The organism is Pantoea sp. SGAir0184 (assembly GCF_043544755.1).
Map to the genome: position 1 here is coordinate 1,432,889 of NZ_CP028050.1, position 461,373 is coordinate 1,894,261.

Annotated in this window: 420 protein-coding genes, 5 tRNA genes, 1 other RNA gene, 1 riboswitch and 1 other annotated feature (2 of these 428 only partly in view); of the genes, 240 read left to right on the top strand and 186 right to left on the bottom strand. The window is 56.8% G+C overall.

Annotated elements, in window-relative coordinates; translation table 11 throughout:
* The 4 genes from flk to C1N60_RS06650 form a co-directional block, all read right to left on the bottom strand.
* A protein-coding gene (gene flk, locus C1N60_RS06635; RefSeq protein WP_394521561.1) for a flagella biosynthesis regulator Flk crosses the window boundary here: on the bottom strand, positions 1-119 show its start. 913 nt of this gene lie to the left of the window's left edge; 119 of the gene's 1,032 nt are visible here — the first part of the coding sequence; it begins with the start codon at positions 117-119; its stop codon lies beyond the left edge, outside the window.
* A 119-nt stretch (positions 120-238) separates the two neighbouring features.
* Entirely contained in the window at positions 239-1,747 is a 1,509-nt protein-coding gene (locus C1N60_RS06640) for a tripartite tricarboxylate transporter permease (RefSeq protein ID WP_058775828.1), read from the bottom strand.
* A gap of 12 nt (positions 1,748-1,759) precedes the next feature.
* Positions 1,760-2,191 (bottom strand): tripartite tricarboxylate transporter TctB family protein, encoded by a 432-nt coding sequence (locus C1N60_RS06645; protein WP_021509169.1) that lies wholly within the window; start codon positions 2,189-2,191, stop codon positions 1,760-1,762.
* Between the two features lie 11 nt (positions 2,192-2,202).
* The gene (locus C1N60_RS06650) at positions 2,203-3,168 is read right to left on the bottom strand and encodes a tripartite tricarboxylate transporter substrate binding protein (RefSeq protein WP_241492952.1); all 966 of its coding nucleotides are present in this window, start codon (positions 3,166-3,168) and stop codon (positions 2,203-2,205) included.
* A gap of 132 nt (positions 3,169-3,300) precedes the next feature.
* On the opposite strand from C1N60_RS06650, the gene tctD reads away from it, so the two are divergent.
* Both tctD and C1N60_RS06660 read left to right on the top strand, forming a co-directional pair.
* Complete coding sequence (gene tctD / locus C1N60_RS06655; RefSeq protein ID WP_394521562.1) at positions 3,301-3,972, top strand: transcriptional regulator TctD; 672 nt, start codon at positions 3,301-3,303, stop codon at positions 3,970-3,972.
* Complete coding sequence (locus C1N60_RS06660; RefSeq protein WP_058769889.1) at positions 3,963-5,339, top strand: sensor histidine kinase; 1,377 nt, start codon at positions 3,963-3,965, stop codon at positions 5,337-5,339. The genes tctD and C1N60_RS06660 overlap by 10 nt, the downstream gene beginning before the upstream one ends.
* Here C1N60_RS06660 and C1N60_RS06665 read toward each other — a convergent pair.
* A complete protein-coding gene (locus C1N60_RS06665; RefSeq protein ID WP_058775826.1) occupies positions 5,326-6,231 on the bottom strand; it encodes a DMT family transporter in 906 nt (301 codons plus the stop codon). The genes C1N60_RS06660 and C1N60_RS06665 overlap by 14 nt on opposite strands.
* A gap of 95 nt (positions 6,232-6,326) precedes the next feature.
* Between C1N60_RS06665 and C1N60_RS06670 the strand changes: the two genes are divergently transcribed.
* The 15 genes from C1N60_RS06670 to hisP all read left to right on the top strand — a co-directional run bounded on the left by C1N60_RS06670 (position 6,327) and on the right by hisP (position 20,413).
* Entirely contained in the window at positions 6,327-7,106 is a 780-nt protein-coding gene (locus C1N60_RS06670; RefSeq protein ID WP_394521563.1) for an AraC family transcriptional regulator, read from the top strand.
* Positions 7,107-7,163: 57 nt separating this feature from the next.
* Complete coding sequence (gene pdxB, locus C1N60_RS06675; protein ID WP_394521564.1) at positions 7,164-8,300, top strand: 4-phosphoerythronate dehydrogenase PdxB; 1,137 nt, start codon at positions 7,164-7,166, stop codon at positions 8,298-8,300.
* Positions 8,301-8,377: 77 nt separating this feature from the next.
* On the top strand, positions 8,378-9,388 hold the full coding sequence (locus tag C1N60_RS06680; RefSeq protein ID WP_058775824.1) for an aspartate-semialdehyde dehydrogenase: 1,011 nt from the start codon (positions 8,378-8,380) through the stop codon (positions 9,386-9,388).
* A complete protein-coding gene (gene truA, locus C1N60_RS06685) occupies positions 9,388-10,200 on the top strand; it encodes a tRNA pseudouridine(38-40) synthase TruA (protein WP_125309518.1) in 813 nt (270 codons plus the stop codon). Before C1N60_RS06680 ends, truA begins: the two co-directional genes overlap by 1 nt.
* Positions 10,201-10,227: 27 nt before the next feature.
* Complete coding sequence (locus C1N60_RS06690; RefSeq protein WP_010617492.1) at positions 10,228-10,890, top strand: DedA family protein; 663 nt, start codon at positions 10,228-10,230, stop codon at positions 10,888-10,890.
* A 132-nt stretch (positions 10,891-11,022) separates the two neighbouring features.
* A complete protein-coding gene (gene accD / locus C1N60_RS06695) occupies positions 11,023-11,931 on the top strand; it encodes an acetyl-CoA carboxylase, carboxyltransferase subunit beta (RefSeq protein ID WP_021509178.1) in 909 nt (302 codons plus the stop codon).
* 72 nt (positions 11,932-12,003) lie between these two features.
* On the top strand, positions 12,004-13,272 hold the full coding sequence (folC, locus tag C1N60_RS06700; RefSeq protein ID WP_278427109.1) for a bifunctional tetrahydrofolate synthase/dihydrofolate synthase: 1,269 nt from the start codon (positions 12,004-12,006) through the stop codon (positions 13,270-13,272).
* Positions 13,262-14,011: a cell division protein DedD gene (dedD, locus tag C1N60_RS06705; protein WP_394517284.1), complete on the top strand. Its 750-nt coding sequence runs from the start codon at positions 13,262-13,264 to the stop codon at positions 14,009-14,011. Before folC ends, dedD begins: the two co-directional genes overlap by 11 nt.
* Before the next feature lie 250 nt (positions 14,012-14,261).
* Positions 14,262-14,747 (top strand): colicin V production protein, encoded by a 486-nt coding sequence (cvpA, locus tag C1N60_RS06710; protein ID WP_021509181.1) that lies wholly within the window; start codon positions 14,262-14,264, stop codon positions 14,745-14,747.
* A gap of 33 nt (positions 14,748-14,780) precedes the next feature.
* Positions 14,781-16,298, top strand: a complete 1,518-nt coding sequence (gene purF / locus C1N60_RS06715) for an amidophosphoribosyltransferase (protein ID WP_021509182.1) — start codon at positions 14,781-14,783, stop codon at positions 16,296-16,298.
* Between the two features lie 113 nt (positions 16,299-16,411).
* The gene (locus C1N60_RS06720) at positions 16,412-16,981 is read left to right on the top strand and encodes a UbiX family flavin prenyltransferase (protein ID WP_058769895.1); all 570 of its coding nucleotides are present in this window, start codon (positions 16,412-16,414) and stop codon (positions 16,979-16,981) included.
* Positions 16,982-17,255: 274 nt separating this feature from the next.
* Positions 17,256-18,038, top strand: coding sequence for a lysine/arginine/ornithine ABC transporter substrate-binding protein ArgT (gene argT / locus C1N60_RS06725; RefSeq protein WP_394521565.1), 783 nt, complete (start codon positions 17,256-17,258; stop codon positions 18,036-18,038).
* A gap of 193 nt (positions 18,039-18,231) precedes the next feature.
* Complete coding sequence (locus C1N60_RS06730) at positions 18,232-18,918, top strand: histidine ABC transporter permease HisQ (RefSeq protein WP_021509185.1); 687 nt, start codon at positions 18,232-18,234, stop codon at positions 18,916-18,918.
* Entirely contained in the window at positions 18,915-19,631 is a 717-nt protein-coding gene (locus C1N60_RS06735; RefSeq protein ID WP_021509186.1) for an ABC transporter permease, read from the top strand. Before C1N60_RS06730 ends, C1N60_RS06735 begins: the two co-directional genes overlap by 4 nt.
* 8 nt (positions 19,632-19,639) lie before the next feature.
* Positions 19,640-20,413 carry a histidine ABC transporter ATP-binding protein HisP gene (hisP, locus tag C1N60_RS06740; protein WP_058769896.1) on the top strand — a complete coding sequence of 258 codons (774 nt, stop codon included), beginning with the start codon at positions 19,640-19,642 and terminating at the stop codon, positions 20,411-20,413.
* 102 nt (positions 20,414-20,515) lie between these two features.
* Here hisP and C1N60_RS06745 read toward each other — a convergent pair whose 3' ends face one another.
* A complete protein-coding gene (locus C1N60_RS06745) occupies positions 20,516-21,463 on the bottom strand; it encodes a sugar-binding transcriptional regulator (protein WP_058785604.1) in 948 nt (315 codons plus the stop codon).
* A gap of 196 nt (positions 21,464-21,659) precedes the next feature.
* Between C1N60_RS06745 and dalD the strand changes: the two genes are divergently transcribed.
* Genes dalD through C1N60_RS06760 form a run of 3 tightly spaced genes read left to right on the top strand, consistent with a single transcriptional unit; the run spans position 21,660 to position 25,834 of the window.
* Positions 21,660-23,042, top strand: coding sequence for a D-arabinitol 4-dehydrogenase (gene dalD, locus C1N60_RS06750; protein ID WP_394521566.1), 1,383 nt, complete (start codon positions 21,660-21,662; stop codon positions 23,040-23,042).
* A gap of 12 nt (positions 23,043-23,054) precedes the next feature.
* Positions 23,055-24,524 carry a xylulokinase gene (gene xylB, locus C1N60_RS06755; protein ID WP_394521567.1) on the top strand — a complete coding sequence of 490 codons (1,470 nt, stop codon included), beginning with the start codon at positions 23,055-23,057 and terminating at the stop codon, positions 24,522-24,524.
* A gap of 29 nt (positions 24,525-24,553) precedes the next feature.
* Complete coding sequence (locus C1N60_RS06760) at positions 24,554-25,834, top strand: MFS transporter (protein ID WP_021509191.1); 1,281 nt, start codon at positions 24,554-24,556, stop codon at positions 25,832-25,834.
* Between the two features lie 55 nt (positions 25,835-25,889).
* Here the strand turns inward: C1N60_RS06760 and C1N60_RS06765 are convergent, their stop codons facing one another.
* The 3 genes from C1N60_RS06765 to C1N60_RS06775 are packed head-to-tail and all read right to left on the bottom strand — an operon-like array spanning position 25,890 to position 29,614.
* On the bottom strand, positions 25,890-27,104 hold the full coding sequence (locus tag C1N60_RS06765; RefSeq protein ID WP_394521568.1) for a c-type cytochrome: 1,215 nt from the start codon (positions 27,102-27,104) through the stop codon (positions 25,890-25,892).
* The gene (locus tag C1N60_RS06770) at positions 27,101-28,864 is read right to left on the bottom strand and encodes a GMC family oxidoreductase (RefSeq protein ID WP_394521569.1); all 1,764 of its coding nucleotides are present in this window, start codon (positions 28,862-28,864) and stop codon (positions 27,101-27,103) included. The genes C1N60_RS06765 and C1N60_RS06770 overlap by 4 nt, the downstream gene beginning before the upstream one ends.
* 3 nt (positions 28,865-28,867) lie before the next feature.
* Entirely contained in the window at positions 28,868-29,614 is a 747-nt protein-coding gene (locus C1N60_RS06775; RefSeq protein WP_215480520.1) for a gluconate 2-dehydrogenase subunit 3 family protein, read from the bottom strand.
* 281 nt (positions 29,615-29,895) lie between these two features.
* Between C1N60_RS06775 and C1N60_RS06780 the strand changes: the two genes are divergently transcribed.
* Positions 29,896-30,660: a meso-2,3-butanediol dehydrogenase gene (locus C1N60_RS06780; protein ID WP_058780298.1), complete on the top strand. Its 765-nt coding sequence runs from the start codon at positions 29,896-29,898 to the stop codon at positions 30,658-30,660.
* 56 nt (positions 30,661-30,716) lie between these two features.
* On the opposite strand, the gene C1N60_RS06785 is transcribed toward C1N60_RS06780, so the two are convergent.
* Positions 30,717-31,586 (bottom strand): MBL fold metallo-hydrolase, encoded by an 870-nt coding sequence (locus C1N60_RS06785; protein WP_394521570.1) that lies wholly within the window; start codon positions 31,584-31,586, stop codon positions 30,717-30,719.
* A 172-nt stretch (positions 31,587-31,758) separates the two neighbouring features.
* Here C1N60_RS06785 and C1N60_RS06790 point away from each other — a divergent pair, with 172 nt between their 5' ends.
* Positions 31,759-32,646 (top strand): LysR family transcriptional regulator, encoded by an 888-nt coding sequence (locus tag C1N60_RS06790; RefSeq protein ID WP_262257542.1) that lies wholly within the window; start codon positions 31,759-31,761, stop codon positions 32,644-32,646.
* 17 nt (positions 32,647-32,663) lie between these two features.
* On the opposite strand, the gene C1N60_RS06795 is transcribed toward C1N60_RS06790, so the two are convergent.
* Positions 32,664-33,560: a TIGR01777 family oxidoreductase gene (locus C1N60_RS06795; protein WP_315656696.1), complete on the bottom strand. Its 897-nt coding sequence runs from the start codon at positions 33,558-33,560 to the stop codon at positions 32,664-32,666.
* Positions 33,561-33,764: 204 nt separating this feature from the next.
* Between C1N60_RS06795 and yfcF the strand changes: the two genes are divergently transcribed.
* Positions 33,765-34,406 carry a glutathione transferase gene (gene yfcF / locus C1N60_RS06800; protein WP_058758433.1) on the top strand — a complete coding sequence of 214 codons (642 nt, stop codon included), beginning with the start codon at positions 33,765-33,767 and terminating at the stop codon, positions 34,404-34,406.
* A gap of 105 nt (positions 34,407-34,511) precedes the next feature.
* A complete protein-coding gene (gene yfcD / locus C1N60_RS06805) occupies positions 34,512-35,057 on the top strand; it encodes an NUDIX hydrolase YfcD (RefSeq protein ID WP_021509200.1) in 546 nt (181 codons plus the stop codon).
* Between the two features lie 45 nt (positions 35,058-35,102).
* On the opposite strand, the gene C1N60_RS06810 is transcribed toward yfcD, so the two are convergent.
* The 3 genes from C1N60_RS06810 to ackA all read right to left on the bottom strand — a co-directional run bounded on the left by C1N60_RS06810 (position 35,103) and on the right by ackA (position 39,925).
* Positions 35,103-36,362 (bottom strand): 4-aminobutyrate--2-oxoglutarate transaminase, encoded by a 1,260-nt coding sequence (locus tag C1N60_RS06810; protein ID WP_125309506.1) that lies wholly within the window; start codon positions 36,360-36,362, stop codon positions 35,103-35,105.
* A gap of 146 nt (positions 36,363-36,508) precedes the next feature.
* On the bottom strand, positions 36,509-38,653 hold the full coding sequence (gene pta, locus C1N60_RS06815; protein ID WP_176428128.1) for a phosphate acetyltransferase: 2,145 nt from the start codon (positions 38,651-38,653) through the stop codon (positions 36,509-36,511).
* 69 nt (positions 38,654-38,722) lie between these two features.
* Positions 38,723-39,925, bottom strand: coding sequence for an acetate kinase (gene ackA / locus C1N60_RS06820; protein WP_021509203.1), 1,203 nt, complete (start codon positions 39,923-39,925; stop codon positions 38,723-38,725).
* Positions 39,926-40,264: 339 nt separating this feature from the next.
* Between ackA and yfbV the strand changes: the two genes are divergently transcribed.
* From yfbV to C1N60_RS06835, 3 genes are all read left to right on the top strand, one after another.
* Positions 40,265-40,717: a terminus macrodomain insulation protein YfbV gene (gene yfbV / locus C1N60_RS06825; RefSeq protein WP_021509204.1), complete on the top strand. Its 453-nt coding sequence runs from the start codon at positions 40,265-40,267 to the stop codon at positions 40,715-40,717.
* A 150-nt stretch (positions 40,718-40,867) separates the two neighbouring features.
* Complete coding sequence (locus C1N60_RS06830) at positions 40,868-41,362, top strand: YfbU family protein (RefSeq protein WP_021509205.1); 495 nt, start codon at positions 40,868-40,870, stop codon at positions 41,360-41,362.
* Between the two features lie 14 nt (positions 41,363-41,376).
* Positions 41,377-42,036, top strand: coding sequence for a sugar phosphatase (locus tag C1N60_RS06835; RefSeq protein WP_058780303.1), 660 nt, complete (start codon positions 41,377-41,379; stop codon positions 42,034-42,036).
* A 25-nt stretch (positions 42,037-42,061) separates the two neighbouring features.
* Here the strand turns inward: C1N60_RS06835 and yfbR are convergent, their stop codons facing one another.
* Positions 42,062-42,661: a 5'-deoxynucleotidase gene (yfbR, locus tag C1N60_RS06840; RefSeq protein WP_021509207.1), complete on the bottom strand. Its 600-nt coding sequence runs from the start codon at positions 42,659-42,661 to the stop codon at positions 42,062-42,064.
* Between the two features lie 70 nt (positions 42,662-42,731).
* The gene (locus C1N60_RS06845) at positions 42,732-43,949 is read right to left on the bottom strand and encodes a pyridoxal phosphate-dependent aminotransferase (RefSeq protein ID WP_021509208.1); all 1,218 of its coding nucleotides are present in this window, start codon (positions 43,947-43,949) and stop codon (positions 42,732-42,734) included.
* A 965-nt stretch (positions 43,950-44,914) separates the two neighbouring features.
* Between C1N60_RS06845 and lrhA the strand changes: the two genes are divergently transcribed.
* Entirely contained in the window at positions 44,915-45,838 is a 924-nt protein-coding gene (gene lrhA / locus C1N60_RS06850) for a transcriptional regulator LrhA (protein WP_021509211.1), read from the top strand.
* Positions 45,839-45,886: 48 nt separating this feature from the next.
* Here lrhA and C1N60_RS06855 read toward each other — a convergent pair whose 3' ends face one another.
* Positions 45,887-46,021 (bottom strand): hypothetical protein, encoded by a 135-nt coding sequence (locus tag C1N60_RS06855; RefSeq protein WP_260467622.1) that lies wholly within the window; start codon positions 46,019-46,021, stop codon positions 45,887-45,889.
* 477 nt (positions 46,022-46,498) lie between these two features.
* Here C1N60_RS06855 and C1N60_RS06860 point away from each other — a divergent pair, with 477 nt between their 5' ends.
* The 14 genes from C1N60_RS06860 (at position 46,499) to C1N60_RS06925 (ending at position 62,276) form a co-directional block, all read left to right on the top strand.
* The gene (locus C1N60_RS06860; RefSeq protein ID WP_021509213.1) at positions 46,499-46,942 is read left to right on the top strand and encodes an NADH-quinone oxidoreductase subunit A; all 444 of its coding nucleotides are present in this window, start codon (positions 46,499-46,501) and stop codon (positions 46,940-46,942) included.
* 15 nt (positions 46,943-46,957) lie between these two features.
* Positions 46,958-47,635: a NuoB/complex I 20 kDa subunit family protein gene (locus C1N60_RS06865; protein WP_021509214.1), complete on the top strand. Its 678-nt coding sequence runs from the start codon at positions 46,958-46,960 to the stop codon at positions 47,633-47,635.
* A gap of 116 nt (positions 47,636-47,751) precedes the next feature.
* Positions 47,752-49,551 (top strand): NADH-quinone oxidoreductase subunit C/D, encoded by a 1,800-nt coding sequence (gene nuoC / locus C1N60_RS06870; RefSeq protein ID WP_031280036.1) that lies wholly within the window; start codon positions 47,752-47,754, stop codon positions 49,549-49,551.
* Positions 49,552-49,553: 2 nt separating this feature from the next.
* A complete protein-coding gene (gene nuoE, locus C1N60_RS06875) occupies positions 49,554-50,069 on the top strand; it encodes an NADH-quinone oxidoreductase subunit NuoE (protein WP_394521571.1) in 516 nt (171 codons plus the stop codon).
* A 2-nt stretch (positions 50,070-50,071) separates the two neighbouring features.
* Positions 50,072-51,412, top strand: a complete 1,341-nt coding sequence (gene nuoF / locus C1N60_RS06880) for an NADH-quinone oxidoreductase subunit NuoF (protein WP_031280037.1) — start codon at positions 50,072-50,074, stop codon at positions 51,410-51,412.
* 100 nt (positions 51,413-51,512) lie between these two features.
* Entirely contained in the window at positions 51,513-54,236 is a 2,724-nt protein-coding gene (gene nuoG, locus C1N60_RS06885) for an NADH-quinone oxidoreductase subunit NuoG (RefSeq protein ID WP_394521572.1), read from the top strand.
* Positions 54,233-55,210 carry an NADH-quinone oxidoreductase subunit NuoH gene (nuoH, locus tag C1N60_RS06890; RefSeq protein ID WP_021509219.1) on the top strand — a complete coding sequence of 326 codons (978 nt, stop codon included), beginning with the start codon at positions 54,233-54,235 and terminating at the stop codon, positions 55,208-55,210. Before nuoG ends, nuoH begins: the two co-directional genes overlap by 4 nt.
* Before the next feature lie 11 nt (positions 55,211-55,221).
* Positions 55,222-55,764 (top strand): NADH-quinone oxidoreductase subunit NuoI, encoded by a 543-nt coding sequence (nuoI, locus tag C1N60_RS06895; protein ID WP_021509220.1) that lies wholly within the window; start codon positions 55,222-55,224, stop codon positions 55,762-55,764.
* 10 nt (positions 55,765-55,774) lie between these two features.
* Positions 55,775-56,326, top strand: coding sequence for an NADH-quinone oxidoreductase subunit J (gene nuoJ / locus C1N60_RS06900; RefSeq protein ID WP_021509221.1), 552 nt, complete (start codon positions 55,775-55,777; stop codon positions 56,324-56,326).
* Positions 56,323-56,625, top strand: a complete 303-nt coding sequence (gene nuoK / locus C1N60_RS06905) for an NADH-quinone oxidoreductase subunit NuoK (protein ID WP_013509877.1) — start codon at positions 56,323-56,325, stop codon at positions 56,623-56,625. The genes nuoJ and nuoK overlap by 4 nt, the downstream gene beginning before the upstream one ends.
* On the top strand, positions 56,622-58,457 hold the full coding sequence (gene nuoL / locus C1N60_RS06910; protein WP_104093074.1) for an NADH-quinone oxidoreductase subunit L: 1,836 nt from the start codon (positions 56,622-56,624) through the stop codon (positions 58,455-58,457). The genes nuoK and nuoL overlap by 4 nt, the downstream gene beginning before the upstream one ends.
* Positions 58,458-58,663: 206 nt before the next feature.
* Positions 58,664-60,184 carry an NADH-quinone oxidoreductase subunit M gene (nuoM, locus tag C1N60_RS06915; RefSeq protein ID WP_031280038.1) on the top strand — a complete coding sequence of 507 codons (1,521 nt, stop codon included), beginning with the start codon at positions 58,664-58,666 and terminating at the stop codon, positions 60,182-60,184.
* A gap of 6 nt (positions 60,185-60,190) precedes the next feature.
* Complete coding sequence (gene nuoN / locus C1N60_RS06920) at positions 60,191-61,648, top strand: NADH-quinone oxidoreductase subunit NuoN (protein WP_031280039.1); 1,458 nt, start codon at positions 60,191-60,193, stop codon at positions 61,646-61,648.
* A gap of 175 nt (positions 61,649-61,823) precedes the next feature.
* On the top strand, positions 61,824-62,276 hold the full coding sequence (locus tag C1N60_RS06925; protein WP_021509225.1) for a GNAT family N-acetyltransferase: 453 nt from the start codon (positions 61,824-61,826) through the stop codon (positions 62,274-62,276).
* A gap of 28 nt (positions 62,277-62,304) precedes the next feature.
* On the opposite strand, the gene C1N60_RS06930 is transcribed toward C1N60_RS06925, so the two are convergent.
* Positions 62,305-63,963, bottom strand: a complete 1,659-nt coding sequence (locus C1N60_RS06930) for a glucan biosynthesis protein D (RefSeq protein WP_031280040.1) — start codon at positions 63,961-63,963, stop codon at positions 62,305-62,307.
* 288 nt (positions 63,964-64,251) lie between these two features.
* Here C1N60_RS06930 and elaB point away from each other — a divergent pair, with 288 nt between their 5' ends.
* Entirely contained in the window at positions 64,252-64,560 is a 309-nt protein-coding gene (gene elaB, locus C1N60_RS06935; protein ID WP_021509227.1) for a stress response protein ElaB, read from the top strand.
* A 153-nt stretch (positions 64,561-64,713) separates the two neighbouring features.
* Complete coding sequence (locus tag C1N60_RS06940; protein WP_127834358.1) at positions 64,714-65,910, top strand: nicotinamide mononucleotide deamidase-related protein YfaY; 1,197 nt, start codon at positions 64,714-64,716, stop codon at positions 65,908-65,910.
* Positions 65,911-66,304: 394 nt separating this feature from the next.
* On the opposite strand, the gene yfaE is transcribed toward C1N60_RS06940, so the two are convergent.
* The 4 genes from yfaE to ubiG form a co-directional block, all read right to left on the bottom strand.
* Positions 66,305-66,565: a class I ribonucleotide reductase maintenance protein YfaE gene (yfaE, locus tag C1N60_RS06945; RefSeq protein ID WP_021509229.1), complete on the bottom strand. Its 261-nt coding sequence runs from the start codon at positions 66,563-66,565 to the stop codon at positions 66,305-66,307.
* Positions 66,566-66,567: 2 nt separating this feature from the next.
* Positions 66,568-67,698, bottom strand: a complete 1,131-nt coding sequence (gene nrdB, locus C1N60_RS06950) for a class Ia ribonucleoside-diphosphate reductase subunit beta (RefSeq protein WP_021509230.1) — start codon at positions 67,696-67,698, stop codon at positions 66,568-66,570.
* A gap of 74 nt (positions 67,699-67,772) precedes the next feature.
* Positions 67,773-70,058 (bottom strand): class 1a ribonucleoside-diphosphate reductase subunit alpha, encoded by a 2,286-nt coding sequence (gene nrdA, locus C1N60_RS06955; protein WP_021509231.1) that lies wholly within the window; start codon positions 70,056-70,058, stop codon positions 67,773-67,775.
* A 627-nt stretch (positions 70,059-70,685) separates the two neighbouring features.
* Complete coding sequence (gene ubiG, locus C1N60_RS06960; protein ID WP_021509232.1) at positions 70,686-71,411, bottom strand: bifunctional 2-polyprenyl-6-hydroxyphenol methylase/3-demethylubiquinol 3-O-methyltransferase UbiG; 726 nt, start codon at positions 71,409-71,411, stop codon at positions 70,686-70,688.
* Between the two features lie 176 nt (positions 71,412-71,587).
* Here ubiG and gyrA point away from each other — a divergent pair, with 176 nt between their 5' ends.
* Both gyrA and rcsC read left to right on the top strand, forming a co-directional pair.
* Positions 71,588-74,227 (top strand): DNA topoisomerase (ATP-hydrolyzing) subunit A, encoded by a 2,640-nt coding sequence (gene gyrA / locus C1N60_RS06965; protein WP_394521573.1) that lies wholly within the window; start codon positions 71,588-71,590, stop codon positions 74,225-74,227.
* Positions 74,228-74,394: 167 nt separating this feature from the next.
* Positions 74,395-77,247, top strand: a complete 2,853-nt coding sequence (gene rcsC, locus C1N60_RS06970; RefSeq protein WP_021509234.1) for a two-component system sensor histidine kinase RcsC — start codon at positions 74,395-74,397, stop codon at positions 77,245-77,247.
* A 42-nt stretch (positions 77,248-77,289) separates the two neighbouring features.
* Here the strand turns inward: rcsC and rcsB are convergent, their stop codons facing one another.
* The 3 genes from rcsB to C1N60_RS06985 are packed head-to-tail and all read right to left on the bottom strand — an operon-like array spanning position 77,290 to position 81,778.
* Positions 77,290-77,940 (bottom strand): response regulator transcription factor RcsB, encoded by a 651-nt coding sequence (gene rcsB, locus C1N60_RS06975; protein WP_013509853.1) that lies wholly within the window; start codon positions 77,938-77,940, stop codon positions 77,290-77,292.
* Between the two features lies 1 nt (position 77,941).
* Positions 77,942-80,599, bottom strand: coding sequence for a phosphotransferase RcsD (gene rcsD, locus C1N60_RS06980; RefSeq protein WP_394521741.1), 2,658 nt, complete (start codon positions 80,597-80,599; stop codon positions 77,942-77,944).
* 24 nt (positions 80,600-80,623) lie between these two features.
* A complete protein-coding gene (locus C1N60_RS06985) occupies positions 80,624-81,778 on the bottom strand; it encodes an MFS transporter (RefSeq protein ID WP_058775802.1) in 1,155 nt (384 codons plus the stop codon).
* Between the two features lie 892 nt (positions 81,779-82,670).
* Between C1N60_RS06985 and ompC the strand changes: the two genes are divergently transcribed.
* Complete coding sequence (ompC, locus tag C1N60_RS06990; RefSeq protein ID WP_031280043.1) at positions 82,671-83,780, top strand: porin OmpC; 1,110 nt, start codon at positions 82,671-82,673, stop codon at positions 83,778-83,780.
* Between the two features lie 22 nt (positions 83,781-83,802).
* Here the strand turns inward: ompC and C1N60_RS06995 are convergent, their stop codons facing one another.
* Positions 83,803-84,366 carry a TetR/AcrR family transcriptional regulator gene (locus C1N60_RS06995; RefSeq protein ID WP_394521574.1) on the bottom strand — a complete coding sequence of 188 codons (564 nt, stop codon included), beginning with the start codon at positions 84,364-84,366 and terminating at the stop codon, positions 83,803-83,805.
* A gap of 96 nt (positions 84,367-84,462) precedes the next feature.
* Here C1N60_RS06995 and C1N60_RS07000 point away from each other — a divergent pair, with 96 nt between their 5' ends.
* A complete protein-coding gene (locus tag C1N60_RS07000) occupies positions 84,463-84,918 on the top strand; it encodes a nuclear transport factor 2 family protein (protein ID WP_058758444.1) in 456 nt (151 codons plus the stop codon).
* A 1-nt stretch (position 84,919) separates the two neighbouring features.
* On the opposite strand, the gene C1N60_RS07005 is transcribed toward C1N60_RS07000, so the two are convergent.
* On the bottom strand, positions 84,920-85,075 hold the full coding sequence (locus C1N60_RS07005) for a hypothetical protein (RefSeq protein WP_164861051.1): 156 nt from the start codon (positions 85,073-85,075) through the stop codon (positions 84,920-84,922).
* Positions 85,076-85,476: 401 nt separating this feature from the next.
* Here C1N60_RS07005 and apbE point away from each other — a divergent pair, with 401 nt between their 5' ends.
* From apbE to C1N60_RS07020, 3 genes are all read left to right on the top strand, one after another.
* On the top strand, positions 85,477-86,508 hold the full coding sequence (gene apbE, locus C1N60_RS07010) for an FAD:protein FMN transferase ApbE (protein ID WP_088517034.1): 1,032 nt from the start codon (positions 85,477-85,479) through the stop codon (positions 86,506-86,508).
* A 17-nt stretch (positions 86,509-86,525) separates the two neighbouring features.
* Positions 86,526-87,167, top strand: a complete 642-nt coding sequence (gene alkB, locus C1N60_RS07015) for a DNA oxidative demethylase AlkB (RefSeq protein WP_394521575.1) — start codon at positions 86,526-86,528, stop codon at positions 87,165-87,167.
* A gap of 86 nt (positions 87,168-87,253) precedes the next feature.
* Entirely contained in the window at positions 87,254-88,906 is a 1,653-nt protein-coding gene (locus C1N60_RS07020) for a multidrug ABC transporter permease/ATP-binding protein (RefSeq protein WP_104093079.1), read from the top strand.
* Between the two features lie 153 nt (positions 88,907-89,059).
* On the opposite strand, the gene C1N60_RS07025 is transcribed toward C1N60_RS07020, so the two are convergent.
* Positions 89,060-89,785 carry a 4'-phosphopantetheinyl transferase family protein gene (locus C1N60_RS07025; RefSeq protein WP_394521576.1) on the bottom strand — a complete coding sequence of 242 codons (726 nt, stop codon included), beginning with the start codon at positions 89,783-89,785 and terminating at the stop codon, positions 89,060-89,062.
* A gap of 76 nt (positions 89,786-89,861) precedes the next feature.
* Entirely contained in the window at positions 89,862-90,065 is a 204-nt protein-coding gene (locus C1N60_RS07030; RefSeq protein WP_010618078.1) for a hypothetical protein, read from the bottom strand.
* A gap of 393 nt (positions 90,066-90,458) precedes the next feature.
* Here C1N60_RS07030 and C1N60_RS07035 point away from each other — a divergent pair, with 393 nt between their 5' ends.
* Both C1N60_RS07035 and C1N60_RS07040 read left to right on the top strand, forming a co-directional pair.
* A complete protein-coding gene (locus C1N60_RS07035; protein WP_394521577.1) occupies positions 90,459-90,962 on the top strand; it encodes a hypothetical protein in 504 nt (167 codons plus the stop codon).
* Positions 90,963-91,104: 142 nt separating this feature from the next.
* Positions 91,105-91,377, top strand: a complete 273-nt coding sequence (locus C1N60_RS07040; protein WP_031280046.1) for a hypothetical protein — start codon at positions 91,105-91,107, stop codon at positions 91,375-91,377.
* A gap of 33 nt (positions 91,378-91,410) precedes the next feature.
* Here C1N60_RS07040 and C1N60_RS07045 read toward each other — a convergent pair whose 3' ends face one another.
* The 4 genes from C1N60_RS07045 to C1N60_RS07060 form a co-directional block, all read right to left on the bottom strand.
* Entirely contained in the window at positions 91,411-91,737 is a 327-nt protein-coding gene (locus tag C1N60_RS07045; RefSeq protein WP_159378540.1) for a four-helix bundle copper-binding protein, read from the bottom strand.
* A 162-nt stretch (positions 91,738-91,899) separates the two neighbouring features.
* Positions 91,900-91,976: transfer RNA gene (locus C1N60_RS07050), tRNA-Pro, on the bottom strand.
* A 72-nt stretch (positions 91,977-92,048) separates the two neighbouring features.
* Positions 92,049-93,797: an LPS biosynthesis-modulating metalloenzyme YejM gene (gene yejM, locus C1N60_RS07055; protein WP_021509248.1), complete on the bottom strand. Its 1,749-nt coding sequence runs from the start codon at positions 93,795-93,797 to the stop codon at positions 92,049-92,051.
* A gap of 23 nt (positions 93,798-93,820) precedes the next feature.
* Complete coding sequence (locus C1N60_RS07060; protein WP_021509249.1) at positions 93,821-94,048, bottom strand: YejL family protein; 228 nt, start codon at positions 94,046-94,048, stop codon at positions 93,821-93,823.
* Positions 94,049-94,206: 158 nt separating this feature from the next.
* Here C1N60_RS07060 and yejK point away from each other — a divergent pair, with 158 nt between their 5' ends.
* A complete protein-coding gene (gene yejK / locus C1N60_RS07065; protein WP_021509250.1) occupies positions 94,207-95,211 on the top strand; it encodes a nucleoid-associated protein YejK in 1,005 nt (334 codons plus the stop codon).
* Positions 95,212-95,275: 64 nt separating this feature from the next.
* Here yejK and rplY read toward each other — a convergent pair whose 3' ends face one another.
* Together rplY and C1N60_RS07075 are read right to left on the bottom strand one after the other, a co-directional pair.
* The gene (gene rplY / locus C1N60_RS07070) at positions 95,276-95,560 is read right to left on the bottom strand and encodes a 50S ribosomal protein L25 (protein ID WP_010618083.1); all 285 of its coding nucleotides are present in this window, start codon (positions 95,558-95,560) and stop codon (positions 95,276-95,278) included.
* 131 nt (positions 95,561-95,691) lie between these two features.
* Entirely contained in the window at positions 95,692-97,446 is a 1,755-nt protein-coding gene (locus C1N60_RS07075; RefSeq protein ID WP_394521578.1) for a DEAD/DEAH box helicase, read from the bottom strand.
* 225 nt (positions 97,447-97,671) lie between these two features.
* Here C1N60_RS07075 and rsuA point away from each other — a divergent pair, with 225 nt between their 5' ends.
* The 3 genes from rsuA to C1N60_RS07090 all read left to right on the top strand — a co-directional run bounded on the left by rsuA (position 97,672) and on the right by C1N60_RS07090 (position 100,260).
* A complete protein-coding gene (rsuA, locus tag C1N60_RS07080) occupies positions 97,672-98,394 on the top strand; it encodes a 16S rRNA pseudouridine(516) synthase RsuA (RefSeq protein ID WP_088517030.1) in 723 nt (240 codons plus the stop codon).
* A 12-nt stretch (positions 98,395-98,406) separates the two neighbouring features.
* Complete coding sequence (locus C1N60_RS07085) at positions 98,407-99,600, top strand: Bcr/CflA family multidrug efflux MFS transporter (protein ID WP_058780316.1); 1,194 nt, start codon at positions 98,407-98,409, stop codon at positions 99,598-99,600.
* 333 nt (positions 99,601-99,933) lie between these two features.
* Positions 99,934-100,260: a YejG family protein gene (locus C1N60_RS07090; protein ID WP_021509254.1), complete on the top strand. Its 327-nt coding sequence runs from the start codon at positions 99,934-99,936 to the stop codon at positions 100,258-100,260.
* Here the strand turns inward: C1N60_RS07090 and yejF are convergent.
* The 9 genes from yejF to yeiP form a co-directional block, all read right to left on the bottom strand.
* On the bottom strand, positions 100,254-101,843 hold the full coding sequence (yejF, locus tag C1N60_RS07095; RefSeq protein ID WP_394521579.1) for a microcin C ABC transporter ATP-binding protein YejF: 1,590 nt from the start codon (positions 101,841-101,843) through the stop codon (positions 100,254-100,256). The two genes, C1N60_RS07090 and yejF, sit on opposite strands and share 7 nt — an antisense overlap.
* Positions 101,844-102,866: an ABC transporter permease gene (locus C1N60_RS07100; RefSeq protein ID WP_058780318.1), complete on the bottom strand. Its 1,023-nt coding sequence runs from the start codon at positions 102,864-102,866 to the stop codon at positions 101,844-101,846.
* Positions 102,866-103,957, bottom strand: coding sequence for a microcin C ABC transporter permease YejB (locus C1N60_RS07105; protein WP_058769927.1), 1,092 nt, complete (start codon positions 103,955-103,957; stop codon positions 102,866-102,868). The genes C1N60_RS07100 and C1N60_RS07105 overlap by 1 nt, the downstream gene beginning before the upstream one ends.
* Before the next feature lie 10 nt (positions 103,958-103,967).
* Positions 103,968-105,776: an extracellular solute-binding protein gene (locus C1N60_RS07110; RefSeq protein ID WP_394521581.1), complete on the bottom strand. Its 1,809-nt coding sequence runs from the start codon at positions 105,774-105,776 to the stop codon at positions 103,968-103,970.
* A 65-nt stretch (positions 105,777-105,841) separates the two neighbouring features.
* Entirely contained in the window at positions 105,842-107,407 is a 1,566-nt protein-coding gene (locus tag C1N60_RS07115) for a cyclic di-GMP phosphodiesterase (protein WP_058757525.1), read from the bottom strand.
* A gap of 227 nt (positions 107,408-107,634) precedes the next feature.
* Positions 107,635-108,210, bottom strand: a complete 576-nt coding sequence (mepS, locus tag C1N60_RS07120; protein WP_031280047.1) for a bifunctional murein DD-endopeptidase/murein LD-carboxypeptidase — start codon at positions 108,208-108,210, stop codon at positions 107,635-107,637.
* Positions 108,211-108,724: 514 nt separating this feature from the next.
* Complete coding sequence (locus C1N60_RS07125) at positions 108,725-109,432, bottom strand: phosphatase PAP2 family protein (RefSeq protein WP_136548530.1); 708 nt, start codon at positions 109,430-109,432, stop codon at positions 108,725-108,727.
* Positions 109,433-109,477: 45 nt separating this feature from the next.
* Positions 109,478-110,452, bottom strand: a complete 975-nt coding sequence (locus C1N60_RS07130; protein WP_058769931.1) for a CobW family GTP-binding protein — start codon at positions 110,450-110,452, stop codon at positions 109,478-109,480.
* A gap of 99 nt (positions 110,453-110,551) precedes the next feature.
* Positions 110,552-111,124 (bottom strand): elongation factor P-like protein YeiP, encoded by a 573-nt coding sequence (yeiP, locus tag C1N60_RS07135; protein WP_031280049.1) that lies wholly within the window; start codon positions 111,122-111,124, stop codon positions 110,552-110,554.
* Between the two features lie 152 nt (positions 111,125-111,276).
* Here yeiP and C1N60_RS07140 point away from each other — a divergent pair, with 152 nt between their 5' ends.
* The 4 genes from C1N60_RS07140 (at position 111,277) to fruA (ending at position 115,588) form a co-directional block, all read left to right on the top strand.
* Positions 111,277-111,531 (top strand): YkgJ family cysteine cluster protein, encoded by a 255-nt coding sequence (locus C1N60_RS07140; RefSeq protein ID WP_058757250.1) that lies wholly within the window; start codon positions 111,277-111,279, stop codon positions 111,529-111,531.
* A 277-nt stretch (positions 111,532-111,808) separates the two neighbouring features.
* Positions 111,809-112,939: a fused PTS fructose transporter subunit IIA/HPr protein gene (fruB, locus tag C1N60_RS07145; protein ID WP_394521582.1), complete on the top strand. Its 1,131-nt coding sequence runs from the start codon at positions 111,809-111,811 to the stop codon at positions 112,937-112,939.
* Positions 112,936-113,874, top strand: coding sequence for a 1-phosphofructokinase (gene fruK, locus C1N60_RS07150; RefSeq protein WP_021509266.1), 939 nt, complete (start codon positions 112,936-112,938; stop codon positions 113,872-113,874). Before fruB ends, fruK begins: the two co-directional genes overlap by 4 nt.
* A gap of 16 nt (positions 113,875-113,890) precedes the next feature.
* Positions 113,891-115,588 carry a PTS fructose transporter subunit IIBC gene (gene fruA, locus C1N60_RS07155; RefSeq protein WP_394521583.1) on the top strand — a complete coding sequence of 566 codons (1,698 nt, stop codon included), beginning with the start codon at positions 113,891-113,893 and terminating at the stop codon, positions 115,586-115,588.
* Positions 115,589-115,659: 71 nt separating this feature from the next.
* Here the strand turns inward: fruA and nfo are convergent, their stop codons facing one another.
* Complete coding sequence (gene nfo, locus C1N60_RS07160; protein ID WP_058775787.1) at positions 115,660-116,505, bottom strand: deoxyribonuclease IV; 846 nt, start codon at positions 116,503-116,505, stop codon at positions 115,660-115,662.
* Positions 116,506-116,561: 56 nt separating this feature from the next.
* Positions 116,562-117,608, bottom strand: coding sequence for a YeiH family putative sulfate export transporter (locus tag C1N60_RS07165; RefSeq protein ID WP_058769935.1), 1,047 nt, complete (start codon positions 117,606-117,608; stop codon positions 116,562-116,564).
* 106 nt (positions 117,609-117,714) lie between these two features.
* Between C1N60_RS07165 and C1N60_RS07170 the strand changes: the two genes are divergently transcribed.
* The 5 genes from C1N60_RS07170 to C1N60_RS07190 all read left to right on the top strand — a co-directional run bounded on the left by C1N60_RS07170 (position 117,715) and on the right by C1N60_RS07190 (position 122,600).
* Positions 117,715-118,092 carry a YkvA family protein gene (locus C1N60_RS07170; RefSeq protein WP_058757253.1) on the top strand — a complete coding sequence of 126 codons (378 nt, stop codon included), beginning with the start codon at positions 117,715-117,717 and terminating at the stop codon, positions 118,090-118,092.
* A gap of 9 nt (positions 118,093-118,101) precedes the next feature.
* Positions 118,102-118,968, top strand: coding sequence for a DNA-binding transcriptional regulator YeiE (yieE, locus tag C1N60_RS07175; RefSeq protein WP_010617962.1), 867 nt, complete (start codon positions 118,102-118,104; stop codon positions 118,966-118,968).
* A 136-nt stretch (positions 118,969-119,104) separates the two neighbouring features.
* A complete protein-coding gene (locus tag C1N60_RS07180) occupies positions 119,105-120,571 on the top strand; it encodes an amino acid permease (protein WP_021509272.1) in 1,467 nt (488 codons plus the stop codon).
* Between the two features lie 161 nt (positions 120,572-120,732).
* On the top strand, positions 120,733-121,812 hold the full coding sequence (locus C1N60_RS07185) for a FecCD family ABC transporter permease (RefSeq protein WP_058769937.1): 1,080 nt from the start codon (positions 120,733-120,735) through the stop codon (positions 121,810-121,812).
* Entirely contained in the window at positions 121,812-122,600 is a 789-nt protein-coding gene (locus tag C1N60_RS07190) for an ABC transporter ATP-binding protein (protein WP_021509274.1), read from the top strand. Before C1N60_RS07185 ends, C1N60_RS07190 begins: the two co-directional genes overlap by 1 nt.
* A gap of 47 nt (positions 122,601-122,647) precedes the next feature.
* Here the strand turns inward: C1N60_RS07190 and fghA are convergent, their stop codons facing one another.
* From fghA to C1N60_RS07205, 3 genes are read right to left on the bottom strand one after another with little or no spacing between them, the layout of a single operon-like run.
* Positions 122,648-123,490: an S-formylglutathione hydrolase gene (gene fghA, locus C1N60_RS07195; RefSeq protein ID WP_059009175.1), complete on the bottom strand. Its 843-nt coding sequence runs from the start codon at positions 123,488-123,490 to the stop codon at positions 122,648-122,650.
* 12 nt (positions 123,491-123,502) lie between these two features.
* The gene (locus C1N60_RS07200) at positions 123,503-124,627 is read right to left on the bottom strand and encodes an S-(hydroxymethyl)glutathione dehydrogenase/class III alcohol dehydrogenase (protein ID WP_021509276.1); all 1,125 of its coding nucleotides are present in this window, start codon (positions 124,625-124,627) and stop codon (positions 123,503-123,505) included.
* Between the two features lie 45 nt (positions 124,628-124,672).
* A complete protein-coding gene (locus C1N60_RS07205; protein ID WP_021509277.1) occupies positions 124,673-125,584 on the bottom strand; it encodes a putrescine utilization regulator PtrR in 912 nt (303 codons plus the stop codon).
* A 103-nt stretch (positions 125,585-125,687) separates the two neighbouring features.
* Here C1N60_RS07205 and C1N60_RS07210 point away from each other — a divergent pair, with 103 nt between their 5' ends.
* The 8 genes from C1N60_RS07210 (at position 125,688) to C1N60_RS07245 (ending at position 135,282) form a co-directional block, all read left to right on the top strand.
* Complete coding sequence (locus C1N60_RS07210; protein ID WP_132465091.1) at positions 125,688-126,818, top strand: YbfB/YjiJ family MFS transporter; 1,131 nt, start codon at positions 125,688-125,690, stop codon at positions 126,816-126,818.
* A 124-nt stretch (positions 126,819-126,942) separates the two neighbouring features.
* Positions 126,943-127,608, top strand: coding sequence for a GTP cyclohydrolase I FolE (gene folE / locus C1N60_RS07215; RefSeq protein ID WP_021509279.1), 666 nt, complete (start codon positions 126,943-126,945; stop codon positions 127,606-127,608).
* A 54-nt stretch (positions 127,609-127,662) separates the two neighbouring features.
* Positions 127,663-128,823, top strand: a complete 1,161-nt coding sequence (yeiB, locus tag C1N60_RS07220; protein WP_058757260.1) for a DUF418 domain-containing protein YeiB — start codon at positions 127,663-127,665, stop codon at positions 128,821-128,823.
* 141 nt (positions 128,824-128,964) lie between these two features.
* Positions 128,965-130,005 (top strand): HTH-type transcriptional regulator GalS, encoded by a 1,041-nt coding sequence (galS, locus tag C1N60_RS07225; RefSeq protein ID WP_021509281.1) that lies wholly within the window; start codon positions 128,965-128,967, stop codon positions 130,003-130,005.
* A 308-nt stretch (positions 130,006-130,313) separates the two neighbouring features.
* Positions 130,314-131,309, top strand: coding sequence for a galactose/glucose ABC transporter substrate-binding protein MglB (gene mglB, locus C1N60_RS07230; RefSeq protein WP_059009180.1), 996 nt, complete (start codon positions 130,314-130,316; stop codon positions 131,307-131,309).
* Between the two features lie 71 nt (positions 131,310-131,380).
* Entirely contained in the window at positions 131,381-132,901 is a 1,521-nt protein-coding gene (gene mglA / locus C1N60_RS07235) for a galactose/methyl galactoside ABC transporter ATP-binding protein MglA (protein ID WP_021509283.1), read from the top strand.
* Between the two features lie 18 nt (positions 132,902-132,919).
* Positions 132,920-133,930, top strand: a complete 1,011-nt coding sequence (gene mglC, locus C1N60_RS07240) for a galactose/methyl galactoside ABC transporter permease MglC (RefSeq protein WP_021509284.1) — start codon at positions 132,920-132,922, stop codon at positions 133,928-133,930.
* A gap of 224 nt (positions 133,931-134,154) precedes the next feature.
* The gene (locus C1N60_RS07245) at positions 134,155-135,282 is read left to right on the top strand and encodes a DDE-type integrase/transposase/recombinase (RefSeq protein WP_196368259.1); all 1,128 of its coding nucleotides are present in this window, start codon (positions 134,155-134,157) and stop codon (positions 135,280-135,282) included.
* A 136-nt stretch (positions 135,283-135,418) separates the two neighbouring features.
* Here the strand turns inward: C1N60_RS07245 and sanA are convergent, their stop codons facing one another.
* The 5 genes from sanA to C1N60_RS07270 form a co-directional block, all read right to left on the bottom strand.
* Complete coding sequence (gene sanA / locus C1N60_RS07250) at positions 135,419-136,138, bottom strand: outer membrane permeability protein SanA (RefSeq protein WP_104093252.1); 720 nt, start codon at positions 136,136-136,138, stop codon at positions 135,419-135,421.
* A gap of 139 nt (positions 136,139-136,277) precedes the next feature.
* Positions 136,278-137,975 (bottom strand): NAD-dependent malic enzyme, encoded by a 1,698-nt coding sequence (locus C1N60_RS07255; protein ID WP_058757262.1) that lies wholly within the window; start codon positions 137,973-137,975, stop codon positions 136,278-136,280.
* A gap of 158 nt (positions 137,976-138,133) precedes the next feature.
* Entirely contained in the window at positions 138,134-139,030 is an 897-nt protein-coding gene (gene cdd, locus C1N60_RS07260; protein WP_125309740.1) for a cytidine deaminase, read from the bottom strand.
* A gap of 124 nt (positions 139,031-139,154) precedes the next feature.
* On the bottom strand, positions 139,155-139,847 hold the full coding sequence (locus tag C1N60_RS07265) for a CidB/LrgB family autolysis modulator (RefSeq protein WP_021509288.1): 693 nt from the start codon (positions 139,845-139,847) through the stop codon (positions 139,155-139,157).
* Entirely contained in the window at positions 139,840-140,223 is a 384-nt protein-coding gene (locus tag C1N60_RS07270) for a CidA/LrgA family protein (protein WP_021509289.1), read from the bottom strand. The genes C1N60_RS07265 and C1N60_RS07270 overlap by 8 nt, the downstream gene beginning before the upstream one ends.
* Positions 140,224-140,374: 151 nt before the next feature.
* Here C1N60_RS07270 and C1N60_RS07275 point away from each other — a divergent pair, with 151 nt between their 5' ends.
* Positions 140,375-140,722: an endonuclease domain-containing protein gene (locus C1N60_RS07275; RefSeq protein ID WP_394521585.1), complete on the top strand. Its 348-nt coding sequence runs from the start codon at positions 140,375-140,377 to the stop codon at positions 140,720-140,722.
* Positions 140,723-141,372: 650 nt separating this feature from the next.
* Here the strand turns inward: C1N60_RS07275 and metG are convergent.
* Positions 141,373-143,406: a methionine--tRNA ligase gene (gene metG, locus C1N60_RS07280; RefSeq protein WP_104093094.1), complete on the bottom strand. Its 2,034-nt coding sequence runs from the start codon at positions 143,404-143,406 to the stop codon at positions 141,373-141,375.
* Between the two features lie 162 nt (positions 143,407-143,568).
* Between metG and apbC the strand changes: the two genes are divergently transcribed.
* Entirely contained in the window at positions 143,569-144,681 is a 1,113-nt protein-coding gene (gene apbC, locus C1N60_RS07285; protein ID WP_058757266.1) for an iron-sulfur cluster carrier protein ApbC, read from the top strand.
* 3 nt (positions 144,682-144,684) lie between these two features.
* On the opposite strand, the gene C1N60_RS07290 is transcribed toward apbC, so the two are convergent.
* A complete protein-coding gene (locus tag C1N60_RS07290) occupies positions 144,685-145,128 on the bottom strand; it encodes a GNAT family N-acetyltransferase (RefSeq protein WP_058757267.1) in 444 nt (147 codons plus the stop codon).
* 290 nt (positions 145,129-145,418) lie between these two features.
* On the opposite strand from C1N60_RS07290, the gene ahpC reads away from it, so the two are divergent.
* Positions 145,419-145,982, top strand: a complete 564-nt coding sequence (ahpC, locus tag C1N60_RS07295; protein ID WP_010617942.1) for an alkyl hydroperoxide reductase subunit C — start codon at positions 145,419-145,421, stop codon at positions 145,980-145,982.
* 70 nt (positions 145,983-146,052) lie between these two features.
* Positions 146,053-147,621, top strand: a complete 1,569-nt coding sequence (gene ahpF, locus C1N60_RS07300) for an alkyl hydroperoxide reductase subunit F (protein ID WP_058769944.1) — start codon at positions 146,053-146,055, stop codon at positions 147,619-147,621.
* Positions 147,622-147,673: 52 nt separating this feature from the next.
* Here the strand turns inward: ahpF and C1N60_RS07305 are convergent, their stop codons facing one another.
* Positions 147,674-147,871 carry a hypothetical protein gene (locus tag C1N60_RS07305; protein ID WP_021509295.1) on the bottom strand — a complete coding sequence of 66 codons (198 nt, stop codon included), beginning with the start codon at positions 147,869-147,871 and terminating at the stop codon, positions 147,674-147,676.
* Between the two features lie 346 nt (positions 147,872-148,217).
* A riboswitch (TPP riboswitch) is annotated at positions 148,218-148,314 on the top strand.
* Between the two features lie 33 nt (positions 148,315-148,347).
* On the opposite strand from C1N60_RS07305, the gene thiM reads away from it, so the two are divergent.
* From thiM to fbaB, 3 genes are all read left to right on the top strand, one after another.
* Complete coding sequence (thiM, locus tag C1N60_RS07310) at positions 148,348-149,133, top strand: hydroxyethylthiazole kinase (protein WP_215480495.1); 786 nt, start codon at positions 148,348-148,350, stop codon at positions 149,131-149,133.
* Positions 149,130-149,930, top strand: coding sequence for a bifunctional hydroxymethylpyrimidine kinase/phosphomethylpyrimidine kinase (thiD, locus tag C1N60_RS07315; RefSeq protein WP_104188485.1), 801 nt, complete (start codon positions 149,130-149,132; stop codon positions 149,928-149,930). The genes thiM and thiD overlap by 4 nt, the downstream gene beginning before the upstream one ends.
* Positions 149,931-150,076: 146 nt before the next feature.
* Positions 150,077-151,129 (top strand): class I fructose-bisphosphate aldolase, encoded by a 1,053-nt coding sequence (gene fbaB, locus C1N60_RS07320; protein WP_058757271.1) that lies wholly within the window; start codon positions 150,077-150,079, stop codon positions 151,127-151,129.
* Between the two features lie 257 nt (positions 151,130-151,386).
* On the opposite strand, the gene C1N60_RS07325 is transcribed toward fbaB, so the two are convergent.
* The 5 genes from C1N60_RS07325 to C1N60_RS07345 all read right to left on the bottom strand — a co-directional run bounded on the left by C1N60_RS07325 (position 151,387) and on the right by C1N60_RS07345 (position 156,972).
* Complete coding sequence (locus C1N60_RS07325) at positions 151,387-152,073, bottom strand: GntR family transcriptional regulator (protein WP_021509299.1); 687 nt, start codon at positions 152,071-152,073, stop codon at positions 151,387-151,389.
* Positions 152,074-152,172: 99 nt separating this feature from the next.
* Positions 152,173-153,633 carry a mannitol dehydrogenase family protein gene (locus C1N60_RS07330; protein WP_394521586.1) on the bottom strand — a complete coding sequence of 487 codons (1,461 nt, stop codon included), beginning with the start codon at positions 153,631-153,633 and terminating at the stop codon, positions 152,173-152,175.
* Positions 153,634-153,683: 50 nt separating this feature from the next.
* Positions 153,684-154,967 carry an MFS transporter gene (locus C1N60_RS07335; protein ID WP_058780333.1) on the bottom strand — a complete coding sequence of 428 codons (1,284 nt, stop codon included), beginning with the start codon at positions 154,965-154,967 and terminating at the stop codon, positions 153,684-153,686.
* A 151-nt stretch (positions 154,968-155,118) separates the two neighbouring features.
* Positions 155,119-156,129 carry a Zn-dependent oxidoreductase gene (locus C1N60_RS07340; protein WP_394521742.1) on the bottom strand — a complete coding sequence of 337 codons (1,011 nt, stop codon included), beginning with the start codon at positions 156,127-156,129 and terminating at the stop codon, positions 155,119-155,121.
* 297 nt (positions 156,130-156,426) lie between these two features.
* Complete coding sequence (locus tag C1N60_RS07345; RefSeq protein WP_394521587.1) at positions 156,427-156,972, bottom strand: chorismate mutase; 546 nt, start codon at positions 156,970-156,972, stop codon at positions 156,427-156,429.
* Positions 156,973-157,202: 230 nt separating this feature from the next.
* Between C1N60_RS07345 and C1N60_RS07350 the strand changes: the two genes are divergently transcribed.
* The 3 genes from C1N60_RS07350 to C1N60_RS07360 are packed head-to-tail and all read left to right on the top strand — an operon-like array spanning position 157,203 to position 159,480.
* Complete coding sequence (locus tag C1N60_RS07350; protein ID WP_104093096.1) at positions 157,203-157,838, top strand: hypothetical protein; 636 nt, start codon at positions 157,203-157,205, stop codon at positions 157,836-157,838.
* A 41-nt stretch (positions 157,839-157,879) separates the two neighbouring features.
* The gene (locus C1N60_RS07355) at positions 157,880-158,710 is read left to right on the top strand and encodes a cytochrome b/b6 domain-containing protein (RefSeq protein WP_058757277.1); all 831 of its coding nucleotides are present in this window, start codon (positions 157,880-157,882) and stop codon (positions 158,708-158,710) included.
* On the top strand, positions 158,707-159,480 hold the full coding sequence (locus tag C1N60_RS07360; RefSeq protein ID WP_021509306.1) for a molybdopterin-binding protein: 774 nt from the start codon (positions 158,707-158,709) through the stop codon (positions 159,478-159,480). Before C1N60_RS07355 ends, C1N60_RS07360 begins: the two co-directional genes overlap by 4 nt.
* A gap of 55 nt (positions 159,481-159,535) precedes the next feature.
* Here C1N60_RS07360 and C1N60_RS07365 read toward each other — a convergent pair.
* A tRNA-Asn gene (locus C1N60_RS07365) sits at positions 159,536-159,611 on the bottom strand.
* A 308-nt stretch (positions 159,612-159,919) separates the two neighbouring features.
* On the opposite strand from C1N60_RS07365, the gene C1N60_RS07370 reads away from it, so the two are divergent.
* Entirely contained in the window at positions 159,920-161,041 is a 1,122-nt protein-coding gene (locus C1N60_RS07370; protein WP_282995956.1) for a Gfo/Idh/MocA family oxidoreductase, read from the top strand.
* A gap of 132 nt (positions 161,042-161,173) precedes the next feature.
* On the opposite strand, the gene yegS is transcribed toward C1N60_RS07370, so the two are convergent.
* The 8 genes from yegS to C1N60_RS07410 form a co-directional block, all read right to left on the bottom strand.
* A complete protein-coding gene (yegS, locus tag C1N60_RS07375; RefSeq protein WP_058757280.1) occupies positions 161,174-162,073 on the bottom strand; it encodes a lipid kinase YegS in 900 nt (299 codons plus the stop codon).
* A 228-nt stretch (positions 162,074-162,301) separates the two neighbouring features.
* Positions 162,302-163,672 carry a prephenate-dependent tRNA uridine(34) hydroxylase TrhP gene (gene yegQ, locus C1N60_RS07380; RefSeq protein ID WP_211727171.1) on the bottom strand — a complete coding sequence of 457 codons (1,371 nt, stop codon included), beginning with the start codon at positions 163,670-163,672 and terminating at the stop codon, positions 162,302-162,304.
* Between the two features lie 139 nt (positions 163,673-163,811).
* Positions 163,812-164,519 (bottom strand): envelope stress response regulator BaeR, encoded by a 708-nt coding sequence (gene baeR / locus C1N60_RS07385; RefSeq protein WP_031280058.1) that lies wholly within the window; start codon positions 164,517-164,519, stop codon positions 163,812-163,814.
* Between the two features lie 9 nt (positions 164,520-164,528).
* Positions 164,529-165,914 (bottom strand): envelope stress sensor histidine kinase BaeS, encoded by a 1,386-nt coding sequence (gene baeS, locus C1N60_RS07390; protein ID WP_058757282.1) that lies wholly within the window; start codon positions 165,912-165,914, stop codon positions 164,529-164,531.
* Positions 165,911-167,317 (bottom strand): multidrug transporter subunit MdtD, encoded by a 1,407-nt coding sequence (mdtD, locus tag C1N60_RS07395; RefSeq protein WP_031280060.1) that lies wholly within the window; start codon positions 167,315-167,317, stop codon positions 165,911-165,913. Before mdtD ends, baeS begins: the two co-directional genes overlap by 4 nt.
* A gap of 98 nt (positions 167,318-167,415) precedes the next feature.
* Positions 167,416-170,490: a multidrug efflux RND transporter permease subunit MdtC gene (gene mdtC, locus C1N60_RS07400; protein ID WP_394521588.1), complete on the bottom strand. Its 3,075-nt coding sequence runs from the start codon at positions 170,488-170,490 to the stop codon at positions 167,416-167,418.
* The gene (locus C1N60_RS07405; RefSeq protein ID WP_394521589.1) at positions 170,487-173,609 is read right to left on the bottom strand and encodes an MdtB/MuxB family multidrug efflux RND transporter permease subunit; all 3,123 of its coding nucleotides are present in this window, start codon (positions 173,607-173,609) and stop codon (positions 170,487-170,489) included. The genes mdtC and C1N60_RS07405 overlap by 4 nt, the downstream gene beginning before the upstream one ends.
* Complete coding sequence (locus C1N60_RS07410; RefSeq protein ID WP_058780348.1) at positions 173,609-174,838, bottom strand: MdtA/MuxA family multidrug efflux RND transporter periplasmic adaptor subunit; 1,230 nt, start codon at positions 174,836-174,838, stop codon at positions 173,609-173,611. The genes C1N60_RS07405 and C1N60_RS07410 overlap by 1 nt, the downstream gene beginning before the upstream one ends.
* 240 nt (positions 174,839-175,078) lie before the next feature.
* On the opposite strand from C1N60_RS07410, the gene C1N60_RS07415 reads away from it, so the two are divergent.
* Entirely contained in the window at positions 175,079-176,041 is a 963-nt protein-coding gene (locus tag C1N60_RS07415; protein ID WP_021509316.1) for an aldo/keto reductase, read from the top strand.
* 221 nt (positions 176,042-176,262) lie between these two features.
* Entirely contained in the window at positions 176,263-177,597 is a 1,335-nt protein-coding gene (locus C1N60_RS07420) for a carbohydrate porin (RefSeq protein WP_338670964.1), read from the top strand.
* Between the two features lie 115 nt (positions 177,598-177,712).
* On the opposite strand, the gene yegD is transcribed toward C1N60_RS07420, so the two are convergent.
* The 3 genes from yegD to C1N60_RS07435 form a co-directional block, all read right to left on the bottom strand.
* The gene (yegD, locus tag C1N60_RS07425; RefSeq protein WP_021509318.1) at positions 177,713-179,065 is read right to left on the bottom strand and encodes a molecular chaperone; all 1,353 of its coding nucleotides are present in this window, start codon (positions 179,063-179,065) and stop codon (positions 177,713-177,715) included.
* A gap of 75 nt (positions 179,066-179,140) precedes the next feature.
* A complete protein-coding gene (locus C1N60_RS07430) occupies positions 179,141-181,705 on the bottom strand; it encodes a diguanylate cyclase (protein ID WP_394521590.1) in 2,565 nt (854 codons plus the stop codon).
* A gap of 344 nt (positions 181,706-182,049) precedes the next feature.
* Positions 182,050-182,661, bottom strand: coding sequence for a phosphatase PAP2 family protein (locus C1N60_RS07435; RefSeq protein WP_021509320.1), 612 nt, complete (start codon positions 182,659-182,661; stop codon positions 182,050-182,052).
* A gap of 229 nt (positions 182,662-182,890) precedes the next feature.
* Between C1N60_RS07435 and udk the strand changes: the two genes are divergently transcribed.
* From udk to asmA, 3 genes are all read left to right on the top strand, one after another.
* A complete protein-coding gene (udk, locus tag C1N60_RS07440; RefSeq protein ID WP_010615887.1) occupies positions 182,891-183,529 on the top strand; it encodes a uridine kinase in 639 nt (212 codons plus the stop codon).
* A gap of 119 nt (positions 183,530-183,648) precedes the next feature.
* Positions 183,649-184,230, top strand: a complete 582-nt coding sequence (dcd, locus tag C1N60_RS07445; RefSeq protein WP_021509321.1) for a dCTP deaminase — start codon at positions 183,649-183,651, stop codon at positions 184,228-184,230.
* A 59-nt stretch (positions 184,231-184,289) separates the two neighbouring features.
* Complete coding sequence (gene asmA, locus C1N60_RS07450) at positions 184,290-186,089, top strand: outer membrane assembly protein AsmA (RefSeq protein WP_058780353.1); 1,800 nt, start codon at positions 184,290-184,292, stop codon at positions 186,087-186,089.
* A 118-nt stretch (positions 186,090-186,207) separates the two neighbouring features.
* On the opposite strand, the gene C1N60_RS07455 is transcribed toward asmA, so the two are convergent.
* Complete coding sequence (locus C1N60_RS07455) at positions 186,208-187,776, bottom strand: TerC family protein (protein ID WP_264442787.1); 1,569 nt, start codon at positions 187,774-187,776, stop codon at positions 186,208-186,210.
* A 789-nt stretch (positions 187,777-188,565) separates the two neighbouring features.
* Here C1N60_RS07455 and wbaP point away from each other — a divergent pair.
* The 27 genes from wbaP to C1N60_RS07590 all read left to right on the top strand — a co-directional run bounded on the left by wbaP (position 188,566) and on the right by C1N60_RS07590 (position 225,744).
* Positions 188,566-189,999 carry an undecaprenyl-phosphate galactose phosphotransferase WbaP gene (wbaP, locus tag C1N60_RS07460; protein ID WP_058757291.1) on the top strand — a complete coding sequence of 478 codons (1,434 nt, stop codon included), beginning with the start codon at positions 188,566-188,568 and terminating at the stop codon, positions 189,997-189,999.
* A gap of 299 nt (positions 190,000-190,298) precedes the next feature.
* A complete protein-coding gene (locus tag C1N60_RS07465; RefSeq protein WP_031280061.1) occupies positions 190,299-191,429 on the top strand; it encodes a polysaccharide export protein in 1,131 nt (376 codons plus the stop codon).
* A gap of 9 nt (positions 191,430-191,438) precedes the next feature.
* A complete protein-coding gene (locus tag C1N60_RS07470; protein WP_021509326.1) occupies positions 191,439-191,873 on the top strand; it encodes an arsenate reductase/protein-tyrosine-phosphatase family protein in 435 nt (144 codons plus the stop codon).
* A 12-nt stretch (positions 191,874-191,885) separates the two neighbouring features.
* Complete coding sequence (wzc, locus tag C1N60_RS07475) at positions 191,886-194,063, top strand: tyrosine-protein kinase Wzc (RefSeq protein WP_021509327.1); 2,178 nt, start codon at positions 191,886-191,888, stop codon at positions 194,061-194,063.
* Positions 194,064-194,470: 407 nt separating this feature from the next.
* On the top strand, positions 194,471-195,388 hold the full coding sequence (locus tag C1N60_RS07480; RefSeq protein ID WP_058757292.1) for a glycosyltransferase family 2 protein: 918 nt from the start codon (positions 194,471-194,473) through the stop codon (positions 195,386-195,388).
* Between the two features lie 70 nt (positions 195,389-195,458).
* Positions 195,459-196,211 (top strand): glycosyltransferase family 2 protein, encoded by a 753-nt coding sequence (locus C1N60_RS07485; protein ID WP_058757293.1) that lies wholly within the window; start codon positions 195,459-195,461, stop codon positions 196,209-196,211.
* Between the two features lie 159 nt (positions 196,212-196,370).
* Complete coding sequence (locus tag C1N60_RS07490) at positions 196,371-197,405, top strand: glycosyltransferase (RefSeq protein WP_021509330.1); 1,035 nt, start codon at positions 196,371-196,373, stop codon at positions 197,403-197,405.
* A 69-nt stretch (positions 197,406-197,474) separates the two neighbouring features.
* Positions 197,475-199,685 (top strand): phage tailspike protein, encoded by a 2,211-nt coding sequence (locus C1N60_RS07495; protein WP_104188463.1) that lies wholly within the window; start codon positions 197,475-197,477, stop codon positions 199,683-199,685.
* Positions 199,686-199,924: 239 nt separating this feature from the next.
* Positions 199,925-201,187, top strand: a complete 1,263-nt coding sequence (gene wcaK, locus C1N60_RS07500) for a colanic acid biosynthesis pyruvyl transferase WcaK (protein WP_058757295.1) — start codon at positions 199,925-199,927, stop codon at positions 201,185-201,187.
* Between the two features lie 3 nt (positions 201,188-201,190).
* Positions 201,191-202,414, top strand: coding sequence for a glycosyltransferase (locus C1N60_RS07505; protein WP_215787590.1), 1,224 nt, complete (start codon positions 201,191-201,193; stop codon positions 202,412-202,414).
* Positions 202,411-203,751 (top strand): MOP flippase family protein, encoded by a 1,341-nt coding sequence (locus C1N60_RS07510; RefSeq protein ID WP_021509334.1) that lies wholly within the window; start codon positions 202,411-202,413, stop codon positions 203,749-203,751. The genes C1N60_RS07505 and C1N60_RS07510 overlap by 4 nt, the downstream gene beginning before the upstream one ends.
* 442 nt (positions 203,752-204,193) lie before the next feature.
* A complete protein-coding gene (gene galF / locus C1N60_RS07515; protein ID WP_021509335.1) occupies positions 204,194-205,090 on the top strand; it encodes a UTP--glucose-1-phosphate uridylyltransferase GalF in 897 nt (298 codons plus the stop codon).
* Between the two features lie 45 nt (positions 205,091-205,135).
* On the top strand, positions 205,136-206,149 hold the full coding sequence (gene galE, locus C1N60_RS07520; protein ID WP_058757297.1) for a UDP-glucose 4-epimerase GalE: 1,014 nt from the start codon (positions 205,136-205,138) through the stop codon (positions 206,147-206,149).
* 519 nt (positions 206,150-206,668) lie between these two features.
* A complete protein-coding gene (locus C1N60_RS07525) occupies positions 206,669-208,084 on the top strand; it encodes a mannose-1-phosphate guanylyltransferase/mannose-6-phosphate isomerase (protein WP_058757298.1) in 1,416 nt (471 codons plus the stop codon).
* Positions 208,085-208,098: 14 nt separating this feature from the next.
* Complete coding sequence (gene cpsG / locus C1N60_RS07530; protein WP_394521591.1) at positions 208,099-209,481, top strand: phosphomannomutase CpsG; 1,383 nt, start codon at positions 208,099-208,101, stop codon at positions 209,479-209,481.
* A complete protein-coding gene (locus C1N60_RS07535; protein ID WP_394521592.1) occupies positions 209,482-210,276 on the top strand; it encodes an ABC transporter permease in 795 nt (264 codons plus the stop codon). It abuts the gene before it with no gap.
* Positions 210,276-211,499 carry an ABC transporter ATP-binding protein gene (locus C1N60_RS07540; protein WP_394521593.1) on the top strand — a complete coding sequence of 408 codons (1,224 nt, stop codon included), beginning with the start codon at positions 210,276-210,278 and terminating at the stop codon, positions 211,497-211,499. The genes C1N60_RS07535 and C1N60_RS07540 overlap by 1 nt, the downstream gene beginning before the upstream one ends.
* A complete protein-coding gene (locus tag C1N60_RS07545; RefSeq protein ID WP_394521594.1) occupies positions 211,496-212,680 on the top strand; it encodes an FkbM family methyltransferase in 1,185 nt (394 codons plus the stop codon). The genes C1N60_RS07540 and C1N60_RS07545 overlap by 4 nt, the downstream gene beginning before the upstream one ends.
* The gene (locus C1N60_RS07550; RefSeq protein ID WP_394521595.1) at positions 212,680-215,808 is read left to right on the top strand and encodes a glycosyltransferase; all 3,129 of its coding nucleotides are present in this window, start codon (positions 212,680-212,682) and stop codon (positions 215,806-215,808) included. The genes C1N60_RS07545 and C1N60_RS07550 overlap by 1 nt, the downstream gene beginning before the upstream one ends.
* Before the next feature lie 27 nt (positions 215,809-215,835).
* Positions 215,836-216,876, top strand: coding sequence for a GDP-mannose 4,6-dehydratase (gene gmd / locus C1N60_RS07555; protein WP_394521743.1), 1,041 nt, complete (start codon positions 215,836-215,838; stop codon positions 216,874-216,876).
* Between the two features lies 1 nt (position 216,877).
* Positions 216,878-217,780 carry a GDP-mannose 4,6-dehydratase gene (locus C1N60_RS07560; RefSeq protein WP_394521596.1) on the top strand — a complete coding sequence of 301 codons (903 nt, stop codon included), beginning with the start codon at positions 216,878-216,880 and terminating at the stop codon, positions 217,778-217,780.
* Positions 217,756-218,922: a glycosyltransferase family 4 protein gene (locus C1N60_RS07565; protein ID WP_394521597.1), complete on the top strand. Its 1,167-nt coding sequence runs from the start codon at positions 217,756-217,758 to the stop codon at positions 218,920-218,922. Before C1N60_RS07560 ends, C1N60_RS07565 begins: the two co-directional genes overlap by 25 nt.
* Positions 218,919-220,034 (top strand): glycosyltransferase family 4 protein, encoded by a 1,116-nt coding sequence (locus tag C1N60_RS07570; protein WP_394521598.1) that lies wholly within the window; start codon positions 218,919-218,921, stop codon positions 220,032-220,034. Before C1N60_RS07565 ends, C1N60_RS07570 begins: the two co-directional genes overlap by 4 nt.
* 133 nt (positions 220,035-220,167) lie before the next feature.
* Positions 220,168-221,577 (top strand): NADP-dependent phosphogluconate dehydrogenase, encoded by a 1,410-nt coding sequence (gene gndA / locus C1N60_RS07575; protein WP_394521599.1) that lies wholly within the window; start codon positions 220,168-220,170, stop codon positions 221,575-221,577.
* A 72-nt stretch (positions 221,578-221,649) separates the two neighbouring features.
* Positions 221,650-222,597 (top strand): glycosyltransferase family 2 protein, encoded by a 948-nt coding sequence (locus C1N60_RS07580; RefSeq protein ID WP_394521600.1) that lies wholly within the window; start codon positions 221,650-221,652, stop codon positions 222,595-222,597.
* On the top strand, positions 222,594-223,511 hold the full coding sequence (locus C1N60_RS07585; RefSeq protein WP_394521601.1) for a hypothetical protein: 918 nt from the start codon (positions 222,594-222,596) through the stop codon (positions 223,509-223,511). The genes C1N60_RS07580 and C1N60_RS07585 overlap by 4 nt, the downstream gene beginning before the upstream one ends.
* The gene (locus tag C1N60_RS07590; protein ID WP_394521602.1) at positions 223,489-225,744 is read left to right on the top strand and encodes a hypothetical protein; all 2,256 of its coding nucleotides are present in this window, start codon (positions 223,489-223,491) and stop codon (positions 225,742-225,744) included. The genes C1N60_RS07585 and C1N60_RS07590 overlap by 23 nt, the downstream gene beginning before the upstream one ends.
* Positions 225,745-225,785: 41 nt before the next feature.
* On the opposite strand, the gene C1N60_RS07595 is transcribed toward C1N60_RS07590, so the two are convergent.
* The 12 genes from C1N60_RS07595 to hisL all read right to left on the bottom strand — a co-directional run bounded on the left by C1N60_RS07595 (position 225,786) and on the right by hisL (position 235,696).
* On the bottom strand, positions 225,786-226,901 hold the full coding sequence (locus C1N60_RS07595) for a succinylglutamate desuccinylase/aspartoacylase family protein (RefSeq protein ID WP_394521603.1): 1,116 nt from the start codon (positions 226,899-226,901) through the stop codon (positions 225,786-225,788).
* 112 nt (positions 226,902-227,013) lie between these two features.
* Complete coding sequence (locus C1N60_RS07600; RefSeq protein WP_021509348.1) at positions 227,014-227,811, bottom strand: ABC transporter substrate-binding protein; 798 nt, start codon at positions 227,809-227,811, stop codon at positions 227,014-227,016.
* A gap of 66 nt (positions 227,812-227,877) precedes the next feature.
* Entirely contained in the window at positions 227,878-228,354 is a 477-nt protein-coding gene (locus C1N60_RS07605; RefSeq protein WP_394521604.1) for a YbaK/prolyl-tRNA synthetase associated domain-containing protein, read from the bottom strand.
* A gap of 105 nt (positions 228,355-228,459) precedes the next feature.
* Complete coding sequence (gene hisIE, locus C1N60_RS07610; RefSeq protein WP_021509350.1) at positions 228,460-229,071, bottom strand: bifunctional phosphoribosyl-AMP cyclohydrolase/phosphoribosyl-ATP diphosphatase HisIE; 612 nt, start codon at positions 229,069-229,071, stop codon at positions 228,460-228,462.
* Positions 229,065-229,841: an imidazole glycerol phosphate synthase subunit HisF gene (hisF, locus tag C1N60_RS07615; protein ID WP_262264472.1), complete on the bottom strand. Its 777-nt coding sequence runs from the start codon at positions 229,839-229,841 to the stop codon at positions 229,065-229,067. Before hisF ends, hisIE begins: the two co-directional genes overlap by 7 nt.
* Positions 229,823-230,560 carry a 1-(5-phosphoribosyl)-5-[(5-phosphoribosylamino)methylideneamino]imidazole-4-carboxamide isomerase gene (gene hisA, locus C1N60_RS07620; RefSeq protein WP_394521605.1) on the bottom strand — a complete coding sequence of 246 codons (738 nt, stop codon included), beginning with the start codon at positions 230,558-230,560 and terminating at the stop codon, positions 229,823-229,825. The genes hisF and hisA overlap by 19 nt, the downstream gene beginning before the upstream one ends.
* Entirely contained in the window at positions 230,560-231,150 is a 591-nt protein-coding gene (hisH, locus tag C1N60_RS07625) for an imidazole glycerol phosphate synthase subunit HisH (RefSeq protein ID WP_211725678.1), read from the bottom strand. Before hisH ends, hisA begins: the two co-directional genes overlap by 1 nt.
* Positions 231,150-232,217 (bottom strand): bifunctional histidinol-phosphatase/imidazoleglycerol-phosphate dehydratase HisB, encoded by a 1,068-nt coding sequence (gene hisB, locus C1N60_RS07630; RefSeq protein WP_394521606.1) that lies wholly within the window; start codon positions 232,215-232,217, stop codon positions 231,150-231,152. Before hisB ends, hisH begins: the two co-directional genes overlap by 1 nt.
* Positions 232,214-233,290 carry a histidinol-phosphate transaminase gene (hisC, locus tag C1N60_RS07635; protein ID WP_021509355.1) on the bottom strand — a complete coding sequence of 359 codons (1,077 nt, stop codon included), beginning with the start codon at positions 233,288-233,290 and terminating at the stop codon, positions 232,214-232,216. The genes hisB and hisC overlap by 4 nt, the downstream gene beginning before the upstream one ends.
* Positions 233,287-234,594, bottom strand: a complete 1,308-nt coding sequence (hisD, locus tag C1N60_RS07640) for a histidinol dehydrogenase (RefSeq protein WP_058757315.1) — start codon at positions 234,592-234,594, stop codon at positions 233,287-233,289. Before hisD ends, hisC begins: the two co-directional genes overlap by 4 nt.
* A 3-nt stretch (positions 234,595-234,597) precedes the next feature.
* The gene (gene hisG, locus C1N60_RS07645; RefSeq protein WP_031280070.1) at positions 234,598-235,497 is read right to left on the bottom strand and encodes an ATP phosphoribosyltransferase; all 900 of its coding nucleotides are present in this window, start codon (positions 235,495-235,497) and stop codon (positions 234,598-234,600) included.
* Positions 235,498-235,551: 54 nt separating this feature from the next.
* Positions 235,552-235,673: a sequence feature (His leader region), on the bottom strand.
* On the bottom strand, positions 235,649-235,696 hold the full coding sequence (gene hisL, locus C1N60_RS07650; protein WP_100396937.1) for a his operon leader peptide: 48 nt from the start codon (positions 235,694-235,696) through the stop codon (positions 235,649-235,651). It overlaps the preceding feature by 25 nt.
* A gap of 180 nt (positions 235,697-235,876) precedes the next feature.
* Between hisL and C1N60_RS07655 the strand changes: the two genes are divergently transcribed.
* Entirely contained in the window at positions 235,877-236,704 is an 828-nt protein-coding gene (locus C1N60_RS07655; protein ID WP_394521607.1) for an SDR family oxidoreductase, read from the top strand.
* A 196-nt stretch (positions 236,705-236,900) separates the two neighbouring features.
* Here the strand turns inward: C1N60_RS07655 and C1N60_RS07660 are convergent, their stop codons facing one another.
* From C1N60_RS07660 to puuD, 3 genes are read right to left on the bottom strand one after another with little or no spacing between them, the layout of a single operon-like run.
* On the bottom strand, positions 236,901-238,181 hold the full coding sequence (locus C1N60_RS07660; RefSeq protein WP_058771096.1) for an NAD(P)/FAD-dependent oxidoreductase: 1,281 nt from the start codon (positions 238,179-238,181) through the stop codon (positions 236,901-236,903).
* 21 nt (positions 238,182-238,202) lie between these two features.
* Entirely contained in the window at positions 238,203-238,760 is a 558-nt protein-coding gene (gene puuR, locus C1N60_RS07665) for an HTH-type transcriptional regulator PuuR (protein ID WP_394521608.1), read from the bottom strand.
* Positions 238,757-239,521: a gamma-glutamyl-gamma-aminobutyrate hydrolase gene (gene puuD / locus C1N60_RS07670; RefSeq protein WP_021509363.1), complete on the bottom strand. Its 765-nt coding sequence runs from the start codon at positions 239,519-239,521 to the stop codon at positions 238,757-238,759. Before puuD ends, puuR begins: the two co-directional genes overlap by 4 nt.
* 211 nt (positions 239,522-239,732) lie before the next feature.
* Here puuD and C1N60_RS07675 point away from each other — a divergent pair, with 211 nt between their 5' ends.
* Together C1N60_RS07675 and C1N60_RS07680 are read left to right on the top strand one after the other, a co-directional pair.
* Positions 239,733-241,148: a glutamine synthetase family protein gene (locus C1N60_RS07675; RefSeq protein WP_394521609.1), complete on the top strand. Its 1,416-nt coding sequence runs from the start codon at positions 239,733-239,735 to the stop codon at positions 241,146-241,148.
* Between the two features lie 366 nt (positions 241,149-241,514).
* Positions 241,515-242,873 carry an APC family permease gene (locus tag C1N60_RS07680; RefSeq protein ID WP_058757322.1) on the top strand — a complete coding sequence of 453 codons (1,359 nt, stop codon included), beginning with the start codon at positions 241,515-241,517 and terminating at the stop codon, positions 242,871-242,873.
* A gap of 269 nt (positions 242,874-243,142) precedes the next feature.
* Here the strand turns inward: C1N60_RS07680 and sbcB are convergent, their stop codons facing one another.
* On the bottom strand, positions 243,143-244,564 hold the full coding sequence (gene sbcB, locus C1N60_RS07685; protein ID WP_394521610.1) for an exodeoxyribonuclease I: 1,422 nt from the start codon (positions 244,562-244,564) through the stop codon (positions 243,143-243,145).
* A gap of 202 nt (positions 244,565-244,766) precedes the next feature.
* Here sbcB and dacD point away from each other — a divergent pair, with 202 nt between their 5' ends.
* The 3 genes from dacD (at position 244,767) to tmaR (ending at position 247,646) form a co-directional block, all read left to right on the top strand.
* Entirely contained in the window at positions 244,767-245,933 is a 1,167-nt protein-coding gene (gene dacD, locus C1N60_RS07690; RefSeq protein ID WP_031280074.1) for a serine-type D-Ala-D-Ala carboxypeptidase DacD, read from the top strand.
* Between the two features lie 162 nt (positions 245,934-246,095).
* Positions 246,096-247,154 (top strand): FUSC family protein, encoded by a 1,059-nt coding sequence (locus tag C1N60_RS07695; RefSeq protein ID WP_021509368.1) that lies wholly within the window; start codon positions 246,096-246,098, stop codon positions 247,152-247,154.
* A gap of 171 nt (positions 247,155-247,325) precedes the next feature.
* A complete protein-coding gene (gene tmaR, locus C1N60_RS07700; protein WP_021509369.1) occupies positions 247,326-247,646 on the top strand; it encodes a PTS system regulator TmaR in 321 nt (106 codons plus the stop codon).
* Between the two features lie 43 nt (positions 247,647-247,689).
* Here the strand turns inward: tmaR and C1N60_RS07705 are convergent, their stop codons facing one another.
* Positions 247,690-248,757 (bottom strand): LacI family DNA-binding transcriptional regulator, encoded by a 1,068-nt coding sequence (locus C1N60_RS07705; protein ID WP_394521611.1) that lies wholly within the window; start codon positions 248,755-248,757, stop codon positions 247,690-247,692.
* Between the two features lie 99 nt (positions 248,758-248,856).
* Between C1N60_RS07705 and C1N60_RS07710 the strand changes: the two genes are divergently transcribed.
* Positions 248,857-249,627, top strand: a complete 771-nt coding sequence (locus C1N60_RS07710) for a YdcF family protein (protein ID WP_058757325.1) — start codon at positions 248,857-248,859, stop codon at positions 249,625-249,627.
* A 168-nt stretch (positions 249,628-249,795) separates the two neighbouring features.
* On the opposite strand, the gene C1N60_RS07715 is transcribed toward C1N60_RS07710, so the two are convergent.
* Positions 249,796-250,707, bottom strand: a complete 912-nt coding sequence (locus C1N60_RS07715) for a ketopantoate reductase family protein (RefSeq protein ID WP_058771100.1) — start codon at positions 250,705-250,707, stop codon at positions 249,796-249,798.
* Between the two features lie 211 nt (positions 250,708-250,918).
* On the opposite strand from C1N60_RS07715, the gene fusA reads away from it, so the two are divergent.
* Positions 250,919-253,018: an elongation factor G gene (gene fusA / locus C1N60_RS07720; RefSeq protein WP_238561825.1), complete on the top strand. Its 2,100-nt coding sequence runs from the start codon at positions 250,919-250,921 to the stop codon at positions 253,016-253,018.
* Between the two features lie 39 nt (positions 253,019-253,057).
* Here the strand turns inward: fusA and C1N60_RS07725 are convergent, their stop codons facing one another.
* Both C1N60_RS07725 and C1N60_RS07730 read right to left on the bottom strand, forming a co-directional pair.
* On the bottom strand, positions 253,058-253,843 hold the full coding sequence (locus C1N60_RS07725; RefSeq protein WP_245001405.1) for a phosphate/phosphite/phosphonate ABC transporter substrate-binding protein: 786 nt from the start codon (positions 253,841-253,843) through the stop codon (positions 253,058-253,060).
* On the bottom strand, positions 253,740-254,807 hold the full coding sequence (locus tag C1N60_RS07730; protein ID WP_031280076.1) for a fatty acid desaturase: 1,068 nt from the start codon (positions 254,805-254,807) through the stop codon (positions 253,740-253,742). The genes C1N60_RS07725 and C1N60_RS07730 overlap by 104 nt, the downstream gene beginning before the upstream one ends.
* 217 nt (positions 254,808-255,024) lie before the next feature.
* Between C1N60_RS07730 and C1N60_RS07735 the strand changes: the two genes are divergently transcribed.
* The 4 genes from C1N60_RS07735 to C1N60_RS07750 all read left to right on the top strand — a co-directional run bounded on the left by C1N60_RS07735 (position 255,025) and on the right by C1N60_RS07750 (position 258,717).
* Entirely contained in the window at positions 255,025-256,047 is a 1,023-nt protein-coding gene (locus C1N60_RS07735) for an LLM class flavin-dependent oxidoreductase (RefSeq protein ID WP_021509376.1), read from the top strand.
* 120 nt (positions 256,048-256,167) lie between these two features.
* Positions 256,168-256,356 carry a type II toxin-antitoxin system HicA family toxin gene (locus C1N60_RS07740; protein WP_141495245.1) on the top strand — a complete coding sequence of 63 codons (189 nt, stop codon included), beginning with the start codon at positions 256,168-256,170 and terminating at the stop codon, positions 256,354-256,356.
* 18 nt (positions 256,357-256,374) lie between these two features.
* Positions 256,375-256,791, top strand: a complete 417-nt coding sequence (locus C1N60_RS07745) for a type II toxin-antitoxin system HicB family antitoxin (protein WP_394521612.1) — start codon at positions 256,375-256,377, stop codon at positions 256,789-256,791.
* 303 nt (positions 256,792-257,094) lie between these two features.
* Positions 257,095-258,717, top strand: coding sequence for an AlbA family DNA-binding domain-containing protein (locus C1N60_RS07750; RefSeq protein ID WP_394521613.1), 1,623 nt, complete (start codon positions 257,095-257,097; stop codon positions 258,715-258,717).
* Between the two features lie 75 nt (positions 258,718-258,792).
* Here C1N60_RS07750 and C1N60_RS07755 read toward each other — a convergent pair whose 3' ends face one another.
* The 3 genes from C1N60_RS07755 to C1N60_RS07765 form a co-directional block, all read right to left on the bottom strand.
* Positions 258,793-259,620, bottom strand: a complete 828-nt coding sequence (locus C1N60_RS07755) for a glycosyltransferase family 8 protein (protein WP_394521614.1) — start codon at positions 259,618-259,620, stop codon at positions 258,793-258,795.
* A 28-nt stretch (positions 259,621-259,648) separates the two neighbouring features.
* On the bottom strand, positions 259,649-261,031 hold the full coding sequence (locus C1N60_RS07760) for a D-arabinono-1,4-lactone oxidase (RefSeq protein WP_211727415.1): 1,383 nt from the start codon (positions 261,029-261,031) through the stop codon (positions 259,649-259,651).
* 78 nt (positions 261,032-261,109) lie between these two features.
* Complete coding sequence (locus C1N60_RS07765) at positions 261,110-261,751, bottom strand: TetR family transcriptional regulator (RefSeq protein WP_021509768.1); 642 nt, start codon at positions 261,749-261,751, stop codon at positions 261,110-261,112.
* A gap of 212 nt (positions 261,752-261,963) precedes the next feature.
* Here C1N60_RS07765 and C1N60_RS07770 point away from each other — a divergent pair, with 212 nt between their 5' ends.
* The 3 genes from C1N60_RS07770 to C1N60_RS07780 are packed head-to-tail and all read left to right on the top strand — an operon-like array spanning position 261,964 to position 264,564.
* Complete coding sequence (locus tag C1N60_RS07770; protein WP_088518052.1) at positions 261,964-262,791, top strand: MetQ/NlpA family ABC transporter substrate-binding protein; 828 nt, start codon at positions 261,964-261,966, stop codon at positions 262,789-262,791.
* Positions 262,792-262,802: 11 nt separating this feature from the next.
* Entirely contained in the window at positions 262,803-263,927 is a 1,125-nt protein-coding gene (locus tag C1N60_RS07775; RefSeq protein WP_394521615.1) for a methionine ABC transporter ATP-binding protein, read from the top strand.
* A complete protein-coding gene (locus tag C1N60_RS07780; protein WP_088518053.1) occupies positions 263,908-264,564 on the top strand; it encodes a methionine ABC transporter permease in 657 nt (218 codons plus the stop codon). Before C1N60_RS07775 ends, C1N60_RS07780 begins: the two co-directional genes overlap by 20 nt.
* A 174-nt stretch (positions 264,565-264,738) precedes the next feature.
* On the opposite strand, the gene C1N60_RS07785 is transcribed toward C1N60_RS07780, so the two are convergent.
* The 9 genes from C1N60_RS07785 to C1N60_RS07825 form a co-directional block, all read right to left on the bottom strand.
* Entirely contained in the window at positions 264,739-266,010 is a 1,272-nt protein-coding gene (locus C1N60_RS07785) for a TonB-dependent receptor (RefSeq protein ID WP_346302972.1), read from the bottom strand.
* Positions 266,011-266,114: 104 nt separating this feature from the next.
* The gene (locus C1N60_RS07790) at positions 266,115-267,503 is read right to left on the bottom strand and encodes an FAD-binding oxidoreductase (protein ID WP_088518055.1); all 1,389 of its coding nucleotides are present in this window, start codon (positions 267,501-267,503) and stop codon (positions 266,115-266,117) included.
* A gap of 57 nt (positions 267,504-267,560) precedes the next feature.
* Positions 267,561-268,358 carry an ABC transporter permease gene (locus C1N60_RS07795; RefSeq protein ID WP_104189730.1) on the bottom strand — a complete coding sequence of 266 codons (798 nt, stop codon included), beginning with the start codon at positions 268,356-268,358 and terminating at the stop codon, positions 267,561-267,563.
* Positions 268,355-269,185: an ABC transporter ATP-binding protein gene (locus C1N60_RS07800; RefSeq protein WP_104189732.1), complete on the bottom strand. Its 831-nt coding sequence runs from the start codon at positions 269,183-269,185 to the stop codon at positions 268,355-268,357. The genes C1N60_RS07795 and C1N60_RS07800 overlap by 4 nt, the downstream gene beginning before the upstream one ends.
* On the bottom strand, positions 269,182-270,153 hold the full coding sequence (locus tag C1N60_RS07805) for an ABC transporter substrate-binding protein (protein ID WP_088518058.1): 972 nt from the start codon (positions 270,151-270,153) through the stop codon (positions 269,182-269,184). Before C1N60_RS07805 ends, C1N60_RS07800 begins: the two co-directional genes overlap by 4 nt.
* Positions 270,154-270,166: 13 nt before the next feature.
* Positions 270,167-271,045, bottom strand: coding sequence for a creatininase family protein (locus tag C1N60_RS07810; protein ID WP_394521616.1), 879 nt, complete (start codon positions 271,043-271,045; stop codon positions 270,167-270,169).
* A gap of 14 nt (positions 271,046-271,059) precedes the next feature.
* A complete protein-coding gene (locus C1N60_RS07815; RefSeq protein ID WP_021509778.1) occupies positions 271,060-271,515 on the bottom strand; it encodes a RidA family protein in 456 nt (151 codons plus the stop codon).
* Positions 271,505-272,701: an amidohydrolase family protein gene (locus tag C1N60_RS07820; protein ID WP_166711551.1), complete on the bottom strand. Its 1,197-nt coding sequence runs from the start codon at positions 272,699-272,701 to the stop codon at positions 271,505-271,507. Before C1N60_RS07820 ends, C1N60_RS07815 begins: the two co-directional genes overlap by 11 nt.
* Positions 272,698-273,648 (bottom strand): PDR/VanB family oxidoreductase, encoded by a 951-nt coding sequence (locus tag C1N60_RS07825; protein WP_394521617.1) that lies wholly within the window; start codon positions 273,646-273,648, stop codon positions 272,698-272,700. Before C1N60_RS07825 ends, C1N60_RS07820 begins: the two co-directional genes overlap by 4 nt.
* A gap of 146 nt (positions 273,649-273,794) precedes the next feature.
* Here C1N60_RS07825 and C1N60_RS07830 point away from each other — a divergent pair, with 146 nt between their 5' ends.
* Together C1N60_RS07830 and C1N60_RS07835 are read left to right on the top strand one after the other, a co-directional pair.
* The gene (locus C1N60_RS07830; protein ID WP_394521618.1) at positions 273,795-274,739 is read left to right on the top strand and encodes a LysR family transcriptional regulator; all 945 of its coding nucleotides are present in this window, start codon (positions 273,795-273,797) and stop codon (positions 274,737-274,739) included.
* Positions 274,740-274,851: 112 nt separating this feature from the next.
* The gene (locus C1N60_RS07835; protein ID WP_394521619.1) at positions 274,852-275,301 is read left to right on the top strand and encodes a GNAT family N-acetyltransferase; all 450 of its coding nucleotides are present in this window, start codon (positions 274,852-274,854) and stop codon (positions 275,299-275,301) included.
* A gap of 136 nt (positions 275,302-275,437) precedes the next feature.
* Here the strand turns inward: C1N60_RS07835 and C1N60_RS07840 are convergent, their stop codons facing one another.
* The 3 genes from C1N60_RS07840 to C1N60_RS07850 form a co-directional block, all read right to left on the bottom strand.
* On the bottom strand, positions 275,438-275,830 hold the full coding sequence (locus C1N60_RS07840; protein WP_338670984.1) for a DUF943 family protein: 393 nt from the start codon (positions 275,828-275,830) through the stop codon (positions 275,438-275,440).
* Complete coding sequence (locus C1N60_RS07845) at positions 275,827-276,672, bottom strand: DUF3289 family protein (protein ID WP_394521620.1); 846 nt, start codon at positions 276,670-276,672, stop codon at positions 275,827-275,829. Before C1N60_RS07845 ends, C1N60_RS07840 begins: the two co-directional genes overlap by 4 nt.
* A gap of 301 nt (positions 276,673-276,973) precedes the next feature.
* Positions 276,974-277,049: transfer RNA gene (locus C1N60_RS07850), tRNA-Asn, on the bottom strand.
* A 507-nt stretch (positions 277,050-277,556) separates the two neighbouring features.
* Between C1N60_RS07850 and C1N60_RS07855 the strand changes: the two genes are divergently transcribed.
* From C1N60_RS07855 to C1N60_RS07865, 3 genes are read left to right on the top strand one after another with little or no spacing between them, the layout of a single operon-like run.
* The gene (locus C1N60_RS07855) at positions 277,557-278,480 is read left to right on the top strand and encodes a sugar ABC transporter substrate-binding protein (protein ID WP_058757339.1); all 924 of its coding nucleotides are present in this window, start codon (positions 277,557-277,559) and stop codon (positions 278,478-278,480) included.
* A gap of 32 nt (positions 278,481-278,512) precedes the next feature.
* The gene (locus C1N60_RS07860; protein ID WP_021509786.1) at positions 278,513-279,997 is read left to right on the top strand and encodes a sugar ABC transporter ATP-binding protein; all 1,485 of its coding nucleotides are present in this window, start codon (positions 278,513-278,515) and stop codon (positions 279,995-279,997) included.
* Between the two features lie 14 nt (positions 279,998-280,011).
* Positions 280,012-281,043, top strand: a complete 1,032-nt coding sequence (locus C1N60_RS07865) for an ABC transporter permease (RefSeq protein ID WP_058777949.1) — start codon at positions 280,012-280,014, stop codon at positions 281,041-281,043.
* 122 nt (positions 281,044-281,165) lie between these two features.
* Here C1N60_RS07865 and C1N60_RS07870 read toward each other — a convergent pair whose 3' ends face one another.
* Positions 281,166-281,315 carry a hypothetical protein gene (locus tag C1N60_RS07870; protein WP_155519939.1) on the bottom strand — a complete coding sequence of 50 codons (150 nt, stop codon included), beginning with the start codon at positions 281,313-281,315 and terminating at the stop codon, positions 281,166-281,168.
* A 185-nt stretch (positions 281,316-281,500) separates the two neighbouring features.
* On the opposite strand from C1N60_RS07870, the gene nac reads away from it, so the two are divergent.
* The 4 genes from nac (at position 281,501) to C1N60_RS07890 (ending at position 286,493) form a co-directional block, all read left to right on the top strand.
* Positions 281,501-282,418, top strand: coding sequence for a nitrogen assimilation transcriptional regulator NAC (nac, locus tag C1N60_RS07875; protein WP_058757341.1), 918 nt, complete (start codon positions 281,501-281,503; stop codon positions 282,416-282,418).
* A gap of 274 nt (positions 282,419-282,692) precedes the next feature.
* Complete coding sequence (gene cbl, locus C1N60_RS07880) at positions 282,693-283,652, top strand: HTH-type transcriptional regulator Cbl (protein ID WP_021509789.1); 960 nt, start codon at positions 282,693-282,695, stop codon at positions 283,650-283,652.
* A 93-nt stretch (positions 283,653-283,745) separates the two neighbouring features.
* The gene (locus tag C1N60_RS07885; RefSeq protein WP_394521621.1) at positions 283,746-284,585 is read left to right on the top strand and encodes a GNAT family N-acetyltransferase; all 840 of its coding nucleotides are present in this window, start codon (positions 283,746-283,748) and stop codon (positions 284,583-284,585) included.
* A gap of 126 nt (positions 284,586-284,711) precedes the next feature.
* Complete coding sequence (locus C1N60_RS07890) at positions 284,712-286,493, top strand: thiamine pyrophosphate-requiring protein (protein ID WP_394521622.1); 1,782 nt, start codon at positions 284,712-284,714, stop codon at positions 286,491-286,493.
* A gap of 68 nt (positions 286,494-286,561) precedes the next feature.
* Here C1N60_RS07890 and C1N60_RS07895 read toward each other — a convergent pair whose 3' ends face one another.
* Both C1N60_RS07895 and C1N60_RS07900 read right to left on the bottom strand, forming a co-directional pair.
* Positions 286,562-287,014: a transposase gene (locus tag C1N60_RS07895; RefSeq protein WP_215787634.1), complete on the bottom strand. Its 453-nt coding sequence runs from the start codon at positions 287,012-287,014 to the stop codon at positions 286,562-286,564.
* Positions 287,015-287,340: 326 nt separating this feature from the next.
* On the bottom strand, positions 287,341-289,506 hold the full coding sequence (locus C1N60_RS07900; protein ID WP_394521623.1) for a putative bifunctional diguanylate cyclase/phosphodiesterase: 2,166 nt from the start codon (positions 289,504-289,506) through the stop codon (positions 287,341-287,343).
* Between the two features lie 312 nt (positions 289,507-289,818).
* On the opposite strand from C1N60_RS07900, the gene phnF reads away from it, so the two are divergent.
* The 14 genes from phnF (at position 289,819) to phnE (C1N60_RS07970) (ending at position 301,347) form a co-directional block, all read left to right on the top strand.
* A complete protein-coding gene (phnF, locus tag C1N60_RS07905) occupies positions 289,819-290,535 on the top strand; it encodes a phosphonate metabolism transcriptional regulator PhnF (RefSeq protein WP_088518068.1) in 717 nt (238 codons plus the stop codon).
* The gene (gene phnG / locus C1N60_RS07910) at positions 290,532-290,981 is read left to right on the top strand and encodes a phosphonate C-P lyase system protein PhnG (protein ID WP_058757348.1); all 450 of its coding nucleotides are present in this window, start codon (positions 290,532-290,534) and stop codon (positions 290,979-290,981) included. Before phnF ends, phnG begins: the two co-directional genes overlap by 4 nt.
* Positions 290,978-291,553, top strand: a complete 576-nt coding sequence (phnH, locus tag C1N60_RS07915) for a phosphonate C-P lyase system protein PhnH (protein WP_058771117.1) — start codon at positions 290,978-290,980, stop codon at positions 291,551-291,553. The genes phnG and phnH overlap by 4 nt, the downstream gene beginning before the upstream one ends.
* Entirely contained in the window at positions 291,553-292,629 is a 1,077-nt protein-coding gene (locus tag C1N60_RS07920; RefSeq protein WP_141495264.1) for a carbon-phosphorus lyase complex subunit PhnI, read from the top strand. Before phnH ends, C1N60_RS07920 begins: the two co-directional genes overlap by 1 nt.
* Positions 292,622-293,470 (top strand): alpha-D-ribose 1-methylphosphonate 5-phosphate C-P-lyase PhnJ, encoded by an 849-nt coding sequence (locus C1N60_RS07925; protein WP_021509799.1) that lies wholly within the window; start codon positions 292,622-292,624, stop codon positions 293,468-293,470. The genes C1N60_RS07920 and C1N60_RS07925 overlap by 8 nt, the downstream gene beginning before the upstream one ends.
* Positions 293,460-294,221 carry a phosphonate C-P lyase system protein PhnK gene (gene phnK / locus C1N60_RS07930; protein WP_125310059.1) on the top strand — a complete coding sequence of 254 codons (762 nt, stop codon included), beginning with the start codon at positions 293,460-293,462 and terminating at the stop codon, positions 294,219-294,221. Before C1N60_RS07925 ends, phnK begins: the two co-directional genes overlap by 11 nt.
* 167 nt (positions 294,222-294,388) lie before the next feature.
* Positions 294,389-295,093 carry a phosphonate C-P lyase system protein PhnL gene (gene phnL, locus C1N60_RS07935; protein ID WP_021509801.1) on the top strand — a complete coding sequence of 235 codons (705 nt, stop codon included), beginning with the start codon at positions 294,389-294,391 and terminating at the stop codon, positions 295,091-295,093.
* Entirely contained in the window at positions 295,090-296,226 is a 1,137-nt protein-coding gene (gene phnM, locus C1N60_RS07940; protein ID WP_394521624.1) for an alpha-D-ribose 1-methylphosphonate 5-triphosphate diphosphatase, read from the top strand. Before phnL ends, phnM begins: the two co-directional genes overlap by 4 nt.
* The gene (phnN, locus tag C1N60_RS07945; RefSeq protein WP_349844361.1) at positions 296,226-296,762 is read left to right on the top strand and encodes a ribose 1,5-bisphosphokinase; all 537 of its coding nucleotides are present in this window, start codon (positions 296,226-296,228) and stop codon (positions 296,760-296,762) included. The genes phnM and phnN overlap by 1 nt, the downstream gene beginning before the upstream one ends.
* On the top strand, positions 296,759-297,529 hold the full coding sequence (gene phnP, locus C1N60_RS07950) for a phosphonate metabolism protein PhnP (RefSeq protein WP_215480473.1): 771 nt from the start codon (positions 296,759-296,761) through the stop codon (positions 297,527-297,529). Before phnN ends, phnP begins: the two co-directional genes overlap by 4 nt.
* 80 nt (positions 297,530-297,609) lie before the next feature.
* On the top strand, positions 297,610-298,437 hold the full coding sequence (gene phnC, locus C1N60_RS07955; protein ID WP_021509805.1) for a phosphonate ABC transporter ATP-binding protein: 828 nt from the start codon (positions 297,610-297,612) through the stop codon (positions 298,435-298,437).
* Positions 298,438-298,463: 26 nt separating this feature from the next.
* The gene (gene phnD / locus C1N60_RS07960; RefSeq protein ID WP_031280167.1) at positions 298,464-299,393 is read left to right on the top strand and encodes a phosphonate ABC transporter substrate-binding protein; all 930 of its coding nucleotides are present in this window, start codon (positions 298,464-298,466) and stop codon (positions 299,391-299,393) included.
* A 209-nt stretch (positions 299,394-299,602) separates the two neighbouring features.
* A complete protein-coding gene (gene phnE / locus C1N60_RS07965; protein WP_058757354.1) occupies positions 299,603-300,466 on the top strand; it encodes a phosphonate ABC transporter, permease protein PhnE in 864 nt (287 codons plus the stop codon).
* Positions 300,463-301,347 (top strand): phosphonate ABC transporter, permease protein PhnE, encoded by an 885-nt coding sequence (phnE, locus tag C1N60_RS07970; RefSeq protein ID WP_058757355.1) that lies wholly within the window; start codon positions 300,463-300,465, stop codon positions 301,345-301,347. The genes phnE (C1N60_RS07965) and phnE (C1N60_RS07970) overlap by 4 nt, the downstream gene beginning before the upstream one ends.
* On the opposite strand, the gene C1N60_RS07975 is transcribed toward phnE (C1N60_RS07970), so the two are convergent.
* Positions 301,301-303,886, bottom strand: coding sequence for an ATP-binding protein (locus C1N60_RS07975; RefSeq protein WP_394521625.1), 2,586 nt, complete (start codon positions 303,884-303,886; stop codon positions 301,301-301,303). The genes phnE (C1N60_RS07970) and C1N60_RS07975 overlap by 47 nt on opposite strands.
* Before the next feature lie 144 nt (positions 303,887-304,030).
* On the opposite strand from C1N60_RS07975, the gene C1N60_RS07980 reads away from it, so the two are divergent.
* The 6 genes from C1N60_RS07980 to C1N60_RS08005 all read left to right on the top strand — a co-directional run bounded on the left by C1N60_RS07980 (position 304,031) and on the right by C1N60_RS08005 (position 310,428).
* Positions 304,031-305,536, top strand: a complete 1,506-nt coding sequence (locus tag C1N60_RS07980; protein ID WP_394521626.1) for a sugar ABC transporter ATP-binding protein — start codon at positions 304,031-304,033, stop codon at positions 305,534-305,536.
* Between the two features lie 10 nt (positions 305,537-305,546).
* Complete coding sequence (locus tag C1N60_RS07985) at positions 305,547-306,530, top strand: ABC transporter permease subunit (RefSeq protein WP_021509811.1); 984 nt, start codon at positions 305,547-305,549, stop codon at positions 306,528-306,530.
* A gap of 291 nt (positions 306,531-306,821) precedes the next feature.
* Complete coding sequence (locus C1N60_RS07990; RefSeq protein ID WP_058757358.1) at positions 306,822-307,760, top strand: ABC transporter substrate-binding protein; 939 nt, start codon at positions 306,822-306,824, stop codon at positions 307,758-307,760.
* Positions 307,761-307,817: 57 nt separating this feature from the next.
* Complete coding sequence (locus tag C1N60_RS07995; RefSeq protein WP_021509813.1) at positions 307,818-308,501, top strand: D-lyxose/D-mannose isomerase; 684 nt, start codon at positions 307,818-307,820, stop codon at positions 308,499-308,501.
* 12 nt (positions 308,502-308,513) lie between these two features.
* Positions 308,514-309,374 (top strand): ketose 1,6-bisphosphate aldolase, encoded by an 861-nt coding sequence (locus C1N60_RS08000; RefSeq protein ID WP_150058616.1) that lies wholly within the window; start codon positions 308,514-308,516, stop codon positions 309,372-309,374.
* Between the two features lies 1 nt (position 309,375).
* Entirely contained in the window at positions 309,376-310,428 is a 1,053-nt protein-coding gene (locus tag C1N60_RS08005) for a carbohydrate kinase family protein (protein WP_166720678.1), read from the top strand.
* On the opposite strand, the gene C1N60_RS08010 is transcribed toward C1N60_RS08005, so the two are convergent.
* Positions 310,365-311,111, bottom strand: coding sequence for a response regulator (locus tag C1N60_RS08010; protein ID WP_021509816.1), 747 nt, complete (start codon positions 311,109-311,111; stop codon positions 310,365-310,367). The two genes, C1N60_RS08005 and C1N60_RS08010, sit on opposite strands and share 64 nt — an antisense overlap.
* A gap of 454 nt (positions 311,112-311,565) precedes the next feature.
* Here C1N60_RS08010 and C1N60_RS08015 point away from each other — a divergent pair, with 454 nt between their 5' ends.
* Entirely contained in the window at positions 311,566-312,864 is a 1,299-nt protein-coding gene (locus C1N60_RS08015) for an NCS2 family permease (protein WP_021509817.1), read from the top strand.
* Positions 312,865-313,202: 338 nt separating this feature from the next.
* The gene (locus tag C1N60_RS08020) at positions 313,203-313,499 is read left to right on the top strand and encodes a hypothetical protein (protein WP_215787651.1); all 297 of its coding nucleotides are present in this window, start codon (positions 313,203-313,205) and stop codon (positions 313,497-313,499) included.
* A 46-nt stretch (positions 313,500-313,545) separates the two neighbouring features.
* Here the strand turns inward: C1N60_RS08020 and C1N60_RS08025 are convergent, their stop codons facing one another.
* Positions 313,546-315,000, bottom strand: a complete 1,455-nt coding sequence (locus C1N60_RS08025; RefSeq protein ID WP_021509819.1) for an AMP nucleosidase — start codon at positions 314,998-315,000, stop codon at positions 313,546-313,548.
* Positions 315,001-315,397: 397 nt separating this feature from the next.
* Here C1N60_RS08025 and C1N60_RS08030 point away from each other — a divergent pair, with 397 nt between their 5' ends.
* The 21 genes from C1N60_RS08030 to ybiX all read left to right on the top strand — a co-directional run bounded on the left by C1N60_RS08030 (position 315,398) and on the right by ybiX (position 337,720).
* Positions 315,398-316,456, top strand: coding sequence for a branched-chain amino acid ABC transporter substrate-binding protein (locus tag C1N60_RS08030; RefSeq protein WP_201449143.1), 1,059 nt, complete (start codon positions 315,398-315,400; stop codon positions 316,454-316,456).
* Between the two features lie 81 nt (positions 316,457-316,537).
* Positions 316,538-317,452 (top strand): ABC transporter permease subunit, encoded by a 915-nt coding sequence (locus C1N60_RS08035; RefSeq protein ID WP_021509822.1) that lies wholly within the window; start codon positions 316,538-316,540, stop codon positions 317,450-317,452.
* A 10-nt stretch (positions 317,453-317,462) separates the two neighbouring features.
* The gene (livM, locus tag C1N60_RS08040; RefSeq protein ID WP_058757362.1) at positions 317,463-318,746 is read left to right on the top strand and encodes a high-affinity branched-chain amino acid ABC transporter permease LivM; all 1,284 of its coding nucleotides are present in this window, start codon (positions 317,463-317,465) and stop codon (positions 318,744-318,746) included.
* Positions 318,739-319,614 carry an ABC transporter ATP-binding protein gene (locus C1N60_RS08045; RefSeq protein WP_021509824.1) on the top strand — a complete coding sequence of 292 codons (876 nt, stop codon included), beginning with the start codon at positions 318,739-318,741 and terminating at the stop codon, positions 319,612-319,614. The genes livM and C1N60_RS08045 overlap by 8 nt, the downstream gene beginning before the upstream one ends.
* A complete protein-coding gene (locus tag C1N60_RS08050) occupies positions 319,607-320,356 on the top strand; it encodes an ABC transporter ATP-binding protein (RefSeq protein WP_058757363.1) in 750 nt (249 codons plus the stop codon). The genes C1N60_RS08045 and C1N60_RS08050 overlap by 8 nt, the downstream gene beginning before the upstream one ends.
* Positions 320,357-320,476: 120 nt before the next feature.
* Positions 320,477-321,898 carry an EmmdR/YeeO family multidrug/toxin efflux MATE transporter gene (locus C1N60_RS08055; protein ID WP_275028522.1) on the top strand — a complete coding sequence of 474 codons (1,422 nt, stop codon included), beginning with the start codon at positions 320,477-320,479 and terminating at the stop codon, positions 321,896-321,898.
* A 495-nt stretch (positions 321,899-322,393) separates the two neighbouring features.
* Positions 322,394-324,244, top strand: coding sequence for a glycosyltransferase family 25 protein (locus C1N60_RS08060; RefSeq protein ID WP_058771134.1), 1,851 nt, complete (start codon positions 322,394-322,396; stop codon positions 324,242-324,244).
* The gene (locus tag C1N60_RS08065; RefSeq protein WP_072208966.1) at positions 324,234-325,013 is read left to right on the top strand and encodes an NTP transferase domain-containing protein; all 780 of its coding nucleotides are present in this window, start codon (positions 324,234-324,236) and stop codon (positions 325,011-325,013) included. The genes C1N60_RS08060 and C1N60_RS08065 overlap by 11 nt, the downstream gene beginning before the upstream one ends.
* A complete protein-coding gene (locus C1N60_RS08070) occupies positions 325,010-325,399 on the top strand; it encodes a ParB N-terminal domain-containing protein (RefSeq protein ID WP_058757367.1) in 390 nt (129 codons plus the stop codon). Before C1N60_RS08065 ends, C1N60_RS08070 begins: the two co-directional genes overlap by 4 nt.
* The gene (locus tag C1N60_RS08075) at positions 325,392-326,063 is read left to right on the top strand and encodes an NTP transferase domain-containing protein (protein ID WP_058771136.1); all 672 of its coding nucleotides are present in this window, start codon (positions 325,392-325,394) and stop codon (positions 326,061-326,063) included. Before C1N60_RS08070 ends, C1N60_RS08075 begins: the two co-directional genes overlap by 8 nt.
* On the top strand, positions 326,063-327,292 hold the full coding sequence (locus C1N60_RS08080) for a DUF711 family protein (protein ID WP_072208967.1): 1,230 nt from the start codon (positions 326,063-326,065) through the stop codon (positions 327,290-327,292). The genes C1N60_RS08075 and C1N60_RS08080 overlap by 1 nt, the downstream gene beginning before the upstream one ends.
* A 16-nt stretch (positions 327,293-327,308) precedes the next feature.
* Complete coding sequence (locus tag C1N60_RS08085) at positions 327,309-328,013, top strand: class I SAM-dependent methyltransferase (protein ID WP_058771138.1); 705 nt, start codon at positions 327,309-327,311, stop codon at positions 328,011-328,013.
* On the top strand, positions 328,006-328,752 hold the full coding sequence (locus tag C1N60_RS08090; protein ID WP_394521627.1) for an aspartate/glutamate racemase family protein: 747 nt from the start codon (positions 328,006-328,008) through the stop codon (positions 328,750-328,752). The genes C1N60_RS08085 and C1N60_RS08090 overlap by 8 nt, the downstream gene beginning before the upstream one ends.
* A 236-nt stretch (positions 328,753-328,988) precedes the next feature.
* Positions 328,989-329,441 carry a DUF6130 family protein gene (locus C1N60_RS08095; protein ID WP_021509834.1) on the top strand — a complete coding sequence of 151 codons (453 nt, stop codon included), beginning with the start codon at positions 328,989-328,991 and terminating at the stop codon, positions 329,439-329,441.
* A gap of 17 nt (positions 329,442-329,458) precedes the next feature.
* A complete protein-coding gene (locus C1N60_RS08100) occupies positions 329,459-330,454 on the top strand; it encodes an alpha/beta fold hydrolase (protein ID WP_394521628.1) in 996 nt (331 codons plus the stop codon).
* Positions 330,455-330,527: 73 nt separating this feature from the next.
* Positions 330,528-331,268 carry a response regulator gene (locus C1N60_RS08105; protein WP_021509836.1) on the top strand — a complete coding sequence of 247 codons (741 nt, stop codon included), beginning with the start codon at positions 330,528-330,530 and terminating at the stop codon, positions 331,266-331,268.
* Positions 331,265-332,575 (top strand): sensor histidine kinase, encoded by a 1,311-nt coding sequence (locus C1N60_RS08110; protein ID WP_152390708.1) that lies wholly within the window; start codon positions 331,265-331,267, stop codon positions 332,573-332,575. The genes C1N60_RS08105 and C1N60_RS08110 overlap by 4 nt, the downstream gene beginning before the upstream one ends.
* A 136-nt stretch (positions 332,576-332,711) precedes the next feature.
* Positions 332,712-333,902 (top strand): cytochrome c biogenesis protein/redoxin, encoded by a 1,191-nt coding sequence (locus C1N60_RS08115; RefSeq protein ID WP_222951897.1) that lies wholly within the window; start codon positions 332,712-332,714, stop codon positions 333,900-333,902.
* Positions 333,903-334,189: 287 nt separating this feature from the next.
* Positions 334,190-334,357, top strand: coding sequence for a hypothetical protein (locus C1N60_RS08120; protein WP_021313248.1), 168 nt, complete (start codon positions 334,190-334,192; stop codon positions 334,355-334,357).
* 348 nt (positions 334,358-334,705) lie between these two features.
* Entirely contained in the window at positions 334,706-336,991 is a 2,286-nt protein-coding gene (locus tag C1N60_RS08125; RefSeq protein WP_394521629.1) for a catecholate siderophore receptor Fiu, read from the top strand.
* Between the two features lie 51 nt (positions 336,992-337,042).
* Positions 337,043-337,720 carry a PKHD-type hydroxylase YbiX gene (ybiX, locus tag C1N60_RS08130; RefSeq protein WP_058771146.1) on the top strand — a complete coding sequence of 226 codons (678 nt, stop codon included), beginning with the start codon at positions 337,043-337,045 and terminating at the stop codon, positions 337,718-337,720.
* 57 nt (positions 337,721-337,777) lie between these two features.
* Here ybiX and C1N60_RS08135 read toward each other — a convergent pair.
* From C1N60_RS08135 to C1N60_RS08145, 3 genes are all read right to left on the bottom strand, one after another.
* A tRNA-Asn gene (locus C1N60_RS08135) sits at positions 337,778-337,853 on the bottom strand.
* Between the two features lie 103 nt (positions 337,854-337,956).
* Positions 337,957-338,733: a DgsA anti-repressor MtfA gene (gene mtfA, locus C1N60_RS08140; protein ID WP_394521630.1), complete on the bottom strand. Its 777-nt coding sequence runs from the start codon at positions 338,731-338,733 to the stop codon at positions 337,957-337,959.
* Positions 338,734-338,971: 238 nt separating this feature from the next.
* Positions 338,972-339,652, bottom strand: coding sequence for an ASCH domain-containing protein (locus C1N60_RS08145; protein ID WP_058771148.1), 681 nt, complete (start codon positions 339,650-339,652; stop codon positions 338,972-338,974).
* 579 nt (positions 339,653-340,231) lie between these two features.
* On the opposite strand from C1N60_RS08145, the gene C1N60_RS08150 reads away from it, so the two are divergent.
* A complete protein-coding gene (locus C1N60_RS08150; protein WP_058757381.1) occupies positions 340,232-340,936 on the top strand; it encodes a phosphohydrolase in 705 nt (234 codons plus the stop codon).
* A 70-nt stretch (positions 340,937-341,006) separates the two neighbouring features.
* Positions 341,007-341,252, top strand: coding sequence for a hypothetical protein (locus tag C1N60_RS08155; protein WP_104093175.1), 246 nt, complete (start codon positions 341,007-341,009; stop codon positions 341,250-341,252).
* Between the two features lie 40 nt (positions 341,253-341,292).
* Here the strand turns inward: C1N60_RS08155 and C1N60_RS08160 are convergent, their stop codons facing one another.
* Both C1N60_RS08160 and dcm read right to left on the bottom strand, forming a co-directional pair.
* The gene (locus tag C1N60_RS08160; RefSeq protein WP_394521631.1) at positions 341,293-342,888 is read right to left on the bottom strand and encodes a methyl-accepting chemotaxis protein; all 1,596 of its coding nucleotides are present in this window, start codon (positions 342,886-342,888) and stop codon (positions 341,293-341,295) included.
* A 150-nt stretch (positions 342,889-343,038) separates the two neighbouring features.
* Positions 343,039-344,436, bottom strand: a complete 1,398-nt coding sequence (gene dcm / locus C1N60_RS08165; protein WP_394521632.1) for a DNA (cytosine-5-)-methyltransferase — start codon at positions 344,434-344,436, stop codon at positions 343,039-343,041.
* A gap of 156 nt (positions 344,437-344,592) precedes the next feature.
* On the opposite strand from dcm, the gene C1N60_RS08170 reads away from it, so the two are divergent.
* From C1N60_RS08170 to dgcQ, 6 genes are all read left to right on the top strand, one after another.
* A complete protein-coding gene (locus tag C1N60_RS08170) occupies positions 344,593-345,069 on the top strand; it encodes a very short patch repair endonuclease (RefSeq protein WP_152390714.1) in 477 nt (158 codons plus the stop codon).
* A gap of 70 nt (positions 345,070-345,139) precedes the next feature.
* Positions 345,140-345,415, top strand: coding sequence for a hypothetical protein (locus C1N60_RS08175; RefSeq protein WP_021509848.1), 276 nt, complete (start codon positions 345,140-345,142; stop codon positions 345,413-345,415).
* An 11-nt stretch (positions 345,416-345,426) separates the two neighbouring features.
* On the top strand, positions 345,427-346,338 hold the full coding sequence (locus tag C1N60_RS08180; protein WP_058757386.1) for a DUF808 domain-containing protein: 912 nt from the start codon (positions 345,427-345,429) through the stop codon (positions 346,336-346,338).
* A 36-nt stretch (positions 346,339-346,374) separates the two neighbouring features.
* Complete coding sequence (locus C1N60_RS08185) at positions 346,375-346,509, top strand: hypothetical protein (RefSeq protein ID WP_254919505.1); 135 nt, start codon at positions 346,375-346,377, stop codon at positions 346,507-346,509.
* Positions 346,510-346,690: 181 nt separating this feature from the next.
* Positions 346,691-346,870: a YodC family protein gene (locus C1N60_RS08190; protein WP_010618657.1), complete on the top strand. Its 180-nt coding sequence runs from the start codon at positions 346,691-346,693 to the stop codon at positions 346,868-346,870.
* 133 nt (positions 346,871-347,003) lie between these two features.
* Complete coding sequence (gene dgcQ, locus C1N60_RS08195; RefSeq protein WP_394521633.1) at positions 347,004-348,656, top strand: cellulose biosynthesis regulator diguanylate cyclase DgcQ; 1,653 nt, start codon at positions 347,004-347,006, stop codon at positions 348,654-348,656.
* Here the strand turns inward: dgcQ and C1N60_RS08200 are convergent.
* The 3 genes from C1N60_RS08200 to C1N60_RS08210 form a co-directional block, all read right to left on the bottom strand.
* On the bottom strand, positions 348,653-349,873 hold the full coding sequence (locus C1N60_RS08200) for a glycosyltransferase family protein (RefSeq protein ID WP_058757388.1): 1,221 nt from the start codon (positions 349,871-349,873) through the stop codon (positions 348,653-348,655). The genes dgcQ and C1N60_RS08200 overlap by 4 nt on opposite strands.
* Positions 349,874-349,899: 26 nt before the next feature.
* The gene (locus C1N60_RS08205) at positions 349,900-350,697 is read right to left on the bottom strand and encodes a mannosyl-3-phosphoglycerate phosphatase-related protein (RefSeq protein ID WP_058780716.1); all 798 of its coding nucleotides are present in this window, start codon (positions 350,695-350,697) and stop codon (positions 349,900-349,902) included.
* Positions 350,698-351,056: 359 nt separating this feature from the next.
* Positions 351,057-351,290, bottom strand: a complete 234-nt coding sequence (locus tag C1N60_RS08210) for a DUF2525 domain-containing protein (RefSeq protein WP_394521634.1) — start codon at positions 351,288-351,290, stop codon at positions 351,057-351,059.
* A gap of 316 nt (positions 351,291-351,606) precedes the next feature.
* On the opposite strand from C1N60_RS08210, the gene C1N60_RS08215 reads away from it, so the two are divergent.
* Both C1N60_RS08215 and dsrB read left to right on the top strand, forming a co-directional pair.
* Positions 351,607-351,765: a YqaE/Pmp3 family membrane protein gene (locus C1N60_RS08215; RefSeq protein WP_021509855.1), complete on the top strand. Its 159-nt coding sequence runs from the start codon at positions 351,607-351,609 to the stop codon at positions 351,763-351,765.
* A 67-nt stretch (positions 351,766-351,832) separates the two neighbouring features.
* Entirely contained in the window at positions 351,833-352,030 is a 198-nt protein-coding gene (dsrB, locus tag C1N60_RS08220; protein ID WP_010618650.1) for a protein DsrB, read from the top strand.
* Between the two features lie 234 nt (positions 352,031-352,264).
* Here dsrB and C1N60_RS08225 read toward each other — a convergent pair whose 3' ends face one another.
* The 15 genes from C1N60_RS08225 to fliF all read right to left on the bottom strand — a co-directional run bounded on the left by C1N60_RS08225 (position 352,265) and on the right by fliF (position 366,149).
* A complete protein-coding gene (locus C1N60_RS08225; RefSeq protein WP_058776029.1) occupies positions 352,265-353,968 on the bottom strand; it encodes a methyl-accepting chemotaxis protein in 1,704 nt (567 codons plus the stop codon).
* Positions 353,969-354,131: 163 nt separating this feature from the next.
* On the bottom strand, positions 354,132-354,767 hold the full coding sequence (gene rcsA / locus C1N60_RS08230; protein ID WP_021509858.1) for a transcriptional regulator RcsA: 636 nt from the start codon (positions 354,765-354,767) through the stop codon (positions 354,132-354,134).
* 627 nt (positions 354,768-355,394) lie between these two features.
* On the bottom strand, positions 355,395-356,183 hold the full coding sequence (gene fliR, locus C1N60_RS08235) for a flagellar biosynthetic protein FliR (protein ID WP_021509859.1): 789 nt from the start codon (positions 356,181-356,183) through the stop codon (positions 355,395-355,397).
* Entirely contained in the window at positions 356,183-356,452 is a 270-nt protein-coding gene (fliQ, locus tag C1N60_RS08240; RefSeq protein WP_010618647.1) for a flagellar biosynthesis protein FliQ, read from the bottom strand. Before fliQ ends, fliR begins: the two co-directional genes overlap by 1 nt.
* A 41-nt stretch (positions 356,453-356,493) precedes the next feature.
* Positions 356,494-357,228, bottom strand: coding sequence for a flagellar type III secretion system pore protein FliP (gene fliP, locus C1N60_RS08245; RefSeq protein WP_031280176.1), 735 nt, complete (start codon positions 357,226-357,228; stop codon positions 356,494-356,496).
* Positions 357,228-357,623, bottom strand: a complete 396-nt coding sequence (gene fliO, locus C1N60_RS08250) for a flagellar biosynthetic protein FliO (RefSeq protein ID WP_058757392.1) — start codon at positions 357,621-357,623, stop codon at positions 357,228-357,230. The genes fliP and fliO overlap by 1 nt, the downstream gene beginning before the upstream one ends.
* A 2-nt stretch (positions 357,624-357,625) precedes the next feature.
* Positions 357,626-358,036, bottom strand: coding sequence for a flagellar motor switch protein FliN (gene fliN, locus C1N60_RS08255; protein WP_021509862.1), 411 nt, complete (start codon positions 358,034-358,036; stop codon positions 357,626-357,628).
* On the bottom strand, positions 358,029-359,036 hold the full coding sequence (fliM, locus tag C1N60_RS08260; protein ID WP_021509863.1) for a flagellar motor switch protein FliM: 1,008 nt from the start codon (positions 359,034-359,036) through the stop codon (positions 358,029-358,031). Before fliM ends, fliN begins: the two co-directional genes overlap by 8 nt.
* A gap of 4 nt (positions 359,037-359,040) precedes the next feature.
* Positions 359,041-359,526 (bottom strand): flagellar basal body-associated protein FliL, encoded by a 486-nt coding sequence (fliL, locus tag C1N60_RS08265; protein ID WP_021509864.1) that lies wholly within the window; start codon positions 359,524-359,526, stop codon positions 359,041-359,043.
* A gap of 130 nt (positions 359,527-359,656) precedes the next feature.
* Entirely contained in the window at positions 359,657-360,922 is a 1,266-nt protein-coding gene (locus tag C1N60_RS08270; RefSeq protein ID WP_211725782.1) for a flagellar hook-length control protein FliK, read from the bottom strand.
* Positions 360,919-361,362, bottom strand: a complete 444-nt coding sequence (gene fliJ / locus C1N60_RS08275) for a flagellar export protein FliJ (protein WP_211725781.1) — start codon at positions 361,360-361,362, stop codon at positions 360,919-360,921. The genes C1N60_RS08270 and fliJ overlap by 4 nt, the downstream gene beginning before the upstream one ends.
* Before the next feature lie 24 nt (positions 361,363-361,386).
* A complete protein-coding gene (fliI, locus tag C1N60_RS08280) occupies positions 361,387-362,742 on the bottom strand; it encodes a flagellar protein export ATPase FliI (protein WP_021509867.1) in 1,356 nt (451 codons plus the stop codon).
* Complete coding sequence (gene fliH / locus C1N60_RS08285; RefSeq protein ID WP_058771154.1) at positions 362,742-363,446, bottom strand: flagellar assembly protein FliH; 705 nt, start codon at positions 363,444-363,446, stop codon at positions 362,742-362,744. The genes fliI and fliH overlap by 1 nt, the downstream gene beginning before the upstream one ends.
* Positions 363,439-364,431 carry a flagellar motor switch protein FliG gene (gene fliG / locus C1N60_RS08290; RefSeq protein ID WP_021509869.1) on the bottom strand — a complete coding sequence of 331 codons (993 nt, stop codon included), beginning with the start codon at positions 364,429-364,431 and terminating at the stop codon, positions 363,439-363,441. Before fliG ends, fliH begins: the two co-directional genes overlap by 8 nt.
* Positions 364,428-366,149, bottom strand: coding sequence for a flagellar basal-body MS-ring/collar protein FliF (gene fliF / locus C1N60_RS08295; protein ID WP_394521635.1), 1,722 nt, complete (start codon positions 366,147-366,149; stop codon positions 364,428-364,430). The genes fliG and fliF overlap by 4 nt, the downstream gene beginning before the upstream one ends.
* Positions 366,150-366,426: 277 nt before the next feature.
* On the opposite strand from fliF, the gene fliE reads away from it, so the two are divergent.
* Complete coding sequence (gene fliE / locus C1N60_RS08300) at positions 366,427-366,738, top strand: flagellar hook-basal body complex protein FliE (RefSeq protein WP_021509871.1); 312 nt, start codon at positions 366,427-366,429, stop codon at positions 366,736-366,738.
* A gap of 45 nt (positions 366,739-366,783) precedes the next feature.
* On the opposite strand, the gene C1N60_RS08305 is transcribed toward fliE, so the two are convergent.
* The 3 genes from C1N60_RS08305 to C1N60_RS08315 all read right to left on the bottom strand — a co-directional run bounded on the left by C1N60_RS08305 (position 366,784) and on the right by C1N60_RS08315 (position 367,598).
* Positions 366,784-366,957, bottom strand: coding sequence for a hypothetical protein (locus C1N60_RS08305; RefSeq protein ID WP_158251397.1), 174 nt, complete (start codon positions 366,955-366,957; stop codon positions 366,784-366,786).
* Positions 366,958-367,042: 85 nt separating this feature from the next.
* Positions 367,043-367,228, bottom strand: coding sequence for a hypothetical protein (locus C1N60_RS08310; protein WP_058785645.1), 186 nt, complete (start codon positions 367,226-367,228; stop codon positions 367,043-367,045).
* A 169-nt stretch (positions 367,229-367,397) separates the two neighbouring features.
* A complete protein-coding gene (locus C1N60_RS08315) occupies positions 367,398-367,598 on the bottom strand; it encodes a hypothetical protein (RefSeq protein WP_058757398.1) in 201 nt (66 codons plus the stop codon).
* Between the two features lie 538 nt (positions 367,599-368,136).
* On the opposite strand from C1N60_RS08315, the gene C1N60_RS08320 reads away from it, so the two are divergent.
* Both C1N60_RS08320 and C1N60_RS08325 read left to right on the top strand, forming a co-directional pair.
* Positions 368,137-368,400, top strand: coding sequence for a biofilm/acid-resistance regulator YmgB/AriR (locus C1N60_RS08320; RefSeq protein WP_058757399.1), 264 nt, complete (start codon positions 368,137-368,139; stop codon positions 368,398-368,400).
* Between the two features lie 241 nt (positions 368,401-368,641).
* Positions 368,642-368,863: a hypothetical protein gene (locus C1N60_RS08325; RefSeq protein WP_058757400.1), complete on the top strand. Its 222-nt coding sequence runs from the start codon at positions 368,642-368,644 to the stop codon at positions 368,861-368,863.
* Between the two features lie 39 nt (positions 368,864-368,902).
* Here the strand turns inward: C1N60_RS08325 and C1N60_RS08330 are convergent, their stop codons facing one another.
* Positions 368,903-370,114: a diguanylate phosphodiesterase gene (locus C1N60_RS08330; protein WP_058776032.1), complete on the bottom strand. Its 1,212-nt coding sequence runs from the start codon at positions 370,112-370,114 to the stop codon at positions 368,903-368,905.
* Between the two features lie 243 nt (positions 370,115-370,357).
* Between C1N60_RS08330 and C1N60_RS08335 the strand changes: the two genes are divergently transcribed.
* The gene (locus C1N60_RS08335; RefSeq protein ID WP_394521636.1) at positions 370,358-370,606 is read left to right on the top strand and encodes a hypothetical protein; all 249 of its coding nucleotides are present in this window, start codon (positions 370,358-370,360) and stop codon (positions 370,604-370,606) included.
* A gap of 57 nt (positions 370,607-370,663) precedes the next feature.
* On the opposite strand, the gene C1N60_RS08340 is transcribed toward C1N60_RS08335, so the two are convergent.
* On the bottom strand, positions 370,664-371,299 hold the full coding sequence (locus C1N60_RS08340; protein WP_132462250.1) for a S24 family peptidase: 636 nt from the start codon (positions 371,297-371,299) through the stop codon (positions 370,664-370,666).
* A gap of 141 nt (positions 371,300-371,440) precedes the next feature.
* Here C1N60_RS08340 and C1N60_RS08345 point away from each other — a divergent pair, with 141 nt between their 5' ends.
* From C1N60_RS08345 to C1N60_RS08360, 4 genes are all read left to right on the top strand, one after another.
* A complete protein-coding gene (locus C1N60_RS08345) occupies positions 371,441-371,830 on the top strand; it encodes a hypothetical protein (protein ID WP_031280179.1) in 390 nt (129 codons plus the stop codon).
* Entirely contained in the window at positions 371,811-372,140 is a 330-nt protein-coding gene (locus C1N60_RS08350; RefSeq protein WP_127834273.1) for a hypothetical protein, read from the top strand. Before C1N60_RS08345 ends, C1N60_RS08350 begins: the two co-directional genes overlap by 20 nt.
* Before the next feature lie 82 nt (positions 372,141-372,222).
* Positions 372,223-372,732, top strand: a complete 510-nt coding sequence (locus tag C1N60_RS08355; protein ID WP_394521637.1) for a hypothetical protein — start codon at positions 372,223-372,225, stop codon at positions 372,730-372,732.
* Between the two features lie 150 nt (positions 372,733-372,882).
* Positions 372,883-373,149, top strand: coding sequence for a hypothetical protein (locus C1N60_RS08360; RefSeq protein WP_058757407.1), 267 nt, complete (start codon positions 372,883-372,885; stop codon positions 373,147-373,149).
* Positions 373,150-373,166: 17 nt separating this feature from the next.
* On the opposite strand, the gene C1N60_RS08365 is transcribed toward C1N60_RS08360, so the two are convergent.
* The 4 genes from C1N60_RS08365 to C1N60_RS08380 form a co-directional block, all read right to left on the bottom strand.
* Entirely contained in the window at positions 373,167-373,406 is a 240-nt protein-coding gene (locus C1N60_RS08365) for a DinI-like family protein (protein WP_021509882.1), read from the bottom strand.
* A gap of 337 nt (positions 373,407-373,743) precedes the next feature.
* A complete protein-coding gene (locus tag C1N60_RS08370; protein ID WP_021509883.1) occupies positions 373,744-374,067 on the bottom strand; it encodes a DUF6388 family protein in 324 nt (107 codons plus the stop codon).
* Positions 374,068-374,140: 73 nt separating this feature from the next.
* A complete protein-coding gene (locus C1N60_RS08375; protein ID WP_394521638.1) occupies positions 374,141-375,433 on the bottom strand; it encodes an ABC transporter substrate-binding protein in 1,293 nt (430 codons plus the stop codon).
* A 9-nt stretch (positions 375,434-375,442) separates the two neighbouring features.
* Positions 375,443-376,987 carry a methyl-accepting chemotaxis protein gene (locus C1N60_RS08380; protein ID WP_264443113.1) on the bottom strand — a complete coding sequence of 515 codons (1,545 nt, stop codon included), beginning with the start codon at positions 376,985-376,987 and terminating at the stop codon, positions 375,443-375,445.
* Positions 376,988-377,194: 207 nt separating this feature from the next.
* Here C1N60_RS08380 and yedD point away from each other — a divergent pair, with 207 nt between their 5' ends.
* Positions 377,195-377,656, top strand: a complete 462-nt coding sequence (yedD, locus tag C1N60_RS08385; RefSeq protein WP_166719097.1) for a lipoprotein YedD — start codon at positions 377,195-377,197, stop codon at positions 377,654-377,656.
* A gap of 50 nt (positions 377,657-377,706) precedes the next feature.
* On the opposite strand, the gene fliT is transcribed toward yedD, so the two are convergent.
* From fliT to fliD, 3 genes are read right to left on the bottom strand one after another with little or no spacing between them, the layout of a single operon-like run.
* The gene (gene fliT, locus C1N60_RS08390) at positions 377,707-378,066 is read right to left on the bottom strand and encodes a flagella biosynthesis regulatory protein FliT (protein WP_394521639.1); all 360 of its coding nucleotides are present in this window, start codon (positions 378,064-378,066) and stop codon (positions 377,707-377,709) included.
* The gene (gene fliS, locus C1N60_RS08395; RefSeq protein ID WP_058780706.1) at positions 378,066-378,470 is read right to left on the bottom strand and encodes a flagellar export chaperone FliS; all 405 of its coding nucleotides are present in this window, start codon (positions 378,468-378,470) and stop codon (positions 378,066-378,068) included. The genes fliT and fliS overlap by 1 nt, the downstream gene beginning before the upstream one ends.
* Positions 378,471-378,482: 12 nt before the next feature.
* The gene (gene fliD / locus C1N60_RS08400) at positions 378,483-379,889 is read right to left on the bottom strand and encodes a flagellar filament capping protein FliD (RefSeq protein WP_058780705.1); all 1,407 of its coding nucleotides are present in this window, start codon (positions 379,887-379,889) and stop codon (positions 378,483-378,485) included.
* A gap of 254 nt (positions 379,890-380,143) precedes the next feature.
* On the opposite strand from fliD, the gene C1N60_RS08405 reads away from it, so the two are divergent.
* The 10 genes from C1N60_RS08405 (at position 380,144) to C1N60_RS08450 (ending at position 393,159) form a co-directional block, all read left to right on the top strand.
* Positions 380,144-381,094, top strand: coding sequence for a flagellin N-terminal helical domain-containing protein (locus C1N60_RS08405; protein ID WP_058780704.1), 951 nt, complete (start codon positions 380,144-380,146; stop codon positions 381,092-381,094).
* Positions 381,095-381,245: 151 nt separating this feature from the next.
* Positions 381,246-385,457, top strand: coding sequence for an FkbM family methyltransferase (locus tag C1N60_RS08410; RefSeq protein ID WP_394521640.1), 4,212 nt, complete (start codon positions 381,246-381,248; stop codon positions 385,455-385,457).
* Positions 385,458-385,792: 335 nt separating this feature from the next.
* Entirely contained in the window at positions 385,793-386,761 is a 969-nt protein-coding gene (locus C1N60_RS08415; RefSeq protein WP_159378080.1) for an HNH endonuclease signature motif containing protein, read from the top strand.
* Positions 386,762-386,904: 143 nt separating this feature from the next.
* The gene (locus C1N60_RS08420; RefSeq protein WP_021509900.1) at positions 386,905-387,627 is read left to right on the top strand and encodes an RNA polymerase sigma factor FliA; all 723 of its coding nucleotides are present in this window, start codon (positions 386,905-386,907) and stop codon (positions 387,625-387,627) included.
* Between the two features lie 49 nt (positions 387,628-387,676).
* Positions 387,677-388,180, top strand: a complete 504-nt coding sequence (fliZ, locus tag C1N60_RS08425; RefSeq protein ID WP_031280184.1) for a flagella biosynthesis regulatory protein FliZ — start codon at positions 387,677-387,679, stop codon at positions 388,178-388,180.
* 131 nt (positions 388,181-388,311) lie between these two features.
* Positions 388,312-389,298 carry a D-cysteine desulfhydrase gene (locus C1N60_RS08430; RefSeq protein WP_394521641.1) on the top strand — a complete coding sequence of 329 codons (987 nt, stop codon included), beginning with the start codon at positions 388,312-388,314 and terminating at the stop codon, positions 389,296-389,298.
* A gap of 148 nt (positions 389,299-389,446) precedes the next feature.
* Positions 389,447-390,247 carry a cystine ABC transporter substrate-binding protein gene (gene tcyJ / locus C1N60_RS08435; RefSeq protein ID WP_021509903.1) on the top strand — a complete coding sequence of 267 codons (801 nt, stop codon included), beginning with the start codon at positions 389,447-389,449 and terminating at the stop codon, positions 390,245-390,247.
* A complete protein-coding gene (gene tcyL, locus C1N60_RS08440; RefSeq protein WP_394521642.1) occupies positions 390,247-390,915 on the top strand; it encodes a cystine ABC transporter permease in 669 nt (222 codons plus the stop codon). Before tcyJ ends, tcyL begins: the two co-directional genes overlap by 1 nt.
* Positions 390,912-391,664, top strand: coding sequence for an L-cystine ABC transporter ATP-binding protein TcyN (gene tcyN / locus C1N60_RS08445; RefSeq protein ID WP_021509905.1), 753 nt, complete (start codon positions 390,912-390,914; stop codon positions 391,662-391,664). Before tcyL ends, tcyN begins: the two co-directional genes overlap by 4 nt.
* A 412-nt stretch (positions 391,665-392,076) precedes the next feature.
* Positions 392,077-393,159, top strand: coding sequence for an acyltransferase family protein (locus tag C1N60_RS08450; protein WP_058774543.1), 1,083 nt, complete (start codon positions 392,077-392,079; stop codon positions 393,157-393,159).
* A gap of 155 nt (positions 393,160-393,314) precedes the next feature.
* On the opposite strand, the gene putA is transcribed toward C1N60_RS08450, so the two are convergent.
* Positions 393,315-397,259, bottom strand: a complete 3,945-nt coding sequence (gene putA / locus C1N60_RS08455; protein WP_394521744.1) for a trifunctional transcriptional regulator/proline dehydrogenase/L-glutamate gamma-semialdehyde dehydrogenase — start codon at positions 397,257-397,259, stop codon at positions 393,315-393,317.
* A gap of 446 nt (positions 397,260-397,705) precedes the next feature.
* Between putA and putP the strand changes: the two genes are divergently transcribed.
* The 7 genes from putP (at position 397,706) to C1N60_RS08490 (ending at position 405,536) form a co-directional block, all read left to right on the top strand.
* A complete protein-coding gene (putP, locus tag C1N60_RS08460; protein ID WP_058771173.1) occupies positions 397,706-399,190 on the top strand; it encodes a sodium/proline symporter PutP in 1,485 nt (494 codons plus the stop codon).
* 256 nt (positions 399,191-399,446) lie between these two features.
* Positions 399,447-400,280 carry an iron uptake transporter permease EfeU gene (efeU, locus tag C1N60_RS08465; protein WP_394521643.1) on the top strand — a complete coding sequence of 278 codons (834 nt, stop codon included), beginning with the start codon at positions 399,447-399,449 and terminating at the stop codon, positions 400,278-400,280.
* 51 nt (positions 400,281-400,331) lie between these two features.
* Complete coding sequence (gene efeO / locus C1N60_RS08470) at positions 400,332-401,450, top strand: iron uptake system protein EfeO (protein ID WP_136547029.1); 1,119 nt, start codon at positions 400,332-400,334, stop codon at positions 401,448-401,450.
* A gap of 2 nt (positions 401,451-401,452) precedes the next feature.
* On the top strand, positions 401,453-402,733 hold the full coding sequence (gene efeB, locus C1N60_RS08475) for an iron uptake transporter deferrochelatase/peroxidase subunit (RefSeq protein WP_394521644.1): 1,281 nt from the start codon (positions 401,453-401,455) through the stop codon (positions 402,731-402,733).
* A gap of 574 nt (positions 402,734-403,307) precedes the next feature.
* The gene (phoH, locus tag C1N60_RS08480; RefSeq protein ID WP_021509913.1) at positions 403,308-404,096 is read left to right on the top strand and encodes a phosphate starvation-inducible protein PhoH; all 789 of its coding nucleotides are present in this window, start codon (positions 403,308-403,310) and stop codon (positions 404,094-404,096) included.
* A 98-nt stretch (positions 404,097-404,194) separates the two neighbouring features.
* Positions 404,195-405,202: an XdhC family protein gene (locus C1N60_RS08485; RefSeq protein WP_394521645.1), complete on the top strand. Its 1,008-nt coding sequence runs from the start codon at positions 404,195-404,197 to the stop codon at positions 405,200-405,202.
* A 196-nt stretch (positions 405,203-405,398) separates the two neighbouring features.
* Positions 405,399-405,536, top strand: a complete 138-nt coding sequence (locus C1N60_RS08490) for a hypothetical protein (protein ID WP_021509915.1) — start codon at positions 405,399-405,401, stop codon at positions 405,534-405,536.
* A gap of 161 nt (positions 405,537-405,697) precedes the next feature.
* Here C1N60_RS08490 and hxlB read toward each other — a convergent pair whose 3' ends face one another.
* The 3 genes from hxlB to C1N60_RS08505 all read right to left on the bottom strand — a co-directional run bounded on the left by hxlB (position 405,698) and on the right by C1N60_RS08505 (position 407,074).
* On the bottom strand, positions 405,698-406,258 hold the full coding sequence (gene hxlB / locus C1N60_RS08495; RefSeq protein WP_394521646.1) for a 6-phospho-3-hexuloisomerase: 561 nt from the start codon (positions 406,256-406,258) through the stop codon (positions 405,698-405,700).
* Between the two features lie 548 nt (positions 406,259-406,806).
* Positions 406,807-406,938, bottom strand: a non-coding RNA gene (locus C1N60_RS08500) — RtT sRNA.
* A 48-nt stretch (positions 406,939-406,986) separates the two neighbouring features.
* Positions 406,987-407,074 (bottom strand) — tRNA-Ser (locus C1N60_RS08505).
* Between the two features lie 244 nt (positions 407,075-407,318).
* Here C1N60_RS08505 and phoA point away from each other — a divergent pair.
* Positions 407,319-408,725: an alkaline phosphatase gene (gene phoA, locus C1N60_RS08510; protein WP_394521647.1), complete on the top strand. Its 1,407-nt coding sequence runs from the start codon at positions 407,319-407,321 to the stop codon at positions 408,723-408,725.
* Between the two features lie 5 nt (positions 408,726-408,730).
* Here phoA and C1N60_RS08515 read toward each other — a convergent pair whose 3' ends face one another.
* Positions 408,731-409,906, bottom strand: a complete 1,176-nt coding sequence (locus C1N60_RS08515) for a YbfB/YjiJ family MFS transporter (protein WP_394521648.1) — start codon at positions 409,904-409,906, stop codon at positions 408,731-408,733.
* 86 nt (positions 409,907-409,992) lie between these two features.
* Here C1N60_RS08515 and C1N60_RS08520 point away from each other — a divergent pair, with 86 nt between their 5' ends.
* Positions 409,993-410,787 (top strand): helix-turn-helix transcriptional regulator, encoded by a 795-nt coding sequence (locus C1N60_RS08520; protein WP_058757432.1) that lies wholly within the window; start codon positions 409,993-409,995, stop codon positions 410,785-410,787.
* Positions 410,788-410,825: 38 nt separating this feature from the next.
* Here the strand turns inward: C1N60_RS08520 and gap are convergent, their stop codons facing one another.
* From gap to C1N60_RS08545, 5 genes are all read right to left on the bottom strand, one after another.
* Positions 410,826-411,836 (bottom strand): type I glyceraldehyde-3-phosphate dehydrogenase, encoded by a 1,011-nt coding sequence (gene gap, locus C1N60_RS08525; RefSeq protein WP_394521649.1) that lies wholly within the window; start codon positions 411,834-411,836, stop codon positions 410,826-410,828.
* Positions 411,837-411,913: 77 nt separating this feature from the next.
* Positions 411,914-412,894: a GlxA family transcriptional regulator gene (locus C1N60_RS08530; RefSeq protein WP_059009576.1), complete on the bottom strand. Its 981-nt coding sequence runs from the start codon at positions 412,892-412,894 to the stop codon at positions 411,914-411,916.
* A gap of 347 nt (positions 412,895-413,241) precedes the next feature.
* Positions 413,242-413,514 (bottom strand): hypothetical protein, encoded by a 273-nt coding sequence (locus C1N60_RS08535; protein WP_394521650.1) that lies wholly within the window; start codon positions 413,512-413,514, stop codon positions 413,242-413,244.
* 399 nt (positions 413,515-413,913) lie between these two features.
* Positions 413,914-416,307: a glycoside hydrolase family 31 protein gene (locus tag C1N60_RS08540; RefSeq protein ID WP_059009574.1), complete on the bottom strand. Its 2,394-nt coding sequence runs from the start codon at positions 416,305-416,307 to the stop codon at positions 413,914-413,916.
* A gap of 11 nt (positions 416,308-416,318) precedes the next feature.
* Positions 416,319-417,620, bottom strand: coding sequence for an MFS transporter (locus tag C1N60_RS08545; RefSeq protein WP_058771183.1), 1,302 nt, complete (start codon positions 417,618-417,620; stop codon positions 416,319-416,321).
* 364 nt (positions 417,621-417,984) lie between these two features.
* On the opposite strand from C1N60_RS08545, the gene uxuA reads away from it, so the two are divergent.
* The 4 genes from uxuA to uxuR all read left to right on the top strand — a co-directional run bounded on the left by uxuA (position 417,985) and on the right by uxuR (position 422,975).
* Positions 417,985-419,163 carry a mannonate dehydratase gene (uxuA, locus tag C1N60_RS08550; protein ID WP_394521651.1) on the top strand — a complete coding sequence of 393 codons (1,179 nt, stop codon included), beginning with the start codon at positions 417,985-417,987 and terminating at the stop codon, positions 419,161-419,163.
* Positions 419,164-419,227: 64 nt separating this feature from the next.
* Positions 419,228-420,709, top strand: coding sequence for a fructuronate reductase (locus tag C1N60_RS08555; protein WP_394521652.1), 1,482 nt, complete (start codon positions 419,228-419,230; stop codon positions 420,707-420,709).
* Positions 420,706-422,124, top strand: a complete 1,419-nt coding sequence (uxaC, locus tag C1N60_RS08560; RefSeq protein ID WP_394521653.1) for a glucuronate isomerase — start codon at positions 420,706-420,708, stop codon at positions 422,122-422,124. The genes C1N60_RS08555 and uxaC overlap by 4 nt, the downstream gene beginning before the upstream one ends.
* A 74-nt stretch (positions 422,125-422,198) precedes the next feature.
* Positions 422,199-422,975, top strand: a complete 777-nt coding sequence (uxuR, locus tag C1N60_RS08565) for a Uxu operon transcriptional regulator (RefSeq protein ID WP_031280188.1) — start codon at positions 422,199-422,201, stop codon at positions 422,973-422,975.
* A gap of 427 nt (positions 422,976-423,402) precedes the next feature.
* Here uxuR and C1N60_RS08570 read toward each other — a convergent pair whose 3' ends face one another.
* From C1N60_RS08570 to pth, 3 genes are all read right to left on the bottom strand, one after another.
* On the bottom strand, positions 423,403-424,017 hold the full coding sequence (locus C1N60_RS08570; RefSeq protein WP_058757532.1) for a Fic/DOC family protein: 615 nt from the start codon (positions 424,015-424,017) through the stop codon (positions 423,403-423,405).
* A 398-nt stretch (positions 424,018-424,415) separates the two neighbouring features.
* Positions 424,416-425,507 (bottom strand): redox-regulated ATPase YchF, encoded by a 1,092-nt coding sequence (gene ychF / locus C1N60_RS08575; RefSeq protein ID WP_021509931.1) that lies wholly within the window; start codon positions 425,505-425,507, stop codon positions 424,416-424,418.
* Between the two features lie 107 nt (positions 425,508-425,614).
* Positions 425,615-426,202: an aminoacyl-tRNA hydrolase gene (gene pth / locus C1N60_RS08580; RefSeq protein ID WP_394521654.1), complete on the bottom strand. Its 588-nt coding sequence runs from the start codon at positions 426,200-426,202 to the stop codon at positions 425,615-425,617.
* Between the two features lie 261 nt (positions 426,203-426,463).
* Between pth and ychH the strand changes: the two genes are divergently transcribed.
* Positions 426,464-426,742 (top strand): stress-induced protein YchH, encoded by a 279-nt coding sequence (ychH, locus tag C1N60_RS08585; protein WP_021509933.1) that lies wholly within the window; start codon positions 426,464-426,466, stop codon positions 426,740-426,742.
* Here the strand turns inward: ychH and C1N60_RS08590 are convergent.
* The 4 genes from C1N60_RS08590 to lolB form a co-directional block, all read right to left on the bottom strand.
* On the bottom strand, positions 426,739-427,908 hold the full coding sequence (locus C1N60_RS08590) for a GGDEF domain-containing protein (RefSeq protein ID WP_058771205.1): 1,170 nt from the start codon (positions 427,906-427,908) through the stop codon (positions 426,739-426,741). The genes ychH and C1N60_RS08590 overlap by 4 nt on opposite strands.
* A 225-nt stretch (positions 427,909-428,133) precedes the next feature.
* Entirely contained in the window at positions 428,134-429,081 is a 948-nt protein-coding gene (gene prs / locus C1N60_RS08595) for a ribose-phosphate diphosphokinase (protein WP_006118899.1), read from the bottom strand.
* Between the two features lie 137 nt (positions 429,082-429,218).
* Positions 429,219-430,076: a 4-(cytidine 5'-diphospho)-2-C-methyl-D-erythritol kinase gene (gene ispE, locus C1N60_RS08600; protein ID WP_394521655.1), complete on the bottom strand. Its 858-nt coding sequence runs from the start codon at positions 430,074-430,076 to the stop codon at positions 429,219-429,221.
* Positions 430,073-430,699 carry a lipoprotein insertase outer membrane protein LolB gene (gene lolB, locus C1N60_RS08605; protein ID WP_394521745.1) on the bottom strand — a complete coding sequence of 209 codons (627 nt, stop codon included), beginning with the start codon at positions 430,697-430,699 and terminating at the stop codon, positions 430,073-430,075. Before lolB ends, ispE begins: the two co-directional genes overlap by 4 nt.
* Before the next feature lie 216 nt (positions 430,700-430,915).
* Between lolB and hemA the strand changes: the two genes are divergently transcribed.
* Genes hemA through kdsA form a run of 6 tightly spaced genes read left to right on the top strand, consistent with a single transcriptional unit; the run spans position 430,916 to position 436,222 of the window.
* A complete protein-coding gene (gene hemA / locus C1N60_RS08610) occupies positions 430,916-432,172 on the top strand; it encodes a glutamyl-tRNA reductase (protein ID WP_021509939.1) in 1,257 nt (418 codons plus the stop codon).
* A 41-nt stretch (positions 432,173-432,213) separates the two neighbouring features.
* The gene (prfA, locus tag C1N60_RS08615) at positions 432,214-433,296 is read left to right on the top strand and encodes a peptide chain release factor 1 (RefSeq protein ID WP_021509940.1); all 1,083 of its coding nucleotides are present in this window, start codon (positions 432,214-432,216) and stop codon (positions 433,294-433,296) included.
* A complete protein-coding gene (prmC, locus tag C1N60_RS08620; protein WP_394521656.1) occupies positions 433,296-434,126 on the top strand; it encodes a peptide chain release factor N(5)-glutamine methyltransferase in 831 nt (276 codons plus the stop codon). Before prfA ends, prmC begins: the two co-directional genes overlap by 1 nt.
* A gap of 9 nt (positions 434,127-434,135) precedes the next feature.
* A complete protein-coding gene (locus C1N60_RS08625; protein ID WP_058757490.1) occupies positions 434,136-434,534 on the top strand; it encodes a SirB2 family protein in 399 nt (132 codons plus the stop codon).
* On the top strand, positions 434,531-435,340 hold the full coding sequence (gene sirB1 / locus C1N60_RS08630) for an invasion regulator SirB1 (RefSeq protein WP_021509943.1): 810 nt from the start codon (positions 434,531-434,533) through the stop codon (positions 435,338-435,340). Before C1N60_RS08625 ends, sirB1 begins: the two co-directional genes overlap by 4 nt.
* 27 nt (positions 435,341-435,367) lie before the next feature.
* Entirely contained in the window at positions 435,368-436,222 is an 855-nt protein-coding gene (kdsA, locus tag C1N60_RS08635; RefSeq protein ID WP_021509944.1) for a 3-deoxy-8-phosphooctulonate synthase, read from the top strand.
* 299 nt (positions 436,223-436,521) lie between these two features.
* Here kdsA and C1N60_RS08640 read toward each other — a convergent pair whose 3' ends face one another.
* Both C1N60_RS08640 and chaA read right to left on the bottom strand, forming a co-directional pair.
* Positions 436,522-436,896 (bottom strand): hypothetical protein, encoded by a 375-nt coding sequence (locus C1N60_RS08640; protein ID WP_233209847.1) that lies wholly within the window; start codon positions 436,894-436,896, stop codon positions 436,522-436,524.
* Positions 436,897-437,892: 996 nt separating this feature from the next.
* Positions 437,893-438,984, bottom strand: a complete 1,092-nt coding sequence (chaA, locus tag C1N60_RS08645; protein ID WP_021508693.1) for a sodium-potassium/proton antiporter ChaA — start codon at positions 438,982-438,984, stop codon at positions 437,893-437,895.
* 369 nt (positions 438,985-439,353) lie between these two features.
* Between chaA and chaB the strand changes: the two genes are divergently transcribed.
* On the top strand, positions 439,354-439,584 hold the full coding sequence (gene chaB, locus C1N60_RS08650) for a putative cation transport regulator ChaB (RefSeq protein WP_021313035.1): 231 nt from the start codon (positions 439,354-439,356) through the stop codon (positions 439,582-439,584).
* 238 nt (positions 439,585-439,822) lie between these two features.
* Complete coding sequence (locus C1N60_RS08655) at positions 439,823-440,494, top strand: gamma-glutamylcyclotransferase (protein WP_215800911.1); 672 nt, start codon at positions 439,823-439,825, stop codon at positions 440,492-440,494.
* Positions 440,495-440,496: 2 nt separating this feature from the next.
* Here the strand turns inward: C1N60_RS08655 and C1N60_RS08660 are convergent, their stop codons facing one another.
* The 8 genes from C1N60_RS08660 to C1N60_RS08695 all read right to left on the bottom strand — a co-directional run bounded on the left by C1N60_RS08660 (position 440,497) and on the right by C1N60_RS08695 (position 449,498).
* Entirely contained in the window at positions 440,497-441,912 is a 1,416-nt protein-coding gene (locus C1N60_RS08660) for a serine/threonine protein kinase (protein ID WP_394521657.1), read from the bottom strand.
* 66 nt (positions 441,913-441,978) lie between these two features.
* Positions 441,979-442,929 (bottom strand): hypothetical protein, encoded by a 951-nt coding sequence (locus tag C1N60_RS08665; protein WP_394521658.1) that lies wholly within the window; start codon positions 442,927-442,929, stop codon positions 441,979-441,981.
* A gap of 14 nt (positions 442,930-442,943) precedes the next feature.
* The gene (locus C1N60_RS08670) at positions 442,944-443,720 is read right to left on the bottom strand and encodes a PP2C family protein-serine/threonine phosphatase (RefSeq protein ID WP_394521659.1); all 777 of its coding nucleotides are present in this window, start codon (positions 443,718-443,720) and stop codon (positions 442,944-442,946) included.
* On the bottom strand, positions 443,717-444,847 hold the full coding sequence (gene tagH, locus C1N60_RS08675) for a type VI secretion system-associated FHA domain protein TagH (protein WP_260640167.1): 1,131 nt from the start codon (positions 444,845-444,847) through the stop codon (positions 443,717-443,719). The genes C1N60_RS08670 and tagH overlap by 4 nt, the downstream gene beginning before the upstream one ends.
* A 33-nt stretch (positions 444,848-444,880) precedes the next feature.
* The gene (gene tagF, locus C1N60_RS08680) at positions 444,881-445,579 is read right to left on the bottom strand and encodes a type VI secretion system-associated protein TagF (protein WP_058771215.1); all 699 of its coding nucleotides are present in this window, start codon (positions 445,577-445,579) and stop codon (positions 444,881-444,883) included.
* Positions 445,580-445,592: 13 nt separating this feature from the next.
* Complete coding sequence (tssM, locus tag C1N60_RS08685; RefSeq protein ID WP_394521660.1) at positions 445,593-447,707, bottom strand: type VI secretion system membrane subunit TssM; 2,115 nt, start codon at positions 447,705-447,707, stop codon at positions 445,593-445,595.
* Positions 447,707-448,921, bottom strand: a complete 1,215-nt coding sequence (icmH, locus tag C1N60_RS08690) for a type IVB secretion system protein IcmH/DotU (RefSeq protein WP_394521661.1) — start codon at positions 448,919-448,921, stop codon at positions 447,707-447,709. Before icmH ends, tssM begins: the two co-directional genes overlap by 1 nt.
* 85 nt (positions 448,922-449,006) lie before the next feature.
* The gene (locus C1N60_RS08695) at positions 449,007-449,498 is read right to left on the bottom strand and encodes a hypothetical protein (RefSeq protein ID WP_021509952.1); all 492 of its coding nucleotides are present in this window, start codon (positions 449,496-449,498) and stop codon (positions 449,007-449,009) included.
* Between the two features lie 641 nt (positions 449,499-450,139).
* On the opposite strand from C1N60_RS08695, the gene flhB reads away from it, so the two are divergent.
* From flhB to C1N60_RS08710, 3 genes are read left to right on the top strand one after another with little or no spacing between them, the layout of a single operon-like run.
* Positions 450,140-451,291, top strand: coding sequence for a flagellar biosynthesis protein FlhB (flhB, locus tag C1N60_RS08700; protein ID WP_394521662.1), 1,152 nt, complete (start codon positions 450,140-450,142; stop codon positions 451,289-451,291).
* Complete coding sequence (gene flhA, locus C1N60_RS08705) at positions 451,284-453,371, top strand: flagellar biosynthesis protein FlhA (protein WP_021509954.1); 2,088 nt, start codon at positions 451,284-451,286, stop codon at positions 453,369-453,371. Before flhB ends, flhA begins: the two co-directional genes overlap by 8 nt.
* Complete coding sequence (locus tag C1N60_RS08710) at positions 453,371-453,778, top strand: flagellar protein FlhE (protein WP_394521663.1); 408 nt, start codon at positions 453,371-453,373, stop codon at positions 453,776-453,778. The genes flhA and C1N60_RS08710 overlap by 1 nt, the downstream gene beginning before the upstream one ends.
* Positions 453,779-453,828: 50 nt before the next feature.
* On the opposite strand, the gene argS is transcribed toward C1N60_RS08710, so the two are convergent.
* The gene (argS, locus tag C1N60_RS08715) at positions 453,829-455,559 is read right to left on the bottom strand and encodes an arginine--tRNA ligase (RefSeq protein ID WP_031280190.1); all 1,731 of its coding nucleotides are present in this window, start codon (positions 455,557-455,559) and stop codon (positions 453,829-453,831) included.
* A 166-nt stretch (positions 455,560-455,725) separates the two neighbouring features.
* Positions 455,726-455,848 (bottom strand): hypothetical protein, encoded by a 123-nt coding sequence (locus C1N60_RS08720; RefSeq protein ID WP_007889544.1) that lies wholly within the window; start codon positions 455,846-455,848, stop codon positions 455,726-455,728.
* A gap of 313 nt (positions 455,849-456,161) precedes the next feature.
* Between C1N60_RS08720 and C1N60_RS08725 the strand changes: the two genes are divergently transcribed.
* Complete coding sequence (locus C1N60_RS08725) at positions 456,162-456,722, top strand: VOC family protein (RefSeq protein WP_058757503.1); 561 nt, start codon at positions 456,162-456,164, stop codon at positions 456,720-456,722.
* Here C1N60_RS08725 and C1N60_RS08730 read toward each other — a convergent pair.
* A complete protein-coding gene (locus tag C1N60_RS08730; protein ID WP_059009773.1) occupies positions 456,719-457,858 on the bottom strand; it encodes a MalY/PatB family protein in 1,140 nt (379 codons plus the stop codon). The genes C1N60_RS08725 and C1N60_RS08730 overlap by 4 nt on opposite strands.
* Positions 457,859-457,943: 85 nt before the next feature.
* On the opposite strand from C1N60_RS08730, the gene cutC reads away from it, so the two are divergent.
* Positions 457,944-458,696, top strand: a complete 753-nt coding sequence (gene cutC / locus C1N60_RS08735; protein WP_211726910.1) for a copper homeostasis protein CutC — start codon at positions 457,944-457,946, stop codon at positions 458,694-458,696.
* 225 nt (positions 458,697-458,921) lie between these two features.
* Here cutC and C1N60_RS08740 read toward each other — a convergent pair whose 3' ends face one another.
* The 5 genes in view from C1N60_RS08740 to C1N60_RS08760 are tightly spaced (at most 38 nt apart) and all read right to left on the bottom strand, a layout consistent with a single transcriptional unit that may run on beyond the window.
* On the bottom strand, positions 458,922-459,182 hold the full coding sequence (locus C1N60_RS08740) for a pyocin activator PrtN family protein (RefSeq protein WP_394521664.1): 261 nt from the start codon (positions 459,180-459,182) through the stop codon (positions 458,922-458,924).
* Positions 459,183-459,220: 38 nt separating this feature from the next.
* Entirely contained in the window at positions 459,221-459,784 is a 564-nt protein-coding gene (locus C1N60_RS08745; RefSeq protein ID WP_394521665.1) for a 3'-5' exonuclease, read from the bottom strand.
* 19 nt (positions 459,785-459,803) lie between these two features.
* Positions 459,804-460,148 carry a hypothetical protein gene (locus C1N60_RS08750; protein ID WP_394521666.1) on the bottom strand — a complete coding sequence of 115 codons (345 nt, stop codon included), beginning with the start codon at positions 460,146-460,148 and terminating at the stop codon, positions 459,804-459,806.
* Entirely contained in the window at positions 460,149-460,904 is a 756-nt protein-coding gene (locus C1N60_RS08755) for a hypothetical protein (RefSeq protein WP_394521667.1), read from the bottom strand.
* On the bottom strand, positions 460,904-461,373 hold the 3' portion of the coding sequence (locus tag C1N60_RS08760) for a hypothetical protein (RefSeq protein ID WP_394521668.1). 139 nt of this gene lie beyond the right edge of the window; 470 of the gene's 609 nt are visible here — the last part of the coding sequence; its start codon lies off the right edge, out of view; it ends in the stop codon at positions 460,904-460,906. Before C1N60_RS08760 ends, C1N60_RS08755 begins: the two co-directional genes overlap by 1 nt.

A 461,373-nucleotide genomic window follows, 5' to 3' on the forward strand; every position in this document is an offset into this window, starting at 1 on the left:
CGCTGGGCCGGGGAGAGCGGCTGTTCACCTGCCGCAGCGCCGGGGCGGCCTGCGCCGTTAGCCGGGTTAACAGATGAACGATCGCCCGCGGGCACACCGGGACCGCTGAGAGGTTGCATGGCGGAATCCTTGAAAAACGAGTCAGATCCGGGTGCGCCGGAAAAACGATGGCACATGATAGCAAAAGCCCCCGGGAAATCCACGGGGGCGGCAGGGAGAAAAACAATAAGACACGGATTTATTCTGCGGCGGCCAGCTTCATGCGCTTGCGACGCCAGCGCTTCCACAGCGGCGGCACCACCAGCACGGCGACAGCCAGCACCAGCAGCACTTTACAGATCAGGCTTTCCCACAGAATTGGCAGGTTGCCGTTGCTGATTGACAGCGCGCGGCGCAGGTTCTGCTCCAGCATTTCGCCCAGCACAAAGCCGAGAATCAGCGGCGACATCGGGAAATCCATCTTACGCAGGATATAGCCGAAAATACCCAGCCCGACCATCAGCAGCAGGTCAAACGTAGTGCTGTGCACCGCATACACGCCCACCGCCGAAATCGCGGCAATTGCCGGTACCAGGAACCACAGCGGAATGGTCAGCATGCGCGCAAAGATGTTGATCATCGGGATGTTCATGATCAGCAGCATCACGTTACCGATCAGCAGTGCGGCGATCAGCCCCCAGACGATGTCCGGCTGCTCGGTAAACATCGCCGGACCGGGCGTGATGTTATACAGCGTCAGCGCGCCGACCATCACCGCCGTGGTGCCGGAGCCGGGAATGCCCAGCGTTAGCATCGGGATAAACGATCCGCAGGCTGAGGCGTTGTTCGCGGCCTCCGGCGCTGCCACGCCGCGAATGTCACCCTTGCCAAACTGATCGCTGCCGCTGATTTTCTTCTCACTCATATAGGCAATGGCGCTGGCGATGGTGGCACCGGCACCTGGCAGCACGCCGACAAAGAAGCCAATGAACGAGGCGCGCAGCGTCGCGCCGGTGGCCTGTGCCGCCTCTTTCATATTGAACAGCATGCGGCCGCTGGCGCGCACCATCTTCTGGCCGCTGCTGGTGGACTCCAGCATCAGCAGAATTTCGCTCACCGAGAACAGGCCGATGACCACCACCACAAACTGGATGCCGTCTGAGAGATGCACGCTGTCAAAGGTAAAGCGATAGACGCCGGTATTCGCATCGACGCCCACCGTCGCCATGCCGAGGCCAATCAGCGCAGCGAGGAACGACTTCAGCGGGTTGTGGCTCATCATGCTGCCGAGGCAGGCAATGGCGAACACCATCAGCGCGAAATACTCTGCCGGACCAAACGCCAGCGACCAGTTGGCGAGGATTGGCGCAAACAGAATGATGCCGATGATGGCAATGGTCGAGCCGATGAACGAGCTGACCGCCGAGATCGACAGCGCCACGCCGGCTTTGCCCTGCTGCGCCATCGGATAGCCATCCAGCGCTGTCATGATCGCCCCGGCATCCCCCGGCACGTTAAGCAGAATCGACGAGATGCGCCCGCCATATTCGCAGCCGATGTACACCGTTGCCAGCAGGATCAGCGCGGATTCCGCCGGTAAGTGCAGCGCAAACGCCAGCGGCATCAGAATTGCGACGCCGTTAATCGGGCCAAGCCCCGGCAGCAGGCCGACGATGGTGCCGATAAAGCAGCCTATCAGGGCAATCATCAGGTTTTCCGGCGTCATGGCGACGGCGAAGCCCTGCATCAGAAAAGACCAGGTATCCATAAGTGACTCCCGTTAGCTCAGCCAGCTGCCGAAGGGCAGGGTGACATCCAGCAGATGATCGAAGGCGTAGAACAGTGAAATGCCCATTACCGCGCCGGAGAGCGCCGCCGCCCACCAGCGCGCACCAAACAGCATGCCGATGCCAAAAGTCAGCAGCGTGGTACACAGGGCAAAACCAAGACGCTCAAACAGCCAGCCGTAGACAATTAGCATTACGCACAGCGCCAGCAGCTTTTTCAGCGTTGAGGCCACCGGCCACTGCACGCTGTCCGGCTTGCGCAGCAGCATCATCACCGCGCAGATCGCCATCAGCCCGAGCAGCAGCAGCGGGAAAGGGCGCGGGCCAACCGGTTCGTAGCTGTACTCGCTCTGAATCTGCCAGCCGATAAACAGTCCGGCCAGGCACAGCACCAGCCAGACGGCAGCAAAAATACGATCGCTCATGTGCGCCTCCGTTATTTCGCCAGGCCGAAGGATTTCGCCTGTTCGCGATAGTCAGCCACCTGTTTTTTCACGTAGGCGTCCAGCTCGCTCCCGAACAGGTTGAACTCAAACAGACCGCGCAGATCGCGCTGCTGCTGAAACTCTTTGGTGGTGACCAGTTTTTTAAACGCCTGTTCCCACCACTGATAATCGGCGTCGCTGACTTTAGGGCCGAGGTAATAGCCGCGAATGATCGGCCACTCGACGTTAAAGCCCTGCTCTTTGGCGGTCGGGATGTCAGCCAGTTCGCCCGGCAAACGTTTATCGCTCATCACGGCCAGCACGCGCATCTTGCCGCTTTGCAGATGGGGCACCATTTCACTCATGTCGCCTGATACCACCTGGATGTGGTTGCCGAGCAGCGCGGTAACCGGTTCGCCGCCGCCTTCGAACGCCACATAGCGCATTTTGCGCGGATCGATACCGGCTTCCCGCGCCAGCAGCGCCGTTTTCATCCAGTCCTGGCTGCCGATGGAGGCGCCGGCACCAACCACCACTTTGGTCGGATCGTTCTTCATCGCCGCCAGCAACTCACCCAGCGTTTTCCACGGTGCATCGGCGCGTACCGCCACCATGCCGTAGTCGGTGCCGACGGCCGCCAGCCACTTCACATCATCCACCGAATAACGGCCAAACTTGCCCTGCGACAGGTTCAGCAGCGACCCGCCGGAGAAGGCCACCAGCGTGCCTGCTTCGGCGGGTCGCTGCGCAATGATGGCGTTATAGGCCACGGCACCGACGCCGCCCGGCATGTAGGTTACGCGCATTGGCGTGGTGATCTGCCCGGTTTCCTGCAAGGAAACCTGGATCAGTTTACAGGTCAGATCAAAACCGCCGCCGGGTTTGGCCGGGGCGATACATTCGGTCCGCTCGGGTGCTGCGGCCTGAGCCGCCGCGAGGGAAAAAGCCAGCAGGGTTGTGGCAAAGGCGGTGCGCATTGTTTTTTTCATCTGTCGCTCCATTGTTTCTTCCAGAGTGTGATTGCCACCGAACATTCGGGGTTGCTGAATTGTTAAAACAGCAACCTTTCATTTACCTTTCAGCCATCGGCAAAACTAACAGGATGTGATATGCGTCTCTTACTGGTGGAAGATACCGTGGAGCTGGCCAACTGGCTGCAGAAAGCGCTGACGCAAAAAGGCTTCGCCGTGGACTGGGTGGCCGACGGGGTGGCGGCGGACCATGTGCTGCAAAGCGAAGACTATGCGCTGGTGGTGCTGGATGTGTCGCTGCCGCGGCTGGATGGAATGGCGGTGCTGGCGCGCCTGCGCCGGCGTGGGCAACACGTGCCGGTGCTGCTGCTCACCGCACAGAGCGCGCTGCAGCAGCGCGTCCAGGGACTGAATGCCGGCGCCGATGATTACCTCACTAAACCGTTTGAGCTGGACGAGCTGGACGCGCGGTTGCGCGCGCTGCTGCGCCGCAGCCAGGGGCAGGCAACGCAGACGCAAAGCCTTGGCCAGCTGGAGCGCGATGCGGAAGGCTATTTCCTGCTGAATCACAAACCGCTGCCGCTGACGCCGCGCGAGGCCAGCGTGCTATCGACGCTGATGCAGCGTCCGGGGCGGCCGGTGTCGCGCCAGCATCTGTACGAGCAGACCTTCACGCTGGCGGATGAGGCCAGCCCGGAGAGCATTGAGCTGTATGTGCATCGGGTGCGTAAAAAGCTGGCGGGCAGCGACGTGGCGATCGTCACGCTGCGCGGGCTCGGTTACAGCCTCGAGGTTCAGCCGTGCGACTGATTCACTCGCTGCGCGGCGAATTGCTGGCATGGCTGGGGGTGCCGCTGCTGCTGCTGTGGGGATTATCGGTCTACACCCACTATCAGAGCGCGCTGCAGGCGGCAAATCAGGCCTACGATCGCTCGCTGCTGGCCTCGGCGCGCACCGTGGCCGAGCGGCTGGTGGTACGTCATCAGCGGCTGGAGGTGGATGTGCCGTGGGTGGTGCTGGACAGCTTTGAGCGCAACATGAACGACCAGCTGTTCTACCAGGTGATTTCGCCTGAAGGGCACACGCTGTCCGGCTACCCTGATTTACCGCTGGTGCCGGGCAACGCCCCGCTGTCCGATGTCTATCCGGCGCTGGTGCATTTCTACGATGCGCACTACCGCAAGCAGCCGATTCGCGTGGCCGCGCTGTGGCAGCCGGTGAACGAGGAAGGCGTGCAGGGCATGGCGCTGGTGCTGGTGGCCGAAACGCTTAACTCACGCCACGCCTTTGCCGACAGTCTGCTGCGCACCGCGCTGATCAGCCAGAGTTTTCTGGTGCTGATCACGTTGCTGCTGGCCGGGCTGCTGCTGCGGAAAGTGCTGCGCCCGCTGCGCCGGCTATCGCGCATGATGCTGCGCCGCGCGCCGGGCGAACTGACGCCGCTGCCGTCGCTGCTGCCGTGGTCCGAACTGCAGCCGCTGATCGTCGCCTTCAACCGCCATCTGGAGCGGCTGCGCGGGCTGCTGGCGCGGCAGGAACGCTTTAGCGCCGATGTGTCGCACCAGCTGCGCACGCCGCTCACCATCCTGAAAACCCAGGTTGGCGTCGCGCTCAGCAGCGACGACCCGCAGCAGTGGCGCGAAAGCCTGCAGGGCATGCGCCACACGCTGGACGACACCGTTCAGCTCACCGATCGCCTGCTGCAGCTGGCGCAAATCAAGGCGCGCCACGGCGAAGACAAGCCTTTCAGTGAGGTTAACCTGAGCGACATCGTGCAGCAGGCCTGTTTTAGCGGTTATGCGGCGGCGCGGCGTAAACAGATCGACCTGGGGTTTGAAGAGCAGGCGGCGAGCCAGGTGCAGGGCGATGCGCTGTTGCTGGCCGAGCTGTGCGCCAATCTGCTGGACAACGCCATCAAATACACGCCACACGGCGGCACGGTGACCGCGCGGCTGCGGCAAAAGGTGCTGGAGATTGAAGACAGCGGGCCGGGCATCGCGGCGGATCAGCAGCGGCAGGCGCTGCAGCCGTTTGGCCGGCTCGATCACGCCAGCCAGCCCGGCGCGGGCATTGGACTGGCGCTGGTGCAGGATATCTGCGCCTGGCACGGCGCACAGCTGCAGCTGGACCGCAGCCCGCAGCTGGGCGGCCTGCGGGTGACGGTTAGCTTTCGCTGATCGGCGGAGTCATCGCGCGCGCTTTACGCAGCGGGGTTTTCAGCCGCTGCGCCAGAATCACCCCGACCAGCGTCAGACCGCCGCCAATCCAGTGATAAGCATGCAACTGTTCGTGCAGGAACAGCACGGCAATGATGGCGGTAAACACCGGCACCACGTTCATGAAAATACTGGTGGTGCTGGCGCCGAGGCGCTGCACGCCAAGGATCCACAGGAACGGCGCCACAATCGAGGCAAACAGCCCGGCGAACAGCACCAGCGGAATATTGTCGGCGTTCAGCGCCACCTCCGGCGCGTGCCAGAAGCCGGGCAGCAGCAGCAGCACGCCGAAGAAGATTTGCACGTACAGGCTTTGCCACGTCGGCAGCGGGATTGCCCAGCGCTTCGTCAGTACGCCGTACAGCGCGTAGGAGGTTGAGGCTGCCAGCATCATCAGCTCGCCGTTGCCGAGGCGCTGGCTCAGCAGCTGCGCCGGGTTGCCGGCGCTCACCAGCCACACCAGCCCGGCAAACGACAACAGGCCGCCAATCAGAATGCCGCGCGTCGGCGCCAGGCGCAGTACCACCAGGCTGAGCAGGATGGTCAGCAGCGGAATGGTGGCGCCGAGAATCCCCATCATCACCGCCGAAACGCTGTGTGCCGCATAATAGGCGAGGCTCTGGTACAGCACCATGCCGAGCAGGCCCAGCACCAGCAAGCGCCACAGCTGGGTTTTGATGGTGTGACGATGGCGCCATACGCCCGGCAGGCAGAACGGCGTGAGCACCAGCAGCGCCAGCAACCAGCGATAAAAAGAGATGGCAGCAGGATCGATGCTGCCGGCAGACAGCTTGCTGACGATGGTGTTGATCGACCAGATCAGCACCGCCACCAGCGGTAACAATAAGTTCATAGTACGGCTCCAAATGTAAATCGCGACTAGCTTACGTTTGACCGGTTTAAAGCAGATAGTTAAAATCGGACAAAATTCGTTAGTGACCGGACAGAATGAATCTTCAGGTTGAGTATCAGCCACCGCGCGACGCGCCGCTGCTGCGTTTTTTCATGCGCTATGAGCAAACCAACGCCAAAACCGAATACCTGCCGCACCAGCACGACTGGGGCCAGGCGATATTCGTCACCAGCCACGTGCTGGAGATGGAAGTGGAGGGCGAGCGGCTGCTGACGCCGGCCGAAATGCCGATCTGGATCCCGCCGGGCCAGCGCCACAGCAGCTACAACCACTGTCAGGCGCAGTTTCGCACCTTCAACCTTGCCGCGGATTTATGCGCCGGCATGCCGGTGAAAGCCTGCCTGCTAAGCGTGGACGCCATCGTGCACGCCATCATGAATGATTTTGCCCGCCGCGCGCTGGAGCAGCCGCAGAGCGACGCCGACTGGCGGCTGTGCGAAGTGCTGATTGATCGGCTGCGTCTTGCACCGGTGAACACCAGCTATCTGCCGATGTCCGACGATAAATTCCTCGCGCCGATTCTGCGCGCGCTGGAAGAGAACCCGGGTGATAACACCACGCTGGCACAATGGGCGAAGCGCGTGTTTACCACCGAGCGTACGCTGGCGCGGCGCTGTCAGCAGCAGCTGCAGATGTCATTCAGCGAGTGGCGCCAGCGTTTACGTTTCCTGCGCGCAATCGCGCTGCTGGAGCAGGGCTGCAGCGTGCAGGGCATCGCCCACGAGCTGGGTTACAGCTCCGCCTCTGCGCTGATCGTGATGTTTCAACAGCAGGCAGGCACCACGCCGGATCGCTATCGCAGTCGGTTAGGTTAATCCCCGGCTTTGTGCCATGATATGCCCCGTTTATTTCAAGCAGACAGGACCGCCGCCGTGAAAATTCTCGTCGATGAAAATATGCCCTACGCCCGTGAACTGTTCAGCCGCACCGGAGAGGTGGTGGCGGTGCCGGGCCGCCCGCTGCCAGCAGCCGAACTGCAGGATGCCAGCGCGCTGATGGTGCGCTCCGTCACCAAAGTGGATGCCGCGCTGCTGGCCGGCACGCCGGTGAAGTTTGTCGGCACCGCCACTGCTGGCACCGATCATGTCGATGATGCCTCGCTGGCGGCGGCCGGTATCGGCTTCTCGGCCGCGCCGGGCTGTAACGCGATTGCGGTGGTGGAATATGTGTTCTCCGCGCTGCTGCTGCTGGCCGAACGCGACGGCTTTGATCTGCGCGATCGCACCGTGGGTATCGTCGGCGTCGGTAACGTGGGCGGACGGCTGGCCAAACGCCTCGCCGCGTGGGGAGTAAAAACCCTGCTGTGCGATCCGCCGCGCGCCGATCGCGGCGATGACGAAGATTTCCACTCGCTCGACGCGCTGGTGGCCCAGGCCGATATCCTGACCTTTCACACGCCGCTGTTTAAGGACGGCCGCTACAAAAGCTGGCATCTGGCGGATGCCGCGCTGCTGATGGCGCTGCGCCCCAACACCATTCTGATCAATGCCTGCCGGGGGCCGGTGGTGGATAACGCCGCGCTGCTGGAGGTGCTGAAACTGCGTAACGATCTCAGCGTGGTGCTGGACGTGTGGGAACCGGAGCCGGATCTCAACCTCGATCTGCTGGACAAGGTCGATATCGCCACCGCGCATATCGCCGGTTATACCCTTGAAGGGAAAGCGCGCGGCACCACCCAGGTATTTGAGGCGTGGAGCGCATTTATCGGTCAGCAGCAGCAGGTGGCGCTGGACACGCTGCTGCCGCGCCCCGAGTTTGGCACCCTTACGCTGCACGGCAAGCTCGATCAGCCGACGCTGAAACGCCTGGTGCATCTGGTGTATGATGTGCGCCGCGACGATGCGCCGCTGCGCAAAGTGGCCGCGCAGCCGGGCGAATTTGATCGCCTGCGCAAGCAGTATGTCGAGCGCCGCGAGTGGTCTTCGCTGCAGGTGATCTGTGATGAGGCGGAGAGCGCGGCGCTGCTCAATCAGCTTGGCTTCAGCGCCACGCTGCAGGCGAATCACTAATCTCTGATTTTTCTGAATTAATGGGCGATGCATGTCATCGCCTCTCTTTTTTATGTCATTGTCTGGAGTAAACCAACATGTCTGACGGCTGGAATATTGCGCTACTGGGCGCGACAGGCGCAGTAGGGAACGCTGTACTGGAACTGCTGGCGGAACGCCAGTTCCCGGTTGGTGAGTTGTATCTGCTGGCGAGTGAAAACAGCGCCGGCGAAAGCGTGCGCTTTGACGGTCGCTCGCTGCGCGTGCAGGACGCGGCGGAATTTGACTGGTCGCAGGCGCAGCTGGCGTTCTTTACCGCCGGTCGCGAGGCGTCGGCGCGTTATGCCGAAGAAGCCGCCAGCCAGGGCTGCCTGGTAATCGACAGCAGCGACCTGTTCGCGCTGGAGCCGGACGTGCCGCTGGTGGTGCCGGATGTCAATCCACAGGTGCTGGCGGATTACCGCAATCGCAACATCATTACCGTGGCCGATGCGCTGGTGAGCCAGCTGTTAAGCGCCATCAAACCGCTGGTGGATACCGCCGGTTTAGGCCGTCTGCAGGTGACCAATCTGGTGTCGGTCTCCAGCCACGGCAAAGCGGCGGTAGACGGCCTGGCCGGTGAGAGCGCGCGGCTGCTGAACGGCGTACCGGCCGATGAGCACTATTTTGGCCGCCAGCTGGCGTTCAACCTGTTGCCGCAACAGGCGGACAGTGCCGGCAGCGTGGCGAGCGAGCGCCGGCTGGTCGATCAGGTACGGAAAGTGCTGCAGGATGAAGGATTACCGATTGCGGTGAGCAGCGTGCAGGCGCCGGTGTTCTACGGCAACGCGCAGATCGTCTATATCGAAAACCTGCGCCCGCTGTCGGCGGAGGAAGCGCGTGACGAACTGGCGCGCGCCGACGATATCAGCCTGAGCGACGACGGTGATTACCCGACGCCGGTCAGCGACGCCTCCGGCAGTGAAGCCCTGAGCATTGGCAGCGTGCGCAACGACTACGGCATCCCGGAGCTGCTGCAGTTCTGGTCGGTGGCCGACAACATCCGCTTCGGCGGCGCGCTGATGGCGGTGAAAACCGCAGAGAAGCTGGTGCAGGAGTATCTGTATTAATGCTGGAAGACGCGACCCCGTTTAAGCTGGCGCTCGGCATTGAATATGACGGCAGCCGTTACTACGGCTGGCAGCGCCAGAATGAAGTGCGCAGCGTGCAGGAAAAGCTGGAAAAAGCGCTGGCGAAAGTGGCCAATCACCCGGTGAGCGTGTTCTGCGCCGGACGCACCGACGCGGGCGTGCACGGCACCGGCCAGGTGGTGCATTTTGAGACCACCTCCTCGCGTGCCGACAGCGCCTGGACGCTGGGCGTGAACGCCAACCTGCCGGACGATATTGCGGTGCGCTGGGTGAAAGCGGTGCCGGAAAGCTTTCACGCGCGCTTCAGCGCCACCGCGCGCCGTTATCGCTACGTGATCTACAACCAGCGGCTGCGCCCGGCAATTCTCGGTAACGGCATTACCCATTTTTACCATCCGCTGGATGCGGAAAAGATGCACCGCGCCGCCCAGGCTTTACTGGGTGAGAACGATTTTACCTCGTTCCGTGCAGTGCAGTGCCAGTCGCGCACGCCGTGGCGCAACGTGATGCATCTCAACGTCACGCGCCTGGGGCCGTACGTGATTGTGGATATCAAAGCCAACGCCTTCGTGCATCACATGGTGCGCAATATCGTCGGCAGTCTGCTGGAGATTGGCTGCGGCAATCAGCCGGAAACGTGGATGGCCACGCTGCTGGCGGCAAAAGATCGCACGCTGGCGGCGGCAACGGCGAAAGCCGAAGGGCTGTATCTGGTGGCGGTGGATTACCCTGCTCAGTTTGCGTTACCTCAGCCTGCGCTGGGACCGTTGTTCCTCGCGGATTCATTTTAATCGGAAAGTGTCAGGGAGTTAGCTGTTATGGAGTTTATCCACTTTATCGTCGATTTCATTCTGCACATTGACGTGCATCTGGCCGAGCTGGTGGCGCAGTACGGCATCTGGATTTACGCCATTTTGTTCCTGATTCTGTTCTGTGAAACCGGGCTGGTGGTTACGCCGTTCCTGCCGGGTGATTCGCTGCTGTTCGTCGCCGGTGCGCTGGCGGCGCTGCCGGGCAACGACCTCAACGTGCACCTGATGGTGACGCTGCTGGTGATTGCCGCGATCCTCGGCGACGCGGTTAACTACACCATTGGCCGGCTGTTTGGCGAGAAGCTGTTCAGTAACCCGAACTCGAAAATTTTCCGCCGCAGCTACCTCGACAAAACCCACGCGTTTTACGATCGCCACGGCGGCAAAACCATTATACTTGCGCGCTTTGTGCCAATCGTGCGAACCTTTGCCCCCTTTGTGGCGGGAATGGGACACATGTCTTATCGCCACTTCGCGCTCTTTAACGTGACAGGCGCGCTGCTGTGGGTCCTGCTATTCTCCTATGCCGGTTACCTGTTTGGTGACCTGCCGGTGGTGCAGGAAAACCTTAAGTTGCTGATTGTCGGCATCATCATTGTCTCGGTACTGCCAGGCGTGATTGAAGTGTGGCGTCACCGCCGCCAGGCGCGTCAGCACAAGTCGCAGTAAGCCTGTTACCAGATTTTTATCCACAGCGTGAACGGGTTGTGGTTTAATGAGCGACATTTACGGCCTGCTGAAGGTGATTTCAGCAGTAACGACAAGACTGGACCAGGTCAGCATTAAACAGAAAGGTCATCAATGAGCTGGATTGAACGCATACTGAATAAAAGCACTACCACGCCTTCGCGCAAAGCCAGCATCCCGGAAGGGGTGTGGACCAAATGCGATAGCTGTGGTCAGGTGCTGTACCGCGCCGAGCTGGAGCGCAACCTTGAAGTCTGCCCGAAGTGCGACCACCACATGCGTATGCACGCGCGCGAGCGTCTGCATAGCCTGATGGATGAAGGTTCGATGACAGAGCTGGGTAGCGAGCTGGAACCGAAAGACCTGCTCAAGTTCCGCGACTCGAAGAAGTACAAAGATCGTCTGGTTGCGGCACAGAAAGAGACCGGCGAGAAAGATGCGCTGGTGGTAATGAAAGGCCAGCTGCACGGTATGCCGGTGGTGGCTGCCGCGTTTGAGTTCTCCTTTATGGGCGGCTCAATGGGCTCGGTGGTCGGCGCCCGTTTCGTGCGTGCGGTTGAGCAGGCGCTGGAAGACAACTGCCCGCTGATCTGCTTCTCCGCCTCTGGCGGTGCGCGTATGCAGGAAGCGCTGCAGTCGCTGATGCAGATGGCGAAAACCAGTGCGGCGCTGGCAAAAATGCAGGAGCGCGGTCTGCCGTATATTTCGGTACTGACTGACCCGACCATGGGTGGCGTCTCCGCCAGCTTCGCGATGCTGGGCGATTTGAACGTCGCAGAGCCAAAAGCGCTGATCGGCTTTGCCGGCCCACGCGTGATTGAACAGACGGTACGTGAAAAGCTGCCGCCGGGCTTCCAGCGCAGTGAGTTCCTGATCGAAAAAGGCGCGATCGACATGATCATCCGTCGTCCGGAAATGCGCTTTAAGCTGGCCAGCCTGCTGGCGAAAATGATGAACCTGCCGGCACCGCTGCAGGATGGTGATCGCCCGACTGCGGCTGAGCCGGAGAGCAACGAAGCCTGACAGGCAACCGAAAGGCGCATATCAATGCGCCTTTTTATTCACGCACTACATCGTAAAGAGCTAACAGGGCACATGGACACTCTTCACCTCCCGCAAGCCACGTCGCCTCTGGCCACGTGGCTTCATTATCTTGAGCATCTGCATTCTCAGGCTATCGATCTGGGCCTGGACCGTATTCAGCGCGTCGCCGCACGCCTCGACCTGCTTAAACCCGCTCCGTTTGTCTTCACCGTCGCCGGCACCAACGGCAAAGGCACCACCTGCCGTACGCTGGAAACCCTGCTGATGGCCGCAGGCTATCGTGTTGGCGTCTACAGCTCGCCGCATCTGGTGCGTTACACCGAACGCGTGCGCGTGCAGGGCGCTGAGCTGGATGAAGCCCGGCACAGCGCCAGCTTTGCCGCCATCGAGGCCGGACGCGGCGATATTTCGCTCACCTACTTTGAGTTTGGCACGCTGTCCGCGCTCAATCTGTTCCGTGAAGCGCAGCTGGATGTCGTGATTCTGGAAGTGGGGCTGGGCGGCCGGCTGGATGCGACGAACATTGTCGACGCCGACGTGGCGGTGATCACCAGCATTGCGCTGGACCACACCGACTGGCTGGGGCCGGATCGCGCCAGCATCGGCCGCGAGAAGGCCGGCGTATTTCGCGGCGGTAAACCGGCGGTGGTCGGCGAGGCCGATATGCCCGACACCATTGCCCAGGTGGCCGCGGAGAAGGGTGCGCAGCTGTTACAAATTAACCGCGACTGGCAGTGGCAGCGCGAGGGCGACACTTGGACGCTGCAGGATGCCCAGGGTGAACTGCGCGATCTGCCGCTGCCCCAGGTGCCGCTCCCTAACGCGGCCACCGCGATTGCGGCGCTGCGCGCTTCCGGCCTGACGGTGAGCGAGGCGCTGATTCATCAGCATCTGCCGCTGGCGATTCTGCCGGGACGTTTCCAGACGGTCAGCACCGCGCCGCGCGTGATCCTTGATGTGGCACACAATCCGCATGCGGCTTATTATCTGGCTTCACGTCTCGCTGAGCTGCCGGCACACGGCACGGTGCATGCGGTGGTTGGCATGCTGCACGACAAGGATATCGCCGGGACGCTGGCTGCGCTGGCACCGCAGGTCAAACGCTGGTACTGCGCGCCGCTCGACGGCCCGCGCGGCGCGTCCGCTGATGAGCTGATGGCGCATCTGCAGGGCGGCAGCGCCTGGCAGAGCGTTGAAGCCGCGTGGCAGGCGGCGCGGCAGCAGGCTCAGCCCGACGATGTGATTCTGGTGTGCGGCTCGTTCCACACCGTGGCGCAGGTAATGCAATCGATGGCAGCGGAGAACGGCAGTGGCAAGTAAGTTTCAGAATCGTTTAGTGGGTACGGTGATTCTGGTGGCGATTGGCGTCATCGTGTTACCGGGTCTGCTGGACGGTAAGAAAAAGCATTATAAAGAGGAGTTCGCGGCGATTCCGCTGGTGCCAAAGCCTGACGATCAGCAGGACAGCGAAATGGTGCCGCCAGTGACGCAGCCGCTGCCGTCGCAGCCGCCGGAAGGTGCGAGCGCGGCGCAGCAGGCGCCCGCCAGCAGCGCAACGCAAAACAGTGCCGCCAGCGGCAGCACGCAGCCAGCGCAAAACAGCCAGCCCAGCGTCGTGACGCCGCCGCCGGTGCACCAGCAGCAGAAACCGGCAGAGCAGGTGAAGCCGAAGCCGGTCGAGCAGCCGAAGCCTAAACCGGTGGAGCAGCCGAAACCGAAGCCGGCAGAACAACCGAAAGCGACAGAACAGCCCAAAGCCACAGAGCAGCCGAAAGCGGCGGAAACGCCGAAGCAGAGCGAGCCGGTCGCACCAGCAGGACAGGCGTATGTGGTGCAGCTTGGTGCCCTGAAGAACGCCGCCAAAGTGAATGAGATCGTGGCGCAGCTGCGGCTCTCCGGCTATCGTGCCTTTACCGTGCCGTCGACGCCGGTGCAGGGGCAGATCACCCGCATTTACGTGGGGCCGGATGCGTCCAAAGCGAAACTGCAGGGCGCACTCGGTGAGCTGAAAGGCATCTCCGGCCTCGGCGGTGTTGTGAAGCCGTACAGCACACGCTGATCAACTGATAAGCCGCGCCGATAGCAGAAACAGGCGCGGCTTTTGGCGTGTTTTTTAGCGAAGCGTTACTGAAAATTTATGGAATATCAGCAGGTTAAATGGCTGACATCAACAAGGGCGAGGAAAGTTTTTTTCATCGCCCTTTTTCTCGGGACAGAACCGGAAAACCCTACGCAAACGTTTTCTTTTTCTGTTAGAATGCGCCCCGAACTGGATGCAGGGGTGCAAATGCACTGTACTGGAAGCGTTCATGATCTGGATTGATTACGTCATTATTGCGGTAGTTGGTTTTTCGGCTCTGGTCAGCCTGATTCGCGGGTTTGTCCGGGAAGCCTTATCTCTTGTTACCTGGGGATGCGCGTTTTTTGTCGCCAGTCATTACTACGCCTACCTTGCAGTCTGGTTTACAGGTTTTGACGACGAACTGGTTCGCAACGGCATCGCCATCGCGGTGTTATTCGTTGCCACCCTGATTGTGGGTGCCATCGTGAACTATGTGATCGGCTCGCTGGTTGAGAAAACCGGCTTGTCGGGAACCGACAGGGTGTTGGGGGTCTGTTTCGGGGCGTTGCGTGGCGTGCTGATTGTATCCGCCATTCTCTTCTTCCTTGATACATTCACCGGCTTTTCAAAAAGTCCGGACTGGCAACAGTCTCAACTCATTCCCCAGTTCAGTTACATCATCAGGTGGTTTTTCGATTACCTGAAAAGCACGTCGAGTTTTTTACCCCGGTAACACCGGGAGTGCGGCTAATGAGGAAATGACAACATGTGCGGTATTGTTGGTATCACCGGTTTTATGCCAGTAAACCAGTCGATCTATGACGCGTTAACGGTGCTGCAGCACCGCGGGCAGGATGCCGCCGGCATTTGTACCATCGATGCGCTGAACTGCTTCCGTCTGCGTAAGGCCAATGGCCTGGTCAGCGACGTGTTTGAAGCGCGCCACATGCAGCGTTTGCAGGGAAATATGGGTATCGGCCACGTGCGTTATCCGACTGCCGGCAGCTCCAGCGCCTCTGAAGCGCAGCCCTTCTACGTGAACTCGCCGTACGGCATCACGCTGGCTCACAACGGTAACCTGACCAACGCCCATGAACTGCGCAAGCAGCTGTTCGAAGTCGGTCGCCGTCATGTGAATACCACCTCAGATTCCGAAATCCTGCTCAACATCTTTGCTCAGGAGCTGGATCGTTTTCAGCACTATCCGCTGGAAGCTGACAACATTTTTGCTGCCGTGGCGGCAGTGCATCAGCAGGTGCGCGGCGCTTACGCCGTGGTGGCGATGATTATCGGTCACGGCATGGTTGCGTTCCGCGATCCTAACGGTATCCGTCCGCTGGTACTGGGCAAGCGTGAGCTGGCCGATGGCCGCACCGAATACATGGTGGCCTCAGAGAGCGTGGCGCTGGATACGCTGGGCTTCGAATTTATTCGTGACGTTGCGCCAGGCGAAGCGGTGTACATCACCGAGCAGGGCCAGCTCTCAACGCGCCAGTGCGCAGAGAACCCGAAAAGCAATCCCTGCCTGTTCGAGTACGTTTACTTTGCGCGTCCGGACTCGTTCCTCGACAAGATCTCGGTCTACAGCGCACGCGTGCGCATGGGCACCAAGCTGGGCGAGAAAATTGCCCGCGAGTGGGAAGATCTCGATATCGACGTGGTGATCCCGATTCCGGAAACCTCGACCGATACCGCGCTGGAGATTGCCCGTATTCTGGATAAGCCGTACCGTCAGGGCTTTGTGAAAAACCGCTACGTGGGCCGTACCTTTATTATGCCGGGTCAGCAGCTGCGCCGCAGTGCGGTACGCCGTAAGCTCAACGCCAACCGCGCTGAGTTCCGCGATAAAAACGTGCTGCTGGTGGATGACTCGATTGTGCGCGGCACCACCTCTGAGCAGATTATCGAGATGGCGCGTGAAGCGGGTGCGAAGCGCGTCTATCTGGCGTCGGCGGCACCGGAAATCCGCTTCCCTAACGTCTACGGCATCGATATGCCGAGCGCTACCGAGCTGATTGCGCACGGCCGTGAAGTGGAAGAGATTCGTCAGCTGATTAAAGCCGATGCGCTGATTTTCCAGGATCTGCAGGATCTGATCGACGCGGTGCGTGAAGAGAACCCGGATATTGCCCAGTTCGAATGCTCAGTGTTTAACGGCATCTACGTCACCAAAGACGTTGACCTGCAGTATCTGGAATATCTGCAGTCGCTGCGTAACGACGATGCCAAAGCGATTGCGCGTCAGAATGAAGTGGAGAACCTGGAACTGCATAACGAAGGTTAAGGTCAGTCTCAGGCAGACGAAACAGGGCGGGCGCAATCCCGCCCTGTTTGTTTTTGTATTTATGGCGGCGGAGCGGCTATTATTGGCGCACTCTTTTGCAGCAAGGCTGAATTATGAAACGACTCATCATTGGTATTTCCGGCGCCAGCGGCGCGATCTACGGCGTGCGTATGCTGCAGGTGCTGCAACCGTTAGCCGAAGTGGAAACCCATCTGGTGATGAGCCCGGCGGCGCGGCAGACGCTGGCGCTGGAGACCGATTACAGCCTGCGTGACGTGCAGGCGCTGGCCGATGTGGTGCACGATGTGCGCGATATCGCCGCCAGCATCTCGTCCGGCTCGTTCAAAACGCTGGGTATGGCAATTCTGCCGTGTTCCATGAAAACCCTGTCCGGCATTGTGCACAGCTACAGCGACAGTCTGCTGACGCGTGCCGCCGACGTGGTGCTGAAAGAGCAGCGCCGGCTGGTGCTGTGCGTGCGGGAAACCCCGCTGCATCTCGGTCATCTGCGCATGATGACCACCGCTGCCGAACTCGGCGCACTGATTATGCCGCCGGTGCCGGCGTTTTATCACCGCCCGCAGCGCATCGACGATTTGATTGATCAGACGGTCAACCGCGTGCTGGATCAGTTTGATATCGAGCTGCCGGAAGATCTGTTTACCCGCTGGCAGGGTGCATGATGGTGCAATAATGCACTGAATGCGTGCAAAAGCGCGGGGCCGATCACTGTTCGTGCATCTTGTGCACCAAAAGTTAACAATCTCACTTTTTCTTCCTCACACCGCTGTTATATTTCCCTCACAAACTAAGTGCTTGCGTCCCAGATGGACGCGGTATTTAGTGCGCCTGCGCACAGTTTCGCCGATTTGCACAACTGGCATGAAACCTGCAAAACATTCAGCGCAAACACATCACGCACCACATAACAATAAGCACTTCACTTGAGGGTTACCTATGAAAAAGCGAGTTCTGGCTCTTTCTCTGATGCTGGCTATGTCCGGCGCTGCGAGCGTGTTCGCAGCGGTACCGCAGTCGCTGCGCATCGGGACCGATCCAACTTACCCGCCGTTTGAGTCCAAGAACGCGCAGGGCCAGCTGGTTGGCTTTGATATCGACCTGGCCAACGAGATCTGTAAGCGTATCAAGACCAAATGTACTTATGTGGAAAGTGATTTCGATGCGCTGATCCCGTCGCTGAAAGCGAAGAAGATCGACGCCATCATCTCTTCACTCTCGATCACCGAGAAACGTCAGGAAGAGATCGCCTTCTCGGAAAAACTGTATGCAGCGAACGCGCGTTTAGTGGCGCCGAAGGGGTCTAAACTGCAGCCGACCATTGAGTCGCTGAAGGGCAAAAACATCGGCCTGCTGCAGGGCACCACGCAGGAAACCTACGCCAATGAATACTGGCGTCCAAAAGGGGTGACCGTCACGCCGTATGCCAACCAGGATCTGGTGTATCAGGACCTGAACGCTGGTCGTATTGATGCGGCGTTCCAGGATGAGGTGCAGGCGAGCGAAGGCTTCCTTAAGCAGCCGGTCGGGAAAAACTACGCCTTCGCCGGTCCGGCGGTGAAAGATGACAAAATCTTTGGCGTCGGCACCGGTATGGGCCTGCGTAAAGATGACGCTGATTTGAAAACTGCCATCGACAAAGCCTTTAATGACATGCGCAAAGACGGTACCTACGACAAGATTGCGAAGAAGTACTTTGATTTCAACGTTTACGGCGATTAAGACTCCTGTTCCTGAACGGGTGTATTGAGTCACGCTAACGTGGGTCATAACTATTCACTCCGGGCGCTTACTTATGTAAACTCCCGGAGTTCATACGCTTGCCACCATCCTTCCGTGATTCACATCCTGGTCAGGACTGTCCGTGTGTTGTTGGACAGCGTTTGTTTATTTCCCTCACGACAGGATCGAACCCATGTTGTATGGCTATTCTGAAGTAATTCTCAAAGGCACGCTGGTGACCCTTGAGCTGGCGCTCAGCTCGGTGGTACTGGCCGTGGTGCTGGGCCTGATAGGGGCCGGCGCCAAACTCTCCCGCAATCGCCCGCTGGCGATGATTTTTGAAGGCTACACCACGCTCATCCGTGGCGTGCCCGACCTGGTGCTGATGCTGCTGATCTTTTACGGTCTGCAGATTGCCCTCAACGCTGTAACCGATGCGCTCGGCATGGCGCAGTTTGATATCGACCCGATGGTGGCCGGTATTATTACGCTCGGCTTCATCTACGGTGCTTACTTCACTGAAACCTTCCGTGGCGCGTTTCTCGCGGTGCCGAAAGGGCAGATTGAAGCCGCCACCGCCTTCGGCTTTACCGGCTCGCAAACTTTCCGTCGCATTCTGTTCCCGGCGATGATGCGCTTTGCGCTGCCCGGCATCGGCAACAACTGGCAGGTGATCCTCAAAGCCACCGCGCTGGTGTCGCTGCTCGGCCTTGAAGATGTGGTTAAAGCCACGCAGCTGGCCGGCAAAAGTACCTGGCAACCGTTCTATTTCGCGATTGTGGCCGGGGTGATTTATCTGGTGTTTACCACGCTGTCCAACGGCGTGCTGTGGTGGCTTGAACGCCGCTACTCGGTAGGGGTGAAAAGGGCAGAGTTATGATCGAGATTATTCAGGAGTACTGGAAACAACTGCTCTGGACTGACGGTTACCGTTTTACCGGCGTGGCCATCACGCTGTGGCTGCTGATTCTGTCCGTGGTGATTGGCGGCAGCCTTGCGGTGCTGCTGGCCATCGCGCGCGTCTCGCCCAATCGCTATATCTCCACGCCGGTGTGGCTGTTTACCTATGTGTTTCGCGGCACGCCGCTGTATGTGCAGCTGCTGGTGTTCTATTCCGGCATGTACACGCTGGAGGTGGTGAAAGGCTCCGAGCTGCTGAACGCCTTCTTCCGCAGCGGCCTGAACTGTACGCTGCTGGCATTTACCCTGAACACCTGTGCTTATACCACCGAGATTTTTGCCGGTGCCATTCGCGCCGTGCCACACGGTGAAATCGAAGCCGCGCGCGCCTATGGTTTCTCGCCGTTTAAACTTTACCGCTGCATCATTCTGCCGTCGGCGCTGCGCACCGCGCTGCCCGCCTACAGCAATGAAGTGATTCTGATGCTGCACTCCACCGCGCTGGCGTTCACCGCCACCGTGCCGGATTTGCTAAAAATCGCGCGCGATATCAACTCGGCGACCTATCAGCCGTTCACCGCGTTCGGCATCGCTGCGGTGCTGTACCTGATTATCTCTTACGTGCTGATTAGCCTGTTCCGCCTTGCGGAGCGCCGCTTCCTCGCGCATGTGAAACCCTCTTCGTCGCACTGAGTATGACTATGGCTGAAAATAAATTAAGCGTTACCGAACTGCATAAGCGTTACGGTGAACATGAAGTTCTGAAGGGCGTGTCGCTGCAGGCCAACGCCGGCGATGTGATCAGCATTATTGGCTCGTCCGGTTCCGGGAAAAGTACCTTTTTACGCTGCATCAACTTCCTCGAAAAGCCGAGTGAAGGCACCATCGCGGTTAACAACGAGGCGATAAACCTGGTGCGCGACACCGATGGCCAGCTGAAAGTGGCCAACAAGGAGCAGCTGCGTTCGCTGCGTACCCGGCTGACCATGGTGTTCCAGCACTTCAATTTGTGGAGCCACATGACGGTGCTGGATAACGTCACTGAAGCACCGATTCAGGTGCTGGGGCTGAGCAAAGCCGAAGCGCGTGAGCGGGCAATTAAATACCTCGATAAAGTCGGTATTGATGCGCGCGCGCGTGCCAAATACCCGGTGCATCTGTCAGGCGGCCAGCAGCAGCGTGTCTCGATTGCCCGCGCGCTGGCGATGGAGCCGGAAGTGTTGCTGTTTGACGAACCGACCTCAGCGCTCGATCCGGAGCTGGTAGGCGAAGTGCTGCGCATCATGCAGAAGCTGGCCGAAGAGGGCAAAACCATGGTGGTAGTGACGCACGAGATGGAGTTCGCCCGTCACGTATCCAACCACGTGATTTTTCTGCATCAGGGCAAAATCGAAGAGCAGGGCGCGCCAGACGAACTGTTCGGCAACCCGAAAAGCCCGCGCCTGCAGCAGTTTTTGAAGGGATCGTTGAAATAGGTTTCTGAACCGTTGCGGCGCAATGTATTGCGCGTTTCCCGGCGATGCGGCGGACAAATCCGCGCGATACATCGCGCCGTGACGAATCACAGAAATTTTTAATTAATCATTCAGCAGTTTCAGCGCGGTGTCTTCATCCGTCACCAGCCCGGAGATCCAGCCGCCGTGCAGCGCGGCGTGAATCGCTGCGTATTTGCGCGCGCTGCCGGCAAAGCCGATGATATTGCGCTGCGTCTGGCTCTCCAGCAGCACGCTGGTCAGCAGCTCATCGGTTTCGCCGTACACCCGCTCTCCCTGCTGATTGAAAAAATGCCCCAGCATTTCACCCACCACGCCGCGTGCGTTGAGCGCTTCTACCTGCGCATCGGTGATAAAGCCTTCGGCATTGAGCGGGCAGCCCGGCATCACTTCGCCAATGCCGACAAACGCCACGTTTGCCTGTAGCGCACGCTGGGTGACGCGCTGATAGACCTGATGCTGCACCCACATCGTCTTATCCTGCGGCGTGTCAGCATACAGCGGCGCCGGAATGAAGAAATATTTGCCCTGCATCTTCTCCGCCATTTTCAGCGGTACGTCGTAGCGGGTACCGGAATCGTCACGCGCAATCGCGCCGATCATTGACACACACTGATGCTGTGGCCGTTCAACCCACGGCAGCGCATCAATCATTGAGCGCAGCGTTTTGCCGGAACCGATGCCAAATACCTGCGGCGTCTCTTCGTTGATAAACTGCGCCATCACCGCCGCGCCTTCCACCGCCAGCATTTGCTGAATCGCCTCATCATCCAGCCCGGCTGACGGCACCACGCGGCACAGCGTCAGACCAAACTTTTGTTCGATCTCGCGCGCCAGATGCAGGCAGTGCGTGACCGGATGGTCGATCTTCACGCTGACCATGCCCATCTCACGTGCGCTGGAGACCAGCCGCTGCGCCACCTGCCGCGATAAGCCCAGCGCGCGCGCAATCTCCTGCTGCGTGACGCCTGCCACGTAATACATCCACGCTGCCCGCGCCGCCAGCTCCTGCTTCTTCTCTTCTCTGCTCATCGCCTTGTTCCGTCAAACTCCGATGCGCCAGTTTATCGCGTCTTGCTCCTGAAGCGTTAACTGAGCAAAAGCCCTAAAAAAGAGCAAAAGTATTAAATGTGATGAATCTCGCAGAACGATCGCCCCGGCGGCGACTATGCTACGCCTCATCGGGCAAATGCCCTCCTTTGTGGCAAATGTTTATTTCGAGGCGACTATGACGACGAAATCAGTGTGGATGCATATCGGCGCAGGCTCTTTTCACCGCGCGCATCAGGCGTGGTATCTGCACCAGCTGCGCCAGCAGGGCGATGACAGCTGGAGCATCGCGCTCGGCAACATCCGCGGCGATGCGGTAGCGCTGCTCAACCAGCTGCAGGCGCAAAACGGCGAGTACGTGCTGGAAACCGTGACGCCGGAGGGCGAGCGCGCGTATGAAACCATCACTTCGCTGCGCACCATCCTGCCGTGGGACGCGGAGATCAGTGCGCTGGTGGCACAGGGCGCCAGCGCTGAGACAAAAGTGATCGGTTTTACCGTGACCGAAGCGGGTTACTACCTGACGCCGGCGCATGAACTCGATCTCAGCCAGGCGGATATCCAGGCCGATCTCCGTGGTGAGGCGCGCACTATTTACGGCGCGCTGACCCGCATTCTGCGCCAGCGCGTGGCCCGCGGCGGTGCGCCGGTCACGCTGCTCAACTGCGATAACCTGCGTCACAACGGCGAACGTTTCCGTCACGGCATGCTGGCGTTTCTCGCCGCGCAGGGCGACCACGCGCTGGCCAGCTGGGTGCGCGATAACACCACTTCGCCAAACACCATGGTGGATCGCATTACGCCGCGCCCCACGCCGGATGTTGCCGCACGCGTCAAAGCGGCCACCGGCAAAGACGATGGCGCGGCGGTGATGGCGGAATCGTTTATCCAGTGGGTGATTGAGGATGATTTTATCGCCGGACGCCCGGCGCTGGAAAAGGTGGGCGTGGAGCTGGTGGCGTCGGTGCTGCCGTGGGAAGAGGCGAAAATCCGCATTCTCAACGCCACGCACGCGGCGATTGCCTGGGCCGGCACGCTCACCGGCCATGACTACATTGATGACAGCACGCGTCAGCCCGCGATCTATCAGCTGGCGTACGACTACATCACGCAGGACGCGATCCCGTCACTGTCGCCCAGCCCGCTGGATCTGGCGGATTACCGTGACGTGGTGCTGGCGCGCTTTAGCAATCCCTACATCAAAGACACCAACCAGCGCGTTGGTGCTGACGGGCTATCGAAAATCCCCGGCATGGTGACGCCAACGCTGCGCGAATGCTATCAGCGCGGCGCAGAACCGACCGCTACCGCCGTGCTGCCGGCGCTGTTCTACCTGTTCCTGCAACGCTGGGCCAGTAACCAGCTGCCGTATGCGTATCAGGATGGCGTGCTCAATGCTGACGCGCTGCGCCAGCAGCTGAGCGGCGAGAATGCGCTACAAACCTTCCTCAGCGACCGCGCGCTGTTTGCCGAACTGGCCGATGACCGTGCTTTTCATGCGCTGGTGACGCGCAGCGTAGACGCCATAGAGCAGCAGCTGCTGCAGCCGGCGACGGTGTAAGGAGCGCACAGCATGTATCTCGGCATTGATATTGGCACCTCTGAACTCAAAGCGCTGATCGTTAACCCGCAGGGCGAGATTGTGGCGTCGAATCACGCCACGCTCAGCGTGCAGCGCCCGCATCCGCACTGGGCGGAGCAGGACCCCGAGCGCTGGTGGCAGGCGTGTGGTCAGGCGATCGCCGGGCTGCGCCAGCAGACACCGGACGCGTGGGCCGCGATCCGCGCCATCGGTCTCTCCGGTCAGATGCACGGCGCCGTGCTGCTGGATGCCGCCGGAGAGGTGCTGCGGCCGTGCATATTGTGGAACGACACGCGCAGCGCGGCGCAGTGTGATGCGCTGCGCCAGCAGCATCCGCAGATGATGGAAATCGCCGCCAACCTGATTATGCCCGGCTTTACCGCGCCGAAACTGCACTGGGTGGCGGAACATGAGCCCGAAATCTTCCGCCGCATCGACAAGGTGTTGCTGCCGAAGGACTACCTGCGCTGGCGTCTGACCGGGCGCTTTGTCAGCGAGCCGTCGGACGCCGCCGGTACGCTGTGGCTCGACGTGGCCCAGCGCGACTGGTCTGACGCACTGCTGGCAATTAGCGGGCTGACGCGCGCACAGATGCCCGAACTGGTTGAGGGCAGCGCGGTCAGCGCCACGCTGCGCGCCGATCTGGCCAGCGAATGGGGCTTAGCCGCCACGGTGAGCGTGGCCGGCGGCGGCGGTGATAATGCCGCGTCGGCGGTGGGCGTCGGTGCGGTTAATGCGGGCGATGCCTTTATCTCGCTCGGCACATCGGGCGTGATCTTCGTGGTTAACGATCGGCTGCGCGCCGATCCGCAATCCGGCGTGCACGCTTTCTGCCATGCGCTGCCGGGACGCTGGCACCAGATGAGCGTGATGCTCAGCGCCGCCAGCTGTCTGCGCTGGCTGTGCAATCTGCTGTCGGTCACCGAAAGCCAGCTGATGGACGAGATGGCACAGCTCAGCGCGGAACAGCTGCGTCAGGCACCGCTGTTTCTGCCGTATCTCTCTGGTGAACGCACGCCGCACAATGATCCGCAGGCGACCGGGGCATTTTTCCATCTGCGCCACGAAACGCCGCGCGCGCTGCTCGGCTATGCGGTGATTGAGGGCGTAGCGTTTGGCCTGGCGGATGGCCTGGCAGTGCTGGGCGATACGCAGCAGCAGATTCAGCAGTGCAGCCTGACCGGCGGCGGTGCGCGCAGCACGCTGTGGGCGCAGCTGATTGCCGACGTGCTGCAGCTGCCGATAGTTACCCATCCGGCCAGCGCCTCCGGCGCGCTGGGTGCGGCGCGACTGGCGTGGCTGGCCGACGGCGGCAGCGAAGCCGACGTGTGCCTGAAGCCGCCAGTGCAGGCGCGCTATCAGCCCGATGCGGCGCGCGGGGCCGTGCTGCAGCAGCGGCTGCGCCTGTTCCGTGAACTCTATGTACAACAACAGCAGGCGCGCGCGTTGCTGCCTGCCTGATCGGATTAGCGAACGGAAGGAAGATTGTCATGCAATCGAACGCATACTGGTTTGGCTTACCGAAAAAGATGTTCTGGGGCTTTCTGGCCATCGCCATTTTCATGGCCGGCGACGGCTTCGAAATGGCGTTTCTCTCGCGCCACATCACTGACATGGGCTTTTCGCCGGCCCAGTCGGCGGTGGTGTTTACGTTTTACGGTCTGGCCGCCGCGCTGGCGGCGTGGGCCTCCGGCGTGGTGGCGGAACTGATTACGCCGCAGCGCGCCATGATGATTGGCTTTGTGCTGTGGATCGTCATGCATGCGCTGTTTATGTCGCTGGGGCTTGGGCTGCGTAACTATCCGCTGATGGTGCTGTTCTACGGCATTCGCGGCCTGGCCTATCCGCTGTTTATCTACTCGTTCATGATGATGCTGGTGCAGGTGCTGCCGCGTGACAAGCTGGCCGCCGCCACCGGCTGGTTCTGGGCGATGTACTCCGTGGGGATTGGCGTGGTGGGCAGCTACCTGCCGAGCCTGACCATCCCGATGCTGGGCGAAACCGGCACCTTATGGCTGGCGATTGTCTGGGTGGCGTGCGGCGGCGTGCTGGCCTACTTCAGCCTGCGCAACGTGCCGGTGGACCGTTCCCGCGTTAATCTGCCGCTGCGCGATAAGATGACGGAGATGTCGCGTGCCGTAACCATTCTGTTCACCAACCAGCATGTGTTTTATGCCTGCCTGATCCGCATCATCAATACGCTGTCGCTGTTCGGTTTTGCCATCATCATGCCGCTGCTGTTTGTCGATCGGCTCGGCTTTACCATCTCCGAATGGCTGCAGATTTGGGCGGTGTTTTTCTTCGTCACCATCTTTACCAATATTTTCTGGGGCATTACCGGTGAGAAGCTGGGCTGGATCCGTCAGGTGCGCTGGTTCGGCTGTCTCGGTATGGCGATCTCCAGCCTGGCGTTTTACTACCTGCCGCTGTATGCCGGGCATAACTTCTGGGTGGCGCTGATTCCGGCGATTATGCTGGGGATCTTTGTCGCTGCCTTTGTGCCGATGACCGCGGTGTTCCCGACGCTGGAACCGCATCATAAGGGCGCAGCGGTATCGATTTACAATCTGTCGGCCGGGCTGAGTAACTTTGTTGCCCCGGCGATTGCCTCGCTGCTGCTGCCGTTCTTCGATATCGTCGGGGTGGTGTGGGCCTATACCGCGCTCTACCTGTTCGCCGGCGTGCTGACCTTTATCATCCGCGTGCCGCAGCCGGGACACACACGGGAAGCGTCAGCGGTGAAGTCGTCGGTGGTGCAGCAGCGTAGCTAAAGCTGAGTGTCAACCTGTCGCACCGGCAGCAAGGACTGCCGGTGCTGACATGGCGCTATTCCAGCTTCTGTTTCACTTTCTTCACGTCGTCAGCGCTGACCGGTGCGGCGGCATTTCCCCAGCTGTTGCGGATGTAGCTCACCACTGCGGCGATCTCCTCATCACCCAGCGTGCCGGCAAAGGCCGGCATTGCCGGTGCCGTGGGGCGGGCATCGGTATCGACACCGCGACTGCCGGCGGCGACCACCCGAATCAGCGAGGTGGCATCCTCCTGATTGAGCAACGGATTGTCCGCCAGCTGCGGGAAGATATTCTTCTCACCGCGGCCGCCCGGGCTGTGGCAGGCTGAACACTTCGCCGCATAGATTTGCGCGCCCAGCTTCATGCGATCGTCCGTCGCGGCAAGTGCAGCGGGCACTTGCTCATCACGTGATTCACCGCTTTTCAGGTACACCGCCACCGCCTGCAGATCTTCATCGCGCCAGTGCTGCGTGGAGTGACGCACCGCGTCGGCCATTGGACCGGAAGCGATATCGAAACGGTTCACGCCGGTACGCAGGTAGCTGACGATATCCTGCTGGCTCCATTTGCCCAGTCCGCTGTGCGGGTTCGCGCTGATGTCCGGCGCCATCCAGCCTTCGACCACTTCACCGCGCAGGAACGCGCCATTTTTATCGCCGCCGAGCAGGTTTTTCGGCGTGTGGCAGGTGCCGCAGTGGCCCGCGCCCTGCACCAGATACGCACCGCGATTCCACTGGGCGGATTGACGGGCGTCCGGCTGGAACGCGCCCTGGTCAAAGTTGATCCAGTTCCACACCATCAGGCTGGTGCGGATGTTGAAAGGGAAGGGCAGCTGATTGGTCTCGACCGGGTTGTGTATCGGCTGCAGCGTCTGCATCCATGCCCACAAATCCTGCAGATCCTTATCCGACATTTTGGTGTACGCGGTGAACGGCATCGCGCCGTACAGCCGCTTGCCGCCGTGGCCGATACCCTCGGTCATGGCGCGGCGGAAATCTTCATAGCGCCAGTTGCCGATGCCGGTTTCGCGGTCCGGCGTGATGTTAGCGCCGACCAGTGTACCAAACGGCGTCTGCAACCTGACGCCCCCGGCAAACGGCTGCTGCGGATCGGCGGTGTGGCAGGCGGTGCAGTCCGCCAGCGTGGCGATATAGCTGCCGCGCGCGTACTGATCGTATTCCGGCTGGGCGTGAGATACAAAGCTGGTGAGCAGCAGCGCGGCAGCGCACAGAGAGAGGCGTGTTTTCATGCGGTAATCATCTCCCCGGGACGTTGCAGATAGTAGTGACGAATCGCATGCGCCGCTTTGAATGCCAGCGCGCCGACGGTGCCGGTCGGGTTATAGCCCGGGTTTTGTGGAAAGGCTGACGCGCCCACCACGAACAGGTTCGGTACATCCCACACCTGCAGATGTTTATTGACCGAGCTGGTTGAGGGATCGCTGCCCATGATAAAGCCGCCAACCACGTGCGACGACTGATACGGCACGCTGCTCCAGTGGCCGGTCATCGGTTTGACAATCATCTCGCGCGGGTTCATCGATTTAGCGATTTCCGCCACTTTACCCGTGCAGTACTGCGCCATTTTCAGATCGTTCGCTGCAAAGTCGAAAGTGATGCGCAGCAGCGGTCGGCCATGCGGATCTTTGTAGTTGGGATCGAGCGACAGATAGTTGGTGCGCGTGGTGTAGCTGCTGGCCTCGCAGCCAATCGACATGGTGCTGAGGTAGTTGTCTTTCAGCGCGCGTTTCCACTTCGAGCCCCACTTGGGCGTGTTGGGCGGCAGCGGCCGGTAGCCAATCGGTGCCGAGCCGATGGGCGTCACGCGGATGCTGCCGCCGCCAAAGAAGCCCAGACCGCTGTGGTCAAAATTATCGTTATTGAATTCATCAATGCCCATGCCCACCGCGCCGGCACCGATAAACGGGTTAAAGTTTTTGTTGTCAAAAAACAGCGTGACGCCGTTGGCGGTCTGGTAGGCGTAATTGCGGCCGGTGGTGCCTTTGTTGGTGACCGGATCATAAGCCTGGCCAATGCCGGAGAGCAGCATCAGGCGCACGTTTTCAAAGGTAAAGGCGGCGACGATCACCAGATCGGCTGGCTGTTCCCACTTATCGCCGGAGGAATCAATGTAGGTGACGCCGGTGGCCTGTTTGCCGCTGGCATCGGTCAGCACTTCCAGCACTTCGCAGTTGGTGTACGCGGTAAAGTTCTCTTTGCGCATCAGCGCCGGCAGCACGGTGGTGATGGCGCTGGCTTTCGAGTAGTTGGCACAGCCGTAGTTGGTGCAGAAGCCGCAGAAGGTGCAGGGACCCATGGTGACGCCATAGGGATTGGTGTACGCCTCGGAGACCAGCGAGGAGGGCACCGGAAAGGGCTGGTAGCCGAGATTTTTTGCTGCTTCGGCAAACAGCGTCGGACCATAGGGCTGGCGCAGCGGCGGCGTCGGATAGTCGGCCGACCGCGCACCTTCGAACGGATTGCCGCCCGCCCGTTTCTCTCCCTGAATATTGCCGGCGTAACCCGAGGTGCCGGCCACGCGCTCAAACTGCATGTAGTGCGGCTCCATCTCTTCCCAGCTGGTGCCCCAGTCCTGCAGCACCAGCTCATCCGGAATGGCACTGGCGCCGTAGCGTTCGGTCAGGTGGCTTTTCAGGCGAAACTCTTCCGGCTGAAAGCGAAAGGTAATGCCGGCCCAGTGATTGCCCGCGCCGCCGGTGCCGTTGCCCGGATGGAACGAGCCCCAGGTGCGCATCGGCAGGGCGGTTTGCGACGGATTGTTGCGCATGGTGCAGGTGTTCTGCCGCGTGCGTAGCATCAGCTCTTCGCGCATCACGTAGCGCAGCTCGTCGGTGACGGTGCCAATATTGAAGTCGCGCGCGGTGTCGCGCCACGGGCCGCGCTCAATGCCGATCACTTCCAGACCTTCGTCGGCCAGTTCATTGGCGATAATCGATCCGGCCCAGCCGAGACCAATCACCACCACATCGGTTTTCGGTAATTTTTTCATCGCTTATCCCCGTGCTTTCCATTGCGCAATGCTGATCGGCTCTAAGCCTAGATTTTCGTTATGGCGCTCAATGTATTCGCGATAGTCGTAGCGCGCGCCGGGAAAGCCCAGCATCTTCCACGACACCATGTCTTTGTTGCCGCCGTAGATCGGATCGGCAAAGAAACCTTCCATGGTGTTGTTCAGCACCTCGAGAAACAGCGACTGCGCATCAAAGCCGCTGAAATGCACCTTTCCGGCCTCCATGTCTGCCAGCAGCGCGTCCTGCTGCGCTGGCGTCAGATCGACAAAGTTCTTTTGCGAAGTTTGCTGCACGTAGCGGTTGAGCGCCGCCAGCCCCTGGCGATAGCGCTGTTGCGGCACCAGCGGCGACTGGTCGCCCTGCTCGGTGGTGCCCTGCTGAAACGGGCCCTGCATGTAGAGGCGTTCGAAGGTGCCATAAAAGCCGTGCAGCTGGCGGTCGATAAAGACAGCGCAGCCGGCTTCTTTGCCGCCCACGCTCAGCTCGTCCGCCGGAATAATGCGGTCAACCATGGCTTCTACGGTGCGCGCTTCTTCATCGGTGAAGAACAGCCAGCCCTGAGCCTGGAACTGTTCTGGTGGGTTATCGGCGAAGGGTGTCCAGCCGGGAGCGCCCTTGAGGGAGACGGCATCGGCGGCGCGGGTGACGCCAGCGGCAACGCCCAGCGTCGACCAGGTCAGGACCTGGCGTCGTGTGACACCGGGCAGGGTTTTGGCTCGTTTTTTCATTATCGCTTCCAGACAGAGTAACAAGATAAGGCGTAACCGGCCGGCGTGCGCGGCGGCACAGCGGTCCGGAATCTTCAGTTTTTGTAAATTTTTATGGCGAATGTTAACTGTAGACGGGCTGGGTGGTGGCGACCAATAACCGCACAAAAAAGTGCACTATTTGATAATCCGCCGGTTATTTCCTGAACTAAGCGCTACGTTAAATCTGCAGGCTTCGCTTGAACTCAGCGCGCTGGCTGCCAGGCTTAACCGTTTCAACCACGAAATAACCAGGAGGAAATATGTCGCGCTTTGCAGATAAAGTGGTGGTGATTACCGGAGCCGGATCCGGCATTGGTGCCGCAGCGGCGCAGCGTTTCGCCAGTGAAGGCGCACAGGTGGTGCTGGTGGGCAGAACCCGCGACAAGCTGGAACAGGTGCTGAGCACGCTGAGCGGCGAGAATCATCTGGTGGCACCCTGCGACGTCGGCGATGCGGATCAGGTTAAACAGCTGGCAGAGCAGGTGCAGCAGCAGTATGGACGCGTGGATGTGCTGGTGAATAACGCCGGCAGCATCGTGCAGGGCAAAATTCACGAAGTGTCGATAGCGGACTGGAAATCGCTGATGAGCACTGACCTCGACGGTGTATTTTACTGCACCCACTTCTTTATGCCCGCGCTGCTCAACAGTAAAGGCAACGTGGTGAATACCTCGTCGGTATCCGGACTGGGCGGCGACTGGGGCATGAGTGTCTACAACGCCGCCAAGGGCGCGGTGACCAATTTTACCCGCGCGCTGGCGATGGATTATGGCACCGACGGCGTGCGCGTTAACGCCGTTTGCCCTGGCTTTACCTTCACCGATCTCACCGAAGAGATGAAAAACGATGAGGCGCTGCTCGCACGCTTCTATGACCGTATTCCGCTGGGCCGCGCCGGTGAACCGGAAGATATCGCCAGCGCGATTGCTTTCATCGCCAGCGACGACGCGCGTTATATCACCGGTGTTAACCTGCCGGTCGATGGCGGCCTGACGGCGTCGAACGGCCAGCCGAAACAGGCGTGAGTGATAACAGGCGGAGAGTCAGGTGTACTGTCACCGTCAATCCGCCTGTTAGTCGGTCATGGCTCACTCGCTTCGCCATCGTCACTTGCTGACACATAGCTGGCCGTATAACCGCCGTTCGCTAACGCCACGATTCTGGCAAAGCCAGACGCGCCAAAATGCATGCCGGCAATCACCGTATTTTCCGCTGCCACCTGCTGCAAAATACGCCGGCGCGTCTCTCTGGCCATGACGGGATCAATATCGAAGGCGATAGAAACCTGCGGACAGGCCAGCTGAACAGGCGGGTAATGCACAATATCACCCCAAATCAATAAACGCTCGCCGTCTGAATTAATGCGAAAACCGCAATGCCCCGGGGTATGGCCGGGTAACGCCAGCGCACGGATTCCCGGGCTGATCTCCTCATCCGCCATCAGCTGCAGCCGCGGGCCATAAGCCTGCAGGGTGCGCCGCACCAGCGCCGCGTTTAACTGCGCGCGTTCACTCAGCTGGCTGATCGCCGCATCATCCTGCCAGAAGGCGGCTTCGCTGTGGCTAAGGCAGAGCCGGGCATGGCGAAAGACCGGCTGACCCGCGCTGTCCAGCAAGCCGCCAATATGATCGGGGTGCGCATGGGTTAATAACAGGGTATCGATGTCGTCCGGCGTCACCCCGGCCAGCTGCAGATGAGGCAGTAATTTGCCGCTCTGCGCATCGCGTTTTCCCATCCCGGTATCCACCAGAATCACGCGTCCCTGACCGCGGATCAGATAACAAAACACATGGATGTCGCCCGGCTGTGCTATGCCTGCCTGGCGTTGCAGATCGACCGCATCGTCGTGGTGAATATCCGTTAATAAACTCAGACTGGCTTGCATAGTGCCGTCGCTGATGGCGCTGACCTGATATTTCCCTGTGGTGTATGAAAATATTGCCTGGCTCATAATGATCTCTGTGCGCTAATTTATTCGTTCACGTTAAACAAAATAACGCGGCAATTTTCGCGGCGGATTAGCGCGATGATAATGCTGCGTCAGTGGCTGTTAGCGCGATAATGACGCTAACACCGTTAAGGTGACCAGTGTCATTTTTGACAGAGTTGAGACCCGGATTGTCATGGACATAAAAATTTTGCGCGCTTTTGCCACTGTCGCGGCGCTGGAGCATATTGGTCAGGCTGCGGAACGGTTACATATTTCGCCGTCACCGCTTAGCCGGCAAATTCAGCAGCTGGAAAGCGAACTGGGCATGGTGCTGTTTCACCGTGAAAAGAAACGTCTGCGCCTGACGGACGAGGGTAAGCGCTTTCTCACCGAGGTGACGCCCTTTTTGCAGCATCACGAACGGTTAAAAGAGTATGCGCAGCATCTGCAGCAGGGTGACGTCGGCCGGCTGGATATAGGATATGTGGAGGCGGCTATTCACTCGCGCCTGCTGCCTGCGGCACTGGCGCGGCTGGCACCGGGGGCGGGCATTGATGTCCGGCTGCATGCGTTACGTTCCGCACAGCAAATTGCCCGGTTAGAGGCGGGGGCGATCGATATTGCCATTGTGCATACGCTGCCGCACGATGACGCGGATTTTGTGCATAAGAAGATCGCGACCGAACCGTTGCTGCTGGCGATGCCAGCATCCAGTGCGCTGACCGCACCCGTGGCGGCTGATTTGCACGGTCGGGCGTGGATTGCCGACCAGGAAAATCTCAACCCTGCCGCGCGGGCGCGATTGCTGGCAGCCTGCCAGCGCGCCGGCTTCCAGCCGGATATTCGTTTTGAAGTGAATGGTCCGCTGGCCGCGCTTGCCTGTGTCGAAGCCGGGCTGGGTTTCACCCTGATCCAGCACAGCCTGGCGCGCATCGTTCCGGATAACGTTGTGCTGATGCCGCTACCCGATCTGGCGCTGAAGATTGTGCTATATGCCGTCTGGCGCAGGCAGGATACCCGACCGTTAACGGCGCGTTTCCTTCAGCAGCTTTGCCTCACGCCCGCCGTGGCGCCGCGGTAAGCCTGAGCGGAGACGCATCAGCCGGCGACATCCTGCAGCGCTTCCTGCAAATCGTACCAGCGGAAACCAAAGCCGGACTCTTCCAGCCGCTTCGGCAGCACGTGCTGTCCGCCCAGCACCAGCACGGCGGATTCTCCCATCATCAGTTTAATGGCGCTGGCCGGAGTGCGCATAAAGGCCGGACGGTGCATCACCTGGCCCAGCGTGGCGGCGAACTGCTCGTTGCGCACCGCGTAAGGCGCCACCATGTTGAACGGGCCCTGCAACTGATCGTTATCGATCAACCACAGGATGGCGTTGACCAGATCGTCCACGTGGATCCACGGCAGGTACTGTTTGCCGCTGCCAATCGGTCCGCCGACGCCAAGTTTGAACGGCAGCTTCATTTTGCTCAGCGCGCCACCTTCGCGCGCCAGCACCACGCCGGTGCGCAGCAGGCACACGCGGGTGCGCTCGCTTTGCGCCTTCAGCGCCAGCTGCTCCCAGCGGGCGCAAAGGGTGTGGGTAAACTCCTCGTGGCCCGGATCGTCCTCGGTCACCACCACATCGCCGGTATCACCATAAAAGCCGGTGGCCGAGCCGGAAATCAACAGGCGCGGCGGATTACGGCTGGCGTGGATCAGCGAGACGATCTGTTCAGTGATTTGCCAGCGGCTTTCGCACAGGCGCTGCTTCTGCTGCTCGGTCCAGCGCTTGTCGGCAATCGGTTCTCCCGCCAGATTGATGACGCCGTCAATAGCATTGAGATCGGACTGCTGGTTAATGCCCGACCACAGCATCACGCGCGCATCGAGTTTTTCCCGCGCAGCCGCCACGTCACGCGTTACCACATTCACCTGATGGCCCAGCTGCAGCAGGCGCGGAATTAAATGGCGACCTATCAAGCCGGTACCACCGGTAATAAGCAGGTGCATGTTTAGTCTCCCTGTCATTAATTATCTGCTCTGAATTGAGCATAGAAGAGAAGTGCCGCTGCGGCGTGACAGCGCTTACGCTTATGATGAAAAACCGCCAGTTTGCCGTGGTCCTGCGGCAAAACATCGGACCAGCGCGCCATTGCCTTAGCCGGCAAAAATCGGTAAACATGATGCACACCTGACGCTTAGCCGAGGCAGCTGATGAACTATCCCGCCATTACCTTGTGGTCCGATTCCTGTTTTTTTAGCCCGTATGCCATGTCAGTTTATGTTGCGCTTACCGAGAAGGGCATTCCCTTTACGGTCAGGCGCGTTGACCTGTCGCGCAATGCACAGCTTGACGAGGAATACCGCGGCCTGTCGCTGACCTGCCGTGTGCCCACGCTGCAAATTGATGATGTCAGCCTGAATGAATCCTCGGCCATCGCCGAATACCTCGAAGAGCGTTTTCCGGCGCCGGAGTTTGAGCGCCTCTATCCGCGCGATCGCGAAAAACGTGCCCACGCGCGCGAAGTGCAGGCGTGGCTGCGCAGCGATTTACTGGCGCTGCGCACGGAGCGACCTACCGAAGTGCTGTTTGCTGCTGAACGCTTTGCTCCGCTCACGCCCGCTGGCGAACAGGCCGCCAGTAAATTGATTGCCGCGGTGCAGCGCCTGCTGCCGGACGGCCAACAGAACCTGTTTGGCGAGTGGTCGATTGCCGACACCGACCTGGCGGTGATGATTAACCGGCTGGCGCTGCACGGCGATCCGCTGCCGGTGAAGCTGCAGCACTATGCAGAATTCCAGTGGCAGCGCGCCTCAGTGCAGCTGTGGCTGGCCGAGTCGGGTAAAGCACGCTAAAACCTTGCGGCGGCGAAAAGAACGCTTTACCTTAGCGCTCATTCTAATAAAGCATCGCAAACAGGCGCGTGCTGGGCACGCCGAAAACAGAGAAAGGGTTACCGGATGGTGGATCAAACGGCAGGTGACGGTATCGAGTGGGTGGATATCGTTAGCGAAGAAAACGAAGTGATTGCGCAGGCCAGCCGTGCGCAGATGCGTGCGCAATGTCTGCGCCATCGCGCTACCTATATTGTGGTGCACGACGGCATGGGCAAGATTCTGGTGCAACGCCGTACCGAGAGCAAAGATTTCATGCCGGGTATGCTGGATGCCACTGCGGGCGGCGTGGTGCAAAGCGGTGAAGACCTGCTGGAATCCGCCCGTCGTGAAGCGGAAGAGGAGCTCGGCATCGCTGATGTCCCGTTCGCCGAGCACGGCAAATTCTACTTCGAAGATCAGCACTGCCGCGTATGGGGTGGGCTGTTCAGCTGCGTGTCGCACGGTCCGTTTGCCATGCAGGAAGAGGAAGTGGATGAAGTGTTCTGGATGACGCCGGAAGAGATCACCGCCCGCTGTGATGAATTCACCGATGATTCACTCAAAGCCCTGTCGCTGTGGCTGAGCCGCAACAGTGACGCGGTGCGCAGTAAGCAAAGCAGCGAAGCCTGATTCCTGCGCTTCCGCAGCAAGGCACCCTAAGGGTGCCTTTTGTGTTTAATGCTGGCTGAGAATGCGGGTGAGAATGTTCAGCGCCGTACTGAACTGGGCGTCCGGAATGGTTAGCGGATAAAGAAAGCGGATCACGTTGCTGTGCACGCCGCAGGTCAGCAGGATCAATCCTTCGGCCAGCGCCTGCTGCTGAATCGCTTTGGCGATCTCCGCTGAGGGTCGGCCGCTGGCGTCATGAAACTCCGCCGCCATCATCGAGCCATAGCCGCGTACCTCGGCCAGCGCACGGCAGCCGGCGCCGTTCAACGCTTCCGCCAGCTGCGTACCGAGCCATTGCGCACGCGCGCACAGGTTTTCCTCACTGATAATATCCAGCACCGCATGCGCGGCGGCAATTGCCGGCGGATGGCCAGCATAAGTGCCGCCCAGACCGCCCGGCTCCGGTGCATCCATCACCGCGGCCCGGCCGCTCACCGCCGACAGCGGAAACCCGCCTGCCAGACTTTTCGCCAGTGTGATCAGATCCGGCTGCACCTCATAATATTCGCTGGCAAACAGCCTGCCGGTGCGCGCAAAACCGCTCTGTACTTCATCGGCGATCAGCAGGATGCCGTGGCGATCGCACAGCTGGCGCAGCGCCGTCACAAACTCTGGCGGCGCGACATAGAATCCGCCTTCGCCCTGAACCGGTTCAAAGATGATGGCCGCCACCTGCTGTGGCGCAATATCGCTGCGGAAAATCATCTCCAGACTGTCGAGCGCATCGTGCACGCTGACGTTATGCAGCGCATTGGGGTAACGCGCATGAAATACCGGGCTGGCAAACGGGCCGAAGCCGGTTTTGTAAGGCAGTACTTTGCCGGTCAGCGCCATGGTCATATTGGTGCGACCGTGGAACGCGCCGCTGAAGGCGATAATCCCCGGGCGGCCGGTGGCTGCGCGCGCGATTTTCACCGCGTTCTCAACCGCCTCGGCGCCGGTAGAGAAGAAGGTGGTTTTCACGGCGCCTTCAATCGGCACCAGCGCATTCAGACGCTCCGCAAGGTGAATGTAGTTCTCATACGGCACGATTTGAAACGCGGTATGAGTGAAGCACGTCAGCTGCTGCTGTACCGCCGCCAGCACTTTGGGATGCCGGTGTCCGGTATTGAGCACCGCAATGCCAGCGGCGAAATCAATATATTCGCGCCCCTGTTGGTCCCACAGCGTGGCGTTTTCGGCTTTCGCCGCAAAGAAATCACACATCACGCCCACGCCACGCGGCGTGGCCTGTAACCGACGGCTGTGCACATCACTGTTGCTCATTGCTGACCTCGTAAGTCGCGGGAGAGTGTAATCAGTGTTAGCGCGCAGGCGGGATTTTGCCAGTACGTTTATACGGGCAGGGTTGTGGCGCAGGATAAAAAAAAGCACGCCCGGGCGGGCGTGCTGATGCGGAGCGGGGAAGGGGATTAGCCTTCAGCCTGCTGCGACTGAATCGCCGTCAGCGCAATGGTGTAGACAATATCATCGACCAGCGCACCGCGTGACAGGTCGTTAACCGGTTTGCGCATGCCCTGCAGCATCGGCCCGATGGAGATCAGGTCGGCAGAACGCTGCACCGCTTTGTAAGTGGTGTTACCGGTGTTGAGATCCGGGAAGATAAATACCGTCGCACGTCCGGCCACCGCTGAGTTCGGTGCTTTAGACTTGGCGACGTCTTCCATGATTGCGGCGTCGTACTGCAGCGGGCCATCAATCACCAGATCCGGGCGTTTTTCCTGCGCAATGCGCGTTGCTTCACGCACTTTCTCTACGTCACTACCGGCACCGGAGTTACCGGTAGAGTAGGAGATCATCGCTACGCGTGGATCGATGCCGAAGGCTTTAGCGGAGTCGGCGGACTGAATCGCGATCTCGGCCAGCTGCTCCGGATTAGGATCCGGGTTGATGGCGCAGTCGCCGTACACCAGCACCTGCTCTGGCAGCAGCATGAAGAATACCGAGGAGACCAGCGAGCTGTTCGGCGCGGTTTTGATCAGCTGCAACGGCGGACGAATGGTGTTGGCGGTGGTGTGAACCGCGCCCGAGACCAGACCGTCAACTTCGCCGCTTTCCAGCATCATGGTGCCCAGCACCACGTTATCTTCCAGCTGCTCCTGCGCGACCACTTCGGTCATGCCTTTGCTCTTTCGCAGCTCAACCAGGCGCGGCACGTAGTTGTCACGCACCACCTGCGGATCGACAATTTCAATGCCTTTGCCGAGCTCAACGCCCTGCGCTGCGGCCACGCGCTGAATCTCATCCGGATTGCCCAGCAGCACACAGGTGGCGATGCCGCGCTCGGCACAAATCGCCGCCGCTTTAACGGTACGCGGTTCGTCGCCTTCCGGCAGGACGATGCGCTTGCCGGCTTTACGCGCCAGTTCGGTGAGCTGATAACGGAATGCCGGCGGTGACAGACGACGGCTGCGTTCGGACGTCGCGGTCAGCGATTCAACCCAGTCAGCATTGATAAAGCCGGCCACGTACTCCTGCACTTTTTCGATACGCTGCGTGTCGTCAGCCGGCACTTCCAGATTGAAGCTCTGCAGGCTGAGCGAGGTTTGCCAGGTGTTGGTTTTTACCATGAACACCGGCAGGCCGGTCTGGAAGGCGCGTTCGCACAGACGGGCGATCGGCGCTTCAATCTGATAGCCACCGGTCAGCAGCACCGCACCAATTTCGATGCCGTTCATCGCCGCCAGACAGGCCGCCACCAGCACGTCAGGGCGGTCGGCTGAGGTCACCAGCAGCGAGCCCGGACGGAAGTGCTCCAGCATATGCGGGATGCTGCGCGCGCAGAAGGTGACGGATTTGACGCGACGCGTATGGATTTCACCTTCGTTGATGATCTCCGCGTTGAGATGGCGGCACATATCAATGGCGCGCGTCGCGATCAGATCAAAGCTCCACGGCACGCAGCCCAGCACCGGCAGCGGGCTGTTGGCGAACAGCTGCTTAGGATCGATGTTGGCGATGCTGGCTTTTGAGGAGTCGTCGAAAATTTCTGACAGATCCGGACGGGTGCGGCCCTGCTCATCCACCGGCGCGTTGAGTTTGTTGATGATGACGCCGGTGATGTTTTTGTTTTTGCTGCCGCCGAAGCTGCTCTGCGTCAGTTCGATGCGCTCTTTCAGCTGTGCCGGTGAGTCGTTACCCAGCGACATGACGAAGACGATCTCCGCGTTCAGCGTTTTGGCAATTTCATAGTTCAGCGCCGAGGCAAACTGATGTTTGCGCGTCGGAACCAGGCCTTCCACCAGCACCACTTCCGCATCTTTGGCGTTGGCGTGGTAGTTGGCGATGATCTCTTCCATCAGCACATCCTGCTGGTTAGAACCCAGCAGCGACTCAACGCGGGACATCGGCAGCGGAACCGCGGCCGGAATAGCGGAGTTTTTGCGAATGATGGTGGTGGTCTGGTCTGGCGCATCGCCGCCAGCGCGCGGCTGGGCGATCGGTTTGAACACGCTCAGGCGCACGCCTTTGCGCTCCATGGCACGAATCACGCCAAGGCTGACGCTGGTCAGGCCGACGCTGGTGCCGGTAGGAATAAGCATAATTGTACGTGACACTATAGAAACCTCGCGGTGTTACAGGGTGTCAAAAACAACACCGTCAGCCGAAGCTGACGGAGAGAAACATTACGCGGTGAGGCGCGCGGCATCCTGGGCGATGACCCACTCTTCATTGGTTGGAATCACCACCGCCGGGCGGGTCCCTTCTTTATTGATGAAGCCGGACTTGCCGAAGCGTGCAGCCAGGTTGCGCTCGTGGTCAACCTCGAAGCCAAGCAGACCCAGTTTGTCCAGCGCCAGCTCACGCACCATCGCCGCGTTTTCACCGATACCGCCGGTAAACACTACCGCATCCAGACGGCCTTCCATCAGCGCGGTGTAGCTGCCGATGTACTTCGCCAGGCGGTGACAGAACACATCCATCGCACGTTTGGCATCGTCTTTGGTGGCGTAGTTATCTTCCACGTAACGGCAGTCGCTGGTGACTTCGGTCAGGCCCAGCAGGCCGGACTCTTTGGTCAGCAGTTTGTTGATCGCATCCACGCTCATGCCCAGCGTATCGTGCAGGAAGAAGACGATAGCCGGATCGATGTCACCGCTGCGGGTGCCCATCACCAGACCTTCCAGCGGCGTCAGACCCATTGAGGTATCTACGCACTGGCCGTTACGGATGGCCGCCACAGAACCGCCGTTGCCGAGATGGCAGGTGATGATGTTCAGCTCGCTGACCGGCTTGTTCAGCATTTTGGCGGCTTCCTGCGTCACATAGTAGTGACTGGTGCCGTGCGCGCCGTAGCGGCGCACGCCGTGCTCTTTATACAGGTTGTACGGCAGGGCATAGAGATAGGACTCTTCCGGCATAGTCTGATGGAAGGCGGTGTCGAAAACGGCGACATTTTTATCCGACAGGTGCGGGAAGTTTTTCATGGCTTCGTCGATACCGATCAGGTGCGCCGGATTGTGCAGTGGCGCGAAGGACGACGCGTCTTTGATGCCCTGAATGACGGACTCGTCAATCACCACTGATTGCGTCAGCTGCTCGCCGCCGTGAACGATACGATGGCCGATTGCAGCGATTTGTGCCGAAAGCTCTGGTTTTTGTGCCAGAATAGTTTTAACGATGAAGTTCAGCGCTTCGCTGTGCGCTGCGCCCGCGCCGAGCGGGGCTTCCTGTTTGCTGCCGTCCAGTTTCCACTTGATGCGCGCTTCCGGCAGGTGGAAACACTCCGCCAGACCGGAAAGGTATTCGTCACCGCTGGCTGGATTGAGAATGGCAAACTTAAGAGAGGAGCTGCCGCAGTTGAGGACCAGTACTAACTTCGTCGACATGGAAGTACCTATTTTGTTAAATAGTGGCTAAAAATAACGCAATCAGACTAACAGCGTAGCCTATGAAAGCTGGTAGATTAATGATTAACATCATGCGCTAGTCAAAAAAGAAACGACACGCAAAAAATTTCGGTAATTTTACGCAGATTTTTGAAATCCACGAAGCGAAACATGGTTCCAGCGCGCTCTTTTATTGAGCTGCGGCTTCCGGTAATGTTGCAAAAACGGCGTCAGAATACCCACTGTGACCCGCAAAGACAAAATCTTTTGAAGGATGTCACGTAAAGTTGTGTAGTTGTAAATTTTTTTTAAATGTTGCAGTAATAGTTGAGGTCTACCATGGCGAATGACGCAGGCAATCCAGGCTGGTTCGGCTTATTTCAGCGCGGCCAGCACTACATGAAAACCTGGCCCGCCGACAAACGTCTGGCGCCGGTGTTTCCTGAGAACCGTGTGGTGACGGCAACCCGCTTTGCGATTCGCTTTATGCCACCGCTGGCCATTTTTACGCTGACGTGGCAAATCGCGCTCGGCGGGCAGCTCGGTCCGGCGATTGCCACCGCGCTGTTTGCCTGTAGCCTGCCGATGCAGGGATTATGGTGGCTGGGTAAACGTTCCGTCACGCCGCTGCCGCCAACGCTGCTGCACTGGTTCCACGAAGTGCGCGCCAAACTGGAAGAGGCCGGACAGGCCATTGCCCCCGTTGACGGCAAGCCGACTTACCAGGCGCTGGCGGATGTGCTCAAGCGTGCTTTTAAGCAGCTCGACCGTACTTTCCTCGACGATCTTTGATCGCATGGCGCTTTTCTCTGCCAGAGAATTTGCGCCCAATCCCGGTTCAAATCAAAGAATAGTGATGCGGATATACACGCATCGCTTTCGTTGTGTAATCATTTCTGCATTGTTTAAATCTTAAGCGGCCCTGCGGCCCGGGAGTAAACCATGGAAATGACCCATGCACAGCGACTGATTCTTTCTAATCAATACCAGATGATGGCGATGCTTGAGCCGGATAACGCCGAGCGCTATCGCCGCTATCAGACCATTATTGAACGCGGCTATGGACTGCAATTGCGCGAGCTGGACAAAGAGTTCGGCGAACTGAGCGAGGCGACCTGCCGTACGCTGATCGACATTATGGAAATGCATCATGCGCTGCATGTTTCCTGGTCCAATCACAAAGCGCCGTGCAACATTGAAGAGCGTCGCCTGGCGTTTCTCGGCTTCGACGCGGCCACCGAAGCGCGTTACCTCGGCTATGTGCGCTTTATGGTTAATGTGGAAGGGCGCTATACCCATTTCGATTCCGGCACCCACGGCTTCAATGCGCAAACCCCGATGTGGGAAAAATACCAACGCATGCTGGCGGTGTGGCACACTTGTCCGCGTCAGTATCACCTCAGCGAGAATGAAATCGCGCAAATCCTCAATGCCTGAATAAGGAGCAACGTGTGAAGTACAGGGGTTTTCTGTTTGATTTAGACGGGACGCTGGTGGATTCACTGCCGGCCGTGAATCGCGCCTGGTCAAGCTGGGGCGCACGCCACGGCCTTGCTGCGCAGCAGGTGCTGGACTACATTCACGGCAAACCGGCGATCAACTCGCTGCGCCACTTTATGGCGGGCCAGTCTGAAGCAGCGATCCAGGCCGAATTTCGCTGGCTGGAGCAGCTGGAAGCAGAAGACACGGCAGGCGTGCAGGCGATTGCCGGTGCACACGCGTTGCTGACCACCCTGAACGCACTCGACATTCCCTGGGCGATTGTGACTTCGGGATCGATCCCGGTGGCGCATGCCCGTCACAAAGCGGCCGGTTTACCGCTGCCGGAGGTGTTTATTACCGCCGAGGACATTAAATTCGGTAAGCCCAATCCTGAACCTTATTTGCTGGGCGCTGAGCGGCTCGGGCTTTCTGCGCCAGAATGCGTGGTGGTGGAAGATGCACCGGCGGGCATTATCGCCGGGCTGGAAGCGGGCAGCGCGGTGGTGGCGGTCAATCCGCCGGCCGATGCGCCACGCCTGAGTGAAGTGGCGCTGCAGGTGGAAAATCTGCAGCCGCTGCACATCAGTAAACAGCTGGACGGTTACTTCAGCGTGACGCTCCGCGCCTGAAACAGCCCACGCTGAGCGGCGCAGGTTACAGCGGCGTATCCTGGGAAATTTCATCCAGCGACAGGCTGAAGCTGGGGATGAAGACTTCAACGAAGTAATCCATCTCCGGCGATCGCCGCTGCGCCAGCGTCTTCTCCAGACGGGCTTTGGCCAGCAGAAACTCGTTGTTGCCGGCCGATAGTTCTTCAAGGCACTTGAGGTAGGCGCACAGCGCATCAGCCTGTTTTACCACCGCCTGCTCGCTCTCGCTATGCAGGTGCTCATCCAGCAGCGGACGATATGCGTCCTGCAACTCAGGCGGCAGCATCTCAATCAGCTTGTGCTGCGCAATCTTTTCAATCTTCTTGTATTCATGGGCAATCTGCGCGTTGTAGTACTTTACCGGCGTGGGCAAATCGCCGGTCAGCACTTCGCTGGCATCGTGATACAGCGCCAGCATGGCGATGCGATCGGCATTCAGATTGCCGTTAAATTTTTTGTTTTTAATGATGGCCAGCGCATGCGCCACCATGGCGACCTGCAGACTGTGCTCGGAGACATTTTCCGTGCGCACATTGCGCATCAGCGGCCAGCGGTTGATGAGTTTCAGGCGGGAGAGGTGGGCGAAAAAGTGGCTACGGGTCATGGACGGTTCCTGTTGCACGGCGGGGAGCTTGTGCGGCTCCCCGAAAGTCAAACAGTATACGCGTCACAGATTACTGGCGATAGCCTTGCAGGAAGCGACCAAACTTGTTGATGGCCATCTCGAGGTCGTCCACGCGCGGCAGGGTAACGATGCGCACGTGATCCGGCCACGGCCAGTTAAAGGCAGTGCCCTGCACCAGCAGCACTTTTTCCTGCAGCAGGAAATCCAGCACCATTTTCTGGTCGTCCATGATGTTGAATTTCTTAGCATCGATGCGCGGGAACATATAGAGCGCGCCCTGCGGCTTCACGCAGCTGACGCCGGGAATATCGTTAATCAGTTCCCAGGCGCGCTGGCGCTGCTCGAACAGCCGTCCACCCGGCGCGATAAACTCGCTGATGCTCTGATAGCCGCCCAGCGCAGTCTGAATGGCATGCTGTGCCGGCACGTTAGCACACAGACGCATCGAGGCCAGCATCTCCAGACCTTCGATATAGCCTTTGGCGTGCTTCTTCGGTCCGTTCAGTACCATCCAGCCCTGGCGGAAACCCGCCACGCGGTAGGTTTTGGACAGCCCGTTGAAGGTCACGGTCAGCAGATCCGGTGCCAGCGCGGCAATCGAATGATGCTGGGCTTCGTCATACAGAATCTTGTCGTAAATCTCGTCGGCGAAGATGATCAGGTTATGCTGGCGGGCGATCTCCACGATCTCCAGCAGCAGCTCTTTGCTGTACACCGCACCGGTCGGGTTGTTGGGGTTGATGATCACGATCCCGCGGGTACGCGGCGTGATTTTGCTGCGAATATCATCCAGATCCGGGAACCAGCCCGCGGATTCGTCGCACAGATAGTGCACCGCTTTGCCGCTTGACAGCGAAACCGCCGCCGTCCACAGCGGATAATCTGGCGCGGGCACCAGCATCTCATCGCCGCTGTTCAGCAGCGCCTGCATCGCCTGCACGATCAGTTCAGACACACCGTTGCCAATATAGATATCTTCTACCGTAACGTCGCGCATGTCGCGCGCCTGGTAGTGCTGCATGATGGCTTTACGTGCTGAATAGAGACCTTTCGAGTCGCAATAGCCTTGCGCGCTCGGTAGGTTACGAATCACGTCTACCAGGATTTCATCAGGGGCTTCAAAACCAAACGGGGCAGGGTTGCCGATGTTGAGTTTGAGAACTTTGTTGCCTTCTTCTTCGAGACGTTTAGCTTCTTTCAGTACCGGGCCACGAATGTCGTAACAGACATTTTCCAGCTTGCCGGATTTATCAATTTGAAAATTCATCGTTACCGCCTTAATGGGCAGAGTCCTTTTAACCTGCCACTAAAATCAAACCTGCTCAATTTACTCCTCTCACCGTAACAAAAGAAGGGCAGCGCTGGGTTTTGGCGCGATAGCCAGGCTTTGCCGGATTCAGTGGCGTGAAACGCATTTTTAACTATTAAAACTGGTTTAATTATCTATTAAAATGGCAGGAGTCAACATTAAATGCTTGCGCTGATCGGGTCGCCTGTAAACCGGGATATCCAGCCACACGCCGCGCCATTCAGCAATTTTTCATTTAACTGCGGTCTGAGGAATGGTTAGCGACTTGATGAAATAGTTAAAGGAATCTTGTTAGATGCCGAAAAAATGTGCAGCAATGATTAAGCACTATCTGGCATGCGGCGATGACGACGGTTATTTGCTTTGCCAGGCGGTTGAAACCAGGCCCCGTCAGCCGGGGATAAAACCGCGTGGCAGCGGCTTAAATAGCATTTACGCTGTCACTTTAACGCTTATCATTCAGTTTAAGAACCAGGCGGGTTAAAAAATCAGCAGCGTTGTGGCAGGATGTGCCGGAAATGGCTTTTGGTCAAAAATTACGATGTTTTGAACAAAAACATTTCCATTTATAGCGTAAAAATGATTAAGTATAATTTATTATTTGATGCACTTTATCGCTTCGCATCAGCATAACAAGATGTTATTCCTTTTTGCCCCGCAGGACAGTTTGGCGGGAAACCAGGCAACTACACAGCTTCCAGCAACGTTCTACTGACGTCCCTGGCCCAGGAAGTTGTTCTGACTTTTACGACGCCATTGCCCGTTTTGCGGTGATGTGTTCGTCGGCATCCGCCTGACTCGATTTTTTCATGAGCGCCTTCACACAGGGCGATCATTAAGCACCATTACCACTTATCTCTTTGATAAGTATGGTAATACACCAGGGTAGTAGTTTCAAAAAATCTTATAAGTGAAGAAATAACATGACTAATGCAAATCGTCCGATACTGAATCTCGACCTCGATCTGCTGCGTACTTTTGTCGCCGTTGCTGACCTGAATACCTTTGCAGCCGCCGCTGCAGCAGTATGCAGAACGCAATCAGCCGTAAGCCAGCAGATGCAACGTCTGGAACAATTGGTAGGTAAAGAGCTGTTTGCCAGACATGGACGTAACAAATTGCTGACTGAGCATGGCATTCAGCTGCTTGGATACGCCAGGAAGATCCTGCGTTTCAACGATGAAGCCTGCACTTCTTTAATGTACAGCAATATCCAGGGCGTGCTGACGATTGGCGCGTCTGACGATACCTCTGATACCATTCTGCCGTTTCTGCTTAACCGCGTAACGTCAGTGTATCCGAAACTGGCAATCGACGTCCGCGTGAAGCGTAATCCGTTTATGATGGAGATGCTGAACCAGGGCGAAGTGGATCTGGTGGTGACCACCTCCAGTCCGGGTAACTTCACCTACCAGGTGCTGCGCACCTCGCCAACGCTGTGGTACTGCGCGGCAGACTATATTTTCCAGCGTGGTGAAGCCATTCCGCTGGTGCTGCTGGATGAGCCAAGCCCGTATCGTGACATGGCGATCGATCATCTCAACGAAGCGGGTATCCCGTGGCGTATCTCCTACGTGGCTTCCACGCTGGCGGCGGTACGTGCGGCGGTAAAAGCGGGGCTGGGTGTCACCGCGCGTCCGGTTGAAATGATGAGCCCGGAACTGCGCGTGATGGGGGCAGCAGAAGGCCTGCCGGTGCTGCCGGATACGCAATATCTGCTGTGCCGTAATCCGGACAGCGATAATGAGCTGGCACTGGCCATCTTCAACGCGATGCAATCCACTAACGATCCTTACAATCTAAGCGCGAATCCGGACGGTACGCTGCTGCTGGATGATGAAGAGTAAGGTTGACCGTTACTGGTAATCCGTCACAACCGGCATGCCAGATAATTGTTAAAAGTTAGAGAAAAGAGCCTTAGCCTGATGAAAATCAGCTAAGGCTTTTTTTATGGCGGTTATTTCCGCTTTTTTAGCACGATTTGCACCTGATAATTTCACTAACTTCCTGAAAAATGAAATGTGTTTCATTTTCATCCTGCGCGGAATTTATTTATCATTTCGTGCCAACTTTATCTCCGCCTGTCGCCAGACCGCCTGCCGGTTTTTCCAGCAAAAAACGTCAATATGTGTTCTGGATCAAAAAAATACCCCCGATAAGGGGGGGGAAATCCGCGCAAGACCTGTCAAACTATGATTGTTAAACGCACGATCCATGCATGTGAATACCCGCTACACTGAAATTAACCGTACAAACTGAAGCGATTTAGCTGGCGCTCAGAGGTGCATATGTTAATAATATGATGCGGGTGTAAATTAATGTTTGGATACTTTTGTCAAAGTTGACAAAAGGTTATAGAAAGGAGTAAAAAACCCCATAAAATTGCTGCTTAATTGATAAAGACAGCAAAGTTTATAAGGTTTTTTATCCTTCCCTTGAATCGATGTGGTGTGTTTGCTGCGACAGTGCAGGATGCCATCGCCACTTTTGATGAGTAAGCAAAGAGTATGTCAACAACCACAGAAGTCATCGCTCATCACTGGGCGTTTATTGTTTTCATTGTTATCGCGTTTGGCCTGTGTGCCTTTATGTTAACCGGTGGCTGGTTGTTAGGTGGACGTGCACGCGCGCGTCATAAAGACACGCCGTTTGAATCCGGTATCGAATCCGTCGGTGATACCCATATCCGCCTCTCGGCAAAATTCTATCTGGTTGCGATGTTTTTCGTCATTTTCGACGTCGAAGCCCTCTATCTATACGCATGGTCGACCTCCATTCGCGAAAGCGGCTGGGTCGGCTTTGTCGAAGCCGCAATTTTCATTTTGGTGCTCCTGGCAGGCCTGGTTTATCTGGTGCGCATCGGTGCGCTGGATTGGGCGCCTGCGCGTCGTCGCGTAGTCGTCAAATCGAGCCCGGTCAGCCACAGTCACACCAACCCTCATAAGCAGTAAAAGCGAGGCAATAAGATGGACTACACGCTGACACGCGTAGACCCGAACGGGGGCGATAACGACCGTTATCCCCTGCAGAAACAGGAGATTGTTACCGATCCTCTGGAGCAGCACGTTCATCGCAGCGTCTATATGGGCAAGCTCGAGCACGCCCTGCATGACATGGTGAACTGGGGTCGTAAAAACTCTCTCTGGCCGTATAACTTCGGCCTTTCCTGTTGCTACGTGGAAATGACCACGTCATTCACCGCAGTACATGATGTGGCGCGTTTCGGTGCGGAAGTAATGCGCGCCTCGCCACGTCAGGCTGACTTTATGGTGATCGCCGGTACGCCGTTTACCAAAATGGCGCCGGTGATTCAGCGTTTGTATGACCAGATGCTGGAACCAAAATGGGTGATTTCGATGGGGGCCTGCGCCAATTCCGGCGGCATGTATGACATCTATTCGGTGGTGCAGGGTGTGGATAAATTCCTGCCGGTTGATGTGTATATCCCGGGTTGTCCGCCACGTCCGGAAGCTTACATGCAGGCGCTGCTGCTGCTGCGTGAGTCCATCGGCAAAGAACGTCGTCCACTCTCGTGGGTGGTTGGCGATCAGGGCGTGTATCGCGCCAATATGCAGTCTGAGCGTGAAAGAAAGCGTGGTGAGCGTATTGCCGTCACCAACCTGAGAACCCCAGACGAAGTTTAAGCACCCCGTACACGGATGGAGCCACGGCCGCAGCAGATAATGACAACGTAGTGTGTGCCGCCATCCTGACGCCTTCTTTTGAGTGCCTGATTACAGGCCGGAATGGTGAGTAACGTATGACAGATTTAACCACGCAAGATCTCGCTCAGCCTGCATGGCAAACCCGGGATCACCTGGATGATCCGGTGATCGGCGAGCTGCGTAACCGTTTTGGGCCGGATGCCTTTACCGTTCAGGCCACCCGCACCGGCATTCCGGTCGTCTGGGTGAAGCGTGAACAGCTACTGGAAATCATTGAATTCCTGCGTAAGCTGCCGAAGCCGTACGTCATGCTCTATGACCTGCACGGTTTCGATGAGCGTTTACGTACCCACCGCGCCGGTCTGCCCGCCGCGGATTTTTCCGTTTTCTATCACCTGCTGTCGATTGAACGCAACCGCGACATCATGCTCAAGGTGGCGCTGTCTGAAAACGATCTGAATGTGCCCACCATCACCAAAATTTTCGCCAACGCCAACTGGTACGAGCGCGAAACCTGGGAGATGTTTGGTATCACCTTCAACGGCCACCCGCACCTGACGCGCATCATGATGCCGCAGACCTGGGAAGGGCACCCGCTGCGTAAAGACTACCCGGCGCGCGCCACTGAGTTCGATCCTTTCACGCTGACTAAGCAGAAAGAAGATCTGGAGATGGAGTCACTGACCTTCAAGCCGGAAGACTGGGGCATGAAGCGTGGCACCACCAATGAGGACTTCATGTTCCTCAACCTCGGTCCGAACCACCCTTCAGCGCACGGTGCCTTCCGCATCATTCTGCAGCTGGATGGCGAAGAGATCGTCGACTGCGTGCCGGACGTGGGTTACCACCACCGCGGCGCGGAGAAGATGGGCGAGCGTCAGTCGTGGCACAGCTATATTCCGTATACCGACCGTATCGAGTACCTCGGCGGTTGCGTAAACGAAATGCCTTACGTGCTGGCGGTGGAAAAGCTGGCGGGCATCACCGTACCGGATCGCGTGAATGTGATTCGCGTGATGCTGTCAGAGCTGTTCCGTATCAACAGCCACCTGCTGTACATCTCCACCTTTATTCAGGACGTCGGTGCCATGACGCCGGTGTTCTTTGCCTTTACCGACCGTCAGAAAATCTATGACGTGGTGGAAGCGATCACCGGTTTCCGTATGCACCCGGCGTGGTTCCGCATCGGCGGTGTGGCGCACGACCTGCCGAAAGGCTGGGAGCGTCTGCTGCGTGAGTTCCTCGACTGGATGCCGAAGCGTCTGAAAGAGTATGACAAAGCTGCGCTGCGCAACACCGTGCTGATGGGCCGTTCGCAGGGCGTTGCCGCCTATAACATGGACGAAGCGCTGGCGTGGGGCACCACCGGTGCCGGTCTGCGCGCCACCGGTCTGGACTTCGACGTGCGTAAATGGCGTCCCTACTCCGGCTATGAAAACTTCGACTTTGAGGTGCCGGTCGGCGCGGGCATCAGCGACGCTTACACCCGCGTGCAGCTGAAGATGGAAGAGATGTGGCAGTCGCTGCGTATCCTGGAGCAGTGCCTGAAAAACATGCCGGAGGGTCCGTTCAAGGCCGATCATCCGCTGACCACGCCGCCACCGAAAGAGCGCACGCTGCAGCACATTGAAACCCTGATCACCCACTTCCTGCAGGTTTCGTGGGGCCCGGTAATGCCGGCCAACGAATCGTTCCAGATGATTGAAGCGACGAAAGGGATCAACAGCTACTACCTGACCAGCGATGGCAGCACCATGAGCTACCGCACCCGCGTGCGTACGCCAAGCTTCCCGCATCTGCAGCAGATCCCTTCGGTGATCCGCGGCAGCCTGGTATCCGACCTGATCGTGTACCTCGGTAGTATCGATTTTGTTATGTCAGACGTGGACCGCTAATTATGCACGATCAAAAAATTGCCATTCAAACCATCGACCCGAATGAGGTCTTTGTGCTGAGCGAGGCCGAGCACCACGCTATTGAGCATGAGAAACATCACTACGAAGATGCGCGCGCAGCCTCAATTGAAGCGCTGAAGATCGTGCAGAAGCAGCGCGGCTGGGTGCCGGACGGCGCGATTAACGCGATTGCTGAGGTGCTGGGCATCCCGGCCAGCGACGTGGAAGGCGTGGCGACGTTTTATAGCCAGATTTACCGTACGCCGGTTGGCCGCCATGTGATCCGCTATTGCGACAGCGTAGTGTGCCACATCACCGGTTACCAGGGCATTCAGGCGGCGCTGGAGCAGAACCTGAACATCAAGCCGGGACAAACCACGCCGGATGGCCGCTTTACGCTGCTGCCAACCTGCTGCCTCGGCAACTGTGACAAAGGCCCGACCATGATGGTGGATGAAGATACCCACGTTCACCTGACGCCGGAAGGCATCGCCAACCTGCTGGAGCAGTATCAATGACCATTAAACAGATCATTCGTACTGCGGAAACCCATCCGCTGACCTGGCGTCTGCGTGACGACAAACAGCCGGTATGGTTCGATGAATACCGCAGTAAAAACGGCTACGTTGGCGCCGATAAAGCGCTGAAGGGCATGAGCCAGGACGAGATCGTCGCTGCAGTGAAGGATTCCGGCCTGAAAGGGCGCGGCGGTGCGGGCTTCAGCACCGGCCTGAAATGGAGCCTGATGCCCAAAGATGAATCCATGAACATCCGTTACCTGCTGTGTAACGCCGATGAGATGGAACCTGGCACTTATAAAGACCGCCTGCTGATGGAGCAGTTGCCGCACCAGCTGGTGGAAGGCATGCTGATCAGTGCGTTTGCGCTGAAAGCCTACCGTGGCTACATCTTCCTGCGCGGTGAATACATCGAAGCCGCGGAAAATCTGCGTCGTGCCATCGCCGAAGCCACTGCCGCGGGCTATCTCGGTAAAAACATTCTTGGTACCGGCTTCGATTTCGAGCTGTTTGTTCACACCGGTGCGGGCCGCTATATCTGCGGCGAAGAGACCGCGCTGATCAACTCGCTGGAAGGGCGCCGCGCTAACCCGCGTTCCAAGCCGCCGTTCCCGGCCAGTGCCGGCGTCTGGGGCAAACCGACCTGCGTTAACAACGTTGAGACGCTGTCCAACGTGCCGGCGATCTTCCTGAATGGCGTGGAGTGGTACAAAAACATCTCCAGCAGCGAAGACACTGGCACCAAGATGATGGGCTTCTCCGGCCGGGTGAAAAATCCGGGCGTGTGGGAGCTGCCGTTTGGTACCACCGCGCGTGAAATCCTCGAGGATTATGCCGGCGGAATGCGCGATGGCCTGAAGTTCAAAGCCTGGCAGCCGGGCGGAGCCGGTACCGACTTCCTGACCGAGCAGCACCTCGACCTGCCGATGGAATTTGCCAGCATCGGCAAAGCCGGCAGCCGTCTGGGTACCGCGCTGGCGATGGCGGTCGACCACGAAATCAATATGGTGTCGCTGGTACGCAACCTCGAAGAGTTCTTTGCGCGCGAGTCGTGCGGCTGGTGTACGCCGTGCCGTGATGGTCTGCCGTGGAGCGTGAAGATCCTGCGTGCGCTGGAGCAGAAAAAAGGCCAGCCGGGGGATATCGAAACCCTGCTGCAACTGTGCCGCCAGCTCGGTCCGGGCAAGACGTTCTGCGCCCACGCACCGGGTGCCGTTGAGCCACTGCAGAGCGCGATTAAATATTTCCGTGACGAGTTTGAAGCTGGCATTGCGCCGCAGGTGTTTGGCAATACCCGCGCCATTGGCGGGATTCAGCCTAACCTGCTGAAAGCGCGCTGGTAAGCCGCCGTCGTACACGGAATCGCCCGGGCCTGAGGCTGCGGGGCAGGAATTAGATGTTTAACGCTCGTCTGCGGACGAGCCTTACGGAAGCATGTTCACTATGGCTACAATCCATGTAGACGGTAAAGAATATGATGTGAACGGAGCGGACAACCTGCTGCAGGCGTGTCTGTCTCTGGGCCTTGATATTCCTTATTTTTGCTGGCATCCGGCGCTGGGAAGCGTGGGAGCCTGCCGCCAGTGCGCGGTGAAGCAATTCCAGAATGCCGAAGATACCCGTGGTCGCCTCGTCATGTCCTGCATGACGCCTGCGTCTGACGGCACCTTTATCTCCATCGACGATGGCGAAGCGAAAGAGTTTCGTGAAAGCGTGGTGGAGTGGCTGATGACCAACCACCCGCACGACTGTCCGGTGTGCGAAGAGGGCGGTAACTGTCACCTGCAGGATATGACGGTAATGACGGGACACAGCTTCCGTCGCTACCGTTTTACCAAGCGTACCCATCAGAATCAGGATCTCGGGCCGTTTATCTCGCATGAGATGAACCGCTGTATCGCCTGTTACCGCTGCGTGCGCTACTACAAAGATTACGCCGATGGCAAAGATCTTGGCGTGTACGGCGCGCATGACAACGTCTACTTTGGCCGTCCGGAAGATGGCACGCTGGAGAGCGAATTCTCCGGTAACCTGGTAGAAATCTGCCCGACCGGCGTGTTCACCGATAAAACCCACTCTGAACGCTATAACCGTAAGTGGGATATGCAGTTTGCGCCCAGCATCTGCCAGCAGTGCAGCGTGGGTTGTAACACCAGCCCGGGCGAGCGCTATGGCGAGCTGCGTCGTATCGAAAACCGCTACAACGGATCGGTGAACCACTACTTCCTGTGCGACCGTGGCCGTTTCGGCTATGGCTACGTGAACCGTAAAGATCGTCCGCGTCATCCGGAACAGCTGCGCGGCAGCGACCGTATCACGCTGAACGCAGAACAGGCGGTTAATGCCGCCGCGGATATCCTGCGTCAGGCGAAGAAGGTGATCGGTATCGGTTCACCTCGCGCCAGTATTGAAAGCAACTTCGCGCTGCGTGAACTGGTGGGCGCGGAAAACTTCTCAACCGGTATGCCGGCAGCTGAGCAGGCGCGGGTTGAGTTGATGCTGAAAGTGCTGCAGCAGGGCGGCATTTACACGCCATCGCTGCGTGAAATTGAAAGCTATGACGCCGTGCTGGTGCTGGGTGAAGATTTGACTCAGGTCGGTGCCCGCGTGGCGCTGTCGGTGCGTCAGGCCGTTAAAGGCAAAGCACGCGAAATGGCCGCCGCTCAGAAAGTCGCGGACTGGCAGATCGCCGCCATCCTCAACATTGGTCAGCACGCCAAACATCCGCTGTTTGTCACTAACGTTGATGAAACCCGTCTCGATGATATCGCCGCGTGGAGCTATCGCGCACCGGTGGAAGATCAGGCCCGCCTGGGCTTCGCCATCGCGCACGCGCTGGATGACAGCGCACCGGCGGTTAGCGATTTTGACAGCAGCCTGAACGGCAAGCTGGACGTGGTGGTACAGGCGCTGGCCGGCGCGAAAAAACCGCTGATCATTTCCGGTACCCACTCGGGCAGCACGGCAATGATTGAAGCGGCAGCCAACGTGGCTAAAGCGCTGAAAGCGCGCGGTGCCGACGTGGGTATCACCTTCCTCGCCGGCGCGGCCAACAGCTTTGGTCTCGGCCTGATGGGCGGCCAGTCGCTGGACAGCGCGCTGGAGCAGCTGGATAAAGGCGAAGCGGAAGCGCTGGTGGTGCTGGAGAACGATCTCTACCGTCACGCGCCGAAAGCCACCGTCGATGCGGCACTGCACAACACCGCGCACGTGATTGTGGTTGACCATCAACGTACCGCCACGCTGGAGAAAGCCGGTCTGGTGCTCTCCACCGCCAGCTTTGCCGAGAGCGACGGCACCTCCATCAACCATGAAGGTCGCGCCCAGCGCTTCTTCCAGGTTTACGATCCGGCCTATTACGACGATAGCGTGGTGATGCTGGAGAGCTGGCGCTGGCTGCATTCGCTGCACAGCGCTGTAGAGAGCCGCCAGATTGACTGGACGCAGCTCGATCACGTGATTGATGCCGCGATTGTGGCGCTGCCGCAGCTGAAAGGGATTAAGGACGCGGCGCCGGACGCCAGCTTCCGCATCCGTGGTCAGAAACTGGCGCGTTCACCGCATCGTGCCAGTGGCCGTACCGCCGCGCGCGCCAACATCAGCGTGCACGAACCGCGTCAGCCGCAGGATAAAGACACTATGTTTGCCTTCTCCATGGAAGGTAACAACCAGCCGTCGGCACCGCGTTCGCAGATTCCTTTTGCCTGGGCACCAGGCTGGAACTCACCGCAGGCGTGGAACAAGTTCCAGGCGGAAGTGGGCGGTAAACTGCGTCATGGCGATCCGGGCGTGCGGCTGTTCGAAGCCAGCGAAAGTGAACTGGACTGGTTCAGCCAGGTTCCGGCACGCTTCGTGGGCGGCAGCCAGTATCGCGTGGCACCTTACTATCAGCTGTTTGGTAGTGAAGAGATGACGCAGCGTTCGCCAACCTTCCAGAAACGCATGGCAGCGGCCACGCTGGTGATCAACCCGGCAGATGCTGAGAAGCTGGGCGTTAATAACGGTGCGTCCGTGGAGCTGGTTTGCGCCGGTGAAACGCTGCGTCTGCCGGTGCGCTTCTCCGCGGCACTGCAGGCGGGGCAGGTGGGTCTGCCGCTCGGCATGCCGGGTGTACCGCCGTTCCTCGCGGGTGCGCAAATTGACAAACTGCAGGAGGCAGCGCAATGAGCTGGCTGACACCGGACGTTATTGACATCATCCTGCAGGTGGTGAAAGCCATTGTGATCCTGTTGGTGGTGGTGGCCTGTGGTGCCTTCATGAGCTTTGCCGAGCGTCGTCTGCTCGGCCTGTGGCAGAACCGTTATGGACCGAACCGCGTAGGCTGGGGCGGCTCGCTGCAGCTGGCGGCGGACATGATCAAAATGTTCTTTAAAGAGGACTGGGTTCCGCCGTTTACCGATCGCTTCATCTTTACCCTGGCACCGGTCATCGCCTTCGTTTCGCTGCTGCTGGCGTTTGCGATTGTGCCGGTTTCGCCGAGCTGGATGGTCACCGACCTGAACATCGGTCTGCTGTTCTTCCTGATGATGGCGGGTCTGGCGGTATACGCCGTACTGTTCGCGGGCTGGTCGAGTAACAACAAATACTCGCTGCTCGGTGCAATGCGTGCCTCCGCGCAGACCCTGAGCTACGAAGTGTTCCTCGGCCTGTCGCTGATGGGCGTGGTGGCGCAGGCGGGTTCCTTTAACCTGAACGCCATCGTTGAGAGCCAGACGCACCTGTGGAACATCATCCCGCAGTTCTTTGGCTTCGTGACCTTCTGTATTGCCGGCGTCGCGGTGTGCCACCGTCATCCGTTTGACCAGCCGGAAGCGGAACAGGAGCTGGCCGACGGTTACCACATCGAATATGCCGGGATGAAGTTCGGCCTGTTCTTTGTCGGTGAGTACGTGGCCATTACTACCGTATCGGCGCTGATCGTCACCCTGTTCTTTGGTGGCTGGCACGGTCCGTTCCTGCCGCCGTTCATCTGGTTCGCCCTGAAAACGGCGTTCTTTATGGTGATGTTTATCCTGATTCGTGCTGCGCTGCCGCGTCCACGCTATGACCAGGTGCTGTCGTTCGGCTGGAAAGTATGTCTGCCGTTGACGTTATTGAACCTGCTGGCCACTGCCGCAGTGATTCTGTACAACGCGCAGTAAGGGGTTTTGAGATGACTTTAAAAGATATTGTCGTTGGCTTCGGCACGACAGTGCGCAGTATCTGGATGATTGGCATGCATGCCTTCGCCAAGCGCGAAACCCAGATGTATCCGGAAGAGCCGGTTTATCTGCCGCCGCGCTACCGTGGCCGTATCGTGCTGACGCGCGATCCGGACGGCGAAGAGCGCTGCGTGGCCTGTAACCTGTGCGCCGTTGCCTGCCCGGTCGGCTGTATTTCGCTGCAGAAAGCGGAGATGCAGGATGGCCGCTGGTATCCGGAATTTTTCCGCATCAACTTCTCGCGCTGCATCTTCTGTGGTTTATGTGAAGAAGCGTGCCCGACCACCGCGATTCAGCTGACGCCGGACTTCGAACTCGGTGAGTTCAAGCGTCAGGATCTGGTGTATGAGAAGGAAGACCTGCTGATTTCCGGCCCGGGTAAATATCCGGAGTACAACTTCTACCGCATGGCAGGTATGGCGATCGACGGTAAAGACAAAGGCGACGCGGAAAACGAAGCCAAACCGATCGACGTTAAAGGCTTATTACCTTAAGGAGCCAGGTATGGAATTTGCGTTTTATCTTTGCGGACTGGTGGCAGTGCTGACGACATTGCGCGTCATCACCCACACCAATCCGGTACATGCGCTGCTGTACCTGATTGTTTCGCTGCTGTCGATTGCCGGCGTGTTCTTCTCAATGGGTGCCTATTTTGCCGGTGCGCTGGAGATCATCGTCTATGCCGGTGCCATCATGGTGCTGTTTGTGTTCGTGGTGATGATGCTTAACCTGGGTAAAACCCAGCAGGATCAGGAGCGCGAATGGCTGAAGCCGTCGCTGTGGATCGGTCCGGGCATTGTCTCGCTGCTGCTGCTGGTGGTGATGATCTACGCCATCCTGACCGCGACCGACCAGGGTATTGATGGCACCGTCATTGATGCCAAAGCGGTGGGCATCAGTCTGTTTGGCCCGTATGTTCTGGCGGTTGAGCTGGCGTCAATGCTGCTGCTGGCCGGTCTGGTGGTGGCGTTCCATATCGGACGTGAAGATCGTCAGGGCGAAGTGCTGAGCAACCGCGTGTCAGACGCGGCGGCCAATAAGGAGGAGCACGCATGATCCCGTTACAACACGGCCTGATTCTGGCTGCTGTGCTGTTTGTTCTCGGCCTGACCTCGCTGGTACTGCGCCGCAACCTGCTGTTTATGCTGATCGGTCTGGAGATCATGATCAACGCCGCAGCGCTGGCGCTGGTGGTGGCAGGCAGCTACTGGGGACAAGCCGACGGCCAGGTGATGTACATCCTGGCAATCAGCCTCGCGGCGGCGGAAGCCAGTATTGGTCTGGCGCTGCTGCTCCAGCTATATCGTCGTCGTCAGACGCTGAACATTGACACAGTGAGCGAGATGCGCGGATGAATCTTCTCTATTTAACCGTATTATTTCCGCTGATTGGCTTCCTGCTATTGGCGTTTTCCCGTGGTCGCTGGTCGGAGAACCTGTCGGCTGCGGTGGGGATGGGTTCAGTGGGCCTTGCGGCGCTGACCACCGTATTTGTTGGCATGGATTTCTTCAGCCAGGGTCAGCAGCCCTTTACCCAGGCGCTGTGGACCTGGATGCATGTGGGTAACTTTGACATCAAAGTGAACCTGGTGCTGGATGGTCTGTCGCTGACCATGCTGTCGGTGGTTACCGGCGTCGGCTTCTTCATCCACATGTTCGCTTCCTGGTACATGCGCGGTGAAGAGGGCTATTCACGCTTCTTCGCCTACACCAACCTGTTCATCGCGAGCATGGTGGTGCTGGTGCTGGCCGATAACCTGATGCTGATGTACCTTGGCTGGGAAGGGGTAGGGCTGTGTTCCTACCTGCTGATTGGCTTCTACTACAGCAATCCGGAAAACGGCAAAGCGGCGATGAAAGCCTTCATCATCACCCGTGTCGGTGACGTGTTCCTCGCCTTTGCGCTGTTCATTCTCTACAACGAACTGGGTACGCTGAACTTCCGTGAGCTGATGGAGCTGGCCCCGGCGCACTTCGCGGCGGACAACCACATGCTGCAGTGGGCGACGCTGATGCTGCTGGGCGGTGCCGTGGGTAAATCGGCACAGCTGCCGCTGCAGACGTGGCTGGCCGATGCGATGGCCGGTCCGACGCCGGTCTCCGCGCTGATCCACGCTGCCACCATGGTAACCGCAGGCGTCTATCTGATTGCCCGCACCCACGGTCTGTTCCTGCTGACGCCGGAAGTGCTGCATCTGGTGGGTATCGTTGGTGCGATTACGCTGGTGCTGGCGGGCTTCGCCGCGCTGGTGCAGACCGACATCAAACGCGTGCTGGCTTACTCCACCATGAGTCAGATCGGCTACATGTTCCTGGCGCTGGGCGTACAGGCGTGGGACGCCGCGATTTTCCACCTGATGACCCATGCGTTCTTCAAGGCGCTGCTGTTCCTCTCTTCCGGTTCCGTGATTCTGGCCTGTCACCACGAGCAGAATATTTTCAAAATGGGCGGTCTGCGTAAGAGCATCCCGCTGGTGTATGTCTGCTTCCTGGTGGGCGGTGCCGCGCTGGCTGCACTGCCGCTGATTACCGCCGGCTTCTACAGTAAGGACGAGATTCTGTTCGGTGCGCTGGCTAACGGTCACATCAATCTGATGGTCGCCGGTCTGGTGGGTGCATTCCTTACCTCAATCTACACCTTCCGCATGATCTTCATCGTGTTCCACGGCGAAGAGAAAATTCATGCGCATGCCGGTAAAGGCATTACGCATCACCTGCCGCTGATTGTGCTGCTGGTGCTCTCGACCTTCGTTGGCGCGCTGATTACGCCTCCGCTGGCGGGCGTGCTGCCACAGAACGAGTTTGGTGAAACCGGCAAAGTGGCGCTGGAAATCACCTCGGGTGCCGTGGCGATTATCGGTATTCTGATTGCCGCCGCGCTGTGGCTGGGCAAACGTCAGCTGGTCACCCGCATCGCCAACAGCGCGCCGGGCCGTTTCTTCGGCACCTGGTGGTTTGCGGCCTGGGGCTTCGACTGGCTGTACGACAAGGTATTTGTTAAACCGTACCTTGGCATTGCCTGGCTGCTGCAGCGCGATCCGCTCAATTCACTGATGAACCTGCCGGCGCTGCTGTCGCGCATCGGTAATAAAGGTCTGGTGGTGAGTGAGAACGGCTATCTGCGCTGGTATATCGCGTCGATGAGCGTCGGTGCCGTGGTGGTGCTGGCGCTGATGCTGGTGATTTAACGATTGATGAGCGGGGCGCGATGGTTTAGCGCCCCACGTAAGAATGTTCAAAATTGTCTGATGCACGGGTGAGATCAACGCAGTCAGTTTGGTGTTCGCCAGCGCAGCAACCGGCGCGTAGTAATACGTGAACGTTGCCCGCGCGGGCGAGGCGAAACAGGCGCGTCAGATAGCCTGAACGAAGACGAAAATAGGGAATGTACGCCGTGTTATTACCTTGGCTAATAATTATACCCTTTGTTGGGGGCTTGCTTTGCTGGCTGGCTGAGCGCCTTGGCGCGAAGGTGCCGCGCTGGATTGCCCTGATCACCATGGGGCTGACGCTGGCGCTGGGCCTGCAGCTGTGGCTGCAGGGCGGCTATTCGCTGACGCAGGCTGCGGGCCTGCCGCAGTGGCAGTCGACTTTCCTGGTGTCGTGGATCCCGCGCTTTGGCATTAATTTCCATCTGGCGCTGGATGGCCTGTCGCTGCTGATGGTGGTGCTGACCGGCCTGCTGGGTCTGATGGCGGTTCTCTGCTCGTGGAATGAAATCGAAAAGTATCAGGGCTTCTTCCACCTCAACCTGATGTGGATTCTCGGCGGCGTGATCGGCGTGTTCCTCGCCATCGACATGTTCCTGTTCTTCTTCTTCTGGGAAATGATGCTGGTGCCGATGTACTTCCTCATCGCGCTCTGGGGTCACAAAGCGTCTGACGGGAAAACCCGTATCAGCGCGGCAACCAAATTCTTCATCTACACCCAGGCGTCAGGTCTGGTGATGCTGATTGCCATTCTGGCGCTGGTGTTTGTGCACTACAACGCCACTGGCGTCTGGACGTTCAGCTATGAAGAGCTGCTGAAAACCCCGATGTCACACACCGTTGAGTATCTGCTGATGCTCGGCTTCTTCATCGCCTTTGCGGTGAAAATGCCGGTGGTGCCGCTGCACGGCTGGCTGCCGGATGCCCACAGCCAGGCACCGACCGCTGGTTCGGTTGACCTTGCCGGTATCCTGCTGAAAACTGCGGCTTACGGCCTGCTGCGTTTTAGCCTGCCGCTGTTCCCGAATGCGTCGGCGGAGTTCGCGCCGATCGCCATGTGGCTCGGCATCATCGGTATCTTCTACGGCGCCTGGATGGCGTTCTCGCAGACCGATATCAAACGCCTGATCGCCTACACCTCGATTTCGCACATGGGCTTCGTGCTGATTGCCATCTACACCGGCAGCCAGCTGGCGTTCCAGGGCGCGGTGGTGCAGATGATTGCGCACGGCCTGTCGGCCGCGGCGCTGTTCATCCTGTGCGGTCAGCTGTATGAACGTCTGCATACCCGTGACATGCGCCAGATGGGCGGCCTGTGGTCGCGCATCAAGTGGATTCCGGGCCTGTCGCTGTTCTTTGCCGTGGCTAACCTCGGTATGCCGGGCACCGGTAACTTTGTGGGTGAGTTCATGATTCTGACCGGCAGCTATCAGGTGGTGCCGTTGATTATCGTGATTGCCACCTTCGGCCTGGTATTTGCCTCGGTGTACTCGCTGATCATGATGCAGCGCGCTTACTACGGCGAAGCCAAATCAAAAGAGCCGCTGGCTGGAATGTCGCCGCGCGAATTCCTGACCATCGGTGTACTGGTCGTGCTGCTGGTGCTGCTGGGCGTTTATCCGCAGCCAATCCTCGACACGTCCCATGCTGCGATGAGCAATATTCAGCAGTGGTTTACCGCTTCAATTTCAACTACAAGGCCGTAATTCGCCATGACAATAACTCCTCAACAATTGATCGCGTTGCTACCGCTGTTAATCGTCGGATTGACGGTGGTGGTTGTGATGCTGTCCATTGCGTGGCGACGCAACCACTTTGTTAATGCCACGCTGACGGTCATCGGTCTTAACCTCGCGCTGCTGTCGCTGTGGTTTGTGGGCCACGTGGGCGCCATGGATGTCACGCCGCTGCTGCGCGTGGATGGCTATTCGATGTTCTATACCGCGCTGGTGATGCTGGCGAGTCTGGCAACCTGCACCTTTGCTTATCCGTGGCTGGCCGGTTTCCCGGACAACAAAGATGAGTTCTATCTGCTGGTGCTGATCGCGGCGCTGGGCGGAATCGTACTGGCCAGCGCCAACCATCTGGCGGCACTGTTCATCGGTATTGAACTGCTGTCGCTGCCGCTGTTTGGTCTCATCGGCTACGCCTTCCGTCAGAAGCGCTCGCTGGAAGCGGCGCTGAAGTACATGATTCTGTCGGCTGCGGCTTCTTCATTCCTGATCTTCGGTATTGCGCTGGTCTACGCCGATTCCGGCAGCCTGAGCTTTGTGCAGCTCGGCAAAAGCCTGAATGACAGCATGATTCAGCAGCCGCTGCTGCTGGTAGGGCTGGGCATGATGATCATCGGTCTTGGCTTCAAGCTGTCGCTGGTGCCGTTCCATCTGTGGACGCCAGACGTTTATCAGGGCGCGCCGGCTCCGGTCTCGACCTTCCTCGCCACCGCCAGCAAAATCGCTATCTTTGCGGTCATCATGCGTCTGTTCATGTACGCACCGGTAACCGACAGTGAAGCGGTGCGCACCGTGCTGGGTGTGATTGCCTTCGTCTCGATCCTGTTCGGTAACCTGATGGCGATTTCGCAGAGCAACATCAAGCGTCTGCTCGGCTATTCATCTATCGCGCATCTTGGCTATCTGCTGGTGGCGCTGATTGCGGTGAAAACCCATCAGCTGTCGCTGGAAACCGCCGGCGTCTATCTGGCCGGTTACCTGTTCAGCAGCCTCGGCGCCTTCGGTGTAGTCAGCCTGATGTCGAGCCCGTACCGTGGTCCGGATGCCGATACGCTTTACTCGTATCGCGGTCTGTTCTGGCATCGTCCGATTCTCTCCGCCGTGATGACGGTGATGATGCTGTCGCTGGCCGGTATCCCGATGACGCTGGGCTTTATCGGTAAGTTTTACGTCATCGCGTCCGGTGTTAACGCGCATCTGTGGTGGCTGACCGCGGCGGTTGTCGCCGGTAGCGCCATTGGTCTGTATTACTACCTGCGCGTTACGGTGAGCCTGTACCTCAGCCCGCCGGAACTGCACACTCGTGATACTCCAGCCAACTGGGCGTTCACCGCCGGTGGTGTGGTGGTGCTGATCTCCGCTATCCTGGTGTTGCTGCTCGGTGTTTATCCGCAGCCGCTCATCACGCTGGTGCAACTGGCCCAGCCGCTGATGTAAACAGTGCGTCATCTTCACAATCAGGCCTGCGGGCCTGATTTTTTTTGCCTGCAATTTGAGAGTTTGATCACATTGCTCCGCGTGTCAGCCCCTGTTACGTGCTGCCCACTGCGTTTAGCGCATGCGCTGTGATAGGCTGTGAAGATCACTTTTTTCGCTCAGACAAGGAAGCATGATGGATATGCAATGGCTTGATTGCCACCACAGTGAACTGACCGCGCAGCAGCTGTATACCGTGCTGGCGCTGCGCAATCAGGTGTTTATCGTCGAACAGGCCTGTCCGTATCAGGATATAGATGGCCAGGATTTGACAGCTGATAACCGCCATCTGCTGGGCTTTCTTGATGGCAAACTGCTGGCGTATGCGCGTCTCCTGACGCCCGCGCTGGCTTCCTCGCCGGTGACCATTGGTCGGGTGATTGTGTCGGAAGAGGCGCGCGGCCTGAAACTGGGCTATCGGCTGATGGAGCAGGCGCTGAACAGCTGCGAACAGCACTGGCCGCAGCGGGCGGTGTATCTGTCCGCGCAGGCGCATCTGGAAGGCTTTTATGGTCGCCTGGGCTTCCGGGCGGTCACGGACGTTTATCTGGAAGATAATATTCCGCACGTCGGCATGCAGAAAAACTAACGGCGAGGTGTTGGCCTCGCCGTGCAGGTTAGCCCGGCGTCATCTGCCGGTCGTCGGTGTACTTGCGCTGATCGGGCGGTGGCGGGAAGTACTGATACAGCCAGGTTTCGCTCAGCGTCTCATCTTTGGTGCGCAGGAACAGGCGCATATCCACCGGTTTGGTTGAGTCGCTGTTCGGATACCAGTCAAACAGGATACGGTAACCTTTCAGCGGTTCGACGTAGAGAATCTCTACCTGTTTGAAGGTGCCGGACGACACGGTGATTACCGGTTCGATGCCTTTCGGCGCGGCCGCCTGCAGGTCGCCGCCAATGAAATCGATAGCAAAGCGGCGGCACCACTGGTCCGGGAAGTGTTCGCCCGGTGCCCAGCCTTCCGGGAAGCCACCAATACCGGTGCGCGTGGCATCAACGCGGGCCAGACCGCTGCGAACCGGCGGCAGCTGGCTCCAGTAGAGTTTGTACTGGAAATTAAACTCGCTGCCAGCTTTGACCGGCTCGGCCGGCTGCCAGAAGCAAACAATGTTATCCAGCGTTTCCCCGGTTGTCGGGATCTCCATCAGGTTGATGGCGCCTTTACCCCATTTACCGATCGGCTCCACCCACAGGCTGGGGCGTTTGTCATACCAGCCAATCACGTCCTGGTAATCTTTGAAATCATGATTCAGCTGCAGCAGACCGAAGCCGCGCGGGTTTTCATCCTGATAGGCATTAAACTGCAGGCGCTGCGGGTTATTCAGCGGACGGGCAATCCACTCGCCGCTGCCGCTCCACATCGCCAGGCGATCGGAGTCATGAATCTGCGGATGATAGGTATTGCACATGCGGCGCTCGTTGGTACCGCAGCTGAACATGCTGGTCATTGGCGCAATACCGAGCTGACGAATCTCGTTGCGCGCAAACAGGTGGTTTTCCACCTCCATCACCACGCGTTTTTCTTCGCAGTGAATGGTGAACTTGTAGGCACCGGTGACGCTAGCCCCGTCCAGCAGTGCATACACCACAAAGGTGGTGTCTTCAGCTTTTGGCGTCTCGAACCAGAAGGCGGTGAAGTCGGGAAACTCTTCCTGGCCATTGCTGAAGGTGTTAACCGCGACGCCACGGGCTGACAGGCCATATTGGTAGGTTTCATCTACCGCGCGGAAGTAGCTGGCACCGAGGAAAGAAACGATGTCGCGTCGCGCCAGCTCCGGTTTTTTAAAGGCGCGGAAACCGGCAAAGCCGAGGTCGGTTTTACCCACCAGCTGCTGGGTATCCACGTTGGCGTTGTGATAATTAAACAGTTCCGGACGGAAGTGGATTTCCCGCGCCTCGCGGCTGGCGGCATCCACGGAGAACATGCGAATGCGGCGCTTAAAGCCCATGCCAACGTGGAAGAACTGCACATCCAGCTCGCGGTCGGCGATGTTGTTCCACAGTGAGTGGTTAGCGTCGTACTGAATTTCGTTATACGCCTGCGGTGTCAGATTGGCCAGGGTCGCGGGCAGGGGGCCGGGCGCGCCGCCCCAGGGCTGTTTGGCCAGTGCCGCGGCTTTCTTTTTCAGCACATCGAAATCGAAGCGCACGGCGGTTCCGTCGGCGATGCCATCATCGGCCCAGGCGGACTGCGCAAACAGCGAGGAGAGCCCGGTCATGCCGCTAACGGCAGAGAGGGCCATGGACGCTTTCATAAATTTTCTACGATTCATGCCGGAAATCTTTTCCTTAGCTGCTCGGGTGTATTGAGGCTGTCGCAAGACATTTAGCGTCAGGCTACAGGGGGTTACGACAGTGGCGAAAATAAAAAATTCAGTCCGCTGAAAATTTATCAGATTAATCAAATAAACGAAGCACAATTCCGCGTGCAACGCCCCGGATGACATAACTTTGCGTTCAGCGCGGCAAAAAGCGCAGTCAGCGGATGACGGCGCGGCGCAAAAACGCAATTTATGACTATAGTTAATCGACACCGCATTTAAACATGGAGGATTGTGAACATGTCATCTACCGATCAATTTGAAACCCGTCTTGATGACGATCTGGCGCTGCTGACGGAAACGCTGGAAGAAGTGCTGCGCTCCTCGGGCGATCCGGCGGACCAGAAATATATCGAACTGAAGCAGAAAGCCGAGCAGGCGCTGGAAGACGTGAAGAATCGCGTGAGCCAGGCGTCCGACAGCTATTACTATCGTGCCAAACAGGCAGCGTATCGTGCCGACGATTACGTGCATGAAAAACCGTGGCAGGGCATTGGTATCGGTGCGGCTGCCGGTCTGTTTGTTGGCCTGCTGCTGGCGCGCCGTTAATCCCCGTGGGCGCGATGTCCGTCGCGCCCGATTCCTGCTTTGCCGCTGTTTCCTTTCCGCATCGCGATTAACCCGCTATTTCGCACCGGCGGCGATTGTGTTTCGCCTGCGCGCTCCCTACAGTGAAAGCCACAGGGATAAGGAGAAGAGATCGTGATACGTGTCGAAATGCTCTCAACGGGCGATGAAGTGTTACATGGGCAGATTGTCGATACCAACGCCGCGTGGCTGGCCGATATGCTGTTTCAGCACGGCCTGCCGATGACCAGTCGCAGCACGGTCGGCGATGCAATGAGCTCGCTGGTTGAAGCGCTACAGAGCCGCAGTCAGATTGCCGACGTGCTGATCGTGAACGGCGGTCTCGGGCCGACCAGCGACGATCTCAGCGCGCAGGCAGCGGCCACCGCCAGTGGCAGCGAGCTGGTGCTGCAGCAGGCGTGGCTGGAGAAGATGGAAGCCTGGTTTGCCAGCCGCGGGCGGCTCATGGCACCCAGTAATCGCAAGCAGGCGGAGATTCCGGCCAATGCCGAATTGATCGATAACCCGGTCGGCACCGCCTGTGGGTTTGCCCTGCAGCTTAATCGCTGCTGGATATTCTTTACCCCCGGCGTGCCGTCAGAATTCAAAGTGATGGTTGAGCAGCAGATTATTCCGCGTCTTAAGGCGCGTTTTACGTTGCCAGACCCCCCGCTGTGCCTGCGTCTGACCACCTTTGGTCGCGGCGAGAGCGATATCGCCGCCGAGCTTGAACCGCTGCCGCTGCCGGAAGGCGTAGTGATGGGCTACCGTTCGTCGATGCCCATCATTGAGATCAAACTGACCGGCCCGGCCAGCCAGCGCGTGGCGATGGAGCAGGTGTGGCAGCAGGTTAAGTTACTGCTGGCCGAGTGCACCATTTTTGAAGGCTTTGAAGGATTGCCGGCCGTGCTGGCGCGGGAACTGCACGATCGCGGCTTCCGCCTTGCTCTGAGCGAACAATACACGGCCGGGTTGCTGCACTGGCAGCTGGCCGCCGCGCAGGTGCCGCTTAGCGCCGCCGAGCTGCTGCCGGCACGTGAGGAGTCTTTGGAAGCGCAGGTTACGCGCACGCGTCAGTTAGCCGCTCAGCAGGGTACAGTGCTGGCCTTGTCGGTTGGCGATCTGCAGGAAGGGGAAGTGTCGATTGCGCTGCACACCCCGGAAGCCAGCTGGGGCCAGCGGGTGAAATTTACCCACGGGCGGCACAATCTGGAAACCCGGCAGAAAGTGGTAGCGATGATGGCGATGAATATGCTGCGCCGCTGGCTGCACGGCAGTGAAGTCAGTACCGGTCACGGCTGGATTGATGTCCTGGAGACGGTAAAGAGCTGACGCTTTCCAGGCTTGTGATTGCTGATGCCATGGGATCAGCATCGCTTTGTGTTGGGTGCCGCGTCGTGAGAGGCATAGCCGCTTGCCGCACCGGCATAAACCCTTCCCTGGGGCCTGCCGCCGCGCCATCCATGGCGCGGAGGCTGCTGCAAGCGGCTATGCCTCCCACGCCCTGCTGGATTCGGTGGTCGCTGTTGTCGGGTGCCAGTTACAGCAGCACCAGAATTGAAAGGGAAGAGGGGGAAGCTGGGCTTAGCCGGACGTCACGCGGCAGGGATGCCGCGTGTCGAGGCCCGCAGGGAGCGGGTTTTGCCGTTCCGGCGTGCTCAGTTCCCCCTCTGACCATGCGGGATCTTAACGCGATAAAAGGAGATTCAGCAGTACGGCCGGCAGGTTACAGCTCGATCTCAATCTCCCCTCTGGCCTTACAACAGCAGGGCAGAATCTCGCCCTGCTGAATAAACGCCAGTGGGGTTTCCGCATAATCCACTTCGCCTTTCAGCAGACGCATGCGGCAGGAGCCGCAGTAGCCTTCACGACACTGAAACTCGACGCACACATTGTGTGCTTCCAGCGTCGTCAGCAGATTAGGGTGTTCGTCTGCGCACTCCAGCCGGGAGCCGGAGCTGCGCAGGATGACCACGGAACGGCTCATGCTTACAGCTGGAAATCGTTGAAGTCGTCTTCGCCCACTTCGGAGTCGATCTGACCCACCAGATAGGAGCTCACTTCAACTTCCTGCGGCGCCACCTGCACGTTATCTGACACCAGCCACGAGTTAATCCATGGAATCGGGTTAGAACGCGTCTGGAACGGCAGATCAAGGCCCACCGCCTGCATGCGGATATTGGTGATGTACTCAATGTACTGGCACAGAATGTCCTTGTTCAGACCAATCATTGAGCCGCCGCTGAACAGATACTCAGCCCACTCTTTTTCCTGCTCGGCTGCTTTCTTAAACAGGTCGAAGCACTCGTCGCGGCACTCGGCGGCGATCTCTTTCATTTCAGGATCGTCTTCACCGGTACGCATTAGATTCAGCATATGCTGAGTGCCGGTCAGGTGCAGCGCTTCGTCACGGGCAATCAGACGAATAATCTTGGCGTTGCCTTCCATCAGTTCGCGCTCGGCGAAGGCGAATGAGCAGGCAAAGCTGACGTAGAAGCGAATCGCTTCCAGCGCGTTAACGCTCATCAGGCAGATATACAGTTGCTTCTTCAGCGCACGCAGATTCACGGTCACGCTCTTGCCCGCCACCTGATGCGTGCCTTCACCCAGCAGATGCCAGTAGTTGGTCATCTCGATCAGATCATCGTAATACTTCGAGATATCCTGCGCGCGCGCCAGAATCTGCTCGTTAGTCACGATGTCATCAAATACCAGTGACGGATCGTTGACGATATTACGGATGATGTGGGTGTACGAGCGTGAGTGGATGGTCTCGGAGAACGCCCAGGTTTCTACCCAGGTTTCCAGCTCGGGAATCGAAATCAGCGGCAGCAGCGCTACGTTCGGGCTGCGGCCCTGAATGGAATCCAGCAGCGTCTGATACTTCAGGTTACTGATGAAGATGTGCTTCTCGTGCTCCGGCAGCGCCTGATAGTCGATGCGATCGCGCGAGACGTCAACCTCTTCCGGACGCCAGAAGAAAGAGAGCTGCTTCTCGATCAGCTTTTCAAAGATGTCGTATTTCTGCTGGTCGAAACGGGCAACGTTCACTGACTGGCCGAAGAACATCGGCTCTTTCAGCTGGTCATTTTTATTCTGTGAGAAAGTAGTGTAAGCCATGACTAAGTCCAAAAGTGAAACGGGCCAGCCGCTGCTGGCCCAGACACGATAAGGCGCCCGCAGGCGCCTTTCGATCAAATTTTACAGGCGCCGCTTTCGCAGCCATCGTCCTGAATAGACGGCGCCAGATCGTCCTGCGCATCCTCGGCACCGTCACGGGTGTTTTGGTAGTACAGGGTCTTCACGCCAAATTTGTACGCGGTCAGCAGATCTTTCAGCAGCTGTTTCATCGGCACTTTGCCATTGGCGAAACGGCCTGGATCGTAGTTGGTGTTCGATGAAATCGCCTGATCGATAAACTTCTGCATCACGCCAACCAGCTGCAGATAGCCGTCGTTCGATGGCATCTCCCACAGCAGTTCGTACTGATCTTTCAGACGCTCATACTCCGGTACCACCTGGCGCAGAATCCCGTCTTTCGACGCTTTGATACTGATGTGACCGCGCGGCGGCTCGATACCGTTGGTGGCGTTCGAAATCTGCGAAGAGGTCTCAGACGGCATCAGTGCAGACAGCGTGGAGTTGCGCAGGCCGTGGGTTTTAATCGACTCACGCAGCGCTTCCCAGTCAAGGTGCAGCGGCTCATTACATACGCTGTCGAGATCCTTTTTATAGGTATCGATCGGCAGAATGCCCTGCGAATAAGTGGTCTCTTTAAACCACGGGCAGGCACCTTGCTCTTTCGCCAGCTCGTTGGAGGCTTTCAGCAGCCAGTACTGAATGGCTTCAAAGGTTTTGTGCGTCAGGTTGTTGGCGCTGCCGTCGGAGTAGCGCACACCGTGTTTCGCCAGGTAATAGGCGTAGTTGATCACGCCAATACCCAGGGTACGACGGCCCATCGCACCGCGTTTTGCCGCCGGAATCGGGTAATCCTGGTAATCGAGCAGGGCATCCAGCGCGCGTACTGCCAGCGTCGCCAGCTCTTCCAAATCGTCCAGGCTTTCAATCGCACCGAGGTTAAAGGCGGACAGGGTGCACAGCGCAATCTCGCCGCTTTCGTCGTTGACGTCTTCCAGCGGTTTGGTCGGCAGCGCAATCTCCAGGCACAGGTTAGACTGACGCACTGGCGCAATGGCCGGATCGAACGGGCTGTGGGTGTTGCAGTGGTCAACGTTCTGCACGTAGATACGGCCGGTTGAGGCACGTTCCTGCATCATCAGCGAGAACAGATCGACGGCTTTCACGCGCTGCTTGCGGATGCTGTCGTCCTTCTCATATTTGGTATACAGACGCTCAAACTCATCCTGATCGGCGAAGAACGCGTCATACAGGCCTGGCACGTCGGACGGGCTGAACAGGGTGATGTCTTCGCCTTTCAGCAGGCGGGTGTACATCAGCTTGTTGATCTGCACGCCGTAATCCATATGACGCACGCGGTTGCCTTCAACACCGCGGTTGTTTTTCAACACCAGCAGGCTTTCCACTTCCAGATGCCACATCGGGTAGAACAGCGTTGCCGCACCGCCGCGCACGCCGCCCTGCGAGCAGGATTTTACCGCCGTCTGGAAGTGCTTATAGAACGGGATACAGCCGGTGTGGAACGCTTCACCGCCGCGGATCGGGCTGCCGAGCGCACGAATGCGACCCGCGTTGATGCCGATACCGGCACGCTGTGACACATATTTCACAATAGCGCTGGAGGTGGCGTTGATGGAATCCAGGCTGTCGCCGCACTCGATCAGTACGCAGGAGCTGAACTGACGGGTCGGAGTGCGCACGCCGGACATAATAGGCGTAGGCAGCGAAATCTTGAACGTGGAGATCGCATCGTAGAAACGCTTGATGTAATCCATACGCGTATCGCGCGGATAGCCGGAGAACAGGCAGGCGGCGACCAGAATATACAGGAACTGGGCGCTCTCGTAGATTTCACCGCTGACGCGGTTCTGCACCAGATATTTGCCTTCCAGCTGCTTCACCGCCGCGTAGGAGAAGTTCATGTCGCGCCAGTGGTCGATGAAGCCGTCCATCTGCTCAAACTCTTCGGTGCTGTAGTCTTCCAGCAGATGGCGATCGTATTTGCCCATCTCGACCATTTTCACTACCTGGTCGTACAGCTTCGGTGGCTCAAACTGGCCGTACGCTTTTTTACGCAGGTGGAAGATCGCCAGACGCGCGGCCAGGTACTGGTAATCAGGCGCGTCACGGGAGATCAAATCAGCAGCCGCTTTGATGATGGTCTCGTGAATGTCCGAGGTTTTGATGCCATCGTAAAACTGGATGTGCGAACGCAACTCAACCTGCGAGACGGAGACATTGTTCAGCCCTTCAGCTGCCCAGTCCAGCACCCGGTGAATCTTATCGAGGTCGATGCGCTCCTGGCGGCCATCGCGTTTCGTAACGAGCAGACTTTGGTTCATGTCGCGTGTTTACCTGTCCATGAAATACAAAATTATCCCCCGTCTATTCACAGGCGGCTCATTGTGAGTAAGCCTGTGGATAAACACTATATATAGGGGGTGCGGAAAGTTTGAACAACAATATGGTGAGTATTCTAGTCAGCAATCGGATCATCACAAGAGTTGATTTTCACAAAATTTTACGCCCTGGGGGGTGGGGAAAATCCTGGATCCCCACGCCACAAGGCCTGCACCTGGTGTCAACGGATAACAGGTTTTTTTTCAATTTTTGATCGAGCGCGTGTTTATTGCTCAACCGCTGCGATTCGGGAAATTTCCCAGGCGAAAAAAGCCCGCGCCGCTCCGTCAGCAGCGAACTTATCTGCGTTTGCTTATGAATTTTTTATGACCTTTTCACCTTACAAAAAGCGCATCGCAGCGTCTAAAAGGAAATTGATCTGGATAGGGCCAGCGCGTGATAAACCGGGGGCGGTCGGAAGTGAAAGGAGGACTGGCAGTTAGTAGGGCGTTATGCCGTTCAGTTAAGTAAATTGCCGGTCGTAGATTCCATAGCGGCGCGATTTCTCGCGTAATACATCGCGCCGCTACAACAGCGCTGCCCACGGGCGGGCAGGCGAAACAGGTCGTTTACGCCTGACGGTGGGTATGCACCATATAATTGACGTCCACCCCGCGGCCAAGGCGGAACTGATTGGTCAGCGGATTGTAGTGCAGGCCAGTCATATTGCGTTCACGCAGGGCGGTTTCGTCCACCCAGTTCAGCAGCTCGGCGGGACGAATAAACTTTTTCACGTCATGGGTACCGCGCGGCACCATGCGCAGCACGTATTCAGCACCAAACACCGCCAGCAGCCAGGCTTTAGGGTTACGGTTGATGGTGGAGAAAAACACCTCGCCGCCCGGTTTCACCAGCTGCGCGCAGGCCAGCACCACGGAACGCGGATCCGGCACGTGTTCCAGCATCTCCATACAGGTCACCACGTCGTACTGACCGGCATGGCTGGCCGCATGGGCTTCAACCGTCTGCTGCACGTAATTGACGCTCACGCCGCTCTCCAGCGCGTGCAGACGCGCGATCTCCAGCGGCTCGGCGCCCATATCCAGACCGGTGACCTCCGCCCCTTCGCGCGCCATGCTCTCGGCGAGAATGCCGCCGCCGCAACCGACATCCAGCACTTTCTTACCGAACAGCCCATGGCTGTGCTGGGCAATCCAGCCAAGCCGCAGGGGATTAATGCGGTGCAACGGCTTAAACTCACCCTCTAAATCCCACCAGCGTGATGCAACCGCCTCAAACTTAGCAATTTCGGCGTGGTCGACGTTCTGGCGGCTTTCCTGCGGTTGTTCATTCATTGAATCATGACTCCTGACAAAATATGCCACCAGTATAAACGTATAAACCCTGCGAGGCATCTCTCAGCGCAAAGGAAAAGCGCCACAAAACCCTGCTTTACGTTCACCGCACGCAAGCGATGTGATATACTTTCGCACCTTTAAAATCCGGGATTATGTAGAGGGATAGCGGCTCCATGAGCGACCTTGCGAGAGAAATTACACCGGTCAATATCGAAGAAGAGTTGAAAAACTCCTACCTCGATTACGCCATGTCGGTCATCGTTGGCCGAGCCTTACCCGATGTACGTGATGGCCTGAAGCCGGTGCATCGCCGTGTGCTTTTTGCCATGAGCGAACTGGGTAACGACTGGAACAAACCCTATAAAAAATCTGCCCGTGTGGTCGGTGACGTTATCGGTAAATATCACCCACACGGTGACTCCGCTGTGTACGAAAGTATCGTGCGCATGGCCCAGCCGTTCTCCCTGCGCTACATGCTGGTCGACGGTCAGGGTAACTTCGGTTCGGTCGACGGCGATTCCGCCGCAGCGATGCGTTATACCGAAGTGCGCATGGCGAAGATCTCCTCTGAACTGCTGGCTGACCTGGAAAAAGAGACGGTCGACTTTGTGCCGAACTATGACGGCACCGAGCAGATCCCAGAAGTCCTGCCGACCAAAATTCCTAACCTGCTGATCAACGGCTCCTCCGGTATTGCCGTCGGCATGGCGACCAACATTCCGCCTCACAACCTGACGGAAGTGATCAACGGCTGCCTGGCGTTTATCGAAGATGAAAACATCAGCGTCGAAGGGCTGATGGAGCACATTACCGGGCCGGATTTCCCGACCGCCGCCTTTATCAACGGTCGTCGTGGCATTGAAGAAGCCTACCGCACCGGGCGCGGTAAAATTTACATCCGCGCACGCGGCGAGATTGAAACCGACGCCAAAACCGGTCGTGAAACCATCATCGTCAATGAAATCCCGTATCAGGTGAACAAAGCGCGCCTGATCGAGAAAATTGCCGAGCTGGTGAAAGAGAAGCGCGTTGAGGGCATCAGCGGCCTGCGTGACGAATCTGACAAAGACGGCATGCGTATCGTCATTGAAGTGAAACGCGATGCGGTCGGCGAAGTGGTGCTCAACAACCTCTACTCGCTGACGCAGCTGCAGGTCTCTTTCGGCATCAACATGGTTGCCCTGCATCAGGGCCAGCCGAAGATCATGACGCTGAAGGAGATCATTGAAGCCTTCGTTCGCCACCGCCGTGAAGTGGTGACGCGTCGTACCATCTTCGAACTGCGTAAAGCGCGCGATCGTGCGCACATCCTTGAAGGTCTTGCGATTGCGCTGGCCAACATCGATCCGATTATCGAGCTGATTCGTCGTGCTCCGACGCCAGCCGAAGCGAAAAGCGGCCTGCTGGCGCAGTCGTGGGATCTCGGCAACGTCGCCGCCATGCTGGAACGTGCCGGTGACGACGCCGCGCGTCCGGAGTGGCTGGAAGCGGAGTTTGGTATTCGCGACGGTCGCTACTACCTGACCGAGCAGCAGGCACAGGCCATTCTTGATCTGCGTCTGCAGAAACTGACCGGCCTTGAGCATGAAAAACTGCTCGACGAGTACAAAGAGCTGCTGGACCAGATCGCCGAACTGATTCACATCCTGCAGAGCGCCGAGCGCCTGATGGAAGTGATCCGTGAAGAGCTGGTGGCGATGCGCGATCAGTTTGGCGATGCACGCCGTACGGAAATCACCGCTAACAGCGCTGACATCAACATCGAAGACCTGATCAACCAGGAAGATGTGGTGGTCACCCTGTCGCATCAGGGCTACGTCAAATACCAGCCGCTGTCAGACTATGAAGCCCAGCGTCGCGGCGGTAAGGGCAAATCGGCGGCGCGCATTAAAGAAGAAGACTTTATCGATCGTCTGCTGGTGGCCAACACCCACGACACCATTCTGTGCTTCTCCAGCCGTGGCCGCCTCTACTGGATGAAGGTCTATCAGCTGCCGGAAGCCAGCCGTGGCGCGCGCGGTCGTCCGATCGTCAACCTGCTGCCGCTGGAAGCCAACGAGCGTATCACCGCGATTCTGCCAGTGCGTGAATACACCGAAGGCTTCAACATCTTCATGGCGACCGCAGACGGTACCGTGAAGAAAACTGCGCTGCAGGAGTTCAGCCGTCCGCGCAGTGCCGGCATCATTGCCATCAACCTGCGTGAAGACGATGAGCTGATTGGCGTGGCGCTGACCAACGGTAACGACGAAGCGATGCTGTTCTCTGCCGCCGGTAAAGTGGTGCGCTTCGCGGAGAGCGCGGTGCGCGCCATGGGCCGTTCGGCTTCGGGCGTGCGCGGCATCAGGCTGGCCGAAGGCGACAAAGTGGTGTCGCTGATTGTGCCACGTGAAGAGGGCGCGATTCTCACCGTGACGCAGAACGGCTACGGCAAGCGTACTGCTAACAGCGAGTATCCGACCAAATCGCGCGCCACGCAGGGCGTAATCTCGATTAAAGTCACCGAGCGTAACGGGCCAGTGATTGGCGCGGTACAGGTGGTGGATAGCGATCAGATCATGATGATCACCGATGCCGGTACGCTGGTGCGTACCCGCGTGTCGGAAGTCAGCGTGGTGGGCCGTAATACGCAGGGCGTGATCCTGATTCGTACCGCGGAAGATGAAAACGTGGTCGGCCTGCAGCGCGTCGCTGAACCGGTGGAAGAGGAAGAACTCGACGCCATCGACGGCAGCGTGGCAGAAGGCGAAGACGATATCGCGCCGGAAGTCGACAGCGACGACGACGCACCGGAAACAGACGACGAAGAGTAACCGTTCATTGTCTATCACAAGCGGCAGGTCAGGGCAACCGACCTGCCGTTTTTTTTGTCTGACTTTCACTCCCAAAGTCGCGTGCCAACTGGCTTTTTCGCCCTGATAAAGCTAGTGTATGAGAACTTTTCAACGTCCCGATAACCCTTGCCGCCAGTGAGTCTCTTTTGAAATATCTCGTCTCCTTTCGCACCACGCTTCGCATCTCGCGCTACCTGTTTCGTGCGCTGGCACTGCTGCTCTGGTCGCTGGGTGCACTGTTGACCACTTTCTACATCATCAATGTGCTGCACGAGAAAGAGAACGCGGTGCGCCAGGAGTTTGCCACCAATTATGGTCAGGCCGAATGGTATGTGCGCCACTCCGCGGATGTGATGCGCGAGCTGAAGTACATCACTGAGAATCGCCTGAGCAGCAGCGTCAACGGGCTGGATATGCTCAACGGCATGCCGGGCGGCAAAAGCACGCTGCCGCAGTTTACGCCGCTGTTTACCGACGGTGACTGCACGTCAATGAGCAACACCTGGCGTAACTCGCTCGATTCACTGAGCTATTTCATTAACTACTGGAAAAGCAATTTTGCCTCAGCCTATGAACTCAATCGGGTGTTCTTTATTGGCGGCGAAAATCAGTGCCTGGCAGATTTTACCATCGGTAACAATAATCCGGTCGATCGCGAACGCAGCCTGAAGGCGCTGCGCGAAAACGTGCTGCACTACCGCAGCGGCAACGAGGAAGAGCGGCGTAATCCGATGTACTGGATTACCAATAGCAGCCAGCCAGGCATCGGCAACTTCTACATGGTGGTGCCGGTTTACGTCGCCAACAAACTGCAGGCGCTGCTCGGCGTGGAACAGAACATTCGCCTGGATGAATTTATTCAGCCCGGCGGGCTGCCGCTGGTGGCCACCATCACCGATGAAAACTATCGTCCGCTGATCAGCTCACGACGCGGCGGACCCGGTTATTCGCTGGACGATCTGCCGGATAACAGCACCTGGTTTGGTTATCTTGACGGCTATCGTCAGCTGGTGCTGAAAAAGCCGCTGCCGCCGTCCAGCCTCAATGTGGTGTGGTCGCTGTCGACCGATGTGCTGATGGATCAGCTCAAGCTGATGCTGATTAACGCGCTGCTGCTCAATATTCTCAGCGCGCTGATTCTGTTTACCCTGGCATGGGTGTTCGAACGCCGCATGTTCCTGCCGGCGGAAGACAACGCCCACCGGCTGGAGGAGCACGAGCAGTTCAACCGCAAGATTGTCGCGTCAGCGCCGGTCGGCATCTGTATTTTGCGTACCAGCGATGGCACCAACATCCTCAGTAATGAACTGGCGCATAACTATCTGACGCTGCTGACGCAGGAAGATCGCCTGCGGCTGAACGAAATCATCGGCGGCCAGCAGGTTAATTTTGTCGATATGCTGACCGGCAGTAACACTAACCTGCAAATCAGCTTTGTGCATTCGCGCTACCGCAACGAGAACGTGGCGATTTGCGTGCTGGTCGACGTCTCGGCGCGCGTGCGCATGGAGCAGTCGCTGCAGGAGATGGCGCACGCCGCTGAGCAGGCCAGCCAGTCCAAGTCGATGTTTCTTGCCACCGTCAGTCACGAACTGCGGACGCCGCTGTACGGCATTATCGGTAACCTCGATCTGCTGCAGACCAAATCGCTGCCGAAGGGCGTGGATTCGCTGGTCACGGCGATGAACAACTCATCCAGCCTGTTGCTGAAAATCATCAGCGATATTCTCGACTTCTCGAAGATCGAGTCCGAGCAGCTGAAGATTGAGCCGCGTCCCTTCTCGCCGCGTGAGGTGGTCAACCATATTGCCAGCAACTATCTGTCGCTGGTGGTGCGCAAGCGCCTGACGCTGTATGTGTTCATCGAGAACGATGTGCCGCTGGCGCTGGACGGCGATCCGCTGCGCCTGCAGCAGGTGATCTCCAACCTGCTGAACAACGCCATCAAGTTCACCCACACTGGCTGCATTATCCTGCACGCCTATGTCAAAGAGGGGTATCTGGCGTTTCGCGTGCGCGACACCGGCGTGGGAATCCCGGCAAAAGAGATCACGCGCCTGTTCGACCCGTTCTTCCAGGTCGGCTCCGGCGTGCAGCGTAATTTCCAGGGCACCGGGCTGGGACTGGCGATCTGTGAAAAGCTCATCAACATGATGGATGGTGACATCGAAGTCGATTCTGAACCGGGCATGGGCAGCCAGTTCGTGGTGCGTATTCCGATCTACGCCGGACAGCAACCCGCGCCGCCGCTGCTGGATGGTCTGCAGGAAAAAGCCATCTGGCTCGACCTGCGCAACGACTATCTGGCGGCCTTCCTGCTGCGTCTGCTCCAGCAGCAGGGCATCCAGGTTGCGCACTATCAGGGGCGGGCTGGGGCGGACGATGTGATGATCTGCGATCACCACGACGCGCCAGCGCAGACGGTACGTGCGCGCATCCGTATCTGTGGTGAACACATTGATATGCCGCAGGAAACGACGCCGGGACAGTGGGTGCACAGCAGCGCGACGCTGCACGATCTGCCGCTGCTGCTGGGCCGGATTTATCGCATTGCCATCGACAGCGAAACGGCGACCACGCTGGAACTGCCGGTGCCGCAGCAGGCCTCCAGCTATGAAGACATCATGGTGCTGATTGTCGATGACCATCCGATTAACCGGATGCTGCTGTCTGAACAGCTTGGCACGCTGGGCTATCAGACCAAAACGGCGCAGGACGGCGTGGATGCGCTCAACGTGCTCAGCCGCAACCATATCGATATCGTACTGAGCGATGTCAACATGCCAAACATGGACGGCTACCGGCTGACGCAGCGTCTGCGACAGTTGGGGCATGCTTTCCCGGTGATTGGAGTGACCGCTAACGCACTGGCGGAAGAGAAACAGCGCTGTATGGATGCCGGCATGGATAACTGCCTGTCAAAACCGGTGACGCTGGATGTGCTGAAAACCACGCTGGCGCTGTATGCCGAACGTGTTCGCAAAAGCCGGGAAGGATAAGCAGGGCAGAGGAGAGGCGGTGCCGAAGCACCGCCGCAGGGATTACTCTTTGTCGACCTGAGTGGCGCTGACGGAAGAGAGGTAGTTCAGCAGCGCGATATCGTTATCCACGCCCAGCTTCATCATTGCTGATTTCTTCTGGCTACTGATGGTTTTGATACTGCGGTTCAGCTTCTTGGCGATCTCGGTAACGAGGAAACCTTCAGCGAACAGACGCAGCACTTCGCTCTCTTTCGGAGACAGACGTTTGTCGCCGTAGCCGCCGGCGCTGATTTTCTCCAGCAGTTTGGCCACGCTTTCCGGCGTGTACTTTTTGCCTTTCTGCAGGGCTGCCAGCGCTTTTGGCAGGTCAGTTGGAGCACCCTGCTTCAGCACGATGCCTTCGATATCCAGATCCAGTACCGCGCTCAGGATCGCCGGGTTATTGTTCATGGTCAAAACAATAATGGAGAGATCCGGGTAGTGACGCTTGATGTACTTGATCAGCGTGATGCCGTCGCCGTATTTTTCGCCCGGCATCGACAGATCGGTAATCAGGACGTTGGCATCCAGTTTGGACAAGCTATTGATCAGTGCTGTTGAGTCTTCAAACTCACCTACCACATTCACCCATTCGATCTGTTCCAGAGATTTACGGATACCGAACAGAACGATTGGATGGTCATCGGCAATAATTACATTCAGGTTATTCATCTTATTGGTTACCTTGCTGCAGCAGTTGGTTGACGTACGCGTCAATTTCACTGGTGGTATTTTTAATGGTTAAATCGTCGCACAGTTTAATGTGCTGTTCTAACTCTTCACAAAGCTGTTTACCCGGCAGTAAATTGAGCATGGCAAACACGCCTTTCAGGCGATGCGCTGTCTGAGCAAGCGAGGGATAGTCCTTCTCCGCCGACTCAGTATACAGTCTCTTCACATCTGGCGGTACTGTCTCCGTAAACAGCTGGAAATAGCCGCCGCTCAGCAGCGGCGTGGCAGCCTCATCGTCGTCGCTCTCCTCTATCGAATCATGAGCCAGTTGCTTCTCAATCAGGGCCAGCAGCGCATCAAGCAGCGCATTGCTGAGATTGAAATTGACCCGGAATTGCTGGTCGTTGAGGGCGTGATGCCCCATTTCGTCGCCCGCCAGCAACAGCGCCCAGCCGTGCAGACGTGCCGGATCGTCCGTCACCAGCACATCATGCTCCTGCCCGGACAAGCGCTCATCCGAGGTCAGGCAGTTTGCCCCCCAGTTCTCGAGGTGGCGGCAGACAATTTTGTGTACGTCTTCGACCGCAATATCCACCAGCGCCGTCACGCCTTCCAGCAGTTTCTCTTCCTGCTCGCTCTGCTGCTCCAGCGCCAGCGGCAGCTGAATGTTGTAGCGCGTGCCGATATCCGGTTTGGCGATAATCTCCAGCTGGCCGCCCATCTGTTTGCACAGCTGCTTACACAGGAAAAACGCCATGCCGGACGCCTGACCGTAACGATCCTGCGTGGTTTCGCCGAGGTAAGGGAAATCGACGTTGGCCAGCTCGTCGCCGGTCAGACCTGAGCCGGTATCCACCAGCTGGAACAGCACGCTGTTGGCTTTGCTGTCGCTGGCTTTGATATCAAGGGAAATCTTGCCCCAATGCGTGGTGGTGAGCGCGTAGTGCATCAGCGTGGTCAGGACTTTACGCAGCGCGCGGCGATCGCCAAAGCGCATCTCGTCGTTGGCCAGCTGATTGTTGACCACCAGCGTCAGCCCTTTGCGGCGCAGCAGCGGCAGGCTCTCCAGCGCAATCTCATCCAGCAGGTCCTGCAGGTTAAACACGCCCGCATCCGGCGACCAGTCGTGGGCTTCCAGCCGGTTGAGCAGGACGATATCGTCCACCAGCCGCGCCAGACCCTGGCTCTCATCCAGCAGATCCAGCACGCTCTCGTCGTCATCGCGCTGGCTGAGCTGCACCAGCTGCGTCACCATGCTCTGCAGCGGACGATTAAGCGCATGGCCAAGATTCTGCATCAGCTGCTGGCGCATCTGGTGGTTGCGATCCAGCACCTGCTGCGCTTTTTGCAGCTTCTTATTCACCAGCAGCTCGCGATCCTGATCGCGCATCATAAACAGCTGGGTGTGCGGCGACAGCATGCTGCGCGCGTGGCGAATCTCATACACTTCGTTATTGATGGTAGCCTGCAGCACGCCCTGATGCTGATCGGACATATTGATGATCTTCTGCAGATTGAGATGCGGCAGCAGATGCTCAGCGATTTTGTTGCTCAGCAGGGTGCGATTGGTACCAAAGTCATACACCAGCAGCCCGACCGGCAGGCTGGCGACGATCTCCTCATTCAGCATACGCAGCGAATCAAGCTCAGCGCTCTGGTTCTCATTCGGTCGCAGTGACTGCTGGCGCAGCAGCGTAATGCCGGCGATAGACAGCAGGAACAGTACCAGGTTGATCAGCAGCGGCCACATCAGGTTATGCAGGGTATCCATCGCCAGGCTGGCGAGCGGCACCCGGTATACCAGCTGGAGCGAGGTGCTGGGCAGCGTGGCGGCAATCTCCAGGTTCGGGTTAACCAGCGTCACCGTGGTGCTTTCGCTGCTGGCGTCATCGCTGGTGGCGCTGCCGGGCTGGCTGGCATCCTGACGCAGCTGGAAGTTCTCCAGCGGCATACTGCGTGGAATCAAATCGTTAACCGGCAGATCGAACGCCACCACCGTAGCTAAATGACCTGGCTGGTTAAACGTGGTGCGCAGCGTGAAGTAGTGATCGTTCTGCCAGGCAAAGTGGCGCAGCGGCGAGAAGCTTTCGCGTTCGTCGAGCGCATTGGCCTGCTGCAGCATTTCGGCACGGCGGCTGTCCACCAGCGTATTGATCGCGCTCTCTTTATAGCGCGTCGCCATATCCTTGAGCGGCAGGGTCGAGATCATGATCAGGCTGTTGTCCTGACCATTGAGGAAGTACATCGACCACGCCGGATTTTCAGCGCCCCACAGCGTATCGAGATAATTGGACATGCGCAGCGTCATATCCAGCGTGCTGCTGTCGTGCGAGCCGAAAATCAGCGCTTCGGTCTTGCGGCGGGTTTTCTCCAGATAGTAAACATCCGGGCGCAGGCGCGTCTCCTGCAGGCTACTGTTCGGCGTAGAACCCGCGGCGCTGGTGGCGAGATTTTCATAGATTTGCCAGGTGGCAAAGCGGTAAGCATCAATGCGTTTTTGCATCGCGCGCGCCAGGTCAGTCATGGCGTAGCGCTTTTCCATGATCCACGCATTCACACTGTTGTGCACCATGGCGCCGAGCGCGAGAAACAGCACCAGGTTAAACACCACGAAAAAGCGCGTTACGTTGCCGGAGGTCAGCGGAAATTTATAAGGCAGCATAGGTGTCTCAGGATCCTGCAATTAACGCGCGACCAGCCGGGCGCTGGCGGCAACCGCCAGCAGCAGCAGGGCGATAAGTAAAAACGCGCCGCTCAGGCTGAGCCACTGGGAAATAAAGCCGATTAAAGCCGGGCCTGAAAGAATACCCGCATAGCCGAGCGTTGTCATGGCGGAAATCGCCAGATTGGCCGGCATATCCTGTTGATTACCGGCGGCATTAAACAGCATCGGCACGGTATTGGCCAGGCCAAAGCCCACCAGCAAAAAGGCCAGCAGCGCCGCCTGCGGCCACGGCAGCAGCACCGCCAGCGTCATGCCGGCTGCCGCCGCCAGCGCACCGGTCAGCATCACCGGATAGCGGCCAAAGCGCTGAATCACTTTATCGCCCGTCAGACGACCTATGGTCATGGCGATGGAGAAGATGGCGTAACCCAGGCCAGCGTGCGCCACGCTCATGCCCGGACTTTGCAGCAGCAGCAGGGCGCTCCAGTCGAGTACCGCGCCTTCCGCAAGGAACAGAATAAAGCACAGGCAACCGAGGAAGGCGACCCAGCCGCGCGGGATCACCAGCCAGGGTTGATCGGGCTGATGCAGGCGCTCTGTCATCAGCGTCGGCAGGCTGCACAGCAACAGCAGCACCATCAGCAGCATGATAACGCCGACTGCCTGCAGCGGTGTCAGACCCGCACCAAGTAACAGGCTGACCGCGCCGGCGCCGAGAATACCGCCAAGGCTGAAGAAACCGTGGAAACCGGACATCATCGGCTTCGCCGCCGCTTTCTCAACCTCAACCGCCTGCACATTCATGGCCACATCCAGCATGCCGAGCCCGGCACCGAACACCATCAGCGTAGCGGCCATCAGCCACATCACATCCAGCGTCGCCAGCAGCGGCAGTACTGCCAGCACCACCAGCGTGGAGCACAGCATAACGCGGCGGCAGCCAAAGCGTGCCACCAGCGCACCGGTCACCGGCATTGCCGCCAGTGAACCAATGCCAAGACACAGCAGCAGGCCGCCCAGCGACGCGCCCGTCAGCTGGAGACGCTGGCTGGCAAACGGCACCAGCGGTGCCCAGGCAGACATGCTTAAACCGGCGATGAGAAAAACGAGGCGTGTTCCCAGATTGACACGCTGATGCAATTTGTTGGGCTGTGCGGCGTCCAGTGCTGTCATAAAGGTGTCGTTGTCATAAGTCGTTCGAGCGACGAAGTTTAGCATTAAAGCTGGCGCGGCACCGCTCAATGAAGGTGAAGAGCGGGGCAAAAATGGTCGCCAGAAAACAGCATATTACCGATCTTTTGCCAGGCGCTGCGCTTTTCCAGACATTTCCTGGACTCCATAAGCTCTCTGGCTCTTAGTAAACCGACAGATTCTGTGAAAATTTGGCTTAAGTTGGGGTGAGAATCGATTGCTGCGGCAGCGCTAACTGACTGAATAGTGGTAAAGAATATTCCGCCAGCGGTTGGGCAAACGCATCGGCTATATTCCCATTCAACTTTATTACGCCCGGAAATTAACATTGCGCAATCATGACTAAGTAATGAACAAAAAGTGCGAAAACGAACAAATAATGGCGTCCTGAGTGGCGGTTAATTTAACCTCAGCAAACAGGTTTACATAAAATTACACAGCGGAAGAAAAATGGCAGGCAAAAAAATGCCGGACAATCATGTCCGGCGGGAATTAGGGTAAATCTCTCATTCGGGGTGAATGAAGGTAATAATGAAATAAATGATGATAGCGGGAATAATTGTATGCGCTGAGTGGCGTTAAGTTTTATCATTCAGTGCGGCAGCTTATCTTGGCTTATCTCTATGTATTTAAATGAATAAAATTCGGTTTATCAATTAGTGCGATATTTTTTGCCGATGTGTGCTGATTATTAGTTCCGCGAAATTTACATTTAGAAATAACTATTTAATACAATGAAACACTTTCGGAAATTTAGTATCATTTTCGTGATAGATTATTGCTCTCCATAAAATAACAATGGCTTGCCGGCTGAATTTTTAAGCATTCAGTTAGCAGTGGCACATATAAAAGGCACATTACAGAGGGTAATAAAATGAAACGTCGCGTTCTCTCCCTGATGATTCCTGCATTGCTGGTGGCAGGCTCAGCAAGCGCAGCTGAAATTTATAACAAAGATGGCAACAAATTAGACCTCTACGGCAAAGTAGACGGCCTGCACTATTTCTCGGACAACGATGGCCAGGACGGTGACCAGTCTTACCTGCGTTTTGGTTTTAAAGGTGAAACTCAGGTGACCGACCAACTGACCGGCTACGGTCAGTGGGAGTACCAGGCTGCGCTGAACACCGCAGAATCGCAGGGCACCGCTAACAGCTACACCCGTGTCGGCTTCGCCGGTCTGAAATTCGGTGATGCGGGCTCGTTCGACTACGGCCGTAACTACGGCGTACTGTATGACATCGGCGCCTGGACTGATGTGCTGCCGGAGTTTGGTGGTGACACCTACGGCGCGGACAACTTCATGTTCCAGCGCAGCAACGGCCTGGCGACTTACCGCAACAGCAACTTCTTCGGCCTGGTGGATGGCTGGAACTTTGCCGTGCAGTATCAGGGCAAAAACGACAACCCAACCGAATCCTCTTCCGGTCGTGATGTCCTGGGTGAGAACGGCGACGGCTGGGGTCTGAGCACCACCTATGATCTGGGCTCCGGCTTCGGTCTGGGTGCGGCGATGTTCCAGTCTGACCGTACCAACAATCAGAACGGCAACGCGCCAGGCATTCTTGGTCGCGGTGATAAAGCCGAAGCCTACACCGGCGGTCTGAAATATGACGCTAACAACGTGTATCTGGCGGCGATGTACACCCGTTCTTACAACGCAACCCGCTTCGGCGCGGTGGATTCCGCTGCGTACGGCTATGCCAACAAAGCGGACAACTGGGAACTGGTGGCACAGTATCAGTTTGACTTCGGTCTGCGTCCGTCGCTGGCCTTCGTCTCCTCACGCGGCAGCGATATCGAAGGTTACGGCAGCCAGAACCTGAAAAAATATGTCGACGTGGGTGCGACCTATTACTTCAACAAAAACATGTCGACCTATGTTGATTACCAGATCAACCTGCTGGACGACAACAACTTCACCGATGCGGCCGGTATCAACACCGACGACATCGTTGCGCTGGGCCTGGTTTACCAGTTCTAAGCCAGAGAGCGTGGCCTGCGGGTCACGCTCTGCTCTCCAGCAGCGCGTTCAGCGCCGCCTGCAGCGTTGTCGTCACCTGCTGCGCCGCTTCCCCCATCTGAACCTGCACGATTGCGCCATCCACCAGCAACACGATCTGCCCGGTTTTATCCTGCTGCGCCGCGCTGAGTCTTTCGGCAATGGCGGCCGCCATCTCCCGCTTGTGCTGGCGAATCAGGGCGCTCGCTTCCGGCAGGGTATCAGCCAGTTCTGCCGCGCTATTAATAAACGCACAGCCGCGAAAATCCTCCTCCTGAAACCAGCTCAGTAACGCCGCCGGCAGCGCCACGTTGATGGCAGGCTGCTGCGCCAGCGCGCTGCGAAAGCCGCTCATCCAGCGCTGATGGCGCTGCTGCAGAAACGCCAGAATTAAGTCATTTTTGGCCGGAAAGTGGCGGTAGAAGGTCACTTTGGTCACGCCAGCCGCGGCAATCACTTTATCGATGCCGGTAGCACGGATGCCTTGCGCATAAAACAACTGTTGCGCGCTGAGCAGGATGCGGTCACGCGCGCTGGCGCTGGCATCAAACAGCAGGGGTGCGAGCATAAGAAAAAATTCCTGTTTACGGGGGTAGACAGAATTGTCTACATACGGCAGGATGAATCAAGTAGACAGATCTGTCTACATCATCAGGAGATAAAAATGCTCATCCCCCCGTTCGATCATCAAAGTGCCTTAGAAAAAGTGCGTATGGCGGAAGATGCCTGGAACAGCTGCGATCCGCAGCGCGTGTCGCAGGTTTACAGTGAAGATACCCGCTGGCGCAATCGCAGCGAATTCGTTAACGGTCGCGCGGACGTCGTGACCTTTCTGCAGCGCAAATGGGCCCGCGAGCTGGATTATCGGTTGATTAAAGAGTTATGGGCGTGGCACCACGATAAGCTGGCGGTGCGTTTTGCCTATGAGTGGCGCGATGACAGCGGCAACTGGTTCCGCAGCTACGGCAATGAAAACTGGCACTTTGGTGCCGATGGTCTGATGATTCAGCGCTTCGCCTGCATCAACGATTTGCCGATTAGCGCTGAAGCGCGGCTGTTTCACTGGCCGGCTGGCAGACGCCCGGACGATCATCCGGGCCTGAGCGAGCTGGGTCTGTAATTTACGGCGCGTTGCGCCAGCGTCTGGCCTTTGCCGCCTGCTGCGGGGATGTGGTGGCAGGCGGCAGGCTGCCTTCCAGCGCCACGCCCGCCAGCGTAAAGGCGGAAAAGCTCAGCCAGCGCTGCCATTTATCCTGTTGTTCTGTTGCCTTACTCATCTTGCACCTCGCTGATGTTCAACCCACCATCAACGCTGCACAATTCATGCCATGCCACCGCTCTCAGCGCCACGCACCCCGCGGCCGCTTTGTTACACTGCGCCAGCGCTGAAGCGGTGCAGGATGCACGACGCTGGTGCAATGCCTTAACGTCGGCGCGACGGATAGTGCTGAATCAGGCGGTGGCGATAGTGCTGCCAGCAACGGAAGCTTCCGTAAGCAAATAACCCGGCGGTAATAGCAAGAATCATATAAATCATCTGTCGCTCCTGTAAGGATTCTCGTGCAGGAACGCAGTATGCTGTGCCAGCCAGCGATCAACTTCAAGCAGCTTTAGACGGTTTTACAAGCGAGTTATGCTTTGTAATAGGCTGTAGTAATGAGTTACAGACGAGGAATTGATGAATTTTCAGAACATTCTGCTGACAGGCATGGTAGCACTGCTGCTGAGCGGGTGCGAGCAAAAAACGGCGCAGCAGGCGCTGGTGCTGGAAGGCAAAACCATGGGAACGGTGTGGCGCGTGAGTCTGGCGGGCGTGGATGCTCAGCGTAAGGCCGCGCTGCAGCAGGCAATTCAGCAGCAGCTCGATCGCGACGATGGCGAACTCTCTACCTGGAAAAAGGACTCGGTGCTGTCGCGCTTCAACCAGTATCAGGGACAGGATCCCCAGCCGGTCAGTGCCGATATGGCCGATATCGTCACCCGCGCGCTGCGTATTGGCCAGCTGACCGGCGGCGCGATGGACATTACCGTCGGGCCGCTGGTGAATCTGTGGGGCTTTGGCCCGGCGCAGCAGCCGGCGCACACACCATCGGATGCCGCCATCGCCGCCGCCAAAGCGCAGACCGGCCTGCAGCACCTGCGCGTGATTGAAACGGTCAACGGCCAGTGGCTGCAGAAAGATCTGCCTGGCCTGTATGTCGATCTCTCCACCATGGGCGAAGGCTACGCCACCGATCACCTGGCGCGGCTGATGGAGCAGCAGGGCATCACTAATTATCTGGTGTCGGTGGGCGGGGCGGTGCTGAGTCGCGGCCTGAATGCCAGCCAGCAGCCGTGGCGGGTAGCCATCCAGAAACCGACCGATCGCGAGAACGCCGTGGAGGCACGCGTTGATCTGCAGGGGCACGGAATCAGCACCTCCGGCAGCTATCGCAACTATTATGAACTGGATGGCAAACGCATCTCGCACGTGATCGATCCGGCCAGCGGCCGACCCATCGATCACCGGCTGGTCTCAGCCACGGTGATAGCCACCACCGCGCTGGAAGCCGACGGCTGGGACACCGGGCTGATGGTGCTCGGCACCGAGCGTGCCAAAGCGCTGGCGCTGAAACAGCATCTGGCGGTGTATCTGATTACGAAGCAGGGCGACGGCTTCAGCCACTGGATGTCGCCACAGTTCAAATCGTTTCTTATCGATCAGCCCTGACCTGACAGGAGGTAACTGTGCTGGATCTATTTAGTGAAGACGCGCCATGGCAGGAACCGCTGGCTGAGGGCGCGGTGATTCTGCGTCGCCGGGCGCGCGAGCAGGCCGATGCGCTGCTGGCGGCGATTCATGACGTCGCGGCCCTTAACCCGTTTGCCCATCGCATCACGCCGGGTGGACATCGCATGTCAGTCGCCATGACCAACTGCGGTGATTTTGGCTGGTCGACCGATTCGCGCGGTTACCAGTACACCGAACAGGATGTCAGCAGCGGCCGTAAATGGCCGCCGATGCCCGCGCTGTTCCGCACGCTGGCGCAGCAGACCGCGCAGGAGGCCGGCTTTGCCGGTTTCAATCCGGATGCCTGCCTGATTAATCGCTATGAGCCCGGTGCCAAACTGACGCTGCATCAGGATAAGGATGAGAAAGTCTTACGCCAGCCGATTGTCTCGGTGTCGCTTGGCCTGCCGGCCGTTTTTCAGTTTGGCGGTTTCGAGCGTGGCGATGCAACGCAGCGCGTGCTGCTGGAGCACGGCGATATCGTGGTGTGGGGCGGTCCGTCGCGCCTGCGCTATCACGGCATTTTGCCGCTAAAAGCGGGCATCCATCCGCAGGCTGGCGCGTTCCGTTACAACCTGACATTCCGCCGCGCCCAGTAACCGTAAAACGGATGAGAATTATTCTTGCCTTCACCCGAGGCGCCATTAAACTGCAGGCTGCCTGGTTGACCTCTGGATAATTTTTAATGGCATTGCTTCAGGTTGTTTTTCGCCAGTACCGCTGGCCGTTTATCGGCGTGATTGTGCTGACGCTGCTCAGCGCCGCGCTGGGTATCGGGCTGATCGCCTACATCAATAATGAACTGATCGTGGCAGTTAATACCTCGCTCACCGTGCTGCCGGGCTTTCTCGCCCAGCTGTTTCTGCTGATGGCGGTGACGCTGGCATCGCAGCTGGCGCTGACTCAGCTCGGCCACCATTTTGTCTGGCGGCTGCGCGGTGAGTTTATCAAACGTATTCTGGATACCCGGGTTGAACGCATTGAGCAGATTGGTAACGCTCAGCTGCTGGCCGGCCTGACCAGCGACGTGCGTGCCATCACTATCGCGTTTGTGCGCCTGCCGGAGCTGATTCAGGGCATCATTATTACGCTGGGTTCCGCGATCTATCTGGCGTGGCTGTCACCGCAAATGCTGTTGATCACCACGCTGTGGCTGGTGGTGACGCTGATCGGCGGCTGGCTGCTGGTGTCGCGCGTCTATCAGCACATGGCGAAGCTGCGCGACATCGAGGACGAGCTGTACCGCGATTTTCAGACCATCATTGAAGGGCGCAAAGAGCTGCAGCTTAACCGCGAGCGCGCCCAACTGATTTACGACACCGTGTATCAGGAAAATGCCACGGATTATCGTCGTCACATTGTGCGCGCCGATACCTTCCATCTCAGCGCCGTGAACTGGTCGAACATTATGATGCTCGGCGCGATTGGTATTGTGTTCTTCATGGCCAACGGTCTCGGCTGGGCCAATACCGCTGTCGCCGCGACCTATTCGCTGACGCTGCTGTTCCTGCGCACGCCGCTGCTGGCGGCAGTAGGCGCGCTGCCGACGCTGCTCAGCGCACAGGTGGCATTGCGGAAAATTAATACCTTCGATCTGGCCCCTTATAGCGCCGGATTCAACGCGCTGCCGACGGTGAGCGACTGGCAGACGCTGGAGCTGCGCGACGTCTGTTTCCATTATGGCGAGCACGGTTTTGCCGTCGGGCCGATCAACCTGACGCTGCGCCGCGGTGAACTGGTGTTTCTGATTGGCGGTAACGGCAGCGGTAAATCCACGCTGGCGATGCTGCTGACCGGGCTGTATCAGCCGCATTCAGGCCACCTGCTGCTGGACGGTAAAGAGGTGGATTGGCATAACCTTGATGCTTATCGCCAGCACTTTTCGGCGGTATTCACTGACGTGCACCTGTTTGACCGTTTGATTCGTCGCGGTGGTGAGCCGGCTAATCCGGCGCTGGTGCAGCAGTGGCTGGAACGGCTGAAAATGCAGGACAAGCTCAAGCTGGAAGGCAACCGGGTACTCAACCTGCAGCTGTCGAAAGGGCAGAGCAAGCGCCTTGCTCTGCTGCTGGCGGCGGCGGAGGAGCGCGATATCCTGCTGCTCGATGAGTGGGCGGCCGATCAGGACCCGCACTTCCGCCGCATCTTCTACCGCGAGCTGCTGCCGTGGCTTCAGGCGTCCGGCAAAACCGTGTTCGCCATCAGCCATGACGATCACTACTTTATTCATGCCGATCGGCTGCTGGAAATGCGCGATGGGCAGTTAAGCGAGCTGACTGGCCGCGAGCGCGAAATGGCCACGCTGGACGCTGTCAAACGCACCGATACCGGCCATTGACGGCTGGCGGCAAAGCTTAGCAAAAACCCTTATTGGGCAGGACGTTGTCAGCGGGATACAGTGAATGGCAGCAGAGATCCTCGTCTCTGCCTCCCTGGAACACTTCTGTCGTCTTGTGTTGTCACCGGCCCGGGCTCATTCCGCGCCGGTTTTTTATTGCGTGCAGGCCGGGTGAGTGAGCAGTGTGACCACGCGCGCCGGATGCAGCCAGAAGCGTGCGTCCAGCACGGTGCTGCGGGTAAATTCCGCGCTGAAATCCTGACACAGCTGCAGCCGCGCGCGCTGCTGCGGCAGGTCGAGATCTATCAGCGCAGCCTGATGAAACGCCATGGGCTGATGCAGCCGCGGCCATAGCGCCTTATAAAGACTCTCTTTCAGCGAAAACAGCAGCGTTGCCGCCTGCGCAAAGGGCAGCGGCTGGCCCTCGAGCAGCGCGCGCTCCTGCGCGTTCATCAGCAGTTCCGCCGTGTCCTGCGCGGTTTCCTCTGCCATCACCTGCTCAACATCAATACCCACATACAATGCCTCGCGCGTCGCGGCCATCACCACGCAGTCATGGCTGTGCGACAGTGAAGCACGAATGCCTGCCGGCCAGCACGGTGAGCGATCCGGCGCGTTGTGCAGCACAAAATCAGAGATTCCCAGCTGCGCCAGCTGTTGCCGCACCAGCCAGCGGCTGGCGAGATATTCAATTTTGCGTTTGCTGGCTGCCTGCTGTAGCGCGGACGGCAGCGGCAGTTGCCACTGCGCAGGTAAAGCGGCGTGCCACTGTTGCCGATCAAAGCGGCACCACGCCAGCGACAGCGATTCAGCGGTGTGGCCAGCGGCGGTGATAAAACCACAAGCGGGCAGCGGCAGGGGCGTTTCGGCTGAGAACATAACGAGTAACGGCTGATGGAAAAGCGTGTTTTACCAGTCAGCCGCGGGCAGAGCAAGCCGAAAAGGCTGCGGCGGGTTAGCGATTTGGCGGGATAGCGAAGCTCTTCATCTGCACCACAAAATGGTGGTGGCCTTTGGTAATGCGTGCACCACGGTCACACCAGTGGCTCGCCAGGCGGAAGAAATCATCGCTGCCAATATCATACGCCAGCTCCACTTTGCTGATGCCTGAGTGCAGGAGTTCTTCCGCATCCTGCAGGTTTTTTGCTTTGATGACCATAACGAGATTCCATCAAATAAACGGGAGCTTTAGGGTAGGGGAAATCTGTGACATTTTTGTTTCACTTTAATGAATTGCTGTCACAAATCAGTAAAAACGTGATCCCGGTTGGCTTTGCTGACTTCAGTTAAGTACCTGTTTCGCAGCATGAATGAAGTGTGATGCGAGATTATGCTGCAGGATTTTGCACCCTGAACAGTAAGGTCAGGGCCTGTCGCAGAGGTGACGAATAGCCGCGTCTGGCGCGGTAATGGCGCGGTCATTTTCCATCTCTATCCTCTCGGTGATGGCTGTATTATGAAGCCCATCACACATCAATAGCCGCTTCGTTTAACCGGGGTAAAGCATGGGCGTAACATGCTGGTGGCTGACGAAGAGGCTAAGGAGCGAACGATGCAAAAACTGGCTGGCATAATGTTACTGGGTTGCATGAGCGTAGGCGCTGCACAGGCAGCAGATCTCAGCTTCCAGAATGCGCAGGGCAATATTGAAATGGTGCCCGGCAAACCCACCTTTGTGCATAAACTGCACTACCGCAAACTCTATGATGAAAAGCCGTTCCCGGATGCGGTGATTTATTACTACAGCAACGGGGTGTATAAAATCCTGTCGCAGGGCGAAAATCATTATGGCCTCTACGTGATGCAGGGCAGCGTTGAGGACCAGAGTTACACCATCCGCTATATTTCAACGCCGTCAAAAGACTGGGGTAACAAAACCGCCTTCCATCAGCTCACCTTTGTGAATGGCGCGCAGGCAAAGGTGTTTATTCAAAACGCGATTACGGATACCGGTGAGCAGATCGCCCAGCAAAACGGCGAGTTTTTGCTGCAGGATCACGATCCCGCGCACGCGGCGGCAGACCGCTGGGATGATGATTTAAAAATCAAACGCTGACGGTTTAGCCGTTCATCTGTGCCGCGATCGTCGCGCGTTTGGTTGCGGCACCCGATGCGTTATCCACAGCAAAGATTTTCCCTATCCCAGCGAGAATTGTTTCCGGCTGGCAACGCAGCGGAAACTCGATAATTATCAGGGCATGACTAAATATCGTGTAAGAGTGGGTTTTCACAACCCCTCAGCCCTGACCTTCAGGCAGCTGGATGAAATACTGGAACCGCAACGCTTCTGGCGCAGTGACACGCGCAGCGGTACGTTTCGCTACTTCATGGAGTATGAATATGAGTCGGACGTACGCGATATCTGCGAAGTGTGCGAGCTGGCTTATTCGCAGGCGTGTAAGGTGAAGAAATGCCCACTGATTCTGGTGCAACCCTGCGAGGCAGAGGTTTCACTCAGCGTTAACGATTGAGACTCGCCGCAGCGAATCTCAATCCTGCTGGCATCATGCCGCCATTTTACGGCACTCTTCTGCACAGCGCTGACAGGCCTGAGCGCATTGCTGGCAGTGCTGGTGTTGATGCTGCTGGCACGCCTGCGCGCACTGCTGGCAGATGTCGGCGCAGAACTGACAGAGCTGCTGCACCGATGCACTGTTTAGCGCCATGAACTGCGCCGTGAGGCGACAGGTATTGGCGCACTGCATATCCAGCCTGATGCATTCGCGCATCATCTCCACATTTTCCTCATCCAGACAGGATGTTGCGCAGTGGTCGCACGCGGCTGCGCACAGATAACAAGCCTCCACGCAGCGTTTATATTCATCAAGCATGTTTCCTCCTTGCATTGGTGATTAACCGTTTAAGCCTGGAAAGGATTGGTCATTATGCAATGAAGGAAAGCGTTAGGATTTATTACCGCGCTGTGCTTAACGCCGCGATTTTACAGCAGAAAATAAAAAAGCAGCCATAAAGGCTGCTTTTGTTTGGGATTTTGGTCGGCACGAGAGGATTTGAACCTCCGACCCCTGACACCCCATGACAGTGCGCTACCAGGCTGCGCTACGTGCCGAACGTGGAGGGTTATACTACTGGTTCCGTTGGCGATTGCAATATGCCGGCAGCTTAACTGCCTCATAATTAATCAGTTTGCCGTGAACCGTTTCTCTTCCGTCAGCACCTGCAACAGTAGCGCCAGCTGAGGTTTATGATCTTTCAGCTCTTTGCCCTGGGCATCGTACGCGCTGTAGTTACCGTTGTTGCTGAGCACCAGCGTCACCGTTGGCGTGGTCACCACCAGTTTGCCATCTTCACTGCTGGCGACCCAGTTATGGCTGCGCTGCGCGGCAAACAGATCTTCACCCTGTGAATAGTTAACCGGATTAGTGCGCACGTGCAGCAGGCGCTGCATCAGCGTGGTCATCACATCCTGCTGATCTGTCAGGCGATCGATGCTCTGCGCCGGGGTATTCGGCCAGTGCACCACCAGCGGCACCTGCAGCGTCGCGCGGTTGCCCGGATTATCGCTGTTGTCGAAGGTAATGGCGCGCTGCGCCGTGATCACCACCACGGTATTCTTCAGCGCATCATTCTGCTGCAGCGTATGCAGCACCGTTGCGATTTGTTCATCCACGCCTGTCGCCTGGCGCATATAGCTGCGCTGGCGCGCTTTGGTGCTGTCGCCGGTTACCGTCACGCCGTTGAGCGCGATCCATGAGAACCAGGGCGCGCCGCCTTTCTGACCATTGAGCCAGTTCTGCCACTGCGTCACCGTGGTGCTGTTGGGCTGGGTATCAGCCTGCGGCAGGCTGTAATCCGCCAGCAGCGCCTGACGGTACAGCGGCTGGCTAAAGCCATCGGAAGAGAACAGGCCGAACTGATAACCCTGGCTGTTCAGCGCGCCGAGCAGGGCAGAGGGCATGCGCGCCGCCAGCACGCCGTCCATGTAGCTGGAGGAGATACCATAGAACAGGCCGAACAGGCCTTTTTCCGGCTGCAGTCCGGCGCTGTAATGCTGGGTAAAGCGCACATTTTCACTGGCGAACTGATTGAGCGACGGCAGCGCTTTATCCACCGTGGCATTGTTCAGTCCGTCCACCGTCAGAATCAGCAGGTTGTGGCGCGTTCCGCCATCGCGGAACGTAATATCGCTGAGCGGATACTGCACCGACAGCGCTTCCGGATCGCCCTGTTGCACCAGACGGCGCTGATACTCCTGCGCATCCAGCAGGCCGTGTCGCTCCAGAAAGCGCCGTGCGGTCATCGGATAGGAGAGCGGCAGGTTGGCACGCTGCATGGTAATCGGCCGGTAGAAGTTGGCGTCGGCCCAGATATACAGCAGATGACTGGCAAAGAAGGCGCTGATAAACAGCGCGGCCAGCGGCTTGCCAAACGAACGCCGGTTAAGGCTGCGCAGCTTTTGCCAGCTCCAGGTGGCAAATAGCATCTCAACGAGGAAAATCAGCGGTACGCTGATAAACATCAGCTGCCAGTCGCGCGCCATCTCGCTTTGATCGGGGTTGACCACCAGTTCCCACACCACCGGATTGAGGTGCAGATGGAAACGGTTGAACACCGCGCTGTCGACCATAATCAGCGTCAGCCCGGCCGTGGCGACCACGGCGGAGAGCACGCGCAGCAACCGCTGCGACATGGCGACAAACGTCAGCGGGAAGATAATCAGCAGATAAGCGGCAAACACGATAAAGCTGAAATGGCCAATCCAGCTGGTAAACGCATAAATACGGCCGGCGAGGGAAGAGGGCCAGTCGGCGACCAACAGGTAGCGGCTGCCTAAAATAAGCGCAAACAGAATATTAAACAGGGCAAACCAGTGCCCCCAGCTGATCATCTGGGAGACTTTTTCACGGTAGCGCTGCCGGTTGGTTACCATATTTATGAGGTCAAATCTGCAATTTAGTGGGCGTTGTCATCGCGCACGGAAGACTGCAGCGCTTCCGCAAACGAGCGGGCGAGGCTGCGGCGCTGGGCCGGTGCGATGTCGGTGTTGATCAAATTGGTCACCATGTTCCCCAACACCATCAGGGAAAGATCGGTTGGCGCTTTGTCTTTTTCAAGAACCTGCGCCAGCTGCGCGAGAAGCTGTTCGACGCGCGCGTCGCTGTAACGGGATGATTGTGGCATATCGTCGACTAATCAAGTGTGAAAACGCGGTATATTACCGTAACAACGCACTTTTTTCCGCAATTTTATCGCAAGCAGAACGATCAGTTTGTGCGCGCAGTTGAAAGCGGCTGCGGGCGGTGTTTGAATACGCGCCTGAGCCAAAAGGAGAGTCTACCATGAGTCTGGATATCGACCAGATTGCCCTGCATCAGTTAGTCAAACGTGATGAAAACCAGCTGGAACTGGTGCTGCGCGATACTCTGTTACCTGCCACGCAGGCGGTAGAAGAGATGGCGGAAGAGTTACACCGCGTCTATAGCGCCAAAAGCAAGGCTTACGGCCTGTTTAATGAAGACAGCGAGCTGGCGGAAGCGCTGCGCAACTGCCGTAAAGGGCAGGATGACTTCCTGGCGTTCAGCCGTGCGGCTACCGGACGCCTGCGCGACGAGCTGAGCAAATACCCGTTCGCCGAAGGCGGCGTGGTGCTGTTTCTGCACTATCGCTATCTGGCGGTGGAGTATCTGCTGGTGGCGGTGCTGAACAGCCAGTCGAGCATGCGCGTTAATGAGCAGCTCGACATCAGCAGCACGCACTATCTGGATATCAACCATGCCGATATCGTGGCGCGTATCGATCTCACCGAGTGGGAAACCAACCCGGAATCCACGCGCTACCTGACCTTCCTGCGCGGACGCGTGGGGCGCAAAGTGGCCGATTTCTTCATGGATTTCCTCGGCGCCAGCGTCGGTCTGGATACCAAAGCACAGAACCGCGGGCTGCTGCAGGCGGTAGATGATTACTGTGCCGAGTCCAGCCTGGATAAAAATGAGCGCCAGAACTATCGCCAGCAGGTCTACAGCTACTGCAATGAACAGCTGCAGGCGGGCGAGGAGATTGCGCTGGAAGATCTCTCCAGCGAGCTGCCGCCGCTGGGCGAAAAAACCTTTCAGGCGTTTACCCAGGAGCAGGGTTATGAGCTGGAAGAGCATTTCCCGGCCGACCGCAGCACCCTGCGTCAGCTGACGAAATTTGCCGGTAGCGGCGGGGGATTAACGCTTAACTTTGATGCCATGCTGCTGGGCGAGCGCATTTTCTGGGATCCGGCCACCGATACGCTGACCATCAAAGGCACGCCGCCGAATCTGCGCGATCAGCTGCAGCGTCGTACCGGCGGCCAGTGATCGCCGGATTTGCGCCATAAAAAAACGCCGCAGATGCGGCGTTTTTTCGTCAACCCGTTAGCGATTAAGCGCGAACGAAGTCGATGTGGTGCAGTTTTGGCTTGAACGGGTGACGCTGAACAGCCTGAACTTTAACTTTGGTTTCTTTACCGTCAACAACCAGAGTCAGCACGTCGCTGTAGAACTCAGGCTTAGCCTGCATGTTCATCACAGCGTCGTGGTCCAGTTCGATAGAAACCGCAGCGTCTTTACCGCCATAGATGATGGCCGGGAATTTGTTCGCTGCGCGCAGGCGGCGGCTCGCACCCTTACCCTGCTCTTTACGTACTTCTGCATTAATAGTGAACATCTTAAGATCTCTTCTATAGTTCCTGCTACAGGCGACCCAGCAACAGGACGGTTATTCAATACGCTTTTACGGATGCAAAAGCGGGCGGCATTATAGCCGGATTGCCACAGCGGGGCAAATGATTCCGCCGCTTAGCGCAGCTCGTTGGCGCGGCGATAGCGTCCCTGATAATCGAACATTTTTTCCCGCACCTGCCAGAAGTGGCCTTTGGCGCGCGCCACCACAAAATCGGGATGGCGCAGCAGCGGCTGTAACGCCACCACATCAGCGGCGGTCTGCCAGCCGAGCTCCACGCCGGGCGCACGCTGATGCGGCCGCATAAACAGCTGCTCAAAGGCGGTGCGCTGCGCCGCAGTGCGCAGGCGAAAGCGCTCGCTGACGCTGGTGCCATCCTCATCATAATAGGTGGCTTGCAGCCACTCGCCTTTATCATCGCGTCCGTGCGCCAGCGTCATACCACTGCAGCGCAGTACGCGCGCGTCTTTCAGCTTCAGCGCCGCTTTCAGCATATCATCGGGGTCGACCAGCACCTTATCGCACTGCTGGCAGCGGCGCGCGGCGATATCATTTTCTGTACCGCAGTCCGGGCAGCTTTTAAAGCGGAAACGGTAGTCGCACTGCGCGCGATTGCCCTCGTCATCGTCGATCACGCCCTGACAGCGGCGGCCAAAGTGCTCAATGACGTGGCCATCTTCGGTCGCCTTGCCCCAGAAGGTGTTGGCAAAGCCGCAGGCCGGACAAAACACCTGCACCGGCTGGTTATCGCTGGCGCCTTTCGGTGCGCCGACTTCGGGCGTAAAGAGATCGTGCGGGTTTCCGGCGTAATCAAGGATCAGGCAGTCGGTTTTGCCCGGTGCCAGCCGCAATCCGCGACCGACAATTTGCTGATACAGGCTGACCGATTCGGTCGGGCGCAGAATGGCGATCAAATCGACGTGCGGCGCGTCAAAGCCGGTGGTCAGCACCGCCACGTTAACCAGAAACTTAAGCTGCTGCGCTTTGAACTGCTGAATCAGCCGGTCACGCTCTTTCACCGGGGTTTCCGCCGACACCAGCGCACTGTTTTCCGGCAGCAGGCTGAGAATTTCCCGCGCGTGTTCAACGGTCGCGGCAAACACCATCACGCCGCGGCGCGTCTCAGCGAACTCGATGATCTGTCGCATGATCTGCGGCGTGACGCGCTGCTGCTGTTTCAGTTCACGGTTAAGATCGGCCTCACTGAACAGGCCATTATTCTGCGGGATCAGCCGACTGAAATCGTACTGCACCACCGGCATATCCAGCCGCTCAGGTGGCACCAGAAAGCCATGTTTGATCATATAGCGCAGCGGCAATTCGTAGATGCAGTCGCGGAACAGCGCATTATCATCGCCGCGCACCATGCCGTGATAGTGGTACTGGTAAATCCAGCCTTTGCCCAGGCGGAATGGCGTGGCGGTCAGCCCCAGCAGACGCAGCTGCGGATTGTGCTGGCGCAGATGGGCGAACAGCTGCTGATACTGGCTCTCCTCGTTGTCGCTGATGCGATGGCACTCATCGACAATCACCAGCGAAAAGGCGCTGTCAAAACTGGCCAGATTGCGCGCCACCGATTGCACGCTGCCGAACACCACTTTACCGTCGCTCTGCTTGCGCTGCAGGCCCGCGGCGAAGATGTCCGCCTGCAGGCCATACGCCTGATATTTACTGTGGTTCTGCTCCACCAGTTCTTTGACGTGAGCCAGCACCAGCACGCGACCGCGCGCCAGCCGCGCCAGTTCGGCGATCACCAGGCTTTTGCCGGCGCCGGTCGGCAGCACAATCACCGCTGGCGTGGCGTGGCGGCGAAAATGGGCAACGGTGGCATCAACGGCTTCTTGCTGATAGGGGCGCAGGGTAAACGACATGGGAACCGGCTTTTTCTGGAACGGACGCGCATTATGCCATGAAAGTGGCTGAAACGCAGGATCGGCACTATTAGCAGGCGAAGGTTCAGGCTATACTGCCCACACTTTTTCAACGGTTAACCCTGCTCTCAATTATGCCGTGGCCGCCGCGCTACGCTGTAAATGATTTACCGGGCAAACGCCGTTTCAGTTCCCCTCCGCAGTAACAGGCAAAAAAGCGAATTCATGCGACTCGACAAATTCATATCTCAGCAACTGGAAGTTAGCCGTGCCATCGCCGGCCGTGAAATACGTGGCAGAAAGATCACCATCAATGGCGAAGTGGTGCGCGACACCGCGTATAAAGTCCTGCCGGACGATGCCGTAGAGTACGACGGCAATCCGCTGACGGTGCAGCAGGGCCCGCGCTATTTCATGCTGAATAAACCGCAGGGCTATGTCTGCTCCACCGACGATCCGGATCATCCCACCATTCTCTATTTCATTGAGGAGCCGGCGGCGTTCAAACTGCACGCGGCAGGGCGGCTGGATATTGATACCACCGGGCTGGTGCTGCTGACCGATGATGGTCAGTGGTCGCATCGCATTACCTCTCCGCGCCATCACCTGGAGAAAACCTACCTGGTGGAACTGGAGCAGCCGCTTGATGCGGGGCTGATCGAAAAATTTGCTGCCGGCATTCAGCTGCACAACGAGAAAGATCTGACCAAACCGGCGCAGCTGGAAATCCTCGATGAGAAAGCCGCGCGCCTCACCCTCAGTGAAGGGCGCTATCACCAGGTGAAACGTATGTTTGCGGCGATGGGCAACCACGTCACGGCGCTGCATCGCGAAAGCATCGGTGAGATTGTGCTGGATGACGAGCTCGGTGAAGGCGAATACCGTGAACTGACCGAGGCGGAAATCAACAGCATCGGCCTGCCGGACGAACTGAAACAGCGCAAATAGCGGGAGACAGTGGTGCGTAAGGAAAAAAATTCACCGGTGGGATTAGTGGTGATTCTGGGATTGCTGGCGATGCTGATGCCGCTCTCCATTGATATGTATCTGCCGGCAATGCCGCAAATCGCCCGTGAATTCGCGGTGTCGGCCGGCAGCGTACAGATGACGCTGAATCTCTACATCCTCGGCTTCGCCATTGGTCAGCTGGTGTATGGCCCGCTGGCCGACAGCTACGGACGTAAACCGGTGATTGTGCTTGGCACGCTGATTTTCGCCTGCGCGGCGGCAGCCTGTGCGCTGTCGCAATCCATTGACCAGCTGATTCTGATGCGTTTCCTGCACGGGCTCTCCGCCGCCGCGGCCAGCGTGGTGATTAACGCCCTGATGCGCGACAGTTATTCGAAAGAAGATTTCTCGCGCATGATGTCGTTTGTCATGCTGATCACCACCATTGCGCCGCTGCTGGCCCCGATCATCGGCGGCTGGCTGCTGCTGCTGTGGAACTGGCACGCCATCTTCTGGACGCTGGCATTGGCCGCACTGATTACCACCGTGCTGGTGGTAACGCAGATCCGCGAAACGCTTAAGCCCGAGCAGCGGCAGCGTTTTCACCTGCGCACCACGCTGAGCAATTTTGTCGCGCTGGTGCGGCACAAACGCGCCTTCAGCTATATGCTGGCAAGCGGCTTCTCGTTTGCCGGGCTGTTTACCTTTCTTAACGCCGGGCCGTTTGTTTACATTGAAGTGAACCATGTGTCGCCGCAGAATTTCGGCTACTACTTTGGCCTCAACGTGGTGTTTCTGTTTGTCATGACGCTGATTAACAGCCGCGCGGTGCGCCGTTTCGGACCGCTGGCGATGTTCCGCCTCGGTCTGCTGATTCAGTTTGCCATGGGCATCTGGCTGCTGATTGTCAGCGCGCTTAACCTCGGTTTCCTGCCGCTGGTGTTTGGCGTGGCAATGTTTATTGGCTGCGTATCGACCGTCTCCTCCAATGCGATGGCGGTGATCCTTGACGAATTTCCCCATATGGCCGGCACCGCATCCTCGCTGGCCGGTACGCTGCGCTTTGGCGTCGGTGCGCTGGTTGGCGCGCTACTGTCGCTGGTCAGTGTCAACAGCGCCTGGCCGATGGTCGCCACCATCGCGCTGTGCGCTACCGTCTCAATCGTGCTGTTCAGCTACGCCGCCCGTCCGCGCCACGCAGCATAACTCTGGCGGGTACCCGCAGGGGCCCGCCGTTCATTCCTCTCCCTGATTTGTCTCTCTCCGCGCTATCGTCCTGCCTAATGTTTCCATATTGTGAAAATTAATTGATAAAAAAGTAACGACATTGCGTCTAAAATGATTGTTAAGCGCCGCGTAACGCGGTAAACATAGGCATAAATGCGAGAAAGCTCGCAAATAATAAAGTTGCATCACGCTTTGTGCTTAAAACGAGAAGGCTATCCTTGACGTCCGTATGCTGAGCTTGCCAGGTGGGGATTCACCGCGATGAAGCCGTCCGTTGTGAATAACGTTACTGTCTCTGGGAACCGAAACACTATGCTGCAACTCTCGGTTGTGCATCGTTTACCACAACTTTACCGCTGGTCGCTGGAACATGCCGGCGCCATTGAACGCCAGGAAGCAGCGAACGGCGCGCATGACGGGGATCTGGTCGCGCTGCGCCTGCTGAGCCATGATGGCCATCCGGCGCTGGAGATCCTGCAGCAGCTACAGGAAACGCTGGCGCAGATTCAGGTCGAGTGCAAAATTGCCGAATGTGAAGGGCAGCCGTGTTTGCTGATTCAGCGCGGCGACGAGAGCGCCACTAACTGCTGTCTAAAAAATCAGGGCGTGGCGATCGCCGAAACCTTTGACGGTCACTGAGGCCCGATCTCGCCCTGCGCGGAGGCCAGCAGCTGACGCGTATACTCTGCTGCAGGCGCGTTGAACAGCGCTTCGCATTCACCCTGTTCCACCACTTCACCCTGGCGCAACACCACCAGCTGATGACACAGCGCGCGCACCACCTGCAAATCGTGACTGATAAACAGATACGCCAGCTGATGCTGCTGCTGTAAACGGCGCAGCAGGGTGAGGATCTGCTTTTGCACCGAGCGGTCCAGCGACGAGGTGGGTTCATCCAGCACGATTAGCTGCGGCTGCAGGATCAGCGCGCGGGCAATGGCGATACGCTGGCGCTGACCGCCAGAGAATTCCGCCGGGTAGCGGCTGCGGCTCGCTGCCTCCAGGCCAACCTCTTCCATCACCGCAATGACTCTGGCTTCCTGTTCGGCAGCGCTGAGCTGCGGCTGGTGCACCGCCAGCCCTTCGGCAATCACCTGCTGTACCGTCATGCGCGGATTGAGTGAAGAGTTGGGATCCTGAAACACCACCTGAATGCGCTGGCGCAGCGGCAGTAGCTGCTTCGCGCTCAGCCGATGCAGCGGCTGTCCGTCGAACCAGATCTCGCCGCGCGCAGCAATCAGGCGCAGCAGCGCCAGGCCGGTGGTGCTTTTGCCTGACCCGGATTCGCCGACTAACCCGAGGCTTTCGCCGCGCCGCAGGGTAAAACTGAGATTGTGTAGCGCGGTTTTTTCCGCCACGGTGCGCTTCAGCAGTCCACGGCGAATCGGGAAACCCACCTGCAAATTAGTTACCTGCAACAGCGGCGGCGCGTCGTTCAGCGGCACCGGTGCGCCGTCCGGCTCGGCGGCCAGCAGCTCGCGGGTATAAGGCTGCTGTGGCTGGCGAAACAGTGCGTCACAGCGGTTGTGTTCCACCTCGCGCCCGTTGCGCATCACCGTCACACTGTGGGCCAGCTGACGCACAATGTTCAGGTTGTGGGTAATGAACAGCATGCCCATGTTCAGTTCGCGCTGCAGTTCGCGCAGCAGCTGTAAAATCTGTGCCTGCACCGTGACGTCCAGCGCCGTGGTGGGCTCATCGGCAATCAGCAGTTTGGGCTGGGTCAGCAAGGCCATGGCGATCATCACGCGCTGGCGCTCGCCGCCGGACAGCTGGTGCGGAAAATCCTGCAGGCGCGTCGCGGCCTGGCGAATGCCTACGCGATCGAGGCAGCTGAGAATCTCAGCGCGCGCCGCTTCACGCCGCATGCCACGGTGCAGCGACAGCACTTCATACAGCTGCTTTTCCACGCTGTGCAGCGGATTGAGTGACACCATCGGCTCCTGAAAAATCATCGCCATCTGGTTGCCGCGCAGCCCGCGCATCTCACGTTCGCTGGCCTGTAACACATCGCGCCCGTCAAACAGGATCTCGCCCTGCGGATAACTCACCGGCGGCTGCGGCAGCAGACGCATAATCGACAGCGCCGTCACGCTCTTGCCCGATCCCGATTCGCCCACCAGCGCCAGCGTTTCGCCGGCGTCAATGCGCAGCGAGATATCTTCCACCACGCGGCGCGGCCCGAACGCCACCGCCAGATGATTCACCGTTAACAAACTCATTTAGCGCCCCCGGCTCGGATCAAAGGCATCGCGTACCGCTTCGCCGATAAAAATCAGCAGTGACAGCAGCAGGGCGAGGGCGAAGAAGCCGGAAAGGCCAAGCCACGGTGCCTGTAAATTGTTTTTTCCCTGCAGCAGCAGTTCGCCCAGCGACGGCGAGCCCACCGGCAGGCCGAAGCCGAGAAAATCCAGTGAGGTTAAGGTAGTAATCGAACCGCACAGGATAAACGGCAGAAAGGTGAGCGTGGCGACCATGGCGTTGGGCAACATGTGGCGCAGCATGATGCGGCTATCGCTCACGCCCAGCGCGCGCGCGGCGCGGATATAATCAAAGTTACGCGTGCGCAGGAACTCAGCGCGCACGACGCTCACCAGGCTCATCCAGCCGAAGATCACCGTCAGCAGTAACAGCCACCAGAAATTGGGCTGAATCACGCTGGAGAGCAGAATCAGCATGAACAGCGTCGGCATGCCGGACCACACTTCAATCAATCGCTGGCCGATGAGGTCAACGCGGCCGCCAAAGTAGCCCTGCAGGGCACCCACCACAATGCCAATCACGCTGGAGAACAGCGTTAACAGCAAACCGAACAGCAGCGAGATGCGCGTGCCGTACAGCAACCGCGCCAGTACATCGCCACCGTTAGCATCGGTACCCAGCCAGTTTTGCGCGGACGGCGGTGACGGGAAGGGCACGTCGGTGGCGAAATGAATGGTGCTGTCGCTGAAGCGGATGGGGGCCCACAGCGCCCAGCCCTGCTGGTCAATACGTTGCTTCAGCCACGGATCCTGGTAATCGGCCGGCGTGGCAAACTGGCCGCCAAAATCGCTCTCGCTGTAGTTAAACAGCAGCGGTGCGTACCAGCGCTGCTGATAGTGCACCAGCAGCGGTTTGTCATTGGCTAATAATTCCGCGCCCAGCGACAGCACAAAAATGAGCAGAAACAGCCACAGCGACCAGTAGCCGCGCCGGTTATGACGAAAGCGCTGCCAGCGCTGCTGGTTAACGGGAGATAAACGCATCAGCGGCCCTCAAAATCAATGCGTGGATCGACCAGCGTATAGGTCAGATCGCTGAGAATATTCATCAGCAGGCCAATCAGCGTAAAGATATACAGCGTGCCGAACATCACCGGATAGTCGCGCTGAATGGTGGCATCATAGCCGAGCAGCCCCATGCCGTTGAGTGAGAACATCACTTCAATCAGCACCGAGCTGGTGAAAAACATACTGATAAAGGTGGCGGGAAACCCGGCGATCACCAGCAGCATGGCGTTGCGGAACACGTGGCCGTAGAGGATGCGCTTCTCATCCAGGCCCTTGGCGCGCGCCGTGACGACGTACTGTTTGCGCACCTCATCAAGGAACGAATTTTTCGTCAGCATGGTCAGGGTAGCAAAGCCGCCAATCACCGTAGCCAGCACCGGCAGGGTGATATGCCATACATAATCGCTGATTTTGCTGTACCACGGCAGCGTGTCAAACTGCGGCGAAGTGAGGCCGCGGAGCGGGAACCAGTCGAGATAGCTGCCGCCGGCAAACAGCACAATCAGCATGATGGCAAACAAAAACGCCGGAATTGAGTAGCCGATGATGATAAAGATGCTGCTCCAGATATCAAACGCGCTGCCGTTGCGCACCGCTTTTTTGATGCCCAGCGGAATCGACACCAGATAGATGATCAGCGTGCTCCACAACCCGAGGCTGATCGACACCGGCAGGCTCTCTTTAATCAGCTGCAGCACCGAGGCGTTACGAAACAGGCTGTCACCAAAGTCAAAACGCAGGTAATTCCACAGCATTTCGCCATAGCGCTGCAGCAGTGGCTTATCGAAGCCGTAGCGATGGGTTATTTCTGCCACCACTTCCGGATCCAGCCCGCGTGCGCCGCGGTACTGGCTGTCGCCGGGATTGTCGCGCACCAGCGCACCGCGCGCGCCGCTGTCACTGCCGCCGCTGCCAGGCAGACCGGTGCTATGACCAAACTGGATGTTGGCCAGCGCCTGATCGACCGGACCGCCCGGCGCAATCTGTACGATAAAGAAATTCAGGGTGATGATGGCCCACAGCGTGGGAATAATCAGCAACAGCCTGCGCAGGAAATAAGCACCCAAACCGCTCTCCTCAGCGTCGATCGGCCGGTAAACGACCGGCTTTGTTCACATCGTACCACCAGTTTTCCAGCCCGGTGGCAAACGCCGGTTTAATCTGCGGATGGGAAAACTTGTCCCACCAGGCCAGCCGCTGCTCGGCGTTGTACCACATCGGAATCATGTAGGCGTTCCACAGCAGCAGGCGATCCAGCGCCTGACCGAGCGGCAGCAGCGCTTTTTCATCGCCCTGATGCGCCACGATCTGCTGCACGAAATGGTCGACCAGCGGATCTTTTACCCGCGCGGTGTTCCACGAGGAGCTGATGTAATCCGACTGCCAGACATACTGCAGGCTGGTGGAAGGCCACGGCATCGCCTGATAAAGCGACGGAATCATGTCGTAATCGCCTTCGCGCAGCCGGCGCAGATATTGCGAACTGTCCACCTGGCGCAGCGTCATCGTAATGCCAAGCCGTGCCAGGCTGTGCTGGAACGGCAGCGCCCAGTCGTTCTGAGAACCGCTGCGCAGCAACAGTTCAAACTGAAACGGCTGGCCGGTTTTCACGTTCACCAGCTGCTGATTTTTGATCTGCCAGCCGGCCTGCTTCAGCAGCGCCATCGCCCGCAGCAGATTGTTGCGGTCAAAGCCGCTGCCGTCAGAGTGCGGCGGCGCGTAGGCGTTGTTAAAGACTTCGGCAGGCAGCTGCGCCTTGTAGGGCGCGAGCAGGACCAGCTGATCGGCGTCAGGATAGCCTTTAGCGGCGTAAGCGGTGTTCTGGAAGTAGCTGTCGGTCCGCTTGTAAGCGCCGTAGAACAGCGCTTTGTTCATCCACTCAAAATCAAACGCCAGCGTCAGCGCCTCGCGCACGCGGCGGTCGGCAAACAATGCTTTCTCGTTATTGAACGCCAGCCAGCGCGTGTCGGTAGCGACGTCATTCGGCGTGGTGGCTTTCACAATGGCGTGGCTGGTGAAGTTGCGCCCGCGATATTGTGTGGCCCATTTCTTCGCCGAACTCTCCTCGCGCAGATCATAGGCACCGGCCTTAAACGCTTCAAAAGCCACGTTGTCATCAAGATAGTAGTCGTAGCGCAGGGTATCAAAATTAAAGCGACCGCGGTTCACCGGCAGATCGGCCGCCCAGTAGTTCTTCACCCGGCTATACTGGATGAACTGGCCGGATTTGTACGAAGTGACGCGGTAAGGCCCGCTGGCGAGCGGCGGATAGCCAATCGGCTCATTGAATTTTTTGTTCTGCCAGAATTTTTCCGGCAGCACCGGCAGCGTGATCCAGCTCAGCACCAGGTCTTTATCTGGTTTGGGCATCTCAATGCGCACCGTCAGCCGGTTCAGCGCTTTCACCTGCACGCCACGAAACGCCACGCGAAACTGCGGCACGCCTTCGGTCATGAATTTGCCGAAGGTGAAGGCGACATCCTGCGCGGTGATCGGTGTACCGTCCTGAAACTGCGCGTGCGGATTGATCGACACCTCCATCCAGTGATAATCGCTGGGATAGCGTGCTGATTCGGCGATCAGCGGATAGTAGCTGCCGGGCTCATCGTCTGAGGTGGTAAACAGGCCGTCGTACAGCGTGTCAGTGCCGATACCGGGATTGCCGCGCGACGCATAGCGGTTGAAGTTGTCGTAAGTGCCCACCACGGCGAGGATGATCTTGCCACCTTTTGGCGCCGCCGGATTGGCGTAATCATAATGGCTGAAGTTGACCGCGTATTTCGGTTCGCCCAGCTTCGCAAAGGCATAGCTTTCATGGATAGTGACCGCGTGCACCGGCGCAATGGCGCTGCACATCAGTAGTGCTGTGGCAAGACGAAGCAGCATAAGTGGGGCGCTCTCCTGTGATAATCCGCACTGTATGGTAGCAGTTTCATGCGCGGTACGTGACGTTAACCCAAACTGGCCTGGCTCTGATAGTAGCTGATCAGCTTTTCCGGACGCAGCGGGCGGCTAAACAGATACCCCTGCAGATGCGTGACGCCCCGGTTAACCAGCCAGGCCGCCTGGTCGCCGGTTTCCACCCCTTCCGCCACGGTTTTCAGGTTGAGTTTCTTTGCCAGCAGCAACACGGTGTCAAGCACCGGCGAGGTTACGGTTTCGGTGCCGATACTCTGCACAAAGCCGCGATCGATTTTCAGGTAGTCGAACGGATATTTTTCCAGATAGATCAGCGCGCTATGGCCAGTGCCAAAATCATCGATGGCAATCTTGAAATTGTGTTCATGCAGCCAGGCGAAGATTTCGCCGGCGTTCTTCTCCCGCACCATGGTGCGCTCGGTGATTTCAAATACATAGTTAAAATGATCGGCGGGCATACTGGCGATCCATGCCTGCACGTCGCGGCGAAAACTGGCCGATGCCAGATGCTGCGGTGACATATTCAGACTGAGACGGGTGCCGCGCGGCAGTTGCTGACAGAGAAAACGCGCGTCGCGCGCTACCAGGCTGAACAGATGTTGGGTCAGAGGAATAATCAGGTTTTGCGCTTCGGCGTGGCTGATAAATACATCAGGGGGGATCATGCCTTCAACCGGGTGAGTCCAGCGCAGCAGCGCTTCAACGCCATAGGGTTTGCCGTTGTGTGCCGTTACCAGCGGCTGATACTCAACGTGAAACTGACCGCGCCGGATGCCAAGCAGGATTTCACGTCCCGGTCGCTGATGCAGCGACAGCAGCAGCCAGCTGATTGCGGCAACCAGCAGCGCCAGCAGCAGGCCGGTCAGCAACGCCAGCGTGTAATCGCGTGAGGCCAGCGTGCTGCCGTAAAGCACAAAGCGCATGCTGCCGTCATCAAGCGTCAGGTCGGTGAGGGCGGGCGGCAAATCGCGGCTGCGCACCACCTGGCTGGTGCCGCTGAGCAGCGCGCTGTCGCCTGCCACCAGCGCCATGCGCGTGATTTCGGGATGGTAAGAGGCCAGCAGCTGGTAAGGCGTCATACTGAGGTTCATGGTGGCGAGGATGCCGGTTTCGTTCGCTCCCGGACTTTTCAGCCATAGCGCCAGCGCTGGTTTGGCGGGCTGCAGCGGTGTGCCGGGCAGCAGGCGGACGTCACGGTCGCGCTCCAGCTCTGAATCGGGTGAAATGGCGCTGGCGGCCAGCAGAAATGCGCCGGTGGCCGAAGAGCAGTAAGCGTTGCCGTCGCGTACCAGTAATATCGCGCGAATGTTGCCGGCAAAGGCGGCGCGAGAGGTCAGCTCACGGTTGACGCTGTTGCAGCTGAGTTGAGTGTATTGCTGCAGTGGATAAAGGCTCTCGACCAGGGTTGACATCACCTGTTGCAGATCGTCACGGCTGTGAGCCAGCAGCTGCTGGTGTTGCTGGACGCGTTTTTGCCAGGTCAGCGTGAGCAGGACGGTGACAAACAGGATAAAAAACGCGACCCCAATAATTACGCTACTCCAGGCGATGCGCCGCGAGTAGCTGGCATGACGATTTAACGTCCCCGACAGTGGCATGGAGTTGGTTCCCCTGATCTTGCCCTTTTTATTATAAAAACGCATACAACTGTGCTGGTTCAAGGCAACGAGAATATAACGAGGCTGCGCGAAAAGTCTCGTTATATTTTTGATTCACAATTACTTTTTCCGCCATGGATTTGGCTTAAGCAACCGCAGACGAAAAAAAACGCTGCCGGGGCAGCGTTTTCAGATTCTCTGGCTGAGAACATCAGGAAGGAAGGGGGTTAACTGGGGTTTTTTGCCAGTACCCGACGCGCTTCGCGGTAGCGGTTTTTCCAGTAACTGTCGTTAAGGCTGGAAATCATCACGCCGCTGCTGGTAGACGCGTGTACAAAATTGTCGTTGCCGAGATAGATGCCGACATGGCGACCGGTGGAGCCGGCGCGGAACAGCACTAAATCACCCGGACGCAGCTTACTGCGTGAAATCTCTTTACCGCTGTCCTGCTGTTCCGATGTGGAACGCGGCAGCTCTAAACCAAACTGTTCGCGAAAGGTGCGCTGAACAAAAGCAGAACAGTCAATGCCGCGTTTGGTGTCGCCGCCTAAGCGATAACGCACACCTTTCCAGTCACTGTACTGCTCCATGATGCGGGACTTAACGTCCACGTTCTGCACCATTTGTTCAAATTCGTCCTGAGACGCCTGAAGTAAAAAACCATTCTGGTTGTTAACTTCATGATTCTCGTTATTCGCGTTCTGACCGTTATGGGTACTGCTACATGCCGATAAGAGGGTTGCTAATGCTACTGCGGGAATAATCCGCCTGAGGTATCTCAGAATTGGTTGAGACTTGACCATTGTACGTGTTTTCCTTCGATGTCCTTACGACAGAATGTCGCCAGCCAGATGACAAAACGGGTTGAGATTAATAAGTGCGACCCTCTAAGACAATTCCTTAATTACTGAAATGTGTTAATGCACACATTTTTGTTGCTTAAGGTACCGAATTTTATGCTGCACGGTAGTAATCGGAGTTGAGGTTAACCGATTACAGACCGCGTGGCGAGTGCTTTTATATAAATTTTTATAGGTTTTTTTGATGTGAAATCAATCTGTAACACAACGGTTACTTTATCAACAACTGGTAGCGATTTAAGCGTCAATTAACGGCAGGAACAGCGGCTAATTCTGGCGCTAAGGGAGATTTTAAGAGGGTTCTGACTGGACAGGCCAGGAATAACGCCATGGTCAGACGATTTGACGCATAGGTTTTTCTTTTATCAGAAAACGCTTAGTCCGCTAATAATTTATTGCAGGATTAAATAAGCGCAGGCGATCTTAAAAACAGTGAATAATCGCCCGCGCTAAACTATTACGCCTGGGGTTTATATTTTCCGGGCAGCGAACGATTGAGCCAGTTCACCAGTTTGTCGCTGGCCGGTGTTAATAACCACCAGCTCAGGCCCACCAGCACCACCGAAAGCGAACCGACCGCGATATCGGTAAACCAGTGTGCGCCTGCCATTACGCGCGGCAGGGAAAAGACCACCACAATCAGCAGGCCCATCAGGAAGGCGCGGAAGCCGAAATAGCGCCACATAAAGCAGGCGAAGATAATCAGCATCATGCCGTGGTCGCCGGGGAAGCTGTCTCTGGACGCATCTTTTGCCGGAATGCCGGTCAGTTCGCTGACGCGATGCACGTTATCAAAGAACAGCGTCGGGCTGGCATGCTTAACCGGCAGCAGATGGCCCAGCTGGTTAAGAATCACCGCCGTCAGCAGCATGGTGATACCAATCGCCAGCATACGACGTCGGCCCTGCGGCGTTTCGCGGCGCCAGAACCACAGATAGAGCAGACCCATCGCCAGCAGCGACACCGCGTCAAAACCGCGGAAATTGGTAATCGCCACCAGCAGCGCAAAGCCGTGATGGTCGACCATCTGGTCGTTAAAGCCAAAAAAGATGCCTTTGTCGAGAGCGAACCAGAACCCGTGCTCCGGCGGCAGATACCACGACATAAATAGCATCACACCCAGCGCATTCAGCAGCAGGATGGTGATCAAACGAGTAGTGCGCATAAAAGTAACTCAAAAAGAAAAAAATAACGGGCAAACCTACCGCAGCTAATTTAAACGAATCTTCAACAGGGCAGTCTGCAAGGCGTTCCAGTCGGCGGCCTGATGGTGGATCAATTCGATACGGCTATCGGGTGGCGTGACCGGGCGCGTTTCGATGAACAGGTCTTCGCCCTGACGGTTAATGCTGACCAGACCGTCAGCGGTACGCAGCACGCCTTTCACGCGATCCACCGGCGCAAGCCGCGCCCACTCTAAAGCCGGAATGGTATCGAACACCGTGTCACCATCGAAAATCCAGCCACAGGAAGCATAGCCCTGACCTTCATTTAACGCACGACGCCAGCGCGCTTCGCCTTCCAGTTTCAGCGCCGCCAGCCCCTGCGGGCGTGACGAATGATGATGGTGCGCCGCATCGGGTACCGCACGATCCGCCAATGCCGGCTGACTCAGCAACGCCGGATCAATGTTGCCCCAGCTGGCTTCCACCAGTTGACGGTCGCCCAAATGCTGCTGCTGCCAGCTCGCCAGCCGCTGGCGATCTTCCGCATCCCACTTGTCGCTCTTGTTGGCGATGATGATGTCTGCGGCGATCAGCTGGTCGCGAAAGTTTTCATTCTCCGTGACGCGCGTATCGGCTAACTGACGCGGATCGAGCAGCGTCAGCGTGGCGTCCACGCGAATCCACGGCTGATAGACCGCCGCGCGCAGCATATTCAGTAACTGTTTGGGATGGCCGAGGCCGGTGGGTTCGATAATCAGGCGGTCCGGCTGAGTCTGCTTCAGCAGCATATTCAGCCCGACCTGCAGCGGCAGGCCGTTAACACAGCACATGCAGCCGCCGGGGATCTCTTTCAGCGTGGCGCCGCGGTCGGCGAGCAGGGCGCCGTCAATGCCGATCTCGCCAAACTCGTTGACCAGAATGGCCCACTTCTCATTGGCCGGTTTGTGCGCCAGCAGATGTAACAGGGTGGTGGTTTTACCGCTACCGAGAAAACCGGTAATCAGGTTCACGCGCGTCATGATTTACTCCGTTAAAATAGCCGCGCCGGACAACCGCATCCGGCGCGCAGGCTGTTGTTATACTATAACAATCAACCGCCCCCGGAGAAAATCGTGCGCTTAATCGGCGCGTCCCATATAACGACGCTCGGCAATATGGATACGGATGCGATCGCCATTGCTCAGGTACTCCGGCACCTGAATCGACAGCCCGGTGCTCATGCCCGCCGGTTTGGTGCGCGCACTGGCGGATGCCCCTTTGATGCCAGGTGAGGTATCAACGATCTCCATGTCTACCGTCTGCGGCAGTTCCAGCGCCAGCACCTGACCATCCATGGTGAGCACCTGGATACCGGGAATGCCGCCTTCCGGAATAAACAGCAGCTCTTCTTCGATCTGATCTTTTTTAAAGCTGTACGGCGTGTAATCTTCGTCATCCATAAACACGTATTCGTCGCCATCAATGTATGAGAAGGTCACCGCGCGGCGGCTGAGCTGGATGGCATCAATAATGTCGTCACCCTTGAAGCGCTCTTCAACTTTCAGGCCGGTGCGTACATCGGTGAAACGCATCTTGTACAGCGTGGCGGCACCGCGCGCGCTCGGGCTCTGGACATCGATATCCTTCACCAGCAACAGTTTACCGTTCCAGGTGACGGCCATTCCTTTTTTGATTTCGTTTGCCTTTGGCATAATGCTTGACTCGCTATAACCAGGTAGATGCGCGCCAACTTACTCGCGCGGTGAAAAACAGGCAAGTGAGGCCGGTGAAAATTGTTGGTCGCGCATAGAATTCCGCGGTGCAGACTGCTATTGTCGGCCGCTAATCTTTGCAGGAGCGCATGATGTTATGTCGAGACCAGTGCGGTGCCTGCTGCACAGCCCCCTCCATCTCTTCCCCCATTCCGGGTATGCCTGACGGCAAACCGGCCAATACCCGCTGCGTTCAGCTCGACGAACAGCAGCGCTGCAAAATTTTTGGCTCGCCGCTGCGTCCGGCGGTGTGTGCCGGTTTACAGCCACAGGCGGAGATGTGTGGTAACAGCCGCGCCGATGCCATGATCTACCTGCTGCAGCTGGAAGCCGATACCGCGCCCTGAGTTTAAGCTGACGCGAGCTGAACAGCACGCTCGTCGCAGGTGCCGCGTTACAGCAACGCGTCAGCGCGCCCGCTGTGAAAAATCCTAAATCCGCCGCGAAGTGTGCGGAGCATCAAAAATCTGCTACGCCGATTGCGCATTTTCTTGCCTGTAACCGGGTGCTGTACCATATTCCCTGAAACGTTTCAGCGTTGTCCTCCCGGCTAAGTCCGTGTCGCACAGCGTATTTTTTCGCCATCAGGCTGAAACGATTCACTTTCAGCAAGCGAGGAGAAATATGTTCCAGCTCGAAGTTCAGGCCATTCACACCGGCGCCAGCGCGTCCGATAAAGAACAGGCCATTCGTCAGGTTGCCGCTGCGCTTACCGCGGCCGGAAATGTGGCCGAAGGCTACGTCGACGGCATGCTGGCGCGCGAACAGCAAACCACCACTTTTCTCGGCAACGGCATCGCCATTCCGCACGGCACCACCGATACCCGCGATCTGGTGCTGAAAACCGGCGTGCAGGTTTATCAGTTCCCGCAGGGCGTGGACTGGGGTGATGGCCAGACAGCGTACGTCGCCATCGGCATTGCCGCCAAATCTGACGAGCACCTCGCGCTGCTGCGCCAGCTGACCCACGTATTAAGCGATGACAGCATCGCGGAGCAGCTGAAATCTGCCTCTGCTGAAGAGCTGCGCGCGCTGCTGATGGGTGAAAAGCAGGCCGCTGAATTCCAGTTCGATACGTCGCTGATCGCCACTGACGTGGCCGCCAGCGATCTGATTACGCTGCAGGCGCTGAACGCCGGTCGTCTGCAGGCGGCCGGTGCCGTCGACGCCAGCTTTGTCGCGGACGTTGTCTCGCACGCACCGCTCAGCCTCGGTCAGGGCATCTGGCTGAGCGACAGCACGCACGGCAACCTTAACAGCGCGGTGGCAGTGAGCCGCAGCGCGACGCCGCTGACGCATCAGGGCGAACCGGTAGCGCTGCTACTGACGGTTGCCGCCACCGATCAGCGCCCGCTTGAGGTGCTGGGTTACCTCAGTAATCTGCTGCTGAACAAGCAGGCTGAACGCCTGCTGAAGGCGGACGCGGCGGGCATTCTCGCGCTGCTGACCAGCGAAGTTGATGAAGCTGCGGACGTCTTAACCGCGGAATTCACCATCCGCAACGAGCACGGTCTGCATGCGCGTCCGGGCACCGCGCTGGTGAGCGTGATCAAGCAGTTCAACAGTGATATCACCGTGACCAATCTCGACGGCAGCGGTAAGCCGGCTAACGGGCGCAGCCTGATGAAGGTGGTCGCGCTGGGCGTGAAGAAAGGCCATCGTCTGCGTTTCACCGCCAGCGGTGACGATGCGCAGCAGGCACTGCACGCTATCGAAGAAGCCATTAATAGCGGTCTGGGCGAGGGGGCAGCATGAGTCGTCGCGTTGCCACTATCACCCTGAACCCGGCGTACGATCTGGTCGGCTACACGCCGGAGATCGAGCGCGGCGAAGTTAACCTGGTCAAAACCACCGGGCTGCACGCTGCGGGTAAGGGCATCAATGTCGCCAAAGTGCTGAAAGATCTCGGCATCGACGTTACCGTCGGCGGCTTCCTCGGCAAAGAGAATCAGGACGGCTTTCAGCAGCTGTTCAGCGAACTCGGCATCGCTAACCGTTTTCAGGTGGTGCAGGGCCGTACCCGCATTAACGTTAAGCTGACGGAAAAAGACGGCGATGTCACCGACCTCAACTTCTCGGGCTTTGACGTCACGCCACAGGACTGGGACCGCTTCACCGCCGACTCGCTGACCTGGCTGGGCCAGTTCGATATGGTGTGCGTCAGCGGTAGCCTGCCAGCCGGCGTTGCGCCGGACGCGTTCACCAAATGGATGAGCGATCTGCGCACCCACTGCCCATGCATCATTTTTGACAGCAGCCGTGAAGCGCTGGTGGCCGGTCTGAAAGCGGCACCGTGGCTGGTAAAACCCAATCGCCGCGAGCTGGAGATCTGGGCCGGCCGCAAGCTGCCGACGCTGCAGGATGTGATTGACGCCGCGCACCAGCTGCGCGAGCAGGGCATTGCCCACGTGGTGATCTCCCTCGGTGCGGAAGGCGCGCTGTGGGTCAATGCCTCTGGCGAATGGATCGCCAAACCGCCTGCGTGTGAAGTGGTCAGCACCGTAGGCGCCGGAGATTCGATGGTTGGCGGCCTGATTTATGGCCTGCTGATGCGGGAATCCAGTGAACACACGCTGCGTCTGGCGACGGCGGTGGCGGCCATGGCCGTCAGCCAGAGCAACGTCGGCGTGACCGATCGTACCCAGTTGGCCGCGATGATGGCGCGCGTCGACTTACAACCCGTTAACTAACAGCAGGAGAGCGATAATGAAAACGCTGCTGATAAAAGATTCGTCACTCGGCCTGGCATCGGGCCATTTAGCCTCGGAACGTCTGCAGGCGGCGGCAGGGCAGGCAGGACTGACGCTGGTCGACAGCGCCGCGGACGCCGAACTGGTGCTGGTGATTGGCCAGCAGGTTACCGACAACGCGCAGCTCGCCGGCAAGTCCGTTGCCCTCGTGGACGTGCAGCAGGCGCTGCGCGATCCGCAGGCCGCGCTGGCGCTGGCTAAAGATGCGGCGCAACCGTGGCAGCCGGCTGCGGCAACCCCGGCGGCAAGCGCACCGGCGCAGAGCACCGGGCAGAAACGTATTGTGGCCGTCACCGCCTGTCCGACCGGCGTGGCGCATACCTTCATGGCAGCCGAGGCGATTGAGGCGGAAGCCAGCAAGCGCGGCTGGTGGGTAAAAGTGGAAACCCGCGGCTCAGTCGGCGCCGGCAACCCGATCACCCCGGAAGAAGTGGCGGCGGCCGATCTGGTGATCGTTGCGGCGGATATTGACGTTGATCTGGCGAAGTTTGCCGGCAAGCCGATGTACCGCACCTCCACCAGTCTGGCGCTGAAGAAAACCGCACAGGAGCTGGATAAAGCGCAGGCGGAAGCTAAAGTCTGGCAGCCTTCCGGCAACCAGGCGGCAGCCAGCCAGAGCGACAGCAAAGAGAAAGCCGGTGCCTATCGGCATCTGCTGACCGGCGTATCTTATATGCTGCCGATGGTGGTCGCCGGCGGTCTGAGCATTGCGCTGTCATTCGCCTTTGGGATTACCGCGTTTAAAGAGCAGGGCACCTTAGCCGCGGCGCTGATGCAGATCGGTGGCGGCAGCGCCTTTGCGCTGATGGTGCCGGTGCTGGCGGGCTTTATCGCCTTCTCGATTGCTGACCGTCCGGGCCTGACGCCGGGTCTGATTGGCGGCATGATCGCCACCAGCATCAACGCCGGTTTCCTTGGCGGCATCATCGCCGGTTTCATTGCCGGTTACGCCGCGAAACTGCTGAGCAGCAAAGTGAAGCTGCCGCAAAGTATGGAGGCGCTGAAGCCGATTCTGATCATTCCGCTGGTGGCCAGTCTGATTACCGGCCTGCTGATGATTTACGTGGTAGGCAAACCGGTTGCTGGCATCATGAGCGGCCTGACCAGCTGGCTGGCGAACATGGGCACTGCTAACGCGGTCCTGCTGGGCGCGATTCTGGGCGGCATGATGTGTACCGACATGGGCGGTCCGGTGAACAAAGTGGCTTACGCGTTTGGTGTTGGTCTGCTGAGTTCGCAAACCTACGCGCCGATGGCCGCGATCATGGCGGCCGGTATGGTGCCACCGCTGGCGATGGGGCTGGCAACGCTGGTAGCGCGTCGTAAGTTCAATAAAGGTCAGCAGGAAGGCGGTAAAGCCGCGCTGGTACTCGGCCTGTGCTTTATCTCCGAAGGTGCCATTCCGTTTGCGGCGCGTGATCCGATGCGCGTGTTGCCATGCTGTATCATGGGTGGCGCAGTGACCGGTGCGATCTCCATGGCGATGGGGGCCAAACTGATGGCGCCGCACGGCGGACTGTTCGTCCTGCTGATTCCAGGCGCCATTACGCCGGTGCTGGGTTACCTGCTGGCGATTGTGATTGGTACGCTGATTGCGGGTCTGGGCTATGCGATTCTGAAACGTCCGGAAGAGGAACTGGCCAAAGCCGCGTAACGGCAGCCAGGAACAACAAAGGGAGCCGCGGCTCCCTTTTTTTTTATTGGCGCAGGCCCCGGTGAAACCCGTTACGCCTGCTGCTCGGCCTTCAGCCAGGCAATTTCATCCTTCCAGATATCCGGATTGATGGTTTCGAGAATCATCGGGATACCGTCAAAACGCGCATCCTTCATCAGCCAGCTAAACGCGGTCTTGCCAATGTTGCCCTCGCCGAGGCTGTGATGGCGATCCACGCGGCTGCCGAGCGTACTTTTAGCATCGTTGAGGTGCATACCGCGCAAATACTGAAAGCCCACCACGCGCTCAAACTCGGCAAAGGTGGCTTCACAGGCGGCTTCGCTGCGTAAATCATATCCGCCAGCGAAGGCGTGGCAGGTGTCGATGCATACGCCGACGCGCGATTTATCCTCGACGTGGTCAATAATCGCCGCGAGGTGTTCAAAGCGGAAACCGAGGTTGCTGCCCTGACCGGCGGTATTCTCAATCACCGCTACCACGTTGTGAGTTTTATCCAGCGCAATGTTGATCGACTCGGCGATGCGCTTCAGGCAGGCATCTTCATCAATCTGCTGCAGGTGGCTGCCGGGATGGAAGTTGAGCAGCGTCAGACCAAGCTGTTCGGCGCGCTGCATCTCATCGATAAACGCCTCGCGCGATTTCTCCAGCGCGTCCATTACCGGGTGGCCGAGGTTAATCAGATAGCTGTCGTGCGGCAGGATTTGCGCGGCGCTAAAGTTGTATTGATCGCAGGCGGTTTTAAAAGCGTCGATCACCTGCGCAGAGAGCGGCGCGGCTTTCCACTGGCGCTGATTTTTAGTGAACAGCGCAAAGGCTGTGGCTTCGATTTCATGGGCCCGGATCACTGCCTGGTCTACGCCGCCGGATGCGCTAACGTGTGCGCCGATATATTTCATGCCGCTCTCCTGAATGGGCGATTACTAATGCAAAACGCCCATGATAGCGGATGCGCTTACGCCATGAAATGTTGCACCAGCACATTCAGTGCGCCGCCGCCGAGAATCAGCCAGATAAACATCAGCAGACCAAGCAGCAGCGGTTTGACACCCGCCTGCTTCAGCGCGCCAAAACGCGTGGTTAAGCCCAGCGCTGCCATCGCCATCGCCAGCAGCAGATTCGCCAGCTGATTCAGTCCCGCTACCACCGGCGGTGGCAGCAGATGCAGCGAGTTAAACAGCGCCACCACAATAAACAGCAGGGCAAACCACGGAAAGCGGATCGGCTGCTGTGCCTGACGCTGGTGGCTGCGCTGGCGCTGCAGCCAGCTGCCGAGGATCAGCAGAAACGGTGCCAGCATCATCACCCGCAGCATCTTGGCGATGACTGCCGTGTTCTCCGTTTCCGCGCCCATCGCATGGCCGGCCGCCACCACCTGCGCCACTTCGTGCAGCGTCGAGCCGGTAAAGACGCCAAAGTGCTGCGCGCTGACCTGCGGCAGCAGCGTCCAGAGAAACGGGTACAGCACAATGCCGACGGTGCCAAACAGCACCACGGTGGCCACCGCGACCGCCACTTTCGACGGTGCGGCTTTGATCACCGGTTCACTTGCCAGCACCGCTGCAGCACCGCAGATGCTGCTGCCGGCACCAATCAGCCACACGGTTTCGCGATCCATTTTCAGCAAACGGATGCCGATCAGGCAGGTGATCAGAAAGGTTGAGCTTAGCACCAGCACATCAATCAGCACGCCGCTAACGCCGACATCGGCGATCTGCTGCACGGTGATGCGGAAGCCGTAAAGAATGATGCCGAGGCGCAGCAGTCGCTGTTTGGCCAGCAGCACCCCACTGTCGCACGGGGTCGCAACGCGGGGATACAGGCTATTACCCAGCACGATGCCGATAATGATGGCCAGCGTCAGCGCGCCGAATCCCGCGCCCGCCAGCCACGGCTGACTGGCCAGCCACGCGGCACCTGCGGCGATGGCGGCGGTCAGCAGCAGTCCCGGCAGCCAGCGATGAACATGAAAAGGGGTTTTGTTGACGCTTAGTTCAGCCATAATACGCTTCTCCTCAGTGAGGCTTTAGCGTGCGCCTGGCTGGCTTAAAAGTGAAATTGATAATATATTTATAATCAACCGGAATAAGTGATAAGGAAGGGCAACAATGTTCATGCGCTTGCGCCGCTGGGCGAAGCTCATCAAACGGGACGTGCTGACGCTGTGGTTTGCCTGTCGCGATCCGCGTACGCCGTGGTGGTTTAAGCTGCTGGCGTTTGGCATCGTCGCTTATGCGCTCAGCCCCATCGATCTGATTCCGGACTTCATCCCGATTATTGGCCTGCTGGATGACGCGATTATCATCCCGCTCGGCGTGATGATCCTGCTGCGTCTGCTGCCGCGCGATGTGCGCATCAGCAGCGCCGAACGCGCCGAGGTGCAGCGGGCGCGCGGCAAAAAGATCGTCAGCTGGAGCGGCCTGATTCTGATGCTGCTGATCTGGCTGGCGGTGGTGATCTATCTGGTGAAGCGGTACGCCATGTAAGGAGCACGCATGCACATTACGCTGCGTCAGATTGAAGTGTTTACCGAGGTGCTGAAAAGCGGCTCCACCACTCAGGCCTCGCAGGTGCTGGCGCTGTCGCAGTCGGCGGTCAGCGCGGCCCTGGCCGATCTGGAAAGTCAGCTCGGCGTACAGCTGTTTGACCGCGTCGGCAAACGGCTGGTGCTCAACGAGCACGGCCGGCTGCTCTATCCGCGTGCGGTCGGGCTGCTGGAGCAGGCGATTGAGATCGAACAGCTGTTTAAAGAGGACAACGGAGCAATTCGCCTGTTTGCCAGCAGCACCATCGGCAACTATCTGCTGCCGGGGATGATCGCCGCGTATCGCCGCGATTTTCCCACGCTGCCGCTGGAGCTGAGCGTTGGCAACAGCCAGGACGCCATCAATGCGGTGGCCGATTTTCGCGTCGACATTGGCCTGATTGAAGGGCCGTGCCATGAGCCGGATATCATCAGCGAACCGTGGCTGGAAGATGAACTGGTGGTGTTCGCCGCGCCGGATGCGCCGCTGTTACAGCAGCCGGTGACGCTGGAGACGCTGGCCGCTGCGCCGTGGATCCTGCGCGAGCGCGGTTCCGGTACGCGTGAGATTGTCGATTACCTGCTGCTGTCGCACCTGCCGCAGTTTCAGCTGGGGATGGAATTAGGCAATTCGGAGGCGATTAAACACGCGGTGCGCCACGGCATGGGCATCAGCTGCTTATCGCGTCGGGTGATTGCCGATTTGCTGGAGGCGGGCACGCTGACGGAAGTGCCGGTGCCCCTGCCGCGCCTGACGCGTACCCTGTATCGCATCCATCACCGGCAGAAACATCTGTCGAAAGCGCTGAGCCGCTTCCTCGCCTATTGCCGGGAATAGCCGCGGTCTGCCCTGTGCTGTGGCTAATAATTCCCGGCCGATTATGAAGGTAACTAATAACCCGAGGCGAATGCTATACAGTGCAGGCTTTGCTGCTACAATCGCGCCTTATTTTTATCCAGCATAGCGTTTACACATGCATAATGACTCAAAAACAACACAACAACCTGGGCTGCGCCGTGAATTAAAAGCGCGCCATCTCACCATGATCGCCATTGGCGGTTCTATCGGCACCGGCCTGTTTGTCGCCTCGGGTGCCACTATCTCTCAGGCGGGTCCTGGCGGTGCGTTACTCTCCTACGCGCTGATCGGCCTGATGGTCTACTTCCTGATGACCAGCCTCGGCGAACTGGCGGCGTTTATGCCGGTCTCCGGTTCCTTTGCCACCTACGGCGCCAAATATGTCGAAGAGGGCTTTGGCTTCGCGCTGGGCTGGAACTACTGGTACAACTGGGCGGTGACCATCGCTGTTGACCTCGTCGCCTCACAGCTGGTGATGAACTACTGGTTCCCGGACACGCCAGGCTGGATCTGGAGCGCGCTGTTCCTCGGTCTGATGTTCCTGCTCAACTACATTTCGGTCAAAGGCTTCGGCGAGGCGGAATACTGGTTCTCGCTGATCAAAGTCGCCACCGTCATCATCTTTATTGTGGTCGGTGTGCTGATGATTACCGGCATCCTGCGCGGCGCGGAAAATGCTGGCTGGCACAACTGGACGGTGGGAGATGCGCCGTTTGCCGGCGGGTTTGCGGCGATGATTGGCGTGGCGATGATTGTCGGTTTCTCCTTCCAGGGCACCGAACTGATCGGGATTGCCGCCGGTGAATCAGAAGACCCGGCGAAGAATATCCCGCGCGCGGTGCGCCAGGTGTTCTGGCGTATTCTGCTGTTCTATGTGTTCGCGATCCTGATCATCAGCCTGATTCTGCCGTATACCGATCCACAGCTGCTGCATAACGATGTCACCGATATCAGCGTCAGCCCGTTCACGCTGGTGTTCCAGAATGCCGGTCTGCTGTCCGCAGCGGCGGTGATGAACGCGGTGATCCTGACGGCGGTGCTGTCGGCGGGTAACTCCGGCATGTACGCCTCAACGCGTATGCTGTTTAACCTGGCGCAGGAAGGCAAGGCACCGCGCATTTTTGCGAAGCTGTCGAAAGGCGGCGTACCGCGCAATGCCCTGCTGGCGACCACGGTGGTGGCAGCGCTGTGCTTCCTGACCTCGAAATTTGGCAATCAGGAAGTGTACCTGTGGCTGCTGAATACGTCAGGGATGACCGGCTTTATCGCCTGGCTCGGCATTGCTATCAGCCATTATCGCTTCCGCCGCGGCTATGTGGCGCAGGGGCTGAATCTGGCCGATCTGCCTTACCGCTCCGGCTTCTTCCCGCTGGGTCCGATGTTTGCGTTCGCGCTGTGTCTGATCATTACGCTGGGGCAGAATTATCAGGCATTCCTCGCCGATCGCATCGACTGGTACGGCGTAGCCGCAACCTATATCGGCATTCCGCTGTTCCTGGTGATCTGGCTGGGCTATAAGCTGACGCGCGGCACCCGCTTCGTGAAATACAGCGAGATGGAATTCCCCTCCTTTAAGCAGTAATGCCTGACAACGCGGCCCCGGCCGCGTTTTTTTTGCGAACTATTACACTATGCAAACCTGGCGCAAACCATTCGGGCTTTGTTACAGAGACAGCATTGATAATTATTATCACCTGCTCTATTGTGGCAGCCGTTATAAGGCGACAGGAAACAGGTAGAACAATGCGTAGTACGGACTCCGCGCTGGTGGCGGAACATGGCACCGAAGCCGATACCCTGACCCGTTATCGTCAGGTTCTGCGTCAGCGACTGCTGCTGATTGGTGTGCTGGTGCTGGCGATCCTCGCTTCAGTTATCCTCGATTTCACCCTTGGCCCGGCCGGCCTGACGCTCAATACGCTGTGGCAAACGCTGCTCCATCCCGCAGCGGTGGATGCTGGCACGCGCGTGATCGTCTGGGACATCCGTCTGCCGTATGCGCTAATGGCGGTGGTGGTCGGCTTCTCACTCGGCCTCGCCGGTGCTGAAATGCAGACCATCCTCAATAACCCGCTGGCCAGCCCGTTTACGCTCGGCGTCTCGTCGGCAGCGGCGTTTGGTGCCGCGCTGGCGATCATTCTCGGCATTGGTATTCCCGGCGTGCCGGACCAGTGGCTGATCTCCGCCAATGCCTTTGTCTTCGCCTTGTTTGCCGCGCTGATGCTGGATGGCATCACGCGCTGGACCAAAGTCTCAACTTCCGGCGTGGTGCTGTTTGGCATCGCGCTGGTGTTCACCTTTAACGCCCTGGTTTCGATGATGCAGTTCATCGCCAGCGAAGATACGCTGCAGGGCCTGGTGTTCTGGACCATGGGCAGTCTGGCGCGTGCTTCATGGGAAAAACTGGGCGTGCTGAGCGCCGCCTTTGCCATCCTGCTGCCGTTCTCGATGCTCAGCAGCTGGAAACTCACGGCGTTGCGCCTTGGTGAAGATCGCGCGGTGAGCTTCGGCATTGATGTGCGGCGTCTGCGGCTGGCGACGCTGTTGCGCATCAGCATTCTCTCGGCGCTGGCGGTGGCATTCGTCGGCCCGATCGGCTTTATCGGCCTGGTCGCGCCGCACATAGCGCGCATGATGTTTGGTGAAGATCACCGCTACTATCTGCCGGCCAGTGCGCTGACCGGCGCGCTGGTGCTGTCGCTGGCGTCGGTGGCCTCGAAAAACCTCATTCCCGGCGTCATCATTCCGGTCGGTATCGTCACCTCGCTGGTGGGCGTGCCGTTCTTTCTCAGCATTATTCTGCGGCATCGGGGGACAGTGTGATGGAGCAGGGCTTACGCGTCAGCCACTTTTACGCCGGTTACCCGAAGCGGAACGTCATCGACGATCTCAATGTCACGCAACTGCCACGCGGCAAAATCACCGTGCTGCTGGGGCCCAACGGCTGCGGCAAATCGACGCTGCTGCGCGCGCTGGCCGGTCTGAGCAAAGGGCAGGGCGAGCTGTGGCTCAACGGTGAAGAGCTGATGAGCCAGCCGTTTGCCCGGCGCGCGCAGCGCGTGGTCTATCTGCCGCAGACCCTGCCAGCCGGTGTGCATCTGCACGTGCTGGAGTCGATCATCGTGGCGCAGCGTGCCTCCGGCGGATTACACAGCGCCGCCAGTGAAGCGGAGATCATGCACCTGCTGGAGCAGCTGGGCATTGCCCATCTGGCGATGCGTTATCTCGATCAGCTGTCCGGTGGCCAGAAGCAGCTGGTCGGGCTGGCGCAGTCGCTGATTCGCCGTCCGGAACTGCTGCTGCTGGATGAACCGCTCAGCGCGCTGGATTTGAATTATCAGTTCCACGTGATGGATTTGGTGCGGCGCGAAACCCGGCTGCGCAACATGGTGACGGTGGTGGTGGTGCATGACATCAATATCGCGCTGCGTCATGCCGATCACGCGCTGATGCTGAAGCAGGGGCAACTGCTGGCCGACGGTGTGCCGTCGCAGGTGATTACGCCGGAGACGCTGGCGCAGGTGTATGGCGTGCGCGGCCGCATTGAGCACTGCTCACAGGGCATGCCGCAGGTGATGATTGATGGGCTGGTGGCGGAATCACTGGCCTGACGCCAGACACGTTCTGCCCCTCAGCATCAGAGGGGCAGAGAAGTGCACTACGCCAGTAAATGCTGCGCGTGGAACCGCAGATGGTCCTCCACAAAGCTGGCGATAAAGAAGTAGCTGTGGTCATAACCCGGCTGGATACGCAGCTCCAGCGGGAAGTTCTGCTCGCGCGCCAGCGCTTCCAGCCGCTCCGGGCGTAGCTGATCGGCGAGGAACTGATCGCTATCGCCCTGATCGATCAGCACCGGCAGGCGATGTTCAGCGTTCTGCATCAGCAGGCAGCTATCCCACTCGCGCCACGTCTGGCGATCGTCGCCCAGATAGGCGGCAAAGGCTTTCTGTCCCCACGGCACTTCGGTCGGGTTGACGATTGGCGCAAACGCGGACGCCGACGCAAAGCGCCCGCCGAGGCGCAGCGCCAGCACCAGCGCGCCGTGGCCGCCCATCGAATGTCCCATTACCGACTGGCGATCGCTCAGCTTGAAGTTATCCGCCACCAGCGCCGGCAGCTCCTCGCTGAGATAATCGAACATGCGATAATGTGCCGCCCACGGTTGCTGCGTGGCGTTGAGATAAAACCCGGCACCCTGGCCCAGATCGTACCCGCTGTCATTGGCCACTGCATCGCCGCGCGGGCTGGTGTCCGGCATAATCAGCACCAGACCGAGTTCGGCCGCCACGCGCTGCGCACCGGCTTTGGTGGTGAAGTTCTCATCGTTGCAGGTCAACCCGGCGAGAAACCACACCACCGGCGGTGGCGCGTCGTCGCGCGGCGGTGGCAGAAAAATGCTGAACGTCATCGGGCAGTTGAGCACGGCCGACTGATGACGCCAGCGCTGCTGCCAGCCGCCAAAAATACGGTGTTCTTCCAGCAGCTCCAGAGTGGATGCCATGTCGCCTCCTGCTTATTTATTAAAATGCACCACGGAACGGATCGATTTGCCTTCATGCATCAGCTCAAATGCCTCGTTGATCTCTTCCAGCGGCATGGTGTGGGTGATGAAATCATTCAGCGCAAACTTACCGTCGAGGTAATCCTGCACGATGCCCGGCAGCTGAGTGCGTCCTTTCACGCCGCCAAACGCCGACCCGCGCCATACGCGACCGGTAACCAGCTGGAATGGTCGGGTAGATATCTCTTCGCCGGCACCGGCAACGCCAATAATCACTGATTCGCCCCAGCCTTTATGGCAGCACTCCAGCGCGGAACGCATCACGTTGACGTTACCGATACACTCAAACGAGAAGTCCACGCCGCCGTCGGTCATCTCGACGATAACCTCCTGAATTGGCTTAGCAAAATCTTTCGGATTAACCAAGTCGGTTGCGCCCAGTTTGCGCGCCAGGTCAAACTTGCTGGTATTGATATCAATACCGATGATGCGACCGGCCTTCGCCATTTTCGCCCCAATGATCGCCGACAGGCCAATACCGCCGAGGCCGAAAATCGCCACGGTGTCGCCTTCTTTCACTTTGGCGGTATTCATCACCGCGCCCATGCCGGTGGTCACGCCACAGCCAAGCAGGCACACTTCTTCCAGCGGCGCTTCTTTGCTGATTTTCGCCAGGGAGATTTCCGGTACGACGGTGTACTCAGAGAAGGTCGAGGTGCCCATGTAATGGAAGATTGGCTTGCCGTCTTTGAAGAAGCGGGTGGTGCCGTCGGGCATCAGCCCTTTGCCCTGCGTGGTGCGGATTGCCTGACACAGGTTGGTTTTGCCGGAGAGACAGAATTTACACTTGCCGCACTCTGGCGTGTACAGCGGGATCACGTGATCGCCGACCGCTACGCTGGTAACGCCTTCGCCCACCGCTTCAACCACGCCGCCACCTTCGTGACCGAGGATCGCCGGGAATACGCCTTCCGGATCTTTACCTGACAGGGTGTAAGCATCGGTATGGCACACGCCGGTGGCAACGATACGCACCAGCACTTCCCCTTTCTGTGGCGGCATCAGATCCACTTCTTCAATCTTCAGCGGTTCGCCAGCAGCCCAGGCCACGGCCGCGCGGGTTTTAATCATGTTCATGCAATCCCTCTTCCTGTGATGTCGTGATTGGATAAAAAATAACGCTTACTCAGCGGCCTGCAGCGGATGCAGCAGTTCATCGTTGAGCGGGCGGTCATCAAACATTTCAATAATCAGATACTTCAGCGCCTCAACGTTGGGCGTAAAGGCGTCGCGGCGCCACATCAGCCAGGTGGCCGTGTCGCGCCAGGTCGGCGGCAGGCTGTGCTGCTGCACGCGCGCGCGGGCCGGCATCTGCGCCAGCACCGAGGCGGGAATCATCGCCACGCCGCCGCCACCGGCTACGCAGGCGACCATGGCGTGATAAGACTGAATCTCCATAACGCTGTGCGGTGCGCTCTGGCTGTCGCGATACCAGGACTCCAGCCGGGTGCGGTACGAGCAGCTGTTGCCAAAGGCAAACAGCGTATCACCCTGCGTATCGCGGGCGCTGAGAATCGGCGCGTGTTCGAGGCTGGTGATCAGCACCATCTCTTCACGAAAGGCGATGCAGCCATTCAGGTCATCATGACTGGCCGGACCGTCCACCAGCGCCGCCGCCAGCGTGCCGGCGCGCACTTTATCGATGATATCGCCTGAGGTGCCGGTCACCAGCGACAGCGCGACGTTGGGGAAGCGCTGATGATAGGCGGCCAGCAATCCCGGCAGGCGGGTGGCGGCGGTGCTCTCCATCGAACCGAAGGCAAAGTTACCACCGGGTTCACCGGCGCGCGCCATGTTCAGCGCCTCGTCGCTCAATGCCAGAATGCGCTGCGCATAATTGAGGAAATTGTGGCCCATCGGCGACAAACGAATGCGCTGCTTCTCACGAATAAACAGATCGACGCCGATTTCTTCTTCCAGCTGTCGCAGTCGCGTGGTGAGATTAGACGGCACGCGATGCAGCATTTCAGCGGCGCGCGCCAGTGAGCCGGTTTCGGCCACGGAACAGAACATGCGGAGCTGTACTAAATCCATATTCTCTTCTCGTAAACAACTTGGTTAATATTATTCACTTTTCGTGAGTCTAAACGTCATGCATGCTGCTGACAAGTGATAATCCAATCGATCCGGAGTCAGAATGGCGTGGCGAGTCGCGCTTAGCGCGTTTTTAAGTTTAGTGGTTGCAATGGGGATTGGGCGATTTGCCTTTACCCCGCAGGTGCCGCTGATGATTCACGACGGTCAGCTCACGCTCGCCAGCGCCAGCCTGGTCGCGGCGCTGAACTATCTCGGTTATCTGGCCGGATCGTTTGACGCGATGCGCGCGCAGCGGCGCGTGGAGTGGCGGCTGCAGCTGGGTGTCTGGGGTGCCGTCGCGCTGACGTTGCTGTCCGCCTGTATCAGCGGGCCGTGGCTGCATGCGGTGGTGCGTTTTCTGATCGGCGTCGCCAGCGGCTGGGCAATGGTGCTGGTGGCAGCATGGAGCAATGAGCAACTGCTGCATCACGGCCGGCCGGGCCTGTCGGCAGCGGTGTTTGCCGGTCCCGGCACCGGCATCTTCATCAGCGGCATGCTGGCGGTACTGCTGCACGCCAGCGGCGTGAGCGCGGCGTTTGCCTGGGCGGCATATGGTGTGCTGGCGCTTCTGCTAATTGCCGCGATTGCGCGTTTCCTGCCGCGCAGCGGACAGCTGCATCGTCCGCAACAGGCCGCCGCACCGCTGCTGCTGACGCGTGACCTGAAGCGCCTGATCCTCAGCTACAGCCTCGCTGGCTTTGGCTATATTCTGCCCGCCACCTTCCTGTCGCAAATGGCGGCGGCGCGCTTCCCTGATAGCGCTTTTGCGCAGTTTGTCTGGCCGGTGTTTGGCGGGGCGGCGGTGATCGGCATCGTGCTGGGGATCGTGACGCGCCACTGGGGCAGCAGCCATCGGCGGCTGGCGCTGGTGCTGTGGGCGCAGGCGCTGGGCGTGATCGCCGCCATCGTACTGCCGGGCATCAACGGTCTGTTGCTGGCGGCGCTGCTGATTGGCGGCGGCTTTCTCTGCGTGGTGCAGCTGTCGCTGCAGTACAGCCGGGAGCTGGCGCCGCACCACGCGCGCTATCTCGCCGGCCTGCTCACGACCGGTTATGCCATCGGACAGCTCGGTGGGCCGCTGCTGTCCTGGATTTCCAGCCTGCTGTGGCACCGGCTCGATCCGGCGCTGTGGGTGGCCGGCGGTGGTTTGCTGCTGGCGGGGGCGCTGGTGATGCGGCGATCGCCCACCTGAAACGCTTTCATTTCCAATCGGATTGATTGCTGGATTAAGCGCGCATTGTGTTTCACAATACGCGCTCAGAATTTCCCCCGCAGGCGCAGACCTGCGGGCGCATCACCTGCCGGAGAAGAGTACGATGAGCACCTTAAGTCAGGAAGCCGCCCTGGTTCACGAAGCACTGCTGGCGCGTGGCCTGGAAACGCCATTACGCGCCCCGGTGCGCGACATGGACGACGCGTCACGCAAGCGCGAGATCGCCGGCCACATGACCCAGATTATGCAGCTGCTGAATCTGGACCTGGAAGACGACAGCCTGATGGAGACGCCGCACCGCATCGCCAAGATGTACGTCGACGAAATCTTTTCAGGTCTGGATTACGCTAACTTCCCGAAAATCACCGTCATCGAAAACAAGATGAAGGTGGACGAAATGGTCACCGTGCGTGATATCACCCTGACCAGCACCTGTGAACACCACTTCGTGATCATCGACGGCAAAGCCACCGTGGCCTATATCCCTAAAGACAAGGTGATTGGCCTGTCGAAGATCAACCGTATCGTACAGTTCTTCGCCCAGCGTCCGCAGGTGCAGGAGCGTTTAACCCAGCAGGTGCTGGTGGCGCTGCAAACCCTGCTGGGCACCAATAACGTGGCGGTGTCGATCGATGCGGTGCACTACTGCGTGAAAGCGCGCGGCGTCAAAGATGCGACCAGCGCGACCACCACCACTTCACTCGGCGGATTGTTCAAATCGAGCCAGAACACGCGTCAGGAGTTCCTGCGCGCGGTACGCCACAGCTAAGCAGCGCGGGCGGCGTCGTTGTCGCCCGTGTTCCTCTCACCGTCAGGGCACTCGATGCAACGCTATCTCGCGCTGGATTTCATTCGTGGTTGCGCCATTCTCGGCATATTGCTGCTGAATATCGTCGGCTTTGGTCTGCCCTCGGCGGCCTATCTCAATCCGGCCTGGCAGGGTGAAGCCTCCGTTTCTGATGCCTGGACCTGGGCAATCATGGATGGCCTGGCGCAGCTAAAATTCCTGACGCTGTTTGCGCTGCTGTTTGGTGCCGGACTGGCACTGCAGGTGCCGCGCGGCAGCCGCTGGATCTCCTCACGCTTAACGCTGCTGGTCTTCATCGGGTTCATCCACGCGGTGTTCCTGTGGGAAGGCGACATCCTGCTGGATTATGGCCTGATTGGGTTGATTGTCTGGCGCATGCTGCGTGACGTGCCGTCGGAGCGGGCGCTATTACATACCGGCGTGCTGCTCTATCTGGTGGGCTGTGCCGTGCTGCTGGTGTTTGGCGTCATCTCCAGTCCGCAGCCGACGCGTTCGTGGCTGCCGGGCGCGGCAGATCTGGAGTATGAGAGCTACTGGAAACTGGTCGGTGGCTGGGAAGCGGTGCAGAATCGCCTCGAACACCTGTCATCCGGCCTGATGGCGCTGGCTTCGCAGTATGGCTGGCAGCTGGCCGGGCTGATGCTGATCGGTGCCGCGCTGATGCGCAGCGGCTGGCTGAGCGGCCAGTTTAGTCTGCAACACTACCGACGCGCGGCGGCGCTGTTACTGACCATCGGCTGGCTGATTGCCATACCCGGCGTGCTGGCGCAGTGGCTGCTGCAGTGGGAATTTCGCTGGAGCGGCTTTTTCCTGCAGGTACCACGCGATCTCGCCAGTCCGTTTATCAGCCTTGGCTACGCTGCACTCTGTCTCGGTTACTGGCCGGCCATCGCCGCCACGCGGTTCAGTTACGCCATTCAGTGCGTCGGGCGCATGGCGCTGAGCAATTATCTGCTGCAGACGCTGATCTGCACCACGCTGTTCTACCGCTTCGATCTGTTCCTCAAATTTGACCGCCTGCAGCTACTGGCTTTTGTACCGGCCATCTGGCTGGTCAATATTCTGTTCTCCGTGCTGTGGCTGCGCGTCTTCCCGCAGGGACCGATGGAGTGGCTCTGGCGCCGACTGACGCAGCTCGCCGCCGGAAAAGCGGATAACGCGTCCGCCGGCAGATAATGATGTTCATCACAAAGGTTGCATAATTGTATGTAACCGTTTTCATCTGTGTGACGTAATTCACGCAGCTGTTTCCGATGCCCTGACAGAATAGCGCCGTTACGCGCCAGTCGCGCCTTTTCTCCTCTGTGGAACAACTGCATGATAACGATTCGTGATGTCGCCCGTCAGGCCGGGGTTTCCGTTGCCACCGTGTCGCGGGTGCTCAATAACAGCAGTGCAGTCACCTCTGATACCCGCGAAGCCGTGCTGCAGGCGGTTGAATCGCTCGGCTACCGGCCGAATGCTAACGCGCAGGCGCTGGCTACCCAGGTGAGCGATACCATCGGCGTGGTAGTCATGGACGTTTCCGATCCCTTCTTTGGTGCGCTGGTTAAAGCGGTGGATACCGTGGCGCAGCGCATGCACAAGCATGTGCTCATCAGCAATTCGTGGCATCAGGAAGAGAAAGAGCGCCATGCCATTGAGGTGCTGATTCGCCAGCGCTGCAACGCGCTGGTGGTGCACGCGAAAACGCTTACAGACGCGGAACTGGCCCGGTTTATGGACCAGGTTCCCGGTATGGTCCTGATTAATCGTACTATTCCGGGATATGAGCACCGCTGCGTCTGCCTCGACAATGTTACCGGGGCGCAGGTAGCGACGCGCATGCTGTTACAGCAGGGCCATCAGCGCATTGGTTACCTCAGCTCCAGCCATCCGATTGAGGACGTGGCGCAGCGCCGCGATGGCTGGCTGCAGGCGCTGGCGGAGCAGGGCATCCGCCCGCCGGAGGGCTGGATTGCGCATGCCGAACCGGACATGCAGGGCGGTGAAGCCGCGATGGTGGAACTGCTGGGGCGCAATCTGCACCTCACTGCGGTGTTCTCCTATAACGATGGCATGGCGGCCGGTGCGCTCACCGCGCTGAAAGATAACGGTATTCAGGTGCCGCAGCATTTCTCTGTCATCGGCTTCGATGACATCCCCATTTCCCGTTACACCGACCCGCAACTGACCACGGTGCGCTATCCCATTGTTTCTATGGCGAAACTGGCGACTGAGCTGGCCCTGCAGGGCGCAGCAGGCACGCTCGATCCGCACGCCGCGCACTGCTTCATGCCTACACTGGTGCGGCGCCATTCGGTGGCGCAGCGGCAAATTGTGGAGTCGGTCACTAATTCAGGCGATAGCGCCGTGTAACCGTTTCCAATCTGTGATTGTATTCACAGTTAATTAACATGGCGCTCACTATGATGGCAGCGTCTTACCGGACTGAAACATTATGTAACGCCGGGCTTTCCTTCCCCGGTCTGGTTTCAGTAGCCGATTGAAATGGTTCACAACACACTTCAGGAAGCGTTTACCTACAGGGAAGTCAGGATAGCGATGGTGGTCCGGCTTGGTAGCAGCGCCTGCCCCATAAAAAATAGCGTTTCAACCGACTGCGCTGTCTGCCCGCAGGCAATACGGCGCGATGAAATACCCTGCATAAAAAAACCGGAGATACCATGAATAAGAAGGTTTTCACGCTCACAGCACTGGTTGCCAGCATGATGTTTGGTGCAACTGCGCACGCCGCCGATACCCGCATTGGCGTGACAATTTATAAATATGATGACAACTTCATGTCGATGGTGCGCAAAGACATCGAAAAAGAGGCGAAAGCCGTTGGCGGCATTCAGCTGCTGATGAACGACTCACAGAACGACCAATCCAAACAGAACGATCAGATTGACGTGCTGATGGCGAAAGGCGTGAAAGCGCTGGCCATCAACCTGGTGGATCCGGCTGCTGCGGCAGTGGTGATCGACAAAGCGCGCGCGAACGACGTGCCGGTGGTGTTCTTCAACAAAGAGCCTAACGCGAAAGTGCTGGCCAGCTACGACAAAGCTTACTATGTCGGTACCGACTCCAAAGAGTCCGGCATCAAGCAGGGTGAGCTGATCGAGAAACACTGGAAAGCCACGCCAGCCTGGGATCTGAACAAAGACGGTCAGATTCAGTTCGTGCTGCTGAAAGGTGAACCGGGCCATCCGGATGCTGAAGCGCGTACCAAATACGTTATCGAAACCCTGAACAAAGACGGCATCAAAACCCAGCAGCTGGCGATGGATACCGCAATGTGGGATACCGCGCAGGCGAAAGACAAAGTGGACGCCTGGCTGTCTGGCCCGAACGCCAACAAAATTGAAGTGATCATCGCGAACAACGATGCAATGGCGATGGGTGCGGTTGAAGCGCTGAAGGCGCACAACAAAACCAGCATTCCGGTATTTGGTGTTGACGCCCTGCCAGAAGCGCTGGCGCTGGTGAAATCCGGTGCGATGGCCGGTACCGTGCTGAACGATGCGGAAAACCAGGCGAAAGCCACGCTGGACATTGCTAACAACCTGGCCAATGGCAAAGAGCCAACCGCTGGTACCAACTTCAAGATGGATGGCAAAGTAGTACGCGTACCGTACGTACCGGTTGATAAAGAAAACCTGTCGCAGTTTGTGAAGTAATTCGTCCCGGGCGCGGCTTTTCTGCCGCGCCTTATTGCATCTGACCAACGCTTTTTTTAGCCAGGTAAATTATGGCCAGTGAGAATCCGACCACACAGCGAGAATATCTGCTGGAGATGACGAATGTCTCGAAATCATTTCCAGGGGTGAAAGCCTTAGATAATGTGAATTTAAAAGTGCGGCCGCACTCCGTCCATGCCTTAATGGGTGAAAACGGCGCCGGCAAATCCACTTTATTAAAATGCCTGTTTGGGATTTATAAAAAGGATACGGGGAGCATCCTGTTTCAGGGTGAGGAAATAGATTACAAATCCTCCAAAGAGGCGCTGGAAAATGGCGTTTCAATGGTGCATCAGGAATTAAATCTGGTGCTGCAGCGCAACGTAATGGACAACATGTGGCTGGGGCGCTATCCGCGCAAAGGTCCGTTTGTCGATCAGGATAAAATGTATCGTGATACCAAAGCGATCTTTGATGAATTAGATATTGATATCGATCCGCGCGATAAAGTCGCGACGCTTTCAGTATCACAAATGCAGATGATTGAAATCGCCAAGGCGTTTTCCTATGACGCGAAAATCGTCATTATGGATGAGCCCACATCATCGCTGACCGAAAAAGAAGTTAACCACCTGTTCACCATTATCCGTAAGCTGAAAGATCGCGGCTGCGGTATTGTTTATATTTCGCATAAAATGGAAGAGATTTTCCAGCTGTGCGATGAGATCACCATTCTGCGTGACGGCCAGTGGATTGCCACTCAGCCGCTGGAAGGGCTGGACATGGACAAGATCATCGCCATGATGGTCGGCCGTTCGCTCAACCAGCGCTTCCCGGACAAAACTAACGTGCCGGGTGAAGTGATTCTTGAGGTGCGCAACCTGACCTCGCTGCGCCAGCCATCGATCCGTGATATCTCGTTTGACCTGCACAAAGGCGAGATTCTCGGGATTGCCGGCCTGGTGGGCGCCAAGCGTACTGACATTGTGGAAACCTTATTTGGTATCCGTGAGAAGTCGGGCGGCACCATTAAACTGCACGGTAAAGCGATTAATAACCACAGCGCCAACGAAGCCATCAACCATGGTTTTGCGCTGGTAACGGAAGAGCGGCGTTCCACCGGGATTTATGCCTACCTGGATATTGGTTTTAACTCGCTCATTTCTAATATTAAGAAATATAAATCCAGTATGGGTCTGCTGGATAATAAACGCATGAAAAGCGATACCCAGTGGGTCATTGATGCCATGCGGGTGAAAACACCCGGCCATCATACCCAAATTGGATCGCTCTCCGGCGGTAATCAGCAAAAAGTCATTATTGGTCGCTGGTTATTGACGCAGCCGGAAATACTGATGCTTGATGAACCGACGCGCGGTATTGACGTCGGCGCTAAATTCGAGATTTATCAGCTGATCTCGGAGCTGGCGAAAAAAGAAAAGGGCATCATTATTATCTCTTCTGAAATGCCAGAGCTACTGGGCATTACCGACCGTATTTTAGTAATGAGTAATGGTCAGGTAGCGGGCATTGTCGATACTAAAACGACCTCGCAGAATGAAATCCTGCGTTTAGCGTCATTACACCTTTAATGAAGCAAGGGCTTTAACATGAAAGCGACTACTAAAAAGAATGCGCTAACCTGGTTAAAAGAGGGCGGCATTTATGTTGTCCTGTTGGTACTGCTGGCGATTATTATTTTCCAGGATCCGACCTTTTTAAGCCTGATGAACCTGAGTAACATTCTGACTCAGTCATCGGTCCGTATTATTATCGCACTCGGCGTAGCCGGTCTGATCGTGACCCAGGGCACCGACCTGTCGGCAGGGCGCCAGGTGGGTCTGGCGGCGGTGGTGGCGGCAACGCTGCTGCAGTCGATGGATAACGCCAACAAGGTGTTCCCGCATCTGGAAACCGTGCCGATTCCGCTGGTGATTCTGACCGTGTGCATCATCGGTGGCGTAATTGGCCTGGTTAACGGCGTGATCATCGCTTACCTGAAGGTGACGCCGTTTATCACCACGCTGGGCACCATGATCATCGTTTACGGCATCAACTCGCTGTACTACGACTTCGTGGGCGCTTCACCGATTGCCGGTTTTGACGCTGGCTTCTCGAAGTTTGCCCAGGGCTTCCTGCGCTTCGGCGACTTCAAGCTGTCGTTCATCACCTTCTATGCGATTATCGCCATCGTGTTCGTCTGGATCCTGTGGAACAAAACCCGCTTCGGCAAAAACATCTTTGCTATCGGCGGTAACCCGGAAGCGGCGAAAGTCTCTGGTGTTAACGTTCCGCTTAACCTGATCCTGGTGTATGCGCTGTCCGGCGTGTTCTATGCCTTCGGCGGGATGCTGGAAGCGGGCCGTATCGGCAGCGCCACTAACAACCTCGGCTTTATGTATGAGCTGGATGCGATTGCGGCCTGCGTGGTGGGCGGCGTGTCGTTCGCTGGCGGGGTAGGTACCGTCGCGGGTGTGGTGACCGGTGTGATCATCTTCACCGTCATCAACTACGGTCTGACCTACATCGGCGTGAACCCATACTGGCAGTACATCATCAAGGGCGGCATCATCATCTTCGCCGTGGCGCTTGATTCGCTGAAATACGCGCGTAAGAAATAGCAGAGAACAAGGTCAACCATCAGGGCTGCGGCAACGCGGCCCTTTTTGTTTTTATTGCACAATAAGGATAGCGGTGAGACTTGCAGGGATGGCCGCTATTTTGTAGGGTGCGCATTGAGGTACAAACCGGCCACATGGGTAACACTTTAGACCGGGCACATGGGTAACAGTTATAAACGGCATAGCAGAGGAGACTCACTATGCCCTGGACTGAGACTGTTACCATGCAACGCCTTGAATTCATCCTCGCCTGCCAGGCAGGCGGGGAATCCATGACGCAGCTGTGTCACCGCCACGGCATCAGCCGCAAAACCGGCTACAAGTGGCTCAGCCGCTTTAACCCCGGCGAGCTCTCCTCGCTTGAAAATCTCTCCCGCGCCCGCCATCTCCAGCCCGATAAAATCGCCCCCGACATCGCCGCGCGCCTTGTTCAGTTCCGCCAGCAGCACCCCGACTGGGGGCCAAAAAAAATCCGCCACTGGTTCCTCAGCAACGGCGCTGACTTCATCGTGCCCGCCGCCAGCACCATCGGCGACCTGCTGAAGGCGGCGGGAATGGTGCAGCCGCGGACGCCGCGTAAGCGAACGCCGGGCAACCTGCGCAGTCTCACGACACCCGTGAGGAATAACCACGTCTGGAGCGCTGATTTTAAAGGGCGCTTCCGCCTGAAAGACGGCAGCTGGTGCCGCCCCTTCACGCTCACCGATAACCACAGCCGCTACCTGCTGTCCTGCGAGCCGGGCACGTCGGAGACCACGGTGTTCGTGCGCGGCTGCATGGAAAAGGCCTTCCTAGAAGGCGGGCTGCCCGACGTTATCCGCACCGACAACGGCTCGCCCTTCGTTGCGCCGGGCATCCTCGCGCTGACGCAGCTGAGCGTGTGGCTGATAAAACTGGGGATACAGCCGGAAAGAACCGCGCCGGGCTGTCCGGGGCAGAACGCCCGCCACGAGCGGATGCACCGGTCGCTGAAGGTCGCCATGAGCCATCACGACGTCTTTGGCTCGCTGCCAGAGCAGCAGGCGTGGTGCAGCGGATGGCGGAACGAGTTCAATCAGGAAAAGCCGCATGAGGCGCACGGGCAGCAGCCGCCCGCAAAAATATGGACGCCTTCACCGCGGAAATGGAACGGAAAAGTGCCGGAGGTGGGTTATCCGGAGGGGGCGAAGCTGTACAAAGTCGGTGAAAAAGGCGACCTGAGGCTGAACGGGCGGACCTTCCTGAGCGCAGCGTTACGGGGCGAGTACGTGCGGTTCCTGGAAGTGGACGACGGCATTGACGTCATCCTCTTCGACAGGCTCATCCTTGCGTATTATGACCGGGCAGAAAAGCGTATTATCCGGATCGACTGACCACAAAAAGTGTTACCTGTGTGCCCGGTCTGATCTGTTACCCATGTGCCCGGTCGTACCTTGATGCGCACCGGCAGCATCGCCGCGATCCTGCTTAACTCGCCAACGTCAGATCCGGCTGCTGGCCTCTCGCCGATTATTTCCGCAGCTTCTCTTCCAGCTCAAGCAACTGTTCCGGTGTGACCGCCGGGTAGCTCTGCGCATCTTCCGGCACTTCATGCACCGCCGGAATCGGCACCAGCGGGCCAAGGAAACGCGGCTCGCGCTTCATCAGATAGAGATCCGCCAGCGCACCGAGGCGCGCACCCACCTCGCGGAACCGCACCGACAGCATATTCTTGGGCGACGGCACGGCGTAGCACTGCGCCTGAATGCCCAGATGCTGGGCGATATACAGCGCGCGTTCGCAGTGGAAGCGCTGGGTAATGATGATGAAGTCGTTGGTGTCGAAGACTTTGCGTGTGCGCACAATCGAATCCAGCGTACGGAAACCGGCATAATCCAGCACGATGTCCGAGGGATCGACGCCGGCTTTGATTAAATCGCGTCGCATGGTCATCGGCTCGTTGTAGCTCTGCAGCGCATTATCGCCGCTCAGCAGCAGATAATTTACCTTGCCGCTGTTGTAAGCGTTGAGCGCGCCCTGAATGCGATACAGGTAATACTGATTGATGACGCCGGTGCGGTAATACTTGGCGGTGCCCAGCACCACGCCGACCTGGCGATGCGGCAGCGAAGCGACATCTTCATAAATAAACGGCGCGGTTCGCCAGCTAATCCAGCGATCGAGGCCGAGCGCGGTCGCCATCACCAGTAAGATGATGATAAACAGACCAAAGAAAACGCGTTTAAGTATGCGCACGGGCACTCGGTTGACGAAAATTCAGATGGGTCAAGGCTACTTGAGGCGGCACGGCTAAGCAAGTTCGCGCCGGTCGGCTGGCGTTTTTTTAAGCGCTGCCGCACCTGAAGCGTGCGGCAGCGTCGGTCTGCAATTAAATCGAGGTACGGCGGTAGTGACGATACTGCGGCAGCCAGAAGTTGTTGTTGATGGCTTTCGACAGCACGTCCTCGGAGGTGACCACCGCCACGCCCGCCAGCTGCGCCGCTTTGCCCACTTCCATGGCGATCACTTTGGAGACGCCCTGGATGTCCTTAATCTCTGGCAGCACCGGACCTTCACCGTCGTTAACCAGCGGTGAGCAGTCAGCCAGCGCGCGGCTGGCGGTCATCAGCATCGAATCCGTTACGCGGGTAGCCCCGGCAGCGATCACGCCGAGACCGATACCCGGGAAGATATAGGAGTTGTTGCACTGGGCAATCGGGTAGGTTTTGCCTTTCCAGGTGACCGGTGCAAACGGGCTGCCGGTGGCGACCAGCGCGTCACCGTCGGTCCAGGCGATGATATCTGCCGGCGTTGCTTCCACGCGTGAGGTCGGGTTCGAGAGCGGCATCACGATCGGGCGTTTGCAGTGCTTGTGCATCTCGCGAATGATCTCTTCGGTGAACAGTCCCGGCTGGCCGGAAACGCCAATCAGGATATCCGGCTGGGCATTGCGCACTACGTCGAGCAGTGAAATCGAATCGCTGGTGACGTCCCAGTCTTTCAGATTGTCGCTCTTCTGCACCAGCTTGCTCTGGAAATCGAGCAGGTTAGGCAATTTGTCAGTGAGCAGGCCGAAACGGTCTACCATCATCACGCGCGCGCGCGCTTCATCATCGCTCAGGCCTTCGGATTTCATCTGTGCGACGATCTGCTCGGCAATACCGCAGCCGGCGGAACCGGCACCGAGGAACACCACTTTCTGCTCGCACAGACGGCTGCCTGCGGCGCGGCTGGCGGCGATCAGCGTGCCCACCGTGACAGCGGCCGTGCCCTGAATATCATCATTGAAGCAGCAAATCTCATCGCGGTAACGCTCCAGCAGCGGCATGGCGTTTTTCTGCGCGAAATCTTCAAACTGCAGCAGCACGTTTGGCCAGCGGCGCTTCACCGCCTGAATGAATTCATCAACGAAGGCTTCATACTCTTCGCCGGTGATGCGCGGATGGCGCCAGCCCATGTAGAGCGGATCGTTCAGCAGTTGCTGATTATTGGTACCGACATCCAGCACCACCGGCAGGGTGTAGGCCGGGCTGATGCCGCCGCACGCGGTGTACAGCGACAGCTTACCGATAGGAATGCCCATGCCGCCAATGCCCAGGTCGCCGAGGCCGAGAATACGCTCGCCGTCGGTGACTACGATGACTTTGACATTCTGCTTGGTGGCGTTTTGCAGCATGTCTTCAATGCGGTCGCGGTTGTTGTAGGAGATAAACACCCCGCGCGCGCGACGGTAAATTTCAGAGAAGTGCTCGCACGCCGCGCCAACCGTTGGGGTGTAGATGATCGGCATCATCTCTTCCAGGTGGTTGTCCAGCAGGCGATAGAATAGCGTTTCGTTGGTGTCCTGGATGTTGCGCAGGTAGACGTGCTTGTCGTTATTGTTTTTGAAGTCCAGGAACTGACGCCAGGCGCGCTCGGCCTGCTCTTCGATGGTTTCTACGGCGTCTGGCAGCAGGCCATTGAGGTTAAATTCGTTACGTTCTTCCAGCGAGAAGGCGCTGCCTTTGTTCAACAGCGGAAATTCCAGCAGGATCGGACCCGCGTAAGGAATATACAGCGGACGTTTACTTTCGTACTCGAGTTCCATGCAGTGTTTGCTCCGGTTGCAGTGTTTTCTGACGTGTCGCCAGCAAGAAGGTAACGCCAGACCCGTTTATTGTGAAGTTCTGGCGCCCGATCCTATGAAAATTCCTGCAGATGTACAGCTTTTGTTAATAGAAGGTCACAAAAGCGGTAAAAGGATCACTAAACTGTTGGTTTCGAAACTAAAGTAACTGAGAAATTGCTGCAGCCGAGCGCGGCGAGGGTGGTGCGGGTGGCATCAAACTGGCTCAGCGTGGCGTCGGCGCTTTCTGCCAGCACTGCCTGCTGAATCTCTTCCAGCGCTTCGTTGTGCATGTTCATCAGAATCAGCGCGGCCTGTAATGGCGGCAGGCTCGGGTTAAAGGCGGCATTTTCGGCATAGCGCCCGGTGTAAATCTGGCCGCTGCGGCTCTGCAACGCCACGCCGCTATAACTCTGGCTATAAGGTGCATGGCTGCGGCTGGCGGCATCAATCGCGGCCTGCTGCAGCGCATCGCCCTGCGGCAGGAAACCGTGGTCGACCGGCGTCAGCAGCCGTTCGCTGATATTGAGATCGGCCGGGCCAAAGGCATCCGGTAAATAGTCGGCCAGCGTGCTGACCGCGCGGCCCGGCAGGCTGATGCGAATCGCCGTACCGCTATTCAGTTCATTCATAAACTGGCGGCAGTGCCCGCACGGCGTGTAGTTGACGGTAATGGTCGCCAGCTGCGCTTCGCCCCGCAGCCAGGCATGCGTGACTGCGCTCTGCTCGGCGTGGACCGTTTGCTGCAGCGGCGCATGTAAAAACTCCATGTTGGCACCGAAATACCAGTGGCCACTGATGCCGCGCGCAATAGCGCCCACGTTAAAGTGCGAAACCGGTGCCACGGCACAACAGGCGGCAATCGGCAGCAGTGCGAGTGCCAGCGCATCATCATCCAGACCGGTTGCCTGTTGCAGCTGAGCCACTTCCTGCGGTCGCAGCACGCCATGAAATTCAGCAGCGTCCAGCAGCGGCTGAAGCGCGCTCTGCAGCGCAGCGGGCAGGGCAGAGAAAGCGGAAGTGAATCGTGCATGCATGATGTTATGGCCTCATTAACTCGTCAGCGGCGGAGCGCCGCCTCAAGGTTTATATGTGATCCATGTCGCTATGACAATGCAAGCTGATTGGCTTGTTTCAACTTTGCGAGATCTCTCGCAAGTTTTACCCCAGTAAGCGCATCAGCAAAGGAAAAATGAAAGGCGCCAGTAACGAGGTGATGATGCCGCAGATTACCAGCGCCAGTGAACTGAAGGCGCCTTCCTGATAGTCAATCTCCGCGGCGCGCGCGGTGCCGAGCGCATGTGACGCGTTGCCAATCGCCAGCCCGCGTGATGACTTGCTGCGCACTTTAAACAGATTCAGCAGCATGTGACCAAACACCGCGCCCAGCACGCCAGCAATCAACACGCAAATGGCGCTGATGGCGGGAATACCGTGTAGCGAGCCCGACACTGCCATGGCGATGGGCGTGGTCACCGACTTCGGCAGGATGGTGGCTGCGATTTCCGGCGTCGCCCCCATCCACAGCGCGATCGCCGTGCCGGACACCATGGCGGTAATGCTGCCGATAAAACAGACGCTGATGATGGTTTTCCAGCGCGCGCGAATCTGGTGCATTTGCTCATACAACGGCAGCGCCAGCGCCACCACGGCGGGCTGTAGCAGCTGATTAAGCAGCGCGCTGCCAGCAAAATAGCGCGCGTAGGGCAGGTGCGTCAGCAGCAGCAGTGGAATAATGATCGCCATGGCCACCAGCAGCGGATTCACGATGGAGAGGTTGATTCTGGCTGCCAGACGGCGTGCCAGCAGATACGCCACCACAGTAAGTGGCAGTGACCACCAGGCGTCACTCATGGCCGGACTCCTTCGGACGCTGCAGGCGCTCGGCGCTCAGGCCGACAATCAGCAACACCAGCAGGGTGCTGACCATACAGGAGACGACAATCGGGCCAAACTGTGCGCTGAGGATATCGGTGTAGCCCATCACGCCAACGCTGATCGGTACAAACAGCAGCGCCATGTAGCGGATCAACAGCTGACAGCCGGGTTTCACCCACGTTACCGGGATAATCTGCAGCGCCAGCAGGGCAAACAGCAACAGCATGCCAAGGATGCTGCCAGGAATGGTAAATGGCAGCAAGGCAGCAAGGCCGTTGCCGGCGTACAGCGCGGCATAGACGATGGCAAAGGCGCGCAGATAGCGCCAGCAGGCAGATAGCACGGTGGGCATGTCAGGCTCCTGTTTTCGTGGCGCTTCATCATACGCATTAAGCGCTTAGCGTGCTAGCGATCACACTGGAATGCAGATTCAGGATTTCAACACCTCTGCTTTGAAGCTGAGTAAAGCGGCGTAAGCTGGTGGCCAGAGCGAAGGAGCAGCGATGAACCACACCGTCCAACCGCAGCGCGCGCTGCGAAAGGCGATGCCGCAAGCGGAGCAAAAACTATGGCGCTATTTACGCAACCGAAATGTGTGTGGCGCGAAGTTTCGCCGCCAGCATCCAGTTGGAGGGTACATCGTTGATTTTGCCTGCGTTGAGCAATCGCTGATCGTGGAACTGGATGGTGGACAGCACAATACGCCTGAAGATCAGGCTTACGATGCCCGGCGCACGGCGTATTTACAGCGCTGCGGCTGGCGCGTAATTCGCTTCTGGAATCATCAGGTATTTAATGAGTTTGAGGTGGTGATGGCGGAGATTTATCGCTGTCTGATGCTGGCGCAATGAGTGCGGTGCGGTTTTCCCCTCACCCCGGCCCTCTCCCGCAGGCGGGAGAGGGGGTAGCCTTGTGCGGGGTTTTGCTATGTGCAGGTTTGATACATGGGTGACAACGTGCGCTGTTCGGCCCTTTTTAATGCGGGAGAGTGAGTCAAGCGAACGAGGTGCATGCCTGGCTCTAAACCCAAACCCCGCACTCAGCAGTTCCCTCTCCCGCACGCGGGAGAGGGGTAGTCTTGTGCGGGGTTTTGCTATGTGCAGGCCTGGCTCTGAACCCAAACCCCGCACTTAACGGTTCCCTCTCCCGTAAGCGGGAGAGGGTTAGGGTGAGGGGCAGCGCGCACTGACCTTTACTTCACCGGCATACCCGGCTGGGCACCGCTATCCACTGTCAGCACAAAGCTGCGCTTCTGGAATCATCAGGAGTTTAATGAATTTGAGGCGGTAATGGCGGAGATTTATCGCTGTCTGATGTTGGCGCGATAAGCGCGGTGCGGTTTTCCCCTCACCCCAGCCCTCTCCCGCAGGCGGGAGAGGGGGTAGTCTTGCGCGGGGTTTTGCTATGTGCAAGTCTGGCTCTGAACCCAACCCCCGCACTCAGCGGTTCCCTCTCCCGCAGGCGGGAGAGGGTTAGGGTGAGGGCCAGAGCGCACCAACCCTTACTTAACCGGCATACCCGGCTGGGCACCGCTATCCACTGACAGCACAAACAGATCTTTGCCGCCAGGGCCGGCAGACAGCACCATGCCTTCGGACACGCCGAAACGCATTTTGCGCGGCGCCAGGTTAGCGACGATGATGGTCATCTTGCCCACCAGCACCGACGGATCCGGATAAGCGGCGCGAATGCCCGAGAAAATCTGGCGCTTCTCGCCACCCAGATCCAGCTGCAGACGCAGTAGCTTATCGGAACCTTCTACCAGCTCAGCCTGCTCGATCAGCGCTACGCGCATGTCGACTTTGGCGAAGTCATCAATGGTGATGGTCTCGCCAATTGGTGCATCGGCCAGCGGACCGCTTGCCGCCGGCTGGTTCGCCGCTGCTGCGTCCTCTTTCGAAGCCGCAATCAGCGCCTCCACTTTTGCCATCTCAATACGACCATACAGCGCTTTAAACGGCGCTACGCTGTGGTTGAGCAGCGGCTGCGCAATGCCATCCCAGTTCAGTTCGCTTTGCAGGAAGGCTTCTGTGCGCTCGCTCAGCGACGGCAGCACCGGCTTCAGCCAGGTCATCAGCACGCGGAACAGGTTGATACCCATAGAGCAAATCGCCTGCAGGTCGGCATCGCGGCCTTCCTGTTTCGCCACCACCCACGGTGCCTGCTCGTCAACGTAGCGGTTGGCCAGGTCGGCCAGCGCCATGATCTCGCGGATCGCACGGTTGTATTCGCGGCTGGCCCAGGCTTCACCGATCTTCTCTGACGCATCAACAAAGGTCTGATACAGCGCCGGATCTGCCAGTTCGCTTGCCAGCTGGCCGTTAAAGCGTTTGGTGATAAAGCCGGCGTTGCGTGAGGCGAGGTTCACCACTTTATTAACGATGTCAGCGTTCACGCGCTGGACGAAATCTTCCAGATTAAGGTCAATATCGTCGATGCGCGAAGAGAGCTTGGCCGCGTAGTAGTAGCGCAGGCTGTCGGCATCGAGATGCTGCAGCCAGGTGCTGGCTTTGATGAAGGTACCACGCGATTTCGACATCTTCGCGCCGTTCACCGTGACATAACCATGCACAAACAGGTTGGTCGGCTTGCGGAAATTGCTGCCTTCCAGCATCGCTGGCCAGAACAGGCTGTGGAAATAGACGATGTCTTTGCCGATGAAGTGATACAGCTCGGTGCTGGAATCTTTCTTCCAGAACTCGTCGAAATCGATGTCGCCGCGTTTGTCGCACAGGTTCTTGAACGACCCCATATAGCCGATTGGCGCATCCAGCCAGACGTAGAAGTATTTGCCCGGCGCGCCAGGGATCTCGAAGCCGAAGTACGGCGCATCGCGGGAGATATCCCACTGTTGCAAACCGGCTTCAAACCATTCCTGCATCTTGTTCGCCACCTGCTCCTGCAGCGCGCCGGAGCGCGTCCACGCCTGCAGCATCGCGCTGAAGGACGGCAGATCGAAGAAGAAGTGTTCAGAATCGCGCATCACCGGCGTCGCACCTGACACCACCGATTTCGGCTCAATCAGCTCGGTCGGGCTGTAAGTCGCGCCGCACACTTCGCAGTTATCGCCGTACTGATCGGGCGATTTACATTTCGGACAGGTGCCTTTGACGAAGCGGTCAGGCAGGAACATGCCTTTTTCCGGATCGTACAGCTGCGAAATGGTGCGGTTTTTAATGAAACCGTTCTCTTTCAGGCGCGTGTAAATCAGCTCAGACAGCTGGCGGTTTTCGTCGCCGTGCGTGGAGTGATAATTGTCATAGCTGATGTTGAAACCCGCGAAATCGGTCTCATGCTCCTGCTTCATTTCCGCAATCATCTGCTCCGGCGCGATACCCAGCTGCTGGGCTTTCAGCATGATCGGCGTGCCGTGGGCGTCGTCCGCACAGATGAAGAACACCTGATTGCCACGCATTCGCTGGTAACGGACCCACACGTCAGCCTGAATGTGTTCAAGCATGTGACCTAAGTGGATAGAGCCGTTTGCGTACGGCAGGGCGCACGTTACCAGTAGTTTTTTAGCGACTTGAGTCATAATTTGCGTAGCATTCCGTGAATAAAAAATCGGGCTTAGATGTTAACCGAAGCACCCTCTGGCGTAAACACAGCAGCTCGGCCACGTCACTTTTAGCGCCTATCTGATATGATTGATGGCACACCGCCATCGTCTGGCGTCATGACTAAATAAGGAGTTGGGATGACCGCACAATCCCGGGACCATCATTCACCTGAAGCGTTGCGCGCCGTGGTTATCGGCGTGCTGAGCGAGTTTGAGCATCCGACGTTGCAACACAATCTGACTACCCTCAAAGCGCTGCGCCACGTGGCGCTGCTCGACGACAAGCTGCACATTGAACTGGTGATGCCATTTGCCTGGGCCAGCGCGTTTGAGGCGCTGAAAGCCCAGACCAGCGCGGAACTGCTGCGCCTGACCAACACGCGCGCCATCGACTGGCGGCTGCGTCATGACATCGCCACCCTGAAACGCGTGAAAAATCAGCCGGGCGTCAACGGCGTGAAAAACATCGTCGCCGTCAGCTCCGGTAAAGGTGGCGTGGGCAAATCCAGCACTGCCGTGAATATGGCGCTGGCGCTGGCGGCCGAAGGAGCGCGCGTCGGTATTCTTGATGCGGATATTTACGGTCCGTCGATCCCGGACATGCTCGGCACCGAAAAGCAGCGTCCCACCTCGCCGGATGGCACGCACATGGCGCCGATCATGGCGCACGGCCTGGCAACCAACTCTATCGGCTATCTGGTGACCGACGATAACGCCATGGTGTGGCGCGGACCGATGGCCAGCAAGGCGCTGATGCAGCTGCTGAATGAAACGCTGTGGCCGGATCTCGATTACCTGATTCTGGATATGCCGCCGGGCACCGGTGACATTCAGCTGACGCTGGCGCAGAACGTGCCGGTGACCGGCGCGCTGGTGGTGACCACGCCGCAGGACATTGCGCTGATTGATGCGCGCAAGGGCATGGTGATGTTCGAAAAAGTCAGCGTGCCGGTGCTGGGCGTGGTGGAAAACATGAGCATGCACATCTGCAGCGAATGCGGCCATCACGAGCCGATTTTTGGTACTGGCGGTGCGCAGAAGCTGGCTGAGGATTATCACACCCGCCTGCTGGCTCAGCTGCCGCTGCACATTAATCTGCGCGAAGATCTCGACGATGGTGAACCGACCGTGATTCGCCGTCCGGAGAGTGAATTCACCGCGCTGTATCGTGAACTTGCGGGCCGGGTTGCCGCCCAGCTTTACTGGCAGGGTGAGGTGATTCCGGGCGACATCGCCTTCCGCGCGGTTTAAGCCTTAGCTGCCGCTGGTGCGTGACGCCAGCGGCAGGTGCATCAACACGTACTGGCCCTGTTCACTCTCTCCCAGCGCTTCGCGCTGCCAGCCGTGCTGCTGATAAAACTGCAGCGCCGCTTCGTTCTGTAGCAGACATTTCAGCGCGCCGGTGGAGGTAAAACGCTGCTGCACCGCGTTCAGCAGTGCACTGCCGACGCCCTGGCCCTGAAAGGCCGGATCAACATACAAACTGTGCAAAAAATTATCGTTGTCCATTACGCCAGCAAAGCCTGCGCGGTGGCCATCGATCTCCGCCACCAGTACCGTTTCACCGGGAATAATCGCGTCGAAATCTTCAAGCTGCCAGTCGTCGCCGGCCAGCCATGTCCAGTTATGACGGCGCGCCGCGAGATACAGCGTGCGTAGAAAAGGGCGGTCGGCTTCTTCAAAAAGACGAATTTTCACTTCCAGACTCCATAACGAGTAAGCGGGCACGTTTTGTAGCGGCGTTGTGCACGCAGTAAAATCGTGCAGCAAAGATGATTGAATGTTTATAAAAAAATAGCAGTTGCCGTGCGCAAAGATAAAGCCTGTTAACTCTGCGGCTTTTCTGTGTAGAATGCCGCGGCAAGCCGCATCAAATCTGGCGTCGGCACTTTGATAGCTTTTGATTATCTGATTGATAACGTCTGCATATTAGAAGTTGGCCCGAAAATTATGTAGCCTGCATCACATCTTTTTAACGGAGGTCACCCATGTCTATCATCAATACCAAAATCAAACCGTTCAAAAACGCTGCATTCAAAAACGGCGAATTCATCGACGTAACCGAGAAAGACGTTGAAGGTAAATGGAGTGTTTTCTTCTTCTACCCGGCTGACTTCACCTTTGTATGCCCGACTGAACTGGGTGACGTGGCAGACCACTACGAAGAGTTCCAGAAACTGGGCGTAGACATCTACTCCGTTTCAACTGACACGCACTTTACCCACAAAGCCTGGCACGGTTCTTCAGACACCATCGCGAAAATTCAGTATGCGATGATCGGCGACCCGACCGGTGCTCTGACCCGTAACTTCGAAATCATGCGTGAAGCTGAAGGTCTGGCTGACCGCGGTACTTTCATCGTTGACCCGGAAGGCATCATCCAGGCCATCGAAATCACTGCAGAAGGCATCGGCCGTGACGCATCTGACCTGCTGCGTAAAGTGAAAGCGGCTCAGTACGTGGCTTCTCACCCAGGTGAAGTTTGCCCGGCTAAATGGAAAGAAGGCGACGCAACGCTGGCTCCATCACTGGACCTGGTTGGCAAAATCTAAGTCACCTACGCCCTTTGATCTTTCTTCCATCGGGTGCTGCGGCACCCGATTTTCTTCACAGGAACTCACTATGCTCGACACCAATTTAAAAACCCAGCTCAAGGCCTACCTTGAGAAACTAACGAAACCGGTTGAGTTGATTGCCACACTGGACGATGGCGCAAAATCCGCAGAGATCCGTACTCTGCTGACCGATATCGCGAGTCTGTCTGATAAAGTCAGCTTCCGTGAAGAGAACGATCAACCGGTACGTAAGCCATCATTCCTGATTACTAACCCTGGCAGCCACAGCGGTCCGCGCTTTGCCGGTTCGCCAATGGGCCACGAATTTACCTCACTGGTGCTGGCTCTGCTGCAGACCGGTGGACATCCGTCGAAAGAGGCGCAGAGCTTGCTGGATCAGGTTGTTGCGCTGGACAGCGACCTGCATTTCGAAACCTATTACTCTCTGTCGTGCCACAACTGTCCGGACGTGGTACAGGCACTGAACCTGATGGCAGTGCTCAATCCGCGCATCCGTCATACCGCCATCGACGGTGGCATGTTCCAGAACGAGATCACCGAACGCAACGTCATGGGTGTGCCGGCGGTTTACCTCAACGGTAAAGAGTTCGGTCAGGGTCGCATGAGCCTGGCAGAAATCGTCGGTAAGGTAGACACCAACGCGGATAAGCGTGCGGCTGAAGAGCTGAACAAGCGTGACGCCTATGAAGTGCTGATCGTCGGCAGCGGCCCGGCGGGCGCTGCGGCGGCCATCTACTCGGCGCGTAAAGGCATCCGTACCGGCCTGATGGGCGAGCGCTTTGGCGGCCAGGTGCTGGACACCGTTGACATTGAAAACTACATCTCCGTGCCGAAAACCGAAGGGGCGAAGCTCGCCGGTTCTCTGCGTGCGCACGTTGATGACTATGACGTTGACGTGATCGACACCCAGAGCGCCATCAAGCTGATTCCGGCAGCGAAAGAGGGTGGCCTGCACGCCATCGAAACCGCTTCTGGCGCAGTGCTGAAATCACGCAGCATCATCATTGCTACCGGCGCACGCTGGCGCAACATGGGCGTTCCAGGCGAAGAGCAGTATCGCACCAAAGGTGTTACCTACTGCCCGCACTGTGACGGCCCGCTGTTTAAAGGCAAACGCACGGCGGTGATCGGCGGCGGTAACTCCGGCGTTGAAGCGGCCATCGATCTGGCCGGTATTGTCGAGCACGTTACGCTGCTGGAGTTCGCCAGCGAAATGCGCGCCGATAAAGTGCTGCAGGATAAACTGCGCAGCCTGAAAAACGTCGATGTGATCCTGAACGCGCAGACCACCGAAGTGAAAGGCGACGGCAGTAAAGTTACCGGTCTGACCTACATCGACCGCAATAACCAGACCAGCCACGAACTGGCGCTGAGCGGTATCTTCGTTCAGATTGGTCTGCTGCCCAACACTAACTGGCTGGAAGGCGCGGTAGAGCGCAACCGCATGGGCGAGATTCTGATCGACGCCAAAGGCGAAACCAGCCTGAAAGGCGTATTTGCCGCCGGCGACTGCACCACGGTGCCGTACAAGCAGATCATCATTGCCAGCGGGGAAGGGGCTAAAGCGTCACTGAGCGCGTTTGATTACCTGATCCGCACCAAACCGGCTGAATAAGTTTTGCGATAGCCACGCAAGCGCCCTGCAACCTGTGTTGCGGGGCTTTTTTTTAACCCAGCCAGCGACGCGCCTGTTCATCGCTGATATCGCGATAATAAATTTTATGGATGCGCTCGCCGCAGCGTTTGCATTCGGCTTCGAGGTACGTGGAGTACCGGTAACGGCCGCCGGGGGCAACGGCGCCTTGACGGGAAATGGTGATATTGTGCCAGTGGTGCGCGTGCGGAAGAAAACTGAATAAAGTCATTAGCGATTCCGGGTGAAGGTGAAACAGCGGTCTTCAAATCCGGAAGGGAATTAGGCCGTGTTACGCCGCCGGCCGGTTTGATATTAATCAAGTTGCGCGCTTTCTTTTGTTTATTTCCCGCATACTGCCCCGGCAGATTAAATTAACTATCCTGATGAATTTTAGGGCTTTTGGGAAAATTGATCTCCGTCGAATTGTTTATATTTTCCTGATGATCAAAAAATTATGAAAATTGATGGCGCACGTATTTTTGCTTATCGTTGTCCGGCAAAAAAAAGTGCCCCTGCCGCAGGATTTACAACTTTAAGCTGACCCTTTATGCTGTGAAGGCACGTCTGACACGGACGTGCATGACTCGGGGTGCCCTTCTTTGTGAAGGCTGAGAAATACCCGTAATACCTGATCTGGATAATGCCAGCGTAGGGAAGTCAGATGCCTGACCGCATTCGCCTTCCTGATTGCCGGTTGGGAGCCTTATGACACAGCCTGACCCTCTTTCCCCGGCGCAACTCGCGCACTCTCTGCAACTGCTGCGGCAGCAGGCACCGCTGGTGCACTGTATGACCAACGACGTGGTGCAAACTTTTACCGCCAACGTGCTGCTGGCACTGCAGGCTTCGCCCGCGATGGTGATTGATGGCGATGAAGCGGCGCAGTTTGCCGGTTTTGCCGATGCGCTGCTGATCAACGTCGGTACGTTAACCCGTGAGCGCCGCGATGCGATGCTGGCGGCGGTACAGGCCGCTAACCAGGCCGGCACACCGTGGACGCTCGATCCGGTGGCGGTAGGCGCGCTAACCCTGCGTACGGAATTCTGTCAGCAGCTGCTGAGCCTGCGACCGGCGGCCATTCGCGGCAACGCTTCAGAGATTCTCGCCTTAGCCCACCAGGCCACGGGCGGACGCGGTGTGGATAGCGTGCATCAGGCCGATGCCGCACTGAACGCCGCGCAGCAGCTGGCGCAACGCTGCACGACTATCGTTGCGGTAACCGGCGAAGTCGATTACGTCACCGATGGCCGCCATACGCTGGCGATTCCCGGCGGCAGCCCGCTGATGACGCGCGTGGTCGGCACCGGTTGTGCGCTATCCGCCGTAGTCGCGGCGTGCAGCAGCCTGCCGGGCGAGCGTATCCAGCACGTGGCAGCGGCCTGCCGCTTGATGTCGCTGGCCGGTGAGCAGGCCGCGCGCAGCGTGGCAGGGCCGGGCAGCTTCGTCGCCGCTTTTCTCGATGCGCTGTGGACGCTGGAGGTGGCGGCATGAAACGCATCAATGCATTGACCATTGCCGGCACCGATCCCAGCGGTGGCGCGGGTATCCAGGCGGATCTGAAAGCCTTTTCCGCGCTCGGCGCGTACGGCACCAGCGTGATTACCGCGCTGGTGGCACAGAACACCCGCGGCGTGCAGTCGGTGTATCGCATCGAACCGGCATTTGTTGCGGCGCAGCTCGACTCGGTGCTGAACGACGTGCGCATTGACGCCGCGAAAATCGGTATGCTGGCGGAGACGGCGATCGTCGAGGTGGTGGCAGAGAAGCTGAAACGCGCCAGCCTGCCGTTTGTGGTGCTGGATACGGTGATGATTGCCAAAAGCGGCGATGCGCTGCTGTCGCCCGATGCGGTAGCCAGCATTCGTGAACGGCTGCTGCCGCAGGTATCGCTGATCACGCCCAACCTGCCGGAAGCCGCGGCGCTGCTGGGTTGCCGCATGGCGCAGGACGAGGCGAGTATGCTGCAGCAGGGCGATGCGCTGCTGGAACTGGGCTGCGAAGCGGTGCTGATGAAGGGCGGTCATCTCAGCGATGCGGAAAGCCCGGACTGGCTGATCACCCGCGCCGGCCGCCAGCGCTTTACCGCGCCGCGCGTTAACACCCGTCATACGCACGGCACCGGCTGCACGCTGTCGGCGGCGCTGGCGGCATTGCGACCGCGCCATGCGGACTGGGCGGGCACCGTAGCGGAGGCCAAGGCCTGGCTGCAGCAGGCGCTGCTGCACGCCGATTCGCTTGAGGTCGGCCACGGCATTGGGCCGGTGCATCATTTCCATCAGTGGTGGTAGGGCGTAACGCCAGATTGCCGTTTTTTCACTGCGTATCCGTCTGAAAAATGGAGTCAGCAATTTGCCAGCCTGGCGCGTTTCGGTCCAGGCTGTGGGGGCGAATCGGCAGGTGCCGGTTCTTTTCCAGCCATTTATCAGGAGCGAACATGACGGACATCGTACAGTTATTGGGTAAAGAGGCGGATACGCTTCTTCAACATCGCTGCATGACCATTCCAGCGGACAGCCTTTATTTGCCGGGCGCGGATTATGTCGATCGCGTGATGATTGATAACAATCGTTCTCCTGCGGTACTGCGCAATATGCAGACGCTCTACAACACCGGCCGTCTGGCGGGTACCGGCTATCTGTCGATTCTGCCGGTGGATCAGGGCGTCGAACACTCTGCCGGCGCCTCGTTCGCTGCCAATCCGGCCTATTTCGACCCGAAGAATATCGTCGAGCTGGCGATTGAAGCCGGCTGTAACTGTGTGGCATCAACCTATGGCGTGCTGGCCTCCGTGTCACGTCGCTACGCGCACCGCATCCCGTTTATGGTCAAGCTGAACCATAACGAAACCCTGAGCTATCCCACGCAGTATGACCAGACGCTCTACGCCAGCGTCGAGCAGGCGTTCAACATGGGCGCGGTTGCGGTCGGCGCCACCATCTATTTTGGTTCTGAGCAGTCACGCCGGCAGATCGAGGAAATTGCAGCGGCCTTCGAGCGCGCGCACGAGCTCGGCATGGTGACGGTGCTGTGGGCTTATCTGCGCAACAACGATTTCAAGAAGGATGGGGTGGATTATCACGCCAGCGCCGATTTAACCGGTCAGGCTAACCATCTGGCGGCCACCATTGGTGCCGACATTGTGAAGCAGAAAATGGCGGAGAATAACGGCGGTTATAACGCGGTGAAGTTTGGCCACACCGATGAGCGCGTGTACAGCAAGCTGACCAGTGAGAATCCGATCGACCTAGTGCGCTACCAGCTAGCCAACTGCTACATGGGCCGCGCCGGGCTGATTAACTCCGGCGGTGCTTCAGCCGGTGCGACCGATGTGGCAGAGTCGGTGCGTACGGCGGTAATCAATAAACGCGCCGGCGGCATGGGGCTGATTCTCGGGCGCAAGGCGTTTAAGAAGTCGCTGAAAGAGGGCGTGGCGCTGATTAATGCGGTGCAGGATGTGTATCTGGCGAAGGATGTGACGATTGCCTGATGGTGTGAGGTGCGTTTTTTCACCCTTACCCTCACCCTAACCCTCTCCCGCGAGCGGGAGAGGGGACTGTTTTGTGCGGTTTTTTAATGCGTTAATTCTCTGACAGCTTACTGAAACAGCTCCCTCTCCCGGTGGGAGAGGGCCGGGGTGAGGGCATCACACCGCACCGCATCACACCGCACCGCACCGCATCACACCGCACCGCACCGTATCAAACCGCATCGCACCACACCACAAGCTCAAAGCACCCCAAAACACTACGGCCCTTCAAACCATTCGCTGTTGCGCTCGGCAATCGGCGTGATGGTCAGAATCATCTCCTGCAGATGTCGCCGCATCGCCTTCTCCGCCGCATCGGCATCTTGCGCTTTCAGCGCGGCAAAAATCTCTTCGTGCTGCTGAATCAGGCTCTCCGGCGGCGACACTTCGCTCAGCGTCAGAAAGCGCACGCGGTCCATCGTCGCTTTAATGTTCTCCACCGTCTCCCACGCCAGCAGGCAGTCAATGCCTTCGGCAATCAACCGGTGAAACTCATCATCGAGCGCCAGAAACGCCTGGCTGTCGTGGCGTTCCGCTGCCAGACGCTGCAGCTGCAGATTGTGTTCCAGCGCCATCAGTCCGGTGGCAGCGATCTCCAGCGCGGCGCGGCGAACCACGGCGATCTCCACCGCTTCACGGATGAAACGGCCGTCGGCGACGCGCTGGGCGGAGATTTTGCGCACGAAGGTGCCGCGCTGCGGCAGGACCTGCACCAGGCCGGCTTCCGCCAGTTTGATAAAGGCTTCCCGCACCGGCTGCCGCGACACGTTGAAGCGCGCCGACACTTCTTTCTCCGACAGCAGCGAGCCCGGATGGATCACGCAGGTCACGATATCCTTCCGCAGATAGCGATAAATCTGCTGATTTACCGGTTCGCTGGTGGTTATGGTATAGGCAATCGACATGCAGCAATATCCGTATTACGGCTGGCCGCCGCCAGCCCGATGAGAAAGCGTCAGTCTAATCAGCACGCTGCGTCTGCGCTACACATTTGTGCAGGCGGCTTAGCCTTCTGTGACCAGCGCCTGCACCGTGGCGCGTGCACCGGTAAGCCGCAGCTGCTGATACAGCTCGGTAAGACGCGTAACAAACACTGAGTGATAACGTAAATCGTCGCCGAACACCGCCTGCAGGCGCAGTAAGGCCTCAACGCGCTGCGGACCCTCCTCGCTATTGGCAACAATGCTGGCCAGCTGCGCGCTGAGCGGATCGCGAATCTCAATCGCCGCACCCTGCTCATCGACGCCGCTGATATAGCGCATCCAGCCTGCTACGCCCAGCAGCAGATAATCACAGGCCGTCCCGTTACGCAGATGCCAGCGCACGCTATCCAGCAGGCGCTGTGGCAGCTTCTGCGTGCCGTCGGTGGCGATTTGATAAGTGCGATGTTTAATCGCCCGGTTTTCGTAACGGGCGATCAGCGAGTCGGCATAGGCGACCAAATCAACATCCTGCGTGCGCAGCGTGGGTGCCTGATCCTGCAGCATCAGCGCGCGCGCCGCCTGACGAAAATTGGCATCGGCCATGCAATCGCTGATGTGCTGATACCCGGCCAGATAGCCGAGATAAGCCAGGAACGAGTGGCTGCCGTTGAGCATGCGCAGCTTCATCTCTTCGTACGGCAGCACATCACGCACCAGCTCCGCACCGGCCTGTTCCCACGCCGGGCGGCCGCTGACGAAGTTATCTTCAATCACCCACTGGAAAAAAGGTTCGGCCTCCACCGCCACCGGATCGCGACTGCCCAGCCGCGCTTCCAGCGTCGCGAAAGCTTCATCGGTCATCGCCGGTACGATGCGATCCACCATGGTTGAGGGAAAGGTGAGGTGGGTCTGAATGTAATCCGCCAGCGCCGGGCTGCGACGCTGCGCCAGCTGGGTTATCACATTGCGCGTAACGTGGCCGTTCTCCGGCATGTTATCACACGACATCACGCTAAACGGCGGCAGATCGCGCTGGCGACGGCGTTCAATCGCCGCCAGGATCACGCCGGGCAGCGAGCGCGGCGCGTCAGGATGCGCCACATCGTGCACGATGTCCGGATGCGTCAGGTCGAGCTGGCCGCTCGACGGCAGCGAACAGTAGCCTTTTTCCGTGACCGTCATCGACACGATGGCGATTTCCGGCTGGCTCATCGCTTCAATCACCGCCTCAATACCGTCACTTTTCGCGTGCAGCGCCTGGGTAATTACGCCAACAATGCGCGTGTGCAGGCTGTCGTCGGCCATTTCGGTCACGCTGTACAGCAAATCCTGCTGGCGCAGAGCGGCGATCAGCGCGCCGCTGTTGAGATTCACTTCGCAGTAGCCCCAGTCGCTGCCGTGCTGCGCCAGTTGGTCAGTGGCCAGCGCCTGATGCGCGCGGTGAAAGGCACCAAAACCGATGTGCACCATGCGGGTTTTCAGCTGGCTGCGGTCGTAAGTGGGGCGCTGTACGTCAGCGGGAAGGCGATCGGGTTGTAACATGCATAATCCTTGTGGCAAACGGGGCGCGGCGCCCCGGCAGAGTCATTCGATTAAACGGAAACCGGTTTGTCGCTGGCTTTCGGGCTGCGAATCACAAACAGCACCAGCAGCGCACCAAGGGCCGCCACCACGCCCGCCAGCACAAAGGCGCTGTCAAATTTGCCGGTGTGCTGCACGATGAAGCCGGTAACGATCGGGCCGATAATGCCGGACAGGCTGCCAATCAGGTGAATAAAGCCGCTGATGCTGCCGACGCGGCTCTTGTGCACCACATCCTGAATAATCGCCCAGTAAATGGCACCGGTGATGTAGAGGAAGAAGATGGAGATCGACATCATGATCACCGCCGAATTCACCTCTTTGATGGTGCCCGCCAGCGCCACACATATCGCTGCCGCCAGCAGCGACACTACCAGCACAATCTTGCGTGATAGCAGCAGCTTACCGGTAATATTAAAGATTTTATCGGAAATCCAGCCGCCCAGCGCCAGGCCAACGAAGCCGACAATCCACGGGATCATGGTAGTGATGCTCATGGCTTTGATATCCAGCCCGTGCGCCTGCACCAGATAGGCCGGGAACCAGCTCAGGAAGAAGAACAGAATGTAGTTGTAGCAGAAGAAGGCGAAGGCGGTGACGAGGATAATCGGCTGACGCAGATAGTAGCCCATGCCGTGCGCTTTGCCGTCCGCGTCGATGATATCCGCCGGCTCTTCCGCTTTCAGTTTCTCTACCAGCGCGCGCTCCTGCGCAGAAACGCGCTTACTGCGCGCCGGATTATCGGCGGCGAAGAAGAACCACAGCGCCATCCACACCAGACCAATCAGGCAGATCACCACAAACGCCGGACGCCAGCCGAAGGAGAGCGCCAGGTAGCCGACAATCGGCCCGGCGACCGCGCCGCCGAGCGGAGAGCCGGCGCTCAGCAGGCCCATGGCGGTGGCAGCCTGCTTTTTCGGGAACCAGCCGTTGATGGCTTTGTTGGCCGAGGCGCAAATCGGACCTTCCGCCATGCCGAACAGCACGCGCAGAATCATCATCGACCAGAAACCGGTCGCCAGCGCGGTCATGCCGCAGAACAGCGACCACAAGCCGACGGCGGTGCCGAGCACAATCGTCGGGCCAAATTTATCGGTGGCCAGGCCGCCAATAAAGTTGAACAGCGCATAGCCGAAGAAGAAGCTGCCGAAGATCAGGCCGAACTGCTCGGCATTGATCATCAGATCTTTTTCCACCAGCGGCACGGTGAGCGACAGGGCAATACGATCGAGGTAGTTGATCATATAAACCAGGAACAGCAGCAGTACGAGGGTCCAGCGTAGATTCTTCAGCATAGAAACTCCGTTTCCCTGTTCTTCTTCAGGCTGCAGCATCACGGGGAGATGACCTTGATGACCGCGGCGCTGCGCCTGATTTATGCAGGGGATTATTGTTGTGGCCGGCGGGTACGCACCGGCGTCAGGGACATCTGGTGTGGCGCCTCACTCAATCCATTTGCAGGATCACTTTGCAGCAGGTGCACGGGTCTTGTTCAAATAGCGTCATGGCGCGCTCGATCTGCGCCAGCGGGAAATAGTGGGTGACCAGTTTCTCCGGCTGGATCAGCCCCTGTTCCAGCCACGCAATTACCTGCGGGAAGCGGTTGCTGTTCAGGCGCGAGGTAAACAGCGACAGCTCTTTGCTGGTCAACGCCTGCTGCGTCAGGCTGCACGGCTCAGCAGAAAACCCGAGCAGGCCGATGCGCGCCGCCGGCGAGGCCAGCGCAGCCGCTTCAGCGAGGATCGCCGGATGGCAGGCGGCGTCGATAATCAACGTCGGCTGAACGCCTTCCAGCTGCGCCGCCAGCGGGATCTCGCTGTTGTTGAACAGGCGATCGGCACCGTTTTGCTGCGCCAGCGCCAGCCGCTCCGGCAGGCGGTCGACCACCAGCACCTGCTGTACGCCGTACACGCCTTTCAGCACCTGAATGGCGGTCAACCCCATCGGACCGGCACCGTAAATCAGCGCCACATCCTGTGGCTGCGGTTTGAGGAACGCCGTGATATTCGCGGCAATGGTGAAGGGCTCAACCAGGCTGGCGAGTTGGTCGGGAATGCTCGCCGGCAGGCGATGAGCATTTTGGGCTGGTGCCACCGCATACTCGCTGAAGCCGCCGTCGCGGTGGACGCCAATCACCTGCAACGACTGACAGACATTAGGACGGCCAACGGAGCAGGGATAGCAGTGGCCGCAGCTCACCACCGGATCGACCGCCACGCGCTCGCCCAGCCGACTGGCATCAACGTCCTGTCCGACCGCGTCAATCACGCCGAAGAACTCATGGCCGATGACGCGCGGATAGCGGGCAAATGGATTGTGACCGTGCCAGATGTGCACGTCAGAGCCACAGATGCTGGCAAATTTCACTTTTACCCGTACTTCATCAGCGGCGGGCTGCGGCAGCGCGCGCTCGGCCAGCAGCAGTTTGCCCGGTTGTTCAATCACCACACTTTTCATCATTCACTCCTGGCTGGTGGCCTGAAGGCGCGGCACACCAGTAATAACGCGACAGTAATGACGAAAAAATACGCGCAATAATACTACCATACAAGTTGCTGTTGCAGAGTTGTGAACGCAATCACAGAGCGGATGGGGTAGTTGTAAAGAGAGGTTTAAGAATGGCGTTGCGGTGCGCATCACTGCGCACCCTGTAACGTCGTTACCCGGATTACAGGGTCGGCATTCAGGGCGACCGGAATAAACGCAGCAAAATGACAGGCCTGCGGCGATCGACGGCTCGCTCGCCGCGTAACATCACGGCTGCCGTAGCGTCACCGCGCTGAGCGTGCGCCACAATAACTCTTTATCCTGCGGTGACACATTACGCTGCTGAATGTCGCGCATAAATTCGGCCTTCTCTGGTGCCTGCAGCGTCGTGCCCTGTTTCAACTGCGCGGCAAGCTGCGTCAGAATCGCGTCGCTGTAATGACCAATGCTTTTGCGCACCTCATCCAGCGGACGCGGCTGCCAGTGCGGCTCCGGCGTCGCCAGCCAGTCGGCTCGATAGCGATACTGCACCGCTTTCGCCACATCCATCTGTGCCTGAATAAACGGCTGTACCGTGGCATCGTCCAGGCCCAGCTGACGCGCTTCCGCCAGGGCTTTGTCCAGCACCTTACGCTCCTGACCCAAATCTTCAATCGGCTGATGATGCTGCGCTTTATAACCCGCCACATCCTTCATGTAAGACAAACGCGTGTTAATAAGCTGGCCCGGCGAAGGACTGCTGAGTTCTGCCGCGGCGGCGGAACAGCTGCAAATCAGCAGCGCTAACGTGGCCGATCGTAACTGCATTTCCATACTGATGCTCCCAATGTTCAACCCAGGCGCTGGATCTGCGCGAGGCTCAGGCTAAGACAAAATAATGACATGACAAAGTACAGGGTGAAAAATTATCTTGTTTTTTAATCTACCAACTAGTAGGTTTGTTTTCCAGCGCCTTTTGCCGCAATGTTATTGCGCATCAGGTTGAATGATTTCTGGCACAGGGCTGCCGCTGAGGCAGCGCTTATCATCAAAAGGAACACTCCATGACGGTCTTATCACATTACAAACGCCTTTCACTGCTGATTGCCGGTTCACTGCTGGCTGGCGCCACGCTGTCGCCGGCGATGGCGGCAGAGATGGCGGGGCAAAAAGTGCAGGTACGTGGCGTTGTTGAATCGGTAAACGGGCAGCAGCTCACTATCAAGTCACGCGAAGGATCGGAGGTCAGCGTGGCCATGAAGCCAGGCGCGATGGTGTCTGCGGTGGCGAAGGCCAGCATCAGCGACATCAAAAAGGGCGATTACGTGGGCATTGCCTCGCTGCCGAAAGCAGGCGGCGGAGATGGCGCGCTCGAAGTGCTGATTTTCCCGGCGCAGCTGAAAGGTGCAGGCGAGGGCAACTTCAGCTGGGATCTGAAGCCGGGCAGCTCAATGACCAACGCCACAGTCGCCAATAGCGTTACCTCGGTGGATAACAGCGAAGTGACGGTGAGCTATCACGGCCATCAGAAAAAAATTGCCATTCCGGCCGGTACGCCGGTGGTGACGCTGGCGGCGGCCACCCCGGATGACCTGAAACCCGGCACCACGGTGTTTGTTCCTGCCGAGAAAGGCGCCGACGGTAAGCTCACCGCAGGCAATATCATTGTCGGCAAAAACGGCGTAGTGCCGCCGATGTAATCCGGCTCCAGCCAGGCCTCGCCTGGCTGGTAAGGGGCTCGATGATGCAACAGCCTTCACCTTCCCGCAGTAAAACGCTGATTCGTCGTCATTCGCTGCTGGTGCGCGTGACGCACTGGGTCAACGCCCTGTGTTTTGCCGTACTGCTGATGAGCGGACTGCAAATCTTTAATGCGCATCCGCGTCTGTATGTCGGCCTGTATGGCGCGGACCATGAGCAGCCGGTGTTTGAAATCGGCAATCGTCAGCAGCAGGGATTTGTCCGGCTCGGCTCGCTGCAGCTGAATACCACCGGCGTGCTCGGTGTCTCGAAGCTGGAGGGCACGCTCACAGCGCGCGCGTTCCCCGGCTGGATGACGCTGCCGTCGTGGCAGGATTTGGGAGCCGGTCGCCACTGGCACTTCTTTTTTGCCTGGCTGCTGCTGTTCAACGGCGTGATTTATCTGCTGCACGGTTTCTGGCACCGGCACTTTCGCCGCGATCTGTTGCCCGACCGTCAGCAGTTGGGCGCCCGTCATTTGTGGCAGGAGATTTGCGACCACGCCCGGCTGCGCTTCGCCCGCGGTGAAGCGGCGCGGCGCTATAACGCGTTGCAGAAACTCAGCTATCTGCTGGTGATCTTCATACTGCTGCCGCTGATGCTGCTCAGTGGATTAACCCTGTCGCCAGCGCTGGATGCGGCGCTGCCGTTTTTACCCGATCTGTTTGGCGGCCGTCCCACGGCGCGCACGGTGCACTTTGTCACCGCCACGCTGCTGGTGCTGTTTGTGCTGGTGCATGTGGTGATGGTGCTGGTGTCAGGCGTGTTCAATAACCTGCGTTCGATGATCACCGGCCGTTACGCGATCGACAAAGAGGATACCCCATCATGAAAATCGAGCTGTCGCGTCGCCGCCTGCTGCTGGGCGCGCTGTCCGGCGCCGGCGCGGCGCTGCTGAGCGGTTGCGATCAACTGACGCAAAACGACACGGTCAGCGGCTGGCTCAATCAGACCGAGCGGCTGACGCGTGCCAGCCAGCGCCTGCTGGGCGGCCAGCGGCTGGCACCGGAGTTCAGCGAGGCCGATATTTCGCCGCTGTTCCGCGCCAACGGCACGCAAATGCCCGACTCCGACGAGTATGCGCGTTTGCTGGCGAACGGGTTTGCCGACTGGCGGCTGCGCGTCACCGGGCTGGTGCAACAGCCGCTGAGTTTATCGCTCAGCGATCTGCAGCGGTTCCCCAGTCGCACGCAGATTACCCGGCACGACTGCGTGGAGGGCTGGAGCGCGATTGGCAAATGGCAGGGCGTACCGCTCGGACTGGTGCTGGATGCGGCGCGCCTGCGGCCAGGTGCCCGCTACGTAGTGTTCCTGTGTGCCGACGAACTGGAGCAGACGCTGGACGGCAGCGGGCGCTACTACGAAAGTATCGATCTGCAGGATGCGTGGCATCCGCAAACGCTGCTGGCCTACCGTATGAACGATCAGCCGCTACCGGTCGCGCACGGTGCGCCGCTGCGTCTCCGGGTCGAGCGCCAGCTCGGTTACAAGCACGCCAAGTATCTGATGGAAATTAAAGTGGTGGATTCGTTTGCCCAGCTGTGGGGCGGACGCGGTGGCTACTGGGAAGATCGCGGTTACGAGTGGTATGGCGGTATCTGAACGTCAGAACGCAGAAAAGCAAAAAGCCTGCTTTAAAAGCAGGCTTTTCTAAATCTGGCTCCTCTGACTGGACTCGAACCAGTGACATACGGATTAACAGTCCGCCGTTCTACCGACTGAACTACAGAGGAATCGTTTGGAACGGGGCGCATATTATCGGGCAGGCTGTGGCTTGTCAAAGCTCTTTTTCACAATTTTTTCTGACTGCTGAATAAAGCGTCAATTGCCCGACGCGGGCCCGCGCGATGGCGCGAATTAGCGCCAGCACTGCGCCTGATTGTGAGAGATGTCACCAATGCTATGCAAAATTACATTCTGATTTGTCGCTTCTGTCAGATACCTCGCATGTATGATCACAGATATTTCATTTTTCCGTTGTCGCCGCCCAAAACGAAACATATATTCCGGGAAACTCATCCCCGTGAACCGCAGGTGCAGCATGAACAAAGTCAGAATCGGTATGATTGGCAGTGGATATATTGGGCGTTGTCACGCGATTGCCTATGCGCAGGCACCCACGGTGTTCGCCCTGAAGGGTGAGATTGTGCGCGAGATGCTGGCAGAGGTGAATTCGGCGCTGGCGGCGCAGCAGGCGGCGACGTTTGGCTTTGCCCGTTCGACGGGCGACTGGCGCGAGCTGGTACGCGATCCGCACATCGACGTGGTCGATATCTGCGCGCCCAATTTCCTGCACAAAGAGATGGCGCTGGAGGCGATTCGCCACGGCAAGCACGTCTACTCCGAAAAGCCACTGTCGCTCTCGGTGGCCGATGCCGAAGAGATGGTGCAGGCGGCAGAGCAGGCGGGAGTGAAAACCCTGGTAGGCTTTAACTACATGAAAAACCCCACCAGCCAGCTGGCACGGGAGATTATCGCGCGCGGTGAGATCGGCGAGGTGGTGCACTTTTACGGCACCCATAACGAAGATTATCTGGCGCGCGCGGAGACGCCGCTCGACTGGCACTGCCAGAAAGCGCTGGCCGGTCTCGGCGCGCTTGGCGATCTGGCGGCGCATATCGTCAACATGGCGCACTATCTGGTCGGTGATATTGATGAGGTGAGCGGTGACATGATGACGGTGATCAAACAGCGACCGGATCCGAAGGCGCCGTCACGTCTGCTGCCGGTGGAAAATGAAGATCAGGCCAGCGCGCTGCTGCGCTTTAAAAATGGTGCGCACGGCGTGATTGAAACCTCGCGTATCGCCTGCGGCAGCAAGATGGGGCTGACTTATGTGGTGACCGGCACCAAAGGCACGCTGCGCTACACGCAGGAGCGCATGGCTGAGCTGGAACTGTATCTGCACGACGATCCGGCCGGTCGCCAAGGCTTTAAAACCATTCTCACCGGTCCGGCGCACCCGGATTACGCCAGCTTCTGCGTCTCGGCCGGTCACGGCATCGGTTTTAACGATCAGAAAACGGTCGAGATTCGCGATCTGATCAACGGCATCGCCGCCGGCGATCGCATGTGGCCGGATTTTGCCGAAGGGCTGCAGGTGCAGAAGGTGCTGGAAGCCGTGGCGATTTCCGCCGTGGAGCGCCGCTGGATGAAGGTGTGATGCAGAGCGTCAGCCGCAGACGCACGTAACCGGTCGCCATCAATGGCGACCCTACACGGTGCGTGCAGGGATGGCGAGCCTCACAGGGTGCGCATTTATGCGCACCGGGATAATGCAGGAATTTTCCAATGATTACGCCAGCAACGCACACTGCGGTGGCAGGCGGCAGCTCAACGCACCGGGCTGCACCTCAATCACAAACTCGCTGCCGGACAGCGGCTCGCCGTCGAGGTTAAAGGTCATCTCATGCGGTGAACGGATGGTCAGCGACGTCAGCTGTGCCGCGACAATGTTCGGGTTTTCGTCGTCGCGCGTCAGCGAGTGCAGCAACGTTGGCAGCAGCTCCTGGGCGGTTACGATGCTGAGATTGAGCTGTCCGTCATTGATCAGCGCTTCCGGACATAACCGCTGCCCGCCACCGGCCTGACGGCCATTGCCAATGCCAATCACCAGCGCGTCACCCTGCCAGTGAAAGCCCGGTCCGCTGATTTCGCAGCTGTCCGGCTTCAGGGCATCAACGCGCATCAGGCCATGGATAAAATAGGAGACGCCGCCCAACGCCGATTTCAGTTTCTCCGGCGTTTCGGTGGTGATGCGCGTGCCAAAACCGCCGGTCGCCATGTTGATGAAGTAACGGTCGCCGTTCACCCGCGCCAGATCGATGGCCGTGGCTTTGCCCAGTACCGCCAGCCGCAGTGCCGCTTCCATTTCTGCCGGGATACCGGCGCTGGTAGCAAAATCGTTGGCGGTGCCAAGCGGTAAAATCCCCAGCACCGGCCGCTGCGCTGGCGGCAGGGCGGCCAGCGCGGTGGCAATCTCATTGATGGTGCCATCGCCGCCGCCAGCCACCACGGTTTCCGCCTGCAGCTGCAGCGCTTCCTGCACGTAGCGGTCACCGTCGCCTTTTTCCCAGGTCACGCGCACTGCCAGGTTAAAGCCTTCGTCGCGCAGGGTATTCACGGCGGCACGCAACTCTTCATTGCCTGCGCCTTTTCCATTCAGAATCAGCAAAGTGAGGGGTTTATTTTGCATTATCGCTTCCCTGATGAGTAAGACAGAGCTGTGGTTATAGCATAGCTGCGGCGGGAACTTTATCGGCGAACGATGAAAAAAGAAAACCCGCACGGGGGAGCCGGGCGGGTGAATGAGGTGGTTCCTGGTACTACCTGCTGTTTGTTGTTACTCGTTAGCAGCAGGCGCGATTCTAAAGCGCGGCGAAGCGGCGGTCTGTGATCCTGTTCTAACTTCGCCGTTTTCTTTTCATTTAGTGCGATTTTTACCGTGCGGATCGTAAGTGCTGTTACCGTCGGTAAAATTGCGCAGCAGCAGCGCATAGGCCAGATCGACCCCCTCCGGCACGCTGATCCAGACGCGATGACCATCTCCCGGAGCGACCTCAACCGCGGCACCCTTCTCATTCTGCATCGCCTGCAGCGTGCAGTTGAGATTGCCGTCCGGCGTCATGATCTCTACGCTATCGCCCAGCATGAACTTGTTCTTCACCGCCACCTGCGCCCACGTACCGCGCCGCTCACCAGTGAATTCACCGACAAACTGCTGACGCTCCGAAATGGAAAAACCCTGCTCGTAGTTTTGATAGCTGTCATGGGTGTGGCGACGCAAAAAACCTTCGGTATAGCCGCGGTGCGCCAGCCCTTCCAGCGTCTCCAGCAGTGCCGGATCGAAAGGTTTGCCGGCGGCCGCATCGTCGATTGCGCGGCGGTACACCTGCGCGGTGCGCGCACAGTAGTAGAACGATTTGGTGCGGCCCTCAATTTTCAGCGAATGCACGCCCATCTGGCTCAGGCGTTCGACGTGCGCCACCGCGCGCAGATCTTTCGAGTTCATGATGTAGGTGCCGTGCTCATCTTCGAACGCGCTCATCACCTCGCCTGGCTTCATCTTCTCTTCCAGCAGGAATACCCGGTCGGTAGGCTGACCGACGCCGAGCGTCGCGGGCTGCACCGCAACCGGCTGATGAAAGCCAACAATGTTGCCGACCTCATCCTGCTGGCCTTCGGCCACGTTATATTCCCAGCGGCAGGCGTTGGTACAGGTGCCCTGATTGGGATCGCGCTTATTCAGATAGCCAGAGAGCAGGCAGCGGCCGGAGTAGGCCATGCACAGCGCGCCGTGGACAAAGATTTCAATCTCCATCTCCGGCACCTGCTGGCGAATTTCGGCGATCTCCTCCAGCGACAGCTCGCGCGACAGAATCACGCGCGTCAGCCCCATCTGCTGCCAGAACTTCACCGTGGCCCAGTTCACCGCGTTAGCCTGCACCGACAGGTGAATCGGCATCTGCGGGAAGGCTTCGCGCACCAGCATGATCAGGCCGGGATCGGACATGATCAGCGCATCCGGCTGCATCTCGATGACCGGCGTAAGATCGCGGATAAAGGTTTTCAGCTTGGCGTTGTGCGGGGCAATGTTCACCACAACGTAAAACTTCTTGCCGAGCGCGTGCGCCTCGCTGATGCCTTTGGCGAGGTTTTCATGGGTGAATTCGTTATTGCGCACGCGCAGGCTGTAGCGCGGCTGGCCGGCATACACCGCGTCGGCGCCGTAGGCAAAGGCGTAACGCATATTTTTCAGCGTGCCTGCCGGCGAAAGCAGTTCGGGTTTAAGCATGGGGCGTTCTCACTGATGTCAGGTCAGCATGCCATCACGAATGGCACGTGCAGCGGCCGCGTCAGGCGGCCCTGCAAAAGGTGGGGAATTGTAGGCAGGGCGACTCCCGATGTAAATTGACCTGGATCAATCTAAGCGGTTACAGCAGGCGGCCAACATCCGCTTCCCAGCGATATCCCATGCCGTACACGGCGCGAATAAACGGCTGTTCGGCATCAAGGTTCTCCAGCTTGCGCCGCAGGTTCTTGATGTGGCTGTCAATGGTGCGATCGGTGACCACGCGATAGTCGTCATACAGATGGTTCAGCAGTTGCTCGCGCGAAAACACTTTGCCCGGCTCCAGCGCCAGGGTTTTCAGCAGGCGGAACTCGGCGGGCGTCAGCTCCAGCGGCTGTTCGCGCCAGCTGGCCTGAAAACGCCCTTCGTCGATCAGCAGATGCGAGGCCAGCTGCGCCTCTTCTGGCGAACGTTTCACCCGGCGCAGAATGGTTTTCACCCGCGCCACTACTTCACGCGGGCTGAAGGGTTTGCAGATATAGTCGTCAGCGCCAATCTCCAGCCCGAGCAGGCGATCAATCTCTTCCGTGCGTGCGGTCACCATGATAATCGGCAGCTCAGAGAAGCGGCGGATTTCCCGACACAGCGTCAGGCCGTCACGGCCCGGCAGCATCAAATCCAGCAGCATCAGGTCTGGCGGCGTTTGTTGCACATAACTCAGTACCGCGTTGCCATCGGCGAGGTGGTGCGTGCGGTAGTTTGACGCCTGCAGGTAATCAATCATCAGCTGCGCCAGTTTGGGTTCGTCTTCCACAACAAGAATCAGGGGATCGCTATTTTCCGTGCTCATAAAGGGTGTCTAGTGAGGAACATACGGCAAGTTTAGCGTGATTTTCAGCCCACCTAAATCAGAGTCGGCCGCATTAATGCTGCCGTCATGCGCCTCAACAATATTCTTGCAGATCGCCAGACCGAGCCCGGAGCCGCCGCTGGCGCGATTGCGTGAGCTTTCGGCGCGGAAGAAGCGCTCAAACAGCTGCGCCTGCTGCTGACGCTCGACGCCCGGTGCGCTGTCGGCAAACTGCAGCTGCCACTGCTCGCCGCTGAGCTGCATACTGAGCTGCACCGTGCCGCCGGCATCGGTGTAGCGCAGGCTGTTTTCCAGCAGGTTAGTAAACAGCTGCATCAGCCGGTCCGGATCGCCAAAGCTGCTGGCCTGCGCCGGCAACATCAGGCTGAGCGTCAACCCCCGGCTGCGATAGCGTTCGCCAAAACTGCCCGCCACCACCTCCAGCAGACTGACCAGATCCACCGGCTGTTTGCGGTAGGCGAGGGCGCCCGCGTCGGAGAGCGACAGCTGGTGCAGGTCTTCCACCAGTTGTGTCAGCAGCGCGACTTCACTCTGCAGCGAACTGATGGCGTCGGGCGTCAGCTTGCGCACGCCATCCTGCATCGCCTCCAGTTCACCGCGCAAAATCGCCAGCGGCGTACGCAGCTCATGGGAAATATCGGCCATAAAGGCGCGCCGGTTGCTCTCATTTTTCTCCAGCGAGCGCGCCAGCTGGTTGAAGTCGCGCGCCAGCTGACCAATTTCGTCGCTGCTGCCGACCTCCACCCGGGTGGTAAATTTGCCCGCCGCCAGCTGATGGGTGCCGTCCACCAGCCGTTTCACCGGCGCCAGCAGGCCGCGCGCCAGCAGCCAGGTGACCAGCGCGGCCAGCAGCGTGGTGAGGCCGACAATCAGCCAGCTGGTCTGACGCTGCTGATGGTCAAAGTTGATGTCGGTGCTGCGCGTCAGCCGCTCGGCGGGCGAGGCAATCACCCAGCCAACAATCTTGCCGTTGCTGGTGGTGATATTGCGGCGTGAGCCTTCCGGCGGCACCGGCGAGCGCGGGCCGGACAGTATTTTGTACTGCTGATCGATAATCCAGAACTGGGTGCGCCAGCCGTGCGGCGGCAGCTGCGTGCCGCTGCCAGGATTCTGTTCCAGCGAGCGCAGAATGGTGAAAATCAGCCGATCGTTGTTACGCAAAAAATCCCAGCTACCGTGCTGTTCGTATTGATCGGCCAGCGCATCGCTCAGCAGCGTCAGGCGCTGCTCGTTGCCCTTTTTGATGTAATCGACAAAGCCATGCTCAAAGCTGAGGCGCACGCCCCAGTGCATGGTGATGATCACCAGCATGCAGGTGGAAAAAATCGCCATAAACAGTTTGGCGCTGATGCCGAGTTTTACCGGCTGCTTCATCCTTTTCTCCTGCCTCTCAGGTCCACGTTTTTACTCACATCGGCGGGTACGCGCCAGAACACCAGCGCCGGCAGCGCAATCACCAGCGCCATGCACAAATAGGTGTACATGAAGGTTTGATGGGTCGCGGCGCTGTCGCTCACCGCGCCATGGCCGAAAGCGCCGAGCAGCAAACCGGCCACGGTGACGCCGATACTCATCGACAGCTGCATGATCATCGACAGCAGGCTGTTACCGCTCGAGGCCAGTTCGTCTGGCAGCTCTTTCAGCGTCAGGGTATTCATGGATGAGAAGCGGATGGCATTGACCATGCCCTGCAACAGCAGCACCACGGGCAGCAGCCAGATCCAGCCGAGCAGCGCCACCACGGGAAACAGCAGCACCACCAGCGCCAGCGCCAGCGTGCCGCCCACCAGCGCGTTACGATAGCCAAACAGATTTACGATGCGCACCACCACGCGTTTGATGCCCATGTTGCCCAGCACCATCGGGATCATCATCAGCCCGGCGTGGAACGGGCTAAAGCCGAGGCCCACCTGCAGAAAAATCGGCGTCATAAACGGCAGCATGCCGCTGCCGATGCGGCCGGTGAAGCTGCCGAGCAGGCCGATGGCGTATATGCGGTTGTCAAACAGCTTCAGGCTAAACAGCGCGTTATCGTTGTTGCGACCGTGCATCAGGTAGAACAACAGGGAAAACACCCCCAGCAGAATCAGCAGGCACAGCAGCAGCGGTGAGCCGCCGGCGCTGCGCTGGCCGTCGAGCGCCAGCGTCAGCGTAGCCATGCCGACCGCCAGCAGCACAAAACCGAGGAAGTCAAAGCGTCGCGTCTGCATGGTGTAGTTCGGCATCAGCAGCAGCGTAGCAATGGCACCGATGATGCCGACCGGAATGTTAATCAGGAAGATCCAGTGCCAGCTGGCATACTCCACCAGAATGCCGCCCAGCGCCGGGCCGAGCAGCGGGCCAATCTGGCCGGGCAGGGTGACAAAGGTCATGGCCGACATGTACTGCTCACGCGGCACGATCTTCATCACCGTCAGCCGGCCGACCGGCACCATCATCGCGCCGCCGATGCCCTGGACCACGCGCGCCATCACCAGCTGGTCAAGTGACGTGGCGAAGGCACACAGCAGCGAACCGAGGCTAAACAGCACGATGGCGCAGAAGAAGATGTTGCGCACGCCAAAGCGGTCCGCCAGCCAGCCGCTGAGCGGCAGCGTGACCGCCACGGTGAGCACGTAGGAGACAATCACCGAGTGCATATGCAGCGGGCTGACGTTGAGATCGTGGGCCATCGCCGGAATCGCGGTGTTCACAATGGTGGTATCCAGCGTCTGCATAAAAAAGCCGAAGGCCACAATCCACAGTTGCCAGCGGACAGTGGCGGTTTGTGCGTTCATGGTCATCCCGTGTTAACAGTTTCATCAACCGCAGGTCGCGTAGCGGCGCGATTTATCGCGCGTTGAATTGCGCCGCTACGCTTAGTGCAGGTATGGCGTTATGGCTCCGTTATCAACCGCGGCTGCTTTTTCCGTCGGCGCAGTTTATCCATCATCAGATACACCACCGGTGTGGTGTACAGCGTCAGCAGCTGGCTCATCACCAGCCCACCGGCAATGGTGATGCCCAGCGGCTGGCGCAGCTCCGCGCCGTCCCCGCTGGTCAGCACCAGCGGCAGCGCACCAAACAGCGCCGCCAGCGTGGTCATCAGAATCGGGCGGAAACGCAGCTGGCACGCCTGGAAAATGGCGTCGCGCGCCGACAGGTTGCCGTTGCGCTCCGCCTCCAGCGCGAAATCCACCATCATGATGGCGTTCTTTTTCACGATACCGATCAGCAGCAGGATGCCGATCAGCGCAATCAGGCTGAACGGCGTATTAAACAGCTGCAGCGCCAGCAGCGCGCCGACGCCCGCCGAGGGCAGGGTAGAGAGAATCGTCAGGGGATGCACGTAGCTCTCATACAGAATGCCGAGCACGATATACACCGCAGCAATCGCCGCCAGCATCAGCCACAACTGGTTCGACTGCGAATCCTGAAATACCTGCGCGGTGCCGGCAAAGCTGCCGCGCACGCTGGACGGCACGCCAATCGCAGTGATGGTGCGGTCAATGGCCTCCGATGCCTGCGACAGCGAGACCCCTTCCGGCAGGTTAAACGAGATGGTCGAGGCCGCCGACAGCCCCTGATGGTTGACCGAAAGCGGCGCGTTGGCCGGCTGCCATTTGGCAAACCAGCTGAGCGGAATCGCTTTGCCGTCGCTGTTGATCACGAACATCTGATCCAGCGCGCTGACATCCTGGGTATAGCGCGGATCCACCTCCATCACCACTTTGTACTGATTCAGTGGCTGGTAGATGGTGGAGATTTGCCGCTGGCCGAAGGCGTTATTCAGCAGCGCATTGGCCGCCGACACGTCGATGCCGAGGCGCGCCATACTTTCGCGATCGTAAGTCAGCGCCATTTCGCTGCCGTTGTCCTGCTGATCCGAGTTCACATCGGCCAGCTCTGGTAGCGCGGCAAACGCCTGGCGGATTTTCGGCTCCCACTCACGTAAATCGGCGAGGTTATCCGACAGCAGGCTGTACTGATAGCTGGCGTTCGATTCACGTCCGCCGACGCGAATATCCTGTACCGCATTGAGGTACAGGTTGGCACCCGGTTCTTTCGCCAGCTTCACGCGCAGGCGGGCGATCACTTCCTGCGCGCTTTCGCTGCGTTCTGACAGCGGCTTGAGTGACACAAACATCGAGCCGCTGTTGGTGCGCGAGCCGCCGGTGAAGCCGGTGACGTTATCGACCGCCGGGTCAGCCTTGATGATGTTCATGAAATCCTGCAGCTTGCCGCGCATCGCCTGAAACGAAATGCTCTGATCGGCGGAGATAAAGCCGTTGAGACGGCCGGTATCCTGCTCGGGCATAAAGGTTTTCGGGATGGCGATAAACAGCCAGATGGTCAGCCCGACGGTGCCGAGCAGCAGCAACAGCACCCAGATCGCGTGGTTCAGCACCCAGCCCAGCGAGCGCGCATAGCCCTGCTGCACCGCCAGCAGCACGCGGCCAAATCCGCGCGTGCGCGGCTGGCTGCGCTTCGTCTGCGGTTTCAGCAGATACGCGCACATCATCGGCGTCAGGGTGATGGAGATAAACAGCGAGATGAGAATCGCCACCGACAGCGTGATGGCAAACTCCGAGAAGAAGCGGCCAATAATACCGCCAATCATCAGCAGCGGCAGGAACACCGCAATCAGCGACAGGCTCATCGACAGCACGGTAAAGCCCACCTCGCGCACCCCGGTGAGTGCCGCCTGCAGTGGCTTCATGCCGGCTTCGACGTGACGCGCGATGTTCTCCAGCACCACGATGGCGTCATCCACTACAAAGCCGGTGGCGATGGTCAGCGCCATCAGCGACAGGTTATTCAGGCTGAAACCGCACAGGTACATGGCGGCGAAGGTACCAATCAGCGATACCGGTACCGCCGCCGCCGGAATTAGCGTGGCGCGGCCGTCGCGCAGGAAGAAAAACACCACCAGAATTACCAGCGCCACGGCGATCACCAGGGACTGCTCCACTTCGTGCAGCGAGGCGCGGATAGTGGGCGAGCGGTCCTGGGCGATTTGCAGGTCGATAGCCGCCGGGATCACCTCATGCAGCTCCGGCATTTCCGCCCGGATGCGGTCGACGGTATCGATAATGTTGGCGTCCGGCGACTTGCGCACCACCAGCAGCACCGCTGGTTTACCGTTGGTCATCCCGGCGTTGCGCACGTCCTGTACCGAATCCTGCACGTTCGCCACATCGCTCAGCCGCACCGCCGCGCCGTTGTTGTAGTGCACCACCAGCGGCTGGTAGACGCTGGCGGTTTGCAGCTCATCGTTGGTCCGCACCTGCCAGCGCTGCTGGGTATCGTCGATGGCGCCCTGCGGACGGCGCTGGTTGGCGTTGCTGATGGCGGTGCGCACCGCATCCAGCGACACGCCCTGATTAAACAGCGCCTGCGGATTGAGGTCGACGCGCACCGCCGGCAGCGAACTGCCGCCCACCGTGACATCGCCAACGCCATCAATCTGCGACAGCTTCTGTGCCAGTTGCGTCGACGCGTAATCATACAGCTGACCGGGATTATAAATGTCCGAGGTCATGGTGAGGATCATGATCGGCGCATCAGACGGGTTGGCTTTGCGGTAGGTTGGACGATTGGGCATGCCGGTCGGTAGCAGGCTCTGGGCGGCATTGATCGCCGCCTGCACGTCGCGCGCCGCGCCGTTGATGTCGCGGTCGAAATCAAACACCAGGATGATGCGCGTGCTGCCCAGCGAGCTGGTGGAAGTCATTTCACTGACGCCGGCAATGCGCCCCAGCGAGCGCTCCAGCGGCGTGGCGACCGAGGCCGCCATGGTTTCCGGCGACGCGCCGGGCAGCGAGGCCGAGATCAGAATCACCGGGAAATCCAGCTGCGGCAGCGGCGCCACCGGCAGCAGACGGAAGCCGAGAATGCCCGCCAGCGCAATCGCCAGCGTCAGCAGCGTGGTGGCAACCGGCCGATGGATAAACAGGGCGAAAAACTTCACGACTGCGCCTCCGTGCCTTTCAGACGCCGGCGCGTGGCATGGGCAAGGCGATCAAACAGCAGATAGATCACCGGAGTGGTAAACAGCGTCAGCACCTGGCTCAATACCAGGCCACCGACCATGGCGATGCCGAGCGGACGACGCAGCTCTGCGCCGACGCCGGTGCTGAGCATCAGCGGCAGCGCGCCAAGCAGCGCCGCCAGCGTGGTCATCAGAATCGGCCGGAAGCGCAGCAGACAGGCCTGATAGATCGCCTCACGCGGCGCCATGCCCTGTTCACGCTCGGCGGCCAGCGCGAAGTCGATCATCATGATGGCGTTCTTCTTCACGATACCGATCAGCAAAATGATGCCGATGATGGCGATGATATCCAGCTCGTTGCCGCTCAGCATCAGAGCCAGCAGTGCGCCAACGCCGGCGGTGGGCAGCGTCGACAGAATGGTAATCGGATGGATGAAGCTCTCATACAGCACGCCGAGCACGATATACATCGCCACTACCGCCGCGACGATCAGCCAGATGGTGCTGGTCAGCGCCGCTTCAAACGCCAGCGTGCTGCCCTGGAACTGCGTCATCATCTCTGCCGGCATGCCGACCTGATCTTCCGCCGTGGTGATCGCCTGCAGCGCATCGCCGAGCGAGTAGCCGTGCGCTACGTCAAACGAGAAGGTGGCCGACGGGAACTGGTCGAGATGATTAATGCTCAGCGCAGCGTGGCGCTCTTCGACTTGCGCGATGGCGCTGAGCGGCACGCTGCCGCCGTCGCTGCTGTTCAGGCGAATCGCGTCGAGGCTGGCGAGACCGGGGGTTTGCGTGTTGTCCTGCTCCAGCACCACGCGATACTGATTGGCCTGGGTGTAAATCGTTGAGATCAGGCGCTGGCCAAAGGCGTTGTACAGCGCGTTATCAATGTCCGCCATGCTGATGCCGAGCCGGCTGGCGCTGTCGCGATCGACGCGCACAAAGGCTTCCAGCCCCTGATCCTGCCAGTCGCTGCTGACATTGCGCAGCTGTGGCAAGGTATCGAGCTGTGCCAGCAGTTTCGGCACCCAGCTGCCCAGCGACTCCAGCGAACCTGACTGCAGGGTAAACTGGTACGGCGTGCGGCTCGCCTGGGTATCAATGGTCAGGTCCTGTACCGGCTGCAGCCACAGCGACACGCCGGGCAGGCGATCAATCGCCTGCTGCAGCCGCTGCTGCACTGCCGGAATACGATCATCACGCTGGTCCAGCGGTTTCAGGTTGATTTGCAGCCGCGCGCTGTTAAGCGCCGCGTTGGTGCCATCCACGCCGACGAACGAGGTCAGGCTCTGCACCGCCGGATCTTTCATAATGATCGACGCCACGTCGCGGGTGCGCTGCGCCATACTGGCGTAAGAGACCGACTGCGGCGCCTGCAGCGTGCCCTGAATGATGCCGTTGTCCTGCTGCGGGAAGAAGCCCTTCGGAATCACCACCCACAGCAGCACCGTCAGCAGCAGCGTGCCAAGCGCCACCGACAGCGTCAGCCACGGATGGCGCAGCACGCGCGTCAGCCAGCGGCCATAGCCGGCAATCACCTTATCGAACATCGCCTCGCTGGCGCGGGAGAAGCGGTTCTGCCTGCGCAGCGATTCGGCGCTTAGCATGCGCGCGCACATCATCGGCGTCAGCGTCAGCGAGACCACTGCCGAGATCAGAATCGCCACCGCCAGCGTCACGGCGAACTCGCGGAACAAGCGGCCAATCACATCGCCCATGAACAGCAGCGGAATCAGCACCGCGATCAGCGAGAAGGTGAGGGAGATAATGGTGAAGCCAATCTCACCGGCACCTTTCAGCGCGGCGGTCATCGGCTTTTCGCCTTTTTCGATGTAGCGCGAGATGTTCTCGATTACCACGATAGCGTCATCGACCACAAAGCCGGTGGCGATGGTCAGCGCCATCAGCGTCAGGTTATTGATCGAAAAGCCGAGGAAATACATGGCGGCAAAGGTGCCGACCAGCGACAGCGGCACCGCGACTGCCGGAATAATGGTGGCCGGGACGTTGCGCAGAAACAGATAGATGATCATCACCACCAGCCCGATGGCCAGCATCAGCTCATGCTGGGTATCCGCTACTGAGGCGCGAATGTTGGTAGTGCGATCGGTGAGCAGTTTGACGTCAACCGACTTCGGCAGCGTGGCGGTCAGCGACGGCAGCAGCGCGCGGATGCTGTCAGCGGTAGCGATAATATTGGCGCCCGGCTGGCGCTGCACGTTCAGCACAATCGCCGGCTGACGGTTGGCCCAGGCGCCCAGCCAGCTGTTTTCTGCGCCCTGTTCAACCGTGGCGACGTCGCCCAGCCGCACCGGCGCGCCGTTGCTGTAGCTGACGATCAGCTTGCGGTAATCCTCCGCGGAGGTCATCTGGTCATTGGCCGACAGCGTGATGGAGCGCGTTGGGCCATCAAGACTGCCTTTCGCCGAGTTGACGTTGGCGTTGCTGATGGCGGTACGCACCGTCTCGCTGGTGAGGCCGAGGGCCGCCAGCGCCTGTGCGTTCATCTTCACCCGCACCGCCGGACGCTGGCCGCCGGAGAGCGTGACCAGACCGACGCCGGAGACCTGGGAAATCTTCTGCGCCACCCGCGTCTCCACCATATCCTGCACCTGCGTCAGCGGCATACTGGTGGTGGTAACGGCCAGCGTCATGATTGGCGGATCGGCCGGATTGACTTTGCTGTACACCGGCGGATTAGGCAGATCGCCAGGCAGCAGGTTAGTGGCAGAGTTGATCGCCGCCTGCACTTCCTGTTCGGCAACGTCGAGCGCCAGCGTCAGCTGGAACTGCAGCGTAATCACCGAGGCACCGCCGGAGCTTTGCGACGCCATTTGCTTCAGGCCGGACATCTGCCCGAACTGGCGCTCGAGCGGCGCGGTAATCGACGAGGTCACCACATCCGGGCTGGCGCCGGGATAGAGCGTGACGACCTGGATGGTCGGGTAATCGACTTCCGGCAGCGCGGAAACTGGCAGGAAGCGATAGCCCAGCACGCCGGCCAGCAAAATCGCGATCATCAGCAGCGTGGTGGCCACCGGGCGCAGAATAAACTGGCGTGACGGGCCGCCGCTGGCGTCGGGAGGCATCACCTGCATTATTGACGTTCTCCGCGAGCCGGTTGCGCCGCGCGCGTGCTGTGCGTGGCGGTACTCTGTGCGGCGACAATCTCCACCGTGGCGCCTTCGGTCAGGCGGTCGAGACCGTCGGTGACCACGCGCTGACCGGCCTGCAGCCCGGCATCAATCACCACTTTCTGGCTATCCTGCAGCCCGGCGGTGACGCGTTTCTTGCTCACTTTGTTATCGCTGTTCACCACCCAGACAAAGTGGCCGTCGTTGCTCATCTGCAGCGCGGCAGTTGGGATCACCACCGCGTTTTGCAGCGTATCCACCTTCAGCCGGGCATTAACAAACTGATTGGGAAACAGGGCGTCGTCCTGATTGCTGAAGCGCGCCTTGAGTTTAATGGTGCCGGTGGTGACATCGATCTGGTTATCAATGCTCAGCAGCGCACCCGTGGTCAGCAGGGTTTTATTGCTGCGATCCCAGGCTTCAACCGGCAGCGGCTGACCGCTTTTCTGGGCTTTCAGGATCTGGCTGATGTTGTTCTCGGCAACGCTGAACACCACGTCAATCGGGTGCGTCTGGGTGATCACCACCAGACCATTGGTATCGCCGGCGGTAATGTAGTTGCCGACATCCACCTGCTTCAGCCCGACGCGTCCGGCAATCGGCGCGGTGATGCGGCTGTAGGTCAGATTGAGCTGCGCGCTGGCCACATTGCCTTCGTCGGCTTTGATGGTGCCGAGGGTTTCACTGACCAGCGAGCGCTGGGTATCCAGCTCCTGCTGCGACACCAGCGAGGTTTTTGCCAGCTTTTCATAACGGCTGAGGTCGCGGCGCGCGTTAGCCAGCGTCGCCTGATCTTTGGCCAGCTGGCCCTGCGCCTGGGTGAGCGCTACCTGCCATGGGCGGGGATCGATTTCTGCCAGCAGCGCGCCGGCCTCCACCTGCTGACCTTCCGTGAAGTGCAGCGCCATCAGCTGGCCGTCGACCCGGCTGCGCACCGTAACGGTGTTGGCCGCGGTGACGGTGCCGAGTCCGCTGAGGTAATAGGGCACGCTTTCGGTGGTCGCCGTTGCGGCCTGCACCGGTGCCAGCGGACGGCGTCCGCCGCTATTGTTGCCACCGCGTCCGTGATGCGGCTGGCCATCAGCCTGGGTAGCCTGTGCAGGCTCGGCCGGATGCTGCCACCAGTAGTAAGCGCCCGCCAGCGCAGCCAGCACCACCACGCTAATCAGGCCTGTTTTTAATCGTTTATTCATTGCTCTGTGTGCTCTCCGGCGGTTTCGTTTTCCCCACATGCGCGCGCAAACGAACCGCGGCGCAAACGAAATGATTGTAGTCGCCCGGGTCGGGCAAAAATTGAAGGAATTAAGAATATCGCCCCGGGCACGCTAAGTATTCATATTCAGTAAATATTTTGGCAGCAATACGCATAAGCGTGACTTTTTCCTTTGCTAAGCTGAATGACAGACCAGTCTCGTTTCACTAAGGAGGATCACATGCGTCAACACAAAACCCGTCAGCTGGGCGACAGCGGTATCAGCGTGCCGCTGCTGACGTTTGGCGGCAACGTTTTTGGCTGGACGGTCGATGAAAAAACCTCGTTTTCACTGCTCGACGCGCTGGTGGAAAAGGGGCTGTTCTTCATTGATACCGCAGACGTCTACTCTCGCTGGGCGCCGGGCAACGCCGGCGGTGAATCGGAAACCATCATCGGTAAGTGGCTGAAAAAAAGCGGTAAGCGCGACAGTATCGTGCTCGCCACCAAGGTAGGCATGGAGCTGACGCCGGAGAAAACCGGGCTGAAACCGGCCTATATCCGCCAGGCCGTGGAAGATTCGCTGCGCCGCCTGCAGACGGATGTCATCGATCTCTACCAGGCGCACCGTGATGACGACAGCACGCCGCTGGTGGAGACGCTGAAAGCCTTCGACTCGCTGATCAAAGAGGGCAAAGTGCGGGCAATCGGTGCGTCCAACTACAGCGCGCAGCGCCTGCAGGAAGCGCTGGACATCAGTAAGCAGGAGGGACTGGCGCGCTATGAAACCCTGCAGCCGGAGTACAACCTGTACGATCGCCAGGAGTATGAAAGCGGACTGGAGCAGGTGGCGGTGAAAAACGGTCTCGGCGTGATTAACTACTACTCGCTGGCCAGCGGTTTCCTGAGCGGGAAATACAAGAAGCCGGAAGACGCCAGTAAAAGCGCGCGCGGCCAGGGCATTGTAGAAAAATACCTCAACGATCGCGGTAAGCGCATCATTGAAGCGCTGGAAGATGTCGCGGCCTCGCACGACGCCTCTGCTACTCAGGTGGCGCTGGCGTGGCAGATTGCGCGACCGAGCATCACGGCACCGATTGTCAGTGCCACCTCGCTGCAGCAGCTGGATGAGCTGGTGAAAGCCACCGAGCTGGAGCTCAGCAAGCAGGAGATTGAAGAGCTGGCCAGCGCCAGCAAGCCGTAACGCGAAGCGGGACGCTGCGGCGTCCCGTCACGTAATAATTTTTTCGCCACGCAAAAAATGCCTTTTTCCTCCAGAACATATCCATTCATCGATCGCTGTCACAATTGCGTTAAGTCACTGTCACCTTTGCACTCACTGCGCACAGATTTGCAAAAATTGACATAACCTCAGCATTATTCTCTGCCCGTTCCTCTCCGGAAATTCACAGAAGAATAATCATCATGAACAGAAAAAAAGCAGTGCAGCATATGCCTCGCCTGGCAGCGGGCACCCTGATGTTTGCCATGTTGAGTGCGTCGGCGTTGGCAGCCGATGCGTTCAGCTACGATTCCCCCTATATGTTTGGCGACTGGGGCGGTAACCGAACGCAGCTGGAAAACGACGGCGTGAAGTTCGACGTTAACTACACCATGGAGAGTGCCTCGAACCTGGGCGGCGGTGCCGATACCAACACCTCGATGCGCTACAGCGATCAGTGGGCGTTTGGCCTGAATCTTGACCTGCAAAAACTGCTCGACTGGCAGGATGCGCAGTTCCAGATGACCATTACCGACCGTAACGGTCGCAATATCTCCGATCAGGTGGCAGACCGCCGTACCGGCATGCTGTCATCGGTGCAGGAAGTGTACGGACGTGGCCAGACCTGGCGTCTGACGCAGTTCTGGCTCAGCAAAGGGCTGTTTGATAACACCGTCAACCTGAAAGCCGGTCGCGTCACCGTCGGGGAAGATTTCGACAACTTCGACAGCAAGTTCCAGAACCTCGCATTCGGCAGCGGCCAGGCGGGTAACTGGCGCGGCGACCGCTGGTTTAACTGGCCGGTTTCCCAGTGGGGCGGCCGCGTGAAGGTTAACTTTACGCCGGAAGTGTTCTTCCAGGTGGGCTTCTACAACCAGAACAGTGCCAACTACGATCGCGGTGACGGTTTCCGTCTGGATACCAGCAACTCCGAAGGCAACCTGGTGCCGGTGGAACTGGGCTGGAAACCGACCTTCGGCCCGGCCAACCTGCCGGGTAACTACCGCATTGGTTACTACTACTCGTCGGCCAACGGCGATAACTACGGCAGCTGGCGCGATGGCGCTTATCAGAGCAAGGACCACGCCTACGGCGGCTACGTGCTGTTACAGCAGCAGCTGACCGCACAGGGCGGCGATGCCAGCCGTGGCCTCGGCGTGACGGTGCAGGCAGTGATGAACGATCACAAAACCTCGAAAACCGACAACTATCAGTCGATCAGCTTTACCTGGAAAGGGCCGTTTGATGCGCGTCCGCAGGATGAGATTGGCGTCGGCGCGGCGCGTATTCACGTCAACAGCGCGTATACCCGTTCGCTGCGTCAGCAGAATGATGCCAACGGCGAAACTGATTTCGACAGCCCAACCTATCTGCCGATTCAGGATGGTTCCGAGTACAACTACGAGGTTTATTACAATGCGCAGCTGACCAAATGGCTGCAGCTGCGTCCAAACCTGCAATACGTGGTGGCACCGGGTGCGGTGAGCGAAGTGAAAGATGCGTTTGTGGGTGGGATCAGTGCGAACGTGAATTTCTAATCTGGCAGAATGTGTGACTTTTCCCTCTCCCTTTGGGAGAGGGCAGGGTGAGGGGAAAATCGCACAGAGCTGTCTGGCCCTCACCCTAACCCTCTCCCGCAAGCGGGAGAGGGAATTATCTGAACATCACTTCGGCCCAGCGCGCCAGGCCGGCGGTGACCGAGCCGAAATCATCGCCGCTGGCGATGGGTGTATCGGGCAGCGCCTGCTGCAGCGCGGCGCGCAGGATCGGCGAACGGGCGCTGCCGCCGGTGAGGTAAATCACCTCCGGACGGGTGTCACAACTGGCCAGCGCCAGCTGCACCTGCTCAAGAATGCGCGCCAGCGGCTGATTGATCGCCTCTTCCAGCTGCGCGGCGCTGATCTCCGCCTGCAGCGTTTGCGCAATAAACGCCAGCGAGGCCGCAGTCTCGCGCTGATCGGAGAGCGCAATCTTGCTCTCTTCCGCCGCGCGCACCAGCCGGTAGCTCAGCTTCTGCTGCCATACTTTCAGCAGATGCGCGACTTTATCGCCCTGTTCGGCATCACGCACCAGATCGCGCAGCAGCTTGCCGCTGGCGGCCGAGTAGAAGTCGCTTTGTGCCGGCACATCGTTAATCGCCACCGCGTTCCACCACGGCAGGGCGGGCAGGGCAGTGCCCTTCAGCGTGTTACCGCCCAGACCCAGCAGCGGCATCAGCGTTTTGAACGCCAGCATGATATCGAGGTCGTTACCGCCGACGCGGCAGCCGCTGTGGCCAAGCAGGCTGGCACGGCGATCGGACTGATTACGCCACTGCGGACCCATCAGCAGCATGGAGCAGTCGGTGGTTCCGCCACCGATATCCACCACCAGCACGCGTGTCTCCTGCTGCAGCGTGGCTTCAAACTCCAGACCGGCGGCAACCGGCTCGAACTGAAACTCGACGTCGCGGAACCCGGCACGCTGTGCGGCACGCAGCAGAATGCCCTGCGCCTGCTGGTTGGCATCTTCACCGCCCAGCCCCTGGAAGTTGATTGGCCGGCCAATCACGGCCTGATCAATCGGTTGGTCGAGCTGGGTTTCACCCTGCTGGCGAATGTGCAGCATCATGGCGCACACCAAATCTTCAAAGAAGGCGATCTGCTGGGGTTTCAGGCCGCTGGCGCCGAGGAACGACTTCGGCGATTTGACGAACCACACCTCTTCCGGATCAACCATATAGTGCTGCAGCGCGGTCAGACCAAACTGTACGCTGGCAGGCGTTACCTCGATATCCTCTTCGCGGTTATAACGCAGCGCGCGCTGCAGCAGCGCGGTGCTTTCGCTGTCTGGCGTGGGGACCTGATGGTGGCGGTGCAGCCATTCACTGATGGCTTCGCGCGTGGGCGCGCAAATCATGGAGGGAAGCAGGCGCTGACCGTTTTCCAGTGTCAGTAACCGCGGTGTGCCGCTATCCGTTACCGCGATGGAACAGTTAGCCGTGCCGTAGTCGAATCCGATAAACATTGTATCCCCCATGCCAGAAAAAAGGGGGCGACTTTAGCGCAGCCAACGCGGGCTGGCAATGGGCAGCGCCGCAGTTTATCCCTGAACTTCCTGGTAAACCTGATACTGGCCGCGCCCGGCGTGTTTGGCGCTGTAACAGGCGACATCGGCCTGCGACATCACCACATTGCTGATGCAGTTATGCTGATCGATTTGCGTGATACCGGCGCTGGCGCCGACGTGATACGGCCGGTCCTGCCAGATAAAGGTAAAGTCATGCACCGCGCTGACGATGCCCTGCACCACCTCGCGCACCTGGTCAACATTGCTGTAGGGCAGCAGCAGGCCAAATTCGTCACCGCCGAGGCGCGCCAGCACATCGCTATTGCGCAGGTGCTGCTGCATGAGATCGGCCAGTGCGCGCAGCAACGCATCGCCAGCGGCATGGCCGGCGGTATCGTTGACCGCTTTAAACTTATCCAGATCGATAAACACCAGCACGTGCTCGCTGTGATGCGCGGCGGCGTCATTCACCAGTCGCTTCAGCTGCTGTTCAAAGCTGTGACGGTTCGGCAGGCGCGTCAGCATATCGTGGGAGGCGCTGTAGCTCAGGCGTTTCATCATGCGGCGCGACTCGCTGACGTCATGAATGACCATTACGGCACCAATGTCGCTGCCGGTCAGGGTTTTCAGCGGCGTGATGCTGTAGTGAATCTCGACCTGGGCACCATCCGGGGTATGCAACACCAGCTCTTCTTCGAGGTCCGGTGTGGTTTTGCTGGCGGGCAGGCTGCACAGCAACAGATTCTCCACGCGCGGCCCCTGCGCACCACGCGTAATCGTTAGCAGTTCGCTCAGCGCCACGCCAGCCGCTTTCGCCTGCGGCCAGCCGCTCAGCGTCTCGGCCACCGGATTCATGAAGGTCACCCGCATCTCATCGTCAGTACAAATCACCGCTTCACCGATCGAGTCGAGGGTGATCGCCATGCGTTCCTTCTCCTGGAACAGCGCTTCATTCAGCGTACGTAGCGAGGTGATGTCCTGGCAAATGCCCAGCATGCGTTCGATCTGCCCGTCCTTACTGATGATGCTATTGGCCTCGGAGCGCACGTAGCGCACGCCCTGCGGCAGATTGATGCGGTACTCCAGCTGAAAGGCGCTGCGGCGTTCAATCGCCTGCTGAATGGTGAGCGCGGCCGCTTCACGTTCCTGAACATCGACCAGATGCAGCCACAGGTCGTAGCTCGGCACCCGGTGCGGCTCCAGCGCAAATAACTCGTACATGCGCTTGTCCCATAACATCTCGCCGTTTAGCAGGTTCCACTCCCACACGCCGATGCCGCCCGCTTCGTTGGCCAGCGTGATGCGCTCCATCAGCCGCTGGTTGACCTGCTCGCTCTGCTTCAGCTCGGAGATATCCACAATCTGCGCGATAAAGTAGAGCGGTTGCAGCCGCGCATCACGCACCATTGAGACCGTGAGGCGCGCCCAGACGATCTCGCCATCTTTGCGGAAATAGCGCTTCTCCAGGGTATAGGTCAGGATCTCACCGGCGATCAGCCGCTCCAGCTGCTGCAGGTCGCTGTTGAGATCGTCCGGATGGGTGATCTGCTGGAAGGTGAGTTTTTTCAGCTCTTCCGCCGCGAAGCCCAGCGTGCGGCACAGCGACTGGTTGACCTGCTGCCAGCCGCCTTCCGGTGATACCAGCGCCATGCCGATGGCGGAATACTCCATGGCGTTGCGGAAGCGGGTTTCGCTTTCGCTGATGTGGTGCTTTTCACGCTGGAAAGCATCCATCACCAGCGACATCACGTGGCTCGGCAGCAGCACCAGCAGAAACGGCAGCCAGGTGCTGACCTGGCCGAGCAGCAGATCGTTGCGCGCCAGGTTGACCCAGTCGAGCGCCAGCAGCAGCGAGATAAAGCTGGCGTTGAGGAAAAACAGCAGAAAGGCTTCGAATTTGGGCAGGCGCACCGCGCACCAGAACAGAATCACCACGATGAAGGTAAACGGCCACGGCAGGAAACGCAGCGCCAGATAGCTGGCCAGCAGCGTGACGATTAGCGTGAGCAGCGTCTCCAGCTGACGTTCCGGCGTGATCAGCTGGCGCAGCGGTTTATCAGGCCACAGCAGCAGCACCGGACCGAAGGCCAGCACGCCAATCACTTCAGAGATCACCCAGGTGGAGAAAAACGGCAGCGAGGCGTGGCCGTCGACGTGCAGCATCCATAGCGCCACCACGCCGCCCAGCAGCGGCGCGATCAGGCCCGCAGCCAGCGCAAAGCGTATCCAGTCGGCCAGTGAGTTGAGCGGGGCTTTGCGGTCGAGCAGCGCGCGCAGCATCAGCCCGCCGAGGATGGCCTGCACCATATTAAGGATGGCGAATTTGACATTGCTCAGGGCCGGGCCGATCACCAGCAGATTGGCCAGCGCCGTGCCGAGCACGCAGCTGGCCAGCAGCAGCGGTACCTGTCGCGAGGGCGCGCGGAACACCACGACGGTCATTAACGCGGTGGAGTACCAGAGCGGGGAAATGCGGCCGCTGACGACAATCAGTTCCAGACAGAACAGCGTCAGTAAAAATGCCAGCGCGCAAAGCAGCAGGGCGCTGAGCCACTTTTTTTGCGGATTATCCTGCGAGGTTACTATCTCAAGAGTCATGCACGAATCCAGCAGCGCGCATTGATTACTCGAAGAAAAATGCGCCAGTCAATCTCTTAATCCATGCTAGCACATCTGTCAGATATCTTTGTGCGGAAATGTTTTTTTGCGGCCTGCATCCAGGTGCGCATGAATGCGCACCCGACAAAAACCGGTGAAATCTGCTGGCAGTATCGCGCCTGCTGGATCTGCAGTAATTCAGGTAAGGACACGACAAATTGCACAATTTTGTAGCGGCGCGATTTATCGCGCAATAAATTGCGCCGCTACCGTATGTGCAATCATTTGTGGAACGTGTTCAAAACGTAATGGACATACCTTACACCCTTTACCGCGCAACGCACTCAGCGAAACAAATCGGCGCGGGTGAAGGGCTTTTCCAGCCCGGCGAGGTCAGCGGAAAAACGCTCGAGGAACTGCTGGGTGGTGGCGACGCGGCCGTGGCCCATCAGCAACAGCGGAATCAGAAATGCCACTGCCACCTGCACCACGCTAAAACCCTTCAGCGCGGTGCGACGCTGGCTCAGCAGGAACGCGCTGCTCAGGGTAAAGCCCAGCATCAGTCCGGCCAGTACTTCACTTACCGAGTGCGCATGGATCACCAGGCGCGATAATCCCACCATCAGCGGAATCAGATAGCCGATACCGATGGTCAGGGCGCGCCAGAACGTAGGCCAGCGGCCGGAAATCAGCCACATCATCACCGGCCACAGCGTCGCTGACATCGCGCTATGGCCGCTGAAACCAGTAAAGTTGTAGCGCGCGCTGCCAATGCCGAAGCCGAGAAACATAATCTTCGAGATGCTGACCAGCAGGCCCGCCAGGCCAAACGCCAGCAGCCAGTACCAGACGGTGCGACGGTTATCGCTTTTCCACGGCAGCACCAGTGCGATGATCACCGCAGTGGGGATCAGCAACATACTGTCGCCGAAATAGGTCAGGGTTCTCCAGCTCATACTTTTCCTTGCAACGACTATCGGGCTCCCGCCAGTCACACGGCGGGCAGAGAAACAGTGTATCGATTAAGCCGCTGGCTGCAAAACGGGATAGTCTGAAAAGGCGGCGCGCCGGTTTTCACTGGCATCAACCCGGTGAAATCCCTATAATTGCCGCCAACTAACCCTCTCAATCGGCCTGTTTTTGTGCAGACAGAAACCGGCTCCAGTTATCAGGTCTTAAAAAAGTATGACTGACAAGTCTCATCAGTGCGTGATCGTTGGCATTGCAGGTGCATCCGCATCCGGAAAAAGTCTTATTGCCAGCACGCTCTATCGTGAAATCCGTGACCAGGTCGGTGACGAGCATATCGGTGTGATCCCCGAAGATGCCTACTATAAAGATCAAAGCCACCTCACCATGGAAGAGAGGGTGAAAACCAACTACGACCATCCGAGCGCGATGGACCACGATTTGCTGCTGCAACATCTGCGCGCGCTGAAGGCTGGCGAAGATATCGACCTGCCGGTTTACAGCTACGTTGAGCACACCCGCACCGACGAGTGTATTCACCTGAAGCCGAAGAAAGTGATTATTCTGGAAGGGATTCTGCTGCTGACCGATGCACGGCTGCGCCAGGAGCTTAACTTCTCGATCTTCGTTGATACCCCGCTGGATATCTGCCTGATGCGCCGTATGAAGCGCGACGTCAACGAGCGCGGGCGCTCGATGGACTCGGTGATGAGCCAGTACCAAAAGACCGTGCGCCCGATGTTCCTGCAGTTTATTGAGCCTTCCAAGCAGTATGCCGACATCATTGTGCCGCGCGGTGGTAAAAATCGCATCGCCATTGATATCCTCAAGGCCAAAATTAACCAGTATCTTTGACGACGCCCGTCCGGTTCAGCGGGACCGGAACGGGACACCGTGCGTCCGGATGGACGTGACGCGAACGGTTTGTCACAACCTGACCACCTTTCGCTACACTTAATCATGGAGTTGCTGCGATGAGATTATGCGATCGCGATATTGAAAGCTGGCTGGACAGCGGCAAGCTGGCCATCGATCCCCGTCCGCCGGTTGAGCGCATCAACGGTGCTACCGTGGATGTGCGCCTCGGTAACCAGTTCCGAACCTTTAGCGGCCACACCGCCCCATTTATAGATTTGAGTGGTCCAAAGCATGAAGTGAGCGCGGCGCTGGATCGCGTGATGAGCGATGAGATTGTGCTGCCGGAAGGCGAAGCGTTCTTTCTGCATCCGGGTGAACTGGCGCTGGCGGTGACGCTGGAATCCGTCACCATTCCCGACGATCTGGTGGGCTGGCTGGATGGCCGCTCGTCACTGGCGCGCCTCGGGCTGATGGTGCACGTTACCGCGCACCGTATCGATCCGGGCTGGCAGGGCCGTATCGTGCTGGAGTTTTACAACTCCGGTAAGCTGCCGCTGGCGCTGCGTCCCGGCATGCTGATTGGCGCACTGAGCTTTGAACCGCTGTCCGGGCCGGCGGCGCGTCCTTACAATCGCCGCGAAGACGCCAAATATCGCGGGCAGCAGGGCGCTGACGCCAGCCGTATTGATAAAGACTAACGTTTCTCCTGGAGTGATTTCGCGCCAGCGGCCTGAAATCTGACGGTGATGAGGATGCAATGAGAAGACTGATAACCACGCTGGCCATCCTGTTAGTGGTGGTCGTAGCGGGCATGACGGCACTGGTGTTGCTGGTCAATCCCAACGACTTTCGTACCTATATGGTACAGCAGGTAAAACAGCGCAGTGGTTATCAGCTTGAAGTGAGCGGCGACCTGCGCTGGCACGTCTGGCCGCAGCTCAGCATTCTGGCGGGCCGCATGAGCCTGACCGCGCCCGGCGCCAGCCAGCCGATGGTCACCGCCGATAATATGCGCCTGGACGTCAATCTGTGGCCGCTGCTGTCGCATCAGTTGAGCGTCAGCCAGGTGATGCTGAAAAACGCGATTATTCGCGCCACGCCGGACAGCGCGGTGCAGAAACCGCAGGGCGCGCCGATTGAGCCGGGCGACAGTGAACCGGCCATCGCCGCCAGCAACGGCTGGACCTTTAACATCAGTAAACTGCGCATCGCCGATAGCCTGCTCATCTGGCAGCAGCCGGGCGGTGACGAGTACAACTTCCGCGATCTCAACCTCAATCTGAATCAGGACGATAACCGGCAGGCCAGCGTTGAGCTGGCGACACGCGTGTCGCGCAATCAGCGCAATCTCAGCCTGAACCTGAAAGGGCAGATGGACGTGGCGCACTATCCGCACCGTATCAGCGGCCAGCTGGATGAACTGGAGTACACGCTGGACGGCGCTAACCTGCCGCCGCAGGGCATTAAAGGGACGCTGAGCGGGCAGGCGCAGTGGGATGGCGACCAGCAGCAGTTTGCGCTGAACAAGCTGCAGTTAACCGCGAACGACAGCGCCCTCGACGGCAGCGCTGAGGGCCGGCTGGCCCTGCCGCAGCAGCTCAACCTCGCGCTGCACGCGACCTCGCTCAATCTGGATAACCTGATGGCCAGCGCGCCCGCCAGCGATAACAGCACCACACAGCAGGCTAACGTGATGCGCACGCCGGTGATCGCTGAGCCGCGCGCGCACAATAACGCCGACTCGCCGCTCAACAGTATGGATTTACAGCTGACGCTTGACGCTGACAGCAGCGTGTGGCGCGGTCTGACGCTCAGCAATCTGCAAATTGACGCCCGCAATCAGCGCGGACTGCTGACGCTCAACAAGCTGCAGGGCAAATTTGGTGACGGCCACTTTTCCATTCCCGGCTCGGTGGATATCCGTCAGCCGGTCACGCAGGTGGCGTTTCAGCCGGAGCTGAGCAGCATTGCCATCGCGCCGCTGCTTAAAGCGCTGGAACTGCCGGCTTCGCTGCAGGGCACGGTCTCGCTCAAGGGCGACATCAGCGGTGCCGGGCTGAGCGTGGCGGAGGCGAAACAGAACTGGCAGGGCAATGCAGAACTGGAAGCCACTAATCTGCAGCTGGCGCAGCTGAATCTGCAGCAGATGGTGCGCCGCGCCGTGGCGCGCGTCAGCAATCGCGTCAGTAACGATCAGCCGGATGATCAGGGAATTGAACAGTTAAGCGGTCGCATCAGCCTGAAGCAGGGCAACGTCACGCTGCCGGATCTGCAGGGCGGCAGTAGCCGGCTGGCGCTGCAAACCCACGGCAACGTGGATGTGGTGAAGCAGCAGCTGGATGTCACCATTAATATGATTCTGCGCGGCTGGCAGGGCGACGACCGGCTGGCGAAAGTCCTCAACGGCCAGCCGATTCCGCTGCGCATGTACGGCAGCTGGGGCAATCTGCAGTATTCGCTGCCGGTGGATGACGTGGTGCGCCAGCAGTTACAGGGCGAAGCCAAAACGCGCCTCAATCAGTGGCTGGATAGCCAGAAGTCTGCACCGCGGCAATAAAACCCGATGCCGGTGCGCATGAATGCGCACCCTACAAAAAACCGATGCTTTCCGTGTAGGGTCGCCATTTATGGCGACCAGCTAAGCAACACGCGATAAATCACGCCCCGGCACCGGGTTAAATAGACGGTGCGGGCGCGACCGGCACAATCTCGACTTTTTGCACCCGATGGTTCTCCACCTGCAGGGTGCGCAGCAGATAATCCCCGACGCGCAACTCCTCACCTTCGGCCGGCACGTGCTGCAGGCTATCCATCAGCAATCCCGCCAGTGTATGGTAATTGCGCCTCTCGTCGAGCGGCAGCGCCACGTACAGCGCTAAATCTTCCAGCGGCATATGGCCGTTGGCGATCCAGCCGCCATGCTCTGCGGGCTGAATATCGTAACGGGCATCAATCTCTTCCCCTTCATTGGGCAGGTTGCCGGCGATGGTCTCCATCACGTCGCTCAGCGTTACCACGCCTTCCACCGAACCAAACTCATCCACCACAAAGGCAAAATGGGTGCGCGCATGGCGAAACTGCTCCAGCGCCTGCAGCAGGGTGACGCGCTCGGGAAACACCAGCGGCTGGCGAATCAGCGCACGCAAATCCAGCGATTTACTGTGCAGCGACTGATGCAGCAGATCGATCACATGCACCACGCCCAGCGGCTCGCGTCCCTGTTCGGTGATCAGCAGGCGCGTATGCTGGTTGCGGTCGAGTTTATCCATGATCGACTGCGGGTCTTCGCTCAGATCGATGTGCTCGACGTCATGGCGTGACGTCATGATGCTGTTGATCTGGCGCTGACCCAGACCCAGCACGCGCATTATCATGCGCCGCTCCTGACGATTAAACAGCGCTGCGCCCTGGTTATCGCTCAGCAGCGATGCCGTGTCGGCATCCAGATCGGCGCGCTGTGCTTCACCGCGCAGAATGCGCAGCACGGCTTCGGCGGTGCGCTGGCGCAGCGGTCGTCCGGCGGTAAGAAAACGGCGGCGATTAAACAGCGCCAGCTGGTTAAAGATCTCAATCACAATCGAGAAGCCAATGGCCGCGTACAGATAGCCTTTGGGGATGACGAAGCCGAAACCCTCTGCCACCAGACTAAAGCCGATCATCAGCAGAAAGCTCAGGCAGAGAATCACAATGGTAGGATGGCCGTTAACGAAGCGCGTCAGCGGCTTGCTGGCCAGCAGCATTAACAGTATGGCGATGGTCACGGCGATCATCATCACCGGCAGGTCGTTGACCATACCGACGGCGGTAATGACGGCATCAAGTGAAAAGATGGCGTCCAGCACCACGATTTGCGCCACCACTGGCCAGAATTTAGCACCGCTGTTATTTTGACCCGACTCCTCGTCGCTGCCCTCCAGCCGGGCGTTCAGTTCGGTGGTGGCTTTAAACAACAGGAAGATACCGCCGCCCAGCAGCAGCAGGTCGCGTGCGCTGAAGCTGTGCTGGAAGAGGGTGAACAGCGGTTGGGTCAGCGTAACCAGCCACGACAGCGACGCCAGCAGCACCAGCCGTGATACCAGCGCCAGCAGCAGGCCGAACACCCGCGCGCGGTCGCGCAGCGTCGGCGGCAGCTTCTCCACCAAAATGGCAATAAAAACCAGGTTATCAATACCCAGCACCAGCTCAAGAACGATTAGCGTGACTAATCCTGCCCAGAGCGACGGATCGATGATCCACTCCCACATACTTTCATCACCATAATGTCTAAAAATGAGCTTAGTCTGATGATAGTTAATCGTCAGACAGGGTACAAATACGCCCCGGCCGCGCGGATGTCGCGGGCTGGCGGCTTATTAGGATTAATCTTACCTTGTTCAGCCGGGAGATAAGTGAAAAGTATGGATAAACATCCTGTGTGGATGAAGACCACTATTTATTCTCATCCAGCGGCAAAAGCGTACATTTTTAATGCGACTAATCTGAAGGCGGGTATCGAATTATTCTGAATTTTGGCGTGAAATTGCCTGGCGGGGCTGGCATCAATACTTATGGCTGGTAGTCTTTTTCCTAAAATAGTGCAGGGAAGACGGGGCCTACTTGTAAACAAGCCAGTAATAACTAGTATAGCAACGTGTTAGTAAATGTCTGCGCCAATGTTGTTAATAGCGCGCTGTTTAGCTTCTTAATGTTGTGAATTGTGATCGTGCACGGGTTAAGGCGGGTATTTCCCGGCGTGGCGACAAAGCGCGGACAAAAAATAGGGTGTTGTAAGCGGTATTGGCAGCGACAGCCAAGGGCGGTAGCGTGCCTGACGTAGTTTTCACAGGTTAAGAATTGTCTGGCCTTGCGGCAAAAGGAAGTCAGACTAATCTGTTGGTATTTATCACAATTTTCTTGCTTAACTGGAAAGAGAATTGGCCTAAATGCCGGGGAGTTCGCCGCAGTTTGTCTCGCTGGTTTAGTTAGTGCATCGCTCATTAATTACTCAGGCTTAGGCGTTAGGGATTAAGGGAAATAAAATAAAAGAGTCAAATATGCGCGATAATGAATTTACATATAAAAGTCTTCTGACAAAAATTTTACTGGCGTGCTCGGATTTAATTTGTTTCAACGCGGCATTGTTTATTGCACTCGCGCTGATTAATTCGTTCGCCGATTCTCCACTGGCAGATATTTCTGAAAAAGACCTCAACTTAAAAATCGCCACCCATGTCTGTCTGTCCTTAATTTGTACAGGCTGGTTCTGGGTTCGCCTGCGTCATTATACCTATCGCAAACCCTTCTGGTTTGAGCTGAAAGAGATCTTTCGTACCATTCTCATTTTCTCTGTCATCGATTTGTCAATTTCAGCATTATCACAATGGCAGATGTCCCGTTTTGTCTGGGTATTAACGTGGATTTTAGCGCTGGTGTTGATTCCGTTGGCGCGCGCTATTTCCAAACGCGTACTGAATCATTTCGGTATGTGGAAAAAGCAAACCATTATTATTGGCAGCAACCGTAACGCGCAGGAAGCCTGGCAGGCGCTGCAGAGCGAAGAGGTGATGGGCTTTGATGTGATCGCCTTCTTCGACGTCGATGGCAGTTGCCCGCAGGCCAGCATCTCCGGTGTACCGGTGCTGCATAACGAGCAGGAGCTATGGCAGCTGACCAACAGCGAAACCCAGTTTATCGTTGCGGTTGAGTTTGAGCAGAGCCAGCACCGCGACCGCTGGCTGAAAATGCTGGCGATGCATAACTGTCGCTCGGTCTCGGTTATCCCGACGTTGCGCGGCGTACCGCTGTACGGCACCGATATGGCTTATATCTTCAGCCATGAAGTGATGATTCTGCGTGTGAATAACAACCTGGCGAAACGCACCTCGCGTGTCCTGAAGCGGGCATTCGATATCGTCGGCGCGCTCAGCATCATCATCGCGCTGTCACCTGCGCTGCTGGTACTCGGCTTCATGGTTGGCCGTGATGGCGGACCACCGATTTACGGTCACGAACGTGTGGGTCTCAATGGCCGCAAGTTCAAGTGCCTGAAGTTCCGCTCGATGGTAATTAACTCGAAAGAGGTGCTGGAAGAGGTGCTGCGCACCGACCCGGTAGCCCGCGCCGAGTGGGACAAAGATTTCAAACTGAAAAACGATCCACGTATTACCAAAGTCGGTCATTTCATCCGTAAAACCAGCCTGGATGAGCTGCCGCAGCTGTGGAACGTCGTGCGCGGTGACATGAGCCTCGTTGGCCCGCGCCCGGTGATTGAAGATGAACTCTGCCGTTATGCCGGTGATGTTGATTATTACCTGATGGCAAAGCCAGGCATGACGGGATTGTGGCAGGTCAGCGGTCGTAACGACGTTGACTATGAGACGCGCGTCTATTTCGATTCGTGGTATGTCAAAAACTGGTCGCTGTGGAATGACATCGCGATTCTGTTTAAGACGGTCGGCGTGGTACTCAAACGCGACGGCGCTTATTGATAGACAGCAAGGGCAGGGGACGAAATAACGTTCCCGCCTGATAACTGCCGGTGCTGGGAGTGTCTGTAACTGATAACTGCCATTATCGAGCCCGAACAGAGCGGGTTATTAAGCCGCTTAACGATAACCCACTTTAATTGAAGTCGTCTGCAACCAGGATGACAACATAAACCAGGGAGCTAATGATAATGAACCTCAGTTTCAGTGTTTAATTCCTTGCCTTTATTTTTGTTAGACGCTTACACAGCGGCGTTTTCGCCTCTATCAATCATTAACTGATAGCGAAGAACCAGATGATAATGAAAACTAAATTGATACCGTTACTGGTATCCGCGACTTTCCTCTCCGGGTGCACCATCGAACCAGGTTCGCACCTTTCCACTAGCGGAAAAGATGTCATTGAGCAACAGGATAGCAATTTTGACATCGACAAATACGTTAACGTCTTCCCTCTGACGCCGCGTCTGGTTGAACAGATGCGTCCGAAGCCGCTGGTTGCTCAGGCTAACCCGCTGCTGCAGAACGAGATTCAGAGCTATCAATACCGCGTTGGCATCGGCGACGTACTGAACGTCACCGTATGGGATCACCCTGAGCTGACCACGCCGGCCGGTCAGTACCGTAGCGCCAGCGACACCGGTAACTGGGTGCAGGCAGACGGTACCATCTTCTATCCGTACATCGGTAAAGTACGCGTTGCAGGCCGCACCGTGACGGAAATCCGCAGTGAAATCGCGCGTCGTCTGGCGCAGTTCATTGAAAGTCCGCAGGTGGATGTCAATGTGGCCGCGTTCCGTTCGCAGAAAGCCTACGTGACCGGTTCGGTCACCACCTCCGGCCAGCAGCCGATCACCAACGTGCCGCTGACCGTGCTGGATGCGGTGAACGCCGCGGGTGGCCTTGCTGCCGACGCCGACTGGCGCAACGTGGTGCTGACGCACAACGGCCGCGAGCAGCGCATTTCGCTGCAGGCGCTGATGCAAAACGGCGACCTGAGCCAGAACCATCTGCTCTATCCGGGCGATATCCTTTACGTACCGCGTAACGACGATCTGAAGATCTTCGTAATGGGCGAAGTGAAACAGCAGACCACGCTGAAGATGGACCGCAGCGGCATGACGCTGGCTGAAGCGCTGGGTAACGCACAGGGCATGGATCAAACCACCTCTGACGCCACCGGCGTATTCGTCATTCGTCCGATTCGCGGTGCTAACCGCACCAAGATCGCCAACATCTATCAGCTGAACACCAAAGATGCGGCGTCGATGGTGATGGGCACCGAATTCCAACTGGAGCCGTACGACATTGTCTACGTCACCGCAACACCAATCACCCGCTGGAACCGCGTGATTTCCGGACTGCTGCCGACCATCGTGGGTATCGACGATGCAAGCTCCGCAGCGCTGCGTTTCCGCAACTGGTCGGACTAAGGTTTTACCATGATTAAGTCAGTGTTAGTCGTCTGCGTCGGCAACATTTGCCGCTCCCCCACCGGGGAGCGTCTGTTTAAACGCGCACTTCCGCATACCCGTATCGCCTCTGCCGGTCTTGGCGCCCTGAAGGGCCATCCGGCGGATAAGACGGCCAGCGCCGTCGCCGCTGAACATGGCGTCTCGCTGGACGGTCATGAGGCTCAGCAGTTAACGGCCAGCATGTGCCGTGACTTTGACCTGATTCTGGTAATGGAGAAGCGCCACGTTGAGCAGGTGAATCGCATCGATCCGGCCGCGCGGGGTAAGACCATGCTGCTGGGCCACTGGCTTAACCAACAGGAAATTGCGGATCCGTACAAAAAAAGCCGTGAGGCCTTTGAAGAGGTTTACGGGTTACTGGAAAACGCTACCCAGAAATGGGTTAACGTACTAAGCCGATAGTTGGGAATATCCATGAATATCAAAAACAAGGTTATGACTGCGCCAAAAGAAGATTCGAATGGATGGGATCTGGCGCATCTTGTGGGACAGCTGATCGATCATCGCTGGATCATCGTGGCGGTCACCGCTTTCTTTATGCTGATGGCAACGCTCTACACACTGTTTGCTACGCCAATCTATAGCGCGGACGCTATGGTGCAGGTGGAGCAGAAAAACACCGCCTCGGTGCTGAACGAATTACAGGATGTGATTCCGACCACGCCAGCATCAGACACCGAGATTCAGATCATCGAATCCCGCATGGTGATTGGTAAAACCGTTAACGACCTCGGTCTGGACACGGTCATTCAGCAAAACTACTTCCCGGTGATTGGTAAAGGTCTGTCGCGCCTGATGGGCAACAAGCCGGCACAGATTGCCATTTCACGCCTGGAAATTCCGCGCAGCATCGACAAACGTACCGTTGAGCTGGAAGTCACCGGTCCGCAGACCTATACCGTGAGCAAAGACGGCGACGAGCTGTTCAAAGGCCGCGTCGGTCAGCTGGAGCAGCACGGCGACGTCACCATGCTGGTTAGCGGCATTCAGGCTGACGAAGGCACCAGCTTCAGCGTCACCAAGCTGAGCGACCTGCAGGCGATTAAAACTGTGCTGGGCGCGCTGACCGTCGCCGATAAAGGCAAAACCACCGGCGTGCTGGGCCTGGAGTTCCAGGATGAAGATCAGGAGCAGGCGAGCCGCGTGCTGAACCAGATCGTCAACAACTATCTGCTGCAGAACGTTGAGCGTAAGTCTGAGCAGGCGGAAAAGAGCCTCGAATTCCTGCGCACCCAGCTGCCTAACGTGCGTGCCAAGCTGGACGATGCGGAAGACAAGCTGAACACCTTCCGTCGTCAGAACGAGTCGGTGGACATGTCGCTGGAAGCCAAATCGGCGCTCGACTCGTCCGTTAGCGTCCAGAGCCAGCTGAACGAGCTGACCTTCCGTGAAGCCGAAGTTTCCCAGCTGTTCACCAAAGACCACCCGACGTACCGCGCGCTGCTGGAAAAACGCAAAACGCTGGAAGCGGAACAGGCGCAGCTGAACAAGAAAATCTCGGCCATGCCGCAGACCCAGCAGGAGATTCTGCGTCTGACGCGTGATGTGCAGGCCGGTCAGGAAATCTACATGCAGCTGCTGAACCGTCAGCAGGAACTGGGTATCAGCAAGGCCAGCACCGTGGGTGATGTGCGCATCATCGACCGTGCTGAAACCAGCACCAGCCCGGTAGCACCGAAGAAGCTGCTGATTATTGTTGCGGGCCTGATTGTTGGTCTGATGCTGTCGGTTGGTCTGGTGCTGCTAAAAGCGCTGTTCCACCACGGTATCGACAACCCGGAGCAGCTGGAAGAGCTGGGCATGAACGTCTATGCCAGCGTACCGCTCTCCGAGTGGCAGCGTAAGAAAGACACCGAAGCGCTGGCGCGACGCGGCAGCAAAGAGAAGTCGGATCCGCACAACACGCTGCTGGCGCTGGGTAACCCGACGGACCTCTCCATCGAAGCGATTCGTAGCCTGCGCACCAGCCTGCACTTCGCCATGATGGAAGCGAAAAACAACATCCTGATGATCACCGGTGCCAGCCCGGGTATTGGTAAAACCTTTATCTGTGCCAACCTGGCGACGCTGGTATCCAAAGCAGGTCAGCGCGTGCTGTTCATCGATGGTGATATGCGTCGCGGCTATACCCACGAGCTGCTGGGTGCGGATAACAAGACTGGCCTGTCTAACGTGCTGTCAGGCAAGAGCGAGTTCTCGCCGGCGATGATTCAGAAGGGCGTGTACGGTTTTGACTTCCTGCCGCGCGGTCAGGTGCCACCGAACCCGTCTGAGCTGCTGATGCATCGTCGCATGCAGGAGCTGCTGGACTGGGCGAGCAAGAACTATGACCTGGTGCTGATCGATACGCCGCCGATTCTGGCTGTGACCGACGCTTCCATCATCGGTAAGCTGGCCGGTACCTCGCTGATGGTGGCGCGTTTCGAAACTAACACCACTAAAGAGCTGGATGTCAGCTACAAGCGCTTCGCTCAGAACGGTATCGAGATTAAAGGCGTCATCCTCAACGCCGTGGTCCGTAAAGCGTCGAATGCCTATGGTTATGGCTACGACTATTACAACTACGAATACGGCAAAGAGAGCAAAAGCTAAGCACTATCGGGGGCGGATTTTCCGCCCCTTTTTATGACTAAAATGCGTTAGCGAGGTGCGCATAAATGCGCACCCTACGTGGACGGTGCAGGAGAATTGACCTCTCTGCTGGTGCGCATAAATGCACTGACGGTCAGAACCGTGCCCGAGGCTGTAGGGTCGCCATTCATGGCGACCGGCAAACCGCTTTCTCGAACATAACGCCATGCATGGCGACTAAATTTTTCGGTGCGTTTTGCACCATCCAACATACACACAGCACAATCTTAGGTATTTCCGTGACGGTACGAAAAGTCTTATTGAAAAAGAATACTAACGGCATGATTTTTCAGAACAAAGCCGATTCCTTTCTACAGGCCGCTCGCGTTACCGTTGAATCTGGAACAGCTGTTTAAGAGGTGCTGGCAATGCAGGACATCCGCTTCTCAATTGTAATTCCCGCTTATAACGCGTCGAAATCGATTGTCACGACGCTGGATTGCGTCAAAGCGCAAACCTATCGCAACTTTGAAGTCATCATCGTGGATGACAAATCCGCTGATGCCGCGGAACTGGCGCAGGTGGTGCGCGGCGAGCGCTATCAGGATCTGGACATCAAACTGGAGCTGTCTGAGGTCAAACTCAACGGTGCCGGCGCGCGCAACAAAGGTATTGAACTGGCGCAGGGCGACTTCATCAGCTTCCTCGATGCCGACGACGAGTGGCACGCGGACAAGCTGCTGGAAGTGTGCGATACCATCCGCAAGCTGGAAGCGCAGGGTAAATCGCGCTATGTCATCTTCAGCCAGGTCAATATTCATCAGGACGGCAGCTTTCTCAAAGTGATGCCGATGCAGCCGCCAGGGAAAAATGAGACCGTGGCAGAGTACCTGTTTGGCTGTTACGGCTTTATCCAGACCAGTACCATCGTGCTGAAGCGCGAAGATGCCGCCAGAATCCAGTTTGATGCGCGCTATATTCGCCATCAGGATTATGACTTCTGCATCCGCGCCGACCGCATGGGCTACGAATTTGTGATGATCGCCAAACCGCTGGCGACCTACCATCTGGTGACCAAATTTGGTTCCAAACACAAAGGCGAGTCGGTGAAGTACTCCTTCTTCTGGCTCGACACCATGAAGCCGCACCTGACGGCGCGCGATATCCATACCTACAAAGCGTTCAAGCTGCCTCTGCGCTACAAAATGGATGGCAATTCGCTGCTGGCCAGCGTCAGTTTTGCGCGCTACTTCTTCCTCACCAACCGTGATAACCGCGCCTACTTCATCAATCGCCTGGTCGATAAGCTGAAGTCGCGCTTCACGGGGCGAAGAGCGGTTTCCTGATCGATTTATGACTTTCACTTGCTCCCGCAGCGGGAGCATTTTTTCGGTTCCTGACACTCCGGGTATACAAATGACAAATCATGTTGGCACCATCGGTATCGTGATGCCGATGTACAACGCGCGCAACACCGTGCTGCGTGCGGTTGAGTCGATCGTGAATCAGACCTACAGCGACTGGCATCTCTACCTGGTCAATGATAAATCCACCGATGATTCACTCGCTTTTGTGCGCGAGCACTGCCAGGACGCGCGCATCACTATCCTCAGCAACGAGGTCAACCTCGGCGCGGCGGAAACGCGCAACGTGGGTCTGCGCGCGGCCAAAGAGGAGATCATTGCGTTTCTCGACAGCGATGACGAATGGCACGCGGAGAAACTGGCCGAGCAGGCCGCGGCGCTGGCCGCCGGTGACGACTTCGTGATCACCCATTATCACTACAAAACCAAAACCGCCGATCACGACATCAACTACCACAAACCTTATCTGCAGCAGGAAAACTTCGTGAAGAAGCAGTATCGCGTCTGCTTCTCCTCGGTGTGTTTCCGTCGTCCGCCACAGGGCATCTTCTTCCAGCGTAAAGGCCATGAAGACTTCCTGTTCCTCTATGAGCTGTTCCTCCGTTACAAACAAGCCCGGGTGATTCAGAAGACGCTGGTCAACTACTACGAGCTGGGCGATTCGCTGTCGCGTAACAAAAATAAAGCGGCGAAATGGCACCTCGAATTATTAAGAATTATCTATAAAAACAATCCTTTAAAAATCTATTACTATTACGGCTGGTATATGGTGAATGGGGTTCTTTTCACCCTTAAGCATCGCTAATAACCGTCTTACTTTGAGCTGCAGCGGCGTTGGCTGCGCGTGCCCACCACAGTCACTTACCTGAGTAAGCTCCTGCGGATGGTCCCGCTTGCCGCCTTGCTGCAACTCAAACTACTCGGTTATTGAAATCGCCATTTGTTTGAGGTGGAAAGCATTTTCATGAAAAAGATTGTTTTAGTTATTAAGGATGCCTACTCCTACGCAGGCACGGAGAACATCTGCAACTTCATGTCGGAGTGCCTCGGTGAGGAGCATGCCGTCACCATTTACTCGCTGGAAGGGCACGGCAAAACCTTTTACCCGTTTGAGCGGGTGAAAGAGATTGTCAGCTTCGAAGGCCACAGCAACCCGATTAAAAGTGCCGTGGCGCGCATCCATCAGGAGGGCTTCGACAGCGTATTCCTGATCAGTATGGGGCGCCTGAGCGTGATGTTTGCCTTCTGGAACCTGATGGCAATGAAGAAAAAAACCTTCAAAGCCTACGCCTGCGAGCACATCGCCATCAACTCGTTCAGCAAGCCGATCAAACTGCTGAAGTGGCTGCTGCTGCGCTACTACGACCAGGTGATCGTGCTGACTGACAAAGACCATCAGGTCTTCACCCGCTGGCATATCCCCAGCCAGCAAATTCCTAACCCGGTGGTGTACAAATCCTGGCAGCGCGAGACGCGCAGCCGTCAGGCGCTGGCGGTAGGCCGCCTCGATAATCAGAAGGGCTTTGACCTGCTGCTGGATATCTGGGCCGACTTCAGCAAAAAACACCCGGAGTGGAAACTGGTGATCGCCGGTGACGGCGAACTGCGCCAGCAGCTGCACGATCAGGCCGCGGCGCTGGGCATCACCGGCAGCGTTAACTTTGTCGGCAAAGTCAGCAATATCAATGATTACTACCGCGACAGCGACATGGCGCTGATGACCTCACGTTATGAAGGACTGCCGCTGGTACTGCTGGAAGCCAAATCCTGGTCGCTGCCGGTGGTGGCCTATGACTGTCCGACCGGACCGCAGGAGATCATCAATCACGGCGAAGATGGCTTCCTGGTGCCAATGAACGACAAAGCCACTTTCCTGGCGCGCATGGAGCAGCTGGCCAGCGACGATCGCCTGTTCTTTGCCATGAGCGAAAAGACCAAAGAGACGGCGCTGAAGTTTGACGGTAATCAGATCAAACAGAGCTGGCTGGCGCTGGTGTAACCACTTTTATCGTGCCTCGGGGATACCTTTTCGGCCGCCATGCGGCCCCATGACCACGGGATTGTTAGCATGAAAAGAAGAGAAGTCTTGCAAACTGCAGCCTCCTCCATTGTTGCCGCGCTGTCGGTGAGCGCGTTTTCCAGTTACGCCGCCAAAAGTGGTCAGCCGGCGCTGAAAGCGGTTGATGCCTCCAGCGTCCCGCCGGGCGATGTGCCGATTCTGACGCCGGAAAACGTCTATACCATGCCACCGCAGTTCTGGCAGAACTTTGAAGGCAAACTGTGGATTGGCGCAGCAGGCAAAGATGCCAGCCAGGCCGGCAACCAGATTCCGGTGTATCTGCGCGACGCCAGCGGTAAGGTGTCCCAGGTGAGCCAGCCAATTGCGCTCAACAAAGGCAACTTTGCCCAGTTTATTCACGATAATGCCGCGTTAATCGCCAATCCCGCGCACTCGATGGTGGTGGAAGATAATCAGGGCAATACGCTGTTTTCCATCAGCGACGTGTCGCGCCCGAACGCCAGCAACTTCAGCCAGCGCCTGGCGCAGCCGAACGGCTACCAGCTGATCGGCGAAATTCCGTCGGTGGAAGAGCTGCGTAAAACCCGACCGCTTTTTGCCGGGGCGAAAATCAAGCTGAAAAGCTGGCACGAAGGGCTGGAAGTGGGCGGCGGCGAGTTCGTCGGCGTGTATGGCGAAGGCGAAGATGATGGCGGCGTGATTTTCAGCGGCAACGGATTCTACTGGCGCCGCGTGGTGGAAGATTTCAACCGTCTGACGCTGTTTGACTTCGGCGCCATCGCCGATGGCAAAACCGATACGGCACCGGCGATCAAAGCTATGTATCAGTGGTCGCTCAAGGCTAACCAGCAGATCTGCGTACAGTTTCCGGCAGGCACCTTCTTCGTGACCGGCTGTGACTTTGGCGATCAACAGCAGCGCTTCTTCCGCATTTCCGGCGCGATGGTTAACTTCGGCTATTTCCCGGCGACCACGCTGGTTTCTGACGGTCGTTCCGAATTCCTGTTCCAGGTGAATGCGCGCTGGACCGAAATCTCCAACCTGATCTTCAACGGTCAGAACGACAAGCGGCCAAACAAACAGGGGCTGTTCCGCAACACCTGTCCAGGCGGCCAGTTCTTCCGCGGTGCCTGCCTGCGCTTCAACCGCGTCGGTGGCACCTCGATCAGCCTGCTGGATACGCTGGATTGCAAAATCGACCAGTGGTACGCCGACACCTGTACCGGTGACGTGATCAAAGCCAGCTGGTCAGGACAGAAGCAGGGTGCGTGGGACCACAGTACGGCGATTGAGCTGTCGAACTTCAACGCCCAGCGCTGTACCGGCGGCATGGTACTTAACCTGCCGCGCTGCAGCCAGTCGATCATTCATAACGGCTGGATTGAGCACAGCGAGCACCCCGGCGATATCTCGAACGGCCAGTGGATCATTGATGCGCTGAGCCTGGAAGATTGCAAAAACCCGCTGAACGCGCGCAATTCCCGCCTCAACATGCGCCAGACCAATCTGCAGTCTGGCAGCTGGATCGATAACTCGCTGGAAGGCGAGCGCTGGCTGAATATCTGGGAGATGGGCTCAACGCGGGTAGAGTCTTACGGCGTGGCCATCGACGGCAGCCTGAAATACAACTACATCACGTCGCGTTTCCGTCTGACCAACAACACCAATCAGGCCACCTGGTTCGAGCTGGGTAATTTTTACTCGCCCACCGTGGGTGACAGCTGGGAGATCGAGCTGTTTGGTCAGTCGCAGTTCAGCAACGGCAGCGACAAACAGCCACTGCTCGACGTGATGGGCGGTAAACAGACCGGCGGTCGCGCGGTGATTCATCTGCAGCGCAAAACCAGCAAGGCGGAAGCCAGCTGGTCCGCGGAAGGCAGTTCGCCGGTGCTGGAGGTGCGCGTCGATGCACGCAGCGATACCGATAGCAAAGTGTTCGTCAAACTGGCGGGCTGGACGCCGACGGCGGTGGTGCTGATTAAGAGCACCGCCAAAGACCGGTTCCTCACCGGCCGCTGCGCGCGCGTTGATGCCACCATGGCGCAGGGCAGTCCGACCAGCGGCAGCCAGCCGGCCCCGCAGCGGTTTAGCCTGCACAACGGTAAAGCCGGCATCGGCGGTAATGAGCAGGGCGATTTGCTGCTGGCGTCGCGCGCGCTCAAGGCCGAAGAGGTGGATACGCGCCAGCCGAAGGGGTTTGTTTCAGTGGTGATCAACGGCGAGCAGGTGGCGCTGCCGTATTTCGCGCTGAAGTCATGAGGGTCAGCGGCGGTCGCCATGAATGGCGACCCTACATCCGTGCACTTCTCATCATCGCGCACAGGACTTGTAGGGTGCGCATTTATGCGCACCGCTAAACAGGTAACGCATTTACGTCACAACAGGCAGTCGTTAATTTCGGGCCGCTGGCCCATTAGCAGTTTTTTCTTACAGAGTTCACTTAGCCAGTATGGAACTGGCGGCTTGTAAAAAATTACAAAAATTTATCTGGAGTTTTTATGAAGATTTTATTGGTGGGTAACCATACCTGTGGAAATCGTGGGGATGGCGCGATTTTACGTGGACTGATTGATTCATTGCAGGCCGCGCGTGGGGATCTGGATATCGATGTCATCAGCCGCTATCCAACCAGCTCCGGATATTTACTGCAGCAGCACATCCAGCAGGATTCGCTGTTTCTGCACAACAGTAAGGCGCCAAAAGGGCTGGTCAGCAGCCTGAAGCGCAAAGTCGCCAACCGTCTGATGCCGGACATCATGATGGCGCACCTCGGCAAAGGCGGCGTGTATAAATCCTTCTCGGTGCCGCCGCATCTGGCGGAATTCACCCGCAGCCTGGCGAAATATGATGCCATCATTCAGGTCGGCGGCTCGTTCTTCGTCGATCTGTACGGCGTCACCCAGTTCGATCACGCGCTGTGCGCGCTGATGGCGAAGAAGCCGCTGCACATGATTGGTCACTCGGTGGGCCCGTTCGAAAACCCGCGCGTCAATGCGCTGGCAAACTTTGTTTTTGACCGCGTCGACAGCCTGGTGCTGCGCGAAGAGGTCAGCCTCGATCGCCTGAAGCAGGATGGCGTGACCACCAGCCGGGTGAAGAAGGGCGTGGACACCGCGTTCCTGGTGCAGGCGCGCGAGGTGGAAAATCCGAGCCACAACCTGCTGCACTGGCAGAACATCATTCAGTCGCGCAAAACCATCGCTATCACCGTGCGTGAGCTGGCACCGTTCGACAAACGTCTTGGCGTCACGCAGAAAGAGTACGAAGCCGCGTTTGGCCGGGTGATCAACGCCATGATCGCCGAAGGTTATCAGGTGGTGGCGTTCTCCACCTGTACCGGCATCGACAGCTATGCCAAAGATGACCGTATGGTGGCGCTGACGCTGCGCGACCACGTTGAGCAGCCGGAGCACTACCATGTGATCATGGACGAGTTCAATGACCTGGAGCTCGGCATCCTGCTCAGCCACTGCCATCTCACCATCGGCACGCGCCTGCACTCGGCAATCATCTCTATGAACTTTGGCACGCCAGCCGTGGCCATCAACTACGAGCACAAATCACTCGGCGTGATGAACCAGCTGGGTTTGCCGCAGATGGCCACCGACGTGCAGAGCCTGATGGACGGCTCGCTGATCGACAAAGTGCAGACGGTGCTGGCGGACTACGACAACGTGAAGCAAAAAGTGAACACCGCGGTGGCGCAGGAGCGTGAAATCGGCAACCGCATCACCGAAGAAATTCTCAACGTCCTGGGGTAAGTGATGAAGCTAACCTTTTTCACCATGCGTTTTCCGGTTGCCTCTGAGACGTTTGTCCTCAATCAGGTGACGCATTTCATCGATGCCGGCTATGACGTCGAGATCATCTCGGTGTTTCCGGGCGACATGATCAACCGTCATGCCGCGTTCGATGAGTACAATCTGGCGGCGAAAACCCACTATCTGCTGCCGGAAGAGAAGGTATCAAACCTCGACAAACTGACCCAGCGCATCGGGCTGATGCTGCCGAAAATCGCCAAACCGGCGCTGCTGAAGTCGCTTAACGTTGGCCGCTACGGTGCGCAGGCGAAAAAACTGCTGCTGCCGGCCATTGTCGCAAATGCCCGGCAGACCTTTACCGCCGATGTGTTCCTGGTGCACTTCGGCTATGCCGGTGCGCTGGCGAATAAACTGCGCGAGCTGGGAGTGCTGAAGGGCAAGCAGGCGACGGTGTTCCACGGCGCGGACATCTCGCGTCGTCACATTCTTGAAGAGCACAAACAGGATTACATCAACCTGTTCAGACAGAGCGAACTGATGCTGCCGATCAGCCATCTGTGGGAGAACAAGCTGATTGAGATGGGCTGTCCGCGCGAGAAAGTGCACGTCACGCGTATGGGCATCGAGCCGGAGAAGTTTAACTTCCAGCCGCGTGAAGCATTCCACAAACCGCTGCGCATCGTTTCGGTGGCGCGCCTGACCGAGAAAAAAGGGCTGGACGTGGCGGTCAAAGCCAGTGAAATCCTGCGTGATAACGGTGGCCAGTTCCAGTTCACCATCATCGGTAACGGCGAGCAGGACGGCATGATGCGCGAGCACATCGCACGTGCCGGCCTGGAAGACATGGTGACCATGCCGGGCTTCAAGCCGCAGGAGGAGATTCGTCAGGCGCTGAGCGAGGCCGACATCTTCCTGCTACCGTCGAAAACCGCCGCCGATGGCGATATGGAGGGCATTCCGGTGGCGCTGATGGAAGCGATGGCGGTCGGCTTACCGGTGGTGTCCACCTACCACAGCGGCATCCCGGAGCTGATTCAGAATAACGTCAGCGGCTGGCTGGTATCGGAAAATGATGCCGACGAGCTGGCGGACACGCTGCTGCGCCTGTCGCGCGGTGACGTTGACGTTGCGCCGGTGGTGGCCGCAGCGCGCCATAAAGTGGAAACCGAGTTCAATCAGCACATCGCTTACGGTGAGCTGGCGAAAATTCTGGAGCGCATGGTGTGAGTGGATTAAAAAAACAGGCGGTGTGGCTGTTTGGCAGCACCTGCTTTGCCGCGCTGCTGCAGGTGCTGCAGCTGGCGGTGCTGGCGCGCAAGCTGGAAGCGCACGAGCTGGGTTTGCTGGCGATCATCAACGCCATTCTGGCGGTGGCTACCGTGCTGCAGGACATGGGCATGAGCAGCTACATCGTGCATCGTCAGGAGATTACACGTCGTGAGCAGAGCACCATTTACTGGGTTAACGTCTCGCTGAGCTTCTGTACCGGTCTGATCATGCTGGCCATCGCCTGGCCGGTGGCGTGGTTCTATCATCTGCCGGAGCTGACGGCGCTGATTATGCTCACCAGCCTCAACTTCCTCGTGCTCGGCCACCTGTCGCAGTATCAGGCACACTATGTGAAAACCAAACGCATGGTGACGCTGGCGAAGATTGAGATGGGCACCAAGCTGTTTGCCTTCCTGTGTACGGTGGCGATGCTCTATTTCACCTCGCTGACGGTGGCGGCGGCGATTCTCGGGCTGTTCATCAACGCCTTCACGCGCATTCTCTGCATGATCTACTTTGGCGAGAAGTCGTGGCGGCCAACGTGGGAGTTCGACGGCAAAACCTTTGTCAGCGCGGTGCGTTACGGTATCTATCAGCTGGGTTCGCAGACCATTAACCAGCTGCGTACTCAGGCTGATGCGCTGATCGTCGGTAAAGTGATGGGTGCCGAGATGCTGGGAATTTACTCACTGGCGAAAGAGCTGATTCTGCAGCCGCTGAAGCTGGTGTCGCCGGTGATTAACCGCCTGGCGCTGCCGCGCTTCGCCGAGAAGCAGCACGATCCCGAGCAGCTGAAAAAACTGTTCCTTAAGGGCACCTTCGTCATCATGCTGTTCAGCAGCGCGATGTACCTGGCGATTGGTATTCTGTCTCCGGTGATTGTGCGTGTGCTATATGGCGCTTCGCACGAGCAGGTGTATCACCTGATCCCGCTGATGCTGCTGTTCGGTATGCTGCGCCCGATGGGCGGCCTGACCGGCGCGATCTCCCAGGCGAACGGACGCACTAACGTCGAGTTCTACTGGAATATCGTCGCCAGCCTGGTGGTGGTAGTGGTGCTGGCCACTACGTGGATCTGGCCGAACGTGATTTATGTGGCGCTGACGCTGTCGATTTCACAGGTGCTGATCTCCGCCTTCGCGCATCCGTTCTTCATCAAACCGGTGATTGGCATCCGCTTTATGCCGTATGCGCGCCAGTGGGTGTCGGTGTCGGTGGTGTTTGTCGGCCTGATGCTGCTGGTGAATCATTTCAACCTGTTCGTGATGCCCGAGTGGTTTGAGGGCTGGCTGTAAGCGGTGATGACGGGAGTGGTCGTTGGCAACGGCGACCGCCCGGCATCATCAGATGTGATCGGTGACTGACGTGCAACCGCCGGTGCGCATCAATGCGCACCCTACAAAAACCTGCTGTGATCCCGTAGGGGCGCCATTCATGGCGACCTTTCAAAAATACGCTTCCATCTTCGCCCCAATGATGTTTCCGCAACGCCGGTCTGAACGCTCAACAATCACTGGCCTCACCGGTCATTGCTCAGCACTCTGCCTTCCACTGTTTTTCAGCCATTTAGCCGCTTTTTTTTCCCGCCTGATTACCGGGTGGCAGATGGACTTTTTGACGATTTTTTATGTGTTGACAGAGAGTTAGTGCCAGTTTTTCAGATAAAGATTATACTTGCTCAACCGGCCGATCCTGCATAATCGACCCCACGTATTCACTTCATGAAATGGAATAAATATGACCAAGCTTAAAGCAGTAATCCCGGTTGCGGGTCTCGGTATGCATATGCTCCCTGCGACTAAAGCCATTCCGAAAGAGATGCTGCCTATCGTCGATAAACCAATGATTCAGTATATTGTCGACGAGTGCGTGGCGGCGGGCATCAAGGAGATTGTGCTGGTCACCCATGCTTCCAAAAATGCAGTGGAAAACCACTTCGATACCACCTACGAGCTGGAAGCGCTGCTTGAAGCGCGCGTTAAACGCCAGCTGCTGAGCGAAGTGCAGTCAATCTGTCCGCCGGGCGTGACTATCATGAACGTGCGTCAGGCGAACCCGCTGGGTCTTGGCCACTCGGTACTGTGTGCCCGTCCGATGATTGGCGACAACCCATTTGTGGTGGTCCTGCCAGACGTGCTGCTGGATGACTCCACCGCTGACCACCTGCGTTACAACCTTGCCGCGATGGTGGCACGCTTCGAAGAGACCGGCCGCAGCCAGGTTCTGGCGAAACACATGCCGGGCGAAGACCTGTCTGAATATGGCGTGCTGACCACCGAGCAGCCGCTGGATAACCCGGGCGATATCAGCACCATCACCAACTTCGTGGAAAAACCTGAGCATCCGTCCGAGCTGAACTCAGACCTGACCGCCGTGGGCCGTTACGTGCTTTCTGCGGATATCTGGGGTGAACTGGAGCGCACTGAGCCAGGCGCCTGGGGCCGTATCCAGCTGACCGATGCAATCGCCTCCCTGAGCCAGAAAAAACCGGTTGATGCTCAGCTGCTGACCGGCACCAGCTTCGACTGCGGCCGTAAACTCGGCTACATGCAGGCCTTCGTCTCGTACGGTCTGCGCAACAACACCCAGGGCCGCGATTTCCGCGAAGCAATCCAAAAAATTCTGGCAAAATAATCTCTTTCCCCGCCGCGCAGGTTGCGCGGTTTTAAAGGAGTACACATGGCTATTTTGGTAACGGGCGGAGCAGGGTACATCGGCTCCCATACGGTGCTGGCGCTGTTAGAGCGCGGCGACGACGTTGTAGTCCTGGATAACCTTTGCAATGCCTCGCGCGAAGCAATCAATCGCGTTGAGAAGCTGGCCGGTAAGAAAGCGGTATTCGTTGAAGGCGACATCCGCGACCGCGCCTGCCTGCGCGATCTGTTTGCCAGCAATGACATCTCGGCCGTCATCCACTTCGCCGCGCTGAAAGCGGTAGGCGAATCCACGCGCATGCCGCTGGAATATTACGAGAACAATGTCGCCGGGACCGTGGTGCTGCTGGAAGAGATGCGCGCCGCCGGCGTGTGGAACTTTATCTTTAGCTCATCCGCCACCGTGTATGGCGCTGACGCACCGGTTCCGTACGTCGAAACGACGCCTATTGGTGGCACCACCAGTCCGTACGGCACCTCCAAGCTGATGATTGAGTTCGTGATGCGCGACTTCGCCAAAGCCGAGCCGAACTTCAAAGCCATCGCGCTGCGCTACTTCAACCCGGTCGGCGCGCACGAATCCGGTGAGATTGGCGAAGACCCAACCGGTATTCCGAACAACCTGCTGCCGTACATTGCGCAGGTGGCGATTGGGCGTCTGGACAAGCTGGGCGTGTTTGGCGATGACTACGCGACGCCAGATGGCACCTGCCAGCGCGACTACATTCACGTCGTCGACCTGGCGGAAGGGCACCTGAAAGCGCTGGATCACCTGCCAAAAGTTGAAGGTTACAAAGCTTACAACCTCGGCGGCGGCAAAGGCTTCTCAGTGCTGGAGATGATCAAGGCGTTTGAGCAGGCGTCCGGTAAACAGATTCCGTTCGAGTTTAAACCGCGCCGCGACGGCGATCTGCCCGCGTTCTGGGCGGATGCCAGCCTGGCCAACAAAGAGCTCGACTGGCGCGTCACGCGCGGTATCGATGCGATGATGCGCGATACCTGGAACTGGCAGTCGAAGAACCCGAATGGGTTTAAGTGATTAAGCAGGTAATGAGTAAAAACCCGGCATATGCCGGGTTTTTTTATGCGCAAATAATTTACTTTGATGTTTTTTTGGTCAGGTATTCATTTGCGGGATGCAGAAAAATCCTAATCAGCGCCAGGCCAATGCATCAAGTTCACAACTCATCATATTGATTTAGTGAAACCTCGCTGCAGCCTTTCATTCTGCGAATCGGCGACTATATTCTTTCAGACTCAGTAGCTTGGCGATAAACGCACCGGTGAAAGAAAATTAAGATTCGTCGCGCTGGCATCAGACAATAACCATGTTAATTCGGCAGCACAAAATGTATTATTTGTGATGGTCTCAGACAAAGCGGTTGATGCTGCAATATTGACCATAATTAGCCGAGACGGAAAGCACAGGATTGACTTGTTACACAGCATATTGGTTGCTGCAAGCCAAGGGCGGTAGCGTGGCTATTTTTTGCTTTGCTGAAAAATTGTCCCGCTGGAAATGATAGAGCAGTCTAAAAGACACATTAGAGGTTGTGGAATGTTACTTCCCGTAATCATGGCCGGAGGAACCGGCAGTCGTTTGTGGCCCCTTTCACGTGAATTGTATCCAAAACAGTTCATCAGCTTGCACGGACAGCACTCGATGCTGCAGGAGACTGTCAACCGCCTGACCGGTGTCGAAGCGCGAGCTCCGCTGGTCATCTGCAACGAAGAGCACCGTTTCCTCGTCGCTGAACAGCTTCGTCAGATCAACAAACTTTCCCATAACATCATCCTTGAACCGGTTGGTCGCAACACGGCGCCGGCGATTGCTCTGGCAGCGATTAACGCGATTGAGCAAGGCGATGATCCGGTACTGTTAGTGTTAGCCGCCGACCATGTCATTGAGAACCGCGCGGCATTCCACCAGGCCATCACCACCGCAACGAAATATGCCAAGCAGGGGCATCTGGTCACCTTCGGCATCGTGCCCACCGGACCTGAAACCGGTTACGGCTATATTCATCGCGGTGAGCAGCTGGCGGGTGATGAACATGCGCCGTTTAGCGTGCAGCGTTTTGTGGAAAAGCCTAACCTGAAAACGGCTCAGGATTATCTGGCTTCCGGTGAATATTACTGGAACAGCGGGATGTTTATGTTCCGCGCCAAACGTTATCTGCAGGAACTGGAAAAATTCCGTCCTGATATTCTGGATGCCTGCCGCCGTGCCATGGCGAATGTGGCAGAAGGTAACGACTTCATCAGCATTGATAAAGACGATTTCATTGCCTGCCCGGATGAGTCCGTTGATTATGCCGTGATGGAGCAAACGGACGCTGCCGTCGTGGTGCCGCTGGATGCAGGCTGGAGCGATGTCGGATCCTGGTCCGCGCTGTGGGAAGTGAATGAAAAAGATGCAGCCGGTAACTCGCTGAAAGGCGATACCTTCCTGCATAACACTAAAAATTGCTACATCAACAGCGAAGATCAGTTAGTGGCAGCTATCGGCGTGGAAAATCTGGTGATTGTTAACACCAAAGATGCCGTGCTGGTGGCGCGCAAAGATCAGGTTCAGGACGTCAAACGCGTGGTGGAGTTCCTGAAGAGCGAATGCCGTACGGAATATCGTCGTCATCGTGAAACTTACTGGCCATGGGGACGCTGCGATCTGGTGGTCAATACCGGCCGTTTTAATGTAAATCGTATCACCGTTAAACCGGGTGAACGTTTCGAATTACAGATGCATTATCACCGAACTGAACACTGGGTGATCTTATCCGGCACTGCCAAAGTGACTATTCAGGATAAAACCTTATTGCTGACGGAAAACCAATCGACCTTTATTCCTATTGGCCATCAGCACACGTTAGAAAATCCAGGCAAGATTCCGTTAGAGCTGCTGGAAATTCAGTCAGGCTCCTATCTGGGCGATGACGATTTAATTCTGATTAAAGAACAATTTGCAAGTAAGTAAGGACAGACGAGATCATGGCAGCATTGACCTGTTTTAAAGCTTATGACATTCGCGGTGAGCTTGGCGCGGAATTAAATGAAGAAATTGCATATCGTATTGGTCGCGCTTATGGCGAATTTTTAAAGCCGGAAACGATTGTTGTGGGCGGCGATGTTCGGCTGACCAGCGAAAGCCTGAAAATGGCCCTGGCCAATGGTTTAATGGATGCGGGTACCAATGTACTTGATATCGGCTTAAGCGGCACGGAAGAGATTTATTTCGCCACCTTCCATTTAGGCATTGATGGTGGCATCGAAGTGACGGCAAGCCATAATCCGATGAACTATAACGGCATGAAGCTGGTGCGTGAAGGTTCCCGTCCGATCAGTGGCGATACAGGCTTACGTGATGTTCAGCGTCTGGCTGAAGCTAACGATTTTGCGCCGGTCGATGCAGCTAAGCGTGGCAGCTATAAACAGATCTCGGTATTGGATGCCTATGTCGATCACCTGATGGGCTACATTGATCTGTCAAATTTCACCAAACCCATGACGCTGGTCATCAACTCGGGTAATGGCGCTGCCGGTCACGTTATCGATGAGATCGAAAAGCGCTTCCAGCTGGCGAATGCACCGGTCACCTTCATTAAAGTTCATCATGAAGCGAATGGTCATTTCCCTAACGGTATTCCTAATCCCTTACTGCCAGAGTGCCGGAAAGATACCTCCGATGCGGTGAAAGCGAACAAAGCCGACATGGGCATCGCATTTGATGGCGACTTTGATCGCTGCTTCCTGTTTGACGAGAACGCAGAGTTCATCGAAGGTTATTACATTGTTGGCCTGCTGGCCGAAGCCTTCCTCAAAAAAGAGCCTGGCGCGAAGATCATTCACGATCCCCGTTTGACCTGGAACACCATCGACGTCGTCACTAAAGCGGGTGGCATACCTGTTATGTCTAAAACAGGTCATGCGTTTATTAAAGAGCGCATGCGTGAAGAAGATGCGGTGTACGGCGGCGAAATGAGCGCACACCATTACTTCCGTGATTTTGCCTATTGCGATAGCGGAATGATTCCATGGCTGTTGGTAGCAGAGTTGCTGGCGGTGAAAGGAATGACGCTGTCTGAACTGGTTGCGGAACGTATGAAAGCGTTTCCTTGCAGTGGTGAGATTAACTATAAAGTTAATAATGCTAAGGATATTTTACGTTCTCTTGAATTGAAATATACTAATTGCTCAACAAATGTTGACATTATTGATGGTTTAAGTTTTGAGTTAGATGGTTGGCGTTTTAATGTTAGGACGTCTAACACGGAACCACTACTGAGGCTGAATATAGAAACGCTAGCTAATAAAAAGTTAGTGAAAGAAAAGGTCTTTGAAATTGAAATGCTTATAAAAGGTCAGGGCGATTAAATGATTGGCTTATTAAGAACGATCGTTCAATATAGAGGCTTTATCTACGGAAATATAAAGCGTGAATTTCAAACTAAATATCAAAATTCATTGCTTGGCGCTGCGTGGAACATCATAAACCCATTATCAATGATAGTGGTTTATACAATTATTTTCTCCCAAATAATGAGGGCGAAACTACCCGGGGTTGATAATGCATTTGCATATAGCATTTATCTTTGCGCAGGAACATTTACATGGGGAATATTTAGTGAAATAATTTCCAGGAGTCAAAATGTTTTTATTGATAATGCAAATATTATAAAGAAGATAAACTTCCCCAGGATTTGCTTGCCAGTAACAATCGTTTGTAACTCTCTGGTTAATTTCAGTATTATTTTTTCTTTGTTTACAATATTTCTTATAATAACCGGGACATTTCCCGGACTTGTATATTTTGAAATTTTCTTAGTATTGGCAGTTGCAGTTGTTTTTGCTATTGGATTAGGTATGTTAGTTGGAGTATTGAATGTTTTCTTCAGGGATGTTGGGCAAACCTTCACAATCATCATGCAATTTTGGTTTTGGTTCACACCTATTGTATATCCAATTAATATCATTCCTGAACGTTTTCATGGTCTAATGAAGTTTAATCCAATGGCGCCTGTTATTGAAGCAAGCCATGCGATTCTTGTTCAGGGTAAAAGTCCGGAATGGATCACGCTAGTGCCGAGTCTTGTCATTGGCCTCTTGCTTACAATATTGGGTATGAGACTGTTTCGAAAAAATGTTGGTGAAATGGTGGATGAATTATAATGGGAACTATAGTTGTCAACCAGGTAGGTAAAGCTTACAAAAAGTATTCAAGCCGATGGAAGCGTTTAGCTGAATGGTTCATACCAGGTATAAATGATCTTCATGAAACTAAATGGGTGATAAAAGATATCAGTTTCACTGTAAAGCCAGGGGAAGCCGTTGGAATTATTGGCATAAATGGTGCCGGGAAAAGTACTTTATTAAAAATGATAACCGGAACTACCCTCCCTACCACTGGAAATATTTCTATCTCTGGGAAAGTAGCAGCTCTACTTGAGCTTGGAATGGGGTTTCATCCTGATTTTACAGGTAGACAAAACGTCTTTATGGCTGGACAGTTGCTCGGATATTCCGTACAAGAACTTCATAGACTGATGCCAGAAATAGAAAGTTTTGCGGAAATAGGTGAATATATCGATCAACCTGTACGTGTATATTCGAGTGGTATGCAAATGAGGCTTGCATTCAGTGTAGCAACTGCTGTTCGGCCAGACGTGCTAATAGTTGATGAAGCACTATCAGTGGGTGACACTTATTTTCAACATAAAAGTTTTGATCGAATTAGAGAATATGCAAAGTTAGGAACTACCCTATTATTAGTGTCACATGATAAATCAGCAATACAAAGTATTTGCGACCGGGCAATTTTACTTAATGCGGGTAGAAAAGAGTTTGAGGGTAACCCCGAAGCAGTTATGGATTTTTATAATGCTATTCTCGCGGATAAGGAAAAAAAATCCATTGAACAAAGAATAACATCTGATGGGAAAGTGCAGACTACTTCAGGTACAGGCGAGGCTAATGTAATTTCTACCGAGATTTACAATGAGAAGGGCGAAGTTTCAGAGCATATAAATGTTGGAGAAACTGCCACACTCGCGATTAAAGTTAAAGTTAATGAGGATATTCCCAAACTAGTTGTTGGATACTCCTTTAAAGACCGACTTGGCCAAATTGTATATGGCACTAATACTTATTTAAAGAATAAAACTATAACAGATGTAAAAAAAGGTGACATCTATGAGTTTTATTTCAAGTTTCCGATGAACCTTGGTACAGGAAGTTATTCAGTCCAAACTGCATTGGTAAGTTCTGAGACACATCTTACGGATAATTATGAGTGGAAAGATTTAGCTTTAGTATTTAATGTTATTAATACGGATAAAGAATTATTTGCTGGTGTGGCATGGATAGATCCTAAAATAGAGATTGTAAAACAATGAAATTTATAAGCTACGCTCAGAACTTCGAAGATATTATTTTAAAGCGCGCGCTGCATCACATAGATAAAGGTTTCTATATTGATGTTGGTGCAGCCTGGCCAGTTCAGCATTCAGTAACGAAAGCTTTCTACGATGCTGGATGGCGAGGGATCAATATTGAGCCTAATCCAGAATTTTTTATACAATATGACTCTGAAAGACCGGAAGATATAAACTTACAACTAGCTATTTCGAATCGTGAAGGTGAGCAGATAATAAATTTCATCAGTGACACTGGTTTGTCAACGATGAATAGCAAAATTACTGAGATGCATCATGAGCAAGGTTACAATCCTAATCCCGAAAAAGTAAACGTAACTACCTTAAATCATATTTTCGAAACTTATATAAAGAATGATAAAGATGTTCATTTTCTTAAAATAGATGTTGAGGGGTTAGAGTCATTAGTCATATCGGGATGTGACTGGAAAAAAAATCGTCCATGGATTGTGGTTGTTGAGGCGACAATCCCTATGTCTCAGGAACTCAATCACTCTGAGTGGGAAGATACACTGCTTCAGGCAGATTATTCTTTTGTATATATGGATGGTTTGAATCGATATTATATATCTGAAGAGCATAAAGAGCTGGCACAAGCTTTTTCAATTCCTCCAAATGTATTTGATAATTTTATATTACATTCGGAATATCTAAAGGAGCAAGAGTTAATTAAAGCTCGAGTTACAAACGAAGCGTTAAAGAAAGAACTGAAAGAAGTTAATCAAGATTACAAAAAACAACTTAAATTTATTGAGTCTCAGAAGCATGAGAATTGGGCATTGCGTCACCAAATCGCTTTAATCTATAGCAGCAAATTTTGGCGATTTGGAATGCCGCTTCGGATTGCTATAAAATATAGTGGTAAACTATATCGATTCGTAAAGTATTATAATAAAAAAGATTCACCTAAAGCTTTTGTTCGTTTTATTCTGGTAGAATTGCAGCGCCGCCCTAAACTTAAAGGTTTAATTAAAAAAATCATACAAAATACCGGTTTTAAAAATATAATTGCTAAAGCTGTTTATGACAGTGTTAAACCACCGGTTGTGCACCAAGCTAGTACGCTGTCCAGAAAGGCAAAGGTATTTAAGTTGCAAATAATCTCATCGAATGTCGATGTCAATAAGTCTAGTAAGGATTGATGATGCGTATAATTATTGATATGCAGGGATGGCAAGCATCCAGTCGAAATAGAGGTATTGGTCGATACACTTTATCACTTATCAAAGAAGTGTTACTGCTTGATAGTAAGCACACTTTTATTTTACTTTTCAATGCTGCATTTGAGGATTCGATAACTGAATTTAAAAATGAGATAAGCAATGACTTAAACTTTATTAATCGCTTCAAAATAGAACTTTGGCATCCTGTTACCCCAACCCGCTATCTTAATTCTGAAAATGAGCAAAACAGGAACTTATCAGAAACTATATATCGTTCCCATATTGCTTCTTTAAAACCTGATTTCTTATTGCTAACCAGTTTGTTCGAAGGTTTAATTGATGACGCTGTTTCATTTTTAGACGGGCATGAATGCTTTACGACAGGTGTGATTCTTTATGATTTAATACCAATGATATACCCTGAGAAATATTTGAGTAATAATGTTCTTAAGGAATGGTATGATTCAAAGGTTAGCTATTTAAAGAAAGCAGATTATTTATTTAGTATTTCAGAATCTGCCGGTTCAGAAGCAATTAAATATCTTGAGTGGGATCCTCTAAAGGTTATAAATATTTCAACTGCAGCAGACAGCAAGTTTATTCCAAAGGTTATATCAAAAGAAACTTCTGATGCAATATTTCGAAAGTTCGGATTGAATGAAAATTTCTTGATGTATACAGGCGGTTGGGATTACAGGAAGAACATCGAAAAACTGATCGAAAGCTATGCACTATTGCCAAATGAAATGCGTAGTAAACATCAATTAGTCATCGTCTGTTCAATTCCTGAGGAAAATGTCTTAATTTTGAAATCCTTAGCTAAAAGCTTGGGTTTGACCGAAAATCAACTTATTCTCACTGGGTATGTTTCAGATGAGGAGTTGCTGACAATGTATAACCTTTGTCACGCATTTGTGTTCCCATCATGGCACGAAGGATTTGGTCTGCCAGTTTTAGAAGCTATGTTATGTGGCAAGGCTGTGATTGCAAGCAATGTTTCAAGTTTACCAGAAGTTCTGGATTTTGAAGAAGCGCAGTTTGATCCTCGAAATATAAATGATATGGCTGATAAGATTCAGAGAGTTTTGTCAGATGATGATTTCAGAAAAAGAATAATTGAGCATTGCTCAACTCAAGCTCAAAAATTTAGCTGGAGAAATTCAGCTACTAAGTTGATAAATTCAATTGAAGAATCTATTAAATATAAATCTTGTGAAGCCATAACTTCAAAATCAATTAATTTTAACAAAAGAAAACTAGCATTTATATCTCCGCTGCCACCTGAAAAAAGTGGCATAAGCTATTACAGTGAAGAGTTGCTACCTTATCTTTCTGAATATTATGATATTGATGTAATAAATAATGATCCAAATGTACAGAATAGGGAAAACGTATCAGGATGTGAAGTTAAAACTGTCGATGAGTTTATTCATTCTTATAATAATTATGATCGGGTTTTGTACCAAATTGGCAATTCTCACTTTCATGCGCATATGTTTAAACTCATCAAGAGGCATCCTGGTATAGCTGTAATGCATGATTTTTATTTATCAGGTGGAATACACTGGCTATCGAAAAATGGAGAAGGTGAAGAGTTTAATTATTCTTTTAATGATTATTTGTACGAATCTCATGGTTTTTCTGCTGTTTCATATAATAACTTAGAAATTAATGATGGGAATGCAATTGAAAAATACCCATGTAATTATCCTGTGTTAGAGAACGCACGTTCTGTAATTTTTCATTCTAGATATTCCTTAAATCTGGCAAGTGAGTGGTACAAAAACTTTCCACTCAGTAAACTCAATGTTATTCCTCTGCTGAGAATACCAGCAAAGTCACAAAATAAGAAAATGGCTAGAGATTACTTAGGCTTAAGGGAAGATGATGTTGTTATAATATCATTGGGGTACATAGCACCAACCAAACTAAACGATAGGATTATTCGTGCTTATAATCAGGCTAATACCAGCGCCAAAAATACTAAATTAGTATTCGTTGGGCATAATCCTGACAGCGATTATGGAAGAAAAATTTTATCATTAATCGATAATTCTCCTCGAAAAGAAAGTATTGTTATTACTGATTGGGTAAGTGATGATGATTATAAACAATGGATAGCTGCTGGAGATATTGGCATCCAATTAAGAACTATGTCGAGAGGTGAAACTTCAGCTGCTGTATTAGACTGCATGAATTATGGCCTGGCTACAATAGTAAATGCTAATGGAAGTATGTCCGAACTTGCAGTGGAATCAGTAAAACTTCTTGATGATGAATTTACAGATTATGACTTGAAAGTTGCTATTGAAGATTTTGTGAACGATGCTTCTAAAAGACATGAGTTTGGTCGCAATGCGCGACAAAATATTTTAATGAAACATTCCCCGGAACATTGCGCGAAACTTTACTATCAAGTAATTGAAGATTCTTATAGCAATAAAACATTGATGGATAATATTTACCAGGATAGAACAAAGTTTAATTCTATACCTGAAGAACTATTGAATATTTTTTCACAGTCTTTAGCTGATACATTAGCTTTACCTACGCCACATAAAATTTATGTTGATGTTACTGGTTTTTTAGACAATCAAAATTATAAATTATTAGCTGAGTTTATTTTAAGCTTTAATGAAGGTCTTCCTAAAAACATCCATATTGAGCTTGTTCATTACGATGGAAATGAAAAAAGATTTGTTCAGTCACAATCAGTTGCAAGCAAAGTATTGTTACTGAATGAAATGAATATCTCAGATGATATATTGGATGCTTTTAAAGATTCTATTGTCCTAACATTTAATCCTAAAATAAATGATTTGTTGAATTCGAGGTCCTTCTATGGTGATCTTTCTGCGTGCAATAAAGTTTTAATTGTATTCTCTGAAGAAGATTTCATCGTTTTCGCAAAGGAGCTGGCTGACAACGATGATATTAAACTATCTGTTGGTTTATGTTTTAAAAACATTGAAGAAATTGTAGTGTTAGATGTTAAGGATGATTGCTCAATTAAGTCAATGGGATATAATGAATTACCCCTGAAGAATGTAACTTTTTACAGTACTGCTGATTTTGTTAACAGCCTCGCTAATGTAGAAAGTTATTAATTTTTGATAAATGTATGGAATAAGATGATGTCTCAAAAAATCGCAATCGTAACGGGTATTACAGGTCAAGACGGCGCATATCTTGCTGAACTCTTAATTAATAAAGGTTATATCGTTTACGGAACCTACCGTCGTACCAGTTCGGTTAATTTTTGGCGAATTGACGAGCTGGGGATTAAAAATAATTCTAACTTAAAGCTTGTAGAATATGATTTGACGGATCTGTCTGGCAGTATTCGTTTGCTACAACAGAGCGGTGCTACTGAAGTTTATAATTTGGCAGCTCAGAGTTTTGTCGGTGTTTCCTTCGAGCAACCATTAACAACTGCTGAAATTACCGGTATCGGACCTGTTAATCTGCTTGAAGCAATTCGTATCGTTAACCCGAAAATCCGTTTTTATCAGGCTTCCACATCAGAAATGTTTGGAAAAGTTCAGGCTATTCCACAGAAAGAAGATACACCATTTTATCCGCGCAGCCCATATGGCGTGGCTAAGTTGTATGCGCACTGGATGACGATTAACTACCGTGAAAGCTATAACATTTTTGCTTCAAGCGGAATTTTGTTTAACCATGAATCCCCGCTGCGTGGTCAGGAATTTGTTACTCGCAAAATCACTGATTCAGTTGCAAAAATCAAACTTGGTAAGCTTGATGTACTTGAACTGGGCAACCTTGATGCGAAACGCGACTGGGGCTTTGCTAAAGAGTATGTAGAAGGAATGTGGTTGATGCTTCAGGCAGATGAACCGGATACCTTTGTACTTGCTACCAACCGAACAGAAACTGTACGTGACTTCGTATCGATGGCATTTAAAGCTGCTGGTATTGAATTACGTTTCGAAGGTAAAGACGAACAGGAAGTGGCAATTGACGTGGCAACAAATAAAGTTGTTGTAAAAGTGAATCCGAAATTCTACCGTCCAGCCGAAGTTGAATTACTGATCGGTAATCCCCAGCGTGCTAAGGATATTCTTGGATGGGAACCTAAAACTACTCTTGAAGAGTTATGTGCTATGATGGTTAAAGAAGACCTTCGCCGTAACGAACAAGGATTCTCTTTCTAATATGACTCATGGCAAAAAAGCATTGATCACCGGGATCAAGGGCTTTACCGGCCATTATATGGCAGCGGAACTTTCCGCTGCTGGATATGATGTTTATGGCCTGGGTTCAGCTTCCTCGGATAATATCGATAACTATTTTCAAGTAGATCTCACAGATAAGATTCAAGTTAAAAACGCAGTAGATTGTATAAGTCCCGATGTGGTCGTTCATTTGGCAGCAATTGCTTTTGTTGGTCACTCAAATCCGAACGCATTCTATGATGTCAACCTTTCCGGCACGCGCAACTTGCTATCTGCGTTAACAGAAACAAAGAAAAAGCCCGAAGCCGTATTAGTGGCAAGTAGCGCAAACGTTTATGGAAATAATATTGCTGGTAAGCTTAATGAATCAACGCTTCCGAATCCTGCCAATGATTATGCCGTTAGCAAACTTGCTATGGAATACATGGCTAACCTGTTTAAAGATAAGTTGCCACTAATTATTACCCGTCCTTTTAACTATACGGGAGTAGGGCAAGCTGAGAATTTTTTAATTCCTAAAATTGTCAAACATTTCCGCGAACGCAAAGACGTTATTGAACTTGGTAATATAGATGTATGGCGTGACTTCTCTGATGTACGAGATTTAGTTAAATGCTATGCTGAATTACTAAAGTGTAAAGCTTTTGGGGAAGTGGTCAATGTTGCTACTGGAGAGATGCATTCACTTAGAGATGTTATTAGCCTTTGTGAAGATATTACCGGTCACTCCATAACCATTGAGGTAAATTCTGGTTTTGTTAGACCAAATGAAATCAGAGAGTTGTGCGGTGATATTTCGTTGCTGAATAGTCTGATTGGCCATGAAATGCAAAAAGTACCACTTAGGGAAACTCTGAAATGGATGCTGGAAATAAAAAGCTAGAGGTTGTTTTCTCTACGGATTGCATAAAATACCCTTTAACGGGTATCGGGCGTTATGCTTTTGAACTGGCGAAACAACTTCAGCAACGGGAAGATAAACTTTCACTGACTTTTTTGCATGGAACAAGAATAAGAGATTCATTGGCGGTTGCAAGTGAATCTTCGCAATCCGTTCAGTCGCTTAAGCGAGAGTTACAAAAAAGCAAAATAGTTAGTGAAGTTTATCGCCTTATTTTTCCTCATTTAAAAGCCCGGGCACTTAAAAAATTCAAAGATTACATTTACCATAGTCCTAATTATTATCTCCCTCCGCGTGTTAAAAATTGCGTTGCGACTTTTCACGATCTGTCAGTATTTCATTGGCCACAGTTCCATCCTGCTGGGAGAGTACATCTCATGCAGAAAGAGCTGCGTAACACTGTAAAGCGTGCTTCGGTATTGATAACGGATTCGTATTATACAAAAAATGAGTTGATGGAATTTTTTTCGTTGGATGAGAAGAAAATTTCAGTTGCACCATTGGCGTGTAATCACCAATTTCATTCGCGAACTCAAGAGGATGTTCACGCAGTATTGGATAAGTATCATTTAAAATGGCGTCGCTTCTTTCTTTATACTGGTACAATCGAACCCAGAAAAAATATTTTAACGCTTCTACGTGCATATGATCGCTTGTCATTACAAGAGAAGAACAATTTCCCGCTCGTTATTAGCGGATATAAAGGCTGGGAAAATGAAGAGCTCTTTCGTCTTTTTGATAAAGGCGAGCGGGAAGGCTGGTTGAAATATTTAGGCTTTGTGCCAGGTAACGATTTACCCATGCTCTTTAGTGCTGCTAACAGTTTCCTCTTTCCTTCGATTTATGAAGGGTTTGGATTACCAGTACTGGAGGCTATGTCATCTGGCACTCCCGTTATTTGTTCAAATGCAACGTCATTACCTGAAGTTGTTGGAGATGCCGCGCTAATGCATGAACCGGAAGACATAGAATTGCTCACGCATTATCTGAAAATGATGATTAATGATGAGGAGTTGAAACACAAAATGATCCAGGTTGGTCTTAGTCAAGCCCAAAATTATTCGTGGTCATTCTGTGCCGATAAAACGATAGAAGCGTATGATCAGGTTTCTAAATTAATATGATAAAAGTCCTTCACTGCTATAAAACATATTACCCGGATACTTTTGGTGGGATTGAGCAAGTTATTTATCAGCTCGCTGAAGGCGGTGTGAAAGAAAATATCCAATCAACGGTTTTTACGCATAGTCCTGATTTTGATGATGCTATTTCAATGTTGGATCATCATACTATTCATCGTGTTAAAACATTATTTGAGTATGCTTCTACGCCAATTTCATTTACTGCTATTGCTGAGTTTAAAAAGCTAGCAACACAAGCAGACATTATTCATTATCATTTTCCCTATCCGTTTATGGATGTCCTGCATTTCTCAAATTTTACAAAAAAGCCATCGATCGTAAGCTATCATTCAGATATTGTTAAACAAAAGGCCCTGCTAAAACTTTATACACCATTGATGAATAGGTTCCTTTCCAGTGTAGATTGCATTGTTGCTGCATCACCAAATTATGTTGAAAGTAGCCCGATTCTGCAAAAATTTAAAGATAAAGTTAAGGTCATTCCCTATGGTCTGAATGAAATTTTTTATCAAAACAATGATCCCCAGGTATTAGAAAAGTGGTCCCAGCGATTCCCTAACGGCTTTTTTCTTTTCATTGGGACTTTTCGTTACTATAAAGGGCTTCACATACTCATCGATGCTGTCGCTGGTAGTGATTATCCTGTTGTCATTGTTGGTGCGGGACCCATCGAATCTGAACTGAAAGCGCAAGCCCAGTCGTTGGGTATCGACAATATTCATTTCCTTGGTGCATTACAGGATGACGATAAATCTGCGTTATTACAGCTTTGCACTTGCTTAGTTTTTCCTTCACATCTTCGTTCAGAAGCTTTTGGTATTTCTTTGCTTGAAGGGGCTTTGTACTCAAAACCACTGATTTCAAGCGAAATTGGAACCGGTACTACTTTCATCAATATTGACGGTCTTACCGGTCTGGTTGTCCCGCCTTCAGACCCCAGGGCTTTACGCGAAGCTATGGATGAGATCTGGTTCAACCCAGAGAAGGCTCATACCTTTGGCCAGGCTGCTCAACAACGATTCGAAAAACTTTTTACAGCGGACAAGATGATTGAAAGTTATGCAGGTTTATATATGTCTCTGTTAAATAAGTAAATTTTATCATTCGCTGCATTTCTCAAAAAGCATCAATAATTACCTCTTATCACCTCTCATGAGTTAACATATTGGTCACTTACTGAATGGTGTTACTGGTAACACCTAGCGAGACCACAGACAGGAGTATGTAATGTCCAAGCAACAGATCGGCGTTGTAGGTATGGCAGTGATGGGGCGCAACCTTGCTCTTAACATCGAAAGCCGCGGTTACACAGTCTCAATCTTTAACCGTTCACGTGAAAAGACTGATGAAGTTATCGCTGAAAATCAGGGCAAAAAACTTGCTCCTTATTACTCCGTGGAAGAATTTGTCGAGTCGTTAGAAAAACCCCGCCGCATCCTTCTGATGGTACAGGCAGGCGAAGCGACAGATAAAACCATCGCTTCACTGACGCCACACCTCGATAAGGGCGACATTCTGATTGATGGTGGTAACACCTTCTATAAAGACACTATCCGTCGTAATAAAGAACTGTCTGATCAGGGCTTCAACTTCATCGGTACCGGTGTCTCCGGCGGCGAAGAGGGCGCACTGAAAGGCCCATCGATCATGCCTGGCGGTCAGAAAGAAGCGTATGAACTGGTAGCGCCAATTCTGGATAAAATTGCTGCGCGTGCAGAAGACGGTGAAGCCTGCGTTACTTACATCGGTCCGGACGGTGCTGGTCACTATGTGAAGATGGTTCACAACGGTATCGAGTATGGCGATATGCAGCTGATTGCAGAAGCATATGCTTTACTGAAAGGCGCACTCGGTCTGAACAATGAAGAGCTGGCTAAAACCTTCACTGACTGGAACAACGGTGAGCTGAGCAGCTACCTGATCGACATCACCAAAGATATCTTCACCAAAAAAGATGAAGACGGTAAATACCTGGTTGATGTAATTCTGGATGAGGCAGCCAACAAAGGTACCGGTAAATGGACCAGCCAGAGCTCCCTGGACCTTGGCGAGCCACTTTCTCTGATCACTGAGTCAGTATTTGCTCGTTACCTCTCTTCACTCAAGTCACAGCGTGTTGCAGCTTCTAAAGTGCTGAGCGGCCCTCAGGCACAAGCCTTCACCGGTGACAAAGCTGAGTTCATTGAGAAAGTGCGCCGTGCATTGTATCTGGGTAAGATCGTTTCTTATGCTCAGGGCTTCTCTCAGCTGCGTGCGGCTTCAGAAGAGAACAACTGGGATCTGCATTACGGTGAAATCGCGAAGATCTTCCGTGCTGGTTGCATCATCCGTGCACAGTTCCTGCAGAAAATTACTGATGCTTATGCGACCGATGCTAACATCGCAAACCTGTTGCTGGATCCCTACTTCAAAAACATCGCTGATGAATATCAGCAGGCGCTGCGTGATGTTGTCTCTTATGCCATCCAGAACGGTATTCCAACGCCAACCTTCTCAGCGGCAATTGCATATTACGATAGCTATCGCTCAGAAGTGCTGCCTGCCAACCTGATTCAGGCGCAGCGCGACTACTTTGGTGCGCACACTTATAAGCGTATCGATAAAGACGGTGTGTTCCATACTGAATGGCTAAATTAATATTCTAAAAAAAAGTCCCAGCTTGCTGGGGCTTTTTTTATTCTATTTAATAACTACCTCGGGATTTTTTTTGTGAAATTGATTATTCAAATGCCGTGTTTTAATGAGGCTGAAACTTTAGAGATTGCATTGGCTGCATTGCCTCGTGCTGTTGAAGGTTTTGACAAAGTAGAATGGCTAATAATTGACGATGGAAGTACAGACAATACTGTTGAAGTTGCAAAAAAATGTGGCGTAGATCATATTGTACAACATATGGGTAATAAAGGGCTTGCAGTAGCTTTTATGTCCGGAATCGAAAACTGTTTAAAGTTAGGTGCAGACGTAATAATTAATACAGATGCAGATAATCAATATGATGCTAGCAACATCCCTGATTTGGTTGAACCAATATTGGCACACAGATCAGAAATGGTTATTGGTGCGCGTCCCATTTCCACCATTGAGCATTTCTCACCTGCAAAAAAAATGTTGCAAAAATTAGGTAGTTGGGTTGTACGTGGAGCGAGTAAAACAAACATTCCTGATGCTCCTAGTGGATTTAGAGCTATTAGTCGCAATGCAGCTCAAAAATTAATGGTTTTTAGTGAATATACTTACACACTTGAAACGATTATTCAGGCAGGACAAAAAGATATATCAATTTGCTCAGTGCCGGTGAATGTTAATGAAGATTTAAGACCCTCTAGATTAGTTAAAAGTATACCATCTTATATTCAAAGAAGTATATTTACGATAATTAGGATTTTTGTTATTTATAGACCATTTCGTTTCTTTTTGACGATTGGGCTTATTCTGATGCTATGCGGTTTATCCATAAGTTTAAGATATCTTTACTTTTTTATAACAAACTCCGGTGAGGGACATATTCAGTCATTAATCCTTTCGGCTGTTTTATTAATGATGGGTTTTCAAACTATTTTGGTTTCTTTTTTAGCTGACCTGCTTTCTGCTAATCGAAAATTATTAGAAGATATAAGGGTCAAAGTCAACGAAATGAGATCAAAGGAAAGTAATTGAGATTTGGTATCTATATGCCCATTACAAAAAAAAAGATTAGTTTTATTTTTAATTTGTTTGGCGGATGCTTGGCAATCTTAAGTGTCTACTTTGTAATTCGAAAGCTAAGCGAATATTCGAACGAAGATGTTAGGTTTTTTTTAAATCACACTAATGTTTTTACTATTGTTTTAATATCTGTGTGTTATGGATGCTTTAGCCTATTACTAGGCTGTGTGTGGAAAAATATATTAGGTTATGTTGGTGAGTTTAGAACTTTTGGTTGGGCCATAACAATAAATGGTATCACTCAATTAGCTAAATATGTACCGGGTAACATCATGCATTTAGCCAGCAGACAGGCTATATCTGTTGCCGCAGGGGCAAATGGAAATAAAATTGCAAAATCGATTTTTATTGAGTTGGTGATTTTACTGTTTGTTGGCGGAACCATTGGAGTAATGGTTTTGCCGAGTTATTTGAATATTAATTACGAATGGGTATCCTGGTGTGTTTATCTTTGTGTTCTTGTTTCAATGGTGTTCGTACTTAGTAAGTTTTTGTCAATTCATTTAGCTAAAGCATTCGTACTTCAAACAATTTTTACCCTGCTCACTGGTGTTGCATTTTTAATCACATTGAGAATTGTCGATCCGAAAGCCGATTTGTCTATTGAGCAAAGTGTATTTATTATTGCATGCTATGTTTCTGCCTGGCTTATAGGACTTGTGACGCCTGGAGCTCCAGCAGGGTTAGGTATTCGCGAATATATTATTGTTTATTTATTAAGTGGCTTAGCCAGTGAAAGTAATCTTCTTTTGGCTGTAATTATTTCAAGAGGGATTACTGTTTTAGGTGATTTTTTTTATTTTATCATTGCATTAATATTGAAGGCGTGTAGAGGAAGTGACGTTGAAAATCAGCATGGATATTAAGTCAAAAGATATTATAATTTTTGCTATTCTTTTTTCTTTAATTGCTTATGTAAACAATTTGATTCCATGGGCTACCTTGCCAACACTAGGCCAGGTTCTTTGGACGTTGGGGTTTGCTAAGTCTATTACACATAATGTCCCGTTTGACTTCTATGCCCATGATTTTGGATATCCAGCTGCAGCACCAATTTCTTTTGGGTTATCTGCAGTAATTCCAATTAGTATATTACTACGATTTGGTTTAGACGGTAACATCGCATATACGTTGGTTTTTTTGTTCTTCTTTGTATTATCATATTTCTCTGTTTACAAATTCTCAAGGGGCTTTGGAAATTCAAAATTAGTCAGTCAGCTAGCTGCAACTTTATGGCTATGCTTACCTGTTGTAACAAATCATGCGGACTATTCCATGCTTTCATTAGGAATTGCGCTAATACCTTTCTATCTGTTGACGTCATTTGCCTTTATAAAAAATAAAGATTTTTATTTTTCTAAAGAGTTTATCATTAAATCCGTATTGTTTTATATAACGGTTTTAATTTCTGTCTTTATGGATGGTTATACATTTGTTATTTTGGCTATATCAGCATGTTTATTTTTTATTATTTATTTCTATAATGAATGTAAAAATTACAAACGTGTAATTGTTATAGGTATTATGATGTTGCTGGGGTTTGGATTTGCATATCTTGCTTATACAGGATTCATAAATAAATCAGAATATTCAAAAGACCCAATTGAAGTGTTCCGAGGTTGGGGCATTGATGTTACTTATTTAATCATTCCATCTTATTCAATATCCTGGATTTCAGATTTTTTGAACTTGAGCGCAATAAGAACAACGGAAGAACAATTCGGTGATGCGTCAGTTTGGAATACAACATTTTCTCTGCCATTGATTGCTATGGGTTTATGGGGGATATTCAAGGCAAATAAGAGCAAGTTTAAAAATATATTGTTATGTTTGTTTCTATTTTCTTTTTATATGTCATTAGGCCCATCACTAAAGATTGAGTCAGTAAAGCCTGAAGGTTATAACGAAGAAAATTCAACTATCAATACTATGATAATGCCTGAAGAATATTCCGTAATTCCTACCGGAAATGAACTGTTATATAAACATGTTCCTGGTGTTAATTCAATGCGGGCCACCTATAGATGGAGCGTGTTGATGTTGTTTAGTTTGATGATTTTATTCTTGATGTCATGTTCAAAATACAATCAAAAATATATTTCTATTGTTATTTTAATAAGTATCTTTGTTTATATGCCTAATCTGGGTGCTAACTTAAGAGAAGGGGTTAAGTATAATGTTTCATATAAAGAAATTAATGAAACCCTGATCGAGAAATTTAAAGAAGATATACCCAAAAATAGCATTGTTGCGTTCCTGCCTTGGGGTAATGATTTTTTTGTTAACTATATCTCTCCATACTCAGGGTTCAAGGCTTATAATATTGGTGGTGATAAAAATCTTGATATTGCTAAAGCTGAGTGGCCTGAAAGTTTATTGGCATTTCACAACAGTTTAAATGGAAGAGGAATTGAAGATATCAAGCATATTTTCTTCAGTAGTGATGCTGACTATCTCATAATTCCCTATTTTGACCTGTTGTGGTCTGCGCATGTATGGCCATGTCAATCGAATGCTGAAATGGTTTCTCACAAAAATAATGATTTTGTCTTAGCTTGTCTAAAAGCAAGAAGAGAATCTTATAAGAATATTTTGTCCGATCTTAAGAATAGTCAGGATTTTATTATTAGAGAGAATCAGTTCTATGCTGTTGTGCAAATTAAAAATAAATTTCTAAATTATCCTGTAACTGCTTCGTTGAAGAACTTTGGTGATGGTGATATACGAAGGGTATTGGGTAATGGCTGGTATCCTTTAGAAGACGAACATGTGTGGTCATTACCTAAAGCAACATTAATACTTTCTCCAAAGCGTGAAGGAGGAGCTGGGTTTGTTAAAATACACTTCAATGTTTATGGCGCGGCAAAAGATAAAAACAAAGCTGTTAATTTCACTCTGACTCAAGGTGATTATATGAAGAGAGTGAAAATATTAAGTGAAGGAATAACACAGGATGTTGATATTCCATTGCCACATATTGATATTAAAAGCCATGTTAATATAGAGGTTGAAGATCCTAAATCGCCGTCTGAAACTATTAATGGCTCAACTGATAATAATTTATTAGGAATATCATTGATATCAGTTGATATTAAATAAATGCCCGGAGCAGTAAAATAATTTACTGCTCCTATTTTAATTCAAACCACCAGCAACTCCCCCTTACGTCCCGCATTCTCCCCCGCCAGCCTCACCACCAGCATTCCGGCCGTGACAAACTTGGTCAGGTTTCGTGCATACAGCATGCCGCCAAACTCAGCCACCAGCGGTGTCACGTAGTCATTGATCGGGTCGACAATCTCCGCCACCACTTCGCCCGCTTTAACCCACTCACCTAATTTTCTGCGGTTCAGCAGCAGTCCGGAGTGTGGCGCGTGGATGTACTCACAGCCCGCCAGTTGCGTTGGTGCATGGATCAGGGCAGGGGAGTCTCCGATTTCTCCGGCAATATATCCCCCTTCAATCAGCGCGTTGATAATCGCATCCGCATCTTTCTCCGCCTGTTCCGGCGATACATCGGCTACGCCGCGCAGTTCCAGCGTCACCGGCAGCAGGCCGCGCGGCATGGGGTAGTCTTTGCCAAAACGCTCAGCCAGCGTCAGCCAGGGTTCGCAGCAGGCTTCATCAAAGGGCTCTCCGCCGGAGATCTGCGCCAGTAGCTGCACTTCACTGCCAAGCCAGCGCGCCAGCGGCTCAATCTCCGGCCAGGCGTGCGGTGTAGTGTAAAGATGCGGTAAGGCATCCCAGTCACAGTGCAGGTCAATCATCAGGTCTGCCTGGCTGGCCATGCGCATCAGGGTGAAGCGCTGGGCCTCCAGTTCGGTTTTGGCGATGCGGTCGCGGTAGTGACGATCGATGGCGTCGCGAATCAGTCGTTTGTTTTCATATTCACTCTGTGTCAGCGAGCCCGCCAGTTCTGCCGCCAGCGTATCGCCCAGCGCCGGGAAGCGACGGTTAAAATCCTGACCAGAAAGAGTATGAAAACGTCCGAGATGAGTGCCGTGCCAGTGCTGACCCAGCGCGAGCGGATTTGCGACCGGCACCAAAGTGACTTTGGCTTTTAGCTTGCCCGCCGACTCCAGCGCCAGCAGCTTCTGCTTGAGATACCACGCCACCGCCATGCCCGGCAGTTCATCGCCGTGCAGCGCCGCCTGAATATACACACGCTGCTGTGAGTCGGTGCCGAAGTGGAAGCTGACAATTTCCCGCTGGGTGCCCAGCGTCGCGCTTAACAAAGGATGATGTTGTTGTTGCATAACGCAGTCGATGTCCTGTGTCTGGGGCACGCTCGTGGCCGCGCCGCATGAAATTGATGAAGGGAATTATAGTTCTGCTGGAAAAAGGGCGGCAAATGCGCCGCCCCATCGATCACTGTTTAATAGAGATATCCGTTGCAAAATACTTCTTCTGCAAGGTATCAAAGGTACCGTTCTTTTTGATCTCCGCGAAAGCATTGTCCAGCGCGGTTTTTAATTCGGTGTCGCCTTTGCGCAGGCCGATGGCGGTGCCGGGGCCGATAATCGGATCCTGCACAATCGGGCCAGCCAGCTCGAAATCTTTGCCCTGCGGATGCTTCAGGAAGCCGTTCGCGGCCTGTGCGGCATCGGTGAACACCACGTCAAGACGTCCGGAAATCAGGTCGCTCTCAACCTGTGCCTGATCGCCATACGGCACCACGTTCACGCCGTGCGGCTGCCATTTCGCCAGCGCGTAGCGCTCCTGCACGGTGCCCTGTTCCACGCCCACGGTTTTGCCTTTCAGCGATTCCGCGGTGGGCAGCAGGCCGGAGCCTTTACGCGCAATCAGCTGGGTGTGGGTGTCATACAGCGGCACGGTGAAGTCGATCTGCTTCAGACGCTCTTCGGTGATACCCATATCCGACAGGATGGCGTCAAACTTACGTGCCTTCAGCGCCGGGATCATGCCGTCGAACTGGCTCTCGACCCACACGCATTTGGCCTGCATCTGGGCGCACAGCGCATTGCCGAGGTCGATGTCAAACCCGACCAGCTTGCCCTGCGGCGTTTTGGATTCAAAAGGGGGATAGGTAGGATCAACGGCGAAACGCACCTGATCGATTTTTGCCTGAGCGCCGAACGCGCAGCCTGCCAGCACAGCCAGTGCCAGCGTCTGGCGCAGACGGGCGGTAAAACGGGAACTTGCCATAGTTGCGGTCTTCTTTTGTCGTGATGATAAGTCATCGAGAGTACCGCTCAGCGTGGTGTATGGCAATTAGAGTATTATTTTCATCACGTTACCATTATGCAGTGCGCGGTAATCTTCCACCTGCAGTACCACCGACTTCTCCAGCAGCCCGGCGTTAAAGGCAATTTCGTCGTAGCGCTCGAACAGCAGCGGGTCGACCACCAGCTGTAAATCCGCATGAAAGCTAAACGGCGGAATCGCGCCAAACACGCAGCCGGTCAGCGCATCCACTTCAGCCGGCGAGGCCAGCGATGCGCGACGGCCACCCACGGCGGCTGCCACTTTATTCAGGTCGGCCTGCTGATCGGCTGGCAGCACCGCCAGCACATGCTGTTTGATGCCGTTGCCCTTGACGTGACACACCAGCGCTTTGGCACCTTGTCCCACTTCCGTGCCACGAATCGCGGCCACGGCTTCACATTTACCGGTCGCTTCATGCTCCATGAGTCGGTAACGGGCGTTGTGCTGATCGAGCAGGGCGAGCAGTTTTTCATGCGTGGTCATGGAGGTTTCCATTCTGATGAAGCGCAATTGATCGCACTCTTTTGCGAACTATGCTGCTCAAAATCGAGCCAGAAAGCCCGTTTTGAGCAGCATGGCGCACAATTGTTACTTATGGCGTGCGCGCAGGTTGTTGATGATGGTGCTGAGATCCAGCTCCTGATCCTGCAGCAGCACCAGCAGATGGTACAGCAGGTCGGAGGCTTCGTTAGTCAGTTCGTGGCGGTCATTGACGGTAGCAGCCAGCGCGGTCTCAACACCTTCTTCTCCCACCTTCTGTGCGATGCGCTTGGTGCCGCTGGCGTACAGCTTCGCCGTATAGGAGCTGGCCGGATCGGCACTTTTACGCGAGGCCAGCAGCTGCTCCAGCTGATACAGGAACGTCCAGTCCGGTGCGGCAGGCGAAAAGCAGCTCGAGGTACCGAGATGGCAGGTGGGGCCAATCGGATTGGCCAGCACCAGCAGTGTGTCGTTATCGCAATCCGGCGTGATGCTGACCACTTTGAGGAAGTGGCCCGACGTTTCGCCTTTGGTCCATAAACGGTTTTTGGTGCGGGAGAAGAAGGTGACGTTGCCGTCGGCCAGCGTCTTGTGCAGCGCGTCCTCGTTCATATAACCGTGCATCAGCACTTCGCCGGAGACGTTGTGCTGGACGATGACGGGCATCATGCCCGCGGTTTTGGCCCAGTCCAGTCTGGCCAGTTGTTCTGCAGTTAACACGCGCGAATCTCCACACCGTTGTCGATCAGGAAGTTTTTCAACTCGCCGATATTGATAATTTGTTTGTGAAACACCGAAGCCGCCAGCGCGCCGTCGACGTTTGCCTGCTCGAAGGCTTCGAGGAAGTGCGCCATGGTTCCTGCGCCGCCGGAGGCGATCAGCGGCACCTTACACACGTCACGCACCTTCTTCAGCTGCACCAGGTCGTAGCCGTTACGCACGCCGTCCTGATTCATCATATTCAGTACGATCTCACCAGCGCCCAGCTTCTGCACTTCCTCTACCCAGTCCAGCGTTTCCCACTGGGTAACGCGGGTGCGCGCTTCGTCGCCGGTATACTGATTGACGTGATACTTGCCGCTGGCTTCATCAAACCAGGTATCGATGCCCACCACGATGCACTGCACGCCGAAGCGATCCGCCAGCCGGGTAATCAGCGTTGGATCGGCCAGCGCGGGCGAGTTGATGGAGATCTTGTCCGCGCCAAACTGCAGAATGCGCGCCGCATCTTCCGGGGTTTTGATGCCCCCGGCGACGCAGAACGGAATATCGATCACTTCCGCCACGCGCGATACCCAGCTTTTATCCACCACGCGGCCGTCGGAAGAGGCGGTGATATCGTAAAACACCAGTTCGTCAGCGCCTTCCTCGGCATAGCGCTGCGCCAGCGGTACGATGTCACCAATGATTTCGTGGTTGCGGAACTGCACGCCTTTCACTACTTGCCCGTCACGCACGTCCAGACAGGGGATTATCCGTTTTGCCAGCATGCAATTGCCTCCGCTACCATAAATTTATCTTCCAGCAGGGCGCGACCGACAATCACACCCTGTGCACCGCTGCCGCGCAGGGCAGCGATATCGTCCAGTGAACCGATGCCGCCGGAAGACTGGAACGCGATATCCGGAAACGCCTGGGATACTTCCTGATACAGCGCCACGTTGGAGCCGCTCAGCGTGCCGTCGCGCGAAATATCGGTGCACAACACATGTTTCAGGCCCACCGGCTGGTACCAGCCAATCACCTCTTCCAGCGTCACGCCTGCCGCTTCCTGCCAGCCGCTGATCGCCACTTCTTTGCGATTGCTGGCGTCAATGCGCACGTCAAGCGCCAGCACAATGGCGTCGGCACCAAATTCGCTGAACCAGCCTTTCACTTCTTCCGGCTGCTTGACTGCGGTGGAGCCAACCACCACGCGCGTGGCGCCGGCTGCCAGCAGGGCGGCCACATCGTCACGATGACGGATACCGCCGCCAACCTGTACCGGCACGCTGACGCCGCGTAAAAGCGTGGTTAGCAGCGGGATCTGGCGCTTTGCCGGATCTTTCGCCCCGGTCAAATCCACCAGATGTAACACTTCCGCGCCCTGGCGTTCATAATCCTGCAGGCGCGGCAGGGGATCGTTGCCGTAATCACGCTGCTGGCCGTAGTCGCCCTGATGCAGGCGTACCACTTTGCCGTCGATCAAATCTAATGCGGGGATAATCATCACATCTCCAGGAAGTTTTTCAGCAGCTGCGCGCCGGCTTTACCCGAGCGCTCCGGGTGGAACTGCACGCCGAAGAAGTTATCTTTCTGCAGGGCGGCGGTGAACGGCAGGCCATAGTCGCACTGGGCGATGGTGGCGGCATTCACCGGCATGGCGTAGCTGTGCACAAAGTAGAAATAGCTGCCGTCCGGAATGTTGCGGAACAGGTGATTGCCGGCCTGCGCGGTGATCTGGTTCCAGCCCATGTGCGGCAGCGGTAAACCCCGGGTATCCATCAGCGATACCGGCTCATCAACGATGCCCAGCGTGCTGACGCCGCCGTTCTCATCGCTGCCGCGTCCGAGCAGCTGCATGCCGAGACAGATGCCGAGCACCGGCTGGGTGCAGGCTTTCACCAGCTCGATCAGATCGCGCTCCTGCAGCTGGTCCATCGCCGCCCGCGCGGTACCGACGCCGGGCAGAAACAGTTTGTCGGCGCGTAGTACCACGTCCGGATCGCGGCTCACCTCGGGCGTGTAGCCGAGGCGCTCAATCGCCCACTTAACCGAAGAGAGGTTGGCGCAGCCGGTATCAAGAATCACCACGTTCATTACAGCACTCCTTTCGAGCTCGGCAGGGTGTTGCCCTCAACGCGAATCGCCTGACGCAGCGTGCGGCCAAAGGCTTTGAACAGGCTTTCCACGCGGTGATGATCGTTGCGGCCTTTGGTTTTCAGGTGCAGCGTGCTCATCATGGCGTACGACAGCGAGCGGAAGAAGTGCTCGACCATTTCGGTGCTCAGGTCGCCAACGCGCTGGTAGCTGAACTCGGCTTTGTATTCGAGGTGCGGACGGCCGGAGATATCCAGCGCGCAGCGCGCCAGGCACTCATCCATTGGCAGCACGAAGCCGAAGCGGCCGATGCCGCGCTTGTCGCCCAGCGCCTTCAGCAGCGCTTCGCCCAGCGCCAGGCCGGTGTCTTCTACCGTGTGGTGATCGTCGATATACAGGTCGCCTTTCACCTCGATGTTCATGCGGAAGCCGCCGTGCACGGCGATCTGATCCAGCATGTGATCAAAGAAGCCGACGCCGGTGTTAATTTTGCTGCCGCCTTCGCGATCCAGCCACACTTCCACTTTAATCTGCGTCTCTTTGGTGTTGCGGTTCACCAGCGCGTGACGGTCGCGTTTGGTCAGGCGCGCCTGAATCGCGTCCCAGTCTTCGCCTTCCGCACCGTAGCGCAGGCCCTGAATGCCCATGTTCTGCGCCAGCTGGATGTCGGTCAGACGGTCGCCAATCACATAGCTGTTGGCGGTATCCAGCGCGCCGTCGGCCAGCCAGGCTTCGACCATTTTGGTCTTTGGCTTGCGGCAGTCGCAGTTCTCTTCCGGCAGATGCGGGCAGATCAGAATGTCCCTGAAGTTCACGCCCTGTGAGCGCAGGATCTGCATCATCAGGTTGTGCGGGCCGTCAAAATCGGCCTGCGGGAAGCGCTCAGTGCCCAGGCCGTCCTGGTTGGTGATCATCACCAGCTGATAACCCGCCTCCTGCAGCGCCAGCAGGGCCGGGATGGCGTTCTTCTCAAACGCCAGCTTCTCCATACGGTCCACCTGAAAATCCGTCGGCGGCTCAGAGATGAGGGTACCATCGCGGTCGATAAAAAGGATCTTCTGACTCATGCTTGCTCCACAGATAAGGCTTGCAGCGCGGCGATTAGGCGCTCGCACTCTTCACGGGTGCCGATGGAGATGCGCAGACATCCCGCCAGGCCAGGGTTTTTGTTTTGGTCGCGCAGAATAATGCCCTGATCCCACAGCGTTTTAAATACTTTTGGCGAGTCAGTGAAGCGCGCCAGAATATAGTTAGTCTCGCTCGGGAAGACCTGCTGTACCACGCTCAGCTGCGGCAGCTGTTCGCACAGCCAGGCGCGGTTGTCGTTAAGCTGCTGCGCGTGCTGACGCATCAGCGCGATGCCTTGCTCGCTCAGCGCCTGCGCCGCCACGTCGGCCACCGGCGTCGCCAGCGGGTAAGGTGCAATCACTTTCAGCAGCAGATCGATCACCGGCTTGTTGGCCAGCGTAAAGCCGCAGCGCAGGCCAGCCAGCGCAAAGGCCTTCGACAGCGTGCGCAGAATCACCAGGTGCGGGAATTCCTGCAGCCAGCCGGCCAGCGTTGCTTGCGGGCAGAACTCAATATAGGCTTCGTCGGCCACCACCAGCGCTTTGCCGGCGGTCATCGCCAGCAGCTGGCGAATGTCATCCTGATTAATCAGATTGCCGGTCGGGTTGTTCGGGCTGCACATGTAAACCACTTTCACGCCGTCCAGCTGGTCCGCGATGGCGGGCAGATTGAGCTGCCAGTTATCCAGTGCCGGCACGGTGCGGTACTCAATGCCGATGGTTTCGGCGCTGACGCTGTACATGCCGTAGGTTGGCGGGCAGAACAGAATGGCGTCTTTGCCCGGTTCGCAGAAGGCGCGCATCAGCAGCTCAATCCCTTCATCCGCCCCGCGGCTCACCAGCACCTGCTCCGGCTGAACGCCGGCATAGGCGGCATAGCGCGAAATGACTAATTTGGGCTGGCACTCCGGATAGCGGTTCAGCGTCTGCTGCGACAGCTCAAACGGCACCGGCAGCGGAAATTCGTTCGCATTCAGCCATACATCACCGTTGCCACCAAGGCGACGAGCAGACTGATAGGGCGTCAGCGCACGCACGTTGGCGCGGGCTAAATCTTCAACGTTGTTGCTCATGCTTGCTCCTTCAGGGCGGCGACGCGCAGGGTCACGGCATTTTTGTGCGCGTCCAGCTGTTCCGCGGCGGCGAGGGTTTCAATGGTGGCGGCGAGGTTGAGGAAGCCCTGCGGCGTCAGCTCCTGGACCGTCATGCGTTTCTGGAAATCGGCCAGCCCAAGGCTGGAGCAGGTCGCGGTGTAGCCATAAGTCGGCAGCACGTGGTTAGTGCCGGAGGCATAATCACCGGCGGATTCCGGCGACCAGTCGCCGAGGAACACCGAACCGGCGCTGGTGATCTCCTCAACCAGCGCGCGCGGCTGGCGCGTCTGGATAATCAGGTGCTCCGGGCCGTACTGATTGGAGATTTCCACGCACTGCGCCAGATCCTGCGCTACGATCAGGCGGCTGCTCTCCAGCGCCTGACGTGCCGTAGCGGCACGCGGCAGCTGCGCCAGCTGTTGTTCAACCGCCAGCGCCACGCCTTCGGCCAGCTGTAGTGAAGGCGTCAGCAGGATCACCTGGGAATCCGGACCGTGTTCGGCCTGCGACAGCAAATCTGAAGCGACAAATGCCGGCGTCGCGCCTTCGTCGGCAATCACCAGCACTTCAGACGGACCGGCAGGCATGTCGATCGCTGCGCCGTCGAGACGCTGGCTGACCTGGCGTTTTGCTTCGGTCACGTACGCGTTGCCCGGGCCAAAAATCTTGTCTACTTTCGGCACGCTTTCTGTGCCGAAGGCGAGGGCAGCAATCGCCTGCGCGCCGCCGACCTGAAACACTTCCTGCACGCCGCACAGCTGCGCCGCATACAGAATTTCATCGGCAATTGGCGGCGGCGAGCACAGCACCACGCGGCCACAGCCGGCGATGCGCGCTGGCGTTGCCAGCATCAGCACGGTGGAGAACAGCGGCGCCGAGCCGCCAGGAATATACAGGCCGACCGATTTCACCGGACGGGTGATCTGCTGGCAGCGCACGCCCGGCTGAGTTTCCACGTCCACCGGCGGCAGAATCTGCGCGTTGTGGAAGGTTTCGATATTCGCCATGGCGTCTGCCATCGCCTGCTTTAAATTGTCGCTCAGCCGCTCGCCGGCCGCCTGCATCTCAGCGGCGGACACGCGCAGATTCTCCACCTGAGCTTTGTCGAAGCGCGCGCTGAACGCCCGCAGCGCCGCGTCGCCCTGCTGTTTCACCTGCACCAGCACGTCCTGCACGGTAGCGCTGATGCTGGCCGATGCCGAGATTGCCGGACGCTGCAGCAGCGCCTGCTGCTGTTCGGCACTGCACGCCTGCCAGTCGATAGGTTGCATGATTGCGCTCATCGGTTACTCCAGCATTTTTTCAATTGGCAGCACGAGGATCGAACTGGCGCCCAGCGCCTTCAGTTTTTCCATGGTTTCCCAGAACAGCGTTTCGCTGCTCACCATGTGCATCGCCACGCGGCTCACTTCACCGGCCAGCGGCAGCACGGTAGGGCGCTCGGCACCCGGCAGCAGGGCGATAACTTCTTCCAGCCGCTCGCTCGGCGCGTGCAGCATGATGTATTTGGATTCACGCGCTTTTATCACGCCCTGGATGCGCGTCATCAGCGTATCCACCAGCTGCTGTTTCGCCGCTGGCAGTTCGCCATCGCGCTGAATCAGCACCGCTTTGGAGCGGTAAATCACCTCAACTTCACGCAGGCCGTTGGCTTCCAGCGTGGCGCCGGTGGACACCAGGTCGCAAATGGCATCGGCCAGACCGGCGCGCGGTGCCACTTCAACAGAGCCGTTCAGCAGGCAGGATTTAAACGCGATGCCTTGTTTATCAAGGTATTTCTTCAGCAGGTGCGGGTAAGAGGTGGCGATACGGGCATTATTCAGGCATTGCGGACCGGTGTACTCGGCATCGACTGGCATTGCCAGTGACAGGCGGCAACCGCCGAAATCGAGGCGGCGCAGCGTAAAGTAGCGCGGGTCTTCGCCCTGCGCGCGGCGCGTCAGCAGCTCCTCTTCCAGCACGTTTTCGCCAACGATACCGAGGTCGACCACGCCATCCATCACCAGGCCAGGGATATCGTCATCGCGCACGCGCAGGATGTCGATCGGCATGTTCTCCGCAAACGCAATCAGACGCTGCTGCTGAAGGTTAATTTTAATACCGCAGCGTGCCAGCAGTTCGCGTGATTCATCACTCAAACGGCCAGATTTCTGCATAGCTATGCGTAAACGGGTGTTATCTAACATGGTTCCTGTCCTCTTATTCAATCCTGTCTGAAGCGTATCGGGTTGCGTTAGCCCATAAAAAAACCCCCGGAAGATGATCTTCCGGGGGCTCTCTTTGCGCTCGCACCACTGGAAGATCCTAAACGTCTTCCAGCACACATCGCCTGAAAGACTAGTCAGGGTGATGGTGATGATGGTGGTTGAACTGAACGCGTGTCATAAAAAATTCCGTTGCTGAATGAGTATTCATTTGCGTGCTGATTAACCTAACGAAGATGGCGGCGCTTGGCAACCCTTTTTTAACGTCAGTTTTCGCAACCTTCGGCAACAGTTTGCGCTGGTCTGGCTGACGCGCTGGCACTAAGATGGGGTGTCTTAGCGCGGGAGAGCAGGAGTCGATATGAAAAAGGTGGCGATTGTAGGTCTGGGATGGCTGGGAATGCCGCTGGCGATGGCGCTGTCAGCGCGCGGCTGGCAGGTGACCGGCAGCAAAACCTCACCGGACGGCGTCGATGCGGCGCGCCGCTGTGGTATTGATGCGTTTCAGCTGGTGCTGTCACCGGAGCTGGAGTGTGAAGCAGACAATTTGGCCGCGCTGATGGCGGTGGATGCGCTGGTGGTGACGCTGCCTGCCAGCCGCACCGTGCAGGGCGGCGAAGATTACATGCAGGCGGTGCAGAACGTGGTCGATACCGCGCTGGCGAATAAAGTGCCGCGCATCATCTTTACCAGCTCTACCTCGGTATACGGCAGCGGCGACGGCGTAAGAAAAGAGAGCAGTGCGCTGCAGCCGGAGACGGTAGCGGGCAAAACGCTGGTGGAGCTGGAAAACTGGCTGCATGACCTGCCGGGCACCAGTGTGGATATCGTGCGTCTCGCCGGACTGGTCGGCCCGAACCGCCATCCGGGACGTTTCCTCGCCGGTAAAACCAACCTGGAAAACGGCGCGCACGCGGTGAACCTGGTGCATCTTGATGATGTGGTCGACGCAATTGTGCTGCTGCTGCAAACGCCAAAAGGCGGGCACGTTTACAACCTGTGCGCCCCGAAACATCCATCACGCGACAGCTTCTACCCGAGCGTGTCGAAGCAGTTAGGCCTGGTGCCACCGACGTTTGTTGCCGAGCCGGTGCGCGCCAGCGGCAAGGTGATTGACGGTTCGAAGATTTGTCACGAGCTGGGGTTTGAGTACAGCTACGATGACCCGATGAAGATGCCGCTGGAGTAGGGGCGGTGCGGGGTTGCCCTCACCCTAACCCTCTCCCGCCCGCGGGAGAGGGAACCGCCCGAGCGCGCATTCCTGGTACTGCTCCCGGCTTAAATAAAGGCACTGTCATTCTCCCTCTCTATGCAGATGAACGCACCGTCTTTCTCCCTCTCCCCGTGGGAGAGGGCCGGGGTGAGGGCAGCAAACCGCACCCACCTTAAACCCCCAGCCGATCCCTTAACGCATACCAGGCCGCGCCCATCGCCGTCAGTGGCACCTTAAAGCGTCTTCCGCCGGGAAACGGCAGGTGCGGCAGCTTCGCAAATGCATCAAACCGCTCTGCATGGCCGCGCAGCACTTCGGCGATCAGCTTGCCGGAGAGGTGCGTGCAGGTCACGCCGTGCCCGCTATCACCCTGCATAAAGAACACATTCTTCTCCAGCTGACCAAACTGCGGCATGCGCGACAGCGTGAGCAGGAAGTTACCGCTCCAGCGATGGCTGATCTTCACGTCGCGCAACTGCGGAAAGGTGCGCAGCAGCTTGGGCCGGATCAACGCCTCGATGTCTTCCGGTTCGCGCGCGCCGTACACCACGCCGCCGCCGTACAGCAGGCGGTTGTCGGCGGTCAGGCGGAAGTAATCCAGCAGGTAATTACAATCTTCCACACAGTGGTTATTGGGCATCAGCCCCAGCGCCTGATCGCGGCTCAGCGGCTCGGTGGTGACGATCTGCGAGCCGCACGGCATGCTTTTGCGCCCCAGTCGCGGTTCCAGTTGCGACGGCAGATAGGCGTTGCCGGCAAAAATCACAAAGGTGGCACTGACTTCACCCTGTGCGGTTTTGACCCGATTGGGTGCGCCGTAGGTCACTGCCAGCGCCGCCGACTGCTCATATATACGGCCGCCGTGCCGGCGAATCGCCTCGGCTTCACCTAACGCCAGATTGAGCGGATGCAGATGGCCGCCGCGCCGGTCCAGCAGGCCGCCGACGTAACGGTCGGTGGCCACTTCACGGCGGATACCGCGCTCGTCCAGCAGCTCCAGATCGCTGTTGCCATAACGCGCCCAGCTGGCCTGCTGGCTGCGCAGATGCCCCATCTGACGCTGATTGAGCGCAGCAAAAATGCCGCCGGGACGATAGTCGCAGGCAATGGCGTAACGATCGATGCGGTCGCGGATAATCTCCGCCCCTTCGAACATCATGCTGCCCAGCATCTGCGCAGTCTGTTTGCCGTAGCGCTGCTCAATCACATCGACATCGCGACTGTAGGAATTCACCACCTGGCCGCCGTTGCGGCCGCTGGCGCCAAAGCCGACGCGGGCCGCTTCCAGCACCACCACATCGTAACCGGCTTCGGTGAGAAACAGCGCGGAAGAGAGCCCGGTAAACCCGCCGCCGATGATGCAGACGTCACACTGAATGCTCTCCTGCAGCTGCGGCCACGGCGCGTGCGCGTTGGCGGTCGCGGCGTAATAACTTTGCACGTGGTGCATCATAACCTCCTGTAGCGCGTGAACTCAGAAATTGGCGGGCGTATGCGCGCTGACAATGCGACACGGCTGATCTGACGTATTGGTAAAACTGTGCGGCAAACCGGTATCAATCACGTAACTTTCGCCGCGGTTAAGGTGATAACTCTGACCGTTCACCACCAGGGTGATTTCCACCTCCAGCACCGTGCCGGTCTCTTCCCCCGGATGGCGCAGTTTTTCACCGGTGCTGGCCCCCGGCTCGTAGCGCTCCAGCAGCATCGCCAGCGCGCGCTTAGCCGCACCGTTATCAATCAGCTGTAAAGAAACACCGAGACTGCCGATCTCAACGCAATCATCCGGCCGTACGATGATGCGCGGCGTGGCATTCTCTTTCGGCTCTGAGAAAAACTCCGACAGCGACAGCCCATACACTTTGAGTAGCTTTTGTAACGTGCTGACTGCCGGGCTGACTTTATCCTGCTCAATGGTGCTGATGGCGCTGTGTGTTAAACCTGACAACTCAGCGACGCGACGCTGAGACAATCCCAACTCCTGCCGGATTTGCGATAAGCGTCGTCCGGGCGCCAGAGTGGCATCATTCATGGCTGCTTTTCCTTGTGATAACGTGCTGCGGCGTGGATAAAGGCCTCGAATAAACGGCGCGAGACCGGATCGCGATCGGATTGCCACTCCGGATGCCATTGCACCGCCAGCGCAAACGGATGCTGGCGCAGGCTGACGGCTTCGATCAGGCCATCCGGCGCGCGGGCTTCAATGCGTAACTGCGGGCCCGGCTCGCGAATGCCCTGGCCGTGCAGCGAATTGACCGCGAACGCGGCAGCGCTGCCCAGCAGCTGGCTCAGCAGGCCATCGGGTTCGGGCTGCACCAGATGCGCCGGCGCGTACTGCTGCTCCAGCGGCTGACTGTCATCTTCGCGGTGCTCCTGAAACAGATGCGTCTGATGCAGCTGGCGATGCAGCGCGCCGCCGTTGGCAACCACCAGCTCCTGCAAACCGCGGCAGATGCCCAGCATCGGCATCTTTTTCCCGCTGGCGTGGGTGATAAGCGCAAAGGATAAGCGGTCACGCGACGGATCGGCATGCGCCTCATGACCCTCTTCACCGTAATGCCAGGGTTCAATATTGCTTGGGCTGCCGGTGAGCAAAATGCCGTCCAGCAGCGTCATACTGTTTTCTAATAGCTGCGGCGCGTGCATCAGCTGATGCGGTAAAGGCAGCGGCACGCCACCGGCGAGCACCACGGCGTCGAGGTATTTGTTATGCACGGTCTGCCCAACGTGGTTGCCGATGGGGTTCTGGCACATCACTACGCCAATCAAAGGCTTGTCAAAAATAATGCCCATTACGTCTCCACGCTGCTGTTCAATATTTTCGCCGGTTTTGCGCGCCAAGTAGAAAAAGTGTGCAATATATTGTCAATCTAGCAACCGTCTGGTTGTTCTTCAAACAGAATTGTTACATTTGCACACCATTTGCGTTAGAGCTATGTTAGAGGTGTGGCTGTTATTTTGAGCATGTGCAAACCATCTTAAACGGTATAGGGCGGGTGGGAAGATGACGAACCTCGTGGAAGTAGAAGACTTCACGCGACACAGTGAAGAAAAACGAACCAGCGCGTTCCAGCTGGAGGTGAAAACCTGGCTGGAACGCCATCCGGAAACGCAGTATGTCGATATTCTGTTAAACGATCTCAACGGGGTATTTCGCGGTAAACGCATTCCCGTCTCCGCGTTAGCCAAGCTGGAAAAAGGGTGTTACTTTCCGGCCTCGGTTTTCGCCATGGACATTCTCGGCAACACCGTCGAGGAAGCCGGCCTCGGACAGGCGCTCGGCGAACCTGATAACCTCTGCATACCGGTCCCCGGGACCTTAATTCCTTCCGCCTCTGACCCGCAACGCATCGCCCAGCTGCTGCTGACCATGTGCGACCAAGATGGCACTCCCTTTGACGTTGAACCCCGAAACGTGCTGAACCGGCTGTGGCAACAGCTGCGCAATCGCGGTCTGTTTCCGGTGGTAGCGGTAGAGCTGGAGTTCTATCTGGTGGACAAAAAGCGCGATGCCGAAGGCTATATTCAGCCGCCATGCGCGCCAGGCAGCGAAGAGCGTAACATGCAGAGTCAGGTCTATTCGCTGGATAATCTCGACCATTTCGCCGACGTACTGCGCGATATCGACGCGCTGGCGAAACTGCAGAATATCCCCGCCGACGGCGCGCTGGCGGAAGCCTCGCCGGGCCAGTTCGAAATTAACCTGCACCATACGCGCGATATCCTCAAAGCCTGTGACGACGCCATTCTGCTGAAGCGGCTGGTGCGTCAGGTGGCAGAAAATCACGGCATGACCGCCACGTTTATGGCCAAGCCGTATGAGGAGTATGCGGGCAGCGGCATGCACGTACACATCAGTATGCTGGATGCCGCCGACCACAACGCCTTTGCGCTGGATGATGGCAGCGATTCGCAGCTGCTGAAGCGCGCGCTGGCTGGCATGATCGATCTGATGCCGGCATCAATGGCGCTGCTGGCACCTAACGTCAACGCGTTTCGTCGCTTCCTGCCGGAGGCGTTTGTGCCGCTGCAGGCGTCATGGGGACATAATAACCGCACGGTGGCGCTGCGCATTCCCTGCGGCGATGTAGAAAACCATCGCGTCGAGTACCGTGTGGCGGGTGCCGATGCCAATCCGTATCTGGTGGTGTCAGCAATTATTGCCGGTATCTTGCACGGTCTGGATAATCAGCTACCCTTACCGCATCCGGTGAAGGGCAATGGCCACGAGGCGGAAGGGCTGGAACTGCCGATTCGCCAGAGCGATGCGCTGTACGAGTTTGAAAACAGCTATCCGCTGCAAAAGCTGCTCGGCGAGCGTTTCAGCGGCGTGTGGCACAGCTGCAAACAGTATGAACTGCGCGAGTTTGAACGGCTGATCACCGCCACGGAAATTGACTGGATGTTAAAGAACGCCTGACCGACAGAAGAATTGATCCAACGTCTTGTGTCGATGGCCTAAGTTGGGGCAAAATACGCGCCCTGCAAAAGACAAAACATAACCGACGCTTATTACGTCGGTTATTTTTTTGCATGGTGCTTTCACTACATGAACGAGGCCGGACACGCATCCGGATAGATAGACACTGAAACACGCTTGTGCGTGAGATTTGAGGAACAAAGATGGGACTGTTTACAATTGCACCAGCGCATGCTGGTTCTCGCTTCCGTGATGATTATGGCGCGGCGACAATCGCAAACACTAATATCACTTCTCACTGCAGCACGTTGCGCAGTATCCCTGTGGTACAACTGAACTCAGTTGTTGCTGTAGGGGGCCTGAACAATGTCGCTTAATACCTCTGCCGCACCACAGCGTGCACATCTGAAAAAATCTCTGACTCTGATCCCGGTCGTCATGATGGGCCTGGCGTATATGCAGCCAATGACCCTGTTTGATACCTTCGGCATCGTGTCAGGCCTCACCGACGGTCACGTCGCCACCGCTTATGCTTTCGCGCTGATCGCGATACTGTTTACTGCCGTGAGCTACGGCAAGCTGGTACGCCGCTTCCCATCTGCGGGCTCCGCTTACACCTATGCTCAGAAGGCTATCAGTCCGCACGTCGGCTTTATGGTGGGCTGGTCATCACTGCTGGACTATCTGTTCATGCCGATGATCAACATCCTGCTGGCGAAAAGCTACTTTGAGTCGCTGGTGCCGGGCATTCCGTCGTGGATTTTCGTGGTGCTGCTGGTGGCGTTTATGACCATCTCCAACCTGCGTGGGATCAAAACCGTGGCCAACTTCAACAGCGTCATTGTGGTGCTGCAGGTAGTGGTGATGGCAGTGATCACCGGTATGGTGGTGTATGGTGTGGCACACGGTATTGGCGCCGGTACGCTGACCAGCACTAAGCCGTTCTGGTCGGAAAATGCGCAGGTGGTACCGATGATTACCGGTGCAACCATTCTGTGCTTCTCGTTCCTTGGCTTTGACGGTATCAGCTCGCTGTCGGAAGAGACCAAAGATGCCGAGCGCACCATTCCACGCGCGATTTTCCTGACCGCGCTGATTGGTGGGGTGATCTTTATTGGCGTCTCGTACTTCCTGCAGCTGTATTTCCCGGATATCTCGCGTTTCCAGAATCCGGACTCTTCACAGCCGGAAATCATGCTGTTCGTGGCGGGTAAAGCGCTGCAGATCGGCATTCTGATTTTCTCGGTGGTGACGGTGCTGGCCAGCGGCATGGCGGCACATGCTGGCGTTTCGCGTCTGATGTACGTGATGGGCCGTGACGGCGTATTCCCGCAGCGTTTCTTTGGCTTCGTGCATCCGAAATTCCGCACGCCGTCGCTGAACGTGCTGCTGGTTGGTGCGGTAGCGCTGCTGGCGATCAACTTCGACCTGGTCACCGCAACGGCGCTGATTAACTTCGGTGCGCTGGTGGCGTTCACCTTTGTGAACCTGTCGGTGATTGCCCAGTTCTGGATTCGTGAGAAGCGTAATAAAACGCTGAAAGATCACCTCAACTATCTGGTGCTGCCCATCATGGGTGCGCTGACGGTGGGTGCGCTGTGGATCAACCTGGAAGAGACCTCGATGGTGCTCGGCCTGGTGTGGGCGGCGATTGGTATTGTTTACCTGGCGTTTGTGACCCGCACGTTCCGCAATCCAGTACCGCAGTTTAGCGAAGAGGTGTAAGGCTTTTCCCTCACCCTAACCCTCTCCCGCCCGCGGGAGAGGGAACCGCCCGAGCGTGAGTCAGGTATCAGCCCAGTAGCTGTACCAGAACGCACCATACCTCTCCCTCTCCCTGTGGGAGAGGGCCGGGGTGAGGGCATCAGCCCGCACCATACCTCCCCCTCTCCCCGCAGGAGAGGGCCGGGGTGAGGGCACCAAAACGCACTATACCTCTCCCTCTCCCCGTGGGAGAGGGCCGGGGTGAGGGCATCAGCCCGCATGAAACCCTGCTACGATACCAGCTCCTGCGCATACAAATACAGCGCTTTCAGCTGCGCCATCTTCTCTGCATCGCCCTCATGTAAACTGGCCAGCGACTCCAGCTCCAGCAAAAACGCCTGTACCCGCTCCGCATTAAGCTGCTCGCGGCGATGCTGCAGCCAGCGCTGCTGCTCTTTATCATCCAGCGTGCCAGGGAAGTTGCGGGCGCGATAGCGGAACAGCAGCTTCGCGATACGTTTATCCTCAAAGGTCAAATCGAGCGCCGGCAGGTTCTGCGGCGGCGTCTGGCGCAGGATGTTCATGCCGGCGCGATCGGCGTCGCTGAAGAAGCCATCATACAGCTGCGCATCGACATCCTCCGACGGCGTGAACGGCTCCGCTTCGGCAAACAGCGTCACCACATTTTCCCGCACTTCGGCATGCTGGCGCAGCAGGGCCAGATTCGCCAGACAGTGCTGACGATCGATACCCAGCCGTTCGGCATCTTCCGGGCGCAATGTATTGGCCGGGGCCAGGACCGGGCACTTATTGATGTGCACCAGCTTGATCGGCACCGCCGGCAAATCGCCCAGATCGCTGTGTCGCGTATACAGCCGCTCGCGCAACTCATCCGGCGACAGCGTCAGCAGCGGCGTCATGTCGCCGGCCAGATCGGCCACGATCAGCGCGTTTTTGTTATCCGGATGCCATGCCAGCGGCACAATCCAGCTGGTATTACCGCGCGCTGCGCCGAACATGCCGGAAACGTGCACCAGCGGCTTCATCTGCGGAATATCAATCAGCGTCATCAGTTTCTGCTTGTTGCGATGGGTAAACAGAAACTCAAACAGCTTCGGCTGCTTCTCCCGCACCAGCTTTGCCATCGCCAGCGTGGCGTACACATCGGACATGGCATCGTGCGCCTGTTCGTGTGCCACGCCGTTAGCCTGGGTGAGATGCTCCAGCTTAAAGCTCGGGAAACCGTCGTCGTTCTCCGGCCAGACGATGCCTTCCGGGCGCAGCGCATAGCAGGCGCGCATCACGTCGAGCAGATCCCAGCGCGAATTGCCGTTCTGCCAGCTCCAGCCATACGGGTCGATAAAGTTGCGGTAGAAGATATTGCGCGTCACTTCGTCATCGAAGCGCACGTTGTTGTAACCGATCACACAGGTCTGCGGTTCGCTGAACAGCGCGTGAATGCGCTGAGCAAACTCCACTTCCGGCACGCCGCGCGCGTTGGCCACCTGCGGCGTGATACCGGTGATCATTACCGCTTCCGGCTGCGGCAGGTAATCGTCCGCGAGCTGGCAGTAAAACACCTGCGGTTCGCCCACGGCGTTAAAGGCTTTGTCGGTGCGCAGGCCTGCAAATTGCGCCGGACGATCCAGCGACGGGCTTTTGCCGAAGGTTTCATAATCGTGGAACAGAAAAGTAAACTCAGAGGCGGGCACGGCGTTATCCTGGCTATGGAAAATCAACGCACAGAATAGTCGTCAGCCCGGTACAGCACAACCTCGATCGCCATCGCTGCGAGCGGGCGCGCAGCATTTGTCCGCGGTTCATACTTTTTTTCAATTTATTCAGATATCAAAGCGCTATTTGCCGTAAAACGTGCGGCGGTAAATTCATTTATTTGATGTTGAGGAAGAAGTGTTGAAAAGGCGTCTGTTGGTAACTGTATCTGGAATGATTGTTTGGGCATCGCTGGCGCACGCGGATGACAGCATGCCGTTTCCCCTGACGCCGCCGGCCATTGATGCCGCGTCCTGGGTGCTGATGGACGCCACCACCGGGCAGATCCTCACCGCAGGCAACCCGGATGCGGAGCGCAACCCGGCCAGCCTGACCAAACTGATGACCGGATATGTCGTTGACCGCGCGGTCGATCAGAAGAAAATCACCCGCGACGATGTGGTCACGGTGGGTAAAGACGCGTGGGCCGCCGGCAATCCGGTGTTTAAAGGCTCGTCGCTGATGTTTCTTAAGCCGGGCGATAAAGTCACCGTGCGCGACCTGATGCGCGGCGTGATCATCGATTCCGGCAACGACGCCTGCGTGGCGCTGGCCGACTATGTGGCCGGCAGTCAGGAGAGCTTCGTCAACATGATGAACAGCTACGTGCAGAAGCTCGGTCTGACGCACACCCACTTCGAAACCGTGCACGGTCTTGATGCGCCGGGGCAGCACACCACCGCGCGCGATCTGGCGGTGCTGTCGCGCGCCATCATCAACGGTGAGCAGGATTTCTACGCCATGTACAGCGAGAAAACCCTCAGTTTCAACGGCATTACCCAGAACAACCGTAACGGCCTGCTGTGGGATCAGAATCTGCACGTCGACGGCATGAAAACCGGCCACACCGAGAGCGCCGGGTTCAACATCGTCGCCTCGAACATTGTCGGTCGTCATCGTCTGATTGCGGTGATTATGGGCGGGAAAAGTTCGAAGGGACGAGAAGAGCAGGCGCGTAAACTGCTGGTATGGGGACAGAACAACTTCGACACCGTGCAGCTGTTCCACGCCGGGAAAAAGATCGGCAGCGAAAACGTCTGGTACGGCAACCCGCACAAAGTGGACGTCGGTACCACCGAAGATATCTATCTGTCACTGCCGCGCAGCGAAGTGTCGAACGTGATGGCGAAGTATGTGATCAATCGTAAAGACCTCGAAGCGCCGCTCAAAGCCGGCGAGCAGGTGGGCGAAATTCAGGTGCTGGATAAAGACAAGCAGCTGGCCAGCTATCCGCTGTACGCGCTGCAGTCGGTCGATGAAGCAGGCATCATCACGCGCATCAGCGATTACGTGAAACAGAAACTGTAAGCCGTCGGGCGATAAGCAAACGCTGCGTTACATCCTTGTGTGCACTGAGAAAACAAGATGTAGCGCAGTTGTATTATTGCGCAAAAAGTTGCGCCAGCCCCTCAATGTTCGTGCTGCACCAGGGTAACATAGCGCGCAAATTTTTATCGCACCCGGACCACCATGTTACGCGCTGATAAGCCCATCTCTCCGATTGAGTTCTGGTTTTACCGCCACTACCGCGCCGTGCACGGCGTACGCATCGCTATCGCCTTTGTGCTGTGCTTCCTGTTTGTCCGTCTGACCGATATTCCGGAAGGCACCTGGCCGCTGATCACGCTGGTGGTGGTGATGGGACCGATCTCCACCTGGGGCAATGTTTTGCCGCGCGTGGTGCAGCGTATCAGCGGTACCTTTGCCGGGCTGATATCAGGGCTGATCGCGCTGAAGCTGGAGCTGCTGTCACTGCCGCTGATGCTGGTGTGGTGCTTTATCGTGATGATCGTCTGCGGCTATCTGACGCTGGGCAAACACCCGTATATGGCGCTGCTGATCGGCATCACGCTCGGCGTGGTGGTCGGCGCGCCGGCCGGCGATTTCACCGTGGCGCTGTGGCGCGGCGGCGATGTGATCCTCGGCTCGCTGATGGCTTTACTGTTTAGCGCCATCTGGGCGCAGCGCGCCTATACTCACTGGCGCATTCAGCTGTCGGACGCCTTTATCAACATGGCGAAGATTCATCACGCTGGCTTTTCCGCCAACCTGGTGGAGAAGCCGCGCCTCAATCCGCGCTTCCAGAAGCTGCTTACCAGCGTGATCAAAATGCGCGCGCTGCTGGAGCCAGCGAGCAAAGAGACGCGCATCCCTAAATCGGTGTTTGAAGCCATTCAGACCATTAACCGTAATATGGTTAACACCATGCAGATGCAGATTGAAGCCTGGTGGGCGTCGCGCGAAAGCCATCTGATTCTGCTTAACGCGCCGACACTGCGCCGCACGCAGCAGATGACCGAGAACACCCTGAACGCGCTGGCGGCGCTGATGGTAAAAGGCGAGACCGAACAGGTGATTGCCAACAGCCACGAGCTGGAAGCCATCACCCAGGAGCTGGAAGCGCTGATCGCCAACGGCAGCGCGCGGCTGGAGACCACCGCGATTTACGGTTACGTCTGGCTGAGTCTGGAGCAGGCGCGTCAGCTGGAGCGCATGACCGACCTGGTGCGTCTGGCGCTGCGCAAATAGTTTTCTCAGGCAATGACTTAGTGCGAATTGCCCTTTCTTTGCGCTAAGATAAGTGCCAGTCCGAATTTAGCGGTGAAAATTGCGAACCCGGCTTATAAGCCGCTAAGCTAAATGTCTTCCCGGTTTATGACTATTTTGCCTGCCGCGGCAGGCCACAAGAAAGGTGCCAACATGGAAAATGCCAAGCAATCATTTCAGGACGTACTGGAGTTTGTGCGTATGTTTCGTCGTAAAAACAAACTGCAGCGCGAAATTACGGACAACGAAAAGAAAATCCGTGATAACCAGAAACGTGTGTTGCTGCTGGACAACCTGAGCGAGTACATCAAACCTGGTATGAGCGTGGAAGCGATTCAGGAAATCATCGCCAGCATGCGCGTGGATTATGAAGATCGCGTAGATGAGTACATCATCAAAAACGCCGATCTGTCGAAAGAGCGTCGCGAGCTGTCGAAGAAGCTCAAAGCGATGGGCGAACCGAAAGGGCAGTAAGCTCTACAGGCTTGATAGCCGCGTTTTGCTCCAGGGTCGCCCTTTACGGCGACCTTTTTAATGCCCGCGCCAGCTGCTGTAACTGATGCGCAATCTCCGCCACATCCACCTGCTGCTGCAACGGCGCCGCCGTGGTGGCGCGCAGGACCAGCTCGGTCTCCAGCGGCTGACTGTCCGGCATCTCTCCCTCAAGCTGCGCCAGCAGACGATCGACGCTCACCGTGCCTAACTGCTGTAAATCCTGGCGCACCGTGGTCAGCGGTGGCTGATACCACGCGCTCTCCGCCGTATCGTCGTAACCGATGATCGACATCTCCGCCGGAATTCGTACGCCATGCTGATGCAGCGCGCGCATCGCGCCCAGCGCCATTTGATCGTTAGCCACCAGCAGCGCCTGCGGCAGCTGGTCGGGCAGCAGTGTCAGCAGCGCCTGGTAGCCGGACGCTGCGCTCCAGTCGCCGCTCAGTACGCAGTCCGGCACCAGCTGATGACGCGCCAGCGCCTGTTGCCAGGCGCTAAATCGCGCCCGCGCTGACGCGGAGCTGGCAGGCCCGTTCAGCACGCCAATCTGCCGGTGGCCGAGCGCCACCAGATGATCCACCGCCTGCTGCGCACCGCTGGCGCTCTGATACTGACACTGCGCCACGGCCGCGCTGCGCTCCACATCCAGAAACAGCGTCGGTTTGCTGCCGCACTGCTGCTGAATCTGCGCCGCCTGCGCGGCATCCAGCGGCAGGTTGACCAGCAGAGCATCGACGCGCTGCGCCAGCAATTCATGCACCGTGTCCTGCGCGTGGCTGGTGGCATTGGCCATGGCGATCACCAGATGATAGCCCTGCGCCGCCGCGCGCTGCTGAATCGCCGAAGCAATCTGCGCCGGCGCCATTAGCGCCAGATCGCTGGTCGCCAGCCCGAGCGTGCGCGTGGCCTTGCCGGCCAGCTGCTGCGCGACCCGGTTTGGCACGTAGCTGAGCTGCTGCATCGCGGCTTCCACCCGCGCGCGGGTGCGGGGTGACACCTGCGCGGAATGGTTCAGCACCCGGGAAACCGTTTGATAGGAGACGCCAGCCAGCCGGGCGACATCGTCAAGCGTTACGGAACGCGCTGTCATTAATCCCTCCTGATGAGAATGCGGCGAGTGTAGCAAATTTTTCCCTGCCGTCGCGGTATTAAGGCGTTACACTGCCAGTGATAACGCAAGGAGAAAGTGATGCAGCTCAATGACCATCAAATTCAGGATATCAACACCATTGCCGCCTGGCTGGCGCTCGATCAGCTGCCAAAGGACGGTACGCTGGAGGTCGATTTAGCCATACTTGCCGGACATGCGGTGCTGCCAAACGTCGAAGCGGTGATTGCGCTGGCGAAGAAATATCAGCTGCCGTTGCTGATCAGCGGCGGCATCGGTCATTCAACCGCGCTGCTGGCCGCGATGATTGCCAGCCATCCGCTCTATCGCCAGATCGACACCGCCGGCAAGGGCGAAGCGCAGCTGCTGGGCGAGATGGCGCGCGTGTTCGCTGAGCTGCCTGACGATCAGCTGCTGCTGGAAACCGCCTCACGCAACTGTGGCGAAAACGCCGCCCTGAGCCAGCGCCTGCTGGATGAGCAGCAGTGGCAGCCGCAGCGCGTGCTGCTGGTGCAGGATCCGTTGATGCAGCGCCGCAGCTGGGAAACCTTCCGCTGGCAGTGGCGCGATCGCGAGCATGCGCCGGAATTCATCAGCTGGCCGGTGTTTGTGCCGCAGGTGATGATGGATGCGGGCATGCTGCGCATCGTTGGCGCGCCGCCGCAGGGGTTGTGGTCAGTGGAGCGTTTTCTGTCGCTGCTGATGGGCGAGGTGCAGCGCCTGCGTGACGACGCCAGCGGCTACGGCCCGAACGGCAAGGGGTTCTTCGGACACGTTGATGTACCCGACGCGGTCGAAGCAGCCTGGCAGCGCCTGATGCAGCTGCCCGGCGTGCAGTCGCGGCTGGGTTAAGCCGTTCCCCAGGATTGGGTGAATCCGATGGTTCCGGCGTGATATCGGTCGCCATGAATGGCGACCCTACAGTATCGTAGGGTGCGCATTTATGCGCACCAGGTTATTCCCGCGTACGGGGCCGTAGGGGGCGCATTCATGCGCACCTGGCGCTACGCACCGGACTTATCACCGCGTCTGCAAATACACCTGTAAATTCACATACACCGCGTTCAGCAGCGGCGTTGCCACCGCATGGCGCGCGCCGCGCACCAGCAAATCGCCGATGATCTGATCGGCTTCGATATCGTAGCCCTGGGTTAAATCGCGGTACATGGATGAGGTCATCGCTGCCTCAGGATTGTTCAGCGTCTCATAAATCTTCGCCGTCACGGCCGGACGCTGTTGGTAGCCATCGGCGGTGATCACCGCCAGCACCTCGGCGAAAATGCCCTGTAACAGCGCTTCACCACCGGCTGAACGCAGGATGTGCTGCGTATTGCCGCGCGCCACACAACACACGGCACCCAGCGTGCTCAGCAGCAGCCACTTCTCCCACAGCTCACTGATAATGTTATCGGCGAACACGCTATCAAATTGCGCATCACGCAGCGCGGCATCCACGCGCGCCAGACGGGCATCGTTGTTGCCGTCCAGCGCGCCGTAGTAAAGCACGTGCAGCGGCGACAGCTGCATCACTTCGCCGTGCTCGCCCAGCGTGGCGTGAATCTTACACAGCCCGCCAATCACCTTGTCACCGAAACGTGCGCGCAGCGTATCAATGTGACGCATACCATTGAGGATCGGCATGATCAGCGTCTGCGCGCCAACCGCCGGGGCGATATCTTCCATCGCCTGTTCCAGCGCAAAGCTTTTCACCGTCAGGATAATCAGATCGTAATCACCGGTCAGCGTCGAGGCCAGCGCCAGCTGCGGTTGCAGCACCGTGCTGCCCTCCGGCGTTTGCAGCACCAGTCCAGTCTGTTGCAGCTGCTGCTGGCGGCGCTCGCGCACCAGAAAGGTCACATCACGGCCGGCCTGCGCCAGGCGCGCGCCAAAGTACCCGCCGGTGGCACCGGCTCCCACAATCAGAATACGCATGGACTGTTTTCCCGTTAGGCATGAAAGCCTTACCTTAAAGCGCTGCGCGTCACTGCGCCACACCGCAAATGCGGAAAACCGTGACAATCTTAGCGATGAGCAAAAAAAGCTCAAACTGTTCGTATTCATTCGTACAATGGGTTTATGCTGGGGCACAGCGGCGGGCAATGGTGCCTGCCGGTTTTTTTCGTCAACAGACTAAGGACGCATCATGCCCCGACCCCTCCCCATCGAACGTTATCGCAACATCGGCATCTCCGCGCACATCGATGCCGGTAAAACCACCACCACTGAGCGCATCCTGTTTTACACCGGAATGAGCCACAAGCTGGGTGAAGTGCACGATGGCGCGGCAACCACCGACTGGATGGCGCAGGAGCAGGAGCGCGGCATTACCATCACCTCGGCGGCGGTCAGCTGCTACTGGCCGGGCATGGACGGCAGCTTCACGCCGCACCGTATCAACATCATTGATACGCCCGGACACGTTGACTTCACCATTGAAGTGGAACGCTCAATGCGCGTGCTGGATGGTGCCGTGATGGTGTACGACGCGGTCGGTGGCGTTCAGCCGCAGTCAGAAACCGTGTGGCGGCAGGCGAATAAATACCACGTGCCGCGCATTGCGTTCGTCAACAAGATGGACCGCCAGGGCGCGGACTTTTTCCGCGTGGTGCAGATGATGAAAGATCGCCTGCAGGCGCATCCGGTGCCGATTGTCATTCCCATCGGCGCTGAAGAGCAGTTCAGCGGGGTCATCGATCTCAACAAAATGCGCGCCATCTACTGGGACGACGCCAGCCAGGGCATGAGCTTTAGCTATGCGCCGATTCCGGACGCGCTGCAGGCGCAGGCGGCGGAGTGGCGGGAAAACATGGTGGCAGCAGCGGCAGAAGCCAGCGAAGCGCTGATGGATCGCTATCTGGAGCAGGGCGATCTCAGTGAAGACGAGGTGATTGCCGGGCTGCGGCAGCGCACGCTGGCGGGCGAAATCCAGCCGATGCTGTGCGGCAGCGCGTTTAAAAACAAAGGGGTGCAGCGCATGCTCGATGCGGTCATCGAACTGATGCCTTCGCCGCTCGACGTGCCACCGGTCGCCGGCATCAACGAGCGCGGCGAACACGACGAACGCCATGCTGACGATGAGGAACCTTTCTCGGCGCTGGCGTTCAAGCTGATGAGCGATCCTTATGTCGGTCAGCTGACCTTTGTGCGCGTCTATTCTGGCGTGCTGCGCAAGGGTGACAGCGTGTGGAACGCGGTAAAAGGGCGTAAAGAGCGCATTGGCCGCATCGTGCAGATGCAGGCGAACGATCGCATTGAGATCGATGAAATCCGCGCCGGCGATATTGCCGCCTGCGTCGGGCTGAAAGAGGTCACCACCGGCGAAACGCTGTGCGATCCCAATGCGGTGATCACGCTGGAGCGCATGGAGTTTCCCGATCCGGTGATTTCGCTGTCGATTGAGCCAAAGACCAAAGGCGATCAGGAAAAAATGGGGCTGGCGCTGCAGCGGCTGGCGGCAGAGGATCCGTCGTTCCGGCTGCACACCGATGAGGAGTCCGGTCAGACCATCATCTCCGGCATGGGTGAACTGCATCTGGAGATCATCGTCGACCGTCTGAAACGCGAGTTTGGCGTGGAAGCCAATATTGGCCGGCCGCAGGTAACCTACCGCGAAACCATCCGCAAAACGGTGCGCGAGGTGGAAGGGAAATTCGTGCGTCAGTCAGGCGGTAAGGGCCAGTATGGTCACGTGGTGCTGACGCTCGAGCCGCAGGCGGCCGGAAGCGGTTTCGCCTTTGAAGACGCGACCAAAGGCGGCGTGGTGCCGCGCGAATTCATTCCTTCGGTGGAGAAGGGCATTCGCGAAGCGCTCAACAGCGGCGTGCTGGCCGGTTATCCGGTGGTCGACATCAAAGCCACGCTGACGTTTGGCTCTTATCACGACGTTGACTCGTCCGAGATGGCGTTCCGCATGGCGGCGATCTTTGGCTTCAAAGCGGCAGCGAAGCAGGCTAATCCGGTGATACTTGAGCCGGTGATGCAGGTGGAAGTGGAGACGCCGGAAGAGTATGCCGGCGGCGTGATGGGCGATTTGTCATCCCGGCGCGGCACGCTGCAGGGCATGGACGAGCGTTTCGGCGCGCGCATTATCCGTGCTGAAGTGCCGCTGGCCGAGATGTTTGGCTACGCCACCACGCTACGCTCAATGTCGCAGGGTCGCGCCACGTACAGCATGGAGTTTGCCCACTACGCCGAAGCACCGCGTAACGTCGCGGAGGCGATTATCGCGGCTCGTGCACAGTAAGCTTGCTGGCGGCAGGGATGTCGCCGGTTAGTGCTTAATTTACAGCGCCGTCACGCCCAGCGCGGCGGCGTCATCTTCCCAGCGTTTAACCTCGTCAAACCAGTCGCGCTGCGGTACAGAAAAGCCCGCCAGCAGGTTGGCCTTCATCACATCCTTGTAGTCCTCCACATTGGCCAGCTCAAATAGCGTGCTGCGCAGCTTTTCCAGCAACAGACTGTCGGTTTTCGCCGAGGTTATCAGCGGCAGCGCGGCACACAGCGGGGTTTCACCGATAATGGCTAAGCCCTGCAGCTCCTGCGGCCGGTATTTGCGCAGCAGCGCCCAGGTGATGCAATCAATCGCGGCGAGGTCGGCCTGTCCGGCGCGCAGCGCGGCAAGCGACTGGCGGTGGCTGCCGCTGAACCGGGTAGTGGCGAAGAATTTGCCGTCCTGGGCCAGCGGCGCGACCACGTAGCGCAGCGAATTGTATCCGGAGTGTGAGTCATTGCTGTTGCACACTGCGCGACGGTCGCGGAAATCGGCGAGGCTCAGGTTCTCATCTTCCTGCCGTGCCACCAGCCAGCTGCGATAGCGCAGGTCATGGCAGCCAGGCGCATTGGACTGAAACGTGCCCACCAGTTGCACGTCAGGCAATAGCGCGACCAGCGGATAGCCGCAGGTCTGACTCAGCAGCAGATTGTCATCACGCCAGTGTGGCAGCAGGTCGTCGTGCCACTGCACCTCAGCCTGCACGCCGCGCTTCGCCAGCAGCCGCGTCAGCACTGAGGTCATGGCCAGCGTGCTCGGGTGGTCGATGTCGTACATCGGTAAAGAGATGATGTGCATTCTGTGCGTCCTTGTGGTGTCCCGGGTGGGCGTTAACGTCGATCGGCTGACGCCAGAAGCGCTTCATCCATTCGCCGTAACCGGCAACGCGAAAACCCTGATTACGCTGATAGTAGCCGTCGCGGTAGAGCAAATAGACTTTGCGCAGACCGTACCAGGGTAAACCGGGCAGATCGTGATGTACAGAATGATAGTTGAGATTCAGGAACAGCAGGCGCCACGGCCAGGCCGCCTCGTTATTTACCGAGCGCGCCAGCGGCGCCTCATCGGCACGATGTTCGTAAAATGAGCGCACCTTGGTCAGCATCAGTGCCGGATAGCTCACCGCCAGCACCAGCCACAGCGGGGAAAAGCCGTGCAGGCTGAGCCAGTAAAACAGTCCGGCCAGCAGTAGCAGGTGCACCAGCCACATCATCATCGCCGGCACGTCGCGCTGCACCACGCTTTGCGTCAGCGCGCGCAGCGTGGCGAGGATATCCAGCAGCGGTCCCAGCAGCAGACGTCCCGGAAAGGTATTACGCAGATGGATAACGCGCTGTTGCCAGGGTTTGAGCCGAGCCCAGTGCGCCGGCGACAGATAATAGGTTTCCGGATCATCATGCGGATCGGTCAGGGTGTGGTTGCGGTGATGCGCCAGATGCGAATCCCGGTACAGACCATACGGATACCACACCGCCAGCGGCAGCGTGCCAAACAGCTGATTAAGGCGCGGCAGGCGCGTCGGATGGCCATGAATCAGCTCATGCTGCAGCGACAAATACCAGGTGGTGAACAGGATCAGCAGCAGCGTGGCGAGGGGCAGGCCCAGCGTTTGCCAGTACAGCACGCTGGCGAACCAGCCGCTATAAACGGTAATGATTAACAGCCAGGTCGGCAATTCGCTGCGCCAGAGCCAGCTGCGCGCCAGCTGGTGCACCACTTCACGCTGTTGCGCACTGAGGTAGGCGGAGGTTCCTTTGACCATGTTCATGTATTCAGTCAGCGAGACGGGAAAAGATGCGCTCACGATGCGCGATACGCGTGATAAACACAAAGACGGAAAATTGCTTTGTTATGCAAAAAAGTTGAAGAAGCGCGCGAAAACTATTGGCTATCAGTCCTCTTCGCACAGGCGTAACCTTACCTCATCGAATTCTGATTGATGACGCCGGCGCCGTTCTGGCCCGCGAGGAGCATTTAGCATGAAAAAAATTGGCTTTTTATCTTTCGGTCACTGGACCCCGTCACCACACTCGGCCACCCGTTCGGCGCAGGATGTGCTGCTGCAGTCGATTGACCTGGCGGTCGCCGCCGAAGAACTGGGTGCCGACGGTGCCTATTTCCGCGTACATCACTTTGCCCGCCAGCTGAGTTCACCGTTTCCGCTGCTGGCGGCGGTCGGTGCCAAAACCAGCCGCATTGAGATTGGTACCGGTGTGATCGACATGCGTTACGAAAATCCGCTGTATATGGCGGAAGACGCCGGGGCAGCGGACCTGATCGCCAACGGCCGTTTGCAGCTCGGCCTGAGCCGTGGCTCGCCGGAGCAGGTGATTGAAGGCTATCGGTACTTTGGCTTCAATCCGCGCGAAGGGGAAACCGATGCGGATATGGGACGTCGTCACACCGAAGAGCTGCTGGAAGTGCTGCGCGGCGAAGGGTTTGCCAAACCCAATCCGCAGCCGATGTTCCCGAATCCACCTGGACTGCTGCGCCTCGAGCCGTATTCCGAAGGCCTGCGCGAGCGTATCTGGTGGGGCTCCGGCTCGAACGCCACATCGATCTGGGCGGCCCAGCTGGGGATGAATTTGCAGAGTTCGACGCTCAAGGATGACGAGACCGGCGAACCGTTCCATGTGCAGCAGGCGAAGCAGATTCGCGCCTATAAAGAAGCCTGGCAGGCGGCAGGGCATCAGCGTGCGCCGCGCGTGTCGGTCAGCCGCAGTATTTTTGCCCTGATGAACGACACCGACCGCGCTTACTTTGGTCGCGGCGGACAGGAGCAGGATTCCGTCGGGTTCCTCGATGAGAAAACCCGCGCCATCTTTGGGCGTAGCTATGCCGCAGAGCCGGAGCAGCTGATCAAACAGCTGGCACAGGATGAAGCGATTGCGGAAGCCGATACCCTGTTGCTGACCATCCCTAATCAGCTTGGCGTGGATTATTGTGCGCACGTGATCGACAGCATTCTGACCCACGTCGCGCCAGAGCTCGGCTGGCGTTAAGCCACAGTGCGCAGGGAAGCGCACCATTATTGAAATTTAATAACCCCAATAACTCTGACCGTTGCATTTCAGGGTTATTGGGGTTATTTTATTGCTTTCAGGACGTAGCAGGACACGCGCATGGATAGCCGATCGCTAATGGCCGAAATCAAAGCCGACGGCTGGGAGCTGATACGAATTAACGGTAGCCACCATCATTTTGTCCATCCGACGAAAAAAGGCCTGGTCACGATACCGCATCCAAAAAAGGATTTGCCGATTAAAACGGTAAAAAGTATCAGAAAACAGGCCGGATTGACCGTCCATTAATTTGCAAGAGGCACACTTATGTTTTACCCCATCGCAATCGAAGCGGGAGATGAAACCACCGCGTACGGCGTTACGGTGCCAGATTTACCCGGCTGCTTTTCCGCGGGAGATACGCTGGAAGAGGCCGTAAAAAACGCCAAAGAGGCGATTACCGGTCATCTGGAGTTAATGGTTGAACTCGGCCAGGATATTCCGGCGGTCTCGGACCTTAAATCGCTGATGAAATCGGCGGAGTTTGCTGGTTACGTGTGGGTGCTGGTGGATGTTGATGTGACCCGGATTCTGGGCGGCTCGGAAAAAATCAATGTCACTTTGCCTAAGTTACTGATTGATCGCATCGACCGTTGCGTGGCGACGCATCCGGAATTTAAAACCCGTTCAGGGTTTCTGGCGCAGGTTGCGCTGGAGCGCATTGCTAAAAGTAATAAAAATTAATTTATTAATTTTTTTGGCTATAACAAAAAATTTGACCATTAAGCCTATTAGTGGATAATCCTTAAATATAATATTTTCTAACCCGCATGTTTGTGATTTTTTCAAATGCTATTCCTAATAAAGGAGTTGATAGAGATGGCTACAATGCAGCAAGAATTAACAGTACGCGGTGAACAAGTTGAGAGAATTTACATTAATTATGTGAATAAAAAATACATAGTTAATAGAAGGTATCAAAGGAAGCTTATTTAGACAATTGAGGAAAAGGAAAATTTCATTGATTCAATAATTAATGGATTTCCAGTGCCAATAATTCTTCTTGCTGATCAAAAAGGAAGTCAAGGGAGTTTGGTAGAAATAATAGATGGAATGCAGAGAATGGATGCAATAACATCTTTTATAAGTAATGATTTTCCTGTTGGAGGTTATTACTTTGATTTAAATACATTTGCTACTACAAAAGATCTTCTAGATAAAAATGAGCTTGTTCAAAAGCAACCAGTTATGAAAAGAGATGACTGTCTGACAATTTCAGCTTATCCAGTACCTCTTTCAATATATGAGTTTTCAGATGGTGAATCAGTCGATGAAGTATTTCGTAGAATTAATTCAGGTGGTAGGCAACTATCTCGGCAAGAATTAAGGGCCGCTGGTGCTATAAATTCTTTTGCTGATTGTGTCAGGGTTATTTCTTCGAGAGTTAGAGGTGATACTTCAAATAGCTCTTTGCTTCTGTTAAATGATATGAAAACCATAAGTATAACAAACAGGGATTTACATTATGGAATTAATGCAGACAATGTTTTTTGGGTGAAGAATGGCATACTTACTAAAGATCATCTAAGGCAAAGCCGTGATGAAGAACTAGTTGCTGATCTGTTAGCATATATGCTTTCCGACACTCCCGTATCTTCACGTACAGAATTATTTGATGATTACTATGGTGCTACGTATCCTTTACGTGGCGCTAATTTAGAACGCTTTGAAGAGATGGATCAGTCGATTAGAAGAAGAAATCCTGATTTAGTTGACTTAGATTACCAGCGTACGCATGATACGTTGATGTTATTATTGGCAGAAGCTGATACAACTTTTTCAAATCTGATTTATCCAGACGGCAATGCTAACCCTGTCCCTAGATATTTCCAGGCTGTATTCTTAGCTTTCCATGATTTAATTGTCAAGAAAGGAAAGGTTCTTGCTAATCGCGCAGGGGCAATTGCAGCATTAACTAATAAGGGCAAGTTGATTGCAATCCAGGAGGGAGGAAGATGGGGGGCTGAGAGTAGGGGGGCTGCCGTAAATTCTGTAGTTGGAATGATTCAGCAATATTTTGAAGATGACGCAAATCCTGATCCAGCTCAGGTGCATTGGGTCACTAAATTACAAAATTTATTAACAAATTCTAAAACCGAGCAAGCTGCCTATGACTTTAAACAAGGATTTCTTGAATTATCCAATAATCCTAAGTTCGATGAGGATTCTTTCACAAAGATACTTGAAACTTGTACTGCAATAGCAAATATCCAAAAAGGACACAAAGGATATGTCATAGTCGGAGTTTGTGATAACTCGGCAACTGCGTTGAGAATTGAAGAAATGTTTAACGTTACTCCAGTCGTTTTTAATGGATTCAATATTACTGGAGTTGAGCATGAAGCATTGCATCTCAATAAAAATCTTGATCAACTCTTCCACTTAATAACTGATAAAATAAAGAATTCCGAGATATCCGAACCATTAAAATCATATATAAATAGCCATTTGAAGTGCGTAAGATATTATGATAAAACAATTTTCGTGTTTGAGGTTGTTGGTCAGGATAAACCATCGCATTTCAATAAAAAATATTTTGAGCGTAACGGAACTAAAGTTATTGAAGCAGATTTTGAGAATTATGCTTCGTTGTTTTCTAGGTTTAGCTAATAGTTAGTGTTCTCATGTTTTAATAACCAAGCGCTTTAAAGGCTTGGTTATTAAAACTCTAAATATAAAAATCGATTAATCTGCGCCCAATTCCCACCACAGCTTATCCAGCGCGTAATAACGGTCGCGCTGCGCCTCTGGCTGGTTCAGATCGCGCTTCCACGGTTTGGCGAGAATGTAGTGCAGATTCTTCACCTCATCGTCATGCCATAAGCCGGCATGCTGGAACGGCAGGGTTTTCAGCGCGTTATAAATGTACGGCAGCGGCAGCCAGCGTCCGGCAAACACTTCATTGAGCAAATCCTGTTCGGAGAACGGATAGCGGCGCAGGTCGTCAATCTCAGCCACTTTCTGGTGCAGCCAGTCGAATACCGCTTGATCCGGTTGCAGCACCAGAAAGCCGCCGTTGAGATAGTTATCAAGATCGGCGGGCGGTGTCTCACCGCGCGCCTGCCAGGTGTAGTGACAATGCTCCGGCTGCCAGCTGTCGGGATAGCTGGCGATTTGATTCGGGTTGCAGCGGCAGGCGTGACAGGCCGCCAGCGCATGCTTGCCGAGGTCAAGCGTAAACAGCTCATCCATGTTGCGCAGCACCAGCATATCGGCATCAAGAAACACCACGCGCTCGCAGCCGGTCAGCTCCCAGGCGCGCAGCTTGCTCCACACTTCACCAAACTGTGCCGAGGCATAATGCTGCTCCAGCGCGGCGTCCGGCATCAGCGGCTGGACCGGATGGATCACGCAGCCCAGCGCCTGTAATGCTTCGCGCATGTTCAGGTCGATGGCATCGGTGACCATCACAATCAGCGGCCAGCGCGTTTCGCTGCGTTTGAGTGAGCGATGCAGCGCTTTCACCCCGACATAATATTCCGGCTGCGTTAACAGCGTTACCCAGGCGTACATAGCTTCTCCCCATCAAAATCAATCAAACTCAATCAAACAAAGCCGTGACATAGTCATTGCTAAAGCGGTGCGTCGGATCCAGCTGTTCACGCACTGCACGAAACGCATCCCACTGCGGATAGATGGCGCGCCACTGATAGCGCTGCGGATCGTAATATTTACCCCAGTGCGGACGTCCGCCTTCTGCCGCCAGCAATTTTTCCACTTCGGTGAGGAAATGCAGTCCGTCCTGCGACAGCGAGCCGTCATCCGCGTAATACACCACGAAACCAAAAAAGCAGGTCGGCTGCTGATGCGCCGGGCTCATCCACGCCTGAGAAGCGCCGGTGCAGCGCAGGATGATGGGATAGTGCATGTGCGGACGATTCTGTGCGTACCAGGCTTTGATCTTGCTGATAATTTCCGGCGTTTTGGCCAGCGGCACGCCAATCTCGACGTTGATCTGCGGTACGGCGATGCCACGACAAAACAGCTGGTAAATATCGCCGCTGATGTCGGTGAAATCACGGAAGCGGGTGACGGTACGGAACTGTTTGCCGCCTTTGCCGTGAATCTGCGTGTCGCGATGCATGTGTTCCAGCGTCTGATCAATGGTGTCGTTGAGGCTGCTGTCGGCCTGATCGCCGTGCTCAATCACTTCGCGCTGATGGTCGTACCACGCCTGGCTGTCTTCCGCACTGGCGACATCGGCGTTCCAGACATGCATCAGGTTGTCATCGACAAACCACCACGCTTTGCTGAGTTCGTGCTGCTCATTCCACGTCAGCAAATCCTGTTCCAGAGAATCGGCAGACGCGGCGAATTTATGGCAGGTAAACAGGCGAAATGGCTGAGTACGCAAGGTAATGGCGGTGACGATGCCGAGCGCGCCAAGCGACACCATTGCCGCCGGGAAATCGGCGTCGCCACGCTGAAACTCGCGCACGCTGCCATCGGCCAGCACCATGCGGATATGCAGCGCTTCGTCCGCCAGCGAACTCTGTGCCAGGCCCTGACCGTGGGTGCCGGTTGCCAGCGCACCGGCCAGCGTCTGCACCGCTATCACGCCGGGCGAGGAGGCGAGCATGCGATCCATCTTTGTCAGGCTGTCATACACCTGCTGCAGCGGCGTGCCCGCGGCAAACGTTACGCTCTCTTCATCCTGAGCGAGGATGCCGCGCAGCGCACTGAGATCCAGCAGCACGTCCTGCGGCTGTACGCACAGCATGCGACCGGGCGACAGACGGCTGCCGAGCACGCGCACTTTGCCGTGCGAGTCGCGCAACAGCTGTTGCAGCTCGGCTTCACTACGCGGCTGATGCAACTGCTGGCGCTGGCCAACTACCGAATTCTGCGCCCAGTTCCAGAGCGCAGGCGTGTCATCGGTATTTTGCGTGTTGCGTAACGGATAGAGGAGAGCATCTTTCTTCACTACAGCGTTCCTTAATCTGAGGTCTGTCACGGTCCCGGTTATTTGATCAAGCGTAGACCATCACAGCGAACCCGCAGATTACGGGGCTTTGCGGATATAGCGCAGCGTGGCCGTCACCGCCAGCTGACGGTTGCGGCGAATACTGTCCTCTTCACTGTCGTGGGGGGTAAACAGCGTGTGGAAGGTGTAGCGGTTGGAGACGTGATGCACACAAATACTGCTGAGCAGGCGGTGTACGTCCACGGTATCCAGGCCGTCGATAAAGATGCCCTGACGCTGGCCGCGAGACAGGATGTCATCCAGCAAATCGAGGGTACTTTTGTTCATCGCTTTGATGCGCTCCGACTGCATGATGTAACGCCCGCGCAGCAGGTTTTCTGTACACACCAGGCGCATAAAATCGGGATGCGTGACGTGATAGTCAAAACTGGCTTCCACCAGTTTGATCATCGCCTCTTCCGGCTCCAGCGTAGTAAGATTCAGGCCGGTTTCATGCTGGCGGATCGCCTGATACACCTGCTCCAGCACCTCAATATACAGCTTCTCTTTGTTGATGAAGTGATATACCACCATGCGCTTGGTGGTCTGTGCCAGTTCAGCAATCTGCTCCATTCGCGCGCCCTGCATACCGTATTCGGCGAAGGTTTGCAGCGCACCCGCGAGGATGCGTTTTTTCAACCCTTCCGGGTCATTTTTACGTTTGGGTGTGGTATCCGACATAGCGCTCAATAACGGTCAATCAAACAGGCATGGTAGCACAGCCGCCCGGGGCCTTTTGGCGCGATGAGCGGCGGCATGGCTTTATTCATTTCAGGAATAGCATTCCCGGATAAATCATAATGCTGGAATAAGCAACTGCGTATACTGCGCGTATCTGTCGATCACGGCAGCTTATTTTGACTCGCGTAATAATAACACTCAGGAAATAATTTATGCACACACGCTTTGTATCAGCCAAAAATAAATTGTTGTTAACCGTCGGCGCGTTACTGGTTGCCGGCAGCGTGGTCGCGCCGTTTTCAGTGGCGCAGGCGGCGGATAAAACCGCGGTGAAGGTCGGTATCATGAGCGGCGAGGACGAAGACGTCTGGCGTGAAGTAATAAAGCAGGCCGCCGCGAAAGGGCTGACGGTGAAAACCGTGATTTTCAATGATTATAATCAGCCCAACGAAGCGTTACAGAATGGTGAAGTGGATGCCAATGCCTTCCAGCATCAGCCGTTCCTGAATAATCAAATCAAGGTCAATCATTACGATATCGTGCGCGTCGGCGATACCGCCGTCTGGCCGATCGGTCTCTATTCGAAGAAAGTGAAAAGCGCCGCCGCTCTGAAAGACGGAGCGGTAATCGGCGTGCCTAACGATCCGTCGAACGAGGCGCGCGGTCTGGTGCTGCTGCAGCAACAGGGGCTGATCAAACTCAAACCGGGCGTCGGCATTGCCGCCACCACGGCCGACATCACTGATAATCCCCATCACCTGAAAATCAAAGAGCTGGATTCCGGCATCATTGGTCGCTCGGTGCCGGATCTTGATGCAGCAGTGGTCAATACCGACTGGGCGCTGAAAAGCGGTCTGACCGCGGCGGATCGTATCGCGCAGGAGCCGGTAAAAGACAATCCGTACAACAACTTTATCGCGGTGAAAAAAGAGAACGCCAGCGCCCCGTGGGTGAAAACCCTGGTGGCATCGTACCAGAACGATGCCGTCAAAACGGTGTTTGACAAGGTCTACAAAGGCACGGGCGAAACCGCCTGGTAAGGAACCCATCCATGACGCTATTTTCCGAGGCCACCGTGCCCCTGACCGCCGTGGCGCGCGGCGTGATCGATGAGGCAACAGTACGCGATCGCGTGGCGCAGCACAGCAACGTGGTGCGTTTACAGGGCGTGTCGCGCCGTTTCGGTCAGACACAGGCGCTGCGCAATGTCTCACTGACGGTGCAAAAAGGCGAAATCCTTGGCCTGATCGGGCGCAGCGGCGCCGGAAAATCGACGCTGATTCGCTGTCTCAACGGGCTGGAGCAGCCTGATGAAGGCGTAATCGAGATTGAAGGGCGGCGTATTACCGGTCTGTCGGAACAGCAGCTGCAGGCGGTGCGCAGTCGCGTCGGCATGGTGTTTCAGCACTTCAATCTGCTGTCGGCAAAAACCGTGGCGCAGAATGTGGCGCTGCCGCTGAAAATAGCTGGCATGGAAAAGGCGCAGCGCAACCAGCGCGTAGCGGAACTGCTGGCGCTGGTAGGGTTGAGCGACAAGGCCGGACACTATCCGGCGGCGCTCTCCGGTGGACAAAAACAGCGCGTCGGCATTGCCCGCGCGCTGGCTGCCAGCCCGGCGCTGCTGCTGTGTGATGAAGCCACGTCGGCGCTCGATCCGGAAACCACCCGCTCGATTCTCGCGCTGCTGAAATCGCTCAATCAGCAGCTTGGTATCACCATTCTGCTGATCACGCATGAGATGGAGGTGATTAAATCCGTGGCGCATCGCGTGGCCGTCATCGACGCCGGGGAGATTGTCGAGCAGGGCCCGGTGTGGCAGGTGTTCGCCCATCCGCAATCCGCGCTGACGCGCACGCTGCTGCGCGGGCTGCTGCCGCAGCTGCCGGAAAATCTCGCAGCGCGGCTCAGCGAACAGCGTGAAGGTGAGGCGATCTATAGCGTTCACTTTGCTGGCGTGGCGGCGCAGGGGGATTTGCTGACGCAGTTTGCCAGCGCTCTGTCGGGAAAATTTCGCCTGCTGCAGGGGGGGATCGACCACATTCAGCACTACGCGGTAGTGCGTTTCTTTATTGCGCTCCCGGCCGCCAACGCTGCCGATGAGTATCAGGTTCTCAGCTGGCTGCGTGCGCAGCAGGCACAGGTGGAGTTGGTCGGTTATGTCGCCAGTGATGATTGATTTACTGCTCAACGCGTTGGGTGAAACGCTGCTGATGACGGCGGTGGCCGGCCTGTTTTCGCTGCTGGCCGGATTACCGCTGGGACTGATTCTGGTGACCACCAGCCCCGGCGGCATTGCTGAAAACCGGAGCATCAATCGTCTGCTGGGCGTAGTGATCAACGGCTTTCGCTCGCTGCCGTTCATTATTCTGCTGGTGGCGCTGATTCCCTTTACCCGTCTGCTGGTCGGCACCTCCCTGGGCACCTGGGCCGCAATTGTGCCGTTATCGATCACCGCTACGCCGTATTTTGCCCGGGTAGCGGAAGTTTCACTGCGCGATGTCGATCGCGGGCTGATTGATGCGGTGCGTGCCATGGGCGCCAGCAAATTACGTATTGTCTGGGAGGTGCTGATTCCTGAAGCGCTGCCGGGCATTCTTTCCGGTTTTGTCGTCACGCTGGTGGCGCTGATCGGCGCCTCGGCAATGGCGGGTGCCATCGGGGCGGGCGGCCTGGGCGATCTGGCGATTCGCTACGGTTATCAGCGTTTTGACACTGCGGTGATGGTGGCGGTGATCGCCGTACTGATCGTGCTGGTGTGCGGTATCCAGTGGCTCGGCGATCGGCTGGTGCAGCGCATTGACAGGCGGCACTGAGAAAAACGTCTGCGCCAGTACGCTCTCCTGCAGACAAATGCTTCGCATCAGGCGCTGGCGGTGAATATTGTACAAAAACTCAACAGGCCCCTGTTAAAGGGGCCTATGGGTTAATCAGCAATTCATCCATCCTGGGCAGCAGGTAAAGACAGTTAATTCTGATGGAATGAATGATTAAAAGTCGTATTGCAAACTCAAACGATTCTGCCAGAAATGTGAATCGTACAGAGGCGATGTCTGCACGCCGGCAAAATCGGTCACGCTTAATCCTTTTAATACACCGCTAAACGCCCAGGTGAAATACACCAGATATTCCGACTGATTAATGCTGGCAGACTGTGCCGAGGGTTTTAAATCCATAAACGAATATTGTGTACCCAGAGAAAGATGCTCATTAAGCACGTAGTTCAGGTTGGTCATATATGCATTGCCACTGCCAAGATCCTGGGTACTGGTGAAAAACGGCTGGGCGAAATAGGGGCCCGATGAACTGTTGTGGGCATAAGGCACCACCAGTGAACCGTTACCCCAGCTATTGGGGCTGGCAGCAATATGGTCGTAGCCCAATTTCCAGTTCAATGCAGGGGTGAAACTCAGCGCGAGCTGAGCACCGTAAGAGGTGCTATTGACCTCTCCGGCCAGCGCTTTCCCTAAGCTGGTACCGCGAATAAACTGCAGAGCCACATCCGGCTGCAACAATGTATCCTGCCACTGCATATGACTTTCGCCATAGACAACGCGGGAATAATCAGCATATTCCTGATACCACACTTGTCCGGTAAGTTTTTTGTTATCCCACTGGGTGCCCTGTCCGCCACCAATCGCCCACATGCCGTTAGTGCGCTCATCGATATCCGAATAGGCCGTGGTATCCAGGAACTGATCGTCGCCCCAGGGCTTGTACCGCCAGACTTTGGTAGCATGCAAATACTGGGTGCTGTCGCCATAATTGGCATCAACGCCCCTGAAGAGTATCGGTGTAATACGCCAGTCATAGTCACCGACGAAGGGAATGTTAATGCGTTGATCGCCGGCAGTAATTTTAAAATCATCCTGTTGCCAGCTTAAATAAGCTTCCCCGATATTGGTCTGATTATCACCAATGTCGCTGATGGTATGCGCTTCATCCGGGTGATCAATCCCCCGCAAAAAGATGGCGCTCACGCCAGCGCGAAAACCATACGCGGGAGCCGTTTCATATTTCACACTGCCGCCGTAACTGGTGGTGTCCTGATTAAAGCCTTTGGAAAAATAGGCATTGTGTGTGGAGTAGTAGAGCGTACGTAAACTGCCGCTAACGGTACCGCAGGTGAATATATCGCTGAAGCTGTCTACACCGCTGGCATCGTAATGACAGTCGCTGATATTACTTTGTGTCGCAGCCAGTGTTGCTGGCGCGAAGGGGAAAAACAGCGCAAGTAAACCGACACGTTTTAGTGCTCTCATTGCATGATCCCTGAATAAACACACCCGTTGAGGAAAGCGTAACTATGCCAGCCGGGTGAGAGGATCACCCGGCGGTGAGTTATGCCGTAAATAAAAAGTGATGATCAATTAACGCCGGGAATATGTACCGCCGGCAAGGTTTCACGTACTTCCCAGCCACGTAGCTTGCCGGGGTTTAATAAGTTGTAAGGATCGCAGGCGGATTTTAGGGCAACCACATCAGGCCGCACCATACCTTGTTTGCCATCCTCAATATGAATGACATGCGGATTATTTATTTTCACATTATGGCTACGATAAATATCCATAATGGCGTTGAGCCGTTCCGGGCTGCTGTAACGGATTAATGGCAGGCCGCTACAGGTGAGCGCACCGTTCATGTCGCGCAGAAATTCAATATGTGACATCACCTCATCCGATAATTCAGCTTCCATTGCCAGCACCTGTTGATGGTAATTATCCACGGCATAAGCGGTTTGCAGGTAAGTCAGGGTTTTATCAACCTTCAATGCCTGCAGGGTGGTGTGGTTCCAGCAATATTCAATCAGGGAATGGCCGCTATTTTCCCCTTCGGCAAAGTGCAATGCATTACGGCCGTTGTGTTGTGCGAGGATGGCGGGCAGCAGGCCATCACTCTCGCTTCCCGTCACTGAAATGACACCGTGTTGAGCCCGAATCTGCGCCTCCGCTAAATCGCTGAAATAATCCAGCACCGGTGCGGCAAATACCGCGATTTGACGTTTAACAATGCCAGGTGAACGCGCCAGCGCATCGGCATAAGCCATCGCGGAGGGGAAATCGGCGAAGGTATCCAGGCGCTCTATCCAGTCGTGGCAGGGTGCCAGTGCCAACTCGATCTCCAGCACGATGCCATTGCTGCCGTAAGCATGATGCAACAGCAGGGCATCCGGTGCCTGCAACGTAATGATGCGCGGTGTCTCTTCCATCGTCATCATACGAATTGACAGCACGTTGCCTGGCGCGGCCAGCGGACCGTAGTTAATCGATCCTACTCCGCCAAAACCGCCGCCAAACAAACCACCCAGCGTGGCAAGTTTCCAGGTTGAGGGCATGCAACGCAGCTCCCAGCCATGCGGGCGGGTATGTGCTTCGAGATCGCCCAGACGAATGCCAGCCTGCGCGCGCACCGTACCGGTACCCATGGCGGTGACGCTGTTCAGGCGTGTCATGTCGACCATGACACCGCCCTCCAGCGGAATCAGCTGGCCGTAGTTGCCGGTGCCGCCCCCCCGGAGATTCAGTGGGATACGCGCTTTGGCACAGGCTGCCACAACGGCAAGCAGTTCGTTCTCATCGCGTGGACGAACAGCCAGCTCGGCGAACTTCTCTTCCAGCTGGTGTTTAAGCACCGGGCTAAACCAGTGAAAGTCACGTGACAGACGTTTTACTTTCGGCGCTTCTTTAATCCAGTCAAATTCCGGCAACGCCGCGACCAGCGCCGCCAGTGCAAACTGGCGATCGGGTTCAGACATGTATAGCTCCTGTCAGTCGAAGAGGTGATGGGCGGTTGATGATCCGCCCGTGTTGCATTAACTCGGGCTCAATTCGCTCTCATGCCATGCTGCCAGTACGCGGCGCGTGAGCCATGACATCAGTGCAAAGAGCAGGAAGCCGGCCAGGGAAATCAGTAACAATGCGGCAAACATCAACGGAATATTGAGTTGATAGCCAGCCTGCAGGATCTGATAGGCCAGCCCGGTATCCGTGCCGCCGGTGCCTGCAACAAATTCCGCGACCACTGCGCCAATCAGCGACAAGCCACTGGAGATGCGCAACGCACCAAAGAAATAGGGCAACGCCGATGGAATGCGCAGGCGTATTAAAATTTGCAGGCGCGATGCATGGTTGAGCCTGAAATAGCTCAGTAGCCCCGGAGACACGCTACGTAAACCTTGTGTGGTGTTTGAAATGATCGGGAACACTGCCATCAGAGTGGCGCACACCACCAGGGACAACGTGGTGTCTTTCACCCAAATAATGATCAGCGGCGCAATGGCGACAATCGGCGTTACCTGCAGAAAGACAATATAAGGAAATAACGCCGTCTCGATAAACCGATTCTGCACCAGTAAAAACGCAATGATGGAGCCAATAACCGTCGCCAGCACAAACGAGATCACCGTGATTTTCAGCGTGTAAAGTAAGGACATAAACAACGCCGGAAAGTTTTGCGCCAGGCTTTGCGCCACGACGAGTGGAGAAGGGACCAGAAAGGCGGGCACCTTAAACGCGGTGACCAGAAACTGCCACAGTAACAGCATGGCAATGGCGACCACCGCCGGAAACAGCCATTGTTGAAATTTACGGTTTGCTGCAAGCGGTTTCATGCTTTGCTCTCCTGACTGGCTGCGAGCAGGCCGCGCTGCAACAGCTGCGCATAATGGGTAAACGGCTGACTGACACGAAACGCATCATCACGCGGCAGGCTGGTTTCAATGCGAATATCATCAACAACGCGACCCGGTCGCGCGGCCATCATAATCACACGCTGCGACAGGAATACGGCTTCCTGAATCGAGTGGGTCACAAAAACTACTGTAAGCTTTTGCTCCTGCCACAAATCGAGCAGGTCGCTGTCCAGTTTGTTGCGGGTGATTTCGTCCAGCGCGCCAAAGGGCTCATCCATTAACAGCACCCGGGGACGCGTCACTAAACCACGGGCAATTGACACCCGCATCTGCATGCCACCGGAAAGCTCGCGTGGCAGTACATGACCAAACTGACCCAGGCCAACCAGTGCCAGAATCTCCCGCACCCGGGTGTCGGCTTCACCGCGTGGTACCCCCGCCAGATCCAACGGCAGGCGTACATTATTATGCACGCTGCTCCACGGCATCAGGGTGGCTTCCTGAAACACAAAGGAAAGCGGCAGATCGCGTTGATTCTCCCGACGATCGCGACGAAATAGCATCAGTTTGCCATCACTGGGTTCAATTAAGCCGGCAATCATTTTCAGTAAGGTACTTTTGCCACAGCCGGAAGGGCCGAGCAGTGAAACAAACTCGCCCTGGCGCACGGTCAGTTCCACCGGCAGCAGTGCCCGCGTCCCGTTGGGATAGATTTTCTCCGCGGAGAGCACCTCAATCGCCGGCGGCGCTGCAGGCCGTGGCTGGCTGTCCGGATTGATCGGCGTTATGTTGCTGGCGGTGTTCATGGCATGACCTTAACGTCTTTGATGAACTGCAGCGTGTAGCTACCCGCAAACGGCACTTTGGCCGGATCGATTAGCTTGTTATCCACCAGCAGCTGCCATGTCTGTTTTAGCCGTGGCTCGGTAATAATACCGATACCCGCCGTTTGCGCGTCGCCGCCCGTCACCATCTGGTATTTCTTCATCTGGGCAATACCGAAGGCGATCTGCTCCTCGCTCATCTGTGGATTCTCTTTCCTGATGAGGACGTTGCCAGCGCTCGGATCCTGCAGATAGTTTTTCCAGCCCTGCATTGAGGCTTTAACGAATGCGGCTACCGCCTGCGGACGTTTTTCAATGGTTGATTTCATGCACACAATGCTGTTGCCGTAGGGCGGGTAACCCCATTCGCTGATCGGGTAGACATTGGCTTGCGCATGGGCTTTCTGCACAGCAAAAGGTTCCGAGGTGATATAACCCTGCTGCACCAGCGTTTTGTCTGCGAGGAATGGCTGGATGCTGAACGTGTACGGGCGCACGCGCGCATTCTTCAGGCTGAGCGCACTCTGCGCCCACGGCCAGTAGGAGGTATAAGCTTCCGCCGCCAGCAGGAAGGTTTTACCCTGCAGATCCGCTTTATCTTTCACATCAGGATGGGTAAGAAAAGCAATTGCCGAGTGCTGGAACGTAGTGGCAACGGGCACGGCTTCAACACCCTGCTGCCAGGATTCAAGCGCCTGCATGTTATCGCTGATGATGCAGTCTGCCTGACCCGCCGCCATCAACTGCATGGTGTGAACCTGGGGACCACCCATTTTAATGGTGACGTCCAGCCCGGCATCTTTATACAGGTTCTGCGCCAGTGCCTGATAAAAACCGCCATGCTCTGCTTGCGCATACCAGTTGGTCATAAAGGTGAATTTCTCCGCCGCCATGCTCTGGGCCGACAGCGCCAGCGACAGTGCGGCAATCATGCTTAATTTTTTATTCATCGTGATCCCCCGGTTAGCGCGATGTTAAGAGTGATGCAGCGTCGTTGTGGTCTAATACTTTGCCCTGCCAGTGGCCTGTGCCCCATGCCGGTTCAGCGCGGGTTACCCAGCTCATTTGATGCATTTCGGTGATCACCTGTGCCCAACTTTCCGCCAGCGAATCCAGAATCGCCGCGCCTTGTTCGGGCGTCGACGGCAGTGGATCGCCAATCACGCCGCTGGGGCCGAAATCATAAGAAGCCCATGCCGCCATGGGTTTACTGGTCGAGAGTGTCGGGCAGGGGAAGGCAGGCGGATAATTCGCCACGGCTTTGCTCATCTGCACGGTGTCGGGGGCGAGTGCCAGCATCAGTGCGGTTTCCGCATGACCGGCATGCATCGCCATTTGGCGCTCTTTATCGTCCATAAAGCTTTCGGCGCAGTTAGGCACTTTGAAGGTGTCCTGCATAATGATGATCATGTCACCGTGGCGCAGACGCAGTTCGCGTGCGGCCATTTGCAGCGGCTGCGGCTGGCCGCCATGGCCATTCACCATGAGAAACTTGCGAAAACCGGCGCGATACAGCGATTCACCAATCTCCAGAATGGTATGTAATAAGGTTTCGCCGGTCAGCGTTAACGTGCCGGGAAAATGCAGGTGCTCATCGGATTTACCGTAGGTGATCGGCGGAATGGCGTACGCGGGGATGTCAGCGGGCAAACGTGCCAGCGCATGCCCGACCACGCCCGATGAAATCACGCTGTCCACGGCGCACGGCAGATGAGGGCCGTGCTGTTCAATCGCCCCGGTCGACAAAACGATTACCGTGTTGGCTTTATTATCCAGCGTGGCAATGTCGGTCCAGCTCAGATACGGCAAAAAGCGGTTTGCCGGGATATAACCATGCAACATACTGTTTCCTCGCGTTATTGTGGCAACCACGCCGTGGCTTCAACTTCGATTAATACGTCCGGGCTGGGCAACATTTCACTGACCTGCACCACCGTTGACACCGGCGGTTCATCCGGGAAGAACTGCCTGCGCACCCGGCTGTAGTGCGGGAAATGGTCCAGATTGCGGAAATACTGCACCAGTTTGAACACATCGCTCATCTGCCCACCGGCGCGTTCAACGGTGGTGCGGATGCTCTCCAGCACATACCAGCTCTGTGCCAGAATCGGGCCCTCTTTGAAATCGGTAGAGAATTCACCGCTGCGTCCCAGCAGCCGTTGCGCCGCGTCAGGGATATCGCTGTAACCGCGCACGATGGTGGCGGTTTGCGGGTTCACCGGAATAATGCCGGAGAGAAAAATAAAGTCGCCGACGCGTCGCCACGCCGCATATTTGGCCAGCGGTTTACCCGCGCCATCATCAAGCGTCATCTGTTTCGTCTCCATAACGCACACCCTGTTTGAGCCGATAGCGCTGGCGCTGGCGCAGCGGCCAGCTTGCCGCATCGGCAGACGGAAAAATCACCACATCGTTGTGATAAAGCGCATCGGGCTGGCAGATGAGCTGAGAGGCTTCATCAAAGGCAGAACCCAGCTGCAGGCTCAATACGCCGCTGAACAGGGTATCGAGCGGGTCATAACTGCCGAGGGGGCAGAAAGCGTCCTGCACGTTATCAGCGCCCAGCAGCAGTGAAAGCCCCCGCGCCTGCGCTTCTTTCACCAGCGTCAATCCGCGCTGACGCGGTGTGCGATCAGGCACCGCGTCCTGCAGCAGCAGGTTGGTCAGGGGCAGGGCGATCAGCGTCACGCGGTGCAGGGCCAGCCGGTCAAGAATTTGCAGGGCATCTTCCTGTTGAGACAGCGCACAGCTGTGGCTGCAGGTAATCTGGCCACTGAACGGATGTTGTTGCAGGTAGTTCGCCAGCCAGCGCATGCCCTGCGCATCGGCATTCAACTCTTCATCTATGTGCAGGTCGATATCGAGCTGCCACTGTTCGGCCGCGTGCAGCAGATTGGCGAAGGCGACTGCATCCCAGTTGCTGCTGTGGATGAAACCGCCGAGAAGCGCGCCCGGACCGCTGACGGCCACCTGGGCGGCAATATGCTGCGCATCATCCTGGCGGGCAAAAAAGCTCAGCGGGGCGAGCGCCACGCGTTCAATACGGCACAGCGGATGCTGTAACTCACCGATCACCTGCCACGCCAGCGGCGCTTCAGGGCTGAACCAGTCGACGTGGGTGCGCAATACACCTACGCCACTCCCCACCGCCCAGCGCAACGCCTGCTCAGCGCGCTGCTGCAAATCCTCACGGCTCCAGTGCACGCGATCCTGATGCATCGCGGAAATCGCAGCCAGTAAACCGGGCTGGCGTGCCGGGCTACGCTCAAAGGTGAACGTTTTATCCAGATGCGCATGCGGTTCGATCAGTGCGGGAAGCACCAGCGCGCCATTGAGCGGCAGATAATCGGCACATGCTCCTTCACAGGGCGCGAATTGCAGCCCGTCAGGGTGAAAATGTAACGTCGCCAGCTGCGGCTGATGGCCCTGCATCGGCCAGTTGTCTGGCAGCAGCCAGCGGGGTAAGCGTGCGCCGGTCGCGCCCGGATAGATTTTCATAAATCCAGCACCAGCAGCGGAGATCGCGCACGTGAGCAGCACAGCACGATGCAGTCATTCGCGGCACGCTCTTTCTGGCTTAACACCTCGTCACGGTGGTCGGGTTCACCCGCTAACACCCCGGTAATGCAGGCACCGCACATGCCCTGTTCGCAGGAGAGTTCGATGTCGATGCCTGCCGCTGCCAGCACCCCGGCAATGCTTTGCGTCTGCCCGACGTGAAAACGCGCGCCGGAAGAAGCAATCTCCACCTCGAAGCTGTCGCCTGCAGGGGGGATTGCCGCATCAGCATGGAAACGTTCGCTGTGCCATTGTTCTGGCTGCCAGCCCTGTTCCAGCGCCCGCTGCTGCAGATGTTGCATAAAGCCAGCCGGGCCGCAGGCTACCAGCGCGCTATTGGCTGATGTTTCCAGATCGTCAGGTATACGGGTGCGCAGGCTGTCACCTTCGCTGCTGTAGTGAATAACGACACGATCACCGAGTTGCGCCAGACGCGGTGCAAACGCCAGTTCATCATGACGTTTGAGGTAGAGATGCAGCGTAAACGCCGCCTGCCGCGCGGCCAGGGCTTCCGCCATCACCAGCAGCGGCGTGAGGCCAATACCGGCCGCAAAGAGTAAGGTGCGCGGTGCATCCGGCAGGGGAAAATGGTTGCGCGGTGCCGACAGGGTTAAGGTATCGCCGACATTCAGCTGTTGATGCAACCAGCGGGAACCGCCCGTCGAGGCGGGATCAAGACGCACGCAGATTTCATAGCCAGCCGCACTGGCTGGCGAACACAGGGAGTACTGGCGCACCCCGCCGGCTGGCAGATGGACATCAATGTGCGCGCCCGGTGTAAAAGGCGGTAGCGGTTGGTCGCTGGCACTCTCCAGCGTCAGTAACAGATTGCCAGCACCGTTGGACTGCTTTGCGATGACGGTGACAGCCAGGTGTGTTGATTTCATAATCAGCCTGTCTTTGCAGGGCTGTCATCAGCGTTAGCGCCGCGCATACCCTTGTCTTTATCATGGATGCGATTATTATTTTGCCGTTGTGTAAGCGTCCATCTGTTTAATTCGCATGATGCGTTGCAAAAAAGAGAGCACCCACTATGTTTGCCTTCTCACGTTTTCTGATTTATTTCACCGAAGTGGCACGTCAGGGTTCGCTACGTAAGGCTTCCGAGGTGTTACACGTCTCTGCCTCCTCTATCGACCGGCAGATTTTGCGCGTGGAGGAACAGCTGGATATGCCGTTGTTTGAACGCCATCCATCAGGTTTATGTATGACTTCCGCTGGCGAAATCCTGTTTAATGCGGCCAAAAACTGGCAACGTGATTTTGGTCGTGTTTGTACCCAATTAGAGGATCTGCGTGGCTTGCGACATGGCCATGTGCATATCGCCACCATTGATGCCATTAACCGCGGTTTTTTCTCATCAATCCTGCAGCGTATCCGTGAAGACTATCCGGGCATTTCGTTTACCCTCACCACCATGAGCAATATCCATATCGCGAATGCGCTGACCGCCGGTGATGCTGATTTTGGCATCATGCTGAACCCACAAAGCTCGCGTGAACTGCTGGTGAAATCCTTTGCCGATCTGCGTCTGGGGATTGTGGTTAGCCGACATCATCCCCTGGCAGCGCTGGAATCTATTCGCTTCAGCCATTGCGAACCCTGGCCGTTTATTGTGCCCGCCGCGCCATTAATGCTGGCCGATCCGCTGGAAGCGCTCATTAACAGTTCTGGCATTCGCCTGAAGGAAGTGGGGCGCACCAATAACATTCATATGCTGCGATCGTTAGTGCGTGATGATGTTGGCATCAGCCTGATGTGCTGGCTGGATATTGTTGATGAATATCGTCGGGGAGAACTGAAATTCATTCCGCTGATCGACACGGTATTAAAACCCTTTACTCTGTCACTGTGCGTGGCACCACAACGCCAGTTATCGGTGGCCGCGTCAATGATGCTCGGGCAGCTCGAGTTATTCTTTGCAATGATAGAGAGTGAAGAAGCGCTGGCGGGGAAGGAAGAGAAGCATATCGGGTAAACGCCGGACTTGCCTGCCAGATATTGCAGCGGGTGGTGACGAACAACACCTATTGTAGATGTCAGGTCAGTCTGGTAGCGCCACAGCAGCCTCCTTTAATACAGGTATCACGATGGTGAAGATTGAACACGCAGACCCGCGCTCGGCGGAATCACAGTGGCTGATTGAAAAACTCTCCGCAGAGCTTGCGGCTATCACTGGCGATGGCGGAAACAGCCGCGCCAGCGTTGACACCTTTCAGGGTGAAGGCGCGTTGTGGGTGATCGCGAGAGACGCGCAGGGCACGGCCGTCGGCTGCGGCGCGTTACGGCCGGTGGCTGCCGGGATCGCTGAACTGAAAAGGATGTTCTCCGACCGCAGTTTGCCGGGCATCGGCTGCTCCTTGCTCAGCGCTCTGGAAGCCGCGGCAAAAACGTTGGGATATCGTGAACTGTGGCTGGAAACCCGGCATGTTAATCAGCGCGCCGTGGATTTTTATATCAGGCAGGGTTACCGGCAGAGAGAAAATTACGGACCCTACCGCGGCCGGGAAGAGGCCATTTGCCTGGGCAAAACGTTATAAAATAAAGGGCTGGCTGACATCAGTCCGGCGGGTTTGATTTAGCGGCCCGTATCACCCTCCATCGCCCAGCAAACTCACCACAACAAAAAGCCCGCTCAGGTTTCCCTGAGCGGGCTTCTTTCAATCTGGCTGGATATTAAAATTGATATTTAACGCCGCCCTCGCGGGTACGCCAAATAATCATAAGAATATTTTTGTTGATACAATTTTTGGGCGGTTTCATATCAGAGAAGCAAAGCCTGTCTTCGTTACCTTGCGCTTGATAGCCTTTTCCCAAAGCATAAATAGCAATCAGGAATGGCGTGTTATTTCCAGATGGAATGTTATATTTATCCAGTATTTTTTCACGATTATTTGTCCACCATTCAATTTTTCTGGATTCAGCGGAAGGTAAATTATTAACAATAATCTGTGCTGTGTTGCCATCATAATGAGCATCAATAACAGAAACTTTATCATTTCCGAAAGAAAGATAAATGAGGCTGCATAAAGCTATCACCAGGGCTGGAATAACTAACTTACGCATCATCGCTTTCCCTCGATATCGATCACCGCTTCCATGTTAGTCAGAAATGGACGGAAGCCGAATCTGTCAAAATGTTGCAAGACAAACCAGATTTTGAAAAACTGGAACTGGCTGAATTTTTGCTTACCTATATCACGGGCGTCAAGCCCAAAATGATCCTGCCCGGAAAATTTGATACTCGCACGCCATCCAGCGTTGTTAACATTAAGACGGATAATTTCTATTTTCGTTGCATGGACATCATGCACAGTAATCCCCATGCCATTGATTTTATCAAGTAGCATCGAGTCAAATTTCGGTAGAATTGACAGTTTAATGGCTGAAGTTAATTGCTCTAATTTTTCCTGAGGAAATCCCATGCTGTTATAGTCAATAAATAACCCAATGGTCTCACGCATGATCGACGTTGTTTTTCTGGCATCATAATCAGAATGTAACTTATCACGGTACGCTAAATTAAGTTGAGCGTTATAGAATGCTGAACCGCGTGAAAACTGAAAATGCCTCAGCATTTGATTGATAAGATATCTGTGCGGACCGATGAAAGAGTAAGGCAGAGAGGTTACCTGCATCTCTTCAAACAGCAGTTGCGCACATTGTTCAACGCTGAGTTTGCCACCACGGTGTATGCCATTGTATGCCCCTGCGAACCTCGATTGCGGAGTATCAAAGGCAGTCAATCGGGTCAGGGTGTAAGGATCCACCACGTTCGATATGTTGACCAGTCCAAACTCTCTTTTCAGCCTCTCTTCCGGGATATCCCCATAACGCATGTCGTCAGAAGAGTAATCATTAAAACGCCGCTGGGTGGTGAAAACCGTTGCTGGAAATACAGCATTACTCATAGAAAGTGCTCCCTTGCTGGTGTTTGTCCCTGTTGAAACACACATGAATGCGCAGATTTGCCCATGCTGCGGGTTTTACCGCATCACTGCCTGGTGCCAGAACAAAAAATGGTCATTAAATTCCGTAAGCGGCACAGAGTTTTTGCGGAGCATCCCCGGGGAGCACATGCCTGCGACTGAGGACAGGGCGAATACAGCGCTGGTCAGCCAGCAAGCCATGGCAGGATGGTGGTGTGGAGAAGGGGGGGACGCAGAAGACAAAAAGCCCGCTCAGGTTTCCCTGAGCGGGCTTCTTTAAATCTGGCTCCTCTGACTGGACTCGAACCAGTGACATACGGATTAACAGTCCGCCGTTCTACCGACTGAACTACAGAGGAATCGTTGGAACGAGGCGAATATTAGCGATGCCGCTCCCCGTTGTCAAAGCCCGATCGCACACTTCTGGTTTAAGTGCGCGTAAAAGCAGCGGATTGCTGCTTTTCTGCCTTGAATGGGCAGATTTCAAACTGCCAGCAAGATCTCACTTTAAACGCATTTCCTTTGAGATGTTAGATGCGTGTCAAAGTTTTGTTATTTGCCGATTTTAAAACAATCATTTCAGTGCTTTTATGATGAAAATTTCAAAAGAAGAATGGATGAAACAAATGAACTGCTTATCATCACGCCGGAAACGAGTTTTGTCCGCTCAATGCTTCTTGCGAAAGTAACATATTGATAAGGAAGATGTTGAAAAAAGGAGCAGCACGGTACCGATAGCGTCAGACCAGAAGCCTTACCTCTACGAACAGAAAAAAAACGCCAGCGACGTTGAGTGAATGTAAAAGATATTTTTCATTCGCGGACTCAGCCAACCTGAGCACGTTAACAAATAAGAAGGGTTACCTATGAAATTCAAAAAAGCGTTAGTGACTTCCCTGTTAGCTTGCATGTTACCTGCCGCTGTGATGGCAAAAGATATCCAGGTGGGCGTTTCTATGGCGCTGTTTGATGACAACTTCCTCACCATCCTGCGCACAGCCATGCAAAAAGAGATGCAAAAAGACAACGTGAAAGGCCAGGTGGAAGATGCCAAAGGCGACGTCTCTCAGCAGCTGCAGCAGGTACAAAACTTCATCGGCCAGGGCGTCGACGCCATCGTCGTTAACCCGGTCGATACTAACGCGGTGAAGCCGATCATGGATGCCGCGACCAAAGCCGGTATTCCACTGGTATTCGTCAACCGCAAACCGGCGGGTCAGCTGACCGACAAGATGGCGTACGTCGGCTCCGACTCTGAACTGGCGGGCCGTCTGCAGATGGAAGCACTGGCCAAAGCGATGAACGGCAAAGGCAACGTGGCGATCCTGATGGGCGACCTGGCGAACGAATCAACCCGTGACCGTACTAAAGGCGTCGAAGCGGTGGTCGCCAAATATCCGGGCATTAAGGTGGTACAGAAGCAAACCGCCAAGTTTACGCGTAACGATGCGGTAGACGTGGTGAGCAACTGGATGACCGCCGGTGACGATATCCAGGCCATTGCCTCAAACAACGATGAAATGGCGATTGGTGCGCTGCAGGCGCTGGGTAAAAACCCGAACCACATCCTGATTGCCGGCGTGGACGGTACGCCTGATGCGCTGCAAATGCTGAAGAATGGCAAAATGGTTGCCACCGTATTCCAGGATGCGAAAGGTCAGGGCGAAGGTGCCGTACAGACTGCGGTGAAACTGGCGAACGGCGAAAAAGTGGAAAAAATCATCAACATCCCTTACCAGCTGATCACCAAAGACAACATGGCGCAGTTCGAAAACCGTAACCAGAAATAATCGCTCCCCCTTAAGCCGTACGGAGGTGATGTATGACCGCTTTTGCGCTTGAAGCCGAAGGCATCAGCAAGTTCTTCCCCGGAGTGAAGGCACTCGACAATGTCTCACTGCGTATTAAGCCGGGGTCGGTACATGCCCTGATGGGTGAAAATGGCGCGGGCAAATCCACTTTAATGAAATGCCTTATCGGGATGTATCGTCCCGATAAGGGCACTATCCGCATTAAAGGGGAGCCAGTGCAGTTTCAGGACACCATGGACGCGCTGCGTTCCGGCATTTCCATGATTCACCAGGAGCTGAATCTGGTGCCTTACATGACCGTGGCGGAGAATATCTGGCTCGGTCGTGAACCGATGAAATACGGCTTTGTCGATCACGGCAAGCTCAACCAGCAGACGCAGGAACTGCTTAACAAGCTGAATATCCGTCTGAAAGCCGATCGGCTGGTCGGCGAGCTCAGCATTGCATCCCAGCAGATGGTGGAAATTGCCAAAGCGGTGTCGTGGAACTCCGACATCGTGATTATGGATGAACCGACCTCGGCGCTGACGGAAACTGAAGTGGCGCATCTGTTCACCATCATCCGCGACCTGCGTGCCCAGGGCAAAGCCATCATCTATATCAGCCATAAAATGGATGAAATTTTCGCCATCACCGATGAGATCAGCATCTTCCGCGACGGCACCTGGGTCGGCAGCAACAGCACCACCGCCTTTACCCGTCAGTCGCTGATCACTCAGATGGTGGGACGCGAACTGACGCAGCTGTTCCCTAAATTCAACAGCGCCATCGGCGAAGAAGTGCTGACGGTGCGCAACCTGACCTGCAAAGACCGCTTTACCGATGTCAGCTTCAGCGTGCGCAAAGGCGAAATCCTCGGCGTGGCCGGGCTGGTGGGTGCCGGACGCAGCGAGGTGATGGAGAGCCTGTTCGGCATGGAAAGCTTCGACAGCGGTGAAGTGCTGATTGATGGTGTGCCGGTGAAAATCGACTCGCCGTCGACGGCGATTGAGAAGGGCATGGCGTTTCTCACCGAAGACCGCAAAAAGTCCGGGCTATTTCTGGTGTTATCGGTGCTGGAGAACATGAGCATCGTCAATATGCCCGATTACATCGGCAAAAGCGGTTTCGTTAGCCACATGAAGATGGCGCAGGACTGCATGGAGCAGATCCGCAAACTCAATATTAAAACGCCGACCATGGATCAGATCATCAATAACCTCAGCGGCGGTAATCAGCAGAAGGTGCTGATTGCGCGCTGGCTGCTGGCGCAACCGAAGATTCTGATCCTCGATGAACCAACCCGCGGCATTGATGTTGGCGCCAAAGCCGAAATCTACCGCCTGATCAGTGAACTGGCTAACCGTGGCGTGGCCATCATCATGGTGTCCTCTGAGCTGCCGGAGATTCTCGGCATGAGCGACCGGGTGATGGTGATGCACGGCGGACGTATAACCGGCATCCTCGATAAAGAAGAGGCCGACCAGGAAACCATTTTGTCGTTGGCATCCGAGTGAGGCACGAGACCCCTATGAGTAACGTAAAAGTAACGGCCCCGCAGGCCACCGAACAGAGTTCTTTCTTCGGCAATCTGCGCCATAAACTGCCGAAAGACACCGGCATCTTTGTCGTGATGTTAGGTATTGCGCTGATTTTTGAAATAGCCGGCTGGTACGTGCGTGACCAGTCATTTTTGCTCAACACCAACCGTTTAGTGCTGATTGTGCTGCAGGTGGCGATCATTGGTATCATCGCCGTCGGCGTCACCCAGGTGATTATTACTACCGGTATCGACCTGTCGTCCGGTTCGGTTATCGCCCTGACGGCGGTGGTTGCCGCCAGCCTGGCGCAGACGTCTGACAGCCTGTCGCCGATGTATCCGTCGCTGGTCAATCTGCCTGCCGCCATCCCGATCGTCGCCGGCATCGGCGTCGGCCTGCTGTGCGGCGTGGTCAACGGCGTGCTCATCACTAAAACCGGTATTCCGCCGTTTATCGCCACGCTCGGTATGATGGTGTCGGCGCGCGGTCTGGCACAATATTATACTCAGGGTAACCCGATCAGCTTCCTGTCGGACGGCTTCACCTCCATCGGCCAGGGCGCGATGCCGGTGATTATCTTCCTGGTGGTCGCCTTCCTGTTCCACATCGCACTCAAACACACCCGCTACGGCAAATATGTCTATGCGATTGGCGGCAACATGACCTCCGCCAAAGTATCGGGCATCAACGTTAATAAATACCTGATCATCGTGTATACCATCGCCGGGGCGCTCTCGGGTCTGGCGGGGGTGGTGCTGGCGGCGCGCGTCAGCAGCGGCCAGTCGAGCATGGGCATGGCGTATGAACTCGACGCCATCGCCGCCGCAGTTATCGGTGGCAGCAGCCTGATGGGCGGCGTCGGGCGGATTACCGGCACGCTGATCGGCGCAGTAATCCTCGGTTTAATCAAAAGTGGCTTTACCTTTGTTGGCGTCGATGCCTACGTGCAGGACATCATCAAAGGGATGATCATCGTCGCAGCGGTTTCAATCGATATGCACCGCAACCGCAAAAAACGCTAACCCGTTCTGCTCCTCTCTTCCGGGAGAGGAGCAGGGTCAAGGCGGTAATTGCACGCTGCCGGGCTGCCGGCATCGTCAGACGCAATAAGTTTTCCCACTGATAGCCACCGCGCAATTTCTCTTTATTCTCCTTTCTGCCCCCGCAATCCGTGCATTTTCTGCCCGTTTTGCACCACAGCAGCACGCGCAGTCATCACTTTTTTGCACATCTGCCTCGCAAATGCTGCACCATCAGGGTGCGTCATCGCCAGCGGATAAACGTTATGGGTCATGTGCGGCACTTATTAACCCATTCGGGGTAATCAGAAACGCTTATTTTCCCGTTCGTTAGGAAAATTCTGGTCAGTGCCCGCCGGGTAAAGATCAAACCTGGCCTGCATATTGCAATTTCTTTGTCACAAGCCAGCAGGCTGAGAACTCATCATTTGGGCATTCGGGGATCCGTGACGGAGGCAATATGAACTTAAGACGACTGAAATACTTTGTAAAAATCGTCGATATCGGCAGCCTGACGCAGGCAGCAGAAGTCCTGCATATCGCACAACCTGCACTCAGCCAACAGGTGGCGACGCTGGAGAACGAACTCGACCAGCAGTTGCTGATCCGCACCAAGCGCGGCGTAACGCCAACCGAAGCCGGTAAAATTCTTTATGCTCACGCACGCACCATTCTGCGCCAGTGCGAACAGGCGCAGACAGCGGTGATCAACGCTGGCCAGGCGCTCAATGGTCAGGTATCGATTGGCCTCGCGCCGGGCACGGCGGCCTCTTCACTCACCATGCCGCTGCTGCAAACGGTGCGCGAGCAATATCCTGATGTGCTGGTTTATCTGCACGAGAACAGCGGCACTTCACTCAATGAGAAAGTGATGAATGGCCAGCTGGATATGGCCGTGCTGTACGATCGGGCGCCGACTGCCGGTATCAACAGCATTCCGCTGATGAAAGAGGAGCTGTATCTGGTAGGGGCGACGGCCTGTCCGGGTGCTACGGTGGATCTGGCTGACGTGGCGCAGATGAACCTGTTCCTGCCGCGTGACTACAGCGCAGTGCGCAAACGCGTGGACGAAGCGTTCTCGCTGCGTCGTCTGAGCGCGAAAATCATCGGTGAAATTGAGTCGATCTCAACTTTAACCGCGGCGGTGTCGAGCGGCATGGGCGTTACCGTACTGCCGGAGTCGGCAGCACGCGCGCTGGTGAGTTCAACGCATGCGTGGATGGCACGCATTAACAGTCCGTCGCTGAATCTGCCGCTGTCGCTGAACGTCTCAGCGCGCCTGCCGCTGTCGCCATCGGCGCAGGCGGTAAAAAACATCCTGCTGTCGCTGCTGAATAAGCCGATGGTGGAGGAGCGCGAGCTGATGTTAGTGGGTTGATAGAGAGAGGTTTTTCTCCTCACCCTAACCCTCTCCCGCTCGCGGGAGAGGGAACCGTCTGGCGCAGCCATCCATCCCGGTACGCCATCTCAATCTCGCGCGATCCGCTCCCTCTCCCTATGGGAGAGGGCCGGGGTGAGGGCGGCAAAGCGCACCCATCCCCAACCTCACGCTTATTACTATTCCGCATAACACACCGTTTTTTATTATTTGTTGCAATCACACCAACTTCATAACATGGACGAAACAGGGGCAGGAAACAGGAGAAAAGGGTGTGAATTTCCAGCAACTTAAAATTATACGCGAAGCGGCCCGTTGCGAATTCAACCTGACAGAAGTCGCCAATACGTTGTTTACCTCGCAATCGGGGGTGAGCCGGCATATTCGCGATCTGGAAGATGAACTGGGCGTGGAAATCTTCATTCGTCGTGGCAAGCGGCTGTTAGGCATGACCGAACCGGGCAAAGCGCTGCTGACCATTGCTGAACGCATCCTTGATGAGGCCGGCAAAGTGCGCCGGCTGGCGGATGTGTTTACCAATGAGACCAGCGGCGTGCTGACCATCGCCACCACGCACACCCAGGCGCGCTATAGCCTGCCGCGCGTCATCAAAGCGTTTCGCCAGCTCTATCCCAACGTGCGGCTGGAACTCAATCAGGGTTCACCGCAGGAAATAGTCGCCATGCTGCTGGCCGGTGAGGCCGATGTCGGCATCGCCTCGGAGCAACTGGTAAATAACACCAGCCTGGCGGCATTCCCGTGGTTCAGCTGGCACCACTCGCTGCTGGTGCCGCACGATCACGAGCTGCTGGCGAATCAGCCGGTCACGCTCGCCAGCCTCAGCCGCCATCCGCTGATCACCTATCGTCAGGGGATCACCGGTCGCTCGCGCGTGGACCGTGCATTCCAGGCTGCTGGCCTTCGCCCGGATATCGTGCTCAGCGCGCAGGATTCTGACGTGGTGAAAACCTATGTCGAACTCGGGCTGGGCGTCGGTATCCTTGCCGATCAGGCGTGCGATATTTACGATGGCGAAGACCTGGTGAAGATCGATGCTCACCATCTGTTTGATGCCAACACCGTGTGGCTCGGACTGAAGCGCGGCCAGCTCCAGCGCAACTACGTCTGGCAGTTCCTTGAACTGTGTAACGCTAACCTGTCACTGGAAGAGATCAAACGGCAGGCGCTCTCTTACGAAACCGACGACGAACCCGCCATCGATTTCCAAATCTGAGTTTCCTCTCTGGCCCGGTGCGGGCCTTTTTTATTTGCTTCCGCAAACGGACGTGGCAAGCTGGCGGGCAGAACGCCTCTCAGGGAGAACAGAATGAATTCGATATTGCGCGCCATGACCCTCGCGGACGCCGAAGCGGGTTATCGCCTGACTCAGCAACTGGGCTGGGCGCACCGCCGTGAAGACTGGCAGCAGCTCATCGCCCTGGGTGAAGGCGTGGTGGTTGAGGCGCAGGGCGACTATCTCGGCGGGGCGATTGGCTGGCGCTGGGGGCCGGACGCCGCCACTATCGGTCTGGTGATTGTGAGCGAACAGGCGCGCGGACGCGGTATTGGCCGCCAGGTGATGCAGGCAATGCTGGAAAAATTCTCCGGCTGCAACGTGCGGCTGCACGCCACCGATATGGGGCAGGTGCTGTATGAGAAGCTCGGCTTCAAGGCCTGCGATCGCGTGGCGCAGCACCAGACGCGCGCGCTGGCGCAGCAGCCTGCGGTAATCGTACCGGATGGCCTGACGCTGCGGCCGGCCGTTGAAGCGGATGCCGCCGCCATCGACGCACTGGATTATCAGGCGAACGGGCTGCGGCGAACGCGTCTGCACCAGCAGCTGCTGGCGCAAAGCGTGGTGCTGCAGGATGCACAGGGCAGGTTGCAGGGGTTTGCCAGTCGCCGCCGCTTTGGGCACGGCTGGACCATCGGCCCGGTGATTGCTGACGATGTTGCGGCGGCGCAGGCGCTGGTGTCGCAGCTGATGCAGGATCTGACGCAGCAGTTTGTCCGGCTGGACACGCCCGATGCCCGGCTCGGCGCGTGGCTGCTCAACCTTGGGCTGGCGCAGGTCGATGCGCCTTATGCGATGGTACACGGCACACCGTGGCGGGTGGCACCGAACGGGCCGCAGACCTTTGCGCTGGTCTCGCCTGCGCTGGGTTAACTAAGCGTAACGGCGGTGATTTCTAAGCCAGACGCGGCGAACGTCGCCGAACAGGCGTTATCTGTCACATTCCATTTCGTCGGCTACCCTTAACGTTTATTGCAAACGTCTAAGGGAGAGCCCGTCATGAGCAAGAAAACCAGCGATTTCTTTGTTGAACGCCTGCAGGCATGGGGCGTCACGCGCATTTATGGCTATCCGGGCGATGGCATCAACGGCGTGCTGGGCGCTATCCAGCGGGCCAATAAAGCCGGTGCAGGCATCGAATTTATTCAGGTGCGACATGAAGAGATGGCGGCCTTTATGGCTGCCGGTCACGCCAAATTTACCGGGGAGCTCGGCGTCTGTCTGTCGACCGGCGGCCCCGGTGCCACCCATCTGCTCACCGGCCTGTATGATGCCAAAATGGATCACGCGCCGGTGCTGGCGATTGCCGGCCAGGCGGAAACCACCGCGCGCGGCGCCAGCTACCAGCAGGAGATGAATCTGGACCGCATCTTCGCCGATGTGGCGAACTTTGTGCAGGAAGCGGCAGCCCCGGCGCAGGTCCAGCATCTGGTCGATCGCGGCGTGCGCATTGCCAAAGCGCAGAACGGCGTCGCGGTGATCATCCTGCCGAAAGATCTGCAGGATGAGAACTGGCAGCCGCCGCAGCATGCGCACGGATTTACCCATTCCGGGCCGGGCTATCAGCGGCCAAAGATTGTGCCCTACGACGAGGATTTGCGCCGTGCCGCAGAAGTGCTTAACGCCGGCAAAAAAGTCGCGGTACTGATCGGTGCTGGTGCGCGCGGTGCTGCGGTTGAAGTGGTGCAGATTGCCAATGTGCTCGGCGCGGGCGTGGCCAAAGCGCTGCTGGGCAAAGACGTGCTGCCGGACGATGCGCCTTTTGTCACCGGTTCGATCGGCCTGCTCGGCACCAAACCGTCGTGGGAGCTGATGCAGAACTGCGACACTTTACTGATGATTGGCAGCGGTTTTCCGTGGACCGAATTTCTGCCGCCGGAAGGTAAAGTGCGCGCGGTACAAATCGATATCGATCCGGCGATGCTGGGGCTGCGCTATCCGTGCGAGGTCAACCTGCACGGCGACGCGGCAGAGACCCTGCGCGCGCTGTTACCGTTACTGACCCATAAAGCGGATCGCCACTGGCAGGAGGAGATTGCGGTGCAGGTGCGCGACTGGTGGGCGTTGATGGAACAGCGCGCCATGGCGCCCGCCAACCCGGTCAATCCGCAGCGTGTGGTGTGGGAGATGTCCCCGCAGCTGCCGGAAGATGCGATTGTCACCTCGGACTCGGGCTCCTGCGCCAACTGGTTTGCGCGCGATTATCGGGTGAAGCAGGGCCAGCGCGCCACGCTGTCGGGTGGGCTGGCTTGCATGGGGGCCGCCGTCCCGTTTGCCATCGCCGCGAAATTTGCCTTTCCCACTCAGCCAGTGGTGGCGCTGGTGGGCGACGGAGCGATGCAGATGAACAACCTGGCCGAGCTGATCACCATTCAGAAATACTGGCAGCAGTGGGCCGATCCGCGCCTGATTGTCTGCGTGTTCAATAATCAGGATCTCAATCAGGTCACCTGGGAACAGCGGGTAATGGAAGGCAATCCGCGCTTTGAAGCTTCGCAGCAGCTGCCGGACGTGCAGTATGCGCGCTTTGCCGACAGCCTCGGTTTGCAGGGCATCTATGTCGACCGGCCGGAGGATCTGGCGGCGGCGTGGCAGCAGGCGCTCAGCGCCACCCGACCGGTGTTGCTGGAGGTTAAAACCGATCCGGAAGTGGCCCCGCTGCCGCCGCATATCACGCTTAAGCAGGCCAAAGCCTTTATGTCGTCAATGGCGAAGGGCGACCGCGGCATGGCGCAGGTGATTAGCGACACCGCCAGCCAGTTGCTGCACAGCAAGGGTTAGCGCGCTGTCCTGTTTATGCCCGGGATAACGCCGGGCTAAATATTTACTGTTTCACTGTAGGGTGCGCGTTAATGCGCACCTGAAATATACAATCGGTCTGATTCCCACTGTTTTGCATTATCTATAATATATTGCCGTATATGCAGTAATTCGTTTTCATTGCGGATAACGCGATCGTAGAAGCTGCGTTGCCAGATTTTATATCCTGCCTGGCGCGTGACGCCGCCTTTAAACAAATTAATTATTTGATTGATGGAGCGTTCATTACGTTCCTGTAACCACAGGATGGCATGGAAGTGATTGGGCATCAGCGCAAATGTATCAAGCGTGGCGAAACGCGTCCGGCGCGGAACCTCGTTCCAGGCGGAGATAACGATATTCCCTAAAGGCGAGGCTATCATTATGCCAAGATGTATATCGCCAAATAAGGAGCGACGCTGATGACACACCAGCGTTAAAAAATAGGCGCCTGCCGAACGATAATTATAATGCTTCAGGCGGGGATATTTGCGATTTTTCATTATGACCTCCTTGTGCAAAAAGAATGTGCTCCTTTTATTTGCGTAAAGCCATTAGAAGAGGGGAACGTTGGGAGTTGCATTCCAGATATTCAGAGCGCGATGAATGGGTTATTTTTAGATGAGTGCGGGGTTTTACCAGGTCGCCATAAATGGCGACCCTACAGGGTAGGGATTGTGTTTGGTCGCCGTAAATGGCAAACCCACAGGACGGTGCGGGGTTGTGTTTGGTCGCCGTAAATGGCAAACCCACAGGACGGTACAAGGTTTTGTAGGGTGCGCATTTATGCGCACCAGGACAAAAACAAACGAATTAAACGCCGTTCTCCTCACACCATCCGCTCAATCTCGCTCAACGGCACCGCCCGGCTGAACAAATATCCCTGCAGCTCATTACACCCGGCATCGGCCAGCGCGTTTTTCTGGCCCTCGGTTTCGACGCCTTCGGCGGTGACGGTCAGGCCCATGGCGTGGCCGAGGCGCACCACGGATTCGACAATCGCGGTGGAGTTCTCCGCCACGCCCAGCGACTGGGTAAACGACCGGTCGATTTTAATCTTGTCGACCGGAAACGTGCTGAGATAATTCAGGCTCGAATAACCGGTGCCGAAATCATCCAGCGCGATACGGAACCCGGCGTCGCGCAGCGCGATGATACTGTTGCGCGCTTCGTGTTCATCCTCAATCAACACGCCTTCGGTGATTTCCAGCTCCAGCCGCTGCGGATCGGCACCTTCCGACTGCACAATCTCAATCATGCGTTCGACAAACCCGCTGGCGCGGAACTGCACCGGTGAAACGTTCACCGCCACAATCACCTGCGGTAACTTCAGGGCGGTTTTGCAGGCCTCGCGCAGCACCCATTCGCCCAGCGGAATAATCATGCCGGTCTCTTCAGCGATGGCGATAAAGTCCGCAGGCGAAACATCGCCGCGCTGCGGATGATGCCAGCGCAGCAGCGCTTCCAGTCCGACAATCCGCTGGCCGCTGATCTCCATCAGCGGCTGATACCACACCGCCAGACCGTCGTACGTGACCAGCGCCTGACGCAGATCCGCCGCTATCTGCTGCCGTGTACGCAGCGATTCATCCATCACCTTTTCAAACTGACGATACTGACCGCGTCCGCCATTTTTCGCCTCGTACAGCGCAATGTCGGCTTTGCGCATTAGCTCCAGCCGGTCAATGCCATCGCGGGGTGCCAGCGCCAGGCCAATGCTGACGCCAACCCACAGCTCGTTGCCCACCAGCTGATACGGCTCGCCCAGCGCGGCGATGATGCGCTGCGCCAGCGCCTGCACCTGACCGATATTCTCAACTTCCGGCATCACGATGATAAATTCATCGCCGCCAATACGCCCGACGGTATCGCTGGCGCGCACCAGGTGACTCAGGCGGCGCGCCACCTCGATAATCAGATCATCGCCAGCGTGATGGCCCCAGGTATCGTTAATGATTTTGAAGCGATCCAGATCCAGCAGCAGCAACGCCACGCGCTGGTCGTGACGGGTCGCGGCGGCCAGTGCCTGAGTCAGCCGATCTTCAACCAGCGCCCGGTTCGGCAGCCCGGTCAGCACATCGTGAAACGCCAGATGCTGCGCCTGCGCCTCGCTGGCCCCGAGCTTCAGCAGCGACTGCGATAAATCGAGCGAGGAAGTCCAGATACGCCGCACCATAAACAGACACAGCAGGGTGATCAGCAGCACCGAAATCAGCGTGGAGGGACCGAGAGTACGCAACATCTGCGCGCCCGGCTTGTCCGGATCCCAGCTGAGGTAGCCGACGATATCGCCCTGACGCGAGGTCAGCGGATAGCGTGCTTTGCGGTCGCTCTGCGGTACGCCATCGCTAAAGAAGAGCTGCCGCAACTGACTGCGTTCAGACAGGTTGCGCAGATAGCCATCATCAAGAAACTTAATACTCACCAGCCGGTAGCGCCCGGCCTCGCGCGTGCTGCTGATATCGCCCACCGCCAGCGCTGCCGCACGCTGGCCGATGCGCACAAAATCCGCGCGGTCGGCCGGACCGGGTACCTCATCACTGCTTTGCACCAGTGGCGTCTGCAACAGATCGCGCAGGTACGGCCCGATGCGCAGATCCGCCACCGGCTGGCCGTTGCGCCACACGGCGGTCGGCTGATTGGTGCGGTCAAGCAGCACAATCAGCTGATGATCAAACATATCGTACAGCCAGCTACCGACGTTTTGATTCAGCCAGTCGCTGTCCGGCTGCGGCTGCGCCAGTTGATCGGCGAGCGGGGACCAGCGCGTCAGGCTGCGCAGCTGGCGCAGATGTTCACTCAGGCTCTGATTGAACGAGGCAGCGATCATCCGCTGCTGCTGCTCGCGCGCCTCATGGTTGGTGGCCGAGGTGCTCCAGAACAGGCCGAAACCGGCACCGAGAAAAGTCAGCAGCAAAATCGCCACCAGCGGCAGGATCACTTCGCGCAAAAAATTGCGGCGAAAACCGTGCGAAAGTTTGAAGGTGTTTATCATTTTAAGGTTTCACGCTCCGGGCAGGGCTTACTGAATAAATTAGCAGAATTTACGCAGCCTGCATCTGGTAAGGGAAGCGTTAAAGGCGTGAAACTGCACGCGATTTTTTTGCGCATAGTCACAAAGGTAACAGTTAAGTGGATTTTATTGAATTGGTCGCCGTCTGGCTGCCATCCTGCTGCCTTAAAGCAAATTCATCCGCACGTCACTGAGCCGTCACGGCACTGTCATCTGTCTCCCGCACTGTAGTCGCCATTCCGCAGCCTCTTCCGCTGCGCCCCTCAACCTGAAGCGAATGAGGTATTGAGCGTGATGGAGATATCCAGACATCCGACCACTGTTTATCAGGCGGTTGCCGCCCAGCTGGAGCAGGCGCTGCAGGAGCGCTATCGCTGCGGCGATTATCTGCCGTCAGAACAGCAGCTGGCCGATCACTATGCCGTCAATCGCCACACGCTGCGCCGGGCCGTGGATGAGCTGGTGAACAAAGGCCTGCTGCAGCGGCGCCATGGCGTCGGCATCCTGGTGCTGATGCGCCCGTACGACTACCCGCTGCATGCCCAGGCGCGCTTTAGCCAGAATCTGCTGGAGCAGGGCAGTCATCCCACCAGCGAACGGCTGCTGGCGGTACTGCGTCCGGCCAGCAGCGACGTGGCCGCCGCGCTGGGCAGTGACGAGGGTGCCAGCGTCATTCATTTACGCACCCTGCGGCGCGTCAACGGCGTGCCGGTGTGCGTAATCAATCACTATCTGGCCGACCTGCGCTGGTGGCCGGCGCTGCAGACGTTCCAGCACGGTTCCCTGCACGACTTCATGCAGCAGCAGCTCGGCCTGCAGCTGAGCCGCCGTCAGACCCGCATCAGTACCCGCCGCGCACAGGCCAAAGAGTGCAAACAGCTGGAGATTACGCTGCACGCGCCGCTGCTGTGCGTGCGCACCCTGAATACACAGCCGGACGGTCAGGTGGCGGAGTACTCCGTCAGCCTGACGCGTGGCGACATGATTGAACTCACCCTGGAGCACCAATGAAACAGCAAACCGCCCGTCAGCACTGGCTTTCGGTGCTGGCGCACAGTGAAGCCAGCGCGCTGGCCAGCCACTGGCAGTCGCTACAGCTTACACCCGCCTTCGAGCGCCTGCGCCCGGCGGAAACCGGTTTAACCCGTTTGCAGGCGCGCATGGGCGGCAGCGGGAAACGCTTCGTCATGGGCGATGCCACCGTCACCCGCGCGGTGATCAGACTGCACGACGGCACGCTGGGTTTTAGCTATGTGCTGGGGCGCGATAAGGCGCATGCCGAACGCTGCGCGCTGATTGATGCGCTGCTGCAACAGCCGGAAACCCAGGCGCTGCTGCAGGAAAAAATTATTGCGCCGCTGGCGGCACTGCGTGAAGAGCAGCGCCAGCTGCGCGCGCGGGAGATCGCCAGCTCCAAAGTGGATTTCTTTACGCTGGTTCGCGGAGATAACGAATGACATTACTGGCAAGTTTTAACCATCCGGTTGCCGACGCCCAGCGCGCCTTCCGCCGCATTCTCAAAGCGATGAGCGAGCCCGGCGTGATGGTCTCGCTGCCGCTGGCGCAGGGCTGGGGCGATCTCTCCCCGGCCGCAACGGCGGTGCTGCTGACGCTGGTCGATCAGGAGAGCGCGCTGTGGCTGGATCGCCGAGTGGACAGCGATATCGTGCGCAGCAACCTGCGCTTTCACACCGGCGTACCGATTGTCGATGAGCGCGATGCCCCGTTTGCGCTGACCCACGCGGCGGCCAATCCCGATCCCGCCTGCTTCGCCGCCGGTGACAATCTGTCCCCTGAGAAGAGCACCACGCTGATTGTCGAAGTGCCGTCGCTCAACGGCGGGCTGACGCTGCGCCTCTCCGGGCCCGGCCTGCGTGAGCCGCGCGCCATCGCGCCGCAGCTGCCGGCCGCCATTCTGACCTATCTGCGTGAGCGCCCGCATCCGTTCCCGCAGGGGGTGGATCTGATTTTCACCTGCGGTGAAGCGATGATGGCGCTGCCACGCACCACCGACGTGGAGGTGTGCTGATGTATGTAGCCGTGAAAGGGGGCGAAAAGGCGATTGCCAGCGCCCATCAGCTGCAGGCCGATCTGCGCCGTGGCGATCGCAGCGTCGCGGAGCTGGGCTGCGATCAGGTGGCGCAACAGCTGGGGCTGGCGGTGGACCGGGTGATGACCGAAGGCGGCATCTTTGATACACAGCTGGCGGCCTTAGCTATCAAACAGGCCAGTGGTGATTTGGTCGAGGCGATTTTCCTGCTGCGCGCCTACCGCACCACGCTGCCGCGCCTCGCGGACAGCCTGGCGCTGGAAACCGCGGAAATGCGCATCGAGCGCCGCATCTCGGCGGTTTACAAAGATCTGCCCGGTGGCCAGGTGCTGGGCCCGACCTATGACTACAGCCACCGCCTGCTGGATTTTACCCTGCTGGCCAACGGCGAAACGCCGTCCGCCGCGCGTGACGATCAGGCGCTGGCGCAGCGTTGCCCGCATGTGTTCAGCATGATGACGCGTGAAGGGCTGGCTGCGCGTGAAGAGGATGATGGCAGCGAGCCGTGTGACATTACGCGCCAGCCGCCCGGTTATCCGGCGTCACGCGCCGCCCGCTTACAGCAGCTGGTGCGCGGCGACGAGGGGTTTCTGCTGGCGCTTGGCTATTCGACCCAGCGCGGCTATGGCCGCAACCATCCGTTTGCCGGTGAAATCCGCACCGGCTATCTCAGTGTGTCGATCTGCCCCGAAGAGCTGGGTTTTGAGATTGAAATTGGCGAGATCCTGCTGACCGAATGCGAAATGGTCAACGGCTTCACCACTCAGGGCGACAGCGCGCCGCACTTTACCCGCGGCTATGGTCTGGTGTTCGGACGCGCAGAGCGTAAGGCGATGGCGATGGCGCTGGTGGACCGTGCGCTGCAGGCACCCGAGTATCAGGAGCGCATTGCCGGGCCGGCGCAGGACGAAGAGTTCGTGCTGTCGCACGCCGATAACGTCGAAGCCGCCGGCTTTGTCTCGCACCTGAAACTGCCGCACTACGTGGATTTTCAGGCGGAGCTGGAGCTGCTGCAGCGGCTGCGCCAACAGCATCAGGAGCAGAATGATGAGTGAATTAACCGGCTACAACAACGGCTATCTGGATGAGCAGACCAAGCGCACCATCCGCCGCGCCATTCTGAAAGCGGTGGCGATTCCCGGCTATCAGGTGCCGTTTGCCGGCCGCGAAATGCCGATGCCGTATGGCTGGGGCACCGGCGGCATTCAGATCACCGCCAGCATCATTGGCGACAGCGACGTGCTGAAAGTGATCGATCAGGGCGCGGATGACACCACCAACGCGGTCTCTATCCGGCGCTTCTTCCAGCGCGTCAGCGGGGCGGCAACCACCGAAGCCACCAAAGACGCCACGCTGATCCAGACGCGGCACCGCATTCCGGAGACGCCGCTTGAAGAGGATCAGGTGCTGATTTTCCAGGTGCCGATCCCGGAGCCGCTGCGCTTTATCGAACCGCGTGAGACCGAAACCCGCACCATGCACGCGCTGGAGGAGTACGGCATCATGCAGGTCAAGCTGTATGAAGATATCGCCCGCTACGGCCATATCGCTACCACCTATGCCTATCCGGTGAAGGTCAACGATCGCTACGTGATGGATCCGTCGCCGATTCCCAAATTCGACAACCCGAAGATGCACATGATGCCGGCACTGCAGCTGTTTGGTGCCGGACGTGAAAAACGCATTTATGCGCTGCCGCCCTACACCAAAGTGGAAAGTCTGGATTTTGACGATCACCCGTTCAGCGTGCAGAGCTGGGAACAACCCTGTGCGCTGTGCGGTTCGCGCCACAGCTATCTCGACGAAGTGGTGATGGATGATGCCGGTACGCGCATGTTTGTCTGCTCCGATACCGATTTTTGCCACCAGCAGCAGGAACAACAGCATGCACAGTGAACAGCCGCTGCTCGCGGTCAATAACCTGACGCACCTCTACGCGCCGGGCAAAGGTTTTGAAGACGTCAGTTTTGCGCTCTATCCCGGTGAGGTGCTGGGGATTGTCGGTGAATCCGGATCGGGGAAAACCACGCTGCTGCGCAGTCTGTCGGCGCGTCTGGTGCCGCAGCAGGGCAACATTCTCTACCGCGACCGCGACCTGTATCAGCTGAGCGAGAGCGATCGTCGCCGGCTGCTGCGCACCGAGTGGGGCGTGGTGCATCAGCATCCGCTGGACGGGCTGCGTCCGCAGGTGACGGCGGGCGGCAACATCGGCGAACGCCTGATGGCGATTGGACAGCGGCATTATGGCGACATCCGCAACGAGGCGCTGCGCTGGCTGCAGGACGTTGAGATCCCGGCCAACCGCATCGACGATCTGCCCACCACCTTTTCCGGCGGCATGCAGCAGCGTTTGCAGATTGCGCGCAACCTGGTGACGCAGCCGACGCTGGTGTTTATGGATGAGCCGACCGGCGGGCTGGATGTCTCGGTGCAGGCGCGCCTGCTGGATCTGCTGCGCACGCTGGTGCGCGAGCTGAATCTGGCGGTGATTATCGTCACCCACGATCTCGGCGTCGCGCGTCTGCTGGCGCACCGCCTGCTGGTGATGAAGCAGGGCAAAGTGGTGGAGAGCGGACTCACCGACCGGGTGCTCGACGATCCGCACCATCCGTACACCCAGCTGCTGGTTTCATCGGTGCTGGCATAGAACACGCTGGCGGTGCGCATTAATGCGCACTACTCATGAGGTGTGCACCAATCGTAGCGGCGCAATTTATTGCGCTCAGTTGAACAGCGAGCGTTGCTGTTAAATGCGCGATAAATCGCGCCGCTACGGTTACGTGCGGCTGCACGAATCATTATCAGGACATCAACATGCAACCCATTTTGCGCGTAGAGAATCTCAGCAAAACCTTTGTGCTGCACAACCAGAACAGCGCCGAGCTGCCGGTGCTGCAGCACGCCAGCCTTGAAGTGGCCGCCGGCGAATGCGTGGTGCTGCACGGGCGCTCCGGCAGCGGTAAATCCACGCTGCTGCGTGCGCTGTACGGTAACTATCAGGCCAACAGCGGCCACATCTGGCTGCAGCATCATGGCCAGTGGGTCGATCTGGCACAGGCACCGGCGCGTCAGATGCTGGCGATCCGCCGTGACACCGTCGGCTGGGTCAGCCAGTTTCTGCGCGTGATTCCGCGCGTACCGACGCTGGAGATCGTCATGCAGCCGCTGCTGGAGCGCGGCGTCGAACGCGCCCGCTGTGAACAGCGCGCCCGCGAACTGCTGACGCGTCTTAACGTGCCGCAGCGCCTGTGGTCGCTGGCCCCCTCGACCTTCTCCGGCGGGGAACAGCAGCGCGTCAACATCGCACGCGGCTTTATCGCTGACTATCCGGTGCTGCTGCTGGATGAACCCACGGCGTCGCTCGACAGCGCTAACAGCGCGGCGGTGGTGGAGCTGATTGAACAGGCGCGCGCCCGCGGCGCCGCTATCGTAGGTATTTTCCATGACGAAGCGGTGCGCGCCCGGGTGGCCGACCGCCTGCACGTCATGCAGCCGCTGCACACAGGAGAACAGGCATGATCGTGAATAATGTCCGGCTGGTGCTGGAAAATGAGGTCGTCAGCGGATCGCTGGAGATGCGCAGCGACCGGATCGCCAGCTTCAGCGACAGCGGCAGTCAGCAGCCGGGCGCGCTGGACGGCGGGAACGCGTTTTTGCTGCCGGGGCTGGTCGAGCTGCATACCGACAACCTCGATAAATTTTTCACGCCACGGCCCAAAGTCGACTGGCCGGCGCATTCGGCGATGAGCAGCCACGATGCACTGATGGTCGCCAGCGGCATCACCACGGTGCTGGACGCCATCGGCGTTGGTGACGTGCGCGACGGCGGTCATCGCCTCGAAAACCTGAGCAAAATGATTACGGCGATTCAGGACAGCAACCGCAAGGGCATTAACCGCGCCGACCACCAGCTGCACCTGCGCTGTGAGCTGCCGCACCACACCACGCTGCCGCTGTTTGAAGCGCTGATGAGCACCCCGGAGCTGTCGCTGGTGTCGCTGATGGATCATTCACCCGGCCAGCGCCAGTATGCATCGCTGGAGATGTACCGCACCTACTATCAGGGCAAATATCAGCTCAACGATGAGCAGATGGATCAGTTTGAGCGCGAACAGCTGGCGCTGGCTGCCGAATTCTCCACGCCGAACCGCAACGCCATCGCTGGCCTGTGCCAGGCGCGCGGTATTCCGGTTGCCAGCCACGATGATGCCACGGCGGCGCATGTCGCGGAGTCACACGCGGTGGGCAGCGCCATTGCCGAGTTTCCCACCACGCTGGAAGCGGCTCGCGCCTCGCGCGACTGCGGCATGCAGGTACTGATGGGCGCGCCCAACATTGTGCGCGGCGGATCGCACTCCGGCAATGTCGCGGCGTGGCAGCTGGCCAGCCACGGCCTGCTGGACATCCTCTCGTCGGATTACTATCCGGCCAGCCTGCTGGATGCGGTATTCCGCCTGGTGGCCGACGAGCGTAATGCGCTGACGCTACCGCAGGCGGCGGCGCTGGTCACGCGTAACCCGGCACAGGCGATTGGCCTGCACGATCGCGGCACGATTGCGGAAGGGCTGCGCGCCGATCTGGTGCTGGCACACACCGATCACGGTCATGTGCACATTCGCCACGTCTGGTCACAGGGCAGGCTGGTGTTCTGATGGCGCGCCTCATCTGGCTGACCGGGCCCTCGGGCTCGGGTAAAGACAGCCTGCTAAACGCGCTGCGCGAGGCGCCGCCGGACAAGCTGGTGATCGCCCATCGCTATATCACGCGGCCGGCCGATGCCGGCGGTGAAAACCACGTGGCGCTGAGCGAAGCCGAATTCCGTCGGCGTGAAGCGCTCGGCCTGTTCGCCATCAGCTGGCGCGCACACGGCCTGAGCTACGCGCTCGGCGAGGAGATTGACCACTGGCTGGCGCGCGGTCTTAACGTGCTGGTCAACGGTTCACGTCTGCATCTGCCAGTCGTGCGCCAGCACTACGGCGAGCAGCTGCTGCCGCTGGTGCTGCAGGTCTCGCCGGCCGTGCTGGCGGCACGGCTGCGCCAGCGCGGGCGCGAAAGTGAAGCCGACATTCAGCGACGGCTGGCGCGTGCGGCAGAACCGCTGCCCGCCCACTGCCACGCGCTCAACAACGACGGCGTGCTGATCGACACGCTCCATCAGCTGCGCCAGTTACTGGAGCATCCGCCATGAATCTGACCTTTCTCGGTACGGGCGGCGTGCAGGCCGCGCCGCTGTTCGGCTGCGACTGTCGCGCCTGTGAACGCGCCCGGCAGCAGCCACGCTATGCGCGTCACGCCACCAGCGCGCTGATCGACACCGGTCGCGAGCGCATCCTGCTCGATGCCGGCCTGCCCGATCTGCATCAGCGCTTCCAGCCCGGTGAGCTGAGCCGCATTCTGCTGACGCATTTCCACATGGATCACGTGGCCGGCCTGTTCAGTCTGCGCTGGGGCCGGGGCGCGTCGATTCCGGTGTGGGCGCCACCGGATGAAAAGGGCTGCGACGATCTGTTTAAGCATCCCGGCCTGCTGGCGTTTCGCCCGGCGCTGACGCCTTTTGTCGCGCACAGCTTCGGCAGCCTGCAGGTGACGGCGCTGCCACTGCAGCATTCGCGGCTGACTTACGGCTACCTGTTCGACTGGCATGGCACGCGGCTGGCGTGGCTGTGCGACACCTGTGGTTTGCCGCCGGACACCGCCGATTTCCTGCAGGGCCAGCCGCTCGATCAGCTGGTGATCGACTGCAACGATGCGCCGCGCGCCGCGGTGGGTAATCACAACGACGTTACCCGCGCACTGGACATCGTGGCCCGGCTGGCTCCGCGCCAGGCATGGCTGGTGCACCTGTCACATGAGATGGATAACTGGTTGCTGGACAATGGGTTACCGGAAAACGTCAGCGTACCGTTCGATGGCCAGCAGATTGCTGTCGGTTTGCGCGACGCTGTCACCGTTTAATCATGGTTCTGTCATCAGACCTTCATCGCCAGTGTCCGTAATAACGGGCAATCAACACCTCAGAAGAGATGGAGCGCAACATGGCACAGGCACTACTCAAAACCGTCGTCGACAATGCACATCCTGCCCAGCGCCATGGCGACAAGGTGCTGTCGGTGCAGGGGCTGTGCAAAGCCTTCGGTGATAACCGCGTGCTGGATGATGTCAGTTTCGATCTGCATGCCGGCGAGCTGGTGGCGGTAATCGGCCGCTCGGGCGCAGGCAAATCGACCCTGCTGCATATGCTGAACGGCACCATTGCCAGCAGCGAAGGCGCGATTCTCAGCATGCGTCACGGCGAGGCGGACCGCGATGTGGTGACGCTCAACAGCCGGCAGATGCGCGAATGGCGCAGCGAGTGCGGCATGATCTTTCAGGACTTCTGCCTGGTGCCGCGCCTCGACGTGCTGACCAACGTGCTGCTGGGCCGGCTCAGCCAGACTTCAACGCTGAAATCCTTTTTCAAAATCTTCTCCGACACCGACCGTGCGCAGGCGATTGAACTGCTGCAGTGGATGAACATGCTGCCGCAGGCGCTGCAGCGGGCGGAGAATCTGTCCGGCGGCCAGATGCAGCGCGTCGCCATCTGCCGCGCGCTGATGCAGCGCCCGAAAATCCTGCTGGCCGACGAGCCGGTGGCGTCGCTCGATCCCAAAAATACCAAACGCATCATGGATGTGCTGCGCCAGGTGAGCGAGCAGGGCATCAGCGTGATGGTCAACCTGCACTCGATTGAACTGGTGCAGCAGTATTGCACCCGGGTGATCGGCATCCAGCGCGGCAAAGTGCTGTTTGACGGCCATCCCGCTCAGTTGACCGACAGCCTGCTGCATGCGCTGTACGGCGACGAAATTAACCAGCTCCACTAACTCCCACGGCAAGAGAAAATCTCACAATGAAACTGACTGCTTTAGCTTTACTGACAGGCGCTCTGATGGCTTTTGGCGTTAACGCAGCGGATGCACCGAAACAGCTGAACCTGGGAATTCTGGGCGGGCAGAACGCCACCCAGCAGATTGGCGATAACCAGTGTGTGAAAACCTTCTTCGACAAAGAGCTGGGCGTGGATACGCAGCTGCGCAACTCGTCTGACTATGCCGGCGTGATTCAGGGGCTGCTGGGCAATAAGATCGATATGGTGCTGAGCATGTCGCCGGCGTCTTATGCCTCGGTCTATCTGCAAAACCCGAAGGCCGTGGATATCGTCGGTATCGTGGTGGACGACAAAGATGGCTCGAAAGGCTACCACTCGGTGGTGATCGTCAAAGCCGACAGCCCGTATAAGAAGCTGGAAGATCTGAAAGGTAAATCGTTTGGCATGGCCGATCCGGATTCGACCTCCGGCTTCCTGATGCCCAATCAGGCCTTTAAGAAAGAGTTTGGCGGTACGGTGGACGATAAGTACAACAACACCTTCTCCAGCGTGACGTTTTCCGGTGGCCACGAGCAGGACATCCTCGGCGTGCTGAATGGCCAGTTCGACGGCGCGGTGACCTGGACGTCGCTGATTGGCGATTACAACAGTGGCTATACCTCGGGGGCCTTTGGTCGTCTGATTCGTATGGATCACCCGGATCTGATGAAGCAGATCCGCATCATCTGGCAGTCGCCGCTGATTCCTAACGGCCCGATTCTGGTGAGTAATAACCTGCCCGCTGACTTCAAAGCGAAAGTGGTGGCCGCGATCAAAAAGCTGGATAAAGAAGATCACAGCTGCTTTGTTAAAGCGGTGGGCGGTGCCCAGCACATCGGCGCCGCCAGCGTCGCGGATTACCAGAATATCATTGATATGAAGCGCGACCTGATGAAGGGTGCTCGCGGGTAACGAGCGGGTGGCTTTGTGCGGTATTTCCCTCACCCCAGCCCTCTCCCGGGGGGAGAGGGAGCCGCACGAGCTACCGGACAATTCCCTCGCCGCTGGCAGTAGAGGATGGAGCACGTGCCTGCATCATACTGCCGGACAATTCCCTCTCCCGCTGGCGGGAGAGGGTTAGGGTGAGGGCAATCCCTCGCCATCAACAAAGGATCTCTCCCTTGACCGATTTCGAACACTACTACCAACGTATTCGCCGCCAGCAAAAGCGCGACACGCTGCTGTGGTCGCTGCTGCTGGTGGCGCTCTATCTCGCGGCCGGCAACGTGGCGGAATTCAACCTGGTCACGGTCTGGCAATCGCTGCCTCATTTCTTTGACTACATCGGCGCGACGCTGCCGGTGCTGCACCTGCCGCTGCTGTTCGCGGACGTCAAAACCGAAGGTTCGCTGGCTTACTGGGGCTATCGCCTGCACTTTCAGTTGCCGCTGATCTGGGAAACCCTGCAGCTGGCGCTGTCCTCCACCCTGATTGCAGTACTGATTGCCGCCGTGCTGGCGTTTTTCGCCGCTGATAACACCCAGACGCCGCGCAGCCTGCGCATGGCGATTCGCGCCTTTGTTGCCTTCCTGCGTACCATGCCGGAGCTGGCGTGGGCGGTAATGTTCGTGATGGCGTTCGGCATCGGCGCTATCCCCGGCTTTCTGGCGCTGGCGCTGCACACCATCGGCAGTCTGACCAAACTGTTCTACGAATCGATTGAGAGCGCCTCCGATAAACCGGTGCGCGGTCTCGCCGCCTGTGGTGCCAGCAAGCTGCAGCGTATGCGCTTCGCCTTCTGGCCGCAGGTGAAACCGACCTTTCTCTCCTACAGCTTTATGCGGCTGGAAATTAACTTCCGCTCCTCCACCATCCTCGGGCTGGTGGGCGCGGGCGGCATCGGTCAGGAGCTGATGACCAACATCAAACTGGATCGCTACGATCAGGTCAGCATGACGCTGCTGCTGATCATCGTGGTGGTGTCGCTGCTGGATACGCTATCCGGCTGGCTGCGCCGCCGTGTGGTTGAAGGAGACGTAAAATGATCGCCTTAGCGCCCGACGTGGCGAAACTGAAACAGCAGCATGCTGCACTGTTTGCCGCGCAAAACCGTTATCTGCGCCGCATCGCGCTGATTGCACTGGCGCTGGTGCTCTACTATCTGTTCTTCTTCAGCGTGTTCGGCATCGACTGGCAGCGCTTTGTCATCGGCTGCCAGCAGCTCGGACGCTATTTCCTGCGCATGTTCGTCTGGCAGGATTTCGTCAACTGGCCGTTTGGCTACTATTTCTCGCAGGTCGGCATCACGCTGGCGATCGTGTTTGCCGGCACGCTCACCGCCACCGTCATCGCGCTGCCGGTCTCCTTTCTGGCAGCGCGCAATGTGATGCACGATCCGCTGACGCGGCCAATATCGCTGCTGGTGCGCCGGCTGCTGGATGTGCTGCGCGGCATCGACATGGCCATCTGGGGATTGATCTTCGTGCGGGCGGTAGGCATGGGGCCGCTGGCCGGGGTGCTGGCGATTGTGATGCAGGACATCGGCCTGCTGGGCAAGCTGTATGCCGAAGGGCATGAAGCGGTTGAACGCTCACCCAGTCGCGGCCTGAGCGCAGTGGGGGCCAACAGCCTGCAAAAACACCGTTATGGCATTTTTACCCAATCGTTTCCCACCTTTCTCGCGCTGAGTCTGTATCAGATTGAATCCAACACCCGCTCGGCGGCGGTGCTGGGCTTTGTCGGTGCCGGTGGCGTCGGGCTGGTCTATGCCGAAAATATGCGCCTGTGGAACTGGGATGTGGTGATGTTCCTCACCGTGATTCTGGTGGTGGTGGTGATGGTGATGGACGCCATCTCCAGCCGGCTGCGTAAACGCTACATCACCGGGAAAGGGGTGCCGCTGTGGCAGCCTGCCGCGCGCGACTGAGCCGTTCACTGCGCTGCCAGGCGCGCTCCAGCGCCTGCACCAGCTGCGCCTGCTGCCAGGGTTTCGCCAGCCGTTCACACAGCGGCAGCGTCACCGGTGTCTGGCGCAGATCCTGACCGCTGATCAGCAGGGTGGCCAGCTGTGGCCACTGCTGCTGCGCCTGACGAATCACATCCGCACCGTTCAGGGCACCCGGCAGCATCAGGTCACTGATCAGCAAATCGATATCCGGCGTCTGGCGCAGCAGCGTCAACGCGCTCTCGCCGTCAGCACACTCCAGCGTCAGATAACCCAGCTGATGCAGATGTTCGCACAGCGTCTGGCGCACCGCCGGCTCGTCATCCAGCACCAGTATCAGGCGATCGCGGCTGGCGCGCGGCGTCAGCACCGGCGCGCTCACCAGCGGCTGCGCGGCTTCCGGCGCGCGCGGCAGCAGCAGACGCACCGTGGTGCCCTGGCCCGGCGCGGTCTCCAGTTCGATCTGTCCGCCGGACTGGCGCACAAATCCGTACACCATCGACAGCCCCAGCCCGCTGCCGCTGCCGGTGGCTTTGGTGGTAAAGAAGGGTTCAAACACCTGTTCCCGCACCTCGGCGGACATGCCGCAGCCGTGGTCAATCACTTCAATGGTGACGCGGTCGCGCTTGCCATCGGCCTCCTGAATCCGCTGATTCCAGATGCGCAGGCGGATCTCGCCGCTCTGGCGCTCCATGGCATCGCGCGCGTTCACCACCAGATTCATCAGGGCGTTCTCCAGCTGGCCGGCATCAATCCACGCCGGCCAGCCGGGGCGCTGCGCATCCACCACCAGATGCTGGCCGGGCAGCAGGGAGTGCTGCAGCAGCGACTGCAGATTTTCCACCAGCTCCACCACCGCAACGGCACGCGGATAAAGCGCCTGCTTGCGTGAGAAGGCCAGCAGACGCTGCGTCAGCTGTGCGGCACGATCGGCGGCCAGCCGCGCGCGCTCAATGCGGCTGGCCAGCGTGCCGGGCGGCAGCTGATCGACGGTCAGCGCCAGGCTGCCGATGATCACCGCCAGCAAATTATTGAAATCGTGCGCCAGGCCGCCGGTCAGCTGACCGACCGCTTTCATCTTCTGGCTGTGCAGCAGTGCCGCTTCCAGCGCCTTACGTGAGGTGCGCTCCAGCACCGTGTTGACCATGCCGCGCCGCGGCACCGGGCTGAAGCGCAGTTCCAGCGTGCGGCCATCCGGTAACCTGACTTCCTGCGCGTCGTGCAGGCTGCTGAGCTGCACATCGACGCGATCGAGCAAACGCTGATAGTGCATGCCGCGATACAGCTCGCGTGGTGCGAAGCCCAGCAGTTCGGCATACTGCGCATTCCACACCACCAGCTGACCGCTGTTATCAAACAGCGCGAAGCCGTCGCGCATGGCGAGGAAGGTCGATTCCAGCTGGTTGCTTTTCTCTTTCAGTAGCTGCGAGGTGTGCGCCAGCGAAGCGGTATTGCGGGCAAACACGTTGAAGGCGCGCGCCAGATCGCCCAGCTCATCGCGCCGTGCCAGGCCGGGCACGCTGACGCTTTTCTCCCCCTGCGCCAGCCGCGTCATGGCGTGCGCGATGGCGGTAAGGCTGGAACCGAGATTGCGGTAGATGTAGTAACCGGCGTAACCGGTAATCAGCAGCGCCAGCAGCATAAACAGACCGATGAAATCGATGATTGAATCCAGTTCCTGATGGGCGGTGGCGCTGCGCGCATCGCTCTGCTGCGCTACCAGCTGAACGTAGTGGGTGATGTCTTCGTTGAGCATCGCCACCAGCGCCTTGATGCGATACGTGGCGTAGGCGATGGCGATGTCACTCTGCTCCAGCTGACCGGCCACCGGCAGCAACTGCTGGCTGGTGCTGACCAGCCGGGCGCGCTGCATCGCCAGTACGCCCTGCAGCGGCAGCGCAGACCAGATCGGCAGCACGCTGTTGAGCTGTTGCACTGCGGCCTGCGGCGTGGCGGACTGAATTGCCACGGTTAACAGCGCGGCCGTCTGCTGGCGCAGCGGCAGAAACGCACCGTCGCTGGCCAGCAGGTCGATGCGGTTGAGCAGCAGCTGCGCCTGCCACAGGCCGCTGAGCATCACGTTACGCTGTAAATGGCGCTGATGCCCCTCCAGCAGCAGCTGGCTGATGCTTTGCTCCAGCATCTGGCTGCGCTCGCGGATGCGTGCCAGCAGCGCCGGCTGCTGTGCGGCCAGCGGCGCGCTGGCCAACTGACTCAGCGACTGCTGCAGCGCCTGCTGGGTCTGTTGCAGACGCGCCGACTCGCTCTGGTATTCGAGCGCGCCCACCACCTGCGCCAGCCGCACCGCGGCGATAGCGACATTGGCCGTATCACGCGCCAGCGCCAGGCTGCCGTTCATATCGGCCAGCGTTTGTGCCTGTGCCTGCTCCTGAATGTGACCGGCGTGGCGAAAACCGAAAATAGCCACCAGGCTCACCGCCAGCGTAACGCTCACCACCAGCAGGTTAAACATCAGCAGGCGCCCGCGCGCGCCGGCGTGCCAGTGCAGACTGTGACTCATTGCCGCCGCTCCTTACCGCTCAACTCCGGCGAGTATAGAAGCGCGACCGGAGCGCAATATGACAAATATGAACGGCGTCTGACATTTTCCATTTATCTGGCGTTGCTTAACTCGCGGCTATTCACTGGCAGCAGGAGCCTGAAGATGGCGGCGACACCGATATTAGAAATGCGGGCAATTACCCGGCGCTTCGGCAGCTTCTATGCGCTGAAAGGCGTCGACCTGACCGTCTGGCCGGGTGAAGTGCACGCGCTGATGGGCGAAAACGGTGCCGGTAAAAGTACCTTAATGAAGATTCTGGCCGGCGCGTATACCGCCAGCAGCGGGGAAATTCTTATCGATGGTCAACCCTACGCCATCAGGGGCCCGAAAGAGGCGCTGGCGGCAGGGATCACCCTGATTTATCAGGAAATCAACCTGGCACCGAATCTGACGGTGGCGGAAAACATCTTTCTCGGCAGTGAAATTTCCCGTGGCGGGCTGGTGAAGCGTCGCCATATGGCGGAAGAAGCGCAGCAGGTGATTAACCGCCTTGGCGCGCAGTTCAGCGCCACCGATCTGGTGAGCCGCCTGAGCATCGCCGAGCAGCAGCAGGTGGAAATTGCCCGCGCGCTGCATCGCAACAGCCGCATCCTGGTGATGGACGAACCCACCGCTGCGCTCTCGAATCGCGAAACCGAACAGCTGTTTGCGCTGATCAAACGCCTGCGCAGCGAAGGCATGGCGATCATCTACATCAGCCACCGCATGGCAGAAGTGTACGAACTCTCCGATCGCGTCAGCGTGCTGCGCGACGGCCAGTACGTTGGCAGCCTGACGCGCGAACAGCTGAACGCCAGCGAACTGGTGCGCATGATGGTTGGCCGTCCGCTCAGCGATCTGTTCAACAAAGATCGCGCCATTAGCTTCGGCGAAATTCGCCTGGCGGTAAATCATCTGACCGACAACCGGAAGGTGCATCCCTGTAGCCTGGCGGTACGCGCCGGGGAGATTGTCGGGCTGGCCGGGCTGGTCGGTGCCGGCCGCAGCGAGCTGGCGCAGCTGATTTTTGGTGTGCATCAGCCAGCCGGCGGGGAAATCTGGATCGACGGTGAAAAAGTACAGATTCACTCGCCGCGAGACGCCATTGCGCGCGGCATCGGTTTCCTGACCGAAAACCGCAAAGAGCAGGGGCTGTTTCTGGAGCTGGCGGCGCAGGAAAACATCGTGATGGCCACACTTGAGCGCGATGCCAGCTACGGCCTGCTTAACCGGCGCAAAGGGCAGAAAATCGCCAGCGAGGCGATTCAATCACTGAATATCCGCGTGCCGCACGCCCAGGTGCGCGCCGGCGGCTTATCCGGCGGCAACCAGCAGAAGCTGCTGATTTCGCGCTGGGTATCGATAGCGCCGCGCATCCTGATTCTGGATGAGCCGACACGCGGCGTGGATGTCGGCGCCAAGAGTGAAATCTACCGCATGATGAACCAGATGGCGCAGCAGGGCGTGGCGATTTTGATGATCTCCAGCGAGCTGCCGGAAGTGGTAGGCATGAGCGACCGCGTATACGTGATGCGCGAAGGCACCATCGCCGGTGAGCTGAGCGGCGAGCAGATTAGCCAGGAAAACATAATGACACTGGCCACCGGCGCGCAGCCGGTCCAGGCCTGAGGAGACGGGAATGACCAGTGAAACCGCACGCGTAAAAAGTCCAACGCTAAAACGTGCGTTGATGAGTGACCTGCTGCAAACCGTGGGTATCTTGCCGATTCTGATCCTGATCGTGGCGGTATTTGGCTTTGTCGCCCCGAACTTTTTTACCGAAGCTAACCTGCTGAATATCACGCGTCAGGCCTCCATCAACATTGTGCTGGCGGCGGGCATGACATTTGTCATTCTCACCGGCGGCATTGACCTCTCGGTTGGCTCAATGCTGGGTACCACGGCGGTGGTGGCGATGGTGGTGTCGCTCGATCCGGCGTTTGCCGGGCTGACCATCCCGGCCGCGCTTGGAGCCGGACTGATCATGGGGCTGTTCAACGGCATTCTGGTCGCCTGGGCGGGCCTGCCGCCGTTTATCGTCACGCTGGGCACCTATACCGCGCTGCGCGGGGCGGCCTATCTGCTGGCTAACGGCACCACGGTGATCAATTCGGATATCAACTTTGAGTGGATAGGCAACGGTTATCTCGGACCGATCCCGTGGCTGATTATCATTGCCTTTGCGGTGATTGCGCTGTGCTGGTTTATTTTGCGCCGCACCACGCTTGGCGTGCACATCTATGCGGTGGGCGGCAACATGCAGGCAGCGCGCCTCACAGGTATTAAAGTCGGCGCGGTGCTGGTGTTTGTCTACGCCATGAGCGGTCTGCTGTCCGGGCTGGGTGGCCTGATGAGCGCATCGCGTTTGTACAGCGCTAACGGCAACCTCGGCGTGGGCTATGAGCTGGACGCGATCGCCGCGGTGATTCTGGGCGGTACCAGCTTTGTCGGCGGCATTGGCACCATTACCGGCACGCTGATTGGCGCGCTGATTATCGCCACGCTGAACAACGGCATGACGCTGATGGGCGTGTCGTACTTCTGGCAGCTGGTGATTAAGGGCGGGGTGATCATTATTGCGGTGCTGATCGATAAGTACCGTACGCGGCATCACGTGGGGTGAGGGGCGGCCGCTGGCCCTGGCCCTCACCCCAACCCTCTCCCGCTTGCGGGAGAGGGGGCTGTCCGGAGAGAAGATTTAGAAAACAAGTGCTTCACCTGAACACCACGCAGAACGGTTCCCTCTCTCGCTCGCGGGAGAGGGGGCAGCCCGGAGCGAAGATCTGGAAAACGAGAGCTTCACCTGAAAACTATGCAGAACGGTTCCCTCTCCCGCACGCGGGAGAGGGTTAGGGTGAGGGCAAAGGCAAAGGCAATCAGGGCATAAAACCAAAAAAGCAGGAGAACATCGACTATGCGTTTTAATCCGATTATCACCGGACTGCTGGCCGCGACGCTGTTCAGTGCGCCATTTGTGCAGGCCAAAGAACTGAAATCCATCGGCGTGACGGTGGGCGATCTGGCTAACCCGTTCTTCGTCCAGATCACCAAAGGGGCGGAGCTCAAGGCGCGTCAGCTGGCGGGCGATAAGGTCAACGTGACGCTGGTCTCCAGCGGCTATGATCTTGGCCAGCAGGTAGCGCAGATTGACAACTTCATTGCCGCTAAAGTGGACATGATCATCCTCAACGCCGCCGACTCCAAAGGCATCGCGCCGGCGGTGAAGCGTGCGCGTGATGCCGGCATCGTGGTGGTGGCGGTAGACGTGGCCGCGGATGGTGCCAATGCCACCATCACCTCTGACAACACCCAGGCCGGGGCCATGGCCTGTAAATACATCTCCGACCGCCTGAAAGCCAAAGGCAACGTGGTTATCATCAACGGACCACCGGTGTCAGCGGTGCAGAACCGCGTGGAAGGCTGCATGAATGAGCTGAAAACCCACCCGGATATCAAACTGCTCTCTTACAACCAGAACGCCAAAGGCAGTCGCGAAGGCGGACTGGAAGTGATGACCGGCCTGCTGTCGGCCAATCCGAAGATTGATGCCGTGTTCGCCATCAACGATCCTACCGCTATCGGTGCCGATCTGGCGGCGAAACAGGCGCAGCGTAGCGAATTCTTTATCGTCGGCGTCGATGGATCGCCAGACGGCGAAGAGGCGCTGAAGCGCAAAGGCTCGCTGTTTGTCGCGACACCTGCCCAGGATCCGCAGGTGATGGCGGCTAAAGCAGTGGAGATTGGCTATGACATCCTGCAGGGCAAGCCAGCGCCGGATAAGCCGGTGCTGATTCCGGTAACGCTGATCGATCGTAACAATGTCAGCAGCTACAAAGGCTGGACGGTGAAATAAGCCACACGGGCGTCGCGGTGCACCTTGCGCGCCGCGACGTCCGCCGGAGACGCAGCTATGCAACGTTCCGAAGTTAACGCGATTTTGCAACTGACCCGTGAATTCTTTCTGCGGCAGGATGTGCATCTGCCGCCGTGGGCCGATTACGGTCTCAGCCAGTGGCGCGCGCTGGACACCTCAGCCGCTGCCGAACTGCTGGCACTGCACCTCGGCTGGGATGTCACCAGTTTTGGTGCCGATGATTTCAGTCAGACCGGCCTGACGCTGTTTACCCTGCGCAACGGTTCACGCGGCGGACAACCGTGGGGCAAACCGTATGCGGAGAAGATCATGCACGTGCGCGAAGGGCAGGTGACGCCGATGCATTATCATCCGCAAAAAATGGAAGACATTATCAACCGCGGCGGTGGCAACCTGATTGTCACGCTACACAATCGCGACGGCGATCGGCTGGCGGATTCGCCGGTACAGGTCACGCTGGATGGCATCTGCCAGACCCATGCCGCCGGTTCCCAGCTGCGGCTGTCACCCGGCGAAAGCGTAACGTTACTGCCCGGTGTCTGGCACAGCTTCTGGGGCGAAACCGGCTACGGCGATGTGCTGGTGGGCGAAGTCTCCATGCCCAATGACGATGAGCACGACAACGTCTTTCTTACCCCGCTGGCGCGCTTTAATCCGATTGATGAGGATGAAGCGCCGCGCTGGCTGCTGTGTAACGAATATCACCGCTGGCTGGCATAACAGGAGTGTTCCATGGCACTGATCTCTCTGGCGCAGGGCCTCGCCCATGCGCAGCAGCACGGTTACGCGCTCGGCGCGTTCAACGTTCTCGACACCCACTTTCTGCGCGCGCTGTTCCATGCGGCGGAGCAGCAGCGTTCACCGTTTATCATCAACATTGCCGAGGTGCATTTTAAATACGTCAGCCTGGAACCGCTGATCGCCGCTATCCGTGCCGAAGCGGCGCTGCACGCCATCCCGGTGGTGCTCAACCTCGATCACGGCCTGCATTTTGATGCAGTGATGCGGGCAATTCGCCTCGGCTTCACCTCGGTAATGTTCGATGGTTCAACCCTGAGCTATGACGAGAACATTCGCCAGACGCGGGAAGTGGTGAAAATGTGTCACGCGCTGGGCATTTCGGTCGAGGCTGAGCTGGGCGCCGTGGGCGGCGATGAGGGGGGCGCGCTGTTTGGCGAAGCGGACAGCAATAAATTCACCGACCCGGCGCTGGCGGCGGAATTTGTCCAGGCAACCGGCATCGACTGCCTCGCCGTGGCCATCGGCAACGCGCACGGCAAATACAAAGGCGAGCCCAGGCTTGATTTTGACCGTCTGGCGGCAATTCGCGCAGCGGCCGGCATTCCGCTGGTGCTGCACGGTGGTTCCGGCATCAGCGACGCCGATTTCCGCCGCGCCATCAGCCTCGGCATCCACAAAATCAACTTCTACACCGGTATGTCGCAGGCGGCGCTCGGGGCGATTGAAACGCAAATCACCCAGCGCGACGCGCGCTACGACTCGTTCGCCGAACTGTTAATGGCGGTTGAACGCGACATCGCCAGCGTTGTGGCCCAGCAGATGCAGGTGTTTGGCAGCGCCGGGAGGGCCTGACATGGCAGCACGCAACGGCATTCTGGCGGCGGGTAACATGCTGGTGGATCACGTGCAGCGCATCAGCCACTGGCCAGAACAGGGCTGGCTGGCGGAGATTAGCCACAGCGAGAAATGCAGCGGCGGTGCGGCGCTGAATGTGCTGTTTACCCTGGCGCGCATGCAGGTCGGTCTGCCGCTGGCCGCCGTGGGGATGCTGGGCGAGGACAGCGACGGTGATTACCTGCTGCAGCTGCTGGATGAACATCATGTTGACCGTCAGCACGTACAGCGCACCGGTGCGGCAGCCACGGCGATGACGCAGGTGATGACCGCGCCGGACGGTCAGCGCACCTTTTTTCACGCGCGCGGGGCTAATGCGCAGCTCGATGTGGCGCACTTCGCTCACCTCGCCACCGCGCACCGCATCTTCCACCTCGGCTATCTGCTGTTACTGGATAAGCTCGACCAGCCCGATGCGCAGTACGGTACCCGCAGCGCCCGGCTGCTGGCGGAGATGCAGCAGCGCGGTTATCTCACTTCGCTCGATCTGGTTTCGCGCGCCGGCGAGTATCAGGCGCTGGTGAAGCCGGCACTGCGCTGGCTCGATTATCTGGTGATTAACGAACTGGAAGCGCAGGCGCTCACCGGCATCGAGCTGCGCAGCAGTGGCACGCTGGCGTCGCCGGCGGCGTTTGCTGCGGCGGCACGCTGGCTGCTGGCGCAGGGTGTGCGCCAGCGCGTGGTAATTCATGCACCGGAAGGCGCCTGGGGCCAGCAGTCAGCGGGCGACGGCCTGTGGCAGCCCGCCTGGTGCTTAGCGGCAGAGGAGATTGTCGGCAGCGTCGGGGCGGGCGACGCCTTCTGCGCCGGCGTGCTGTACGCCAGCCATCAAAACTACAGCCTGCAGCAGACGTTAAAGCTGGCCCATACCTGCGCCAGCTTTAATCTGCATGCGGCCAACGCGCTGGACGGCATCCGGCCACTGAGCGAGATGCAGCGCTGGATGGATCAGGCGATTTGCGTTTCGCGCGCCGCGGCGGACGGGCGCATTACATCGGCGGAAAAAACATAGCCCAGTCCGCGAATGGTGCGGATCAGGATCGGCTGATGCGGATTAGCCTCGATTTTGCGTCTGAGGCGCATGATCAGCACATCAATGGTGCGATCGAACACGTCGAGGCTCTCGCTGTGGGTCAGCTCCAGCAGCTGGTCGCGCGTCAGAACCTTACGCGCGTGGCCGACCAGCGCGCGCAGCAGACTGTATTCGCCCTGAGTGAGCGGCACGCTTTCACGCTGCGGATTGAACAGCTGACAACGCACATCATCCAGCCGCCAGCCATTAAACTGCCAGCCCTCATCAATCACCGTTTCCGGCTGCGCCAGTCGCCCGCAGCGGCGCAGCGCCGCACGGGCCCGCGCCACCACCACACGGGGATTAAAGGGTTTGGCGATATAGTCGTCGGCGCCCATCTCCAGCCCAACCACCATATCGGCTTCCGATCCCATGCCGGTCAGCATGATCACCAGCAGCTCAGGGCGCTGACGCTGCATCTGCTGTAATACCAGCAGGCCGTTGGTATCGGGCAGCATCATATCCAGCATCACCAGGGAGATTTCCGGATGCTGCGCCAGCAGCGCCAGGGCGTCGCGCCCCTGATGACAGCTATAAACGGTAAACACATGTTCGCTCAGCACATCGTGCAGCAATTCGCAGATGGCACGATCATCATCAACGACCAGAATCGCGGGCTTCATTGCACTGCCTCTTTTGTTGCGAAAGGGTTAAACGCAGTGTAACCCGGCGTTTTTAAGCTGCTGAAACGCGCAGCAGAAACGTGAGCGCCATCGCCTGGCAGAGTGTGAAAGCGTGCGTTACCGCAATATTTCACCCCCGGCTGCGCACGGCGGGAAAACGTTTGCGCGCAGGTGGTGCAATGCACCATAATCGCGCCTCGTTCTGGTTCAGAATTTTCTTAGCCGCAACGGCACGCTGAAACGGAAACGATTGCGTCAGGGAGTGGCATAGCAATTGCTATGTGGACAGGGGATAGCACACGACGTTCTGCTGCCAGCGGTGGCAAAACGCCGGCATAAAAAAATAATTTTCCTCACTTTTTCCGCGTCAGCTTAGCCACCACGCGCGGAATAGCGGGAAAACGCCTTGGCAAGAGAGAGCAGGCCTGCGGGCCGTCTCCGCTGATGAGAGATGATGATGTTAGAAAAACTTTTTAAGTTAAAAGCTCACCACACCACGGTGCGCACCGAAATCATTGCCGGTATCACGACCTTTCTGGCAATGGCCTACATCCTGTTTGTGAATCCCAGCATCCTCGGGGCGACCGGTATGGATAAAGGCTCGGTGTTTGTTGCCACCTGTCTGGCCGCGGCCATCGGTTCGATTCTGATGGGCCTGATCGCCAACTATCCGATCGCGCTGGCACCGGGCATGGGCCTGAACGCCTTCTTCACCTACACCGTGGTGCTGCATATGGGCTACACCTGGCAGATCGCGCTGGGTGCGGTGTTCCTCTCGGCGGTGATCTTCTTTGCGCTGTCGATTTTTAAAATTCGCGAATGGATTATTGCCAGCATTCCGCTGCCGCTGCGTGCCGGGATTGCGGCAGGCATTGGCCTGTTCCTCGCACTGATTGCGCTGGAAGGAGCGGGCATCGTGGTGGATAACCCGGCTACGCTGGTCGGTCTGGGCGACCTGACCAAACCGGGTCCGCTGCTGGCGCTGCTGGGCTTCTTTATCATTGTGGTGCTGGAAGCGCGTCGCGTGACCGGCGCCGTACTGATCGGCATTCTGGTTGTTACCTTTATCTCGATGGGCATTGGCCTGACGCCGTTCGCGGGCGTGTTCTCTGCGCCGCCGTCGATTGCGCCGACCTTTATGCAGCTGGATATCGCCGGCGCGTTCAACGTTGGCCTGGTGAGCGTGATCTTTGCGTTCCTGTTTGTCGACGTGTTTGATAACACCGGCACGCTGCTGGGCGTGACGAAACGCGCCGGTCTGGCCGATGAGCAGGGCAACGTGCCGAAAATGGGCCGTGCGCTGATCGCCGATAGCGCCGCTGCGCTGTTCGGTTCACTGCTGGGTACCTCAACCACCACCAGCTATGTGGAGTCCGCTGCGGGCGTCAGCGCCGGCGGTCGTACCGGTCTGACGGCGATTGTGGTCGCCATTCTGTTCCTGCTCAGCCTGTTCTTCTCGCCACTGGCGGGTAGCGTGCCGGTCTACGCCACGGCGCCAGCGCTGCTGTTCGTCGCGGTGCTGATGGCCTCCGGTCTGGCAGAAATTGACTGGAAAGATGTCACCACGGCTGCACCGGTCACCGTGACCGCGCTGACCATGCCGCTGACTTACTCAATCGCCAACGGTATCGCCTTTGGTTTTATTACCTGGACGGTGGTGAAACTGCTGAGTGGCCGCACCAAAGAGGTCAATGCGGCGCTGGTGATTCTGTCGATTCTGTTTGTGATTAAACTCGGCTGGCTGAGTGCCTGATGCTGTGTTACGGAAGCCCGCCCGGGCTTCCGTGTAAGTTGTTACATTTGCGCAAGGATTGTTTGCGTGATGTCTCGCAATTCCTGCCCGTCCCCACTTTTCTCTTTCAGGCCTGTTGTTTACTGTCTCTCCGTAAATTCTGCCATGCGCAAATTTTTTGCCTGCAGTGGCGGGATCGTGGAATGTTTAATCGCTGCCGCTCTGCTTAAATAGCGGTGTAGTGAGGCGATGACACAAGGTTGCTGAAGAAGGACAAGATAATGGATTATCCCGTTTGCACGCTGTCGCATCGGTTGCCGCCTCGCCTTCTGGCGTTAAGAAATCAGGGAGCACCGCTAATGGTACGATTAACCCAACACGTAGAACAGCTGGCGAACACCACTCAGCTGTTACAGCAGGATGTCGCGGTCCTGACCGCGCGTTTTGAAAATTTTGCCACCAGAGCGGACGTGGAACGCGTGCGTACCGAACAGGGGCTGATGTGCAATCAACTGATGAATGAGATCGGTCAGGTGGAGAAGCGTATCGATAAAAAGTTCGAACGGTTAAATGGCAGACTGATCTGGACCCTCATGTTGCCGGCTATCCTCGCCGTACTGGCATGGTTTGTAAAAGTGGCGGTGCTGAAAATTTAAGGTTGCCAGCAGAAATCCGGCCCGTCCATGGGCCGGAACAGCGGATTTAGCGGAAGGGCGGTTCGTTGAAGGTACGTAGTTTTCTGGAGTGCAGTTTGTCACCCTCGGCGCGCAGCAGCTCAACCGCGCAGATGCCAATCTGCAGATGTTCCGAGATCGCGCCCTCATAGAAACGATTGGCCTGGCCGGGCAGCTTGATCTCACCGTGCAGCGGTTTATCCGAGACGCACAGCAGGGTGCCATACGGTACGCGGAAACGATAGCCCTGTGCGGCAATGGTGGCGCTCTCCATATCCACCGCCACCGCGCGACTCAGGTTGAAGCGTAACGCAGATGCGGAGTAGCGCAGCTCCCAGTTGCGGTCGTCTGTGGTGACGACCGTACCGGTGCGCAGGCGCTGCTTCACCTCTTCGCCGGGCATACCGCTGACCGCTTTGGTGGCGTCGTACAGGGCACGCTGCACCTCCGCAATGCTCGGGATCGGGATATCCGGCGGTAGTACGCTGTCCAGCACGTGGTCGTCACGCAGATAGGCGTGTGCCAGCACGTAATCGCCGATGCTCTGGCTTTCACGCAGGCCACCGCAGTGACCAATCATCAGCCACGCATGTGGACGCACCACCGCGAGGTGGTCGCAGATGGTTTTGGCGTTCGACGGACCGACGCCAATATTCACCAGCGTGATGCCGCGACGATTGGGCGAGGTTAAATGCCAGGCGGGCATCTGATGCTTCTTCCACGCCAGATCCGACATCATCGCCGTTGGGTCCTGCGTTTCCGCCGTGATCACCACGTCGCCGGCGCAGGCGAGACTGTCGTACGGCGTGCTGGGGTCCTGCACCTGCTCAATCGCCCAGCGCACGAACTCATCGACGTAGCGCGTGTAGTTGGTGAACAGCACAAACGGCTGGAAGTGTTCTACCGCGGTGCCGGTGTAGTGACGCAGGCGCGCCAGGGAGAAATCGGTGCGTAGCGCGTCAAAATGCGACAGCGGGAACAGCGCGTCGGCGTTGAACAGGCCATCAGCGGTTTCATCGCCAATCTGCGACAGCTCGGTCGTCGGGAAATGGCGCGCAATACTGGCGCTCATGGAGCGGTCCAGCGACAGGTCGGAGCCATCAATCACATAGGGATAAGGGATTTCCTGCTGTGACGGACCCACCTCAATCAGCACGTCGTACTCTTTTTCGATCATCTGCAGCTGTTCGCTGAGATAGTGACGCAGCAGCGCCGGGCGCGTGATGGTCGTGCTGTAGCGGCCGGTGTGGGTAAAACGTCCCCAGGCGCGGGTGCGATTTTGCTGCGGGCCTTCACCCTGCCAGGTGATGCGCAGCTCCGGATAGACAAACAGCCCCTGCTGGCGCAGTCCGGCGTCCGGCAATGTGCCGCTGGCAGTGAACGTGCGAATGGCGTTGCGCAGCGCTTCAACCGCGTCGTCATACAGACGCTCCAGTTGATCCAGCGCCTGTTCAGTGGTCAATCCGTTCCGTTGCGTATTCATAGATTCTCCTTCAGCAAGTTGGACCGATTTGACCAGAGCATAGCGGATAAACTTCTCATCACGATGAAGAATCTGTGATCGAACGCATTCTGCACCATCACGGTGCTGGTAGGCGGCAAAAGGCTGGCTATGTTTATCAGGTGCAGGGAGGCCACATCGCACGTTTTCCGCCCGGCTGCGATGCCGCTGCAAAAAATTGTCACCGATTGTCTTCTCTGGCGAGCTTTTTGCTTAAATTTCAACCGTGGTCGCGCTGACCACACTGCTCTCGAAGTGTTTCAGATTGATTTCTCCCAGGCCGTGGTATGGCTCCGTTCCTGACCCGTTGAGGATTGAAAGCATGTCTTTGAAATTCATAAAACACCCATTGAAGGTGGTGATGGCAGGTTGTTTAAGCATGGCGTTCTACGCGCAGGCTGACATAAAGATCGGCGTGGCCGGTCCGTTTACCGGACCGAATGCTACGTACGGTACACAATACTGGAAGGGCGCCAGCCAGGCCGCGGCGGACATTAACGCGGCGGGCGGCATAAACGGTGAAAAAATTGTGCTGGTGCAGGGCGATGACGCCTGCGAACCCAAGCAGGCGGTGGCCGTTGCCAACCGGCTGGTGGATCAGGACAAAGTGATGGCGGTGGTGGGCCATTTCTGCTCGTCCTCGACCATGCCAGCCTCAGAGGTGTACGACGAGGCGGGCGTACTGGCGATTACGCCCGGTTCAACCAATCCACAAATCACCGAGCGCGGCATGAAAACCCTGTTCCGCATGTGCGGGCGTGATGACCAGCAGGGAAGTATCGCCGCGAACTATATTCTCGATACGCTGAAAGCGAAGAAAGTGGCGGTAATCCACGATAAAGATACTTACGGTCAGGGGCTGGCGGATGCCACCAAAGCGGCGCTGGAGAAACGCGGCGTCAAAGAGGTGCTGTATGAGGGGCTGTCGCGCGGTGAAAAAGACTTCAACGCGCTGGTCACCAAAATCGGCGCGGTGAAACCGGATGTGGTCTATTTCGGTGGCTGCCATCCGGAGGCGGGTCCGCTGGTGCGGCAGATGCGTGAGCAGGGCGTCAATGCGGCTTTCTTCTCCGGCGACTGCATCGTGACGGAAGAACTGGTGACTGCCGCCGGCGGTCCGCAGTTCACCAAAGGCGTGTACATGACCTTCGGCAATGACCCGCGCACCATCGCGGATGGCAAAGCGGTGATTGAAAAATTCCGCGCCAGCGGTTTTGAGCCGGAAGGGTATACGCTGTACGCCTACGCCTCCATTCAGGCTCTGGCCGCCGCCTACAAAGCGGCAGGTAAAGACAATGCCAAAGCCAGCGACTGGCTGAAGGCCAACAGCGTTGACACCGTGATGGGCAAGAAGGCGTGGGACGAAAAAGGCGACCTTAAAGTCTCGGATTACGTGGTCTATCAGTGGGATGACAAAGGCAAATATCACCAGCTGTAATTCGCTCTGCGGCCCCGCGCGCAGCGGGGCCGTTCGCATCTGAGCGTGACCTGTGCACGCCTTCCACCTGCGAGAGACAATATGGACGCCTTTTTTATACAGCAGCTGATTAACGGCCTGACGCTGGGCGCGGTCTACGGGCTGATCGCCATCGGCTACACCATGGTTTACGGCATTATCGGCATGATCAACTTCGCCCACGGCGAGGTGTACATGATCTCTGCTTATCTGTGTGCGATCGGGCTGGCGCTGCTCAGCTACTTTGGCATTCACTCCTTTCCACTGCTGATCTTTGGCACGCTGTTGTTCACCATCGTGGTCACCGCCGCTTACGGCTGGGCCATTGAGCGCATTGCCTATCGCCCGCTGCGCAATTCCACCCGACTGGCACCGCTGATCTCTGCCATTGGTATGTCGCTGATTCTGCAAAACTATGTGCAGCTCAGTCAGGGACCGAATCAGCAGGGCATTCCCACCTTGCTCAGTGGCGTGCTGCGTATGGAGATCGACGGCGGCGTGGTGCAAATCACCTGGACCAAAGTATTTATCCTGGTGGCGGCGCTGTGCGGGATGGCGCTGCTGACCTGGATTATCCAGTACACCAAACTGGGCCGTATCTGCCGTGCGGTCCAGCAGGATCGGCGCATGGCGTCGATTCTCGGTATCAATACCGACCGGGTGATTTCGCTGGTGTTTGTCATCGGCGCGGCGATGGCCGGGCTGGCCGGGGTGCTGGTTACCATGAACTACGGCACGTTTGATTTCTACGCCGGCTTCATTATCGGCATCAAAGCCTTCACCGCGGCGGTGCTGGGGGGCATCGGTTCGCTGCCCGGCGCGATGCTGGGCGGTTTGCTGCTGGGCGTGGCCGAGGCGCAGTTCGCCGGGCTGGTGAACTCCGATTACAAAGATGTGTTCTCGTTTTCGCTGCTGGTGGTGATTTTAATCTTCCGTCCGCAGGGACTGCTGGGCCGGCCGCTGGTCGCCAAAGTGTGAGGAAGCCAGAATGAAGGCAATGACGCAAACAAGCGGCATCCGTCAGGTGCTGCTCGACACGCTGCTGGCCGGTGCCGTCGCGCTGGTGGTGTTCGGCCCGGTAGTGGGCGTGGTGCTCAGCGGCTACAGTTTTACGCTGTCGCCGCTGCGCGTGGCGCTGCTGGTGGCGGTGGTGATGGCAGGACGTTTGCTGCTGGGGCTGTTTCTGCATACCGCCGTGGGGCGCCGTTTTCTGCGCAAGTTTGAGGGCAACGATGACGGCGTATACGTGCGTGAACCCGGGTACCGCTCGCGCCTGCGCTGGATAATACCGCTGCTGCTGGTTGTGGCCCTGGCGTTTCCGTTTCTCTCCAGCAAGTATCTGCTGACGGTGGCGATTCTCGGGCTGATCTATGTGCTGCTGGGACTCGGGCTCAATATCGTGGTCGGCCTCGCCGGGCTGCTCGATCTGGGCTATGTGGCATTTTACGCCATTGGTGCCTACGGGCTGGCGCTGGGCTATCAGTATCTCGGGCTGGGTTTCTGGAGCATGATCCCCATCGCTGCGCTGCTGGCGGCATTGGCCGGTGCGCTGCTGGGCTTTCCGGTGCTGCGCATGCACGGTGACTATCTGGCTATCGTCACGCTCGGCTTCGGTGAAATTATCCGGCTGGTGCTGAATAACTGGTTGTCGTTCACCGGGGGGCCGAACGGCGTCTCGGTGCCGTCACCGACCTTTCTCGGCCTTGAATTCGCCCGCCGGGCAAAAGAGGGCGGCATACCGTACCACCAGTTTCTGCATCTCGATTACAACCCCAACATGAAGTTCATCTTTATCTACGTCGTGCTGGTGCTGGTGGTGCTGCTGGTGCTGTTTATCAAGCACCGGCTGACGCGCATGCCGATTGGCCGGGCGTGGGAAGCTTTGCGTGAAGATGAAATCGCCTGTCGCGCTATGGGGCTGAATCACGTGCTGGTGAAGCTGTCGGCCTTCATGCTCGGTGCCTCAACCGCCGGTATTGCCGGGGTATTTTTCGCCAGCTATCAGGGGTTCGTTAATCCCACCTCGTTTACCTTTTTTGAGTCCGCGCTTATTCTGGCCATCGTGGTGCTGGGCGGGATGGGCTCGACGCTCGGCGTGGTGCTGGCCGCGTTTGTGCTGACGGTGGCGCCCGAGCTGCTGCGCAGCTTTGCCGAGTACCGCGTGCTGCTGTTTGGCATGTTGATGGTGCTGATGATGATCTGGCGTCCGCGCGGCCTGGTGCGCACCGCACGCGTCGGGGTGCCGCTGAGAAAAGGAGTACGCCATGAGTGATGCCATCCTGCAGGTGGATAACCTGATGATGCGCTTTGGCGGCATCAAAGCGCTGAATGATGTCAGCCTGCGCGTGGAGCGCGGCTCGGTCACCGCGCTGATTGGCCCCAACGGCGCGGGCAAAACCACGGTATTTAACTGCCTGACGGGATTTTATCGCGCCAGCGGCGGGCGCATTGTGCTCAATGCCCATCAGCGCAGCACCGATGTGATTCAGGTGCTGGGCCAGAAGATTCAGCCGGGTGACTGGCTGCGGCCGGCGCGGCTGGGCTCGCGCATCTGGTACAAGATGTTTGGCGGCGCACATCTGGTCAACCGCGCCGGTCTGGCGCGTACCTTTCAGAACATACGCCTGTTTCGCGAGATGTCGGTGGTGGAAAACCTGCTGGTGGCGCAGCATATGCAGGTCAACCGTCAGCTGCTGGCCGGCATCCTCAATACCCGCGGCTATCGGGCAGCGGAGAGTCGCGCGCTCGATCGCGCTTTTTACTGGCTGGAGCGTGTTGATCTGGTCAGCAGTGCCAACCGGCTGGCCGGTACGCTCTCTTACGGCCAGCAGCGCCGGCTGGAGATTGCGCGCGCCATGTGCACCCGGCCGGAACTGATCTGCCTGGATGAGCCCGCAGCGGGGCTTAATCCGGTCGAAACCGAGGCGCTGAGCCAGATTCTGCACCAGCTGCGCGCCGATCATCGCATCAGCGTGCTGTTGATTGAACACGATATGCCGATGGTGATGCGCATTTCCGATCACATCGTCGTGCTGGATCACGGTGACGTGATCGCCCAGGGCACGCCGCAGCAGATTCGACACGATGCGAAGGTGATCGCCGCTTATCTCGGCGCGGAAGAGGAGAGCGAGCATGGCTGAAGCAATGCTGGCGTTTGAACAGGTGGATGTGTTTTACGGCCCGGTGCAGGCGCTGAAGCAGGTGTCGCTGACCGTGGCGGAAGGGGAAACCGTGGCGCTGATTGGGGCCAACGGTGCAGGAAAATCCACGCTGCTGATGTCTATTTTTGGTCAGCCGCGCATTGCCAGCGGTGAAATTCGCCTGCGCGGAGAGCCCATTAGCCAGCGGTCGACCCATTTTATCGCCGCCAGCGGTATTGCCCAGGCGCCGGAAGGACGGCGCATCTTTCCGGATATGACGGTGGAAGAGAACCTGCTGATGGGCACCATCGCCATCGGCGAGCGCTACATGAAGCAGGATAAAGAACGCATGTACACGCTGTTTCCACGCCTGCTGGAGCGGCGAAAACAGCGGGCAATGACACTCTCCGGCGGCGAGCAGCAAATGCTGGCGATCGCCCGAGCGCTGATGAGCCGGCCGCGTCTGCTGCTGCTGGATGAACCCAGCCTCGGGCTGGCCCCGCTGGTGGTAAAGCAGATTTTCAGCATCCTGCGCGAGCTGACGCAGCAGGGCATGACGCTGTTTCTGGTGGAGCAGAACGCGCGCCACGCGCTGCAACTGGCGGATCGCGGTTATGTGATGGTCAATGGCGAAATTCGTCTGAGCGGCAGCGGTAGCGAACTGTTGCACAACGAAGAGGTGCGCAGCGCCTATCTGGGCGGCAGCGTCGGCGCGGGCGGGGAGTCAGCAAAAAGTTTGTAATAATGATTAAATGGTGACGGGAAACACTTTGCATAATCGTTAGCAGCCTATCATCATTATTACTCTACTTCTTAACCAAAGTGATTTGGTACTCCCTTGCAAAATCCTGGCGTAGCAGTAATGCGGGCGATCAGAAACACGGCGTGGTATCCCAAACGCCGTGCTTATCGCACGCTGTTGTGGCGTGAAATCACCCCACTGGCGGTGCCCATCTTTATTGAGAACCTGTGCGTGATGCTGATGGGGGTTCTCAGTACCTTTCTGGTGAGCTGGCTGGGCAAAGAGGCGATGGCAGGCGTCGGGCTGGCCGACAGCTTCAACATGGTGATCATCTCCTTTTTTGCCGCTATCGATCTCGGTACCACGGTGGTGGTGGCGTTCAGCCTGGCCAAACGCAACGGTAAGCGGGCGCGTGCGGCGACGCGGCAGTCGCTGGGCCTGATGACGGTGCTGGCGTTTGTGCTGGTGATCGCCATCGAGTTCTGGGGGCATCTGATCGTGGACGTGATCGCCGGTAACGCCGAGCCGCAGGTAAAAGAACTGGCGCTCAGCTATCTGCAAACCTCCGCGTGGAGCTATCCGGCGGCGGCGATTGCGCTGATAGGCAGCGGCGCGTTGCGCGGTGCCGGCAACACCAAAATTCCGATGCTGATCAACGGCGGCATGAATATCCTGAATATCATCATCAGTAGCGTGCTGATCTACGGTGCGCTCGGCTGGGAAGGGATGGGATTTGTCGGTGCCGGGCTGGGATTAACCATTTCACGCTATATCGGTGCCGCTGCGGCTATTTACGTGCTATATCGCGGCATCAGCCCGGCACTGAAAATCACGCTGGCCAGCTATTTCCGCCGCTGGGATCGTAACATCCTGATGGAAGTGCTGGGGATTGGCGTACCGGCCAGTATCGAATCTGTGTTGTTCAACGGCGGTAAACTGCTGACGCAGATTTTTGTCGCTGGCATGGGCACCAATGAGATCGCCGGTAATTTTATTGCCTTCTCCATCGCCACGCTGATCAACCTGCCGGGCAACGCGCTGGGGTCGGCGTCGACCATTATCACCGGCAGGCGCTTAGGGAAAAATCAGGTGATGCAGGCGGAGCGGCAGATCAAGCACGTATTCTGGCTGGCGATGATTGGGCTGTGCACGCTGGCGTTTATCACCGTGCCGCTGGCGGGCACGCTGGCGCGATTCTACACCCGCGATCCGCAGGTGATTGAGGTAACCAAACACCTGATCTGGCTGAATGCCGCCTTTATGCCTGTCTGGACCGCCTCCTGGGTGCTGCCGGCCGGGCTAAAAGGCGCGCGCGACGCACGGTACACCATGTATGTATCGATGTTCAGTATGTGGGGCGCGCGCGTGGTGGCCGGTTATCTGCTCGGCATTGTGCTGGGCATGGGGGTGACTGGCGTCTGGCTCGGCATGTTCCTCGACTGGACGGTGCGCGGTATCTGCTTCTGGTGGCGTTTAACCAGCGGCAAATGGCTGAACAATTACCGCAAAATGCTCGCGAAGAGCAGTGGCCCACAGGGCTGAGGAATCCCCACAAAAAGACAGGCACAGGGTTTTGTGATCGGGTTATTGCGCCAGCAAAAACAGATCGCACCCTATGCCTGCCATACCCGGCCCCGCCTCAAGCCGCACGGCTATTTTCGGACTGACCGCTGCCTTTCCGCTGGCAACCTAACTCAGCGCTTTCGTGAATTCGAACGTGATGCGACAACTGTGCGCCTTGCCACGCATACGGGCCGCTTCAGCGTTTACACAAATCTTCAGGCTTGCAGCCCGGAGCAGTACAGTACAAAAAGCTTGCCTTCATCGTGGCGGTTATACATCCAGCTGCGATGATTCAGCGCGAGTGAGATGATCGATGGCTGTCAGGCTGGCGCAGCCCGAACAAGCTGCCTGCACCGGCTCATCACCTGCTGAGCCCTCGCCAGTAAACCTAAAAAATTTTTTTATTTTCCTTAAGAATTGTCTTTATTGCGCCGTCCTGAAAATGAGAGCTTTCTTAGTGCGATGGGTGTAGAGATGATGGCAGTCAACTGGCAGACAATAGATAAGGTTGTATACATCAACCTGAACAAACGCAAGGATCGCAGGGTACGTATCGCTCGTCAATTAAAAGCAATTGGCGTACCACGTGAAAAGATTGTCCGTTTTGAGGCTATTGAAGAAGCGCCAGGCTATATCGGCTGTATTAAATCACATATTCTCGTGCTGCAAATGGCTCAGCAAAACGGCTGGAAAAATGTATTGATTCTGGAAGACGATATGGTTTTCCATGATGATATTCAGACCAAACAGCGAATTGATCTATTTCTCTCCTCTTTACAGCAGATCAACTGGCATGTCGCGCTGCTCGCTGCCCACTATGATAACGTCGTGCCGTTAAAAAGTGTGGATTTTATTGTTAAGCCGCAATATGCATGGTGCGCTTGCGCTTACATTGTGAACAGTGATTACTATTCCACTCTCATTGATAATTATGCAGAAAGCTTGCAGGGGTTACTGGCGGGTGGCGTTCCTCAGTGCTGGGCTTTAGATGTACGCTGGAATAGTTTGATAAAACGTGACCGCTGGTTGGGTATCTTTCCCAATGCGGGCTATCAGGCCGCTGATAAAAGTGATATTGAAAACCAACCTGTTGATTATCGAGCGCATTTCGCTAAAAAATTAGAAGAAATAGTCTGGCCAGCCTATCAACCTGGCGAAGAAAAGATAAAAGTGGATATCTTTTTCCAGTGGGCCCCCGGCTGGACTAACTTTGAGTCGGTATATCGCGCTATGCAGGCCAAACCGCATTTTGATTGCCAGATTATCCTTGCGCCCTATTTCAGTCGGGGCACAAAAGCACCGGATTACACTGCACAGCGTGATTTATTAAATGATAAGGGTATCCGGTATACCGAGTATCACGAGTATGAGATTACAGCGCGTAAGCCCCATGTGGTTTTTTTACAAAATCCTTATGATGATGCACGTCCCAATGAACTGCAAAGTTTGACGCTTAATCGACGCAATATTTCTATCGCCTATATTCCTTATGGGTTAGATATGGGTGATGGCGAGAGAAACCGTGTTTATCAGTACAATCTTCCCTGTCAAAATGTTGCCAGGTGGGTATTCGTTCGCTCTCAGCGGCATAAAGATGAGTTTGCTAAATATTGCGGAAATGGCAATCATCACGTCTATGTTAGCGGACATCCAAAGCTAGATAACTATCCATCACGCTTTGGCGTCCAGACGGATGGCAAAGTTAATAAAGGCAAGCCAACGCTATTATGGGCGCCGCATTTCGTCATGCCTGATGATGAAAAGATGTGGTCTACGTTTAATTTATATACACAGGCAATGCTTGATATCATCAAACGTGATGACGTCAATTTGATTATTCGGCCACATCCGCTTTTTAAACAATTTCTGGATATTCGTAAAGAGCGCGGAACACACAGCGAAACTGCTCAGAACTGGCAAATGCTGCGCGAATACTCTCATCTCAAATCACATGTGGAGTGGGATTTTTCTGCAGATTATCGCTACGCCTTTTCACAATCAGATGCGCTGATGGCAGATGCAGGATCGTTTTTGCTGGAGTATTTACCTTCGCGTAAGCCAATCCTTTTCCTGACTCATGAAAATTGCCTCGGTATTAACAGTAGCGCTGAATTTATTTATGACGCTTATGACGTTGCGAATGAATCCGCAGATATTAAAACTTTCGTTGATAATCTTGTTTCAGGCAAGGATCCCATGCGTGATAAGCGACTGCAGGTTTTACGTGATGAACTTCATATGCCAGAGCAGGGCGCAGGCAGTGAGATTGTAAAAATCATTGAAAAAACCCTTATGCCCGCTGGAGTTCATCACAATGTCTTCTAAACGCGCCGCAATATTACTGGTTGCTGGTCAGGGAACGAGAATGGGGCATCTGACCCTAAATTATCCTAAATGCTTGCTGCCGGTCGGTGAAATCACAGTGCTGGATACGTTGCTGACTGAGCTGTTAAAATGCGGCGAGCGTGAAATTGTACTGGTTACCGGTCATCAGTCATCAGTTGTAGAACGCTGGATTAAAGATAATTATGCTGATGCTAATATTAAGTTAGCGCACAATGATAATTATAAAAATGATGTTAACATATTATCCGTTGAAAAAGGTGTCCGCGCGCTTAATCATCCTGAATATGGCTATACAATTATCGAAACGGATGTTCTGCTGGATCCACGTGTATGGCCGCGGTTAATGCAAGCTGAAATGGGCAGTGACAGTTTTTGGCTCACCCATGGTTATTACAACTCTTGTCTTACTGGCGGTATTGTCGAAGCCAGTAAAGCTGAACCTGCTATAAAGAAAATTGCCTATGTGCCCGATTACGACTCCGCATTTGATGGCTGGATGAAAATGGTCGGCTTGCTAAGTGTCTCTCCGGAACAGGTGGAAAAAGATCGACGCCTGCGGCAGACGTTTTTACAGCAAAGCACCCAGCAATATTACATGGCACCCTGGATTGTACACCGCTCTTGCTTACCCTGCCGTGCTGTAGATATTACGGATTTGTTTGCAAGATCTTTCAACGAAGAAGTCGATTACCGGCAGGCGGTTGCGGATTATCATTTATTATTAGAAAATTTTGAGGCACTAAAATGAATGTAGAGTTTTTTGAACCACAAAAATTGCGCCATATTGAAAAATTCAGTTCACGTCGCGTTGAATGGTTGCGTAATAAAATTATTCAGGAAGGCGTATGGGTAAAACCTCTGGCGCTTGATCTACACCATAATCTGGTACTGGACGGCCAGCACCGTATGGAAGTCGCGCTCAGTCTGGGACTAAAAAGAGTGCCGGTCGTACGATTTGATTACGCCTCGGTGCCATTAAGATCGTTGCGCGAAAATCATCAATTTGACTGGCAGGAAGTGGCGCGGCGTGCATTAATCAATGACATCTACCCTTATAAAACGGTAAAGCATGATTTCGTTGTACCCATGCCGGTATGTCAATTTTCGCTGCAGGAGTTAGGCTATCATGGTTGAAAATGCCATCATTCTGGCCGCCGGCAGAAGCCTGCAACTGGATGGTAAAAATAAAGTTTTAATTCGCCATCCCAAAACGCGGAAAACGATTCTCGACTATGCTATTGATGCCTTTCATGGGAAAAAAATTACCGTAGTTATTGGCTTTGGTGCGTTACAGATTATGGAGTCCTACCCTAATCTGAATTACGTTATCAATGACAACTGGGCAACGACTAATAATGCAATGAGTCTGGGATTGGCCCTGAATCAGATTAATAGCCCCACGTATGTTGTCTCGGGAGATATGTTTTTTTCTCCTCAGCTTATCCATGAAATGGATCACGCTGAGGGAAATCTCGTTTTGACTCACCAGCGGCATAATCGCATGCTGACCTCCATTCATTGTGACGTTAATCGCCAGGGCATCGTGGAGGAGACGTATCTGGGACCGATACGCGCCGCAGAGCACCCTGAGGCTATGGGTCTGTTTAAAGTCAGTGATATGGCACTCCTGAGTCAGTGGCATAAGCAATGCCTGCGGTATGGTAATTTGTATGCCGCCCAAACGTTACCGTGTCAGAAAACGACAGCACTCTTCGCTCACGACCTGGGGGAGCATGCATTTAATGAAATTAATACGCTGGCAGATTACTGGCGTCTGATGCAGGAGGATCACGGTTAATGATACGAGCTATTACGCTGGGCTTGCCTTACTCCGCTATTTCCGACGGGCATTCTGAGTCACGTTTACATCACTTTCGCACGTTAGTGATTGATAAACTCCAGTCTCGTCGTTGGCCACTGCGAACCTTACGTTTAACCCTGCCACCATTGAATGAGCGTGATGAAGATGAGATTTATACCCTGCCAGCACGAATAAATTCAATCAATGCGTTGGCTGAAAGACTTGATATTCGTTGGTTTTGCTTACCGCTGGACTTAACGCATGGCGATAATTACCACGGACGGTTAGATGCCGCGTTTGCTTTACTCTTCAGGCAACCGCGTATGTTTCTGAATCTGATGGTAGCCGATGAGCAGGGTATAAATATTCGAGCCAGCCATGACGTTGCCCGTTTCATGTTGCAGGTAGCACATCGCAGTAATAATGGCTTTGATAATTTCCGCCTCGGTGCCTCATTGCGTTGTCCGCCAAATGCCCCGTTTTTTCCCTTTTCCCGGCATGAAGGTGAGACACTGAAGTTTAGTTTTGCCCTCGAAACTACCGATATTGCTTTGGAATTGAGTGAGCAGGTGCGGGAAGGCAACATGCTGCTGGCGGACTTTGCTGACCAGTTTATTCTTCGACTCTGCGCACGCTTACGCGAAATTGATGCATTCGGTCATGAGCTGGCGTCTGATTCAGGGCTTGAGTATGCCGGTCTGGATGCCTCGCTGGCGCCTTTTCCGGATGGCAGTATTTCTGTCGGCAGGTTAGTTGAAAATCTTGGTGCGCGTCCTGGTGGCGTTCAGGGATCACTCTTTATAACCAGTATTCTGACGAATGCGATTAAAAGCGCAGTCGCAATCAGTGGTGCTCGCGCAACGGGTTTCAATGGCGTCATGTTCTCAGTACTGGAAGATGATGCCCTGGCGAGTACCAATAATCGTCGTGCATTAAGCATTGATACGCTTAATGCATGGTCAACTGTTTGTGGTTGTGGATTAGATATGCTCCCGGTGCCAGGTTCGACACTGCCTGAAGATATTGCCGCGATTATTCTTGATACGGCTGCACTCGCGGTGCGGTTAACGAAACCGCTCGGTGTACGTTTATTACCTATTCCTGGCGGAGAGGTAAATGAATTTACACGCTTTAATTATGACTTCCTCTGCAATAGCCGCATTATGAATGTCGCGAAAAGTGATGTTGATTTTTCTGCTGATAATGAACGCTGGACGTATCGCTAAAATCAGGCTTAATGAAATGTTAGATGCAAAAAAAGTGAAGGATTTTTGGGATCGCCGACCGGATAATTACAATAAGTTATCGTTTGAAAGTTTAGCAAGTCTGGAAAACGATCCAAAATTTCTCGATATTAAAATTCGCACAGAGATGCAAAAAGTTTTTGCCTGGTTGCCTGACCTGACAGGGAAAACGGTACTTGATCTCGGCGCCGGGGTCGGGCAGTGGGCTTTTCGTTTTCAGCATGAGGGCGCAAAAAAAATCACCGCTGTAGAGTTTTCAGCTGCAATGATTGAAGTGGGTAAGCTTGAAGCCAGAAAACGCAATATTGATAATGTCGATTTCATTCTTTCATCTGCCGAGAATTATTGTAGCCAAGAGCAGTACGATGTCATTTTCATATCTGGCCTGATGATCTACCTTAATGATGAGCAAGCTGAAAAATTGTTAGGTAATTTGCGTGCTTACAGTAAACCAGAAAGCACTATATTATTGCGTGATGGTACGGGTGTCGGTGAAAGATTCGAAATCAATAACCGCTATTCTGCGAATCTGCAAGCAGAGTATTCGGCTACATATCGAACTGCTGAGCAATACGAAGACCTATTTGCGCGACATGGTTTCAGCTTAACCAGGAGTGAAAATATGTTCCCTGAAGGTCATATGCTTAATAAGTATCCTGAAACCCGATTACGCCTTTATCACTTTGAGCAAAAAAATGATTAATATCTCACCTCTCTATGACGATGTTAGCTGGCCGGCAGATGAAGGTGTTTTAGGCGTCGTAGGCGTAGCCCCCTGGGCAACACTGGATTTTTGCCAGCAGCTGTATGGCCTGGTTCAGGCAGATAAAGAGTGGCAATATCCGCGACTTATTATTGATAATAATAGTAAAATTCCCAGCCGCGGGCGTCATTTGCAACTGGGTGAACGTGATCCTTCTCCCTGGATTCACGCAACTATTACAGAACTCGCTGCTGCGGGTGCTACGGTTGCCGTTGTGCCTTGTAATACCGCTCACCTCCTTTGGTCGCGCTGGAGCAAGGACGCAGCTATTCCGGTTATTAATATTATTGATGCCACACTTGAGCATATTGCGCCTCAGGGCAAGCGGGTCGTTGTGCTCGGTTCGCAAATGTTGTACCAGAGCAGGCTGTATCAGGATGCGCTTACGCAACAGCACGCCGAGATCGTCAATGTAGCTGCATCCACCCAACAGCTAGTGACACGCTGCATTAACGAGATAAAAGCGACAAAAAGCGTGTCTGAACTATCAATGCGCCAGTTAGCGGACGCCGTAAATAGCTGGAAGCAACAGGGTGCTACGCACATTATTCTGGCTTGCACAGAGTTGAGTTTGCTAAAACACAGCGCGATCTGGCAGGAAATGACGTTAATTGATTCGAGCGAAGCTCTCGCGCGTGCCGCTTTGCGCGCCATATCATTTCGCCGCCTGCGTAATTAAGGCGGACGAATTATTTCAACGTCGAAGGGCCGCTTAACTCATTAATTTTCCCGCCCCCGGGCCTGTGAAAAGACTGCTTTGATTTTCCCCCGGGCGGGGTAAACACCAGTTTGTATCACACTGTATCTCCCGCCACACAGCACACACGCCGTTGCATAACCCGCCAATCTGTACATATCCGCTATACATCGCCGTGGTCTTCTGTACGCATCAACCGAATGCATGGAGATACCACGATGTTAACCCGACTGTTTATTTCAACGTTACTGATGGGCGCCTCTGCGACCTGCGCCTGGGCGGAGCGACTGAGCGCTGCTGACGTGCTCGGCCCGGCGGCCGTGGCGCCACTGGATCATCCCCAGCCGCCTGCGCGATTAATTGTGGATGCGCCGCTGGCCGGACCGCTGCGCAAGGGCGCGGTGTTTATCCAGTACCGGGCAGAAAATCTGCGCATCGAGCCCGTGTTTGGCCAGGAAGCGCTGAAAATCACGCCGCGCATCGGCCACATTCACGTCATCGTGGATGACAACCCGTGGCACTGGGCGGACACCAGCGGTGAGCCGGTGATTCTGGTCGGTCTGCCTGTCGGGCCGCACAAGGTCACCCTTATTCTTGCCGATCCTACGCATAAACCGATCGACAGCAAAACCATCACCTTTAACGTGCCCGTACAGATTGCACCGCACTGATTACCCGGAGATAAATTATGAAAACACTGTTACGTCAGACTCTGTTGGCAACGCTGGTTCTCACGGCGGCAGGCACCGCGTTTGCCGCCACCCCGGCCTCACACGATTACGCCGCTGACTTCAGCCACGTGCAGCAGATCAACGCGGGCGTGCTGAACACAGGCTATGTGGACATCGGTCCGCGTGACGGCCAGGCGGTGATTTTGCTGCACGGCTGGCCGTACGATATCCAGAGCTATGCTCAGGTGGCACCGGCGCTGGCGGCAAAAGGGTATCGGGTGATCGTGCCGTATCTGCGCGGCTTCGGCAGCACGCGTTTCCTGTCGGATAAAACGCCGCGTAACGGCCAGCCTTCGGCAATCGCAGCGGACGTCGTGGCGCTGATGGATGCGCTCAATATCAAGCAGGCCGTGCTGGGCGGCTTTGACTGGGGCGCACGCACCGCGGACATCGTCGCGGCGCTATGGCCGGAACGGGTAAAATCGCTGGTGTCAGTCAGCGGCTATCTGATCAGTAGCCAGCAGTTGGGTAAAAAACCGCTGCCGCCAGAGGCCGAACAGCAGTGGTGGTATCAGTTCTATTTCGCCACTGAGCGCGGTCAGCAGGGGTATGCTGCCCATACACACGACTTTGCGAAACTGATCTGGCAGCAGGCATCGCCCGGCTGGAAATTCAGCGATGCCACCTTTAACCAGAGCGCCAAAGCGCTGGATAATGCGGATCAGGTGGCGATCACTATCAGCAACTACCGCTGGCGCCTGGGCCTGGAAAAAGGCGAGCAAAAATATGCCGCTTATGAGAAAACATTAGCCACGTTACCGACAATTCGCGTCCCCACCATCACCATCGAAGGGGATAATAACGGGGCGCCGCACCCGGCACCGGAGACGTACCGCACCAGGTTCAGCGCCAGCTACCAGCATCGCACCTTCACGGGCAATATCGGACACAATCCGCCAGCGGAAGCACCGCAGGCGTTTGTGCAAGCCGTTGAGGATGCGGCCGCACTGTAGCGGAGTAATTCACGACCCGGACCGGCCATCGCGTGCCGGTCTTTTTTGCATAAGTGGCTGACAGGAGGCTGTTTTGGAGCACGTTGATCACATTCTGGTGGTGGATGATGACCGGGATATCCGCGAACTGATAACCGACTATCTGATTAAGTCCGGTTACCGCGCCACCGGTGCGGCCAATGGCCGCGAAATGCGCGCCGTGCTGAGCAGCAGCCTGGTGGATCTGGTGGTGCTGGATATCATGATGCCGGGGGACGATGGCCTGACGCTGTGCCGTCAGCTGCGCAGCGATCCCCGGCAGAACCTGCCGGTACTGATGCTTACTGCCCGCAGCGAAGAGACCGATCGCATTCTCGGGCTGGAGATGGGGGCGGATGATTACCTGATCAAACCCTTTGTGGCACGTGAGCTGCTGGCGCGCATCAAAGCGATCCTGCGCCGTACCCGTGCGCTGCCGCCGAATTTACATATTACCGGGGCCGGCCGCATCATTGCCTTTGGCGAGTGGCAGCTGGATACCTCCGCGCGCCATCTGCTGGACAGCGACGGCGTGATTGTGGCGCTGAGTGGCGCAGAGTACCGCCTGCTGCGCGTGTTTCTCGACCATCCGCAGCGCGTGCTGAATCGCGATCAGCTGCTCAACCTGACGCAGGGCCGTGACGCGGAGCTGTTTGAACGCTCGATCGATCTGCTGGTTAGCCGGCTGCGCCAGCGGTTACGCGAAGATGCCCGTGAACCGGCCTACATCAAAACGGTCCGCAGCGAAGGTTACGTACTGGCGAGCACGGTGGTGATCAAAGAGGCGCATCAATGAGGCTATGGCCGCGATCGCTGCTGTCACGCCTGCTGATTATCGTGTTGGGCGGGCTGCTGCTGGCGAATACTCTCACGCTGGCAAGCCTGCTGATTGAACGCATGAGCAGCGCTAAAAGCGTGATGCTGGGCAACCTGGAGTACGATGTGGCGACCAGCGTGGCAATCCTCGATCGTCTGCCGGCGGACGAGCGTCCGGGCTGGCTGGCGAAGCTGGCGCGCGGCAACTATCGCTACAGTCTGTCGCCGGGCGAAGCGGGGCCGTATCCCTCCAGCTGGCGCACGCGCGACGCGGTACGCTCACTGCAGGAGACGCTTGGCGGGCGCTATCAGATGAGCATTCATGCGATTCCGGGGCCGCGGGAGCATATTCAGGTGCATCTGACGCTGCATGACGGCGCGCCGCTCACGCTCGATCTCTGGCCGCGCATGCCGGCGATTGCGCGCTGGCTGCCGCTGGTGCTGATGGGTCAGCTCCTGCTGCTGCTGTGCTGCGCATGGCTGGCGGTGCGACAGGTGGTGCGACCGTTTGTGCGCTTTACCCAGGCGGTGGATGCGCTCAAACCGGCCGCCAGCCACGCACAGCTGATGGCAGAGCACGGCCCGGATGAAGTGCAGCAGGCGGCGCGTGCGTTTAACGCTATGCAGCTGCGGATTCAGGATCACCTTAAAGCGCGTGCGCAAATCCTTGCGGCCATCTCCCACGATCTGCAAACCCCGATCACTCGCATGAAGCTGCGGGTGGAGATGGCGGAGCAGCCTGAGCTGCGCGACAAACTGCTGAGCGATCTCGATAACATGAGCCGTCTGGTGCGCGAGGGCATCGCCTATGCACGCTCATCGGAAGTGCTGGAGGAGAAGCGCCAGAGCGTCAGCCTCAACGCGCTGCTGGATAGCGTAGTCTGTGACTATCAGGATGTCGGTAAAGCGGTGAACTTTGTGCCGTGCACCGGCCATGACACCTTCGCCGTGCGGCCGCAGGCACTCCGGCGCATCATGACCAACCTGATCGATAATGCGCTCAAGTTTGGCGGCGAAGCGGAGGTTGAACTCTGTTCGCCCCAGGGTGACAGCGTAGAGATTCGGGTGCGTGATAACGGGCCTGGCATCCCGGAGGAGGCGTTACAGGCGGTGCTGGAGCCCTTCTACCGCGTGGAGAGTTCACGCAATCGCCACACCGGCGGGACCGGGCTCGGCCTGGCGATCGCCACCCAGCTGGTGAGCCAGATGGCGGGCAGCCTGCAGTTGCGTAACCGGGCAGCTGGCGGGCTGGAAGCGTGCATCATCCTGCAGCAGCAGGATGTGTAACCTGATGTATCTGCCTGCCCGCTACACACATAACCCGACAAAACGGCGTTTCCCCGACACAGCCTGAACACATGCGGTGGATGTAATAGACGAACTGCCGGACGCGCAGACGTTTATCCACCGTATGAGGTTCTTTATGACACTGCTTATCGCTTTTCTCGCCGGGATGCTGACGCTGCTCAGCCCCTGTACCTTACCGATTATTCCTTTTGTATTTGCCAGCGTACGCGGCCGTCGCGGACAGCTGCTGGCGCTGCTGAGCGGCATGGTCCTGATGTTCACGCTGGTGGCGCTGCTGGTATCGCTTACCAGCCACTGGGTCAGTCAGGTCACCAGCATTGGTCGCGACCTGGCGCTGTTGTTCCTGGCGATAGCCGCACTGACGTTAATCTCCACGCGCATCGCCCAACGCGTCACCCGGCCGTTTGTCGCGCTGGGTAACCGCCTCAACGATGCCAGCCAGCGACGTAGCGGGGTGCTCGCCGCGCTGCTGGCGGGCCTGGCAACCGGTCTGCTGTGGTCGCCCTGTGCCGGACCGGTGCTGGGCGCGATCCTCAGCCTGGCCGTCGTGGGCGATCATCCACTGTCGGTTGGCGTGTTGCTGCTGGCGTATGGCAGCGGTGCCGCGCTGATGCTGGCGCTGCTCTATTTCGCCGGACGATCGCTGGTGGCGCGACTGCGTCCGGGGCTGGCGATGAGTGCGCGGCTGCGTCAGGCGGCGGGCGTGCTGATGCTTGCCTCGGTGGGCGTGATTGTTACCGGCTCACAGAGCCAGCTGCAGGCAGCGCCCGCTTTTGCCCTGAAGCTGGAGCAGCAGCTGAGCCAGTGGCTAACCACGCCGGCACCCAAAGTGCGCCTGGAGCCGGTTAGCCTGCCGCAAACCAGCAGCGCCTTGCCGTCGCTGGAGGGGGGCACGGCGTGGCTGAACGGGGCGCCGGTGACGCCTGCCACGTTAAAGGGCAAAGTGGTACTGGTCGATTTCTGGACCTGGGATTGTATTAACTGCCAGCATACGCTGCCATACGTGCGCGACTGGGCCAGTAAGTATCAACGTGACGGGCTGGTCGTTGTGGGTGTGCACACGCCGGAGTACCCGTGGGAGCGGGATGAAAAGGCGCTGAAGCGCGCGATTACGCGCTGGCAGCTGCCCTACACCGTAGTGGCGGATAACAATTACAGCATCTGGAACCGTTTTGGTAATCAGTACTGGCCCGCGCACTACATCTTTGATGCACACGGACAGCTGCGCTACACCGCGTTTGGTGAAGGCAACTATGAAGAGCAGGAGAGGGTGATTCAGCAGTTGCTGAAAGAGGCGCGTGCATGACAGATCAGGCGGCCCGCCCGGGCCGCCACTGCTTCTCATTTAGGTTGTGGTTCGCGGGGTATGACTTTGAAAGCCGGGGGGACACAGGGACTATCAGGCAAACAGCGTGCGGCATTGCCGGGGACCTCCCAGCCCGTAGGGGCAACTTTCAGGGTGACCGTCATGGCGCAGCCATCCTTACCACCCCGATATGCAAAATGCAGTAATCCAACGCATAACTTGTCGTTTGGTTCCGCGTTCGGGCTGGGGTTTACTGTCAGCGTTAACCTTTTATGGAGAAGCTGACAATGAAGAAGATCCTGCAGCAGTGGCTGGCGCGTCTGGCAGCCAGCAAAGCCGCCACCCCTGACGGGCGCGAATTCGACCCCGGTGAGCATATCGATCTGCTGATCCCGATCAGCCAGCTGTACGGCGTGGAGTTTCATCCTTCCGTGTATCGCTACTATGAACGATAACCGCCGCCACCAGCGCATGCGCTATTGCTACTGGAATGAACTGTGCACGCCAGACTAAAAACCCGCTCACGCCGAGCGGGTTTTTTTATGCTGTTTGCCCGCCTGATGAAAAAATTGCCGTAACCTCCCGCCGGTTTGTTCAATTGTATTGATTTCGTAATTTTAACGTAAAGAAAAGTATTCCCAAGCGGCAGCGCGCGTGTAAGAATATAAAAGTAAATGATAACCATTGGCGTTATCATTTAGGTGTTGTCTGGGAAAACCGTGTTGATTCAGTGCCATGCCTGAATGGCAGGTGCGGTTAAGACAATGAGTGCGTTAACAACGATAAGAAACTCACCTTTTAACATGGATAAAAATCGCCAGCTGCCGTTTGGTAGCTTCAATTCGCTGACCCTGTTCACCGGGCTTTGTATTGGTATTTCGCCGGCTGCGGCGCTGGGTGCCGATAACTCCGGCAAAAAATCTGATGATACGCTGGTGGTTGAAGCGCGCACGCCGTCGCTGTACGCGCCAAATGCCTCGGCCGATCCCAAATTTACCCGTCCGCTGGTGGATACCACCCGCACCATGACGGTGATTCCGGATCAGGTCATTAAAGATCAGGGCGTCACCAATCTGACCGACGCGCTGAAAAACGTGCCGGGCGTCGGGGCGTTTTATGCCGGGGAAAACGGCAGCTCAACCACCGGCGATGCTGTGTACATGCGCGGTGTCGATACCTCCAACAGCATTTACGTGGATGGCATTCGCGACATCGCCAGCGTCACGCGTGACACCTTCAACACGCAGCAGGTGGAAGTGATAAAAGGGCCTTCCGGCACTGACTATGGTCGCAGCGCACCATCCGGCTCGATCAATATGATCAGCAAACAACCGCGGCTGGATACCGGGCTTGACGCGTCAGTCAGCGCCGGCAGCGCGTGGATGCGCCGCGGCACGCTCGATTACAACCAGGCAATCAACGAAAATGCGGCGTTTCGCCTTAACCTGATGGGTGAGAAAACCCATGATGCGGCGCGTGACAACATCCAGAACGAGCGTTATGGCGTCGCGCCTTCGCTGGCGCTGGGGCTGGACACCGCAACGCGGCTGTACGTCAACTATTTGCACGTCCACCAGAACAACACACCGGACGGCGGTATTCCGACCGTTGGCCTGCCAGGCTATTCGGCACCGTCTGCCGCCTATGCTGCGCTGAACAATTCCGGCAAGGTCGCCACCAGCAACTACTACGGCACCGATTCTGATTTCGACAAGTCGACCACCGACAGTGCCACGCTGCGCTTTGAACACGATTTGAGCGATAACACCACGCTGCGCAACACCACGCGCTGGTCGCGGGTGAAGCAGGAGTATCTGCTGACGGCGGTGATGGGGGGAGCCAGTAACATTACTGCACCCAACCCGAACGATGTGGGCAGCTGGCGCTGGTCGCGCCTGGCAAACACCAAAGATATCAGCAACCGTATTCTCACCAACCAGACCAATATCACCTCGAAATTTACCACCGGTTCCGTCGGGCATGATGTGAGTGCGGGCGTAGAGTTCACGCGTGAAAACCAGACCACCTATGGCGTCAACGCGCTGACGCCACCTGCGGTGAATATCTACCATCCCATCAGCAGCATTTCGATTGGCGGTCTGGACCGCAACGGTGCGAACGCTAACGGGCAGACTGATACGTTTGGCATCTATGCATTTGATACGCTGGCGATTACCCCTGACTTTGAGCTGAACGGCGGCATTCGTCTCGACAACTACCATACCGAGTACGACAGCGCGACGGCCTGTGGCGGCACCGGACGCGGCGCGCTGGCTTGTCCGGCGGGTGTGGCGCGTAATACGCCGGTGACCACGGTGGATACGGCGAAATCCGGCAATCTGGTGAACTGGAAAGCGGGGGCGCTCTATCGTCTGACCGAACAGGGCAACCTGTATGTGAACTACGCCATCTCCCAGCAGCCGCCGGGTGGCAGCAGCTTCGCACTGGCGGCGGGTGGCAGCGGCAACAGCGCCAACCGTACTGATTTTAAACCGCAGAAGGCCAAATCCAGCGAAGTGGGCACCAAGTGGCAGGTGCTGGACAAGCGACTGCTGCTGAACGCCGCGCTGTTCCGCACCGACATCGAAAATGAGGTCGATGCCAATGATGACGGCACTTACTCGCAAACCGGCAAGAAGCGCGTGGAAGGCTATGAACTCTCAGCAACCGGCAACATAACGCCGGACTGGGAAATCATTGCCGGTTACACCATGCAGCACGCGTCGGTGCGTGAAGGTGCCAGCGTGGCGCAGGATGGCTCATCTGCGCTGGCCTATACGCCGAAGCACGCCTTTACGCTGTGGACCAACTATCAGGCCACTGATGCGTTGTCGGTGGGCGCGGGCGCACGTTACGTTGGCAGCCTGCGTCGCGGCAGCGATGGGGCTGTGGGCACGCCGGATCACACCGAGGGCTACTGGGTGGCTGACGCGAAGCTCGGGTATAAGGTCAACAACAACCTCGACCTGCAGCTCAACGTGTATAACCTGTTTGATACCAACTATGTGGCATCGATCAACAAGAGTGGCTACCGCTATCATCCGGGCGAGCCGCGTACTTTCCTGTTGACGGCTAACGTGCATTTCTGATGGTCAACCGTGGGGCGTTCGCGCTCCACGCTTAATGGCGAGAACTCCGCGATGATGTATCACATTCCTGCCGTGCTTAACGCTGAACAGCTGGCGCACTTTACCGCACAACTGCAGCAGGCTGACTGGGTTGACGGACGGGCGACGGTCGGCAGCCAGGGCGCGACGGTAAAAAATAACCAGCAGATTGACACCGGCACGCCTCTTTACGATCGGCTGCAGGCTGCAGTGCTTCAGGCACTGAATAGCCATCCGCTCTTCTTTGCCGCCGCGCTGCCGCGCACGCTTTCTGCGCCGCTGTTCAACCGTTATCAGCAGGGGGAAACCTACGGTTTTCACGTGGATGGTGCGGTACGCCACAATGGCGCGGCCGGCTGGATGCGTACCGATCTCTCCGCCACGCTGTTTCTGTGTGAACCCGACAGCTACGAGGGCGGGGAACTGGTGATCGAGGATACTTACGGTCAGCACCGCGTAAAACTGCCGGCGGGCGACCTGGTGCTTTATCCCTCCAGCAGCCTGCACTGCGTCACGCCGGTCACGCGCGGCGCGCGGGTCGCCTCGTTTTTATGGATTCAGTCGATGGTGCGCGATGATAAGCAACGCGCGATGCTGTTTGAACTGGACCGCAACATTCAAAGCCTGAAAGCGCGCCACGGTGACAGCGAAGAGCTGCTGTCGCTGCTGAATATGTACCACAACCTGCTGCGCGGCTGGACGGAGGTTTAGCCGTCACGCAATAACAAAAAGCCCGCTCAGGTTTCCCTGAGCGGGCTTCTTTAAATCTGGCTCCTCTGACTGGACTCGAACCAGTGACATACGGATTAACAGTCCGCCGTTCTACCGACTGAACTACAGAGGAATCGTTGGAACGAGGCGAATATTAATGGCAGCCCCTGTGGGTGTCAACCGCTAAAAACACATTTGTATTCAACTGGCTAGCAAAGCGGCAAAGCGATCGTGATTTAAGCAGATTCCGGTGCCTGCTGCGCCAGCCGCGCCAGCGGATCCTGATGGTAAAACTGCTGAAGGTGGCGATACATGGCCGGAAAACGGCTGGCGAGCAGGTCGGGGGCGCTGAAAAAGTACTCCGACAGCACGGCAAAACATTCCGCCGGATCGCTGGCGGCATAAGGATCGAGGGTCGCGGCCTGTTCACCCACCAGCTCCACTTCCGCTTCAATCTCGGCCATCGTCTGCAGTAAATCTTTCTCCCAGCTGGCCACATCGCGCAGCGCGATGGCCGGGATGCCGCTGGTGTAACCGCTGCCGCGCGCGTCGAGCTTGTGCGCCACTTCGTGGATCACCAGGTTGTAACCAGAGAGATCGTACGAGTCCTGGATGTCCAGCGCGTTCAGCACCACCGGTCCCTGCGTCCAGCTCTGGCCGGCATGCACGGCCGGCGCGTGGTGCACCAGGCCGCTGTCGTCCTCCCAGCGATCGTCAACGCTGAACGGCTCCGGGTAGATCAGCACTTCGTGGAAGCCGTCGAGCCATTCCAGACCCAGCTTCAATACCGGCAGGCAAAACAGCAACGACAGGCGAGCCAGACGCAGTTCGCTGAGTTCCAGCCCCTGCAGCGTGGTGATTTTTTTCTGCAGCAGGAAGCGTTGCGCCAGCGCTACCAGCGCCTGCTGTTCGTCGCTGTTCAGCAGAGAAAAGATCGGCTGCCCCAGCGCCTGTTGCCAGGGCAGGGCAGTCACGGCAGCATCTTTTTGTGCACGCCACGGCCATTTGATCATTGCGTCACTCACTCTGCAGGGCGGAAATCATATCCTGACGCGGCAGACGATAAATTGCCAGCGTGGAATCAAAGCCGCTTATTCAACCTGTTAGCGGCGGATTTGTCTGTGACAGGGATTGCAAACTGGCAAGGTGGGAAAGGGGGGGCGCTGTGCCACCGGCGAGGGGGCAAGAGCTGGTGATTCACTGAATCGCGCAAAAGACGACGCCCTCTTCCGTGCGGAAGAGGGCAAACGGTTAGCCTTCACGCTCCACACGCTGGAATGCGATGACCCAAACCCAGGGATTCACCTCCCAGCTGGTGGCGCCGTACTGCTTCTGCCACGCCTTGCGGTAAGCTTCTTTCGGCGATTCGGAATTCATGTTCATAGTGAAGAAATTATTGAGGAAGTGCGAATCGGTCTGCACGCCTTCCGCCATGATGTCGTCTTCGCTGATGTCCTGAATTTTCTCCGCGCGTACCGCCGTGATTTCCAGATCGATGCGGCTGGCCCAGCGCGGCATATGGATGGCGGTCTGCCAGCCAAACTGCTCGGCGACCTGCTGATTTTCTTCCTGTTGTCCAAGTTCATGGCTGTCGGCGCGATACTGGCAAAATGCCGGATTGCGGAACGGCAGCGGATCGCGCTCGTATTCCGCCAGCTGCGCCTCAGGCACAATCGGACCCCGCCAGGTTTCACGCACCCACAGGCGATCGCCGACCTGGCCAAACGGGCACTGGGCGCCAATGTCCGCCATCGACATCAGCTTATAGCCATGCAGATGATTAGCGCTGACATCAAACGCGTGCACGCCTTCATGATGATCCTGTCCCGGGCCAAACGCCTGAGTTTTCATAATGCGCCGGGTCTGAGTTTGCTGGCCAACCAGCAGGGCGCGCACCCGCTGTTCGGAAAAAAGAATCGGCCGTTCTTTCATTATGTACCTCATGTTGTATCACGTACCCGGAGAACTTCGACGAAACATCCGTATCCTCGGATGAGAGCATTAGCATAATGGGTTTGAATCAATTTGCTTAATAATTTGTCGCCTTATTATCGGGCAATAACTGCCGCTTCCGGTATTAAAAATGGCTCATAAGCAAACAGTGTGCTGACGAAGGCTCCGGGTACAGGTGAGAGCCGTAAATTTCCCCTATACAGTACGTTATAACGGTCGCAATGGGAATCTTTTCAGATTATGTCGCTATGCAAAGGGGCGTTTTAATGCTGGGGTTGCGACAGGCTAAACTGGACCTTTGGCGATGCTGAAAATTCACCCAGCGGAAAATGCATCACCGAAATTAAACAGAGTGGCTTAACTAAAACAGGTTAAGGAAATACTGAAAACCGCATCGCAACTGGGCAAGCGGCTTTAACAGCGCTATAACATGATCGGGATCGCATTTTTTTGCGCTGGACATCCGGGAAGGGTGTAAAGAAAGTGTCATCACCGGGCCGCTATGATGGGCGCAAGCCCTACCCGGTGCGAAATAATAGCAATAACAGGAGAAGCACGATGTCACTGACCCATTGGCAACACCGTTACGAAAGCTGGCTGCAGCTGAACTGGCTGCACGATGATAAAGCCCATGATATCGCGCACCTGCGTCGCGTCTGGATGAGCGCGGCCCGCATCATGCAAAACACCAATGCCGATCCGCTGGTGGTGCTGACCGCCTGCTATTTCCACGATGTGGTGAACCTGCCGAAAAACCATCCGGAGCGCCATCTGGCTTCGACTTACGCGGCGGAAGAGACGCGCCGCATTCTGCAACAGGATTTTCCGGATTTCCCCTCAGCGCTGCTGGACAGCGTGGCGCATGCGGTGCAGGCCCACAGTTTCAGCGCCCGCATTACGCCAAAAACGTTAGAAGCGAAGATCGTTCAGGACGCCGATCGTCTCGAATCATTAGGCGCGATTGGCCTTGCGCGCGTTTTCTATACCGCGGGTGCGCTGGGACGGCCGTTGTTCGACAGCGACGATCCGCTGGGTAAAGACCGTGAACTGGATGACGTAAAGTGGACGCTGGATCATTTCCAGAAGAAACTGCTGAGCCTGCCGCAGACCATGCAGACGGAAACCGGCCGTCTGCTGGCGGAACACAACGCCGATTTTCTCGTCCGCTATATGGCAAAGCTGTGCGCCGAACTGCAGGGCAATCTGACCGATATTGATGAGTCCGTGTTACGCGATTTCAGTCCCATACCGGCACAATATTAAATTTTTATGACAGTCTGTTAACTTTCATCTGCTTCCGCTACGTTGTTGTAAATCAAGAGGGAGTGTGAAGATGACCGAGACCGTTAACTTAACCATTAAAATTGACCCGGCGCTAAAAGAGCACATTAAACAGTTAGCCGCTGATAACCAAATCTCCATGAGTCAGGAGATCGTTAACCGCCTGCAGGCCAGTTTAGATACCGTTGAGCCACCGGTCGTCGACAGCCTGCATACCGAAGAGGCGGGCGATCAACTGAGCGCCGCCGAGCTGAAGCAGGTGCGTGCACTGCTGAAGAAAAGTAAGAAAAAGAAATAACACCAAAACCCGTCGCTGACGGGTTTTTTCTTTCTGCACCTTAGCTAACGCGGAACTGCTGCGCGCGCTGCGTCAGTCGCGCTGACAGTTCACTCAGCTGCGCCGCTGCCTGCACCTGCTGATCAGTCAGGGTTTCGTTTTGCTGGAGCTGAAGACTCATTTCCACCACTTCCCGGGCAATTTTGCTCACGCGATGGCTCTGCGCCGTACTGTTATCCTGCAGTTCATTCAGCTGGCTGACTACGCCCGATACCGCCTGGCCAATCCGCGCAAACAGCACTTCCAGCGCCTGCACCTTCGCAAAGCCATCCTGCACGTGCTGCTGCGTGTGCTGGATTAAACCGTCGATCTGCCGCGTGGAAGCGCCGCTCTGCTGCGACAGCAATCCCATCTCTTTGGCGACGACCGAAAAACTGCGCCCGTAAGCGCCAGCATGCGCAGATTCTATCGCCGCATTAAGCGACAGCAGACGCGTCTGCATCGACAGGCTGTCCAGCATGCCGACGATGCCAGCGATATCGCCGGCGGCCGCGACGATCTGCTGCATCTGGTGTTCCATATTGTCGACTTCATGGGCGCAGTGACGCATCAGCGCATCCGCGGACTGCGCGTCGTGCGTCGCCTGTTGCGAGAAGTGTGCACCTTTTTCCACCTCTTCTGACACGCGATGCAGCCGCTGCGACAGATGATGGAAGCTGGCATTTTGCGCCTGATGCTGCTGCATCACCTGCTGATTATGCTGCTGCATCTCGTCAGCGCCGGCCGCCACCCGGGTTGCTACCGTCGTGATGTCGCTGACGATCTGCTGCAAACCCTGACGCATGGTATCGATGGACAGGAGCAGCTGGCGCGTTTCCAGCGACTGACGACGCGTCGGTGCCGGGCTGGCGACCAGATCGCCCGTCGCGATTTGTGCCAGCTGGGCGTTGGCGTGACGCAGCGGCAGCAACACGCCGCGCATCAGCAGCGCGGCGGCCAGCAGCAGCAGCGCCATCAATAACGCGGCGATCGCCAGCGCCAGATTGCGGCTCTGCTTGAGCGTGCTGAGCGAATGCTGGTTGACGCTGCCGAGCTGCTGATTGGCCTGTTCGATTTCGCTAAACCAGGCATCGTTGAACTGCTGCTGGAAAGCCTGCATCGGCACCATAAAAAATGCGTTGATATCATTGGCTGCCAGCCCTTTCAGCTGCTCCTGCAGCCCGCCGGCCAGTAGCACGAAGCCCTGTGCCAGCGGGCTATCGTTTTTCGCCTGATAGGCAGCAAACAGCTGCTGCGCCTGCTGCAATGAGGTAGTGGCCGCCGCCGCCAGGCTTTTCCAGCTGTCGACCGAACCGCTCTGCTGGTCCTGCATCAGATAAATACCGGCACGATGGCTGTTGTCGCTGGCGGTGAGTAGCTCAATGCGTGCTTTATCCAGCAGGGCCAGCCGTTCGCGCAACTGGCTGGCCTGCTGCAATGAGTGTTGCGTCTGATTCACGTGCTGGTTGAGCAACAGCACCCCGGCAAACTGCAGCAGACAAAACAGCACAATAAACAGCATGAACTGGCTGCGCAGGCTGGAGAGCCAGACGGGCAGACGCAGGTTAAAACGAGGTCGCAGCCGCAGCGGCAGGGAGATTACAGACAGGAGAGACATCAAACAGCTCCGCAAAAAATAAAACGCAGTATTGGTTTGATGCGTGACAGTCCGGTGACAGTGCGCGCGATGTGCAGCAAAACAGCACATCGCGCGTTACTAAAGCAAATTGCGGGGCGGAAAACCGGGGCGTGAAGCGCGGCTGCGTTTTCAGCGGCGCTGGCGCGCGTGCTGCTCAATCAGCGGCAGCAGCAGTTTCGCTACGGCGGCGAACACCGGCACCACCACCGAGTTACCAAACTGTTTGTAGGCTTGTGTGTCGGAGACCGGAATGCGGAAGCGCGCTTCGCCTGGCGCTTCAAAGCCCATCAGGCGGGCACATTCACGCGGCGTCAGGCGGCGCGGGCGGCGCGCCATGTTTGCGGCCTGCTGAAAATCCTGTTCGCCCAGCGCGTGATCCCAGCCGCGATCGATCAGGATTTCCGACCCGTCTTTATAGTAGCGCGCTGACAGCGTGCGCACGCAGCAGTGCGGATTGCGCGGATCGTTCAGGCCAAAGCCAAAACCGTTGCCTTTGGCTTTATGCTTCTTCGCATACTGGTAGAGATAGTGCCACAGCGTGGGCGACAGAGTATATTTTGCCGCCGGCTGCGGCTCCAGCAGGCTGTGCAGCGGCGGAACTTCAGGCGGATAGAGCGCCGCCAGCGCGCGCAGCGAAAAACCCTCGCTCAGGCCGGTATCGCGCCGGATCCCCACCAGCACGATGCGCTCGCGGTGCTGTGGCAGGAAGTGACGCGCATCGACAACTTTGGCATCCGGCGATGAGTCGTCAGCCGCGTCAGCGACGTCGTAACCCAGCTCATCCAGCGTGGCCATAATAATGGCAAAGGTGCGGCCTTTATCATGGCTCTTGAGGTTCTTCACATTCTCCAGCACGAAAAACGGCGGTTTTTTGGCGGCGAGGATGCGCGCCACATCAAAAAACAGCGTGCCCTGGGCTTCACATTCAAAACCGTGCGCGCGACCCAGCGCATTCTTCTTACTGACGCCGGCCAGCGAAAAGGGCTGACAGGGAAAGCCGGCCAGCAGCACCTGATGGTCGGGAATCGTCTTATCGATATGCTGATAAATCGCCTGCTCATCCGGCAAACCGGCCGGCTGGGTAATCAGCCGGATATCACTGTTGAACTGATGCCGGGCGGGATCGCTGTAGTGATTGGCTTTATAGGTGCGCACCGCTTCTTTATTCCACTCGCTGGTGAATACGCACTGGCCACCAATCTGCTCAAAGCCGCGGCGAATACCCCCGATGCCGGCAAACAGATCGATAAACTGAAAGCGGGGATTGTCATAATGCGCCGGTCGCGACGGCAGCAGCGCCTGCAGACGGGCGACCTCCGCCGCTGACAGCGCGGGCGTGGCACTTTTTCCCGCGCGAATACGGTTAAGCTGCGTGATACTCCAGTCGCGGCCGCCGGCCTCGCTCAGGATGACCACCAGATCGCGGGCCGCGTAGATATCCAGTACCTGCAGCAGTAACGCGGTGGCGTCATCATCAGCGGAGTGCGGGGAGGGCGAAGCCGTCGCGGCGGGATCGAGTGCAAGCATGCGTTTTTCCTTAACAGTGAAGCGGCTATGCTACCACTCCTGGCGCGGCGTGGAAATTAACGATGGCTGCGCAGCGTCTCGCAATCTGCTCTGCACAAACTTTCGCTTTCGCCTCAACGCGCTAAAGTTGAAGAAGCCCGGAAAAAAGGAGACGCCATGGCAGACGTCCACTCGCATGATATTCGCCGCAAAAATATGCGCGCCATTCGCAATCAGGATACGGCGATTGAGCAGCGTATTGCGCTGCTGCTGAAAGATCGCGGCTTTAGCTTTCGTGTACAGGACAAAGCGCTGCCGGGCCGGCCGGATTTTGTGCTGCCGCAGCACAAAGCCATTATCTTTGTGCACGGCTGTTTCTGGCATCGTCACCACTGTTATCTGTTCAAAATGCCGGCCACGCGTACCGAATTCTGGAGCGGCAAAATCAACAGTAACGTGGAGCGTGACCGGCGCTATGTGCAGCAGCTGCAGGAAAGTGGCTGGAAGGTGCTGATCGTCTGGGAATGCGCGCTGCGCGGCAAACTGCGGCTGGAAGATGAGGCGCTGGTAGAGCGGCTGGAAGAGTGGCTGCTGGCTGCCACGCACAGCAGCGAGATCGATCATCAGGGATTGCATCACTATCGGGCGGATTAAGGCAGGGTGATTGCTTTTAGCTGCCATAACAGTTTAGATCAGCGTTTTCTCTGGGACGCGGAACACCACCATGAGCAGCATCAAACTGACGGTCAGACGCCTGTATCAACTGCGCGATGAGCGCATGGTCAATGCCCATGCCACGGCACGCATTTACCTGGACGATACGCTGGTGGCCACCGAGGAGATAAGCGGCATGACAGAAAGTCCGGTGAGCAAGTATCTGCACGCCGACGATCTGCACGGGAAAACGTTACGCGTCGAATGGGACTGTGCGGGCATCGCCGATATGACGGTGACGGCGATTGAGCGGTGCCCCTGTTGTCAGGATCACGAACCGGAATAAGGAATGACATTTTGGCAGGAACCAGCTTACTGACTCTTCTGGATGATATTGCCACGCTGCTCGACGACATTTCCGTCATGGGCAAAGTGGCGGCAAAAAAGACCGCCGGCGTGCTGGGCGATGACCTGTCGCTCAATGCGCAGCAGGTGACAGGCGTGAAGGCCAATCGTGAGCTCCCGGTGGTGTGGGGCGTGGCGAAAGGCTCGTTTATCAACAAACTGATCCTGGTGCCGCTGGCGCTGCTGATCTCCGCATTTGCGCCCTGGCTGATTACGCCGCTGCTGATGATTGGCGGCGCCTATCTGTGCTTTGAAGGAGTGGAAAAAGTGCTGCACAGCCTGCACCACGACAAAGCGGAGAAGAGCCCGGAAGCGCGGCAAAAGCGCCTGGATAATCTGGCGCAGCAGGACCCGCGCCAGTTCGAAAAAGATAAGGTGAAAGGCGCAGTGCGCACCGACTTCATTCTGTCGGCTGAAATTGTGGCGATTACCCTGGGCATTGTGTCGGATGCGCCGCTGCTCAATCAGGTGTTAATCCTCGCCGGTATTGCCATTCTGGTGACCATCGGCGTGTACGGTATTGTGGCGATGATCGTTAAGATTGACGATCTCGGCTACTGGCTGCGTGAGAAGTCTTCCACGCTGGCGCAGGCCACCGGCGGCGCGCTGCTGGCGCTGGCACCGTGGCTGATGAAAATCCTGTCGGTGGTTGGCACCGTCGCGATGTTCCTGGTGGGCGGCGGCATTATCGTGCACGGTATCGCGCCGCTGCATCATGCCATTGAAGAGTACAGCAGCGGCTTCCCGGGTGTGGTTTCCATGCTGCTGAGCAATGGTGCGAATCTGGTGCTGGGCTTTATCGTTGGGTCGATTGTGCTGTTAGTGGTAAATCTGGTTGCGAAGCTGCGTGGTAAATCGGTATAAAGCGCAGGAAATTTCTAATCACGGGTCAGGAGAACGATGATGAACGACGATATGTTTGAATTTGATATCGATGCACAGCTGGAGCAGGCGGAAGCCAAAGCGGCAGAAAAAGCCAGCGAAGTGCCGGCGGATATCAGCGACGAAGCCGACTGCGAAGGTTGCAAAATCTGATTTTCCACCCGGGAAAATCGTTCAAAGCCGATAATAACTTTTATCGGCTTTGTTTATTTACGGCATTTTTCACTGCTTATTCCGAATTTGTCACAGTAATAGCAATATCCTATAGGCAAAAAACGCGCACAGCTGCTATACCTTAATCCGTTCATTCAACGGTGAGAAGGGAGGGCGCGGTATGACCTTTGCAATCAGTGACGAAGTTCAGCACAAACAGGGCGGACCCACCATGGTGGTGACCGGCTATGCCAGCGGAATGGTAGAGTGTCGTTGGTATGATGGCTACAGTGTACGCCGCGAAGCGTTCCGCAGTGATGAGCTGACGCATCTGTCGGCCGCGCGCCAGCTGGCCAGCTGAGTCCCTCGGGACGGTCAGCGCGCCGTCCCGATGTCATTGTCACTTTTCACGTTTTTCCTGACCTCTGCCTGTACGCCGTTTTCCCGCCTGACTACACTTCTTCAATTCGTTGTTATCCGGAGCCTGGCTACTGATGCCAATCTCGCCACTGTCATCACGCCGCATGACGCCTGCGCTGCGCGTGCATCTCTGTTTTCTGGCGGTCTTTCTATTTTCACTTTTTCTCACCGTCCATGAAGCGCTGGAATTAAAAAATAATTATCAGCAGCGGCAGCGCGCCCAGCTGTCGGAGATCCAGCGCAGCCTCGACAGCCGCTTTCAGGAGAGTCTGGACGAGCTTAATTACTATCAGCGGATGCTCAGCTACGCGCTGACGCACCCGCTGAATGCCGATTATGGTCAGCACGCCCTGCAGCGTTTTCAGCAGTTGCGCCATCAGCCGGTGTGGCAGTTGCAGATCGCTAACCTGCGCAGTATGCCGATTAACGGCGTCAGCGATGAATGGCTGCAGCGTGATGCGCTGCTGCAGCGCGATGATACTTATCTGCTGCCCGAGCTGCGCGCTGCGCTGGAGTTCAGCTTTATCATGCAGTTCAGCGATGAGGCGCAGGACTTTCATTCACGCTTCTGGTACACCTCACGCGCGGGCTATTACATCAGCTCACGTCCGCCGCGCGACGCGCAGGAGCTGGCGCAAAGTTACGCCACCATGACGCAGCGACCCTATTTTCGCGACCAGCAGCCGGGCCGGGCGCCGCAGACGCGATGGCACTGGACTGAAGCCTATCAGGGGGAGTTCAACGAAGGGTTGATGCTGACGGTGAGCGCGCCGGTGATCGCCCATCAGCACTGGTACGGCGTGTTATCGATGGACTTCACCCAGCAGCGAATTAATGCATTGCTGCACCAGTCGCGTCACAGCGTGCTGCAGGGCAAGCTGGTGCTCGAAGATCGTGCACTCAACGAGATCACCCGGCTGCCGGCGCCGCACGATGTGGCATTAAGCCCTGCGCAGCGCGGCCAGCTGATGCAGGCGATGCACCAGCAGCCGGCCGGAACACTGTGGCTGGGCAGTCAGCTGGCCAGTTGGGTTAAGTTAAAAAATGTCGATGCCTGGCTAATCAACGTGCAGAGCCTGCGCCAGGGGCTGGCGCAGGAGCTGGGGCGGGTAGCGCTGTTTCTGTTGGGCATGTGGCTGCTGTTCGTGCTGTTACTGGCGCTAGCGCATCAGGTGATTTTCCGCCTGGTGAGGCGACTGGAAGACCTCTCGGCGCGACTGGCCTGGCGCGCTAATTATGACGGCCTGACGCGCCTGCTTAATCGCAGCGCCTTTTTCGACCAGTTTATCGCGCTGGCGCGGCGCTGCGAACAGCAGCAACAGCCGCTGGCGGTGATCCAGCTCGATATCGATCATTTCAAAAAGGTCAATGATAGCTGGGGCCATCACGCGGGCGATCAGGCGCTGATGCGCGTGGCCGGCGTCATCAAACATACGCTGCGCCCTTACGACGTAGCCGGACGCATCGGCGGCGAAGAGTTTTGTATCGTGCTGCCGCACACCACGCTGGCTGAGGCGCAGGGCGTGGCGGAGCGTATCCGCAGCCGGCTGGCGGCCAAAACCATTCTGGTCAACGCCAGCACCACCTTTAGCGTTACGTTGTCAGCAGGTGTCAGCTGCAGTACTGAGCAGGGCAGTTACCATGCAGAGAGCCTGCAGGCGGTAGCGGACCGCCGCCTGTATCTGGCGAAAAGCGGCGGTCGCAATCGGGTGTGCGCGGCCGGTTAGACTTTGCCCTCGTTATCCTCTTCTACCGCCTGGTAGATGCGCTGCAGGATATCGGGGAACGCCGACTGCACGCGGCTCCAGCTGGGGATAAACGGTTTCTCGTTTGGCCGCTCGATGAACGACTGGCCGGCGTCGAGAATCGCCTGAGTGAACATCTCGACCGCCGCTTCTTCAATGTGCTGATCAAACTTCAGTCCGTTCATGGTGGCTTCGTGGTTGTAGATCTCCATCATGTCGAGCGCGTTGCGATAATAGGTGGCCTTCAGCACGCGGAACGAGTCGCTGGTGAGCGGCACGCCCATTGTCGCCAGCTTACGCAGTAGCGACTGCACGATATCGTTACTCATGCGTTTCAGGCCACCGGTGCCGTCCTCTTCTGCCAGCGGCTGATGCTTATGGTCGTAGTTGTCCGCGATTTCCACCTGGCAGGTCTGCCGCGTGGTGTAATTGCGATAAATCTCTGACAGCACGCCAATCTCCAGCCCCCAGTCGCCAGGGATTTTGATGCCGTTCAGCACGTGGGTGCGCATGGCAAACTCGCCGGACAGCGGATAGCGGAAACTGGTGAGATAATCGAGATACTCCGAATGGCCGTAGACTTTCTGCAGCGAGCGCAGCAGCGGGCCCACCAGCAGACGTCCGACGCGGCCATTAAGCTTGCCGTCCGCAACGCGCGCATAGAAACCTTTGCAGAATTCATACTGAAACGCCGGGTTGGCCAGCGGGTAGAGCAGACGTGCCAGCATGCCGCGCTCATAGGTCACGATGTCGCAGTCATGCAGTGCCACGCACTGCGAGCGGTCGGAGGCCAGCGTGTAGCCGGTGCAGAACCACACGTTGCGACCCTTGCCGGGCTGGCTGGGCGACAGACCCTCTTTATCCAGCTCGGCGTCCAGCGCTTTCAGCCGCGGGCCATCGTTCCACAAAATGCGGTGGCGCTGCGGCAGGCGCGAGAAAAATTCGCGCGCGAAGAGAAACTGATCGCGATCGGCACGATCGAGGCCAATCACAATCTCCTCCAGATAGGGCACTTTCGCCAGTTCATTGACGATATTATCCAGCGCCGGGCCTTCCAGCTCGGAAAACAGCGAGGGCAGAATCAGCCCCATTTTGCGCTTGCGCGCAAAGCGCACCATCTCTTTTTCCAGCGACTCCACGCTGCGGTGGGTGAGATTATGAAAGTTGGTAATTACGCCGTTCTGGTAAAAATCACTCATCGTCTCATCCTTCTGGTCAGCTGCCGTTATTCAGGTTGGGCAAGAAAGTAATCCAGACCTTCGCGCCAGCCCTCAGGGCCAACGTGTGCGGTGTGGTAAACGTTATGATGATCGCTGCGTTGCAGCACCACCGGGTTTTTACTGAAACCTTTAATCACCACGGCATAATCGACGCGCTCCAGCATCGGCGCATCGTTAGGGCCATCGCCCAGACCAATCGTGGTGCGCTTCGTGCCTTCCTGCTGCTGCAACTGCTGCAATAACTGTTCCAGCGCCACGCCTTTACCGCTGCCCGCCGGCATCACGTGCCAGAAACGTCCGCCCTGCGTCAGGGCCAGCTGATGCTGCGCCAGCGCCGCGCGGAAGGCGTCGAGCCGCGTTTCATCATCGCGCCATACGATGACTTCAGACGCATCGCGCAGTCGGCTCTGGCTGGCTTCCGTCAACGTCAGGCCGGTGAAACGGGCCACTTCTGCGTCGCTAAAGTCATGAAAGCCGGTGAAGCGAAAATCCGCCTGCAGGGTGCTGAGCGTGGCGCAGAGCGCAAGATAATCGGCACCGGGCTCTTCGGCGATCTGCGCCTCCCCGCCAAAGGCGACGCGGGCACCGTTTTCCGCGATAAAGGGCGCACCGGCGATGCCCAGCCGCTTCTGCAGCGGAATAATTTCGGCTGCGGTTTTACTCGAACAAATCACCAGCGGAATCTGTTGCTGCTTAAGACGCGCCAGCCACTCGCTGGCGGCCTGCCAGTTATAGTCATGATGATCGAGCAGCGAACCATCGAGATCGGTCACGATCAGCAGGGAGGAATCTAACGGGATCATCAATACACTCCTTACGCCCAAAGGCATCCGTAAAGCGACGTGTAATCAGTATAATAGCGTAATCACGATCACACTTTTCCTTGCCGCCGGCGCGGCCACTATCCAGGATAATTCTTAAAACACCGCCCGGATACCGAAGCGGCTGCACGTTTTGTGCATGCAGAATGTCAGCCGTAGCGCGATGTTTTCGGTAACAGCAGTGCATGATTATGCAGATTTGTTCGAATTGCGTGCAGAATTGAGACTTGTCTTACTTCAGCTAAGGCGTACTCTGAAGCGGTGTTAAGATTTTCCTGGTGTAACGAATTTATTCTTTTTTCAACCCGGCCAGCGTGCCGGGTCTTTTTTTGAAATCGATTTCAGCGGTTCACCTCGGTGATGGTGAAATCACGAATATCAAGTTCAAACGCCTCGGCCAGTGCGGTGTAGGAGTCAAACGCTTCGCCATTCACCTTCACGCGGTGCGCATCTTCAGCCTGCATAAACTCCTGCACTTCGCCTGACGTTTTTTTCTGAATCGCTTCCAGCAGCGCGTCCACGTCGATGTTCACTTCGCGCTGCACGTTATCGCTGTACTCTTTTGCTGTAGCCATGACAGCCTCCCGGAGGCAAACGGATTCCTGACAAGTATAGACGGTGACAGCGGGTGAGGGACGTGGACGGGAAACGGGCAAAAAAAAGCCCGCGCTGCGCGGGCAAAAATCCTTGTTACTTTTAGGTTGACTGCCCCTTTGGGGTTGGTGCAGTGCTGACAAGTGTACGAGGGTGCTGCGTCAAAAGTCTTTCCGGGAAATGTTAAGAAAGTGAAAAGCCCGGCTTTGACACTTCTTTACCCGCTCTATTCCCCATTCTGGCGTAAAACAGCTATGCTTACAGCTGGTTGATTATTATGGTTATCAGGGAGTTAGTATGGATTTAATTCGGATCATTATTGCCATTCTGTTGCCACCGCTGGGCGTGTTTTTACAGGTCGGCTTTGGCGGCGCCTTCTGGCTCAACATTCTGCTGACGCTGTGTGGTTACATCCCCGGCATCGTGCATGCGGTGTGGGTAATCGCCCGACGCTGAGCGCGATCAGGCAGCGCTGACTATCTTCCGTTACACTATGCGCAGGACTGTTTCTGGAGAGAAATCAATGAAGGTCAATGACCGGGTAACGGTAAAAACCGACGGCGGCCCACGTCGCGTCGGTACTGTGCTGGCTGTGGAAGGCTTTAATGAGGGCACCATGTATCTGGTAGCGCTGGAGGATTACCCGCTGGGAATCTGGTTCTTTAATGAGAGCGATCACGCCGAAGGCGTGTTTGTTGAGCCGTATGCGGGCGAAGGGTAGTGTGGTTTTGCGATTAGATTACCCTCACCCTAACCCTCTCCCGCACGCGGGAGAGGGAACCGTTCAGTGCTCCTGCTCGCGGGAGAGGGAACCGTTCAGCGCCGATGCTTAGTAATAAGTTGTTCCTGAAGCGTTGTGTGAAAACCTACTCAACAGCCGCGCGGACAGCCCCCTCTCCCGCAAGCGGGAGAGGGCTGGGGTGAGGGAAAAATACCGCACCCCACCTCAATCCTCTTAAAACGTCTCCCAGTTATCATTGCCCGCTGCAGCCAGCGTCGGACGTGGAGCGAGCGCTGGCGCTTTCAGCGCCGACTGCGGCGCAGCAGCCACCAGCGAAGCCGGCGTATCATTCAGGCGGAACACCGCCACCGCCTGCGTCAGTTTACCGGCCTGATCTTCCAGCGAAGCCGCGGCTGAAGAGGCTTCCTCCACCAGCGAAGCGTTCTGCTGCGTCACGTTATCCATCTCGGTCACCGCCAGGCTGACCTGCTGAATGCCACGGCTCTGCTCATCAGACGCTGCCGCAATCTCGGCCATAATGTCGGTAACGCGGCGCACCGCTTCGACAATCTCGCCCATGGTGCTGCCGGCTTCACCGACCTGATGCGAGCCGTTGCTGATCAAATCCACCGACTCGGCAATCAGCGACTCAATCTCTTTCGCTGCCTGCGCACTGCGCTGCGCCAGATTGCGCACTTCACTGGCGACCACGGCGAAGCCACGGCCCTGTTCCCCGGCGCGCGCGGCTTCTACCGCGGCGTTCAGCGCCAGGATATTGGTCTGGAAGGCGATACTGTTAATGACGTTGGTGATCTCGGCGATTTTCTTCGAGCTGCCGGAGATGTTATTCATGGTTTTCACCACGCCGCTCACCAGTTCACCACCGCTGCGCGCTTTGCCTGACGCATCGGCGGCCAGCTGACTGGCGTGATGGGCGTTTTCGGCGTTCTGCTTCACCGTGGCGGTGAGCTGCTCCATGCTGGCGGCAGTCTGCTCCAGCGCAGAAGCCTGCTGCTCGGTGCGTGATGACAGATCGGTATTACCTGCGGAGATCTCGCTGGAGCCCTGATAAATTGCCACCGCGCCTTCCCGGACGGTGCCGACGGTGCGCACCAGCGACGCCTGCATCAGCTGCAGGTTGTGCAGCAGGCTGCCAATTTCGTTGCGACCATAGGCCTGCTCGGGGGCGGTGAGATCGCCCTGCGCGATGCGCTCAATGCGACCCACCGACAGGCGCAGCGGATTGATCACCACGCGGCGCAGGAACACGAAGGTGAGCAGCACCAGCAGCAGCGCGGCGGCAAAAGCCGCAGCCATCGCGATAAAACCGACGCGCGACTGATGCGCCGCTTCGGCGTTAATCGCTTCGGCACGCTCGGTGCGGATCTTAATCGCCTTCAGCAGCACGGCATTATAGGCATCATCCAGCTTGCGCGTGACATCGGTCTCCTGCGCGACAATCCCCTCAAAGCTGCCCTGTTTCGCCGACTCGATCATCGGCTTCAGGCCTTTATCAATATAGGCGTTGAAGCTGGTGGTGAGCGGACCGTCGAGCGCCAGGTCAGCCGGCGTCTTCATTTTGCGATCCATATAAATTTTGAAGCCCTCGCGCGCCTGCTTAATGCGTGTTTCGGTGCGCGCCAGATCGGCACGATAGCCATCCATTTCACCGATGCGAGCCGCCGCGCCCGACTGCAGTACATTAAGGCGTGCGGTTCGCAGATGGTTTGAGCTGTTAGAAATGCCCATGCGCACCTGAATCTCATCGGTGGCGTCATTGAGGGAATTATTGCTCTGAATCAGAAAGTAGCTGGCGAGTCCAATGCATAGGGCAAAAAGCAGCAGAATGCCACCAAAGATCATGCTGAACAGAGGCATCAGGCGTAGGTTTTGCCAGATGCTGAGCTTATGTTGCTCATCTATCGATGCTGTTTTCATTTCCTTGCTCTCATAGTGGTAAGGGGTTCTGAAAACAAGCATCGGCAGCAGGGGATAAAGGCTTAGCGGGGAAGTGGGATCGCGCTCGCAAAACGCTCAAAAATAATCAAGGCCAGTCGCGGGGACTGGCCTTGACCACAAAGCGTATTATCGTAAGGTGAAATTATCGCACGTTGACATAAATGCCCGAGGTAACATTATCTGTCAGGCGCACCACATGATAAATAACCTGTTTATTGTGCGTTTTAATTTTGCGTTTAATATTGCCTTTATGTGACGAAACAGTTTTCGCTTTGATTTGCATCTTATCCGAAATCTGAATGGTGTCATGACCTGACATCCACATTTTCAGCATATTCGATTCAGTCTGGCTCAATGTCAGTGGATGAATATCCAGCCCGGCAGAAATGCGCGGTGAGGCATTGAGTTTCTTTTGCAGGTAGGTGCCCAGCAGGGAGTCCAGTGTCGATGTTTTTATCGATTTTGACGTAATAATCAGGTTCTTACGAACGTAGAGGTATTCCTCAAAATGGATATTCGAGATCGCCATAAAAATAAAGAATAGCGTATCCGGATGCTGCATGATAATAGAACGAATGCGATCGCTGGAATCGGATTCGTGAATAAAGCATTCTTCGTTAATAAATACTACGCCCGGTTTTAATTGCTCACACCGTTGTTGCAATTGTTCGATGTCAGACACGGAAGTAATATTTTTCTTTTTGACTCCTTTTGCCGACATATAGTCTGACAAACCCAGGCGTGTGTAGTTACATGAATCCATAATAATCGTTGGCATTATAGCGACCCTCACCAATTTGTTATCCGTTTAAATCAACGATGAATACGCGTTTGCGGTACGAGAGAGATTTCCAAAGACACTTTTTTATTCTGCTCGGCAGACTGGCGTAATGCATTCCTGCGCCATCTTGACTCGTCCCTGACCCGTTCTGCGAAGTTTATTGTGTTACTTCCACGTCACTCTTGTCCCCGCGATAGTGGGAATCGCCGGGAATTTGGTTTATGTGTTTCTTTCGCTCTGTTTTGAGAGCCCTGTCACTATCGCGCAAGTCACAGACAAATCTGATAGGACAATTCTTAAAAACATTTGAATCGCGAAAGTGTGACGTTTCAGCGAGTGTTGACAATGCCGGAAAAAAGGGATTTAGACAAGAAAAATCGCTGTAATATTTTTTTTGTTTAAAAACAGCCCTTTGAGCATTTTATCAACCGATTCACCGGCTTAACCGGCTTAGGAATCGTCTGACTAAAATACGCGAAGCGCCGTTTAATAAGAATAATTTTCACCATAAATGCGCATTTATCAGAATATCCTCAGTTGATTTCTGAAAAATATGGTTCGAAAAATGCACAGAATGTTTTTGATTACTTAACTATCGTATAAGAAGGTTAACAGTATCGTTAATCAACGGGCAGGGGAAAGTTCTGATACAAACTGCGCGAGTAAATCAAAGACTTCACCGAACAGATGTTCACAGAAAGGTGCAAGCAACGGCATCATCATACCCAGACTCAGGATCCCTACCGTTAAGGTGATTGGGAAGCCGATGGCGAAAACCGACAGCTGAGGTGAAACGCGGTTTAACAAACCTAGTGCCAGGTTTAGCGTGAGGAGCAGAATTATTAAGGGTAGCGCTAACATCATGCCATTAAGGAAAATTAAGCTGGCGGCTTTGGTCAGCGCCATGAAGGCGTTGGCGTTGAGTGGCTGATCGTTAATCGGCAACGTGTGAAAACTGTCCACCAGTAACGAGATCAACCACAGGTGACCGTTGAAGGTCAGGAACAGCAGCATCGCCAGCATGTCGAGAAAACGGGCCAGCAGCGGCATGTTGATCCGGCTGTTCGGGTCGAGCAGGGTGGCAAAAGAGAGACCCATCTGTAGACCAATCATCTCACCGGCCAGCCGCACGGCAGAAAAAGCCAGCTGCATGGTCAGACCAATCCCCACGCCAATCAGCAGCTGCTGCACCAGCATCCAGAAACCGGCCGGGGTAAACAGCGTCACTTCGACCGGCGGCAGCAGCGGCATCAGAATCCAGGTGGTGACTACCGCCAGTCCAATTTTGACCCGTTTTGGAATCGAACGTTCATTCAGCAGCGGCGCGCTGGCAAACAGCGCCAGCAAACGCACCATCGGCCAGAAGAATTGCGCCACCCAGTGCACCAGCTGGCTGCTGTCGAGGGTGACCATTAGCCGATGATATAAGGCAGGTTGCTGAACAGGGTACGGATGTAGTCCAGCATCAGGTTAAGCATCCACGGTCCGGCCACCACGGCGGTGGCCGCAACGGCAAGAATTTTCGGGATAAACGACAGTGTTTGTTCGTTAATCTGCGTTGCCGCCTGCAGAATACTGATCAGCAAACCGCTCACCATCGCCACCAGCAGCAGCGGAGCGGCCATCATCAGGGCGATACGCATCGCTTCCTGGCCCATTACCATTACCGATTCCGGTGTCATGTTGCGCTCCTGTCGAGAGAAAGGTGAGGGCGGAAAGCCACTCAGGAGTAAAAACTTTGCGCCAGCGATCCCACCAGCAGCTGCCAGCCATCCACCAGCACGAACAGCATCAGCTTAAACGGCAGCGAAATCGTGGCCGGCGGCACCATCATCATTCCCAGCGCCATCAGTACGCTGGCGACCACCAGGTCGATGATCAGAAACGGAATAAAGACGGTGAAACCAATCTGGAAAGCGGTTTTCAGCTCACTGGTGACATAGGCGGGCAGCAGAATGCGCATCGGCACCGCTTCCGGACCCTGAATCGGCGCGCTGTTGGCGAGACGGGCGAACAGGGCCAGGTCGGCTTCGCGCGTCTGGCGCAGCATGAACTCACGCAGCGGCTGGGCACCTTTGTCGATCGCCACGTCCATACTGATTTTGTCCTGGCTGAACGGCAGATAGGCATCGGTGTAAATCTTGTCGAAGGTCGGCGCCATGATAAAGAAGGTCAGGAACAGCGCGAGACCCAGCATCACCTGATTCGGCGGCGCGGACGGCGTACCCAGGGCGTTACGCAGCAGACCAAACACAATAATGATGCGGGTGAAACTGGTCATCATCAGCAACACCGCCGGAATAAAGGTCAGCGAGGTAATGAAGACCAGCGTTTGCACCGGCAGCGACCAGCTCTGGCCGCCATTGGCCAGCGGCTGGCTGATCAAACCCGGCAGCTGCGCATGGGCAGCCGGTGCCAGCAGCATCAGCAGCGGCAGAAGAGGGAGCAATCGACGCATCATTGGGGTTTTCCGGGACGTTTAACCAGGTTCTGAAACAGCTGACGAAAATCCTGCGGCGCCGCGCTGACAGGTAGAGACGCTTCCGGTGGCAGCGGCGGCAGCGAGTGCAGATGGGTGATCTGCTGAGCGGTGACGCCCAGCACTAAACGCGCATCGGCGGTATCAACAATCACCACCCGCTCCTGACGGCCAACCTGCACGCTGGCGCTGACTTTCAGCGCCTGGCCGCTCACCGCTTTCGGCGCAAAGCCGAGGCGTTTTGCCAGCCAGCCGCAGGCCAGAATCAGCAGCACGATCACCGCCAGCACGCTGCTGACTTGCCCAACGACCGAACTGGTAGACACCACCGGCTGGGCGTGAGCGGGCTGAACGGTTTGCGCGTTTTTTAACATGATTAGCGGCTCAGACGACGCATACGTTCGGACGGGGTAATAATGTCGGTGATGCGCACGCCATATTTGTCGTTCACCACCACCACTTCACCCTGCGCGATCAGATAGCCGTTGATCAGGATGTCCAGCGGCTCGCCGGCCAGGCCGTCAAGCGCCACCACCGAACCCTGCGTCAGGCGCAGCAGCTCTTTGATGGTCATCTTGGTACGGCCCAGTTCCACGGTCAGTTTGACCGGGATATCCATGATCAGATCGATGTCCTGCAGCGAGCCGCTGGCGGCGCTGGCCTCAAGCGACTTGAATACGTTATCGCCTGGCTCCGCTGCACTGCTGGTCGCCGCCTGCTCGTTCATCGCTTCAGCCCACAGATCGTCCGCAGAGATATCATCGGACGGTTTTTTGCTGTCACTCATTGGGCTGTTCCTCATTCAGCGAATTCAAAATCGGGTTAATCAGATGTTCTACACGCAGCGCATACTGGCCGTTGAGCGTGCCATACTGGCTCGTCAGTACCGGTACGCCGTCGACGTGGGCAATGATGCGGTCCGGCTTCTCAATGGGCAGGACGTCACCAGGTTTCAGTTGCAAAATACGTGACAGACGCAGCGACGTTTCAGCGAAGTGGGCAATCAGCTCCAGCTCCGAGTGCTGCACCTGTTTCACCAGATTGTCGCGCCAGTGGTTATCTTCCTGACGCGAGTTCTCCAGCGGTGGATTGACCAGCAGCTCGCGCAGCGGCTCAATCATCGAAAACGGAATACAGATATTGAACTCACCCACCAGGTTGCCAATCTCCACCTGGAACGGTGTGTTGACCACGATATCGTTCGGTGAGGTGGTGATGTTGGTGAACTTCACCTGCATTTCAGAACGCACGTATTCCACTTCCAGCGGATAAATGGCTTTCCATGCGTCGCTGTAGCCTTCCAGCGCCAGCTTGAGCATGCGACGAATCACGCGCTGCTCGGTGTGGGTGAACTCACGGCCTTCCACTTTGGTCGGAAAACGACCGTCGCCGCCAAACAGGTTATCCACGGCGATAAACACCAGGCTCGGCGAGAACACCACCAGCGCAGTCCCCCGCAGCGGCTGCAGGTGAATCAGGTTCAGGTTGGTTGGCACCGGCAGGTTGCGGGCAAACTCATGGTACGGCTGAATCTTGATTGCCCCAACGCTGATATCCGGGCTGCGGCGCAGCAGGTTGAACAGCGCCATACGGAAATGACGGGCAAAACGCTCATTGATGATCTCCAGCGCCTGCAGACGCTCGCGCACCACGCGACGCTGGGTATTGGGATCATAGGGGCGGATATCGCCATCGGCCCCTTTGGAACTGTTCTCTACTTCCGCACTGTCACTGTCGCCATTGAGCAGCGCGTCAATCTCAGCCTGGGAGAGAATGCTATCGCCCATTAAGTCACCTCAAAATGAAGGCGGTAAACAGCACGTCACTGACTACCTGCGCAGGTTGACCTTTTACCAGCGGTGGCGCCAGCACCTGTTTGATCTGTTCAACCAGGGCCTGTTTGCCTTGCTCGGTTGCCAGCGCGCTGGCGCTCTGACGTGAAAGCAGCAGCAGCAAACGGCTGCGCACCTCAGGCAGGTAGTCATTCAGCCGACGACGGGTATCCTCATCCGGCAGACGCAGGGTAAAGCCTACGTACAGCACGCGATCGGGATCGTTGTCGGGATTGACCAGGTTAACCGTAAACGTATCCATTGCAAAAAATACCGGGGCGGGCGGCGGCTCCACTTTGGCAGCCTCCGGCTTGTCACCCTCGTGTTTATTCATCATTCGCCAGACTGCATAGCCTGCCACGCTGCAAGCGGCCAGCGTTACAATCAGTAACACCGGAATTAGTAATGAACGTTTGCGGCCTTTAGCTTTCGCGTTATCAGACATGTTTGCAGTTACTTCCTGTGAATTATGGGCAAGCCTCTCGGCTTACCTGGACAGATTATCCCGCGTCTTAAGTCAAACAATGGGAAGAAAAGACGCGGGTTTTACGCTTACCTTCAGCGTTTAGTCGCTGTCAGGCAAAGATATCGACAGCGCCGTTGCCGGTCGCGCGCGCCTGGAGGGCTGCCGGGACGGCAATAGGCGTTATCTCGTTGTCACTGTCCTGGGAGAGGGTAAAGCTGCCGTACTGGCCGTCGCGACGTCCTTCCTGCTGGCCCTGATAACTCTGGCCCTGTGCGAAGGCGTCGCTGTTGACGTTACTCTGTCCCAGGTTAATGCCGCTCTCCGCCAGCGCCGTACGCAGCTGTGGGAGCGCCGCTTCCAGCGCGGCCCTCACATGGCTGTGGCTGGAAACCATTGTTAACTGTGCCTGATCTTTATCTAGCGTCAGGCTGATCTGTATCGCGCCGAGGTCTTCCGGATGCAGACGTAATTCGGCGTTCTGCTGGCCGTTACGGCTGAACATCACAATCTGCTGGCTCAGCGCCTGCTGCCACTCGTTGCTGCCCAGCTGCGCATTCAGCATCGGCGTGGAAGGCGCGGTGCTGGTGCTGGCCGTGGTGCTGACCAGCGGACTGGTACTGCTCAGCGGGCTGCTGATGGCCGGCGCGCTGCTGTCATGGCTGCTGAGCATCTCGCGCCGCTCTTCCGGTTTGCTCAGCGTGCTCAGCACCTGCTGAAAACTCTCATCCAGCGTCATACCGCTGTTGCTGGCCGGCGTGCCGCTGGCGGCCGCGCTCTGCACCGGGCTATGGCTGACACCGGTCAGGCTGGTCAGCGCATCTCCGCCTTTAGATTGCTGGCCATCCGGCTTCGCCTGTTCCTCTTTCAGCGCACTTTGCAGCGAACTGTTAAGTAACGCAGCGTTTAAGCTGGTGCGCGCCTCACCCCGGGTTTCCAGCGCGGTGCTGTTATCCGCTGGCGGGCTGCTGCGGTTTTCAACCACCGCTGGCAACATGGCAAACAGCGCCTGCACATTCTGTAAGTCGCTGGCAGTTAACGAACTTGCTGCGCGCTTGTCATTATCATCGGCTGATTTCAGCCCGGCTTTAGTGTTTTCCGGCTGTAAAAGTGCGTTTAACGCCTCTGGTTTGTCCAGTGCCTGCAGCAGGGCGCTTAATGACGCTTTTGTGACGTTTTTCGCGTCAATTTCTGCCGCCAGATCAGCGGATTGCGCGCCATTTCCCTGCTGCTTAACCAGCGTCAGCAGGCGGTTGCCCAGCTCGGTAATAAATCCCTGCGGCAGGTTGTCAGCAGCGGACAGATTGTCCACTGCCGCTGAAGGTTGTGCTTTGCCGGTTTTAGCAAGCTGTGTCAGCAGTGTTGGCAGCGTGTTCATTCGCTTTTCCTCAATGCGGCCCGTTGGGCAAATTCATCCATCCGTTTCTGATCGAGACGGCTTTCCTGTCGTAATGCGTTCTCTTCCGCGCGGGTAATCAGCGTCTGATAGGCATTCAGCTTCTTATGCTTTTCACGCCAGTTGCTCAGCGCCTGTTCCAGCCGCTGGTTCCACTGATTAAGCTGCTGGCGATGCTGTTCGATGGCTTTTTCCAGCGTCTGAATAAACTGGTGATAATTGCTCCAGCGCGTGCTGGCGATGCCGCCGGACATATCCTGATTGAGCTTATTACGGTACTCATCCTGGTAATCGAGCAGCATGCTGAGCTGCTGATCGGCCTGCTGCTGACCGCGACGCATGTCGCCGAGGTGGATCACCGCCTGTTCCAGATCCTGCTCCGCCAGGTCGCGCAGCGTATCAATCGCATTGGCTGTCTTCATCGCGTTACCTCAAGTCGGGCGGCGTTAGCCGAACATCGCCTGCAGGTGCAGACAGGCATCGTCATAATCGCTGCGTTCAAAAATGCCCTGCTGCAGGAAAGCTTCCATCTGCGGATAGAGCTTAATGGCCCGGTCCAGCATCGGATCGCTGCCTGCGGCATAAGCGCCGACGCTCACCAGATCGCGGTTACGCTGAAAGCTGGAGAGCAACTGCTTGAACTGGCGCACGCGCGCATAGTGGGTTTCATCAATCAGCGAGGTCATGGCACGGCTGATCGACGCTTCAATATCAATGGCCGGATAGTGACCGGCCTCCGCCAGGCGACGCGACAGCACGATGTGGCCGTCGAGAATAGCGCGTGCCGAGTCGGCAATCGGGTCCTGCTGGTCGTCGCCTTCGGTCAGTACGGTATAGAACGCGGTGATTGAACCGCCGCCGTGAATGCCGTTGCCGGCGCGTTCTACCAGCGCCGGCAGCTTCGCGAACACCGATGGCGGATAGCCTTTGGTGGCCGGCGGCTCGCCGATTGCCAGGGCGATCTCACGCTGCGCCATGGCGTAGCGGGTGAGGGAGTCCATAATCAGCAGCACGTGCTGACCGCGATCGCGGAAATCTTCGGCGATGCGCGTGGCATAAGCGGCCCCCTGCATACGCAACAGCGGCGAAACGTCGGCCGGCGCGGCGATCACCACCGAGCGCGCGCGCCCTTCGGCGCCAAGAATGTTCTCGATAAACTCTTTAACTTCGCGGCCACGTTCACCAATCAGGCCCACCACGATGACGTCGGCTTTGGTGTAACGCGCCATCATGCCGAGCAGCACCGATTTCCCCACGCCGGAGCCGGCAAACAGCCCCATACGCTGGCCGCGGCCCACGGTGAGCAGGGCGTTGATCGCCCGCACGCCGGTATCCAGCACATCGTGGATCGGCGTACGCTGCAGCGGGTTGAACGGCGCGGTGATCAGCGGCGCGCGGTAGCCGGTTTCCGGCGCGGGCAGGCCATCCAGAGGTTTGCCGCTGCCGTCCAGCACGCGGCCGAGTAGCTCCGGCCCCAGCAGCAGCTGTTTACCGCTGTGATCGCCGTGCACGCGGGCATACACGCGCGCGCCGGGCAGAATGCCATCAACCTCTTCCAGCGGCATCAGAAACAGTTTCTGGCCGTTGAAGCCGACCACTTCGCTTTCCACTTCGGTAATTGTGCCGTTGTCGTGGCGCTCAATAATGCAGGTGGCGCCCAGCGGCAGCTGCAGGCCGGTGGCTTCCAGCACCAGACCGGTGGCGCGCGTCAGGCGGCCGTAGCGGCGCACCGTCTGCACCTGACTGATGCGGTCTTCAAAACTGTCGAGCGCGCCCAGCCAGCGCGAAAGGCGTGACGTCATCAGAATGCTCCCGGTGCCGCCAGACGGCACAGCTCCTGCCAGCGCGTGGCGACGCTGGCATCCAGATCGCCGTCTTCGGCGCTGAGTTTACAGCCGCCGGGATGCAGCGAACTGTCGGCCAGCAAACGCCAGCCGTGTAAATCGAGCGTTGGGCCCAGCGTCTGCTCAACGCGCTGCAGATCGTCCGGGTGCACGCGCAGCTGCGGTTTGCCGCTGAACATTGGCTCCTGCTGAATCAGCTGCTGGATCTGGCGCAGCAGGGCGCTGCCATCCACCTGCGTCGCCTGGCCAATCACCGTGCGCGCCGCTTCCAGCGCCAGCTGCATCAGGCGCGACGCAATCACGCTATCCAGCGCTTCCAGCGTGTGATGAAACTCGGTGACCAGCTGCTGCATACGCGCCTGTAACGGAGCCTGCTGCTGCTGGGCATCGGCCAGTCCCTGCTGGAACCCGGCGTCATAGCCGTTTTGCTGCGCTTCGGCGAAGCCTTTCTGATAACCTTCGCTGTAGCCCTGCGTCTGCGCATCTTTACGCATCTGCTGCTGCAGACGTTCCAGCTGCTGCTGCTGTTCATCTTCCTCGCTCAGCACGAGGTCGTTGTCCGGCTCGTCCGCCAGCAGCAGTTCAGGTTCGGGCGGCTGCGGTGCGCCTAAATCATCAGGCTGCCAGCGCTGCCATGCACGGGCGGAAAAGGCATCAGACATAGGTTTCCTCGCCACCACCAATTACCATCTCGCCTGCTTCCGCCAGACGGCGCACGATAAGCAGGATTGCTTTCTGTTCGTTCTCCACCGCGGACATACGGACCGGGCCACGGTTGGCGAGGTCGTCGCGCAGGATATCGGCGGCACGCGCCGACATGTTTTTGAGGAATTTCTCGCGCAGCGGCTGCTCGGCGCCTTTCAGGGCAATCAGCAGCTGCTCGGACTCCACTTCCTGCAGCAGACGCTGGATGCTGCGGTCGTCCACTTCCACCAGGTTTTCGAACAGGAACATCTCGTCGATAATCTTCTGTGCCAGCTCGCCATCGAAGTCGCGTACTGCTTCGATAACCGCTTCTTCCTGCTGGGTTTTCATCAGGTTGATGATTTCCGCTGCGGTTCTTACGCCGCCCATCTTCGCGCGCTTGAGGTTGGTGCCATCCAGCAGGCCGTTGAGCACTTCGGTCAGCTCCGCCAGCGCCGCCGGCTGTACACCGCCGAAGGTGGCGATACGCAGCATCACATCGTGGCGCAGACGCTCGTCGAACAGCGCCAGAATATCCGCCGCCTGGCCGCGCTTCAGGTGCACCAGAATGGTGGCGATAATCTGCGGGTGCTCGTCGCGGATCAGATCCGCCGCCGCCTGCGGTTCCATAAAGTTGAGGGTTTCCATGCCGCTGGTGGTTTCGCGCGTTTCGAGGATATCTTCCAGCAGGCTGGAGGCGCGCTCTTCACCCAGCGCCTTGATCAACACCGAACGCAGGTAGTCGTTGGAGTTGAGGCTTAGCGCAGCAAACTGTTCGGCATCGGTTTCGAACTCGCGCAGCACTTCGGTCAGCTGCTTGTGCGAAATCTGTTTCATGCTGGCCATCGCGGCGCTGAGGTGCTGTACCTCACGCTGGTTGAGGTGTTTAAACACCTCCGCCGCACGCTCTTCGCCAATGGTCATCATCAGAATGGCGCTCTTTTCAGTACCGGTCAGACTCATAGTTCGTTACTCATCCATTCGCGGATAACCAGCGCCACAACGCGCGGATCGTTTTCAGACATATCGCGGATGCGCTGGCTCATCACCTCGGCGCTCATGCGGTTGTTAGATTTGCGCTCCTGGTCCAGCTCGTCTTTATTGATCTGGACGCTGTAAGCGGCTTCTTCCTCACGCGCGGCAGCACGGGCAGCGGCGGCTTCGGCGGCGGCTTTCTCGGCTTCACGTTTACGCAGCAGCTGCGGACGCACCATTTTGCGGTAGAGGATGAAGGCAACCAGTGCCACCAGCAGCCAGCGACCGGCGTTCATCAGCTGATCAAAGAACGACTGCTGCTGCCAGAAGGGCAGGTCGCCGCCAGTCGGCTCGGTGGTGTTGAACTGCGAGTTCACCACGTTGACGCTGTCGCCACGCGTTTGCGAATAGCCCATCGCTTCGCGGGTCAGATCTTCAATCTGCTTGATCTGCTGATCGTTCAGCGCCACCGCTTTGCCTTTGCCGTCATCGCGGTAGTTGACCACCACGGCGACCGACAGGCGCTGCACGTCACCGACGTTGAGTTTGGTGTGACGAATGGTGCGATCCAGCTCGTAGTTCACCGTATCGTTGCGGCTGGAGCTGCTCGGGCCGCTGTTCTGCGCGGTGCTGGTCGAGGTGCCGGCATTCTGCGCGTTGTTGTTGTTCTGCTGACCGTTAGCGTTGTTATTGTTCTGCTGCTGCGGGTTGGTGACCGGCGCGGTATTGGCCGGCGCAGGCTGATTCGACAGCGCACCCGGTACGCCGCCCGGATACGGGCTGCCGTTCTGATCGTTGGTGCTGGTCTGGCGTGAGCGAATCGCCGTGTTATTCGGGTTCGCATTCGGCTGATACTTCTCATCCGTCTGCTCGCTGCGGTCAAAGTTAATCTGCGCGGTCACTTGCGCATGCACATTACCCTGACCGAGAATCGGATTCAGAATGGCTTCAATGCGCTGCTGATAGCGTGCTTCCACTTCGGAGGCGTATTTCAGCTGGGCATCGTTCAGATCGCGGCCTTCGCTGTCGGAGCGCGTCAGCAGGCGACCCGCCTGATCGACCACGGTTACATTGCCTGGTGGCAGACCGGCTACGCTGCTGGAGACCATGTGCTGAATCGCCTGAATCTGGCCTTCATCCAGCGCACGGCCCGGTTGCAGGTTCAGCGTTACTGAGGCAGACGGGGATTTTTGCTCGCGCACGAACAGCGTCGGTTTTGGCATCGCCAGATGAACGCGCGCGCTCTTTACCGGTCCGAGCGTTTCGATGGTGCGCGCCAGCTCACCTTCCAGCGCACGCTGGTAGTTAATCTGCTCACTGAACTGGCTGATACCAAACTTCTCTTTATCCATCAGCTCAAAGCCTACTGAACCCCCTTTCGGCAGTCCCTGCTGGGCAAGGCGCAGACGCAGCTCATGCACTTTATCGGCGGGCACCATCAGGGCGCCGCCGTTTTCAGCGAACTGGTAAGGGATGTTCATCTGGGTGAGCTGGGTAACAATCGCGCCGCCATCCTCATCAGAGAGGTTGTTATAGAGAACGCGATAGTCGGGCGCTTTGGCCCACAGCACCAGCGCCAGAACCACGGCGATAGCGGCCGCGGCAGCAACGATTAATGGAATACGCGGATTTGCGCGCAGGCGGGCGAGAAGGTCATTAAAGCCTTTCTTTGCTGTATCCTGTGTGGCGGCTGCACTCGCATTCATGACCAATTCCTGCCTGACATAATTGACCGGGTGTATGTAGGTGACAAAACTGACTCCCTGATACGCATCCCCGCCCGTTGATGCCGTGTAGCTGGCCGACGGGGTAGGGGAAAAAATGAAATTCCAATCTAATGCCTGGCATTATTTGATGAATCGTGTCACTTCGATGGCTGGATAAGCCGGGTTTTTTGCAGTCATTTAGCGCCTTTGTCCTATTGACAGTGTGTTAACTTTTCCTCCGTGAAAAAAAGAACCCTTCATCTATGAGGTACAGGCAATGTCAATTCAGGCAATAGATGGCGTACTGCAGCAGCTGCAGCTGACGTCACTGCAGGCCAGTGGCAAACCGACCGAGTCCGCCAGTCAGCTCGATTTTGGTGCCACCATGAAAGCCGCGCTGGATAAAATCAGCGCCACCCAGACCGCTGCGCGCAGTCAGGCGCAGGATTTTGAGCTGGGTAAACCGGGCATCCAGTTGAATGATGTGATGGTCGATCTGCAGAAATCGTCGATTTCGATGCAGATGGGGATTCAGGTGCGTAACAAGCTGGTGAATGCCTACAGCGAGATCATGAGCATGCAGGTCTAGCGGCGCGCAATAAAAAACCGCCTGAGAGAGGCGGTTTCGTCAGGGTCAGGGCAGTGACAGTTTTTCGCTGATCGTCCTGTAGCCCTGTTCAGCGAAGCGTTGCTTGCTGATGGCATCGTTTTTGGTGGGTTCAAACCAGGCACCTTCTCCACTGGTTGAGAAAAACCAGACTTCTGGCTGTTCTGCGCCGCGCTGCACCCAATAAAATCCTTCCTGCATTATCATGTCCTCCTCACAGGAATATAGTTCAGCTACGCTGCGCTTAACAGCGTAACTGACAATATTCTCACCTGCAGACGAAAACCTAAGCAGATTGCACCTCTTCCGGTGGCATCAGTTTGCCACTGAGAAGTTTAAAACCGGCAGATTTAAAACGAGGCAGAGAAAGCGGTATCGGCTCCATCGGGCGATAAAAACCGCGTCCAGCATCCCAGTACCATACCTCAGGCTCAGTTGTGCTGCTGCCTACCCAGTAAAAACCCGTATCCATCAGTGCTCTCCAGAAATGAATGAAGGCACGCCTTCTCTAATTTCCGCAAAATAATGTCTTAATTAAACTCAATGATCAATCTCGGTTGCCGCTTCGCTTATTAACGCCAGCAGTCAGCGGCCACGAAAATAACATCCGGTGGGTCGGTCCAGATATCATCGAAGGTATTTTACTGATCCTGATAAGGATCTTTTTTGTCATCCTGACTGTCATCGCGTGTACGCGGGATTTCGCCGTGCTCACGAGCATCATCATGGGCTGGATGATCATCTTCCTCATAAGCATTACCTGCATGCGGCGCGGCTTCCGGTAAACCCTTGTGTACCTCGCCCTCGTTTTTACGCTCCTTGTTGGTTTCGTGTTGTTTCATCTTTCTCTCCAGCAGGGGTTTTGTTGTGATGAATTTTAGCTGATCGCTGGCCGTTTCTGGCGACCGTAATCGTTTTCACACTCTACACGCAGAACGGCTAAATTGTACAGTTTTGCAAAGTTGTACAAGTTTATGGGGGCTGTATAGAAGTGCACGCGTCAGCAAGGAGTAAAAATAATTTTGTTGAGCAGAAAGAGAGGCTTAGCACAGCGCCTGATATTTTATTCAGGTTAACTGCATGATTTTTCCTGCGAAAATGGTGATTTATTGTTGAAGAGAATGGCGAAATTATTGTGCAAATCTCCTCTGACCACACGAAATGCTAACTAAATTGTTGTACAAGTTTTCCATCTTTGTATAACTTCTCGCTTGTGGCAGTCAGTCACACGTAACGAATGATGCTTTGCATCGCCTCTGAAGGTGTTGTGGATTTCCACTTTCAGAGGCTGCTTTTTTACCTGTGCTGATTCAAAAATTTAACCTGAGTAACCGATTAATCTCTGCAGTTTGCACTGCAGCTTACCCGATGAGGCTTGTTATGAAACAGAATGCATCGACGTCAGCAGAGTCTCAATTGTCAGAATATTTCCAGCACGCGGGTTCAGAATATGCCAGTGAAAAAGAGGTCATCGCGCTGATTTACAAACAGCTGGCGGCGGTGAAACTGCGTGTGAGCAATAAAGATATTATTCTGGCGCTGCTGGAGCGATTAGAGTCTGAACATGACGTGGTTCAGCTGGATATTTATCGCCAGGCACTGGAACTTATTGTTCAGCGCACGCCTGACGATATCGCTTCCTGACACCTGTGTCTGTCGTACTCCACTCCATTGCCGAAACACGGACGTTTAGTTGCCTGTTTGTTTCGCCCCTTAGCTTAGGGGCATTTATTCTCTTCGCGTCTCGTTTCCTGCCTGAATAAGCCCAGCGTGAAATGCACAATTGCCTCTATTCTCTGCTACAGTATTTAGCTGGAGTAAGCTTTCATGCAAGCAGGGTTACTCATTACGCCAGAGGGCGTATCACTTTATCGGGCACGCATGAATGTCTGATTCGCGGCTCAGGCCGCTGGGCAAACCTATGAATGATGGTTATTACTGGATTAAAGATGGCGAGCGCTATCCGGAAGTGTGGCTGTACCAGAAGCAGTTTGGCTGGTTTCGCCCGTGCAGCGCGGTGCCAATGACGCAGCGTACCTTTGAGATGATGAAGTACGTAGTGCTGAGTGAACGGCTGGAAGAACCGGCGCGTGAGACTGAGTGTTAAGCCTGTGACCGCCGTAATTACGGCGGTCAGCGTGTGCAGTTACTTGATCTCGGGCCAGGCCACTGCCGGAAAACCATTAAACTGCGGACGGGCAAACAGATAGCCCTGGAACTGACTGACACCCACCGCTTCCAGCCACATCCACTCCTCGGCTTTCTCCACGCCTTCAGCAATCACCGCGATCTCCAGCGAAGCGCAGCACTTAATAATGGCATGCACAATCGCCTGTTTTGGGCCGCTTTTGTGCACGTCACTGATGATTTCCCGATCGATTTTGATCTTATCCGGCTGGAATTTAGACAGCAGCGACAACCCCGCAAACCCGGCACCAAAGTCATCCAGCGCCAGGCTGATACCGGCCGCCTTAAGTTTTCTTACTTCTGCCGTAAATTCTTCAGCACGCGAGATGATTTCATTCTCCGTCACTTCCACCACGATCTGCTCCGGTACCAGACCGTTGGCCGCGATTTCCTGTAGCAGGAAATCCACCGCATTCGGGACGGTGACCAGCGACATCGGCAGCAGATTGATGGTCAGCGTCTGCTCGCCGAGGCCGAGATTTTTCGCCAGGTTGAAGGCCAGACTCTTGGACTGAATATCGGCGTGGTAAATCGCATCGCCGCCAAACGCAGAGAAGTACTCCTGCGGTGAACCGCCGTCCGGCGTGCGAATCAGTGCTTCATAGGCCGTAATACGCCGCGAGAAGGGATCAACAATCGGCTGAAACGCAAACCGGCAATCCTGCACATAATGGTGCAGACTCTCCAGCTGACGCTGGCTTTCCGCATCAGTAATAAATTCCCAGGTATTGGCCGGCGGGATCTCGAAATAGTTCTCTTTTTCCCGCGCCTCAACGAAGGTACGCAGGAACTGCAGTGCACGGTCGTCATAGGTCAGCTGGTAACGCGAAGTGCCTTTATCCAGCACCGCCTGCAGCACGCTGGATTTGTCGTGCTCGCGCAGGTCAAACAGCTCCATTCCGACGTTACCAAAGCGCCGGGCTGGCGCGAAGTCATGCATCAGTTCCACCAGATTGTGATGGCGGGCGTCGCGGCAGATACGGTCGTAAATGCCCTGAACGGCCTGATCGGGTCCTTCAAGCAGCTGGAAGAAATGCCGTCCATCAAATAACAGAATGCCGGTGACATCTGAAACTTCGTTTTTCTTATTGGCTTTGCCAACCATATCCTCCAGCGTTTTGATGGGAACGTGATCATAGAGATGGCTGCGGTAAAGGATGGTAGTCAGCATGAGATTGTCCGGCGCTATCGTTATTTTGCCTTACATTAACAGCCAGACGGCAGGATCTGTCCAGCGCTTAGACGCGTAATCGTTAACTATTTTATTAAATTCCACTTAACCGAAGCGGCTGGCAGGGCACGTCAGGTGGAATTTTTACTCAACCGCTGGTCAGCGAGGTTAACGATAAATAACTTCGATTGAAAGGATAAATGAAAAGCGTATCGTTAGCCGGGTTAACCGGAGGTGATAAAGATGTTGCGTGATTATTTGAAGACTGATGAAAGCGATCGTTTAGTTGAGCAGAGCTTGTTACGCCTGCACAACCGTGGACAGGAAGATGTCACCGAATGGCATATTGTCGGTGCCAACGGTGAGCACAAGGGCAGCGTGGCGCTGTTCGATAAACTGAGTAACCGCCGCTCTTACCGCGTCAGTTACCGTATAACGCAAACCGATCCCGAGGGAAGGGTGGTCGTCGATCATCTCACCGACACGTTGTGATTTTTGCCGTAGTCTTTTGTTGGATTTGACCCGCCGCGTGGCGGGTTTTTTGCTGCTTCAGCGGCTGCCGCGCCGCCGCATTTCCACCAGCGTGCCAATCAGTTCCAGCGTACTTTTCTGACTCTGCTGCACGGGAAAATCTTCGTTCAGCGGCCGTAACGAGAAAATTTGCTCGTCGTGCATCCGAATAATTCGCACCATCGCGACGTCGTCTACCCGTGCCAGCACCACATCGCCCGGCTGGGGCACGCGTTGCGGATCAAAGATCAACCGGTCGCCGGCGCGATACGCCGGGTTCATGGCGTCATCTTCCAGCGTTACCGCCAGCGCACTGTCGCTCAGTGCTTCGTCACTGTAAAGAAAGCGGACGGCCTGCTGCTGCCACTGCAGTCGCTGCTCATCCAGCCAGTCCGCGGCCTGCACCAGCGTGACCAGCGGCACGGCAGTGAGAGCGGGGGAAGCGTGCGTACTGGCAAACGGCTGGCCGTCGCCATCAATAATCCACGCCGCGCTACACTGCAGCAACTCCGCCAGCCGCAGCAGATGCTCACCACGCGGCACCGTCTCTTCTTTCTCCCACTGCGAAACCGCAACGTGCGACACGCCAATGCCATTGGCCAGCGCCTGCTGCGTTAATTTCAGTGCCTTACGGCGCTGGCGAATGCGCTCACCACCAGATTCTTTTTTCATCATCTTGACAACTCCTCAAGGCTTGACTTAAGTATACTTAAAATCATTATTTAAAGTAAACTTAAATATGCCGCTGGCCGTGATACTGGCGAGGGAGGTCAGCGGGGTGTCCGGCTAACCCTCGCCAGGTGAGAGAGGTAGGGCATGGAGAGTAGTTTGGTCACCAGCGTAGGCGCACTGCTGCTTGGCGGTGGCGCGGCAGCGGTGTTCTGGAAACCCCTGATGGCGGGGATCGCGTCTATCGTCACCAGCAATCGCGCGGGAGGCGAGATCATCACCAGCTACAAAGAGCAGGTGCTGCTTCTCAAGGAGAGCCATGCGCTGATGCGCCAGGAAAACGATGAACTGCGTATCCGTCACGACAAAAACCTGCGGCGTATCTCATCGCTGGAGACCGATCTGCGTTTGATCAAGAACGCACTCGGTATCCTGCTGGCGACCACCGAAGCCGAGCACAGCGATAAGTTTCGCAGCCAGATTAATCAATTGATCACCACTCTGGAGGAGAACCGCGATGGTGCAGATAAACAGTGAACTGCTGGTGCGAAGCCACCGCCGTCATTTGATGCTGGGTGGCCTGCTGATGCTGTTATCGCTGCTGTGTGTGGCGATGACCATTCTGTTTCTTTACGTCAATAACGACGCCAACCGGCGCGTGGAGGAGATTCGCCAGCAGTACCGGGCGATCTCCGATCGACGCGAAGCAAAGGTCGCCGAACTGACCAGCCAGCTGGTTGAGCTGCAGAAAAAGCTGGATGCCCAGCCGCCGCGCAGCGCCAGCCATACCTCAACGCCCTCCACGCCGCCGGCCGGTCAGCAAACCGCGCCACAGCCGCGGCGCTAAGGAGGACCTGATGCGAATTACCGAGCGGATCGCAGTCCGTTTGCAGCAACTGCGGTCTTTATTTAGCAATAAGGAGAAAATTATGAGCGATCAAACTGTCATCAACCCAACCAGCGCTGCGGCGCAACAGGAATTGTCACCGCTGGAGAGTTTTGCCAACGAAACGGCCAGCGCGCCGGCTGCCGCTGACAGCGCAGCTGACAGCATTGCCCAGCCAGCAACGCCGCCGGCAGCCGCAACGCCAGCTGCGCAACCGGCAGCGCCCGCCAGCGCTGAGCAACCGTCTCATGCGGATGCTCCGGTCGATCTCGATCAGCAGCTGGCAACGCAGGATACGCTGGCGAACGGTTCGGCCAGCGCAGGCGCCTCGGCGGCCGCCACGCCTGGTGTGCGCAACGCGCAGGCCACCGCACCGGTTGCTGTCCCCGACGCGCCGGCTGCTGCGACCGCCGCCAGCGATGCGGTGGCGCAGGATATCAGCGCCGGGGTGAAGGACTTTGTCCAGGCCTTCAGCTTTGTTGAACAGGGCGTGCTGAAGCTGGGCAGCGCCGCAAAGGATGAACTGATTGCGCTGGCGAAGAAGTATCTGTAATTCAGACGGGCACAACAAAGGGACCGGGACGTCCCTTTTCCCTGCGGCTCTATACTTCGGATAATTCTGCAGGCGGCTTCGCTATTATCTGCTAACTTTAATTGCTCAGGCATTATTTTAACTGGCTTTATCAGCAAAAAGGAAAATAGCATGAGTGATACAGAGGCAATCAAAACCAAAACTGACTACCTGCGTGATGTCACCTCACAGCTAAAAGAGATGCGTCACTATGCGCAGACCAACACTGAGACGCTTTCCAGCCACTGGCTGGCCTTTGATGCCGGGGAGTATAAGGATAAAGAGTACGCCACGCGTTTTGATACGCTGATCAACAAGCAGGGACAGCTGCTGGATGATATCGATCAGGCGATTCAGGATCTGGAAATCGCCATCAATCACAGCGAGCAGGAAAGCTAAGCGCGGCAGCTGGTGGCCTAATCGGCCACCAGCCACATCTCGGCTTCATCGAACATCTCTTCAACAATACGCGCAATCGTCGCCTTATCGTTTTTACTCATATCGGTTTCGATGGCGTTACGCTCCATCGGCTTAACCCGCACCTCCAGATCCGGAAAGACGCGCTGTACGCGCTTCTCTAGCTCCTGCAAAATCATTTCGCGCGCGCCCGGTAATCCGGCTACGTTGCGCTTGTCGTAAATCAGCTCCACAAACATCAGGGCATTCCAGTAATCAAAGTGGGAGCGTCATATTACTGTAAATAAAACCAGTGACAAGCGGCAGGGCGGCAATTATTTTCATACGGGTGAAACAGCGCGGCGTAAAGATGCAACGACAGGGGAGTAAAGCGGGTAAAAGCAGAGGGCGCACGCAAAAAATCGAACCTCTGGAGGTGGAAATCCAGCAACACCTCCAGAGGCGGTGCAATAGCACCTTTCGTTCAAGGACAATCGACGACAGTCGTCGTGAGCAATAAGTTATACAACTTTTTCCATCTTGTACAACTTTTTCCCCGGAAATTTCTCTCCGATCGCCTTTTTATCAGTGCATCGCTTATAACTCGTTCTTAATACAGAACTCTTCCCACGTCATACCTAACGCTTCCGCGTGAGATTTCAGATAGGTTTCAATCGCTTGTGCAGCAACTGCTTTATCCGGTTCCGCCAGCTGGATGGAGAACAGCATGCCGTCGAGCTTCTTCTGACGCAGAAACGCGGCATAAATGCGCTCGGCGTGCCACGCGCGCAGTTCACGCAGGGACATATTGGCGGCGCGCGCATCACTCTCACTCAGTTCATCCAGCGCGGACTGAAAATCAGGGTGGGCGGTGAAAAACAGGCTGCGGGCCAGGGCGTAATACTCTTCAGGGGTTTTCATTCGGGGGTTCCTGCCGGTCAAGTTGCGCGTTAGTGTAACCCGCACACGGCGACTTGTCAGGAACCCCGAATGTTTACTGCTGTGCGGCTTGCAGGCGCGTCACGTCCTGCTGATTTTTTTCCAGCGTTTGGTCCACCGTCAGCTTGCCCTGCAGCAGCGCCGCCAGATTCTGCCCGACGGCGTTACCCATCTGATCAAAGCCAGCAATACTGACGTACTGCACACCGGTGTAAGGTACGGTGTTCAATGTCGGTTGATCGACGGTGGCGGATTCAATCGCGCTGCGCACCTGAGCGGCGTAAGGCGCCAGGCGCTGGTAGTTTGACTGCTGGTAGGTGGAGTTGCGGCTGCCGGGTGGCACCGCTCCCCAGCCGACGGTATCCGCAACCTGCTGAATATACTGCCGCGAGGTCGCCCAGCTAATGAAGTCGACGGCGGCGGCGCGCTGCGGAGAGTTAGCCGGTACCGCCAGCGCCCACGACCACAGCCAGTGCGAGCCGTTGCGCGTAATGCCGCCCGGTGCCGGGGCAAACGCCAGCTTGTCCGCCACCAGCGAGATCTGCGGGTTAATCAGCAGCCCGGCGGCGACGGTACTGTCGATCCACATCGCGCATTTTCCCTGTGCGGTAAGACGCAGGATCTGGCCAAAGCTATTGCTGGCCGTATCCGGCGGACCGTCCTGTTTCACCATCGCCAGATAATCGGTCAATACCTCACGCCACTCTGGCGAATTCAGCGTCGGCTGCCAGCGATCGTCAAACCACTGCGCACCATAGGCGTTGGCCATGGTGGTGAGCAGGGCCACGTTATCGCCCCAGCCGGGCTGGCCGCGCAGGCACAGGCCATAGATACCGTGCTGAGGATCGGTGAGTTTCGCCGCAAAATTTTTGATGTCGGTCCAGTCGGGATCGTCTGGCATGGTCAGCCCTTTCGCCGCAAACAGATCTTTGCGGTAATAGGTCATGCTGCTTTCCCCGTAAAACGGTAGCGCGTACAGCGTTTGCTGCCAGGATAGTGCTTTGCGCACCGGCGTCAGCAGATCGTCGCTGTCATACTCTGGCGGCAGGTTATTGAGCGGCGCCAGCCAGCCTTTTTTACCCCACAGCGGCGCTTCATAGGTACCCACGGTAATCACATCAAATTTTGCGTCACCGCTGTTCATGGCTGCCAGCACCGCCTGGCGCAGGGCGCCATCATCCATCACGTGCCACTGCAGTTTCACGTCCGGATGCTGCTGTTCGTAACGGCTCGACAGCTGCTGCATGATAGTCATGTCACCATTGGCAATGGTGGCAATATTGAGCGTGGTGGCGGCCTGGCTGAGCAGCGGCAGCGCGGCCAGCAGCGCGATTATGGTACGCTTCATGGCGGCTCCTTATGGCTGCTGCAGGCGGAAGAATGCCATTTTTTCCACCAGCAAACCGGCATGCTGGCTCACCGTCTGGCTGGCCGCGCTGGCCTGCTGCACCAGCGATGCATTCTGCTGGGTGGCGCCATCCATCTGGATTACTGCGGTGTTCACCTGCTCAATACCGCTGGATTGCTGGCGGCTGGCCACGGCGATCTCGCCGACGATATCCACCATGCGCGCCACGCCGTGATTGATGTCGTTAAGCATCTCGCCAGAGCGCTGCACCAGCGCGCTGCCGGCTTCGACTTTACCTACGCTGGCATCGATCAGCGCCTTGATCTCCTGTGCGGCACCGGCCGAACGCTGCGCCAGCTGTCGCACCTCTGACGCCACCACCGCGAAGCCGCGTCCCTGTTCCCCGGCGCGCGCCGCTTCTACCGCCGCATTCAGTGCCAGCAGGTTGGTCTGGAAGGCGATTTCATCAATCACGCGGTTGATATCCGCGATGCGCTTGCTGGAGGATTCAATCTCCTCCATCGCACTCACCGCGTCGCGCAGTACACCGCTGCCGCGCTCGGCCTGATGGCGCACATCGCTTGCCAGCTCGTTGGCCTGCGCGGCGTTGTCCGCGTTGTGTTTCACCGTGGCGGTCATCTGCTCCATACTGGCCGCAGTCTGCTCAAGCGAACTGGCCTGCGCATGGGTGCGCTCCGACAGATCGTCGTTGCCATCCGCCATCTGGCGTGCCGCATCGCTCAGTGCATGGGCACTTTCGCCCACCTCGCGCACGATCTCGGCCAGCCGCACATCCATGCGCAGCAGCGCCTGCATCAGTTCACCCATCTCATCGCGCGTTACCGTACCGATACGGTGATTGAGCTCGCCGCCGGCAATGGCATCCGCCAGCTCGCGCGCCTGGGCGATGGAACGGTTAATCGAGCGGATCAGCAGCCAGCCGGAGACCAGCGCCAGACTCAGACCCAACAGCAGGATGGCGATCAGGCTATTGCGTGCCAGCAGGTAGTCGCGGTTGCCCTGTTGCCAGGCCGTCTGCGCATGCTGCCGCATCAGCGTATCCAGCTGGTCAATGTCCTGCTGCAGCAACTGGCTGCCGCTGCGCAGACGGGTTTCGATGACCACCAGTGCGGCGGACGGGTTACCGCCTTTCAGCAGCTCACCGGCTTCATGCAGTGCACCCTGCCAGCCGTCGAGATGGGTCAGGAAGCGCTGGCTCAGCGGTTTGGTCTGCGCATCAAACGCCAGCTGCTGCCAGGTATGACGATCGGCGGTGATTTGCTGACCGTACTGCGTAATGCGCGCCAGGCGTTTTTCCACTTCACTGCTGTCGGTCCAGTAGCGCAGCGCATCGAACAGGGTAGCGGATTGCTCCTGCACCATGCGGTACAGGCGTGAGGAGTATTGCAGCGGAAGCAGCTCGTTCTGATAGGCATTTTGCGCGCGCTGATCGGCAGCGCGCAGGCCGATAATTCCCCAGACGGCAGCAATAATCAGTAACAGGCACAGCAGGCTGACAATCGCAGCCAGACGTGCGCGAAGGGTCAATCGCATAACAGCGTTCTCCGAAACCAGGGTGAGTAAGTCGTCAATATTGTTATGGGTGCAGGTGCTTTAGACTTCACATCAGGTTATCGGCGAAGAGTTGAACAGCTTGAGGGCGCCGGAGAAAGAGAAGGGGGAATCCACCGCAGATACCTTGCGTCACGCCGGGAAAACATTATAACGTAGCCGCCATTGATGCGAGTGTAGGGACCGAAGATGAAAAAGTGGATGGTACTGGCCGCGCTGGCGCTGAGCGGCTGTGCGCAAATCAACAGTTATGACGAAGCGGTAAAAACCCCGGCACCGCTGGAACTGCAGGGTAACTGGCAGACGATGGGACCGCAGAGCAAGCTGATCAGCAGCGAGGCCATGGCCAGCCTGATCGTCAGCGCTGATGGCGCTACCCTTGACTGCCGCCAGTGGCAGCGGGTGATTGCCAAACCGGGCAAGCTGACGCGCCTGGATGATGACTGGGTTAACGTTAACCGTCAGGCGCGCGTGATGCCGCTCTCGCTGGAGAACGGTGAACTGCACTACGATGGCCTGACGCTGCGTAAAGTGGATCGCCCAACCGTCGAGTGCCAGCAGGCGCTGGACGAAGTGGCAAAGCGCCCTGGCGACGCGGTGATTCAGGATATTGAGCCGCAGATTCTCAAGCCGGTCACGGCAGAGAAATAATCCGATTGCGCGGGTAAGGCCACAGTGCCGTTACCCGCGCAATCTGTGGATTAAAGGTTCCCCGGGTAGAGTACCTTGTTAGAGAAGCGGCCATAGGCTGAGGTGACTTTTTGTTGTTGCGACGTCGTTTGCACCAGCGATCGCAGTTCATCCATGCGCTGAGTCAGTAAGGTTTTTATCTCGCTTTCATTATCCAGTACCTGTTTCAGCATCGGACGGATCTGTAAGCGTAATCCGGAAGACAAAGCACTGGTATCCTGATCGCGCGTCACGCTCTCTACATTTCGCAGATAAGTCATCTCACAAGCGATCAAGTCATCCCACTGGCCACCTCTGGCCTGCGCGAGCATCGCGTTACTGAGCTGCAGCAGTTGCTGATAGCCATGAAGTAAATCAACGTGTGTCGACATTAATACGAGTCCTGCTGTTGGTTAGGGCCGATTTGCTTCCACGCCTCTGCAATGTTGCTCAACAGCGCTTCGACTTCTGCAATCGCTTGCGGATCGTTACGCAGATTGGCCTCCAGCAGACGGCGCGTCATGTATTCATACAGATCGTCAAGATTGGCAGACAATTCGCCACCAATTTCATGGTTCAGGCCAGCTCGCAGTCCGTTAGTAATAATATTTATCGCTTTCGTCAGCGCCTGACCCTTACCGGGAATATCACCCTGATCCATCAGAATGGTGGCTTTTTTCATAGCGCTCAGTGCGCCATCAAATAGCATTACCACCAGCTGATGTGGGCTGGCGCTCAACACGGCACTCTCTAAACCGACCTGTGCGTAAGCCTGAATGCCCGATTTGGCGTACATATTTAACTCCTGTTAACTGCTCATGTTCGCGAACTGTTGCGTCAGATAGTTCTGCGTCTGGGTCATGGATGAGACTAGTGTGTTCAGATTAGTGAACTGGGTTTTATAGCGCGCCATGGTGGCAGTAATCTGAGCGTTTACGCGGTCATAATCGTCAGACAGTTTTTTTAGCGTCTTGTTAATACCATCGGTAGCGTTCTGCACGGAACCATTGCTGCCCAGAATCTGATCGAGGTAATTGCTGGTCTGGGTTGCAAAGCCGGTGGTTTTGCCGTCACCTGACAGGAACGTCACCACATCAGCAGACTTTTCATCCAGCGCTTTGTTCAGTTTGGTGCTGTCGACGGTCAGCTTGCCGTTAATATCCTGGGTCACACCAATCTGGGAAAGTAAGGAAATGCTGCCACCGCTCTGGGCGCTGGTAGAGAGCTTGGAGCGCAGGCTGGTCTGGATATTACGCAGCGTGCCATCGCCTATCAGATCGCCATTGCTGGAGTCCTGCGAGGTACTGCCCTGGTCCACGGCGGTGTACTTGGTCTGATTACCGATAGTGGTTTGCAGCGAGTTATACGCGTCAACGTAGGCCTGCACTGCGGCGATCATCGGTGCGTTATCCTTGGTGACGGATAAGGTCTCCGGGCTGCCGGTATTGGTTTTGGTCAGGCTCAGCGTAACGCCTTCTGGCGCATCAGTAATAGTGTTGCTGCTGCGGGTGATGGCGACGCCATTGATGCTCAGTTTGGCATCGGCGGCTTCCACCTGCTCCGTCATGCCATTGCTGCTGCCACCTTTGGAAAAACCAATGTACTGCGCCAGGGCGCTGTCATCGGTAGACACCGTCATCTCGTTGGTGGTACCGGTATCGCGCGAGGTCAGTGCCAGATAATAGGTGTTGTCATCAGACTTGATAATGCTGGCAGTGACGCTGCCCTGCTGCTTGTTTATCGCATCTTTGATGTCCGTCAGGCTGGTTTGATCTTTGCTCAGCGTGATGGTCATTGGGGTTTTCTGACCTGGCTGCGTAATGGTGATGGTGCGCGAGGCGAGGCTGGCATCGCCTAAATCGCCATCTTTACTGGTTGCGCTTTTCGACAGCAGCGACTGCGCTTTAGCGAGTTGGGTAACTTCAATCGAATAAGTACCAGATGTTGCATCGTTAGCCAGTGTTGCCGTGAAAGCACTATTAGTGCTGCTAACTTTGGTCGAGGCGATAGCGGAAGTGTCTTTTAATGCCGCCGCCGCAGACTGCACTTTTTGCAGTGCAGTCTGCACGATGCCCCATGCTGAAAGCTTGGCTTTATAAGAAGTCTGTTGTGTTGTAATCGGCGTCAGGTTAGCCTGCTCCGCCGTTTGCAGCTGGTCATATAAATCGCTTAAGCCGAGGTTCGTTCCAGCGTTCAGGTTACTTACACTTGCCATGGTTCAATCCTTAGTTGATGGACAATCACTGGAAGCAGTATCGGCAGCGATGCAAAAATCTTAATCCCTCAGCAAAAAAACAATAGCCAGATAAAAACCCCTTCTTTATTGCACTTCGGCCTTTTGCGCTTTTTTAAATTTTCGCTGAATTTTTTCTAAAGGTTGGTTAGGGGCTGACGATAATCAGGTTGACGGTGATGAAGCCGCAGGCCAAATGCCGAAACCTAACCCATTTAATTTGAAGGATAAATATCATGGCTGTTATCAACACTAACACCCTGTCCCTGGTGACGCAGAACAACCTGAGCAAATCTCAGTCTTCACTGGGCACCGCGATCGAGCGTCTCTCATCTGGTCTGCGTATCAACAGCGCGAAAGATGATGCTGCTGGTCAGGCGATTGCTAACCGCTTCACCTCTAACATCAACGGCCTGACCGTTGCTGCCCGTAACGCTAACGACGGTATCTCACTGGCGCAGACCGCTGAAGGCGCGCTGTCAGAAATCAACAACAACTTACAGCGTATCCGTGACCTGACCGTTCAGGCACAGAACAGCTCAAACTCTGCATCAGACATCGACTCTATCCAGGCTGAAGTTAACCAGCGTATGGAAGAAATTGACCGTGTTACTACTCAGACTGACTTTAACGGCAAAAAAGTTCTGAACAACACCGGATCAGCTGCGAAATCTTATGATTTCCAGGTAGGTTCAAAAGACGGTGAAACCATTTCTATTAAAATCAATGGTGCAGCTGGCTGGAACCTGGCTTCTGCTGGTACTGATGGGACAACATCTGCTGCTGCCAGCGGTGTATATGCAAATACCGTGGCTGCATCTAGCCTGGCTGCAATTGATGGCGATGCTCGTAAAGTAGATGCTGTAGGTTTTGATGTTAAGAGCGGCAAAGTAACGGGTACTGCTCTGGGTTCAGGCAAACCGTTAGAAGATATTGATGCTGCAATTAAAGCGGTTGATGAACAGCGTAGCTCACTCGGTGCTTCTCAGAACCGTTTTGAATCAACGATCACCAACCTGAACAATACTGTGAACAACCTGTCAGCTGCGCGCAGCCGTATTCAGGATTCTGACTACGCAACTGAAGTATCTAACATGTCTCGCGCACAGATTCTGCAGCAGGCTGGCTCTTCTGTATTGGCCCAGGCTAACCAGGTACCACAGACAATGCTGTCTCTCCTGCGTTAATTTTAATCCGCTAATCCTCAAAATTAGCAGTAAAAATAACGGGTACTTCACCCGTTATTTTTTTTTGTATTTTTTACACTAATGAAAACAGGCAAGTGCTGATTATTATCATGATTGGCAAACCACTAATTTCATTGAGGAAAGTGTAAAAATGAAAGATTCTTACCTGCAGCTCAAGACTGCAAACCGAAGCCATGGGTCTACTCGGGGTTCTCACCTGGATAAGCAGCTCGTAAGATTACTCGATGATCAGCCTCAGCTTGCATTAACTAAAGTCAAAAAACTCATTGAAAAAGCGCAGAATGATGCTGAATTATGGGAGTTTGCTGGACGCGCTCACCATAAACTTGGCGATTTCAGCTCTGCAGAAAAAGCCTTCAACAAAGCATTGGAAATAAAACCTGAGCATCATAAGGCGTTATATTCCAAGGCTGGGTTACTATACGCATTAGAGCGTTATGATGAAGCAGAAAAGTGCATACGGCATTCTATGTACATATTAAGCGATAAACAATCGCTTCCAATGAAGTCATTATTAGCTAATACACTTCAAAAGCAAAAAAAATATCAGCAATCGATTGATTGCTTTGAAGAGTTGATTGTGCTTGATCCAGGTAATTGGTCTAACTGGAGTTATCTTGCACTGATTTATCAAGAGATGGCAAATTTCGATAAAATGCATGATGCTTATTCTCGTGCGAAAAAGCTAGCAACTTCAAATCCGCTCCCCTATTTTAATCACATTGTAAGTTCACATTACGATCCAAGTTTAAGCGTGGAGGATATTCATCAACTTTGTCAGGAGTGGCAAAAGAAATATAAGCCCATAAAAAGAACCAGTCGTGCGACAGCTAACAATAAATCAAAAAATAAAAAGTTACGAATTGGTATGATTTCAGATGGCTTCAGATCTCATCCAGTTGGGATGATGATAGCGATGGGTTTGTCCCATGTTCAACAACATGAAATTGAATTTCATGCATATAGCACCACATCAGTATCGGATCACATTACTCAACGCATCCAAAGAATCACTAGTAAATGGACGCAGGTTGAAAATATGCCAGATTCAGAGTTGGATGTTTTGCTACGCGAACATGAAATTGACATACTTTTTGACCTCAACGGCTATAATGCTAATAGCCGTATGCAGACTTTGCAGCTTAAACCTGCTCCAATTATGATTAAATGGGTGGGGGGGCTAATCAGTAGCACGGGCCTTGATGGTATGGATTATTTGCTCAGTGACAATATTGAAACTCCAGAGGGAGTTGATGGCTATTATTCGGAGAAACTGATCCGGCTTCCTGTTGATTACATTTGCTATGATCCACCAGCTTATTTGCCGCCGGTGAAGGCCTTACCTTGTGAAATCAAGGGATTTGTTACCTTCGGTTGTTTTAACAATGCAGCAAAAATCAATGACGATTTATTAGAGCAATGGGCCATTTTACTTAATGAAGTGCCTGATTCCCAGCTCTATTTAAAAAGTTTTAATTTTAAAGACGAATCTCTCTGTGAGCGTGTTTATATCACTCTTGAAAATCATGGTATTAAGCGAGACAGGATTATTCTTGAAGGAGCATCTCCTCACAAAGAGTTACTTGAAAGTTACAATCATGTTGATATTGCACTTGATCCCTGGCCTTATTCTGGTGGATTGACAACCTGTGAGGCAATGGTAATGGGTGTGCCGGTAATAACATTGCCGGGACCAACATTTGCTGGGCGTCATTCCGCTTCACACCTTGTACACGCGGGAATGCCAGAATTAGTCGCAAAAGACTGGGAAGATTACCGAAAAATTGCTAAAGAGCTTGCTAATGATTCAGAAAACCTTGCTCTGATTCGATGCCATTTGCGAGAGATTCTTTTATCATCACCTGTATGTGATGGTAAACGTTTCGCACGTCACTTTTCTGATGCTATGCGCGCTGTATGGCAGCGCTACGCCGAGAACAAGTTACCTGAGTCGTTGTCATTTGATGAAAATGAAGATGTTTATTTTAAAGGGGAAGAAAGCTCAGTTATTCTAAACCGACCATTGAAAATGGACACCTCATCTTTCTGTGATAATGAATCAGGTTTTGCGTTCAATCTTGACGGACAGGTTAAGGCACTAGACTATGGTGGTATACTTGCTCGACAAGATAAATTCAAAGCGATAATGGCTACGAATGGCACTTTCATGATCATCATTGACCCTCTCGGCATGGTCGAAGATCATTACCTTCCTTTAAAAAGAAATTCATTGCAGAAAATACAAATGCAATTACTTGGTGACGGGAATGATACACAGCTATATATGTGTCTTGATGCCAAATATAGTAGCGATCTACCTGCAATCAGCGTAACTTCACAGCAAGAATGGTATCCTCAAAAAGTACTTGCCAGTATAAAGGCCGCATCGTTAAAGCTCGATGAAATTCATGGCCTTGATAATATTGATTGGCTAATTTTGGATAATAGATTTAATCTTGGATTGCTTTTCGCACATGGAGTTAGGCTATTAAAATCCTGCCTCTTTGTCGCTGTGTATTATCGCTTTGAAGATACACATGAAGGACAGTTGTCATTTAGTGAAATATGCGTTCATCTAAAAAACGCTGGACTAGATTTTCATTCTTTTATAAATATCGAGTATGCTCAGACCGTAGGGTTCGAGGGAGTCGAACCATTCGCCTCTTCACAAATGATAGCAGCAGAAGCTATCTTCATTGTAACACCAAGTCGCAGAAATGATCTTAGTGCTCAGCAATGTGAAAAGTTAGCATTCATTCTTCATTCCGGCTATGGTCTTTATGATGTAGTGGCCCCTTTACTACAACTTCATTCAACTAAAAGGCTTGGAAATTATTTAAAAGAAGTTGCTTTTGATAAAAATGTTCCGGTTTCCAGAGTCAATAAAAATAAACCACATTCTTTGCCACAAAAACTTATTGTAAGCTTAACATCATACGATAAGCGTTTTAGTATTCTTCATTTAACGCTTGACTGCATTTTTAAGCAAACTGTAAAAGCCGACAGGGTTATTTTGTGGGTTGCAGAGTCAGAAAAAGGCCTGCTTCCTGAGAGTGTTCTTGCATTTAAAGAATATGGTTTAGAAATAAAGGCGTGCGAGGATTTAAAATCCTACAAAAAAATCATTCCTTTGCTTAAAGAGGATTCTAATTCATTTATAGTTACTGCAGATGATGATTTATATTATCCCGATAACTGGCTGAATGAATTGATTGGTGCATGGAATGGAAACTATAAAACGGTTGTAGCCCATCGCGCTCATAAAATCCTTCTTAACCAGGATGGTATGCCGGTTCCTTACAGTAAATGGGAATGGGAGTATAATTTATCTACAGATGAGTCGTCATTAATTTTTCCAACATCTGGAGCGGGAGTGCTTTATCCACCACATTGTTTCTATCGTGACGTGATAAATGAAAATCTTTTCTCTAAGCTTTCACCTGGAGCGGATGATGTCTGGCTTTACTGGATGTGCCGTATGAATGGAGTGAAATTTAAAGTCGTAGGCAAGAAAATGGAACTCCTTGAATGGGAGGGTATTACAGAAAAACCATTATGGCATGAAAACCTCTTAAATGGTGGGAACGATAGTAATATTAATAAGATGATTGCTCACTACGGTTTGAAAACAAACGATGATGAACAAGGTTATGATGGTTCTTTTGATGATATTTTCTCGTTTAGTTGTGAAAATAAGCTTGTGCGCATGCATCTTCCAAATAAAGACGATTATATACAAAATGTAATCAAGTCAACTGGGACCTTCTATGAACCTGAGATGCTTTTGGATATCTCAAACAGAGTCAAAAAAGGAAGCACTATTCTCGATGTAGGCGCTAACATAGGTAACCATACTCTTTACTTTTCCTTGTTTTGCCGGGCAAATAAAGTGATTTCTTTCGAACCTCAGAAAAACGTTTACGATACCTTATGTAAAAACATCAAGCTTAATTTCCTTGAAGAGAAAATTGTGGCTTACCAAATAGGTTTAGGAAGCTACGAAACTACAGCTAATCTTGGTGCGGTTGATGAAAAAAACATCGGCATGACAAAGCTAGATATTAATAGTTCTGGAGATGTGAGAATTGCCACGCTCGACTCTGTAGTCGAAAAAGAGCCATTAAATTCAATATCTGTAATTAAGCTTGACGTTGAAGGGATGGAAATGGAAGTTCTGCGTGGTGCAATTCAGACCTTTGAGCGGCATCAGCCTGTTCTCTATGTAGAGGCAGCATCCAAAAAGGAGTTTGATGAAGTTTCTGCATTTTTGCTGAGTTTTAATTACATTCCAACCAGAAGATTTAATGCAACAGCGACATATCTTTTTGAGAAGAAAATTTAAGCATTAAGTCATTTCGGGAAAAACGCCCTTTTAACGAAGGGCGTTTTTCCCCATCATAGTCGAAAAGTCATTGCAACATTTAAAAGGTAACTCTCATAAGTGGCCTTATCAAAAATGCTCATAATGCGCTAATAACTTAGATAAAAAGTTAATTTTAAAAGATATTACTGCTTGCCTAAGCTAAATTTTTAGGTCATAAAACAGACGATTTCCCCTTGCGCATCATAACCTCAAAAAAGTAACCATCCTGTTACAGCCTGGGTCAGAACTGCCGATAACCCTCTTCAGAATCATTCCAATTTTTACGCTCTATTTTTCCTGTTTCTGGGGTGTCTATGCGCTTCAATTATGACTTGTTACCGGGTGAGCAACTGACCTTCGATGAGATCGCGCTGCGCTATGCGCAGCAGCATCCGGAGGAGAAGGAGCTCACCGCCCGCGGGTTGCTCAGCCCGTCAACCAGCTACCGCAATCTGGTGATCCGTGCGCTGTTTGCGCAGGAGGAGCTGAACAGTCCGCTGGAGGATCTGCTGTTCGTCTCCGACGATAACGAGCGCAAAAACTACCTGCGCCGCTTCGAGCATTACCTTAAAAACCAGCAGGCGTTTCTCTATTTTCGTCGTAACGATGAAGCGCGTAAAAGCGGACGCTGGAAAGTGATCGGCGAAACCCGGGTCTACGCGATGCTCGATCCCCGCTCGGCGGAGGCGCAAAACCTGCTCAACAGCCGCGGCTTTAAGCTGGTGCTGATGCGCCAGACCGAAGAGGAAGAGTACTGGCAGCTGTTTGATCCGCAGGCGCACCCGTGTTTCCCGCTGTCGCGCAAGATCCAGTTTTTAGTGGTGCTCAGCACGCCACAGCAGAAAATGCCCAGCGCGGTAATGCCGGGTACTGAAGTGGGGCGGCGCGTCAAGGCGAAAGTGTTCCAGCGCGCCAGCCAGGCGGAGTTCAGCGCGGCGGTGAAAGCGCGCTATGGTGCCTGCATTATTACCGGCACGCGCTTAACCGAGCGCCACAGCTGGCCGTGGGTGGAAGCCTGCCATATCGACACCCAGGAGAATGAAGAGGGCTTCCTGGCGGATAACAGCGTCGACAACGGCCTGTTCCTGCGCAGCGACCTGCAGCGGCTGTTTATCAATAAAATGATTAGCATTGACGCAGAAACCGGTCAGGTGCTGTTTAATTCCGCGCTGGAATGCGACGAGTCCATTAGCCCTTTTTATCAGGCGCTTGAGGGCAAAACCTGTGCGCTGTGGGACGCCGTCCCGCCTGGCACAAGGCAGCGGCTGCGTAATCTGCGCTGAACCTGCGCGCAATGGCGGTGCGATCCACCGCCATCCATAACAAATTTGAAATAACCTCGCTTTTGCCTGCCTATTCTGCCAATCGAAACCGCTACAGAATTGGATAATCATGCCGATAACTTTATTAACGCAGGGTAGTCAACGTGAACGATCTCTATACCGCCGATGGCGTGATGGATAAACATTCGCTCTGGCAGCGCTACGTTCCTCTGGTGCGGCATGAAGCGCTGCGCCTGCAGGTGCGTTTGCCAGCCAGCGTTGAGCTTGACGATCTGCTGCAGGCCGGTGGTATTGGCTTACTGAATGCCGTGGAGCGCTATGACGCGCTGCAGGGCACCGCCTTTACCACCTACGCCGTGCAGCGTATCCGGGGCGCAATGCTGGATGAGCTGCGCAGCCGCGACTGGGCACCACGCAGCGTACGTCGTAATGCGCGCGAGGTGGCCGGCGCCATGCATCAGGTAGAGCAAGCGTTGGGGCGCGCGGCTACCGAGCAGGAAGTGGCTGAGCGGTTGAATGTTTCGCTGGAAGAGTACCGGCAGATTCTGCTGGATACCAATAACAGCCAGCTTTTCTCGTACGACGAGTATCGGGAAGAACACGGCGACAGTGCGGAACTGGTCACGGAGGGGCATGAGGAAGCCAACCCGTTGCATCAGTTAATGGAAGGAAACCTGCGTGAACGCGTGATTGAAGCGATTGAGGCGTTGCCTGAACGCGAAAAATTGGTGCTCACACTGTACTACCAGGAAGAACTGAACCTGAAAGAGATTGGCGCGGTGCTGGAAGTGGGGGAATCCCGCGTCAGCCAGTTGCACAGTCAGGCGATCAAACGCCTGCGGGCCCGTTTGACGGGAGCGCGCTAACAGACTCAGTTCCTGGGGAACCAAAAATAAAAAAACCGGGGACTCAGCAATGGGAGCCAAAGTTAAAGCCAGACCGTTAAGTCGCTACCTTAAAGACTACAAACACAGCCAAAGCAACTGTTCACACTGTGGCAAAGTTTTAGACCGTATGGCGTTAGTGTTCCGCGGCCAGATCATCAATAAAGAGGCCATCGCACGCATGGACCAGATGATTGACGATCAGGTATGGATGAAACTCCAGCCGGAACTGACGGCGCTGTGCCGTTTCTGCAGCGATATTTTTTGTAATACCCATCCGAATTACTTCGATATCATGGCGTTCAAACAATATCTGTTTGAGCAGACCGAGATGAGTCACAGTACCATTCGTGAATATGTGGTGCGTCTGCGTCGTCTTGATGACATGCTGAAAGCGAAAAATTTCCCGGCAGAAAGGTTACGGGGCAACAGCTGGCATGAGTGTCTGCAAAACGATCTGCCCGATGCGGGCAACAATAACTACCGTATTGCACTGCGCAAATATGACCAGTTCTTAGGCTGGCAGCGCGGCTAAGGGTGATTCAGCCCCGGTTACTGGTGAGCATGCCAGCAACCGGGGCGCGTCGCGATCAATTCCGGATGCGACTTTTCTCATCTTCTGCAACACTGTAGGGATAACTGCACATTGCCCGAATGGAGGCTGCATTGTCCTTACATCTTCTGCACCAGTTTCCCCGCCTTGAACTGCTTGGCGCACCGACGCCGTTAGAGCATTTGCCACGCCTGTCTGATTACCTCGGACGCGATATTTTTATTAAACGTGATGACGTCACGCCGGTGGCGCTGGGCGGTAACAAGCTGCGTAAACTGGAGTTTCTCGCTGCCGATGCGCTGCGTGAAGGCGCCGATGTGCTGCTGACCGCCGGTGCGATCCAGTCCAACCACGTGCGCCAGACGGCAGCCGTGGCGGCGCGTCTGGGCCTGAAATGCGTGGCGCTGCTGGAGAACCCGATTGGCACCGACGCCGCCAACTACCTGAGCAACGGCAACCGCCTGCTGCTGGACCTGATGGATGTCGAAGTCGTGATGGTTGATGCGCTGCACAATCCGCCGCAGCAGCTGGCAGAGCATGCAGAACGGCTGGAAGCGCAGGGCTTCCGGCCTTACATTGTGCCGGTGGGCGGCTCGAATGCGCTTGGCGCGCTCGGCTACGTCGAATGCGCGCAGGAGATTGCCCATCAAAGCGAAGGCGTGGTGGATTTCGCTGCGGTGGTAGTGGCGTCGGGCAGTGCCGGGACGCATGCCGGGCTGGCGATCGGTCTGGAACAGCTGCTGCCGAATAGCGAGCTGGTGGGCGTGACGGTGTCGCGCAAGGTCGAGGCGCAGCTGCCGGTGGTGGAGCGCATTCGCAGCGCGCTGGCACAGCAGCTGGAGCTGGAAGCGCGTGCGCCGGTAACCCTGTGGGATGACTATTTTGCGCCGCGCTACGGCGAACCCAATGACGAAGGCATGGAAGCGGTGCGCCTGCTGGCGCGGCTGGAGGGCATTATGCTCGACCCGGTCTACACCGGCAAAGCGATGGCGGGTCTGATCGATGGCATCAGCCAGAACCGTTTCCGCCGGGAAGGGCCGCTGCTGTTTGTGCATACCGGCGGCGCACCGGCGTTATTTGCTTATCATCCTTCGGTATGAGACAGCAGCAAAAAAAGGTTTATAATCCAGCGGTTATTACAAAGAGCACATGCCGGAGCGGCACCCTTTATTGCGAGATAAAGCGCCGCGCCCAAAATGAGCGTTAATTAACCATAAGCACACAACACATCACAATAATGGGGTAAACATGGCTTTCTCTCCGATTCGTCGCCAACTGGTGATGGGAATGATGGCGGTCGCACTGGTGGCGGGCGTGAACGTAAAAAGCTTTGCGGCAGAAGATTTGCTGGCGCAGGTCAAGAGCAAAGGTGAGCTGCGCGTTGGGCTGGAAGGCACCTATCCGCCGTTCAGCTTCCAGGATGAAAACGGCAAGCTGACCGGTTTTGAAGTCGAGTTTGCCCAGGAGCTGGCAAAACACCTCGGCGTGAAAGCGGATCTCAAACCGACCAAATGGGACGGTATGCTGGCCTCGCTGGATTCCAAACGTATCGATGTGGTGATCAACCAGGTGACCATCTCCGACGAGCGCAAGAAGAAGTATGACTTCTCCACGCCGTACACTATCTCCGGCGTGCAGGCGCTGACGCTGAAGAAAAATGCGGGCTCCATCACCAAACCGGAAGATCTGTCCGGCAAGAAAGTCGGCGTGGGTCTCGGTTCTAACTATGAGCAGTGGCTGCGCGACAACGTCAAAGGCGTCGATATCCGTACCTATGACGATGACCCGACCAAATATCAGGATCTGCGTTCAGGCCGCGTTGATGCCATTCTGGTTGACCGCTTAGCCGCGCTGGATCTGGTGAAGAAAACCGGCAATACCATGGCGGTGGCTGGCCCGGCGTTCTCCCGTCTGGAAGCGGGCGTGGCGCTGCGCAAAGGCAATGAATCGCTGCTGAAAGCGATTGATGGTGCCATTGCCGACATGCAGAAAGATGGCTCGCTGAGCAAGCTGTCTGAGAAGTGGTTCGGCGCGGACGTCACGAAATAATGCAGGAAAGTTTACAGCTGATGCTGGATTCAGCACCTTTTCTGCTGAAAGGCGCGCTGTTCACGCTGCAGCTGAGTATCGGCGGGATGTTCTTCGGCCTGATACTCGGCTTCGTGCTGGCGCTGATGCGCCTGTCACGCTTCTGGCCGGTTAACTGGCTGGCGCGTTTCTATGTGTCGATCTTTCGCGGCACGCCGCTGATTGCCCAGCTGTTTATGATCTACTACGGTCTGCCGCAGTTTGGCATTGAGCTCGACCCGATTCCGTCGGCGATGATTGGTTTGTCACTTAACACCGCGGCCTATGCCTCGGAATCGCTGCGTGGTGCGATTGCGGCTATTGAGCGCGGTCAGTGGGAAGCGGCCGCCAGTATCGGCATGACGCCGTGGCAGACGCTGCGTCGCGTTATTCTGCCGCAGGCGGCGCGTACCGCGCTGCCGCCGCTCGGTAACAGCTTTATCAGCCTGGTGAAAGATACTTCGCTGGCGGCCACCATTCAGGTGCCGGAGCTGTTCCGGCAGGCGCAGCTGATCACTTCGCGCACGCTGGAAGTGTTCACCATGTATCTGGCGGCTTCGCTGATTTACTGGGTGATGGCCACGGTGCTGTCGGCGCTGCAAAACCGGCTGGAAGCGCACGTCAATCGTCAGGATCGGGAGGCAAGATGAGTGCAATTGAAGTCCGTCAGCTGGTGAAACAGTTTCACGGCCAGACGGTGCTGCACGGTATCGACCTCGATGTCGCGCCCGGCGAAGTGGTAGCGATCATCGGTCCGAGCGGTTCGGGCAAAACCACGCTGCTGCGCAGTATTAATCTGCTGGAAGTGCCGGAAAGCGGCCAGGTCAAAGTCGGTGACATCAGCATCGACGCCAGCCTCGGCCTGCATAAGCAGAAGGATAAAGTGCGGCAACTGCGCCAGCAGGTCGGCTTTGTGTTCCAGAACTTCAATCTGTTCCCGCACCGTTCGGTGCTGGAGAACATCATTGAAGGGCCGGTGATCGTCAAAGGCGAAGCGAAGGCGGAAGCCATTGCGCGCGCACGCACGCTGCTGGAGAAGGTCGGTCTGCACGGTAAGGAAGAGAGTTTCCCGCGCCGGCTTTCCGGCGGTCAGCAGCAGCGCGTCGCAATTGCCCGGGCGCTGGCGATGCGTCCGCAGGTGATTCTGTTCGATGAGCCAACCTCGGCGCTGGATCCTGAACTGGTGGGCGAGGTGCTCAGCACCATCCGCGCGCTGGCGCAGGAGAAACGCACTATGGTGATCGTTACGCATGAGATGAGCTTCGCGCGTGACGTCGCCGATCGCGCCATCTTTATGGATCAGGGGCGTATTGTGGAGCAGGGCCCGGCTAAAGCGCTGTTCAGCAATCCGCAGCAGGCACGCACCCGGCAATTTCTCGACAAGTTTCTCAATCAATAATCTCTCCGGGCCGGTTCGCTGGCCCGAATTATTTCCCCGCTAGCAAAGTATTAAATACCGCGCTTACCTTTTTGACGCATTATTAAATTTATTTCCCGGCGATATAATTAATGCTGGTTTACTCCGCTGCGGAATGTTCTTAATTTCCGTGCGGCAATACGTGCGCGGCGTACCGTCAAATTACGCCATGAATGCTTAAATAACAGTCGTTCACGGGCGAAAAACCGGGCGGTCAATTTATCTCTGGTACTGTAAAGTATTGTTATATCAGGACCAGCGAAAAAGTTTTAGGAGTTTCGCTAGAGTCAGTCCCTGCTGCTTGTTGAATAATCGTTGAATAACCATAAAGGCTTCACTGCCTGATTCTTCATTCTTCTCCTTTAAGACCTACACCGCAGCAGGAGTCAAAAATATGAATAACGCCAGGAAAGAAGATATTGCATGGGTGAATACCCTGAAAGGGGTGTGCATATTGCTGGTGGTGCTGTATCACACCGTATTACCCGGCTTTGAAGGCACGGTTAAATATCTTAGCGCCGGCTGGATCCCGGCGGAAATATGGGTGCAGTTTAATACGGTGTTATCACCGCTGCGCATGCCCGCCTTTTTCTTCGTCTCCGGCCTGCTTGCCACCAACGGCATTCTCAACCGGCCGTGGAAACAGGTGTTTACCAGCCGCATTACCAATCTGTTCTATCTCTATGTGCTGTGGGGCTTTATTCAGTGGTGGTCGATTGTCGGCATTTCGACTGAAATCACCGGCCAGCGTATCTCGCAGAACCTCAACGCGGCTTACGCCGGTTCGCTGCTGGAGTTCCTTAAGCTGACCTTCCTGGCGATGAGCACCTCGTGGTACCTGTACGGTCTGGCGATCTACTTCCTGTGCGCCAAAATCTTCCGTCAGCACAAAGTGGCGCTGCTGGTGGCGGCGGTGGTGCTGAATTATCTGGCGGTGGAGAAGATCATTCCCTACTGGGGACCGCAGAGCGTGGCACAGTATTTCCTGTTCTTCCTGCTGGGCGCGTTCTGGAGCCCGCTGATGTTGCGCCTGAGTCAGCTGCGCCGCGAGAACCTTCTGCCGTGGGCCGCGCTGGCAGCGCTGTCCGGCCTGCACGTGATTTTTGGTCTCGATAAGAGCCTGTTCATGTGCATCATCGCGGTGCTGGTGAGCGTGGCGGCATGCCGCTGGCTCAACGCGCACTTCAGCATGCGTTACTTCAACTGGATTGGCCGCAACACGCTGCAGATCTACGTTATCCACCGCATTTTTATTGAGTTCTTCGGCATGTCGGCGATTCTGTTTGCGCAGCGCCATCATCTGTTTGAGCAGGCGTGGTTTGCGCTGCTGTGGGCGTGCTTCTATCCGCTGGCAATTGTCGGCATCTGTTCGCTGTGTTCGGTGGCGGTGTGGTCGCTGACCAACCGCGGGCTGGGGCAGTCGCTGTTTGTGTTCCCGACGCTGATTGGTTTGAAACGCAGTAAGTCGGTGGCGTGATGTTCGCTGGTAAGTTTTAAAGTGGTACAAAAACGAGGGCACGTTTCGTAGCAGCGCGATTCATCGCACAATGAATGGCGCCGCTACGGCTTTGTTGCAACTTGCGGTGTCCTTCACCGATCTCCATTACGCCATCCATGGCGATTCTGCTTTACTTAACCAATGGTCATCAGGCTGGCGTTGCCGCCGGCGGCCGCGGTATTGACGCTCAGCGAGCGCTCAATCAGCAGACGTTCCAGTAGCAGATTGGTCTCGCCGCGGGCAAAGCCCTGCACTGACACAATCGCGCCTTCGCGGGCGGCAATCTGTTCGCACAGGCTGCGCAGTTGATCGGCATCGCCGTGATAGATCACCGCATCAAACTCCGCCGCCAGCACATCTTTCGCCAGCGTGATGCGCGCCTGCACCGCGGCCGGCAGCGACTGGCGCAGCGTCCGGTGCAGCTCGTCATCCTGCCACAGTGCCTGGCTACCGACGCTGGTGACCGCCGCCAGCTGAATCAGCGCATCCTGCTGGTTATCTGCGATACACAGCACCCGATCGCGTGGCAGCAGCGTAAGGGTGTTGCGCTCACCGGTCGGGCCCGGCAGCAGTCGCACGGTCCCGGCCTGGCTCAGCGCATCGTAACGCTGACACAGCGCCAGCAGCTCCGGCTTATCCTGTGCCCAGCTCTGCAATGCCTGATGCGCGCTCAGCAGCGTGGTGCGCACGCTGCTGTCCACTGGCCGTTCGGCATCCTGACGATCAAAGGTGATGCGCAGAGCACCGTCCGGACGATGAGCCAGCAGGCGGTAAAGATAGAGCGGACCGCCGGCTTTCGGACCGGTGCCCGACAGGCCTTCGCCGCCGAACGGCTGTACGCCGACCACCGCGCCGACCATGTTACGGTTAACGTACAGGTTGCCGACTTTCGCCCCGGCCGTCACCTGCGCAATGGTTTCATCGATTCGGGTATGCACGCCGAGCGTCAGGCCATAGCCCGAGGCGTTGATCTGCTCAATCAGCTGCGGCAGGTTGTTGCGCGCAAAGCGCACCACGTGCAGCACCGGACCGAACACCTCTTTATCCAGATCGCTGACCTGGTCGAGCTCAATCAGCGTCGGTTTGATAAAGGTGCCGCTGTGCCACTCTTTGCTGTCCTGCGGATGCTCCTGCACCGCCTGATACACAGTAAAGCCTTTATTGCGCATCGCCTGGATATGGCGCTCGATGTTGGCTTTGGCTTCAGCGTCGATCACCGGACCGACGTCGGTCGACAGACGCTCCGGATTGCCCATGCGGCATTCGGCCATGGCACCACGCAGCATCTTCAGCGTGTGGTCAGCCACATCGCCCTGGATGCACAGCAGACGCAGCGCCGAGCAGCGCTGGCCGGCGCTGTCAAACGCGGACGCCACGATATCCACCACCACCTGTTCGGTGAGCGCTGAAGAGTCGACGATCATGGCGTTCATGCCGCCGGTTTCGGCGATCAGCGGCGTCGGACGACCCTGCGGATCGAGGCGGCCAGCGAGGTTGCGCTGCAGCAGGGTGGCGACCGCCGTTGAGCCGGTGAACATCACGCCGCGCACCCGCTCGTCGCCGGTCAGCTGAGCACCCACCGTTTCGCCCTGACCGGGCAGCAGTTGCAGCACGCCGGCCGGTACGCCGGCATCCAGCATGATCTGCACTGCCTGCGCGGCAATCAGCGGCGTCTGCTCGGCGGGTTTCGCCAGCACGCTGTTGCCAGCCGCCAGGGCGGCGGCAATCTGGCCGGTGAAGATCGCCAGCGGGAAGTTCCACGGGCTGATGCACACTACCGGACCGAGCGGGCGATGGGTTTCGTTATCGAAATCGTCACGCACCATGCCGGCGTAGTAGTAGAGGAAGTCTACCGCTTCGCGCACTTCGGCAATGGCGTTGTTGTAGGTTTTACCCGCCTCACGCACCAGCAAACCAATCAGCTGCTGCATCTGGTCTTCCATCGCCTGAGCAGCACGTTCGAGGATCGCGGCGCGCTCCTGCGGCGGCGTGGCGAACCAGATCGGTCCGGCATTCACCGCGGCATCCAGCGCACAGGAGACCTCTTCAGGGGTGGCTTCCCGCACACTGCCGACGATATCCGCCGGCGTGGCCGGGTTGATCACCGCGCGGCTGCTGCCGGTGCCCAGCTCGCCATCAATGATCGGCTGAGCCTGCCACGGCTGGCTGGCGCTGGAGAGCAGGGCGCTGGAGAGCGACGCCAGGCGGTGTTCGTTGGCCAGATCCAGACCGGCAGAGTTAACACGCTTGTCGCCATACAGATCGCGCGGCAGCGGGATCTTCGGATGCGGCAGACCAATTGCGCCTTCTGCGACACCCATTTTTTCCACTGCAGCCACCGGATCGGCCACCAGCTCGTCAATCGGCAGCGTGTTGTCAGCGATGCGGTTGACGAACGAGGTATTGGCGCCGTTTTCCAGCAGGCGACGCACCAGGTAGGCCAGCAGCGTTTCGTGGGTACCGACCGGCGCATAAATCCGGCACGGTCGGTTCAGCTTGCCATCGGCCACTTTGCCCACCACCTGCTCGTACAGCGGTTCGCCCATGCCGTGCAGGCACTGGAATTCGTACTGGCCAGGATAGTAGTTGTTGCCCGCCAGCTGGTAGATCGCCGCCAGCGTGTGGGCGTTGTGGGTGGCAAATTGCGGATAAATCAGGTTAGGCACCGCCAGCAGTTTACGCGCACAGGCGAGGTAGGAGATGTCGGTGTACACCTTGCGGGTGTAAACCGGATAGCCTTCAAGGCCTTCCATCTGCGCGCGTTTAATTTCGCTATCCCAGTAAGCGCCTTTCACCAGACGGATCATCAGACGACGGCGGCTGCGCTGCGCCAGATCCACCAGCGCATCAATCACAAACGGACAGCGCTTCTGATAAGCCTGAATCACGAAACCGATGCCGTTCCAGCCTTCCAGCTCCGGCTCAAAACAGAGTTTTTCCAGCAGATCGAGCGACAACTCCAGGCGATCGGCTTCTTCGGCATCGATGTTGATGCCGATGTCATACGAGCGCGCCAGCAGCGTCAGCGATTTCAGGATCGGATAAAGCTCTTCCATCACCCGCTCATACTGCGCGCGGCTGTAGCGCGGATGCAGCGCCGACAGCTTGATGGAAATGCCCGGACCTTCATAAATGCCGCGCCCGTTGGAGGCTTTACCAATGGCGTGGATCGCCTGCTGATAGGAGATCAGATAGGCTTTGGCATCGCTGGCGGTGAGTGCCGCTTCGCCCAGCATGTCATACGAGTAGCGGAAGCCTTTCTCTTCCAGTTTGCGCGCGTTAGCCAGCGCCTCGGCGATGGTTTCGCCGGTGACGAACTGTTCGCCCATCAGGCGCATCGCCATATCCACGCCTTTGCGGATCAGCGGTTCGCCGCTCTTGCCGATGATGCGGTTCAGCGATTTAGACAGGTTGGCTTCATTGTGCGTGGAGACCAGACGCCCGGTAAACAGCAGGCCCCAGGTGGCGGCGTTGACGAACATCGACGGGCTGCGGCCCAGGTGTGACTGCCAGTTGCCGTTGCTGATTTTATCGCGGATTAGCGCATCGCGGGTGGGCTTGTCAGGAATACGCAGCAGCGCTTCCGCCAGACACATCAGCGCTACGCCTTCCTGCGACGAGAGCGAGAACTCCTGCAGCAGGCTTTGCACCATGCCGGCGCGTCCGGTTGCCCCTTTTTGGTGCCGTAGCTTGTCCGCCAGGCTGTATGCCAGCTGGTGGGTTTTCTCTGCCAGCGGGGCAGGGAGACGCGCCTGCTCCAGCAGCATCGGCACCGCATCGGTCTCCGGACGACGCCACGCGGCGGTAATGGCCGAGCGGCTGACCGACTGCGGCAAAATGTGTTCGGCGAAGTCGAGGAAAGGCTGGAAGCTCTCTTCCGGCACGCGCTCATCGTCTACGGCATCATTCAGCTGCAGCGGGATCTCCGCCAGCGTTTCTCCCGCTTCCAGCTGGCCGAGATAGTTAAAAATTGCCTGCTTGATCAGCCAGTGCGGCGTGCGGTCAATCTTTTGCGCCGCCAGTTTAATGCGATCGCGGGTGGCTTCATCCAGCTTCACCCCCATGGTGGTGGTTCCCATGATTTCCTCGTCCTCAAAGTGTGAATCAACTTCAGCGTGGGCTGCACTATCACTCATGTTGCAACTTTGTGCAACCGTGTTAAATGTGACCTCGGTTGCACGTTTTTAACCGGCTTTTTTGTTAACGCAGCAAAAGCGGCACAGAACTTGCTGCAAGAATCTCGCCAGAGTTGCAACCCACCGCAACAGGACGCCTCCTGGCCGACATCAGGTGCAACTCAAAATGTGAACAGGCGCAACCTGTTAGCATGAAAAATGCAAAGTCAGGTGAAACCCAGGTAACAGCTGTGTTAAATGCATTGTGCGCGTCGCACCTTTGCGGCAGGATACCGCGCCTTATGAGAAATCGCTTTCTCTGGATGCGGTAAAGCCCTGACGTTATCCCGTTCCGGTAACGCAGGAAAAAAGATTTCTCTTAAGAGATCAAATAATAAGTGGAGAGACAGATGACAGTAAGTACACCGATGCTGGTGACATTTATCATTTACATCCTCGGGATGGTGTTGATTGGTTTTATCGCGTACCGCTCAACCAAAAACTTTGACGACTATATTCTGGGCGGTCGCAGCCTGGGCAGCGTGGTGACCGCGCTGTCGGCCGGGGCCTCGGACATGAGCGGCTGGCTGCTGATGGGACTGCCGGGCGCGATTTTTCTCTCCGGGATCTCTGAGAGCTGGATTGCCATCGGCCTGACGATTGGCGCGTGGCTGAACTGGAAAATTGTTGCGGGTCGCCTGCGCGTGCAGACCGAGCATCACAATAACGCTTTAACCCTGCCAGACTTTTTCACCAGCCGCTTCGAAGACCACAGCAAAATTCTGCGCGTCATCTCGGCACTGGTAATCCTGATCTTCTTCACCATTTACTGTGCCTCGGGCGTCGTGGCGGGTGCGCGCCTGTTTGAAAGCACTTTCGGCATGAGTTATGAAACCGCGCTGTGGGCTGGCGCGGCTGCAACCATTCTTTATACGCTGGTGGGTGGCTTCCTGGCGGTGAGCTGGACCGATACCGTACAGGCCAGCCTGATGATTTTTGCCCTGATTCTGACGCCGGTGATTGTGATTATCGCCGTCGGTGGCCTGGATGATTCGCTGGCAGTGATTGAAGCGAAAAGCCTGGAAAACCTCGATATGCTGAAGGGCCTGAACTTCGTGGCGGTGATTTCACTGCTCGGCTGGGGCCTTGGCTACTTCGGCCAGCCGCATATTCTGGCGCGCTTCATGGCCGCAGACTCGCACCGTTCTATTCGCACCGCGCGCCGCATCGGCATGGCCTGGATGATCCTGTGTCTGGCCGGTGCTGTTGCGGTGGGCTTCTTCGGTATCGCCTATTTCCAGAACCATCCGGAGCAGGCGGCGGGCGTAAGCGAAAACGGCGAGCGCGTGTTTATCGAGCTGGCGCGCATTCTGTTCAACCCGTGGATCGCCGGTATTCTGCTGTCGGCCATTCTGGCGGCGGTGATGTCGACCCTGAGCTGTCAGTTGCTGGTGTGCTCGAGCGCGCTGACTGAGGATCTGTATAAAGGGTTTCTGCGTAAAAATGCCAGCCAGAAAGAGCTGGTGTGGGTTGGCCGTTTAATGGTGCTGGTGATTGCGCTGGTGGCAATTGCGCTGGCCTCCAACCCGGAGAACCGCGTGCTGGGGCTGGTGAGCTACGCCTGGGCAGGCTTTGGTGCCGCATTCGGTCCGGTGGTGCTGTTCGGCGTGTGCTGGAAGCGTATGACGCGCAACGGCGCGCTGGCCGGCATGATTATCGGGGCCGCTACGGTGCTGATCTGGAAGCAGTACGCCTGGCTCAACCTGTATGAAATCATCCCGGGCTTCCTGTTTGCCAGCATCGCGATTGTCGTGGTGAGCCTGGCTGGCCGCGAACCGTCGGCTGAAGCGCAGCAGCGTTTCGATGCCGCCGAAGCGGAATACAACACCAAATAACGGTGATGGTCTGAGTAAAGCGGGGAGCGCGAGTGCCATGCTCCCCGCACTGTCAGTGTCACGTCCTCTGCGCGCGATTTATCGCCTAATCTGTCACCCCGCCCTGACTTTCCCGCATCGCTACCTGGTCCGCAAAAGCAAAATTAATTTCGCGCGGTGACTTGTATTTTCATCCGCGATAATGATAATCGATATCGTTCGCACTTTACGTATTTTTACCTTAGGTTTACCCTCCTTAACATTCAAGAGGTTGGTGATGTTCGTTCCCTTTCTCATTATGCTGCGCGAAGGTCTCGAGGCAGCGCTCATCGTCAGCCTGATTGCCAGCTATCTCAAACGCACCCAGCGCAGCCAGTGGTTCCCCGCGATGTGGGCCGGCGTGTTTATTGCTGCGGCGCTGTGCCTCGCGCTCGGTATTTTCATCAACGAAACCACCGGTGAATTCCCGCAGAAACAACAGGAGCTGTTCGAGGGCATCGTGGCGGTGATTGCCGTGGTGATCCTCACCTCAATGGTGTTCTGGATGCGCAAGGTGTCGCGCAATATCAAAGCCACGCTGGAAAAATCCGTCGATCAGGCGCTGCAGAAGCCGGGCGGCAGCGGGTTGCCGCTGGTGCTGATGGTGTTCCTCGCCGTGGCGCGTGAAGGGCTGGAGTCGGTGTTCTTTCTGCTGGCGGCCTTCACCCAGGATGTCGGCTATGCGCCACCAATAGGCGCGGTGCTGGGTCTGGTGACCGCCATCGTGCTGGGCATGCTGATTTACTACGGCGGCGTGCGGCTTAACATGGCGCACTTCTTCCGCTGGACCAGCCTGTTCATCCTGCTGGTGGCGGCCGGACTGGCGGCGGGGGCGATCCGCGCCTTCCACGAGGCGGGACTGTGGAACCACTTCCAGGCGACCGCGTTTGACTTCAGCAACACGCTCTCTACCCATTCGATCTTTGGCACGCTGCTGGAAGGCATTCTGGGTTATCAGGAAGCGCCGAGCGTCAGCGAAGTCGCGGTATGGCTGATTTATCTGATCCCGGCGCTGCTGCTGTTTTTCTTCCCGGCGCGTCCGGCACCCAGCGCCGCACGGTCGGTGCGCTAAATTTTCGCAGGCGCGCGTGCGCCTGTACCTTCATGTAACAGGGATATGACTATGACGATTCGCTTCCGCCGTAAGGCGCTGTTGCTCTCCATGCTGGCGCTGTCCGGTGCCGCTTCTGCCGCTGCCGTACCGCAGGTCACGGTGACGGTCACTGACAAGCAGTGCGAGCCGATGTCGCTCAACGTGCAGGCCGGTAAAACCCAGTTCATCATCAAAAACAATAGCCAGAAAGCGCTGGAGTGGGAAATCCTTAAAGGCGTGATGGTGGTGGAAGAGCGCGAAAACATCGCGCCCGGCTTCAGCCAGAAGCTCACCGCCAACCTGGAAGCGGGTGAATATGACATGACCTGCGGCCTGCTCACCAATCCGAAAGGCAAACTGGTGGTCAGCGGTGACAGCCAAACCGCCAGCAGCGGCAAGCCGGACGTGCTGCAGCTGGTCGGGCCGATTGCCGATTACAAAGTCTACGTGATGGGCGAGGTGAGCGCGCTGGTGGCCGGCACCAAAGCCTTTACCGACGCGGTCAAAGCCGGTGACGTGGAAAAAGCCAAAGCGCTGTATGCGCCGACGCGCGTGCACTACGAGCGCATCGAGCCGATTGCCGAACTGTTCTCTGACCTCGACGGCAGTATTGACGCGCGTGAAGATGACTTCGAGAAAAAAGCGGAAGATCCGAAATTTACCGGCTTCCACCGGCTGGAAAAACTACTGTTCGCCGACAACACCACCAAAGGCGCGGACGCGTTCGCTGACCAGCTGTATAAGGATGTGCAGGATCTGCAAACCCGCGTCAGCGAGCTGGCCTTCCCGCCGGCGAAAGTGGTCGGTGGCGCGGCAGGCCTGATTGAAGAGGTAGCGTCCAGCAAAATCTCCGGTGAGGAAGATCGCTACAGCCGTACCGATCTGTCCGATTTTCAGGCCAACATCGACGGCGCACAGAAAATCGTTGATCTGCTGCGTCCTCTGCTGCAAAAAGCCAATCCGCAGCTGCTGGCGAAAGTGGACGCGAACTTTAAGAAGGTGGATGGCATTCTCAGCAAATACCGCACCAAAGACGGTTTTGCCTCCTATGAAAAGCTGACCACCAGCGACCGTAATGCGCTGAAAGGGCCCATCACCACGCTGGCGGAAGATCTCTCCCTGCTGCGCGGCACTTTAGGTCTTGATTAATCATGAGTAAAAAAAATGACGCGGCGCAACCGTCGCGTCGTCGTCTGTTACAGGGATTAGGCATGCTGGGTGGCGCGGCGGCACTGGGCGGCGGCTGTCCGTTCCATGCCGCCAGCGCGGCAGAGAGTTTCTCACCTGGCACGGTTGCACCCGACGCGCGCCAGCAGGCGCAACCGTTTTACGGCGCTCATCAGGCCGGCATCCTGACGCCGCAGCAGGCATCTATGATGCTGGTGGCGTTTGATGTGCTGGCCAGTGATAAAGCCGAACTGGAACGCCTGATGCGGCTGCTGACGCAGCGCTTTGCCTTTCTCACCCACGGCGGACCGGCGCCTGCGGTGCCCAATCCGCAGCTGCCGCCGCTCGACTCCGGCATCCTGGGGGCGGACATTGCGCCCGATAACCTGACCCTGACGCTGTCGGTGGGGCATTCACTGTTCGACGAGCGCTTCGGGCTGGCCGCGCATAAACCCAGCCAGCTGCAGACGATGACTCGCTTTCCCAACGATTCGCTCGACGCCGCCCAGTGTCATGGCGACCTGCTGATTCAGATCTGCGCCAATACCCAGGATACGGTGATTCACGCGCTGCGCGATATCATCAAGCACACGCCGGATCTGCTGGCGGTGCGCTGGCGGCGCGACGGCTTCATCGCCGATCACGCTGCACGCAGCAAAGGGCGCGAAACGCCGATCAACCTGCTGGGTTTCAAAGATGGCACCGCCAATCCGGATACCCACAATGCGCAGTTGATGGACCAGCTGCTGTGGGTGACACCGGAACAGCAGGAACCGGCGTGGACGCTCGGCGGCAGCTATCAGGCGGTGCGCATCATCCGTTTTCACGTTGAAATGTGGGACCGCACGCCGCTGGGCGAGCAGCAAACCATTTTTGGTCGTGAGAAGTTGTCTGGCGCGCCGCTGGGAATGCAGCATGAGCACGACGTGCCGGATTACGCCCGCGATCCGGACGGCGAGATCATCGCGCTGGATGCGCATATCCGGCTCGCCAATCCGCGCACGCCGCAAACCGACAGCAGCCTGATGCTGCGGCGCGGCTACAGCTATTCCTCGGGGATTACCGGGGCAGGGCAGCTGGATATGGGGCTGCTGTTCGTCTGTTATCAGCACGATTTAAGCAAAGGCTTTATTACCGTGCAGAAACGGCTGAATGGCGAAGCGCTGGAAGAATATATTCGTCCCATCGGCGGCGGATACTTTTTTGTTTTGCCCGGTGTGGCGGACAAAAATCATTATCTGGGGCAGCCGTTGCTCGAAGCCTGATTAATTAATATACAGCGCTTGTCCGCCGTTCGCGGTGCCAGGCGCTGCTGTTAAGCCCGCCTTAAATTTCTCCTGTCTCGCTGTGATGTCCGAATTTTCTGAAACAGTTTGTTAAGTGCCGAATTACCTATCTTACTGAATATTATTATTAATTTAATTTAAGCGCACCGGGATAAGGCAGCGGCACGCGGGTTTTCTTTGCCGTAAAGTAAAAATAGTGTTGCAAATCGGCGGAAATATGATGAACTTTAGTCATAGCGTCGTCAGTTGTGTGGCTAAGTCCACTGGAGTTCGCGCATGGCCCGGTCCTTATACGGACAGTTAAATACACTTCAGCTAGCGCAGTACGCTGCGGGGGATTGCCTCCCGCGTGAGAATCCTCTTCACTTTTCTTTTATCACCTTCGAATTCTTTTCCGATGTTTACCGGTGCGCGGCAGCGTTTCGGCGTTGTTGCACACTTTTCTCACTGGCTCGATACGGCTTACAAGGAAGCCAACAAAACCTCTAAAGCGTTCAAATCATCGCCGCGGGTGATCCGCCGCGATAAATGAAACCAACTGTAAGGTGCCACTATGGGAAGACAGAAAGCAGTGATCAAAGCGCGTCGTGAAGCCCGCCGAGTGCTTCGCAGTGACTCTCGCAGTCATCGTCAGCGTGAAGAAGAATCGGTCACTTCGCTGGTGCAGATGGGTGGGCTGGATGCAATTGGCATGGCGCGCGATGTGCGTGACCGGTCACCAATTGAGGCCAGAAACGATGCTCAGGCGCACTATCTTAACGCCATAGAAACGAAACAGCTGATATTCGCGACCGGTGAAGCCGGCTGCGGTAAAACCTGGATCAGCGCTGCGAAAGCAGCCGAGGCCCTGATCAATAAGGACATCGAAAGGATCATTGTGACGCGCCCGGTTTTACAGGCGGATGAAGATCTCGGTTTCCTGCCAGGAGACATCTCCGAGAAATTCGCTCCCTATTTCCGACCGGTTTACGACGTTCTGGTTAAACGTCTCGGCGCTTCCTTTATGCAGTACTGCCTGCGACCCGAAATCGCCAAGGTAGAGATTGCGCCCTTCGCTTATATGCGCGGACGTACCTTTGAGAATGCGGTGGTGATTCTGGATGAGGCGCAAAACGTCACCGCTGCGCAGATGAAGATGTTCCTGACCCGCCTGGGCGAAAACGTCACCGTCATTGTCAACGGTGATGTCACCCAGTGCGACCTGCCCGCCAGCGTCAAATCTGGCCTTGCCGATGCGCTGGCGCGCTTCGAAGAGGATGAGATGATTGGCGTGGTGCGTTTCGGTAAAGACGACTGCGTTCGCTCGGCACTGTGCCAGCGCACGCTGCATGCTTACAGTTAACCTTAAAAAAATAGCTAATCTCAACCCGGCTGCGGCCGGGTTTTTCATTGCTATGCTTACGGGACGAAAAAGGGCGGAAACGATGAGCGGAGAAAGTCATGCACTCTCTTGATGTGCAGGTGGTAAGGATGGCGCAGCAGTGGGCGGAAGCGCAGCCGGTGTGGCTGTGTACCGTGCTCAGCACGTACGGATCATCGCCGCGCCCGCCGGGCGCGATGATGGTGATTCGCGCCGATGGGCGCTACAGCGGTTCCCTTTCCGGCGGCTGCGTCGAGGAGAATTTTATCACCCGCGTTCAGCAGCAGGCGTTCTCTGCCGCCAGTCAACGGGTGCGCTACGGCGAGGGGGGCGATACGCCTGATCGCGCGCTGCCGTGCGGCGGCGTACTGGATATTCTGGTCGAACGGTTGCCTGCCGGTGCCGCTACGCTGCGCTATTTACAGCAGCTGGAGGATGCGCTGACCGGCGCGCGTGCCATCACTAAACGCCTGACGCTGCCGCAGCCGTGTCACGCCCTCGAACCGGCGCCTTATACCCGTCGCGCCCGCACCCAGGTCACTGACGGTGAAATCGTTCTGACCCTGAGTGCCGCGCCGCGCCTGATCCTTGCCGGACTCTCCAGCGTCGCCGTTTACTGTGCCAACTTCGCGCTGGCGCTGGGATTCGAAACCATCGTCTGTGAACACCGTGAAGAGGTGCTGAGCAATATGGCGGCCGAACTGGCGCCGGATGTCAAACTGGTGCAGCAGTTTCCGGCAGTGTATCTGGAACGCGAGGGCTGTCATGCCGCCACGGCGATCCTCTCGCTGACGCATGATGCGCGTATTGATGATCTCACCATGATGGAAGCGGTCAATCTGCCGGCATTTTATCTCGGTGCGATGGGCTCGCAGCGCAACAGCGCAAAACGCAAAGCGCGCCTGAGCGCGATTGCGGAGCTGACGCCGGCGCAGTTGCAGCGCATTCACGCACCGGTTGGGCTGGATATCGGCAGCAAAACCCCGGCGGAGATCGCGCTGGCAATCATGGCGGATATTGTGCGTCACAAAAATGGGTTAGCGGCAACGGATGCGCTCAGCCCGGTGCACGCAGCGTCTGAAGGATAACATCACTCACCCCACGAAAAACCCGGATGCACCAGGATGCCAGCAGACGGGCAAACGGCTATGCCAAATTTTCGCGCCGCAAATAATCAATAAGCTGTGCTTTATGTTTCATGATGTGATCAACGCTTGCGCTTTACCGGTAACATCTTATCTTCAGAGAAGAGTGTACAAACACCTGAACTGAGAAGGGGTATTTATGGCTAAGCGTCATTGGATTAAATCAATTGAAATTACGGCAATTATTGTCTTCGCGCTGGTGATCGCCTGGCTGGCCGTCACAGGCATCCTGTCATCAACCGGCCTCGATCATGCGTGGCCTTATCCACATCAATAACTGACTCCGGCACCAGGGAAATCAATTACGCTTAAATATAAACAGAATAAATTATCTAACCTGCACACCCGTATCAACGGCGACACCGTGTCAGCACACAGGGTTTTGGTGTCAGATTTGCCGCGTATAAATCAGCGACGTTCGTGAAACGCGTTATTCTGTTATTCAAAGTCCGCATGGCGGCTGAACATGCTCTCGCTGGTTTCACCGCACTGATGCATGATTTCAAGCACCATGGCGTCACAGGTAATGAAGCAGAGTTGCTCAAAGGCCGAGCCCATTGGCTGCGAGAATCGTCCGGCGCTGCGTGCGTTATCGGTTTTAACGTTGCCGGGTAACACCAACACGCATTTGGCCAATCTGCCGATGCCTGAATCTGTTTTCAGGGTAATCAGCGCCACATCGACACCGCGCTCAACGGCGTTCAGCGCCAGTGCTTTCAGGCTCGCGGTTTCGCCACTGCCAGAACCAATAATCAATAAATCGCCAGGTCTGGAGTGGGGTGACGAGATTTCACCGACCAGGCTGACCGAGAAACCCAGATGCAACAGACGGTTAGCGAACGCGCGGATAGCAATGCCGCTGCGCCCGGCACCCTGCAGGAAAATGTGTTTCGCGCTGCGAATTTGTGCGATGAATGCCTGCGCCTGGCTCTCGTCTATCTGCCGGGCGTTGTGCGCGAGTTCGGTAAGAATATGGGATACGTTTGACTGAACGGCCATGTTAATGTTCTCCCGTCAGGCAATGGTTCGTCCGTCTCATTAAACAGCGAAAAGAGTGGCCGGAACATACCCGGTGCTTTTTCAGTCTGGTCATCACGCATTCCCTCTTGATTCAAAGACCTCATCAGTAGATGAAAAGGATACCCTGCAGAATTTCCGGTAAGAGTACACGGTCCGCTGCCCACGCGATATTGCAGCGAAAAGGGATCTTTCGATTATGCGTCCTGTGGCACAAAAGCACCTGGAGAACAGACAAATAAAAATGCCCGGCTGTTAACCGGGCACCTATATATAAATGATGGCGGTGAGGGGGATTGATGTCACCCGGCACATCCCTGTGCCTCGCCCTTCGGGTGGCTTGCAGCCATGCAAAACGGCTATCCTGCCATTTTGTCGCTTCGCTCACCCTGCGGGCAGCGTCGCAGGCTCCGCTGTCCAACTGGCATGCGCCAGTTGTCGAACCCCCAACCGGGGATTCTCATCCCCCCACGCGTGGAGAATATAAATGAAAAAAGCCCGTACTTGCGTACAGGCTCTTCTCTGAATGATGGCGGTGAGGGGGGGATTGATTCGCTTCGCTCACCCTGCGGGCAGCGTCGCAGGCTCCGCTGTCCAACTGGCATGCGCCAGTTGTCGAACCCCCAATCGGGGATTCTCATCCCCCCCAGGTCGGGAGAATATACAAATAAAAATGCCCAGCTATTAACTGGGCACTTTTATATAAATGATGGCGGTGAGGGGGGGATTCGAACCCCCGATACGTTGCCGTATACACACTTTCCAGGCGTGCTCCTTCAGCCACTCGGACACCTCACCACATTTTTTTGTTAACCGCACTGGGTCAACGGGGCGCTACTATAGGGAGTTCAGCGATAAGGGTCAAGGTCTATTTTCTCCTTTTTTTCTATTCGCTTAACCTCTGCGCAGATTGCCTTAAGCCTCTCCACTTTGCCGCTTTTGTCATCAAAACATTCCTTAACTGACACAAAAGTGTCACCGCACTGTCGCAGACTTGTCGGCGGAAACATTTGGTTATATCTACGGATAAGGATGCTGATAAATGAAACGCTTACCTCTTTTCACGCTCTCTCTGCTGGCTTCACTCACCACCATGTCCGCGCTGGCAGAGAGCGCCAGCTATCAACGCGCCGCCACCGGCGATATCACCCAGCAAGGCGGCGCGCGTCGCCTGAGCGGCGACCAGACCGAGGCGCTGAAAGCCTCATTGAGCAATAGCACGGCGAAGAATGTCATCCTGCTGATTGGCGATGGTATGGGCGATTCCGAAATCACCGCGGCACGCAATCAGGCAATGGGGGCCGGCGGTTTCTTTCCCGGTATTGATGCGCTGCCGCTCACAGGCCAGTACACCCATTACTCGCTGGACAAGAAAACGCATAAGCCAAACTACGTAACGGATTCTGCCGCGTCGGCCACCGCCTGGGCCACCGGCACGAAAACTTATAACGGCGCGATTGGCGTCGATGTCAACGGCACAGATCAGGTCACGCTGCTTGAGCTGGCCAAAGCAGCCGGCAAAGCCACCGGCAACGTCTCCACCGCAGAACTGCAGGATGCCACGCCGGCCGCGCTGATGGCGCACGTTACCTCGCGCAAATGCTACGGCCCGGAAAAAACCAGCGAGTTGTGTCCGGGCAACGCGCTGGAGCAGGGCGGGAAAGGATCGATCAGCGAGCAGCTGCTGCAAACCCGTCCCGACGTCACGCTGGGCGGCGGCGCCAAATCTTTCGCTGAGCGGGCTAAAGCGGGCGACTATCAGGGCAAAACCCTGCGCGAGCAGGCCGAAATACGGGGATTCCAGCTGGTCGATAATCTCGCCGCGCTGAATGCGGTACAGCAGGCGAATCAACAGACGCCACTGCTGGGGCTGTTCTCGGAGGGCAACATGCCGGTGCGCTGGCAGGGGCCGAAAGCTAGCTATCACGGCAATCTGGATAAACCGGTGGTGACCTGTGAGGTCAATAAAGATCGTCCGGCATCAATGCCAACCCTGGCGCAGATGACGCAAAAAGCCATCGACCTGCTCAGCCACAACGACAACGGCTTCTTCCTGCAGGTGGAGGGCGCGTCGATTGATAAGCAGGATCACGCCGCTAACCCGTGCGGTCAGATTGGTGAAACCGTCGATTTAGATGAGGCGGTGCAGGTGGCGCTGGCGTATGCGCGCGAGCACGGCGATACGCTGGTGGTGGTAACCGCCGATCACGCGCACAGCAGCCAGATCGTCGAAAACGGTACCAAAGCGCCGGGTCTGACTCAGGCGCTCAACACCAAAGATGGCGCGGTGATGACCATCAGCTACGGTAACTCGGAAGAGGATTCCCAGGAGCACACCGGCACCCAGTTGCGCATCGCGGCCTATGGTCCGCACGCGGCGAATGTGGTCGGCCTGACCGATCAGACCGACCTGTTCTTCACGCTGAAGCAGGCGATGGCACTGAAGTAAGCGCGTCAGTGCGGGCGGATGCGGAGCACCAGCAGTCCGCCCAGCACCAGTCCGCCAGCGGCCAGCAGCAGCGCGGGGTGCAGTGAAGCAAAAATCTGCACGCTGGCAGCGGAGATCAGCGGCCCGATTAGCTGGCCAGTGGCATAGCCTGACGTCAATATCGCCACGGTTTTTGCCACGCTGATATTGGAGACGGCGCGCGCCAGCTGCATCGACAGCTGCATAATCGAAAGAAACCCCAGCCCGACTATCACCGTTGAGATCAGCAGCCCGTTCACGCCCGGGATGAGCACGCCGCTGGCCACGCCCAGCCCCTGCAGGATCATAATCCACGCCAGGCTGAGGCGCGTATTCAGGCGCGCTGAAAACAGCATAATTAGCACCACACCAGCCACTGCGCAAAGTCCAAACAGCGGCCAGAAAAGCGCTGCCAGCTGACCCTGAGCAAACAGGCTATGCGCCATTTGTGACAGAAACGTCGCGGGCAAAATGTAGCCGAAACCGGCCAGCGTATAGGCCAGCCATAGCCGTTTCACCTCGTGACCCGGAGCCGCCGACGCACTTTCCCGCTGCCGGGCTGGGAGCGACGCGGGCAGCGCGCGCCACAGCAGCAGCACGCCAGCCAGCGCGACCACACCGTAGAGTTGCCAGGCGCGATCGTCATTCAGGTGTAACCGGGTGATAAGCCACGCCAGCACGCCGCTCAGGGTGATGCCAGCTCCCGGGCCGGCAAATACCGCGGCGGACATGCGCGGAGCCTGCTGCTGTGCCAGCACCATCTGCGTCCAGGAGGTGACGATAATCAGGGCCCAGGCACCACCGATACCCGCCACCACACGGAACAGGCACTGCAGCACCCAGGCATGACTAAAGCCGGAGAGCAGAGTCACCAGCGCGGTGGCCAGCAAACCGGCCTTCAGGTAGCGCGCGTGATGGGCGGTGATCCGGCTCACGTGCAGTGCACCCAGCAGGTAGCCGATGTAATTCATCGCCGCCAGCACACCAGCGCTGGAGAGGGTCAGGTGACCGTTGGCGATCATCAGCGGGATCTGCGGCGTGAGTGAAAAGCGGCCGATACCCATTACCACAATCAGGGTCACCATGCCGGTGAGCATGGTGATCAGGCTCACCCGGGTGTGCCGGACTGCTTGCCGTCCGGCGGAAACTGAATCTGCTGACATACTTTGCTTTACTCCGCTGAGATACCTTACTCTGTCCGGTGATAGTAAATGTCAATCAGTCAGTGAAAAATGGGGTGGTTTATCCTATGACTACAGGTCATACCCAGGCCGTAAAATCGCGTGGTGAAGATGTGAAAAACTTCCTTACCCGCCAGCGCGCGCGTATTGATCCGCAGATCTATGGCTTCAGCCGGCAAAACCGGCGCGTCAGCGGACTGCGGCGCGAAGAAGTGGCACAGCTGGCGGCGGTTAGCGTCAGCTGGTACACCTGGCTCGAGCAGGGTCGCGACATCAGTATTTCGCCCGCTGCGCTGCAGCGCATCGGCAAAGTGCTACAGCTCTCGGTCACCGAGCAGGAGTATCTTGAAGCGCTGGTGTTTGGTAACGCACATTCGCAACCTTTCAGTCATGAATTGCCGCCTGAGGTGAGGGCGATGGTGGATGCGCTGGACCCACATCCGGCGTTTGTGCGCCGCGCCAACATGGATATTGTCTACTGGAATCCGGCGGCGCAGTCGCTGATTGTCGACTGGGCGGCCCTGCCACCGGCGGATCGCAACTCGCTCAAGCTGATGTTCATCAGTGAAGCCTACCAGCAGCGCATTCATGGCTGGGAAGAGGCGGCGCGCCATACGCTGTCGGCGTTTCGCGCCGGTTATGCCGCCAGCAATCAGGCGCAGGAATTCGAAGTGGTGATCGAGGATTTGCTGGCGCGCAGCGCCGGGTTTCGCACGCTGTGGAATGACCATGATGTGGGGAAAATCGGCGCGGGCAATAAAACCCTGATTGATGTCGAAGGCAGGATGCAGACATACACCTTTACCTCGCTGCAAATTGAGCAGGCACCGGGTATGCATCTGATCTTCTATCTGGCGCATTAGCGCGGCGTGCGCGGGTCGGGCGCACGCCGCCGGGGAGATTACAGACCGCGCTGTGCCATCAGGCGCGCGAGGTCAACCAGACGGTTGGAGAAGCCCCATTCGTTATCGTACCAGGCAAGGATCTTCACCAGGTTGCCACCAATCACCAGCGTCGATAAGCCGTCGATGATCGATGAACGCGCATCGCCCTGATAATCGCTGGAGACCAGCGGCTCATCGCTGTAGCCGAGGATACCCTGTAGCGGACCCGCAGCAGCAGCGGCTTTAAAGGCGTCATTCACCTCTTCGGCCGTCACGTCGCGTTTCAGCGTCACCGTCAGATCCACTACCGACACCACCGGCACCGGCACGCGCAGCGAGTAACCGGTTAAGCGGCCTTCCAGTTCCGGAATCACCCGGCCGAGCGCTTTAGCTGCGCCGCTGGAGTACGGCACAATCGACAGCGCCGCCGCACGCGCGCCGCGCAGATCTTTCTCTGGCTGGTCGTGCAGCGCCTGGCTGTTGGTATAGGCATGGGTGGTGTTCATCAGACCGTGCTCAATACCAAACGCCTGATGCAGCACCTGCGCGGCGGGCGCCAGGCCGTTAGTGGTACAGCTGCCGTTGCTCACCACAAAGTGCTGTTGCGGATCGTAGCGCTGGTCGTTGACGCCCATCACAATCGTCAAATCATCATTTTTGCCCGGCGCAGAGATGATCACGCGTTTGGCGCCGCCGTGCGTGATATGTACCGCGGCTTTGTCACGCTCGGTAAAAAAGCCGGTGGCTTCGATGACGATATTCACGCCCACTTCACGCCAGCGAATATTGGCCGGATCGCGCTCGCTGAACACCCGCACTGGTTTGCCATCAATGCGCAGCTCGCCGTCGCCAGCGCTGACTTCGGCTGGCAGCCGACCCAGCAGGGAGTCGTGCTTCAGCAGATGCGCCAGCGTTTTGCTGTCGGTGAGATCGTTAATCGCCACAATATCGATGTCGCTGCTGCCCAGCGCGGCGCGGAATACGTTACGTCCGATACGGCCAAAACCGTTAATGCCTACCTTGATCATGACTGACTCCTTAGTGAAGTTACTACAGTCACTGTAGGCCGGAGGCACGCTGGCGTAAACGACAAAAAAGGATCACTTTACGCCATTTTGCGGCTGTGAAAGCGCTGGCGATATTCGTTGGGCGTGAGATGCAGCTGGCGTTCGAAGCTGCGCCGCAGGTTGATACTGCTGCCGAAGCCGGTGGCGATGGCGATGCGTTCCAGCGTTTCGCGCGTCTGCTCCAGCCGTTCGCGCGCCGCCGCCAGCCGCGCTTCAGCCACATAGCGCGCCGGTGAAACGCCGGTTTCGCGGCTGAACACGCGGGTAAAGTTACGCGGGCTCATCGCCACCTGGGCCGCCAGTTTCTCCACCGACAGGTCTTCCGCCAGATGGGCGGCGATCCAGCTCTGCAGCTGAGCAATCGGCCCCGACTCGCTGACGGACTGCAGGTGAAAGCGGCTGAACTGCATCTGGCCGCCGGGACGACGCAGATACATCACCATATCCTGCGCGATGTCGCGCGCCACGCTGAAACCAAAATCTTCCTCTACCAGCGCCAGTGTCAGATCGAAGCCGGAGCTGACGCCGCCAGAGGTCCAGATTGGGCCGTCCTGGATATACAGCGGGCCGCCTTCAACCTGCACGCGCGGATAGCTGGCCTGCAGCGTGTCCAGCAGACGCCAGTGGCTGGTGGCGCGCCGGCCATCCAGCAATCCCGCCTCCGCCAGCAGCATCGCCGCCCCGCAAATCGACACCACGCGGCGCGCCTGCGGGGCAGCCAGCTTAATCCAGTCCACCACCATGTTGCGTTCTTCGGGGTTATCACCGCGGCCGGTAATCATGATGGTGTCCCAGCGTTCGCGCGGGTCGAGTTCTGCCAGTTTGAGATCGGCGAGCAGATTGAGGCCGGACTGGCCGTGGATCACCTGGTGCGGCTGCGTGGTCGCAATGCTGATGCGATAGCGTGCGCCAGCAACGCCCACCGGCAGGTGCAGGTTGGCGTGCATCAGGATGTCGGCGATACCCGCCGCTTCGAACAGCATGCCGCCGTCCGGGACAATAATCAGAAAGGTTTTCATGGCGTAAAATGTACCTGCACCACGAAAGAAGTCAATGCAGCAAGGGCTATCAGGCGCGCGAGCTGAATACCCGGCCGCGGCCATCAGACGGGGCGCTTCCGGCCTGTTGGTTCAGGCGCTATATTTATATAAAATCATGATGTCGCAAATGATCTTATATCCATCATCGTGCAGTTAAAAATATCTGCAGACTGAAGCGTTGAATGCCAGATTAATCAGGTGTCTGTTATTTTGGAAGTGAAATGCCAGGATGGGTTAAGAGAAACACTGTTTTATAAAGCATTCCTTTGCCAGGCAGTGATAATGACTAGGATAATGAGCAGCTGAGTAAATCAGACTTAAAACCATCAATTATATTCTACCTGCAGAAAAGTCAAACCACGCTCACGGATAATGCGCGCGGTGCCCAGCGCGTAAGGTAATTCACGCGCGGCACTATTAACCTGCAGGGTTTCGCTCTTTTTAATCCCTTCGCGCGTGCAATTCAGCGAGACGCTGCGCGTCACCGCATAATCACAGGAGGGTTCAACAATCGCGCCGACGAACGTGATTTGACCGTCGGCGGCAAGGGTGGCGTGGCTGGCAAGTAAAGCCATCATCGGTAACAGCAATCTTTTCATCACAGAGGCCCTTTGAGAAGTCGGGAATTACCCGGTTAATGTCGTCTTAATGACTAATAGCGCGCCACAGTTGAATATTGCTTAAACCGCGGCGTTTCCGTATTAAGGCATATTATTACGATGGCTTAGCCAGTGCGTCGTCATGTTTTACGCAATCGCCTCAGCAATAAACGCTTATGCCTGCATTAAGCGCAGCTATTATATTAGTAAGCAACCAGGATTAATCGGGTGAGCAGGGTGGTGAAATAAGCGTATTAAACCGGATAGATTTATTCGCGGGATAACGTCGGGACAGAAAACGGGCAGATATCGTGGTGGTGTAAGCTGCTGAGGGAGAAAAAAGCGGGCTGCGATGAAGGTAATCAGGCGCACCCGACATCGGTGCGCTCTTGTGGTTTATCAGCTGCGGGAAATCTGCGCCAGCGTCACGTCGGCTGGCGCAGCGCCTGCGGCGACACCGTCGATAAACAGCGCACGCTGTTCACCGGCGGGCAGGGCAATCTGCAACGTTTGCCATGCCGGCTGATAGTCACCCTTGCGCCGTAACCTGAGGTGAATGGCTGTGGCTTCGCAGCGCATTTCCCACTGCAGCCACAGCGCATTACCCTGCTGATAGCCCCAGGATTCGCCATCATCTTCGAACAGTTCGCCGTGGCTAACGCCTTTGCCCTGCAATGGATAAAGCTGCAGCGTGCGACGATCGTCTGCGGCGGCGTCGACGTGAGCAATACGCTCGCTGAGTGGCAGTGCCGCACCTGCGCGCACCAGCAGCGGCTGCGTTTCCAGGGGCGCAGGTAAGGTGATCCACTGACCACCGCTGTACCACTGCTGCGTGGCGAAATCATACCAGCCTGTCTGGTTGTCGGGCAGCCACAGGCGGCGTTCACGCTGGCCGGGTTCCACCACGCTGGCGACCAGCAGATCGCGGCCGAGCAGGAATTCATCACACTCAGCAAAGGTCTGGGCATCGTGTTCATGATCGAGGAACGTCGGGCGCAGCATCGGTTCATCGTCCGCATGCGCCTGCCACAGCAGCGTGTAGAGATACGGCATCAGGCGATAGCGCAGCGCGATGGCAGCCCGAATCGCGGGTGTGACCGAAGGATACATCCACGGCTCATTCACGGTGTGATCGTCATTCCACGAATGAATGGTGAAGCGCGGATGCATGACGCCATTCTGCACCCAGCGTACAAACAGCTCCGCGTCGGGTTTATCGCCCGAGAAACCGCCGACATCGTGACCGATGTTATACAAGCCGGACAGGCTCATGCCAAGGCCCATGCGAATGTTGTAGCGCAGCGAGGTCCAGTTGGTGCGGTTATCGCCGCTCCAGGTTTGCACGTAACGCTGCATCCCGGCGCAGCCAGAGCGCGAAATCAGAAACGGTCGCTGTTCGGGGGCAAAGCGCTGTTGCGCTTCCATCGAGGCGCGCATCATCAGTAGCGGCATCACCGGGCGAATATGCTTGATGGCAATCGGCGTGCCGAAGCCGTGACAGCGCGCTTCGCCGTCCCAGACTTCATACTCGTTGTTATCATTCCAGGTGGCGTCGATGCCTTTTTCCAGCAGCTGACGGGTGACGTTCTCCTGCCACCAGGCCACCGTTTGCGGATGGGTGAAATCGAGGTGCGATCCTTCATCATCCCAGAACACCGAGCGCTCGGGCACATCTTCTTCCGAATCGCGGATAAACAGTCCCTGAGCCGCGACTTCTTCATAGCGCGGGTGATCCTGCAGCAGGCAGGGTTTGATGTTGGCCGCCAGGCGCAGGCCGGCATCGTGAAACGCCTCGCTCATCGCTTCCGGCTGCGGCACTTTGTCGTAGTTCCAGTTGAACACATAACGCTTGTTATTGATGGAGGTATAACCCGAAGAGAGCTGGAAGGAGTCGCACGGAATAGCGTGCTCTTCGCACAGGCGAATAAAGTTCATCAGCTGGTTTTGCGCGTCCGGCGCATCGGTGTAGTGCATGGTCGAGCCGCTGTATCCCAGACTCCATTTGGGGCCGAACAGCGTTTTACCGGTCAGGCGCACGAAGGTTTTGGTGATATCCAGTACCCGTTTGCCGACAAACAGGTAGTAATCGATATCGCCGCTCTCCGCCTGCCAGCGGCGATACGGCTGGTGATAGTTATCCAGCTCGTTACCCAGATCGAACCAGCTGGTGCTGAGGTTATCGTAGAACAGGCCAAAGCTGACGTCGTTACGCCGCGTGAGGGTGAAGGGCACATGTTTGTACAGCGGATCGGTGGAGGAGGCGTTGTAACCCATAGCATCCAGATTACGCATCTCATAGCGTTTGCCGTTGCGTTGCAGATCGCCGGTTTTTTCGCCCAGACCGTAGTAGCGGTCGTCCGCCATGCGGCGCTGATAGTGCGCCACGCCGTCGCCGTGTGCGTTGATCTGATAGGCGCTGGTGGGGCGATCGCCGGTTAGCAGTTGCCAGTCGCCTGCGGCATCACGGTACTGCCACTCCAGCGCCAGTGGCTGACGCACCATCACGCGCAGCGTGTCGGTACTAATAGTCAGACAATCGGCTTCTTCCTCCAGCGTAAAACCGGGCAGGCTAAACCCGGCCAGGCTGTCGCGCGGACGCCCTTCCCACGGAACATCCTGTTCGGGTGCTATGCTCCAGGTGCGGTCAAGACTGTAGTTGCCGTGGCGCTTGATCACCACGCGGAACAGACCTTTTTCCAGCACGTACAGGCACAGATGGTGTTTGCCATCGACGTTAAGCACCACATGGTGACGATCAGAATGGGCTAAGGACCAGTTTTTTAAGGTTTTCATCGTTACCTACTTCATTGGGTCGCTGAACGACGCTCAGCAATAAACGCAATCAGGAAGACTGCACCGATCAGGTCAAAGAAGCCCATGGCGACAAACAGCGGGTTAAAGCCGATTTTGTCAGCCGTCACGCCAATCACCAGCGAAAACAGGAAGCTGGAGATCCAGGCAAACGAGCCGCGCATGCCATTCACCGTGGCCATCTGGCCCTTATCAAATTTTTCCACCACCAGCGCACTCAACATGCAGGAAATGATCTGATGACCAAAACCGCCAATCGAGATCAGGGCAATCGCGACGTAGGGGTCTTTGGTCATCGCCACCAGCGCCAGCGACAGCATCAGAAAGGCGCCGGTGACCGAGCTGGCGACAACGGAATTTACCTGCCTGAAGCCAAACAGCCGGGTATAGATGCGCGTCAGGTAGCCGCTGGCTGCACTGCCGAGATCCGCCGCGAGGAACGGCAGCCAGGCGAACATGGCAATCTGTTTCAGGTCCATTCCCAGGTCTTTTGCCAGATAGAGCGGTACCCAGAAGCTCAGCACGCCCCATGCCGGTTCAGCCATAAAAGCGGGAATGGCGATACCGTAAAAACGCTTGTTTCTGGAGACGGTTTTCAGGGCTTTGAAGAAGGGCAGTTTGACCGCCGGTGGCTCATTATCCTGACGAATAAAGGCCAGCTCATCGCTGCTGAGATTCGGGTTACGTTCCGGATCGCGATACAACAGCCACCACAGCACCACCCAGCCCAGAGCCAGACAGCCGGTAAACAGGAACGCGCCCTGCCAGCCGAACGAGGCGTGGGCAAAGTAGATGATGGGGGGCGCCAGCATAGCGCCAATCGAGAAGCCGACGCCGGCCCAGCCGGCCGCAATTGGACGCTCTTTTTTCGGGAACCATTCACCAATCACTTTGGCGTTAGCCGGCGTGGCGGCCGCTTCAGCTCCGCCCATGACAAAGCGCAAGATGGCCAGGTGCAACCAGCTGGCGGCGCCGGCATGGAACAGACAGGCCAGCGCCCAGATGGTGGCGCAGATCAAGAAGCCGAGTTTGAGGCCAATGACATCAATCAGCCAGCCGCAGATCGGTTGAAAGAAGGTATAAGCCAGCTGAAAAGCGCCGACTATCCATGAATATTGTTCTGTGGTGATGCCGAGACTGGTTTTCAGCTCGGGTGCCAGAATGCCTAACGAGTTACGGGTAATGTAGTTGACGGTGACGCCGGCCAGAAACAGCACCAGCACCCACCAGCGCAGATGACGGATGACGCGTTTCGTGCCGGTTGCGGCAATCCCTGGGTTCAAACTGCGGTTCATCGGATTCTCCATTCATTATTAACAGCATGTGTGAGCAACGTCTGTGACTGCCTGGCCGGAGGTGGAGTCCATACCGGCCAGCGCATAACCCCTGGCCCTTGATTGCCGGGCGTGGCGTGATGCGTCCTGTTTTAACCATCCGCCGGGAGTGAACCACAGTTAGGCCAGGTGGTCGCCAGCCTGATGCGGTATTTGTGATCTGGTTAACCAAAATCATTTATCAGGTTGACTTCCGCCGGTGAAAAGCTGAATTTGACGCTGCGCAGGCACTTTTTACGACTCAGAAAGCGCTTCGCTTGTAAAATTGGTCAACCAAAATGGAAGGGCTTTGAGGATGATGCTCAGGCCCGCAGGAGAGAACGACATGAAGCAGACCTGGCGCTGGTATGGCCCTGACGATCCCGTTTCACTCGCCGATGCCCGACAGGCGGGCGCTACCGGCATTGTGACTGCCCTGCATCACATCCCGAACGGCGAGGTGTGGCCAGTGGAGGAGATTTTGCAGCGCAAAGCGATGATTGAGGCGGCCGGGCTGGTCTGGTCGGTGGTGGAGAGTGTGCCGATCCATGAGGAGATCAAAACCGGCAGCGGGCAGTGCCAGAAGTGGATCAGCAATTATCAGCAGTCGCTGCGCAATCTGGCGCAGTGCGGCATCCACACCGTGTGCTACAACTTCATGCCGATTCTGGACTGGACGCGCACCGATCTGGCGTTCGAGCTGCCGGATGGCGCGAAAGCGCTGCGCTTCGATCAGATTGAATTTGCGGTATTTGAGCTGCATATCCTGCAGCGTCAGGGCGCAGAAAATGATTACAGCGCTGACGAGATAGCCCAGGCCGCTGCGCGCTTCGCCAGCATGAGCGAAGAGCACAAGCTGCGGCTAACGCGTAACATCATCGCCGGATTACCCGGCGCGGAAGAGGGCTATACGCTGGCGCAGTTTCGTGCTCAGCTGGCGCGCTATGACGGCATCGACAAAGCCCGGCTGCGCGAGCACTTTGCCACGTTTCTGCGCGGCATCATCCCGGTTGCTGAAGAGGTCGGTATTCGCATGGCGGTACATCCGGACGATCCGCCGCGCCCGATCCTCGGCCTGCCGCGTATCGTCTCCAATGCCGACGACCTGCAGTGGATGATCGACACCATCGAGAGCCCGGCCAACGGCTTCACGATGTGTACCGGTTCGTACGGCGTACTGGCGGAAAATGATTTAGCCGGCATGGTGAAACGTTTTGGGCCGCGCATCTATTTTGCCCATCTGCGCTCAACCCGGCGTGAAGCCAACCCCAAAACTTTCCACGAAGCCGCGCACCTTGGCGGTGATGTCGATATGTTTGCGGTGATCAAAGCGATTGCCGAAGAGGAGCAACGCCGTCGTAATGCGGGGCAGGAAGACCTGATCCCGATGCGGCCCGACCACGGGCATCAGATGCTGGACGATCTGCACAAGAAAACCAACCCGGGTTATTCCGCGATTGGCCGACTGAAAGGTCTGGCTGAGATTCGTGGCGTTGAACTGGCGATACACCGCGCCTTTTTCTGACGCCGGTCGTCCTGTACCGCTTGCCCGGCGGACGCGCAGTCGCGCCGGACACTGAGGAGTTCACATGCAACACAACCTTGCCGACGCCAGCATTAAGGTGGCGCGGCCCGCATGGCAGCAGCAGCGGCTGGTGCCGCGCATCGTGCACATCGGCTGCGGTGCGTTTCATCGCGCGCATCAGGCGCTCTATCAGCACCATCTGCTGGAGATAAGCGACAGCGACTGGGGCATTTGCGAGGTCAACCTGATGTCGGCCAGCGGCAGACAGCTGGTGGAACAATTGCGCGCGCAGAATTTGCTCTACAGCGTCACCGAGCAAGGCGCGACGCGTCATGACGTCAAAATCATTGGTTCCGTGCATTCAGCGCTGCACCCGGCGCTGGACGGTTGTGACGGCATTCTTAACGCGCTTGCCCGCGCGGAAACCGCCATCGTCTCGCTGACGATAACCGAAAAAGGCTATTGCACTCATGGCGCAACCGGCGAACTGGACAGCACCCATCCGCTGATCGTGCACGATCTGGCCCATCCCCGGCAGCCGAAATCCGCCATTGGCTTTATCGTTGAGGCGCTGCGCTTGCGGCGTGAAGCCGGGTTAGCGCCTTTTACCGTGCTGTCATGCGACAATCTGCGTGATAACGGCCACGTCGCGCGGGCTGCGGTCATCGGTCTGGCACAACGGCAGGATGCGGCGCTGGCGGCATGGATTGAGCAACAGGTCACGTTTCCCTGCACCATGGTTGACCGCATCGTGCCGGCCGTGACGGAAGAGACGCAGCGCGAGATTACCGGGCTGCTGGGCATCGCCGATCCCTGCGGTGTCGCCTGTGAGCCGTTTCGTCAGTGGGTGATCGAAGATAACTTCGTGGCGGGACGTCCCGACTGGCAGCGCGTTGGTGCGCAATTTGTTCCGGATGTCGCCCCCTACGAGTTGATGAAACTGCGTCTGCTGAATGGCACACACTCGTTTCTGGCGTATCTCGGCTACCTTGGGGGTTGTGAAACTATCGCTGATACCATGCAGTTGCCCGCTTACCGTCAGGCCGCGCTGTCGCTGATGCTGACTGAACAGCGTGCCACGCTGACGATGCCGGCAGGCAGCGATCTGAACGCATATGCACATCAACTGCTTGAGCGCTTCAGTAATCCGTCGCTGCGCCATCGCACGGCGCAAATTGCCAGCGATGGCAGTCAGAAACTGCCACAGCGCATGCTGGATTCGCTGCGTTATCATCTGCACCACGGCAGTGACTGCCGGCATCTGCTGCTCGGCATCGCGGGCTGGATGCGTTATATCCTCGGCGAAGACGAAAAGGGCGAGCGTTACCCGGTGGCTGATCCGCTGGTCGCTAAGTTTGAGCGGATTAATCAGCAGTTCCCTTCAGGTCCCGCCCGCGTGCAGGCGCTGCTGGGCATTAACGATATCTTCGCGGATGACTTAGCCGCCAATCCGGCCTTTGTTGCCGCCCTGCAACAAACCTATGACCGCCTGTGCCAGCAGGGTGCCAGAGCCGCGGTTGCATCCCTCAATCCGGAGGCCAAATGAAGCGTTTTATGGATGACGATTTTCTGTTGCATAGCGAGGTGGCGCGTCGCCTGTATCACGACGTGGCGGCGCAGATGCCGATCTATGATTACCACTGCCACCTCAATCCGCAGGAGATTGCAGAAGACCGGCAGTTTGCCAACCTCGGGCAAATCTGGCTGGAGGGCGATCACTACAAATGGCGCGCACTGCGCGCGGCGGGCGTAGAGGAATCACTGATCACCGGTAACACCACCAGCGATTACGATAAATATCTCGCCTGGGCGCAGACCGTGCCAAAAACGCTCGGCAATCCGCTCTATCACTGGACGCATCTGGAGCTGCGCCGGCCGTTCGGCATCACTGACACGCTGTTTGGACCGGAAACCGCCCCGCGCATCTGGCATGAATGTGCGGAGAAGCTGGCCACGCCTGAATTTTCCGCGCGCGGTATTATGCGCCAGATGAATGTCCGCATGGTGGGCACCACCGACGATCCGGTTGATTCCCTGCAGTATCATCGTCAGATAGCTGAAGACAGCAGCTTTGATATTGAGGTGGCACCGAGCTGGCGTCCGGATCGGGTGTTTAAGATAGAACTGGAAGGATTCACCGATTATCTGACCCGGCTGGAAGCCGCCGCGGATGTCAGCATCGACAGCTTTGATGCGCTGCGTGTAGCGCTACTGCGCCGCCTGGACCACTTTTCCGCCCATGGCTGCCGCGCCGCCGACCACGGCATTGAAACGCTGCGCTATGCTGCGGTGCCAGCCGACAGCGTGCTGGATGGCATCCTCAACAGACGCCGCAGCGGTGCGGCGCTGAGCGAGCTGGAGATTGCGCAGTTCAGCACCGCCGTGCTGGTGTGGCTGGGCGCGGAGTATGCCCGCCGTGGCTGGGCGATGCAGTTACATATCGGTGCGATCCGCAATAACAGCACGCGCATGTTCCGTCAGCTCGGCCCGGACAGCGGTTTCGACTCCATCGGCGATCATCCTGTTGCCTGGCCGCTGGCGCGCCTGCTTGACGCGATGGACACCAATGACCAGCTGCCAAAAACCATTCTTTACTGCCTCAATCCGCGTGACAACGAAGTGCTGGCTACCATGGCGGGTAACTTTCAGGGCGCAGGCATGGCGGGCAAGATGCAGTTCGGCTCTGGCTGGTGGTTCAACGATCAGCGTGACGGGATGCTGCGGCAACTGGAGCAGCTGGCGCAGATGGGGCTGCTCAGTCAGTTCGTTGGCATGCTGACCGATTCGCGCAGTTTTCTCTCTTATACGCGGCACGAATACTTCCGCCGCATTCTGTGCAATCTGTTTGGCGAGTGGGTGCGTGACGGCATTGTGCCGCACGATGAAGCCGCGCTGGGTGCGATGTTGCAGGATATCTGCTTCCATAACGCCCGACGCTACTTCACCCTTAACCCACGGTGAAAATCACGCCCTGTGTTATAGTGCAGGGTAGAAAATTTGGCGGCCTAATGTCTGAACCAGCAGAAAAGAGCGTTATGAAACCACAAGCTTCAGCACAGCGACCCTATCAGGAAGTGGGCGAGATGCTTCGCAACATGATTACGCAGAAACAGTACGCGATTGGCGAGCGATTGCCGCCAGAGCGTGAACTGGCGATGCTGCTGAACGTCACGCGCACGCTGGTGCGTGAGGCGCTGATTATGCTGGAGCTGGAAGGGTTGATTGAAGTGCGGCGTGGCGCAGGCATTTACGTGATCAACGACACGCCGGCACCGCGTGCCGCTGCGCAAACCGCCTGCAATGCGGCCGGTCCGTTTGAGATGCTACAGGCCCGTCAGCTGCTGGAGAGCAATATCGCCGAATTCGCTGCATTACAGGCGACGCGTGAAGACATCATTAAAATGCGCCAGGCGCTGGCGCTGGAAGAGCGTGAGCTGGCGTCAGGCGCGGTAAACGACAGCGAAAACGGCGATCGCAATTTCCATCTGGCGATTGCCGAAGCCACGCACAACAGCATGCTGGTGGAGCTGTTCAAACAATCCTGGCAGTGGCGCGAAGACAACGTGATGTGGAGCCAGCTGCACCGGCATCTGATCAACACCAACTACCGCAAAAAGTGGCTCGACGATCATAAAAAGATCCTCGCCGCCTTAATCAAGAAAGACGCGCGCGCCGCGAAACAGGCGATGTGGCAGCACCTGGAAAACGTCAAGCAGCTGCTGCTGGAGTTCTCCGATGTGGACGACATTGATTTCGACGGCTATCTGTTTGAGTCATGGCCGCTGTATGCCACTAACGGATCGGATAATTAGCCTGGCGTAGCTGCTTCAGAAAACATTCGCGCGGCCGCGTTGCTGCCATTCAGTCAATGAAACCGCAATTCGCACAATAGCCGTAGCGGCGCGATTCATCGCCTTACGTGGGGTTTATTTACCGGGCTCATGAGATTCTTTGAAGCCTGATGGGACATCAGATTGCCGAGCCAGAAGGGAACGTGATGTTGGTTCAAAGCTTTGATATACTCTTGAGGCTATGGTGTCTTACGCAACTGCACTGATGTAGAGAGGGCTTAATGACCAACAACAGAAAAAAAGCGCACTCAGGTTATGCTAAACCTTCTCGCTCCGATATCATTCGTTCAGTAGCAACGTCAACGGCTGTTGAAACCGGCCAGTCCTCAGCTAGCGTCGAGGCCTCACTTGAAGCCGCGCGCAAAAAATTCGCGCATCTTCGACTGGCTTAGTGCCTTCTCAGTGCCCGACTGACCCAGTATTTCATTGGCGCGTAGTCCATTGACATACCAGCATGAATAGCCGAAATATACTGGGTTTTATTCTGCTCCCAGCTTTGATAATCCAGCGGTTTGTATCCTCCCTGAACCGCCATGACATCCGCTAACAGCCGCGACAAACGTCCGTTTCCTTCTCTGAAGGGATGTATAAGTATCAGCTCGACATGGGTAACGGCGATAGCAATGATGAGTTCTTCTTCTTCCATGACGTTACAGGGCGTGTAATGCGCAAGATACTTGTTGTATTCGTTCAGCAGTTTTGGCAATTGTGCTGAAGGCGCAAACATAAAACCACCCTTGCTAATATTGACCGTTCTCTCTTGTCCAGCCCATTCGTAGATGTTACCCAGCCAGCGGCGATGCCAGCTTTTTAGTAGCGCGACGTTAAGTTTCCCTTCGGGAAAGTTTTCTTCAAAAACTGACTGGTAGAGTTGTTCTAACAGAACAAGTTCTGCCTCGTTCATCTCAGTGGAATCGGTGAGCCCCAGCTTATTGGCCATGACCTGCTCGCCTGAGTCTTTTTCAAACTTACCTTCACTGCCAGCAACATGGTATCGGCTCATGAGTGCGCTCTGTAATAATGACAAACGAAGCGTAAGTATATTTAGGTCCATCAGGTTTATCAGCCAATCCTGCCTCGAAACCTTTCGTTCATCAGGATAAGTTAAATTGCTGTATATCCAGGGAGTACCGTTGGTTGCAGCCAGGCTGTACCTCAATAGCATCAGCCCGGTTGCCCGTTTCGATCAAACAGGTAATGTGGTTCGGTAAGGGGAGCTATAAGTAGCGCTGCAGCCGAGATTTTGACCAGCCGCCGTAAAGAGTGCGATGTGACTGGCGCTGGCAATTTATCCCCGCCCGTAAAAAGCATGTAATAAAAAATCCACGCAATTGCGTGGATTTTATAGTTATTGCGCTCTCTATGAGGCTCGGTGAAACCTCATGAGACGGCACATTTTATTTAAACGTTAAACAGGAAGTTCATCACATCGCCATCTTTCACGATGTACTCTTTACCTTCTGAACGCATTTTGCCGGCTTCTTTCGCGCCCTGTTCACCTTTGTATGTGATGAAATCTTCGAAGGCGATGGTCTGAGCGCGGATAAAGCCTTTTTCGAAGTCGGTGTGGATTTTACCGGCTGCCTGCGGTGCGGTCGCGCCAACCGGGATGGTCCAGGCACGCACTTCTTTCACGCCTGCGGTGAAGTAAGTCTGCAGGTTGAGCAGGGCGTAACCAGCGCGGATCACGCGGTTGAGGCCCGGCTCTTCCAGGCCCAGCTCGGCCATGAATTCGTCGCGCTCTTCATCTTCCAGCTCGGCGATGTCCGATTCCACGGCCGCACAGACCGGCACCACCACTGAGCCTTCGGCTTCAGCAATCGCGCGCACCTGGTCGAGATACGGGTTGTTCTCGAAACCGTCTTCATTGACGTTGGCGATGTACATGGTCGGCTTCAGCGTCAGGAAGCTGAGATAGCGGATCGCCGCTTTCTCATCGGCGTCCAGCGCCAGCGAGCGCAGCATACCGGCGTTTTCCAGATGCGGCAGGCACTTCTCCAGCGCGGCCAGTTCCGCCTTAGCATCTTTGTCGCCGCCTTTGGCTTTCTTCTGGCAGCGCTGAATGGCACGTTCGCAGGTGTCGAGATCCGACAGCGCCAGCTCGGTGTTGATGACATCAATATCTTCCGCCGGGTTTACTTTACCGGAGACGTGAATGATGTTGTCGTTTTCAAAGCAGCGCACTACGTGGCCGATGGCTTCAGTTTCGCGGATGTTGGTCAGGAACTGGTTGCCCAGGCCTTCACCTTTGGACGCGCCTTTTACCAGACCGGCGATGTCCACGAACTCCATGGTGGTTGGCACCACGCGCTGTGGCTTAACAATTTCGCTCAGCTGATCGAGGCGCAGGTCAGGCATCGGCACCACGCCGGTGTTGGGTTCGATGGTGCAGAACGGAAAGTTGGCTGCTTCGATACCCGCTTTGGTCAGCGCGTTGAACAGGGTGGATTTACCGACGTTCGGCAGGCCCACAATACCGCATTTAAATCCCATGATCTTACCTTTCTCACTGAGTGTGCAGCGCTGGCAGACAGCGCCGACTGATTCAAAAATTTTCGCGCATTATACACAGAATTCCCTGCGGCGGCGCGGGAATTGGCTTAGCTGGCTTTGAAGGCGTGCAGGCGGTTCATCGCCTTAATCTTATCTTCTTTTAGCCACAGTTCGGTGCAGCGCACCGCTTCATCGACCGCCTCGTCAATCAGCTTCTGCTCGCTGGCCGGTGCCTTGCCGAGCACAAATCCGGTGACCTTGTTACGATCGCCCGGATGGCCGATACCGACGCGCAGGCGATGAAAATTGTTGTTATTACCGAGCTTGCTGATGATGTCTTTCAGGCCGTTATGACCGCCATGGCCGCCGCCCTGTTTGAATTTCGCCACGCCTGGCGGCAGGTCCATTTCATCGTGTGCCACCAGAATCTCTTCCGGCGTAATGCGATAGAACGTTGCCATCGCCGCCACCGCTTTGCCGCTCAGGTTCATAAAGGTGGTGGGCACCAGCAGGCGCACATCCTCGCCGGCCGGCGACAGGCGCGCGGTGTAGCCGAAAAATTTCGGCTCCTCTTTGAGGGACTGATTATGGCGCGAGCAAAGTAAATCCACATACCAGGCGCCAGCGTTATGGCGCGTTGCCGCGTATTCAGCGCCGGGATTGGCCAGCCCCACAATCAGTTTAATGCTGCTCACGATGTTTATCCTGTCTCGCTGCGAAAGGGCGATAGTTTACTGCCTGCCGGCTGGGATGACAAAGGGCGTAATGACAGATTAATGACCAAAGGTGACTAATCAATTTCTATCGAAATCAAGGTGCTGGCGGTAAAGTTTTGTCAGACATTGTGAAGGATGTGTGATCCTGTACGCATCTTAACCGCCAGCCATTGCCTAAACTTATGGCCAGTTAACCAAACGTGCTGTTTTCTGCGTTGCTGAAAAGGATGGAGGTGAATCATGAAACGTCAACACTGCCGCACCGTCGGTAATGGTTTGATGTGTCTCGGCTTGTTAACCATGGTGCTCGGGGTGGGTTATTCCATCATTAACCAGCTACCGTCGGTCAACCTGCCGCAGTTCCTCGCGCATGGAGCGATGTTCAGTATTTTTGTGGGTGCGCTACTGTGGCTGGTCGGCGCACGCGTCAGCGGACGGGAGAGGGTGGAAGACCGCTATTACTGGCTGCGTCACTACGGTGACAAACGCTGCCGTCGCGATCACCACTCAACGCACTAACCGGCTTCCGCCATTGCCGCCTGCGGCGTCTGATAACCTTCGACGCGGTTACGTCCGGCGGCTTTAGCGCGATACAAGGCTTCATCAGCCAGCGCCAGCAGGGCGGGAAACGCCTGATGCCGCTGGCTGGCAGTGGCAAAGCCAATGCTCACCGTATAGCCGATGTCGTTGGGTAGCGACAGCTGTGTCGCCAGCCGGATACGCTCACATATGCGCTGCGCCTGCTCACTGTCGCCAGGAAGCAACGCGGCAAACTCCTCACCGCCCAGCCGGGCAAACTGACCTTCAACCGGCATTAACGCTTTTACCACCTGACAAAAATCCACCAGCACCCGATCCCCCTGCTGATGGCCATAGCGATCGTTGATGCTTTTGAAATGATCGAGGTCGAATAGCACAGCACTGTAAATATAAGGCTGCGGCAAACGTGCGTGGCGCAGCAGCAGTTTTTCTGCGGCTTCAAATAGCGCGCGCCGGTTCCAGACGCCGGTAAGCGGATCGTGTAGCGACGCCAGCTTATGGGCAATCTGCGTGCGCTCATTGACCATCGCCAGAATGGTGAAGGTCAGGCCGATGACGAAGAGGATCGACTCCAGGATCACATAAACCGAAAAGCCGGAACCGCCAATGGCACCCGGTACGGGGGTGGCTACCGCATCGTCAAGGAAAATGCGCGCCATATGGAACAGTAAGTGGATCCACAGCAGTATCTGCGCGGGCCAGAAAGTGACGGTCAGCGTGGCGCGCGCCTGCCACAGCAGACGAATCAGCGCGGCGGTAAAGATGATGCACAGCAGGCACATGACCAGCACGCGTTTCGGCTGGCCGTGATAGAACTGCGGAAAGGCACAAAGCAGGGCCCACAGTAGCGCACCAGTGATCCAGCAAAAACCAAGCGGAAGGCGGCAAAAAGTACGAAAGGCGTTGAGCAGGGTGCCGTAAGCCAGCAGCATGATGACATTCCCGACCGCCACCGGCAAAAAGTGCAAACCGGCGCTGCGCAGGCTGCTGAGCAGCACGGCGGCAAGCGTCAGTATTAGCGTCAGCGTGGTAAAACCCAGCACCCGGTCGTACTGCGCCCCGACCCAGGCAAAAATCAAAATAATGCTCAGAAACCCCAGCACGTAGAGCTCGCAAATAAACAACGTATAAATGTCGAGTGGCATGGTGGTCGGAGTTCTCAGCAAAAGTGTGGTGAAAAATATCACTAATCACTGGACCGCTAAAGCCCGGATGCGCTTGTCTGATAAAAAGAGTGGAAGGCGGGGAGATTGGCGGATTTTGAGGCCATTTATCGCGCAAATAGTGGCAGCGGAAGCGGCTTTATCGGGATATTACTCCGCGCTCAGGCAATAAAAAACCGGGCAGGGCGCCCGGTTTTTCGCGAACAATTAATGTTCGAACATCGCCGAAATCGATTCTTCGTTGCTGATACGACGAATGGCTTCGGCCAGCATGCCAGACAGCGTCAGTGTACGCACATTTGGCAGCGACTTCATCTCTTCCGACAGCGGAATAGTGTCGCAAACAATCACCTGATCAATCACTGATTTGCGCAGATTTTCCACCGCGTTGCCAGAGAAGATTGGGTGGGTGGCGTAAGCGAACACGCGTTTCGCGCCGCGCTCTTTCAGTGCTTCAGCCGCTTTGCACAGCGTACCGCCGGTGTCGATCATATCGTCGACCAGTACGCAGTCACGACCGGCAACGTCACCGATGATGTGCATCACCTGCGACACGTTCGCACGCGGGCGACGTTTGTCGATGATGGCCATGTCGGTGTCGTTGAGCAGTTTGGCGATAGCGCGAGCGCGCACTACGCCACCGATGTCCGGCGAAACCACAATCGGGTTTTCCAGACCAATCTGCAGCATATCTTCCAGCAGAATCGGGCTACCGAACACGTTATCCACCGGGACATCAAAGAAGCCCTGGATCTGTTCAGCGTGCAGGTCAACCGTCAGTACACGGTCCACGCCGACGCTGGAGAGGAAATCAGCCACAACTTTGGCGGTAATTGGCACGCGGGCAGAACGCACGCGGCGGTCCTGACGGGCATAGCCAAAGTAAGGGATTACAGCAGTAATACGACCAGCAGAAGCCCGACGCAGTGCGTCGACCATCACAACCAGCTCCATCAAGTTATCATTGGTGGGGGCACAGGTGGACTGGATGATGAAAATATCACCACCGCGTACATTTTCATTAATCTGTACACTTACTTCGCCATCGCTGAAACGGCCGACAGCGGCGTCTCCGAGGCTGGTGTAAAGGCGGTTGGCAATACGTTGTGCTAGTTCCGGGGTGGCGTTACCAGCAAATAGCTTCATATCAGGCACGAGAAGAACCTCAGGCTTGGCGTCCAGAGAATGAACCGCTCAAAAATAACCGGCGAATACATTTGAGCCTGTTCATACGGGTGTGTTAATGCGTCACGTGCAGTGTCTGGAACAGGGTGACACTGTCACGTTTACGCTTAGAGCCCGGAAAGGGTGCGCTGTAACGGCGAGAGATTAAGCCCACGCGCCACAAATCCGCACATCCATTTCGGGGCAAGCTCCAGCACCTGACGAGCAGCGGACTCGGTGTCAAATTCAGCAAACACGCAAGCGCCGGTCCCTGTCAGGCGCGACGGCGCGTATTCTAGCAGCCAGGAAAGCAGCGCATCAACCTCACGAAAACGTTTTCTTGCTACCGCTTCACAATCATTGTGAAAAGGACGCTGCAACAGTTCATCTAATGTGCGTATTGGTGAATCGCGCGTCAGTTCAGGATCGCGAAACAGATCCGGGGTGGCGATGCTGACGCCAGGATGGGCCACCAGATACCATTTTTCCGCCGGAAACGCGGGCTGCAATTGCTCGCCGACCCCTTCGGCAAACGCCGCGTGGCCGCGCACGAATACCGGCACATCAGCACCGAGACGCACGCCAAGCGTAGCCAGCTCATCCACGCTGAGCTGGGTGCGCCACAGATGGTTCAGCGCCACCAGCACCGTCGCCGCATCAGACGAACCACCGCCCAGACCACCGCCCATCGGCAGGCGCTTCTGCAGCGCGATCCGGGCTCCGGCCTGCGGCGGCAGGGTGCCTTTGTCCGCCGCTGCGGCACGCAGCACCAGCGCCGCCCGCACGATCAGGTTGTCTTCATCGGCCACGCCGTCGAGCGGCGTCAGCAGGGTGATACTGCCGCTGTTATCCGGGGTAATCTCCAGGGTGTCGCCAACATCGAGAAACTGAAACAGCGTCTGCAAATTGTGGTAGCCGTCTGCACGACGGCCGGTAATGTAGAGAAACAGGTTGAGCTTTGCCGGCGCGGGCCAGGTGGTGATCATTGTGTGGTCCAGCTATCCATGCGCAGTTTGATGCGCTGACCGCCTTCGGTCAGTTCGAGGTTGGCCGGCAGCGGCGGGTTCACCTTGCTGTCGTAATCGCTGATAGTCACCTTCCACTGCTGGCCGTTGCGGCTGTAGGTCAGGCTTTGCAGTTGATAATTATTGTTCAGCTGATAGTCGCTGGCGTCGCCTGGCAGCCCCATCATCCACTGACGCAGGTTCGCCAGCGGAATATCCATGCCGGTGAGCTGGGAAATCATCTTCTCCGCGTCGTTGCTGACGTAGCGTTTGCCTTTGTTATCGACAATCTGCACCACCGAACCCTGCGCGTCGAGCTGCAGTTCCGTGCTGCCGAGCGGGTTAGTCAGCAGCAGACGGTAACGGTCTGCGGCAGTTTGCTGCCAGTTAAAACGGGCATAAACCTTCTGCTTATCCGACAGATAGGCAAAAGCGCCGCGCGTCTGGTACTGGGTAATTTTCGCTACCGCCTGCTGATGTTGCTGCCACTGCGGCGATGTCGTGCTGGGACCGGGACCTTGCTGGGGGTTGTTGATGCTACAGGCAGCCAGCAACACGCTGGCAAGGGGCAAAAGGCGCAACAGCTGGCGCGGGGGCAAATGCATCACGTGGTCGTCTCCTCAGACACGTTTTTACGTCGTAACCGGTAACGCTAACCATCCGTCTCTGTGCCGTCAATGGCGATGTCAGGATAATTGCGCACGATCAGTTTAATCTTATTACAGTCATAGGCTTTGTATGGCTTTTCTTGATCTGTTGCATCTTGTAGAATGCGCAGCACAAAACCTGACAATTATTGGGACTTCCCAACCCGAATCACCATGACGCTGCTTGCTCTCGGAATCAACCACAAAACCGCACCTGTTGCGCTGCGCGAACGTGTTTCGTTCACGCCAGACACGCTGGACCAGGCGCTGAACAGCTTGCTGTCTCAGCCGATGGTGCAGAGCGGGGTGGTGCTTTCTACCTGTAACCGGACGGAACTCTACCTCAGCGTAGAGCAGCAGACCGATCTGCAGGAGCAACTGGTGCGCTGGTTGTGCGAGTATCACGATTTACGTGAAGAGGACGTGCGCAACAGCCTGTACTGGCATCAGGACAACGCGGCGGTCAGCCACCTGATGCGCGTGGCCAGCGGGCTCGACTCGCTGGTGCTGGGCGAGCCACAGATTCTCGGTCAGGTCAAAAAAGCCCATGCTGACTCCTCGCGCGACCATGCGCTGAGCAGCGAGCTGGAACGCATGTTCCAGAAAACCTTCTCGGTGGCCAAGCGCGTGCGCACCGAAACCGAAATCGGCGCCAGCGCGGTGTCGGTCGCCTTTGCTGCCTGCTCCTTAGCCCGTCAGATTTTCGAATCACTCAGCAGCGTTAACGTGCTGCTGGTCGGTGCCGGTGAAACCATCGAACTGGTGGCGCGTCACCTGCGCGAACACAGCGTGCGCAAACTGATGATCGCCAACCGCACGCGCGAACGCGCACAGCTGCTGGCGGACGAAGTCGGCGCCGAAGTGATTGGCCTTGCCGATATCGAAACCCGCCTGGCCGATGCCGATATCATTATCTCCTCCACCGCCAGTCCGCTGCCGATTATCGGCAAAGGCATGGTGGAACGGGCGCTGAAGGCGCGCCGCAATCAGCCTATGCTGCTGGTCGATATCGCCGTGCCGCGCGATGTTGAGCCGGAAGTGGGCAAGCTGGCTAACGCCTACCTGTACAGCGTGGATGATCTGCAGGCGATCATCGAGCAGAACATGGCGCAGCGCAAAGCGGCGGCGGTGCAGGCGGAAAGCATTGTGGTGCAGGAGAGCGGTGAATTCATGGCCTGGCTGCGCGCGCAAAGCGCCGGTGAGACCATCCGCGAATACCGCGCGCAGGCCGACGACGTGCGCGCCGAGCTGCAGGATCGCGCGCTGGCGGCGTTGCGTCAGGGTGCTGATGCCGAAAAAGTCTTGCAGGAGCTGGCACACAAGCTCACCAACCGTTTAATTCATGCACCAACCAAATCACTGCAGCAGGCCGCGCGCGACGGCGACAGCGAACGCCTGCAGATCTTACGTGACAGCCTCGGTTTAGAGTAATCTGGTCTGTCACGACCTATCACTGGGATACCCTCTATTAGATGAAGAGCTCGATTGTTGCCAAGCTGGAAGCGCTGCAGGAACGCCATGAAGAAGTTGAAGCGTTACTGGGCGATGCCGGCGTGATTGGCGATCAGGACCGTTTCCGCGCGTTATCACGTGAATATGCCCAGCTGAGCGACGTCACCCGTTGTTTCCGCGAATGGCAGCAGGTGCAGGAAGATGTCGAAACGGCTGAAATGCTGCTCGACGATGCGGAAATGCGCGACATGGCGCAGGAAGAGTTGAAACTATCGCGCGAAAAGCGCGAGGTGCTGGAACAGCAGCTTCAGGTGCTGCTGCTGCCGAAAGATCCCGACGATGAACGTCCGTGTTTTATCGAAGTGCGTGCCGGTACCGGTGGCGACGAAGCGGCGATTTTCGCCGGCGATCTGTTCCGCATGTACAGTCGCTATGCCGAAGCGCGTCGCTGGCAGGTGGAGATCATGAGCGCCAACGATGGCGAGCATGGCGGCTACAAAGAAGTCATTGCGCGTATCACCGGTGATGGCGCCTATGGCCGCATGAAGTTTGAATCCGGCGGCCATCGCGTGCAGCGCGTGCCGGAAACCGAATCGCAGGGGCGCATTCACACCTCCGCCTGTACCGTGGCGGTGATGCCGGAGCTGCCGGAAGCCGAACTGCCGGACATCAATCCGGGCGATCTGAAAATTGATACCTTCCGCTCTTCCGGCGCGGGCGGTCAGCACGTTAACACCACCGATTCGGCGATCCGTATCACCCACCTGCCAACCGGCATCGTGGTGGAGTGCCAGGATGAGCGTTCGCAGCACAAAAACAAAGCCAAAGCGCTGGCGGTGCTGGGCGCACGTATTCATGCGGCGGAAATGGCAAAGCGCCAGGCGGCGGAAGCCTCGACGCGGCGTAACCTGCTAGGCAGCGGCGACCGTTCCGACCGTATTCGTACCTATAACTTTCCGCAGGGGCGCGTCACCGATCACCGCATCAACCTGACGCTCTACCGCCTCGACGAAACCATGGAAGGCAAGCTGGATACGCTGATCGAGCCGATTGTGCAGGAGTATCAGGCTGACCAGCTGGCCGCACTGGCCGGGCAGGAGTGATGAACGTCCGGCGCTGGCTGCAGCAGGCGCAGGCTGCGTTGTGCGGAGGCGATAGCCCGAAGCGCGATGCGGAGATTCTGCTGGGTTTTGTCACCGGCAAGTCGCGCAGTTGGTTGATAGCGTTTGATGACAGCCCGCTCGATGATGCGCAACTGGCACAGCTGGAGACGTTACTGGCACGCCGCGTGCGCGGTGAGCCGATTGCGCATCTGGTGGGCGAACGCGAGTTCTGGTCGCTGCCGCTGCGCGTCAGTGATGCCACGCTGATTCCGCGTCCGGATACCGAAGTGCTGGTGGAGCAGGCGCTGCTGCGGCTGCCCGCGACGCCCTCCGCGGTGCTCGATCTCGGTACCGGCACCGGCGCCATTGCGCTGGCGCTGGCCAGCGAGCGGTCCGATTGTCAGATTACCGGCTGCGACCGCATCGCCGCCGCGGTTGCGCTGGCGCAGGACAACGCCCAGCGACTGCACCTCACCAACGCCGGATTTGTGCTCAGCCACTGGTTCGACGATTTGCCCGCCCAACGTTTCGATCTGATTGTCAGCAATCCGCCTTACATTGATGCCGCCGATGAACATCTGCAGCAGGGCGACGTGCGTTTTGAGCCGCTCAGCGCGCTGGTGGCGGAGGAGGCCGGGCTGGCCGATTTACGATTAATCATTGAACGCGCGCCGCACTGGTTGCAGCCGCAGGGTTGGCTGCTGCTGGAACACGGCTGGCAGCAGGGCGAGGCTGTACGCGCGCTGCTGACCCATCACGGTTTCCTGGCGGTCACCACCGTTGAGGATTACGGCGGCAATCCGCGCGTCACGCTTGGACAACTTACTTAAGGAAGCACTATGGCCAGCTGGTATCCGCTGATTAAAAATTTCCATCTGCTGACAGTCGCGATCACCATCACGCTGTTTCTGCTGCGTTTTTACTGGCTGACCACCGGATCTGCCCTGCTGCAGCGCCGCTGGGTGCGCATTGCGCCGCACATCAACGATACATTCCTGCTGCTCAGCGGTGCACTGCTGGTGCTGATTACCCACTTTTATCCGTTTACCCCACAAGGAAGCTGGCTGACGGAGAAGCTGTTAGCGGTTATCATCTACATCGCCTTAGGTTCCGTGGCATTGAGTCGTCGCCCGCGCAGCATGGCGACCCGCTGGGTCGCCTGTTTAGTCGCCGTGGTCGCATTGTTGCTGGTGATTAAACTGGCGATGACCAAAATGCCGTTATTGGGGATAGTATGACCTCGCCAGTGCAACTTGATTACAGTGAAACACCGTTAAGTGAAGCGGTGATCGGCGCGACCTGCGCCATACGCAATGATTTTTCCGCGCCTTCCGTCCAGCAGCAGCTGGCTGACCTGGTTGAAGAGGCGCGGCGCTATGTCAGTAGCGAACAGGATGCGGATCTGCAGCTGGAGAAGCTGCTCGATCTGTTTTACCAGCAGTGGGGCTTTGGCGGTGCCAGTGGCGTCTACAATCTGTCAGACGCGCTGTGGATCGATAAAGTGCTGAAGAGCCGGCAGGGGACGGCGGTATCACTCGGCGTGATTCTGCTGCACATTGCGGATGAGCTAGAGCTGCCGCTGATGCCGGTGATTTTCCCGACGCAGCTGATCCTGCGTGCCGACTGGCTCGACGGTGAAATGTGGCTGATCAATCCGTTTAACGGTGAGACGCTCGACACCCATACGCTGGAAGTGTGGCTGAAGGGCAACATCAGCCCGACGGCAAAGCTCTACTCTGACGACCTCGACGAAGCGAAAACCGTCAGCGTGATGCGCAAAATGCTCGACACGCTGAAAGCGGCGCTGATGGATGAGAAGCAGATGGAGCTGGCGCTCAATGTCAGCCAGGTGCTGCTGCAAATCGACCCGGACGATCCCTATGAGATTCGCGACCGCGGTTTGATTTACGCCCAGCTGGAGTGCGAGCATATCGCACTGACCGATTTGACCTATTTCGTTGAACAGTGTCCTGAAGACCCGGTCAGCGAGATGATTAAAGTGCAGATCCACGCAATTGAACAGAAACAGGTGACGCTGCACTAAGCGTCCCCCGACATTTAAGGAAAGGGCATGACACAGAAAGTAGTGAGTATTGGCGATATCAAGGTCGCAAACGATCTGCCATTTGTTCTCTTCGGCGGCATGAACGTGCTGGAATCCCAGGATCTCGCCATGCGCATCTGCGAACATTACGTGAAGGTAACCGACAAGCTCGGTATTCCGTATGTGTTCAAAGCCTCTTTTGACAAAGCCAACCGCTCTTCCATCAAGTCTTACCGTGGTCCTGGCCTCGACGAAGGCATGAAAATTTTCCAGGCGCTGAAGCAGGCGTTCGGCGTGAAAATTATCACTGACGTGCACGAAAGCTGGCAGGCGCAGCCGGTTGCCGACGTGGTGGATGTGATTCAGTTGCCAGCCTTCCTGGCGCGTCAGACCGATCTGGTGGAAGCGATGGCGAAAACCGGTGCCGTGATCAACGTGAAGAAGCCACAGTTCGTCAGCCCGGGCCAGATGGGCAATATCGTCGATAAGTTTGCCGAAGGCGGCAACGACAAGGTGATTCTGTGCGACCGCGGCAGTAACTTCGGGTATGACAACCTGGTGGTTGATATGCTCGGTTTCAACGTGATGAAGAAAGTCACTAACAACAGCCCGGTGATTTTTGACGTTACCCATGCGCTGCAGACGCGCGATCCGTTTGGCGCGGCCTCTGGCGGTCGTCGTGCGCAGGTTGCCGAACTGGCGCGTGCGGGCATGGCGGTAGGCATCGCCGGTCTGTTCATCGAAGCGCACCCGGAACCGAACAGCGCCAAATGCGACGGCCCGTCCGCGCTGCCGCTCGATAAGCTGGAACCGTTCCTGGCGCAGATGAAAGCGATTGACGATCTGGTCAAAAGCTTCCCGGAGCTGGATACCAGTAACTGATTTGTCATAGCAACAGCAAAGGCACCCGCGGGTGCCTTTGTAATAGAATGGTAAATTCTGTCGCAGGCGCTTAACAACGAAGGGATTACATAAAGTATCAACTGAAATTGACCGTCAAAACCATCTAAAATATTTCACGTAGATAGCACCCATGGCAATGACCCAGAGTAGAGTCAATAACAGCCCATAATGAGGGAAAAGCGCTGTCAAAAGTATTCCACCTGCTACTGCCGCAATCACCGGTATTAGTGAAAAAAAAGACTGACTTAACCATGCATAGAACCAAGAAAAGATTCGTTTCATTTTGTCAGTAACCGTTCTACTAATGCCAATATTTGCTCATCATTTGTTGAGCCGGATTTGTTTAAGTAAATAATTTTAGACATTTCAGGTTCTATGAGATAATAAAGCATTTCTAATTTCTGTTGATACAGATCGAAATAATACTCCGGATCCGCAAATTTCAAATGCTGAGCTGCTGTTGCAGCGATTTGTATTTTCCCATAAAATTTTAAAACTGTGACACTATAAAGCGATGTCCGGTCAATCACATCAACCAGCGAGCTCTTAAAAACTTTAGATTCGGTAACTATGCGCGCGATAAGAAATGAAATGGTGAGTTTTGAAGCTTTACCGCTTGTATAATTAGCCGCCTTTTCAGCAAGTTGGCGCACCAGATTTTGAACATTATGTTCACTGAGACGCGCAAGTTTTTTCTAAAGTAGATTTCAACCATATCAAGGATGACATCATGTCGTGAAAAAACCTGTGGCAGAGCTGAAAACATACGAACATCTTCACTTCTCAGTCGTTTACATACATCTTTGTAATCATCAAAAACGCAGGAACTATACCAGCTAGCTCTTTCAATTCCCGAGGCAACCGTAGTACTGACGGTTCGCGTTTCTTCACGCAGTTGCACCAGTGCTTTTTCAAAATTGAGTGCAATTGTACGATCAGCCTGAAGCTTCAATTTCAGATACGACATGGTTAATCATCCCTTACTGTAAAAATCCTTAATAAACGATTATATACTCATCACATCTTGTTGCAAGGAGCATGCATGGAAATGAAACGGATACTATTACTAATTGTCTTAACATTAGGCTACGCAATTGTTATTCCTGAGATCATGTTCAGGTTCCTTTCCGAATCATCGTATATGCTGTCAGGTAAATTAGTGAACCCTTTTCATGTTTTTTTATCGACCATTGATGCGTTGATTATCGCAACTATTTTATTATCTGCTTTTCTCTCATGGTTGACATTAAAGCTGATAGCGTCCATCGCTAAGCGGTAAGGTTTTAATGTACAAGCAGCATTTTGATACGGTGTCGGGGCTGAAAATAATGTAAGTCAATTGACGTATGGATTGTTTACAGGCAATCATAAACAATGACTGGCAGCCAGAGTAAATGCAGTGAACATTTTAACTTCTTCGGGTAAACAGAATATTAGCAATAAACTATTCGATTTAAGGCTTAATTTTTAGCAAATAGCTGGCAGGGCCAGATGTGCTAACGGCTGTTATTAAGCCGTAAAGATATCTTTATCCAGGTGCGCATAAATGCGCACCCTACATTGTACGGTCGCCGCTCATGGCGACCGATTCACCTGATGCGCACCCTGCGCTGTAGGGTCGCCATTTATGGCGACCACTTCATTTCACGTTACAGCATAATCGTCAGCAGATAGCCGGCAAACAGGGCCAGATGCGCTGCGCCGTTGAGCACGTTGGTGCGGCCAGTGGAGAACGAGATGTGACACAGAATCAGCACCGCGCTCATCACCACCATGTGCGGCGGCTCAAGGCCGAAAATCAATTGCTGACCGGTCAGGGTGGCGATAATGGTCACCGTTGGCACCGTCAATGAAATGGTGGCCAGCACCGAACCGAAAAACAGGTTCATCGCGCGCTGCACCTGATTCATCAGCACCGCCTTGATTGCGCCCAGACCTTCCGGCGACAGAATCAGCAGCGCGACGAGGAAACCGGTAAACTGCTCCGGCGCGTTCATTTCAGTCAGCAGCATTTCAAGCGAGTTGGCGTTCATCTTGGTCACGCTGATCACCGCAATCAGATGCACAATCAGCCACGCGGTGTGCCACAGCGAGCTGTGCGCGGAAGGTTTGCCGTGGTGCGGGTCGCCATCATCGCTCTCGTCTTCATGCTCGTAAACAAACAGGCTCTGGTGGGTTTTGGTCTGAATCAGCAGGAACACGCCGTACATCGCCGCAGAGATCGCCGCAATGATCAGTGCCTGCGCGGTGGTGAAATTGCCGCCGGGCAGGGCATTGGGAAACACCAGCACCAGAATCGCCAGCGGGAAAATGGCGATCATGTACTGCTTCACGCCGGCCAGGTTAACGTACTGGGTGGCAAATTTACGCCCGCCAAGTAGCAGGGCACAGCCCACCAGTCCGGCGGTAACAATCATGATGATGGAGTAGAGCGTATCGCGCATCAGCGCGGGCGCTGCATCGCCGGTCGCCATCAGCGCCGAAATCAGGCTCACTTCCAGAATTACCACTGACAGGCTGAGGATCAGCGAGCCGTAAGGTTCACCTAACCGGTGCGCCAGAACGTCGGCGTGACGTACTACGCTGAAGGCGCTGCTTAAAATCGCTACCAGCGCCAGCAGATTGATGCCGATTACCGGCAGAAGCGCTGTCTGGCCGCCAAAAAAGCTCAGCACCGCCAGCGCCAGAATCGGGAAAATCAGCGAATACTCGCTGTGTCGGGTCTTCTCATGTCCAGCCATGCGCCATCCTCTTCGGCAAAAAGAACAAAAACAGGCAATTGCTGCCTGATAAATATAGTGACTCATCTGACGAAGCGCAGTGTAACTTTTCACCACTGCTCACGCAGATTTTTTACGCGTTTTTACTTTTTGTCATTTTTATCTGAATGAAGCAAAATTCGCATTAATCAGCGAATTAACCCTTTTCATCAGCAGGTTAATAGTGCGTGTTTCTCATCTATCCTGCGTGAAAGGAGGAAGAACAGAACTGAATCATCTGGCCTTATCCCCACTAACCGCCTTTTTTGCTGGCAGAACTATGAAATAGCAGGTTTGCGTTTTTGCCGTTCTCTTCCAGACTTATACAGGGAACCTGAAACAGGAGGAACTATGCCTTATTCATCGAACCGGGAACTGCCGGACAGCGTGCGCCACGTGCTGCCGGGCCATGCGCAAACCATCTACCAAAAGGCGTTTAACAGCGCCTGGGATCAGTATAAAGATGAAGACGATCGTCGCGGTGATGAATCGCGTGAGCAGGTGGCACACAAAGTCGCCTGGGCGGCGGTCAAAAAAGAGTACGCCAAAGGCGAGGACGACAAGTGGCATCCTAAACACTAGCTCCCGCGCGGGCCACTGCGGCCCGCTTCACACTTCTCCGCGCTTCGTTCAAGAATCCTGCCAGGCAGCCGATGCTATTTACAGATAATTTCCCCTTTGTGATCGGGGTCAATCTTGAAACGTTTATGGCAAATGCATTACTGTCTTGTCTTAAGTCGACGCCATGGGCGCCGCCTGTAAAATCGCAGATTCAGGGAGCTATAACGACAGGAAGGTCAGCGCAGTAGAGGAGATCGCAGTGTTAACCCGGGAATTCTTACTAAAAGCGGATTGCAAAACTTCATTTGGTGATATTGACGAAGCGCTGCTGTGGAGCTGTGAGAAGCGCGCCGCGTCGCTCTGCGCCACGCTTGCCTGTCGTCCCGATCAAAGCCCGGTGTGGATCTTCGGCTACGGTTCCCTGATGTGGAACCCGGTCTTTGAAGCGGAAGAGGTGGCGACCGGACGGCTTGAGGGCTGGCATCGTGCTTTTTGCCTGCGGCTGACCGCCGGACGCGGCACCGTTGCCACACCGGGACGGATGCTGGCGCTGAAAGAGGGCGGTTCTACCAGCGGTCTGGCGTTTCGCCTGCCGGAAGCGCGCCTGCATGAAGAGCTTGAGCTGCTGTGGAAACGGGAAATGATCACCGGCTGCTATCTGCCCACCTGGTGTGAACTGACGCTGGAGGATGGCCGCACGGTTACGGCGCTGGTGTTTATCATGGATCCGCGTCATCCGCTGTATGAAGCCGACTCCTGCCGCAGCACCATTGCTCCGCTGATCGCTCAGGCCAGCGGTCCGCTTGGCAGCAACGCGCAGTATCTGTTTTCGCTGGAACAGGAGCTGGGCAAACGCGGCATGCAGGAAGAAGCGTTAACGCGCCTTGCGGCCGAAGTGCGCGCGCTGCAGCAGAGCGCCGCGCGCGGCTAACCTCAATTACCCGGATTAATCAGCCAGGTGCCCGGCTGATTAATCGTCAGCATCTGGCTGCGCACCTGGCTGCCGTGATGCACTTCAATACGATAGCTGCCTGCCGCCAGATTCAGCGAGGCGAAACCGCTGCTGGCGGGTTTCACATCCTTCGCTTCGCCGTTCAGCACGATATTTTCCCCTGCCTGCAACTGCAGGTAAACCGTCGCCATGGTTGGTGCGCTGCTGGCGGGCGCGCTGCCCGCTGATGGGGTCGCCGCCGGGGCGCTGCTCGCCGCCACCGGCGGTGCGTCGCTCGGGCGATTAGCTTTCCACACTACGACCACCACGGCAAGCAACGCCACGGCAGCGGCGGCGAGCAGGGCAGGCGACAAACGGCGCACATTGCGCGGCGTTACCGGTTCAATCGCGGCGGCGGCATGATTAACCGCCATTACCTGCGGTTCCGGCACGGCCGCTACCGGCTCCGGCACGGGCTGGCTCTCCGCGGTCACCGGGAAGGTCGTCACCAGCGCTTCGACATCGCTCACCGGCAGATCGATCAGCCGGGCAAAAGCATCAATACTCTGTGGCCGGTCTTCCGGCTTCATCGCCAGCGCGCAGTCGATCGCGTGCAGCAGCGGCAGCGAATACCCCTCAGGCTTGCGCTCCACCAGCGGCTGGTAGTTATCTTCAATGCAGCGCACCACGCTGACCGGCGGCGCGTGGCCGGTGATCAGCGTATGCAGCACCGCGCCCAACGCGTAGATATCGGTCCACGGTCCCTGTTCGACTTCTCCCTCTTCGCTGTACTGCTCAATCGGCGCGAAGCCCGGCTTGAGCATGATCTCGGTTTCATCCGACAGGTTGCCAATCTCTTTGCGCGCCGAGCCAAAGTCGAGCAGCACCGGCAGCTGATTTTCCTGAATCTGAATGTTATCGAGCGAAATATCACGATGCAGGTAACCGGCGGTGTGAATGGTGTTGATGGCACCAAACAGCGGCGGTAACAGACGGCGAATCCACGCTTCGTCAATGCTGTCCGGGCTGGTGAGCTGCCACTCTTTCAGCGTCATGCCGCTGTAGTAGAGCGTGCCCATGTAAGCCGTGCCGTTTTCTTCCCAGAAGCGCAGGACGTGCAGCAGACCGGGATGATTGAAGCGCGCCAGCAGCCGTGCCTCCTGAATAAAGCTGTTGCGTCCGGCATTAAACAGTTTCTGGAAGCGCTCGCCGCGCAGTTCCAGCGCCAGATCCGTACCGCGTACCGCCAGCGACACCGGCATGTACTCTTTAATGGCGATGGTGCGTTCCAGCTGATGATCCCAGGCGCGATAGACAATGCCAAAGCCGCCGCCGCCGATCACTTCCTTGATTTCAAACTCGTTAAACCGGTAGCCCGCAGGCAGGGCATTGGGGGTATGATTTTCGTTTGCCGACATAGTGAGCTCTCTGAACACGTCCTGTAGCGCCCCGTCACGCCGGTGACGGCGGGCAACAACCGCTAATTAATTAATGTTACGCCAGGCACCAATTGCCGGATCGGCCAGATCGGCGTGCAGGGTGTCAATCAGTAACACAGTCACTTTTTGCTGTGGCATAAACTGCGGCGACCAGATGCCGCGTAAGCTATCAATCCGCGATTTCACCGCTTCGCTATCCGTGCCGGTGTTTTTATCCATTTTAATCAGCAGCGTGCCGCTGAAGCGCCAGAGGTGCTGCTGAGCATCAAACGGCAGCACCAGCCAGCTATCGCTGGCATCGGGCCGCGTGACAATCATGCGCTGTTTGTTCACCGCTACCACCTCCAGCGGCGTGCGGGTCAGCGTAAGATCGGCGATGGGATAACCCTGCAGGAAGGTTACCGTCTGGCTGCGCGTTTTGCCGTCACTCAGCAGCGTCATTGCCGCCGGACCTTCCAGCCAGCCCTCGGTTGAGCAATGCTGCTGCGGGTTCTCAGGGATAAACAGCGAACCGCCGTTTTCATCCCACCAGGTACGGAAATGGCAGCCGCCGGGCAGGGCGAAGTGCTGCAGCGGCGTGCTGTCGGCCGGACGCGATAAATCCAGCGGCGCCGCGGTATTGGCGCTGGCGCTGGCGGTCGCGTCGTTAAGGATGATCGGCCGCCAGTTCTGCAGTTTTGCTGCGCTGCCGTTAGCCAGCACGCTGCCCTCTTTGCTGGTCATCTGCCAGGGGATCTCATCCAGCAGGCCGCACTGGTTCGCCAGCAGCGTACCGACGCGCGGCAGGAAGCTGGTAAGAATGCTGGTGTCGCTGCTTTTGCCGGACACGATGCGCAGCGGCAGCGTCTCTTTACACCAGTCGTCGGGCGCATTACTGGCAACGTTATCGATATAGACTTCCAGCGACAGGCTGGGCGAGTAGACCACCCGGTAATCTTCCGCCTGAGCATTCAGGGCCAGTAACAGGGCGGCAACGCCCGGCAACCACAGTTTCATAATGATCCTTGCAATCAATAACGTGACGGCAGAAAACGTGCCGCATCAGCCTGGGAATAAAGCAGCGTCGCGTCCTGCGGTTCGCCAATCCAGATTGCCAGAGCGCTGAGATTGTCGCTTTTAACACTGCGGTTTACGGCCTGTTCCATCAATGCCAGCCACTCTTCGCAGGCGTTCACCATGCGCAGTGCCTGTTCCATTTCGTCGGTGGTGAGGTTGAGCCAGAAGCCGTCGGTACAGACCAGAAATGCGTCACCATCGGTCAGCTCAATCACCTCGCTGAAGGTGGCCGGTCGGGCCGGCTCAATACCCAGCGCATTATAAAGTAAATTACTGTTAATGCCGGTATTTTCATAGCCGGCTTCGCGCAGCTGCTGCGCCAGACTGTGGTCACGCGTCACCTGATGCAGCACCCCGTGGCGGAAGTGATAAACCCGGCTATCACCGGCGTGCGCCCACCATGCGCGCTGCGTTGTGCGGTCAATAAACAGGGCGGCAAGGGTGGTGCTCATGCGTGAAAAATTCGGATTGTTCCCCTGGGCGCTGACCAGCGTTTGCTGACACTTCTCAATCGCCGCGCGCGTACTCTCCGGCGTGAACGTGTCGCCTTGCTGCAGCTGCGTCAGCAGGGTATCGCGCACCAGCTGGGCGGCATAATCGCCGCCGGGCAGACCGGCCACGCCGTCGCACACCAGAAAACAGGCTTTCTGTTCATCGACTTCGGCACCGGTGCGATCCTGGTTTTCGTCACGCATACCCTGCTGGCAGCGGCTGGCAAACTTCATCTTCATGCGTCTTCGGTCCGCGTCTGGGAATCTTTGTACTGATTCACTTCCATGTCGTAGGCATGCAGAAAGGCTTCACCAAACAGGGTGTGGAAGTCATCTTCAATCTCGCCCGCGGTGCGCTGATAGTGACGGAGAAAATAGTCCCACAGCGCCGCTTTGCGTCCGCCGCTGAACGGCATCTTAGGCAGCACGCCGTCTTTGCGCGCTTCCTCTTCCAGACGCTGCGGATTAAACGACTGCAGCATCGCGGCAATGATGGCGCGAATGCCGGCAATCATTCCCAGCTGATGCGCCTGTAAATCCACCAGCGCATCGCGCACCGCTGCTTCCGGCGGCATAAAGCCAGGCATCTGGCTCTGGTACATCTGCATCAGCACGGTTTTGCCGGAAGGCAGAATTTTAAACGGGTTATTGGCTTCGTTAAGGATCATCGTCATGTCGGCTTTCACGCCGCGCTTGAGGATGGAGCGCGAAGAGAGCAGGGCAACCGTACCCTGCGAAAACAGGCTGAGCATGCGGCCAGTGACGCGCATCTGCTCTTCGGTGATCGGCGTCTGGTGACCATTATTCAGGCCCATGCCTTCCAGCAGCGCGGCGATCAGTTTGTCCTGATCGGCGCCTGCCAGCACGGCTGGCATCACGGGCGCATCGCTTTGCGGATCGATCGCCAGGCGCGCGTCCGGGCGGCGTTCGTGACGCGGACTGTCGCTCTGTGACAGCACTTCCGGTTCCGGCACGCTTTCGTCCTGCTGCATACCCAGCGGATCGGCGGCGCTGTCAGCAAAAAACGCCAGCGGATCATCCTGCGGTGCGTTCTGACACGCCGGGTCGCGCACTTCCAGGCCATATTCGCCAATCTGCAGCGTATCGCCATGGCGCAGCCGCACCTGCGAGCCGCGCTGCAGCGCCACGCCGTTCAGCACCACCGAAGTGACGCTGCCCTGATTGGTCAGGCGGCACTCGCCGTCTGGCGACAGGTGCACCAGCGCCTGCAGGCGCGAGATGGCGCGTGATTCATCGGGCAGCACCAGGTCGTTATCCTGGCTGCGGCCGATGGTCCCGCCGGGCGGGCTAAACGCGACGGTTTTGGCGGGCACATCCGTATTGCACTGCACAATGGTAAATTGCATGAGTCATCCCGTTAACAAGGCAAGCGCACTGGCCTACTCAAACATCGGTGGATAGAGGCCATTACGTCCCGGCTGGGCACCCGCCGCCGGGTTAAACAATAACGAAAAAAGTTGCGCGGTGAGCGGGCCACTGTGTTTATGCGTGGCGTGGGCAAAGCCGTCACTGCGATTACTCCACCAGTAGCTAATGTGCTGTTGGGGATCAAAACGGTCGGCCACTTCACGCCAGCTCAGGGTGCAGGGCAAATCGTCAAAACCAATCACATCCATGATGTCGCTGCGCTGCTTATCCGGCAGCAGCAGCGGAGCCAGCTGCTGAATCTGCGTCTCAAGCGCGTCCGGGCTGTGGCGATCGCGCACCGCCTGCCACAGCAGCGCGCCGAGTTCCTGATACCAGTCGCCGGAGATCGCCAGTTGTGAAGCATGCCACGCGCTGAGCGGAATGCTGTGCAGCGCCAGCAGCGGCCACGCACGGCCGACGCGATCGCACGAGGGCAGCAGACAGCCCAGCTGCACCTGCTGGCGCAGCGGCGATAGTGGCAGGACAAAATTCCATACCGGCGCGCGTAAAAACTGTTGCGTGCTAGCCTCTTCCTGCTGATGCCAGTGGATTAAGCCTTGTTGAAACCAGTGGCTCCACGGTGTCACCGTGGCTTCACTGAGCCGCTGGCGCAGAAAATCACCGGTGGCCGGTAATTTGCCATACCAGCCCGGCGCGGTGTAACTCGCCATGGTTACCTCACCATTACTCACTGTGTCCGGTCAATCGCTGCGATACGGTGTGTGGCGCAACCGCCAGCATACGGCCATTCTGACCGGCATTTTTCAGATTTTCCGCAAGCTTACGCATCATCAGCGCATTGTCGCGCGCATAAGGCGACGACTGAATCTGCTGATCGAGCAGCTGGCTCAGGTGCCAGTCAAGCTGCTGCAGATCGCGCGCGCTGACATTGTCCGGCAGCGTGCGCTGCAGATTTTGCATCAGCCAGCCGCGCAGAAATTCGCCGTCATAGTTACGCGGCTGATACAGCATCTGATAAGCGCGCAGCGCATTGCGGCTGTAGTCATTGTCGGTGCCGGGATCGTCACGCAGCAGGTTGGTAATTTGCTGGGCCACGCGCGGCAGCAGTAAAGACTTAAGCGCATTTTGATAAAGCACCCATGCGGCATCGCTCACCTGGTTACCGCGATACAGTCCAGCGCGCATGGTAAGCGGTGGATTGTCGAGAGAAAAATGCGCCGACAGCGGCAGTTTCACCAGGTTATTTAAGAAGGGTAGCAGATCAAAAATATTATCGGCTGGCTGATGAATAACCTGCTGACTTTGCGCGGTAATCGGCCCGATACGCGCCGCGACCTGATCGAGATAACGCTGGTTCTGCACGTAGCTGGTGAGCCATAAACCGGAGAGAAGCACCAGCGCGCCGGTGAGCGCGCCGTAACCGATCCAGTGCAGCAGCCGGTTACGATACTCCCAGTGGCGGTTGCTGCCGGCGAGGCCGCTTTCGCGGAACACCAGGTCGCTTAACAGGTCGCGAATAAAGAAGCTCTGGCCTTTGGTACCCGGAATCGGATTGCTGCGGTTAACGCTGTCCCACGCGGCAAGGCTCGACTCGCCGGTATGTGGCAGCTGTAGCTTACGGTTGAGTTCGCCCATGATGCGGTCAAACGGCAGGCCTTCCTGGGTACCGCTGGTGAAGAACAGGCCGCGCGCCGACCAGGCAATCTCATCCTGATGGCGGGAAAACACCACGTCGAGATATTCGTTGAGTAACGGACGCAGCGAACTGAACTCCTGCGGGAACAGGAAGCTGTCGGCGCGCTGGGTGAGATCGCGCTCGCCGGCCATAACGTCGGCCAGCTGCTGCTGCAGACGCTGCTCCAGCTGCTGAAAGCGCTCGCTAAAGCTGCGGTGCCAGTCATCTTTATGCGGCTTGCCCGGTTCCCACGGGAAGGTGAAGCCCCAGATGGCATCGCGCTGCGGCTTACTCAGGTTGCCATAAAAGCTCATAAACCCTTTCAGCAGGTCGGTTTTGGTGACCATCACATACACCGGGAAGTGAATGCCGGTTTGCTGATGCAACTCGACCATGCGGCCGCGCAGCGCGCTGGCCTGGGCGTGACGTGCCTCGGCGGAATCGGTCAGCAGGTCGGCCACGCTGATGGTCATGATCACGCCGTTGATCGGCTGGCGCGTGCGGTAGCGCTTTAGCAGTTTAATGAAGTTATGCCACTCGGCGCCGTCGCGCGCGCGCTGGCTCTCCTGCAGTGCGTAACGGCCTGCGGTGTCGATTAAGACGGCGCTGTCGGTGAACCACCAGTCGCAGTGACGCGTGCCGCCGACGCCGCGTACCGCCTCTTTGCCGAGGCTGTCAGTTAACGGAAACTCCAGACCAGCATTCAGCAGCGCGGTGGTTTTACCGGCGCCGGGCGCGCCTATCATCACGTACCACGGCAGCTGATACAGATAGTGACTCTGAAAACGCGCCAGCCAGCTTTTCTGATGCCGGCGACCAAACTGGGTGCGTTTCAGCCGCAGCGCCGCTTCGCTGAAGCGCTGGGTCAGCAGCGTCTCGGTCGCCTGGCGATCGGACGCTTCTTCGTGACTCATCTCCTGCAGGCGATTGAGCAGCTTGCTGTTAAACCAGCCGCGCCAGATGGCGGGAATAAACTGGAACAGCACCCAGCAGAAATAGAGCAGACCGACCGCCAGCTGGCGCGGGAATACCGGCTCCAGTGGACGGGTATCGCCCCAGCTCCACAGCGGACCGAGCATCCACAGCACGCAGCTCAGCGCCGTGACGCCAATCAGGCCCCACAGCAGGCGATGGGTTAACAGATGTTGGAGTGATGCGCGCATCACTGGCCTCCCTGATGATTGCCGAGGGTTTCCGGTGCCGCAAACAGGGTGATCTCCACCCGGCGATTGCGGGCGCGGTTTTCATTGCTGTCATTGGGTAAGAGCGGATTGCTGTCGCCGCGGCCTTCGGCTTTAACGCTGTGACCGTCCGCCAGCTGCGTATTCAGCAGTTGCGTAACGGCACGGGCGCGGGCGAAGGAGAATTCATAGCTGGAGGCGAAACGGCCATCCACCGGACGATTATCGGTATAGACCGATACCAGCACCGTGCCTTTTACCGTCTTCATCGCGCTGGCCACGTGCGCCAGCAGCGCGCGGCCAACCTGGTTCACCACCGTACCGTCCGGCGCAAACAGCTTGTCCGCAGGGATGATCACTTTGCTGCCAAAGGCACCATCGCTCACTTCCAGCTGGCCTGCGGCAATCACGTCGTTAAGACGCTGATGCAGATCAAGCAGCGCCTGCGGTGAGGTGGGGCGGCGCCCCGGCATGATTTGCGGCAGCGGGGTTTGATAGATGGCGCGCAGCAGCGGTTCGGCCGCATTGCCCAGCCGCCAGTTGAGCCCGCTGTAGATCAGACAGGCAATCAGCGTAGCCAGCGTGACGCAGGCCCACAGTGGCACCATTGGTCGCGTCAGGGTGCTGACCAGCGGATGCACTTCCACCAGCGGCGCGCGCGGTGGTGGTGGTGCCGGGCGGGTTTCCGCAATCAGCTGCGCCAGCCGTTTACGGATGCCTTCACACTGTGCGCGTCCGCTGTCGCTGCCGCGATAGCGCCCTTCGTAGCCCAGCAGCAGGCAGTAGTGAATCACTTCCAGCAGCCATAAATGCTGCTGCGGGCTTTGCGACACGCGTGACAGCAGCTGGAACACTTTTTCGCCGCCCCAGCTTTCGTTATGAAAGGTCACCAGCATGCCGTTGCCGGACCAGACGCCGCGCGTGCCCCAGGGAGTTTGCGCCGCCGCTTCGTCCAGCACGCTACACAGGCAGTAGCGTGCGCCGATGATCATCTCAAACGGTAAACCCGCCTGCTTGCAGCGTTGCTCGAACTGGCGGATCTCTTCAATCAGCAGCTGACGCAGGCCGGCGGGATCGTCGTGCGTCGCCGCCTGCCGTATACGCACGACGGCATTCAGAATCGGTGCTGCGGCATTCAGCAAAAGGTTATCGTTGCCCGCGACAATGCCATCGCGGGCAAGGGAGTCCTGAGTCATTAAATCTCGATTATCCTGGCAATAACGGAACGGTTAGCCCGCAAAGCAGCAGTGTGCTGCGGGCAATATGCGCCGGATTGCATCATCAGTCTAAGATCCAGGTCGCGGTATCATTGGTGCGGCATGCTTTACTGGCGCCGCCCACGGCCACGCAGACCTGTTTAGTACGACGGGGACGCGGCCGGTCGCTGCGCAGCGTGGCATCATAGCGGCTGCTCTCCACGCCAGCTTTGGGGGGCACGTAGCCAATCAGCTGACCGCTGGGTTCTTCTGCAATCGCCAGCCAGTTGTGCTCGACGCGACCCAGCACCTCAAAGGTTTGGGCGTTATCCAGATAACGCACCACTTTGCCGCCGTAATCCGGCAGGGTCATCACAGAGGCGGCATACAGCGCGCGAAAGCTCTCATTCACCGGGGTAAATTCACCGGGTGCTGCCACTGCATGACGATGAACCAGTTTTACGCCGTTCACTTCGCTGGTGACCAGGGTGTCATCCGTCACGGGCGGTGGAGGCGCTTTACATCCCGCCAGCGTTAAAGCCGCCAGCAGCGTTAGCAAGAGACTCTTATTCACCATGATCCTCAAATTTTCATCAGTATCGCTGCAGAGTTGTATCCGGCACACACTCAGCGGGCGCGCAGATTATGCAGTGAGAAGGCCACTAAAAAACAGTCAAATTACATAAAGATAGTGCTGACTTAAGTCTACCTAAGACTTTTGAGAATTCAAACCATTGCACCGCCGCAAATCCCGTGCTACCGGGCGAAAAAACGCCTTAACGGCACGCCGCGATCGTTCTGGCTGGGACGATAGATAAGCTGCATTAATTTATTTGCGTAAGCAAGCGCGGCTGGCGTGCGGCGCGACATTTGCCCCCTGATGGTGCTTAGGGGAATTGGTAAATAAGATTTATCTATTTTTTTGGGTAAAAAAAGATTGCGCGGCGAAACAATTTTATGATTTTCAGAATTTCCGGGCGCAGCTGCGTTAGTAACCCAGCCAGTCCGGCACGGCTTTTGCTTGGCTGCGCCACTTAACCCGTATTACGCAGCAAAGGTCGCGGAACCGTTCGCTGGTGATTGGCCCGCACCAGGTTAGCGCAGGTTCTGATTTCACTTATGGCTAAATAAACCCATCTTTTTCTCGCTTAATCCGCGCTTTAGACCCGAAGGGTTTTGGCATCCTATGCTCAGAATTCCTGCCAGCTGAGGTATGTCGTGGCTGAAGAGAGCAACGAGGACAAAACAGAATCGCCCACCCCCCACCGACTTGAGAAAGCACGGCAGGAGGGGCAGATTCCGCGTTCGCGCGAGCTGACTTCGGTACTGATGCTGCTGGCCGGGCTGCTGATCATCTGGCTGGGCGGCCACAATATGGCGCAACGGCTGGCCAGCATGGTGGCCACCGGCTTCCGCTTTGACCACGGCATGGTCAACGACGATAAAATTATCGTCTCGCACATCGGCAACCTGGTGATGCAGGCGGTGATCGCGCTGCTGCCGCTGATGGCCGGGCTGGTGATCGTTGCCATCGCCGCGCCGATGATTCTTGGCGGAATCAACATCAGCGGAAAATCCATCAAATTCGATTTCAAAAAGCTCAACCCGTTACCGGGCATTGCGCGCATGTTTTCCGGTCAGACGTGGGCGGAACTGGTGAAGGCAATTCTCAAAGCGGTGCTGGTGGCGCTGGTGGCCGGCTGGTATCTGTGGAGTCACTGGCAGGAGATGCTGCGTCTAATGAGCGAATCGCCGGTGAATGCGCTGCAGCATGGCCTGTCGATGACCGCCATCAGTTGTGCGCTGGTGATGCTGGGACTGATCCCGATGGTTGGCTTTGATGTGTTCTGGCAGCTCTACAGCTACTTCAAAAAGCTGCGCATGACGCGCCAGGAAATTCGCGATGAACACAAGCAGAACGAAGGCGACCCGCACGTTAAAGGGCGTATCCGCCAGGCGATGCGTGCCGCCGCCCGCCGCCGCATGATGGCCGACGTGCCGAAGGCGGACGTCATCGTGACTAACCCGACGCACTACTCGGTGGCGCTGCAGTATCAGGAAGGCAAGATGAGCGCGCCGAAAGTGATTGCCAAAGGCGCCGGTGACATTGCCCTGCGCATTCGTGAAATCGCTAAAGAGCACCGCGTACCAATTCTGGAAGCGCCGCCGCTGGCGCGTGCGCTCTATCGTCATACGGAAATTGGCCAGTTTATTCCCGGCGCGCTCTATGCCGCCGTGGCCGAAGTGCTGGCGTGGGTCTGGCAGCTGCGACGCTGGAAGCTTGAAGGCGGCCTGATTCCAAACAAACCAAAACATCTGCCGGTCCCGGCAGAGATGGACTTTGCAGGAGAGAACACCAACCATGGCTAATCTGGCCGAAAAGCTGCGTTTACCGGGCAATTTTAAAGACACGCAATGGCAGGTGCTGGCTGGTCCGGTGCTGATCATGCTGATCCTGTCGATGATGGTATTGCCGCTGCCGGCGTTCATCCTTGACCTGCTGTTTACCTTCAACATTGCGCTGTCCATCATGGTGCTGCTGGTGGCGATGTTCACCCAGCGCACGCTGGAATTCGCTGCCTTCCCGACCATTTTGCTGTTCTCAACGCTGCTGCGTCTGGCGCTGAACGTCGCCTCAACGCGTATCATCCTGCTGGAAGGGCATACGGGGGCTGATGCCGCCGGGCGTGTGGTTGAAGCCTTTGGTCACTTCCTCGTCGGCGGTAATTTCGCCATTGGTATCGTGGTGTTCATCATCCTCGTGATCATCAACTTCATGGTCATCACCAAAGGTGCCGGACGTATCGCCGAAGTGGGCGCGCGTTTCGTGCTGGATGGTATGCCCGGCAAGCAGATGGCGATCGATGCCGATTTGAACGCCGGCCTGATTGGTGAAGACGAAGCCAAACGCCGGCGCACCGAGGTGACCCAGGAAGCGGACTTCTACGGCTCAATGGACGGTGCCAGTAAGTTTGTGCGCGGCGACGCCATCGCCGGCATCCTGATCATGGTGATCAACGTAATCGGCGGCCTGCTGGTGGGCGTGGTGCAGCACGGTATGGATCTCGGCCACGCCGGGGAAACCTATACGCTGCTGACCATCGGTGACGGCCTGGTGGCGCAGATCCCGGCGCTGGTGATCTCTACCGCTGCCGGTGTCATCGTTACCCGCGTCAGCACCGATCAGGACGTCGGCGAACAGATGGTGGGCCAGCTGTTTAACAATCCACGCGTGCTGATGCTGAGCGCCGGCGTGATTGGCCTGCTGGGCCTGGTGCCCGGCATGCCGAACTTTGTGTTCCTGCTGTTCACCGCGGCGCTGCTCGGCCTGGCCTGGTGGCTGCGCGGTCGCGAAATGCAGCCGAAGAAGCAAAGTGAAGCCTCCAGCGTGGTGAAAACGCAGGAGACGCCGGCCACGGTCGAAGCCTCGTGGACCGACGTCCAGCTGGAAGATTCGCTCGGTATGGAAGTGGGCTATCGCCTGATTCCGATGGTCGATCATCTGCAAAACGGCGAGCTGCTCGGGCGTATCCGCAGTATCCGTAAAAAGGTGGCGCAGGAGGTCGGCTTCCTGCCGCCGGTGGTGCACATTCGTGACAACATGGAGTTGCCGCCGGCGCGCTATCGCATCCTGATGAAGGGCGTGGAGATTGGCAGCGGCGATGCTTATCCGGGACGCTGGATGGCGATCAACCCGGGCACGGCGGCGGGCACGCTGCCGGGTGAAGCGACGGTTGACCCGGCGTTTGGCCTCGCGGCCATCTGGATCGACAGCGCGCTGAAAGAGCAGGCACAGATTCAGGGCTACACCGTAGTGGAAGCCAGTACCGTGGTGGCTACCCACCTTAATCACCTGATCGGCCAGTACGCCAGCGAGCTGTTTGGGCGTCAGGAAGCGCAGCAGCTGCTGGACCGCGTCACCCAGGAGATGCCAAAGCTGACGGAAGATCTGGTGCCAGGCGTTATCACCCTGACCACGCTGCACAAAGTGCTGCAAAATCTGCTGACCGAGCGCGTTTCGATTCGTGACATGCGCACCATTATCGAAACGCTGGCCGAACATGCGCCGGTGCAGAACGATCCGCAGGAACTGACCAGCGTGGTACGCGTCGCGCTGGGCCGTGCGATTACCCAGCAGTGGTTCCCGGGCAACGGCGAAGTGCAGGTGATTGGACTGGATGCCACGCTGGAACGTCTGCTATTGCAGGCGCTGCAGGGTGGTGGCGGTCTGGAACCGGGTCTTGCCGATCGACTGCTGATGCAGGCGCAGGCCGCGCTGCAGCAGCAGGAGATGACCGGTGCGCCGCCGGTGCTGCTGGTTAACCATCCGCTGCGGGCGCTGCTGGCGCGCTTCCTGCGCCGCAACCTGCCGCAGCTGGTGGTGCTGTCCAATATGGAGCTGACCGATAACCGGCAGATCCGCATGACTGCTACCATAGGCGGCAAATAATGCGCCGCGTGACGCTCTCATGGCTGCTGGCGGCGCTGCTGGCGCTGCCGCTAACGGGCAAAGCCGCCAGCGGTGCGTGGCAGGCCAGCGCCAGCGGCCCAAGCCTTGGCGTGCGCGGCAACTGGCTGCTGTCGCCGGCACTCAAAGCGCCTTCGGCGGCTGCAGGGACTATTTCGCTGGTGAACTGGCGTTACACGCTGAGCCGTCCGGCGCCATCAGGTCTGATCGTGCGGCTGTGTGCCAGTCAGCGCTGCGTGGAGCTGGACGGTGCCAGCGGCAGCACGCGCGGCCTCGCCAACGTGGCAGCCGATGAAACGCTGCATCTGGCTTTCGGATTTCAGGGGCAGGGCGCGTTGCCGCCCGGCCTGCGGGTGGTGAGCAGTGAAGTGATGGTTAATTACCAATAGCAAATAGCCAATAGCCAATAAAAAACCCGCCGCAGCGGGTTTTTTTAGGCTTACATTCGCTCGACGGTTTTGATGCCCAGCGTATCCAGCCCCTGCTTCAGGGTTTTCGCCGTCAGCGCCGCCAGCTGCAGACGGCTGTTGCGTACGTTTTCCTCTTCGGCGGAGAGAATCGGGCAGTGCTCATAGAAGCCCGAGAACAGACCGGCCAGATCGTACAGATAAGCACACATCACGTGCGGCGTGCCGTCGCGCGCGACCTGGGTGATGGTCTCTTCAAACTGCAGCAGACGGGTCGCCAGCAGCGCTTCGCGCTCGTCAGTCAGGATGATATCACCGTGCAGGCTGTCTGCCTCAATGCCCGCTTTACGGAATACCGAGAGCACACGCGTGTAGGCATACTGCATGTACGGCGCGGTGTTGCCTTCAAACGCCAGCATGTTGTCCCAGTCGAAGATGTAATCGGTGGTGCGGCTTTTCGACAGGTCGGCGTATTTCACCGCGCCGATGCCGACCACTTCCGCCAGCTCTTTCAGCTCTGCCGCGCTCATCTCCGGATTCTTCTCGCTGACCAGCGCATGGGCGCGCTCAACGGCTTCATCCAGCAGATCGGAGAGTTTGATGGTGCCACCGCTGCGCGTCTTGAACGGACGGCCATCTTTGCCCAGCATCATGCCGAACGCATGGTGCTCCAGCGGCACCGACTCCGGCACGTAGCCCGCTTTGCGCACGATGGTCCACGCCTGCTGCAGATGCTGATGCTGGCGGGAATCGATGTAGTACAGCACGCGATCGGCATGCAGCGTTTCATAGCGATATTTGGCGCAGGCGATATCGGTGGTGGTGTAGAGATAGCCGCCATCCTTCTTCTGGATGATCACGCCCATCGGTTCACCTTCCTTGTTTTTAAACTCATCAAGGAAGACCACGGTGGCGCCTTCGCTGGTCACCGCCAGCCCTTTTTCGCGCAGATCGGCGACGATGCCCGGCAGCATGTCGTTATACAGGCTTTCACCCATCACATCCTTACGCGTCAGGGTGACGTTAAGGCGGTCATACACCTGCTGGTTCTGACTCATGGTGATATCCACCAGCTTCTTCCACATGGCGCGGCAATATTCGTCGCCACCCTGCAGTTTCACCACGTAACCGCGGGCGCGCTCGGCGAAGGCTTCGTCTTCGTCATAGGTGCGTTTCGCTTCGCGGTAGAAGGCTTCCAGATCGGCCAGCGCGATATCTTCATGATGCTCGTTCTGCTGCTTCTCCAGATAGGCGATCAGCATGCCAAACTGTGTACCCCAGTCACCGACGTGATTAGCGCGGATGACGTGATGGCCGAGGAATTCCTGGGTGCGTACCGCGGCATCACCGATGATGGTGGATCGCACGTGACCGACATGCATCTCTTTCGCCACGTTGGGCGCCGAGTAGTCAATCACGATAGTCTGAGGTGTCACTTCGCTGACGCCCAGGCGTGGCAGCTGCAGCGCCTGCGCGGCCTGCTGTGCCAGCCACTGGCGGTCGAGGAAGATGTTGATAAAGCCGGGACCGGCGATGTCGACTTTGCTGGCGATACCAGCCAGATCCAGATGCTGAACTACCTGTTCAGCCAGCTGGCGCGGCACCTGACCGAGCTTTTTCGCCACGGCCATGATACCGTTCGCCTGGTAATCGCCGAACTGCACTTTTGCAGACTGACGAACCTGCGGTTCGCAATCGGCCGGTGCGCCTGCCGCCACCATCGCCTGACTGACTTTATCGGAAAGAAGAGCCTGAATATTCACCGCGTTACCTTCATATGCTGAAAAGGCCCGCCAGCTGAGGGCGAGCCGATGTCGTCATCCCGCGTGCGTGTCGGGACGGAAAAAATAAGAGGGGAAGTATACGTGAAATGTTGGGGTGCGTCAGCAATCGGTTATGGCTGCCGGTGGACGCAGGCCCGCGCGCCGGTTAACGGCGGCGCGGGTGGCGACGGGGATTTTTAACGCTTTTGTCTTCACGCACCTTCCAGTGGCGGGAAATTGCAAATCCCATCAAGGCTATCAGGACCGCGACAACAATGAGCATAGACATAGGGCCATTCCTTGTAGTTGTGAAACCCAAATTTATAAGAAAGGGTCAGCTACTGCAATTGATTGACGGGTAAATAAGAGTTATCTCATTGTATTAACTATTGTTAATAATAACAGTTGGTTAAGGCACTTTTATAAAGTAACGTGTGGACCTGATTACGCGATTAATCCGAAAGAGAGGGGCGATTTATGCGGTTTTTGAAGGTTTTTGGCGTGAAATCGGATGAATCCGAGCATTTTGTCAAGCGAAAGCTGCGGCAGCCCTGTTTTTTTATTGATTAAAAGATCTGAACTGAGTTTGAGGTATTTAACGTATGAATCTGGATTTTCCTTCAGAACTGAGTGACTTAAAACAAGACCTGTCCCGATTTGAACAGGCTTTGCAACATTTTGCGGCACGCCTCGGCCTTGACCTCACGCAGCATGAGGCGGACCACGTGGCGGTGCGCTGTCACCAGTTCGCCACGGCAGAACGCTGGAAAGCCGGGTTACTGCAAATCGGCGAGCAGTTTTCCGAAGCGATGATCAACGGACGGCCGATCTGCCTGTTTAAGCTGCATCAGCCGCTGCGGATCGCGGGCTGGCAGGTGGATGTGATCGAGCTGCCGTGGCCCGGTGAGAAGCTGTATCGCCATGAAGGCTGGGAGCATGTGGAAATTGTGTTGCGCGGCGAGCCGGAAACGCTGGGCATGCGTGCGATGGCGTTGCTGGCAGACGAGGCGCTGACGCAGCCGGGCATCGCGTTTAAAACCAGCACGCCGCAGGGTGAAAATGAACGTCTGCCCAATCCGACCTTAGCGGTGACGGACGGGCAAACTACCATCAAGTTTCATCCGTGGCGGCTGGAGGAGATCGTTGCCAGCGAACAGGCTTAGCGCCGTGCTGCCACCGCCTGCAGCAGGCGCGATACCGCCTGCTGCAGGGTGGCGTGCGTGCAGCCAAAGTTGAAGCGCACGAAGCGATCGTCGCCGAAATCACGGCCCGGCGAGAAACCGAGACCGTGTTTTTCGAAATACAGCGCCGGGCTGGCGACATCCAGCTGGCTGGCGTCAATCCAGCCGAGGTAGCTGGCCTCTGGCGCGACCATGCTGAGTTCCGGCAGCGCATTCACCTGCTGCACCAGCCAGTCACGATTGGTGCGCAGGTAAACCAGCTGGTCCGCCAGCCATGCATCACCGCCGCGCCATGCGGCTTCCGCCGCTACCAGCGCCAGAATATCCACACCCGGTACGATGCCTTCACGCACCTGCTTAAAGCGTTTCCGCAGTTCGGGATGAGGGATAATGGCCATGGACGCACCCAGCCCGGCGATGTTGAAGGTTTTAGACGGCGAAATCAGGGTAATACTGCGCTGGGCGGCGTCTTCACTCAGCGAGGCAAACGGAATGTGCTGTACGCCAGGCGTTAACAGCAGGTCACAATGGATTTCATCAGAGCACACCAGCAAATCGTGGCGTTGGGCAAAGGCCAGCTGCGCCTCCAGCTCATCCCGGCGGTAGACGGTGCCGCCCGGATTCTGCGGATTGCACAGCATGAGCAGGCGCTCGTTGCCCTGCATCTGGCTGTCATCCAGCTGCATCACCCAGCGATCCTGCTGCAATTGCAATGGCAGATTGACCTGAGCGCGCTGCGCCAGCCGCGCCGCCGCGCGAAACGGCGGATAAATTGGCGTCGGAGCCACGGTGCTCTGCGACGACTCGGTAAATGCCCGGACCGATAAATTCAGTCCGCTCACCACGCCCGGCAGCAACACAATCCATTCCGGCTCAATCTGCCAGCCATAGCGCTGGGCTAAGCGGGAAATAGTGATATCAATCAAACCGTGCGGCGTCGCGCCGTAGCCGAAAACACCGTGGTCGGCACGCTGTTTAATGGCCTCAATGATGCACGGCGGCGAGCGAAAATCGGTGTCGGCAACCCACAAAGGCAGCACATCGCGATCACCATATTTGTGCCATTTCAAACTATCGCTGTGACGACGGTCTATCCCTTGATCAAAATCGAATGCCATAGTGCGCTTTCCACGTAAACTGTCTGAATGAGCAGACTAACTGATGCACTCCTCCCGAGCCAGCAGTCATGAAAAGGAGCAAGGTATGACGAAACTGGAAATTTGTTGCTATGGCATCGACTGCGCAATGACTGCGCAGGCGTCCGGTGCCGATCGCGTGGAGCTGTGCAGTGCTCCGCGTGAAGGCGGACTGACACCTTCGGCGGGTATGCTGGAAGCCGCACAGCGTGAACTGACCATTCCGGTCCACCCGATCGTGCGGCCGCGCGGCGGCGATTTTTGTTACACCGCACGCGAATTTGAGGTGATGAAATCGGACGTGGCGCGCATTCGCGAGCTGGGTTTTCCTGGTCTGGTGATTGGTATGCTGGACGAAGATGCGCACGTCGACACGGTACGCATGCAGCAGATTATGGCGCTGTGCGACGGCATGGCGGTGACTTTCCATCGCGCCTTTGATTTGTGCCACAGCCCGAAGCGTTCGCTGGAGGTGCTGACTGATTTAGGGATCGCCCGCATTCTGACTTCCGGTCAGCAGCAGAGCGCTGAAACCGGAATTGCATTATTACGGGAACTAAATGAACACAGCACCGGTCCAATCATTATGGCAGGGGCAGGCGTGCGCCTCAGCAATCTGCAAAAGTTCCTCGACAGCGGATTGCAGGAAGTCCACAGCTCCGCCAGCCGCGCCGTCGCGTCACCGATGCGCTACCGTAAAGCCGGTGTCTCGATGTGTTCTGAAGCGGAAACCGATGAATTCAGCCGCTCCTGTGTCGATGGCGATGTCGTCGAAGCCATGAAGAGCATGATGCAGATGAGCGTTGACCGGGTCGCCTGACCCGTACCAATTTTGCCGCGCAGCACGCCGAAAACCTGACGTGATGTTTGCAAGTACCAAACCCCAGTTCCTTGCTGGGGTTCTTTTTTGATAAATCAATGAGTTATGAGTTTATGGGGGCCTCATGGGGACCCGAATATCAAAAAAATATCTCAGGGAAATGCGAATATCAACGGAAATGAACGAAAGTTCGAAGAAAAGAAAAGGGCCCTAAGGGCCCTTGAATCACTGTCTAATGGAGAGCGCCGCATGAAGTTCCTGGCTTGCTCTACGCTGATGATCAATGTAATCAGCTAAGTCGGCAATATGCACCATTCGGGGTGCCTTCTGGCTTTCAGCAGTGCGAAAGGTTGCGATTGGTAATTTATTTTCCGCCGCCTTGCGTTCAGCAGTTGATGCTTTCATACCAAAATATTTTTCACACACATCGCTGAGCGGAACGGTTGCGGTCTCATACTCTGCCATTAACAAAAACATTGTGTTCATACATATTCTCCACGCTGGCCTGCTGCATCAGGTGTAAGTTAAATATTGCTGGTGGCAGGGATGAGCCGCTGCCAGATTGCTGACACGTATTTCGCCTGGTGAATGGCATCATCCAGTGCGTTGTGAACTTCTCCGGTAAACGGCATGTCTTTCTTCGGGTCAAAACCAACAGCGCGGCCCAGCTCGACGATCGTGCGCACGTCACGGTCATTGAAGAACTTCCACGGGCACACAATGCCGCTGCGTTCGTATGCTGTTCTCAGGATGACGTTATCGAAATTGGCGCCGTTGCCCCACACCTGAACCAGATTCGCGGGGCACTCATCGATGATAAACTCGCTGAGCATGGACAGTGCCAGGCTGATATCCGTTGCGTCGCCTGTAATGGCTGCGCGGGCAGAGGATGACTGTTTCATCCACCAAATGACGGTATCAGCATCAATGCGTCCGCCGGCCAGCTGTGCTGATTTGAGGTCAACGGCGGTATAAAAGCACTGGCCGATTGTGCCGGTCTGCGGCTCAAAGAATGCTGCACCAATAGAGGCGATAGCCGCATCGGGCTTTGTGCTGAAGGTTTCGAGGTCGATCATTAAATTATTCATAAAATCCCTTCGTGACATGTCACGGTAAAATATTCAGTTTGGTCTCATGCCAGCCGCCATTAACCCAGCAGGCGGCTTCACCTTTGCAGGGACAATCCTGCACTGGCAGCTGATCACCACAGCGGCCACATTCACGCTTACCCAGCTCTGCGATTAATTGCTGCAGCTCACCATTATCTTTCCGGATTAGCAGGGTGATATATTCGCTGAGGTCATAGGGTTCGCGCCCTGGGCGACGAGCGGCGCAGTTCTGCGCCAGCATCGTTACTTCCTGTGCATCGAGCACCAGTTTAATCTTTGTCACACCGGCGGCGGCCTGCCGGGCGCGCTGCGCTGCTTTGCGTTCGGCTGGGGATTTAGGCATTTAAACCTCCAGAGACATCTGTAGTGAGATACGGTCACGCTGTTCGCAATATGAAAGCGTACCCGGACTGTTTTGCGACTCAATGCGCTCTACTAACAACGCTGCGCGCGTCTCTTTGGATGCCGGCGCGTATGCTCCTGACCAGGCTTTATCGATACCAATGTTTCTGGCAACGTTGGTGCTGTCTGCGCTGGCCAGAGGCAGTTTCGTAAATATCAGCGGATTAAGCATGCGCAGGCCGTGAAGTTTGGCGATGGGTTGCCCATAATCGTCAGTGACGTGCCGGATCAGGTCTTTCATGCGCGTTACGGCAAGGTTTGGCCGTTTCACGTCATATTCTCCGCAGCTTCCGATCGCCACCCGGGGATACTCATTACAAAGCCTGATAAAGCGCTCATCACTCTCGTTCATGTGCCAGACGGGGACGCCATAGAAATCACCGTGCGGCCACTCATCCAATAGCGCTTCGTTCTCTGCTTCTCCGCCGTCAATAACGTCGGGGATGATTGCAAAATCGAAACCGGGATGATTTCTCCAGCGCGCCACGAACTCGTAATAATCGGCCCAGTCTATTTTGTTTCTGCCAGCTGCTTTCCACGCAGTAAACGCACCATTGTCCAAAGCGAATGACTGGCAAACTTCAGACGCCAGCCCGAGCTGCTCAGGATGGGCAAACGATATGAAAGCATGTTTCCCGCGCCATGCTTTCAATGCGGCAAGGTCAGGGGTAATCGGCCCGCCGTGATAGTGGATCATCACTCCACCTCCACGCGCTTAAACTCAATGACCCAAACCCACGGGTTAGCCTGCCAGCTGTCAGCGCCGTAGATTGACGACCACAAACGAGCGTATACGTCCCTCGCAGAATCTCCGCTGCGCATATCCGCTGTGCTGCAACCCTCAGCAATAGCATCTATATCGCTGATATCCTGCAACCGCTCCACACGCACGCCGGTAATCTCCAGCGTTATTCGTGAATACTTGCGGCGCATATGAATAGAAGGCGTCCATTTCATTGGGTCCGGCTTGCCGTTGCAGTCATATAAACGCACCGCGTCAGGCTTAGATGCGCGATAAACAACCTGTTCGTGAGGGGAGCCTCCAACAGAGCGGATTGAAAATCCGAAAGTCTCACGCACCCACAGGCGATCACCTACTGCACCGAACGGGCACCATTCTCGGTAGTAACTTTGGCTGTTTTCATGCTGGTAGCCGGACTCAAGCG

Bases quoted from the DNA above. Each gene is read 5' to 3' on its own strand.
- C1N60_RS07785 (WP_346302972.1), bottom strand. From the start codon at position 266,010: ATGAGAGCACTAAAACGTGTCGGTTTACTTGCGCTGTTTTTCCCCTTC.
- C1N60_RS08305 (WP_158251397.1), bottom strand. From the start codon at position 366,957: ATGCAGGAAGGATTTTATTGGGTGCAGCGCGGCGCAGAACAGCCAGAA.
- C1N60_RS06720 (WP_058769895.1), top strand. From the start codon at position 16,412: ATGAAACGACTCATCATTGGTATTTCCGGCGCCAGCGGCGCGATCTAC.
- C1N60_RS07835 (WP_394521619.1), top strand. From the start codon at position 274,852: ATGGTGAAGATTGAACACGCAGACCCGCGCTCGGCGGAATCACAGTGG.
- C1N60_RS07695 (WP_021509368.1), top strand. From the start codon at position 246,096: ATGTTACGCGCTGATAAGCCCATCTCTCCGATTGAGTTCTGGTTTTAC.
- C1N60_RS08710 (WP_394521663.1), top strand. From the start codon at position 453,371: ATGCGCCGCGTGACGCTCTCATGGCTGCTGGCGGCGCTGCTGGCGCTG.
- tagF (WP_058771215.1), bottom strand. From the start codon at position 445,579: ATGGCGAGTTACACCGCGCCGGGCTGGTATGGCAAATTACCGGCCACC.
- C1N60_RS07550 (WP_394521595.1), top strand. From the start codon at position 212,680: ATGATGCGTATAATTATTGATATGCAGGGATGGCAAGCATCCAGTCGA.
- C1N60_RS08335 (WP_394521636.1), top strand. From the start codon at position 370,358: ATGTTGCGTGATTATTTGAAGACTGATGAAAGCGATCGTTTAGTTGAG.
- C1N60_RS08060 (WP_058771134.1), top strand. From the start codon at position 322,394: ATGATGGCAGTCAACTGGCAGACAATAGATAAGGTTGTATACATCAAC.
- tctD (WP_394521562.1), top strand. From the start codon at position 3,301: ATGCGTCTCTTACTGGTGGAAGATACCGTGGAGCTGGCCAACTGGCTG.
- gap (WP_394521649.1), bottom strand. From the start codon at position 411,836: ATGATCAAGGTAGGCATTAACGGTTTTGGCCGTATCGGACGTAACGTA.
- C1N60_RS06665 (WP_058775826.1), bottom strand. From the start codon at position 6,231: ATGAACTTATTGTTACCGCTGGTGGCGGTGCTGATCTGGTCGATCAAC.
- chaB (WP_021313035.1), top strand. From the start codon at position 439,354: ATGCCTTATTCATCGAACCGGGAACTGCCGGACAGCGTGCGCCACGTG.
- C1N60_RS08360 (WP_058757407.1), top strand. From the start codon at position 372,883: ATGAGTGATACAGAGGCAATCAAAACCAAAACTGACTACCTGCGTGAT.
- uxuR (WP_031280188.1), top strand. From the start codon at position 422,199: ATGAAACCACAAGCTTCAGCACAGCGACCCTATCAGGAAGTGGGCGAG.
- C1N60_RS08025 (WP_021509819.1), bottom strand. From the start codon at position 315,000: ATGAATACGCAACGGAACGGATTGACCACTGAACAGGCGCTGGATCAA.
- C1N60_RS08515 (WP_394521648.1), bottom strand. From the start codon at position 409,906: ATGTCAGCAGATTCAGTTTCCGCCGGACGGCAAGCAGTCCGGCACACC.
- C1N60_RS07485 (WP_058757293.1), top strand. From the start codon at position 195,459: ATGACAAATCATGTTGGCACCATCGGTATCGTGATGCCGATGTACAAC.
- C1N60_RS07275 (WP_394521585.1), top strand. From the start codon at position 140,375: ATGAACCACACCGTCCAACCGCAGCGCGCGCTGCGAAAGGCGATGCCG.
- phnP (WP_215480473.1), top strand. From the start codon at position 296,759: ATGAATCTGACCTTTCTCGGTACGGGCGGCGTGCAGGCCGCGCCGCTG.
- C1N60_RS07985 (WP_021509811.1), top strand. From the start codon at position 305,547: ATGACCAGTGAAACCGCACGCGTAAAAAGTCCAACGCTAAAACGTGCG.
- purF (WP_021509182.1), top strand. From the start codon at position 14,781: ATGTGCGGTATTGTTGGTATCACCGGTTTTATGCCAGTAAACCAGTCG.
- C1N60_RS08750 (WP_394521666.1), bottom strand. From the start codon at position 460,148: ATGCCTAAATCCCCAGCCGAACGCAAAGCAGCGCAGCGCGCCCGGCAG.
- C1N60_RS08080 (WP_072208967.1), top strand. From the start codon at position 326,063: ATGATACGAGCTATTACGCTGGGCTTGCCTTACTCCGCTATTTCCGAC.
- phnE (WP_058757355.1), top strand. From the start codon at position 300,463: ATGATCGCCTTAGCGCCCGACGTGGCGAAACTGAAACAGCAGCATGCT.
- gndA (WP_394521599.1), top strand. From the start codon at position 220,168: ATGTCCAAGCAACAGATCGGCGTTGTAGGTATGGCAGTGATGGGGCGC.
- C1N60_RS07775 (WP_394521615.1), top strand. From the start codon at position 262,803: ATGACGCTATTTTCCGAGGCCACCGTGCCCCTGACCGCCGTGGCGCGC.
- gmd (WP_394521743.1), top strand. From the start codon at position 215,836: ATGTCTCAAAAAATCGCAATCGTAACGGGTATTACAGGTCAAGACGGC.
- thiD (WP_104188485.1), top strand. From the start codon at position 149,130: ATGAAACGCATCAATGCATTGACCATTGCCGGCACCGATCCCAGCGGT.
- nuoE (WP_394521571.1), top strand. From the start codon at position 49,554: ATGCACGATCAAAAAATTGCCATTCAAACCATCGACCCGAATGAGGTC.
- C1N60_RS07430 (WP_394521590.1), bottom strand. From the start codon at position 181,705: ATGACTCTTGAGATAGTAACCTCGCAGGATAATCCGCAAAAAAAGTGG.
- mglA (WP_021509283.1), top strand. From the start codon at position 131,381: ATGGCCAGTGAGAATCCGACCACACAGCGAGAATATCTGCTGGAGATG.
- C1N60_RS08160 (WP_394521631.1), bottom strand. From the start codon at position 342,888: ATGTCTCTCCTGTCTGTAATCTCCCTGCCGCTGCGGCTGCGACCTCGT.
- C1N60_RS07805 (WP_088518058.1), bottom strand. From the start codon at position 270,153: ATGAATAAAAAATTAAGCATGATTGCCGCACTGTCGCTGGCGCTGTCG.
- C1N60_RS06810 (WP_125309506.1), bottom strand. From the start codon at position 36,362: ATGAGCAACAGTGATGTGCACAGCCGTCGGTTACAGGCCACGCCGCGT.
- C1N60_RS07680 (WP_058757322.1), top strand. From the start codon at position 241,515: ATGTCGCTTAATACCTCTGCCGCACCACAGCGTGCACATCTGAAAAAA.
- C1N60_RS08175 (WP_021509848.1), top strand. From the start codon at position 345,140: ATGAGCAGCATCAAACTGACGGTCAGACGCCTGTATCAACTGCGCGAT.
- C1N60_RS08115 (WP_222951897.1), top strand. From the start codon at position 332,712: ATGACACTGCTTATCGCTTTTCTCGCCGGGATGCTGACGCTGCTCAGC.
- phnL (WP_021509801.1), top strand. From the start codon at position 294,389: ATGCAACCCATTTTGCGCGTAGAGAATCTCAGCAAAACCTTTGTGCTG.
- C1N60_RS07725 (WP_245001405.1), bottom strand. From the start codon at position 253,843: ATGCACATCATCTCTTTACCGATGTACGACATCGACCACCCGAGCACG.
- C1N60_RS07005 (WP_164861051.1), bottom strand. From the start codon at position 85,075: ATGAGTAAGGCAACAGAACAACAGGATAAATGGCAGCGCTGGCTGAGC.
- C1N60_RS08665 (WP_394521658.1), bottom strand. From the start codon at position 442,929: ATGAAACTGTGGTTGCCGGGCGTTGCCGCCCTGTTACTGGCCCTGAAT.
- C1N60_RS07470 (WP_021509326.1), top strand. From the start codon at position 191,439: ATGATTAAGTCAGTGTTAGTCGTCTGCGTCGGCAACATTTGCCGCTCC.
- fliM (WP_021509863.1), bottom strand. From the start codon at position 359,036: ATGGGCGATAGCATTCTCTCCCAGGCTGAGATTGACGCGCTGCTCAAT.
- C1N60_RS08125 (WP_394521629.1), top strand. From the start codon at position 334,706: ATGGATAAAAATCGCCAGCTGCCGTTTGGTAGCTTCAATTCGCTGACC.
- C1N60_RS06795 (WP_315656696.1), bottom strand. From the start codon at position 33,560: ATGCACCTGCTTATTACCGGTGGTACCGGCTTGATAGGTCGCCATTTA.
- C1N60_RS07000 (WP_058758444.1), top strand. From the start codon at position 84,463: ATGCTCATCCCCCCGTTCGATCATCAAAGTGCCTTAGAAAAAGTGCGT.
- uxuA (WP_394521651.1), top strand. From the start codon at position 417,985: ATGAAGCAGACCTGGCGCTGGTATGGCCCTGACGATCCCGTTTCACTC.
- hisH (WP_211725678.1), bottom strand. From the start codon at position 231,150: ATGAACGTGGTGATTCTTGATACCGGCTGCGCCAACCTCTCTTCGGTT.
- C1N60_RS06865 (WP_021509214.1), top strand. From the start codon at position 46,958: ATGGACTACACGCTGACACGCGTAGACCCGAACGGGGGCGATAACGAC.
- C1N60_RS08225 (WP_058776029.1), bottom strand. From the start codon at position 353,968: ATGAAAACAGCATCGATAGATGAGCAACATAAGCTCAGCATCTGGCAA.
- C1N60_RS07505 (WP_215787590.1), top strand. From the start codon at position 201,191: ATGAAGCTAACCTTTTTCACCATGCGTTTTCCGGTTGCCTCTGAGACG.
- C1N60_RS08695 (WP_021509952.1), bottom strand. From the start codon at position 449,498: ATGGTGAATAAGAGTCTCTTGCTAACGCTGCTGGCGGCTTTAACGCTG.
- fruA (WP_394521583.1), top strand. From the start codon at position 113,891: ATGAAAACGCTGCTGATAAAAGATTCGTCACTCGGCCTGGCATCGGGC.
- argT (WP_394521565.1), top strand. From the start codon at position 17,256: ATGAAAAAGCGAGTTCTGGCTCTTTCTCTGATGCTGGCTATGTCCGGC.
- fusA (WP_238561825.1), top strand. From the start codon at position 250,919: ATGCCCCGACCCCTCCCCATCGAACGTTATCGCAACATCGGCATCTCC.
- nuoL (WP_104093074.1), top strand. From the start codon at position 56,622: ATGAATCTTCTCTATTTAACCGTATTATTTCCGCTGATTGGCTTCCTG.
- C1N60_RS07525 (WP_058757298.1), top strand. From the start codon at position 206,669: ATGTTACTTCCCGTAATCATGGCCGGAGGAACCGGCAGTCGTTTGTGG.
- C1N60_RS07200 (WP_021509276.1), bottom strand. From the start codon at position 124,627: ATGAACATGATTAAAACCCGCGCGGCCGTGGCCTGGGCTGCTGGCGAA.
- C1N60_RS06640 (WP_058775828.1), bottom strand. From the start codon at position 1,747: ATGGATACCTGGTCTTTTCTGATGCAGGGCTTCGCCGTCGCCATGACG.
- tmaR (WP_021509369.1), top strand. From the start codon at position 247,326: ATGGAAAATGCCAAGCAATCATTTCAGGACGTACTGGAGTTTGTGCGT.
- galS (WP_021509281.1), top strand. From the start codon at position 128,965: ATGATAACGATTCGTGATGTCGCCCGTCAGGCCGGGGTTTCCGTTGCC.
- C1N60_RS08745 (WP_394521665.1), bottom strand. From the start codon at position 459,784: ATGAATAATTTAATGATCGACCTCGAAACCTTCAGCACAAAGCCCGAT.
- C1N60_RS08055 (WP_275028522.1), top strand. From the start codon at position 320,477: ATGCGGGCGATCAGAAACACGGCGTGGTATCCCAAACGCCGTGCTTAT.
- C1N60_RS08540 (WP_059009574.1), bottom strand. From the start codon at position 416,307: ATGAAAACCTTAAAAAACTGGTCCTTAGCCCATTCTGATCGTCACCAT.
- C1N60_RS07415 (WP_021509316.1), top strand. From the start codon at position 175,079: ATGCGTCAACACAAAACCCGTCAGCTGGGCGACAGCGGTATCAGCGTG.
- C1N60_RS06845 (WP_021509208.1), bottom strand. From the start codon at position 43,949: ATGAATTTTCAAATTGATAAATCCGGCAAGCTGGAAAATGTCTGTTAC.
- C1N60_RS07090 (WP_021509254.1), top strand. From the start codon at position 99,934: ATGCTGCAACTCTCGGTTGTGCATCGTTTACCACAACTTTACCGCTGG.
- sirB1 (WP_021509943.1), top strand. From the start codon at position 434,531: ATGACCTCGCCAGTGCAACTTGATTACAGTGAAACACCGTTAAGTGAA.
- C1N60_RS07770 (WP_088518052.1), top strand. From the start codon at position 261,964: ATGCACACACGCTTTGTATCAGCCAAAAATAAATTGTTGTTAACCGTC.
- tagH (WP_260640167.1), bottom strand. From the start codon at position 444,847: ATGCAATTTACCATTGTGCAGTGCAATACGGATGTGCCCGCCAAAACC.
- C1N60_RS08410 (WP_394521640.1), top strand. From the start codon at position 381,246: ATGAAAGATTCTTACCTGCAGCTCAAGACTGCAAACCGAAGCCATGGG.
- C1N60_RS07990 (WP_058757358.1), top strand. From the start codon at position 306,822: ATGCGTTTTAATCCGATTATCACCGGACTGCTGGCCGCGACGCTGTTC.
- fliT (WP_394521639.1), bottom strand. From the start codon at position 378,066: ATGTCGACACACGTTGATTTACTTCATGGCTATCAGCAACTGCTGCAG.
- C1N60_RS07355 (WP_058757277.1), top strand. From the start codon at position 157,880: ATGATGCAACAGCCTTCACCTTCCCGCAGTAAAACGCTGATTCGTCGT.
- C1N60_RS08020 (WP_215787651.1), top strand. From the start codon at position 313,203: ATGGTACGATTAACCCAACACGTAGAACAGCTGGCGAACACCACTCAG.
- baeS (WP_058757282.1), bottom strand. From the start codon at position 165,914: ATGAAGCAGCCGGTAAAACTCGGCATCAGCGCCAAACTGTTTATGGCG.
- C1N60_RS08530 (WP_059009576.1), bottom strand. From the start codon at position 412,894: ATGAAAACCTTTCTGATTATTGTCCCGGACGGCGGCATGCTGTTCGAA.
- C1N60_RS07660 (WP_058771096.1), bottom strand. From the start codon at position 238,181: ATGATGCACCACGTGCAAAGTTATTACGCCGCGACCGCCAACGCGCAC.
- C1N60_RS06925 (WP_021509225.1), top strand. From the start codon at position 61,824: ATGGATATGCAATGGCTTGATTGCCACCACAGTGAACTGACCGCGCAG.
- C1N60_RS08555 (WP_394521652.1), top strand. From the start codon at position 419,228: ATGCAACACAACCTTGCCGACGCCAGCATTAAGGTGGCGCGGCCCGCA.
- fliO (WP_058757392.1), bottom strand. From the start codon at position 357,623: ATGTTAAAAAACGCGCAAACCGTTCAGCCCGCTCACGCCCAGCCGGTG.
- tcyN (WP_021509905.1), top strand. From the start codon at position 390,912: ATGAGTGCAATTGAAGTCCGTCAGCTGGTGAAACAGTTTCACGGCCAG.
- phnM (WP_394521624.1), top strand. From the start codon at position 295,090: ATGATCGTGAATAATGTCCGGCTGGTGCTGGAAAATGAGGTCGTCAGC.
- C1N60_RS06790 (WP_262257542.1), top strand. From the start codon at position 31,759: ATGGACATAAAAATTTTGCGCGCTTTTGCCACTGTCGCGGCGCTGGAG.
- C1N60_RS06780 (WP_058780298.1), top strand. From the start codon at position 29,896: ATGTCGCGCTTTGCAGATAAAGTGGTGGTGATTACCGGAGCCGGATCC.
- C1N60_RS07995 (WP_021509813.1), top strand. From the start codon at position 307,818: ATGCAACGTTCCGAAGTTAACGCGATTTTGCAACTGACCCGTGAATTC.
- folC (WP_278427109.1), top strand. From the start codon at position 12,004: ATGGACACTCTTCACCTCCCGCAAGCCACGTCGCCTCTGGCCACGTGG.
- tcyJ (WP_021509903.1), top strand. From the start codon at position 389,447: ATGGCTTTCTCTCCGATTCGTCGCCAACTGGTGATGGGAATGATGGCG.
- chaA (WP_021508693.1), bottom strand. From the start codon at position 438,984: ATGGCTGGACATGAGAAGACCCGACACAGCGAGTATTCGCTGATTTTC.
- C1N60_RS07765 (WP_021509768.1), bottom strand. From the start codon at position 261,751: ATGTCGGATACCACACCCAAACGTAAAAATGACCCGGAAGGGTTGAAA.
- C1N60_RS08450 (WP_058774543.1), top strand. From the start codon at position 392,077: ATGAATAACGCCAGGAAAGAAGATATTGCATGGGTGAATACCCTGAAA.
- C1N60_RS06830 (WP_021509205.1), top strand. From the start codon at position 40,868: ATGGAAATGACCCATGCACAGCGACTGATTCTTTCTAATCAATACCAG.
- fliE (WP_021509871.1), top strand. From the start codon at position 366,427: ATGTCAATTCAGGCAATAGATGGCGTACTGCAGCAGCTGCAGCTGACG.
- fruK (WP_021509266.1), top strand. From the start codon at position 112,936: ATGAGTCGTCGCGTTGCCACTATCACCCTGAACCCGGCGTACGATCTG.
- C1N60_RS08085 (WP_058771138.1), top strand. From the start codon at position 327,309: ATGTTAGATGCAAAAAAAGTGAAGGATTTTTGGGATCGCCGACCGGAT.
- tcyL (WP_394521642.1), top strand. From the start codon at position 390,247: ATGCAGGAAAGTTTACAGCTGATGCTGGATTCAGCACCTTTTCTGCTG.
- gyrA (WP_394521573.1), top strand. From the start codon at position 71,588: ATGAGCGACCTTGCGAGAGAAATTACACCGGTCAATATCGAAGAAGAG.
- C1N60_RS08120 (WP_021313248.1), top strand. From the start codon at position 334,190: ATGAAGAAGATCCTGCAGCAGTGGCTGGCGCGTCTGGCAGCCAGCAAA.
- C1N60_RS07130 (WP_058769931.1), bottom strand. From the start codon at position 110,452: ATGACGCGCGTGAACCTGATTACCGGTTTTCTCGGTAGCGGTAAAACC.
- yegD (WP_021509318.1), bottom strand. From the start codon at position 179,065: ATGTTTATCGGATTCGACTACGGCACGGCTAACTGTTCCATCGCGGTA.
- ybiX (WP_058771146.1), top strand. From the start codon at position 337,043: ATGATGTATCACATTCCTGCCGTGCTTAACGCTGAACAGCTGGCGCAC.
- putP (WP_058771173.1), top strand. From the start codon at position 397,706: ATGACAGTAAGTACACCGATGCTGGTGACATTTATCATTTACATCCTC.
- C1N60_RS07025 (WP_394521576.1), bottom strand. From the start codon at position 89,785: ATGTTCTCAGCCGAAACGCCCCTGCCGCTGCCCGCTTGTGGTTTTATC.
- cutC (WP_211726910.1), top strand. From the start codon at position 457,944: ATGACGAAACTGGAAATTTGTTGCTATGGCATCGACTGCGCAATGACT.
- truA (WP_125309518.1), top strand. From the start codon at position 9,388: ATGCTGGAAGACGCGACCCCGTTTAAGCTGGCGCTCGGCATTGAATAT.
- fliS (WP_058780706.1), bottom strand. From the start codon at position 378,470: ATGTACGCCAAATCGGGCATTCAGGCTTACGCACAGGTCGGTTTAGAG.
- C1N60_RS07675 (WP_394521609.1), top strand. From the start codon at position 239,733: ATGACGAACCTCGTGGAAGTAGAAGACTTCACGCGACACAGTGAAGAA.
- C1N60_RS08380 (WP_264443113.1), bottom strand. From the start codon at position 376,987: ATGCGATTGACCCTTCGCGCACGTCTGGCTGCGATTGTCAGCCTGCTG.
- C1N60_RS08345 (WP_031280179.1), top strand. From the start codon at position 371,441: ATGGAGAGTAGTTTGGTCACCAGCGTAGGCGCACTGCTGCTTGGCGGT.
- hisB (WP_394521606.1), bottom strand. From the start codon at position 232,217: ATGAGTCAGAAGATCCTTTTTATCGACCGCGATGGTACCCTCATCTCT.
- yeiB (WP_058757260.1), top strand. From the start codon at position 127,663: ATGCAACGCTATCTCGCGCTGGATTTCATTCGTGGTTGCGCCATTCTC.
- phnN (WP_349844361.1), top strand. From the start codon at position 296,226: ATGGCGCGCCTCATCTGGCTGACCGGGCCCTCGGGCTCGGGTAAAGAC.
- mdtD (WP_031280060.1), bottom strand. From the start codon at position 167,317: ATGAACGCACAAACCGCCACTGTCCGCTGGCAACTGTGGATTGTGGCC.
- hisA (WP_394521605.1), bottom strand. From the start codon at position 230,560: ATGATTATCCCCGCATTAGATTTGATCGACGGCAAAGTGGTACGCCTG.
- fliP (WP_031280176.1), bottom strand. From the start codon at position 357,228: ATGCGTCGATTGCTCCCTCTTCTGCCGCTGCTGATGCTGCTGGCACCG.
- nuoJ (WP_021509221.1), top strand. From the start codon at position 55,775: ATGGAATTTGCGTTTTATCTTTGCGGACTGGTGGCAGTGCTGACGACA.
- fliG (WP_021509869.1), bottom strand. From the start codon at position 364,431: ATGAGTCTGACCGGTACTGAAAAGAGCGCCATTCTGATGATGACCATT.
- C1N60_RS07255 (WP_058757262.1), bottom strand. From the start codon at position 137,975: ATGGAACTCGAGTACGAAAGTAAACGTCCGCTGTATATTCCTTACGCG.
- dcm (WP_394521632.1), bottom strand. From the start codon at position 344,436: ATGCTTGCACTCGATCCCGCCGCGACGGCTTCGCCCTCCCCGCACTCC.
- folE (WP_021509279.1), top strand. From the start codon at position 126,943: ATGAGCACCTTAAGTCAGGAAGCCGCCCTGGTTCACGAAGCACTGCTG.
- C1N60_RS07125 (WP_136548530.1), bottom strand. From the start codon at position 109,432: ATGCGCACTACTCGTTTGATCACCATCCTGCTGCTGAATGCGCTGGGT.
- efeB (WP_394521644.1), top strand. From the start codon at position 401,453: ATGAGTAAAAAAAATGACGCGGCGCAACCGTCGCGTCGTCGTCTGTTA.
- C1N60_RS07975 (WP_394521625.1), bottom strand. From the start codon at position 303,886: ATGAGTCACAGTCTGCACTGGCACGCCGGCGCGCGCGGGCGCCTGCTG.
- prmC (WP_394521656.1), top strand. From the start codon at position 433,296: ATGAACGTCCGGCGCTGGCTGCAGCAGGCGCAGGCTGCGTTGTGCGGA.
- C1N60_RS07305 (WP_021509295.1), bottom strand. From the start codon at position 147,871: ATGACTTTATTCAGTTTTCTTCCGCACGCGCACCACTGGCACAATATC.
- C1N60_RS07730 (WP_031280076.1), bottom strand. From the start codon at position 254,807: ATGGTCAAAGGAACCTCCGCCTACCTCAGTGCGCAACAGCGTGAAGTG.
- C1N60_RS08090 (WP_394521627.1), top strand. From the start codon at position 328,006: ATGATTAATATCTCACCTCTCTATGACGATGTTAGCTGGCCGGCAGAT.
- C1N60_RS07350 (WP_104093096.1), top strand. From the start codon at position 157,203: ATGACGGTCTTATCACATTACAAACGCCTTTCACTGCTGATTGCCGGT.
- C1N60_RS07360 (WP_021509306.1), top strand. From the start codon at position 158,707: ATGAAAATCGAGCTGTCGCGTCGCCGCCTGCTGCTGGGCGCGCTGTCC.
- phoA (WP_394521647.1), top strand. From the start codon at position 407,319: ATGAAACGCTTACCTCTTTTCACGCTCTCTCTGCTGGCTTCACTCACC.
- galF (WP_021509335.1), top strand. From the start codon at position 204,194: ATGACCAAGCTTAAAGCAGTAATCCCGGTTGCGGGTCTCGGTATGCAT.
- C1N60_RS07790 (WP_088518055.1), bottom strand. From the start codon at position 267,503: ATGTCTGAACCCGATCGCCAGTTTGCACTGGCGGCGCTGGTCGCGGCG.
- cvpA (WP_021509181.1), top strand. From the start codon at position 14,262: ATGATCTGGATTGATTACGTCATTATTGCGGTAGTTGGTTTTTCGGCT.
- yfbR (WP_021509207.1), bottom strand. From the start codon at position 42,661: ATGACCCGTAGCCACTTTTTCGCCCACCTCTCCCGCCTGAAACTCATC.
- yejK (WP_021509250.1), top strand. From the start codon at position 94,207: ATGAGTCTGGATATCGACCAGATTGCCCTGCATCAGTTAGTCAAACGT.
- yeiP (WP_031280049.1), bottom strand. From the start codon at position 111,124: ATGCCAAAGGCAAACGAAATCAAAAAAGGAATGGCCGTCACCTGGAAC.
- C1N60_RS08110 (WP_152390708.1), top strand. From the start codon at position 331,265: ATGAGGCTATGGCCGCGATCGCTGCTGTCACGCCTGCTGATTATCGTG.
- C1N60_RS07900 (WP_394521623.1), bottom strand. From the start codon at position 289,506: ATGATAAACACCTTCAAACTTTCGCACGGTTTTCGCCGCAATTTTTTG.
- C1N60_RS06765 (WP_394521568.1), bottom strand. From the start codon at position 27,104: ATGAAAACACGCCTCTCTCTGTGCGCTGCCGCGCTGCTGCTCACCAGC.
- phnH (WP_058771117.1), top strand. From the start codon at position 290,978: ATGACATTACTGGCAAGTTTTAACCATCCGGTTGCCGACGCCCAGCGC.
- C1N60_RS07885 (WP_394521621.1), top strand. From the start codon at position 283,746: ATGAATTCGATATTGCGCGCCATGACCCTCGCGGACGCCGAAGCGGGT.
- hisD (WP_058757315.1), bottom strand. From the start codon at position 234,594: ATGAGCGCAATCATGCAACCTATCGACTGGCAGGCGTGCAGTGCCGAA.
- C1N60_RS07205 (WP_021509277.1), bottom strand. From the start codon at position 125,584: ATGGATTTAGTACAGCTCCGCATGTTCTGTTCCGTGGCCGAAACCGGC.
- C1N60_RS07595 (WP_394521603.1), bottom strand. From the start codon at position 226,901: ATGCAACAACAACATCATCCTTTGTTAAGCGCGACGCTGGGCACCCAG.
- C1N60_RS08205 (WP_058780716.1), bottom strand. From the start codon at position 350,697: ATGATCCCGTTAGATTCCTCCCTGCTGATCGTGACCGATCTCGATGGT.
- C1N60_RS08150 (WP_058757381.1), top strand. From the start codon at position 340,232: ATGTCACTGACCCATTGGCAACACCGTTACGAAAGCTGGCTGCAGCTG.
- C1N60_RS06680 (WP_058775824.1), top strand. From the start codon at position 8,378: ATGTCTGACGGCTGGAATATTGCGCTACTGGGCGCGACAGGCGCAGTA.
- uxaC (WP_394521653.1), top strand. From the start codon at position 420,706: ATGAAGCGTTTTATGGATGACGATTTTCTGTTGCATAGCGAGGTGGCG.
- C1N60_RS07245 (WP_196368259.1), top strand. From the start codon at position 134,155: ATGCAACGCCTTGAATTCATCCTCGCCTGCCAGGCAGGCGGGGAATCC.
- nac (WP_058757341.1), top strand. From the start codon at position 281,501: ATGAACTTAAGACGACTGAAATACTTTGTAAAAATCGTCGATATCGGC.
- C1N60_RS07020 (WP_104093079.1), top strand. From the start codon at position 87,254: ATGGCATTGCTTCAGGTTGTTTTTCGCCAGTACCGCTGGCCGTTTATC.
- C1N60_RS08725 (WP_058757503.1), top strand. From the start codon at position 456,162: ATGAATCTGGATTTTCCTTCAGAACTGAGTGACTTAAAACAAGACCTG.
- yejF (WP_394521579.1), bottom strand. From the start codon at position 101,843: ATGAGTTTGTTAACGGTGAATCATCTGGCGGTGGCGTTCGGGCCGCGC.
- lolB (WP_394521745.1), bottom strand. From the start codon at position 430,699: ATGCATTTGCCCCCGCGCCAGCTGTTGCGCCTTTTGCCCCTTGCCAGC.
- hisG (WP_031280070.1), bottom strand. From the start codon at position 235,497: ATGTTAGATAACACCCGTTTACGCATAGCTATGCAGAAATCTGGCCGT.
- fghA (WP_059009175.1), bottom strand. From the start codon at position 123,490: ATGGCATCCACTCTGGAGCTGCTGGAAGAACACCGTATTTTTGGCGGC.
- C1N60_RS08415 (WP_159378080.1), top strand. From the start codon at position 385,793: ATGCGCTTCAATTATGACTTGTTACCGGGTGAGCAACTGACCTTCGAT.
- C1N60_RS07920 (WP_141495264.1), top strand. From the start codon at position 291,553: ATGTATGTAGCCGTGAAAGGGGGCGAAAAGGCGATTGCCAGCGCCCAT.
- C1N60_RS07340 (WP_394521742.1), bottom strand. From the start codon at position 156,129: ATGAAAAGTGTGGTGATTGAACAACCGGGCAAACTGCTGCTGGCCGAG.
- C1N60_RS06995 (WP_394521574.1), bottom strand. From the start codon at position 84,366: ATGCTCGCACCCCTGCTGTTTGATGCCAGCGCCAGCGCGCGTGACCGC.
- accD (WP_021509178.1), top strand. From the start codon at position 11,023: ATGAGCTGGATTGAACGCATACTGAATAAAAGCACTACCACGCCTTCG.
- C1N60_RS06760 (WP_021509191.1), top strand. From the start codon at position 24,554: ATGCAATCGAACGCATACTGGTTTGGCTTACCGAAAAAGATGTTCTGG.
- C1N60_RS08330 (WP_058776032.1), bottom strand. From the start codon at position 370,114: ATGCTGACTACCATCCTTTACCGCAGCCATCTCTATGATCACGTTCCC.
- C1N60_RS07855 (WP_058757339.1), top strand. From the start codon at position 277,557: ATGAAATTCAAAAAAGCGTTAGTGACTTCCCTGTTAGCTTGCATGTTA.
- yfaE (WP_021509229.1), bottom strand. From the start codon at position 66,565: ATGAGCCGTTCCGTGGTCATCCTGCGCAGCTCCGGCTCCCGGCTGGAG.
- C1N60_RS07925 (WP_021509799.1), top strand. From the start codon at position 292,622: ATGAGTGAATTAACCGGCTACAACAACGGCTATCTGGATGAGCAGACC.
- nuoN (WP_031280039.1), top strand. From the start codon at position 60,191: ATGACAATAACTCCTCAACAATTGATCGCGTTGCTACCGCTGTTAATC.
- fliI (WP_021509867.1), bottom strand. From the start codon at position 362,742: ATGACGTCACGCCTTTCGCGCTGGCTGGGCGCGCTCGACAGTTTTGAA.
- C1N60_RS06645 (WP_021509169.1), bottom strand. From the start codon at position 2,191: ATGAGCGATCGTATTTTTGCTGCCGTCTGGCTGGTGCTGTGCCTGGCC.
- yfbV (WP_021509204.1), top strand. From the start codon at position 40,265: ATGGCGAATGACGCAGGCAATCCAGGCTGGTTCGGCTTATTTCAGCGC.
- C1N60_RS07570 (WP_394521598.1), top strand. From the start codon at position 218,919: ATGATAAAAGTCCTTCACTGCTATAAAACATATTACCCGGATACTTTT.
- yedD (WP_166719097.1), top strand. From the start codon at position 377,195: ATGAAAAAGTGGATGGTACTGGCCGCGCTGGCGCTGAGCGGCTGTGCG.
- ubiG (WP_021509232.1), bottom strand. From the start codon at position 71,411: ATGAATGAACAACCGCAGGAAAGCCGCCAGAACGTCGACCACGCCGAA.
- nuoI (WP_021509220.1), top strand. From the start codon at position 55,222: ATGACTTTAAAAGATATTGTCGTTGGCTTCGGCACGACAGTGCGCAGT.
- C1N60_RS08000 (WP_150058616.1), top strand. From the start codon at position 308,514: ATGGCACTGATCTCTCTGGCGCAGGGCCTCGCCCATGCGCAGCAGCAC.
- C1N60_RS07745 (WP_394521612.1), top strand. From the start codon at position 256,375: ATGTTTTACCCCATCGCAATCGAAGCGGGAGATGAAACCACCGCGTAC.
- C1N60_RS07710 (WP_058757325.1), top strand. From the start codon at position 248,857: ATGCAGCTCAATGACCATCAAATTCAGGATATCAACACCATTGCCGCC.
- C1N60_RS07040 (WP_031280046.1), top strand. From the start codon at position 91,105: ATGACTAAATATCGTGTAAGAGTGGGTTTTCACAACCCCTCAGCCCTG.
- C1N60_RS08010 (WP_021509816.1), bottom strand. From the start codon at position 311,111: ATGAAGCCCGCGATTCTGGTCGTTGATGATGATCGTGCCATCTGCGAA.
- asmA (WP_058780353.1), top strand. From the start codon at position 184,290: ATGAGAAGACTGATAACCACGCTGGCCATCCTGTTAGTGGTGGTCGTA.
- C1N60_RS07845 (WP_394521620.1), bottom strand. From the start codon at position 276,672: ATGAGTAATGCTGTATTTCCAGCAACGGTTTTCACCACCCAGCGGCGT.
- nuoG (WP_394521572.1), top strand. From the start codon at position 51,513: ATGGCTACAATCCATGTAGACGGTAAAGAATATGATGTGAACGGAGCG.
- C1N60_RS07795 (WP_104189730.1), bottom strand. From the start codon at position 268,358: ATGAAACCGCTTGCAGCAAACCGTAAATTTCAACAATGGCTGTTTCCG.
- C1N60_RS07495 (WP_104188463.1), top strand. From the start codon at position 197,475: ATGAAAAGAAGAGAAGTCTTGCAAACTGCAGCCTCCTCCATTGTTGCC.
- phnG (WP_058757348.1), top strand. From the start codon at position 290,532: ATGAAACAGCAAACCGCCCGTCAGCACTGGCTTTCGGTGCTGGCGCAC.
- cdd (WP_125309740.1), bottom strand. From the start codon at position 139,030: ATGCATGCACGATTCACTTCCGCTTTCTCTGCCCTGCCCGCTGCGCTG.
- rcsB (WP_013509853.1), bottom strand. From the start codon at position 77,940: ATGAATAACCTGAATGTAATTATTGCCGATGACCATCCAATCGTTCTG.
- C1N60_RS08210 (WP_394521634.1), bottom strand. From the start codon at position 351,290: ATGGCTACAGCAAAAGAGTACAGCGATAACGTGCAGCGCGAAGTGAAC.
- C1N60_RS07830 (WP_394521618.1), top strand. From the start codon at position 273,795: ATGTTTGCCTTCTCACGTTTTCTGATTTATTTCACCGAAGTGGCACGT.
- tssM (WP_394521660.1), bottom strand. From the start codon at position 447,707: ATGCGCGCATCACTCCAACATCTGTTAACCCATCGCCTGCTGTGGGGC.
- puuD (WP_021509363.1), bottom strand. From the start codon at position 239,521: ATGGGCATTATTTTTGACAAGCCTTTGATTGGCGTAGTGATGTGCCAG.
- phnK (WP_125310059.1), top strand. From the start codon at position 293,460: ATGCACAGTGAACAGCCGCTGCTCGCGGTCAATAACCTGACGCACCTC.
- C1N60_RS07560 (WP_394521596.1), top strand. From the start codon at position 216,878: ATGACTCATGGCAAAAAAGCATTGATCACCGGGATCAAGGGCTTTACC.
- C1N60_RS06690 (WP_010617492.1), top strand. From the start codon at position 10,228: ATGGAGTTTATCCACTTTATCGTCGATTTCATTCTGCACATTGACGTG.
- C1N60_RS07435 (WP_021509320.1), bottom strand. From the start codon at position 182,661: ATGAGCTGGAGAACCCTGACCTATTTCGGCGACAGTATGTTGCTGATC.
- apbC (WP_058757266.1), top strand. From the start codon at position 143,569: ATGACCGCACAATCCCGGGACCATCATTCACCTGAAGCGTTGCGCGCC.
- C1N60_RS07545 (WP_394521594.1), top strand. From the start codon at position 211,496: ATGAAATTTATAAGCTACGCTCAGAACTTCGAAGATATTATTTTAAAG.
- nrdA (WP_021509231.1), bottom strand. From the start codon at position 70,058: ATGAACCAAAGTCTGCTCGTTACGAAACGCGATGGCCGCCAGGAGCGC.
- mglB (WP_059009180.1), top strand. From the start codon at position 130,314: ATGAATAAGAAGGTTTTCACGCTCACAGCACTGGTTGCCAGCATGATG.
- C1N60_RS08755 (WP_394521667.1), bottom strand. From the start codon at position 460,904: ATGATCCACTATCACGGCGGGCCGATTACCCCTGACCTTGCCGCATTG.
- elaB (WP_021509227.1), top strand. From the start codon at position 64,252: ATGTCATCTACCGATCAATTTGAAACCCGTCTTGATGACGATCTGGCG.
- yegS (WP_058757280.1), bottom strand. From the start codon at position 162,073: ATGCAAAATAAACCCCTCACTTTGCTGATTCTGAATGGAAAAGGCGCA.
- C1N60_RS07705 (WP_394521611.1), bottom strand. From the start codon at position 248,757: ATGACAGCGCGTTCCGTAACGCTTGACGATGTCGCCCGGCTGGCTGGC.
- C1N60_RS08720 (WP_007889544.1), bottom strand. From the start codon at position 455,848: ATGTCTATGCTCATTGTTGTCGCGGTCCTGATAGCCTTGATGGGATTT.
- C1N60_RS08075 (WP_058771136.1), top strand. From the start codon at position 325,392: ATGGTTGAAAATGCCATCATTCTGGCCGCCGGCAGAAGCCTGCAACTG.
- C1N60_RS08365 (WP_021509882.1), bottom strand. From the start codon at position 373,406: ATGTTTGTGGAGCTGATTTACGACAAGCGCAACGTAGCCGGATTACCG.
- nfo (WP_058775787.1), bottom strand. From the start codon at position 116,505: ATGAAATATATCGGCGCACACGTTAGCGCATCCGGCGGCGTAGACCAG.
- C1N60_RS07115 (WP_058757525.1), bottom strand. From the start codon at position 107,407: ATGCCACTGTCGGGGACGTTAAATCGTCATGCCAGCTACTCGCGGCGC.
- C1N60_RS07325 (WP_021509299.1), bottom strand. From the start codon at position 152,073: ATGTCGATTGCCTATACCATAACCACCAGCGAACCGGTAAATCAGCAG.
- ychH (WP_021509933.1), top strand. From the start codon at position 426,464: ATGAAACGTCAACACTGCCGCACCGTCGGTAATGGTTTGATGTGTCTC.
- C1N60_RS06855 (WP_260467622.1), bottom strand. From the start codon at position 46,021: ATGAAACACATTTCATTTTTCAGGAAGTTAGTGAAATTATCAGGTGCA.
- C1N60_RS08545 (WP_058771183.1), bottom strand. From the start codon at position 417,620: ATGAACCGCAGTTTGAACCCAGGGATTGCCGCAACCGGCACGAAACGC.
- C1N60_RS08070 (WP_058757367.1), top strand. From the start codon at position 325,010: ATGAATGTAGAGTTTTTTGAACCACAAAAATTGCGCCATATTGAAAAA.
- C1N60_RS07605 (WP_394521604.1), bottom strand. From the start codon at position 228,354: ATGACCACGCATGAAAAACTGCTCGCCCTGCTCGATCAGCACAACGCC.
- wbaP (WP_058757291.1), top strand. From the start codon at position 188,566: ATGCGCGATAATGAATTTACATATAAAAGTCTTCTGACAAAAATTTTA.
- fbaB (WP_058757271.1), top strand. From the start codon at position 150,077: ATGACGGACATCGTACAGTTATTGGGTAAAGAGGCGGATACGCTTCTT.
- C1N60_RS06785 (WP_394521570.1), bottom strand. From the start codon at position 31,586: ATGAGCCAGGCAATATTTTCATACACCACAGGGAAATATCAGGTCAGC.
- C1N60_RS07265 (WP_021509288.1), bottom strand. From the start codon at position 139,847: ATGAGTGACGCCTGGTGGTCACTGCCACTTACTGTGGTGGCGTATCTG.
- C1N60_RS06745 (WP_058785604.1), bottom strand. From the start codon at position 21,463: ATGAGCAGAGAAGAGAAGAAGCAGGAGCTGGCGGCGCGGGCAGCGTGG.
- C1N60_RS08155 (WP_104093175.1), top strand. From the start codon at position 341,007: ATGACCGAGACCGTTAACTTAACCATTAAAATTGACCCGGCGCTAAAA.
- yegQ (WP_211727171.1), bottom strand. From the start codon at position 163,672: ATGCTTAAACCCGAACTGCTTTCGCCGGCAGGCACGCTGAAAAATATG.
- C1N60_RS07755 (WP_394521614.1), bottom strand. From the start codon at position 259,620: ATGTACGCCTGGGTAACGCTGTTAACGCAGCCGGAATATTATGTCGGG.
- yieE (WP_010617962.1), top strand. From the start codon at position 118,102: ATGCACATTACGCTGCGTCAGATTGAAGTGTTTACCGAGGTGCTGAAA.
- efeO (WP_136547029.1), top strand. From the start codon at position 400,332: ATGACGATTCGCTTCCGCCGTAAGGCGCTGTTGCTCTCCATGCTGGCG.
- phnD (WP_031280167.1), top strand. From the start codon at position 298,464: ATGAAACTGACTGCTTTAGCTTTACTGACAGGCGCTCTGATGGCTTTT.
- mepS (WP_031280047.1), bottom strand. From the start codon at position 108,210: ATGGTCAAGTCTCAACCAATTCTGAGATACCTCAGGCGGATTATTCCC.
- C1N60_RS07455 (WP_264442787.1), bottom strand. From the start codon at position 187,776: ATGTGGGAGTGGATCATCGATCCGTCGCTCTGGGCAGGATTAGTCACG.
- C1N60_RS07480 (WP_058757292.1), top strand. From the start codon at position 194,471: ATGCAGGACATCCGCTTCTCAATTGTAATTCCCGCTTATAACGCGTCG.
- baeR (WP_031280058.1), bottom strand. From the start codon at position 164,519: ATGAGCACGGAAAATAGCGATCCCCTGATTCTTGTTGTGGAAGACGAA.
- C1N60_RS08215 (WP_021509855.1), top strand. From the start codon at position 351,607: ATGGATTTAATTCGGATCATTATTGCCATTCTGTTGCCACCGCTGGGC.
- C1N60_RS08320 (WP_058757399.1), top strand. From the start codon at position 368,137: ATGAAACAGAATGCATCGACGTCAGCAGAGTCTCAATTGTCAGAATAT.
- rplY (WP_010618083.1), bottom strand. From the start codon at position 95,560: ATGTTCACTATTAATGCAGAAGTACGTAAAGAGCAGGGTAAGGGTGCG.
- C1N60_RS06735 (WP_021509186.1), top strand. From the start codon at position 18,915: ATGATCGAGATTATTCAGGAGTACTGGAAACAACTGCTCTGGACTGAC.
- C1N60_RS08590 (WP_058771205.1), bottom strand. From the start codon at position 427,908: ATGCCACTCGACATTTATACGTTGTTTATTTGCGAGCTCTACGTGCTG.
- C1N60_RS06930 (WP_031280040.1), bottom strand. From the start codon at position 63,963: ATGAATCGTAGAAAATTTATGAAAGCGTCCATGGCCCTCTCTGCCGTT.
- C1N60_RS07840 (WP_338670984.1), bottom strand. From the start codon at position 275,830: ATGATGCGTAAGTTAGTTATTCCAGCCCTGGTGATAGCTTTATGCAGC.
- C1N60_RS07890 (WP_394521622.1), top strand. From the start codon at position 284,712: ATGAGCAAGAAAACCAGCGATTTCTTTGTTGAACGCCTGCAGGCATGG.
- C1N60_RS08625 (WP_058757490.1), top strand. From the start codon at position 434,136: ATGGCCAGCTGGTATCCGCTGATTAAAAATTTCCATCTGCTGACAGTC.
- fruB (WP_394521582.1), top strand. From the start codon at position 111,809: ATGTTCCAGCTCGAAGTTCAGGCCATTCACACCGGCGCCAGCGCGTCC.
- C1N60_RS08170 (WP_152390714.1), top strand. From the start codon at position 344,593: ATGGCAGACGTCCACTCGCATGATATTCGCCGCAAAAATATGCGCGCC.
- fliH (WP_058771154.1), bottom strand. From the start codon at position 363,446: ATGTCTGATGCCTTTTCCGCCCGTGCATGGCAGCGCTGGCAGCCTGAT.
- C1N60_RS08050 (WP_058757363.1), top strand. From the start codon at position 319,607: ATGGCTGAAGCAATGCTGGCGTTTGAACAGGTGGATGTGTTTTACGGC.
- C1N60_RS08570 (WP_058757532.1), bottom strand. From the start codon at position 424,017: ATGAGCCGATACCATGTTGCTGGCAGTGAAGGTAAGTTTGAAAAAGAC.
- C1N60_RS07735 (WP_021509376.1), top strand. From the start codon at position 255,025: ATGAAAAAAATTGGCTTTTTATCTTTCGGTCACTGGACCCCGTCACCA.
- phnF (WP_088518068.1), top strand. From the start codon at position 289,819: ATGGAGATATCCAGACATCCGACCACTGTTTATCAGGCGGTTGCCGCC.
- C1N60_RS08485 (WP_394521645.1), top strand. From the start codon at position 404,195: ATGCACTCTCTTGATGTGCAGGTGGTAAGGATGGCGCAGCAGTGGGCG.
- C1N60_RS07420 (WP_338670964.1), top strand. From the start codon at position 176,263: ATGAACAGAAAAAAAGCAGTGCAGCATATGCCTCGCCTGGCAGCGGGC.
- nrdB (WP_021509230.1), bottom strand. From the start codon at position 67,698: ATGGCTTACACTACTTTCTCACAGAATAAAAATGACCAGCTGAAAGAG.
- wzc (WP_021509327.1), top strand. From the start codon at position 191,886: ATGAATATCAAAAACAAGGTTATGACTGCGCCAAAAGAAGATTCGAAT.
- kdsA (WP_021509944.1), top strand. From the start codon at position 435,368: ATGACACAGAAAGTAGTGAGTATTGGCGATATCAAGGTCGCAAACGAT.
- puuR (WP_394521608.1), bottom strand. From the start codon at position 238,760: ATGAATGATGCCACTCTGGCGCCCGGACGACGCTTATCGCAAATCCGG.
- C1N60_RS08100 (WP_394521628.1), top strand. From the start codon at position 329,459: ATGAAAACACTGTTACGTCAGACTCTGTTGGCAACGCTGGTTCTCACG.
- nuoH (WP_021509219.1), top strand. From the start codon at position 54,233: ATGAGCTGGCTGACACCGGACGTTATTGACATCATCCTGCAGGTGGTG.
- rcsA (WP_021509858.1), bottom strand. From the start codon at position 354,767: ATGCCAACGATTATTATGGATTCATGTAACTACACACGCCTGGGTTTG.
- C1N60_RS07035 (WP_394521577.1), top strand. From the start codon at position 90,459: ATGCAAAAACTGGCTGGCATAATGTTACTGGGTTGCATGAGCGTAGGC.
- thiM (WP_215480495.1), top strand. From the start codon at position 148,348: ATGACACAGCCTGACCCTCTTTCCCCGGCGCAACTCGCGCACTCTCTG.
- prfA (WP_021509940.1), top strand. From the start codon at position 432,214: ATGAAGAGCTCGATTGTTGCCAAGCTGGAAGCGCTGCAGGAACGCCAT.
- ispE (WP_394521655.1), bottom strand. From the start codon at position 430,076: ATGATCACCACCTGGCCCGCGCCGGCAAAGCTCAACCTGTTTCTCTAC.
- C1N60_RS07180 (WP_021509272.1), top strand. From the start codon at position 119,105: ATGCATAATGACTCAAAAACAACACAACAACCTGGGCTGCGCCGTGAA.
- C1N60_RS08015 (WP_021509817.1), top strand. From the start codon at position 311,566: ATGATGTTAGAAAAACTTTTTAAGTTAAAAGCTCACCACACCACGGTG.
- yejM (WP_021509248.1), bottom strand. From the start codon at position 93,797: ATGGTAACCAACCGGCAGCGCTACCGTGAAAAAGTCTCCCAGATGATC.
- putA (WP_394521744.1), bottom strand. From the start codon at position 397,259: ATGGGAACCACCACCATGGGGGTGAAGCTGGATGAAGCCACCCGCGAT.
- C1N60_RS07465 (WP_031280061.1), top strand. From the start codon at position 190,299: ATGAAAACTAAATTGATACCGTTACTGGTATCCGCGACTTTCCTCTCC.
- fliJ (WP_211725781.1), bottom strand. From the start codon at position 361,362: ATGAAGACAGCCAATGCGATTGATACGCTGCGCGACCTGGCGGAGCAG.
- C1N60_RS06985 (WP_058775802.1), bottom strand. From the start codon at position 81,778: ATGACAGCACTGGACGCCGCACAGCCCAACAAATTGCATCAGCGTGTC.
- wcaK (WP_058757295.1), top strand. From the start codon at position 199,925: ATGAAGATTTTATTGGTGGGTAACCATACCTGTGGAAATCGTGGGGAT.
- C1N60_RS08520 (WP_058757432.1), top strand. From the start codon at position 409,993: ATGACTACAGGTCATACCCAGGCCGTAAAATCGCGTGGTGAAGATGTG.
- C1N60_RS08185 (WP_254919505.1), top strand. From the start codon at position 346,375: ATGATGAACGACGATATGTTTGAATTTGATATCGATGCACAGCTGGAG.
- galE (WP_058757297.1), top strand. From the start codon at position 205,136: ATGGCTATTTTGGTAACGGGCGGAGCAGGGTACATCGGCTCCCATACG.
- C1N60_RS07405 (WP_394521589.1), bottom strand. From the start codon at position 173,609: ATGCAGGTGATGCCTCCCGACGCCAGCGGCGGCCCGTCACGCCAGTTT.
- C1N60_RS07140 (WP_058757250.1), top strand. From the start codon at position 111,277: ATGTTATGTCGAGACCAGTGCGGTGCCTGCTGCACAGCCCCCTCCATC.
- C1N60_RS07110 (WP_394521581.1), bottom strand. From the start codon at position 105,776: ATGCTGCTTCGTCTTGCCACAGCACTACTGATGTGCAGCGCCATTGCG.
- C1N60_RS08670 (WP_394521659.1), bottom strand. From the start codon at position 443,720: ATGAAGATGAAGTTTGCCAGCCGCTGCCAGCAGGGTATGCGTGACGAA.
- C1N60_RS08310 (WP_058785645.1), bottom strand. From the start codon at position 367,228: ATGGATACGGGTTTTTACTGGGTAGGCAGCAGCACAACTGAGCCTGAG.
- C1N60_RS06775 (WP_215480520.1), bottom strand. From the start codon at position 29,614: ATGAAAAAACGAGCCAAAACCCTGCCCGGTGTCACACGACGCCAGGTC.
- C1N60_RS07820 (WP_166711551.1), bottom strand. From the start codon at position 272,701: ATGAAAATCTATCCGGGCGCGACCGGCGCACGCTTACCCCGCTGGCTG.
- C1N60_RS07490 (WP_021509330.1), top strand. From the start codon at position 196,371: ATGAAAAAGATTGTTTTAGTTATTAAGGATGCCTACTCCTACGCAGGC.
- C1N60_RS07060 (WP_021509249.1), bottom strand. From the start codon at position 94,048: ATGCCACAATCATCCCGTTACAGCGACGCGCGCGTCGAACAGCTTCTC.
- C1N60_RS07600 (WP_021509348.1), bottom strand. From the start codon at position 227,811: ATGGCAAGTTCCCGTTTTACCGCCCGTCTGCGCCAGACGCTGGCACTG.
- C1N60_RS07860 (WP_021509786.1), top strand. From the start codon at position 278,513: ATGACCGCTTTTGCGCTTGAAGCCGAAGGCATCAGCAAGTTCTTCCCC.
- hisC (WP_021509355.1), bottom strand. From the start codon at position 233,290: ATGAGCAACAACGTTGAAGATTTAGCCCGCGCCAACGTGCGTGCGCTG.
- efeU (WP_394521643.1), top strand. From the start codon at position 399,447: ATGTTCGTTCCCTTTCTCATTATGCTGCGCGAAGGTCTCGAGGCAGCG.
- dgcQ (WP_394521633.1), top strand. From the start codon at position 347,004: ATGCCAATCTCGCCACTGTCATCACGCCGCATGACGCCTGCGCTGCGC.
- mtfA (WP_394521630.1), bottom strand. From the start codon at position 338,733: ATGATCAAATGGCCGTGGCGTGCACAAAAAGATGCTGCCGTGACTGCC.
- C1N60_RS08490 (WP_021509915.1), top strand. From the start codon at position 405,399: ATGGCTAAGCGTCATTGGATTAAATCAATTGAAATTACGGCAATTATT.
- ahpC (WP_010617942.1), top strand. From the start codon at position 145,419: ATGTCTATCATCAATACCAAAATCAAACCGTTCAAAAACGCTGCATTC.
- C1N60_RS07815 (WP_021509778.1), bottom strand. From the start codon at position 271,515: ATGACGCTTGATGATGGCGCGGGTAAACCGCTGGCCAAATATGCGGCG.
- C1N60_RS07330 (WP_394521586.1), bottom strand. From the start codon at position 153,633: ATGTTACAACCCGATCGCCTTCCCGCTGACGTACAGCGCCCCACTTAC.
- C1N60_RS08405 (WP_058780704.1), top strand. From the start codon at position 380,144: ATGGCTGTTATCAACACTAACACCCTGTCCCTGGTGACGCAGAACAAC.
- cpsG (WP_394521591.1), top strand. From the start codon at position 208,099: ATGGCAGCATTGACCTGTTTTAAAGCTTATGACATTCGCGGTGAGCTT.
- C1N60_RS07335 (WP_058780333.1), bottom strand. From the start codon at position 154,967: ATGCTGAAGAATCTACGCTGGACCCTCGTACTGCTGCTGTTCCTGGTT.
- yfcD (WP_021509200.1), top strand. From the start codon at position 34,512: ATGGTGGATCAAACGGCAGGTGACGGTATCGAGTGGGTGGATATCGTT.
- C1N60_RS08145 (WP_058771148.1), bottom strand. From the start codon at position 339,652: ATGAAAGAACGGCCGATTCTTTTTTCCGAACAGCGGGTGCGCGCCCTG.
- apbE (WP_088517034.1), top strand. From the start codon at position 85,477: ATGAATTTTCAGAACATTCTGCTGACAGGCATGGTAGCACTGCTGCTG.
- hemA (WP_021509939.1), top strand. From the start codon at position 430,916: ATGACGCTGCTTGCTCTCGGAATCAACCACAAAACCGCACCTGTTGCG.
- C1N60_RS08535 (WP_394521650.1), bottom strand. From the start codon at position 413,514: ATGAAAAGATTGCTGTTACCGATGATGGCTTTACTTGCCAGCCACGCC.
- fliF (WP_394521635.1), bottom strand. From the start codon at position 366,149: ATGAATGCGAGTGCAGCCGCCACACAGGATACAGCAAAGAAAGGCTTT.
- C1N60_RS08740 (WP_394521664.1), bottom strand. From the start codon at position 459,182: ATGAACACAATGTTTTTGTTAATGGCAGAGTATGAGACCGCAACCGTT.
- livM (WP_058757362.1), top strand. From the start codon at position 317,463: ATGAAGGCAATGACGCAAACAAGCGGCATCCGTCAGGTGCTGCTCGAC.
- lrhA (WP_021509211.1), top strand. From the start codon at position 44,915: ATGACTAATGCAAATCGTCCGATACTGAATCTCGACCTCGATCTGCTG.
- nuoC (WP_031280036.1), top strand. From the start codon at position 47,752: ATGACAGATTTAACCACGCAAGATCTCGCTCAGCCTGCATGGCAAACC.
- flhA (WP_021509954.1), top strand. From the start codon at position 451,284: ATGGCTAATCTGGCCGAAAAGCTGCGTTTACCGGGCAATTTTAAAGAC.
- C1N60_RS07655 (WP_394521607.1), top strand. From the start codon at position 235,877: ATGAAAAAGGTGGCGATTGTAGGTCTGGGATGGCTGGGAATGCCGCTG.
- fliL (WP_021509864.1), bottom strand. From the start codon at position 359,526: ATGTCTGATAACGCGAAAGCTAAAGGCCGCAAACGTTCATTACTAATT.
- C1N60_RS07800 (WP_104189732.1), bottom strand. From the start codon at position 269,185: ATGAACACCGCCAGCAACATAACGCCGATCAATCCGGACAGCCAGCCA.
- phnC (WP_021509805.1), top strand. From the start codon at position 297,610: ATGGCACAGGCACTACTCAAAACCGTCGTCGACAATGCACATCCTGCC.
- fliQ (WP_010618647.1), bottom strand. From the start codon at position 356,452: ATGACACCGGAATCGGTAATGGTAATGGGCCAGGAAGCGATGCGTATC.
- C1N60_RS07165 (WP_058769935.1), bottom strand. From the start codon at position 117,608: ATGGCTGAACTAAGCGTCAACAAAACCCCTTTTCATGTTCATCGCTGG.
- C1N60_RS08315 (WP_058757398.1), bottom strand. From the start codon at position 367,598: ATGAAACAACACGAAACCAACAAGGAGCGTAAAAACGAGGGCGAGGTA.
- C1N60_RS08375 (WP_394521638.1), bottom strand. From the start codon at position 375,433: ATGAAGCGTACCATAATCGCGCTGCTGGCCGCGCTGCCGCTGCTCAGC.
- C1N60_RS07780 (WP_088518053.1), top strand. From the start codon at position 263,908: ATGTCGCCAGTGATGATTGATTTACTGCTCAACGCGTTGGGTGAAACG.
- hisF (WP_262264472.1), bottom strand. From the start codon at position 229,841: ATGCTGGCAAAACGGATAATCCCCTGTCTGGACGTGCGTGACGGGCAA.
- C1N60_RS08200 (WP_058757388.1), bottom strand. From the start codon at position 349,873: ATGAGTGATTTTTACCAGAACGGCGTAATTACCAACTTTCATAATCTC.
- C1N60_RS06860 (WP_021509213.1), top strand. From the start codon at position 46,499: ATGTCAACAACCACAGAAGTCATCGCTCATCACTGGGCGTTTATTGTT.
- icmH (WP_394521661.1), bottom strand. From the start codon at position 448,921: ATGACTCAGGACTCCCTTGCCCGCGATGGCATTGTCGCGGGCAACGAT.
- C1N60_RS07075 (WP_394521578.1), bottom strand. From the start codon at position 97,446: ATGTCGTTTACCCTGCGCCCCTATCAGCAAGAAGCCGTTGATGCCACC.
- C1N60_RS07045 (WP_159378540.1), bottom strand. From the start codon at position 91,737: ATGCTTGATGAATATAAACGCTGCGTGGAGGCTTGTTATCTGTGCGCA.
- C1N60_RS07870 (WP_155519939.1), bottom strand. From the start codon at position 281,315: ATGACCCATAACGTTTATCCGCTGGCGATGACGCACCCTGATGGTGCA.
- C1N60_RS08370 (WP_021509883.1), bottom strand. From the start codon at position 374,067: ATGAAAACCCCTGAAGAGTATTACGCCCTGGCCCGCAGCCTGTTTTTC.
- C1N60_RS06650 (WP_241492952.1), bottom strand. From the start codon at position 3,168: ATGCGCACCGCCTTTGCCACAACCCTGCTGGCTTTTTCCCTCGCGGCG.
- C1N60_RS07370 (WP_282995956.1), top strand. From the start codon at position 159,920: ATGAACAAAGTCAGAATCGGTATGATTGGCAGTGGATATATTGGGCGT.
- C1N60_RS07895 (WP_215787634.1), bottom strand. From the start codon at position 287,014: ATGAAAAATCGCAAATATCCCCGCCTGAAGCATTATAATTATCGTTCG.
- C1N60_RS07210 (WP_132465091.1), top strand. From the start codon at position 125,688: ATGGCGTGGCGAGTCGCGCTTAGCGCGTTTTTAAGTTTAGTGGTTGCA.
- yfcF (WP_058758433.1), top strand. From the start codon at position 33,765: ATGAACTATCCCGCCATTACCTTGTGGTCCGATTCCTGTTTTTTTAGC.
- C1N60_RS07540 (WP_394521593.1), top strand. From the start codon at position 210,276: ATGGGAACTATAGTTGTCAACCAGGTAGGTAAAGCTTACAAAAAGTAT.
- C1N60_RS08065 (WP_072208966.1), top strand. From the start codon at position 324,234: ATGTCTTCTAAACGCGCCGCAATATTACTGGTTGCTGGTCAGGGAACG.
- C1N60_RS08005 (WP_166720678.1), top strand. From the start codon at position 309,376: ATGGCAGCACGCAACGGCATTCTGGCGGCGGGTAACATGCTGGTGGAT.
- C1N60_RS07100 (WP_058780318.1), bottom strand. From the start codon at position 102,866: ATGCGTTTATCTCCCGTTAACCAGCAGCGCTGGCAGCGCTTTCGTCAT.
- C1N60_RS07715 (WP_058771100.1), bottom strand. From the start codon at position 250,707: ATGCGTATTCTGATTGTGGGAGCCGGTGCCACCGGCGGGTACTTTGGC.
- C1N60_RS07190 (WP_021509274.1), top strand. From the start codon at position 121,812: ATGGAGCAGGGCTTACGCGTCAGCCACTTTTACGCCGGTTACCCGAAG.
- rsuA (WP_088517030.1), top strand. From the start codon at position 97,672: ATGCGACTCGACAAATTCATATCTCAGCAACTGGAAGTTAGCCGTGCC.
- C1N60_RS07565 (WP_394521597.1), top strand. From the start codon at position 217,756: ATGGATGCTGGAAATAAAAAGCTAGAGGTTGTTTTCTCTACGGATTGC.
- ackA (WP_021509203.1), bottom strand. From the start codon at position 39,925: ATGTCGACGAAGTTAGTACTGGTCCTCAACTGCGGCAGCTCCTCTCTT.
- C1N60_RS08030 (WP_201449143.1), top strand. From the start codon at position 315,398: ATGGCGTTCTACGCGCAGGCTGACATAAAGATCGGCGTGGCCGGTCCG.
- fliZ (WP_031280184.1), top strand. From the start codon at position 387,677: ATGGGAGCCAAAGTTAAAGCCAGACCGTTAAGTCGCTACCTTAAAGAC.
- metG (WP_104093094.1), bottom strand. From the start codon at position 143,406: ATGACTCAAGTCGCTAAAAAACTACTGGTAACGTGCGCCCTGCCGTAC.
- fliN (WP_021509862.1), bottom strand. From the start codon at position 358,036: ATGAGTGACAGCAAAAAACCGTCCGATGATATCTCTGCGGACGATCTG.
- fliD (WP_058780705.1), bottom strand. From the start codon at position 379,889: ATGGCAAGTGTAAGTAACCTGAACGCTGGAACGAACCTCGGCTTAAGC.
- ompC (WP_031280043.1), top strand. From the start codon at position 82,671: ATGAAACGTCGCGTTCTCTCCCTGATGATTCCTGCATTGCTGGTGGCA.
- dsrB (WP_010618650.1), top strand. From the start codon at position 351,833: ATGAAGGTCAATGACCGGGTAACGGTAAAAACCGACGGCGGCCCACGT.
- C1N60_RS08340 (WP_132462250.1), bottom strand. From the start codon at position 371,299: ATGATGAAAAAAGAATCTGGTGGTGAGCGCATTCGCCAGCGCCGTAAG.
- ahpF (WP_058769944.1), top strand. From the start codon at position 146,053: ATGCTCGACACCAATTTAAAAACCCAGCTCAAGGCCTACCTTGAGAAA.
- udk (WP_010615887.1), top strand. From the start codon at position 182,891: ATGACTGACAAGTCTCATCAGTGCGTGATCGTTGGCATTGCAGGTGCA.
- C1N60_RS08035 (WP_021509822.1), top strand. From the start codon at position 316,538: ATGGACGCCTTTTTTATACAGCAGCTGATTAACGGCCTGACGCTGGGC.
- C1N60_RS08730 (WP_059009773.1), bottom strand. From the start codon at position 457,858: ATGGCATTCGATTTTGATCAAGGGATAGACCGTCGTCACAGCGATAGT.
- dcd (WP_021509321.1), top strand. From the start codon at position 183,649: ATGAGATTATGCGATCGCGATATTGAAAGCTGGCTGGACAGCGGCAAG.
- C1N60_RS08350 (WP_127834273.1), top strand. From the start codon at position 371,811: ATGGTGCAGATAAACAGTGAACTGCTGGTGCGAAGCCACCGCCGTCAT.
- C1N60_RS07740 (WP_141495245.1), top strand. From the start codon at position 256,168: ATGGATAGCCGATCGCTAATGGCCGAAATCAAAGCCGACGGCTGGGAG.
- xylB (WP_394521567.1), top strand. From the start codon at position 23,055: ATGTATCTCGGCATTGATATTGGCACCTCTGAACTCAAAGCGCTGATC.
- phoH (WP_021509913.1), top strand. From the start codon at position 403,308: ATGGGAAGACAGAAAGCAGTGATCAAAGCGCGTCGTGAAGCCCGCCGA.
- nuoK (WP_013509877.1), top strand. From the start codon at position 56,323: ATGATCCCGTTACAACACGGCCTGATTCTGGCTGCTGTGCTGTTTGTT.
- C1N60_RS08190 (WP_010618657.1), top strand. From the start codon at position 346,691: ATGACCTTTGCAATCAGTGACGAAGTTCAGCACAAACAGGGCGGACCC.
- C1N60_RS08270 (WP_211725782.1), bottom strand. From the start codon at position 360,922: ATGAACACGCTGCCAACACTGCTGACACAGCTTGCTAAAACCGGCAAA.
- hxlB (WP_394521646.1), bottom strand. From the start codon at position 406,258: ATGGCCGTTCAGTCAAACGTATCCCATATTCTTACCGAACTCGCGCAC.
- ychF (WP_021509931.1), bottom strand. From the start codon at position 425,507: ATGGGATTTAAATGCGGTATTGTGGGCCTGCCGAACGTCGGTAAATCC.
- C1N60_RS07980 (WP_394521626.1), top strand. From the start codon at position 304,031: ATGGCGGCGACACCGATATTAGAAATGCGGGCAATTACCCGGCGCTTC.
- C1N60_RS07810 (WP_394521616.1), bottom strand. From the start codon at position 271,045: ATGTTGCATGGTTATATCCCGGCAAACCGCTTTTTGCCGTATCTGAGC.
- C1N60_RS08325 (WP_058757400.1), top strand. From the start codon at position 368,642: ATGTCTGATTCGCGGCTCAGGCCGCTGGGCAAACCTATGAATGATGGT.
- mglC (WP_021509284.1), top strand. From the start codon at position 132,920: ATGAAAGCGACTACTAAAAAGAATGCGCTAACCTGGTTAAAAGAGGGC.
- C1N60_RS07410 (WP_058780348.1), bottom strand. From the start codon at position 174,838: ATGAATAAACGATTAAAAACAGGCCTGATTAGCGTGGTGGTGCTGGCT.
- C1N60_RS07865 (WP_058777949.1), top strand. From the start codon at position 280,012: ATGAGTAACGTAAAAGTAACGGCCCCGCAGGCCACCGAACAGAGTTCT.
- C1N60_RS07270 (WP_021509289.1), bottom strand. From the start codon at position 140,223: ATGCCCACCGTGCTATCTGCCTGCTGGCGCTATCTGCGCGCCTTTGCC.
- C1N60_RS07185 (WP_058769937.1), top strand. From the start codon at position 120,733: ATGCGTAGTACGGACTCCGCGCTGGTGGCGGAACATGGCACCGAAGCC.
- C1N60_RS06730 (WP_021509185.1), top strand. From the start codon at position 18,232: ATGTTGTATGGCTATTCTGAAGTAATTCTCAAAGGCACGCTGGTGACC.
- hisP (WP_058769896.1), top strand. From the start codon at position 19,640: ATGGCTGAAAATAAATTAAGCGTTACCGAACTGCATAAGCGTTACGGT.
- C1N60_RS07030 (WP_010618078.1), bottom strand. From the start codon at position 90,065: ATGGTCATCAAAGCAAAAAACCTGCAGGATGCGGAAGAACTCCTGCAC.
- C1N60_RS08045 (WP_021509824.1), top strand. From the start codon at position 318,739: ATGAGTGATGCCATCCTGCAGGTGGATAACCTGATGATGCGCTTTGGC.
- C1N60_RS06670 (WP_394521563.1), top strand. From the start codon at position 6,327: ATGAATCTTCAGGTTGAGTATCAGCCACCGCGCGACGCGCCGCTGCTG.
- dalD (WP_394521566.1), top strand. From the start codon at position 21,660: ATGACGACGAAATCAGTGTGGATGCATATCGGCGCAGGCTCTTTTCAC.
- C1N60_RS08355 (WP_394521637.1), top strand. From the start codon at position 372,223: ATGAGCGATCAAACTGTCATCAACCCAACCAGCGCTGCGGCGCAACAG.
- C1N60_RS07345 (WP_394521587.1), bottom strand. From the start codon at position 156,972: ATGGAAATGCAGTTACGATCGGCCACGTTAGCGCTGCTGATTTGCAGC.
- C1N60_RS08660 (WP_394521657.1), bottom strand. From the start codon at position 441,912: ATGTCGGCAAACGAAAATCATACCCCCAATGCCCTGCCTGCGGGCTAC.
- fliR (WP_021509859.1), bottom strand. From the start codon at position 356,183: ATGGTCACCCTCGACAGCAGCCAGCTGGTGCACTGGGTGGCGCAATTC.
- C1N60_RS07825 (WP_394521617.1), bottom strand. From the start codon at position 273,648: ATGAAATCAACACACCTGGCTGTCACCGTCATCGCAAAGCAGTCCAAC.
- C1N60_RS06770 (WP_394521569.1), bottom strand. From the start codon at position 28,864: ATGAAAAAATTACCGAAAACCGATGTGGTGGTGATTGGTCTCGGCTGG.
- C1N60_RS07170 (WP_058757253.1), top strand. From the start codon at position 117,715: ATGTTCATGCGCTTGCGCCGCTGGGCGAAGCTCATCAAACGGGACGTG.
- C1N60_RS08095 (WP_021509834.1), top strand. From the start codon at position 328,989: ATGTTAACCCGACTGTTTATTTCAACGTTACTGATGGGCGCCTCTGCG.
- C1N60_RS07535 (WP_394521592.1), top strand. From the start codon at position 209,482: ATGATTGGCTTATTAAGAACGATCGTTCAATATAGAGGCTTTATCTAC.